We start from the raw sequence: 461,373 nt of genomic DNA, 5'->3' as shown, positions 1-461,373 counted from the left end.
CGGCTGATTATTTCACCCGTGAGGGATAATTGCATCTCGTGTTTCGTATACTTCAAGATTTCCAGATTGCCCCATCCAGCGCTTTGGAAAAATTCAATCAGTTCCTGATCGCCATTCAATGGGAATTTTCTTGCTAATTGTTTACCTGCCCAATAGAGGATTTGATTAGAGTCTTTTCCGAGAATATCGTTCAATAGAACTTCTCTGATTAATTCGTACCCGAAAGCTGGAACTTTGAATTCTTCAGTTTGAATTTCTTCCGTTTGAATCTCTTCTTCTATCGCAGCAGCAATATTTTTTTTCATAGTTTATCGCCTCTTTCTGTAAATCTATTATAAACGTATTTCTTTTGCAAATTATACTGTTTTTTATTTATTTAAATAGCAATTGGAAAAAAATGAGAAATTATACCGAGATATTAATAGTTAAATTAGAAATTTATTCAAAATATCATCTTGACAAACAAAAAATACCCAATATAATCCAATAAAATCTATTCTGAAAAAGAGATTTCTTGTATCCGTTTTCTTGACGCACATAGAAGTCAGGAGTAAAATGGACATGTCACATAATTGTAAAGGAAGTATAGAGGAGTTTTTTGACTCTATACTGTATTTTCACGCGGAGATAAAAGGTAGCCACCAGTTTATCTTTGCATGATTTTTCACAAATTAAGGGGGGGCACTTAGTGGCAAAAAATCGTGAGTTTGGGAATCGCAGGCTTCATTCACTTCTAGGAGTAATTCCAATTGGTCTATTCCTAATTTTTCATTTATCTGTAAACTTTATGGCAACAAAAGGAGAAGAGACTTTTAATGGGGCAGTTCATTTAATTGAATTTACGCCCGTGAAGATTTTGGTAGAATGGGTCGTCATCTATCTACCGCTCATTTTCCATGCTGTGTACGGAATCTATATTGCCTTTACAGCAAAAAACAATTTAGGCAGATTTAGTTTCTTCCGTAACTGGATGTTCATGCTACAACGCCTAACTGGAATCATAACGTTGATTTTCCTTGTTTGGCATATATGGGCAACTAGAATCCAAGCAGCTATGGGTGCTGAAGTTAACTTTGACATGATGGCAGAGATTTTCTCTAGTCCATTCATGATTGTGTTCTATATTGTTGGTATTATCTCGGCAATCTTCCACTTTGCTAATGGATTATGGTCATTTGCTGTGAGCTGGGGTCTTACAGTTTCACCAAGATCGCAAAGAATCATGACTTACTTTACATTGATCGTTTTCGTTCTTCTTTCTTATATCGGAATCAGCGCAATTTTCGCATTCGTATAAGAAGATAGAGTTCATTTATAAGAATTAGGAAAAACATAGCTTGGCTAATGGAAATAAGGGAGTGACAGAATTGGGTAAAGGTAAAATAGTTATCGTTGGTGGAGGTCTAGCTGGATTAATGGCTACGATCAAAGCAGCAGAGCTGGGACAACAGGTTGATTTATTTTCTTTAGTGCCTGTTAAACGCTCTCACTCAGTTTGTGCCCAAGGCGGAATCAACGGGGCAGTAAATACAAAAGGTGAAGGGGATTCTCCATATATCCACTTCGACGATACAGTTTATGGCGGAGATTTCTTGGCTAACCAACCGCCGGTTAAAGCGATGTGCGAAGCAGCACCATCAATCATTCATATGTTTGACCGTATGGGTGTTATGTTCAACCGTACTCCGGAAGGTCTTCTTGATTTCCGTCGTTTCGGTGGTACTCAACATAGCCGTACAGCATTCGCTGGTGCAACAACTGGTCAGCAATTACTTTACGCATTGGACGAGCAGGTTCGCCGTTATGAAGTTGAAGGCCTTGTAACGAAATATGAAGGCTGGGAATTCCTTGGAGCTGTTATCGATGATGAGCAAACAGCACGCGGTATCGTAGCACAAAACCTGACTTCAATGGAAATCAAATCATTCCCTGGAGACGCAGTCATCATGGCGAGCGGCGGCCCTGGAATCATTTTCGGTAAATCAACGAACTCAATGATCAATACAGGTTCAGCAGCTTCCATCGTTTATCAGCAAGGTGTTAATTATGCTAATGGTGAGTTCATTCAAATTCACCCGACAGCAATCCCTGGCGATGACAAACTTCGTCTAATGAGTGAATCCGCTCGTGGTGAAGGTGGACGTATCTGGACATATAAAGACGGGAAACCTTGGTATTTCCTTGAAGAAAAATACCCTGCTTATGGTAATCTGGTACCTCGTGATATCGCGACTCGTGAAATCTTCGACGTATGTATGAACATGAAGCTTGGCATTAATGGTGAAAACATGGTTTACCTGGATCTATCACATAAAGATCCTAAATTACTTGATATTAAACTTGGCGGAATCATTGAAATCTACGAGAAATTCATGGGTGAAGATCCTCGTAAAGTTCCAATGAAAATTTTCCCTGCCGTTCACTATTCCATGGGCGGACTTTGGGTTGATTATGACCAAATGACTAACATCAAAGGTTTATTCGCTGCAGGTGAGTGCGATTATTCACAACATGGCGGTAACCGTCTTGGTGCCAACTCACTTCTTTCTGCAATCTATGGTGGTTCAGTCGCTGGACCGAATGCCGTTAAATATATTGAAGGCCTTGCTAAAACTTCAGAATCCATTCCTTCTTCATTGTATGAAGGGTACGAAAAACAAGAACAAGAGAAATGGAATGAAGTCATGTCTCTTGATGGTAACGAAAATGCGTACATCCTTCACAAAGAACTTGGTGAGTGGATGACTCAGCATGTTACTGTAGTTCGTTACAATGACAAGCTGAAAGAAACGGATAACAAGATTCTTGAGCTGATGGAACGTTACAAGAAAATTAACATTAATGACACGGCAAAATGGAGTAACCAAGGAGCTGCATTCACTAGACAGCTGCAAAACATGATGCAATTGGCCCGTGTAATCACAATTGGTGCGTTAAACCGTGATGAAAGCCGCGGAGCGCATTACAAACCTGATTTCCCAGAACGTAATGATGAGGAATTCATGAAAACTACTATGGCAACATTCAAAGGCTTGGATCAAGCACCTGAATTCCATTATGAAGATATTGATGTATCACTGATCGCACCGCGTAAACGTGACTACACTACGAAACACTAAAGAGGGGGAGCAAAAAAATGGTTGAAACTAAATCTGAGACTAAAACAGTCCGTTTTATAATCACTCGTCAAGATACACCGGATTCAGCTCCTTATGATGAGGAATTCGAATTAGCGTACCGTCCGAATATGAACGTAATTTCCGCCCTAATGGAAATTCGTCGTAATCCAGTAACGGTACAAGGCAAGCACACTACAGCTATCGCATGGGACATGAACTGTCTTGAAGAGGTATGTGGTGCTTGTTCAATGGTTATCAATGGTAAACCAAGACAATCATGTACAGCTCTTATCGATCAATTGGAGCAGCCGGTTCGTCTAGCACCAATGCGTACATTCCCTGTTGTTCGTGACCTGCAAGTCGATCGCAGCCGTATGTTCGACTCATTGAAAAAGGTAAAAGCATGGATTCCAATCGATGGAACGTACAACCTTGGACCAGGACCGCGTATGCCAGAAAAGAAACGTCAATGGGCTTACGAGTTATCTAAATGTATGACTTGCGGTGTATGTTTGGAAGCTTGTCCGAACGTAAACAGCAATTCAGACTTCATTGGGCCACAACCATTATCACAAGTTCGTTTATTCAATGCACATCCAACTGGTGCAATGAACAAAGCTGAACGTTTAAATACGATCATGGGTGATGGAGGACTTGCAAACTGCGGTAACTCACAAAACTGCGTGCAGTCTTGCCCTAAAGGCATTCCATTAACGACTTCGATTGCTGCGTTGAACCGTGATACTACGATCCAACAATTCCGTAACTTCTTTGGCAGTGATGAAGTTTAATCATGAACATGAAAGAACCTGTATCTTATGATATGGGTTCTTTTTTTCATTGTTTTACATACAGAGGCTTGGTTGGGAATCGAGAGAATCATAAACGATTGATAACTGGGGTTGAAGTGTAAATCCGGCACCAGGCCAACTGTGAAGGATTTGTGAAGTGAGCTTGATAATTTCCCCTGCTTTCAATAGAAAATCCTTTTCATTATCGTTGTTTTCTTATAAAATGAGTGAATAGTCATTCAATTCAGAAAGGGTGTGCACAAGTTGGGCAAAATATCATATATCGATAATATAACGGAGTGGATCAATGATTTTTCTTTTAAACATGAGATTAAGATCCGCTTTTCGGAAACTGATATGTTTGGGCACTTGAATAACACGATTCCTTTTACTTATTTTGAGGAAGCTCGGATTGAGTATTTCAACAGTATGGGGTTCATGAAGGATTGGACCTCGGCTGAATGCGGTGAGATGCCGGTTGTTGCCAATTTACAGTGTGATTACCTTAAGCAGATGTTTTTCAATGATCAATTGACAATCCATGTGAAAGCTGACCATATCGGAAATTCTTCAGTGGACCTACACTATATGGGGACTAAACAAGATGGTTCAATTTGTTTAACGGGCAGGGGGACGATTGTACAAGTGTCCAAGGCCACCGGGAAGCCGGTACCTTGGACGGAAGACATGAAGCGTTCGATGCTGTATACTGTGCTGGAACATTCCTAAAAATATTTCCATTTAGACAAGTAAAAGAGTCACTCCATTGCCCCAGCCGACATACTATATCTTGACTAAATAGACACCCACTCCGGGTTTTATGCTGGTGAAGGCAAGGAGGGTAACATTACTTGAAGGAGAACGAATTCACTCATAAGCCATTACTCACCAAAAGAGAAAAAGAAGTATTTGAGTTACTAGTACAAGACAAAACAACAAAAGAAATCGCAGGTGAATTGTTTATTAGCGAAAAAACAGTTCGAAACCATATTTCGAATGCGATGCAGAAGCTTGGAGTTAAAGGACGTTCGCAGGCAGTCATAGAACTCCTTCGTATGGGAGAACTTAAGCTTTAATGTGTTAACTCTTAATACGTAAGCCTTATAAATAATTTCTCTCCCGTTCATTGGCAGCATATAAGGAAGGGCAAAACAATTTGGTTGTTTTGACTTCTTTGGATGCTGCTTATTTTTATGGCGGGGTTTCATTATGATTCCAGTCAATCAATCTTGAAAATCATTTCACTTTCATCCAAAATGGTAGTATGATAAGTTTCATGAAGTGGGGAGCTGTGTTTATGGATGAAGAGAAGCAGGCGGCATATGTAGCCGATATCGAGAAGGAATTGCGCTATGTATCGTCATGGCTTAAGCAAAGGGGAAGAGAAATTCTCCATGATTATAAAATTACCATTCCTCAATTCGTGGCTTTGCAATGGCTTTTTGAATCAGGGGACATGACGATTGGCGAATTGTCCACGAAGATGTTTCTCGCTTTCAGTACAACGACGGACCTGATTGACCGCATGGAGAAACATCAGCTTGTCCAGCGTGTCAGGGATGAAAAGGATCGGCGTGTGGTTCGAATTCACCTTCTTGAAGAAGGCGAACGGATAATCGAAGAAGTGATTAATAAACGGAGGCAGTACTTGAGTGGCGTGTTAGTCAATTTTAACGAATCTGACATCATGTCCCTCAAAGGGATTCTAGTAAAACTACATCAAGAAATGAAAGAAAAATGAGGCGAGTTTTTTGAAACAACCGATAGGCATCATTGATTCAGGAGTAGGCGGCTTGACAGTAGCTAAAGAAGTCATGCGTCAGCTTCCAAATGAAAATATAATTTACTTAGGTGATACAGCAAGATGCCCATATGGGCCGAGGACAAAAAAAGATGTCCAAACCTTCACATGGCAAATGACGAGATTTTTGATGAAGAAGGATATAAAAATGCTGATCATCGCTTGCAATACAGCGACTGCAGCTGTATTGGATGAAATTAGGGCTATACTTCCGATTCCTGTGTTGGGTGTCATACACCCAGGGGCAAGGGCGGCATTGAAAGTTTCTGATTCCTTGCATATTGGAGTTATCGGTACGGAAGGCACGGTAAAAAGCAAAGCTTATGACGATGCACTTGCTTCCATCAATTCCGATGTGAAAGTAGATAGTTTAGCATGCCCGAAATTTGTCCCAATCGTAGAAAGCGGGGAGTTTCAAGGGGGGATCGTCAATCGGGTCGTGGCACAAACCTTGAACCCGTTAAAGAAAACGAAAATCGATACACTGATCCTTGGCTGTACCCATTATCCACTGCTGGGGCCTGTAATCTCTTCCTATATGGGGGATGATGTACAAGTCATTTCCTCCGGAGAAGAGACGGCCCGGGAGGCAAGTGTCATTTTGGATTACTATAAATTAATCAATAAAAGCAAGCTCCGTCCAGTTCATCGCTTTTATACAACCGGTTCAAGAGATATGTTTGGTTCCATCGCGTCGAGCTGGCTCGGTATTCATGCCAATACCATCGAAACAATTAAAATCGATCACTTATAAGACTTCCATTTGGAAGTTTCAGACTGCAGACAAACTTAACGAAAATGGAGTTTGTCTGTGGTTTTTTTATGGTTTGTACATTTGGCCGTTGATTGGAACGTGAGGGACTCGCTTTCCCTGCAGGTGCATGAAAGGATCCTATCCAGCATTCAGATTATACTTGGGGATGGGATTCGATTGTTCCATTCAGGAAGTCTCCCAAATCCTAATGAAGCTGAAAAAGATGCTTCAGTACGGGCAAATTGCCCAGCTCCATTATCGTAGGGAAAAATAATTGGTCTATTTTCCCCTAGGGCTCGTATAAATAGGAGTACAAACTGTCCTAGGAGTGATTTTATGTCCAATAAATCAAAAGTAACAATGGCTGTGACCATTCTGGCATCTTCTTTTTGGCTTTCAGGCTGCGGATTATTTGGCGGTGAAGAGAAAAAGGAAATTGATCCCCCGAAGGATGTTTCATTAGTCGAGGATGAATCTTCATTAAAAGAAACAGAAACGAATGGTGAGGAAAAGCCAGCGACTGAGGGGGAAGAAGGCGCTGTAGAATCGAAAACGGTGAAGACGGAGTTATATTTAATTGATAAAAGCGGGTATGTGGTTCCACAGACATTGGAACTTCCTAAATCGGAAGCTGTCGCTAAACAAGCCCTTGATTACCTTGTCAATAACGGACCAGTCACGGATAAACTTCCAAATGGGTTCAGGGCCGTCATTCCTGCCGATACCCAAATAAGCGTGAACATTAAAGACGGGGTGGCTGTGGCGGACTTTTCGCCGGAATTCAAAAACTATCAGAAAGAGGATGAACTTAAAATCCTTCAAGCCATCACATGGACCCTGACACAATTCGATTCGGTCGATAAAATCCAAATGAGAATCAATGGGGAAGATATTTCCGAAATGCCGGTCAATGGTACACCGATAGATGAAAATATCTCAAGGTCTTCAGGAATCAATATCGATACGAGTGATGTAGTCGACATTTCCAATACCAAAGCACTCACCGTTTATTATGTAGGCGGTGATGAAGAGTACACTTATTATGTTCCCGTGACGCGCAGGATCAGCGAAACGGTGACTGATAATGTAACAGCAGTCATTCAGGAATTAACGAAGAGTCCTTCGGGTTCTAGCCTGCAAACAGGGTTCATGAGTGATGTAGCTTTACTTGACGAGCCAAAAGTGGCAGAAGGTAAGGTCAGCCTGAATTTTAACGAAAATATCCTTGGAAGCTTTAAAGAGAAAAAAGTATCACAAGAGGTCCTTGATGCCTTGGTCCTTTCCTTGACGGAACAGAAAGGAATTGAAAGCGTTGAAGTGCAAGTGCAGGGCAGCGCAGATGTTCTTAATGAAGAAGGTAAGAAATTATCCGAACCAGTCGTCCGTCCAGAGAAAGTCAACACAGGCAGTTTTTAAATATATTTAGAAATAAAACAATGAGGCAGCTTGCAGCTGCCTCTTATTTTTTTGCCTCCGCCATTGAATGACCACGCTGTTAAAGAGTGAAAGCTAATATCGCCCCAAGGCAATTTCCCGTGTTGTGGGAAAGTTTTTACATAAATAAATTTTAAGAAGGGGAAATTACTTTTAATTATGTAATTGATGGGGGGATATTATGGATCAAAAGGTCATTCAGGCTTTACACATCTATGTTTTAATCATCATGAATACAGGATTCATGGTGCATGTCCTGCTCCTCCCCAATATCTTATCCGCATCTCAACGCGACGGATGGATAAGTGTCATAATAAGTGTTGTTCCATGTATCGTTTGGACACTATTTATTTTTTATATTTATAAAAAACTAGATAAAGAAGATATAATCTCTTTTCTGAAAAAATGGTCTACACCTTTTGTTACATATATTTTCACGATAGCATTTGGCTTGTACTTTATAATTAACGCCTTCATAACCGTCAAATTTACATTGATTTGGGCAAAAGCTAATTATACTCATGACATACCAAACATCGTAGTCGTCAGTCTATTCACTTTTATTTGTATTTTTGCAAGTTATAAAGGAATACGCACCATAAGTACTTTGGCTCTCCTATTTCTTCCGGTCGTCACTATTTTGGGGATATTTGTGGGGCTGGGGAACACGAGTAATAAGAATTACGAATTATTGTTCCCGATATTTGAAAGCGGGTATCGCCATACACTAAATGGAATGCTGTATACGAGTGCAGGATATTTAGAAATCATCGTTTTTTTATTTTTAACTCCTTACTTGAAAAACAAGCTAAAAGCCAAGTGGCTTTTACTGGTTGGTATTATCCTCATCATGCTGACGTTAGGCCCCCTCATGGGAGCGATGGCGGAATTTGGTTCTGTGGAAGCGGTGAAAATGAGGAATCCGGCTTACGAACAGTGGAAGTTGCTAAGATTTGGCTATTATATTACTCGACTCGATTTCCTTTCCATTTTCCAATGGCTTTCAGGTGCCATGATCCGAATAAGTTTATGTTTATTTATAGGCTATAAGTTAATCTCGAATTCAAAACATCAGAAGTGGATACTGCTTACACTATATTTGTTAATTGTTATTGGAACGCTAATCCATTGGGATGCTACTTCATTTTTTAATCTTTTATACAAATATTTCTTTCCGATAAGCAGTCTGTTTCTTTTTAGTGCTGCAATTATACTGTTATTTATTATTTTTAAAAAGGGAAAAGGAAAAGGTGAAACATTATGAAGAAGGGAAATTTGAATGGTACTCCTTCTTACATTGACCAAATCCGAAAATGGTTCGAACATTCTTCCGATGTTGTTTTAAGAACAAAAACTTTTGATAATGAAGGTCGTTATTTGTTGGGATTTTTATATGCGCCAAACTTAGTGGATATGCCATTCATCAATGAAGTGATTCTGCCTACAATATCTAAAGCGGTTCAAGAAAATGGCGAATTAACAATTGATCAATTAAGCAATATCATGGAGATCAGTACGCTTAAAAAGGGCTCCGATTTAAAAGACGGAGTAGAAAGCATTCTTTTTTCAGGGGACCTGATCATTATTAATGAATCTTCCAACGAAATTTACCATACCCCATTAGCTAATTCCCCTAAGCGCAGTCCGGAAGAATCCAATATAGAATCTTCCATTCGGGGACCAAGGGATGGATTCGTTGAGAATATAGCGGATAACATGTCTTTAATTCGCCAGAGGTTAAAAACGGCATCACTTAAATGTATAGAATATACAATCGGGAAAAGAAGTAAAACTAAAATATTGCTGCTATATATTGATGACATTATCAATCCCTCGATTCTATTGGATGTTAAAAAACGATTGGATTCATTAAAGGCTGATATCATAGTCAGCAGTTACCAAGTTGAAGAACTCTTATATGATACTCAATTTTCCATTTTCCCCTTAATGGAGTATATCGGTCGACCGGACTATGTTGTTGAATCCTTGAATCAAGGGCGCTTTGCCATCCTGGTAGACGGGAATCCCACAAGCTTGATCGGACCAACGAGTATTAATCAGTTACTTTATGCTGCCGATGACGCACATGCAAGCTTTTTTTACATTAGTTTTATGCGCATCATTCGTGTAGTCTCATTATTTGTAACGGTTACGTTACCGGGATTTTTTATAGCGTTGGTTACCTATCAATTCGATCAAATTCCCTTTTCGCTTCTTGCGACGATTTCCATCACGAGACAGGGATTACCCATACCTGCTTCTTTGGAGGCATTCGTAATGATCATATTGTTTGAACTATTTAAGGAAGCCGGTCTTCGCCTGCCAAAAGCAGTTGGTCCGACTGTTTCTGTATTGGGTGGATTGATTATAGGTGATGCAGCGATTCGGGCAGGGCTGACTTCACCCTCCATGCTCGTAATAATTGCTGTTACAGTTTTCTCAAGCTATACCCTAATCAATCAGAATATCGCTGGGAATATCGTTCTTATAAGGTTATTCATATTTGCATGTTCAGCATTTCTAGGCTTGTTTGGATTCTTCATGGGAATATTTCTTATCTTGATTGTTGTGGTTTCCTTGGAAAGTTTCGGACAGCCTTTTGTGAATCCATTTTCCAAACCAAATAAATCGGACATGTTAAAAGTCTTATTCAAGCTTCCGTATGGGATGTTAAGGCAGCGGAATCAAGCTCTACAATCCAGTGATAATGAATCGCAAAAGGAGTCGGACAAATGAGAAAGCTAATTGCAGTCATGGTAATTGGCTGTCAACTTTTATTGACGACAGGCTGCTGGGGAATGAAGGAAATTCAAGCTCAAACATATGGATCCGCTCTAGGGATCGATTATAAAGAGGGTGAATTCATCTTATACTTTCAAGCATTGAATTTTGCGGATATAGCAAAACAAGAGGGAGCCACAGCATTACAAGAAAAAACTGGTGTTGTCATTGGGAAAGGTAAAGGGGAAAGTATCGAAGAAGCATTTACTGAATTAGAACAAAATGCAGCATTGCCACTTTATATCGGGCATGTTAACTCCTTCATTTTAAGTGAGGATGTAATCAATAAGAAAATGAAGGATTTCATTGAATATGTAGGGAAAGAGCCCTTATTGCGATACAATTCATGGCTGTTTGTTACAAACGAGGATATTAAAAAGGTGTTTAACGGTGATAGTTTCTTTAATCTTCCTAACTTATTCACGATCATTCAAAGGCCAGAGACCGTTATTAATGAAAACTATTTCATTTCCCCGTTAAAATTCAGTGAACTGGTTTCGAAATTTTATCAACCGGTTGGTTCCATTTTAATTCCCTCAATGGTAATAAATGAGCATCATTACACAGACAGGGGGAAAGAAAAAAAGATACCAACGTTGAATGGCGGCTATGTTTTATCAAAACAACAGTATAAAGGGTTCGTAAGTAAACAAGATTTGACTGGTATGAAATGGGTTGAAAATAAGGCGACAGTCATGTTTTTTTCCCTGAATAAACAAAAGGTAAGTGTTGAAATCATGGACCCCAAAACAAACATCAAAGTATTGGAACAACAAAAGAAACCCTTATATGATTTAGAAGTTAAAGCAAATGGGATATTGAAACGAAATTTAGACAACCTGGATATGGAAAAAATCGAAAAAAAGGTAGAAATAAAAATTAAGCAAGATATTTTGAAGACATTGGAGACGGGGGAAAAAATCAATACAGACCTTTTTAACATAAGTGAAAAGGCATACAGATACCATGTCAATAAGTGGGATAATAAAATTATTAATTCCTTTGATAAGACTTCAATAAATAACATAAAAGTTAATATCCATATTGAACATAGTGAAAATTACAAACGTTAGTTTATAAGTTTCAGGTTATTGCAGGTGAGGGAGTTGTGTTAGACTTAACTTATCTGGAAAGTTCAGCGGCTGTTGTTGATCATGATAGGCAGAGTTGAATCCGTCCGTTGGCACTGGAGAAGAAGCGGCTTTTACATATGACGAATGACTAGCAAATTCTTTCTCAGCCCCAAAAGAGCTCCTGTGCCGATAAAATGAAAAAGGGTGAAATGAAAATGAAGACAGTAATCATTGCAACGAAAAATAAAGGGAAAGCCAAGGAGTTCGAAAGCTTATTTTCTGCTAAAGGTTATGAAGTCAAAACACTTCTCGATGTAGCGGATGCCCCGGATGTGGAGGAAACAGGCACGACCTTTGAAGAAAATGCGATCCTGAAGGCAGAGGCCATTGCCCATCAGCTAGGCCACTTTGTCATTGCTGATGACTCCGGATTGATTGTAGATGCATTGGAGGGCCGTCCAGGCGTTTATTCTGCCCGCTATGCTGGAGAGGCCAAGAGTGATGAAGCAAACACGGAAAAAGTCCTCCGCGAACTGGAAGGCGTGCCAAAAGAGGCTAGGACGGCGAGATTTTATTGCGCCTTGGCACTAGCGTCACCCAACCAGGAAACGATTACGGTATCGGGAACGATGGAAGGCTTGATCACGGAACAGCCCTCAGGAACGAATGGATTTGGTTATGATCCCATCTTTTTTGTAGAGGAACAGGGCAAAACAAACGCTGAATTGACAAAAGAGGAAAAAAACCAAATCAGCCACCGTGCCAACGCGTTGAGGGCTCTAGATGAAAAACTTGATCTATTTCTAAAAAGGGAAGAAGGAATGTGACGATGAAAGTGCTAATAATGAGTGACAGTCATGGCTTAACTCATGAAATCAGCATGATTGCCGAACGTCATAAACAAGAGGTCGCCGCCATGATCCATTGCGGTGATTCAGAGTTGGAAAGAAATGATCCTCACATGGCGGAGTTTTTGGCCGTTGGCGGGAATTGCGACTATGATTCGGCATATCCGGATGATATTGTGGAGAATATCTCAGGCAAGCGTTTCTTCGTTACGCATGGACACCTCTATAACATAAATATGACCTTGATGAACCTATCTTATAAAAGTGAGGAGACAGGGGCGGATATTATTTGCTTTGGTCACTCCCATGCTCCAGGTTCAGAGTGGATTGACGGCAAGCTCTTCATCAACCCGGGAAGCATACGGCAGCCGCGGGGACGAAAAGAGAAAACATACGCCATTTTGGAGATTGGAAATGACCAACTTGAAATCATCTATTATGACCTTGAAGGAAAAATCGTTGAGGATTTAAGAAATGCTTATCAAATGGAATGACTTCATGTATAATGAACAGGAAGCGTTTTTCCCCGCTTCCTGGTTCTTAAAAAAAGAAAAAAACTTTTTTTGAAAAACCGTTGACTTCCTTTTGATATCCTACTATAATAAGAAGTGTCCTAAGGGAACAGTTAAGGTAATACATAAGTTTTACCGCAACTTATATCATAAACGTCTCAGTAGCTCAGCTGGATAGAGCAACGCCCTTCTAAGGCGTCGGTCGGGAGTTCGAATCTCTCCTGGGACACTAACTTAAAAAGCCAAAACCTTCTAAAGGTTTTGGCTTTTTTACTTTTTTGGGTGTTTAAGCTAACGAGGGTCATTTTGATTTGCATCCTTTTAACCATGAAATTTTTTATTTCATATTTATCGCAGGTGGATGACCATTTATGTCGAACTTGTAATAAATAAGGAGATGTTTAAATGAATAAAGATAGATTATTCAAGTTCATTCAAACTTCCACTCGGGGCAATTTCTTCTCAGTCGAAATAACCGAAGATGGAACAGAAGTGGTCCAATTAGCCAAAGAGTTAGAAAAAGAAGGAAGAATAAAGTTGAGGGAATGTAAACGAAAAGAAAAAGGTGTTTATCTGGAAGGAATACTTAAGTTTGTGCCTAGCTAATACTTAATGAGCTCTGCGAAGGATTTTTATAAGGAATTTTATAAAACATCCTTTGCGACAAAATGGGAATGGGAGACCGAACAGTGAGGTGAGGGTTAAAAAAATTCATGAACGGTCGAATATTGTGTGGTTTAGGTCGATAAACAGCTCAGGTCTTTATGGTCTTAACTGTAATCCTCACTGGATTTAAGAAATTTGCACAGCGCTACTGCCGGATTATTGGCAGCCGAGACACCAAAAGTGCTTGCTTTGATGCGACTTGGCAGACAGTCGGCGGAAAGGGAGCGAATTTCTAAATCAACTCCAACTTTCTCAAATAAAAAACTGTAGGCAAAAAGATTTCTATCTGAATTTTTAAACATAGTTGATTGGGTCGGGTGTGCGAGACTCCTGCGGGAATAGCAGTGCCTGGGGCAACGTTCAATTTGTACAAGCTAAAAAAACTGTAGGTAAAATTGAACTGCCCCGTAAATGTTAGACACCAAACTAACATTTACGGGGTGTTTTTTATGGCTAATTTTTCTGCCGAACAGAAAATATTCATTACACGACTTTACCTTGAAGGAAAGCACAGCTATATGGATCTTCAAAAAATATTTGAAGTTTCGTATCAAATGATTCAAGGATGGGTTCGTTTATACCAAATTCAAGGAGTCGATGGATTTAAGAAATCCTATACAAGTTATTCTACGGAGTTTAAAATGGATGTACTTAATTATATGAATGAAACGGGTATATCTTCTTACGACGCAGCCGCAAGGTTTAATATTTCATCTCCAGCGCTAATTCGGACATGGAGAATAAATGTTAATGCCTATGGATTAGATGCCCTAATTTCTAAGAAAAAGGGGAGACCATCCATGAAAAAAGATATCAATCCATCCAAACAAATTGAAGGTTCGGTTAAAGAGCTTGAAGAACGAATTAAACAACTGGAAATGGAGAATGCGTATTTAAAAAAGTTAAATACTTTAGTTCAAATGCAGGAAAAATTACAACCCAAATCAAAGCGCAAGTAATTTATGAACTAAAGTCCATTTATGAGGTTGTGGCCTTAATTAAAGTCGCTGATATTCCACGTAGCACGTACTATTATTGGGAAAAACGCTTGAATCGAGAAGATAAGTATTCGAAGGTAAAAGCCACTATTCAGTCTATCTATCATGAACATAAAGGACGTTACGGTTATCGTCGTATCACAAAAGAGTTAAAAAAATATGGGTTTTCTCACAATCCAAAGACCATCAACCGCCTCATGAATGAAATGGGCGTAAAATGTTTAGTCCGTATGAAAAAGTATCGTTCGTATAAGGGGCGTGTTGGTCGAATTGCCCCCCATATTTTACAACGTGATTTTCAAGCTGAGAAAATGAATCAAAAATGGGTAACAGACGTAACGGAATTTCATTTATTTGGGGAGAAACGTTACCTATCCCCTATCCTTGATTTATGTAATGGTGAAATTATTGCCTACAAAGTGATGAAACGCCCTGTTTATAAACTTGTTGGAGATATGTTAGATGAGGCGATTAAACACCTAAAACCAGAAGATACGGTCATCCTCCATTCGGATCAAGGGTGGCATTATCAAATGAAGAAGTATCAAAAAACCTTAAAAGATTCCCGCATTATACAAAGCATGTCCCGTAAGGGAAATTGTTTAGATAACGCAGTCATTGAAAACTTTTTTGGCTTGTTAAAGTCTGAATTGCTTTATCTCCAAGAGTTTGAAAGTATGGAGCACTTTGAAAAGGAATTAGATGATTATATTCATTACTATAACCACAAACGAATGAAGGTAAAATTAAAAGACCTGAGTCCGATAGAATACCGAACTCAGGTCTTAGAAGCTGCTTAAATTATATGTCTAACTTTATTGGGTCAGATCAAATCGACTTACATCGAATTTTGTCTGCAGCTGAGGCATCCATACTTGGATGTCTTTTTTTGATATCAAATTCTATTTAAGGTTTGGAGATTTTTTTTATGATTTCACGGTTTTTGATTATTGCCGTATTCAATTCTTCGACGGGTGAACTTTTTTCATCAGCTTCACTCAGCTGCATCGATTGTTTTTGTATAAGTGATTCAATCGTGAGACCTTGAATTGTTCGGATACATGTTGTAATGCCATGTGTAAATCGGTGTTATGGATCGATGGAATCGCCTCGTTTTCCTCTTTCGATAAGATATCCTCCTCTAAAGCTTATTCACGTTTATAAAGCGTATTATTGGGGAAATTCCGCTTATTACTCATGATACTATATCGGCATAGTGCCATGGGAACCGTAAAGTGGAAGGTGAAATCCCTTATCAGCTTTATGTTATGAAGCCCCTCTGACTAAGAAGGCCATAATTTGCTGGAGTTATAAAAAAACAGAAAAAACATTGACATAATACAAACAAATTAATATTATGTTTATTATATTATAAACTTTATAGGGAAGTGTTTGTTCAATGAAGGACGCGGAAATGTTTTGGAGCGCATCTCAGGATGAGCTTAAACAAGGGTACATCGAAGGTGAGAATCAATATGTTTGTTTGCTGTGTGGAAATGCAGTTGAAAAGGGGATAGTATACCCGAAAGATGGAGTTCTTTATGAAGCGAAGAGGTATATGCGCATTCATATTGAACATGCGCACAGCTCGGTTTTTGAATACTTGATTGATCTCGATAAAAAACTTACAGGTCTCACCGATCATCAAAACCGTCTCCTTCGCCTTTTTTACCAAGGGAAAAATGATGCTGAGGTTCAGGAGGAAATGGGAATTGGCAGTCCTTCCACGATTCGGAACCATCGTTTTGTGTTGAAAGAGAAAGAGCGTCAGGCTAAGTTGTTTTTAGCCCTGATGGAACTTTTGAAAGATAAAGATGAACACGCGCCGGCATTTATCCCGCTTCATCAAAAAGCAAGGATGGTCGATGATCGTTATAACGTTACTGAGGATGAAAAGGTGACTGTACTGAAAAAATACTTCCCTAAAGGCAGTCAGGATGCATTAAAGTCTTTTCCGCCAAAGGAAAAACAAAGGCTGATCATTCTCCAGGAAATTATGAACCGTTTTGAAAATGAGCGGAAATACGAAGAAAAGGAAATCAATCAAATATTGGGTGCGATTTATCATGATCATGTTCTTTTGAGAAGGTACTTAATAGAATATGGATTTTTGGATAGAAAGCCTGATGGGAGCCAATATTGGCTGAAGAAATGATGACTGGGGGCAAGAAAGATGGATCGTAAAAAAGAATTGAAGCAATTATATAAAGAAACGAAGGTTGAAGCAGGGATATACCAAATCAGAAATACGGTAAATAATAAAGTCTTTATCGGAAGCACCAGGAATTTAAAGACGTTGAAGGGGAAACAATTTGAATTGGAAGTCGGGACAAACACCAATAAAGTGCTGCAAAGTGAGTGGAACCAATATGGGAAAGATGCTTTTTCTTTTGAGGTACTGGAGGTATTGAAGCCAAAAGAAACAGGGTTTTTTGATGCTAAACGGGAATTGAAAAAACTTGAAGAAAAGTGGATGGGAAAAATACAGCCTTACGAAGAACGGGGATACAATAGAATGAAACCCGCTGACTTGTAAGTGGTCTTTAGGGATTCTCCTTGATTCCCGGCTCCCGATTTACCTTTGATGCATTTCATTCTTATTTCTTTATGAAAAATAAGGTATTATGGAAGCGGATGGTAATATATTTAAGTGTTTATGATTAGGGGGTGCTGAGATGGAAAATGGAGATGGATATCTACGGGCGAAAAAAAAGGTTGAAAACCTTAAGGCATTCTACATTCATATAATGGTGTATGTATTGGTGAATGTCATGTTAATTGCAATTAACCTTTTGACGGATCCCGGTTATTGGTGGTTCCTTTATCCCCTCGGTGGGTGGGGGATTGGTGTTCTGATACATGGAATTACCATTCTTGCACAAGGAAACTTCGGGTCAGAGTGGGAAGAAAGAAAAATAAAAGAATATATGGAAAAGGATAAAAAGAACGGCTGAATTTGGGCGTGTTCAAAACAGGGGGTCATTTGTGGCTCTTTTTTTGTTTGGAAAAAATAATCGGTGGATCTCACTTGTTGTAAGTTTTTAAATGGTTTAAGCTAGTAATGAGGAACCTGTCTATGAAAAAGGGGAAACCCGTGGTGGACCTTCACTAAATAATAATTAATCTTAGGAGTTGCGAATGAAAAAAATAGGATGGACCATAACGGGAATAGGGGCAATCATGGCGCTGGGGGCCTTGCTTTACCCTTTGAATGTTATTGATAAAACTCTATGTATATATTTATTGCTCGGCGGTGCAGGGCTAATGTTTGCCGGGTCAATGTTCAGGGCCTTTTCGCTCCTGAAAAGATGACTGATTTTACCATTTGATAAAAACGCTCGATTAAGGTGATGACATGGAGAAAAACCAATTGAAATATGCCCAGCAGCATCTGGCTAATGAACGCACCTTCTTGGCATGGATAAGAACGGTGATTGCAATAGTGGGAGTTGGCTTTCTTGCGACAAGCCTGCATTTTACGATTGGTGTGCATCGGGATGCCCGGATTGACTTGATCAGCATCGTGCTGGGGATGTTTGCATGTGCATTGGGACTTGTGATTACCGTTCTGGCGACAATCGGTTATCTTCAGAAGAAACGGCAAATCAATGAAGGGACGTTCCAGTCTTCAAGTGCGCACGTAATTCTAATCGCCGTTTTTATGGTCATATTGTTATCGATGATCATTTTATATTTTGTTTTCATTTAAAACTGTCCTAATCTGAATAGGGCAGTTTTTTCAGTTTCTGCTATTATATACTTATTCTCACATCGTTACGGAAAGATTTCTTCCATCAATTTAATGCCATCAAAAAACGAAAGCTTTAAAAACACTGTATTTCAGGTTATGAAAGAATCATTCAGACTTAGACTAATTCGAAGAAAACGAGTTTGTTGTAATGTTATGGCGGTTACAATTTGGGCGTGGATTTCCGATCCAGGCACTCGCTTTCCGCGGGCGGCCTAGGTGAGCCTGCGGAGTCTCGCACCTTCCTCTACAATCAACTTCGTTATGAAGATCAGAAAGAAATGATACTATAGGAGTTAAAGGTATTGGGTACTTAAGGTCCGGTGGTTTCGTAAGCATCATTTGATGAAAGATACGTTGAACCCCTTCTGTAGACAAATTGAAATAGTTAAACATGGTGAAATTTGAAACCGGAAGGGTATATAAGCGTAGGGAAAAGATCGATCAAGTTTTGTCTTGTGCCTTCCTTTTAAAATATAAACCATCATCGGTTTGTGAATAAACTTCACATGGGTAATTCCTAACTTTATAATCCTTGAAAGTACTTGCTTTATTCAATTTCAATCACGTTTTAAATATTTGTTTAATTTCCTTTTTGTGAGATATGATAAAGAGGAATGAAAAGGAGGTCATCGTGATGGTGGATATCAAAAAAGGTGAAAGTTCTTTTTTTGTCGAAGAATCTGGTGAGAAACTAGCGGAAATTACATTCTTTAAATCAGGTGATGATGAGATCACGGTCGATCATACCGTTGTTTCTGACACTCTTCGCGGGCAAAAGGTAGGAAATGCCCTTGTTGAAAAGATCATAGGATTCGCAAGGGAGGAAAACCTGAAAATTGTTCCGGTATGTTCGTTCGTTCAAAAACAATTTGAAAAAAATGCAGAATACGAGGATGTATTGACTAAATGAACCGGAGGGCTGACTTAGGGGATGAATAATATCTCCTAAGTTCAGCCTTTTTTCATTTTTCAGATAATCTTTACACCCCCAATAAAATAATGGTAAAGCCTTTCCTCCTGCAGTTATGTTTGCATTTAATATAGGGGAGGTGCTAGGATGGCCATCAAATTACAAACCCTATTGAATCACGCAAAGGAAAACATGGGAAGCGGTATGAACCCGGTCGTGAACGAGACGATACTCGAAGTGGTGAAATTAGCTTATGAAGCGGGGATATTTGTTCAAATAACGGCTGGTTATCGAAGTTTCCGGGAACAACATGAACTGTATGAACGAGGCAGAACGAATAAATCCAAGCCAATCGTGACTTATGCCAGAGGGGGGCAATCCTTGCATAACTATGGCCTTGCAGTCGATTTTGTCATCCTTAGTGATGACGGCAAGCGGGCACTGTGGACAGAGGGCGAGAAGCGGACAAGGGTGGCAGCCATAGCAAAATCCCTGGGATTTGTTTGGGGAGGGGATTTTGAATTGTTCCGTGATTTTCCTCACCTTGGAATGTCAGGCGGTTTATCAACGAGAGATCTTCAAAAGGGATGGCGGCCGAATCTTATATCAAGAGTGGCGTCCGCAATCAGTGAAAATGAGGCTGAAAGGGAAAATGGATGATTCTTTTTTTAGGGATCCGATACTTGTGACTGCCATCATGTGGATGATGCGTGACATGAATCATTTAATTGGGATATCCGGTGTTTTTTAAAATTAAAAATTGAAAAAACTTTTTTTGTAAAATGTGGCCATGATAGGTATGTAAGCGGATACAACAAATCTTTCAATTTAGAATTATCAAAAAATTTCAAAAAACCTGTTGACTACTACCTGAAATACACGTAAGATAATCACAAATACAAGACATCAAACATAAGCGTTTCGAAAAATATGAATAATGCGAAAAGCATTGAAGAGGATAAGTAGTCTTTTAAAAAGGCAGTCACAGAGAGCCGGGTAGCTGAGAGCCGGTATTGTCCCGAAAGATGAACTCACCTTGGAGTTTCAGCTTGAACGTCTGACTAGTAGAGCTGAACGGGTGCGTACCAGTACCCGTTACCAAAACAGAGAATAGTGTAGTCTATTCAAAGTGCGCATGGAGTTTCATGCGAAAAAGGGTGGTACCGTGGAGTGGCTCATCAAGCCTTTTCACCCCTTTAACTTGCCGAGTGCAAGTACATTTGGGGTGAAAAGGCTTTTTTGTATGCTTAAAAAGCTGAAAATTCTGAATTTTGAGAAAAAATCAATTAGGAAAGCGAAGGAGGTTTTTTACGAAATGACACAAAAGTCAGTTGTTGCTGATCGGAAAAGTGGAAAGACACATTATAGTGGTGCCGAATTTCTGCTGGAAGCATTGAAAAAGGAAAATGTTGATGTCATCTTTGGTTATCCAGGAGGTTCTGTATTGCCGATTTATGACAAACTTTACAGTTCAGAACTTTTTCATATTTTGACAAGGCACGAACAAGGTGCGATTCATGCAGCGGAAGGATACGCCAGGATTACCGGCAAGCCGGGGGTGGTCATCGTCACATCCGGTCCAGGGGCAACGAACATCGTCACTGGTTTGGCCGATGCAATGATCGACTCTTTACCGCTAGTTGTAATTTCAGGTCAGGTAGCTACCAGTGTAATCGGCTCGGATGCTTTCCAGGAAGCGGATGTACTGGGGATTACTACCCCGATCACAAAACATAACTATCAGGTAAGGAAGCCGGAAGACCTTCCGCGCATCATAAAAGAAGCGTTTTATATCGCTTCAAGCGGCCGGCCTGGTCCGGTATTGATCGATATACCTAAGGACATGGCCATTTTGGAAGGTGTATCGACGGATGAGGAGCCAGAAATGAATCTCCCTGGCTATCAGCCGACGACCAAGCCGAATTACTTACAGATCAGAAAGCTTGTTGAAGCCGTAAGCGGGGCGAAAAGACCGGTCATTCTTGCAGGGGCAGGTGTCCTGCATGCAAAGGCCTCCCATCTATTAAAGGAATATGTCGAGCAGCAAGGCATCCCCGTCGTCCACACTTTATTGGGTCTTGGGGGCTTTCCGGCGGAACATCCACTCTTTATCGGAATGGGTGGTATGCATGGCTGCTATGCAGCAAACATGGCGTTAGCGAAATGTGATCTATTAATCAATATCGGTGCAAGGTTCGATGATCGATTGACTGGGAATCTAGCGAAATTCGCACAGCACGCAACGGTTGCCCATATCGATATTGATCCAGCCGAAATCGGTAAAAATGTTCCGACAAAAATTCCAGTTGTCGGAAGTGCTAAAGAAGCACTCTCGGAATTGATTGCGCAAAATGGCAAGAAACCGGAAATTGATGAATGGACAACACAGCTTACTGCATGGAATGAAGAGTTCCCATTGCGCTATACCCATGAAGAAGGCGTATTGAAACCTCAGCGGGTCATCCAGATGCTTCATGAAAAAACGAATGGGGAGGCCATTGTTACGACCGATGTTGGACAGCATCAAATGTGGGCAGCACAGTACTATCCATTTAACAAACCGAATTCATGGGTCACTTCCGGTGGATTGGGGACGATGGGCTTTGGCTTACCTTCGGCTCTCGGAGCGCAGCTGGCGAATCCGAAAGCGACGGTGCTTTCCATATCGGGGGATGGTGGATTCCAGATGTGCCTGCAGGAACTCTCGGTCATTGCCGAAATGAATCTGCCAATCAAAATCATCATCGTCAATAACGGTGCACTAGGGATGGTAAGACAGTGGCAGGAACTCTTTCATGATAACCGTTTTTCACACAGTATTTTTCAATCGCATCCGGATTTCGTGAAATTGGCCGATGCCTATGGAATTCCGGGATATAAGGTGACGACGGAGGAAGAAGCAAGCAACTGCCTGGATGTAGCGTTAAAGACTGATGGTCCAGTGTTGATTGATTTCCGGGTCAAACAAAACGAAAATGTCTTTCCGATGGTAGCACAAGGAAAAGGGCTAGATGAAATGGAAGGAGTTTAATCAATGAAGGGAATTCTTAGCCTCACCGTGAACAACCGGCCAGGCGTCCTTAATCGGATTACGAACCTGTTCACGAAAAGAAATTATAACATTGAAGGCATGACTGTCGGACCTTCCGAACAGGATGGCATTTCAAGGATGACCTTTGTGGTCGATGTCGATGACGAAACTGTCATTGAACAGATCACCAAGCAGCTGAATAAGCAGATCGATGTTTTGAAAGTATATGATATTACGAATCAATCGATTGTGGCGAGGGAACTTGCACTCATTAAAATATTGGTGACTACACAAACCCGAGCCGAGATTTATTCAGTCATCGAACCCTTCCGAGCTTCAGTTATTGATGTCAGTAAAGATAGCGTGACCGTCCAAATCACAGGGGAATCGGATAAAATCGAAGCTTTCATTGAACTGATCAAGCCATATGGCATCAAGGAATTGGCAAGGACAGGGACTGCCGCCATCCCGCGTGGAATGCAAATTGCACACGCTAAGAGTGCGACAATCGTATAAAACAAAAACAAAAACAAAAACAAAAACAATGATGAAAAGGGAGATGTAATTATTATGGCAAAAGTATATTATAACGCAGAAGCAAACGAGAATTTCTTCAACAATAAAAAGGTAGCGGTAATCGGATATGGTTCACAAGGACACGCACACGCTCAAAACCTACGTGACAGCGGTGTAGATGTAATCATCGGAATCAGGAAAGGTAAATCCTTCGATAAAGCGGTGGAAGACGGCTTTAATGTTTACACAGTGAAGGAAGCAGCTGAACAGGCTGACGTGATCATGAACCTATTACCGGATGAAACTCAGCCGAAAGTATACCAAGAAGAAATCAAACCGGTATTGCGTGCAGGTCAAGCGTTAATGTTCGCACACGGATTCAACGTACATTTCAATCAAATCGTTCCTCCGGCAGACGTAGATGTTTTATTAGTCGCTCCAAAAGGTCCGGGACATCTTGTTCGCCGTACATATGAACAAGGGGCAGGGGTGCCGGCATTGTTCGCCATCTATCAAAATGTTACGGGTGAAGCAAGAGAATTGGCACTTGCGTACGCTCGGGGAATCGGTTCTTTAAGAGCTGGCGGTTTGGAAACCACTTTCCAGGAAGAAACGGAAACGGATCTATTTGGAGAGCAAGCTGTACTTTGCGGCGGATTGACTGCCCTTGTAAAAGCTGGATTCGAAACCTTGACAGAAGCTGGATATCAACCGGAAGTAGCATATTTCGAGTGTTTGCATGAACTTAAGTTAATCATCGACCTTATGTATGAAGGCGGTATGGAAAACATGCGCTATTCCATCTCTGACACAGCTCAATGGGGAGATTTCGTTTCTGGACCACGCGTTGTGACGGAAACTACGAAAGAGGCAATGAAAGCGATCTTGAAAGACATCCAAGACGGTGAGTTCGCTAAAGGATGGATCTTGGAAAACCAAGCGAATCGTCCAGTCTTCAATGCGATCAATAATCGTGAAAACCAACATCAAATCGAAGTGGTTGGCCGTGAATTAAGAAAAATGATGCCATTCGTAAAACCTCAACAAAAAGAGAAAGAAGTGGTAGCCGTTGCGAAAAATTAATATATTTGAAACCACACTTCGTGATGGGGAGCAATCCGCCGGTGTAAATTTAAATTTTACCGAAAAACTTGAAATTGCTTATCAGCTTGAAAGATTGGGTGTTGATATAATCGAAGCCGGTTTTCCGGCAGCATCCAAAGGGGATTTCAACTCCGTACAGGAAATCGCGCGCAAAATCAAAAACAGCTCTGTCACAGGGCTGGCGCGTGCTGTAAAAGGAGATATCGATGCAGCTTGGGATTCATTAAGGGGCGGCGCAGAACCAAGATTGCATACGTTCATCGCCACTTCGCCCATTCATCGTGAATATAAGCTGAAAATGTCTAAGCAGCAAGTGATTGAAAGGTCGGTTGAAATGGTTAAGTACGGAGCAGCGCGTTTTCCGATCGTACAATGGTCTGCAGAAGATGCAAGCCGCACGGAACTTGACTATTTGGCTGAAATCGTTGAAGCGGTCATTCAGGCTGGTGCCAAGGTCATTAACATCCCGGATACAGTAGGGTATGCAGCTCCAATCGAATATGGCAACATTTTCAGATACCTTCGTGAACATGTTCCTTCTATTGAAAAAGTTAGTTTATCTGCACACTGTCATGACGATCTTGGAATGGCGACGGCCAATTCATTGGCGGCCATCGAAGGCGGGGCTACGCAAGTCGAAGGCACAATCAACGGAATTGGTGAACGTGCCGGAAACGTGGCACTTGAAGAAGTGGCCATGGCACTTTACATCCGTAAAGATTTCTATCAAGCGGAAACGGGTCTTGTATTGAATGAAATTAAAAGGACCAGTGATTTGGTCAGCCGCCTTACGGGAATGCAAGTTCCTGCTAATAAAGCCATTATTGGTGCCAATGCTTACGCACATGAATCAGGCATTCACCAGGATGGCGTGTTAAAAGAAAAAACGACATATGAAATCATATCACCTGAACTCGTCGGGGTTTCGTCCAATTCACTCGTTTTAGGAAAGCATTCAGGACGCCATGCCTTCAAAGAAAGATTACAAGAGTTGAATTTTACGGTGACGGATGAGGAAATGAACTCATTATTCGTCCAGTTCAAGGAATTGGCCGATAATAAAAAGACCATGACGGATGAAGATATCGTTGCGCTGGTGCTTGAAGAGAAAGCGACGGATATCAGTTTCTATGACATGATTTCCTTACAGATTTCACATGGCACCCATCAGACGGCGACTGCAACGGTCAAACTGAAAAAAGGCGATAATGAAGAGATTCAGGAAGCGGCTACAGGTGCAGGGAGTGTAGAAGCCCTATATAACACGCTTGAAAGATGTTTGGGCAAAGAGATCAACTTGCTGGACTATCGAATTCAATCGGTGGGGGGCGGAATGGATGCCCTCGCACAGGTTTTTGTGAAAATTGATTATAACGGTGTGGAAACAAGCGGCAGGGGTCTTGATCAGGACGTCTTGGAAGCATCCGCCAAAGCGTATTTGAACGCTGTTAACCGTGTGATCATCATGAAGGAACTGGAAGAAAAAGCAGTATTACAATAGGAAGGGGAGATTTCGATGAAAAGGAATATTGCGGTGCTTCAAGGAGATGGCATCGGGAAAGAAGTAACAAGAGGCGCTGTAGAAATCCTCGAAGCCGTTGCCCAAAGATATGGACACGATTTTGAATTTCAATATGGTGAGATTGGCGGAGGGGCCATCGATAGCACAGGTTCACCCCTGCCGGATGAAACAGTGGAGATTTGTAAAAACAGCGATGCGGTATTATTAGGGGCCGTTGGAGGACCTAAGTGGGATGACCAGCCTGCGCACCTAAGACCGGAACGAGGTTTGTTGAAAATCCGAAAAGATTTGAATCTTTATGCTAACATCCGTCCAATCAGCTATTATTCCAGCTTGTCGGAATCTTCTCCTCTTAAGAAGGAATTCATTGAAGATGTGGATTTCGTGATTGTCAGGGAACTAACTGGCGGCCTTTATTTCGGAAAGCCAAGTGAGCGCGTTGAAAAAGAAGGGAAAGAAGCGGTCGTCGATACACTTTTCTATCAGAAAAGCGAAATGAAGCGCATCATCGAACTTGCTTTTTCATTAGCATCGGAGCGCAAGAAAAAAGTAACTTCCGTGGATAAAGCGAATGTTCTTGAATCAAGCAGGATGTGGCGTGAGACGGCTGAAGAAATTGCCAAGGACTATCCGGATGTAATCCTTGAACATATGCTTGTTGATAATGCAGCCATGCAATTGATCAAAAACCCGAAACAATTTGATATTATCGTGACGGAGAATATGTTCGGTGATATTTTAAGCGATGAAGCGTCGGTATTGACTGGCTCGCTTGGAATGCTTCCTTCCGCCTCCCTATCAACTAATGGTCCTAATCTATATGAACCGATTCATGGCTCTGCCCCGGATATCGCAGGCAAAAACCTGGCTAATCCGATTGGGACGATTTTATCGGCGGCTTCCATGCTGCGTCTATCCTTTGGTTTGGAAGATGAGGCGAAAGCAGTTGAACAGGCGGTGGAAACGGTCCTTGAATATGGCTTGAGAACAGGCGATATCGCAAATGGCCAACCGACAATTACGTCTACCTCAGAGATGATTGCAGAAATAAAAGCAAACCTTTTAGACCAGGAAGCCATTTCCAACATCATGGGAGCTTATGCATAAACTTCTTTCACGGCCTAACATTAGGCCGTGTTTTTTAAAAAAAATACAAGATTGATCGAGGTGGGATAGTGATGGGTAAGTCGATAATAGAGAAAATATGGGATCGCCATATTGTAAATGAAGAGGAGAATAAACCGGATTTAATTTATATAGACCTTCAATATATTCATGAAGTGACCTCTCCGCAAGCATTTGAAGGATTGAGATTAAAAGGACGGAAAGTCAGGAGACCCGATCGTACTTTCGCGACAATGGATCATAATGTGCCAACCGTTAATCGCTATTTCATCGAGGATGATATTGCGAGGAAACAACTAGAGGCGCTTGAGCAAAACTGTAAGGAGTTCGGTATCCGCCTTGCTGATTTAGACAGTCCGGATCAAGGTATCGTTCACGTTATCGGGCCTGAATTAGGGCTTACACAGCCAGGGATGACGATTGTCTGCGGAGACAGTCATACTTCCACGCATGGTGCGTTTGGCTCGATTGCATTTGGAATCGGTACGAGTGAGGTCGAGCATGTTTTGGCCACACAAACCCTATGGCAAACAAAACCCAAAACATTGAAGCTTGAGGTCAATGGCAAGCTTGGTCATGGCGTGATGGCGAAAGATGTCATTTTATATGTAATTTCCAAATTCGGCGTCGATTTCGGTACGGGACATATCATCGAGTATTGCGGGGAAGTTTTCCGGGATATGTCAATGGAAGAAAGAATGACGGTCTGCAATATGTCGATTGAAGGCGGGGCAAGAGCAGGGCTGGTAGCTCCTGATGAAACAACGTTCTCTTATTTGAAAGGCCGTAAATATTTGCCGAAAGGAGAAGAGTTCGAGCAATGTGTTCAGGACTGGAAGTCACTTTCCAGTGATGAGGATGCTGTTTATGACCAAGAAATCATTCTTGATGGCAGCCTGATTTCACCAATGGTCAGCTGGGGGACAAATCCTGGAATGGCTAGTGGCGTGGACGGAAAAGTACCTACCCTCGCAGAGGATATCATGGATCCTAAGGAACTGAATCGAGCCATTGAGTATATGGGCCTTGAGGAAGGGATGCCGATCACGGAAATTCCCGTACAACATGTATTCATAGGATCGTGTACCAATTCACGCATTGAGGACTTAAGGCAAGCCGCAGGAATGATCGATGGCCAAACTGTTCAAAAAGGGGTTCGGGCGATGGTCGTTCCCGGTTCACAAAGCGTCAAAAGGCAAGCGGAAGATGAAGGGTTGGATGAAATTTTCAAATCTGCTGGCTTCGAATGGCGCGAATCGGGCTGCAGCATGTGCCTGAGCATGAACCCTGACGTGGTTCCGGCAGGCGAGCATTGTGCCTCCACAAGCAATCGGAACTTCGAAGGCAGGCAAGGAGCTGGGGCAAGAACACACCTGGTTAGTCCGGCTATGGCTGCCGCGGCCGCCATTCATGGGAAATTTGTCGATATTAGGAATTTGAAAAGAACTGAACAAGTCCAATAAGAATACGAATTAACCGGAGGTGCAGAAAATGGAACCCATTACTATATATAAAGGAAGAGCGGCGGCACTTGACCGTAAAAACGTGGATACGGACCAAATCATTCCAAAGCAATTTTTAAAAAGGATTGAGCGAAGCGGATTTGGCGAATTTTTATTCTATAACTGGCGTTTTGATGAAAATGGGAAGAAACGTCCTGATTTTGAATTGAATCAGCCCCATAATCAAAACACGTCCATATTAATAGCAGGTGAAAATTTTGGCTGCGGTTCGTCCCGTGAGCATGCCCCTTGGTCTTTGAAAGACTACGGGTTCGATATCATCATCGCTCCGTCTTATGCTGATATCTTTAAAAGTAATTGCATGAAAAATGGCATGGTCCCCATCGCTTTGACCCAGACTGAAGTAAACTATTTAATGGAGAGAGTGTCGGCACCTGATTATGAGCTGACTATCGACCTTCCCAATCAGACATTGAAAGATGGTCAAGGGTTTGAAACGAGCTTTGAAATTCATCCATATTGGAAGGAAATGCTCGTCAAAGGCTGGGATGAAATTTCGATAACGCTTCAATATGATAAAGAGATTTCTGCCTATGAATCTCAAAAAAAGGCTGTATCGAGTATTTAATAGAAAAAAGTCATTTCCCGTTATCCTTTCTTATTTGAAAGGATACGGGATTTTTTTATCGGGGAAAGAAGGTATCCGCCCATATAAATTTTTGTGTTTCCAGCTATTACATGCTAAACTGTTTCTCAAAAAGCGAACGGTGAGGCGGAAAATAGGATGGATGATGGGAACAACCAAAAGAAGGCCGGAGAAACAAAGATTATCGCCTTTCCAAATCTCGGTGAGAGGCTGATTGTAAAAGGACTGGATGAGCTTGGTAACAGGAACTTTAAAGCGGCTGCACAGCTTTTCAGCCAAGCCAGGGAGTATGAGCCTGAAAATGATGAAGTTTGCATGGGACTGGTGGTCTCACTAGTTGAACTTGAGTATTACCAGGAGGCAAAAGAGTTGTGTATAGAGATGCTGAATAAAGGCATCGGCGACTATTTTCAACTGATCAATATTTATTTGATGGTACTGCTGCAATTAGGCGAGCATCAGGAAATGGTCACGACGATCGAATTGCTATTTGAAGAAAACCAAATTCCCTTTGATAAAGAGGAACATTTCGAAAAGATGCTTCAGTTCAGTAAAAGGGCCCTTGAGGATAAAAAAGAAGAGAAAGAAAGGCAAAATCAACAGCTTTCAGAGGAAATGCAAGAGGATGAACTTTTTGAAGGGAAAACGGATAATGAAATGCTTATGGTCATTTCAAAACTCACGAATATCAATATTCGACCATTTATCCCTCAAATCGAAGAATTTCTACAAAAAGATGAGGGACATCCTTTCTTCAAAACGATGCTCCTTAACATCCTTATCGACCAGGAGTATAACGAGGAAATGACGGTGAGGAAATTCAATCAATCGAAGTCGGTCATCCCAAGGGAATTGAAAAGTTTGAAGGAGACGGACTTCTATAAGATGGTGACCGGACTGGCCGAAGAGGAAATCAGTCAGGATAATCCGAGCTTATATGAAATGGTCCATAGTTTGATTGAACGTCATTCTTTTTTATTGTTTCCTTTTGAACCAGGACCTGAAAGCTTGCCTGCATGGGCAGCTGCCTACCATGCCTTGGCGGAAGAGTACATGACCGGGGAAGTTTCCGTGAGGGACTTAGCGGATCTTTACCAGGCAGATGAGGAAAGCGTTGCGGATATTCTTTCCTATATAAAAGAAATTGAAGAAATTTCTTATCCTATTATTTAAGCTATTGCTGTTGTAACAGATTAATCCTGTGGTATAATGTAGTGGTTGTAATGTATAATTCGTCTAATTTTGACGATTTCCCCATTATTTTGGGGGTATATTTGAAGGATGACTTGTTAACACTTGCAAAGCATAATCATCCAATGCTTATTATTGAAGTATATAGATTTTTGGAGGGAAACACATGTCTGTAAAATGGGAAAAACAAGAAGGTAATCAAGGCGTACTAACAATTGAAGTTGACGCTGCAAAAGTAAACGAAGGTTTAGACGCAGCTTTCAAAAAAGTAGTGAAACAAGTAAATGTACCTGGCTTCCGTAAAGGTAAAATGCCACGTCAAATGTTCGAAAAAAAATTCGGCGTAGAATCACTTTACCAAGATGCGCTTGATATCATTCTTCCAGATGCTTACGCAAATGCTGTCGAAGAAGCTGGAATTCAGCCTGTAGATCGTCCAGAAATCGACATCGAGAAAATGGAAAAAGGCGAAAACCTGATCTTCACTGCAACTGTAACAGTTAAGCCTGAAGTTAAATTGGGAGATTACAAAGGTGTTGAAGTTGAAAAATTCAATACTGAAGTAACTGACGAAGATGTTGAAAACGAATTGAAAACTTTACAAGAGCGTCAAGCTGAACTTGTCGTTAAAGAAGAAGGACAAGTCGCTGAAGGCGATACGGTTGTTCTTGACTTCGAAGGATTCGTTGACGGTGAAGCATTCGAAGGCGGAGCTTCAGAAAACCATTCATTGGAAATCGGTTCAAACTCTTTCATTCCAGGATTCGAAGAGCAACTTGTCGGTCTTGAAACTGGCGCTGAAAAAGATATCGAAGTTACATTCCCTGAAGAATACCATGCTGCTGAACTTGCAGGTAAACCAGCAGTATTCAAAGTGAAAATTCACGAAATCAAAACAAAACAACTTCCTGAGTTGGATGATGAGTTCGCGAAAGATGTCGACGACGAAGTGGAAACTTTGGCTGAACTTAAAGAAAAAACAAAACATAAATTAGAGCATGACAAAAAACATGAAGAAGAAAACTTCATCCAAAACACTGTAATTGGTAAAGCTGTTGAAGGTGCAGAAATCGACGTTCCTGAAGCAATGATTTCAAACGAAGTTGACCGCATGATGAATGAGTTCTCTCAACGCATCCAATCTCAAGGTCTTAATTTGGAACTTTACTACCAATTCTCAGGTCAAGACGAAGAAGCTTTAAAAGCGCAAATGAAAGAAGAAGCTGAAGGACAAGTTCGTACGAGCCTTACTCTTGAAGCAATCGCAGAAGTTGAAAAACTTGAAGCGACTGACGAAGATGTAGAAGCTGAACTTGCACAAATGGCTACTATGTACAATATGGAAGTTGACGCGATCAAACAAGCTCTTGGAAACTTAGAAGGAATCAAAGGCGATCTTAAAATTAAGAAAGCAATTGACTTTTTGGTAGAAAACAGCAAAACAGTTGACGCTAAATAATTTTTATAAATAAGTAGATTTAAATATTTCCTTTAAAAAAACAAGGCGCGAGTAATCGTGCCTTGTTTTATACATATTGAGAATTAGTGTAAATTTTAAATATCGGTTAATTCCTGATTGATTTTTTTTGGATTTCGGTGTAGATTAGTTCTAATACCGCATATACATATTTATACAGCAAATCCTGCTTTTAAAAATCCGAAGTTTTGGGCATGCTGGTAAAGGGCAAATACATATTGATTGATTATTGTACTTATTTAACAACTCGGACCGTGAGCATTTTTGTTACTAAACTTCCAAGAACATGATAAAATGCAAAACATACTAGGGATTTTGGAATGTTTAAGCAGATGTGTGCCTAGTTTTTTTTCTTTACGATTAGGTACCGCTATGTAATAGAGTTGGAAGAGTATTTAAAGGGGTGAACGTACATGTTTAAATTTAATGATGAAAAAGGACAGTTAAAATGTTCTTTTTGCGGTAAAACACAAGAACAAGTCCGTAAACTGGTTGCTGGTCCAGGTGTCTATATTTGTGACGAGTGTATAGAACTTTGTACGGAGATCGTCGAGGAAGAGCTGGGAACTGATGAAGAAGTAGAATTCAGAGATGTTCCTAAACCTATGGAAATCCGCGAAATTCTTGACGAATATGTGATTGGACAAGAACAGGCAAAGAAATCTTTGGCTGTAGCTGTTTATAACCATTATAAACGTATCAATTCCAATAGCAAAGTCGACGATGTTGAGCTTTCTAAAAGTAACATCGCCCTAATCGGACCGACGGGAAGCGGGAAAACCCTTCTTGCGCAAACATTGGCACGTTTACTCAATGTTCCTTTTGCCATTGCTGATGCCACTTCCTTGACGGAAGCTGGATATGTTGGGGAAGATGTTGAAAACATCCTTCTCAAATTAATCCAAGCAGCTGATTATGATGTGGAAAAAGCGGAAAAAGGCATCATTTATATTGATGAAATCGATAAAGTTGCCCGTAAATCGGAAAATCCTTCTATTACACGTGACGTGTCTGGTGAAGGTGTGCAACAAGCTTTATTGAAAATTCTTGAAGGAACGGTTGCAAGCGTTCCGCCTCAAGGTGGACGTAAACATCCACATCAGGAATTCATCCAAATCGATACGACCAATATTTTGTTCATCTGCGGCGGTGCCTTTGACGGCATCGAACCGATCATCAAACGCCGTCTTGGGCAAAAAGTCATTGGTTTTGGCTCTGACGTGAAAAAGGATGATGTTGCGGAAAAAGAATTGCTTTCCAAAGTTCTTCCTGAAGACTTGCTTCGTTTCGGATTAATTCCGGAATTCATCGGACGTCTTCCGGTAATTGCGACTCTTGAGCAATTGGATGAAGCGGCTTTGATTGAAATCCTTACACAGCCGAAAAATGCCCTTGTTAAACAATATCAAAAATTACTTGAGCTTGACGATGTTGAATTGGAATTCGAACAGGAAGCGCTAAGTGAAATTGCTAAAAAGGCAATTGAACGCAAAACTGGTGCACGTGGTCTGCGCTCCATCATCGAAGGCATCATCCTTGAAGTGATGTTCGATCTGCCTTCACGTGATGATGTTGCAAAATGTGTAATTACAGGCAGCACGATTTCGAAAAATGAATCTCCAAAGCTCGTCCTTAAAGACGGTACAACCATAAAAGGACAAGAAAAGAAAACATCTGCTTGATTTATAAGGAAAAGAAAGACTGCCAGTTAATGCTGGCAGTCTTTTTGTTTTTAGACCAAAGTTGATTGTAACGGAAGGTACGAGACTCCTGCGGGAATGTGCGTCCGAGGGAGACCCCGCAGGCGCAGACCGCCCGCGGAAAGCGAGTGCCTGCAGTGGAAATCAACGTTAAAACCTCAAAACAGTAGGGTAAAACCAGATAATTTCGAGTTGTTTACAGTCTGAGACTGCCAGTTCATCCTGGCAGTCTTTTTCGTGCGCCCGGCATGGGTGCAATCTATAGGGTGTGAGTCCCGAACCATGAAGGCAGTAGTAATGGTTAGCTTAATGCAAGGGTGTCCATGGCGACGTGGAATCTGAAGGAAGCAAGCGGCAAACCTCCGGTCTGAGGAACACGAACTTCATATAAGGCTAGGTATCATTGGATGAGTTTGCGAAACAAAACAAAGTCCTTACTGCCGAAGGTGGTACTGAGTAAATGAAGCAGACAGATGGAGGGAAAGATTGCACTCTTACCCGGGGAGGTCTGATGACAGCCAAGTGCACTTGGTAAACTGTCCAGTGATGGACAGCTGAATCATCAGAAGTCAGCAGAGGTCATAGTACTTGTCTACTCGAGAAGATAAGGAAGGACCGAACAGATTGAGGAGGACGGATACTAGGCGTTCGTTATTTTGCGAAGAAGCAAACAATTCCTAACGGAACTTATTTGAAGGAAGAAGTGGTGAATCCACGGGGAACTTCAAAAGGGCGGAGCAGATAAAGGCACAAATAGACCATCTCGTCCACGTAGGGAAAGGATATCAACGATGTTAATGGAACAGATACTAGAGAGGGAAAACTTAATACAGGCATTGAAGCGTGTAGAAAGAAATAAGGGAAGCCATGGTGTAGATGGAATGCCGGTTCAAAACCTGAGACCGCACCTCGTAACCGAATGGTACAACATGAAAACTGCTCTTTTACAGGGTACCTATCAACCGCAGCCCGTCCGTCGTATCGAAATCCCGAAACCAAACGGCGGAGTTCGGCTATTGGGTATTCCAACCGTTCTAGACCGTTTCATTCAACAAGCCATTGCCCAAATATTGACCAAGATATATGACCCAACCTTTTCGGAGAATAGCTATGGGTTTCGCCCTAACAAACAAGGGCACCAGGCGGTTCGAAAGGCAAAGTCCTATATAACCGAAGGTTATACATGGGTAGTGGATATGGACTTGGAGAAGTTCTTCGATAAAGTGAATCATGACAAGCTCATGGGAATGTTAGAGCGGAAAATTGAAGATAAACGAGTTCTCAAACTGATTCGTAAATTCCTTCAAGCAGGCATTATGATAGGCGGACTTTTTCATAAAAGTGAGGAGGGAACTCCGCAAGGAGGTCCGTTAAGTCCTATATTATCTAATATCATGTTAGACGATTTAGATAAAGAACTAGAGAAACGTAATCTTCGATTCGTAAGGTATGCGGATGACAGTACTATCTTTGTGAAGACACGAAAAGCCGCTAAACGTGCAATGGGAAATATCTCAAACTTCATTGAAAATAATCTGAAGCTAAAGGTCAACTACGAGAAGTCGAAGTATGATCGCCCTTGGAACAGAACGTTTCTCGGTTTTAGTTTCACGAAGTCAAAGAAGAACCCGAAGGTTCTACTGGCTAAACAAACGGTGAAGAGAGTAAAGAAACGAATCAGGGAAATGACCTCGAGAAAATCACCGATACCCATGAAACTCCGAATAAATAAGTTAAAGCAATACCTTAGAGGTTGGATGGGGTATTTCGCCCTCATTGATACTCCGAACGTATTGAAGAATTTAGATTCATGGATTCGAAGAAGACTCAGGATGTGCCTATGGAAACAATGGAAATTGCCAAGAACGAGAGTGAGGAAACTCAAAGGATTAGGCGTCCCATTTGGAAAAGCATATGAATGGGGAAATAGCAGAAAGGGTTATTGGCGCATAGCGCATAGTCCTATTCTAGACAAAATCCTTAATAATGTTTATTGGCTCCACCAAGGGTTAGTAAATCTATATGAACGATATACAAAACTACGTCAGACTTAAACTGAACCGCCGTATACCGAACGGTACGTACGGTGGTGTGAGAGGTCGGAGGCTAGGCGCCTCCTCCTACTCGATTTTTCCCTTTTTTCTAAATTGTTGTATTTAGGATAAAAACGCCAATTTTTCAACACGAATTTCTTGGATAATTTCGCCCTTCCAAAGGAGATACTAACAGAAATGACAAACTAGGAGAGTGCAGGAGGGAATAAGATGAATTGGACAGGATTGGCGTTGTTTATCCAGCTGTTTTTTGGGATTATTATTGGATTGTATTTTTTGAACTTATTGAAAGGCCAACGGACACAAAAAGTTTCCATTGACCGTGATTCACGTAAGGAGATGGACCAATTACGGAAGATGAGATCGATTTCGTTAACAGAACCATTGGCAGAAAAAGTTAGACCAAGCACATTTAATGAAATCATCGGTCAAGAAGATGGGATTAAATCTTTAAAAGCTGCTTTATGTGGGCCGAATCCCCAGCATGTGATAATTTACGGTCCTCCGGGGGTAGGGAAAACGGCAGCTGCCAGACTTGTTTTGGAAGAGGCGAAGAAAAATGGCAAGTCCCCTTTTAAGAATTCGGCCGTTTTTGTTGAATTGGACGCCACCACAGCCAGGTTCGATGAACGAGGGATTGCCGATCCGCTCATCGGTTCTGTGCACGATCCAATCTACCAAGGAGCCGGGGCAATGGGACAGGCAGGCATTCCGCAGCCAAAGCAGGGTGCAGTCAGCAATGCACATGGAGGCGTACTGTTCATAGATGAAATAGGGGAGCTTCATCCGATACAGATGAATAAACTTTTAAAGGTATTGGAAGATCGTAAGGTTTTTCTGGAAAGTGCCTATTATCAAGAGGAAAATCAAAATATTCCCACTCACATCCATGATATTTTTAAAAATGGACTGCCGGCTGACTTTCGGTTGATTGGTGCCACAACAAGAACGCCAAATGAAATCGCGCCTGCGATACGTTCAAGATGCATAGAAGTGTTTTTCCGTGAACTGGACCGGGAAGAAATAATCGCCGTGGCCAAGAATGCCTCAGATAAAGTGGGTATCACCATCAGTGATAAAGGCTTGGAATCGATTTCGGATTATGCCAGAAATGGCAGGGAAGCTGTCAACATGATTCAGACCCTTGCAGGAATCTCAATTAATGAAAACAGGACTTTCATCAGGGAAGAAGATATAGATTGGATGGCCCATAGCAGCCAGCTGACTCAAAGAATGGACAGGAAAATAGAAGCGAAATCCAAAATAGGCCTTGTCAACGGTCTTGCAGTCTATGGTCCAAACAGCGGGGCATTGCTGGAAATAGAGGTTACGGTAATGGCTGCCTCTGATGAAAAAGGTTCGATAAACATTACCGGTATCGTTGAGGAAGAAAGTATCGGCGGCGGGAGTGGCAAATCGGTTCGACGCAAGAGCATGGCGAAAGGTTCGATTGAAAATGTCATTACGGTATTACGTTCGATGGGAGTGCCTGCCAATCAATTCGATATCCATGTGAACTTTCCGGGCGGAAGTCCAGTGGATGGCCCTTCTGCAGGAATTGCAATGGCCACAGGAATATACTCGGCCATATATAAAATCCCTGTTGACCACACTGTGGCGATGACTGGGGAAATAAGCATTCATGCCGGCGTTAAACCGATCGGCGGTGTCATTCCGAAAATCAAGGCGGCTAAACTTGCCGGGGCAAAAAAGGTAATCATCCCAGCCGAAAACATGCAGCCGCTTCTATCTGAAATCAAGGATATAGAGATCATTCCTGTTTCGAATGTGAAAGAAGTGCTGGATCTGGCACTGAAGAAAGAATTGATGTCGGAACAAATCCTCACAACCTTGGACCTATCAAAAAAAGAAAGTGTATAAAGGATATGCCCCGGCTAAAAATAGAACCGGGGCATTTTAAGGACAAAATTGGCGTTCCCAGCCACCCTGCCGTAAAAAATAAACACGCATTCAGGCGTGCTTTTTTATCTAATATTGGAGATAATAATAGCAGTCGAAACGTGTTAAGGTAAACGAATAGACACTTCTATATAAATAGGATAGAATTGTTAAAAGGTTGAGAACATGGGTAAATAGTTTACAACGACGATACTAATTAGATGGAGGTGTCAGGAAATGACTGATAAAGAAATCATCGTCCCCCTCCTGCCGCTTAGAGGACTGCTTGTATATCCAACGATGGTACTTCATTTAGATGTAGGCCGAGATAAATCGGTACAAGCCCTTGAGAAAGCAATGGTGGAAGACCATCTTATATTTTTGACGACACAACAAGATGTTTCGTTGGACGAACCAGGTGAAGAAGATTTATTTACAATGGGAACTTTAACAAAGGTAAAACAGATGTTGAAGCTTCCGAATGGTACAATCCGGGTGTTGGTGGAAGGGTTGAACCGTGCAGAAGTCATGGAATTTTACGATTATGAGACACATTATGGTGCCAAGATTAAAATATATGAAGACAGTGATGAAAAGGATGCTGAACATCAAGCATTAATGCGCACACTACTGGATTATTTTGAACAATACATAAAAATGTCCAAGAAAATAACCGGTGAAACGTTTTCGTCCACTTCGGATATTGAAGAGCCTGGGCGATTAGCGGATATAATCGCTTCCCATTTGCCTTTGAAATTGAAGGAGAAGCAAGAAGTGCTTGAGACCATTGATATGAAAGAGCGTCTTAGCCGTGTAATCGAGATCATCAATAACGAAAAAGAAGTTCTTTTTCTCGAGAAAAAGATCGGCCAGCGTGTTAAACGTTCGATGGAACGGACTCAAAAGGAATATTATTTACGAGAGCAAATGAAAGCCATCCAAAAGGAATTGGGCGATAAAGAAGGAAAAACAGGGGAAATTGAAGTCCTGAACGAAAAGATAGAAGAAGCGGATATGCCTGAGCATATCAAAGAAACGGCATTAAAGGAATTGGACCGTTATGAAAAAGTTCCTTCGAGCTCAGCCGAAAGCTCTGTGATCCGCAATTATATCGAATGGCTGATCTCTCTTCCTTGGACCAAAGCGACCAAAGATGACTTGAATATTCATAAAGCCGAAAAAATCCTGAACCGGGACCACCATGGTTTGGAAAAGGTGAAGGAGCGTGTGCTTGAGTATTTGGCCGTACAGCAATTGACCAAATCATTGAAGGGACCGATCCTTTGCTTGGTGGGACCGCCAGGAGTCGGGAAAACGAGCTTGGCTAAATCGATCGCTTCATCCCTGAATAGGAATTTCGTCCGTATATCTTTAGGTGGGGTGCGCGATGAATCAGAAATCCGCGGACATCGCCGCACATATGTAGGGGCAATGCCGGGACGGATCATTCAAGGCATGAAAAAAGCTGGAACGATAAATCCGGTCTTTTTACTGGACGAAGTGGATAAAATGTCCAATGACTTTAGGGGAGATCCATCTGCAGCGATGCTTGAGGTGCTCGATCCAGAGCAAAATCATAATTTCAGTGATCATTATATTGAAGAAACCTACGATCTTTCCAAAGTCATGTTCGTCGCAACGGCAAATAATTTGGGATCGATTCCTGGTCCGCTTCGTGATCGTATGGAAATCATTTCGATTGCAGGTTATACTGAGATAGAGAAACTTCATATAGCCAAGGATCACTTGCTGCCTAGACAGCTTGAAAACCATGGTTTATTGAAGACACAATTGCAAGTCCGTGAGGAAGCACTTACAAAAATCATCCGTTACTATACTCGGGAAGCCGGTGTTCGGAGTCTGGAACGACAGCTTGCAGGCATCTGTCGGAAGACTGCAAAAATCATCGTGTCCGGAGATAAAAAGCGGGTCGTCATTGCTGAAAAGAATGTCGAGGAGTTTTTAGGGAAAACCATGTTCCATTATGGACAGGCGGAGGTCGAGAACCAAGTTGGTGTAGCTAATGGTTTAGCATACACGTCGGTAGGTGGCGATACGCTGCAAATCGAGGTTTCCTTATCACCAGGTAAAGGGAAGCTGATCCTTACAGGAAAGCTTGGCGATGTAATGAAAGAGTCAGCCCAGGCTGCTTTCAGTTATGTCCGTTCAAAAACCGAGAAACTTCAGATTAATGCGAACTTCCATGAAAAATATGATATTCATATTCATGTCCCCGAAGGTGCGGTTCCAAAAGATGGCCCTTCTGCAGGCATCACGATTGCAACAGCGTTAATATCGGCCCTTACAAATAGGCCGATCAGAAAAGAGGTAGGCATGACAGGCGAAATTACATTACGCGGACGGGTTCTTCCGATCGGCGGGCTTAAAGAAAAATCTTTAGCGGCCCATCGCGCAGGACTTACGAAAATCATCATCCCGCAAAATAACGAAAAGGATATTGATGATATCCCGGAAAGTGTCCGTAAAGCATTAACATTTGTTCCAGTTTCACACGTCGATGAAGTCCTTGAGCATGCATTGGTAGGTGTGAACGAATGAAAGTAACAAGTTCAGATATTGTCATCAGTGCTGTGAAGCCTGAACAATATCCCAATACTCCAATACCGGAATTTGCCTTGGCAGGCCGTTCCAACGTTGGGAAGTCCAGTTTCATCAACAAAATGATCAATCGAAAAAACTTGGCGCGCACATCCTCTAAACCGGGTAAGACGCAGACCTTGAATTTTTATATCATAAATGAAGCACTCCATTTTGTGGATGTACCGGGTTATGGTTATGCAAAAGTATCCAAGACGGAGCGTGATGCTTGGGGGAAGATGATCGAAACGTACTTCACTTCCCGTGACCAGCTCCGCGCTGCGCTTCTGATCGTCGATTTGCGTCATCCGCCGACAAAGGATGATATCGCAATGTATGAATTCCTGAAGCATTATGACCTGCCCCGGATCGTCATTGCCACCAAAGCGGATAAAATTCCAAAAGGCAAATGGCAGAAACACTTGAAAATCACGCGCCAAACGTTAAATATGGAAAAAGAAGATGAATTGCTTCTATTCTCTGGTGAAACAGGCGAAGGTAAGGAACAAGCATGGGGCGTCCTTAAGAAATATATGTAAAAGAAAAGGGTATTCCGCATCTGGAATACCCTTTTTCATTATGTAATCGAAAATCTTCACTTTTTTCGAACCAAAAAATAAATGCCGATCGCCATCAAGGCAAAGGGCCAAAACCTTTCGATGTTAGCGGTGGTTGTTTCAACAATCCCGAAAGACGTTGTGATTTTATCGTAGAATAAGAATGTGATCGAGACGATGAATATGACCATCCCGTGAAACATTCCAGAATTTGTTTTACGTGCCCGGAGAATAAATCCCAGTGAGATGATTAAAATAAAGATACCTATATCATCCGGCCAAATCTCCAGGTTCTCGGCGATGTGGAAGTGGGCCCCGAACCCAAGTAAGATGACGCCTGGCAGGATGGACTCATATTCATTACCGCTATATGCCTGAATCAGGAAGGCGGCACCGACAATACATAATAAAGTGGGCCAGCTGAAAAAGCCCGGAAAGATTTCGATTTGGGAATGTTCAAGAAAAAAATAGAGCCCGAAACCGATTAAAACGATTCCTGGGAAAATACGATGCGTTTTCATTTTATCCTCCTATGCAATTCGATTACTTGAAGTTTTTTGCCATTTTTGATATGGTACTTTTGTACACAATGTCGAAATATGTATGTAACTTTACAAATCCCGCTTAGACACCTTTTGTAGCATTGAGGCGTTTTGGCTGTCTTTTCATGGTAGCATATGTTTTCATAAACTGTTCATATTATTTGCGTGAATCCATTTTAGTACATGGTATAATTAATTTACATGAAAAATTTTGGGGGTGCAAAACAAAAGGATGCATATTCTAGCGGTTGGTATAAATTACAAAACTGCCCCTGTAGAAATTCGGGAAAAACTATCGTTTAACGAAGCCGAACTTGCCGAGGCAATGAAAGCTCTTAAAAATAAAAAAAGCATCTTGGAAAATATTATTATTTCAACATGTAACAGGACGGAAATCTATGCGGTCGGGGACCAGCTCCATACAAGTAGGTATTATATCAAGGAATTTCTTTCGGAATGGTTTAACATCGATAAAGAAGAATTTTCTAAATATCTGTTCATTTATGAAGGCGATGGGGCTGTCGAGCATTTATTTTCAGTTACCTGCGGTTTGAATTCCATGATACTGGGAGAAACTCAGATTTTGGGACAAGTACGTTCAAGCTATTTGTTAGGGCAGAAGGAAGATACGATCGGTACCGTTTTTAACCATCTCTTCAAGCAAGCCCTTACATTAGCTAAAAAAGCTCATTCGGAAACCGAAATCAATACCAATGCCGTTTCCGTCAGCTATGCGGCAGTCGAGCTTGCAAAAAAAATCTTTGGAGGCCTGAACGGCAAGAATGTCTTGATTCTTGGGGCCGGTAAGATGGGTGAGCTGGCCATTCAAAATCTGCATAGCAATGGCGCCGACAGCATTACGGTCATTAACCGCACCTTTCAGAAAGCGGTCGACCTGGCTGAGAGATTCAATGGTACGGCCAAACAGCTGCAAGAGCTTCAATGCGCTTTAGTGGATACCGATATCCTGATTACTTCCACTGGTGCAAAAGATCTTCTTGTAACAAAAGAAATGATGTCATTCGTCAATAAGCTTCGTAAGGGCCGTCCTATTTTCATGGTCGATATCGCAGTGCCGCGTGACCTTGATCCAACATTGGCCGAGCTGGAAAATGTCTTCTTGTATGACATTGACGATCTGGAAGGGATCGTGCAAGCCAATATCGAAGAACGTAAAAAAGCTGCCGAGAAAATAGAAATGATGATCGAATCAGAAATCGTGGACTTCAACCAGTGGATTAATTTACTTGGTGTGGTTCCCGTCATTTCTTCTTTACGGGAAAAATCCCTATCGATACAAAGGGAAACGATGGAAAGCATCGAAAGAAAGCTTCCGCATTTGAGCGAACGTGACAAAAAAGTCCTGAACAAGCATACGAAAAGCATCATCAACCAAATGCTGAAAGATCCGATACTTTATGCAAAAGAGCTGGCAGATGAGCCGAATGCAAAAGAGCAATTAAATAATTTCGTGAAAATCTTCCATTTAGAGGAATTGATTGAAGACCAGCTGGTTGCGGATGAAAAAGAACGGAACAGCTCCAAGTCATCCCTATTGAATCCAGTTCCTGTCCAGTAATGAGGTAGATATGGAATTACTAATGACAAGATTGCATGAAGCCACTGTTTTGCTGTATGCCATCAGTATGCTTTTATACTTTATTGATTTCCTTAATAATAACCAGAAGGCGAACAGGGTCGCCTTCTGGTTGCTTTCTATTGTTTGGGTGCTGCAAACAATTTTTTTGTTTCTGTATGTGTTGAAAACGGGAAGGTTCCCGGTATTGACGATTTTTGAAGGCTTATATTTTTATGCATGGGTCCTCATATCGCTATCATTGATCATTAACCGATTGCTAAGAGTCGATTTTACGGTCTTTTTTACGAATGTATTAGGTTTCATGGTTATGGCCATCCATACCTTTGCACCTGTTCAGATAGAATCTCAAGTGCTTGCACAGCGCCTGGTTTCAGAGCTATTGCTCATACATATCACTTTTGCGATCCTATCATATGGGGCATTCACGCTTTCTTTCGTTTTTTCAGTTTTATACTTAATTCAATATGATTTATTGAAACGAAAGAAATGGGGAAAACGCCTGCTTCGACTCGGCGATTTAACAAAGCTCGAGCATATGTCCTATGTCCTCGCAGTTATAGGTGTTCCATTATTGGTGGTCTCCCTCATCCTGGGGATTCAATGGGCTTATATAAAAGTCCCTGGGGTATCCTGGCTGGACATGAAGATCATCGGCTCATTTATTTTGCTTATTGCTTACAGTGTGTTTTTATACTTGAAAATTCGGAAACAAATGTATGGAAGGACGCTAGCCTTTCTGAATATTGGATCTTTCATGATTGTGTTAATTAACTTTTTCCTTTTCGGAAGCCTTTCAACATTCCACTTTTGGAATACATAGGAGGAAACTATGAGAAAAATAATTGTCGGTTCAAGACGTAGTAAATTAGCGATCACCCAAACGAACTGGGTGATCGATCAACTTAAAGGACTTGGGGTCCCATACGAGTTCGAGGTGAAGGAAATTGTCACAAAGGGTGACCAAATCCTTGATGTAACACTTTCCAAGGTCGGCGGAAAGGGCTTATTCGTTAAAGAAATCGAACAAGCGATGCTGGATAAAGAAATTGATATGGCCGTACATAGTATGAAGGATATGCCGGCAGTGCTGCCTCCAGGTTTGACGATCGGCTGCATACCACCGAGGGAGGACCATCGGGATGCCTTGATTTCAAAGAACCATGAAACCCTTTCCGAACTGAAGCCCGGTTCCATCATAGGTACTAGCAGCTTGCGGCGTGGCGCGCAAATTTTGGCTAGAAGGCCGGACCTTGAAATTAAATGGATTCGCGGAAATATCGATACCCGTCTGAATAAGCTGAAAACGGAAGATTATGATGCTATCATTTTAGCGGCAGCTGGACTATCAAGAATGGGTTGGGAGCAGGACATCGTAACGGAATTTTTAGATGAAGATATATGCATTCCGGCAGTTGGACAAGGAGCTCTTTCCATTGAATGCCGTGAAGACGACAAAGAACTGCTGGCGGAACTTGCAAAGTTGACATGTGAAAAAACGAAAAGGACGGTTGAGGCGGAACGTGCCTTTTTGGATAAAATGGAAGGCGGATGCCAGGTGCCGATTGCCGGATTTGCGGTGGCAAAAGATAATGGGTCCGTTTCCTTGACGGCTTTGGTCGCTGCTCCGGATGGAAAGGTGATATATAAAGAAATGGTTGAAGGTGCTGATCCAGAGGCGGTTGGGCATGCTGCTGCCAAACAGATTAGCGAAATGGGCGGTAAAGAATTGATCGATCGCGTAAAAGAAGAGCTTGATCAGTAATGAACCCAGTTCAACCTCTTAAGGATTATCAGGTATTAATCACCAGAGGGAAAGGACAGGCAGATGGTTTAAAAGAGTCGATCGAAAAAAATGGCGGAACGCCGCTTCTTGTGCCATTGCTTGAGTTCACCCTTCCAGATCATATGGAAGATGTGCATCAGCGGTTTGAAGAGTTGCTTACATATGACTGGATCATTCTGACCAGTCAAAATGGGGTGGATTTCTTCTTTAAGCTTCTTGGAAACCAGCCTTTGAAGCTTCCGAAAATAGCCGTAATCGGCTCCAAAACAGAAGCGGCCCTGAAACGGCATGGTTATAAGGCGGATTTCGTTCCAGCTCAGTTTGTTGCCGAAGGGTTCGTGGCGGAGTTCAATACCCTGCTTGATCCGGGTGCCCGCGTGTTGCTGGCAAAAGGAAATCTCGCAAGGGCGGTTATAGCGGAGGCGATCAATGAAGCTGGAGCAATCTGTGATGAAGTGATTATTTATCATACAGTGCTTCCTCGAAGCAGTGAAAAAAAGCTGGTGCAGCTTATAAAGAACCATGAAATCGACATCATGACCTTTACGAGTTCATCGACGGTCAATCATTTTTTACAGATCATGAAAAGCCATGAATTGGATACATACATAGACCGGATCATCATCGCCTGCATCGGGCCGATTGCCGCTAAAACGGCTGAAAAACATGGGCTATCCGTCGATGTCTGTCCAGATGTTTATACGACGGATGCCATGGTTGCGGAGTTAATACGCTTTATCTTGAAAAGAAATAAACAGGGAGGAACTTTCAAATGAAAAACATTCCATTCAATCGCCACCGCCGCTTGCGTGCAAGTGCTGGCATGAGGGCTTTAGTCCGTGAAACACAATTGCATAAAGAGGATTTGATTTATCCGATCTTCGTCATCGACGGGAAAAATGTGAAAAATGAAATCAACTCCATGCCAGGTATCTATCAGCTATCCATGGATAATCTGGGGGCCGAAATGGATGAAGTCGTGAGTCTGGGCATTAAATCAGTCATTTTATTCGGTGTCCCTTTTGATCATGATAAAGACGAACAGGGAACAGGGGCATTTCATCACAACGGACTTGTGCAAGAAGCAACCCGCTTTATTAAAAAACAATATCCTGAAGTTATTGTCATAGCGGATACCTGCCTTTGCGAGTATACAAGCCACGGCCATTGCGGGGTCGTTGAAGGGGAAAAAATCCTTAATGACGCTTCTCTTGACCTTCTTGCCAAAACGGCAATCAGCCAGGCTGAGGCCGGCGCAGACATCATTGCGCCTTCCAATATGATGGACGGTTTCGTTGCGGCCATCCGTGCAGGTCTGGATGAAGCGGGTTATGAAGATATTCCGATCATGTCCTATGCGGTGAAATATGCTTCGGCTTTTTATGGCCCATTCCGTGATGCCGCGAATGGTGCGCCGCAATTTGGCGACAGGAAAACTTACCAAATGGATCCCGCCAATCGCCTTGAAGCGTTTCGTGAAGCTGAATCCGATGTTGCTGAAGGTGCGGACTTCCTAATCGTGAAACCGGCCCTTTCCTACATGGACATCATCAGGGACGTTAAGAATAACTTTAATCTTCCGATCGTTTCCTATAATGTCAGCGGTGAATATTCAATGGTCAAAGCTGCTGCCCAAAACGGCTGGATTGATGAAAAAGCGATAGTGATGGAAATGCTGACAGGCTTGAAACGCGCAGGTTCCGACTTGATCATCACGTATTTTTCAAAAGAGGTAGCACGCTGGATTAACGAAGATAATCAATGATAAAAAAATATAACCTGTAATGGAAAAAGGGGATTGAATCATGCGGTCATATGAAAAATCGAAAAAAGCTTTTGCCGAAGCAAAAAATTTGATGCCAGGCGGCGTGAACAGCCCGGTACGTGCCTTCAAATCTGTGGACATGGATCCCATTTTCATGGAGCGTGGAAAAGGCTCGAAAATGTATGATATCGATGGAAATGAATATATCGACTATGTTCTTTCATGGGGACCGCTCATCCTGGGTCACACGAATGACCGTGTCGTGGAATCATTGAAAAAAGTAGCGGAGTCAGGTACAAGCTTTGGAACCTCTACACTGATTGAGAATGAACTGGCCAAGCTGGTCATGGAACGGGTGCCTTCGATTGAAATGATCCGGATGGTATCATCAGGAACCGAAGCGACGATGAGTGCGCTAAGGCTGGCACGAGGCATTACAGGCCGTGATAAAATCCTGAAATTCGAAGGTTCCTATCATGGCCATGGCGATTCATTGCTGATCAAAGCGGGTTCCGGCGTTGCAACATTAGGTTTACCGGATAGCCCTGGTGTACCGGAAGGCATTGCAAAAAATACGATTACCGTAGCATATAATGATCTTGCTGCAACCAAATATGCGTTTGAACAATTTGGCGAAGACATCGCCTGTATCATCGTAGAACCTGTTGCAGGGAATATGGGTGTGGTTCCGCCACAACCTGGTTTCCTCGAAGGCTTACGTGAAGTGACGACCCAATACGGGGCTCTATTGATTTTTGACGAAGTCATGACAGGGTTCCGTGTCGGCTATAATTGTGCACAAGGCTATTTTGGCATCGTACCTGACCTGACTTGTCTTGGGAAAGTAATTGGCGGCGGCTTGCCAGTCGGAGCATTCGGAGGCAAGCGCGAATTCATGGAACAAATTGCCCCGAGTGGGACAATCTATCAAGCGGGAACATTGTCCGGTAATCCTCTTGCCATGACGGCCGGCCTTGAAACGCTGAGCCAATTGACTCCAGAATCTTATGTTGAGTTCACCCGAAAAGGGGATATGCTCGAAAAAGGAATTGGAGCGGCAGCGGATAAGTACGGTGTTCCCCATACATTCAACCGTGCCGGTTCCATGATTGGACTTTTCTTTACTAATGAAGATGTCGTAAACTATGATACAGCAAAAACATCCGATTTAGAGTTCTTTGCTTCCTACTATAGGGAAATGGCGAATCAAGGCATCTACTTGCCGCCGTCACAGTTTGAAGGGTTATTCCTTTCTACTGCACATAGTGATGAAGATATCGAAAAAACCATTGCTGCGGCAGAACAGGCTTTTGCCAAATTAAAAAAATGATTCAAGGCTTCATGAGCTACCGCGATATTCGATAATGATAAATTTGAACTGGCTGCCATTTTTCCAAAAAATTTTGGAGAAATGCAGCCAGTTTTTTTGAATTCAATCCGTATGTGTAAGAACCGAATTTAACGTTCACGGCCGAATTAATTTGAGGTAGGTTAAAATAATTGGTAGAAAGCAGAATTAATAGGCTGTTGGGAATTAATATGGCGGTATGCCGAGCGGGTTTTTCAAGCTGATTGTTATTCCCGCTTGATTTAGCCTGAAAATTGAACCTCTTTCTTTTAATTCAGGGAATATCTATGTAGAGCTGCAAATGAATTAAGGAATAAACAGCTTCCTCCCTTCATAGATTGATATTGGTATAGGTACCGTTTCATGAAGCTGAAAGGAGGAGTTGTCTTGTCGCAAGAAAATGAATCGTATTTACGATTTTCTTTAGAGGAATCCGTTTGGTTCCAGAAGGGACAGGAAGTGGCTGAGCTATACTCTATTTCCCTTGATCCAAATGTGTCGATTCAAGAAAGTGATCAATATGTTTTTATACGAGGCTCGTTGGATTTAAGCGGTGAATACAAAGACTCGCAAAATGGTGAAGAAGAGGAGTTTTCGCAGACCTTTTTGCCAAAAGCGGTTCAAAAGGTCGAGAGGCATCCTAATGGACTTAATGAGTTCACACACCGTTTTCCGGTTGATATAACGATTCCGAATAATCGGATTGCCTCTTTGGATGAGGTTGATGTCTCGATTCAAAGCTTTGATTATGCCATGCCAGAGCATAACTGCTTGAAATTGCAGGCGGACCTTTTGATAACCGGAATCTATAATGATTCATATGTGGAAGAACGGTTTGATACTGAGCAGGAAGTTGGGGAAACGGAGGATCAGGAGGAAACGGATGGGGAAAATGAGTCATATATTCCTTATGCAGCTGCAGTGCCGCCAATCCCGGATTTTCAGCCCGTTTTCCGTGATGAGGAGGAAGAAGAGTTATACGCGCCTTTTTCTGCAGAGTCAAAACGGGTTTCTGAAGCAAACGAAGAAGAAGAAGAGGAACCGATTTATTTAAGCGATCAGCATAATGCTCCCGTTTTTGAAATCCCGGTTTCACCATATCCTGAAGAGGAGGAATGGGAAACGGAAGTGCATAGACAGGAAGAAGCTCAAGCTGTAGAGGAAGAAGTAATTGGTGATCCGCCTGACTCCCCGGAAAAGGTACCTTCCATGGGAGAGGCAAAATTGGAGGAAGAACCAAGCAGGCAGGATTCCTTGGAGATTCCTAGAGTGACATTTATAGAAGAAGTAGAAGAAGAGCCAAGTCAAGCAACCAATCATGAAAGTAGCCCAGTTTTAAATGTAGAAACCGAGGATGTCATCCGGCAGGAAGACGATGCCGTTACAGCGGGTCCTATCCTTAATGAGAATGTGAAGGTGGAGCAAGAAGAGGAATCCAATTCGTCCATAAGCGATCTATTCAAAAAGAGGGAAAGACCTGCGCCTCCGGCTAAGGAGGGTAAGAGTTTCAAAGGCAGGAAACAAGCAGCGGAACGTGATGAAAAAGAAACGGCCGATCATGATGAAAAGCAGCTTTCCATCATGGATTTATTCGGACGGAAACAAGAAGAAGAACTGGTAAGGATGAAGGTTTGCATTGTTCAGCAAGGGGAAACGCTTGATGACTTGGCTCAACGATATGATGTTACGGTTCAATCGATTCTTTTCAGCAATGAATTGGAGTCGAATCAGAACGTCCATGAAGGGCAAGTCATTTATATACCGAAGGCGGTTGCGTATAAGAATTGACCGGGACAGAGAGCAGGGCATATGCTCTGCTCCTGTTTTTTAAATGCTAGAGGAAGCGGATTGTTTAGTTTTTTTAGAGAAAGTGAGTGAGTCTCGTGAGGGAAAACGAGAATCAGCAGCCTGCCAATCGGGATCGGGACACGGAGACCGTATTGAAGGAATATGCCATGTATGTACAATATATTGAGGACTTCGGGCGTGTAAAAAAAGTATACAGTGATCGCGGTACATTTGCCTTGAAATCCATGTCACCGCATAACGGCATTGATTTTATCAAAAATGTTCAAAAACTGTACCATCGCGGCTATAATCGAATCGTTCCCATTTATCAAACGATGGATCAGCGTTACGCTGTTCTTCATAATGGACGTTTGTATTACCTGATGCCCTGGCTCAATGATGAAAGGGACGGGGAGCGCGATGAAAAGCATAAGCAATTGTTCAGGGAACTTGCTCGGATGCATACACTTTCCGTTAAGGAAATACAAGTGGATATTGAGGAACGGGAAGCACATTATGAGCGGACGCTTGATGCCTGGAATAACGAAAAGGAATTTATAGAAGAGTATATTGTCAGCTGTGAAAAGAAGTGGTATATGTCTCCATTCGAACTGACGGTTTGTTCTTTCTATACTGATATTTCACAGGCGCTGAAGTACTCGATCAAGAAGTTTGAAACCTGGTATGAAAAAACGAAGGATAGTGAAAAGGTTCGAACCGTGGTAACGCACGGAAAGGTTTCTTTGAAGCATTTCGTTTATGATGAGCGGGGATATGGCTACTTCATCAATTTTGAAAATTCGAATACGGCTCCGCCGCATTTCGATTTACTGCCATTTCTCGTTAAATCGGCCAGGACCTATCCTGTCCAATGCGATGACTGTGTTGACTGGCTATATAACTATTTTCGTTATTTTCCGTTAAAAGAAGAAGAATTATTGCTCATGCAAAGTTATCTGGCATTCCCTGGATCAGCTTTGGAATTAGTGAAGGGGTATTCCGATGGCAGGGGCCATCGTTCAGAGCTTGATAATGTCACGAAACTTCAGCGGCAATTTTGGCTATTGAAAAATATTGAATATATGGTGATGAGAATCGAAGAAATCGAACAGAAGAAAAAGGCCGCTGCCGAGGCTGCCAAAGAAGAACAATCACCCCCAAGCTAAATATACATGATTGGATCATCTCCAGTCATGTATATTTTTTTGCTGTAAGGGAATAATTAAATCCATTCGAAATACAAAGACATGGCCAGGAAAATAAACGCGATAAGCAGGAGCATATCGAAAAAAGTCGGGAAAATCAGCGTACGTAATCCTTGGAATACGATAAAGGGGACGATGAACTGCTGGCAGACACCGCGGAATTTTTTCACCCAAGGCGGTAAAGTATAGGGAGTATATCTTCGCTTCATATTATTACCTTCCTTTTTAGGACTTCTTATATTCTATGGGTGGGCAGTGAAAAAGGTGAAACAGCCGTCACATTCACTGTTTCTGGAGGATAAAATAAAGAAAATGAACATGAATGCATCAAATGGGATGATTCCTGAGTAAGTAAGCGAAAAGATGATTGACTGGAACCCCATGTTTTTTGTACTATATACTATATGCATTCAATGTTTTTACATATGAATATAAATCAATGCAAAGACCGGAAATAGTAAGATGAAATGCACTTTTCAGAGAGGAAACCAAATTGGTGCGAGGTTTCCAGGCAGCAGCATCCGAAGTCGTCCGCGAGCAGTCTTCGTGAACTTTTTAGTAGCGAAGGCCGGTGAAGAGCCGTTATCCGATTTGAGAGCCGAAAGGGATTTTTTTCTTTTTCGGAAAAAAGGTGGCACCGCGAACAACTTCCTTCGTCCTTTTGAGATGATGGAAGTTTTTTTTATGCCCAAAAGGAGGAAATGATATGGAAGAGAACCAAATTTCAATGCCGACTAAATATGATCCGCAGACGATAGAGAAAGGCCGCTACAAATGGTGGCTTGATGGAAAGTTTTTCGAAACGACGGGTGACGATAAAAAAGAACCATACACGATTGTCATCCCGCCGCCTAACGTTACAGGTAAGCTGCATCTTGGCCACGCTTGGGATACGACACTTCAAGATATATTGACACGCATGAAAAGGATGCAAGGCTATGATGTTTTATGGTTACCTGGCATGGACCATGCCGGTATTGCCACTCAAGCGAAAGTAGAACAGAAACTTCGTGCGGATGGCGTGAGCCGTTATGACCTTGGGCGTGAAAAATTCGTGGAAGAGACATGGAAATGGAAAGAGGAATATGCGAGCCATATCCGTGAACAATGGTCAAAGCTAGGTCTTGGACTTGATTATACCCGTGAACGCTTCACCCTGGATGAAGGTCTTTCAAAAGCAGTGCGCGAAGTGTTCGTTTCGCTTTATAACAAGGGCTTGATTTATCGCGGCGAATACATCATCAACTGGGATCCATCAACGAAAACGGCGTTATCCGATATCGAGGTCATTTACAAAGATGTGCAGGGCGCATTTTACCATATGAAATATCCATTGGTTGACGGATCGGGTGAAATTGAAATTGCCACCACCCGTCCAGAAACGATGCTTGGCGATACTGCTGTTGCTGTACACCCTGAAGATGACCGTTATAAACACTTGATCGGCAAAAAGGTCCGCTTGCCAATTACAGGCAGGGAAATCCCGATTGTCGGTGATGATTATGTCGATATGGAATTCGGTTCAGGCGCGGTCAAAATTACTCCTGCACATGATCCGAATGACTTCGAAATCGGGAACCGTCACGACTTGGAGCGCATCCTTGTCATGCATGAAGATGGCTCGATGAATGAAAAGGCCGGTAAATATGAAGGCATGGACCGTTTTGAATGCCGTAAGCAAATCGTCAAGGACCTTCAGGAAGAAGGAGTACTCTTCAAAATCGAAGATCACCTTCACTCAGTAGGCCATTCAGAGAGAAGCGGTGCTGTTGTTGAACCGTATCTTTCGACGCAATGGTTCGTTAAGATGCAGCCGCTGGCTGATGCATCCGTTGAGCTTCAAAAAGGAACCGATGAGGAAAAAGTTCATTTCGTACCGGACCGTTTCGAGAAAACGTACCTGCATTGGATGGAAAATATCCGCGACTGGTGCATTTCCCGTCAGCTTTGGTGGGGTCACCGCATTCCCGCCTGGTACCATAAAGAAACAGGTGAAGTGTATGTAGGTCATGAAGAGCCGGCGGACGCTGAAAACTGGGAACAAGATACAGATGTCCTTGATACATGGTTCAGCTCGGCATTATGGCCATTCTCGACTATGGGCTGGCCTGACAAGGACAGTGTTGATTTCCAACGTTACTATCCAACCGGGGCACTTGTGACAGGCTATGATATCATTTTCTTCTGGGTATCGCGGATGATTTTCCAAGCACTTGAGTTCACAGGTGAACGACCATTTGAAGATGTGCTGATCCACGGTCTGGTTCGTGACGAACAGGGGCGCAAGATGAGTAAATCGCTAGGCAATGGTGTCGATCCGATGGATGTCATCGATCAATACGGTGCCGATTCCCTGCGTTACTTCTTATCTACGGGCAGCTCGCCAGGCCAGGACCTTCGTTATAGTACGGAAAAAGTCGAAGCAGTTTGGAATTTCTCCAATAAGATTTGGAACGCATCACGTTTTGCTTTGATGAACATGAATGGCATGACGTATGACGAAATCGATTTAAGCGGTGAGAAGTCTGTAGCCGATAAATGGATCTTGACGCGTTTGAATGAAACGATTTCTAACGTAACCAGACTTGCGGACCGTTATGAGTTTGGTGAAGTGGGCCGTGTGCTATACAACTTCATATGGGATGACTTCTGTGACTGGTATATTGAAATGGCGAAGCTTCCGCTATATGGAGAAGACGAAGCGGCTAAGAAAACGACGCGCTCGATCTTGGCGTATGTACTGGATAACACAATGAGATTGTTACACCCGTTCATGCCATTCATTACCGAAGAAATCTGGCAGAACCTACCGCATCAAGGTGAGTCCATCACTGTTGCCGCTTGGCCGGAAGTGAATGAAGAGTTGACAGATACAGCTGCAGCCGAGGAAATGAAGCTGCTTGTTGAAATCATCCGCTCCGTCCGTAATATCCGTGCTGAGGTGAACACACCGTTAAGCAAAAAAATCAATTTAATTTTAAAAGCGAAAGATGAGGCCATCTTAGCGACATTACAGAAAAACAGCAGCTATATCGAGCGTTTCTGTAATCCTGAACAATTGACGATCGGAATCGAAGTCGAAGAGCCTGCTCAAGCCATGACAGCTGTCGTAACTGGCGTAGAACTAATCCTTCCGCTTACAGGACTGATCAATATTGACGAAGAAGTGAAACGTCTTGAAAAAGAACTCGACAAACTTAATAAAGAAGTTGAGCGTGTACAGAAAAAATTAGGCAACGAGGGCTTCGTTAAAAAGGCGCCGGCAAGCGTCATCGAAGAAGAACGTGCCAAGGAAAAAGACTATAGCGAAAAACGCGACTCTGTAATCCACAGGATCAGCGAACTGAAACAACTGTAAAACAAAAGGATGAACCAGCTTGAAGCCGGTTCATCCTTTTTCTGTTTACATGCTATTTAAGAAGAGGATATGCTTTCTTTTATGAATGTAAAGTACTCCCATACGATATTCATATCACTTAGTGCACTTAATGTCCGGCTCCCGACGACATCCTCAATTTCGTTCAGCATGAGGCTGCCATCTTCGGCAAATATGAAATCGATACCGACCAGGCCGAAATCAAATGAACTCATTACTCTTTCAACAAGGGCTAATTCAGATGCAGTCAGCTCATATAGCGAAGCCGATCCGCCCAGCGTATAATTTGCCTTGAAACTGGAAGCGGATTCCCTGAGTACAGCAGCCTTCACTTTTTTTCCAATTACAAAAACGCGGATATCTTTACCGAATAAGCCAGGTTTTTGAACTATCCAATTCCCATCATTCAGCTGGGCAAGATCATCGGCATGCTCGATTAGAAATACTTGTTTCCCGCCGCGGCCGCTAGTTTCTTTAGCAATGAAAGGGAGCTCCATGTCATCGGCACTCGGCCTTCCGTTACAATAAACGGTATCGGCCATTGGAATCCCAAGTGAGGACAAATATTGATGCGTCTTTGCTTTGTCATTCGCGATTTCCGATACGAAGGAGGAGTTAAAGCAAGCAATCCCCAATTGCTCAAGTTGCTTAGTGAAAAAAGGATCGATGGTCCGGACGATGGCAAAGTCCGGCAATGAAATTGGCTGCATTTCATGTTCAACATATAACTTGTTGAAACGATGTCCGATCCTAAGGTCTTCCCGAAAGTGAAAGTGTAAATCAAGATCAAGCTTACTGGCTTCGTCAAGCATCCAATCTATGTATCCTTTATTTTTCAAGGCATCCTCACGGTTATAAATCAACCAGCCTGCTTGTTTTTTCATCAGATGCACTTCCTTTTCCTATTTCTTTCAAGATATAATCGAACATGCTATCGGCGATGTTGATGCCAGTACATTCATAAATGTTCAATAAATGCGAATTTGAATTCACTTCGCACAGAAGCGGACCTTCTTCACCAAACAGCAAATCGACGCCAGCGAAGTCGGCACCCAGAATTTGCGCACATCGAATGGCAAGTTGTGCTTCTTCACTGGTGGGTATATATGGTGCAGCCTGCCCCCCGGCAGTCATATTAGCTCGGAAGTCCTGCTCGGAATGACGTTGCATCGCTGCTATGACTTGATTGCCCACGACATTCACGCGAATATCCCGACCTTTACTGTGCTCGATGAATTCCTGGATGATAAAAGGTTTGTGGCCAAGATCACGGATCGTCTTCAGTAACTCATCCTCTGTTTGGATTAAATATACTTGTTCCCCAAAAGAACCGTATGCTTCCTTAACGATAAGAGGATACCCGAGTTCATTGCCGATTTGGATGAAAGCATCCATATTGACCCTTTCAATCCCTTCGTACGTAAAAGGGGGAAATATGGTTTTCGGCATCGGTATGCCATGCCCTGTTAAGGCTTGATGTGTTTTTGCTTTGCTGTCGCATATATCGATTGCTGCACTGCTGTTATATACGGGGATGCCGAGCAATTCCAAATGGCGCGCCAAATGAATGTCTTTATCCATGAACAGAACAAAATCCGGCAGCTTATCAAAGGTTCCTTTAAGCAGCGGCACTCCTTTTTCGATTATGGGCATGAGATCTGAATTGCGGATAAGGGTTGCCATGATATCTTTCCTTTCAGCCGCCTCTTTAATGAACAAAGCTAAACTGGAAAACTTATCATGCTGTAAATAGCCGTTGACGACAATCCAACAGTGGAAATCTGAAGTTTTCATGGTAAAACACTACCTTTCATCTAGGTTAATCGTACATATATTGATAAAATAATCTTAACGCATAAGAGCGGTATAAAGAAAGAGGAGGCTCCACGATAATGGTTACAACCATGAAAGAAATCAATCAATTCTTTGAACGGCGCCAAGTTCGATTGGGCATGAATTTTGGCCTGTCACGGATGGAAACATTGTTAACTGAATTAGGCGACCCGCACAAGGAGCTAAAGTATATTCACATTGCGGGGTCCAACGGGAAAGGATCGACACTGCAATATATTAAAGAAATTCTGCTTGCCCAAGGGATTCGGGTCGCTTCCTTCACATCTCCTTATTTAATCCGGATGAATGAACAGCTGAAGGTGAATGAGGATGAAATCAGTGATCAGGATTTCATCGATGTCTTTCGGAAGCTTTGGCCGATCATCCATGAGATGGACAGCAAGGGGAATGGTCCCACCCAGTTCGAAATTTTGACTGCAATGGCATTCTCTTATTTTAGCAAAAAGGAAGTCGATTTGGTTTTGATGGAAACCGGTTTGGGAGGCAGGCTTGACACAACGAATGTCATCCAGCCGTTTCTTTCGATCATTACCTCGATCTCTTTGGAACATACGAACATCCTGGGTAACACACTTGGGGAAATTGCTTTTGAGAAGGCAGGCATCATAAAAAGCGGAGCGCCGGTCATCAGCGGAGTCACAGCCGGGGAACCCGCAAAAGTAATTGAAGAAAAAGCGTCAGCTTTAGGCGTACCTTATTACCAATTGGGGAAAGACTTTCGTGTTTGCAATATGAAGCGAAGTGAACGTGGGCAAAGTTTCTCATTTGCGCTTGCCGATAGGTCGATTGAAAATGTGGAAATGCGGATGCTGGGCCGTCATCAAATGGAGAATGCGGCACTGGCCATTGCTGCTGTCACAGTAGGGATGGAAAATATCGATGAAAAAAGCATCCTTAAAGGAATAGGTGCAGCGAAATGGGATGGACGCTTCGAAAAAATATCGGATGAGCCATTGGTGATCATTGATGGTGCACATAATCCTGCCGGCATCGACGTACTGAAGGAAACGCTAAAAGTGCATTACCCCGACTATAAGTACCGATTCGTATTCAGCTCATTTAAAGATAAAAACTATTCCGAGATGCTTCATGGACTGGAAACGGGGGCAATGGAAATCATCATTACCGAATTCGACCATGAACGGGCGGCGGATGCGAAAACGCTTTATGAAAAATGCAGTCATCCCAATAAAAGTATAAACAAGGATTGGCAGGCGGCGATAACGGAAGGCAGAAGGAAAACGGGGGATAAAGAGATTCTTGTCATTACAGGGTCCCTTCATTTCCTTTCACTTGTGAGGGAGTTCCTAATCAGAGAAGATGCCTAAAGGATGTGCATTACCGCAATGAGGCAATGGAAACCAAAGCTAAGAACCAACGGTAAGCCATATTTGTTTCAACTTCTTCAATTGCTTTATGCATTGAACGAATACCGAGGGTAAATCGAATGAAAGTCAGTTTGGCTAATATAACTGGATTAATACTTGGGCTTCCTATCTCTGAATATATATCTTTCACCAAATCATAAATGAAAGTGAAGTCAATGGCAGCCTCAATTTTACGAACCAAATGATTCGCCGGCACCAGTTGATCTAAAGTAATCATTTCAAGTTGGTCTCGCTGAATAGAATCATGTTTCGAAAGCATCCACATCACCTCAGGTTTTAATAGTTTATTTTAAAACAAAATAGACTATAGGCAAAAGGAGTTCCATCTGAAATTTTAAACATAGTTGATTGGAGCGGGTGTACGAGACTCCTGCGGGAATAGCGAGTCCAAGGGTGACCCCACAGTCGCAAGTGCGCCGAGGGCGGACCGCCCGCGGAAAGCGAGTGCCTACGTTCCAATCAACGTCCAAATTTGTACAAGCCAAAAAATACTGTAGACAAACTCGATTTTTATTAGTTTGTCTACAGTCTGAAAGGACCCTTTCAAAGGTCCTTTTCTCTTGTTAAAGAGCCTCTTGAAAAGAAATAACTCCAATAGAGTGATTGATAACAAATCACCCAGTTTATTTGTTAAAATATGATTATATATTGCATTCCATATGAATGTTGAATAGTAGGATCTGCTTAATAAAATGACGGGAGGGATGAGCATGAAGAACCCAATGGTTAATTACATAGCGGAAGGGACTTTTATATCAGGGTTTCAAAGAAAGGCAATCGAATCCTCATGCACTTTGTATAAATGATGGCTATCCATATCTATCTCTTCGTATTGGGCTTAATTTTAGGCTCATTCTTTAACGTTGTCGGTTTAAGTGTTCCAGCTGGTCATTCATTCGCGAATCGTCGCTCCGCCTGCCCTTCTTGCGGGCGTACATTGACATTCTTCGAGTTGATACCGGTTATTTCATATATGTTGCAAGTCGGTAAATGCCGGGGCTGTAAAGCAAGGATATCCCCCCTTTATCCGGCCGTGGAAATGCTGACCGGTGTTTTGTTTGCCTCTGCTCCGATATTCCTTGGCTGGTCGGGCGAACTTTTGGTTGGCTGGATATTGATTTCATTATTTATGATCATCTTCGTGACTGATGTCGCCTTTATGCTCATACCCGATAAAATACTGCTTTTCTTTATAGTGATTTTTATTGTTTTAAGAGTCTCGTTTCCACTGACGCCCTGGTGGGATTCAATTGTCGGGGCAGCGGTTGGCTTTAGCCTGCTGTTATCAATCGCGGTCGTGAGTAAGGGTGGCATGGGTGGCGGTGATATCAAGCTGTTTGCAGTGATAGGCTTCGTATTGGGAATGAAGATGGTGCTGTTATCTTTGCTTTTTGCGTGCTTTTATGGGGCATTGCTTGGCATCATCGGGTTGCTGACCGGAATCTTAAAAAAGAAAACCCTTATTCCTTTCGGACCGTATATCGTTTTTGGGACATTGACTGCTTATTTTTGGGGCGATTCGCTATTACATTGGTATGTATCATTTTTAAGATGAGCTTAAAGGGCCATGCTGAGCCAAGAGGAATTTGTCAAAAATCACCTGAACAATAGCTCAGTAGGGAACCATCCCCATTTGACGGCAAGAGATTATGAAATGATGGAGGGATGTATGTAATTCGTGAGAGGTGATATGGAATGGTTTCATGAAGCAATAGTACCAGTGCCTGGAATTCCTTTTTTGTTACCCATATATGAATCGGGAAATTTGACGAAACCTATTAATGACAAGACGACAAAAGTCTTGTTATTTTTTTTTACCTCTATGATAGGATGAAAAAAATGATCTGGAGGGGAGGAAAAAAATTGGGCAAGCCGGAACAAAGCAAGGGTGTAACGATTAAAATAAATGGGGAAGAAAAAGTATTTGCCGATAAAAAAATTGAAAGTCAAGAGGCGGCGAGTAAGGAGCAGGAACAGGAACAAACTGATGAGAGTTTCGAATGGATACTCCCTGAGGATTCAAATGAAAGCAAGATCGTATTGGTACCCACACCGCCAAAGAAGAAAATGCCGAAGCTCATCGGTTTTGGTACCGGGTCACTGAAAAGCTCGGATAAAAGACCGATCAAGACATTCATGATTGCAGTCATTTGTGCTGTGTTTTTTGGGTCGATTCTTGGCTTGATCGCCGTTAAAACGATAACAAAGGAAAAAGCCGAAGTATCTTCGGTCGAGACCCCGATTCCAACCGAAGCCACTGTTGAAGATAAAAAAGCGGCAGTGACCGAACCGGGAAACCAGCTGAAGACATTCCTTGTACAGGGTGGAGTATTCAGCAGCGAGGATGCGGCAAGGCAAATTCAAAAGAAAATCATTGAAAAGCAGGTTCCTGCTGAAATCTTCAAATTGGAAGAAAGCTATTATCTATTTCTGGGATCGGCAGAGAGTCTAGCTGCAAGTAAAGAATTGGCCTTGTTCTTAAAGTCATATGATGTGGATGTATATTGGAAGGAAATCAATTTTGAAGCGGCCGGGACAAGCCAAGAAGATGAAAAAACCCTCGACAAGATGAAGTCAGTATATGCTTCGTTGGCAGAAACATCCGCAACAAAGCTTCGCGGAAAGGCAGGGACGGTAAACGGGGAAACACTGAAAAAAAACATGGATGAACTGAAGGCGGGGAAATTATCGCCGGCGTTTTCAAAGATGAACGATGACCTGACTGCTGCGGCAAAGTCGATTGATGAATATGAGACTTCCAAAAATGAAGAAAAGCTATTCCAGGCCCAAGAAAGTCTTCTGAATTTTTTATTGAATTACCAAAAGTAAAGAAAAAAGGGGGGCTGCCTAATGGGACAAGCCTCCCAATATGAAACCATCTGTGACACCTTTTTTATTTTCCGGGAAATACTTACAGGGATTTGTCGATTCCTAGTAAACAATAATTGTGGATTGCATCATTATTTGATAGGATAGATATGTATCTCCCTATGTAAAGAAAGGTGACTTTTATATTATGCAGCCATTGATTTTAGCTTCCTCATCACCACGTCGTAAAGAACTTCTTCAATTTCTTCAAATCCCCTTTGAAAGCATGAATTCCAATGTTGATGAAAGTATTGATGAAAACATGTGTCCTGATGCAGCGGTGAAAGAACTGGCATCCCGTAAAGCGGGAGCCATCGCAGCAAAATTTCAGGAAAGCTGGGTAATCGGCTCGGATACCGTTGTTGTCCTTGATGGTAAGATTTTGGGTAAGCCGGTAAGCAGGGCGGATGGAAAAAGAATGCTGGAAATTTTATCAGGACGGACACATGAAGTATACACAGGTGTCGCCATCCTGTTCGGAAAGCATCACAGAGTATTCGCAGAAAAAACGGAAGTGACATTTTGGGAGCTGCCAGAAGCTGAAATCGAACGATATCTGGATAGCGGGGAACCTTTTGACAAAGCTGGCGGCTATGGGATTCAAGGATACGGATCCCTTCTTGTCAAACAAATCAAAGGGGACTATTTCTCAGTCGTCGGGCTTCCGGTCTCAAGACTGGCCCGGGAACTTAAAGCGATGCAGGAAGAGTTAGGATAATCTGATTTCCCCTGGCATCTTCCCTTTTCTAAGGAAGGGTTGATCTTTTGAGCGAAAAAATGTTAATACGGGATTACCCGAAAGAAGAGAGGCCGCGCGAAAGGTTTCTCCAGGACGGGCCGCAAAGTCTTTCCAATCAGGAATTGCTTGCTTTGCTATTGAGGACGGGATCAAGGGAAGAATCAGTCCTGCAACTATCCGGCAGGCTCATCAATTCCTTCAAGGGCCTACGCCTGCTAAAAGAAGCCTCAGTGGAAGAACTGACCGTGATTAAAGGGATTGGAGAAGCAAAAGCGATACAAATCCTGGCCTCTGTCGAACTTGGCAGGAGAATTAACAATTTGAATGACCAAGACCGTTATGTGATTCGGTCTCCTGAAGATGGAGCTAATTATTGCATGGAGGAAATGCGGTTTTTATCACAGGAACATTTCGTCTGTCTCTATTTAAATACGAAAAATCAAGTGCTACAAAAAACTACGGTATTCATCGGGAGCCTCAATGCCTCGATCGTGCATCCGCGCGAGGTCTTTAAAGAGGCTTTCAAAAGGTCAGCTGCCTCTATCATTTGTCTTCATAACCACCCCTCCGGAGACCCCTCTCCCAGCAGAGAAGATATTGAAGTGACGAAAAGGTTAGTCGAATGTGGTAAAATAATCGGCATTGAAGTATTGGATCATATCATCATCGGGGAACATAAATATGTTAGCTTGAAGGAAAAAGGTTATTTATGACACTATCAAATTTTTTGACGATACGATATAATATTGTTTATGATTTTTAAAAGAGGAAACTTTTTCAAAACTCTTATTGTCAAAAAACGACAAATTATTATTTGAACTTATAAAAAGGCATTTTTGTTTACGAAAGGGAGATACCATAATGTTTGGAATTGGAGCAAGAGATATAGGGATTGATTTAGGCACGGCGAATACGCTTGTCTATGTGAAGGGAAAAGGCATCGCTGTACGTGAACCATCGGTTGTAGCGGTGCAAACAGATACAAAGCAAATCGTTGCAGTCGGAAACGATGCGAAAAACATGATCGGCCGTACACCTGGTAACGTGGTTGCCCTGCGCCCGATGAAGGATGGAGTAATTGCCGATTATGAAACGACGGCTACCATGATGAAGTACTATATGAAGGAAGCGCAAAAGAAGGGCGTATTCGGCAACAAGCCATATGTCATGATTTGTGTGCCTTCTGGAATTACGGCAGTTGAGCAGCGTGCAGTCATCGATGCAGCAAGACAAGCTGGAGCCCGTGACGCATATCCTATCGAAGAACCGTTTGCAGCAGCGATCGGTGCGGACCTTCCCGTTTGGGAGCCTACAGGCAGCATGGTCGTCGATATCGGCGGAGGGACGACGGAAGTGGCCATCATTTCCCTTGGCGGAATCGTTACAAGCCAATCGATCCGTATTGCCGGTGACGAAATGGATGATGCCATAATCGTCTACATCCGTAAGAACTACAATTTGATGATCGGTGAGCGTACTGCTGAAGCGATCAAAATGGAAATTGGTTCTGCTGGAGACACGGAAGGCGTCGAAAACATGGAAATTCGCGGCCGTGACCTATTGACTGGATTACCAAAAACGATTGAAATTACAGCTGAGGAAATATCCAAAGCATTAAGCGACACCGTTTCTGCAATTGTGGATTCCGTGAAAAACACTTTAGAGAAAACACCACCTGAATTAGCCGCTGACATCATGGACAGAGGCATTGTACTGACAGGCGGGGGTGCTTTGCTGCGCAATTTGGATAAAGTCATCAGTGAAGAAACGCAAATGCCGGTGATCATCGCTGAAAATCCGCTGGATTGTGTTGCGATCGGAACGGGAAAAGCGCTGGACCACATTCATTTATTCAAGACTAAATCAAGAGATTCGCGATAAGCATTACTTCTCAAATAGGGCCGGCTCAACAAAAGGTGCATTTTTGAGCCGGTTTTCTTATGTTTTGCTGTTTCATTAAATCCATAGTGTAATTTTAAAAACCATAGAGTAAATTTTAGATAGAGGTGTAATCACCATGCCACAGTTTTTTAATAAAAAGCTCCTTCTCTTGCTCGTTAGTATTATCGTTCTCGTGGCATTGATCGGTTTTTCATTAAGGGAGAGAGAAGAGTTGACCTGGCCGGAGCAATTCCTGAAAGATACGACAGGCTGGGTCGGAAATGTGTTTAATAAGCCAGTATCGGGTATAACAGGTTTTGTAGGGGGCTTAAAAGACCTTCAACATACATACGATGAAAACAAAAAATTGAAAGCCCGCTTGGATGAATATGTATTATTGAAAACCCAAGTCCAAGATTTAAAGGAAGAAAATGAAGAACTTCGCGACAACCTCAAAAAAGAAGATGACCTGCGGAAGTATTCGCCCACTCAGGCGACGGTCATCGGCCGTAATCCCGACCGCTGGCATGAAATGCTGACGATCAATAAAGGGAAGCGTAATGGGGTAGAAAAAAACATGGCTGTCATCACTTCCAATGGGTTAGTCGGTAAGGTGAAATCGGCGACGGATTTCACGGCCTCGGTTCAACTTTTAAGTTCGATCGATAAAGCCAACCGTGTCTCAGCCATCGTTCAGGGTGATGATAAAGCATATGGCTTGATTGAAGGGTTCGATGATAAGAAGAACCTTTTGCTGATGAAACGGATTCCTTACGATAAAAAGATCAAGAAAAATTCATTGGTCATCACATCCGGTTATGGAGGAATCTTTCCGAAAGGTCTGCTGATCGGGAAAGTTGTCGATGTCAAAGTGGATCAATATGGATTGAACCAGACTGCATATATCGAACCTTCGACGGATTTTTATGATATTAATAATGTCATGGTCGTTCAGCGTGAAGTGGACGGTGTACCGAAAGAAAGTGAAGGGGAGGATGAAGCTGAGTGAGATATTTCATCCTTTCTTTCATAGCCTTGGTTTTTTTTGTTTTTGAAAGCATCTTCGCCCAGATGTTCGCTGGAGATGCATTCGGGGCCGATAAAATCGTCGTGCCCCATTTCATGATGATATTCGTTTTTTTCCTGACCATGTATGGGTCCAGGAAAATGGGTATGCTTTATGGGGCGATTCTTGGGTTGACTTATGATGTCGTATATACGGAAATCCTTGGAATTTACATGTTCCTGCTGCCTTTTCTTGCCTATCTGATATCGAAAGGCATGAAAATCCTCCAAAATAATATTTTGGTTGCCTGCCTTACTGCGCTTTTATTCACGGCAGTTTTAGAGGTTGTCATCTTTCAGATGAATATCATCCTATCATTTGCAGATATGGGATTTGGTGAATTTGCGGAACGGAGATTGATTCCGACATTATTATTGAATCTCGCATTCATTATCATCAGCTGCTATCCTTTAAAAAGAATGATTGAAATGCTTGATTTGCAAGGAGAAACGGAATAACGTTCCTGTGTCTTTAAGAAGCAGGTGGGAAATGTATTTTCTCTTTTCCGTGTACGTAAAAAAAGGAAATTTGTTTTCCTATGTCGAATTATATTTCATTGAGGTGAAACAAACGTCATGAATAAAAGAATTCAGCAAAATGTCATGATTAAGGGAACAAAAGACGGGTTTATGCTTCATCTCGATGATTCTTGCTCATTTTCCGAATTATTGAAAGAGTTAGAAGTGAAGCTTTCGGCAAACTATCAGTTTCAAGAAAATGACCCGTCCATTTCCGTAAAAGTACATACAGGGAACCGCTATCTTGATGAACAACAAGAAGAAAAGATTAAAGAGGTCATCCATAAAAAGAAGAAGCTTTTCGTGGTTGAGATGATTTCGAATGTCCTGACGAAGGATGAAGCGAAACGATGGAAAGATGAAAACCAAGTGACGACCGTGACAAAGGTGATAAGGTCGGGACAGGTTTTTGAAGTTCCCGGTGACTTACTGTTAATTGGGGATGTCAATCCCGACGGAACGGTTCGTGCGGGTGGCAACATATATATCATGGGACAGCTAAAGGGAATAGCCCATGCCGGATATAAAGGGAATAATGAGGCCATCATAGCTGCCTCTGTCATGAAGCCTGCCCAGCTGCGCATTGCCGGACAAGTGAACTTATCTCCTGATCAATACTCAAAATGGGGACATGACTTGGAATGTGCCTTCATGGATGAAGAAGAAAATATCATTATAGAAAAACTGCAAGTTTTAAAGAAATATAGACCTAATTTAAATAGATTAGAAGGGGGTCTCTAATCGTGGGAGAGGCAATAGTTATAACATCCGGTAAGGGTGGTGTCGGGAAAACGACCACCTCCGCCAATTTAGGAACATCTTTAGCTCTTCTAGGCAAGAAGGTTTGCTTGATTGATACGGATATTGGTCTTCGGAATTTGGATGTGATCATGGGATTGGAGAATCGCATCATCTATGATTTGGTCGATGTGGTCGAAGGGCGCTGCAAGATACACCAGGCGCTCATTAAGGATAAACATTTCGAGGATTTGCTTTATTTGCTTCCAGCTCCGCAAAATAGTGATAAAACAGTGGTGAATGAAGAGCAGATGAGGAAACTCATAAGCGATATGAAGCCTGACTATGATTATGTCATCATTGACTGCCCTGCAGGCATCGAACAGGGGTTCAGGAATGCCATAGCTGGGGCAGACAAGGCGATTATCGTTACGACGGCAGAGAGACCGGCTGTAAGGGATGCTGACCGTATTATTGGCCTGCTTGAAAAAGAAGAGCATATTGAACCGCCTCAATTGATCATCAACCGGATTCGCGGCCATTTGCTTCATGAGGATGAAGAAATGGATATCGATGGAGTTGCCGATTTTCTTAAGATTGATTTGATCGGCGTCATTCCTGATGATGACCAGGTCATTGTGGCAGCGAATAAAAAGGAACCCATTGCCTACAATCCGGACAATAGAGTCTCGCTTGCCTATCGGAACATTGCCAGAAGGATCCTTGGTGAATCTGTGCCCTTGACTCCAATTGGCAGCGAACCAAAGGGCTTCATGTCCAAGTTGAAAAAATTCTTTAGCGTGCGGTAAATCTATATTCTTTTGTCAAGAAGCGGGGAGCATTTGATGCCCTCGCTTTTTTTTTGCACGGAACTTCATGAAAATAAATAAAAAAGGCAAGCCGTATCCCGGCTTGCCTGTTCTATATGCTAAAATGCAGCGGGTTATCCGCGTCTTCCGCCTCTGCCGCCGCGTTTTGATTCAGTGCTGCGTTTAAGAGTCGATAAATTTTCTTCGCTAGTCTTTAAAAAGCGCACCATTTTATCTTCGAAATTTTCCTTTGGTTGGAAATTACCTTTTGAACGAAAATCTTTAGAACGGCTATCCCCTTGGCGTGGTGGGCGTTTGGTATAAGAAGAGGTTTGCCCTTCGGGTCTATCTATAGCCTTTTTGATGGACAAGGCAGTTTTTCCGTCTTTCTCACTAATCACTTTTACTTCAATTTGGTCGCCTACTTTAAGATGGTCATTTACGTCTTTTACATAGCTATCTGCTACCTCACTGATATGCACAAGACCTGTTGAGCCTCCTGGTAATTCTACGAATGCTCCAAAATTAGTGATACCTGTTACTTTACCTTGTACTTTGCTGCCTATTTCGATTGACATAAAAAAATGTTCCCCCTCAATAATGTTAAAACCACTTTATTATAACAAATTTCAGGGAACAATATCAATCTCAATTATTAGATTTTCTGAATCGATACAGAAATCACCTTGGAAATTCATTAGTTTCCTGATGATTTTTCATTGGAAAAAATTTTTCAGGATGTGCAGAAAGAATATCTTTTCTCCGTCATAGTCTGGACAAGTTGCTCATACGTTGTAATATAGCGCTTTGACATGAGCAGGGAGGGGAATCTGGAATGGATGATCGCAGGAAAGATATCCGAAATCGTATTGCCAAGAGACGCAAGTTTAATGATAAGCCGGCAGGAAGCAGCAGTTGGACGGAAATCAACAATGAGGAACCATATGGGGTTGATTCATATAACGGGTATTCCGAGAAAGATCATCCGCTCTTCAAGAAAGAATATTTTTTCTTTAAAATCCTTGCCAGTGTATGCCTGTTCCTGATAGTTGCGGTGATGTTCAAACACCCTTCTGTGCGGCTGGACCCTGCCAGGAGTTTTGTCACGGAGAACATGAACAAGGAATTTCAGTTCGCTTCAATCTCCAATTGGTACGAAAGTGCGTTTGGTAAACCAATCGCTTTTTTACCGAATGAAGCCAAAACGGAAACTGTTGATTCGAATGAGGAATATGCAATGCCAGCTTCTGCGAAGATTACCCAAAACTTCGAGACGAACGGTGAGGGAATCATATTGGAAACGAGCAAAGGCTCAAAGGTCGAGGCCGTTAATGAAGGGGTCGTCATTTTTGCCGGTGAAAAGGAGGGGATCGGAAAGACGGTAGTCATTCAGCATGCCAATAAAACTGAATCTTGGTATGGGCAGCTGAAAGAAATTGATGTGAAATTGTATGAGTTCGTTAAAAAGGGCAATGAAGTCGGACAGGTTACACTAAGTGAAGATGGATCGAAGGGCAGATTTTATTTAGCGATAAAAGAAAATGATGCTTTCGTCGATCCTAAAAAGGTGATTTCCTTTGAGTGAATATGCGAAGTTACTGTTTAAAATCAGGGTGCACCCGACACTGTGGTTTGTCATTGGCATCGCCATCCTCACAGCCCATTTCGTTGAAATGATGATGCTGCTGCTCATCGTCTTCATTCATGAAATGGGGCATGCTGTCTGTGCCCAGCACTTCAAATGGCGGATAAAGTCAATCCAGCTGCTTCCTTTTGGCGGGGCAGTCGAGACTGAGGAGTATGGAAATAAGAGTTTGAAGGAGGATTTGGCGGTGGTGCTTGCCGGTCCGCTTCAACATGTTTGGCTCATTGGCGCAGCTTTTTTGCTCTATTTCTTCACTATTATCCCATATGAGCTGTACCAGCCCTTTTTGTATATGAACCTCATGCTGCTGATTTTTAATCTACTGCCAATTTGGCCCTTGGACGGGGGACGCTTGCTATTCATCGGTATTTCCTTATACTGCACCTTTTTGGAAGCGCAGAAGCATACCCTTCACTTTTCTGCAGTATTCGCTGTCCTGGCTTTTTTGACCTGGATCATACTGGATCCGCTCAATTTGAACATCTGGCTCATCATCTTTTTCATAAGTCTCTCACTCGTCATGGAATGGCGGCAGAGGTATTACGCGTTCATCCGATTTCTTTTGCAGCGCCATTACGGGCATACGAATGATTTGGCGAAACTGAAGCCGATATCGGTGGATTCACAAGAACCGATTTATAAAGTGCTGGAACTGTTTCAACGCGGCTGTAAACACCCCGTCATCATCATGAAAAACGGGAAAGAGAGCGGCTCGTTGGATGAAACGGAAATCCTTCACGCCTATTTTTCGGAGAAAATGACGAACGGGAAAATCGGCGACCTATTATATTCTTATTAAATATGTTATCCTTTCTTCAAATTGAGGAGAGGATTTTTTTTGATGAAAAAAATGATCGCGAACCTAGCTTCACGCGAAAAAAGAGTGGCCGTCCTTGAGAATGGTGTTTTACGTAAACTTGAAATCATGCCGCCTCAAAAGCGCAGTACGGTCGGTAATATTTATCTTGGGAAGGTGACGAAGGTGCTGCCGGGAATGGATGCCGCCTTCATTGATTATGGTGCAGAGAAGAATGGTTTTTTACACCGTGACGAGATTCCCTCCTTCCAGCTTACAAAAAAAAGTGATGGGAAAGCACCCATCGGTCAATTTATCCGTCAGGGAGAAAAGCTGCTAGTTCAGGTGACCCGGGATGAAACGGGAACAAAAGGAGCTAAATTGACGGGGCTGATCGAGTTTTCAACGGAGTCCCTCGTTTACATACATGGAATAGATTATGTTGGTGTTTCAAAGAAATTCAAAAACGACGATCTTCAGAAGCAATGGCGGGAAACGGCCATGCAGCATAAAAATCCTGATGAGGGACTGATTGTCCGCACCTCGATGGAGAACGAAAGTGAATCGGTCTTCCTTGACAGGTTAACTGGATTGCGGGAGCTCCATAAAGGGCTTGAAGTCAAGGCTGCGTCCCTAAAGGCCCCGTCCCTTCTCTATGAAAGGGACGCATACCTTGATATGATCATTTCCGAAATGTCGGGAACGGCGAACGGGGAACTTGCCATCGATGACTTTGAGGCCTATCGCGAGTTGAAAAAGTGGATACAGGAAAACCGTAAGGAGTGGGAAATATCCCATGTAGCGGGTACCAAGAATATTTTTTCCGAATGGAATGTGGAAGCGCAAGTTGAGAAAATGGCCAAGAAAATCGTTTGGCTTGATAATGGCGGATATTTAATTTTTGAAGAAACGGAAGCTTTCACCGTAATCGATGTCAATTCAGGTAAGTTCACCGGCAAGGTGGCGAAGGAAGCAACATTGTTTGCGGTCAATCAGGCTGCGGCGAAAGAGGTCGCCCGTCAACTGAGATTGAGGAATATCAGCGGAATCATCCTAATAGATTTCATCAATATGGACCAGTCCCGGCATAAGCAGGAAATCATCGAAATCGTCAAAAAGGAAGCGGTGAGGGATGAGAAGCGAATCCAGGTCATCGGTTTTACGGAACTGGGCATTTTACAAATGACGAGAAAGCGAACCTCCCCGTCTTTAAGTGAAATGACGACGGTGTCCTGCCCTGTGTGCAGTGGAAGCGGTAAAATCGAGAGCCCGGAAACGGTGGCCTTCCGGTTGGAACGTGAACTGCTGGAACACAGGAAGACGGATGATGAAGCGGTATGGGTGGAGGTCAGTAAAGCGGTGGCGGACGTGCTGCTTGGTGAAAAGGAATCATATCGGCCGGCATTGGAGGAATTGATCGCTAAGAAGATATTCCTGTCTTTTATCCCAGGTTTGACGAATGCCTATTCCATCAAGCGATTCGGAAGCATTCAGGAAATCGGGCGGGCTTTCGAGTGAAGAGCGGGAATTGTTATAAATATATTGACAGCCTTTCCTGTTTCATGGTAGGATTTTAATGTTATGTTTGTAGCACCCGTGCTACAACCGCTCAACATCAGGTTTTAAGCTTTTGCCTTTTTGGTAAAACGCCTGTGATTGGCGAGTCTGAGACATTTAAGGAGGTGCAAGTATGTACGCAATTATCGAAACTGGCGGTAAACAAATTAAAGTAGCAGCTGGCGAAGCGGTTTACATTGAAAAATTAAACGCAGAAGCAGGCGAAACTGTTACATTTGACAAAGTTTTATTCGTAGGTGGCGAAGACGTGAAAGTCGGTGCTCCACTAGTTGAAGGCGCTACTGTAACAGGTACTGTCGAAAAACAAGGTAAGCAAAAGAAAATCACTGTTTTCAAATACAAAGCGAAGAAAAACAATCGTAAAAAACAAGGTCATCGTCAACCATACACTAAAGTTGTTATCGAAGCAATCAACGCGTAAGGGCTGATTCTAGATGATCAAAGTTGTATTTGATGCTCCGCAGGAACGGATTGCTTCGTTCACCTTAAGCGGACATGCTAATTTTGCTAAAAAAGGTTCTGATATCGTTTGTGCAGGTGTATCGGCTGTTTCCTTCGGGGCAGTCAATGCCATCATGTCCTTAACGGACGTAGAGCCTGAGATTGAGCAAGGGCGAGAAGGCGGCTATCTTCGCTGCGCCATTCCGGGGAACCTTTCGCCGGAATCGGAAGAGAAGGTTCAGCTGCTTTTGAACGGAATGCTCATATCGCTGCAAACCATCGAACGTGATTATGGTAAATACATGAAAATTATCCTCAACCAATAGGAGGTGGAACAAATGTTAAGATTAGATCTTCAGTTCTTCGCTTCGAAAAAAGGAGTAGGTTCTACAAAGAACGGACGTGACTCAATCTCCAAGCGTCTTGGCGCTAAACGTGCAGATGGTCAATTCGTATCTGGTGGTTCTATCCTTTACCGTCAACGCGGAACAAAAATCTATCCTGGTGAGAACGTAGGCCGTGGTGGAGACGATACTCTATACGCTAAAGTAGACGGTGTTGTTAAATTCGAACGTTTCGGACGTGACCGTAAAAAAGTAAGCGTATATCCAGTTGCACAAGAAGCATAATTGGCATCTTTGAACAGAGGCTGACTCAAAAGGGTCTGATTCCTTCTACAAGACACTATATACCGCGTCATTATTAATAATGGTATGCTATATAGTGATGAAGGGGTCCGGCCCTTTATTTATACTATAGGAACGAACCAGCATTTTGCAGGAGACTTTAGTCATTAGTATAAGGAAACAACCTCTGACTTACAAAAGGCTCGCCAATAGGCGGGCTTTCTTAAACTTTCAGGGGGTAAATCCAAGATTATTCATCCATCCGATTTGGTTAAACCAAATAGACACTCCAATTCAACTTTAATATCTCCAATTGGTGCATAAATAAGGCCCATTCTCTTTTTTAGTTCAAATGGCTCTACCATCGTCCAAAGAACTCAGGGTGTGCGGCTGTATTTTTTGGACGGGGGCTTTCATGTGAAGGCATGTGAATCGAGCTTCATTTCCTGTTTGTTGTTTTTTTGATATACTGTACAAATGGAAGTATTCAACATGATAGAGCTGAAAAAAGTTTCTTTATCATAATTGAAGGTGTTAATAATGGATAAAAATTGGACGACTATTGAAACTCTGCGTCAAACCAGGCATGACTGGCTGAATAAAATTCAAATCATCAAAGGGAATCTGGAGTTGAACAGAATTGATCGTGTCAAGGGCATCATTGATGAAATCATTGTTGAAACCCAGAATGAAGCACGACTTTCCAGTTTGAATTTGCCTAAGTTCACCGAGATGCTGTTGACGTCGAATTGGAATAATGGATCATTTTATTGCGAATATGAAATCATTGATGTTTTTGAAGGCTCAACAGAGATGGACGGGCTGATGTATCGCTGGACAAACGATTTCTTCAAGATTCTGGATAAAAACCTGGATCCGTTTTTTGAAAATATACTGGCTGTTTCTATGTGTAAAAAAGAAGTGAGCGATATGCACTGTACATTTCATATGCAAGGCAGGTTCATTGATCAATCCCCAGTGATCGAGTTTTTGGAGAGTTCATTAACGGCCGAGCAATCAATTGAAATTCTTGAATGTAATGAGGATGAAATATTTTTTAAGATGGATATTAACTTTTAGAGAAGTATACAGCAAGAATTGACTTGCAGAAAACAAGGAAGTGATAGCATGTTTGTCGATCAAACGAAAGTCTATGTAAAAGGCGGAGACGGTGGTAACGGGATAGTTGCTTATCGTCGTGAGAAATTCATACCTAAAGGCGGACCGGCTGGTGGAGATGGCGGTAATGGGGCCAATGTCGTATTTGAAGTGGAAGAGGGCTTGCGTACATTAATGGATTTCCGTTACCAACGTCACTTTAAGGCACCTCGCGGAGAACATGGCATGTCCAAGAACATGCATGGTGCGGCTGCAAAAGATATGGTCATCAAGGTTCCACCTGGCACCGTTGTCATCGATGATAAAACGAAGGAAGTCATTGCTGATTTAGTTGAGCATGGACAACGCGCCGTTATCGCCAAAGGTGGCCGCGGAGGCCGGGGAAATTCCCGTTTTGCCACGCCTGCCAATCCTGCACCTGAAATCGCGGAGAATGGCGAACCCGGCCAAGAACGCGATATCGTCATGGAATTGAAACTGTTGGCTGATGTCGGCTTGGTTGGTTTCCCAAGTGTAGGGAAATCCACTTTGCTTTCTGTCGTATCCGCAGCAAGGCCTAAAATTGCCGAATATCATTTTACAACGATCGTACCTAACCTCGGAATGGTGGAAACGGAAGATCACCGCAGCTTCGTCATGGCCGATTTACCTGGTCTGATCGAAGGCGCTTCAGAAGGAGTGGGACTTGGACATCAATTCCTGCGCCATATTGAAAGAACGAGGGTAATCGTTCATGTAATCGATATGTCGGGTCTTGAAGGCCGGGATCCATATGAAGACTACCAAACAATCAATAAAGAATTGGAAGAGTATAACCTGCGCTTGACTGAACGTCCGCAAATCATTGTAGCAAGTAAAATGGATATGCCGGACTCAGAAGATAACTTAGCTGCTTTCAAAGAAAAGCTGGAAGAAGACTATCCTGTCTTCCCGATTTCTGCCGTGACGCGTGAAGGGATCCGTGAGCTTCTTTATGCAATCGCTGATAAAATCGAAGAGACCCCTGAGTTCCCTCTTGAACATGAAGAAGAGAATACTGGAATACACCGGGTTCTATATAAACATACATCACAGTCGGATGAATTTAACATTGAACGCGAACCCGATGGCAGCTTTGCCGTATCAGGATTCAAGATCGAGCGTCTATTCAAAATGACTGACTTCACCCGTGAAGAGTCCATACGTCGTTTCGCCAGACAGCTTCGTTCATTCGGAGTCGACGAAGGCCTTCGCCAAAAAGGTGCGACAAATGGCGATATCGTCCGTATCCTTGAATATGAATTTGAATTTGTTGATTGATTGGAGACCATGATGGCAGGCAAAAGGAGGCGTGCGGAGTTTGAATAAGTCCGATCAGAAATTTTTCCTCGTTCGAGAGGATGTCCTTCCCGAAGCGATGAAAAAAACGCTGGATGCAAAAGAAATGATTGAACGGGGAAAAGCGGAATCAGTTTGGGAAGCGGTACAGCGAGTGGACCTAAGCAGGAGTGCTTTTTACAAATACCGTGACACGGTTTTTCCGTTTCATACAGTTGTTAAGGAAAAGCTGATTACACTGTTCTTCTATCTTGAAGATCGTTCTGGTACTCTATCGGAGCTTTTACGGCTCGTCGCCTCATCCGGTTGCAACATCATGACCATCCACCAAACGATTCCTTTACAGGGACGTGCAAATGTCACCCTATCCCTGAATACGGGTGGGATGACGATGGATATTAATGAACTGCTCACTAAACTGCGTAAAATGGAGTTCGTCGAAAAAGTCGAAATCATTGGTAACGGCGCATGAAAACAGCCTGTACATGACACATGTACAGGCTGTCAGTTTGTAGACAAGAGGTTTCCCAAACCTTTTCCAACTGATACTGAACAAAAAAGTTTGCCTATTCGTTTCATGCGGTGCAGACCGTAATGGATTTATGGTGGGGGCGATAGTAGCTCCGCGAAAATCCGGAAGCTTTCATTAAGATGCAATAGTAAATCTGTTCAAACAGGTGACCGACCGCGGAAAGCGAGTGCCTGGGGCGAAAATCGACGGTCAGCGTTTAAAAACATAAAACAGCCTGAAGACAAACTCATTTATTATCGGGTTTGTCTTCAGGCTGTTTTCATTTGTAAGAGGAAATTAACGATTAACTATTGTAAAAAATCAGAAAATGGCATAACATAAACAATAGATTTTCCGTGAAAAGGAGTTTATAATATGACAGCGAAAATTGCATTTCTTGGACCAAAAGCAACGTTCACGGATTTAGCTGTATCGCGACTATTTCCTAATGATATAAAAATACCGATGAACACGATTCCGGACTGCCTTGATGCTGTTCGGGACGGGGAAGTGAATCACGCGCTCGTGCCGATCGAGAATGCTTTAGAGGGGTCGGTAAATATAACGATGGATTACTTAGTACATGAAGTCACATTGCCGATGAAAGGCGAAGTGACGATTCCAATCCAACAGCATTATATGGTGCACCCGGATCATGCATATCCTGGTTTCAAACCTGACATGGTTTATTCGCATTCCCATGCCATCGCTCAATGCCGCAAATTCCTACATAATGAGCTAAGGGGCATTCCATATGAGTATGTCACATCCACTGCAGCCGCTGCGAAGATGGTGATGGAGAATCCCGATATCAATATTGCGGCGATTGCAAATGATATGGCTGCAGAGGAGTACGGTTTGACGATTGTCAAACAAAATATTCACGATTATGAACATAATCACACCAAGTTTATCGTCGTATCCAACAGTGAAGTCGACTATGAAGGGCATTTGACCGTTGAAGGGGATAAGAAAACGACCTTGATGATTCAGCTGCCTGCCGACCACTCAGGGCAGCTGCACCAAGTGCTTTCCGCTTTTTCCTGGAGGAAACTTAACCTTTCCAAGATTGAATCAAGACCCATGAAAACAGGATTAGGCAATTACTTCTTCATCATCGACATCGAAATGTCCCTTGACGATGTCCTGATCCCAGGAGCGATCTCTGAGCTCGAGGCCTTAGGATGTACGGTATCGATCATGGGAAGCTATACATGCTTTAAAGTCCAAACTGGTGTACCGCAACGATGAATGTTAAAAGCTGAGTACAATGAATAAGAAGGGTGCCCCGGGATTATTTCCGGGGCATTTTTTGTGTTCGTTAAGATTTGTATTTCCCTTGTGTACAAGTTCCTAAAATGGTGGGCTGTCATTTGATGAAATATATAGCAATAGGCAGGTTTATTGGATTTTCGGAAGATGGCGAAGTTTTTCATGATAAAAAGTGCCTATGATTCTGGATGGAAAACAAACACCGATTGTGCTGAAAGCAAATACAATAAGTAAATCTCGGTGGGCCATATGTGGAACTCGCAATACATATTTTGAAAACTAATTCAGTGGATGCACCTTTTTTATCAAAAAATACAGAGAGAGGGTGGTGGTCAGCAGAGATGGATAATCAATTCAAAGAAACTTTCGGTTCTTGGATTCAAGCGATAGGAACTGTCATTTCTGCTATAGCGGGTACACCCTCCCATGTCTTGGACGAAGAATTTCGTAATAACTTGGATTTGATTGGAAATGAACTTCAAGCAACAGGAAATGCCTTATTGGCCGACGCGGAAGAAACCTGGTCCCTGGATAAATTCGGGAATATAATACAGGCAATCGGAAATTCGACTGTTATCTTAGGCCTAGTCATTGATTTTGATGAAATAACGAAACAGGAATTAATCATCAAAGGCAATCTGATTCAAGCGTTGGGAGGAGGAACCGCTTTGGCGGGGGCATACGAAAATCCGGATGAACCGGAACAGGCCTTTAATGCTACGGGAAATTTGTTGCAGGCGATTGGGAATTCGATGCAAGCGATGGGTGGAATTGCCGAACTTAAAAATAGTATTCTAGAAAAAGACCAAGATAAGGATCAAGAACAAGAAGAACAAGATAAGGAGCAGGAACAGCAAAAATATCAATATCCTAATTTGGAAGAGAAGCCATCTGATGGAGAATTAATCCAAGTGATGGGGGGATGGGTACAGGCGGTCGGTTCCGTCATTAGCCTTATAGGGCAGTTGAGAAGTAACGAAGATGAAAACTCCGGGAATGGAAGCTCAAATGAAAGCAATTCCAATGATGAGTGAGCATGAGAGTCCATAAAAAAAATCCTCAAAAGCCCTATCTTTTGAGGATTTTTCGTTCATTCAATCGACTAAAATGCCGGCATCCCTCAAAGCGCACTCCGCTTCGTCGAGCAGTTCTTCAGATGATGCGCTCAGTGTATGGAGATGGATGCCGCTCGTTAGTTCCGATAAAAACGATGCATTCGTTGCCGTCACCCTTGAAAGAAATTGCTGGACCTCCTTACGGCTGCTGACCATGATGGAAGCGGTTAGGTCGCCGTATACGGGGTGCTCGATTTTGACATCTTTCACCGTGATGCCGATATCCACTAGTAAATATAGTTCTTCTTGGGTCCGGGAAGGATCGTGCTGGCAAGCAATGATCCTTTCCGGCTTCTGCGTGCTCCCCGTTTGCAGGTACAGATAGCCTTGGCTTGTGGCAATGATAGGTTCATTCCGCGCTTTCAGGAGGGTTATGTCACCAACGATAACCTGCCGGCTTACATTCGTTATTTGCGAAAGCTCGCTGCCCGTTACAGGCTCCGTGCTTGTTTGCAATAAATGTAAGAGTTTCGTCCGTCTTTCTTCCCCAAGTAATTTCTTTCTTTCCATAAACATTCACCTCTTTAATTACAAACATTCTAACACAGATTGGAGGGGTTTATCGAATGGAAGCTATTCCTTCGATGCAGTCCGCCAACTTGTGAATGTCGTCGGCCGTCGTGTTTTTGCCAAAGGAAAAGCGGACGAATTGATGGGCTTCATCTTCGCTTTTTCCAATGGCCATCATCGTTTTTGAAGGATCCTGTTTACCGATTTGACAGGCGCTTCCCGTCGAAACGGCGAATCCTTTCTGGTTTAATTCCAGCATGATGTACTGTCCTTGCAATCCAGCGAAGGTCAGCGCCAATATGTGAGGCAATTGCTCGTATTTTGCTTCGATGATTTGAAAATCGATTTTCCTTTCCGTCAGCAGTTGAATCAATTGCGTCCTAAGTGCGGAAATCCGTTTTCGTTCTTCTTCCATGATATCGCCCAATTTCTTAGCAGCGGTCACGAAGGAAGCTATCCCGGGGACGTCCACTGTTCCTGGTCTGAAACCATATTCATGAGTGATATTCGGTACCGAAGCCTTCAACTTATGGATGGCCGGGAAAATGACGGCACCAGTCCCTTTTGGACCATAAACTTTATGACTGGAAACGGATAGTCCATCACATGAGGCGGCTATCATGCCAAGCGGTAATTTAGCAAATGATTGGACGCAATCCACATGAAAAAAAGCCTGGTGTTTTCGAACGATTTCACTTATTTGCTCAATGGGTTGAATGACCCCGATTTCCGAATTCACATGTTGGACAATGACTAAGCATGTTCTCTCCGACATGCATTCCTGCAGATGTTCAATATCAACACGGCCATCTTTCAAATGCCGTAAATAAGTAACCTCGAAGCCATCTTGTTCAAGCTTTTCGACGAAATTGGCAAGAGATGCATGTTCAGTCCGGCTTACAATCAAGTGGTTCTGCCAGGATGGTTTCGAAGCGATGAAAGTATCTATCGCAAGCATGTTGCTTTCTGATCCGCCGCTCGTAAAGATGATTCCTTCCTTTTTTATGTTCAGCATTTCTGCGAGTTGCTGCCGTGACATATCCAATAAACGTGCCGCTTCAGAGCCAATATCATGCAAACTGCTCGCATTCCCGAAAAACTTCCGGGATGCTTGGCTGAATACGTCAAGAGCCTCCTCATCAATCGGAGTTGTAGCGGCGTAATCCAAATAAATCAAGAAATCACTTCCATCCTTTAATCTTAAAAAACTCTTGATAATAGTTTAATAATATGTAAATATAGTTGTCAAGACACCTGTCATAAACAGGAGGAATGAAATAATGGTAAAAGCGGATATCATCGTGATAGGCAGTGGGATTGCTGCCTTGAAAACGGCATTGGAAGCAAGTGAACATAAGCATGTGATACTCATCACAAAATCAAATATCCGTCATGGTAATTCTTATTTAGCCCAGGGCGGGATTGCTGCTGCAATATCTGATCGTGATCGAGTATCCTTTCATAAAAAAGATACGCTGGCGGCTGGTCAGCGATATAACAAGGTGAAGGCAGTGGAAAAACTCGTTGAAGAGGCACCTTCGGTTATAGCTGAACTTATTGCTTCGGGTATGCGATTTGACCAAGATGATGACGGAAATTTATTGCTTGGCATGGAGGGGGCCCACAGTGAACGAAGAATCCTCCATAGTCACGGGGATGCTACCGGAAAGTACATGATGGAACATCTTATAGGCTGCTTGAAAAAATCATCGGTTACTGTGATGGAGAATGTTGCTGCAGTGGAGTTGATCATCGGAAAAGATGATTCTTGCATAGGCGTCAAAACACTTGATAAGGCAGGGGAACTTGTTGCCTATCACGCGGAACGGACGGTTTTGGCAACAGGAGGCTGTGGTTCCCTATACCATTTCACTTCAAATTCACAAACGGTTTCAGGTGATGGGATCGCACTTGCATTCAAGGCCGGTGCAAAAGTGCGTGACATGGAATTCATACAATTCCATCCGACCCTGCTTTTTGTGAATGGCAAAGTGAAAGGGCTGGTTTCAGAAGCGGTTCGCGGGGATGGTGCGAGATTAGTGACGGAAATGGGAAAGCCGATCATGGAGGATGTCCATAGCTTGAAGGATCTAGCACCAAGGCATATTGTTGCACAGACGATTTTTTCTTATTTGCAGCGCGGTGAAAAGGTATTTTTGGATATTTCGATGATCAAGGATTTTAAAAATCGTTTTCCGACAGTGTTCTCATTATGTGAAAAAAGCGGGCTGGACCTTCAATTGGGGAAAATCCCGGTTGCACCTGGAAACCATTTTCTAATGGGAGGGATTGATGTGGATGAATCGGGGCAAACCTCTGTACCCTCTTTGTATGCAGTTGGTGAAGTGGCATGCACTGGTGTACATGGTGCAAACCGATTGGCAAGCAACTCCCTTCTCGAAGGATTGGTTTTTGGAAATACGCTTGGCCGTTTCCTTGCTAAAGTGCCGGCAAGGTCGATACCGCAAGAAAAAGAGCAGTCCAAAAGTTCCAGTCAAATTTCCTTTCTACCTGAACTCACGACATTGCAGGAAAAATTAATGAACGAAGCGGGAATCGTTCGAAATGAAGCGGGTTTAACTCGACTGAAGGATTATCTTGAGACATTTAATATCGAAAAATTGCTGCAAATGGAAGTGACGGCATTACCGATACAGGAAATAACGAAAATCAATGCCATCATCGTGGCGTGGCTGATTGCCGAATCCGCATTGACCAGAACCGAAAGCAGGGGCGGTCATTTCCGCAGTGACTATCCTAACGAAGATGACACCCAATGGCTTGAAAATTCGGTTATCCTTGCTTGCACGGATGTAAAAAACCGAGTGAAAGGGAGACGACTATATGAATATATTGAAGCTTAAGCAGATGCTGCAACAATTTTTAATGGAAGATATAGGGGAATGCGATGTAACGAGCGATACGATTTTTGACCAAGGTGAACAAGGTACTTTGACATTCATCGCAAAAGAAGGCGGCGTCTTCAGTGGAGGGGACGTCATCAAGACGGGATTTGCATTGCTGGATGAGCAAATAGAGGTTTTCCTTTTTGTTCAAGATGGCGAAGTTTTCGAAGAAGGACAGCAGCTTGCGAAAATGACCGGCGATATGGCCTCCCTTTTAAAAGGGGAACGGGTCGTTTTGAATTTGGTGCAGCGTATGTCCGGAATTGCGACACAGGCCCATAAAGCTGCCATGATATTAGCGGGGACGAGGACGAGAGCTTGTGATACGAGGAAAACCACACCGGGCCTGCGGATGCTTGAAAAATATGCGGTCCGTTCCGGCGGGGCATTCAATCACCGATATGGTCTGTATGATGCAGTCATGATAAAGGACAACCATATTTCTTTCGCTGGGTCCATAACGAAAGCGGTTCAAACGGTAAAATCCAAACTGGGACATACCACTAAAGTGGAAGTGGAAACAGAATCACCACAGCAGGTGCTTGAAGCAGTGGAAGCCGGTGCAGATATCATCATGTTCGATAACCGGAGCCCCGAAGAAATCAAGCAACTGATCAAATTGGTTCCCGCCCACATCATTACTGAAGCTTCTGGAGGAATCCATTTAGACAATCTAGCCTCATATCGGGAAACAGGGGTAGATTATATTTCGTTGGGCAGCTTGACGCACAGTGTCAGGGCACTTGATATTAGCGCAAAGGTCAAAGAGCAGGAGGGGATATTGAAATGAACATATTGGAGATGGCTAAAACAGCAGGAAATACATTGCCTGAAAAGTATAAAACGATGACAAAGGAAGAGATGGAGAATCGGGTCCATGATATCAAGAAACGACTGGGGAACCGTCTTTATATCCCAGGTCATCATTATCAACGGGAGGAAGTCATTCAATTTTCGGATTCAACGGGGGATTCACTTCAATTGGCCCAGCTTTCCGCGCAAAATCGTGAAGCGGATTATATCGTGTTTTGCGGCGTGCATTTCATGGCCGAAACAGCGGATATTTTGACGGAAGAAGGGCAGACGGTTATCCTTCCTGATATGCGTGCAGGCTGCTCCATGGCGGATATGGCCGATATTGAACAAACGGAACGGGCGTGGACAAAGCTTCAGGATCTTTTTGGCGATACGATCCTTCCGCTAACTTATGTGAATTCAACTGCGGCCATCAAAGCTTTTGTAGGGAAGAATGGCGGGGCGACGGTGACGTCTTCCAATGCACAAGGGATGGTCTCGTGGGCCCTCTCGCAAAAAGAAAGAATCCTTTTTCTTCCCGATCAGCATCTTGGGAGGAATACCGCCTTTGACCTTGGAATCCCGTTGAATGAAATGGCTGTCTGGGACCCGCATAAGGATGAATTGATCTATGAAGGGGAACTGGAAGATCTGAAGGTACTTCTTTGGAAAGGACATTGTTCAGTCCATGAAAATTTCACTACGGCGAATATTGAAACGCTTAGAGCGGAGCAGCCTGAAATGAATATCATCGTTCATCCCGAATGCCGCCGTGAGGTAGTCGCCCTGTCAGATTATGCGGGTTCGACATCGTACATCATAAATATGATTGAAAAAGCCGAACCAGGTAGTTCTTGGGCAATCGGCACGGAAATGAACCTTGTCAAGCGTCTTATCGCCAATAATCCTGACAAGAACATCATCTCATTAAATCCGAATATGTGTCCATGTCTTACAATGAACCGGATTGATCTGCCTCACCTGCTATGGGCGCTTGAATCCATTGAAGAAGGTATCATCATCAATCCGATAAAAGTGGAGAAGAACATTGCGGATAATGCCATCCTAGCATTAAACAGAATGCTGGAGCGCGTTTGAGTCAGTCCAAAAGACTTTGAATCATAAGAAATAGAGGGGAGAAACACCCGTTCGGTCCGTAGACCTAATGAGGATTGAATGGTCTTATCCCGAATGCAATTTTATCATGGGGTTATTGCCATGATTTTAAAACAAGACCGAGTAATCCACGTGTATTGTTACTGTTTTAGCTGAAACTCACAGGATTGCGACACTCCTGCCGAATAACTGGCTAGCCGAGACACTTGCGTCGAGGAGGCTTGGCAGACAGTCGGCGGAAAGGGAGCGGATTTCTGAAGTCGAATATAATTTTCACCATAAAAAAGTAGACAAACTCGCTTTTCTTCGAATTTGTCTTCAGTCTGAAAGGGGGATAAACTCCCCCTTTTTTTATGTTTTGAAACAAGTAGAACTTTTAAAGGTTATTCGCTTTAAAAGTATTGCCTTCATTCATATCACCGGATTTAAATCCTTTATTGAACCACCGTTTTCTCTGTTCGGATGTACCGTGCGTGAAGCTGTCTGGAACCACGTACCCTTGTGCCTTTTTTTGGATACGGTCATCTCCCACACCACTTGCCGCATTCAAGGCTTCCTCAAGATCGCCTTTTTCAAGCAAATTCTCTCCTTGGACATGATGTGCCCAGACTCCAGCCAAATAATCGGCCTGTAATTCAAGACGGACAGAATACCTATTATATTCAGTCTGGCTGACCTTTGACCGATCGGGCATTTCCTTTTCCGTTGTCCCTAAAAGTGTCTGAACATGATGTCCGACCTCGTGGGCAATGACATAGGCCATGGCGAAATCCCCGGGTGCCTGGAATTCTTGCTTCAACTCTTGATAAAAGCTGAGATCAATATACAGTTTCATGTCACCAGGACAATAAAATGGCCCTACCGAAGAAGCTGCCATCCCGCATGCCGATTCAACACTGCCTGAATACATGACAAGGGTAGGTTCCCTATATTCCAGTCCATTTTTACGGAATTCTTTTGTCCAGACCTGTTCCGTTTCTGCAAGGACGACAGATACGAACTGCGCAAGCTCCTTCTCTTCATCCGTTTCGACATAAGAGCTGCCATTGTTCGGTTCAGTAGAATTCAAGCTGCCCAGCAAATCACTTGGATTACCGCTAAGGAGAGTCACGATCAAGACAATTACCAATCCGACCCCTCCGCCGATTCCTGCCATGCTTTTTCCGGTCATCCCTCTTTTGTCCTCGACATTCGAGCTGCCCTGTCTACCTTTCCATTTCATTATTATTCCCCCCAGGAATGTAAGATAAGTACCTGAAGACAAAGCTTTAGGCCATTTACTTTCTTATACCCGTATTTCCCTAAGTTTAGACAGAAGCTTGAATGAAGCATTCCAGAACATAACTAAAAAACCATTGCCTCCTGAATGCAATGGAATCTCCTTTTTTAAGATGTCATATCGTTTATTTCTTCTCCAAAAAAGTAGCTTCCATGTCCCTAAATCATTGAACCAATCATAAAAGTCATTTTTCACGCATAAGTTTTCATGATAAAAATAATAGCATTTCACCCACTGCTTCATAGAATATATGGACATATGCACAGGAGGGGTTAACAGCGTGAAAATTCATATAGTCCAAAAAGGCGATACACTTTGGAAACTCGCCAAAAAATACGGCGTCAGTTTTGAAGAACTTAAAAAAGTTAACGCGCAATTGAGCAACCCGGACATGATGATGCCCGGAATGAAAATTAAAATTCCAGGGACATCCGGAGCTGTAATAAAAGAAACGGGTAAATCAAACGTGAATATTCAGCCGGGAATGAAAGAATCCCAAATTCAACCGTATCAGGCTCAGCCAGCGCCTATGAAAGAGCAGCAAATCATGCAAAAACCGGCTGTAAAAGAACAGCCAAAATTTCAACAGCCCGTAAAAGAACAGCCAAAATTTCAACAACCGGTAAAAGAACAGCCGAAATTTCAACAACCGGTGAAAGAACAGCCAAAATTTCAACAGCCCGTTAAAGAGCAACCGAAATTTCAACAGCCTGTTAAAGAGCAACCAATCATTCAAAAACCAAAAAAAGAGCAGCAAATCATTCAACCAAAGCCTATCATTAAAGAAAAGCAAAAAGTCGTTCCAAAAGAAATGCCGGTGCCTATGCCGGTAATTCCGGAGATCGATGTCAATAATTATTATATGGTCAACATGACCAATATGAGTGTGCAAAAGCCTCCTGCACCACCGCCTTTACCAAAGAAAAAAGAAGAGCCTGCAGTCACTAAAAAGAAGAAGAAAAAGCCAGCTGTACAGTCAGCTCAGGATGAGCCGGTGGATGATTGTATTCCAGTAACGCCAATCTTGCCTGGAAGCGGCTATTGCATTCAACCGCCACCGTGGGCGCATATGCACATGCAAGGCATGCAAGCCCCATATCAAGGCGTTCAAGGGTATCAGGCGGCTCCGGAAATGCATGGTTATCAAATGATGGAAGAGAGCTCTGATATTTGGGGAGAATCTCATGACATGGAAATGATGGATCATGGATTTGTCCAAGGGGCGAGCATGAATGCACCAAGCCAGCAATATTATCCATATCAAGCCTCCGCACCGGTTCCGCACCATTATTATGGAGGGATGAATCAACAACCTCAAGCAGGTTCATATATGCAACAAGATTATGAGTCACCAGGCGAATCATCTTCCTACAATCAAAACTTCCCTCAGTTTTCACAGACTGCCGGTGAGGAAGAGGAAGATTGCGGCTGTAATAAGGGGCTACTTGGAACTTATGGCCCGGAGGTGAAGGGACAGTATCAAGGGAACCAAGGGATGGATGCCAATGCACAGGATTATTACCAATATCAATCCGTTCAATCACAGCAACAGGCCCCATACCCAGGGATGTCACCTAACGATTCTCAGATGGGAATGGATATGCAATATCAATTTGATGATGAGTCAGTAGAATCGGAAGGATTCATGATGATGGGCGGCCAAAACGGAGGCCAGCCAGGCATGATGATGGGCGGCCAAAACGGAGGCCAGCCAGGCATGATGATGGGCGGCCAAAACGGAGGCCAGCCAGGCATGATGATGGGCGGTCAAAACGGAGGCCAGCCAGGCATGATGATGGGCGGCCAAAACGGAGGCCAGCCAGGTATGATGATGGGCGGCCAAAACGGAGGTCAGCCACCAGGCATGATGATGGGCGGCCAAAACGGAGGCCAGCCAGGCATGATGATGGGCGGCCAAAACGGAGGCCAGCCAGGCATGATGATGGGCGGCCAAAACGGAGGTCAGCCACCAGGCATGATGATGGGCGGCCAAAACGGAGGTCAGCCAGGCATGATGATGGGCGGTCAAAACGGAGGTCAGGCACCAGGCATGATGATGGGCGGCCAAAACGGAGGTCAGGCACCAGGCATGATGATGGGCGGCCAAAACGGAGGTCAGGCACCAGGCATGATGATGGGCGGCCAAAATGGAGTCCAGCCCCCAGGCATGATGATGGGCGGCCAAAATGGAGGTCAGGCACCAGGCATGATGATGGGCGGCCAAAATGGAGGTCAGCCCCCAGGCATGATGATGGGCGGCCAAAACGGAGGTCAGCCACCAGGTATGATGATGGGCGGTCAAAACGGAGGTCAGCCGGACATGATGATGGGCGGTCAAAACGGAGGCCAGCCCGGCATAAAGGAGATGCAAATAGGAGGTCCTCCAGGGATGATGGGCAGCCAAAACGGAGGCCAGCCAGGCATGATGATGGGCAGCCAAAACGGAGGCCAGCCAGGCATGATGATGGGCGGTCAAAACGGAGGTCCTCCAGGCATGATGGGTGGTCAAAACGGAGTCCAGCCGTGGATGATGGGCGGCCAAAACGGAGGTCAACCAGGAATGATGCCGGGACAATTTGGCGGTCAGCCGGACATGATGCGCGGACAGCTTGGGGGGCAACCTGAAGCTATGTTACCTGGACAAATGGGAGGCCAGCCAGGCCAATTCGGGGGCGTGCGTGCACCTGAAACATTTGGGATACCGACATATGTAGATGAAAGCGATGACTACTAATCATCAAGGAGACAGTGTTTTTAACACTCGTCTCCTCTCTTATTTAAATCGTAAGCCAAAGAATGTCCACCATATCCAAAGCAGTGTCTATTTAATAACTTTTGAAAAAGGTCATTCAATGATCCTTAAAGGGTTTGACAGTTTTGAAAAATGGGATCGACAAAGAGAACTGACTTCTTTATTAAAACAAAAGGGATTTCATCAAACGTATTATATTCATCAGAATTTAATGCCCTTTCAATTTAAAGGGAAGTGGTATGGCAGTATGGACTATTTTCCGCCGAACAAGAAAAAATTCAGGTTTTCCAATGATAAGGACCGCTTAGAAGGCATTCAGTTACTGGAAAGCTTCCATGATGTGTCGGAAAATCTCTCCATAAACGCGCCTGTGTTCAATCAATCAAAAAAGTGGAAAGAACGCTTATCACTATTTAAAAAGAACTTTTCTTATGTTCGCCAATATGTTTCCGAAGATATTATCAAGGAATGGATTAGATGGGGGGAATGGTCGCTAGAGGGGTTTGATAAATATCAGTCTTTATGGGATAAGGAAAAGAAAGTCATCATTCATGGTGATTGTGCCCACCATAATTTCTTACGGAGAGCGGACGGCACTTTGACTTTAATCGATTTTGACTTAATGGCAAATGCCCCGAGGTGCATTGATTATTTACAGTACGCAAATCGAATTTCGCCACATCTGGAAGATGCGGCAAACGAGCTGTGGGAAGTGCCGCAATTGCAAAGGTATCAGTCAGACCTGGCCTTTTTATATGCTTTAACTTACCCTACCGATATCTTCCGTGAATGGAATCGTCTTAATAAAAGTTCTTCCCAGCTTCATTCGGTCTGGAAAATGACAGTGGAAGGTTTTTCGGAGCGGATGGAGATGAATGAAAAATTGGCGAAAAGGATTTCTTCCCTTAATAGGAATTAAAACGGGTTTTTGGCCGGATCTTACAGAGTACATTTCCCATTCGACACCCATGCTAATTATGAGCGGAATATAGCTCATTCTATTGCAATGGGAGGGTTATTGGTGCAGAAAATAAAATGGGCACAGCCGCTTTGTACGGTATTGGCCGCCGTCAGTTTGGTTGGATGTGCTAATAATGATACAGCGGAAAATGAAAATATCACGAATGATACAGGGTACCATGAAAAAGATGCATTGGTGCGAAACATCAATTATGAGAATATGGCGCATGGTTTATACAATAAAGATGATGCGTACAGTAAGAGTGACCGTAACTACCATGGACATGAAAGTAAGCCGCTAAAGGCAAAATCATCTTATTATAATTCTTATGAAGGCTCCTTAGCCGACAGAGTAAATGGTGTCGCCAATAAAGTGGAGCCGGTTAGCGATGCCAGGACAATCATCATGCAAGATGAAATGCTGGTCGCCTTACGGCTGGATGACTATAGCCAAGCAAATGATGTTAAACAAAGAATCAAGAAGGAGATCGGACCGCTTACCAATGGCCGTACCCTATATGTAACCACCGATGAAGGTGTCTATTTCAGGACGATGACACTTGATAACAATCTTCGGGATGGAGATACGAGGGAAATGATCATTTTGGATGCCAATGACATGTTCGATAACCTTAACATCCACGAAAATCACTTAAAATAATTTGTGGGCTGACCCGACTTGGAGTCAGCTCTTTTTGATTTTTTTCTGGTTAATAATCCTTATTTGGGTCAAACTACATAAAAAGTAAACGCCTTAAGAGGTGAGTATATTGTTTAATCAACTTAGAATCCAATTTTTCATGGCACTTTTCATATTGCCATTTTGCTTAACCGTTTTTGCGGAAGAAACCGTTCAAAAGGAAAATGATCCAATTGAAAGGAAGGTCATTCTTCAGCGTATGTATTTGGATGGCGAGTTAAGTGAAGAGAAATTGACAGAAACAATTTGGTCGATGGAGGACTTTTGGGCAAAATATGAAGGATGGCAAGTAGTCGATCAAAATGAAGAGCAGATTGTCATGAAGAAAATTGAGAATGACATATCTCCGCTGTTAAAAGCGAATGGTTACCTTGGGATGAGGGAAGATGGTACATTATCCATTTTTATCGGAAGGCCTGAGCACGCCAAGATCATTCATACATTCTACCAAATAGACGTTGGTAAACTTGAAGCATACAAGCAGGAGGAACTGCAAAAAGGGATTCCGATCATGAATAAAGACCAATATAAACAGCTCATTAAAGAATATGAGCCATATTCGGTAAACTAGGGTGGGATGATATCCCACCCTTCAGACTGTAGACTAACTCGATAATGATGGAGAGTTGTCTACAGTTTTTTTGGTGTTTATCATTACGGTTGATTTCAACTGCGGGAATTCGCTTTCCGCGGGCGGTCCACCCTTTGTGTTTTTTGCGCCTGCCGGGTCTCCCTTGGACGATAGTCTTGCACGCCTGTTTCAATCAACTTTGTTTTAAGCAGTGAGGTGACACCTGGAATTCCCCGTGAATAGACTTTGCCGATTATGAAATAACTTTTAATGAACAACACCCCCTTTTTATGATAAAATGAGAGGTACAGCAAAATCAGGGAGAGAATTAATTTGTATGATTATATAAAAGGCAAGGTCGATTATATTGGACCTGAATACATAGTTGTGGAAAATGGGGGGATCGGATATCAAGTGATGACGCCGAATCCTTTTATTTTTTCCGCTCAATACCAGAAAGAAATCCAAGTTTTCCTGTATCATTATGTTCGTGAGGATATGGTGGCATTATACGGATTTCAGAATCGTCAAGAAAAGGCGTTATTCACAAAATTATTGAATGTAACCGGAATCGGGCCGAAGGGTGCCCTAGCCATATTGGCATCAGGCCAGGTTGATCAGGTGGTACAGGCGATCGAAAATGAAGATGAATCATTTTTGGTGAAATTCCCGGGAGTCGGAAAGAAAACGGCACGGCAAATGATTCTCGACTTAAAAGGGAAACTGGAGAACATTATACCTGATGCGTTTCCAAGCTTGTTTAACGAAGGCGTCACGGCTGCAATCAGTCCAAATGGTTATACGGAGGAATTGGATGAAGCCATTCTTGCATTGAAGGCTCTTGGTTATTCTGAAAAGGAAGTCCAAAAGGTAGCCAAGAAATTGCAGGCTGAAGATATGACGACCGAGCAATATATTAAGAAAGCATTGCAAATGATGTTAAGATAAGGAGTGGCGCAATGGAGGAGAGAATATTCAATCAGGAAGCCGATCTGAACGAACTGTCCTTTGAACAAAGCCTGCGGCCGCAAAACTTAAAACAATATATCGGACAGGATAAAGTGAAAGCGAATTTGAGTGTATACATCGAGGCGGCAAGGATGCGTGAAGAAACGCTCGATCATGTACTTTTATATGGACCGCCTGGTCTTGGCAAGACGACGCTTGCCGTCATCATCGCCAACGAAATGGGTGTGAATATCCGCACGACTTCCGGTCCCGCCATTGAGCGGCCGGGAGATCTGGCGGCCATTTTGAGTGCACTTGAACCAGGTGATGTATTGTTCATTGATGAGATTCACCGTCTCCCTCGTGTCGTTGAGGAAGTGTTATATCCGGCTATGGAGGACTTCTGTCTGGATATTGTAGTCGGTAAGGGACCGGAAGCCCGTTCGATCCGGATCGACTTGCCGCCGTTCACCCTTGTAGGGGCCACGACACGGGCAGGCTCGCTGTCTGCACCGCTCAGGGACCGTTTTGGCGTATTGAGCCGTCTTGAATATTATACCGAAAACCATTTGACTGATATCATCATCCGTACAGCAAGAATCATGGATACGGAAATGGACGATCAAGCAGCGGCAGAGCTTGCAAGAAGGTCAAGGGGCACACCAAGAATAGCCAATCGGCTTTTACGGAGGGTCAGGGATTTCGCCCAGGTACGCGGTGATGGGACGATAACGGCGGAGCTTGCCGATTATGCGCTTGAATTAATGCAGGTCGACCGTTTAGGACTCGATCATATTGACCATAAATTACTTAAAGGGATCATTGAAAAATTCCGTGGCGGGCCCGTGGGCCTGGAAACGATTGCGGCAACGATTGGCGAAGAGGCACATACGATCGAAGATGTGTATGAACCATATCTTCTGCAAGTCGGTTTTCTTCAGCGCACCCCAAGAGGCCGGGTGGCAACACAGCTTGTATATGAGCATTTCGGCATGGAGATGCCTGAATGATGAATATACCAAAGATGGTCATGATTCTGGGTGTGATTATTTTCGTGATTGGTTTTGCGATGAAATATATCCATCTCGGCAGGCTGCCGGGAGATATTTTTCTGAAAAAGGGGAATACGACTTTTTACTTTCCTATCGTTACATCAATCATCGTCAGTGTTGTGTTGTCCGCGATTTTTTATTTGATCGGCCGTTTTAAATAATGATTACAGCTTGATAGACACGTAAGGAAGTGGAACAGATGAAATTGGATATGTTTGATTTTCATTTACCGGAGGAACTGATTGCCCAAGTTCCTTTGGAGGATAGGGAAGCAAGTAGATTGATGGTGCTGGACAAAGAAACCGGTAAGCTCCAGCATGATGTATTCAGCCATATCACGGAATATATCAAACCGGGAGATTGCCTGGTGTTGAATGATACAAAAGTGCTTCCGGCCCGACTATACGGCAGTAAAGAAGGGACAGGTGCAAAGATCGAAGTATTGCTGCTTAAGCAAGAGCATGATGATGTCTGGGAAACGCTTGTGAAGCCGGCCAAACGGATTAAGGAAGGCTCGACGATCGTTTTCGGCGATGGTAAGCTGAGTGCCGTCTGTACAGGTGTACTCGAGCATGGCGGCCGTATCCTTGAATTTAAATATGATGGCATATTTTATGAAATACTGGAGAAGCTGGGCGAAATGCCGTTACCTCCATACATCAAGGAACAACTTGATGATCAGGACCGCTATCAAACCGTTTATGCGCGGGAAAGGGGATCTGCAGCGGCACCTACTGCTGGCCTGCATTTTACGGAGGATTTGCTTGAGAAACTTAAAGGGATGGGTGTCCACATCGCCTTCATCACGCTGCATGTCGGGCTTGGTACATTCCGTCCGGTAAGCGTCGACGATATTGACAGCCATGAAATGCATTCGGAATTTTATCAAATGACGGAAGGCACTGCCAGATTACTGAATGACGTGAAGGAAAAAGGCGGGAAAATCATTACGGTCGGCACTACGTCCACAAGGACATTGGAAACGATTGCGTCCCGCAATGATGGGGTTTTCAAGGAAGAGAATGGCTGGACGAGCATCTTCATTTATCCTGGTTATGAGTTCAAAGGGATCGATGCGATGATAACGAACTTCCATTTGCCTAAATCGACTTTAATCATGCTTATTTCTGCACTTGCAGGCAGGGAGCATGTCCTTCATGCCTATGAAACGGCTGTGGAAGAAAAATACAGGTTCTTTAGCTTTGGAGATGCAATGTTAATTAAGTAATATAAGAGTGAGAAGCTCTTGAAGGGAGTTATTGCGTTGACTGCAATACGATATGAGTTAATCAAAACATGTAAACAGACAGGGGCACGGCTAGGCCGGGTCCATACGCCGCATGGTTCTTTTGAAACGCCGGCATTTATGCCGGTTGGAACGATGGCTACTGTCAAAACGATGTCCCCGGAAGATTTGAAACAAATGGGGGCAGGCATCATCCTGAGCAATACGTACCACCTATGGCTGCGTCCAGGGCATGAAATCATCAAGGAAGCTGGCGGATTGCATAAGTTCATGAACTGGGATCGGGCGATTTTGACCGACTCAGGCGGCTTTCAAGTCTTCAGTTTAAGCGAGTTCCGCAAAATTGAAGAAGAGGGTGTGCATTTCAGGAACCATCTGAATGGCGATAAATTATTTTTATCTCCGGAAAAAGCGATGGAAATACAAAATGCGCTTGGCTCCGATATCATGATGGCATTTGATGAATGTCCGCCATTTCCGGCGACTGAAGAGTATATGAAGAAGTCGGTTGAACGGACATCGCGCTGGGCGGAACGCTGTTTGAATGCACATGAGCGTCCAAATGACCAAGGGTTGTTCGGGATCGTTCAAGGCGGGGAGTTTGAAAATCTTCGCAAACAAAGTGCAAAAGACCTTGTCTCCCTTGACTTCCCGGGTTATGCTATTGGAGGACTATCCGTAGGGGAACCGAAGGATATCATGAACCGCGTCCTTGAGTTTACAACTCCTCTGCTGCCATCTGACAAACCGCGCTATCTTATGGGGGTCGGTTCACCGGACTCATTGATCGATGGTGCACTCCGCGGTGTTGATATGTTTGACTGTGTACTGCCGACGCGAATCGCGCGTAATGGTACGCTCATGACGAGCAATGGGCGGCTGGTTGTGAAAAATGCGAAGTATGCACGCGATTTCGGTCCAATCGATGAAAATTGCGATTGCCATGTTTGCAAGAACTATAGCCGGGCATATATCCGCCACTTGATTAAATGTGAAGAAACCTTTGGAATTCGCCTTACGACTTACCATAATCTTCATTTTCTGTTAAACTTGATGGAACAGGTCAGACAAGCTATTCGAGAAGATCGTCTTGGAGACTTTAGGGAAGAGTTTTTTGAGCAGTATGGTTTCAATGAACCAAATGCGAGAAACTTCTAATTCCATAAATATTTTAATGAACGAAAGGAGTGAATATACTTAAATGGGTTCTTTAACACAAATACTTCCGTTGATTTTAATGTTCGTATTGTTCTATTTCTTATTGATCCGTCCGCAGCAAAAACGCCAAAAGGCTACGCAAAGCATGCAAAGCAGTTTGAAAAAAGGTGATAAAGTTGCTACTATCGGCGGCATGCACGGAACAATCGATGCAATCGATGAACAGCAAATCGTCATTAAATCACCAGACGGTACAAAACTGACTTTTGACCGTGCGGCAATCCGTGAAATTACGGAAAGCGCACCGAATAAAGAAGCATCCCTATAAAACAAACGAAAACCGGGCCATGTGCCCGGTTTTTTGCTGTCTTTTTTTAATCGGAGCGTGTGTCGGAACTCATGTTGACCCCAAGAACGCCACCCATCATGGCCGTAATCACAAAACAGCCATAGTATATCCATTGCTTGATGGTGAAAAGGGCATCGTGACCTAAATATTGAAAAAGGAACACGACCAACAGATAAAGCAGCCCAGTGCTTCCGCCCAAGAATAATCCTTGCTTTTTCCCTTTGCCTCCTGATATGAATCCACCAATGAACAGCGATAAAAAGGACACGATCATGACCACGTATGTCAGGGATGATTCCGTCAGTGAAGTAAAGCGAAGAAGGATGGAAACGATTAAACTAGCAATCATCGCTATGGCAAAGATGGAGCCTACGCCATAAATTACGGCGACACTCATTTTTTTAGTTTCGATGGGTATTCCTCCTTTTTAAAAGGCTGATACGTATAGCCTGTTAATGTGTTTGTACAAGCATATTCCCGATATCGAACCTTTAGACCAGGTTTAAGAAGCTTCCCGTAAAATTAGAAAAGATTATGGAGTAATTTTTCAGTTCCCAAGCCATGCTATGGATGAAGGAAGTGTTGTTGAAGTGGATATCTATCTAGGGATTATTTTTCGAACGACGGTAATCTATCTGGTCATCTGGTTCCTTTTTCGAATGATGGGTAAGCGGGAAGTTGGGGAACTGAGCGTTCTCGATTTAGTGGTATCCATCATGATAGGGGACATTGCTGTGCTATCCTTTGAAGATTTGGAAAAACCGTTTATCCGACAGACTATCCCAATGTTTGTCCTCGCGATCCTCCAAATTACATTGGCATTTGCCTCATTGAAAAGTGTTGAATTTCGCTATTTTATGGACGGTAAGCCACAGATCATCATTAATCAGGGGAAAATAGATGAAAAAGCGATGCGCAGACAACGATATAATTTTGATGACTTATTGACCCAACTTCGTGAACAAGGAATTATTGATATTAACGAAGTTCAATTTGCCATCCTTGAAACTTCAGGAAGGCTCTCGGTGATTAAAAAAAGCGACAATGAAGGATCAGAAAGTCAGGTACCATTCCCGCTGATTGTCGACGGAGAGATACAGGAAAAAAACCTCGATAAAATTGGGAAAAACCATTTTTGGCTTCTGAATCAGTTAAAAGAACATGGAGAAACGAAGGTTAAAGAGATTTCGATTTGCGGGTACATAGATGGCCAATTTTACATCGATAAAAATGAAACGAAGAAATGAACCGAAGCCTTGAGTGCTTCGGTTCATTTTATTTCCAAGCTAATTTTGACAAAAAGCCGCCCACTACAGGAATCCTGATCAAATCGGCCTTTTTTATGCTGCCGGTCATGAGCAGGAAAAATGTGAACAGCAGGATAACGACGGTTACGGAAAGCAAAAGCCGTATGCCGATAGGCTGTGAGGAGAGCGGGAATTGATAAAGATAATAACCGCCCCATCCTGAAATTAAAGCAAGGACCAGAGCAGACATATAGCTTCGGAAATGAAGCGTGAAAGGGACGACCTTCAGCACGGTTGAAAAATGCAGGAAAGTAACGAGCATCGTACCGACAGCTATCCCGATTGCGGCTCCCATGATCCCGAAACTTTCCTTTGAAGCCAGCAGCCAGATCACTCCGATTTTAAGGATGTTCCCAGCCAGGCTGTTGAACATTGCGGCCTTTGCAAGGTCCAGTGCTTGCAGCATGGATTGCAGCGGATATTGAAAATAATAAAGGATGAAAAAAGGTGCCAGGAATTTAATGAAAACGGCAGCATGCGAAGATCCATACATGACTTGCAATATCGGTTCGGCAAAGATGAACAGAATGACGATAGCTAAACAGCCTGTGATGAAAGTGATTTTCAGGGCTTGTTGAAGCCTGTGTTCAACGAGTAAAAAGTTTCCGGTCGTACGGGCTTCGCTCACTGCCGGGACAAGTGCCGTCGCCAATGATGAGGTAACGAAGGAAGGAAGCATGAGTAAAGGCAGAGCGTATCCAGTCAACTCCCCGTATTGACTGGTGGCCGCGGCCGCGGTGACTCCGGCAAGTGCCAAACTCTGGGCGACCACTATCGGTTCGAAAAACCACGATACCGATCCAATCATCCTGCTTCCGGTGGTAGGAAGGGCAATTCCCATCAATTCGGTGAACGTTCCTTTTCCGGATTTGACATTCTTGAAGAAACCCTTTCTGAACTTAAAATGTTTCTTTATTTTAAAGCTGGTCAATAAGTAAATGAGAGAGACGAGCTCACCGATTATCGATGCAAGCATTGCCCCGGCTGCCGCATATTCGATTCCATATGGCAAAAAGGCCTTGGTCAGGACGGCTATGAAAGTGATACGGGCCACCTGTTCGATAACTTGTGAGAAAGCGAAGGGCTTCATATTTTGCTTGCCTTGGAAATAACCGCGCAGTACGGATGAAATGGCAATGATCGGTACGATTGGGGCAATCGCCATGAGCGGCCATAACGTCCGTTCGTCCGTGAATAGGTATTCTGATAGAACCGGTGCGAAAAGCAGCATCGCAGGAGTGAAAATCATCGATAGAGTAAAGGTGCACGCCAAAGAGACGACAAGGATTTTCTTGATTTTCCGTTCATCACCCCTGGCATTGGCTTCGGCCACGTATTTCGAAATGGCGATTGGCAGGCCCAACTGGGTTATGTTCACGACGAGAAAGAGTGTCGGTAAAGCCATCATATATAAACCAACGCCTTCTTCGCCGATGAAGCGGGCGATGACAATACGGTTAATGAAACCAAGAACCCTTGTAATCAGGCTTGCGATTAATAAAATCAGTGTCCCTTTTAAAAATTTGGACATTGAACTCCCTCCCTGCCTTCTCAAAAAAGCGGTTATGCTATACAATTATCTATATGCTTGTACTTGGACAAAGCATGACAAAAGTGTTTGTTTGCGTTCTAACAAATGATAAGAAACCCTTCTAAGAAACTGCGCATTCATTTGAGAATCATTTTACTGGAGGCAAAGTGATGGCAAAAAAGAATCATCCCTATCAAAGGTATTACCTAAAGGTGCGTCCATTTTTGAAGAGTAAGCGTGAGGAATTCCAAATGGTCGGATTGAATGCCGTAACAGAGGAAGACATATGGGGAACCTTAACCAAAAATAAATGGAAGCGCCCGCAGGAAAACATTCACCTTCATGAACTTGTCGCAGATATCGTGACATTTTCGAGCAACCAGTTCATGACCTTCCAAATGGTCGAAGCTTATAAATCACCGAACCTATTCGAGCCGCTTTCCGAAGAGGAACTGAAGGAGCTTTTGAAAGAATAACGCAAAGATATACTTAAATTGACAGCTGTTTGTATATGACTCATAATAGATATGGTTATGCTTTTTTTGGAAAAAGTATGGAAAGATGTGTCTTTTTTCTCAAGAAGCATAGGGTATGCAGTTATCATTTAAACAACAAATGACGGTTTTATTAACTTCAGGAACAGGCGTATTATAGAAAGGGGCCTACTACATAATGGTAAAAAGAAGCAGGATCGTTGCGTTTTTTCTAATCGCACTTTTGATTTTCGCAGCGATGGGTACGACTTCAAAAGGAATCCTAAAGGATATCAAGCTGGGTCTTGATCTTCAAGGCGGGTTTGAAGTGTTATATGAAGTAAAACCGCTGTCAGGGGAAAAGATCACCCCGGACGTTTTACGGGCTACAGTAAGCTCACTTGAGCGGCGTGTCAATGTGTTGGGTGTTAGCGAGCCTAACATACAAATAGAAGGGAAAGACCGGATCCGCGTTCAATTGGCTGGGGTCAAAGACCAAAACAACGCTCGGGAAATCCTTTCTACACAAGCTAAATTATCCTTCCGTGATTATAACGATAAGGAAATGATGACCGGTGCCGACCTGAAAGAAGGCGGCGCGAAACAAACGTTCCAAGATAATAAACCGGTTGTCGAAGTCACGCTGAAAGACGTGAATAAGTTTAAAGAAATCACTCAAAAAATTTCCTCGATGGAAAGTCCGACCAATGTACTGGCAATCTGGCTGGATTTCGAGGAAGGAAAAGATTCCATTAAGGATACCTCTTCACAAGACAATATGATTTCAGCTCCAGCTGTCAGTGAAGTTTTCAATACGAAGAAGGTGTATATTACCGGTCAATTCACGGTGGAAGAAGCGAAAGAGCTTGCAGCCCTACTGAATGCAGGTGCCCTGCCTGTAGATTTGAAAGAAAAGTACTCCACTTCAGTAGGTGCCCAATTCGGTGCAGGAGCATTGAATGATACCATATTTGCGGGAATCATCGGAATTGCACTTGTTTTCATCTTCATGCTTGTGTATTATCGCTTCCCGGGATTCATTGCAGTCGTCACCTTAAGCATCTACATTTTCTTGACGCTATTAGTGTTCGATTGGATGAATGCGGTGCTCACGCTCCCAGGTATTGCGGCATTGGTACTCGGGGTCGGGATGGCTGTCGACGCCAATATCATAACCTATGAGCGAATCAGGGATGAATTGAAACTTGGCAGATCGGTTAAGGCAGCATATAAAGAAGGTACCAAGAATTCACTTGCTACAATCACGGATGCCAACTTAACGACCCTGCTGGCTGCGGCCGTATTGTTCTATTATGGAACAAGCTCGGTTAAAGGGTTTGCCACCACTTTGATCATTTCGATCTTAATGAGTTTCATTACTGCCGTTTATGGTACACGCCTCTTCATGAGCCTGTGGGTGAATAGCGGGTTCCTGGACAAACGTACAGGATGGTTTGGCGTGAAGAAGAAAAATATTCACGATTTATCCGAGAAAATGGATTTAATGTCATTGCCAACACGCTTTGATAAAATCGATTTCGTGAAACATCGGAAGGTTTTTTACGGCATTTCAATCGGTGTCACCATTATCGGAATCATCTTCCTGCTCGTCTTCAGATTGAATCTTGGGATTGATTTCACGAGCGGCACCCGAATCGAGATTGCGTCCAAAGACGTCTTGACGACTCAGCAAGTCAAAACCGAAATGAAAAAGGTCGGTATCGACGAAGATGATATCAAGGATGTCAGGCTCGCTGGACAAGACAATAAAAATGCTGTCGTTCGGACAGTAGGTGTCCTCGATAAGCAAGAGATTGCTGAATTGAAGGACCATTTCAAGAAAGATCACGGAGCAGAACCGAATGTCAGCACCGTATCACCGACAGTAGGAAAAGAGCTTGCGAAAAATGCCATGTTTGCGTTAGCGATTGCCTCAATCGGAATCATATTGTATGTATCGATACGATTTGAATGGCGAATGGCTGTACCAGCTGTGGTCGCGCTTATACATGATGCATTCTTCATCATCACGATTTTCAGCTTGCTCCGGCTCGAAGTGGATATCACCTTCATTGCTGCGGTTCTGACGATCGTCGGTTATTCGATCAATGATACGATCGTAACCTTTGACCGTATTCGTGAAAACCTGCGCTTCAGCCGTAAAGTAAAAACCGTCGAACAACTGGAGAACATTGTGAACATCAGTATCAGGCAAACGCTGACGAGATCCATTAACACGGTTCTGACCGTTCTCATAACGGTCATCGCGTTGATGATCTTCGGCAGTGAAGCTATTCGTAACTTCTCCATTGCCCTGTTTATCGGTTTAATATGCGGCGTGTATTCATCGCTATTGATCGCTTCCCAATTCTGGCTTGATTTGAAAATCAGGGAATTGAAGAAGAAAGGTCCGCTGAATACCGCAAAAGAAAAGAAACAAAGTCTTGAAGGACAAGTTTAATAGGTGAGAGGGCTGGCATGATGCCAGCCTTCTTTTTGTTGAACTAGCTTATTGAATAGGGAATTACAGCCAATTATGAGTTTAAAATAAAATTGAAACTGGTATATTCGTTTTGTATAATGAGTAGGTTGAGGGGTGAATAAATGTTAAAGCCAAAAACCCGGTGGAACTTGCGAACTGCCGATGAAAACAAAGTTGCTGTACTAGCTGAAGAGCTTCATATCACACCTTTGGTTGCAGCCCTGCTTGTGAATCGAGGCCTGGATACGATTGAAAGTGCCCGATCGTTTTTATTTGTAAAAAATCAAACTTTTCATGACCCATTTTTATTGAAGGATATGGATAAAGCAGTATATAGAATAAAAGAAGCGATTCAAAATGGAGAAAAAATACGTATATTCGGTGATTATGATGCGGACGGCGTGACATCGACCACAGTGATGATGACCGCGCTGACGAGATTGGGGGCCGATGTTGATTTTTATATCCCGAATCGGTTTACAGAAGGATATGGTCCGAATCCGATGGCATTCCGCCTTGCAGCCGAGCAAGGTGTGAAGGTATTAATAACCGTCGATACCGGAATTTCCGCAGTCGCTGAAGCGAAGCTTGCCGCCGAGCTGGGCATGGATTATATTTTGACCGATCACCATGAACCTGGACCGCAGCTGCCTGAGGCATTGGCGATCATCCATCCTAAACTTGATGATAGTACCTATCCATTTAAAGACCTTGCCGGAGTAGGGGTCGCATTTAAGCTTGCACACGCCTTGCTTGGGGAATTGCCTGAGGATTTGCTTGAAATAGCGGCAATCGGCACGATAGCGGATTTAGTGCCTTTACAAGGGGAAAACCGCGTCATTGCTGCGAAAGGCATCGAGCAGTTACGATTGACTCGCCGCCCGGGACTTGTTGCGTTAATGAAAGTGGCGAATGTTCAGCAGGAAGCATTGAATGAAGAATCGATCGGCTTTGCAATGGCACCGAGGATCAATGCTGTCGGCCGCCTTGGAGATGCCGATCCCGCTGTTGATTTATTGATGTCCGCAAGTCTCGAAGAAGCAATGGAACTTGCTAATGAAATCAATGATATCAATAAAGAGCGGCAGGAAATGGTTGCAGCAATGGCTAAGGAAGCGATTGCTGAAGTCGAGGAAAACTTCCCGCCGGAGTCCAATGGCGTGCTCATCATCGGCAGGGAAGGCTGGAATGCCGGAGTTGTGGGGATTGTGGCCTCTAAACTTGTTGAACGCTTTTACCGGCCGACGATTGTATTGAGCTATGATCGGGATAAGGGATTAGCTAAAGGTTCTGCTCGGAGCATCGTTGGTTTCGATCTTTTTCAAAGTCTTTCCCAATGCCGTGAAATGCTGCCTCATTTCGGCGGACATCCTATGGCAGCTGGAATGACGTTGAAAATAGAAGATGTTCAGGAGCTTAGGGACCGCATGAACTTGATTGCGAAGGAAGAACTGAATGAAGAGGACTTCACACCGATTACAAACTTGGACGGTGCTACGACTTTAGCTGAAGTTTCCATTCAAACGATTCAGGAAATGAGCTTGCTTGCACCATTTGGGGTTACGAATCCCAAGCCTAAGATTTTGATAGATTCCGTACAACTATCAAGTTTCCGCAAAATTGGTGCCAACCAAAATCACTTGAAGGTTCAGCTGGAAGATGGTGAAAAACACAAACTTGACGGTGTGGGCTTCGGTCTCGGTCATTTTGTCGATGAAATAGCTCCGCACGCTGAAGTTTCGGTGATTGGAGAACTCTCCATCAATGAGTGGAATAATATGAAAAAGCCCCAGATCTTTGTCCAGGATGTCTCGGTGGACCATTGGCAGTTATTCGATTACCGTGGCAAGGGACAGGCAGAGAAGTGGCTTGCCGACATTCCTGCACAAAACCGGAAGATCGTCATTTTCTCGGAAGATATTTATAGCAGATATCCATTTTTGCAAAACCATCCAGATCTCGTTCATATCGAGAATGAACTGGATGCTGAGCAGCTCGACTGCTTCGAAGGGCATTTGGTACTCATGGACATGCCGCCGTCCAGGGAATATTTGAAACGGGTGATTGCCAAAAAGAACCCTTCCCGTATCTACGCTCACCTTTCCCATGAACAGGACCATTTCTTAAGTACGATGCCGACAAGGGATCATTTTAAATGGTTTTATGCCTTCCTTGCCAAGAAGGGTCCGCTTGATGTGAAAAGATATGGTGATGACCTGGCCAAATATCGCGGCTGGTCAAGAGATACAGTGGATTTCATTTCTAAGGTGTTTTTTGAGCTTGATTTTGTTACAATAGAAAATGGGTTAATTATGCTCACAACCAATGCGAAAAAACGCGATCTCAGTGAATCTGAATCGTATACAAGAAAGAAAGAGCAATTTGAGCTTGAACAAGAGCTTGTTTATTCTTCCTATCAGCAATTATTCGATTGGTTCAATCATTATTTAGTTCATGAGGCAACAGACCTTGAGGAGGAAACAAAGCAATGGATTTAAAGCAATATGTAACAATTGTGCAAGACTGGCCAAAACCGGGTATCGTCTTTAAAGATATTACAACATTAATGGATAACGGCGCAGCTTATAAATACGCAACAGACCAAATCGTCGAGTATGCTCGCGATAAAAATATCGACTTGGTGGTCGGGCCGGAAGCACGCGGATTCATTATCGGATGTCCAGTCGCATACTCATTGGAAGTGGGCTTTGCGCCAGTGAGAAAAGAAGGAAAACTTCCACGTGAAACGATAAAAGTCGAATATGGACTGGAATACGGCAAGGATGTATTGACTATCCATAAAGATGCCATTAAACCGGGACAGCGTGTCCTGATTACGGACGATTTGCTTGCTACCGGGGGAACAATCGAAGCGACGATCAAGTTGGTTGAACAGCTTGGCGGAATTGTAGCAGGGATTGCCTTCCTTATTGAATTGACTGACTTGGATGGAAAAGATAAATTAGACGGCTATGATGTCTTGACATTAATGAGCTTTTAATAAAGGAGAGCACTCTGACCAGGGTGCTCTCTTTCTGTTTTTCCCATTTTAGCTGGATTTTGTCGAATTTCCAGTGAAAAAATGCACTATTCTTAATAAAATACACGTTTAACTCTTTACATCCTTGCCTTTTTTTTCGATAATAGTAATAATAAAGAGTTTTTCTGCTAATAAGTTTATTTGCACTTTTATCCGTTTAAGCGGATTTATTTTTTTTCGCAAAAATTGTCACGTTTTGCAGAATAAAGGGAAGTGCTACCAATCATACTCAATCCGGATCATATCCGGTGGCAGTTAAAGTGGGGTTAAGGTGATTAAATGGCTAATGATCAAATATTGACTGCCGAGCAGGTTGTAGAACGGGCCAGCTTATATCTTCAGCCGGAAGAAGCTGAATTTATTCATAGAGCGTTTAAGTATGCAGAGTATGCTCACCGAGAACAATTCCGTAAATCGGGAGAGCCATATATTATTCATCCGATTCAAGTGGCGGGCATTCTGGCTGATCTTGAAATGGACCCTGCAACCATTGCGGCAGGTTTTTTACATGATGTTGTTGAAGACACGGAGATCACGTTGAAGGATATTGAAGAAAACTTCAGTCCTGAAGTCGCCATGCTTGTGGATGGCGTGACCAAGTTAGGGAAAATCAAATACAAATCACAGCAGGAGCAACAGGCGGAAAACCATCGGAAAATGTTCGTGGCGATGGCCCAGGATATACGGGTCATCTTGATCAAGCTTGCGGACAGACTGCATAATATGCGGACATTGAAGCATCTGCCGCAGGAAAAGCAGAGAAGGATATCGAACGAGACGTTGGAAATCTTCGCACCGCTTGCCCATCGTCTTGGTATCAGCACAATTAAATGGGAACTGGAAGATACTGCACTAAGGTATTTGAATCCTCAGCAGTATTACCGAATCGTCAACCTGATGAAGAAAAAGCGTGCAGAACGTGAAAACTATCTGGAAGAAGTCATTGATGAAGTGCGTAAAAACGTTGAGGAAGTCAACATTAAGGCTGACCTATCCGGCAGGCCGAAACATATATACAGCATTTATCGCAAAATGGCTTTGCAGAATAAACAGTTCAGCGAAATTTATGACTTGCTTGCCGTTCGGATCGTCGTCAATAGCATAAAAGATTGCTATGCCGTTTTAGGGATCATCCATACATGCTGGAAACCGATGCCTGGCCGATTCAAAGACTATATCGCGATGCCGAAGCCGAATATGTATCAATCGCTCCATACGACGGTGATCGGACCGAAAGGCGATCCGCTGGAAGTGCAGATCCGTACTTCCGATATGCATCGCATTGCCGAGTTCGGGGTTGCAGCGCACTGGGCTTATAAAGAGGGAAAAGATGTCGGTGAACAGCCTTCACTGGAAGAAAAATTGACATGGTTCCGGGAAATTCTTGAATTCCAGGATGATGCGACCAATGCCGAGGAATTCATGGAATCCCTTAAAATAGATCTTTTTTCTGATATGGTATTCATTTTCACTCCAAAAGGCGATGTCATCGAACTGCCATCAGGATCCAACCCGATTGATTTCGCTTACCGGATTCATTCGGAAATCGGGAACAAAACGATTGGTGCTAAAGTGAACGGGAAAATGGTACCGCTGGATTATAAACTGAAAACTGGCGATATCATAGAAATCTTAACATCGAAGCATTCATATGGTCCAAGTCAGGATTGGCTTAAACTGACGCAAACATCTCAAGCGAAAAATAAGATCCGCCAATTTTTCAAGAAGCAGCGCCGGGAAGAAAATATCGAAAAAGGCAAAGAGCTTGTTGAAAAGGAAATCAAGGATATGGAGTTCGACCTGAAGGAAATCCTGGCTGCCGAAAATATCAGGCGTGTTGCGGATAAATTCAACTTCCTGAATGAAGAGGATATGTATGCAGCAGTCGGATATAATGGAATAACAGCCCTTCAGGTAGCTAACCGCCTTACCGAAAAATGGCGTAAGCAGAAAATGGTCGAGCAAGAAGCGGATATTTCTGAAGCGGTAGCCGATCTGAAAACCTTCTCGAATACATCTAAAAAACGTGACTCGGGCGTACAGGTACCAGGGATTGATAACTTGCTTATCCGCTTATCACGCTGTTGCAACCCAGTACCAGGGGACGAAATCGTTGGTTATATAACCAAAGGCCGTGGAGTTTCAGTTCATAGGCAAGATTGCCCGAACCTGGATAGCGGGGATGCCGATCATCGCCTTGTACCGGTTGAATGGGAAAGTACGATTAACGAACGCAAGGAATACATCGTGGAAATTGAAATCAGCGGCTATGACCGTCGCGGCTTATTGAATGAAGTCCTTCAAGCCGTCAATGAAACCAAGACCAACATTTCAGCGGTCTCGGGTAAATCGGACAGGAATAAGGTGGCGACCATTCACATGTCGATTTATATTCATAACATTGCCCATTTGCAAAAGGTTGTCGACCGTATTAAACAAATTTCAGATGTTTATTCCGTTAGAAGGATCATGAACTAAGGAGTTTTTATTGCCATGCGTGTTGTTTTACAACGTTCCAAAGCGGCAAAAGTAGTTGTCGCAGACCAAATAATCGGACAAATCGACAGCGGTCTCGTCCTATTGGTTGGTGTCACCCATGGAGATACGATCGATGACGCCGCCTATTTGGCCGAAAAGATTGTCAATCTAAGAATATTCGAAGATGAAAATGAAAAGATGAACCACTCACTATTGGATGTGGGAGGTTCGATTTTATCCGTTTCACAATTCACCTTATACGGCGATTGCCGTAAAGGCCGTCGACCGAACTTCATGGACGCCGCCCGTCCCGAAGAGGCGAATGAATTATATGAAGCATTTAACGAGGAGCTCCGCAAAAAAGGCGTCCATACGGAAACAGGTCAATTTGGTGCCATGATGGATGTTCAGCTTACTAATGACGGGCCCGTCACATTAATACTCGAAAGCAAAAAATGACCTGCTGCGGCAGGTTTTTTTTGTAGAAAAGCCAGCTTCGAAACGAAGCTGGCTTTTCTGGTCCTTATTTAAAATACCGTGCCAAGCCATTATAGATGGCCGATGTGATTTTTTCTTGATACTCATTCGATGTTAATGTCAATTCTTCCACTGGATTACTTAAATAGCCTAGTTCAATGAGTGTAGCTACCCGTTTATTTTCACGGGTCACATGATAATTCCCGTATCGTGAACCGCGATTGGGCACCTGCATGGTGGAACCGAGTGAATTGGCCAGTGTCGCCGCCAACGCACGCTGGTAATCATGATAGTAGTATGTGGTTATCCCGCTGGTGATCTGGTCCTTGGTGCTATCATAATGGAGGCTGATGAAAGCATCCGCGTTATGTATATGTGAAGTGCTGACCCGGGAAGGGAGTGGAACATAGGTATTTCCGCTCCTGGTCAGGATCACTTTAGCCCCTGCAGCCTGAAGTTTGTCCCGCAGCAATTCTGCCGTTCGAATCGTCAGGTTTTTCTCAAGTGTTCCACCGACCCCGATTGTACCGCTATCCCTGCCGCCATGTCCGGGATCGATCACAATCGTTTTATCCTTTAGGTATTTCTCAACGCCAGGTCGTTGGATCTGCTCGGCATGCCCTTCGATCGTCACGATCCATCCGGCCACATAAGCTGTTTTTCCGCCCTTTAGTTTAATGGAATACCAGTCGCCTTCCATACCTGATGCCGTGAACGTTTCACCTGCATTGACCTGCTCTACAATCCCCGAGTTGCCATCCGGCTCATTCCTAAGGATTGTACCATCATGAATGATGGTAATCTTTTTTCCTTTTACATCAACCTTTTTTTCCTTCGCCGTTTGCTCAACATTCTCTTTTTCCAGGTACCAACTCACTACCCAGCCCTTTTTTGAACCAGTGAGCTGGATCTGTGTCATATTTCCCTTTGTTTGGAGCACAGCGTAAGTCTCATCCTTGTTCACCGAACCGATGACCTTGCTTGAGAGCGAGGCTTCATTCCTGACATTTAAACCCGTGGCGGTCACCCTGGCAGTAGCGCCTGCCGTGTCCTTTTTCATATCATCATGATTTTCGCTTACTTGTATGTAGGGTTCAGCTACCCAACCACGGGTTCCTTGGAAATCAATTTCCGCCCATTCATTTTCAACCCTGTAGACGGTCACTGACGTAGTTTTATTCAGCTTTCCGAGAGCGGCACTGCTTGTTGACGGTTCCGAACGGACATTGAGCCGGTCCACCAAAGTTACTCCGGTTTTTACGGATTGATTCGTTCCTTTTTCCCTAGTTGAATCTTTCTTCGCTGCTTTTTCTGATGCAAAGGGAAGCGTTATGTAGTCAGCAGAGACCCAGCCTTCGATATCCGCCGTTTTGACCTTTATCCAATTCTCATTCTTTTCAATGATGTCAACAAAAGTCCCTTTACTCAAGGACCCAACCGTTTGAAATGTAGTGCCGGGACCTGTTCGGACACGGACGGAGCTGCCTGATATCGTCCCTTGTCCGGATTCCTTTTTGACTTGATTGGTGTCAGACCCTGTTTGTCTCTCCACTAACCAATTGGCAACCCAGCCCGTTTTGCCGGTGCCAATCCGGATTTCAATCCAGTCGCCATCTTCATTCAGAATGGGATACGATTCCCCTTTTGACAGTTTTTTTACGATAGGGAAACTGAGACCTGCACCTTCACGGACATTGACCACTTGGGTCGTCACGATATTTTCCCCATCATCTTTTCCAAAAGCGTGATGGACGGGGAAAATCGCTGAGAATATCAGCATCAGTGTCAGGCCGAATAAACCCGATTTCTTCTTCATAAGTTGTCTCTCCCTTTTAATGTCTATATGTATGTATTCTCGTTCAATGAAAATTTCCCTCTTTCCCTGTGCAAAAAACATTTTTTTTAGGAAAGAATAGAGCTTATATAACTGTAGGAGGGAAACCATATGAAATTCAGCGAAAAAGATCAAACGAGCTTAAGCGGAGGCAATCAAGTACTGGGTGTCGATTTTCACGATTTCATCCAAAAGGAACAAAGCGCAAACCTTGTTGAATTGGCATCCGAATTCGGGGTCAATGTCCGGACGATCAAAAATTTGAAAAAACGTTTGAACCAGTAAAATGCGACAAAAATCCTCAGTCTGCCTTGACATTTGATGTTAACGTCCGTATGATTATAAAATATCAGACTTATTACTGCAATAACCAATGATGGAGAAGAGTAATTAAGAAACACATGAAAAGAGAGGAAATGCCGAGGCTGAAAGCATTCCACATGATGACTTAATGAAAGAACCCTCCGTAGGCTTCACTCCGAACGGATTTACTTAATAGGAGATGGACGTAAAACAGGCGTTAACTGTTTTTGAGCGGGGGCACTTTTTTTGTGCTTCAACTAGGGTGGCACCACGGGATATCCAAACTCTCGTCCCTTGTAACATATACGTTACAAGGGGCGGGAGTTTTTTGTTTGGAAAAAATCAGTATAGCGTGCCGAATAAGAAAGGGCGCTTTGCTTTAAAGGAGGAAACACATATGTCTATTCAGATTCCTAGAGGTACCCAGGATTTATTGCCTGGCCAAACGGAAATTTGGCAGTATATTGAGAACACAGCGCGTGATATTTGTCACCGTTACCAATATAAAGAAATCCGCACACCGATTTTTGAGCACACGGAATTATTTTTACGCGGTGTAGGGGATACAACCGATATCGTTCAAAAAGAGATGTATTCATTTCAAGATCGCGGTGAAAGGAACTTAACCCTTCGTCCGGAAGGCACTGCATCGGTTGTACGGTCATATATCGAGAACAAAATGTTCGGGTGGGCCAATCAACCGGTCAAGCTTTATTATATCGGGCCGATGTTCCGTTACGAACGTCCGCAAGCAGGTCGATTCCGCCAGTTCGTTCAATTCGGCATCGAAGCTTTAGGAAGTAAGGATCCCGGTATCGATGCAGAGGTTCTGTCACTGGCGATGAACCTGTACAAGGAACTTGGGTTGAAAAAGCTGAAGCTAGTCATCAACAGCCTTGGTGATAAGGAAAGCCGGACAGCGCATCGCAATGCGTTAATCAAACATTTCGAACCCCGCATCGGCGAGTTTTGCGGCGATTGTCAAAACCGCCTCGAAAAAAATCCTTTGCGGATCCTGGATTGCAAAAAGGATCACGATCACGAATTGATGAACACGGCTCCTTCCATCATTGAATATTTAAATGATGAATCCCGTACTTATTTCGAAAAGGTGAAACAGCACTTAACCGATTTGGAAATCGATTTCGTCGAAGATCCGACTCTAGTGCGGGGCTTGGATTACTATAATCATACCGCATTTGAAATCATGAGTGATGCAGAAGGCTTTGGCGCCATCACTACACTTTGCGGCGGCGGCCGTTATAACGGGCTGGCTGAAGAACTTGGCGGACCGGAAACACCAGGAATCGGTTTTGCACTTAGCATTGAACGGCTGATTGCTGCCCTCCAAGCAGAAAACATCGAGCTTCCGATCAAAAAGGGAATTGATTGCTATCTTGTCTCACTAGGTGAAACAGCCAAGGATTATACCGTCAAACTTGCCCATCAATTGCGGAATGCCGGTTTTACCGTCGAAAAAGACTATCAAGATCGTAAAGTGAAAGCACAATTCAAATCAGCCGACCGCCTCGAAGCAAGATATGTGGCGACACTTGGGGAGGATGAATTGGCAAATAATAAAATCAATGTAAAGTTCATGGAAACCGGTGAACAAGTCCAAATGGATCTTGCAACATTCGTTGAACAATTCAAAAAGCTACAGGCTTAAGGGGGAAATACCATGTTTGGCAGAACATACTTCAATGGTGAAGTGACAGAAGCAGCTATTGGTGAAAAAGTAACATTAAAAGGATGGGTACAAAAACGCCGGGATTTGGGCGGGGTCATCTTTATCGACCTACGTGACAGAAGCGGAGTCGTCCAAGTCGTTTTCAATCCGGACATTTCGGCAGACGCGCTTGCCACAGCCGAAAAAATCCGTAATGAATACGTCCTTGATATCCAAGGTACAGTCATCAAACGTGACGAGGCCAACTTCAACCCGAACGTAACAACAGGGACCGTCGAAGTCCAAGCCGAAAACGTTACAATTTTAAACGAAGCAAAGACCCCTCCATTCATCATTGATGAAAGAACGGATGTATCAGAAGACATCCGCTTGAAATATCGTTATCTGGACCTGCGTCGTCCGGCGATGTTCGAAACATTGAAAATGCGCAACAAAACAACAAAAGCGATCCGTGATTACTTGGACGGTGAAGGCTTCCTTGATATCGAAACACCTATCTTAACAAAAAGTACACCTGAAGGAGCACGTGATTATTTAGTGCCTAGCCGCGTACACGAAGGGGAGTTCTATGCACTTCCGCAATCACCGCAAATCTTCAAGCAGCTATTGATGGTGTCCGGTTTCGAACGTTATTATCAAATTGCCCGCTGTTTCCGTGATGAAGACTTACGTGCTGACAGACAGCCTGAATTCACGCAAATCGATATTGAAACAAGCTTCATGAGCCAAGAAGATATCATTAACACGGCTGAAAACATGATGGCTAAAGTGATGAAAGACGTAAAAGGATTGGACGTAACACTGCCATTCCCTCGAATGACTTACAACGAAGCGATGAGCCGTTACGGTTCCGACAAACCGGATACACGTTTCGGAATGGAACTTAAAGATGTTTCCGAAATCGTCAAAGACAGTGATTTCAAAGTGTTCACCGGTGCTGTTGCAAGCGGAGGACAAGTTAAGGCGATCGTCGTTAAGGACGGAAATGCGGATTATTCCCGTAAAGACATTGATGGCTTGGCTGAATTTGCAGCGATCTACGGTGCTAAAGGCCTTGCATGGCTAAAAGTTGAAGAAGACGGTGTAAAAGGGCCAATCGCCAAATTCTTCGCAGAAAATCAAGAGCAATTAGTATCTGCATTGGAAGCTGAAGTGGGCGATTTAATCCTATTCGTGGCGGATAAGAAAGGCATAGTCGCAGATGCACTTGGAGCACTTCGCATCAAGCTTGGTAAAGAAAGGGGCTTGATCGATCAAAGCAAATTCAACTTCCTATGGGTGACGGACTGGCCATTACTTGAATATGACGAAGAAGAAGGACGCTACTATGCAGCACACCATCCATTCACAATGCCATTCCGTGAAGACATGGACAAACTGGAATCAGACCCAGCAAGCGTCCGTGCACAAGCATATGACCTTGTCTTGAACGGCTACGAACTTGGCGGTGGATCACTGCGGATATTCGAACGCGACGTTCAGGAAAAAATGTTCAAAGTTCTTGGATTCTCCGAAGAAGAAGCAAACGCACAATTCGGCTTCCTAATGGATGCATTCGAATACGGAACGCCACCACACGGCGGAATCGCCCTTGGACTGGACCGCATGGTCATGCTGCTTGCAGGCCGTACGAACCTTCGCGACACCATCGCGTTCCCGAAAACAGCAAGCGCAAGCGACCTGCTCGTTGACGCACCGAGTACCGTAAGTGACAAGCAATTGGCCGAACTTAACCTAAGGCTTGCTGCACTTAAAAAATAATTCATTTGGGAAAAATATGAAAAAATACCTATGTGTTTTTCCTTGAAATAGAGTTAAGCATTATGCTATGATGTTTTCAATAAGTAAGAGTCCTGATGTGTTCGTTCTTTAACCTATAAGTTTTGACCGAACACTTATAGTTACCGGGAGCACTAGTTTCCTGGCCGCGTAAAAGCCTCCCTCGAAGAGGACTTACAAACGCGAGGAACCGAGCACCCACCTGCGGAGAGCGGGTTCAAAACAAAGGCGTAAACGGCACAATTGGGACTCTTACACCTTACAAAGCAACTCATGTTAAATAACATGGGTTTTTTTGTGCATTAAAATAGTTAACTTACGAGTAAATGGCGAACTCACGAGTAAATGGAGCAAACTTACGAGTAAATGGCGGAAATCCACGAGTAAATGGCGTAAATTCACGAGTAAATGGCGAACTCACGAGTAAACAGCGTAAATTCACGAGTAAATGGTGCAAACTCACGAGTAAACAGCGTAAATTCACGAGAAAATGGTGCAAACTCACGAGAAAATGGCGAACTCACGAGTAAACGGCGTAAATTCACGAGAAAATGGTGCAAACTTACGAGTAAATAGCGGAAATTCACGAGTAAGCTACAAATCTCATGAATTAAAAAGAGTAAACTTACGGTAAAACGTCTGATTTCAAATCCTAGCAGGAAAAAAGGGCATTAATAAAGAAGCTTAAGGAGAAGGAGTTGATGTATGGATGTTAAAACCGTGTGAGAGGCCTATGAAAATGCTCAAACTGGAGGCATTAAGCAGGAGGCTATCAGCAAATCATCCAAAACAGGAAAGAATAAAGAACGATTTCCAGAAAATTCGTACAGGATTTAACGGGGAGCGGAGTATCGGAAAGGAGTTGAAGAATCTCCCGAAAGAATATCGAGTATTTCATGATTTGAGGTTAGACCACGATGGGAGCCGTTATTTTCAAATGGATTTCCTAATAATCACCAGGAAGTACTGTATCATCATTGAAGTGAAAAACTTTGCGGGAACGCTCTATTTTGACCGCACCTATCCCCAATTGATCCGGACAAAAGATGGACAGGAACAGGCATATCTAGATCCGCTAATCCAGGTCGACGTGCAAAAATCCCGATTAAATGATTGGCTTACTTTTCACAAATTCCCCTCGCTGCCGATTGAAACGTTAATTGCCAATGCAAATTCGAATACGATCATCAGGACTACCCCAGGTTTTACCCCCATTTTCAAAAAAATCACGGGAAAAGAAACTCTCATCACCAAAATCCATTCCATTGAAGAAAAGTATCCTTCTGAACAGTTAACCCAAAGGCAGAGCACTAGACTTTCGAACACGATTCTGCAAAAAAACACTCCACATAATCCTGATATACTCAATTTATATCAAATTGATGAGCAAGATCTGCTAAAAAGCGTTCAATGTCCTGAATGCGCTGCTCTCCATATGCACTATCACTGGGGCAAATGGTCATGCAGTCAATGTTCTTACGCCTCCAAAGATGCCCACATTCAAACTCTTCGCGATTTTGCTCTCCTCATAAAACCCAATATAACAAATAAACAAGCACGGCTCTTTTTACAAATAGATTCAATTGATATCATGCAGCGGATGCTGTCTTCACTGGAATTGCCTTATTCGGGGCAATTTAAAAATAGAGCTTATAAACTTAATGGATTAATTCACAATTAAATGGCGAACTCACGAGTAAACGGCGGAAATTCACGAGTAAAAGAGCTAAATTCACGAGTAAATGGTGCAAACTCACGAGTAAACGGCGCAAATTCACGAGTAAATGGCTTAAACTCGCGAGTAAATGCCGCAAATTCACGAGTAAACGATCCAGACTCACGAATAAAGACCCCATACTCAAAGAAAACTACCAAAAACCAGCGAATAATCTTCAAATATTCCCATTTAAGTAACACTCCGCAATATTGAGTCGTAAATTATAGTAAGGTTGAGCAATAGTCAGCTAAGGATAGAAAGTAGTGAGGGCTTTGAAAGATTTATTGTATGCAAAGAGGATGGAAATGCTTCAATTAGTGGAGCGGCTAGTGAATATAGATAGTGGTTCTCATACAAAAAAGGGTATTGATGAAATTGGTTCGATTTTGAAAACGAAATTTGAAAGCCTGGATTTTATTGTGGATACCGTTGAGCAGCAGAATTATGGCAATCAGCTGCTCATCCAGCATCGTGATGCGCATCAACCGCATATTCTGGTCGTTGCCCATATGGATACGGTTTTTCCGGAGGGCACAGCGCAAAAACGTCCTTTTAAAGTGAAGGGAAATCGGGCATACGGTCCTGGTGTAGCGGATATGAAGTCTAGTTTGGTTGAGCTTTTTTATGCGATCCTTTGCCTGAAACAGACGGGGCAGACAGGCTATAAGCATGTCCAGATCATTCTTAATAGTGATGAGGAGATCGGGTCTCCGTCATCCGCTTCACTCATATCGGAAAAAGCGGCCAATAAGAAGTTTGCGCTAATTCTTGAACCGGCAAGGACGGACGGTTCGCTTGTAACGGCAAGAAGGGGCTGCGGTCAGTTTAAAGTGGATATTGCAGGGGTGGCCGCCCATTCAGGGATTGAACCGGAAAAGGGACGAAGTGCAATTGAAGAATTGGCCCATAAGATCATCGCCTTACATCGATTGAATGATCAGCAGAAAGGAATCAGCGTGAATGTCGGCAAAATTGAAGGGGGCTCCGCTGTAAATATGATCGCTTCCCATGCTGCCGCTTTTGTGGATGTACGGATTTCGGAAAAAAGGCAGGAAGCCATCATCCTCAAGCAACTGAAAAAAATCTGTGCGGAAACCTATATTCCAGGAACGAAAACGACATTAAGCGGGAAAATGGACCGCTCTCCCATGGAAAAGAATGAGAAAACGAACTTGCTTTTAGAGACGATCCGCCAGGCTGGGAAGGAAATCGGCATCGAAATCACGGATACGGCCACGGGTGGAGGTTCGGATGCTTCCATCACTTCTGATTTGGGAATCGCGACAGTGGATGGACTCGGGCCCATTGGAGGGAATGCACATAGTGAAGAGGAGTATTTGGAAATTCCAAGCCTTACGGAAAGGACACTCCTATTGGCAACTGTCATTCAAAAATTATCAAAAATGACCTAGCACACTAATTCCGATTAGACTGCTCATATTTCGCTTGTCATTAATGATGTTTATGATATATTGTTAATTGGGAAGCTAAATAAGAACAGAATTTATTGGAGTTGAATATATATGCTGCATCAGTTTTCACGAAATGAATTGGCAATTGGCAAGGAAGGAATCGATATACTGAAAAATACGACCGTTGCAGTCCTGGGTGTTGGAGGCGTTGGTTCATTTTCAGCCGAAGCATTGGCACGTTCCGGGGTAGGCCGTATTATTCTTGTGGATAAAGACGATGTCGACATCACAAATGTAAATAGGCAGATCCATGCTCTATTATCAACAGTCGGTCAACCGAAAGCGGAATTGATGAAAAATCGCATTCAAGATATCAATCCCGACTGCGAAGTGATCGCTCTTAAAATGTTCTATACAGAAGAGACGTTTGAAGAATTCTTCAGTTATGGCTTGGACTATGTCATTGATGCATCGGATACGGTCATTTACAAGATCCATGTGATGAAGGAGTGCCTCAAACGGAATATCAAGGTGATTTCAAGCATGGGGGCAGCTAATAAGATGGACCCGACGCGTTTTCAAATTGCTGATATCTCCAAAACGCATACCGATCCGCTTGCCAAGGTCATTCGTACTAGATTGCGTAAAGAGGGCATAACAAAGGGAATTCCCGTTGTCTTTTCCGACGAGAGCCCTATTGTCATTCGGGAGGATGTGCGGAAAGAAGTCGGCAATGATGAGGCAAAAATCCGTAAAGCCCAAATGCCTCCGTCTTCGAATGCTTTCGTACCATCCGTTGCGGGCTTAATTGCAGCAAGTTGGGTGATCAATGATATATTGAAAGACATTGAAGTTCGCCGTGTAAATGATTGATAATAATCAACTGACTCTATAAAGGGTCAGTTTTTTTGTGGCGAATAGTAGATATTCCTTTAAATAACTTTTTTATCCATATCATATAGACGGGGTCGAAAGAATGAGATACACTATATTTTCAGAATATTATTTTTATTCAGATATTCTATTTGTTTAAAAGAACATATTAAAACAAGGGGGTTTCAAATGAAGAAGAAAAAGCTAGCAGGAGTGTTTCTATCACTTTCTTTGGTTGCAGGGGCGCTGGCAGGCTGCAGCGGCGACTCGAAAACCAGCAGTTCAAGCGGGGGTTCATCAAAATCGGGTGACACCATTAAAATTGGGGCCAACCTTGAATTATCCGGAGGTACGGCATCATTCGGCCAATCGGCTGCCGATGGTTTGAAGCTGGCCATCGATGAGATTAATAAAGAGGGCATCGACGGTAAAAAATTGGAAATCGTGAAGGTTGATAATAAATCAGATGCAGCAGAAGCTACAAGCGGTTCGATCAAGTTAGTCAGCCAGGACAAGGTTGTGGCTGTAGTCGGATCTGCGACAAGCACGAATACATTGGCACAGGTTCAAGTCGCACAGGATAATAAAGTTCCTCTACTCACACCAACTGCAACAAATCCCGACATTACCAACAAAGCTGGAAAATTAAATGATTATGTGTTCAGAACTTGCTTTATCGATCCATTCCAAGGTACGGTGGCAGCCAATTTCGCATCTGACGAAATTGGAGCAAAGACGGCTGCGATCTATGTGGATAGCGCAAGCGATTATTCTAAAGGATTGGCCGCAGCTTTTAAAGAAGCATTTACTGCCAAGGGCGGTAAAATCGTGGCGGAAGAGGCTTATGTAACGAAAGATACTGATTTCCGTTCTACATTGACACGTATCAAATCGGCAAAACCTGAGTTCGTTTTTCTTCCTGGTTATTATGAGGAAGTCGGATTGATCCTAAAACAGGCACGTGAAGACGGCATAGACCTTCCATTCATGGGCGGGGACGGCTGGGATTCCCCGAAGGTCGTTGAAATTGCCGGAGCGGAAGCTTTAAAAAATACTTATATCACGAATCACTATTCCCCGGAAGATGAAGATGCAAAAATCCAGGATTTCGTTGCAGCCTTCAAAAAGGAATACGATAAAACACCGGATGCCTTTGCTGCACTTGGCTATGACACTGGGTACTACCTGGCCGATGCCATCAAGAGATCTGGAGATGCTTCCCCTGAAAAAATCAGACAAGCGTTGGAAGATGTAAAAGATCTTCAATTAGTTTCCGGAACGCTGAACCTTGATGAAAATCATGATCCGATCAAATCGGCGACCATCCTGGAATATGTGGATGGCAAACAAACATTCAAGACAAAAATCAATCCATAATACCTTACGTGGATAGGGGGCAAGTCCCCCCTATTCTATATTCACTTAAAAAACACCTTAACGGGGAGAGTGCAATATGGAACTGATTCAGCAATTGGTAAATGGCATTTCACTCGGAAGCATTTATGCTTTGATCGCGCTTGGTTATACGATGGTGTATGGAATCGTCAAACTCATAAACTTCGCCCATGGAGACGTATTCATGGTCGGTTCATTTGTGGGCTTTTACGCCATTACCGTAATGGACTTATCCTTCATCCCGGCTTTATTGATTTCAATGGCCATATGTGCCATCTTTGGCGTTTTAATCGAACGCATTGCTTATAAACCCCTTCGTAATGCAACACGGATCGCGGCCTTGATAACGGCCATCGGTGTTTCCCTTCTGATAGAAAATGGGCTGATTTACATCCGGGGCGCCCAGCCGGAAGCCTATCCAAATAATGTCCTTCCGATGGATAAACTCGATATATTGGGAGTTTCCATCAGCAGTCAATCGATATTGATCTTATCCGTATCCATCATTTTAATGATCATCCTGCAATTCGTTGTCCATAAAACCAAAATCGGCAAAGCGATGCGTGCCGTTTCATTCGATTCCGAGGCGGCCAAGCTGATGGGAATCAATGTGAACAATACGATTTCAGCTACGTTCGCCATAGGTTCGGCCCTGGCAGGGGCGGCTGGTGTCATTTTTGGCATCTACTATATTAAAATCGAACCGTTGATGGGTGTCCTTCCTGGCCTCAAAGCATTTGTTGCAGCCGTCTTGGGCGGCATCGGCATCATTCCGGGAGCGATGGTCGGCGGTCTGCTGCTAGGAGTGATCGAGGCTTTGGTCAGTGCCGCCGGTTACTCATTATGGCGCGATGGTGTGGCTTTCGTCGTACTTATCTTGATTTTGATTTTCTTGCCGCAGGGACTATTCGGTAAAAATAAAAGAGAAAAAGTATAGGGGAGACATGGCGATGACTACTTTAAAGAATTCAAAGGGTTTTTGGCTCTCGATCGTGCTCGCACTAATTTTTTTCGGAATCATGCAGTACACCATTTCAAACGGTATCCTCAATCCATTTTATATCAACACGCTCATGTTCATCGGCATCAATATCATGCTGGCGACGAGCCTTCATTTAATCATTGGAATAACCGGGCAGTTCTCGATCGGGCATGCAGGTTTTTTAGCGGTCGGGGCCTATGCTTCGGCAGTCATGACAATGAAGCTGGAACTTCCTTTCATCATAGCAGTATTGACTGGGGGCGTCATCGCCGCTGTTGCGGGTATGGTGATAGGGATACCCAGCTTGCGCCTGAAGGGGGATTACCTGGCGATAGCCACCCTTGGTTTTGGGGAAATTGTCCGGATCGTCCTTTTGAATATTGAATATGTAGGCGGTGCAAGCGGGATGCAGGTATCCCACCTGACTACTTGGCCATGGGTTTTTGTCTGTGTCATGATCACCGTCTTAGTCATCAGGAATTTCACCAATTCGACTCACGGGCGTGCATGCATATCCGTAAGGGAAGATGAAACGGCGGCTGATGCGATGGGAATCAATACGACCTATTATAAAGTGGCGGCCTTCGTCATCGGAGCTTTTTTTGCCGGAATTGCCGGATCGCTCTATGCCCATAATTTTTATATTATCCAGCCATCGAATTTCGGTTTCCTGAAATCCTTCGATATACTGATTTTCGTCGTACTTGGCGGTCTTGGAAGTCTTTCAGGTTCGGTTTTGGCCGCCATTTTACTGACGATCGTGACGACATTCCTTCAGGATTACCCGGAAACGAGGATGATCATCTACAGTCTTGTCCTGATCCTGATGATGATTTTCCGCCCGCAGGGGTTAATGGGAACAAAAGAAATCACATCATTGTTCACACATAAAAAAACGAAAGGGGGCCCAAAGGATGGAAGCCACAATACCGTTGCTTAAGGTAGATTCGGTTGGTATACGCTTTGGCGGATTGAAAGCGGTGTCCGATGTGAACGTGGAATTATTTCCAGGGGAACTTGTAGGCCTGATCGGGCCGAATGGAGCTGGGAAAACGACCTTCTTCAATTTATTGACGGGTGTGTATGTCCCTACAGAAGGAACGATCGCCTTGAACGGGGAAAATCTAAATAAGCAGCAGCCTTATAAAATTACCCGAAAAGGGATCTCGAGGACCTTTCAAAACATTCGTCTCTTCAGTGAGTTATCCGTGATCGATAATGTGAAGGTTGCTTACCACTCGCTTGCCAAGCATGGAATTCCAAGCTCCATATTCCGGTTGCCCGGACATTTTTCCGGGGAAAAGGAAATGGATGAAAAGGCGCTCGAATTTTTGCGGATTTTCAATCTTGACCATTTTAAGGATGAAAAAGCGAAGAATCTTCCATACGGACAGCAAAGGCGGCTGGAAATCGCCCGTGCCCTTGCCGCCAATCCGAAACTTCTTTTACTGGATGAACCGGCAGCCGGGATGAACCCCCATGAAACGAAAGAATTAATGAACCTCATTGCTTTTATCCGGAAGGAGTTCAACCTTACCGTTTTGCTAATCGAACATGATATGTCACTGGTCATGGGTGTATGCGAACGAATTTATGTCCTTGATCATGGACAGCTCATCGCTCACGGAAAGCCGGATGAAATCCGCAACGATCCAAAGGTTATCGAGGCATATCTAGGGGAGGAGGTTTCCTGATGCTGAAAATAGAGGACATCAATGTTTATTACGGCAATATCCAAGCGCTAAAAGGGGTTTCCATGGAGATAAATGAAGGGGAAATCGTGACTTTGATCGGGGCGAACGGAGCGGGAAAAAGCACGCTGCTCAAAACGATTTCCGGTCTGTTAAAACCAAAGCAAGGAAAAGTTCTGTTCGAAGGCGATTCGATTGGGGGAAAAGCGGCACAGGCCATCGTGAAACTGGGCATATCCCATGTGCCTGAAGGACGACGTGTCTTCGCCAACATGACGGTGGCCGAAAACCTGGAGCTTGGAGCTTATTTGCGAAAAGACAAGGATGGCATCCATAAGGATATGGAAAAGGTATACGAGCTATTTCCAAGGCTGCTGGAAAGAATCAAACAGCAGGCTGGCACGCTTTCAGGCGGCGAACAGCAGATGCTTGCAATGGGCAGGGCCTTAATGGCGAAACCGCGATTATTACTGCTCGATGAACCTTCGATGGGCCTTGCACCGCTTCTGGTGAAGCAAATATTCAACATCATCCAGGAAATCAGTGAGTCCGGCACAACGATCCTTTTGGTCGAGCAAAACGCCAACCTCGCCTTATCCATTGCAGATCGGGCGTATGTCGTTGAAACGGGCCGAATCGTCCTGTCGGGCAATGCCGAAGAACTAACATCAAGTGAAGAAATTAAAATGGCCTATTTAGGAGGCCACTGAACCGCCGTTTGGCGGTTTTTTTGTTTGTTGATCGGGTTATGCAAAATATGCAAAAAGATAAAAAAACACAGGGTTTCATGCATGATTTTATACATCCAATATAGTATTATTCAATTTTGATATAGGAATTAAGACTAAAAAAACACGAAAAAACTGGGTTTAATTCCCTATCAATATACTTGTATTTTGGTAAAAATGTAATTATTAGGATGAGAAAAATTAGAGAATGAATAAAATTTTTTGATCTGTAAGTAAGGGATTTATAATATCAATATAATTTAATTATCCGTTTTTTCTGATTATAACGCCTATTGTCGCAATATTTAAAATATATAAAGATAAAAATGATAGAGCGCTACCTGTGAAAAATATCCTAATTACCGAAATCTTCTCGCAATTATTGTATAGACGGAATGAAAATTATGCGGTAAACTATTTTTCGAAATATTAATTTAATTTGAAACATTTCATCTAATCAATTTTTTTCTGAAGGATCATGAATAAATATTCATGCATCAGAGCTTGATTACAAAATGGGGGGATTATTTATGAAAAAGAAAAAATTAGCAAGTGCATTCCTTTCTCTATCACTTGCTGCAGGAGTGCTAGCGGGTTGTTCCGGCTCTGGTTCATCTGAAAAATCAAGCGGGGATGGAGATACGATCAAAATCGGTGTCAACCTTGAATTATCAGGCGGTGTAGCTTCATATGGACAATCGATTGCAGAAGGTCTGGAGCTTGCAACTGCAGAAATAAATAAAGAAGGCATTGACGGTAAAAAAATCAAACTAATTAAAGTCGATAATAAATCTGAAGCGTCCGAAGCGACAAGCGGGGCGATCAAGCTGACATCGCAAGATCAGGTTGCAGCGATCGTGGGCGCAGCAACAAGCACGAACTCGATTGCACAAGTACAGATTGCCCAAGATAATAAAGTGCCGGTCATCTCACCTTCTGGTACAAGCCCTGAAATCACTTTCAGCAAGGATAAATTGAACGATTACGTTTTCAGGACAAGCTTCATCGATCCGTTCCAAGGGACGGTAGCTGCAAACTTTGCCGCTAAAGAAATCAAAGCGAAAAGTGCAGCCATCTATATTGACAGCTCAAGTGATTATTCAAAAGGGTTAGCCGCAGCCTTTAAAGAACAATTCGAAAAGAATGGCGGAAAAGTTGTTGCTGAGGAAGCTTACATTGCGAAGGATACTGATTTCCGTTCCACATTGACTCGTTTGAAATCGGCAAAACCTGATTTCATTTTCCTTCCTGGTTACTATGAGGAAGCTGGTCTGATCGTGAAGCAGGCACGGGAAACTGGACTTGACGTTCCATTCATGGGCGGCGACGGCTGGGATTCTCCTAAGCTAGTTGAAATTGCCGGTGCAAAAGCTCTAAATAATACGTTCATCACGAACCACTATTCTTCAGGCGATCCTGATAAGAAAATTCAGAATTTTGTGTCAGCATTTAAAGCGAAATACAAAGATAAGTCCCCGGATGCATTCAATGCCCTAGGATATGACACAGGATACTTCCTTGCAGACGCGATTAAACGTGCTGGTTCAGCGGATTCGGAAAAAATCAAAGAAGCGCTGGAAAAAACGGCTGACCTTGAGCTTGTTACGGGTACATTCACATTGGATGAAAAACATAATCCAATCAAATCTGCCACCATCCTTGAATTTAAAGAAGGAAAACAAGTATTCAACACAAAAATCAATCCTTAATTTCGGAGAACAACTCCAACCCTTTCGCCGGCCCTTCCTTAATAAGAAGGTGCTGGCGAATTCTCATTTTTCAAGCATGCCAGGGTGCTGAACATCCCCTTAGCGGAATGAAAAGAGTCTGGACTAATCACTCATAAAATTAGATTTTCAAGGAGAGTCGAACATGGAATTGATACAACAGTTAATTAACGGGGTTTCATTAGGAAGTATTTATGCCCTTATCGCTCTCGGATATACGATGGTTTACGGGATTGTTAAATTGATAAACTTCGCACATGGCGATGTATTCATGGTCGGCTCATTCGTTGGGTTTTACTCAATAACGGTCCTGGATCTGTCATTCGTGCCCGCCCTATTAATCTCGATGACGGTCTGTGCTCTGTTTGGAGTATTGATCGAACGTATCGCGTACAAGCCATTGCGTAACGCAACACGTATCGCGGCACTTATCACTGCCATCGGTGTTTCCCTTTTGATCGAATACGGATTCATCTACGTCCGCGGTGCACAGCCGGAAGCTTATCCGAATGATGTATTGCCGACAGACAAGTTCAATATTTTTGGAGTTTCCATCAATAGTCAATCTATTTTGATTTTTGGAGTGGCTGTAGTCTTGATGATCATCCTTCAAATCATCGTTCATAAATCGAAAATTGGAAAAGCGATGCGTGCCGTTTCCTACGATGCGGATGCAGCTAAGCTGATGGGTATAAATGTCGATAACACGATTTCTGCCACCTTTGCAATCGGTTCCGCATTGGCTGGGGCAGCGGGCGTCATTTTCGGTATTTACTATATTAAGATCGAGCCGCTCATGGGTGTGCTTCCGGGATTGAAGGCATTCGTTGCTGCCGTACTTGGAGGGATCGGGATTATACCGGGCGCGATGGTCGGAGGCCTATTGCTAGGTGTCATCGAAGCTTTGGTCAGTGCCGCCGGTTACTCATTATGGCGTGATGCTGTAGCCTTCGTCGTACTGATTCTTATCTTGATTTTCATGCCACAAGGCTTATTCGGTAAAAACAAAAAAGAAAAAGTATAGGGGAGACAAAGCAATGACTACAATTAAGCGAGCAAAAGGTTTTTGGCTCTCGATTTCACTATCATTGATCTTTTTCGCCGTAGTTCAAGTGTTAATCGGCGGCGGATCGCTAAATCCTTTTTATCAAAATACGCTCATGTTCATCGGGATCAACATCATTCTGGCGGCGAGCCTGCACTTGATCATCGGGATAACCGGGCAGTTCTCCATCGGGCATGCCGGATTCCTGGCAGTCGGTGCCTATGCTTCAGCCGTCATGACGATGAAGCTGGAAATGCCATTTTATGCGGCATTGATAGTCGGCGGTTTGGCGTCAGCGCTGGCAGGATTGATCATCGGAATTCCAAGCTTACGCTTAAAAGGTGACTATCTGGCGATTGCGACCCTTGGTTTTGGGGAAATCGTCCGGATCATGCTCTTGAATATCGATTATGTCGGCGGGGCGAGCGGCATGCAGGTTTCCCATTTGACCACTTGGCCGTGGGTATTCGCATCCGTCATCGTAACGATCATCGTCATCCGAAACTTTACTAGCTCGACCCACGGAAGAGCCTGCATATCGATCCGCGAGGACGAAACGGCTGCCGATTCGATGGGAATCAACACGACCTATTATAAAGTTGTCGCCTTTGCGATCGGTGCTTTTTTTGCCGGTATCGCTGGTGGACTTTACGCTCATAACTTCTACATCATCCAGCCATCGAACTTCGGATTCCTGAAATCATTTGATATTTTGATCCTTGTCGTACTTGGCGGTCTTGGAAGTCTTTCCGGTGCCGTATTGGCAGCGATATTACTGACGGTAGTCACGACTTTCCTGCAGGATTATCCGGAAACACGAATGATCATCTACAGTCTTGTGCTTATCGTGATGATGCTCTATCGCCCGCAAGGTTTAATGGGTACCAAAGAAATAACATCCATGTTCAAACGTAAAGGAGGAAGCAGCCATGAAAAAAATAAAAACACCGCTGCTTAAAGTCGATTCGGTCGGCATCCAGTTCGGAGGGCTTAAAGCCGTTTCTGATGTTAACGTCGAATTATATCCAGGAGAACTAATTGGCTTGATCGGGCCGAACGGCGCTGGAAAAACCACTTTCTTTAACTTGCTGACAGGAGTTTACGTCCCGACGGAGGGCACCATTTCTTTGGAAGGTGAGAACTTAAGAAAACTGCCTCCATATAAAATCACGCAAAAAGGGATCAGCCGGACATTCCAGAACATTCGCTTATTCAGTGAGCTATCCGTGATCGATAATGTAAAAGTGGCCTATCATTCGCTTTCGAAGCATGGCATCTTAAGTTCGATCTTCCGCATGCCGATCCATTTTAAAGGCGAAAAGGAAATGGATGAAAAAGCGATTGAGTTCCTGAAGATCTTCAACCTTGATCAATATAAGGATGAAAAGGCAAAGAACCTGCCATATGGTAAACAAAGACGGTTGGAAATCGCCCGTGCCCTTGCCGCCAACCCGAAACTGCTTTTGCTCGATGAACCGGCAGCGGGGATGAACCCTCAGGAAACGCACGAACTCATGAACCTGATTGCCCTCATCCGTGAGAAATTCGATTTGACCGTATTATTGATAGAACATGATATGCCGCTCGTCATGGGTGTTTGCGAACGCATATATGTACTCGATCACGGACAGCTGATCGCTCAAGGAAAGCCAGAGGAAATCCGTAACAATCCAAAAGTCATCGAGGCCTATCTGGGCGAGGAGGTTTCATAATGTTAAAAATCGAGGACATCAACGTCTATTACGGAAACATTCAAGCCTTGAAAGGAATCTCGCTTTCTATTAACGAAGGCGAAATCGTAACCCTGATCGGGGCGAACGGAGCAGGGAAAAGCACGTTGCTGAAGAGCATTTCCGGCCTTTTAAAACCAAAACAAGGGAAGATCATATACGAAGGGGATTCCATCGGAGGGAAGGCAGCACAATCCATCGTGAAAATGGGCATTTCCCATGTCCCTGAAGGCCGGCGGGTTTTTGCTAACATGACCGTCGAGGAAAATCTTCAGCTTGGTGCTTATCTGCGCAAAGATAAGGCAGGCATCAAGCAGGACATGGAGAAAGTCTATGAATTATTCCCGCGTTTGCTGGAGCGTCTGAAACAGCAATCCGGAACCCTTTCCGGCGGGGAACAGCAAATGCTCGCGATGGGCAGGGCACTCATGGCCAAGCCCCGGCTTCTGTTACTGGACGAGCCATCGATGGGACTTGCTCCATTATTGGTGAAGCAAATCTTTCATATCATCGAAGAAATCAACAAAACAGGTACGACGATTCTGCTGGTCGAACAAAATGCCAACTTAGCACTATCCATTGCGGACAGAGCCTATGTTGTCGAAACCGGCCGAATCGTCCTATCAGGCAAATCAGAGGAACTGACCGCAAGCGAAGAAATCAAGAATGCCTATTTAGGCGGACATTAAACCTGTTACAGACTGCAGACGAACTCGAGGAAAAGCGAGTTTGCCTGCAGTTTTTTATTGAAAAAAGTACCAGTTGATTTCAGAAATCCGCTCCCTTTCCGCCGACTGCCTGCCAAGCCTCCTCGCCTAGCGGCTGCGGGGTCTCGGCTAGCCAGTAATTCGGCAGGAGTGTCGCAAATTTCTTCCATCCAATAAGGATTACAGTAAAAAACATGAAGAATAATCTAGTCTTGTTTTAAAATCATAGTTTAGGATTAGACCAATCGGAACTCCCAGACTGACTGGAGATATATTCGAGGAAAAACGAGTTTGCCAGCAAGTTTTTTAAAAAAAAGATTTCAGTTGATTTCAGAAATCCGCTCCCTTTCCGCCGACTGTCTGCCAAGCCTCCTCGCCAAGCGGCTGCGGTGTCTCGGCTAGCCAGTAATTCGGCAGGAGTGTCGCAAATTTCTTCCATCCAATAAGGATTACAGTAAAAAAACATGAAGAATAATCTAGTCTTGTTTTAAAATCATGGTTTAGGATTAGACCAATCGGAACTCCCAGACTGACTGGAGATATATTCGAGGAAAAGCGAGTTTCTTTCAAGTTTTTTTAAAAAAAGGTTCCAGTTGATTTCAGAAATCCGCTCCCTTTCCGCCGACTGTCTGCCAAGCCTCCTTGCCTAGCGGCTGCGGTGTCTCGGCTAGCCAGTAATTCGGCAGGAGTGTCGCAAATTTCTTCCATCTATTAAGGATTACAGTAAAAAAACATGAAGAATAATTTAGTTTAAAATCATAGTTTAGGATTAGACCAATCGGAACTCCCAGACTGACTGGAGATATATTCGAGGAAAAACGAGTTTGGCTGCAGTTTTTTTGGTTTGTAAAACTCGAACCGTTGATATCCACTCCAGGCACTCGCTTTCCGCGGGCAGTCCGGGAGCCCCTCGGCGCTTTTGCGCCTGCGGGGTCTCCCTTGGACTCGCATTTCCCGCAGGAGTCTCGTAGATAGAACCCCATGCCTATCAAGCTAAGGTTTTTAATTACCCCATAACGAAAAGTTTACCCCTCCACAGTTATTTATGAGATTTTGGCTCATTTTTTCGTTTTTGGGAACAATTAATTTCTTAAGTTGATGGTTAACATGATTCCCCCTATATAACAAAGAAGGAACCTATCATATTTCATGATAGGTTCCTTCTTTAAATGCAATAACATTATCTTTAGAATCGTTTCCGCTTTCATAAAGATCTTACAAAGTCGAATTTTTTGTATTATTTAGCTGGATGTTGGTTTCTCATCAGTATTCAATTTTTTCATGATTCAATCTATGAATAAAATATTTACTGCTGTTTGTTAGGTTGTGCATGATAGCCAAAAGCTAAATCCAGCAAAGCACTTGCTTCTTGACGCAGTAACAAATCCTTCGGACGGAAGGTTAAGGATCCGTCAGCATTAATGGAAGTATCAGGGTCTAGAATTCCTTGGGAGGCAAGTGCCTGAATCGATTGAATTGCCCAGTCATCCGTAGCATCAAGTAATTTAACTTTAATAGCTTTGTCAGGTTGAATCGGTTTCATGTCATGAATTTGCTTTAAGTTTTGAATCATGCTTGCTGCGACCTGTCGGGTAATCGGAGTTGCACGGTCATATCCTGGAATTCCTTTCATAACTTTTTCCCTTGCCTCCTTGGAATCGTCTGGAAAACCGTTCCATCCATAAGCAAGTAACAACGTATCCGCAAACTCTCCTTGTGTCATGATGTCCATCGGTTTGAATAGATTACCTGTTTTAGCACCCATAATATTTAGAGCATGAAGATTATCAATATGACTTCTATAGTTACTCTTTTGTGGAACGTCATCAAAAGGTGGTTTGTTGTTAAATCTCTGGGCATCTGCTACAAAATCAAGGCTTTTAGGAGAGTTGTAGTGAAAATATGCGATTTCTCCAGCTGAATTCTTTTTGAAAGCAACTTTGCTGCCTTCCGAATCTTCAAATAACAACGGATGAATCATTTTGAGAACTTGTTTTCCAGTTCCACTCTCCATGACCAAGTTCCCATTTTCATAAGTAAAATGAGTGCGAAGTGCAGCGAAACGCGTATTTTGGAATAAGCCCAAGTATTTATGAGCTTCTTTTTCCTCTAACGGGAGATAACTTGTTTTTCCTTCATTCTTCTTAGCAGGGAAATAGTGATCCATGAGAGTTTCATATATGTCTACACTCATCATTGAATCATTATTGTAAGACATGAAGAATGCTGTTTTTTGTTCAGGCACTAAAATCAGCAGTGATTGATGTCCAGGCATGCTTCCCCCTTTTATTACAACGTGTTGACCGTTTGCAAATTCATTAAAAGGCGTTTCAAATCCAATTGTCGCAACAGGAATCGTCTTATCATCAAAAACTTGATAGGCATGCATCATATCCATGCTTTTTTTACTTGCAATTTCCTTGTCTTTAAACTTTCCTTTCTGTAGTTGCATAATCATGTATTTTGACATGTCTTCCGCAGTAGATAAAATGCCTCCTTGTGGTGTATCCTTTAAACCGCTCCCGCTTGTTGGAATCGGATCACCAGTGGGACCATAAGGTGTAGCCATTTTTTCGAGAAGATCAGGCGTAAAGCTCATGCTTGTAGATTTCATATCTAATGGTTTGAAAATATTCTTTTCCATATATTTCGAGAAAGGGGTGTTGGTAGCATTCTCCACTGCAAACCCTGCGAGCGCAAATCCGACGTTGTCATACGTATAAACTTCTCCTGGCGGCCGTACCACAGTTGGCATTTGTTTAGAGAAAAATTCTTTCATCGGTATACTATTATTAATATATTCAGGTCCAGTTATGTTTGTAAGATCGGGAAAATCCACCCCGCTGGTATAAGTGAGCATATCAAACAGGGTAAGAGGTTTCCCAGTTTGATTAGGTATTTGTAATCCACCAAAATATTTTTGTACGTCTTGATCTAGTTTAAGCTTTCCTTTATCGACTTGCTGCATCACAGCCAAAGCAGTAAAAGTTTTCGTGACTGAACCGATTTGAAAGACCGTGTCCTTAGTGACGGGGATTTTCTTTTCTTTATCGGCATATCCATACCCTTTATTGACAACGACCTTTCCATCATGAACGACGACAAAACTAGAACCGTTCACATTGAACTTCTTCATTTTTTCTTCAAATAACGGATCAGCAAAAGATTCTATTTCTTTTTTATTATTAGGTCCTTTCGTCATTTGGATATTAGTCGTGGATGCCGATGGTTTTGATTTTCCTGCTTCTAACGATTGTTGGGAACACGCAGAAATCATGGTTGAAGAAGTAAGAAGAATTGCAACGATCCCCAGTTTGTTAATTGCTTGTTTCATTTTTGTACGCTCCTTTATTTGATTGGAATTTTTTGTTAGCACAACGAGTTAGCGCCTCGTTAGCGTATGAACAGAGTGTAGCAAGCGGCGAGTCATAGTCGATAGTGAGCTTTTGTCATATTTATAAGGAACAACAAAAATTGAGTGGGATACGGCTGTATTAATAGCTATGTCATAGAAACCATGACATTTTGACACTACCGTATTTGACAGAAAAACACCTAGAATCAAAGAACAGTTTTTAACGCATTAACAATAAATGAGGAGGGGAGATTTTCATTGTGTATGATAAAAATATAAAGAGGAGTGAAAGGGGAAACAGGTATGACCTATTTATGAAAAACAAACCAGTAACAAGGGTGGGGACACACAGGCGGCGTTCCAGGGTTTTCTACTCTTGCTAGAGGCACATTTGGAGGCAAGCATGCTTCTTCCGGGTTTGTGTATGCTTCAATTATACGGCTTTATAGCGTTTTTTTTTGTTGTGCAAATAACTTAATTCAACTAGATAAAAAGGTTAGTAAAACCGAATCGGACGGTATACAATCTAGTTAGGAATAATAGTAGAATTGGTTCATGATCTAACCTCATCGATAGCTATTCTTAATCATATTTTTTGGAGTGATTGTATGCACAAGCTTATTCAGGCCATATTGCCGGTATTATTACTATTTATGATTCTGCCAATCTACCAGCCAGATGCTGCATCTGCGGAAGAGACGCCGCAATCTGATGGTGTCATCGTCAAGTACAAAGAGACGGGCGATGAGCCGATCAACGAGTTGATAGAAAAGGTGGAGGTTCCTAAAGGGGAATCAACCGATAACCTGATCGAGGAACTTGAAGAACAGAAGGATGTGGAATATGCAGAACCAAACTATCTGTTCAAGAAGATGGAAAGCCCGAACGATCCAGCCTACATAGACCAGTGGCACCATAAAAAGCTTGGTACGGGTGCAGCGTGGACAAAATCAATGGGATCGAAGGAATTGATCGTGGCCATCATTGACGACGGCATCGATCGCAACCACGAAGATTTAAAAGGGAGGATCGTCAATGCCTATGATACGATACGCAATCGGAAGCATATTGTCCCAAAAGGGGAGCATGGAACGCATATCGCTGGCATCATTGCCGGTTCTGCGAACAACGGCATAGGCGGAACGGGTGTTGCCCCGAACGTTAAACTAATGCCGATCAACGTCTTTGATGGAGAGTATGCCGATACGGCCGATATCATTGACGCGATACATTATGCCGTTCAGCAAAAGGCAAACATCATCAATATGAGTTTAGGCGACACCAGTTATTCGGAGTCCTTGAACAAGGCCGTCCAGGAAGCCTATAAAAAAGGCGTACTGATCGTCGCGGCTGCCGGGAATGAAGGGGATATGGGGAAAAATGTACAGCGTGTGTACCCAGCTGCATTCAGTCACGTCATTTCCGTTGCTGCCACTAACTCAAGTGACAAACGTCCCAGTTATTCCAACTACCATTCAACAGTCGATATTGCGGCCCCTGGAGATGACATCCTTTCAACCTTGCCAAATGGTAAATACGGCTGGATGAGCGGAACATCGATGGCGACGCCAATGGTGGCGGGTGTAGCGGCATTGATTTGGTCCCACGAGCCAAAGCTCAACAAAACGGAGGTTGAATACCGTCTCTATGATTCAGCCGTGGACCTAGGTACAAAAGGGAAAGACATCTACTATGGAAACGGGCGGGTCAATGCCAAAAAAGCACTGGAAATGAAGACGCTAACCAAACCGTCCGTGACTGCGATATCCGATAAGGACACCAAGATCAACGGGAAAATCCCAGCAGATTTCAAAACGGGGACCGTCTCCATTTATACCGATAAAAAACAACTCGCCACAGTGAAAATCAACGGCGAAAAAACGTTTACAGCGACCATCGCAAAACAAACAGTCGGCACGACCATCTTTACTAGGCTCATCGATAAATCGGGAAATAAAAGTATACCCGTTTCATTTAAAGTGGCAGATAAAACGGCTCCTGCAAGACCGTCCGTAAATACGGTAGGTGATAATACCGTAAAAGTAACCGGAAAAGCGGAAGCAAGCTCTTCCGTCACCGTCAAAACCGGCAAAACGGTTCTAGGCAAAGCAAATTCCAACAGCGCAGGGAATTTCACCGTAACGATGTCAAAAAAACAAAAAGCCGGAAAAGTCCTATCCGTTACAGCAACCGATAAAGCGGGCAATATAAGCTCGATCAAAACCGTGACCGTCGCAGACAAAACAGCACCAAGTAAACCGACGGTCAACACAGTCACGACAAAAACGACAATAGTAACCGGAAAGGCAGAAGCTAACTCCACAGTGTTCATCAGAGCATCAAAAAAAGTGATCGGCTCTGCAACAGCAACGACCAAAGGCACATTCTCGGTTCGAATCCCCAAGCAAAAAGCCGGAAAGAACCTATATATTCGTGCCAAAGACAAAGCGAAAAACGTAAGCGAATCAAGAAAAGTAACAGTTAAAAAGTGATGGAAAAACAAGAACAGCCCCCAATCATCTAATTGGGGGCTGTTTATGATTATGGCTGCAATAAGGGAAAGTTACACGACGGCTATTTGGATGAACAAACAAAAGTTAAAAGTTTTCTAAAATATAATTACAATGAAGTGTATAACTAGTATAATATCATAGGTATATTGTCTTTTTTTCAAAATATAGGCTGTGACAAAGGTACCGGCAAAATATGCCGTAGGATTACAAGTACCGGAAAACATGGGGGGAAAGCTTTGAAACAAGAAACTGTTTATGGTCATCTTGAAAATGGAAATCCTGTTTTAGCAGATGACTATTGCCTTTTCAATGGCACTAAGAGTATTAGTAAAAAAAGAAAATATAATATGAAGTATTTCGTCTATAGTCAAAAAACGAACAATACGGTTACTCTTTCAGGATATGAACCAATGACAATCCTGCAAACGATCACTTCAAAGAAAGGAAATGTTAAGGAAAGAATTATTTTCTTCGTTGATACAAACTGCAAACTTTCCTTCGTGAAAACAAACCAAAAAAATCTGCAGATAGACAAAACACTGGATAAGATTGAGAAAAGCCCGTTTTTCAAAAGTTTAGTATTCCTTTTATTTTTTCATTTCCTATTTGTTGGGGTCATGCGTAGCAGAAATTATTCGTTTAAAGACGTATACTTATCTTTCGGTTACGATAAAAGCATAAATTTCAAAGTGCATTTTCTCTTTCCAGTCAAAATAAGAGAGAAATTCGCAATGAAGACAGGGAAGATATCGATATTCATTCATACCTACTGGTCTTTCATACCAATGAAGGAAATTTATCAACATTATGTAACCACTAGCGAGATCAATACGCCTATTTTTATCAAACTCAGTCACGCTGATCATGATTATTGGTATAATTTTAAATCAGACTCTAAGCATAAATACAATAAAAATCATTATCTGTACAACACCCGGTCCTATCGTTTGGGGCAGATGAATAGTGAACTTTTTATTCGAAAGTCTATAACAGGACAATACGTTATCGTATTGACAAGTATAATGAGCAAAAGCATTATAATTAAAGAAAGATTTGCTTATTTGATCAGCCTTTTTTCACTAAACAAAAAAAAATACGATATCTATTTTGAAAAATTCAGTGCAGGGGCTTCGGAATCGGCCTTTGAACTGTTTAAATATGCATTCAAGATGGGGGATTCCTGCGTTTATATCTTAGAAAAAGGCCACCCCGAATTCAAGAGTCTTAAGCAACAATACGGAAAAGCCCTAGTTGGGAAAAATAGTTTTCTTGCTTTCTATCACATCTTTTTAGCCAGGAGTTTTCAATCTTCCGATCTTGTGGGTCATATACAACGCCGATTGTACGATAACGATTACCTAATTAAGAAAAAGGTTCTTTCAACTGATAAAAAAATAATGTTGCAGCATGGACCATGTATGGCGACCAATATTTTCGAACGTGGTTACTTTAATCGTAAAGTGCCGATTGCACCAGATTACATGCTCGTAAATTCCAATTTCGAGAAAAACTTGTTCCTTAAAAATACAGGTTATACGGAAAAAGAACTTATGGTAACAGGGCTGCCTAATATTGATTTATATGTCAAGGAACAACAAAATGAAAAAAACCAAATTACATTCATGCTTACATGGCGACCATGGGATCTCACAGGAAGCATTGAAGTTGGAAGCTATTTAGACCGTTATTTCTCATTCTTGGAATTAATTCGAGAAGAGAAGTTCTACAAAGATAAAAAAATTAATGTCATTCTCCATCCTAAATCAAGAATCATACTTCAAGAACAGTTCCCGGATATATATGATAAATACGAAGAATCGTTTTTTGAAGGGGATATAAAGGATGCTCTATTAAACAGTAAAGTTGTCATATCCGATTATTCTTCTATTACTTTCTATGCGTTTGCAGGCGGAAGTAATGTAATCTTCTATTGGGAAGACAAGGCTCTTGCAGAAGTGGAATATGGAGCGCCAAACATTCTTCAGAAGGAAATTGCTTTTGGCGGCATAGTGGAGAGATTCAAAGATTTGCACTCTGAAATTGTTTACAATTACAATAACCCGCAATCACCTTTCCATATTGCACAATTCTCAAAATTAATGGAGTGCACTAGCGGTCACAATACAGAAAATACCTATGACTACATTCAAAACATCATTTTCCAAAATGAACATAACCCTCTTGAGGAAGAGAGTGCATTTTCTATGTCTGAAAAGCAATCTTCTGCTTCTTGATTGTTCTGGGAGAAGGCCACCAAATGGTGGTCTTTTTTTTGAATATGCGATTTACATCATACATTCAAATTAGAGAAAAATACCTTTTAAGGGACAAAAAAAAGAAGCAATAGCCAATATTGCTTCTATGATTACATATATCGACTTCATGAAATTCTTTAAATTTCACCCTCTTCAAGCCTCCTATTATACTCAACTTTACTGATCAGTCCCTTTGCATTACAGGTAAGACAATCTGTATAAATATCGTAGGCGCCTGTACCTGCACAAACATGACATTTAACATGAGTTTCCGGTATATCCTTATGCATGAATGAAAAAACTTTTCCAATATACTGCAGAATAATCATTCCCAAAACTCCTTTTTTTTCTATCATACAACGAAAAAGAGAGATGGAAACAGGAAATACAATAACATTACTTAAAACAAATAAAACCATAACATACTTTACATGGGGTTAAAATTGTGCTGACGCAAATGCAATAAACTGTTCTACAAAATCACTTCTGTTTTAAGAAAAAAAGAACATCCATAAAGATGTCCCTCAATTTATAATTACTTCATTTTTCGCAAAATCCATAAGTAAGCCACTATTGAAATCCCCACAGAGACTGCTGCCATTATGTAAATGCTTATATACCCGAAAAGATAACCAATTTGTCCGAAGAGGATGGCACCGAAACCGATTCCAAGATCAAAGAAGGAATAGAAAGTGGCATTGGCCATGCCTTTTCGGTTTCGGGCAGCGTGTTCAAGAGACCACGCTTGAAGAGCCGGTTGGACAGCACCGAATCCAATGCCATAAAAAATAGCTGCCATATACAGAATCATGTTACTTGGCATCCAGGCTAGCAACAGCATCGCCGTTACGATAAAAAGAGTGGATGGAATGAAGACAGCTTGATGTCCTTTTTGATCATAGATCTTTCCAGCAAACATTCGTGTGAAAATAAGAGCTAAAGCGTAAAGAAAAAAGTATCCTTGAATACCTGTCAAACCTTTTTCGATTGTATAAAGCGGTAAAAAGGTAGCAGTCCCGCCAAAAGTTACCGTAATGAAAAAGACAAGAACGGACGGAGCAACAGCGCTTTTTTCATAAATGTCAAACCTATTAGTTTTAACTGGGACAGAAGCATGATTTACTTTTTTATAAGTAATTGTTGAAGCCATGATCCAAGCTGCAAGAATTAATGCACCGCAAAATAAAAACAAGTGTTGAAAGGTTAAAACATCCGCTAAGAAAAGCCCGAATGAAGGGCCAATAGCCATCGCCAAATTTCCTGATAAAGTGAAGTATCCCATACCCTCACCCCGACGCTTTGCTGGGATAAGATCGGACGCAATCGTACCTGATGCCGTGGTCGTATATCCCCACCCAATCCCTTGTACAATCCTTATAGCGCATAGAAGGAAAATGCTCATCATATATCCAAATGAACCAATTGATACCGCCAAAAGGGCTAGACCGAACAGGAAAACAAAACGTCTGCCTTTTGTTTCCAAGGCCTGTCCAGCAAAGGGGCGGACAATCAGGGCAGAAAATAAAAACATCCCAGCAACTAACCCAATATACCGTTCATTTCCGCCAAGCTCTTTTACAAAAAGCGGAAGGGTAGGGGAGGTCATCTGAAAGGATAAAAAAACAAAAAAGTTGGCCAAGAAAATCATAATAAAATCACGCGACCAGATTTTATTAATAACAGGAAGCTCTTCTTTTAACAAAGGTACACCCATAATAGTTATTCTCCTCAACTGATAGTAATTATCATTCTCATTTTACTAAAGTTATAGAGAACAATCTATAAAAATTGAGTGATTACTATAAATCTAAGTAATATTGACTATAACAAAATAAAAAGAGCCCTTGGGCTCTAAAATAAACTATTAATGATCAATTTTATCCAACCAATAAAAGAAATCCATAACGGTATGCTCAAAGATGTACCAAACAAAAGTCCTTTAAAGAAATTCCCTTCATTTTCACCTACCATATTGAACACACCTCTCGGCTTGGTTTTCTTGAGATAATTATAAATGAAAGCGCTTTCTTTATATATGAGACATTTGAAGCAATTACTTTACAATTTAATCCTTAAGAGAAAGCAGAAAAGTTGAATCAGTCGGCTTACTCATAAAATAACTATTTTGCAGCATCTAATTAGGTACAGCTATCCAATATGAGTAATTGCTAGGTATCCCGGTATCCCTCCTGATAATAAAATACCCCTTAAAAGGCGAAGACGGTACCATAACAATGTCGAGTGTTGTCGGAATAAATTGGAAGAATATTCTTTATCGCAAAAAAATTGATAGTTATAATTAATGAGAGAAAAATAACCGAAAAATGTGAAATAGAGCTCTAGTAGCAGTACAAGAATAAGAGTTTTACTCTATTTTATAAGGCTTCCATGTCAGTCACTAATGTTCAATTATTATGGGAGGTAAAGATGAGGAAATATGGTTTAGTCATTATCGCTGGAATTTGCTTAGCAGTGCTGGTTTTTGGCCATCTGCATTGGAAAAACATAAGTCAGGCAGCAGGGGTAGAGGCTAGAGAAGCTGCAGCAAAAGTAAAAGAAGAGGAAAAAGAAGAAACGGAAGCTTTAATACAAAGTTTAAAACCGGAAAATAATAAACAGCAACCGTTAATAGATTACCTGCATTATAAGTCTCTGACTCAAGAAAGGATTATTGTTTCTCTATTGGGTAGTAACGGTACCTCAGGAACCGGGGCAAGTAAGACTTCCAATAGTTGGGCAGGACGCTTAGAGAAGAGTCTGCGAGCAGATCGTGATGATTTAGAAACACTAAGTTTCATTAATCATGGGCATGAGGGGTATTCAACAGAGGATTTGATAAAAGGAAAGAAAATTGAAGCGGTGATACAAGATGATCCCGATCTGATTATTTTTGAAAATTCGCTGATAAATAATCATTATCAATCATTAAGCTTGGAACAGACGCAAAAAGATTTGGAAAGCATCACGACAAAGTTACAGAAAGAGCTGCCGAATGCAAAGATTCTAATACTTTCACCAAACCCAGTCGCAAATGGTAAAACAGAGAATAGTTTAGGTTTGAATTATTCTGATTATATTCAAGCATCCGAGCAGGTCATTAAAACGAATAAATGGAACTATCTGAATAGTAAAGAAAAGATAGAAAAGAAGCTAAGTGAAAAGAATATGAGATTGGCTGATATACTCACGAATGATAATATCCATCCCAATGATCTAGGGCATTACATATGGTTCGAGGTGATGCAGGAATATTTTAAGTTAAAGTAGTATATATAAATGGGGGAAATGTGGCTATATTCACGTTTCCCCCTTTAATTTTATTCATTGCACCTAAAAGAAAGCGATTTCATAATTTCTCAAGCCTTAAAGACATCACTTTCTACCTTGAATGAATTCGCGCATTTCCTCTTTCGATATTCCTGAACCCAAAACATCCTGCATGATTTCAAGCCACTCTTCATCCATGCTCTTGTCTGCTTGTTCATTCAACAGAGCATCCACTTTAATACAAAGGATTTTAGCGATTTTCTCCAAAACTAAAATAGTAGGATTTGTTTGAAGGTTTCTTTCCAGTGAGCTTATATAGGATTTTGCGACGCCGGATTTTGTGGAGAGTTCACTAATTGACATTTTCCTTTCTTCCCTAAGTAACTTAACTCGGTAACCTATCATTTTGACCACACCTAACCATTAATATGAAAATTATATACTGATTTAAACTATCACTTTCAGTGTACACATTTTCCTATCATTTTTAATGATAACTAGGCACTAAAATACTTGACACAATTATATGTATAAACGTATTTTTCTGTTTTGGTAGGCATTTAGTTAGGTTCGTTATTAGTAAATATTATAAAAACAGGTAACTAGATAGAAAAAATAGGAATTGCTGTATACTTAGGTTTATTGAATATTTAAGTCGAAAATATTCTGGTAAATGAGTAATATATATATGTTCAATGCATTATTTCAAATTTAGGAATTATTTCCTTTGTATTTCCGTTTTCTTTTTTGTAAAATTACTTTGGCATTTTGAAAAGTATTCTTTCATTGTAAGTTTCATGTAAATTTTCTTGGAAATACATAAAAACTAGGTAATATTATGGTATAATGCAATAGGTCATTTTTAACATATCAGGAGGATGAAATGGAAGAAACTATTAGTATTCAAGATATTTTTAAAACATTAAAGAAACGTTGGAAGCTAATCATGCTACTGACATTGATTGCCGCTTTGATTAGTGGAACAATTTCTTATTTCTTATTAACACCCGTTTATCAATCTTCAACACAGATTCTCGTTAATCAGAAACAATTGGGGAACCAATTGGACTCGAATCAAATACGATCTAATATTGACATGATCAACACATACAGTGTGATCATAAAAAGCCCTGCTATATTAGAGAAGGTCATTGATGATCTTGAACTAGAACAAAACGTGGATCAACTTAGTCAAAAAATTACGATTAACAGTCAAGAAGATTCTCAAGTCTTCTCTTTAACGGTTCAAGATAGTAATCCATCGAAGGCCGTTGAAATTGCAAACGCAGTGTCTGGAACATTCCAAAAGGAAATCAAAGATATAATGAATGTCGACAATGTTAGCATACTTGCGAAGGCAGTAGTAAATGAAAATCCTACTCCTGTAAAACCATCTCCATTGTTGAATGTCGCTATTGCAGTTGTGGTGGGATTGATGGCTGGAATAGGCTTGGCATTCCTACTAGAGTATTTTGACAATACAATTAAGGACGAGGATGATATAGAGAGACTCCTTGACTTGCCATTACTTGGATCTATTCAAAAAATATCGCAACATAAATAAAGAACCATTCAGTGACATTAAGAAAGGAAGTGGGATTTTTGAGAAGTAAAGATGAAAAACAAGTGAATTTAATTGCGCAGACTAATCCTAAATCGCCTATTACTGAACAATATCGATTAATTAGGACAAACATACAATTCTCTTCAGTAGATAAAGAAATCAAAACTATTGTGGTTACTTCATCGGAGCCTAATGATGGGAAATCGACTACAGCTGCCAACCTAGCGATTGTGCTTGCTCAAGAAGAGAAAAAAGTATTACTTGTGGATGCAGACTTAAGGAAACCATCAGTACATTATGCTTTTAACCTTAGTAATATACATGGACTTACTAGCGTATTGACAAAGAAAATGGACTTAAGAAAAACTATCTTGAATTCAAATGTTTCAAACTTAGACATTTTAACAAGTGGGCCGATACCACCTAATCCTTCAGAGTTATTAAATTCCAAAGCGATAGAAATTGCCATTAATGAACTAAAAGGAATGTATGATTATATCATTTTGGATACACCGCCTGTTCTTGTAGTGCCGGATTCCCAGATTGTAGCCAATAAATGTGATGGCGTGATCATGGTAGTGGCGAGCGGCAAGACAAACAAACAAAGTGCAGTGAAAGCAAAGGAGCATTTAGTGAAAGCTAATACATCCTTGCTTGGAGTCGTTTTGAATGGCGTTGAAACAGATAATAGCAATTATTATTACTATCAATCTTAATGAAACAAAACATTTTTCGACAAAATAACACCCTGTTTGATGGCAGTTTTATATGCTACTATTAATCAGGGTAATAGTTCCTATTTTTAAAATATTAGGTCTTTTTAGCTATCTGTTTTTAAAGGGAGTGTATGAAATTTGATCGACATACATTGTCACATTCTTCCAGGGGCTGATGATGGATCACTGGATATGCAGGAAAGCATGGCCATGGCAAAGAAAGCTGTAGAAGCAGGGATAACCCACTTATTTGCCACACCACATCACTTGAATGAGAGATATGTTAATGTGAAGAATGACATTATTAATCGTGTATTGGAGTTTAATGAGTGTTTACAACAAGAAAATATTCCTCTTTCTGTTCTTCCCGGACAAGAATTAAGAATACATCGAGAATTATTTGTTTCACTTGAAAGGGGGGAAGTATTAACGCTTGATAATACCGACAAGTATTTGTTGCTAGAACTTCCTTCAGGACATGTGCCTACATACACACAAGAACTGATCTATGAGCTGTTGTTAAAAGGGATAACACCCATTATTGTACATCCGGAGAGAAACAAAGAATTGATAGAGAAGCATAATTTATTATTTAATTTAGTTCAAGAAGGTGCCTTAACTCAACTTACATCTGGTAGTATTATCGGCCTCTTTGGTAAAAATGTTAAGTCATTTTCAAAAAAAATTATTGAACATAATTTGGCTCATTTTATTGCAACCGATGCCCATAACATGAGCTCTAGGGGATTCACTTTACAAGAGGCTTATGAAGCCATCACAAAAACATATGGAATTGAACGTACATTTTATTTTAAAGAAAATGCTAAACTGCTTATAAAGGGACAAGATCCCTCTATTATAAAACCATCACCATTTAAAAAGAAAATCTTTGGAATCTTTTAGAATTACAGTTAATCAGGAAACGCTTTCATTATTATAATATAAACTTCGTTTTTGTGTAAAGTTTTGTAGGGGTCATTAGATGAAATTTGGAATTTTGGATTCAGTCAAATAGGGAATTTATAAGTTGAATATATAGGGTAATTTGACAATACTTGATGTTTGTCCAAAGTCCATTAAAAAGCGTTACATAAAAAAGGGTACGCTGTAAGCCAACATATTTTTGCTTTCATATATAATCTATATACTTTTTAAGAGGGGAAAATCTAATGAGACTGAGTACTGAAAAGAATAATTTTTTTAGGGAATATGCGGCAACTCTTGAAGGTATACAACATGACTCCAGACAATCTAAAGTTGCGCTATATTTCTATATTAAGAGGTTTATTGACATTATATTTGCATTTCTGGGATTGATAGTAGCAAGTCCAATAATCATCTTTACTGGGGTAATTATTAAGCTTGAAACACCGGGTCCTATTTTTTTTAAACAAGAAAGAGTAGGACTAGATGGTAGGTACTTCAATGTTTATAAATTACGTTCTATGGGGGTAGACGCAGAGAAGAACGGTGCCCAGTGGGCGCAAAAAAACGATCCTCGAGTTACAAAAGTAGGGGCATTCATTCGAAAAACGAGAATCGACGAATTACCGCAGTTATGGAATATTTTAATAGGTGAAATGAGTTTAGTAGGGCCTCGTCCAGAAAGACCTTTATTTACAGCACAGTTTAATGAAGAAATACCCGGATTTATTGATAGGCTTAAAGTAACGCCTGGCTTAACAGGATGGGCACAAATAAATGGGGGATATGATATTTCACCCGAAGAGAAAATTAATTTAGATCGTTACTATATAAACAATCAAAGTTATTGGCTAGATATTAAAATAGTATTAAAAACGGTAAAAGTTTGCGTTACTGGTAACGGTGCTAGATAAAAAAATGGAAAAAAAGTTATGAAGATGAAAAAAGTGTTAATAGCTGATGGAGAAGGATTTATTAGTGTAGATAAATGTTTGAAGAAGTTTATGAAGTATATAATAGAGATTTTGTTTGGGGGATATTAGGCACGTGTACTTGGAAATTCTAATAAGTAAGTACAACTTAATTGGAACTCGCTTTTAAAAGTCTATAAGGGAACTTAGAATACATTATATTCTAGGAAAACGTATATTAATTTAAATTTAACATAAGAATATTTTTTGAGGTGTACATTTAATGAATGGAAAGTATCAAAAAAATAATCTGGTTTCTATTATAACTCCTACCTATAATTCTGAAAGATTCATTAGAGAAACTATTGAATCTGTTCGGAATCAAAGCTATCAGGATTGGGAAATGATTATCGTTGATGATTGTTCAAATGATAATACATGTAATATCATAAAAACTTTTTATAAGGAAGATACTAGGATAAAACTTGTGATGTTGAAAAAAAATAGTGGGGCAGCAGTTGCTAGAAATACAGCTATATCCAAAGCCAAGGGACGCTTTATTGCTTTCTTAGATGGTGATGACCTCTGGGACCCTTTAAAGTTAGAAAAACAATTGGATTTTATGGTTAAAAATAATTGTGCATTCTCTTTTACCAAATACAGAATTATTACAGAAAGTGGTGAGAAGACACAAAGAGTGATAAATATACCTCAAGAAATAAACTATAAAGGTCTCTTGAAAAATACAATAATTGGTTGTCTAACGGTAATAATAGATGTTTCAAAAATTGGGAAACCACAAATGCCGAATATACGTGCTGGTCAAGACACTGCAACTTGGCTGGAAATATTGCGGTCAGGTATTATTGCTAAAGGATTCCAGGAAGAATTAGCTTTCTACAGAAAAGTTGAAAATTCAATATCTAGTAATAAGTTTAAAGCTTTAAAGAGAACTTGGAATATTTATAGAAATGTTGAAAAATTAGATTTGGTTACTTCTATTTGGTGTTTTAGTAACTATGTATGGAATGCGATTGTTAAAAATTTACTTGTATTTAGAAGATAGTTGAAAAATAAAAATAGATTAGTGCATTTAGAATTTTTTAGATTTGACACCATTGATGAATTGGATTCAAACACAATTACATATTGTGTTATAACATTCAAGATTTTAAACCAGAATATTATTCTTTCCAGTTATCGGAATCTATAGTATTGAGGATTTATAAATTGGGGGTTTAATAAAATAATTAAACTTGAAATCGAAAATGCTAATTTATTCTAGTTTAACTACTAATAAAAATTTAAACAGATGATCAGGATAGTAAATCTTGATGTGAATTTGTTAATAGGAGAGAGTGGTACTATGAAAAAAATAACGAAAGCGATTATTCCAGCTGCTGGTCTTGGAACACGTTTTTTGCCAGCTACTAAAGCACAACCTAAAGAAATGCTACCAATAGTGGACAAGCCTACTATTCAATATATAATTGAAGAGGCAGTTGCATCAGGTATAGAGGATATTATTATTGTAACTGGAAGAGGAAAAAGAGCTATAGAAGATCATTTTGATAAATCTTATGAATTGGAAGAAACTCTTGAAAAAAAAGGGAAAATAATACAGCTTAAAGAAATTCAAAATATATCCAATTTAGCTAATATTCATTATATCCGACAAAAAGAAGCATTGGGGTTAGGACATGCCATATCTTGTGCAAAGAGATTTATTGGAAATGAACCTTTTGCTGTATTATTAGGTGATGATATTGTTAATTCACATGAAGTGCCATGTTTAAAACAATTAATTGATGTGTATGAAAGATATAATTCTTCCGTAATAGGGGTACAACAGATTCCGTATGAGGATGTTTCTAAATATGGAATTATGTCTATTGAAAACGGTGAAATTGGTGAAAAAATTTTCCGCGTTGATCGTTTGGTTGAAAAACCTGCAATAAATGATGCCCCATCTAATTATGCCATAATGGGAAGATATATATTAAGACCAGAAATATTTGATATTCTAGAAAAGCAAAAGCCAGGAGCAGGCGGAGAAATACAATTGACTGATGCTATAAATACTCTTAATAAAAAACAAATGGTTGTTGCATACGAATTTGAAGGTGTTAGGCATGATGTGGGTGATAAATTTGGTTTTATTAAGGCAACTATTGAATTTGCTTTAGAAAGAGAAGATCTAAGAGAAAATTTAATTAATTTAATGAGAACAGTATTAGATAATAACAAAGTAAACCAATAAAAGAGGTATTATGATATGAAAATTGCTGTAGTAGGTACTGGATATGTAGGGTTAGTCACAGGGGTTTGTTTATCTGAAATAGGGCATGAAGTTACATGCATAGATATTGATAGTGAAAAGGTAGAGAAAATGCGTACTGGATTCTCTCCAATTTATGAACCTGGATTAGATAAACTGATGTTAAAAAACATTAGAGAAAGAAGATTGTTTTTTACAACAGATAATAACCAAGGTTTGCAAGGTGTTAATGCAATTTACATCGCGGTTGGTACCCCAGAGAGGGAAGATGGCTCAGCAAATCTTTCCTTTGTAGAACAAGTTGCAAAAGAAATCGCTGAAAATGTGACTTCTGATGTAATTGTTGTTACAAAGAGTACTGTTCCAGTTGGAACGAATGATAAAATTAATAAAATTATTCAATCTCATTTAGTGAATAAAGTAAAAGTATTTGTTGTTTCTAACCCAGAGTTTTTGCGTGAAGGATCAGCAATTCATGATACGTTTTATGGTGATCGGATTGTTATTGGAGCTGACAATGACGCAGCTGCAGACTTAATTGAAGAGATTAATAAACCTTTTGGTATTCCAGTATTTAGAACCGATTTAAGAAGTGCTGAGATGATTAAATATGCCTCTAATGCATTTTTAGCTACCAAAATCAGTTTTATTAATGAAGTAGCAAATATCTGTGAACGATTGGGTGCAAATATTGAAGATGTCGCTGTAGGAATGGGGCAAGATAGTCGAATTGGGAATCAGTTTTTAAATGCAGGTATTGGTTTTGGTGGATCTTGTTTTCCAAAGGATACAAAAGCGTTGGTGCAAAGTGCTGATAGTGTTGGATATAATCTTCAAATTGTTAAAAGTGCAATGAGGGTTAATATAGAGCAACAGGAAGTGTTATTGGAGAAGTTAAATGATCGGTTTGATAATAATCTGGAAGGAAAGCGAATTGCGATTTTAGGGTTAGCTTTTAAGCCGAATACGGACGATATGAGGGAAGCACCTTCGATTATTATTACTAATAAATTGGTGGAACAAGGTGCTGAAATTATAGCCTACGATCCTATAGCTATGGATAATGCAAAAAAAATATTAAATGAAAATATTACCTATTCAGAAAACTTGGAAGGTGCACTATACAAAAGCGATGCTGCTCTAATACTTACAGCATGGAATGAATTAAAGCTAATAGACTTGTCTAATTTAGATAAGTTAATGAGTAATCCAATAATTTTCGATGGGAGAAACAGTTTTAATTTAGATGAAGTAAAAAAATATAATATAGAATATTATTCTATCGGCAGGCCAGAAATTGTAAATAGCTTCGTTGAATCTTAATTTTCCTTAAGTTGGAATATATTATTTTTCGAAATGATTCTACTTTTAGCATTTATTATTTAATTGTTTTTTAACAATGGTATAGAGTAATTATTTCTTGAACAAATGCTGATAATTCACAATTCGAAAATGTCTGAAATTATTCAAGTGATAAGTTTATTTATAATGATCTTTTTTAAGGGCTTTATATTTTAGGGATGAAAGTTTTCTTTGAAAGATAGATAGTAATGTTCATAAAGAAGCTACCTTTACCAAAGTCATTTCTATCTCTTTTAAGCTAGAAGTAATTAAAATGTAATATAAGTATTAGAAGAAGTAATGTGGATTTTGACTATAGTAAAGAAAAAAAGGTATTAAAGGCATTGACTTTTTTAACTGTTAGTGTTAAAGCACTTATTGTTTTTACTCTGATTTATTGTTGCTTAGAATATAGATAGTGTAGCCTGACAATGAATCTTATTTTATATAGTTTTACTTTTAATACAAGTATTTAATGATATAAAAATGTAAGGTTAAGTAATAATACGAAGATAGTTAAACTAGAAAGGGGAAATAAATGAAGTCAAAAATAGGAATTATCGGACATTTTGCATTTGGAAAAGATTTTTTTGATGGCCAGACTGTAAAAACGAAGATTTTGTACAATGAATTTAGAAGTATATTGGGAAATGATAATGTTTTATATGTTGATACCTATAATTATAAAAAGAATGTTATTAGGTTGTTATTTAAAACTTTAAGGCTTTTTAATAAAAGTGAAAATGTTGTAATTAATCTTTCTACAAAAGGAAGATATGTGTTTATACCTTTGTGTTATTTTTTGAAAAAAGTGTTTGGGACAAGAGTACATTGCATGGTAATTGGCGGGGGTTTTCCTGAACAAATGAAAAATAATAAATTCGTTAGAAGAATTTCTAGAAAAATAGATGGAATATATGTAGAGACTACTGTTATGTTAAATGCGATGCATGATTTGGGTTATGATAACGTTTATCATTTAAATAATTTCAAAAAATTAACTATGGTCAAAAAAAGTGATTTGAACCTTAAATCTAATTTTCCATTGAAAATTTGTACATTTTCTCGTGTTATCAAAGAAAAAGGTATAGAAGATATTATAGAAGCTATTACTAGGATAAATCAGCAAGAAGGTAAAGTCATATATTATCTTGATATTTATGGTCAAATTGGTACTGAATATCAAGAAGACTTCGAAGAACTAATAAAAAAATCCCCTGATTTTATAAGGTATAAAGGAATTATTGATTATGATAAATCAGTTGATGTAATAAAGGAATACTTTTTGCTTGCTTTTCCAACTTTATACAAAACTGAAGGGGTTCCTGGAACAATAATAGACGCATATGCATCTGGAGTCCCAGTTATTTCATCAGATTGGAATTCATGCAAAGATGTAGTAGATGATAACTCAACTGGAATAATTTTCAAGATGGGGGATATAAATGATCTTATTAGTAAATTGAAAGAAGCCTATACCTATCCACAAAAGATAACTAGCATGAAAGAAAATTGTTTGGATAAGGCTTTCCAGTATTCTTCTCATATAGTAATTCCAAAATTATTAGATTTAATAGATAAGGATTAAACGTTATGAAAAAAATAATATACTCTGACCTGTATAGATATACAGGGAATACTAGTTATTTTAGTTTTATTAAAAATTTAATTTTGAATCCAGCATTTCGATATACGTATGTATTTAGGAAGACTCAATATTATTCTGCAAAGAGGTTTTCAATTTTTAAGTATTACTATAAAGTAAAATTAAGAATGTTGATGGTTAAATATGGATATCAAATACCTAGCAATGTTGAAATTGGAAAAGGGTTTTATATAGGTCATTTTGGAAGTGTTGTAATAAATCCTAAAGTAACAATAGGTAACAATGTTAACATTGCAAAAGGTGTAGTTTTAGGGCAATCGAATAGAGGTAAGAACATTGGTGTTCCTACTATATGTGATAAAGTCTGGATAGGAAGTAATGCTGTAATTGTTGGTAATATTGTAATTAATAGTGATGTTTTGATTGCCCCAAATGCTTATGTGAATTTTGATGTACCTTCCCATTCTATTGTAATTGGAAATCCAGCGAAGGTAATTCCAGTAGAAAATGCAACAAAAGCGTATATTAACAATTGTATTTGATTTATATATGAAAAAAGGAGAAGTTATGAAAAAGATAAAAGTTTTTCACATATTACCTGATTTAGGAACTGGAGGAGCTGAAAAATTAGCGCTTGATATATGTACTTTTCTGAATAAAGATGAATTTGATACAACCCTTATATCACTCTATCCGTCAAAAAACAGTATATATGAACAAATAGCAGATGAGAATGATCTAAATATTATTTTTTTAAACAAACATAAAGGTTTGGATTATAAAATTTTAATTAATCTTAACAAATTATTTAGAGAACAGAAACCAGATATAGTGCATACACACCTTTATGTTGCTCCTTACGTTCTTCCAGCTATGATTATTAATAACATTAATGGAAGAGTACATACGGTGCACAATATTGCATCGATGGAGCTCGGTAATTTCAAAAAAAAAATAATGAAAATTGCATATCAGTTTTTTAAAGTAACACCTGTTGCTATTTCTGATTATATCAAAAAGACAATTGAAATAGAATATCATATAAATACTAATAAAATCCCTTGTATATACAATGGAATTGATACTAATAAATTTACTAGGTCTAGTAGAAAAAACGAAAAAGTGACGACTTTTGTTCATGTAGGGCGTTTTTCAAAACAAAAAAACCATAAATTACTTATTGAATCATTTGCTTTATCATTAACGAAAAATCCTAATATGGTTTTAAAGCTAATAGGTGACGGTCCATTAAAACAAGAAATTATTAATATGATAGCAGCTTTAGGGGTTGAAGATAAAGTTATCTTAAAAGGGATACAAAAAGATGTTAGATTTGAGCTGAATAGTTCAGATGCATTTATTTTATCTTCTGATTGGGAAGGGTTGCCTATATCAGTGTTGGAAGCTATGTCTTGTGGATTGCCAATTATATCAACAAAGTCTGGAGGTACCCCGGATATTGTAAAAGATGGTGAAAATGGTATATTGGTAAATCTGGGTGATAAGGAAGGGCTTGCTAAGGCCATAAATGAACTTTCTTCTGATTATCAATTAAGAAAAAAAATGGGTGATAATTCATATATTTATTCAAAACAATATGATATTCAACAAGTATGTGAGCAATATTCTCTATTATACAAAGGAATATTAGGTCAAGACTGAGAAATACTTTAAGTTTAAAAAAACACTAAAATAATTAATGGAAATAAAAGATTTTGTAGCAGTTTATAGACTTTATTATGTTGTTAAACAGCTATGGTTTTTAAAAATACAGCGCTTGTATCCCTTATACCTTATTGACTTGTGCTTTTAGTTATGATTATAAGAATAATCATCATTAATCAGAACACTTGGTTGTTGTTTGCTAGTTAGCTGATTGGTTTAAGGTAAATACAAAATAGCGTATGCGATTTTGGATAATTTAGAAATTCATTAGACAGAATTCTTAGATGAACACAGTCTCCTTCTTACATCCATAAGTCGAAACCAATTTTTTATTCAAAAAAACCAAAAAAATGAAATATATATGTACATGTAAATTAAATGCCGGCATTCTGTAAGTTTTTAAAAAATTCTAGTTCAATAAAGGCAGATCTTAATTCAATTTAGTAGTTTATTATTTGGGTCCTTATTCGCTGTCATAGGAGTAATTCACTTTTCTATTTGTTAGTGTTTATCTAGTCAATAACACTATAACGAAGGTTGAAGTGTTTTTTCTTTGTTTAAGCATATTGATAAAAATTAAACTTTTATTTTCTTAAGGAAAGTTGAGTTATTACAACTAAGAGCTAGGGATAAAAAATTATCTATCATAGTAGGGAAATGAAAATAAGGAGCGTTATATGTGCTGTTAAGTATTATTGTACCTGTGTATAATGTAGAAAAATTTATCGATAAATGTTTGTATAGTCTTGTCAATCAAACTCTTCAGGATATTGAAATTATAATTGTAAATGACGGGTCAACTGATAACTCACAGAATATTATAGATGAATATGTTAAAAATTATAGTAATAAATTAGTTAGTTTGAATAAAGAAAATGGTGGTCTTTCGGATGCAAGAAATTTTGGTTTGAAACACGCAAGTGGTGAATATGTAGGTTTTGTAGACTCTGATGACTTCATAGATTTTGATATGTATGAAAAACTATATGATTATGCAATAAAAAAAAATGCTGATATAATAATTTCCGATTTTATTTTTGAACCAGATAATATTGTTATTAATTCGGATCTTGAAGATACTATAGAGCTTAATTTAAAGAACAATCCTGAATTACTACTAATTGAACCAAGTGTATGCAATAAATTATTTAAAAGAAGTCTTTTTTATGAAAATAACATAGATTTTACATATGGACTACTTCATGAAGATAGGCTTACAATAGCTAAACTGTTTTATCATAGTAAAAAGATATATTATTTAAAGGAAGCATTTTACCATTATTTAAAACATAGAGAAAATTCAATAACTACATCGGTAAATATGAAAAAGTATACAGATATTATTATTGTATTAAATGAAATTGATCAGTTTTTTGTAGAGAATAATTTTATTCTTCATACTCGAGAGTCGCTTGACAAATTATTTTTAAATTTATATATAGCCTTTTGTATGCGTGCAATATATGAAATTAAAGATATTGATAAAAGAAATGAATTTTTGAATGATTTTGGATACTTTATTCTAAAAAAGGTTAATCAACCATTAAAAAATAGCAGATACAATAATAAGAGGATAAAAATGATTCTAATCCTACTTATAAATAGAAGATATGCTTTAGTTAATTTATTAATAAAAACAAAAAAAATATTAAGAGGGTAACATAATGGTTTATATTTTTTCCTTTTTATTTTGTATTTATTTTGCAGTATTAGTTAGTCTGAGGAAAAACGGGAAGAAAGTTTTCAATGGGAAATTAGACACGTTCTTAGCAATACTATCTTTTTCACCTTTATTTGTATTATATGCATTTCGAGGAGAAATTGGGATTGATCAGCAAGCATATCAGGAAATTTTTAATATAACTCGATATACAAATTTAAAAGAATTACCTACGCTATCCCAAGAAATTGAAATAGAAACTTTTTATTTGTTGATTAACTATTTGGGGTTTAAGTGGGGTTTGGGGATAAACTTTGTTTATTTTATTTGTTCAGGCCTTACATTTTTTTTCCTTTATAAGGCACTAACCTATTATGATCAAGAGAGAAAATATTTTATTATTGCAATCATTATATTTTATTCTCAGATGTTTTTTTCTGGTCTTGACGCAGTACGTCAAATTGTAGGAGTTGCTATATATTTTTATTCTACCAAATATATTACTGAAAGGAAATTCCACTTATTTTTGATATGGGTGTTTGTTGCTTCACTCTTTCATACTTCTGTACTTTTATTAATCCCAACATACTTTGTACTGAATAAAAAAATTAATCCGTTTTTTTACATTATAGTTTCTCTACTTTTTTTATTACTAAGCAAAATATTTACACCTGTAATTCTTGTGGAATATATCGCTAAGGTATTTCCTGATTGGAAATACCTTAGCGATTTGTCTAATGATGTTCAGTATGAAGGAACTGTTGGAATAGTTTATTTTATTCATTTAATAACAAGCGTAGTAATATTACTATGTCAAAAAGAAGTTAGTATTTACAGTAAAAAAATTATTCCTGTAAATATGTATATAATATTCGCTATGTTATACCCTATAGCAAGTCCTTACCTTTCCACAAAAAGATTACTATATTATTTCTTTATTGCTGCCTCTTTAGGGATTCCTTTTGGAATTGAACGGTTAAAAAATTATGAATTAGCTAAATTTAGACCATTAATATTGTTTGCTTATTGTATATTATTTATTTTTCTCTTTCTTTCATCGGTAAGGTCGGGGTATTTAAATCCTCAATGGTTTCATGAACCCTATAAATTCATGAATCAATGAGTTTTAGCATATCGGGATAGTGTTAAATTGTGTGAGTGTGATAATACCATTTAAATACCGATTTAGAAGTAATTATCTGGTAGTTGAAAAATACTATTATGTACAAGTGTAAGATCTTTTCAAATTTGCAACTCTTTAATATAGAGGTAGTTATTCTTTGCATAAATAATTCTCTATAAGTGTAAGTTTTACCGAATGAAGGGTAATTTTTTGAAAGATGTTTTTTTTAATCAATTAACAATAAGCAGAAGCTCAGATTTCTCACTGCTATTTCTAATATGTGTTTTACAGTTCTGTCCTTTATTTCGAAGAATGTTTATTCTCCAATATGTTCATGGTAAAAAATAGAGAAACCGATTTGGGCTTATTTCCAATCGTTAAAAAAGACATTATCTTATATTAAATATTAATTGGAGTGAAAGTCCCATGGAAAGCTTGTTAATAGAATTGAACAATGGAAATTTAAATTCATGTTTAAGCTCTAATAAATCTAATGAAAATAAATTTATTTTATCACCTATAAATAGCCATAGTTATAAGATAGCTGAAATAAATGAATTCTCTCAAGGGGAAGAGGATGCCCAATATATAGAAGTTGATTTAGTAAATAATAAAGTTAATATAAAAAGTAGTTGGTATGGTGAGTTTCCTCTATTTTTTTATTTTTCTGCTAAGGAAAAGACTCTTTTGGTGGATTCTAATTTTGAATCAATAATAAAGAGATTACAATTTATAAAGAAAAAAGTGGAAATTGATTCTGTGGGTTTTTATCAAGCAGCTATATTAGATAATCCATTGAGAAGAAGAACATTATTTAAAGATATTTTTAAATGTATTGCTGGGGAAGAAATAAGTATAGACTTAAATAATGGAGAAATAAAACGAGAAAATGTATGGATATTACCATTTAATAAGGGAGGTTATGAAAAAAGTAAAGAAGAATATTTAGCTACAGCAAAATCAATTTTAAATAATCTTTTACAACCATATACTGAGATATTGAGTGATGAAAAGGAACTACTAGCTCCCTTAAGTGGAGGACTAGATTCGAGGTTATTAGTAAGTTTGGCTAAGAAGGAAAAATTGAATTTTAATAGTCTTGTTTTTGGGACTAGACACTCTAATGAAGTTGTGGTGGCTAATGAAGTAGCAAAAAGATTAAATATAAAACTAGAATATAAAGAGTTAATGAATTTTTATTATTTGAATTATGGTGAAGAAGTGGTTAGATATACTGGTGGTTTAAGTAGTCCTATGCATTGTCACTTATATTCAATATTAAAGGCTAATAAACTTAGTCCTAAATATATTCTTCATGGCTTTATGGGTGATGTTTATGCAGGTGATAGTCAGCCAAGTTTTGCAAATGATTTTACAATTTCTAAGGATCAAGCTTTACAAATGTATATAAATAAGGTTAAAAAGCATCATCTATGGATTATGTTAAATGAAGAAGAGAAAAAAGAATTTATAAATGATCTGTGGGAAATTTTAGAAGATTGTTGTCGAGTTAATTTACCATGTCATTTCGATGAATATGTCCATAATGTAGATAGACAATTTGCTTTAATCGCAAACGTATTCTCCCCAATTGAACAAGAATCAACTATTATTAGACCATTTATTTCTAAAGAATATTGTTTGTTTTTTAATACTCTTCCTTATGAACTGAGAAAAGGAAGATATCTTTATACGGAAGCAGCAAAGGAATTATTCCCAGAAGTTTTTAATATCCCGACCCAAAATATTCCAATGGGGTACAAAAAGTTTAGTGGATTTTATCCAAATATAAGGAAAGTGTTTCTGAGTGCTTTTGTCTTAAGTTACATTCTTACACGGGGGAAATTGAAAATCGGTAAATCCCTAGTTTATGAAAATCATCATGAACTATTAGATAAAGAGTTAAAAGGTGAATTAGAAGAAGCAATTAATTATGCTAACTTTTTGCTTAATAAGGATTTCTCTGAATATGCAAATCTATCATTACTTCGATTTAAAGAAACAAGGGTACCTTTTCGTTTAATAGGTCTTTATTGGTTACGCGAGTATTTAAGTTAGAGTAACACAAGAATGTTTTATATAAATTAACGAAGTAGTGTAATTGATGAAAGTATATGGACTCTGTGTAGTTAACTCTCTATGACAAAAATAGTGAGGATGTGTCCCACTTGGAACAAAAAAGTATAAACGAACTTATAATTAAGATTTTAGTGAAGTGGTAGTAGACCTGTATCATATTGGTAGCACGGCAATTAAGTTAAATAGCGAATATGGCGTTATTTGAAGTAACGATGGATTAAGTTAAGGCCATTGCACTTGTGAATGGAAAATAAGGCCAACTTAAGACCGCAATACGAAACCAAAATGCAATAAAGAAAATCTGTCTAAATGAAAGGGGAGATTCAATTTTTTTAAAAGGTTTAAGGAAATATTCGCTAGAATGTAATTGATAATAAGGTAGAGATAGAGAAGTGTTCATTCTTGTACAGTTTGCTCGATTATTAAGGATATATCTAAGACTGTAATCGTTTTTTACTTCCTAAAAAAATAGCTTTATCTCTCCTAGTTTTTAGTAGAGTCGGTAAATGGTTTTCGGTGCACAGAAATCAGGTACCTCATAATTATTGAGTGTATTAAAAATAGAGTAATTAGGCCTGTCTACCATATATAGACACGACTTTATATTGTCTTCGCTTAAATTGGCACGATAATCAAATTCATCATAATGAACCTCATATATTCAAAAGAGGAAGTTGAAGTAGGATCAAATTCCTTTAGCAAAGGAATAAAGTTTGCAGTTTACATTTAACTGAATGGCATAGTGAACTATTCGTCATCTCATGTTTTATAAAGAGGAGAAAGGCGAACTCACTATCACTACATACGAAAGGTCCATATTCGGAGAGGTGGCTTTAGTTAATCCAATTACCCTTTTTTGGTCCTGTAGATGCATATAACTCGCCTGTGCGATGACTTTACGTCGACAACAAATACCTGCCATACATATTAGTATGAAATTCAGTTGTTTTGTAATAAGTATTAAACTGGGCTTTATCTTATTTCCGTAAGTTGAAAGTCCTGGAATCAACAATGATTGTGACCTTATTATAATTTATTTTGAATATTCGGGTATAGAGCTCGTATTTCATTGATAATGTGGGTTGGATACTAACATTACCCCTTTTAATCCTTTGACTAAATCCTAAATCTTCTACAGGGTGTTTCTTATCATGATAATGTAGGTAACTCTCTATATGTTAAAACACAAGTTGTTTGTATGACAGATGGATAGCTGCGCAGTAAATCTTTATAAGAAAATTAATCATCTATCCATTTTTTTATTTATGAGTAAGACTCATTTTTAAAGTTAAGGTTTGTTTGAATTTTCGTTTAAATGATCTTTAAAGGATAGTTCATTTTTTTGAATTTACTGAGGTTCCTCTTTTCTGGTACTCTTTCTTTTTGGTGAAAGGACATAGAAGAGTGAGAGCTGGTACATCTCCTATTTGATGCGAATATTTTTGGGTGAATATATACTATGTAATGTGTTTTTTCTTAACGTGTTTCAGAACCTTAGAAGGAGGTACTTCATTTGTCTACTCTCAAGAAAAATTTTCTTCTTGTTCTTCTTCAGCAGTTTGTTTTACTCGGACTACCTTTTTTAACAATCCCTTATATTTCAAGGGTATTAGGACCTAATGGAGTTGGACTTTACAGTTACAGTTTTTCGATTGTTACTTTATTTATAAATGTGTTTCTTTTAGGTTCTCACCTTTATGCTGTAAGAGAAATTGCCAAGGCAAAAGAGGAAGAACATTTGTTATCAAGGGTGTTTAGTGAAATATTTCTCATTAGAACAATGCTATTATTATTAGCATTAATTGCTTATTGGGTTACTGCTAATTTAATTGACAAAAATAACTCTGTTTTTTTCTGGCAGACATTACATTTAGTGGGGGCTTTATTTGATATAACCTGGCTATTTCAGGGAATTGAAAACTTTAAAAAATTAGTAACACGTAATTTGATTATAAAATTATTAGGATTTGTAAGTGTCTTTGTATTTGTCAATGATGAAAATGATTTGCTTATATATATCTTAATTATGGCTTCTTCTACAATATTGGGCAATTTAGCTCTTTTTTACAAGCTTAAACAGGAAGTTGTCCTAAAAATATCTATTTCACAAACAAACTTCAGTAGGCATCTTAAACAGATGATTATCATGTTTATTCCAAGTTTTTCTATAATTATTTATTCTGTGCTCGATAAAACTATGTTGGGGATCATGTCTACAACAAGCCAGTTAGGTTTTTACGAACAAGCTGGTAGAATTGTCTTTATGATTTTTTCACTTATTAGTATATCTGGTACTGTCATGCTACCCCGAAATGCCACTTTAATAGCTAATAAAAATTTTGAAAAACTGTTTCAATTTCTCAAGTATGGCATATCCATCACTGGTCTTCTGGTATTTCCAATTACTCTAGGTATACTTGTTATTGCTGAAGATTTTGTTTTGTGGTTTTTAGGAGAAGCATTCCGGCCAAGTGTAATTATAGTTGTTATTATGGCACCAATTATTATCTGTAAGTCATTAGGCGTTATTTTTGGTTCTTGGTATTTTGTCCCAATGGAAAAAAATAAAGAATATACTTTGCCAATTGTATTTGGAGCGGGTTTGAACTTTTTTTTAAATATTATGCTGATTCCACGGTACAATGCTATTGGTGCGGCGACTTCAACCCTTATTACAGAAGTGTTGATACTCATGATACAGATGTGGTATTTAAGGCATGTGCTGAATATTAAGGAAATAATAAAGGGGGTTATTCTGAAATATTTAACTATTGCCTTATTTATGGCACTTTTGACTTATGGAATATCCTCGTTTTTTAATCTCTCAGAATTTCCTTCTATTATCTTGAAATTTTTCTTGGGGATTTTTATTTATGGGGGATTTTTATATTTAATAAAGGATAAACTCGCAATGTACATGTTTAGGAAATTTGTTCGTTTAAAATAGGAAGAGTCGTAAATTATAACGCATTATATATTTGATATAATCAGGGGTATTTAAAATTTATTTTTACATTGTGTTTTATCATTTTATGTGCGACCGTAGATTGCAGTCTATTTTATATTGTACCTTTTCCTAAAATTCACATAACTTTTATAGTTTGTTCATAATAGTAGATAAGAATGATTTAATCTATGGCAATATTAGTTACAGAAGGAGCAGGCTATATTAGTAGTCACACAAGTATTGAATTACTTAATTTATGACCGATTTTATTATTCTAGAAAACTTTTGAATAATAAATAAGAATTATTTAAATGATAAAGGACAATACAAATAAAGTTTTTACCTTTTTTGAAGTAGATTTGCTTATTCGGAAAGATCTAGAGGAAGTTTTTTTAAATAACATCATCGTTGCAGTAATTTTTTTGTTGGACTAGGTAGTTAGGGAGTCTGTATCTACGCCACTACACTAAATTATTATATTATTTACAGGAACGCTTATTCTTTGGATATGGTGCTAAATTTGGTGTTAAAGGCCTAGTATCCAGCCCTTCGGCAACAGTTTACGGCATATCTAATAGCGTTCCAATTACATAGAATTTCTTACTTGGTGCTACTAATCCTTATGGCAGAACAAAACAAATGATTGCTTAATATATATCCGACAGTGGAGCGTTGCTCTTTTACGTTACTTCAACCCAATTGGTGCACATTCTAGTGACATCCCAAATAACTTAAAGTAATATTATAAAGGTGATATTTGGAAAACTAGATGAACTTAGAGTCTTTGATAAGGAATATCCTACATTGTTAGAGATACATCCACCTGGTAAATCTGGCGATAGTGCATATTAAAGCACAATAAAAGGTAATAACAGCAATTTGTAGATGCTTTAATCTTGGTATTGGAAAGAGTTATACTGTACTAGAAATGTAATATACTTTTGAATTAACTTCTGGTAAAGAAATACTTTAGGTTAAAGTGGAACCAAGACCAGGTGATATTTCAACTTGCTTCTCTGATCCTTCAAAAGCAAATTTTAATTGGTCACTGCAAGAGAAGTCAGAGAAATGTGTGAAGGCTTTTGGTGATGGCAATCCAACAACCCAAAAGGATATGAAGTAAAAGTTCCTGAAATTACATTATTATAGTTAGGAATGGGAGGGATATTCATGAAACGAAGAAACTTCTTAAGGGATATTTTTCTTTTTATTTTTGCTTTCTTTTTTGGCTATATAGTAAAAAAAGATGCTGAAAATATAGTATTACAACGAGGTAAGAATGGGAGTGCGATTGATGATGAGATTAATGCTTTAAAGGAACAATTGGCAGAGAAAGTGAATAAATCAGAAATTGAAGACACATTAACAAAAATAACTCCTCTGCGATTTGGTGTAGTAGGTAATGCGAATTATTTTAACGAATCAGATAAAAAGTGGTATACAGACAGCACATGTTCCACACTAGCTAATGATGACACAAAGGGTATTAGGGCATTTTTAAACTATCTAAAAACAAATGCACCGTATGAACAAGTAATTTTTCCTAGGAAAAATTACTTGATAACAAGTTCCATTATTATACCTCAAGAGTGCAGATATATAGATTTTAAATATTCATCTTTTCAATATATCGGTGCGAATGACACATATTGTATTACAAGCGGAGCTGTAACGGGAAACACACCAGAGGAAGGACTTTCTGGTGGTTACATTTATGCGGATTGGAAAAACTTATTTATACAATGTGACCCATTAGGAAGTAGGAAATGTAATGGTATTGATTTTACGAGATTAAGGAATAGTAGTCTTACAAATATAATTGTTAATGATGCTAATATTGCAATAAAAATGAATGAAACGTGGGCATCTTCATTAAATAAATGCAAAGCATTTTATTGTAATATCGGTATTTCTACAGGGCGTTCATGTAATGGAACAAATATTTCAAAAGCAGATATAGAGGCCTGCAATATTGGAATACAAATTGGGAACCCTGGGAAAATAGGTGATACTTGGGGAACGAACGGTTTGACAATTGATAATGCTACATTAGTTCAAGCTTGTGGTACTGCTATCGAACTTCACTATATTAAACAAGCTTCTATAGTCAATTGTTACTTTGAAGCTAATAATCGTGTTATTGATATTCCATTAATGACGTCTAATGACACGATACACAACTTCACATTCGATAGCAATATGATTGACATAGGAGCTAAAAAAGAATGTTTTTTGAGGTTAAGGGATAACTCTCGAAAAGTTTCAATGAGCATTACGAGAAATACGTTTACGGGGCCTAAACCACTTAACACCTTTTTTCATTGTGATAAAGGTGTTCTTGGAATAATTGATAAAATGGAAGTTAGCGGAAATTGGTTTAGTGATGGAGTAAGTTTTGTCGATATTTTTCCTTCCACATGGAAAATGGGTGCAGTAAAAACAGATATACTGTACACTCCAACAATCAATGATAATGATTGGGATATCTACCAAAGTGTGCAGATTGCCTGTTTAGGCAATTCCATGTTTGAATTAATGGGGGGGATAAACAGGAGACCTGGGGCAACCTCAAACTTATTAATAAAAAAGATGCCTTATTACTTTACATCGGAAACACTAAGTTTTAATTATTTGATTCCTCAAACGGTTGATGGAGCGAGCGGAACTAAAAAAACATCTCGATTAGAAGTACGGAATTTACAGGATATATGGATCTATACAGATGATACGACAGATATAAATCGTATCAATTTAAATGGTATTAGGTGGTGTACGAGAGTATAGGGTAGGCTTTGGATTATGCTTTTTAATGGGTAGTGTCAAATAGATAATTACCATATTATATTAAATAGCCAGGGATACAATATTGGAATATTTCTTAATAAACAGTAGTAACTTAAATGAATGACCGCTAATACAACTAATCAAGTACGGTAAGAAAATAATGGAATAGTTATGGCACTTATTTGATAATAACGGTGAAGTAGGAGCAGAATGTTAGGCCCATCTATTAAAGAAATTTTGGGACCACGTTACGTCTAGATAAAGGAAAAAGATACATCTAGCAGAAAGCACCAACCGTAAAAAAGTTAACAGAGCTTCTCCGGAATGCCGAGGCTAATGATATCGTCTATGTTAAAGTGTTATGCACTGTACTCGAGCAATCAAGCGGTGACATTTCTATCCTTAATGCTAATGTTCAAGCCTATAATACATAACTGTCAAAGTTAATCTATTGGAAAAATGGCGCGGCCACCTGTCTTTCTGGGAATTTACCCCTCCAAAAAGATATTTTGTCCAAATAAAAAACAACTAACTTTTTTTACGATGCTTTAGTGATATAGTCGAATAATTAGTTTTATTTTAAGATTATAAATCAGTACTCATATTAGGTTGAAGATGCTTTCATCCTGCCATATAAGCCTATACACACATTTTTGTCCGTGGGAGTAGTACTGTATTAAGGTTCGATTATGGATTTATTTCCATAAAAAATAATTGCTGGAATACGGTTATCGATCAAGAATAAAGAAAGGACTGTTCTATTTGTCTTTGGAAGTCGATTAATTAAAGGAAACTGACAATAACTATATTGACCATTCACTCTCAAAGTATTGTTCTAATGATTATGTTGTTTGGCTATTAAAAATGAAGTCATGATTACTATGAACTGAATGGGGAGAACCCATCACAATAATTACTGGAATCAGTTTACTATTTCCAGATAAGAGGTTACAGGAGTGCTCTGAACTATGTCATGATTTTTTGCAATGAGAATTGTAAGCATTATACAATCGACTGCCTCAATTAATACGAAAGAGGATACGAGTGAAAAGTATCTGATTTCTTGACCTAAGTTCTTATCTAAGTATTTGAAAAAAGTGGACTGATATTAATTTTCTGAAAAAACTGATTTTAATATATTTATAAATTGTGGTTTTTGTTTTACATTAAGAGAACTGACCCGTCAAAATGTTTAAGGTTTATAAGTGCGAAGTAACCCTTTAAAGAGAAATTGGGGTTAAATGCTTAATCTAAATATATATTTTTTTATTTAGAAGTTTTTATTAAGCATGTAATAACAAAGGAGCATTTGAGTTTTCATTTCTCTTTAGGAAAGTGAATTATCTCTCCAATTAAATGCTGTTAATATAAAAAACGTAAATAAAAAACATCTTTTTTATAATAAAGATTAAAGGTGGGGATAAATGTATATTCAGTAGTTATAAAAGGGGTTTTTAAATCCTTATTAGATTAGAGTCGTTACTACTAATAAATAAAAATAATGAAGGGGAAAAATATGGATAATAATTTCTGTCTTGATTTGGCACTTATGCCAAAAGAATTAAAATTAATACTTTTAATTATGAACACAGAAAGTGACGAAAATATAAGGTTAAAAAAAAATGAATTATTTACAGATATAGATTGGGAGTACTTCCTACACTTAGTTATGCATCATCGTGTTTATCCATTAATTTATACAAAGTTAAAAACGATTGAAGGAGAAGTAATTCCTTCTTATGTTATCAAAACCCTGTCCTATGAATACAAAAGAAATACAATTAAAATGTTACAATTTAGCGGTGAGATGGTACAAATAAGTGAATTATTTACTGAAAAAAAGATTCGTCTACTATTTTTGAAAGGTCCGGTAATAGCTGCTGATATTTACGGTGATATTTCTCTTCGGACTTCAAAAGATCTAGATATTCTAATTCCAAGCACCGATATAGAAAGAGCAGAAGAAATACTTTACAATTTAGGCTATGAAAGAGAGGAGGAACCTGATTATAATGATTGGAAATGGAGGAATCACCATGTAACGTATAATCATCCTCAAAAGAATATCCAACTTGAAATTCATTGGAGAATACATCCACGTCCTAAGAAAGTACCAAGTTTTAACGAATTATGGGAACGAAAGAGAGTAAGTATGCTCACAAGGTGTCCTGTCTATTTTTTGGGAAAAGAGGATTTGTTTTTATATCTTGTTGCTCATGGATCCAAACATGGGTGGTTTCGTCTTAGGTGGTTAGCAGATATAGATTTACTAGTTAGAAAATCTTTCAGTCTAGAGGAAAGTAATTTACTATTAAAAAAATATAAACAAATCCATTTAGGAGGACAAGCAAAGCTCTTTGTAGGACAAGCACTTATTTTAGCTTCCCAGTTATTAAATACACCTATTAATAAAGAGATGCAGGCTTTTACAGAAAAAAGACGTTCTAAAAGAGTAGCACAAATGGCAATTTTTTATATTAAGGAAATGGCGCAAATACACATTCCAATATCAGAAGAAGAATTAGCTAAATACCATAAGAATTTTCTACTTACAATAAAATCAAATCTGCGGAAGTCATTCTTGATTAATGGTTATCGTTTTTTTTCAAAATCAAATTTGGAGAAGTTTTTATTTATAATAAGATTATTTTATCCAAGAACGGCAGATATAATGGCTCTGAAGTTGCCAAAACCTTTTCACTTTTTATATTTTCCACTACGTCCTTTTTTTTGGGCATGGAGAAAGACGAGGAAAACTTAATAAAAGTGGTAAGCATCTACTAATAAATTTTAAATGATTTATATTCCTTTAGTGTGAAAATGTTTAAAATATATTATTTGGTCCCCAAATTGATGGCATAAATTGTCTTCTAATCGTTGATTTAATTATCCTTAATCAAATTAAGAAGAGGGGAAATCATGACAATTTCCCCTCAAAAACATGATCATCAAAAATACGATTCCGTTATATCCTCCAAATTCTAAAAATGTGAATACAGACATTGTTAAACAGCCTTGACATATTCGGATAATTGAAGGGATTTCAAACATTGCAAGGTCAGAAAAGTTTTAATGTTTTTCTTCTACATAATGAGTGTGGCGTTCTACTTATCTACTAACCTGTGCTAAGAGTTCTTTTGCATTTTACGATCCAAATAGTGGTCCTAATCTACAATAATGACTACTGAATATCCCCTCATTAATCTAAGTTATGCCCCACGAACTGTAAAGTTATTCTGAGACCGAAGTATCATATACAATGTCAGCATGACAACTAAATAAATGAAAGTCAGTCTTATATTTTTGATCCTGATGCCATCTGATTTAACTAAATTTCTTGCTCATAATGCGAGAAAAATATTGCCAATGTAGCAGTAAGTTCAACAAAAGGAAGATATCCTACTTCAAATTTGGTAAGCTCCATTTGTTAACTAAGAGATATCGTCCCTTTTGATTTTGCCTTACAGCCTTCTGATCAACTTTATCAGTAGTATTAGAGCTTTGGTAGAGAAAGATAAGTCCAAATGAGTTTTTCTATACCTTATTGAACTAATAGTTGTGGTTCTTCCGTTTGCGATGTTGTATACAGACCAGTCAAGGTTTCTTTTAGAGTTTCTAAATTCATATCTGTTGCCAATTCCACATATCATTCAGGAATAACTTAAAATCATGATGAATGAATAATTTTTTTGACCATCCCAGTTCATACATGCCTAATACCGCCCAATGCAAATGTGCCTGTTTTCCAGGAGGAGTTTCAAATTTTAGTGGTTTGTTTCGGTTGAACCCGATAAGACCGATAAGATTTAACAAACTCTCGAAGGGTAGTTGTTTTCTCCTCATATTTCAGGGCATTAACTTCCTCAAATAGGACCATAGACCATCCAGTTTGTCGTTCCTTTTGAATTTTTTGGAAAATATTAGACCTGAATCCATTCTAATTTACTCTCCCTAACTCTACACTTAGATGATTTGAGGTATTTGCTCTTTACTTTGTTATTACATGCTTTTTTACGTCAAATCCTGCCTATGAGTAATAGCTGTTTTTCTCCATTCTTTTTGATGTAATTCTCTAATCAGAAAAATTTCCGGTCTTCAGCGTCTCAAACATTCAGACTCTATTTAATGATAAGATGATTATCTGTTAATTTTGAGAAATTTTAAACCGTTAATATTGTGTGTTTTAGTACAGATGATAATAATATGATCCATTTTTACTTCCGCTGTATTATGCTGACTACTCCTTTATTTCGAGAAGGTTTTTAAGCCCTAAATATTTATTTTACCTATTAAGCGAAATAAACAATATAACGAAGTTCTAGGATTTCATTATGCTTATTATGTAAGGAGCAACTCATCAGTTGGTGTTTTTGCAACATTTTAACTTTACCAGTTAAGTACATCCCTCTAGGATCACAATCAAACAAAAAATCTTCTTACAGGAAAGTCTTCAACCTAATAATTTAAGTTAAGTTTGATTACCTATTATCCAATTAAAATTAAAATAGGTTGGAAGTAGTTATATCCCATAATTAAGGATAGTTTAGTATGGAACCTTAAATTCCATCAAACATATAATGTAATAAATATCAAAAATAACTATTGAGCAGTATATCTACAATTGTAAACTTTCACAGTTTTTCTTCCTTCAAATTAATTGATCAATTTGTAAAGGTGTATTTAATTAATTGAAGGATAAAAGGAAAAAGGCCAACAAGCCTTAAATGTTAGTTTGCAAAATTCCAAAAAAGCGTAGTTAATTGGCTTTTTAGAAAGGGAACCTTTAATTCGAAAAAAATGAAATTCTAAAATTTGCAGGAAATAGGAACAGTATAATAATCAAGAAAGTAGGCTATGTTATACCTCTTCCTATTGCTGTTTAACATCATTATGTATTGCAGCAGCACAAAAGGAAGAATAAGGGGGGAGTAAAAGTATTTATAAAAATAGTGAACTGTGTGATAGAGGACTCAGAAGTAGGGTTAAATTTAAAAGTATTTGGAGGAGACTATAGAAATGGAAGATAAGCTAACAAAAACTACTCCTTGGGATTTTGGTGTATTAGGCAATGCAAATTTTTTTAATAATGTAGACAGTAAATGGTATGCAAATTCTGCGTTTACTATACCTGCTAATGATGATACAAAAGGAATCACAGCTTTTTTAAACTATCTTAGAATAAATAAACCTTATGATCAAATAATTTTTCCTAGAAAGAACTATTTAATAACAAGTACTATTATTATTCCTCAAGAGTGTAGAAATATAGAATTTAATTATTCATCCTTTCGATATATGGGTGGAAACGGCACTTTTTGTTTAACAGGCGGAGCTATAACAGGAAGTACACCAGAGGAAGGTCTTACTGGTGGCTATATTTATGCAGATTGGAGAAACTTGTTTATATGGTGCGACCCATCAGGAAGAAAGACCTGTAACGGTGTTGATTTTACAAGATTAAGGAATAGTAGTCTAACGAATATAACTGTAAATGAAGCGAATATTGGTATAAAAATGAATGACTCGTGGGCATCTTCATTAACCAGATGTAAAACGTTTTATTGTAATATAGGAATAGCTACAGGGCGTTCTTGTAATGGGACAAATATATCAAAAGCAGATATAGAGGCCTGCAATATCGGAATACAAATCGGAAATCCTGGGGATGTTGGTGATACATGGGGAACAAATGGTTTGACAATTGACAATGCAACTTTAGTACAAAACTGTGACACAGCTATAGAGCTATATTCTATCAAACAAGTTTCAGTGGTTAACAGCTATTTTGAAGCTAATAATCGTGTTATTGATATTCCTTTAATGTCCGCTAATGATACAATTCATAATTTCACATTTGATAGTAACATGGTTGACATAGCAAATAATAAGGAGTGTTTTTTGAGATTAAGGGACAATGCGAGAAGAGTTTCTATGAATATTACAAAAAACACATTTGCAGGCTATAAACCTATTAACACTTTCTTTCACAGAGATCCAGGTGTTCAAGGGTTTATCGGGAAAATGGAAGTAAGTAATAATTCATTTGCAAATGGTGTAAGCTTTAATGATATATATCCAAATACTTGGAAATTCGCATCTTTAAGAACAGATATTCCTTACATTCCTGCCATTAATACAAAAGATTGGGATGTTTATCAAAGTGTGCAAATTTTTTGCCACGGTAATTCTATGTTTGAACTAAGTGGTTCTGTGAAGAAAAAATCAGGTTCTACTTCTAATTTATTGTTAACAGGTATGCCATACTACTTCACATCTGAAACTCTAAGATTCAACTACTTGGTTTCACAAACAATAGATGGAGCTGGCGGAGTCAAGAAAATGGCAAGGGTAGAAGTGCGTAATCTTCAAGATATACGGGTATACACAGACGACATAACAGATACTAATCCAATAAATTTAAATGGCATTAAATGGTGTACAAGAAAATAATGCCATTGTGGAGACACTCTTCGACAATACTACTACTGAATTTGTTTCTAAGCTATGAAATAACAATTGCATAAATAAGGTGGATTAAGGTGTGCTTATTGTAATTCCTACGCCTCAAATGCAAGGAATAAATGCTTTTATGGTGATATCAAGTTTTCCTTAAAGGACGAGTAAAGAATTCTATTAATTTGGTTATTCTACTTTGCTACAAAATAGTTATATCCAATAACTCAATAATAAAATTCTTTTAATTTAAGAATTTAATATTCCAATAGGTTAAAACGTTTTAAAAAATATTACGCGTAAAAGACAGTTTAGTCTCCTAATTATGAAATCATAGTTCGCATATAGGGGACTTTTTTGATATTTGTATAAATGAGTAAAAAAGTATAATGAATTTAACACAAGCAGGTGGATGTTACTTAGAAATATATGAAGTTACTAACCAAACATTTTTTCTAAGTATCTAGTGTGAGTAGACTCTTTCTACAGTACCACTTATTTTAGAGTGCGGCTTTGCTCCCAGTGCCTGTAGGAATGGCTGCTCTTTTTGAAGTTTTTTGACAGGCGTTTCTTGTTTTATTTCATTTCTTTTGCTTTTTATGTGCTGTTTGGTCCAGTCGTTTGCGAATACCGTGATTAAGAGCTTTGGCCTTTGCTCTCTTTGAAAAGGTTCTTAGGTAGTCAACGGTCCGTTCAACCTTCCTTGGGCTACTTAAACGCCTTTATATGACTTCGTAATAAGTCAGGAATTCTTCAAAAGTCCGAGTAAAAAACGGATTTCTATCGGACAATGCTTATCAAAACTGTTTTAGGTGCATTAGTTTCAGTAGCATAGTTCAAGAATCTCCAATTTTTATAGAGCATTTGTAAATCCATCTTCAACGCATCTCGAGGTATTGGTATAATTCTATAATTATTTCCAAATGTTCAATACTAAAATTTCGAAAACCCCATTTTAGTACTGATTTGAAATCTAAAGAGATGATAGGATCATCTGTTGTTTTTGGAGTTTCACAGGTTGAAATTGGTTATTTTTGCAACGCTCATGATAATTAAAACTGAACCGATAAACATTATTTTCTAAGGAAAGTATAGGCGGTTAGAAAATACTTGAAAATACATAGGAAATATCTTAACTTATAGAAAGCAAATGAGGTGCATTGATACGAAAAGGAAATGCGAAAATAAGGATATTAATAGGTCTTTCTTTGTGTATAAATGGGAGTGAGAGTTATTGACATAGGCATAAATAGATGGTATTTTTAGCTTATCTAATTCGTTATAAAGAACAAATGGTTCTCGAAAAAGTAAGAGGTTACAAATTAATGTCATACACCTATTCACAATATTGCCCAAGTATTTAATGCATATATTTAAATATAATAAAACCATTTAGGAATTAATAAAAACATTATTACTAGACAAATTAAAAAGGAGTTAAAGGTATAGTTAAAAAAATTATTTAGTTATTCACATTACTTCACTCTCTAGATATTAGAAGTATAAGCAGGGGGAAAACATGAGTGCTATAACCGGTATTTATCAATTAAATGAAGAGCCTGTAGATCTCAAGCAATGCCGCAATTTAATGACAGCATTACAAAAGTACCCTGCGGATTCTATTCAAATATGGCATTCAGAAAAGGTTTTTCTCGGTTGTCACGCTCAATGGATTACTCCTGAATCTGTAGGTGAACAACTCCCGTTTTACGATTTTGAAAGACGATGTACAATCACTGCGGATGCTATTATTGATAATCGTGAAGAGTTATTTCAGATGTTGCAAGTAAAACCAATTCATCAAAAGGGCATGACGGATAGTGAACTAATTCTACTTTCATACTTTAAATGGGAGGAAGATGCCCCTAAGTTCTTAGTAGGAGATTTTGCTTTTATGATTTGGGATGAAAAAAGACAGAAGATGTTTGGGGCAAGAGATTTCTCAGGCAACAGGACGCTTTATTATCACCAAAGTCATCAGAAATTTGCATTTTGTACAACGATAAATCCTCTTTTGTCACTACCATTTATTGAAAAAAAATTAAACGAGCAGTGGTTGTCTGAATATTTGGCGATATCCGGAATGATAGATGCGGTAGATTCTACAATAACGCCTTATAAAAGTATAAATCAAATACCACCCTCTCATAGCATGACGATTGAGAAGAATAAGCTGACTCTAAAAAGATATTCCTATTTAACTCAGGGAAAAAGACTAAAACTAAGGTCAAATGAAGAATATATCGAAGCATTTCAAAGTGTCTTTCAGGAGGCTGTAACCTCTCGATTAAGGACACATCGAAAAGTTGGCGCACAATTGAGTGGAGGCTTAGATTCAGGAGCTGTTGTTGGTTTTGCTGTAAAGAAGCTACAAAGTGAAAATAATCAACTACATACATATAGTTATATTCCTCCGGAAGATTTTAAAGACTTTACACCTAAATACTTATTAGCAGATGAGCGGCCTTTCATTAAATCTACAGTAAATCATGTTGGTGGTATTACCGATCATTATTGTGACTTTAAGGGAAAAGACTCCTATTCTGAAATTGAAGATTTTCTTGACATCATGGAAATGCCATACAAGTTCTTTGAAAATTCCTTTTGGTTGAAGGGAATGTTTGAAAAGGCAAATGAAGAAGACATAGGGGTATTACTTAATGGTGATAGAGGGAACTTTTCTATTTCCTGGGGGTTTCCTCTAGAGTATTACTCTCTGCTTTTAAAAAGATTAAAATGGGTTCGCCTTTATCAGGAGTTAGACCAATATAGGATAAATGTTGGTGGATCTAGATTACGTAAGGTGAAATTAATTGCAAGGATCGGATTTCCAATTATTGATCGTGTCTTTCCAGAAGGTGTTCCATATAAAATTCCTTCCTTAATTAATCCTGGCTTTGCAGCAAAGACGGGCGTATATGAAAAATTCAAAGAACACGGAATTGATCAAACAGGATGGTATTCAAATTCTGACATTTTTAATGAAAGAAAAAAGCATTTTGAGGATGTCTTCCAGTGGAATGCAGGGAGTACACTTTCCACAAAGCTCTCCTTACGATACAAGTTGTGGAAAAGAGATCCAACCAATGATATACGTGTCATTCGTTTTTGTTTATCTCTCCCAGAAAATCAATATGTACAAAATGGTGTCGATCGTGCACTAGTTCGAAATGCCACAGAAAATTACTTACCTGATAAAGTCAGATTAAACCAGCGTTACAGGGGTGTCCAAGGAGCTGATTGGGTTCACCGCATGCTTCCTAAATGGGGTGGATTTATAGAAGAGATAGAGCAGCTTAGCACAGATAAGAAAGCTCTAGAATTTCAAGATGGTCAAGCAATAAACAAAGCACTAATAAAAATTAAAGAAGGAGCTAGGCCAGACTTTGCTACTGATCCTGAATATAAGTTTTTAATGCGCAGTTTAATCGTGTATCGTTTTTTAAAACAGTTTAATTAAAAGGAGGTGAATACATATGAAAAAGGAATGGAAAAAGCCTGAGCTAGAAGTTCTTGATGTTAATAAAACAATGCTTGGAAGAGATGGTGATTTCACGGATGCTGCTTTTCCGGCAGGCACAGGTAAAGACGATATAACTTTTAGTTAAATTCTCCTGCACGTAAATAGATTTTAAAGTACAAGATCTGTGCCCCTATTTATCGAGGTAATAGGGGGCTGTCTTGAAAATTCATTTAGTAATTAATTAAAGGGATTTTAATAAAAAAGAGCAGCATTTGTTTTTAATAAAGAGAGATTACTTCCTTAGATGAAATCGTTAATATTTGGGGGTATTTATGTGATTGGTATTGAAAAAAAGACTGTTTATGAAGCCTTTGGTTTAACAGTTTCAAGTGAAATCCCTCTACCGGAATTACTTCATATTAAAATAGAGGATGATATTACGGATCTTGTTATTGAAAAAGCTGACCTCTATTCATTATGGAACGAGCATTCGGATCCTAATGAAGATTTTGTCATTAGGAAGGATTGGATTATGTTCCATGTGTCAGGAACAGCCATTTTTTTGATACAAAGCGGAAGTAGGATAGTCGTTTCACCATTTAATGGGGCTCATGATGATGAAATTCGACTTTATATTCTTGGTACTTGTATGGGAGCAATATTGATGCAAAGAAAGATTCTTCCTATACACGGAAGTGCTGTAGCCATAGATGGAAAGGCATATGCAATTGTTGGTGATTCTGGTGCTGGGAAATCTACTCTTGCTTCAGCCTTATTAAAAAGGGGCTATCAGCTCATAAGTGATGATGTCATACCAGTAACACTTAATAATGAAAATGTACCTTTTGTAACACCTTCATATCCTCAACAAAAATTATGGTTGGAAAGCTTAAATCATTTTGAAATGGATTCAACTAATTATCAATCACTCACTGTTAGAGAAAATAAATTCGCTGTTCCTGTTCAAAATCAGTTTGTTACCGAACCACTCCCACTTGCTGGTGTATTTGAATTGGTCAAGGGAGATAATGTAGAAATAGAAGTTAAACCTATTGAACATCTCCAAAGATTTTATAAGTTGTACTATCATACATACCGTAATTCCTTTATTCAACAGTCTGGATTAATGGACTGGCATTTCAATACCTCTGCCAAAATGATCAAAAAAATTGATTTTTATCAATTACGTCGACCTACAAACCGTTTCACTGCACTAGACTTATCAGAGTTAATAGTAAACATGCTAAAAATGGAGGAAAAAGCACATGATTAAAAACCAAAGAGTTACCAAGAACCTTTTATATAGCCAAAGTCCAGGAAACATTGTTAGTGATATGGATGGAGAAAAAGTGATGTTAAGCGTTCAAAAAGGAAAGTATTATAATTTAGGTAAATTGGGTGGAGAGATATGGGATCTAATGAAGGAGCCCGTTACGATTCAGGAGTTAGTTACAACATTACAGTCTCAATATGATGTAGAACAAACTGAGTGTAAGGAACAAGTCACGGACTTTATAAATCAATTGTTGGAGCAAGGCCTAGTTAAAATAGAAGATAGAATCAATTCCTAGTATCATGAATGACTAGCTCTAGGAGGAAACAATGAATATCACAAAGAAAGCTCGCAATTTTCTTCGATTGAACTTTAAAACCAAGCTGCTGCTTATTGAGGCCTTTTTACATTTAGGAAGAGCCCGTTATCTAAAGAGCATTCCATTTTCAAAAGTTGCTCCTTCACTAGGTGAACAAATGAAAGAGACCTCATACACCTCCAATTCATCGGATAAAGAGGTTTTAGCCAACATATCGCGAGCTATTCATATTATGAGTCGCTATACTTTTTGGGAAAGCCAATGCCTTGTAAAAGCAATGGCTGGAATGAAGATGCTAGAGAAAAGAAATATTGATAGTACTCTTTATTTAGGTACAGCTAAAGATGATAATGGAGAACTCATTGCACATGCTTGGTTACGCAGCGGTCCTTTTTATATAACCGGTGCTGAAGTGATGGAAAGATTCACGGTCGTTTCTAAGTTCGCTAAAGAGAACAGTGTTGGAAAGCTGGAAGAACAAGAATCTAGTTAATGTTCTCGATACCTAATATAACAGGGGGAACGTTTAACACGATTTCCTCCAGAAACGGTTGTTTATAAAAGAGAGTATATAAAGTAATAATCCCTATTTCTTCGAATCACCAACCCCATTTGTATTAAATTATATCCATTTAGGTAGAAGTTCTTATAAACCTACAATGTGCCCCAATACCTTTCCTTCAAATGTCGTAATTCAGCAATATTGCAAAAAGCTCTGTAGACATTCGGGATAACTAAGAAACAAGCTCTGTGATAGGAGGATATGGTTTTGAAGCATCTCTTGCATTTTACCAAGCGGATACATGAATATTCGGGGAAAATTCTATATATCAATCTTATTTGTATGATTTTAATAGGTTTTTTAGAGGGTGTAGGAATTTTCTTATTAATCCCGTTGATTGGATTGACCGGTATTTTAGATATTAGTACAGAGGAAGTTTCTTTTTTAAGTTGGGTTAATGAATTATTCATAGGAATTCCTGAAACGATTAGCCTTATATTGATACTGGGAGTTTACGTAATTTTAATGGTAGGACAAAGCATCTTTAAGCGGAATCAAACAATCTTAGGAGTGAAAATCCAACAAGGTTTTATTAGACATTTAAGAGATGAGGCCTATGGAAGTTTGCTGCAAGTAAATTGGGGATTTTACCTGAAAAAGAGGAAAACGGATATCATCAACATCATGACAAATGAAACGTTCAATGTTAGTGCGGGGATTAATTTATTCTTACAGTTTTTATCTTCTCTTATTTTTACGTTCATTCAAATCTGTATAGCTCTTTATTTATCTGTTACAATGACTAGTTTTATCATAGTTTTTGGATTGATCCTAATCTTCTTCTCCAGGAAATTCATCAAAAAGTCTCAGTCTTTAGGAAAAGAAACTTTTCAACTAACACAAACATATTTAGCGGGTATTACGGATCACCTTAATGGAATGAAGGATATCAAAAGTAATTCATTAGAAGATTCTCATTTGAGTTGGTTTCATTCCTTAACTGAAAAAATGGAAAAAAACAGAATCAAGTTAACGACTTTAAATACGACGTCCCAAATGATCTTCAAAATTGTATCTTCAGTCTTAATTGCAATTTTTGTCTTTTTTTCAATAAAAATGTTCTCGGCCCAGCCAGCACAATTAATGCTGATAATGGTTATTTTTTCAAGGTTATGGCCAAGGTTTACAAGTATCCAATCTAATTTAGAACAATTAGGATCTACTCTTCCATCTTTTAAAGCATTGTTAGATTTACAAAATGAATGTAGGGAAGCAAGAGAGTTATATGAATCGGATTATAAAAATATAAAGTCAATCGAAATAAAAAAAGGGCTAGATTGCCGTCATGTTTATTTTAGATATAATCCTAATGAAAGTACCTATGCCCTTAAAAATATAAATGTACACATACCATCTAACCGTATGACGGCTATAGTAGGCCGATCAGGGGCAGGAAAAAGTACTTTAATTGATCTATTAATGGGATTAAATCAACCTGATCGGGGTGAGGTCAGGATAGATGATATCTTACTTACTAGTGATCACTTATTATCACTAAGGAAATCGATTAGTTATATACCGCAGGATCCCTTTCTATTTAATGCAACTATACGCGAAAATTTGATGATTATTGACCCGAATGCAAGTGATGAATCCATTTGGGAGTCTTTAGGGTTCGCTGCAGCTGATGATTTTGTCAGTAGACTTCCACAAGGTCTTGATACACTCATTGGTGACCGAGGTGTGCGACTGTCAGGAGGAGAAAGGCAGCGACTTGTACTGGCTCGAGCCATTTTACGTAAACCAGCTATCCTTGTCTTGGATGAGGCAACAAGTGCATTAGATACGGAAAATGAAGCGAAGATACAAGCCGCCATCGAAAGATTAAAAGGAACCATGACCATTATAGTCATTGCTCATCGGTTATCGACGATTCGCAATGCGGATCAAGTATTGGTAATGGATCAGGGAGAAATTATTCAAGTCGGGGAATATAACCAACTAGCGAGTGAAAAAAGAGGGATGTTTAGCAATTTACTAGGCATCCAAATGGAATCAAGTATGTAACTTTTATTTTATCAACTGGAAATTCTCTGATCCCATATTTTATAACTTTGAATAGAACTAATAGGTTTGTACAGACAATATAAATACTTGACATAATAATAAAAAAATAGTAAATTTATCTTTAGTGTACGTTATAAAGAACAAATGATGTTTATGTACTGATGTTATGGCTAATCAGTTTATTTCTAACGAGAGGGCTATTTCAACATCTTACATTATAAAGAATAGATATAAAAAATCAATTTTTATAATTCTGGTGATAAAACATACAATTACAATTATATAGATTCTTAACTGTAATCGACAGCTAGTAAAAGTAAAGACTAATATCAAAAGCATATACTTTATTGATTGGGTAGTTAAGAAAGGATGAATTTTAATGCCTTTATACCAAATGAGAGAAATATGGACACCTTTAAAATTAGTTGGGGTTAAGTTTTTTAAATCAGATGATAGTAGTATTTTCATCAAGGTTTTAAACCAACATCGGAGAAAGATAAAGTAATATGTTTTATATATGAGTAGGCAAGCTTGTTAAGTAACGGAAAATATGAAAAGTTTATTGAGGTCTGGAAATACAGTCTAATTCGATTTATATAAGTTTGTGGGGCAGAAACATTCAGTAATTAGTTAGCCCAGATTGAAGTCACTTGTCAACATTACTAATGTGCACGGATTTAAGAAAGTAATGTTTTCCAATTTTCATGTTCTAGGCACTACTAAGCATCGTATTGGATCGATAGTTTACTATCTGCTTCCAAGCTTAATATGTTATATTTAATTAACAATATGGTTAAAAAACTGGGAACGAAGTTCTGTTATCCAACTACAAAATAGTTAAATCTAATCGACAACTTTTTAATGATGTGAAAATAAGAGTACTGATATTTAAGAATGACTATTTTATAATACTATTAAATCCTTTACTAACAAAAGTAGTCAAAGTGGGTTGAAATAAGAGGATCATTGGGACCAAAATACTATAATATTTTATTACAAATAAAATATACTATTATAAGGAATTTAGGATATAATTAGAATCTATTTAGTAAAAGATTACATATTAAAAGCAAGCACACCAAATGGAAGGTAAAAGAAATACTTTTGATTTGGTATTCTATAATTGAAGTGAGGAAATAAACGTGACAATACTAGTAACTGGAGGGGCTGGCTATATCGGAAGCCACGCAGCTGTAGAACTTTTAAAAACTGGCTATAAGATTGTAATACTGGATAACTTGTCAAATAGTAATTTTGAATCAATAAATCGGGTTAAGGAATTAACGGGAAAGGACTTCCCTTTTTATAAATGCGATTTATTAGATCGTGATGAGTTGAACACTATTTTTGAGAAACATAATTTCGAAGCTGTAATGCACTTTGCAGGACTTAAAGCGGTTGGGGAATCAGTTGAAATCCCATTAAATTACTATCATAATAATATAACAGGCACTATTAATCTGTGTGACCTAATGGCCAAGCACGATGTAAAAAAACTTGTCTTCAGTTCATCGGCTACGGTGTACGGTCACCCGGAAAGTGTCCCAATTGATGAATCATTTCCATTGTCTGCAACTAATCCATATGGGCGTACAAAATTGATGATAGAAGAAATTTTAAGAGACTTACATATTTCAGATCCGACTTGGAGGATAGCATTATTACGCTATTTTAACCCAATAGGTGCTCATGAAAGCGGAAGGATTGGGGAAAATCCGAATGGAATACCAAATAACTTAATGCCGTATATTACACAAGTTGCAATTGGAAAGAGAGAAAAGCTTTCTGTTTTCGGCAATGACTATAACACCCACGATGGTACGGGGGTCAGGGATTTCATCCACGTGATAGATTTGGTAAAAGGCCATTTGAAGGCACTCGAGTTCCTTGATAAAAATAAAGGGATAGAAACATTTAATCTTGGTACAGGTACAGGCTATAGTGTTATGGATCTCATTAATGCTTTCAGCACTGTCAATTCAAAAGAAATACCTTATCAATTTGTAGATAGGCGCCCTGGTGATATCGCAATTTGTTATGCAAATCCTACTAAGGCAGAAAAAGTATTAGGCTGGCGTGCAGAAAAGGATTTAAACGAGATGTGTAAAGACTCGTGGAAATGGCAAACAGATAATCCGAACGGATACGAACAAAAAGTTCTCGTTCAATCATAACGGGTGTTTATTGAAATGGACTGAGAAATCAGTTCATTTTTATTTTAAGAAGGATGCAGTGAATTCACCATTTTGTCGAAATGAATGGGCTGAGAATCTGAGGAGATGAGTCAAGAGTACAAATAAACTATAAAAGAGGTGATTCTGTTTGAATTAAATTTAAGCTAACTTGTCACTTTTGGGGAAGAAAATGAAGATAAATAAAATACACCAAGATGCTATAATCTGTTCAAATTGTGAAAAATCGAAAAGCTTCTATGTAACCATTTTAGGTTTGCAATTAATAAGGAAACATATCGAGAAGAAAGAAAATCTTATTAATTAGATTTAATGGTGAGGACGCTATCAGCTAGAAATGTTTTCATATTCGGATATAATTAGATTTATTTCCTGACTAGAATGTTCCGGTGCTAAAACATATAAGTAGTAATGTAAAAGTAAGGCTTATCAGTATATAGAACTATTGTAAGCGCTTTCTCTGTGAGATATTATAATAATATAGTACATAGAAAGAAGCTGCATTATTTTTATTAATTAAGTGAAGATCATTCATTTGTGAAACTTGATTTTTTATTGTAATTAAATTTAACAACAGAAAAACAATCCTAAAAAAAGGGGATGCTTTATTATGTATGAACCCAGCAATGTTGTTGTGGGACTATTGTGGGGAACGTTTTTAAGCTTTCCGTTGTGGTTGTCTTTTTTCGGTTGGATCAAAATAATAATGAATTTTATAAATTAAGAAATTAAAGACTCGTAATAAAAAGATAAACTTATTGGTGATCGAGGAGTTCGACTGTCAGGAGGAGAAAGACAGCGTCTTGTACTAGTCCCAGGCAATTTTACTTAAACCATCGATCCTTGCTCTAGATGAAGCAACAAGTACCCGAAAGACTAATTAGATTAGGGTGAAAAGGCATAAAACCTTCACCATTTTCAATTCCGCTCCTAGTAAAAATGACAGGCATCACACAAAGATAGTTGTTGTTGTGTGATGCCTGCCATCTTTATCCTACATAAGTTGTATCACTTTAAATATTAGTTGGGTAAGCACCACTAAAACAGGTAATTCAGCGACTGCTAGTTTCTCCAAGATTCACATCTACTGCCTCTAATAACACTTCGGTGCTTAAAAAGGCTAATGAATCTGCCCAGATAACCTTTCCCATTGCTCGTTCGTGTTCGTGTTTGTTGGCAAATAGTTCTTCCTTAGTTGGCATATCCACACCATAAAAACAAGGGTTTCTAACCATAGGTGAACTAATTCTTACATGGACTTCCTTGGCCCTGCTTGCCGTATCAATTAGACAATGCGCTTACTTGTCGTTCCCCTAACAATCGATCATCGACTAATACCAGCCTTTTTCCTTCCAAAATTTCTTGCACAGCGCTTAATTTCAGTCGAACAGCTAAGTCGCGCAATTCTTGTGTGGGCTCAATAAATGACCGACCAGCATAAGGGTTTTTAATAATCCCCATTTCATATGGAATTCCTGTTTGTTTGGAAAAACCAATGGTGGCAGGTACGCTTGAACTGTAAGATTTGCGGAAAAAGGTAAGGTTTCCCTTTGTTCCTTTGAATTTGTCTATTTTGCACGTCCGGATGGCGTTATTCAAGGAAGAAGTGTCTTAACAATCCGAAGGGAATTAGGAAAAATTCTGTAAAAAGAACATCCGACACAAGCCTCCCGTTGATATCCCTTTTGTTATTTTTGGCAAAAGGTGAATTTCTATCCTTTTTATTTACTTATCGGTAAATGGATATGGGGATAAACAAATTGCAGCCATAAAAACAGTTCTATGGAACAGATAGGGATTATTGCTTAGCATCAATGAATAAAACTTTGGTATAAAAGACTTTTGGGTATAATGGAATATTTTGAATTAATGTATTTTGTATGATTTATAGTAAACTATATGGTAAAGCACAGATATTAATTTATAAGAACTAGCCCATTATAAAAATAGTGAATAATACAGTTTATATTTTTGCCAATTTGACGATATTTTAATATGAAGATCAAACAAAGGGACTTCGCAGAAAGCGCTGTCAGATAGCTGCCATCAAAATATAAGGAGAATATTTGATGACAAAAAACAAATTTATTACGTTCGAGGAAGCTTATGAAAAGAAAGAAAGAAGCAAGAAAATTTTTATTGGGTCTTATGTTACTATTATTTTAATCTTGATTTCATTATTGACTTTTTTTCTTGGTAAATCATAACGTGTGTTTATCAAATAGGGCTGAGAAATCAGTCCTATTTTTGTGTTAAGTAGGTGAATAAGGAAGTATGCAGGGAGCTCTACTTTTGTCGAAATGGGTAGTCAAAGGAGCTAAGAGTCCTAAGACTACAAAAGAGACGATCTTTATTTTAGAATTTCTTGTTGTGGGACTATTGTGGGGAACGTTTTAGAGCTGTCCTTTGTGGTTGTCATTTTTCGGTTGGATTAGAATTATAATGAACTTTATAATATAAGAAATTAAAGACTCGGAATAAAAAGATACTCTCATCGGAGATGGGGGTGTCCGACTGTTAGGAGGAGAAAGGCAGCTTCTAGTGTTAGCCAGAGCAATCTTACGTAAACCTGCCATCCTGGTTTTGGATGAAGCGACAAGTGCATTGGATACGGAGAACGAAGCGAAGATTCAATCCGCTATTGAAAGATTAAAAGGAAAAATGACCATCATGGTCATAGCTCACCGATTATTGACGATTCGCAATGCCGATCAAGTGCTGGTCATGGATCAGGGAGAAATTATTCAGGTCGGTGAATATAACCAGTTAGCGAATGAAAAAAGAGGGATGTTTAGCAATTTATTAGGTATCCAAATGGAATCAAGCGTGTAAATATTTTACTAGAGCTAAAGTCAGGTTACTGCCAATTATGGTTTGTAATGCTGGCTTTTTTACTTAGGGATTAAAGATGAATCACTTAGTCCCCACTTAATTCGGAATATTATTTTTGTAGAATAGCAAATTCGAGATTATTTATCTAATATAAATCTATTTTTAATAAAAGTGTTGTAAAGGAAGTGCATTATACCAGTGCTTTCCGGTTGTGATGTCATTTTTTGATGAAAGATGTTGAAAAATGACATAAAAAAACGAATAGTATTAAGAGCTATTATTACGTTTTTAAGTATAATTAACATTAATATAGTTTTAAGTAGCACCATGGAAACAGGGATGCAAGAGATTTATTAATCTTGGTTAATAATGTGAAATATTCTTGAGAAAGGCAAACCTATTGAAAAGTAGGGACGCAAAATTACAGGTCTAAGGCTACATGCTAAGACGGCTGTGTTACCACAAGATGGGTGGGATTTGTCTTGGAAGTTAACAATGAAATGAAAGAATGGGTTCATCTAATTTTGGAGGCCAAAAATTTAGGATTATCCATTGAAGAAGTGCGAGAGTTCATAAAAGGAAAGAACAAAGCAGACATCAGGGGATAATAAAAATACTTAGGGAGGCTGTTAATCAGTCTTCTTTTTTTGTTTTCATTAACGTAAAAGGTATCTAGAATAAAGAACATGGCGATAATAATAAAAATGCAACCTTATTGAGGGGGATTTTTATTATGGATGTACCTATTGCCTTTTTGAAGGGAATAATGTGGGGAACTTTATTTAGTGTTCCGTTATGGTTGGCATTTTGCGGTTGGATAAAAATAATCATGAATTTAATAAAGTAAGCGCTTAATAAATTTAAATATTAAAATGAAATCTAGGCAGGATTTAACAGGATGATCATAGAAATTAGTTAGTATACATAATGCTTTAGTCTTAGTGTGCTATAATTTTGAGAAATATAGCCTATAAAAAAATAGTTAATAATACTTAAGGATTTTTGGTTATGTGCCGATATTACATTATAGGGATCAAGCAAAGGGACTTCGCAAAAGGCGATGTCAGATAGCTGCCATCAAAATATAAGGAGACTATTTGATGACAAAAAATAAATTCATTACGTTTGAGGAAGTTTATGAAAAGAAACAGAGAAGCAAGAAAATTTTTATTGGGACTTATATTACTATTATTTTAGTTTTGATTTCATTAATGACTTATTTTTTGGGGCAAGTATAATATGGAGCGTCGAAGGGGCTGAGGAATCGGTCCTTTTTTTTGTTTTTATCCACACATATTGACTAGTAGTATTCCTTTCCTTGAATATTAAGAGAATGTTAATGTTTAGTTACTTTTCTGATAATATAGTATATTCCGCTTGCCAATCCCTACTAGATATGTGATTATCAAATAAGTGAGCTATATTCCTTATTTTTGAAAATTGGATTAGGATAACAGTATGAAATGGTGGCTCAATTATATATTGGAGTGGAAATTTCTAATGGATTTTTTTGATATTTTAAAAGACACTTTTGCCAAGGGTGAGTCTGGACAAGATGTTACTGTAAATGAACTTGTGGAAGAGATTAAGGAGAAATTAAGCGGGATCATTGAACAACCTGATAGTATATAATCCGTAGAAACATATTCAACATTTTGCTCGTTTCATGGGCGAAGGTCATCTTCTTTTCTTTTATCGATGGAGGAGGCGTCAATGAATCTAAGAAATCATTTTTGATACATATACTTAAGAAGCATGTTTAATAACATGCTTCTTTTTTATCGTTTTCCCATATATATATAAATGAATGATAACCTGTGAGGGTGATGAGGGTGAGGAGACTCAGTAAGATTCCAATAGGAGTATTGACGGCTATTCTCGTGGTTTTAGCTGTAGGAGCCTGTATCATTTTTCTTTTTCCCAACGGATCAAAAAGCGTGGTTGAAGATTTCTATGAGTATGAAAGTGAAGCGGAGTTTGGGAAATCCTGGAAATTGTTAAGTTTTGAAATGAAGCAGCGGTTTCCGAATCGGGCAGATTATGTGCAAAATCGGTCACATGTATTTTTACAGCATATGGATGTGGAAACCTTTCAGTATGATGTAGGCCGTCCAAAGAAAGTGAAGAACTGGAGGCTGAATAAGGATGGAAGGCAGCATAAAACGGCCTATGAAATTCCGGTTACACAGGTCTTCAATTCTCGCTTTGGGGTGTTTACTTTGGAACAAAATTGTTATGTCGTCAAAGAAAAAGGCGAATGGCGTTTGTTATGGGATTATCAGTTTGAATAAATTCCTCTCCTTTTTCAGGCTCGAGTTCGTTTTATTGAAAAGGGAGAGGCGCTGCTCTCATGTATTGCCGAATAGATTTACTTCTCATGAAACATATTTCATTCTTGAACGGTCACTGATGGCTTTTAGAATAAACATTTTGTCCTGTTTGCTTAGCATAGCCCAGCTGCCTGCTTTGATTTTCATTTAAATCCACTCCTTTTGTTTAGGATCATTTATTATAGTTGATGAATGACGGTAGATGGAATTCCGGGTCCAAAGAATAATTGTGTCAAGTGATGAAAGGGGCAAGGGGAAGATGGAATTGTCAGCTCATATTAGATTATACCGTCTTTTCATGCCTAATAAACAACAAAAATTCCAACAAATCTCTACATTTGGTGTTCGTTTTTTGTCAGAATATTGGACGGGGAAAATGAAAAAGCTGTCAGGATGCGGGTCCGGACAGCTCTTTCATTTTTTCTTATTTGATGGATAATTGTTCTTTTAATTCGGATTGAACCTTTTCTTTTTCTTCATCCGACACAATATAATAGTAGATTCCGTCGATTTTCGTTCCGTTTCCATTTATGGACGATTGGGTAATGCTTTTGCTAGCGTCCCTGTAGTTCTTTTGGATGTCCATCATGTCATCAAACGTCAAATTCGTCTGGATATTATTACCGAGTGCAGCGAAGACTTCATCGTATTTCGTCAGGGATGAAAGGCTAGCGCCTTCCTTGATGACAGCCTCGATGATGGCACGTTGTCTGGATTGACGGCCGAAATCACCACTAGGATCATCATGTCTCATTCTTGAATAGGCAAGGGCTTCTTTCCCGTTAAGAGTATGCGTACCTTTTGCAAAATGAATGCCATCGGATGTGAAGTCCAAATCGTTTTGAACGGTCACGCCGCCGACTGCGTCAACGATATCCTTAAAGCCTTCCATATTGATCTTCATATAATAGTCGATTGGAATATCCAGGAAGTTTTCTGCAGTATCCATGGACATTTTCGCGCCCCCGAAGGCAAATGCATGGTTGATTTTATCCTGTGTCCCATGACCGACGATCTCGGTCCGTGTATCACGCGGAATGCTTAGCATTTTGACCGATTTCTTTTGTGGATTGACTGTTAAGACAATCATAGTATCTGAACGGCCTTTGTCGCCATCACGTTCATCGACACCAAGCATGAGCATCGAGAAAGGCTCCTGATCTGATAGTGCAAGGTCTTTCGTTCGTTTATCGGTGGTACGGTCTATTGGTGTATGCATCGTATCAACGGTTTTTGTCAGTGAATTCCATACGGAGTAGGCAAAGGCTCCCCCAGCTAGTATAAAAAGTAGGACAATTATCCCAACTACCTTCAGCCATGTCCGTTTCTTTTTCTTCTTTTTTTCATGTCTCATAGTTTACTTCCTTCCTCTTTTTGTAACCACTTCATCTATTATATTTAATTTCATAGTAAAAGAATAGTATATTTTGCTATTTTATAATACATTTGGCATATTTTGGTGTAACTCAAATAGAACAATTCTTCATTTAAAAGTTTAATGCTAAAGGAGTGGCTGATCGGAAAATCTACACTTCTTTGGTTATTAGTTGTGCAATTTGGCCTAGTGTTTATTTCTTTTTTAGATTCCCGATAATTAGAGTTGCATATCTTTTTTATTTTGCACTTGGGTAATCATGATTTTACAGCAAACTTTACTGGACTTGATGTTCGAAGCGGGGAAGATTTATGGGATGTTAGGGGCCAATGGATAATTCATTCTGATTAAGGATGGCGAGATCATCTCTAAGGAAAGTGTCGAGGGTCTTCGAGAGTCTAGTGGGATATCAGTGATCGGTTGGCTAAAAGGACATCATAGCTAATATGAAGGAATAATAAAGTAGCTTCGGAAAAGAGTCCGAGGTTACTTTTTTTGTTTGGAATGAGAAAAACTATGAATCTAATGAATTGGACCAGTCAAAATGGATGGAGAGTGCTCCTTCAAAATGGGTGATGAGCAAAGTCCCTCCAAGAAAGAAGGCGCATATATATGCAATACGGATATCCTTAAAGAATAAATAAGTCTTGGAGGCTAAGCACAAATGGAATTTTCAACTGAAAGTTCATCATACGAAAGTGATTCAGCGGAAAGCTCATCATACGAAAGTGATTCAACTGAAAGTTCATCATACGAAAGTGATTCAGCGGAAAGCTCATCATACGAAAGTGATTCAACTGAAAGTTCATCATACGAAAGTGATTCAGCGGAAAGCTCATCGTACGAGAGCGATTCAACGGAAAGCTCATCGTACGAGAGCGATTCAACGGAAAGCTCATCATACGAAAGTGATTCAACGGAAAGCTCATCGTATGAGAGTGAGCTCATCAGACGAGGGTGAGTTAACGGAAAGCCAATCAGATGATGAAAGTAGTTCAACGGAAAGCTAATCAGATTTAACAACTAGTTAAATTAGAACGGAGATTTACTTAAAAATGGGTGATAAGCAAAGTCCCTATTAGAAAGTAGGAACATATATATGCAGTACGGATATCCCTAGAGGATAAATAAATTTTGGAGGTTAAAGAATAAATGGAATATACAGCGGAAAGCTCCTCGTACGAAAGTGATTCAATGGAAAGTTCTTCGTACGAAAGTGATTCAACGGAAAGCTCATCGTATGAGAGTGATTCAACGGAAAGTTCATCAGATGAAAGCAGCTCAACGGAGAGTTCATCAGATGAAAGCAGTTCAACGGAAAGTTCATCAGATGAAAGCAGTTCAACGGAAAGTTCTTCAGATGAAGGCAATTCAAATGAAATCCTTTCCGAGGCTGCAGAAGAAGAAAATGAAAATTCAGCTGAGGGTGAGGGAAATGGCACTCCTCGTCGTGTGAATGTATTTAAGAAAATGTGGCTGGAAAATATGATTAAAGCATCGAAGGGTATCTATAAAGACGAAGATTGACCATACAGGTACAGCAACCAAAGAGTTGTTGTGCCTTCTTTTGTAAAAGGACATGCCGCTAGACTCATAATTGACGCTAGGATTGTAATCCATTTACTAGATACGAGGAAAATTGGCCAAGCAAGGCAATTCAAAGGGAATTTAGCTTAAGCGGTTTCTTAAGAAAGGACCTAGTCGGAGTGTTTGGCTGACAATTGTACATATTGCCTATGGATGATTAAAACACAATGGTTTACTGGTGGTTTTTTGCGGGATAATGGTCAATATATTGAACTGGATCTCTTTGGGAAATTCATGCAGTAGGGATTTTAATAGAAATAAGTTTAAATGGAATGTGGCTGTACACTTTTCTGTTTACAAACCAAAAAACTGGTCCGTGCTCAATTTAGTTTGCGTCCGTTAGATTAGTGGGATGATCAGTGCGGAATGATGAATGAACAATGGGGAGGCAGTTTTGTCAACATGAGGCATGTTGAAAGTTTTCAATAAAAAAACTCCGGATTTGAAGTGATCCGGAGTTATTTCTTTTTCTCGATATTTTCATAGACCGAGGCAAGTGCTTGTTCAAATTTCCCGCTCTTTTTCGGTTTGTAATATTTTTTGCTGCGCAGTTTGTCCGGTAAGTATTGCTGTTTCACCCAGCCATTCTCGTAGTCATGCGGATAAAGGTAGTCGATGCCGCGGCCGAGTTCGGTGGCCCCTTTGTAATGGGCATCCTTAAGATGATCTGGTACATCGCCGCTATGGCCGCTGCGAATGTCTGATAGGGCCGCATCGATTGCGACAATGGCCGTGTTCGATTTAGGTGATAGACATAACTCGATCACCGAGTTGGCAAGTGGGATCCGGGCTTCAGGGAAACCGAGTCGCTCAGCGGCTTCGACTGCAGCGAGGGCCCTGGGGCCAGCCTGGGGATTGGCAAGAGCTATGTCTTCGTAAGCGATGACTACCAAACGGCGGGCGATGCTGACAAGGTCGCCGGCTTCGACTAAGCGACCCAAATAATGAAGGGCGGCATTCACATCACTGCCGCGAATTGATTTTTGGAAAGCGGACAGGACATCATAATGGGCATCTCCATCCTTGTCATGCGAGAAGCTTTTTTTCTGCATGCATTCCTCGGCAATTTGCAGATCTATATGAATGGTTCCGGACTCATCGGGTTCGGTGGAAATGACGGCGAGCTCAAGTGCGTTAAGGGCACTGCGGACATCTCCGTTCGAAGCAGTCGCGAAATGGGTAAGGGCATCATAGCTGACCTCGGTTTTATATGCACCAAGTCCCCGCTCTTCATCATGAAGTGCCCTTTCCAGCGCTTTGGTTATATCATCGGTTACCAATGATTTGAGCTCGAAAATCTGGCACCGGCTTCTGATGGCCGGATTGATGGCATGATAGGGATTGCTGGTCGTTGCACCGATCAGGGTGATCATCCCGTTTTCAAGATAAGGCAATAGGAAATCCTGCTTCGCCTTATCGAGCCGATGAACCTCATCAAGCAGCAAAATCACTTTACCGGACATTTTAGCTTCGGCTGCCACGATTTCCATATCCTTTTTATTATTGGTCACTGCGTTCAGCGTCCGGAACGCAAACTTCGTGCTTCCGGCAATCGCACTTGCGATCGATGTCTTGCCAATTCCCGGGGGACCATACAGGATCATGGAAGAAAGCTGCTTGGCTTTGACCATCCTTGCGATAATTTTTCCTTCACCGACCAGATGCTCCTGCCCGATGATCTCATCAATCGATCGAGGCCGCATCCGGAAAGCAAGCGGTTTAATATTCATTGCGCACCTCTCCTTTTTATATAAGGTATCACAACTGATGGGGGAAATGCGCTGATTATGCCATAAAAAGAGGGTGATTTCCTATTATGGCAGTCTCTATGAGGATTTAATGTGCTGTAGGGTTATCAATCGATTTAGCCTCACGAGCGAATAATTCGATCATGCCCCTCGAACGGTTTACATTACATTCTTTATTTCTACTTATCCTACCTCTCCAATTAGGATAATTGACAAAGGAAGGGCGGGGGAATGCATTTCCGGCGGGAATATGCTATAATTTCAAAAGAATTTAGAAACGGATAAATAATTTGAGGTGTATATGTATGAAGATATCTACTAAAGGCCGTTATGGTTTGACGATCATGATCGAGCTTGCTAAACATTATGGAGAAGGCCCGAAGAGTTTGAAATCGATTGCCCAGACGCATAATTTGTCGGAGCATTATTTGGAGCAGTTGATTGCGCCGCTTCGCAATGCGGGGTTGGTGAAGAGTGTCCGCGGTGCGTATGGCGGGTATGTCCTGTCCAAAGATCCTCAGGAGATTACTTCAGGTGATGTCATTCGTGTATTGGAAGGGCCGATTACGCCTGTTGAGGGAATCGAGGATGAAGAGCCGGTGAAGCGTCAGCTTTGGATCAGGATTCGCGATGCCGTGAAGGATGTATTGGATAATACGACGCTTATGGATTTGGCGAGCTACAAGGATACGGGTGAAATCGATTCTTATATGTACTATATTTAATTGATCAGCAATGCGCCTATTATGTAGGCGCTTGCGTTTTTTAATGGAGGCGACAAAAAAGTGGACAGAATATATTTAGATCATGCTGCGACTTCACCGATGCATCCGAATGTGATCGATACGATGATGAGGGTCATGAGCAATGATTTCGGAAATCCGTCGAGCATTCATGCTTTCGGACGGGAGGCGCGGCATGTTTTGGATGAGGCGCGTTCGAGTGTTGCAGCGAGCATCGGTGCCGGGCGGAATGAAATCATTTTCACGAGCGGCGGAACCGAGGCTGATAATACGGCGATCATTGGTGTTGCGAATGCTTATAAAGAACAAGGGAAGCACATCATTACGACGGAGATTGAGCATCATGCGGTCTTGCATACTTGCCAATACCTTGAGAAGTCTGGCTTTGAGGTCACATATTTACCTGTGAATGAGGCGGGGCTTATTTCAATTGCCGATTTGAAGGCGGCATTGAGGGACGACACGATTTTGGTTTCGGTCATGTTCGGCAATAATGAGGTGGGTACGATCCAGCCGATTGCTGAAATAGGGCAGGTGCTCAAGGGTCATCAAGCCATTTTCCATACGGATGCGGTCCAGGCATATGGTTTGATCTCTATAGACGTTCGTGAGCTGGGTGTGGATTTGCTGAGTGTATCCGCGCATAAAATCAACGGTCCCAAGGGAATCGGCTTTCTTTACATTCGTGAAGGGTTGAAGCTGAATCCGCATTTATATGGCGGGGAACAAGAACGCAAGCGCCGTGCTGGTACGGAGAGTGTGCCGGCAATTGCCGGTTTTTCAGAAGCTGTTTCAATTGCACAGAGCACGATGGAAAAGAAAAAGGAGCAATACAAGCGATTCAAAGACGTATTGCTTGCCGTCTTTGATGAGGCGGATGTACAATATGAAATTAACGGATCCATGGAACAGTCGCTGCCGCATTTGCTGAATGTTAGTTTTCCGGGTACGAATGTGGAATCGATGCTCGTAAATATGGACTTGGCAGGTGTTGCTGTATCGAGCGGATCCGCTTGTACTGCCGGGTCAATCGATCCGTCGCATGTGCTTGTGGCGATGTTCGGGAAAGATTCGGAGCGGACGAAGAATTCGATTCGTTTCAGCTTCGGTCTGAACAACACGGAAGAGGAAGTAAGGCAGGCGGCAGAAACCACCGTTAAAATCGTTAATAGATTAGTGAGAAGATAATTCTTACTTTAAAATAAATGAGGTGACAGAATGAGAAAAGCACCACAGGACACCCGCGTCGTCGTGGGTATGTCAGGAGGCGTGGATTCTTCTGTGTCAGCCCTGCTATTGAAGAATCAAGGCTATGATGTGGTCGGGATTTTCATGAAGAACTGGGATGATACAGATGAAAACGGAGTCTGTACGGCAACCGAAGATTACAATGATGTAATTGCCGTTTGTAATCAAATCGGCATCCCTTATTATGCGGTCAATTTTGAAAAGCAGTATTGGGATAAAGTTTTCACTTATTTCCTGGATGAATATAAAGCGGGCCGTACCCCGAATCCGGATGTAATGTGCAATAAGGAAATTAAGTTCAAGGCTTTTCTTGAACATGCGGTAAGCCTTGGTGCCGACTATGTGGCTACAGGTCATTACGCACAGGTTGAATACCGGGATGGCGAATACAAAATGCTGCGCGGTGTCGATAATAATAAAGATCAAACGTACTTCTTGAACCAGCTTACTCAAGAACAGTTGGAAAAAGTCATGTTTCCGCTTGGACACATTGATAAGAAGGAAGTCCGTGAAATTGCGAAAGAAGCGGGTCTTGCCACGGCAACGAAAAAAGATTCTACAGGAATCTGTTTTATCGGTGAACGCAATTTCAAAGAGTTTTTAAGCAATTACCTCCCAGCTCAGCCGGGCGATATGGTCACGATGGATGGTAAAGTTATGGGCAAGCATGACGGATTGATGTATTACACGATCGGTCAGCGTCACGGTCTGGGAATTGGCGGCAGCGGCGATCCTTGGTTTGTTGCGGGAAAAGACTTGAAGCGCAATGTATTGTATGTGTGTCAAGGCTTTGATAATGATGTGCTGTATTCCAATTCCCTTCGTGCAGTCAATGTCAGCTGGGTAGCGGAACATGCGCCTGCCGATGAATTCACATGCACGGCAAAATTCAGGTACCGTCAGGACGATAGCGGTGTTAAGGTGAAGGTCTTGGACAATGGTGATGTCGAAGTCATCTTTGACGAGCCAGTCCGTGCGATCACACCTGGACAAGCAGTCGTCTTCTATGATGGTGAAGTGTGCCTTGGCGGCGGTACGATTGATGAAGTATTTAAAAAAGGTGAAAAACTGACTTACGTAGGGTAAAATAATCATGTCCCCAGCTGTGTTTGCGGTTGGGGACTTCTTTTGGATTGCGGGTGACCGCCTGAATTCGACCACTGGCTTATGCTATACTTTTTAATATAAAAATGGAGTGTGAATGGATATGGATAAGAATCAACAAGGTATTGAATTTATGCAGCAAGGGAAATACGAAGAAGCGGCGAAAGTTTTTAATGAGGCGATCGAGGAAAACCCGAATGAGCCTGTTGCTTACATAAACTTTGGGAATGTATTGACTGCCGTGGGTGAAACGGATAAAGCGGTCAAGTTTTACAAAAAGGCGATCGAGCTGGATGAAAATGCAGCAGCGGCGTACTACTCATTAGGAAACTTATATTATGAATCCGATTCTAAACTGGTCGAAGCGAAGGATATGTTTGAAAAGGCCATCCGTCTGGGACTGGATAACAGCGATGCTTACTTCATGCTTGGATTGACATTGATGGCATTGGATCAACCGAAATTGGCGATGCCTTATCTGCAGAGAACGGTGGAGCTGAGCCCTGAGGATGTTGATGCAAGATTCCAATATGCGTTATGTCTTGCTAATGCGGAATTGTATGATGAATTGATCGATCAGCTGAATAAAGTTGTGGAACAGGATCCGGGCCATGCGGATGCTTATTATAATTTAGGTGTTGCGTTTGCAGGGTATCGTGAGGATGCGAAAGCCGCGATGGTTTATTTTGATAAGGCTTTGGAAGCACAGCCTGACCATATGCTTGCTGCGCACGGTAAGAAACTGTTGGAAGAAATGAATGCTGAGTAAATAAAAAGCATATGCATGGAAAGGTGGGGAGAAGCGTTGAGCCAGCAAGATTCGTTGGATTTGTTTTCAGAAGAGAAAAAGTTCATGAAAGGCAGTCATTTAGTGACGATCTTTCATAATGAAGAAAATATGTACTCGGTTGTGAGAATTCGTGTGCATGAAACGAATCTGGATTATGAAGAGAAGGAAGCGGTCGTAACAGGTTATTTTCCAAGGATGCATGAGGATGAGATCTATATTTTTTATGGGGCTATGAAGGAACATCCGCGTTTTGGCCTTCAATTCCATGTAGAGCATTTTCGCAAGGATCTGCCTCAATCCAAGGAAGGCATCGTCAGTTATTTATCAGGTGACCTTTTCAAGGGCATTGGGAAAAAAACAGCCGAAAGCATTGTTGAGACACTGGGGGATAAGGCCATTTCAAAAATTCTGGCTCAGCCTTCGCTGCTTGATGATATCCCGAAGCTATCAGGGGAAAAGGCAAAGGGCCTCTATGATACATTAGTCGAGCATCAAGGTCTGGAGCAGGTGATGATCGCCTTGAATCAATATGGCTTCGGTCCGCAGCTGTCGATGAAAATCTATCAAATGTATAAGCAGGATACGATCACGATGGTTCAGGGTAATCCGTATAAACTCGTAGAGGATATTGAAGGGATTGGGTTTGGACGGGCGGATGAGCTTGGGCATCAGCTGGGCATTTCCGGCAGCCACCCCGACCGAATCAAGGCTGCGTGCTTGTATACGCTTGAATCCCAATGCCTCCAGGACGGAAATATATACATAGAAGCCGAGCAGCTCTTGGAAGCGGTCAAACGGCTGCTGGAGGAAAATAAACGGGATCGCATTGAGTTCACCAACATTTCCTCGGAAATAATCGAATTGACGCAAGAGGGGAAAATCGTTGTCGAGGATCAACGAATTTATCCGCCTTCGCTATTCTATTCGGAAAAGGGAATCGTGATGAACATCAAGCGGCTGCTTGCTCAAACCGAGTATGAGGACCAGTTCCCCGAATCGGAGTTCTTGCTGGCACTTGGGGAGCTGGAAGAGCGGCTGGATGTTTCCTATGCCCCGGCCCAAAAGGAAGCGATCCAGACAGCCCTGCAATCGCCGATGTTAATCTTGACTGGGGGACCTGGTACCGGTAAGACGACAGTCATCAAAGGCATCGTTGAGCTATATGCAGAGCTGCATGGTGTATCCATGGACATTAACGATTATAAAAAAGAAGGAAGCGATCCCTTTCCATTCGTACTTGCGGCTCCTACTGGCCGTGCAGCGAAACGCATGGCCGAGTCGACGGGGCTCCCCGCAGTCACGATCCACCGTTTGCTGGGGTGGAACGGAAGTGAAGGCTTTTCCCATGATGAGGATAATCAGCTGGATGGCCGTATCGTGATCATCGATGAGGTTTCGATGGTGGATACGTGGCTGGCCCATCAATTGTTTAAAGCTCTGCCGGAAAATGTCCAGGTGATATTGGTTGGTGATGAAGATCAGCTGCCATCTGTTGGACCTGGGCAGGTTTTAAAGGATTTGCTTGCATCGAATTGTGTACCGACTGTCAGTCTCGAACATATATATCGTCAAGCTGATGGGTCATCGATCATTGAATTGGCCCATGAAATCAAAAAAGGAAGACTTCCGGATGATGTCACGAAACAGCAGGAAGATCGATCGTTCATTCGCTGCCAAACGAATCAAATCCCCCAAGTGATCGAGAAAGTGGTTGCCAATGCCAGGACGAAAGGCTTCACGGCCAAAGATATACAGGTGCTGGCTCCCATGTATAGAGGGCCTGCCGGAATTGATGCACTGAATAAAATGCTTCAGGAAGTGTTCAATAGCAATGTGAATGAAAAGCGGCGGGAAATAAAATTCGGCGATGTGATATATAGAACCGGAGATAAGGTGCTTCAACTGGTGAACCAGCCAGAAGAGGGTGTCTTTAATGGCGATATGGGGGAAATCGTGTCCATATTGTTCGCTAAAGAAAATACCGATTCTGTCGATAAAGTGATCATATCGTTCGAAGGCATCGAAGTGACTTACACGAAGCAGGATTTGAACCAGATCACACATGCCTATTGCTGCTCCATCCATAAGTCGCAGGGAAGCGAATTCCCCATCGTCATTTTACCTGTAGTTAAAAGTTATTACCGGATGCTCCGCCGTAATTTATTGTATACGGCGATTACCCGCAGTAAAAATTTCTTGATCCTATGTGGTGAAGAAGATGCATTCCGTTTAGGGATCGAGCGTAATGATGAGATGCGCCGGAAAACGACTTTGCGTGAAAAGCTGCGGGAGATCTTGAGTGAAGAAGAAATGCCGGTTGAAAAGGGAGAGGTGCATCAAGAGGCAAGTTATCTTGATATTCTTATGCATGCTGACCCGATGATCGGGATGGAGAATGTCACGCCATATGATTTTATGTAGGTTCTTTTTGATTGATTTTGTTTAAAATTCATGGTTTTGGTGGAACTAATAAGGATATAACTTAATGTAAGCAGGGGGGATTTGATGAAAAAAGGTTGGATAATCGGGATAGTCGTTGTCGTTCTACTGGTCATTTATGGCGCATCTTCGTACAACGGACTTGTTAGTGCCAGTGAAGATGTCGATAATAAATGGTCACAGGTGGATAACCAATTAAAACGAAGAGCGGATTTGATTCCGAATCTTGTTGAAACGGTTAAGGGTTATGCGGCTCATGAAACGGAAGCCATTAAAGCGGTGAGTGATGCACGCTCGAAGCTGGCAGGTGCCAATTCGACCGAAGATGCGATTGAAGCCGATCAAGAATTGAGCGGGGCCTTGAGCCGTCTTTTGGTTGTTGTCGAGAACTATCCGGACTTAAAGGCCAATGAGAACTTTAGGGGCCTCATGGATAGTTTGGAAGGCACGGAAAATCGGCTGACGGTAGCACGAAAAGACTATAATGATGAAGTTACCAACTATAATAAGATGATTAAACGCTTTCCGAAGAATATGATGGCAGGAGCGTTCGGGTTCGATGCCAAACCATATTTTGAAGTGACCGATCAAGAAAAAGAAACGCCAAAGGTTGATTTCGGGAGCGATAAATAATGAAAAAACTCGCTGTGTTTGCGCTATTCTTCATTCTCACGTTCAGTTTAGCAAACGTGGCCGCAGCACAACCTAACATTCCTGAACCAGTTGGGGATATATATGTTCAGGACTTCGCCGGAGTCCTGGATGATCAGGAAAAATCGGAACTCATCGAACTTGGGAAACGATTGGATGATGCCACAAAAGCACAAATTTCCATTTTGACGGTTGATTCGATGGAAGGATCCGAGATCGAGGAGTACTCGGTCGAGGCATTAAGATCATTCAAGCTTGGTGATGCCGAGCTGAACAATGGAGTCCTCATCGTGCTGGCCATGGAAGAACAGAAAATCCGTATTGAAGTGGGGTACGGTTTGGAAGGGGCCATTTCCGATATAAAATCTGGACAGATTTTGGATGATGTGGCTATCCCCGCGCTGAAAGAGGGTAAATATGATGTTGCCCTGACGGAGACCTATAAGGCTGTATATAATGACGTCACGAAAGAATACAACCTAGGTGACGAGTTTTATCAAGATCTCTCCGTTCAGCCCGAGTCAGAAACCTTTCAGCCATCAGGTTTACAGATTTTCCTCATTATCATCGTCGTCATCATCGTATTCATCCTTGATGCCAAGTTCTTTAAAGGGTTTTTCCTTCAAACGCTAATCAATATCCTTTTAATATTCATAAGTCGCGGCGGCGGCGGCCGTGGAGGCGGAAGCGGCGGTCCACGGGGCGGCGGCGGAGGAAGTTCCGGCGGCGGAGGTGCCAGCAGGGGCTGGTAAAGCAGTGTATCTGACCGGGAAACCGGTCTTTTTTTATGGACCAACAATGGAAAACCTTTCAGCACATTTATTTTCAGTAGTAAAGAGATAATAAAAATGTTCGGAAAGGCGGGATGACCTTGCGGACGTTTTCTTTATTGAAAGGAATGCCGGTTTTCACAATCAAAGGAGAAAGAATCGGCACGGTCCACGATTTATCAATTTCTGAAATGGGACAGGTAACGGGCTTGGTCATTCATCAGCAAGCATTGTTCAAAAGAGCTTTTCATTTGAAACTTGACGATATTTCTTCATTTGGTCCAGATGGGATCGTCATCAGCCACCAAGATTCAACCTTAAGGAAAGTGCCTGCGGATTCCATTTGCCTATCGAAGGACGAAGTATTGGGACGCATGCTGTTTTCAGAAATGGGCGAAGAACTTGGTTTACTGCAGGATGTATATTTCAAGGAAAAAATGGGCACGATTATAGCGTATGAAACAACGGATGGGTTTTTCTCGGAGTCGACAGTGATAGAATCAAAACAGCCGCCTGCATTAGGGAAGGACACCATCATTGTTTCAGTTTATGAACAGTGAGGTGTCCATTTTGGAAATTAAATGTCCGAATTGCCGCAGTAAAGATGTTGGGAAGATTGGCGTAAATCAATATTATTGTTGGAATTGCTTTATTGAAATGACTCTGTCCGAAGGGCTCATCAATACGCACCAAGTCGAGGAAGATGGAAGTTTAAGCTCATTGGACGATTTGTTTGAGGAAAATGACCGCCGCTTCGGTATGTAAATAACGGAAGAGGTGTTTGCAATGGCTAGACGTTCACGCAATACTCTAATGAATATGGGTTCGGACTTGATGAACTCGAAGATGATCAAACGGAACATGAAGAAAATACGCAAAAGATTAAAGTCATTATTATAGCAGGAATGGGTGTCCTGATAATGAGGGCACTCTTTTTTATGTATGAAAACCTTCCGCCTTTCGAAGAATAAATGAGCGGGGGGTGTTTATTTGTGAGTATTCGGCTAAAGTGGTTTTATCGCCTGGGTTTTTTATTGCTCTTATTTTTCGTCATCTATATTTTTATGAAACTTAAGCCCATGTGGGGACCTGCCGTTACTGTATGTGTGACGGTGCTGCTGCCCTTTTTGGTCGGTGCGTTCATCAGTTACTTGCTGCACCCTGTAGTGGAATATTTGAATGAGAAAGGGATGCGTCGCTGGCTTTCGATTACGATCATCTATTTGTTGTTTTTCGGGGGGATCGGTTTTGCCGTTTATAAAGGGATTCCAGTGATGGTCAGCCAGGTTCGCGAGCTGTCGGAAAGCGTGCCGGAACTGGTTGAACAGTACCGGGGCAGGATTGATAAGCTCAATCATCAAACGGCGGCCTGGCCGTTCGGAATTCATGAAAGATTCGAAGAGGGTGTCACCCTTTTCGAAGGCTGGCTGAAGCGTATACCGGAAAAGGCGATGGAGTATGCAATGAAGATGATTGATTTCATCGTCCTGATTGCGTTGATTCCATTCATTGCTTTTTATATCCTGAAAGATTTCACCGTTTTAAAAAAAATGGCATGGTATATGACCCCGAAAAAATGGCGCAATCAGGGACGGGCATTCGTTCGTGATGTCGATGCATCGCTTGGCGGCTATATCCGCGGACAAATCATCGTCTGTGTCGTGATCGGCTTGATTTCCTCGTTGCTCTTCTGGATAGCCGGAATGAAATATCCGCTTCTTTTGGGGGCGATAATCGGAATAACGAATGTCATTCCGTATTTCGGACCGATTATTGGGGCCATTCCTGCTGTGGTCATCGCCGCGACAATGTCAGTGAAAATGGTGTTGATCATCGCGGTCATCGTGCTTGTCCTTCAATTTCTTGAAGGAAATATCCTGTCTCCGCTAATAGTCGGTAAAAGCCTTCATATGCATCCGCTGTTCATTATGCTTGCATTATTGGCCGGAGGCGAAATAGGCGGTATCGTCGGCATGGTCCTTTCGATTCCAATCTTGGCTGTGTTGAAAGTTTTTGTACTTCATGCCCGCGTTCACTTTAGAAAGAAGCCGCCCCTTATTGACAAATAAAAGTCTTGTGAATATAATCCATAACATAAGATAATTCGTTGAAGGATGAAGTATGCTGAAGTCCATCTAAAGAGAGGGGTCCCCCAGGCTGAAAGGGACTGCCAGGTGAAGAGCAGCAGAAAGCTAGTCCTGAGAGCAGCTAATACCTGCCGTCACGCCGCGTTAAGGCTTTTATGAAGGTGATGGGCCTGGGATGAATTCCTGCGTCCATAATCAGGGTGGTACCGCGAGTCAACTCTCGTCCCTGTTTTTGGGATGGGGGTTTTTTGTGTGCTCAAAATTACATAATTTTTAAAAGGAGGATATATATATGAAGTATTTAACTGGTGCTCAAATCCGCCAAATGTATTTAGACTTTTTTAGTGAAAAAGGACATAACATCGAACCAAGTGCGTCATTGGTTCCTCATGAAGATCCATCATTGCTTTGGATCAATTCCGGGGTGGCGACGTTAAAGAAATATTTTGATGGACGGGTGATTCCTGAAAACCCAAGGATTACGAATGCTCAAAAGGCGATCCGTACAAACGATATTGAAAACGTGGGAAAAACGGCACGTCATCATACGTTTTTCGAAATGCTCGGAAACTTCTCCATTGGTGAATATTTCAAAGAAGAAGCCATCACATGGGCATGGGAGTTTTTGACCGATGAAAAATGGATTGGGTTCGACAAAGATAAATTGGCTGTGACGATCCATCCTGAAGATGATGAAGCATTCGAACTTTGGAATAAGAAAATCGGTGTTCCTGCTGAAAGGATCATTCGCCTGGAAGAAAACTTCTGGGATATCGGGGAAGGTCCAAGCGGTCCGAATACGGAGATTTTCTATGACCGCGGACCAGCATATGGCGATGATCCGAATGATCCGGAACTATATCCAGGCGGGGAAAATGAACGTCATCTGGAAGTATGGAATCTTGTATTTTCTCAATTCAACCATAATCCGGACGGTTCTTATACACCGCTTCCAAAGAAAAATATCGATACAGGGATGGGCCTTGAACGTATGGCTTCCGTCGTTCAAGATGTGGCGACGAACTATGATACAGATTTATTCATGCCAATCATCCGCGCAGTAGAAGAGATATCCGATGTGAAATATGGTGTTGATTCAGAAAAAGATGTGGCATTCAAAGTCATTGCCGACCATATTCGTACGGTAGCCTTTGCAGTAGGTGACGGGGCTCTTCCATCCAACGAAGGCCGCGGTTATGTATTGCGCCGTTTACTTCGCAGAGCGGTTCGATATGCTAAGCAAATCAACATCAACCGACCATTCATGTTCGAGCTTGTGACGGTCGTCGGTGAAATCATGAAAGACTTCTATCCTGAAGTCCTCAAGAATAAAGAATTCATTGCAAAAGTAATCAAAAATGAAGAAGAACGCTTCCATGAAACCTTGAATGATGGACTGTCCATCCTTTCTGAAGTCATTAAAAAGGAAAAGGAAAAAGGCAATACGACCATTCCGGGCAGCGATGCATTCCGTTTATATGACACATATGGCTTCCCGATTGAGTTAACGGAAGAGTATGCAGAAGAAGAAGGCATGGCGGTCGATCAAGCTGGATTTGAAAAAGAGATGGATGCTCAGCGTGAACGTGCCCGTTCAGCGCGTCAAGATGTTGATTCCATGCAAATCCAAGGCGGGGTATTGGGCGATATTAAAGTTGAAAGTGAATTTGTCGGATATGATCAAGTTGCTGTCGAAGCCAAAGTTGCTGCCATCATTAAAAATGGCGAGCTTGTAACGGAGGCACAAGAAGGAGAAGAAGTTCAAGTGATATTGGACAAGACTCCTTTCTACGCGGAAAGCGGCGGACAAATAGCCGATATAGGAACGATGGCCAGTGAATCGGTGAAGGTTGATGTCCTTGATGTCCAAAAAGCTCCTAATGGCCAAAATCTGCACCGTGTAGCAGTTACTGCCGGCACGTTAACAGCAGATTCCCATATCGTTGCTGCGGTAAATCAAGAAAATCGCATCCATATCACGAAAAACCATACAGCGACGCATCTTTTGCATCAGGCGTTGAAAGATGTGCTTGGTACACATGTCAACCAAGCGGGTTCACTCGTACAGGCTGAGCGCCTTCGCTTCGATTTCTCTCATTTTGGCCAGATAACGGCGGATGAGATTGAACAAATCGAAACGATTGTAAATGAAAAGATTTGGCAAAGCTTACAAGTGAATACGGATTATAAAAACATCGAAGAAGCCAAGGCTATGGGCGCAATGGCCTTGTTCGGCGAAAAATACGGCAAGATTGTACGTGTCGTTCAAATAGGCGATTACAGCTTGGAACTTTGCGGCGGGGTCCACGTTCCGAATACAGCGGTGATCGGCTTGTTCAAAATCGTTTCCGAAAGCGGCATCGGTGCAGGAACTCGCCGTATAGAAGCGGTAACGGGTGCCGGGGCGTACAAATTGATGACCGATCAAATCGGTGTCTTGAAGGACGCTGCTGCTAAATTGAAAACGAACTTGAAAGACGTACCTTCAAGAATTGAAACGGTGCTGGCTGAAGTGAAGGATCTTCATCGCGAGAATGAAAGCCTTACTGCAAAATTAAGTAATATTGAAGCAAGCAGCCTTGTTTCTAACGTAAAAGAAGTAAATGGTGTTCAAGTATTGGTGGCGAAGGTTCAAGCTACCGACATGAATAATCTGCGTGCCATGGCGGATGATTTGAAACAAAAGCTCGATTCTGTCATTATCGTATTAGGCTCGGCCCAAGGCGATAAAGTCAATTTGATTGCCGGGGTGACCAAGGATTACATCGACCGCGGTTTCCATGCAGGTAAATTGGTGAAAGAAGTTGCTTCTCGTTGCGGCGGTGGCGGTGGCGGACGTCCAGATATGGCCCAAGCCGGCGGAAAAGACCCTGAAAAATTGGATGCAGCACTTAATTTTGTTGAAGAATGGGTCTTATCGATTTCATAATCAATGGAAAGTGTTGTACAATGTAGGTAATAGTGGATTTGGACGCTGAGGAGAGGTGCATGTTAATGAGTTCCTTTGATAAAACGATGAAATTTAATTTTCCCGAAGAACCATTCGAAAGAGATGTACAAGAAGTATTGTCTCAAGTGTATATTGCACTTCAGGAAAAAGGTTATAACCCGATAAACCAGATTGTCGGTTATCTATTATCTGGTGACCCGGCCTACATCCCGCGCCATATGGATGCTCGAAACATTATTCGTAAGCTTGAACGCGATGAAATCATCGAAGAATTGGTTAAATCGTATCTTAAGAACCATCGAGAGGAATACTAATGCGCACAATGGGACTTGATTTGGGTTCAAAAACCATCGGCGTCGCCCTGAGCGACGCGATGGGCTGGACTGCACAAGGATTGGAAACGATCAAAATTAACGAAGCTGGAAATGACTTCGGCTTTAAACGCCTCAATGAAATTATAAAAGAGCATGATGTTTCTAAAATTGTCCTCGGTTTACCTAAGAACATGAATGGGACTGTTGGACCGCGAGGCGAGATCAGCCAAGATTTCGCTAAACGATTAGAAAACAAATTCAAGCTGCCGGTGTTTCTCTGGGATGAACGGTTGACAACTATGGCGGCTGAACGTGTCCTTCTTGAGGCGGACGTAAGCCGAAGCAAACGCAAGAAAGTCATTGATAAAATGGCAGCTGTCATGATTCTGCAAGGATTCTTGGACAGACAAACAAATTCAATATGAGGTGAATACAAATGGAACACGGCGAAAACAACATTACAGTAGTAGATGAAAACGGAAACGAGCAGCTATGCGAAATCCTTTTCACATTCGACTCAGATAAATTCAACAAATCTTATGTACTTTACTATCCGATGTCTGCAGAAGATGAAGAGGAAGAAATTGAAATCCACGCTTCATCATTCGTACCGAGCGAAGATAATAAAGATGGTGAACTTACACCGATCGAAACAGAAGAAGAGTGGGATCTTGTGGAAGAAATGTTAAATACATTCCTAGACCAAGAAGAAGCGGAAGAAGAATAAAAGAAAAAAACCGGCCCCTAAAGGTCGGTTTTTTTTTTGAAAAAGGACTCAGTCTAAAATTTAATAACAAAATTGATGGGAGCGGGTGTGCGAGACCCCTGCGGGAAAAGCGTGTCTAAGGAGACCCCGCAGGCGAAAGCCGAGGACTCCCGAGACCGCCCGCGGAAAGCGAGTACCTGGAGTGGAAATTTAAGTCCAACACCAATAACATTTTATGGTCGGGTTGTGACATTCCGAGCCAAAAGGGTTACAATCTGAATTTTTTATAAAATTTTATTGGAACGGAAGGTGCGAGACTCCTGCGGGAAAAGCGTGTCTAAGGAGACCCCGCAGACGAAAGCCGAGGAGGCTCCCGAGACCGCCCGCGGAAAGCGAGTACCTGGAGTGGAAATCACCGTACAAATTGTACAAACACATAAAAAACTGTGACATTAAGGTCGTTTTTTCATTTTTGTACCAGTAACCCCTTATCTTTTCTTTGCGAATAAAAGCATAAAAGTAGCGAACATTTTTTCCTTGAGCAAGTCCGGCGTTTATGAGTGCCAATGTCCCCCAACCTACAAAATAAGATTGATCCAACTCCTTCACACCTTTCCTTTTCCTCAAATCATTATGGCATTCCTATATGAATATTTCTGTCATTCCCTAACATATGCAGGAAACATTTTTAGCAGATTATAATTAAAACAAAGTTGATTGAAGCGGGTGTGCGAGACTCCTGCGGGAAAAGCGTGTCTAAGGAGACCCCGCAGGAGGAAGCCGAGGGCGGACAGCCCGCGGAAAGCGAGTACCTGGAGTGGAAATCAATCCACCACCAAATAACATTTCATGGTTCGGCTGTGAGCATTCTGAACAACTTTTTTAGACAAAAGGGTTACAATCTGAATTTTTTTATACAAAGTTGATTGGAGCGGGTGTGCGAGATTCCTGGGTGAAAAACGCTTCAAAGGGAGTGCCTGAACTGGAGCGGAAATCAATATACACTCAAAAAAACTTTAGACAAAGATATCACTATTTTCCTATTAAATAATACCTGTATATTGACAAAACTAGTGCATTTTTGCCATAAATAGAGTATTGATGAATGTAGTTTTGCAAAAAACATGTAATTATTTGTTGATTTTAGTATAATGTTCGAAGCAAAGATTAATTAGAGAAAAAGCATCATCTAGAAACCATTCTGTAGTTGGTGTGAGTTTGCAGGGGGAATGAACATGGATGAAAAAGATAAAAATCTATCTAAAAAGGAACATATCCGAATGAAATTGTTAGAACAGCAAGGAGAAGCCAAGCTGGTTCGTAAAATCATCATGATTACGATCGCTTCGCTTATTTTACTAATTGGGATAGTTGGTCTTGTGGGCTTTTTATATATCAACTCAGCCATGAAACCAGTCGATCCGGATGATGATACCATCAAGAAAGTGAAAATCCCGATCGGTTCATCCGTTAACGGAATTTCAACGCTGCTTGAAGAGCAGGGAATAATCAAGGACGCACGCGTATTCAAATATTATATTAAATTCCGCAATGAATCCGGTTTTCAGGCAGGGGAGTATAAATTATCACCTTCGATGCCGATTGAAGATATTGTCACAAGCATCAAAACCGGGAAACTCATGAAGGAAGCGGCAATGAAGATAACGATTCCTGAAGGGAAGCAGCTAATCCAAATTGCCGATATCATCGCGGGGAAGACGGGTGAAGATCCGAAAAAGGTCTTCAAGAAATTGAATGATAAGAAGTTCGTTAATTCCATGCAAGAGCAATTTCCGCAGCTATTGACCTCGGAAATTGAAAATGAAAAGGTTTTATATCCGCTGGAAGGGTACCTTTTCCCAGCTACTTATGACTTTTATGAAGAAAAGCCGACCCTGGAGTCGATCGTCATCGAGATGCTGAAGAAAACCGAAGAGACTTTGCAGGCTTACGAGGGCCAAATGGACAAGAACGATTATTCCGTACACGAGATGCTGACCTTCGCTTCGCTTGTCGAAGAAGAGGCGACGGCACAAGTCGATCGCGGAAAGATAGCTTCTGTCTTTTACAATCGTATTAAGGAAGATATGCCGCTTCAAACGGATCCGACCGTTTTGTATGCGAAGGGTTCACATAAGAGCAGGGTGTATTATAAAGACCTTGAGGTGAAATCCCCTTATAATACGTATAAGAACAAGGGGCTTCCGCCTGGGCCGATTGCAAATGCCGGAACGACATCGATCGATGCGGTATTGAAGCCTGAGAAAACCGATTACCTGTACTTTTTGGCAACACCTGAAGGGGAAGTCCTTTACTCCAAGACCCTGGATGACCACAATAACAAAAAGGCAGAGCATATTTCCAATAAATAAATAAAAAAATGCAAGGACACTGAGGGGGGAGAGATATTACTTTCCCCTTGTTTTTATGATAGAATAGTACAAGTGAATTTTTGACCCGATTCTTATCGGTGACGTAACTCGGCGAATGCCGGGTTTTATTTTGAAAGATAAGGAAATGTAGATCGTCAAGCATACTTGTTTCAGCTCCTTGTGAAGAAATTGTTCAATCAATTTTTTCATGTTACTGACCAAGCGCTTTTGTTTTCCTTATAAATGGAGGAAACGTTTTGAACGGAAAAATAGAACAATATCTTCATTCCTTAATTCCGGAGCGTACGGGTTTGCTTAAGGAGTTGGAAGATTTTGCGATGGAAAATAATGTGCCGATCATGGAGCCCGAAGGAATTGAAGTGCTGCTTCAGATTTTAAGGCTTCATCAGCCAAAAGCGATATTGGAAGTAGGTTCGGCAATTGGCTATTCGGCCATAAGGATGGCTGAGACCCTTCCGGAAGCTCAAATCGTCACACTTGAACGGAATGAAGCCCGTATTGAGCAGGCAAGGGCTAACTTCAAGAAAGCGGGACTGTCGGAAAGGATCACCCTCATTGAAGGGGATGCCCTTGAAGCGGGACCGAAAGTGATGGAGCATGGCCCGTTCGATATCATCTTCGTTGATGCAGCTAAAGGGCAGTACAAGCGATTCTTTGAACTGTTTGAACCATTCCTTGCTGATGCTGGCATCATCATTACTGACAATGTTTTATTCAAAGGCTTGGTTGCCGAAAACATTGAAGAAATGGAAATGACGAGAAGAAAGCGAGCTCTTATCAAAAAAATCAGAGACTTTAACATCTGGTTACATGACCATCCCCATTTCGATACTGTAATTTTGCCGATTGGTGATGGTGTGGCCATTAGTAAACATAGAGGTGACAAAAATGAAAAAGCCTGAATTACTCGTGACTCCGACAAGTGTCGATCATATAACAGAACTCATCGATGCTGGCGCTGATGCCTTTGTCATTGGCGAACAACGTTATGCACTAAGGCTGGCAGGGGAGTTCAATCGTGAAGATGTAGAGAAGGCAATTGAACTTGCACATGCTGCGGGCAAGAAAGTGTACGTATCCATGAACGCCATTTTTCATAATGAAAAAGTGGACGAGCTTGAAGGGTATGTTACATTCCTTAAAGAGGCTGGTGCCGACCGGATCATTTTCGGTGATCCCGCAGTCTTGATGGCAGTCCGTGCCGTGGCACCTGATATGCCCCTGCACTGGAATACAGAGATGACGGTAACGAACTGGTACACATGTAATTACTGGGGAAAACGAGGTGCTGTCCGTGCCGTTGCTGCCCGTGAGATAAGTCTGGACGAGATCGTGGAAATGAAGGAAAATGCCGAAGTGGAGATTGAAGTGCAAGTGCATGGCATGACATGCATGTTCCAATCGAAGCGTACGCTCCTAGGTAATTACTTTGAATACCAAGGCAAGGCATTGGAAGTGGAAAATCGGAAGGAACAAAGAAATATGTTCTTGCATGATAAGGAACGTGAAAATAAATACCCGATTTATGAAGATGAAAATGGTACACATATCATGAGTCCGAATGATATGTGCATGATTGATGAACTTCAGGAATTGCTTGAAGCGGAAATTGATTCACTGAAAATCGAAGGGTTACTACAAACTCCGGAATATGTCATTGAAATGACAAGGTTATATCGGGAAGCGATTGACGTATGTGCTGAAGACCCTGACCGCTATGATGATATCAAATCGGAACTTTTTGAAAAAGTCAAAGCGGTTCAGCCGGATAACCGTGAGTTGGATACTGGGTTCTTCTTTAAAGAATCGGTTTATTAAAGAAAAGGGTAAGAGAAAGAGGAGGAATAGCCTTGAATGCTATTGCTGATAAAATTTCCAAGATCGTTGATGGAAAGAGAGTCATTGTAAAAAAACCGGAATTGCTGGCTCCGGCCGGCAACCTGGAAAAATTAAAAATAGCCGTCCATTACGGCGCGGATGCCGTGTTCATTGGCGGTCAGGAATATGGCCTTCGTTCCAATGCCGGTAACTTCACGTTTGAGGAAATGAAGGAAGGCGTCGAATTCGCTAATAAATATGGTGCCAAAGTATATGTAACTACAAATATCTTCGCACATAATGAAAATATCGATGGTCTTGATGAATATCTGGAAGGTCTTCAGGAGGCAGGGGTCCATGGTATCATCGTCGCCGACCCATTAATCATCGAAACCTGTAAAAGGGTCGCTCCGAAAGTCGAGATCCATTTAAGCACACAGCAATCGCTATCGAACTGGAAGGCTGTTCAGTATTGGAAAGAGGAAGGCTTGGAGCGTGTTGTTTTGGCACGTGAGACGAGTGCTGATGAAATCCGTGAAATGAAGGAAAAGGTCGATATCGAAATCGAGGCTTTCGTTCATGGGGCCATGTGCATTGCCTATTCTGGACGCTGCACCCTTTCGAACCATATGACGGCGCGTGATTCGAACCGCGGCGGCTGCTGTCAGTCTTGCCGTTGGGATTATGATTTATATGAGTTGGATCAAGATGGGGAAAAGGCTTTATTCGATAAAGAAGATGCTCCATTCGCAATGAGTCCAAAAGACTTGAAGCTGATTGAATCACTGCCTGGCATGATCGAAATTGGCATAGACAGCTTAAAAGTCGAAGGAAGAATGAAATCGATTCATTATATTGCAACGGTTGTCAGCGTGTATCGTAAAGTGATTGATGCGTATTGTGCCGATCCCGACAATTTCAAGATTAAACAAGAATGGCTGGAAGAGCTTGATAAGTGTGCGAACCGTGAGACGGCATCATCGTTCATGGAAGGGGAAATTCCTGGGTATAAACAGCAAATGTTCGGGAATCATACCGTAAAGACTCGCTTCGACTTCGCAGGATTGGTGCTTGATTACAACGAGGAAACTAAAATCGTCACCATGCAGCAACGTAATTTCTTCAAGCCTGGGGATGAAGTGGAGTTTTTTGGACCGGAAATCGAAAACTTCACTCAAAAAATCGGTACGATCTGGGATGAGTCAGGTAAGGAGCTGGAGGCAGCCCGCCATCCGCTTCAAATTGTCCGCATTCAAGTAGATAATAGAGTTTATGTGAACAATATGATGCGGAAGGAGAATTGATATGACAAGAAAGAAACCAGTGGTCATCGGAGTTACCGGAGGGTCGGGATCAGGTAAAACAAGTGTTACCCGTTCCATTTTTGAATTCTTCCAAGGACATTCCATCTTGATGATCGAACAAGATTATTATTATAAAGATCAAAGTCATCTGCCTTTTGAAGAGCGCCTGAAAACGAACTATGATCATCCGCTTGCATTTGATAATGATTTGTTAATCGATCACATTAACGCATTGCTGCGCTATGAAACGATAGAAAAACCGGTTTATGATTATTCGATCCATACGCGCTCGGAAGAAGTCATCACAGTTGAGCCACAGGATGTCATCATCCTTGAAGGGATTCTTGTACTGGAGGATGAGCGCCTGCGAGACCTGATGGATATGAAGCTATATGTCGATACGGACGCAGACCTGCGGATCCTTCGCCGGATGACCCGTGATATTAAAGAACGCGGCCGTTCCATAGATTCCGTCATCGAACAATACATCAGTGTCGTCCGTCCGATGCATAATCAGTTCATAGAACCGACGAAGCGTTATGCCGACATCATCATACCAGAAGGTGGCCAAAACCATGTGGCGATTGACCTTATGGTGACAAAAATTCAAACAATCCTTGAACAAAAGTCTTTTTTGTAATAACATAGCATAAATAATGATAGGTGCCATTTTCCTCCGTTTATTTAAAAATCCCATTTATTTAATGGGAAAGACTGGACAAATGTTGGAAAACGCAATACTCTATTCTTGATACAGAACGAACCGGCTGCCCACCGCAGTCGGTTTATATACTAAGGAACGGATTGTTTCTTAGTATCGAAGCGCGACTTTTTAAGTCGCGCAATTATATATTTTTGACTCGATTTAGGGTTAAGCACTATATAGTACATAAACTTGTCACAGCGAATGCTTGCTGTAAAGAATTTGAAGGAGTGAAGGGTTTTGGCAATTGAAAAAGAATATCCAATGACTAAAGAAGGTAAGTTAAAGCTTGAGCAGGAACTGGAACAGTTAAAAACGGTTAAACGTAAAGAAGTGGTGGAAAGAATCAAAATCGCCCGCAGTTTTGGGGACCTTTCCGAGAACTCAGAATACGATTCCGCAAAAGAAGAGCAGGCTTTCGTTGAAGGACGTATTACAACGATCGAAAACATGATCCGCAATGCAAAAATCATTGAAGGCAATGATTCGAATACAGATACAGTTTCACTTGGAAAATCGGTAACCTTCGTGGAACTTCCAAATGGTGACGAAGAAACATATTCCATCGTAGGAAGCGTTGAAGCGGACCCATTCGAAGGAAAAATCTCCAATGATTCCCCGATCGCGAAAAGCCTGATAGGGAAAAGGGTCGGCGACAAGGTATCGATCATGACACCTGGCGGCGAAATGAGCGTCAAGATTGTATCCATCGACTAAATAAAATGCAAAAGGGGATGTCCATCGGGGCATCCTCTTTTTATGTAAGGCTGTTTTCACATACTTTGTTGCTATTTACCAGTAGTGAGTTGTGGTTAATTTCCCCTCAAGATGCTCGCTTTCCGCGGGGCGGGCGGTGAGCCTCCTCGGCGTAAACGCCTGTGGGGTCTCACCTGTCCCGCTGCTCCCGCAGGAGTCTCGCACTTCCGCTCCAATCAACCTTAAATAGTTTCGTTTAAAAACAACAATCTTTACGAAAAGAGCCATATGGAAAAGTGCCGCGTTAAATTTGTTCATAATTGTTTAAAAATTAGCACCTCGTCAACAATGGTTATCGAGGTGTATTTTATGAAAAAGAAACGAATGAGGTTGCTGGCTCTTTTTTTGACCACTTTCATGCTGATGCTCATAGGCAGGCTTGCCTACATCCAACTTGTATCGACAGAATCTTTTTCAAAGCATGATGTGAACCTGTTGGAAGCAAGCGTGAATCAGCGTTCACAAATATTAAAGATTGATGATGGACGCGGAAAGTTCTATGACAGAAATGGAGAACCGCTGGCACATGAAGAAATCCCGACGCTCGTCCTTTTTCCCTTTCTAAAAAAAATGACATGGCCTATAGATGAAGTGGCCTCGATAATAGGGGAATCGGAAGCGGAGTTAAAACGGGCGATAGAAGAAGCGGATGAACCATTCGTATTTGGCGGTGATGAACCGATAGAGTTGACGTCCAGCCAGTCGAAGGCGATCAATGAATTGAAGATTCCCGGGGTCTTTGCCGTGAATGAGAAATTATATCATGATCGAATGCCTGCAGCACAATTGATCGGAACGACGAATATATCTGATGCGGAAAAGAAAAAACGTTACCCGGACATGAATTTATCTCCTGAAACGAAAATAGGCAATACGGGACTGCAAAGGACCTTCGATGAGTTCTTGCTTTCCGCTGGGGAATCGAAGCTCGTTTTTCACGTGGACGCCAGCGGAGGACCGATGTTCGGTGTCGATGTTAAATATGTGGAACCAGCAAATCCGCTTTACCCGGTGAAGGTCATGACGACGATCGATAAAGAAATTCAGGAGAAAGCGGAGAGGCTCGTCGATGAACGCGGGATAAAAAAAGGCGGTCTCGTCCTGATCGATATCGAAAAAAGTGAAATCGTCGCCATGGTATCACGTCCGGCGCTTAATATAAAAGATCCAAATGGCGAAGGGGCCGTCAATATGATGCTGACTCAAAAAACGCCGGGTTCCGTCTTTAAAACGGTCACGGCAGCAGCGGCCATCGATTATGAAGCGGCCAGTCCCACAAGGACATTTAACTGTAATTTGACGATAGACGGCAAAACGGATAAACAGAGGGAACTGGGCGTACTTAATTTTGAAAATAGCTTTGCTCAAAGCTGTAATAGGACGTTTGCTGAATTGTCACAGGAAATAGCGGAGAAGGATCCGGACTTTTTGGACAAATATGCAAAAATGTTAGGGCTGGTTGGTGAAACGGGCTGGCAGGGGGATGTATATCACACGGAAGTCACTCAGCTGCATCATGAACAAACAGGAAAGGTCTGGCATGATGACGATTTAAAAAAAGATCCCAAAATGGTTGCCAAAACGGCAATTGGCCAGCAGGATGTCCAAACGACGCCGCTCGCGATCGCGAATATGATGGCAACGATTGCCCGCGGCGGCAAGAAGGAACAGGTCAAAGCCGTTTCCAAGGTCGAATTTAACAATAGTACGACCGTAGTCGATTTTCCCAATCAAAGCATTGGCGGCGAGAAACTGTCACCCTATACAGCGATGAAGATGCAGCATCTTCTTAGGAAGGTCGTGACGGAAGAGAAAGGGACGGGCGCCTCCTTGAGAGATTTGCCTGTGGAGGTCGCCGGCAAGTCCGGGACAGCTCAGACCAATATCGAAAAAGGGGAGCTCAATAAATGGTTTGCAGGCTACTTTCCATATAAAGATCCCAAATATGCTCTTGTTACCGTAAGTTTTGAAACGAAGGAAAACAGTTCCAGCATGACGCCTCTTTTTTCAGATATTGTAAAAGTCCTGTACTCGAAGGACCAGGACATTAGCGAGAATTGACGAAAAGTGTAGGAAACCCTTCCCTTCTATCTCTGGCTAAATCATGTTAAAATGAGGCAGTAAGAAATGGTAAGGGGAGGAATGGACCTTGGGCTCACGTTTCAATCAGAGAGATCAAAAAAGAAAAGTAAATAAAATATATAATATTGCAATCACCATCGTTTCCATTTTAATCGTCATTGTCGCAGTCTCGATTTTCTTAAGTGATGATGGCACCGAAACAAAAAAAGCCACGACTGAACCAAAGCAAGTCGCCGAGACAGAAAAGGGGAAAGTAGTGGACAAACCTTCTGGCAAAGAGGAAGAAACGGATTCGGAGAAGGAAGACGCAGTAGGTGATAGTGAAGCAACGGAAGAGGATGCCGAAAAAGAAGATAGTAAAGCAACAGAGGAAGATGCAGAAGAGAAGGCTGAAGATGATGCAGATCCAGAAAAAGCAGGAGATGCCGAACTTGTGGAAGTGGAAGGCAGCGGCGATGGCAATGTTGCGTCTACATATACAAGTGAGAGTTGGAAACCAGTAGGAACGGAGCAATCCGGGGAGCACACTACCAGCTTCGAAAAGGGCTCGGTCGATTGGAATGAGATGAGTAAAGCGATAGCAAGCGGAGCTGGAATCGATGAAGGCAGCATGAAGCTATGGTGGCTGCAAAACGGCGGTTCGTCGACCACGGCAATCGGTACGGTTTCTGAAGGAGACAACCCTAAAACCTTCCGGGTTTATATTGAATGGGTGGACGGATCAGGTTGGAAACCTGTAAAAGTCGAAGAGCTGAAGACAAACGATAAAAGATAATGTTCAGAAAAAATGTATAAACGAAAAACCCCCGAAAGGAATTCCGCTTTTCGGGGGTTTTTCATGGTGATCATTTTTTAGCTTTAAAGTGGACGACTGCACTATAAAAACGTCTGCCTTCTTCACTTACATACATTTGGTGTGACACGGATTCCACCTGGAGCATGATCGCTTTATTGATTTCAATTTGTGATTGGATTTTTTCTTCAAGATTCTTGATGCTTTCTGCCTCGAAAAATTCTATTTTATCTTCGAATAAGTTTAAGTCGAGTTGAAAACTCATGACTGTTCCCCTCCAACATTCAGATACTGTTAGTTTACCACCATTTTGTCCGAATCTGAACCTAATGAATTTGCCTAAAAACAAGAACTGTTTCTCTGTTTATTTCATATTATGCTTATAGGTTTTATTATCTTATTATAAAAGGTGATTAAAAATGGGCAGAGAATTTATCGATTTATTTGAAGAATGGTCGAAATCGTATGATGATACGGTTGGTGGACACGATATTGAGTATCAAGAGGTTTTTAAACATTATGATGGCATATTGGACAGCGTCACCAATCGGGCTTTTGGTCATGTGCTGGAGTTCGGGGTGGGTACCGGGAATTTGACGGAAAGACTTTTGAAAAAGGGCCTAAAGGTATCGGGAATAGAACCTTCTCCTGCGATGAGGGAAATAGCGGTAAGCAAGCTGAGCGGAAAAACAGAAATTGTAGATGGTGATTTTATCGATTTTCCGAAGCCGGAACAGGTTGATTCGATTGTAAGTACGTACGCGTTTCATCATTTAACCGATGAAGAAAAAGAAAAAGCGATAGCCAACTATGGAAAGTTACTGAATACTGGTGGTAAAATAGTGTTTGCTGATACAATGTATCAATCAAAGGAAGCTCATGAACGAGCGATTCAAGATGCAAGGCAGGAAGGCTTTCATAATTTGGCGAACGATTTGCAAACGGAATATTATACTACGATTCCTTTTTTGGAAAAAGTGCTTGAAGCAAATGGATATAAAGTGAACTTCGAGCGCTGCAATCAATTCGTCTGGATCATGGAGGCGGAAAAATTATAGGAAGAGGTTTTTACTAATGAAGGTAGCCATAATCGGAGCAATGGAAGAAGAAGTTACGATTTTACGTGATAAATTGGAAGGGTTGGAGCAGGTGACCATTGCGGGTTCCGAGTTCAATACAGGCACACTGAATGGTATCGAGGTCATTTTACTTAAATCGGGTATCGGTAAAGTGAATGCGGCAATGTCCACTGCAATCCTGTTAGAAAAATTCAAACCGGATGCGGTCATCAATACTGGCTCTGCCGGCGGTTATCATCCAGATCTGAATGTAGGGGATGTGGTCATATCCACGGAAGTGCGGCACCATGATGTCGATGTGACGATTTTTGGATATGAATACGGTCAAGTACCTCAGCTGCCTGCAGCTTTCACACCGGATGAAAAGCTTTTTGCAATAGCAGAAGAAGCAGCAAAAGAAATCGAGGATATACAAGTGGCGAAAGGGTTGATCGTGACGGGGGATTCTTTCATGAATGATCCTGACAGGGTTGAATTCGTCAGAGGGAAATTCTCTGATTTATACGCGGTGGAAATGGAAGCGGCAGCCATTGCACAGGTAGCCTTCCAATTCAAAACACCGTTTGTCATCATTCGTTCCCTTTCGGATATCGCAGGTAAGGAGTCCAATATTTCCTTTGATAAATTCCTGGAAACTGCGGCTCTTCATTCAGCGGCACTGATTCTGAAAATGGTTGAAAAAATGAAATGAATGGTAAGTGATCAGCGGAAGCTTTTCTGCTGATCATTCTTTATTGCATAATCCTCATTAAATTGGTAGGATAACTATGAAAGGATGTCCGAATATGAAAGTCTTTAAAAATATTCATGAGCTGATAGGGGAAACGCCGATGATGGAAATCACCCATTTCCCGCTTCCGGATGAAGTCCGTATCTTTGCCAAACTGGAATACTTCAATCCGGGAGGCAGTGTGAAGGATCGGCTTGGTCAAGAACTTTTAGCCAAAGCGCTGCAGACAGGGAAGGTGAAAAAGGGCGGGACGATCATCGAACCGACTGCCGGGAATACAGGGATTGGCTTGGCGTTGGCTGCGATAAACAGTGGGGTGGACGTGATATTTTGCGTTCCGGAGAAATTCAGTACCGAGAAACAGGAATTGATGCGTGCCCTTGGAGCGAATGTGATCCAAACCCCGACAGAGGAAGGGATGACAGGAGCAATCGCCAAGGCTGAGGCGCTGCTGGCTGAAATTCCGGGATCATATTGTCCCCAGCAATTCGCCAATCCTTCCAATCCCGATGCCTATTATAAAACGCTGGGACCTGAAATATGGGAACAGATGGAAGGCGATGTGGATGTGTTTGTTGCCGGTGCCGGGACGGGCGGGACATTCATGGGAACATCGCGATATTTGAAAGAAAAGAATGCTGCTGTCAAAACGGTCATTGTCGAACCAGAAGGATCGATTTTAAACGGCGGAAAAGCCGGACCCCATAAAACAGAGGGGATCGGGATGGAATTTCTACCCGCCTATATGGATGAAACGTATTTTGACCAAATCCATACGATAAGCGATCGTGACGCTTTCGACATGGTGAAGGAATTGGCGATTAAAGAAGGCCTACTTGTCGGCAGTTCTTCCGGTGCGGCATTTGCAGCGGCCATGAAAGAAGCGGCCAAGGCTTCCCCGGGGGCGAATATCGTCGTCATATTTCCGGATTCAAGTGAACGTTACTTAAGTAAAAAAATTTATCAGGGAGGAATGTAAAGTGAGAAAAAAAACACAATTGATCCATGGCGGCATTTTTGGTGATGAACAAACAGGAGCGGTTTCGGTGCCGATTTATCAAGTGAGCACCTATAAACAGGATGGCCCGGGGAATCATCGGGGCTATGAATATTCCCGTACAGGCAACCCGACCCGCCATGCCCTCGAAGAATTGATCAAGGATCTCGAGGAAGGAAAAAGAGGTTTCGCCTTCGGATCAGGAATGGCAGCGATGACTGCGGTTATGATGCTGTTCAGTCATGGTGATCATGTATTGATGACAGATGATGTTTATGGAGGTTCTTTCCGGGTCATCACTAAAGTGCTTAACCGCTTTGGGGTGGAAGCTACGTTCATCAATACGAGTGACATACACTCGATCGAAAAAGAGATAAAGGACAATACGAAAGCACTGTTCATTGAAACTCCGACGAATCCATTATTGAAAATCACCGATTTGGAAGAAGTATCAAAAATAGCAAAAGAAAACGGCATCCTCACCATTGTGGACAATACCTTCAGTACGCCTTACTGGCAAAATCCGCTTTCACTTGGAGCCGATATCGTGCTTCATAGTGCAACGAAGTATTTGGGGGGACACAGCGATGTTGTAGCGGGTCTTGTCGTGGTGAATGATGAAAAGATTGGCAATGACCTTCATTTCATCCAAAACTCCACAGGAGGCGTGCTGGGGCCCCAGGATTCATGGTTGCTGATGCGAGGCATTAAAACGCTGGGAATCAGGATGGAAGAACATGAAAAAAACACATCTCAAATCGTTCGTTTCCTATCCGGGCATGAAGGCGTTTCGAAAATCTATTACCCAGGTCTTGAAAACCACCCAAATCATGATATTGCCAAAAAACAATCGCGTGGATTCGGCGGTATGGTTTCATTTGATGTCGGCAGTGCGGAAAAGGCCGAGTCCGTTTTGAACAAAGTGAGATACTTTACACTTGCGGAAAGTCTGGGGGCAGTGGAGAGCTTGATTTCCATTCCGGCTTTGATGACACATGCTTCCATTCCGGCTGAGCGTCGTGCAGAACTTGGGATAACTGATGGGTTGATTCGTATTTCAGTAGGTCTGGAAGATGTTGAAGACTTATTGGAAGACTTGGAACAAGCGCTGCAAGGATAATCGTTTAGGGACCCGAAATCATAGCTGACTGCCATTATTTACACCCTGTCATTTGGAATAAATATGGTAGAATGAGATATCGATATCTTATTAGCTTGAAAGAAGGTGGAATGGCATGAAAAACCGCAAAAAACAAACGGCGGCAATGCTGCGTTCGAAAATGGTCGATTTTAAACAATTTGCGATCACTTTGTTATGTGTGGGTTCGTTCTTCTATATAGGAACCATCCTTCCCACTGGAGACAAAGCGATGATTGACACATATGTCTATATGGGAGCGACAATCATGTTCCTGGGCATATCCATAGTATTTTTCTCATTATCCAAAAAATATAAGAAGATCTTGGCCGAAATGGATGACCAGGACACTTTACAACAATAGAAGCAAACCTTAGTTTAGACAAAGGGGTTTTATCTAAATTTCAAAACAAAGTCGTTGGAGCGGGTGTGCGAGACTCCTGCGGGAAAAGCGCGTCGAGGGGAGACCCCGCAGGCGCAAAAGCGCCGAGGGCGGACCGCCCGCGGAAAGCGAGTGCCTGAAGAGGAAATCGACGTTCGAGATTTTACAAACCCTCATTAAATCTGTAGACAAACTCGAGTTTGTCTACAGTCTGTCCTGATTCTTTTAAAGAATCAGGTTTTTTTATTTTTCAATTGTTGTAGCCCATTAAGGGGCAGATTTATCATACGACTTACCTCCTTAAGGCAATAATAATTATTGAAAATGGGTAAAAAGATCGAAATTTTCAAAAAAATAGGCAAAAGCCGTTTACAAATATCGAATTTGTGGATATACTTACCAAGTAATAAAAAATATTCCAAAGGAGGTCGAAGAAAATGACATTGTATCTACATGGAGTCGTCGCAATCAGCCGGTCCGTTTCAAATGACAATCACATAACATTCGACCTGTGCCAAGCGGAATATTTCTAAAGCAATTTGGCTTTATTAATCATTCAGACATAGCGGCCGCAGGGAGAAGTGTTTTATCCTGCGGTCTTTTTATATTCTCTAAAAAAGGCCGCAGGAGGACGTAACTTTCTGCGGCCTTTTTATGCCTTTTTGTTGGGCCGCTCCCTTAAAGGAGGTGATATTATGACACTGAATATGCTTTTTTTCACAATCACGATTAAAATGAAAAAAATGACTGCCGAGGAATGTTTGCAACAGGAGAGAATCCACAAGATTCGAGAAGAACATCTGGATAAAGCGATGAAGCATCGTCCTTTTTTCTAAAAACATATGAGGTAGGTATTCCGTTCTTAAAAAAATAAAGAAAGGTGGAGGTTAATATGTTGAACTTGTTTTACGTAAAAGGAGAGAAGCGTTGCTATTGGCAGGAGAAGGATACCGGCTAACGTATTTGCCGGTGCATGGCCTGCATTATCATGGTTTGTATGTATAAGAACAGCGGAAAATGCCATTGGAAACGTGATGAATTGAAGAGATGTTGATCAAGATGGTCATGACGCTGATCAACTCGGAACGCCAACGTTAGATATGAATAGGTAAAATGGGAAAACTCGGCCTTAGGGCCGAGTTTTTTTCTTTGCCTGAATCAGCAGCACGGGCCTGACCCACCATAACCAAACCCACATCCCGGCAACCACCAAAACCCGAAAATGAGCAATAAAATCAGGAGGACAATAAACAGGCCATAACCGAAGCCGTAACCGGACCCTGAATAACAAGGCGCAGGAGCCGGATAACCATAGCTGCATCCGTATGGTCCATAGTTATATCCCATCGAAAAACCCCCCTTTCCCTGAAAAATTCCCTATCATTATATGAACATTTGCCTTCGTTCGTTTGTGAATTCATCCAGGCTGGTTTGAACATTTAACACTTTCGTGATTTCTTTTAGCGGGACAGGCACGAACAAGCCCACTGTTGCATAGGTATGAATAGGGAAGCCAAAGAAACGGGGGATGAAGCCAATGCCCGGAATACTTACAGTTGTCGGTTATATTATCAAAGAATTTTACTTATTTGTTTCCTATGTGAAAAACAATGCTTTTCCCCAGCCCTTGTCATCTCAGGATGAAAAGAGATACCTGAAGCTTATGAGTGAAGGGGACGGTGATGCCCGTAACATCCTGATCGAGCATAATCTCAGGCTTGTTGCCCATATCGTCAAGAAATTCGAGAATACGGGCGAAGATACAGAGGATTTGATTTCGATTGGGACAATTGGTTTGATAAAGGCCATTGAGAGTTATTCGGATGGGAAGGGTACGAAGCTTGCCACATATGCGGCGCGATGCATTGAGAATGAGATCTTGATGCATTTACGAGCGACAAAGAAAACGAAGAAAGATATTTCCCTGCATGATCCGATCGGTCAGGATAAAGAAGGAAATGAAATCAGTTTAATCGATGTACTGAAATCGGAATCGGAAGATGTCATCGATACGATTCAGCTCAATATGGAAATTGAAAAAGTGAAAAAGTATATTGATATTTTGGATGAACGCGAAAAGGAAGTCATTGTAGGCAGGTTTGGACTGGATTTGAAAAAGGAGAAAACCCAGAGGGAAATCGCTAAAGAGCTTGGCATTTCCCGCAGTTATGTATCAAGGATCGAAAAACGTGCTTTGATGAAGATGTTCCATGAATTTTACAGGGCAGAAAAAGAGAAGGAAAAGAAAGCTAAAGGATAGGAATGGTAAACAAAGAGAGTGCGGGGAAATTCCCCGCACTCTTTTTTTTAATATTTATTTCTGATCAAATCTGTAAATGCATGATAAATCTCAATTCCCTGAAAAAGGAACAGACGTGAAGCGGTTAAAGAAAAGACCCCTACCATAATTAGTCGAAACCACATATGAATCACTCCTCCATTTTATTTTTTATAAAATGTAAGAGCGTGAGGCTACGTAATTCGCCTGATAAAAAACGGGACTGAGATATCGCCGTCGAAGATTCGAGTGAAAATAAAGAAAGCCCAAAATGGTAAATTCGAAAATGAGTATTACGATAAGTGACTGCCATGAACTAAAGGACGGAACGAAAGGCTGTTTCTTGTCGGCCTTATCCCAATGGTGAACATCGGTATGTTCTTCAATGGTTAGCTGCTGTGCATGATGGTGGAACTGTATAGGCAGTGTCCAAAGGAGCAGGATGATGGCAGACATGTGAATAAAGAATTTCATATGAATCAACCACCCCTTTCCCAAGATTATATTCATCATAACATGCTTTTAATCTGGGATATAGAAAAATGTTCTGAAAAATACTGAAAATTCCTTTTAATTAGAAAAATATTGAATGAACCTCTATAATGGGGTTAGTGATAAAAAGGGGGCAATTTAGTATGGGATATTCTATGACATGGGATTTGGATATCTTTTTTAAAGGGGGAAGCTCTTCTAAGGAGTTCCTGATTTTTTTAGATGAATTCAACGAAGAAGTAAAAGAATTAGACAGGCTTGTAAGCAATATCAATCCGGTAGGAAATGATGAATTCAGTTTAATCCAGGCATTTGATCTTTTTAAAAATACAAATATGAAATCTTCGCAGGCAGGTGCTTTCATTGGATGCCTGGAAGCTCAAAATGCGCAGGATAAGAAGGCTGGTCAGCTGCGGATCAAACAAATGAAGATAGTCGCTTCACTAAAAATGGTGTTAAGCAAGCTGGATGAAAAGTTGATACAGCTTGATGATGCATTTTTCATGAAAATCCTCGAAAAAGAACCATTGAATGAATTGAAATTCGTATTGAATGAACGTCGGGAAAAGGCAAAGGAAAAGCTTTCCGTGAAGGAAGAATCATTAATCACCCAATTGGCCATGGACGGTTTCGAAGGTTGGAGCCAAATGTATGATACGATCGTCGGTTCAATGACCATCCCTTATAAGGGTGAAAAGCTTTCTGTAGGCCAAGCGGCGAATAAATTTTCTGATCCTGATGAAAGGACCCGGAAAGAATTATTTACTGCGTGGGAACAGGCTTGGGAGGAAAAAAGTGACCTGTTTGCCCGGACTTTGAACCACTTGGCTGGCTTCCGTCTCAGTGTGAATGAAAAAAGGGGCTGGGATGATATTTTGAAAGAGCCTCTTGAAATAGGAAGGATGAAAAAAGAAACCCTCGAAAGTATGTGGAATGTAATTGCCGATCATAAAGAGCCGCTTGTGAGATTTTTAAAAAGGAAAGCGGAGTTACTGGATTTGGATAAATTAAGTTGGGCGGATTTGGATGCACCGCTCGCTGTTACGGCAGAATCCAAAGTAATGGATTATCAAGAAGGTGCAGACTTCATCATCCAGCAATTCGCTAAATTCGGCTCTCAATTAGCGAACTTCACCCAAAAAGCTTTTGAAGACAGCTGGATTGAAGCTGAGGACAGACCAGGTAAGAGACCAGGCGGTTTTTGCACCGGCTTTCCATTGAATAAGCAGTCAAGAATTTTCATGACGTATTCGGGCACACCGTCCAATGTATCGACATTGGCTCATGAATTGGGACATGCATTCCATTCTTATGCGATGAGGGATATCCATCCATTGAATCGGTCATATGCAATGAATGTGGCGGAAACCGCCTCCACGTTTGCTGAAATGGTCGTAGCGGATGCAGCTGTTAAGGAAGCAGCCAGTGAGGAAGAAAAGCTGGTGCTTTTAGAAGATAAAATTCAGCGTTCCGTGGCATTATTGATGAATATCCATGCCCGCTACTTATTCGAAACTAGGTTTTATGACGAGAGGAAGCAAGGATATGTCAGTGCCGAACGGTTGAATGAACTGATGGTCGATGCACAAAAAGAAGCTTATGGCGATGCTTTAAGTGATTATAATCCAACTTTCTGGGCTTCAAAGCTCCATTTTTATATTACAGGTGTACCATTTTATAATTTTCCGTACACATTCGGTTACTTATTCTCATTAGGCATATACGCGAATGCCCTGAAAGAACCTGAAGGATTCGAAGAAAAATATATCGCTCTATTAAAGGATACCGGTTCCATGAAGGTCGAGGATTTGGCGGAGAAACATTTAGGCGTCGATTTAAAGACCCGGGATTTTTGGGAGGAAGCGGTCAATGCCTGTATGGAGGATGTAGAAGAATTCATGCGTTTGACCGACCCATTAGTCCGAAAAGCATAAGATGGGTTTAGGTGGAATAGGAACAAAAGAAAGCGGATGTCCGGTCTAGGACATCCGCTTTTCTTATTAAACTTTCTTCAGTTTAAATGGACTGACCATAAGTAATGATAATATAATCATGAGGGATAAGAAAAAGACTGGATGGAAATACGGAATGGCTAAATAACTTAAAGTGGCGATGCAGCCCGCAACCGTAATGGGCACTCCTGTAAAATATCCATTGCTTTCACTTATATTGAAGCGGGCGAGACGAAACGCGCCACAGCCAATATAGAAAACCGTGAAGAGTGTGCCAGGTGCTCCGAATTCTATCAATATTCCTTGGTATAATAATAGAGCCGGTGCGACGCCAAAGGATATGATGTCACACATGGAATCAAGTTGCTTACCCAATTCCGATTCAATGTTGAATTTCCGTGCAACCATACCGTCAAAGCGATCTGCAAGGGCAGCCAGGAAGATTAAAAGCAAGCTTAAATTCAATTGACCGTGCATCACGGCAATTATCGCAAATCCACCAAGGGATAAATTAATTAAGGTAAGTATATTTGCTGTTTGTGCTTTCACTTTTTTAATGGTTTGATCTAGGGCGTGTAATAAAAACATCTTTTCACTCCTTTCAAATGAAACAAATTAAAACAAAATATAGTAAACATAAGTATTTATTATATAATAATATTTTATTTAATACAATTTATGCAAGGGGATTTTAGAATAATTTTACAATTTCACAATTTGGAGTGGTTATATTTTGTTTCAGTCTTTGTATCGCGTTCTTATTGAACTGACGAATGGTCAGTATTCATCAGGTTTATTAAAACACTTTAGCCAATCTCGTTGGAGCAGGCCTTTAATTTTACTTTATGTAAAAACATTCAACCTTAATACACAGGAATTTGGTAAGGAGTTAAAAGCATATACCAATTTGCACGAGCTATTTACAAGGCAGTTAAAGGCTGACGCGAGGCCAATTACGGCAGTTCCATCTGCGGTAGCTTGTCCCGTGGACGGTGTACTTGAGGACTCAGGGGAGATACTTGCTGATAAAAAGATCGTCGTTAAGGGAAAGGTATATTCAATGGAGGAAATGCTCGGGGATGAGCTTTTATTGGAAAAGTACTTAGGCGGCAAATATCTCGTGTTATACTTAAGCCCGAGTCATTACCATAGGATCCATGCGCCTATCAAGGGTTCCGTGGTCAAGCGATGGACGCTTGGAAGGAAATCATACCCCGTTAATAAATGGGGGATGAAATATGGAAAAGAGCCTTTATCAAAAAATTACCGGACAATAACTGAACTACAAAATGAGGCGGGAAATCTGGCAATGGTGAAAGTCGGGGCCATGTTCATAAATTCGATCGTCATTACTGATGATTCGGATCAATTGGAAAAAGGGCAGGAGTTTTCTTATTTCAGCTTTGGGTCCACAGTTGTGCTTCTTTTTGAAAAAGGAAGTTTTGAACTTGAAGGAAACATATCCATTCCCGCAGATGTCCGTGTAGGTGAAACAATCGGATTCATGAGAGCGGTCTAACTTCAAATATAAAATAAGAGGCTGACATTTGATGTCAGCCTATGTATTTCATATTAAAATATGGATCGGATTTTATGTGTTAGGGACCTTCGATGAATTTCCGTTTCTATGAGGCGGATGAAATCGGTACTCAACTTTAAATTCTGTGCTTTAAAATAGGATTCAAGCAACAGGTCATCAGATAGTTTTTGCATCAGAACGCCACTTAAGGGCTGCTCACCTCCAGTAGGGATTGCGAGGAATAATTTGGTGTTTACCTGCATATATTGATAAGTCTTCCTTGATGTACCCCTACTGTATCAGAAATAAACGTGGAGAACAATCGTTCTGTTATCCACAGATGAAAGTGGATAACCTGTGGTTAAGTTGTTTGCAAAGTGAACGAAATGGTGCCCATCAGTATGGAAAATGTTAGTAAAGTTATCCACAGGTTGAATAAATGAAATTTTTGTCGAAATCTTTTATGAATAATTAGTTCTTTGGTTCTGGTCTGCCTGCAAATTTCCCATTATTTAATGAAAAATGCCTTTCCATATCAGAAAACATACATTATGATGTTTCTTTACCGTTTAGCCATTCTTTCCTAATTTTTTTTGAAAGTGGGCTGAAAATTCGATATGATGGAAACGGTAAATTTTAATGAAAATATAGAGGTGCCAATATGCTTAAATTATTTTTGCCGAGTGAACATGTTAAAAGCATTTTTAATATAGATCCTCAAGAATTGAAAAAAAGAGGGATTAAGGGCGTCATTACCGATTTGGATAATACTCTCGTTGAATGGGACAGGCCGACTGCCACCCCCGATTTAATCAAATGGTTCGACAATATGCGGGATCATGGGATTTTAGTGACGATTGTGTCCAATAATAATGAAAATCGGGTTCGGGCTTTTTCCGATCCGCTTCACATTCCGTTTATCTTCCAGGCCAGAAAACCGATGGCAAGGGCTTTCCATAAAGCCCGTAAGACAATGGGGTTGAAATTAGAAGAAACGGTAGTAATCGGCGATCAGTTATTGACGGATGTATTGGGAGGGAACAGAGGCGGGTTTCATACGATCTTAGTGGTCCCTGTCGCACAAACCGACGAATTCAGAACAAGGATCAATCGTTATTTTGAAAGAAAGATCATGGCGTTTTTTAAACGAAAAGGAATGATAGAATGGGAGGATCACAATTGAACAATCATCAAGAATTAGTGTGCATCGGCTGCGGTGTGAAGGTCCAGACTGAAGATCCGAAGGAGTTGGGCTTTGCCCCTAAATCGGCTCTGGAAAAAGAGAGCATCGTTTGTCAGCGCTGCTTTAAATTGAAACATTATAACGAAGTTCAGGATGTATCCTTAACAGACGATGACTTCTTGAAAATCTTGAATAAAGTAGGCGAAACCGACTCTTTAATCGTCAAAATCGTCGATATTTTTGATTTCAATGGAAGCTGGCTGCCTGGCCTTCATCGATTTGTAGGGAGAAATGATGTTCTTCTGATCGGAAATAAGGTCGATTTATTGCCTAAATCGGTAAAACCGAACAAGTTGATCAATTGGATGAAGCAATCGTCCAAGGAATTGGGTCTTAACCCGATCGATGTCCTGCTTGTCAGTGCGGAAAAGGGAAAGCACATACTTGAAGCGGCGGATGCGATCGAGCGGTATCGCAGAGGAAAAGATGTCTATGTGGTGGGCTGTACGAATGTAGGAAAATCGACTTTCATCAACCGTCTTATAAAAGAAGTGAGCGGTGAAAGTGATATCATCACGACTTCCCACTTCCCTGGGACCACCTTGGATATGATTGAAATACCTTTGGATGATGAACAGGCATTGATCGATACACCTGGAATCATTAATCATCATCAAATGGCTCACTATGTGGACAAACGGGACTTCAAGGTGATTATGCCGAAAAAGGAGATCAAGCCGAGAGTGTACCAACTGAATGAAGGGCAGACGCTATTTTTCGGAGGATTGGCCAGGTTGGACTATGTCTCAGGCGGAAGGCGTTCATTGACTTGCTACCTTTCGAACGAATTGAATATTCACCGTACGAAACTGGAAAATGCCGATGAATTGTATAAAAACCATGCCGGGGAATTACTGACTCCCCCACGGCCGGAACAAATCGAGGAATTTCCGAAGCTGATTCCACATGAATTTTCCTTGAAAGATGGTAAAATGGATATTGTGTTTTCTGGTCTTGGCTGGGTGACAGTCAATGAGCCAGGGGCGAAAATCGTTGCACATGTTCCAAAGGGCGTCAATGTGATCGTTCGCAAATCATTAATCTAAATATAGGGGTCGTCTAGTCTATGAAAAAGATATATGGGGTAATGGGAGATCCAATTGCACATTCGATGTCACCGGACATTCATAATGATGCATTTGAAAAAGAAAATATAGAAGCGGTTTATCACCATTTTCATGTGACGAAAGAAGGTTTGAACGATGCCGTAAAAGGCATGAAAGCCCTTGGTATAGAAGGGTTTAACATCACGATACCTCATAAGACTTCAATCATCCCTTTCCTTGATGAAGTGGATGAACTGGCCCTGGCAATCGGGGCTGTAAATACGGTTGTTAACAAAAATGGTCGGTTTATAGGGTATAATACAGACGGAAAAGGATTTTTTAAATCTTTATGCGATGAAATATCAGGTGACATCAAGGCTAAAAAAACGTTAGTGATCGGAGCGGGCGGTGCTGCGCGTGCGATTTATTTTACCCTCGTGAAAGAAGGGGTAAAGCAAGTTGATATTGCAAACCGGACAAAGGAAAGAGCGGCCCAGCTTGTTTCTGATTGCCCTTATGATAAAGTATCGAAGGCACTCTCGATTATCGAAGCGGAAGAAAGCTTATCACAATATGATTTAATCATCCAAACGACTTCTTCTGGAATGAGTCCTGAACTGGATCATTCGCCGTTAAAGGTCGACCAGCTTAAAACCGGTGCAATTGTCAGTGATATCATCTATAACCCTCTGCAAACCAAGCTGCTGCGTGAAGCTGGGGAAAAAGGGGCGGAAACGCAAAATGGTCTGGGAATGTTCATCAACCAGGCTGCGCTTGCCTTTGAGATATGGACAGGCATTATGCCGGATACAGCAAGAATGACAGATATTGTCTTGAACAAACTAGGAGGTAACACATGTTAACAGGAAAACAAAAAAGATTTTTACGATCAAAGGCCCATCACCTCAATCCAATTTTTCAAGTTGGTAAAGGCGGAGTCAATGATAATCTCATCAAGCAAATTGGTGAGGCGCTTGAAGTACGTGAATTGATCAAGGTCAGCATCCTGCAAAACTGTGAAGAGGACCGCAATGATGTGGGGCTTACTTTATCAAAAGGTGCACGGGCAGAATTGGTACAGATTATCGGCAACACAATTGTGCTGTATAAAGAATCAAAAGAAAACAAACAACTTAAATTACCTTAAGGAACCTATCTATGAAAAAAATTGGAATTCTTGGCGGTACATTCAATCCTCCGCATATCGGGCATTTAATTATAGCCAATGAAGTGCTGGATGCCCTTGAGCTAGATGAAATCAGGTTCATGCCAAATCACGTACCTCCACATAAGGAAAAATCGGAGGAAGTAACCGATATGGACAGGCTGGCCATGTTGGAAAACGCGATAGCCGGAAACCCATCTTTTTATATTGAGGGTATTGAAATAGAAAGAAAAGGCACATCTTATACGTATGACACGATAAAATTGCTTAAAGAACTTGAGCCAGCCAATGAGTTCTATTTCATAATTGGCGCAGATATGATTGAGTACTTACCGAATTGGCATCGTATCGACGAGCTGGTGCATATGGTCAATTTCGTCGGGGTGAAGCGCCCTGGATATAATGAGAATACCTTATACCCGATCACGATGGTGAAAGTCCCGCAGATGTTCATTTCGTCTTCCATGATACGAAGGAAGTTAAGAACAGGGAAAACCGTGAAATATTTAATAGCAGATCCAGTGGTGAAGTATATTAAAGGGAATGGTTTATATGAATCGTGAGAAAGCATTGGCGCTGGTCAAAGAACAAATCACCGAGCGCAGGTACATTCATACCTTGGGTGTGGTCGAGTCAGCGATTGAACTTGCTGAACGATATGGTGCCGACGTCAAAAAAGCGGAACTTGCAGCCATTTTCCATGATTATGCAAAATTTCGTCCTAAAGAAGAAATGGAGCAAATAATAATCGCTGAAAAAATGGACCCGGCGTTACTTGAATACAATATGGAGCTGTGGCACGCTCCTGTCGGGGCTTATCTGGTGAATAAGGAAGCAGGCATTCAGGACGCTGAAATCTTGGATGCGATTGCCTATCACACGTCTGGCCGGGTTGGCATGAGCCTTTTGGATAAAGTCGTATACCTTGCTGATTATATCGAGCCGGGACGTTCTTTTCCCGGTGTCGACGAAGTCAGGCAGACAGCAAAGCAAAATTTGGATCATGCTGTCATCCAGGCTTTAAGGAATACAGTTGTTTTTTTAATGAAAAGAAATCAGGCAATTTACCCTGACACATTTAAGACATATAATGATTTGATCATGAATTTGAAGGAGAAGATGTAATGACTGAACGTGAACTTCTTGTAATTGCAGCAAAAGCGGCGGATGATAAAAGAGCGGAGGATATCGTGGCATTGAACATGCAAGGTATTTCCCTTGTAGCGGATTACTTTTTGATCTGCCACGGTAATTCTGAAAAACAAGTACAAGCAATAGCTCGTGAAATGAAGAGCAAAGCTGATGAATCAGGAATCAATGTAAAGCGTCTTGAAGGTTTTGACGAGGCGAAATGGGTGCTTGTGGATCTTGGTGATGTAGTGGCCCACATTTTCCATAAAGATGAAAGAAACTACTATAACCTTGAACGTCTATGGGGAGATGCACCTTTTGAAGATCTAGAGAGCGAACTGACTTCATGACTTACGAACGCTTTGCCTATGTATACGATGAATTGATGAAGGACGCACCTTATGAAAAATGGCTGATGATCCTTACGGCGAAGCTGGAACAGTATGGAATTGGTGGAAGGAAAGTCCTGGATTTGGCGTGTGGAACCGGGGAAATGACCGTTGAATTGGCGCAGCACGGATTCGAAGTCACCGGCGTGGATTTATCTGATGAAATGCTTCTTGTTGCTAATGAAAAAGCAGTTAAGCTTGGATTATCGATTCCGCTTTTTCAGCAAAATATGGCAGAACTCGAAGGACTTGGCCAATTTGATTGTGTCACGATTTTTTGTGATTCGCTGAACTACCTTCGCGACGAAGAGGATATCGTCAAGACGTTCAGCCGGGTTCATGAGCATTTGAAGGATGGCGGATTATTCATGTTTGATATCCATTCCCTTTATAAAATGGAAGAAATCTTTAGTGATCATACGTTTGCTGTCAATGGTGAAGAAGTATCCTATATATGGGATTGCTTCCCGGGTGAAGAACCTTACAGTGTGGAACATGATTTAAGTTTTTTCGTAAGGGATGATGAAAGCGGTCTTTATGACCGTTTTGATGAGTTGCATTATCAACGGACCTACCCGGTTGAACAATATAAAAAGTGGCTGGAGCAAGCAGGTTTCACGGTTTCTGAAATTCTGGCGGATCTTGAAGAAGCACCGCTTGTAACGGAAACCGAAAGAATCTTGTTTGTAGCCAGTAAATGATAAAGAGGTCAAGATTCCCGTTCGTACAAGGACGAGTGGAGGTCTGACCTCTTCTTTTTTTTTACTTTTAGAAGGAATTGAGATCTTGATTACGAATATTAATAAGGATGGCCGAACTGTTTTTCAACTTCGTGAAGATCCTCTGCAAACTTTTCATGTGTCGCCTGAAAAAGATGATGGAACATTTCCCCGGTTTCAGCTTCTAAAACCTTGATCCCCTCACCTGTTATTCCACCTTTTACACAAACTTTTTCCTGTAAGGTCGGCAATGTATAAACCCCTTTACCGAGCAATTCCCCTAAGCCGACCAGCATATTCTCAGTCAAAGTCGTAGCCGTTTTTTTATCTATCTTCGTCGTTTGGCAAGCCGCGTCAATGAAAGCTTGAGCTAAATAGCTGAAGAAGGCAGGGCCGCAGCTGACAATATCGGAAGCTACCCGGGTGATATCATTTTCAATGATGACCGGTGCCGATATGGCGGAGGCCAAATCAAATAAAGCTGACACTCTCTCCTTACTGCAGCTCTCGCTGAAACTCAGTAACGATACGCCTGAACCCACACGGTTCGTTATACTCGGGATAAAACGGGCACAGGGTGCATTCACTGCCGATTCGAGCTGGGAGACGGAAAGCGGGCTTGTGATGGAAATAACCAGCTGATCCCTTTTTATATGCTGTTTGATGCCTTGTAATAGGCTGTTAATTTGCAATGGTTTTACACAGAGAAAGATAAAGTCCGCTTGTTCGACGATTTCGGCTGCGCTTTCCGCCACCTTGATACCCGGGTGTTTCTCTTTCAGCACCATTGCTTTGGAAAGTGTGCGATTTGTAATGACTAGATCTGCCGGATTCAATATTTTTGCCTCCAGCCATGCCTCGATTAAAATGGTACCCATATTTCCGGTTCCGATAACACCGATTTTCTTCAATTCCGATCAACTCCTTTCGCTTAAAGCGATTGATTCTCCTAAAAACACTATGTATTTTTAATCTGTCCTATGACAATGTATCGTGCGAAATCCAATAAGGAGGGAAAGAAATGGAAGTGATATTAAAAAGGAAAATGACGATGATTACCGTTGCCGTGGCATTTGTGGCAGCGGGCATTTACTTTTTTTATCAACAAGGGGAGGATCCGGCTGATACGGAAGATATATTTTCCGTTACTGCAAAAGAAGCTGAAATGGAACAAAGTGTAAATGAATCGTCTGCCGAACCTGAGATCATTAAAGTGGACGTTAAAGGAGCAGTCAAGTCCCCGGGCATATTTACTGCACAGGCAGGTGACCGGGTGATTGATTTAATTTCCGCTGCGGGCAGTTTTACAGAAAAGGCTGACACGGATAAAGTGAATTTTGCCCAAATCATCGAAGATCAAATGGTCATTTATGTTCCGGAAATAGGTGAAGAAGACAAAGGGAACTTGGAGAATATACAAGTCGGGACGTCTGGTGATGCCGGCACTAAGGGTAAGTCAGGAGGGCTGGTGAACTTGAATACTGCTACACAGGAAGATTTGCAAACCTTGACGGGAATTGGACCATCCAAAGCGAATGCGATCCTGGAATACAGGGAGGCGATAGGGAAATTCAAGGAGGTCGATGAATTGAAGCAGGTTACGGGAATCGGCGATAAAACGTTTGAAAGGTTACGGGATTCCATTTCGGTGAAATGAATGCTACACAAATGGACAGGAAGAGGGTAAAATTGAAGAAAATCATTCTAGGGGTAAGGGGATACAGCATGAACAGAATTAGTTGGGATCAATATTTCATGGCACAAAGCCATTTATTAGCTTTAAGAAGCACATGTACACGCCTCACTGTAGGGGCGACCATCGTCAGGGACAATCGAATCATTGCCGGGGGATATAATGGGTCCATTGCGGGAGGGACGCATTGTATTGATGACGGCTGTTATGTAATTGATAACCATTGTGTCAGAACGATACATGCAGAAATGAATGCACTTTTACAATGTGCGAAATTTGGGGTGCCGACTGATCAGGCGGAAATATATGTGACGCATTTTCCGTGTCTTCAGTGCTGTAAATCACTCATCCAAGCTGGCATAAAGGCCGTTTATTATGCCGAGGATTATAAAAATCATCCATATGCCCTCGAATTATTCAAACAGGCGGGTGTCAAGACCGAGAAGGTTGAAGCAAAAGGGGCCATCGATGTGAATGGAAAACAAAAAAAGGACTTTGTATTCTCATTGCTAGCTCAACTTGAACAAAACGGTCTGGGAAAAGAAGATTTATTGGAACTGGAAAAGCAGGCCAATCAGATATTCGAAAATTAAATAGGACGGGGGGCAGGCATGGCCAGACATCTTATCTTACTGGCCGTTTCAGCTACATTTGGTGTTACGGCCCATTCTCTTTTAAATGTAAGGCTGCTGATCATTATCCTAATTTTTCTCTGTTTCTTTTATTTTTCGGTGGGCTTAAGTGTGAAGGCCCTTAGTTTTCATTTGGTGATCATGGGGATATTTTTAGGGGCCGCCTCCTTCTCCGATCACCGAAACAAAACTGCCTATCATGGAACGGAAAGCCAATTTATCATCACATTTACCGACCAACCGAATATAGATGGAAATTCATTAAAAGGATTCATTGGCAGTGAGAAAGGCGAACGGCTATTGCTTCGTTATAAAATCACGACCGAATTGGAACAGGAAAAGCTGAGTCAGTTTCTGCGAATCGGTTTATCATGTCCGGCTGAAGGGACATTGCAAGTTCCCGAGAAAAACAGGAATGAAAACAGTTTCGATTACCAGCGTTATCTTTTCCGCCAAGGCACCCATTGGATATTCAAAGCGGATTCCATTTCATTTCAAGAATGCAAAGAAGGTGGAAACTCGATTCTGGTTTCGATTCGTAATTTGCGCCTGAAGGGGATTGCATATATTAGAGAACACTTTCCTGAAGAGTCGAGCGGTTTTGTCACAGCACTCATATTCGGTGACCAGAGATATATAGATGAAGGGGACCTTACTAATTATCAGCGGTTGGGGTTGGTTCATTTACTGGCGATTTCCGGCCTTCATGTCAGTTTTTTAACGGGGGTGTTATTTTACATCGGCATCAGGGTAGGGATTACACGGGAAAGAATGATGATGGCCATCTTACTCTTCCTTCCGGTTTACATGTTACTTTCAGGTGCCAGTCCATCAGTGGTGAGATCCTGTTCAATGGCTATGCTTTTCTTTCTACTCCTGCTATTCAAGAAGCGGATTTCGGCGGGTGCCGCAATTGGATCGACTTATTTGGCGCTATTGTTTTTTCGGCCTAATATGCTGTATGATATAGGTTTTCAGCTTTCATTCGCAGTCACATTCTCCATTATCATGTCTACAAGCATCTTCTTGCAATACCCGAAAAAATCGATGCAGCTGTTCATCCTCAGTTCCATCTGCCAACTGGCAGCCCTTCCGATTTTACTTTTTCGCTTTTTTGAAGTATCTTTACTTGGCGTGTTTCTGAACGTATTGTATGTTCCGCTTTATTCCATCATATTGCTGCCATTTTCACTGATTTCCCTCCTCATTCATTTATTACTGCCTTCCTTTGGTCAACCTCTCATATCATTATTGAATTTCACCTTCGTATTCTGCAATAAAGCCGCAGATGCAGCATCAGGATTGCCGCTCGCCTCCATACCGTTTGGAAAGCCGCCTTTCCTCATGATGTTACTACTTATTATTTTCCTTATAGGGTTATGCCTGGCTTGGGAAGTATCCTTTGAAAAAAGTAAAATCTGGTGCGGAATGATAATCGTCCTTTTACTTTTGCAATATAACTTACAAAGGTTCTCGCCTTTTGGTGAAGTGCAAATCATCGACGTAGGACAAGGTGACTCCATTTTCATTTCCCTGCCTTTCAATCGCGGTAATTATTTAATTGATACAGGCGGGCAAATAACATTTCCAATCGATACGTGGGCGATAAAGCGAAAGAAGTTCAACACGGCGGATGATATCATTATTCCATTATTGAAAAGTAAAGGAATCCACCAATTGGACAAATTGATTTTAACCCATCCGGATGCAGATCATATGGGAAGTGCAAAAGAATTAATAGATAATTTTAAAGTTGCGGAGATCATCATTGGAGGCTGGAGTGAAGAGCAATATAGGGATATGGAACTTGTAACCGTGGCGAAAGAGAAAAAAGTGAAAATGACCGTCCTGAAAAGGGGGGATCAATGGGTGGCGGGCGGAGTGCGGTTTGCTGTGCTAAGTCCATTTAAGCAAGAGGAAGATAAGAATGATTCATCCATCGTTCTATTCACTGAGCTCGGGGGAGTGTCATGGTTATTGACCGGCGATATGGGAGAAGAAGGGGAGAGGGAACTTTTGAGAACCTTTCCGCAGTTGCAGGCGGATATCTTGAAGGTCGGTCACCATGGCAGTAAAACGTCTTCTTCCGCGCCCTTCCTTGAACAGCTGCAGCCGAAAGCGGCACTTATTTCAGTTGGAAAGGATAACCGCTACGGGCACCCTCATGGAGACGTAATTGGGAATTTGGAGGGGAATGGCATAAAAGTGTTCAGGACGGACGAGGATGGTTCTATTATTTACAAGTATTACAAAAGCAGTGGAACCTTTCTGAAGACTCTCCCATAGTATATAGAAAATCAAAAAGAAAGAGACTGCAGCAGCAGCCCCCATCAGGAAAAATAAGTGCATGTAATGAATGAAATCAGGATCCGACAGCTTTAATGACGACAGCTATGGTGAACATGGCAGCGAAAAATACAAAAGAACCGATGAATCCTATAGCGGAATCAGCGACGTCATCTGTCTTTGATTGAACATTCTTTTCGAATTCGTTCATTATTTACCCCTCCTATTTCTGCTAATAGTATAAAACATTACCAAAAAAAAATCTACAGGCTTCATTCCTTCATTTCCTTTACTGACAAGAGTTGTCACAAATAGTTTGGGATTTTGAGGTCAAAATAAAAGTACAAACAAAGCAAGCGAAAACGAAAAGCTCATTTGTTCTACATGAATACTCTACCCGCTTTCAAGGGAGATTACCCGGGCCTTTCTTGAAAGTGTTCATATAGATCCGGAATTAGCCCTTTTAAGGGCTAGTTCCCTTTATAGCTTGTCAAATGGTCCATCCACCTATACCATTAGAGAAGAATACATAGTAAAGAGGCGGATTCTATTGGTATTAGACGTTTGGAAAAGTATAAAAAAAGGGCAATTCGCGCCAGTATACTTGTTATATGGGACGGAAGCCTATCTAATTAATGAAACGAAGCAGCTATTGATCGAGAATGTCCTTCATGAAGATGAGATGGATTTTAACTTTTCTCAATTTGATTTAGAAGAGACGCCTGTTGAAACTGCGCTTGAAGATGTCGAAACCCTCCCGTTTATCGGGGAAAGGCGCCTTGTCTTCATGCAAAACCCATTTTTTTTGACAGCTGAAAAAACGAAGTCAAGAGTTGAGCATAATGTGAAAAGACTGGAAGCGTATTTGGCTGATCCGGTTCCATATTCTATTGTCGTATTGACCGCACCTTATGAGAAACTGGATGAACGGAAAAAAATCACCAAGGAACTGAAGCGTAAGGCGGTTCTCGTTGAAGCGAAGAAGCTTGGTGATCATGAGTTAAAGGGATGGGTGAAGGAGAGGGTCGAAGCTTCTTCAGTCCGAATAGATGAGCAGGCTACAGAGCTTTTACTTGAACTTGCAGGAACGAATCTGATGATGTTGACGAATGAACTGGATAAAATGGTGCTTTATACGGAAGCTGAGAAGCACATTACAGTCGAGGTAGTGGAAAAGCTGGTCGCAAAATCCCTTGAACAGAATATCTTCACACTTGTTGATCATGTGTTACAGAGAAAAATGGAGAGTGCCATGACGATACTGCACGATCTTCTCAGGCAGAATGAAGAGCCGATCAAGATCTTGAGTGTCATGGCAGGTCAGGTCAGGCTCATGTATCAAGTGAAGGAGCTTTCCCGTCAGGGCTATAGCCAGCAAAAAATTGCGGGTCAACTGAAGGTGCACCCTTACAGGGTAAAGCTGGCACTTGAAAAGACGGGGAAATTCCAGGAACGCGAGTTGTTGAGCATCATGAACGACTTAGCGGAAGCGGATTATAAAATGAAGACCGGCCAAGCAGATAAGGCAATCACGCTTGAGCTGCTGCTTTTAAAAATTAGATGATAAAAAAGGTGGCAGATATCCTGTCACCTTTTTTATGCAAAAAACGGCACAAAAAAAACGATCCGATTGGATCGTTTAATTTTTTGTCATTATGCGTTAAGAGCGTTAAGTCTTTTCGCTAAACGAGATTTTTTACGGGCTGCCGCATTTTTATGGATTAATCCTTTAGATGCAGCTTTGTCTAATTTCACAGCAGCTGTTAAAAGAGCTTCTTTAGCAGCTTCAACGTTTTCACCAGCTAATGCAACTTCAGCGTTTTTCACTGTAGTACGCATAGTTGATCTAACAGTAATGTTATGAACGCGTTTTTTGTCGTTGATTTTTACACGTTTAATAGCAGATTTAATGTTTGGCATTCCGTTCACCTCCTACAAAGAAATCGAGATTATATGAACTCGACTTTTCAAATCCATATCAAATAGCACAAGTGATATTCTATCAGACTGCTCATAAATATGCAATACTTCAGATTGAGAATCGAAAAGGAATTATAATTTCAGTAATAAATTCATCTCGTCATCATTCATTGTACCAAAAAAATGAATAATAAAAAAGCAAAAACGACAGAATGTTTAAGAGAGACTATTGAAAATACTAGATTAGATACAATTCAAACATCAGGAGGCCGTTATGGAAAATAAATTGGACCTTAGTGAATACGGAATTCGGACAGATTTGGCGATTGAAGCAAAGGAAATTGCCCTTGAACATAAAGGTGTAGTAGAGGAAGTGGATGTTTCCCGCATCGAAGGGGTCATTATTAAGGAAAAAGATGTGGATGATTTGAAGGTATCCTTAGTCGAGGTCACGGCTGAGGGGGAAAAAGAAATCGGAAAAAAACAGGGCAGCTATTTGACCATCGAGGTCCAGGGAATCCGCCAGCAGGATACGGAAACGCAGCAACGGGTGGAAAAGGTGTTCGCCAACGAACTGGCTTACTTCTTGAAACGGAATAAAATCACCAAGGAAAGCAGTTGTCTAGTTGTCGGCCTTGGTAATTGGAATGTTACCCCCGATGCTCTGGGACCTGCAGTCGTTGAGAACCTTGTAGTTACAAGACATTTGTTCGAATTGCAGCCTGAATCCGTCAAGGAAGGTTATCGGCCGGTCAGTGCGATTTCCCCCGGTGTTATGGGGATTACGGGAATCGAGACGAGTGACATCATAAAAGGCGTCATCGAAAAAAGTAATCCTGATTTCCTGATCGTCGTTGATGCATTGGCTGCCCGTTCGATCGATCGTGTGAATGCAACGATTCAAATTACGGATACAGGTATCCATCCAGGGTCTGGTGTAGGAAATAAACGTAAAGAATTGAGTCAGGCTACACTGGGAGTTCCAGTTATCGCAATTGGAATACCTACCGTCGTGGATGCCGTATCGATTGCAAGCGATACGATTGATTATATTTTAAAGCATTTTGGCAAGGAAATGAATGAAGGGGACAGACCATCACGTTCATTGGCACCTGCTGGATTCAGTTTTGGAAAGCGGACAAAGCTGACCGAAGAGGATATGCCGGGTGAAAAGGAACGCCAAACCTTTTTGGGAATGATAGGTGTCCTCCCTGATGAAGAGAAGCGGAAATTGATTTATGAGGTGCTTTCGCCACTTGGTCATAATTTAATGGTTACACCAAAAGAAGTAGATGTTTTCATCGAGGATATGGCCAATTTGATAGCCAATGGTTTAAATGCAGCCTTGCATCATTCAATAAATCAAGATAATGCCGGCTATTACACCCGTTAAATCACTTTCAGTGCCCAAAAATGGTGTTCTACCCTTTCTAGCAAAGTCATAGGTATTAATAGACAAGCTATAGAGAGGGTGGAAGGATGAAAAGAAGAAATTCCCCAGGAATCATAACAGCCATTCACGGATCAACAATAATAAAAACTTTTCTAGGTATTCTCGCCTTGCTTCTTTTTGTTTTTTCAGTCAGTGGGGTCATGACTTCCCTAAGACCGGAGTATCGGATATCTTCTAACTCCGTACATACTGTAGCCAATCAATTCTCGGGAAAAATGCTGTTTTCGATGCTGGCCAACGAAAATCATTATCTTTTTAATGCCCTGCCGGAAGGTAAGCAGGAATCGATCATCACGAATCAATTGATAAAAGTCTCGACCAACATTTCACTTGAGGACCCGCGAAGTTTACTGGGAAGGGAGCTTCCTGGCTTTTCGATTTTTGATAATGAGATCCTCGTTGCTGGGGAAGGAACGAATTATACGAATATGCCGTATGAATCTTCACCGCCAGTGGATGTCCTGAATGAAGAAAGGGATGCATCCCTTCAAAACCTGGATGAGATTAAAGAACCGGATAAAGGGGTGACCAATCAGCCGAATCAAACGACCAATGGCCGGAAAGTGGTCGAGATATACCATAGCCATAACCGGGAGTCATATCTTCCATATCTAAAAGGGGTGACCGACCCCGATCTAGCCTACCATTCTAAAATCAATATTACGAAACTCGGGGAACGGATGGTTGAAGATTTGGCTGATAAGGGGATCGGCTCCTCGCTCGATAAAACGGATATCATGGGAAATCTGAATAATAAAGGATTGAATTATGCCAAATCGTATCAAGAATCACGGAAATCGGTCCAGACGGCATTGGCCAATAACAAAGATTTAGAATACCTGATTGATATCCACCGCGATTCAAAGCGGAAGAAACATACGACAATTACAATCAGAGGTAAAGAGTATGCCAAGATCGCCTTCGTGATCGGGGGGAATAACCCGAACTATGAAAAAAATGCCGCGCTTGCCAATAAGCTTCATAAAGCATTGGAGAAAAAATACCCAGGTATTTCCCGTGGGGTTATGAAACAGGGCGGATCTAGCCATAATGGTATATATAATCAGGATTTATCAGGCAATGCCATGCTTATTGAAGTTGGCGGTGTTGATAATACTTTCGAGGAAATGTACTTGACCGTTGATGCCTTTACCGAGGTTTTCAGTGAATTTTACTGGGATGCCAAAGCGGTGGATAACCCGACCGGGGATTCGGAAGCAAGGTAATTTGAAAGGAGTTCTCTTATCATGGTTCGATTTTGGTTGAAATGTACAGGGATTGTGCTCGTATTATTTTTAGGTGTTCTAATCGGGATGCAGCAAGCGAACGACGGGATGAAAAAAATGAAGGGGTATGAAGATCCCTCCTTGAATAGTGCATTTATCATTAACCAATCGGACCAAGGGGAGATGGAAGCGGATATCCTTGGCGAAAAAGTGACGAGTCATGATTTGGAGACGAAAAAAGAAAAGCTTGAAGAAATGAAAGCTTTCAACTTTTTCTCATCGATCGGCAAAACGCTTGGAGAAACCATATCAGGTGCCTTTCAAGCCCTTATTGATATGATTTAGGTAGGAAATAAGTTGATTGTGCCCTGCAAAAGGCTGCATCCGAATCCGGGATGCAGCCTTTTTTTATGCTTTGTCCTGCAATGATGCTTCTTTTGTAACTATTCTGTTGAATCTTGCATTTTCTATTGATATAATAAAAAATAGTGTATTGTGTCGACTAGTGGGAGTGAACGTCATGAATAGAGAAGAAAAATTAAAAAGACAATCAAAAATTCGTAACTTTTCCATCATCGCTCATATCGATCATGGTAAATCTACATTGGCGGATCGTATCATTGAAAAAACGAACGCCATGACTCAGCGTGAAATGAAGAGTCAGCTGTTGGATTCCATGGATTTAGAGCGTGAGCGTGGAATTACGATTAAATTGAATGCGATTCAATTGAAATATAACGCGAAGGATGGAGAAGAATACATCTTCCATCTTATTGATACACCGGGACATGTCGATTTTACGTATGAAGTGTCACGAAGCCTTGCAGCTTGTGAAGGCGCTGTCCTTGTTGTCGATGCGGCACAGGGAATTGAGGCCCAAACGCTTGCAAATGTGTATTTAGCTTTGGACAACAACCTTGAAATCATTCCGGTCATCAATAAAATTGATTTGCCGAGTGCAGATCCGGAACGGGTGCGCGGAGAAATCGAGGAAGTGATCGGATTGGATGCTTCCGATGCAGTTTTGGCTTCGGCTAAAGCCGGAATCGGAATCGAGGAGATTTTGGAGCAGGTCGTTGAATTGGTTCCAGCTCCGCAAGGTGATCCGGATGCTCCTTTCAAGGCGCTTATTTTCGATTCACTGTTTGATGCGTACCGCGGTGTAGTTGCCTATATCCGTGTTGTTGAGGGTTCCATTAAAGTGGGCGACAAAATCAAAATGATGTCCACTGGCAAGGAATTCGATGTTACCGAATTGGGTGTTTTCAACCCTAAAACACAGCTTTTGGATGAACTGAACGTCGGTGATGTAGGTTTCCTTACGGCATCCATTAAAAACGTTGGTGATACGACTGTCGGTGATACGATCACGAGTGCCGTGAATAGTGCGACAGAACCATTGCCGGGTTACAGGAAGATGAATCCGATGGTATATTGCGGTTTATACCCAATTGACGCATCGAAATTCAATGATTTACGGGATGCATTGGAGAAATTGGAATTGAACGATTCAGCGCTTCAGTTCGAAGCGGAATCATCGCAAGCATTGGGCTTCGGTTTCCGTTGCGGATTCCTTGGACTCCTTCATATGGAAATCATCCAGGAACGGATTGAACGTGAATTCAAAATCGATCTGATCACCACTGCACCGAGTGTTATTTATGATGTGGTGCAAACGGACGGAACGGTCCTGAAAGTGGATAACCCGTCCAATATGCCTGATGCTCAAAAGATCGAACGTGTCGAGGAGCCATATGTCAAAGCGACGATGATGGCACCGACGGAGTTTGTCGGGGCGATCATGGAAATCTGTCAAAATAAACGCGGTAACTTCATTGATATGGAATATATAGATGAGACTCGTGTGAGCATTCATTATGAAATTCCATTATCGGAAATCGTGTATGATTTCTTCGATCAATTGAAATCCAATACAAGAGGCTATGCTTCATTCGATTATGAGCTGATCGGCTACAAACCGTCCAAGCTTGTGAAGATGGATATTTTACTGAATGCTGAAACTGTCGATGCTTTAAGTTTCATCGTTCATAAGGACTTTGCTTATGAACGCGGTAAAGTAATTGTTGAAAAATTGAAGAAGTTGATTCCAAGGCAACAATTCGAAGTGCCGATCCAAGCGGCGATCGGGCAAAAAATCATCGCCCGTTCTTCGATTAGTGCAATGCGCAAAAACGTATTGGCTAAATGTTACGGCGGCGATATTTCCCGTAAACGTAAGTTGCTCGAAAAACAGAAAGAAGGTAAAAAGCGGATGAAACAAGTAGGTTCCGTTGAAGTTCCGCAAGAAGCTTTCATGGCTGTTTTGAAAATGGATGATACGACACCCAAAAAATAAATAAAATAAACGATAGTTAGAAAAAAGAGGGTAGAGGAGATCTAGCCTCTTTTTCTATCGACTCATTCGATTAAAAGGTTGTGAACACAATGATCAAAAGCGCCTACCTCCATATACCATTTTGTGAACATATTTGTCACTATTGTGATTTCAATAAAGTATTTTTGCAGGGACAGCCGGTCGACGAATATTTACAGATGATGAAAAGGGAAATGGTGATGCAGCTTTCCAAATACCCGACTGCAGGTTTGGATACGGTTTTCGTCGGTGGAGGGACACCGACCTCACTGGATGAAAAGCAGCTTGCATTCTTATGTGAAGCAATCAATGAAACCCTGCCCTTTGATCCCAAGAAGGCTGAATATACCTTTGAAGCCAATCCCGGGGATCTTTCAAGGGAAAAACTCAAGATACTTTATGATTCAGGGGTCAATAGACTTAGCTTTGGAGTGCAAAGCTTCAATGATGAATTATTAAAACGAATTGGCCGGACTCACCGGGCTTCAGAAGTATATGAAACGATCCATTTGGCTCAAGAAGTTGGCTTTACGAATATAAGCATCGACTTGATTTATGGATTGCCGGGCCAAACGATGGAAGATTTCAAGGATACGCTGGATAAAGCGATCGCCCTTCAATTGCCGCACTACTCAAGCTACTCATTGATCGTTGAACCGAAGACGGTTTTTTATAATCAGATGCGAAGAGGTAAATTAAACCTGCCGCCGCAGGAGCTCGAGGCTTCGATGTATGAGAGGCTGATGGAAGAGATGGAGAAGCATGGTCTGCATCAATATGAAATCAGTAATTTTGCCCGGGCAGGGTTTGAAAGCAGGCACAACCTGACATATTGGGATAATGTGGAGTATTATGGGATTGGTGCTGGTGCACATGGCTATACTGGAGGTAAAAGGGTGGCCAATCATGGGCCTGTGAAGAAATATATCACTCCATTGCTTTCGAACGAGCTGCCTGTGTTGGAAGAACATCCAGTACCGCTTCATGAACGGATGGAAGAGGAGATGTTTTTGGGTCTCCGGAAAACGCAAGGGGTTTCATTGGAAATCTTCAAGAATAAATTTTTTGTAGAAATGACGGAGATTTTCAGGAAACCGCTCGAAGAAGGATCGGCAAAGGGTTTGCTTAAGGTGGAAGGCGGGTTCGTGCGCTTGACTGAGCGGGGCAAACTGCTTGGAAATGAAGTGTTCCAAACATTTTTAGGCGTTATTGATTCCGACTGAAGGAAATCCATGTTATTTTAACGATGAATTAACGGTTTTCATTGTTGACATCATAAGCTGCATTTGATAATTTATTAGTATATTAGCACTCGATGAGACAGAGTGCTAACAGAGGTGATCATACATGCTAACTGATCGTCAATTATTGATTCTACAAGTGATAATCGAGGATTTCATCCATTCTGCCCAGCCAGTCGGGTCACGAAGCTTGTCGAAGAAAGATGAAATCACGTTCAGCTCTGCCACAATTCGCAACGAAATGTCTGACCTTGAAGAAATGGGGTTTTTAGAAAAAACCCATACTTCTTCCGGTAGGATCCCTTCTGAAAAAGGGTATAGATATTATGTGGATCATTTACTTTCTCCTCAAGCTCCGAAAAAGAATGAAGTGAAGATTTTAAAATCCGTTTTTGTAGAACGAATTTATGAATTGGAAAAGATCGTTCAGAAGTCAGCGAAAATACTTTCGGAACTGACGAATTATACGGCGATTGTACTCGGACCAAAAGTGAATGAGCATAAGCTTAAAAAAATCCAGATCATTCCCTTAAGTCCTGAAACGGCAATAGCCATCATTATTACGGATACAGGTCATGTGGAAAATCGAATGATTTCCTTACCGCCTTCTTTTGATATAAATGAAATTGAAAAGATGGTGAATATATTGAATTCCCGTTTGGTCGATGTTCCGCTAGTTGATCTAAAGGATAAGATCTATAAGGAAGTTGCCGTTCTATTGAGCCGCCACATTCATAACTATGGATCGATGGTGTCGGTCCTTGCGGAGACCCTGACGGACACAAAGCCCGAAAAAATATTTTTCGGCGGGAAAACGAATATGCTGAGGCAGCCGGAGTTCCATGATATTGCGAAAGTAAGCACGCTTTTATCGATGATTGAGCAGGAACAGGGATTTTATGAACTAATTACTCAAAATCCATCGGGCATCCACGTCAAGATCGGCCGTGAAAATCAAAACACAGTGCTCGATGACTGCAGTTTGATTACGGCAACCTACTCAATCGGGCAGGAGCAAGTTGGCACATTGGCCATATTGGGTCCAACGAGAATGGAATATTCGAGAGTGATTAGTTTGCTTTCGTTTTTCTCGAAAGATTTAACGGCCCTGATGACAAAACTGTATCAAAAATAGTAGCAAAGGTAATATTGTTAAGGTGGCGGAGGAGTGTATTCCGCGGCCTGGCATATTACTTTAGCATAAATTGTATAACCCTTTTAGGGAGGTGAGATTGTGACAGAAAATAAAAACGAAGAACAAACATTGGAAAATGAAACAATCGAGGAAAGCGCTGCAGAAGCAGTTTTCGCTGAAGAAGAAATTCCAGCAGCGGAAGAAAACGATGGTCCTGTTGAAAAAGATGAACTTCAATTGGCTCAAGAAAAAATTGCCGAACTTGAGGCGAAAATCGAAGAAATGGATAACCGTTATCTTCGTCTGCAGGCCGATTTTGATAATTCTAGACGCCGTGCCAAGCTTGATATGGAGGCGGCTCAAAAATATAGAGTTCAAAGTATTGCTAGTGATTTAGTGGAGGCTCTTGATAATTTTGAAAGAGCAACAAAAATCGAAGCGGAAAATGAACAGACGAAATCCTTGCTATCCGGCATGGAAATGGTCTATAAAGCGATTACTGGTGCATTGGCTAAAGAAGGCATCGAACCGATCAGTTCGGTTGGCGAAGAGTTCGATCCGCGTTTGCATCAAGCGGTCATGCAAGTTCAAGATGAAAACTTCGGTCCGAACATCGTCGTCGAGGAATTCCAAAAAGGATACCTTCTTAAAGACCGTGTGATTCGACCTGCAATGGTAAAAGTGAACGAATAGGATTCTTACATATAAATAATTGGGAGGTAGTGAAACTATGAGCAAGATTATTGGTATTGACTTAGGTACAACAAACTCTTGTGTATCTGTACTTGAAGGCGGGGAACCAAAAGTAATCCCGAATCCGGAAGGAAACCGTACAACACCATCCGTAGTGGCATTCAAAAATGGAGAAAGGCAAGTTGGGGAAGTGGCAAAACGCCAAGCGATTACAAACCCTAACACAATCATTTCCATTAAGCGCCATATGGGTACCAACCATAAAGAAGTAATTGAAGGAAAAGAATACTCACCTCAAGAAGTTTCTGCAATCATCCTTCAATACTTGAAATCATACGCTGAAGAGTATCTTGGCGAAAAAGTCACTAAAGCGGTTATCACTGTACCTGCTTACTTCAATGATGCAGAACGTCAAGCAACCAAGGATGCTGGTCAAATTGCCGGCCTTGAAGTGGAACGTATCATCAACGAACCGACAGCTGCAGCACTTGCATATGGTTTGGATAAAACGGAAGAAGATCAAACGATCCTTGTATTCGACCTTGGCGGCGGTACATTTGACGTATCGATCATGGAACTTGGAGACGGCGTTTTCGAAGTTAAGTCCACAGCAGGCGACAACCGTCTAGGTGGGGATGATTTCGACCAAGTCATCATCGATTACCTGGTTGAAGCATTCAAGAAAGAAAACGGAATCGACCTTTCAAAAGATAAAATGGCGGTTCAACGTTTGAAAGATGCAGCTGAAAAAGCGAAGAAAGATCTTTCCGGCGTAACGTCAACTCAAATTTCTTTACCGTTCATCACTGCTGGAGAAGCTGGCCCGCTTCACTTGGATGTAACGATGACTAGAGCTAAATTCGATGAGCTTTCCACAGGTCTTGTGGAACGTACGATGGGACCTACTCGTCAAGCATTGAAAGATGCTGGTCTTTCAGCATCTGAAATCGACAAAGTAATCCTTGTTGGTGGATCTACACGTATTCCTGCTGTCGTTGAAGCGATCAAAAAGGAAATCGGTCAAGAACCAAGCAAAGGTGTAAACCCTGATGAAGTGGTGGCTATGGGTGCTGCAATTCAAGGTGGCGTATTGACAGGTGATGTTAAAGACGTTGTCCTTCTTGATGTAACTCCACTTTCACTTGGAATTGAAACGATGGGCGGAGTATTCACGAAACTGATCGACCGTAATACTACGATTCCGACAAGTAAATCACAAGTATTCTCGACAGCGGCTGATAATCAAACGGCAGTTGATATCCATGTCCTTCAAGGTGAGCGTCCAATGTCAGCGGATAACAAAACTCTTGGTCGTTTCCAATTGAGTGACATTCCACCGGCACCGCGTGGAGTTCCGCAAGTTGAAGTGACATTCGATATCGATAAAAACGGTATCGTGAACGTTCGTGCGAAAGATCTTGGTACGAACAAAGAACAAGCAATCACCATCAAATCATCTTCAGGCCTTTCTGATGAAGAGATCGAACGCATGGTACGTGAAGCTGAAGAAAATGCCGATAGCGACAAACAACGTAAAGAAGAAGTTGAACTTCGTAACGAAGCAGATCAATTAGTTTTCCAAACGGAAAAAACGCTTAAAGATCTAGAAGGTAAAGTGGACGAAGCGGAAGTGACAAAAGCGAATGAAGCGAAGGATGAACTGAAAGCTGCAATCGAGAAAAATGAGCTTGAAGAAATCCGCGTGAAAAAAGATGCACTTAACGAAATCGTTCAAGCTTTGACAATGAAGCTTTATGAAGAAGCGGCAAAAGCTCAGCAAGCTGGCGAAGCGGGTGCTGGCGAGTCTGCTCAAGACGATAATGTCGTTGATGCTGAATACACTGAAGTAAACGAAGAAGAGAAAAAATAAAAAGTGCCCCAATCGGGACACTGATATATCGGGCAGTATTTCTGCCCCATTGTAAAAAAGTCAAAGTCAGGTTATCTTGACTTTGGCTTTTTTTACAGTGAATGGAAACATTGTTGCAATCACTGATGGGGAATCATGGGATTTTAGAGAAAAATGTGTGCAAATTGGGGCTGGCAATGCCATTTGCAAAAATGTGTTAAAGCCGTTTGTACTTTTCTAGTTGATTATTATCTTCGTTCAGTGATAATATTACCTTTATGTGAATCGAATCGGGAGTGGATTTTAGATATGAGTAAACGCGATTATTATGAGGTGTTAGGCCTTTCGAAAAGTGCTTCGAAGGATGAAATCAAAAAAGCGTATCGAAAGCTCTCCAAACAATATCACCCTGATATTAATAAAGCGGACGATGCTGCGGATAAATTCAAGGAAATCAAGGAAGCTTACGAAGTATTGAGTGATGAACAGAAAAAAGCCCATTATGACCAATTCGGACATACAGATCCCAATCAAGGCTTTGGCGGTCAGGACTTTGGCGGTTTCGGCGGTTTTGAAGATATTTTCAGTAGCTTCTTTGGTGGCGGCGGACGCAGGAGAGATCCTAATGCACCGCGTCAAGGAGCGGATTTGCAGTATACGATGACGCTTTCGTTTGAAGAGGCTGCATTCGGAAAAGATACTGAGATCGAAATTCCGCGTGAAGAGGATTGCGGTACATGTAAAGGATCCGGTGCCAAACCAGGTACAAAGGTGGAAAACTGTTCACATTGTCAAGGAACCGGTCAATTGAATGTTGAACAAAACACAGCTTTCGGAAGGATTGTGAACCGGAGAGCATGTCACCATTGTCAAGGAACAGGAAAAATCATTCCTAATAAATGTTCAACATGCGGCGGCGACGGAAAAGTCCAAAAACGTAAAAAAATCCAAGTCAAGGTGCCAGCAGGAATTGATGATGGCCAGCAGTTGCGCGTAACAGGCCAAGGCGAGCCTGGAATCAATGGCGGCCCCGCAGGAGACCTGTATGTAGTCTTCCATGTGCGCAGCCATGAATTCTTTGAACGGGATGGCGATGATATTTATTGTGAAATGCCGGTTACTTTTGCCCAGGCAGCATTAGGCGATGAAATAGAAGTTCCGACGCTGCATGGAAAAGTGAAGCTGAAGATTCCAGCAGGTACACAAACTAGCACTCGTTTCCGTTTAAAGGGCAAAGGAGTTCCGAATGTCAGAGGATATGGCCAAGGAGATCAGCATGTGGTCGTATTGGTTGTCACGCCTAAGAAATTAACGGAAAAACAAAAGGAATTGCTTCGTGAGTTCAGTGATATCAGCGGACAAGGTGTAGATGAACAAGATGATGGCTTTTTCTCAAAAGTGAAGCGGGCTTTCAAAGATAGGTGAATAAAAGTAAAAAGAACAAATTGGGAGTTGGTAGATTATGAAGTGGTCTGAATTTGCAATCCAAACAACGAATGAAGCGGTTGAACCTGTTTCGAATATTCTTCATGAGGCAGGTGCGAGCGGTGTTGTCATTGAGGATCCTCTAGAATTAGTCAAGGAACGTGAAAATGTTTTTGGCGAAATCTACCACTTAAACCCCGATGATTATCCGGATGAAGGTGTAGTCATTAAGGCTTATCTGCCCGTAAACAGCTTCCTTGGCGATACCATTGATGCTATTAAGGAATCAATCAATAATCTCCTTCTTTTTGATATTGACCTTGGGAAAAATGTTGTTTCAATTAGTGAAGTGAATGAAGAAGAGTGGGCGACGGCTTGGAAAAAATATTATAACCCCGTCAAGATATCCGAACGTTTTACCATCGTGCCAACGTGGGAAGACTATACTCCGGTAAGCAGTGACGAATTGATCATTGAACTTGATCCAGGCATGGCCTTCGGAACGGGAACACACCCAACGACGGTCATGTGCATCCAAGCGCTGGAACGAACAGTAACGCCTGGGGATTTAGTCGTTGATGTAGGAACTGGTTCTGGTGTTCTTAGCATTGCAGCTGCATTATTGGATGCAAAACGAATCCAGTCACTTGATTTGGATGAAGTGGCAGTACAGTCAGCCAAGCAAAACGTTGAAATAAATAACGTGCAGGATAAAGTGTCCGTGTCACAAGGCAACTTACTGGATGGTGTAAATGAACAAGCGGATATCGTCGTGGCTAATATTCTTGCCGAAGTGATCATGCGTTTTACGGATGATGTAGCGAAAGTCGTTAAACCTGGCGGATATTTCATCGCTTCCGGAATCATTCAAACTAAGAAACAAGATGTGAAGGAAGCGATTATAGCATCTGGTTTCACCGTTGAGGAAACGATCTTGATGGAAGATTGGGTGGCAATAATCGCAAAAAGAAATGCTTAATTGGAAAAGTTACTCTGATTATCGGTTTTTTTGATAGTCAGAGTACCTTTTTTTAGCTTGAATCTTTGCACGGCTTGCATTCTGGATTCCCGACTGTTAGCCTGTGAGTTATTTAGACTAGACGAAGTAGGTGGCAGTGTGCAACGGTATTTTCTTAACGAAGCAGATATCAATGGAAACATGGTGACGATATCAGGTGATGATTTTCACCATATCGCCAGAGTGATGAGAATGGGACCAGGTGAGCGGATCATCACGGTGAAAGGTAATGGCATGACAGCTATCGCGGAAATTTCGGAAATTACTGATGATGCTGTAATAGGTACGGTAACTGAATGGAAGAATGAAGAAAAGGAACTTCCTGTAAGGGTAGTGATTGCGAGCGGTCTGCCTAAAGGGGATAAATTGGAATATATCGTTCAAAAGGGCACTGAACTGGGGGCCGTTGAATTTATCCCTTTTATTGCTGCTCGTTCGGTGGTAAAATGGGACCACAAAAAGGTAGGCAAGAAATTGGAGAGGCTCCAGAAGATTTCAAAAGAGGCGGCTGAGCAATCCCACCGCACGGTTATCCCTGCCATCAAGGAACCGATGACGGCAGATCAGCTAGCTGGGTATGCAACTGGTTTCGATCATAAATTAATCGCTTTTGAAGAAGAGGCAAAACGGGGGGAAACTTCTGTACTCGCTTCTGTCTTGAAAGATATTACTGCTGGGCAATCCATCCTATTCGTTTTTGGGCCTGAAGGTGGTTTGGCAGATAAGGAAATTGAAAAACTGACTGATGCCGGTTTTATGGCTTGCGGTCTTGGACCAAGAATATTAAGAACTGAAACAGCACCTTTATATGCACTTTCCGCTGTTTCTTATCATGTAGAACTTTTGAGGTGATGAAAAATGGCAACGGTCGCTTTCCATACATTAGGCTGTAAAGTGAATCATTATGAAACAGAGGCTATATGGCAATTATTCAAAACTGGGGGATATGATCGTGTTGAGTTTGAAAATACATCAGATGTATATGTCATCAACACATGCACGGTGACAAACACTGGCGATAAGAAAAGCCGTCAGGTCATCCGTCGTGCCATTCGTAAGAATCCGAATGCCGTCATAGCGGTAACGGGATGTTACGCACAGACATCGCCGGCAGAAATCATGGCCATACCAGGTGTGGATATTGTTGTAGGAACACAAGACAGGGTTAAACTGCTTGATTACATTGAGCAATTCAAGGTTGAGCGTGAACCAATCAATGCCGTAGGTAATATCATGAAAAACCGTGTCTACGAAGAGTTGGATGTACCTGCTTTCACAGACCGTACACGCGCTTCACTGAAGATTCAGGAAGGCTGCAATAATTTCTGCACTTTCTGCATCATTCCTTGGGCACGTGGCTTGATGCGTTCCCGCGATCCAAAAGAAGTCGTTCACCAGGCCGAACAGCTTGTTGAGGCAGGCTATAAAGAGCTAGTCCTTACCGGAATCCATACGGGCGGCTACGGAGACGATTTGAAAGACTATAATTTGGCGATGCTGCTGCGTGACTTGGAAAAAGTCGATGGGCTGAAGCGTATCCGTATTTCATCCATTGAAGCCAGCCAAATTACAGATGAGATCATTGAAGTGCTGACGAATTCGAAAAAAGTGGTACGTCATTTGCATATACCAATCCAATCGGGTTCCGATACCGTTCTAAAACGGATGAGACGTAAATATACGATGGATTTCTTCGGTGATCGAATCGAAAAGCTGAAAATTGCACTTCCGGGCCTTGCTGTTACCTCTGATGTCATCGTAGGTTTCCCGGGTGAAACTGAAGAAGAATTCATGGAGACATATAACTTTATAGAAAAATATAAATTCTCCGAACTTCATGTTTTCCCTTATTCAAAACGAACAGGGACTCCGGCTGCCCGTATGGGAGATCAAGTGGATGAAGATATCAAAAATGAACGAGTCCACCGCCTTATTACGTTGTCGGATCAGTTGGCAAAAGAGTATGCCTCCCGATTCGAGGGGGAAGTTCTGGAAGTCATTCCTGAAACGAAGTTGGAAAATGGCCTTTATGAGGGCTACTCAGATAATTACATGAAAGTCGTCTTCCCGGCATCGGAAGAAATGGTCGGAGAAATCGTCAAAGTTAAAATTACAAAATCTGGCTATCCATTTAGTGAAGGTCAGTTCGTGACGGTCGTGAAGGATTTTCCTTTGCAACAAGCATCCAATATCTAAGACAGCGGTTAACCGCTGTCTTTTTTTATTATCCTTTTTTAGATGTGTTTTCTTGGCGCTTTAGGGTAAAGACTATATATATCGTCAAAATGGATAAACTATGGTATCATGAGAGGTACGTACAACTAGGTATAGATTGTTTTTGAGGAGGATTTATAAATGTCACAAAATGTAGCAGGTTTAATTGACCACACGTTATTAAAAGCAGATGCAACCAAAGAGCAAATAAAGGTATTATGCGAAGAAGCGAGAGAGTATAACTTTGCTTCTGTATGCGTAAACCCGACTTGGGTGAAATATGCAAGTGAACTTTTGGAAGGTTCAGAAGTGAAAGTGTGTACGGTAATCGGCTTCCCTCTAGGTGCAACTACACCGGAAACCAAAGCTTTTGAAACGAAAGATGCCATTGCCAATGGTGCTCACGAAGTCGATATGGTGATCAATATCGGCGCATTGAAGGACAAGGATGATGAGTTGGTAGAGCGGGATATTCGTGCTGTGGTAGCGGCATCCACTGGTAAGGCTCTTTCAAAAGTGATCATTGAAACTTCTTTATTGACCGATGAAGAAAAAGTCCGTGCATGTGAATTGGCCGTAAAAGCCGGAACGGATTATGTGAAAACATCAACTGGTTTTTCGACCGGCGGAGCGACAGTTGAAGATATCGCGCTTATGAGAAAAACGGTTGGCCCGGATATCGGTGTCAAAGCTTCAGGCGGGGTCCGCAACACGAGCGATGCCCAGAATGTGATTGAAGCTGGTGCAACAAGAATTGGAGCGAGTGCAGGTGTCTCCATCGTGAAGGGCTTAACGGCTGATTCCGATTATTGATTTTGTAAGGACCGTATAATTCCCTAAAATAAAGCAGGCGGAGAAAAATGAATTATTTTTTCTCCGCCTGTTTTTTATTGATTCCAATAATAATTCAACTGGCAATTTCCCTTGCCTGTATATTAGCCTATTTCTTCCAAAAAAAAGAGGACCTGTATCATTTATGGAACCCATACATTCAAAAATAAGTTTATTGTGGATTTAATAGATATAAGGAGGTATCAATCAGGGAGTAAACATGCTTATATTAAATTTGGTTTTTCATTTTGAATGGTAAAATGCATGGTGAAATTTTACACTTCAATAACCGTTTTATATACAATGGCAGTAACTGCTTTTTATCTAACATCATTCTCTAATGAAAGTTTGCTGATTTTGATAGTAGCTGTTGTATTATTGAGTGGTTTGAGCTTATTGAACCATAAAACTAATTATAAAAGGTTAGCTGAAATCGTTTACCGCCCTTATTATCTATGCGTTTAGGTTATGACTATCTTATTTATGGCTGTCCCATAGTCAGTTGCCAATGACTTTTGGACAGCTCTTATTTTTTTAAGTGTGGCCGATGCACCCAAAGAATGAGATTGGAGAATCGCCGTGCGAATGGCAAGACGGCCAAAGAAGTCAAGATATTGAAAATGACACTGGCATGCGCGAGCTGTGTCCCTTTGTTTTCGGTGAAATAGGCAGCCGTACTTTCCAGGATGTCCACAAAAGGCAGGAATGCGGCAACCCCGATGATGTTCAGCCAAATATGTGCATAAGCTGTGAAGGCAGCTTGTCTGCCAGAACCGATGCTGGCCATGTATCCGGTGATGCAAGTGCCGATATTCGATCCGAGCATGATGATGATTGCCGAGGACACGGATAACTCCCCATTCATCAAAAAACTCATGGCTATCCCGATGGTTGCAGAACTGGAGTGAATGAGTGCCGTCAATAATAACCCGGCAATCAGGGCATAACTCATATGGCTCTCTATGTACTGGATAAGCGTTTGTATGGATGGATAGGCTGCAATCGGTGTCGAAAGCGTTTTAAAACCGCTCATCGCCGCGAAGATGGCCGAGATTCCGATCAGGGACATTCCTAGGCTTCTCGGTAATGCTTTTGGCATGAAGCAAAGGAAAGCGCCGCTTACGACACCGGGAATGATCCAGCGATCCAAAGAGAAAGTCATGAACTCTGCTGTAAAGGTGGATCCGATATTCGTTCCAAGAATGATCCCGATTGTTTGCGGGAATGTTAAGCTTCCTGCGGAAACGAGGCCGACCGTCATGACCATGACCGCCGAGCTGCTCTGCAAGATCCCGGTAAAGATGGTTCCGGCCAAGAAGCCTTTCCATGGCTTATCCGTCACCTTTGAGAGAAATGCTTTTAATGCTGCACCGGACATATTGAACAGTCCGATTCGTAAAACTGACATACCTGCCAGAAATATCGCAATGAATAAAATGAATAAAAATAGCTCATGCATGACTGTCACCTCATAGTAAGCTTATGGCCCATTAACGGGGGACATGCTATAAATTGGAATTTCATGCAAGTTGAATCATCGCTTAGTGAAAAATTATGATAATAACACGATTATATTCAAAATAAGTTTGATTTTATTGGTTGACCTGCTAAAGATGATATATTATAATTGTTTAGTACATGTATAACATGTTGACAACTTGAGTTAGTGTGTTGTTTTCGGAGGGAGGGAAAGAGATGTCTAAAACCGTCGTTCGTAAAAACGAATCGCTTGAAGATGCTCTTCGTCGTTTCAAACGTACTGTATCTAAAGCAGGATCGCTTCAGGAAGCTAGGAAGCGTGAATTTTATGAAAAACCAAGCGTAAAACGTAAGAAAAAGTCTGAAGCTGCAAGAAAACGTAAATTCTAAGAGAGGGTGGAAAGATGAGTCTTCTCGAGCGTTTAAATAATGATATGAAACAAGCGATGAAGAACAAGGAAAAGGACAAACTATCTGTTATTCGGATGCTGAAAGCTTCTATTCAAAACGAAGCCTTGAAGCAGAGACAAGATTTAACAGATGATGAAGAATTGACAGTGCTCTCTCGCGAATTAAAACAACGCAAAGACTCCCTCCAGGAGTTTGAAAACGCAGGTCGTTCAGATCTCGTGGATAAAGTCCGCACCGAACTAGTATACGTAGAGGCATATATGCCTCAGCAACTTTCAGAAGAAGACATTTCTAAAATCGTTAACGAAACGATTTTAGAAGTCAATGCAACATCCAAAGCAGATATGGGCCGAGTTATGGGAGCTTTAATGCCTAAAGTTAAAGGTAAAGCGGATGGTTCTCTAGTTAACAAATTAGTACAACAACATCTATCTTAAACTCTAAACTTAAAACTCGAAACCTAACCGCAGGCAAATTGCCTGTGGTTTTTGTGTATTTCATGAATTTTATGCGTATATTATTGAAACGAAGCCCAAGATAATTGTGGCACTTTTAATTTTATTTGCTTTTTTTTGAAACCTTTTTCATATACATACGTAATAACTAAAGAACAGGGTAAAGGGTTGCTTCAATTGCTCCTTATTCGAATTTTAGTTGCGGGCTGAATTTACTGGTAAGTTCCTGGATAATGGGACACTTACCGCGTTTAATACGGGAAAGGGGGCGTTCCGTTGAAAATTTGGCGTTATTTTTCTGTTCTCCTATTTGGATTGCTGTTCACCATGTCTTCCTTTGGTGGAGCGACGGTATCTGCAAACGAGAAGATCGTTTACCATGTACCCATTGAAGAAACGGTGGAAAAGGGACTCTCGGCCTTTTTGGAACGAGCACTGACCACTGCTGAAGCAGCAGATGCAGATCTTGTCGTTTTCGAGGTGAATACCCCTGGAGGTGCTGTGGATGCAGCGGGGGAAATTGCAAAGTTACTGGCGGATTCACCAATAAAGACAGTTGCCTATGTCAATAACAGGGCTTTATCTGCCGGGGCATACATTTCTTTAAGTGCGGATGAGATCTATATGGTTCCGAGTGCCACCATGGGATCTGCAGCTGTGATTGATTCAACAGGGAACGCTGCAAGTAAGAAAGCGCAATCTTATTGGTTGGCTGCCATGAAGACCGCTGCTGAACAAAATGGACGTGATCCCATATACGCCCAGGCGATGGCGGATGTCGACATCGATCTACCCGAATATGGAGCGGAAAAAGGGAAGCTGCTGACATTTACAGCCGAACAGGCAAAAAAGGCTGGGTATAGCGAAGGCACCGTCTCTGGAAAAGCGGAGCTGTATAGTATACTTGGAGTTGAAGATGCTGATATTCGGACAATCGAAGAAAGCTTTCCTGAGAAACTAGCCCGCTTTTTGACCAACCCGATCGTCGTTCCCATTTTATTAACGATAGCGGGAATCGGGATTGTGATGGAATTGTTTTCACCCGGTTTTGGAATTCCGGGCGTAATTGGAATCACCAGTCTTGTCTTATTCTTCTATGGTCATCTTGTCGCCGGTATCACCGGATACGAATCGTTAGCGATGTTCATCATTGGGGTCATTCTCGTACTAATTGAATTTTTTATCCCAGGGGGGATTATCGGGCTGCTCGGGTTTACAGCGGTAGTGGGGAGTCTATTCCTTGCGACAGGTGATCCGGTCCATATGACGATCTCCTTGCTAATTGCGGTCACCGTATCCATTTTGGTATTCATCCTACTTGTAAAGGTGTTTGGAAAACAGATGAAATTTTTCAGGAAAATGATATTAACCGATGCAACAAAAACGGAACAAGGATATGTCAGCAATCCGAATCGTTTGGATTTATTAGGTGTAGAAGGGAAGGCCCTAACAGATTTGAGGCCTTCAGGAACAGCTTTGGTCAAAGAAGAAAGAGTGGATGTCGTGACCGAAGGGAGCTTTATTTCCAAAGGTTCGACAATCATTATCGTTAAAGTTGAAGGATCAAGGGTAGTCGTCCGGGAAATTCCGGATTCAAATTAAAATTAAAGGATACAGGAAGGATGAATCATTAAGTGATAACTTCAGGAACGGTATTTATTGTACTGGCAGTGATTGCTGCTATCATCGTATTGGCAGTGTTTTTCACATTCGTACCAGTCATGTTATGGATTTCCGCTTTAGCGGCAGGAGTCAAAATCAGTATATTTACATTAGTTGGGATGAGGCTTCGCCGTGTTATACCAAGCAGGGTCGTCAATCCCCTTATCAAGGCCCATAAGGCTGGAATCAATGTTTCGACGAATCAATTGGAGAGCCATTACCTTGCAGGCGGTAATGTCGATCGAGTGGTGAATGCATTAATTGCTGCAGAACGCGCCAATATCACGTTACCTTTCGAACGGGGTGCAGCCATTGACCTTGCCGGTCGTGATGTACTGCAAGCCGTTCAAATGAGCGTTAACCCGAAAGTGATCGAAACTCCATTCATCTCAGGTGTGGCGATGAATGGTATTGAAGTGAAAGCGAAGGCAAGGATCACGGTCCGGGCCAATATTGAACGCCTGGTCGGTGGTGCCGGTGAAGAGACGATCATTGCCCGTGTAGGGGAAGGGATCGTATCGACGATCGGTGCTTCGCAAATGCATACGGATGTACTGGAACATCCCGATTTGATTTCAAGAACGGTTTTATCGAAAGGGTTGGATTCAGGGACGGCATTCGAAATTCTTTCCATTGATATTGCTGAAGTGGATATCGGCAAAAATATCGGGGCCATATTACAGACGGACCAAGCCGAAGCCGATAAGAAAATAGCCCAGGCAAAGGCCGAAGAACGACGTGCGATGGCTGTTGCACTTGAACAGGAAATGGTTGCCCGTGTTCAGGAAATGAGAGCGAAGGTTGTTCAATCCGAAGCGGAAGTTCCGCTGGCCATGGCCGATGCACTGAAAAGCGGAAACCTTGGAGTGATGGATTATATGAATATCCAAAATATCACGGCCGATACGGATATGCGCGGTTCCATCAGTAAAATATCCGAAAATCCAAAAGATAACAACAATAACCATAATAATAATTAGGTCAGGGAAGGAAGGTCTTTAAATGGGAGATTTTATTGATTTCTTTCTCAAGAACCCATTCCTTATCATTGTCTTGATCGGTATTTTAACGTCCATGTTAGGAAAGAAAAAACAGGCTCAAGATCCTAACACCCCTCCGAAAAAGAAATGGCAGGAGGTCATGCAGGAGCTTCAAGGTGAAATGCAGCAAGGGAATCAGCAGCAAAGACCTGCACCTGTTCCCGTAAGGAAAGTCGAACAGCAGGCAGCACAGGCTGCAGAAGTGATCGATGAGACGACGAACGAAGCGAACAAAAGGATTGCGGAGCTTAGACGGCTACAGCAGAAGTACGATCAAGAGCGTTTGTATCAAAAAGCGAAGGCAGATCAACTTACTTCAACGATTGCTGGTAATAACAGTCCGGTCTATCGCAAAGGACCGTCTTTTGGCAAAAAGCAGCTGATTGATGGCATCATCATGTCAGAAGTGCTGGGACCGCCAAGGGCGAAGAGAAGTCTTCAAAGGTCCAGAAGGTGATTCGGAACCCCGGGCTTTTTTAGACCTTCATTGAATGAACATGAAAAAATAGACTCTCATTCACTTATAATTTTGTGCTAGAACCCTCTTTCATTTCATACATTGAGATGAAAGGGGGTTCTTTTTTATGGCACGCAATTGGGGAAAAAAAGTGAAACAGCTTATGACCAAAACAATGGACCTTCCGCAAGATGTCATGATGGACCTGCCGCGAATTACAATGATCGGACAATTACATATTTATATTGAAAACCATCGTGGCTTATTGGCTTTTACAGACAGCGAAGTACGATTGATGCTGAAAAATGGGCAGTTGCTGATAAAGGGAAATGCCTTTGTCATAAAGACGATTTTGCCGGAAGAAATCATGCTCGAAGGCAAAATTGACAAGGTTTATTTTATCAATGAATGATCCCGGGAGGTCTCCATGAAAAACCAATGGACAAACTATTATACAGGCTATGTAAAGGTGAAGGCTTATGGAAAAGGTGCAGAACGGTTAATTAATATGCTGACGAGAAGGGGGCTTCATATCTGGGATGTGAAGCGTGTCGGAAGTGAAGCCCTGATTTTCCATATGGATATCAGGGATATCCCCAAACTACGTCAGGTCATGCGTAAGAGTGATTGTAAAGTAAAGTTCATGCAGGGAAAGGGTTTCCCTTTCCTGATGAAGAGAGTCATGAAAAACAGCGGGTTTTTAGCGGGGATGATCGCTTTCCTGCTATGTATATTTGTACTTTCCAATATGGTATGGGGCATCGAGGTTCAAGATGCCAAACCGGCAACCGAGCATGCCATCCGGAAAGAATTGGACAAGATGGGCGTGAAGATCGGTAAAGTGCAATTCTTTGTTGATGATGTGGATACGATTCAGCGTAAGCTGTCGGACCGGATCGGTGCATTGACATGGGTGGGGGTCGAGCTAAAGGGAACGACATATCATTTTCGGGTTGTGGAAAAACGGCAGCCTAAAGAGGTCGAGAAAACATCTCCACAGAATTTGGTAGCATCAAAAAAAGCGATCATCGCTGATATGTTCGTTGAAAAAGGACAATCTATTGTTAATGTGAATGATTATGTAGGAAAAGGACAACTTCTTGTTTCAGGATTGATTGGTAAAGAGGATAAACAGGAAATTGTATCCGCAAAGGGAGTAATAAAAGGGAAAACGTGGTATAAAGCGAAAGTGGAAGTTCCGTTAAAAACCAAGTTTTCTGTTTTTAACGGAGATGAAACGAGCAAGCACTTTTTGAAAATGGGGGGCTTTTCCCTTCCGGTATGGGGCTTCAAGGATCCGGGATATGAAAAACAGGAAAAGGAAACGACAGTGAGGCCTTTTCACTTTCTTCAATGGGAGCTGCCGATTTCTTATAAACAAGTGACCTTAAGGAGCAAGGAAGATATTGTACGAAGCTATACGGAGAAAGAAGCGGTGGAGGAAGGCCGGAAAATGGCTAAAGCGGAATTAAAGAAACATTTAGACGAGGAAGATGAGATCGTCGAAGAAAAAATTTTGCACGAAAGCATGGAGAATGGTAAAGTTAAATTGTCTATACATTACCAAGTTATTGAAGATATAGCGATTGGACAGCCAATCATTCAAGGAGACTAACGAATGGCAGATGATGTGAAAGTAATTAAGCTCGAAATCGAATCACCCAATGAAGCGATCGCGTTATTGGGCAATGGGGATTCAAATGTAAAAGTGCTCGAAGAGGAACTTGGCATTTCCGTCATAACCCGAGGTGAAGCGGTGAGTGTTGCCGGGGATATCGAGCGGGTAACGATGGGGGAGGAAATCCTCAAGGCATTATTGACTGTAGTCAGAAAAGGAATTGCAATCAGTTCCAGAGATGTGCTTTATGCAATTGAATTGGCAAGAAAAGGCACATTGGAGTATTTCGGTGAATTATATGATGAGGAAATCGCTAAAACGGCTAAGGGGAAATCCATTAAAGTCAAAACAATCGGGCAGAGATACTATATCCAGGCAATAAAGAAACAGGATCTTGTATTTGGAATTGGGCCTGCCGGAACCGGGAAGACCTATCTTGCTGTAGTGATGGCCATCAATGCTTTGAAAAATGGACATGTTAAACGGATCATCCTGACACGGCCTGCCGTCGAAGCAGGGGAGAGCCTAGGCTTCCTGCCTGGTGATCTGAAGGAAAAGGTAGATCCTTATCTAAGACCGCTGTATGACGCTCTCCATGACCTCCTGGGGATGGAACAGACGCAAAGGATGATAGAGCGCGGAACGATCGAAATAGCTCCCCTGGCTTATATGAGGGGTCGTACGCTTGAAGATGCCTTTGTCATATTGGATGAAGCCCAGAATACGACGGAAGCCCAAATGAAGATGTTCTTGACCAGGCTTGGTTTCGGATCGAAAATGGTCATTACGGGAGATCGGACCCAGATTGACCTTCCAAAAGGCATGAAGTCAGGTCTTGTCCGGGTAGAAGAGATATTGAAGAATGTTAAAGGCCTTTCCTTTGTTTATTTTGAACAAAGTGATGTAGTAAGGCATCCGCTTGTCGCTAAAATCATTACTGCTTACGAGCAGGCGAAGTCATAAGAAAAAATCCGCCATTTCAATCGGCGGATTTTTCGTGATGTGTCTAAATGACGAACTTTATGGTGGAAAAGTGGATATGAAATGACAGAACCTTTACATTTATCAATACGAAGGTGAAAATTCATATGAAAACTGTTATGATTTTACATATCTAGAATAATAAACATCATTTTTTTAGGAGGACCTTCCTTGAATCGTATCCAGAAATTTTTCACTCAAATAAAAGGGCTGTTGGTCCATCGTTTTTTTCAAGTGCTTTTGTTCATCATACTTGGTTTGTTTGCGTATGGTTTAATGTTCTCCAATGTGAAGCCGGAAAGGGTTCAGGTAGAGCTTTTTAAGCCTGCGGAACAAACGATCCGATCAACCAAGACTGTGGAAGATACCTATAAGACGGAACAGGAAAAAGAAGAGATTTCAAAACAGGTGGCGGATGTTTATTCTTTAAAAAAAGAATATGCCAAAAATAAAGTCGATCTGATTTCATCCATTTTCGATTCAGCGATCGAGGTGAATAAAGAAACGGACCCCGATGAAGATCATAAAGAAGATGAGGATAAAAAAGAGACCGTAAAGACGGATGCTCAAAAAGTTTCGATATTAAAAGAAAAATTGACTGATGAAGTGAATAAAAATATCGAGGAATCCGTTTTCCTAGCATTAGTGCAGGCGGATGAAGATGAGTTGAAAATAGCGAAGGATTCGACCATTACGGCAGTGAATAATGTGATGAGCTCCCGAATCGCTGCAAGTGACGTCGAAAATGCCAAGAAAAAGGTTGTAGAGGAATTGGGTTATATGAGCATTAGTGGCGATATGAAAAAAGCCTCCACTTCCCTTGCGCGTACGGCAATCATTCAGAATGTATTTTTCGATAAGGACAAAACCGAGGAACAGCGAAGGAAAGCGGTTGAAAGCGTGGAGCCGATCAGGATCCTTCAAGGCCAGATCATCGTTGAAGAAAATCAGTTAGTGGACAGGGATGTATATAGGCAGCTTGAACTGGCAGGCTTCTTAAATACGGAGTCCACCATTTACCCGTATATCGGCCTGCTGTTATTCATATTCCTGACTTTTGCGGCTTTTTATTATTATTTCTACTATTCCGTTTCCAAAAAGGATAACAAGTACAATCAGTTATTGATCTTCAGTCTTGTCTTTATCCTTTCAATGGCTACCATGAAAACGGTCAGCATTCTGGCAGACCTGAAAAACTCGAACTTGGAATACATTTTTCCGGGTGCCATGGCGGCGATGCTCATCAAGATATTATTGAATGATAGGTTAGCGGTAGCAATGATCATATTGTTAGGTTCGTATGGTACGATTATATTTAATGGTGATACACCTGGAAATCTGGATTTCTCGATGGGGCTTTATATCATTTTCGGGGGATTGACGGCAATCATCATCCTATCCAGGCCCAATTTCAAATCAAAGGTGCTGGTAGCGGGGCTGCTGTTGTCTTTAATCAATATGGCATTTGTTTTTTCGCTCATCTTTATTATGGACAGCCATTATACTAGAATGGAGTACTTATATTATGCTTCTGCTGCCCTAGGTTCTGGAGTGGGTGCAGCCGTTTTGACAATGGGCCTGTTACCTTTTTTCGAGGCCGGTTTCGGAATTTTATCATCGATTAAGCTTATCGAGCTCGCGAATCCCAATCATCCGTTATTGCGGAAGATCTTGATTGAGGCTCCGGGGACATATCATCATAGTGTAATGGTCGCCAATTTGGCGGAATCGGCTTGTGAAGCCATCGGCTCGAATGGCTTACTGGCAAGGGTCGGCAGTTATTATCATGATATCGGTAAAACGAAACGGCCGCACTTCTTCATCGAAAATCAGATGAGTGAAGAGAACCCGCATGATCGGCTGCAGCCGGAAACGAGCAGGGATGTCATCATTGCCCATGCCTTAGATGGCGGGGAGATGCTGCGCAGTCACAAATTCCCGAAAGAGATTGTGGATATTGCAGAGCAGCATCATGGGACCACGTTATTGAAATTTTTCTACCATAAGGCAAAAAAACAGGATGAGTCCACACTCGAGGCGGCCTACCGATATCCCGGGCCGAGGGCGATAATGAAGGAAGTGGCCGTCATCGGCATAGCCGATAGTGTGGAAGCTGCAGTGAGGTCGATGAAGCACCCAACTCCGGAGAAGATTGAAGAGCTGGTTAGTTTCATCATTCAGGACAGGATTTCTGATGGACAATTTGATGAATGTGACATTACTATGAGAGAATTAAGTATCGTGAAGCATTCCTTATGTGAATCGCTGAATGGTATCTTCCACTCCAGGATTGAATATCCGGAGCCGGATAAATTAGGACAGAAGGTGAAAGAATGATTTTAGCTATCGATTTAATGGATGAAACGAATGAAGTAACGGAGGAAGCTCAGCAGCTTGTTGAAAGCATTCTTCAATTTGCGGCAAGAAAAGAAAACATTGAAAAAGACACCGAGCTGTCTGTTACATTTGTAGACAATGATAGGATTCGGGAAATCAATAAAGAATATCGTCATAAAGATTCAGCTACAGATGTCATTTCTTTTGCGCTTGAAGAAATGGGGGAAGATGAAGTGGAAATTGTCGGAGCGGAAATGCCCCGCATGTTAGGTGATATCATCATTTCCATTGAACGCACGAAAGAACAAGCTGAAGAATATGGTCATTCATTTGACCGGGAACTTGGATTTTTAGCACTGCATGGTTTTCTTCATTTATTGGGATTCGACCATATGAATGAAGAAGATGAAAAAGTTATGTTCACTAAACAAAAGGAGATCTTGGAAGAATATGGACTTTCAAGAGAAGGATAAAAAAAAGTATCCTTTATTAAAAAGTTTCTCTTTCGCCTGTCAGGGAATTTTGGAGGCTGTTCGGACTGAACGCAATATCAAGATCCATTTCGCGTTAACGGCAATCGTCGTATTCTTTGGTTGGCACTTCTCATTGAATGGGATGGAGTGGCTTTTCATTTTGGCGGCCATAGCCGGTACGATTACGTTGGAGCTCGTTAATTCCGCGATTGAAAGGGTAGTGGACCTGGTAACGGACCAAATCCATCCGCTTGCCAAGCAGGCAAAAGATATTGCAGCCGGAGCTGTATTCATATATGCTATATTTTCTATAATAGTTGGATTGATTATCTTTTTGCCTAAGGTTGGCCTGTAGGTTGCCGAAATGGTACTCAATTTGAAAGGAAGATGTGAATTGAATACAAAAGAATTGATTGAGGAAGCTAAAAAAGCAAGGGATAAAGCTTATGTGCCTTACTCCAAGTTTAAGGTGGGGGCAGCCCTTTTAACCGCTGATGGAAAGGTCTATCATGGTTGTAATATAGAAAATGCTGCATACAGCATGTGTAATTGCGCCGAAAGGACAGCTTTATTCAGCGCTTATGCCCATGACGATAAAAAATTCACCAAACTTGCAGTCGTGGCGGATACCGATGGTCCCGTCGCTCCATGCGGGGCATGCAGGCAGGTTATTTCAGAACTGTGCGAAAAGGATATGCCGGTCGTTTTGACCAACTTACATGGGGATATAAAAGAACTAACAGTACAGGAATTGCTTCCAGGAGCTTTTTCACCGGAGGATTTAAATGGATAAACTATTTGACGATACACAAGTAAAAGGTTACAAATCAGGTTTCATTTCAATAATTGGACGACCTAATGTTGGAAAAAGTACATTTCTGAATCGGGTCATCGGCCAGAAGATCGCCATTATGAGTGATAAACCGCAAACTACAAGAAATAAGGTCCAGGGTGTACTTACGCAAAACGATTCACAAATGATATTCATCGATACACCCGGCATCCATAAACCAAAGCATAAGCTTGGCGACTTCATGATGAAAGTGGCAACGAATACATTGAAGGAAGTTGATTTGATTCTCTTCATGATCAATGCGACTGAAGGATACGGACGCGGTGACGAGTTCATCATCGAAAAACTTCAATCCGTAAAAACGCCTGTTTTCCTGGTCGTAAACAAAATCGATGCGATGCATCCAGATGATTTGCTTCCGATCATTGAAAAATACCAACAGCTTTACCCTTTTGCGGCAGTCGTTCCGATTTCTGCGCTTGAAGGAAATAATGTGGATACTCTGCTTGAACAAATCAAAGAGCATCTGCCTGAAGGTCCCCAGTTCTATCCAGCTGACCAAGTGACCGACCATCCGGAACGTTTTATCATTTCCGAATTGGTCCGCGAGAAGGTACTGCACCTGACACGGGAAGAAATTCCACATTCAGTGGCTGTTGTCATCGATTCAATTAAAAAGATGGACAATAGCGACACCATCAATGTCATGGCGACTATCGTTGTCGAACGGGATTCACAAAAGGGCATTGTCATCGGAAAGCAAGGGAAAATGCTTAAAGAAGTCGGCAGCCGTGCCAGGGTGGATATCGAAAACCTATTGGGCTCTAAAGTTTTCTTGGAACTATGGGTGAAGGTACAGAAGGATTGGCGTAACAAAGCAAGCCAGCTTCGTGATTACGGCTTCAATGAAAGCGAGTATTAATTAACAAAATTTACGCATCATGAAAGTTAGGAAAACGGTCAAGCTAATCATATGGTCGGATATTCATATTGCTAGTTAAAAATGAAAGGTGGGCTTTATATGTTGGATTTTACCTGGGAATTATTCACTGAAACAGGTAATGTGGACACCTATTTGCTGTTTAAGGAGATAGAAGTCGAGAGACAGGAAAGACACTTGGGATTGAATGATGAGCTAGCAGAAATTGATTTTCCTGTTTCATAGGTTAGCCTTGGCAAGCATGGGTGGTGTCTTGGTATGCTCCAAAAATGTGAAGGCATTGTCATAAGACGAACTGCATATGGAGAAAATAACAAAATCATTACTATATATACCCGTGAGCTAGGGAAAATTGGCGTCATGGCGAGAGGGGCCAGTAAACCTAACAGCAGGCTTTCAGCCGTCACACAGCTTTTTTGCTCCGGGTATTTTCTTGTAACCACATCAACCGGACTCGGCAGTCTTCAGCAAGGCGAAATGGTCGATTCACTCCGTTTCATAAGGGAGGATCTTTTTGCCACAGCTTATGCTTCATATATTGTTGAATTGCTTGATAAAAGCGTCGAGGATAAGAAACCGAATCCATATTTGTATGAATTGCTTTCGCAAACCTTGCATTACATAAACGAGGAATATGACGCGGAGGTTTTGACATTCATTTTTGAAATGAAGATGCTGCCCGTCAATGGGATTAACCCAGTGCTGAATCAGTGTGCTGTATGTGGCGAAACGGAAGGGGAATTCTCCTTCTCGCTTCGGGAAGCGGGCTTTATTTGTCACCGCTGTCTGGGGAAAGACCCTTATCATTTTAAAATTTCACCTGCAGCCGTCAAAATGCTTCGAATTTTTTATTATTTCGATTTATCAAGGCTCGGAAATATTTCCGTTAAGCCTGAAACGAAAAAAGAACTGCGGAAGATCATCGATGCATATTATGAGGAATATTCCGGTCTGCTTTTGAAATCAAAAAAGTTCCTGAAACAGATTGATTCGATGAAAGATATGTTTTAGGTTCTGACCTATTGACATTCCATGCTAGTTTGTATAAAATTCTAATCATCAAAATAAGAAGATTGCGTTGATGGAAAAGAGTATCTGTCATTCTCCATAAAAAGCGAACCCGGGACGGTGGAAGCCGGGATATGGATATACAGAGAAGGGCGTTTCCGGAGCATGTTGCTTTGAAAAGAGGCCGTTTTGTAAACGGCAATTAGGGTGGAACCGCGGGTATACTCTCGTCCCTATGCATTTCGCATAGGGACGGGAGTTTTTTGTTTGCCAAAATGTAATGGGTTTCCGACCTTTAATCTTAAAAAGAGCCGTTTAAATAACCTGGAGGTGTACGATGAATATTCAAAATATGATTTTAACGTTACAAAAGCATTGGTCTGAACAAGGCTGCATATTGATGAATGCTTATGATGTCGAGAAAGGGGCAGGAACGATGAGCCCATACACGTTCCTGAGAGCCATTGGACCGGAGCCTTGGAGCGTCGCTTACGTAGAGCCTTCCCGCCGTCCTGCTGACGGTCGTTATGGTGAGAACCCTAATCGCCTGTATCAGCATCATCAGTTCCAAGTGATCATGAAGCCGTCGCCTGACAATATCCAAGAGTTGTATTTGGATTCATTACGTGCTTTAGGGATAAATCCGCTCGAGCATGATATTCGCTTTGTGGAGGACAATTGGGAAAATCCTTCTTTAGGGTGTGCCGGTCTCGGTTGGGAAGTGTGGCTTGATGGAATGGAAATCACACAATTTACATATTTCCAACAGGTGGGCGGCCTTGAGTGTAAACCGGTTTCCGTGGAAATTACATACGGGATCGAACGTCTCGCCTCTTACATTCAAGATAAGGAAAACGTATTTGACCTAGAATGGACAGATGGATTCACTGTTCGCGATATATTTGGTCAGCCGGAATACGAACATTCGAAATATACGTTCGAAACCTCCGACCTTGACATGCTGTTTCAGCTTTTCACGATGTATGAAAAGGAAGCGCATCGACAAATGGAAGAAGGACTTGTACATCCTGCATATGATTATGTTTTGAAATGTTCCCATACATTTAACCTTTTGGATGCCAAAGGTGCCATCTCGGTGACGGAAAGAACGGGTTATATTGCCCGGTGCCGTAACTTAGCGCGTAAGGTTGCCAAAACCTTCTATGAAGAGCGGGAAAAATTAGGCTTCCCGATCCTGAAAGTGAAAGGGGAGAATACAAATGAGCAAGCGTGATTTGTTATTGGAGATTGGATTGGAAGAGCTGCCTGCCCGATTTGTGACAGCATCAATGAAACAGTTGTCAGATAAAGTGCAGCAATGGCTAACGGAAAAAGCGATAGAATTCGGGACGGTTGAAGCTTTTTCCACACCAAGACGTTTGGCCGTATTGGTGAAGGACGTGGAAGAATCCCAAAAGGATATCGAAGAAGAGGCAAAAGGTCCGGCCAAAAAAATCGCGTTGGACAGCGAAGGCAACTGGTCTAAAGCAGCATTGGGATTCGTCAGGGGTCAAGGCATGACTTCAGAGGACATTTATTTTAAAGAACTCAAGGGAGTGGAATATGTCCATGTGAATAAATTCATAAAAGGACAGCAGACCGTTCAGCTTTTATCTGAGCTTGCTGAAATCATCAGCGGCATGACGTTCCCGAAAAATATGCGCTGGGCCAATCAGGAGCTCCGCTTCGTCCGTCCGATTAAATGGCTGATTGCCTTATTTGGCAATGAAATAGTGCCTTTCAGCATTGCTGATGTGGAAACGGGCCGTGAAACAAAAGGACATCGTTTCTTAGGCAATAGCGCCACCATCGAGGAGCCGGAACAGTACGAAGATATGCTGAGAGAACAATTTGTAATGGCAGATCCAGATAAACGCCGGCAAGTTATATTGGATCAGATTAAAGAGCTTGAGCAGGAGAAAGGCTGGATCATCCCTGTCGATGAAGATCTGCTTGAAGAGGTAAATAATTTGGTAGAGTATCCAACGGTATTATTTGGACATTTTGAAGAAGAATTCCTTGAGCTTCCTGCTGAGGTACTTATCACATCAATGAAGGAACACCAACGTTATTTCCCTGTTAAAGATCAGGAAGGGAACCTGCTTGCTTACTTTGTAACCGTGCGCAACGGCGATGACCGCCATTTGGATAAGGTTTCTAAAGGTAATGAAAAAGTATTGCGTGCCCGCTTATCGGATGCAGCATTTTTCTATAAAGAAGATCAGAAAAAAGAGATTTCGGATGCTTTGAAAAAGCTTGACAGCATCGTTTATCATGAAGAAATCGGTACATTGGCCGAGAAAACTGCCCGGGTAACTGAAGTGACCGGTGCTCTTGCGGATGCTTTGAATTTAAAGGCGGAAAAAGAAATGGCGCTTCGTACAGCGGCAATTGCCAAGTTCGATTTGGTAAGTAATATGGTTTATGAATTCCCTGAATTGCAAGGGTATATGGGTGAAAAATATGCTCTCTTAAAAGGGGAAGCCAAAGAAGTGGCAGCGGCTATCAATGAACATTATATGCCAAGGCATGCGGATGATGCTGTACCGCCTTCAGTCATTGGAGCGGTTGTGAGTTTGGCTGAAAAAATTGATACATTGTCTTCGTTCTTCGCTATTGGCGTCATCCCGACAGGTTCCCAGGATCCTTACGCATTAAGAAGGCAGGCGAGCGGTGTGGTCCAAATTCTAGCTGAGAAGAAATGGGATATTTCATTAGAGGAGCTTATTGGTTTAGGTCTTAAAGGACCGGAATCAAAAGGTATCTTAAAACGTGATCTTGAAGAAGTTAAAGCGGATATGTTCACATTCTTTAAAGCACGTGTCAAACACATGCTCCAAGAACAGCAAATCCGTTACGATTTGATTGACGCAGTTTTGTTCAATGAGATCGGTTATATCCACTCAATCGTGGAACGTGCACATGTATTGGATGCGAAAAAAGAAGAAGCAGGCTTTAAGGAAAGCCTGGAAGCTTTAAGCCGGGTCATGAACATTGCCGTAAAATGTGACAATCAGGTGACAGTCGACCCTGCTGCCTTTGAAAATGATCAAGAAAATGCGTTATATGTAAAATATCAAAAAGTGGCAATGCGTTATATGGAATCTAAAGATGAGAATGAGCGGTTTGAAGAGCTTGTTTCGCTTCAATCGGAAATAGAGTCATATTTCGAGAATACAATGGTCATGGCAGAGGATGAAGCAATCCGCAACAACCGTTTATCCTTAATGAAGGAAATCAGTGATTTGGTTGCAGGTTTTGCTGCCATGAATAAAATCATCCTTACATGATCGAAAGGATGTATGGAATCGGAAACCCTTTGAATATGGGTTTCCGATTTCTTAAAAAGATAAATGATCAATAAATAGGACAAAAATGCCCTAATTAAATTATTTAGTATATAATTATTAAATGAATAACTTTTGTTACTTTACTCTGCGAAAGCAGTGGGGTGGTGATTATAATCCAATTGAATAAGCGTCAGGAACAAATTTTACAAATTGTAAAAGAAAACGGACCGATTACTGGAGAACATATTGCGGATAGATTGAACCTTACCAGGGCGACACTTCGCCCGGATTTAGCGATTTTAACGATGGCAGGTTTTCTTGATGCCCGGCCCAGAGTGGGGTATTTCTATACAGGCAGATCAGGGACACAGCTTTTGACAGATAGCCTTAACCATCTATATGTACGGGACTACCAATCGATACCTGTCGTCGTTGACGAGGGCATTTCCGTATACGATGCAATCGTCATGATGTTTTTAGAAGATGTCGGAACAATGTTCGTCGTCGATAAGCATGCATTGCTTGTTGGTGTCTTATCAAGGAAAGACTTATTGCGTGCGAGTATTGGGAAACAAGAGCTTAACTCCATTCCAGTCAATATCATCATGACTAGGATGCCCAATATTACAATGTGTTCAAAAGAAGACCTTTTGATTGATGTTGCCAAAAAACTGATTGATAAACAAATCGACTCATTACCGGTCGTCAAAGACACAGAAAAGGGCTATGAAGTAATTGGAAGGATTACAAAAACCAATATTACGAAAGCATTCGTAGCTTTGGCTGATGAAGGCTATTAGGGGGCTTGCAAAAGGAATGACGGAGAATATGAACGGTTCTATTATATATGTTGTATCGGATTCAGTAGGAGAAACAGCGGAATTGGTCACAAAAGCCGCTGCAAGCCAGTTCTCGGGATCTGCTTTTTCCATAAAGAGAATTCCGTATATTGAAGATGAACAAAACGTGGATGAAGTGATATCACTGGCTAAGTTGGATGGGGCAATCATTGCTTATACTCTGGTGAAGCCAGCAATTAGAGCGTATATGAAAGCACAGGTCGAGAAAGAAAACCTGGCTGCTTATGACATTTTAGGGCCGCTCATGGACATCCTTCAGGAAAGGGCTCCAAAAGGGCCGCTTAATGAACCTGGTCTGGTAAGAAAGCTGGATGATGACTATTTCAAGCGTGTGGAAGCCATTGAATTTGCTGTAAAATATGATGATGGACGTGACCCTCGCGGCATTTTACGTGCAGACATCGTCCTTGTGGGTGTTTCACGCACTTCCAAAACGCCATTATCACAATATTTAGCCCACAAACGCTATAAAGTGGCGAACGTACCTTTAGTGCCTGAAGTGGAACCGCCAGAAGAGCTGTTCCTGGTACCTCCTGAAAAATGCATTGGTTTAAAGATCAGCCCGGAAAAGCTGAACCATATTCGTAAAGAACGATTAAAGTCACTTGGGCTCAATGATCATGCCATTTACGCAAATGTGGAGCGCATAAAAGAAGAATTGACATACTTTGATAAAATCATATCAAGGCTGAATTGTCCTATCATTGATGTAACCAATAAAGCTGTTGAAGAAACAGCCAATTTAATCATCAATATCCTTCAAAACAAAAACCGTTGATCCTTAAATTAAGGCAAATCAAATGTGAGCTAGACACTCTATGTGTCAGCTCACATTTTAATGCCAAGGTCAAATAAGGGATTAATAAGAATAAATTCAAAATAATTACATAAAATTCCTCTTAGTTTCAACGTGCAAATCCATTGATTTGCATGAAAACACATTCGGGATTTAAATGTTGGCATCTTCTAATCAAATAGACTATAATAAAAAATTGTGAGAAAAAAGTAATCTTAAGGTTTAGACTTAATTAATAAGGAATAAACTAAAGGTTAATGAGATGTCAAGGTTTTTATCATAAAAATAATTCGACATGTTCCGTATAATTCAGGAAGGGCTGGTCTTTTTCAAGGCAAATGAGGTGCTTTCACTTGCATAAACAGGTATTCTTTGAAGGATAATGTTTGCTCTTTTAGAGGGAACGCTTTGAATCATGCTGGAAATTCACCATATCTTCATAAAGTTTAGGGGAGAAAAAGGATTATGCAGAAAGATGTAGAATTAGAAGGTATGAATAATAAACCTACGATACACGTCGATGCCGATGCATGCCCGGTCAAAGACGAAATCCTTCATTGTGCAAGTTTGCACGAAATTGAAGTCTGTTTTGTTGCATCATATAAAAATATGATGAATAACCCTGAAGGTAAATGGGTATATGTCGATGCAGACAAAGAAGCGGCAGATCTTTATATAGTAAACTCAGTAAAAAAGGGTGATATTGTCGTTACTGCAGATATTGGTTTGGCTGGGACACTGCTTCCTAAAAACGTTTATGTCCTTTCGCCAAGGGGAAAAGAATACACGGAAGAGAATATTTTCATGCTCTTGGATATGCGTTATCAGTCGGCGAAACTCCGCAGGCAGGGTAAGCATACGAAAGGGCCGAAAGCATTCACAAAGGAAGATCGTGCATGTTTTACAAATAAACTTATGAAAACATTGTCGAACTTTGCAGGGAATTAGGAAACAGTATCGAATAAGAAACTATCACCAATATTGCAAGGTGGAAAAATGATAAATGGCCGTATAGAAGATGAGAAAATTAATCAAATTCGTGAAGCTGTTGACATTGTTGATTTAATTGGGGAGTATGTCCAGCTGAAGAAGCAGGGGCGCAATTACTTTGGCCTATGTCCTTTTCATGGTGAAAACTCGCCCTCGTTTTCCGTTTCAACGGAAAAACAAATCTTTCACTGTTTCGGTTGCGGGGCAGGCGGAAATATTTTTACCTTCTTAATGGATATAGAAGGCTACAGCTTTGTGGAATCTGCAAAAGTTTTAGCTGAAAAAGGAAATGTTCCTTTGGAAGTTGAAATCAATAAGGATTCCAAGCGTTCCAACATGCCGGCAGGCGCTCAGCAAATGGTTGAAGCGCATGACCTGCTGAGGAAGTTTTATCATCATCTCCTCGTTAATACGAAAGAGGGGCAGGATGCTCTCGAATATTTACTTAAACGAGGGTTTACTGAAGAGACGATAGAAAAGTTCCAAATTGGCTACTCCTTGGATTCATGGGACTTCGTATCCAAGTTTCTTTTAAAACGCGGGTTTCCAGCGGAATACATGGAGCAGGCAGGGCTTATTATTTTCAGGGAAAAAGACGAGTCATATTTTGACCGTTTCAGAAATAGAGTCATGTTTCCAATTATGGATCATCAAGGAAATACGATTGCGTTTTCAGGAAGAGCAATGGGGGACGATGAGCCCAAATATTTGAATAGTCCCGAAACGCCAATCTTTAATAAAAGTAAAACTTTATATAATTTCCATCATGCAAGACCACACATACGAAAGAAAGAACAAGCAGTCATTTTTGAAGGCTTTGCCGATTGCATTTCAGCAGTTGGCGCAGGTGTGGAGAATGCGGTCGCTACAATGGGCACTGCCCTGACGGACCAGCATATCCAGCTTTTAAAAAGAAATACTGACCAGATACTTATTTGCTACGATTCGGACTCAGCAGGATTGAACGCTGCCAATCGTGCAGTCAATATGTTACAGGACCATGAGTTTTCCGTGAAAGTCGCTCTCATGCCTGATAACCTGGACCCCGATGACTACATAAAGGAATTCGGTGAAAAAAGCTTTGTTTCTGAAGTAATAGGGGCCAGTTTAACCTACATGGCATTCAAAATGCATTATTTGCGTCGAGGGAAAAATGTAAATAATGAAGGAGATCGAATTCAATATATCGAAGAAGTCCTTAAAGAAATTTCGCGATTGCCCAATGCAGTGGAGAGGGATCATTATCTCCGGCAGCTATCCTCTGAATTTTCCCTTTCATTGGATGCGCTGGAACAGCAGCAGCGTCAGGTGTTCTTTACGGAACGCAAGAAGGGGACATTGCCGCAGCCAGCAGCCCAAAAGAAAATGGCCCTGCAATATGAGCATAAGTTAAAGCCTGCTCACCATAATGCTGAAACGAAGTTGATTGCCCATATGCTGAAAAGCAGGGATATGACTTTCAAAATTCAGCAGTTGCTTGGGCAAACGGTCTTTCATGTAGATGAACATCAGGCAATCATCACCTATTTATATGCGTTCTATGAAGATGGACACGAACCGGATACAAGCTTTTTCCTTACTTATTTACCGGATCCAAACTTGAGAAGGATCGTTTCGGAAATAGAAATGATGTCAGTGAATGAGGAAGTTACCGATAAAGAACTGACCGATTGTATAAATCAAGTGTTGAAATATGAAAAGTTGTTAAAGATAAAAGAAAAACAAGTTGAAGAAAAAGATGCAGTTAGACGAAGTGATTATGTCACTGCTGCACAAATAGCCATGGAAATCATTAAATTGCGTAAAATGTTGTAGTCGTTTAGGTGTAAGTCCTGGAAGGAGGGGAACTAATGGCTGAAAAACCAGCACGTTCCAAACAAGTTGATAATGAATTTAGCCTTGAACAGGTGAAAGAAAAACTACTAGAGCTAGGTAAAAAACGAGGCTCTTTGACTTTAGAGAAAATCGCTGAAATGATTGGCGGTTTTGAGTTGGATTCCGATCAAATGGATGAGTTCTATGAGGTGTTAGCAGAAAATGGCGTCGAAATACTCACTGATGGTGAGGAAGACGAAGATGAAGATGATCCAGATGAGAAGAAACTTGCAAAAGAAGAAGAGTTTGACTTAAATGATTTAAGTGTTCCTCCTGGCGTAAAAATTAATGACCCAGTACGCATGTATTTAAAGGAAATTGGCCGGGTCGACCTTTTATCGGCAGAAGAGGAAATCTCTTTGGCGACGAGAATTGAAGATGGAGATGAAGAAGCGAAACGCCGTTTGGCAGAAGCTAACCTACGTCTTGTTGTCAGTATCGCCAAGCGTTATGTCGGACGCGGAATGCTTTTCCTTGATTTGATTCAGGAAGGTAATATGGGACTTATCAAAGCTGTGGAAAAATTTGATTACCGCAAGGGATTCAAATTCAGTACGTATGCAACATGGTGGATTCGCCAAGCTATAACCCGTGCCATTGCCGACCAAGCAAGAACGATCCGGATACCGGTGCATATGGTGGAAACCATCAATAAATTGATTCGTGTCCAAAGACAGCTTCTTCAGGATTTAGGACGTGAACCTTCACCGGAAGAAATTGCGGAGGATATGGACCTGACTCCCGAAAAAGTTCGTGAAATCTTGAAAATAGCTCAGGAGCCTGTTTCATTGGAAACGCCAATAGGTGAAGAAGACGATTCACATTTAGGTGATTTCATTGAAGATCAGGATGCGACTTCTCCATCGGAGCATGCAGCATATGAACTATTGAAAGAACAGCTTGAAGACGTATTGGATACTCTTACTGATCGTGAAGAGAACGTCTTGAGACTACGCTTTGGACTTGATGATGGCCGTACCCGTACTCTTGAAGAGGTAGGTAAAGTGTTTGGGGTCACCCGCGAGCGTATCCGTCAAATCGAAGCGAAGGCGCTGCGTAAACTGAGACATCCAAGCAGAAGCAAACGATTGAAAGATTTCCTTGAATAGAATATATGCCCTAACAGAGCCCTCTTTGAATGCCCAGCGTTCGGGAGCGGCTCTTTTTTTCAATTCCGATGTAAAAATATCCCAATCAGAACAATAGTTATCCTTTTTTTCATATAACGGAAAAAAGATTTAAAAGCTAAGCCGTTAAAAAGAAGATCATCATGAGGATGTGAGATTCATGGATGAAATGAGAAAGAAAATCATTATTCAAGAAATAAACTCCTGGAAGGAAAGTCGTATGCTTCCGGAGCAATATTGTAATTACCTGCTTGCATTATGGTCAAGGCGAACTTCCGCCATCAAAATCGAATGAAACCGCGAGCAAAAAAACGACATCTTTCCGGGGTGTTGATTGGAACTTTTTTTGCATTTATTGTATTTTTGAATTATTTTACTGAAATAACCATAAGAATGCAAATGCTTATGACAACAATTTCAATACTTGTCTTTGGGCAAGCGGTCCGCCGCTTAAAAGGCAGGAAAATCATTTTTCAGGTGGCGTTGATGGGGATGGTATTATCATTGCTTTTATTAACTGTCAGTTTGGCGGAATTCATGGCACCCGGCAAAGCGGGTATCCTTTATATTTTCTTATTCATTAATTGCGGACTCTGGATTTTATTGGGCAATAAGCTGAAGATGCTCCATTTTTCCATAGCGGGAAGCCTTGGAGCACTGGTCACTCTTTACTTTTTAATAATATAATTCAAGGACACTCCAGCGGTTTTAAATAATGTTTTTTGGGTATTATGAAACATATGTAAGAAAAAGTAAAATTGTTTGGAAATATACATAAGTTTTTGACAATTTTAAGAAATTATATAATATCTTCTATTTTTGGGCTTTTACTTGAAACTCTTTTCAAGTAAAATAATATATAGCTGTTTGTATATAATATTAAATATGGTAAGTTTAGGTTCTACATAGGGGAGGAAATACTATGAATCGCAATCCAGTAATGCCTTTTATTATTATCATGGTTTTTGGTATTGGACTTATGTTTTTACTTTCGTTTAAAGGTTTGGGTGATGCCAAAGATCTTGCCAAGGAAAAAGAGGGCGGCGGAAAGACAGAAGAAACAGAAAGTGCCTCAGCATCACCTGAGGACATTTATAAGCAAAACTGTATCTCTTGTCATGGTGACGCCTATCAAGGCGGTGTCGGGCCTGCTCTAAAAGGAGTTGGCGATCGCCTGTCGGTGGACGAGGTTAAAGACGTGATCACTAATGGACGAGGTGCAATGCCACCAGGTTTAGTCGAAGAACAGAACATTGACGCCATGGCCGAATATATTCATGGACTGAAATAATTCATGAAACTGACTCAAGAAATCGTTGGAAAGCGAACTTTTTGGGTCAGTTTTTCATTTATTCAGAAAAGGGAGAATCCAGATTGCAGTTTTTCTTTTGCCCATTAGAAAGAACCCTATTTCTCCTTTCTGTAATTTTTCGATTGAACTTGGTATAATCGAATGGGAAAGTAATTATAGCAAGACATTATTTGAATTAAGAGAGTTGATAAATATGAATCATGAAAAACTATCGATGAGATTAGAACGTGTTGCCATACATATACCAAAAGGAAGCATCCTGGCAGACATAGGATCAGACCATGCTTATTTGCCGTGCTATGCGGTGACTAACGGCTTGTGTGCCAGCGCCATAGCAGGTGAGGTTGTAGAAGGACCCTATCAGTCAGCACGCAAGCAAGTGGCAATGACGGGTCTTGGAGACAAGATAGAGGTCCGTAAAGGAGATGGGCTTGAAGTATTGAATCCCGATGAAGCGACATGCATTACGATTGCAGGCATGGGAGGGACTTTAATATCAAGTATATTGGAAAGCGGAAAAGCGAAACTCGGCAAGGCAGAAAGGCTAATCCTTCAGCCTAATGTCGGTGCAGCGAATGTTCGCAGCTGGCTGATCGAAAACGGCTGGGAGCTTTGTGGAGAGGAGATCCTTGAGGAAGATGGGAAGATCTATGAGATCTTAATTGCCAAAAAAGGAGACCCGCTCCGCCCTTATGGTGTAAACAAGCAAACGGGCCTCACTTTCGGTCCATTCTTAAGAGAGCAATTCAGTGAAATTTTCATAAAAAAATGGCAGCTTGAGAAAAAACATTTGGAGAGAATCATCGAACAATTGGATGAAAGCGGAAGAAGCGGACTGGAAACGAAGCGCAATGAATTGAAATCCCAAATTTCGGTAATTGAGGAGGTGCTTAAAGGTTGAAGACAGTGAATGGTCACAAAATCATTGAGATGTTTGAACAATTCTCCCCAAAGCATTATGCAATGGAGGGAGATCCAATCGGGCTGCATGTTGGGCAGCTAAATAAGCCGGTTACTAAAGTGCTGATTGCCCTTGATGTGCTGGAAGAGGTTGTAGACGAAGCGATCGAACATGGCGTGGAATTGATCATTGCCCACCATCCGTTAATTTACCGACCATTGAAAAGGATCGATACAAACACAGCTGGAGGCCGCATCATCGAAAAGCTGATCAAACATGATATCGCTGTTTACGCTGCACATACCAATTTGGATGTTGCTAAGGGCGGAGTGAATGATTTACTTGCCGAAGCTCTTCAATTGCAGGACACAGAGGTATTGATTCCAACCTATGAGACAGCTCTTAAGAAATTGGTCGTATATGTTCCAAAGACCGACGAACAAAAGGTGAGGGAAGCCCTGGGCAAGGCGGGGGCCGGAGCGATCGGGAACTACAGCAATTGTTCGTTTTCGGGGGAAGGTACCGGACGCTTCTTGCCAGGTGAAGGCAGTGAACCGGTTATCGGCTCTGAAGGAAGGCTTGAAGAAGTAGCTGAAATGCGGATTGAAACGATATTCCCGGAAAATATCGAGAAGAAAGTACTAGCTGCGATGATTAAAGCCCATCCATATGAAGAGGTTGCTCACGATATATATAAGCTGGAGAATAAAGGGGAGTCACTTGGCTTAGGAAAGATTGGTGTACTTTCCGAAGAAATGACGCTTGAACAATTTTCCGAACATGTGAAACGGACACTCGATGTTGAAAAGGTGCGTGTCGTGGGAGATCTGCAAAGTCCGATAAAAAAAGTGGCCGTTTTGGGCGGAGACGGCAATAAATACTTTACGACAGCAAAATTCAAGGGTGCCGATGTTTACGTTACAGGTGATATGTATTACCATACAGCCCATGACGCGATGATGATTGGACTGAATATCGTCGATCCCGGTCACAATGTTGAAAAGGTGATGAAAAAAGGGGTGGCACGATTCCTTGAAAAAACGTGCCGCGAAAAGAACTTTGATGTGGAATTCATTCCATCCAGGCTGAATACAGACCCATTCCGCTTCATTTGATAACACGAAAAAGGCAGCCTTAGTGGCTGCCTTTGTATTTGTGCAATCATTTCTTCACTTTAATTTTAGGTAAAATTTTATGCAATGGCGTTTTCTTTTCAGTATTCCAAGTGGATTCATCATTTGCTTCATATTGTTCTAGAAATGCGATAACTTCCTTCGTGATCGGAGTTGGTGTAGAAGCCCCCGAAGTGACGGCAACCGTTTCTGCATCTTTTAGCCATTCAAGGTTCAGCTCGGAAATGTCAGCGATTCGATAAGCTCTCGTCCCGGCAATCTCTTGGGATACTTGTGCAAGACGGTTTGAATTATTACTCTTAGGATCTCCGACAACGATTAAAACATCAGCTTCGCCAGCTTGCTCGGCAACGGCTTCTTGGCGAACCTGTGTCGCTAAGCAAATTTCCTTATGGACTTCGGCATGTGGGAACTTTTCCTTGACCTTATCCATGATATCCAAAACATCCCATTGGCTCATCGTTGTTTGATTGGTGACGATGATCTTATCACTATTCAAAGTCAAGGCTTCCACATCTTCATCCTTTTGAACCAAGTGAACGACATCGGGAGCAACTCCGACAGCACCCTCAGGTTCCGGATGGCCTTTTTTGCCAATATAAATGATTTGATAGCCTTCCGCTTGTTTTTCCCGAATTAAGTCATGTGTTGCGGTAACATCGGGACATGTTGCATCAAGCGTCACAAGCCCTTTTTTCTCAGCGATCTTCCTGATCTCAGGCGAAACGCCGTGAGCAGTAAAGATGACGGTCCCGCTGTCCACCTGTTCGATGATATCGTTGCGGTTGCTGCCGTCCAACGTGATGATGCCTTCTTCTTCAAACGCATCCGTCACATGTTTGTTATGCACGATCATTCCTAAAATGTAAATGGGACGTGGCAAGGTTTTATCTAAAGCCGCATTTCGGGCGATGACCATGGCATCGACAACGCCATAACAATAGCCGCGCGGGGAAATTTTAATCACTTTCATCTATGTGTCCTCCTTCAAGGCAAGAAACTCTCACTTTTTATACCTTTCTATTATATAAGACCATAGATGATATTACAAAACATCATATTTACATAAAATCAGTTATTGGTAATTTTTTTTGTAGCCTTTAAATATAAAGCTTGGGACCTGAAGATCTCTTCCTTTTGGTTTCGGGACGAACTGGCGCAGTGGGGTTAGCTTCTATAGCTTTTTCTTTTTTCTTCGAAACCGTTTTTACCTCATTGTTTTCTTGTGCCCCAACCGCGGGCCCGCTTTCAACGGAAGCTCCGTCGTCCTTGGTCTCATCGGCTGATGATATGCTTCGGAAAACTTTCCACATGGAAGGCAGGTTTTTAATCACTGGACCGTATTGTTCCACCATAGGCGTGAATTGTTCCGCCGCTTGCAACACCTTTTGCGTGTTGGAAAGCATATTATTAAGGGAATCGGGGTTTTTTAATGTTTCTAAGATACCGCCTCCGCTGCTTCTTGAAGAACTTTGGTTAGTGGAACCCGCTGGCGCAAACAAATTCGGAGAAGCTGCTTTTTGTTTCGACTTACCGAGTATCTTTGACAATAACCCTTCTTTCTTTGCTGGCGGCATTTCCTGCCGCTGCTGTTGGCTGAATGGGCCGCGGAAACCTTGAGGTCCCTGTGGTACCTGCGGTCTGTTTGGAATCATCGGACGCTGCATCTGCTGATAAGGATGGGGAATTTGCGGTGACTGCCTGAATGGAGCAGGGGGCTGCTGCCTCCTTCGGCCATTGGGTGGCGGAAAACCGGGTCCGGGTTGACGATTTCTATTTGGGAACATAGGTTTCACCTCCTTAGATATTATATGCTGGTGTAATCTTCTATATAAATTATGCAACTCGACAAAAAAGGTTTGAGGAAAGAGTGATTGGGCAGTTGTGAAGTAACCGGAAAGAAGGTAAGATGGTAACGGTAGTCTTTTAGCTCCATGTCTGCGGGGGATACGCTATGACCAGGACAGGGGCTTTTCGTTTGCAAGAGTCCATTTTAAGAGAACTAACCTCAGCGCATGCGCTTTTGTGATTTGAATGGGGGTATATTGGAAAAGGTGGATGACCTGCCCATTATGGGACAATCCCTATTTTCTTCACGAGCAACCCAGGCGCTTGCGCTTTTTGTGTAATCCAGCTTCAGCGCCTAGCTCGATGTGAAAAAGAGGATTGCCCTCACAAGGCAAAAAGCGCCTTATGGGCCAATCCCTATTTTCTTCACGAGCAACCCAGGCGCTTGCGCTATTTGTGTAAAATTTATTATAATAACAGGACATGTCTTATGACTGACAGGATAAAGGGGTTTTTTGATGAAACAAAATCAATTTGAACGATTTAATTTGAAAAGCTACATTCTAGATGCGGTTCGTACTTTAGGGTTCGATAAGCCGACGGAAATTCAAGAGCGCGTGCTTCCGTCGCTTTTAAAGGGAAGTAGCTTAATTGGGCAGTCGCAGACAGGTACAGGAAAGACACATTCCTATTTGCTGCCGATCATGAACAGGCTTGATGCTGGTAAAAATGAGGTTCAAGCGATTATTTCCGCACCAACCCGTGAGTTAGCGAACCAAATCTACAAAGAAGCTTTGAAAATTGCTGACCATTTCCCTGAGGATGAGCAGATTCAAGTCCGTTGTTTCATCGGTGGTACTGATAAACAGCGAATGATCGATAAATTGAAGACACAGCCGCAATTGGTAATTGGTACGCCGGGCCGGATCAAGGACTTGGTTGAAGCCCAGGCATTACAGGTGTATACGGCAAAAATGCTTGTGGTCGATGAAGCGGATCTTATGCTAGATATGGGATTCATAGAAGATGTCGATTTATTTGCATCACGTATGGCTGAAAAAATTCAAATGCTTGTCTTTTCGGCAACCATCCCAGAAAAATTGAAGCCGTTTTTGAATAAATATATGGAGAATCCAAAGTATGTTCAGGTGAATCCCAAGCAGGCGACCGCTTCGAAAATCGAACATGTTCTCGTACCGCTTCGCCACCGGAACAAAGAGCAGTTGCTTCATGACATCATCGTTCGTTATAATCCTTATTTGGCGATCATTTTCACGAACACAAAGAAAATGGCGGACCATGTGGCTAATTCCTTGATCGAAAAAGGGTTGAATGTCGGCCGAATTCATGGGGATTTAACGCCTCGTGAGCGTAAAAAAATGATGAAGCAAATCAATGATTTGGAGTATCAATTCATCGTTGCGACTGATCTGGCTTCCCGTGGAATCGATATTGAAGGTGTAAGTCATATCATTAACTATGAATTGCCTTCAGATTTGGATTTTTATATCCACAGGACGGGAAGGACGGCTCGTGCAGGATATTCAGGCATTGCCACTACCATTTACGATACTTCCGATGAAGATGCATTGAACCGCCTTGAAAAAATGGGCATCGAGTTCCGTGATGCCGATATCCAAAACGGTGATTGGGTTGATATCGACGAGCGTAATAAACGGAAAAACCGTAAAAAACAGAAATCTGATATCGATGTTAAAGCGAGTAGGCACATTAAGAAGCCAACTAAAGTCAAGCCAGGATACAAGAAGAAAATTCAACGAGATGTGGAAAACTTTAAAAAACGCGAACGTCGTATACAGAGAAAGAAATAGGGGAGAAATCAGATGCTGAAGATTGGATCGCATGTTTCAATGAGCGGGAAAGGCATGCTTCTTGCTGCGAGTCAGGAAGCGGCTTCGTATGGCTCCAATACATTCATGATCTATACAGGGGCCCCTCAAAACACAAGACGTAAAAAAATCGAGGATTTAAATATCGAAGCCGGAAGATTGCATATGGAGGAAAATGGAATCAGTGATATCGTCGTCCATGCTCCGTATATCATTAATATAGGAAATACCACGAATCCAGCCACATACGAACTTGGAGTCAACTTCTTACGCAGCGAAATCGATCGGACCGAAGCGATTGGTGCAAGGCAGATCGTACTTCATCCAGGTGCGCATGTCGGTGCTGGAAGCGAACTGGGAATCAAGAGAATCATCGAAGGTTTGAATGAAGTGCTGACTGCCGACGATAAAGTTCAGATTGCCCTTGAAACGATGGCGGGTAAGGGTTCCGAATGTGGCAGGTCTTTCGAAGAGCTGGCGATGATCATTGATGGTGTGACCCATAATGAAAAATTATCGGTTTGCTTCGATACTTGCCATACTCATGATGCGGGATATAATATCATCGAGGATTTCGATGGAGTACTGAATGAATTTGATAAAGTGGTCGGTGTTGACCGAATCAAGGTACTTCACATAAACGATAGCAAAAACGAACGCGGCACGCGTAAGGACCGCCATGAAAACATTGGTTTCGGCCATATTGGTTTTAAGGCTTTGAATGATATTGTCCACCATCCGCAATTAAGCTCTGTTCCTAAAATCCTGGAAACACCTTATGTAGGGGAAGACAAAAAAGACAAAAAGGCCCCATATAAATTCGAAATTGATATGTTCAAGAATAAACAATTTGAAGAAAATTTATTGGAAAAGATCAGATTCCAATAATCACAAATAGAAAGGGACGATTCATCGATATGAAGATGAATCGTCCTTTCATTTTGCATTTGGATTAAGTATGCTCAAATAAAGACTGTCGTCAGCAGGCTTGGAATCTTTAAAAATTGGATGTAAGGTTGTTGAAGAGGGATTCTATTTCCCTGGCCGTGCTTGCTCCGGCAACTTTTGTAATTTGACCAAGTACGTTCTGTCTTTGACGTATATCAAAAATGTTAATATTTTTACCGGCTAGAAGTGCAGTAATATCCTGTGCTTGTTTTTGAGTGAGTGCAACCTTATGCTGTTTAGCAAGGGAAAGCAGTTCATCTGGGCGTATACTGTTGATTTTATGATTGACCATCATTTCAAATAATTTCAAACGATCTCCTCCTTTGTTAAAACATATGAAGGAAGTGGATGTATGTGAACATGAAACTTTGTTTGATTACGAAATTGGTTCAGATTACATTTTTTTGTGATTCAAGGCATATCGGCACTTGTTCGGAGGACCGGATTCTTTACATCTGGACTTCTTTGATTTATACTAACGATTGTTAATCGTAATGATTCTTAAAAAATAGGTGATCTCTTTGGATAATGTAGTAAACCCCATAGTAAAATTTGAAGATATATCTTACAAATATACAAAAGATCTGGTGCTGGAACATGTTTCGCTTGAAATTCCCCGCGGGGCATTCCTAGCTATCGTCGGGCCGAATGGATCCGGTAAATCAACGCTTTTGAAGTTGCTGCTTGGTCTGTTCAAGCTCCAAAAGGGGAAAATTGAAATATTCGGTGAAGACATTCGGCGCTTTAAAGATTGGCAAAAGGTCGGGTTCGTTTCCCAAAAGGCGAATTCCTTCAACTCAGGATTCCCTGCCACTGTATTTGAGGTGGTTCAGAGCGGTTTGACCAAAAAAATAGGCTTATTTAAGTTCGCTGGCAAAGAGGATAAGCAAAAGGTGAAGAAGGCTCTGGAATCAGTGGACATGCTGGAATATCAAAACCGCAATATCGGGGAATTGTCCGGAGGCCAGCAGCAGAGGGTATTCATTGCCCGTTCACTGGTCAGCGAGCCGGAATTGATGATATTGGATGAGCCCACTGTTGGCGTTGATTCAAAAAACGTCCACCAATTTTATGAAATGCTTGAGATGTTGAATAAAAAATTAGGAATAACCCTGATTTTAGTAACCCATGATGTTGGTACTGTGACCGATAAAGTCACACATGTCGCCTGCTTGAATAAAAAGCTTCATTTTCATGGGGATGCCTGTGAATATAATGAGTTGGATGAAGGTGAACTCTCGTCCATTTATGGACATGGAGTCCAATTTTTAAATCATGATCATTAATATGTTTTGGAGGATAGCCCAATGATATCGGGGATATTGCAATTTGAATTTTTGCAGAACGCATTCTTGACCGGAATCATCATCGGAGCGATTGCGCCATTAGTGGGCGTTTTTGTCGTGGTAAGGCGGATGTCGATGATTTCCGATGCGCTCAGTCATGTAGCGCTTGCTGGTATAGCGTTCAGTTTATTGCTGCAGAAGAGCTTTCTATCTTTAGCAGGATTGAATCCACTTTATATTGGAATGGCGTTTTCTGTAGGTGGTTCATTATTCATTGAAAAATTAAGAGGGGTGTACAAGCATTACCAAGAGCTTGCAATCCCGATCATTATGTCCGGCGGCATGGGTCTTAGTGTCATCTTCATATCCATTGCTGATGGTTTCAATACGGATTTATATGGTTATTTATTCGGCAGTGTCAGTGCCGTCAGCCGGGCGGACTTGTACGTCATTTTGGCAGTGGGGCTAGTCGTAGCCTTGATGCTCACTTTATTGTATAAAGAATTATTTCTGTTATCATTTGATGAAGAGCATGCCAAAGCGTCTGGAATCCCTTATAAAGCGATTCATTTTATTTTTATCGTCATGGTCGCATTGGTTATTGCCGCTTCCATGAAAATCATTGGCATATTACTTGTTTCTTCGCTCATGACGCTCCCGGTAGCAGCCAGTCTCCGCTTTGCCAAGGGCTTTAAGCAGATGATTGGTTATTCGGTATTATTCGGTGAAGTTTCCGTCATAGGCGGATTATTCTTATCATACAACCTTGACCTCGCTCCCGGCGGGACCATTGTAATAATAGCTGTACTAATTCTCATCTTGTCAATTTTGTTTGATAAGTGGAAAAATCGATAGATGGGGTGATGTATTTTGAACGTAACTACTGCCATGCAACTTTTAAAAGATAAAGGTTTTAAGCATACAGGAAAGAGGGAAGAAATGCTTCAGCTTTTCTCTTCCAGCGATAAATATTTAACGGCCAAAGATGTATTGGAGAATATGAAACAGGATTATCCAGGTTTAAGCTTCGATACGATTTACAGAAATCTTTCATTATTTGTCGAACTGGGCATCTTTGAAGCGACCGAGTTGGAAGGGGAAAAGCGTTTTCGTTTTACATGCGGTCATTCTTCCCACCATCACCACTTCATCTGTTTGAACTGTGGAAAAACGAAAGAAATTGAATTGTGCCCGATGCAGGAACTTCAGGAAAGCTTGAAGGACTACGATGTTTCGGGGCATAAATTTGAAATTTACGGACGCTGTCCTGCATGCAGCGTATCTTTGGAAGCATAAAAACCATTGACCTCAAGTCAATGGTTTTTTCTTGTCTCATTTTATAGTTGCCGGTTCCCCTGACATCCATTGATTCACCCAGGCAGAGGCTTCTTGCCAATTGTTGACCCGAATCACCCTTTCAGGCACGGGATCTTGGTTGTAAGGGGTATTAAATAAAATCACGGGTATTTTACACTCTTCTGAAATCGCCACTGCATTATCGTGCTTGTCCTCCAAAAAGAGATCGACTTCGAATTTTTTGGCTGCAGCAATTTTATCGTGTGAACCTACAAGCTCTATATGATCATATAGGACTTGATTACTAGTGAACCAATTCTTCGTTACATCCAATAAACGGGAGCTCCTGGCACTGATGAAATAAAGGTTGGCCTGTTCTGTCCATTTTTCCAATACATCTTTCGCACCTTCAGCCAATAATGATTCGGAATAGATGAGCGGCTCGGTCTCGATGAACCATTTAGTGAAATCCTCTTTTGGAACATTCACGAAAGGCAATAAGTCATATTCGGTTATGTCTTCATATGCTAAATTCAGTTGAAATGCTTTATTTAAAAAGGGAACCATGGAATCAGGTCTTGTGACAGTCCCGTCTATATCGATGCCAAAACGTTTTTTCATGATGAATCTCTCCTCATTTTCAATACTTGTAATAGTGTAACATATCCCATCATAGCTTTGGTAAAAACCCGTATTTATTTCCAAGACATGAAACCATTTTCACGATGGGTTCCTGCGATTTTTACATACACTATAAATGCTTCACAAACGAAAGTGAGGGATGCACGAATGGAAAAAGATCAATACTCCAGTATTGACGATGAAATGCAATTGACGAAAGAGGGCAGTGAACCATCCGTTGTGGATGATCAGCATCATGAGCGGTATTATAATGAAGATAAACCTGAAGATGACAGACGATATGAGAGCGGTGAGACCATAACCAATATGGATAACCGTTATCAGGAAGAAACGTCTGCCGAGATTTCAACACCGCCTCAGCGAATCAGGTCATATAAAAATGATGAGACCGCAGAGGGTAATGGTTTGGGGAATGTGGCATCAAGAGGAAAAGCGATTGGTGTCATAGCATTGATCATCTCCATTTTATCGTTATTCATGATGCCTTTCATTTTAGGGATTGTGGGTATCATTGTAGGTATAGTGGCAAGAAGCCGGGGATCGAACCTGGGTACTTGGGCCATCGGCATAGGTGTTGTCTCCATCATCGTTGGCATATTTATCGCCCCGTTCTTTTAGCATCGTTAAACCCTTTGATGTCATTTACATCAAAGGGTTTTTCAAATGATAAAAAACAAAAAATCCCGATAATGAAAATTCGGGATTTTTTTGTTTTATTTATTTAGTAAAGCTGCAGCAGCAGCTTCGGCTCTTTGTTTTTCATAGTACTCTTCAGCGATTTTGTCAATTTCCTTTTTCAGTTCCTCGACCATCGTCTCTTCAGGCACTTTACGTACGATTTGTCCTTTTCTAAACAGTAAACCTTCACCGCGGGCGCCGGCTATGCCGATATCAGCCTCACGGGCTTCTCCAGGGCCGTTTACCGCACAACCAAGCACTGATACCTTGATTGGTGCTTTAACCGTCTGGATGTACTCTTCAACTTCATTGGCGATGGAAATCAAATCAATCTCGATTCGACCGCAAGTTGGGCAGGAAATTAAAGTGGCCATGTTGGAAGCAAGGCCGAATACTTTTAGGAGCTCCCTTGCCACCTTCACCTCTTCGACGGGATCGGCACTTAAGGAAACACGAATCGTGCTTCCGATACCCTGACTTAGGATGGCACCTAGTCCGGCGGCGCTTTTTACGGTTCCGGAGAACAGTGTACCTGATTCCGTGATCCCAAGATGTAAAGGATAATCGAATGCTTTTGAAGCTTTTTCATATGCCTCGATTGCTAAATTCACATCGGAAGCTTTCATCGAAACGATAATATCATGAAAATCCAGATCTTCTAGGATCTTGATATGGTGTAAAGCACTTTCCACCATTCCATCAGCAGTCGGGTAGCCATATTTCTCGAGGATTTTCTTCTCTAGAGAACCAGCATTGACACCGATGCGGATTGGTATTCCTTTAGCCTTCGCAGCTTTCACGACTGCTTCAACCTTTTCACGGCGTCCGATATTACCAGGGTTTATCCTGATTTTATCCGCTCCGCCTTCGATTGCCTTCAGAGCAAGTTTGTAATCGAAATGAATATCGACTACAAGAGGGATGTTTATCCGTTTTTTTATCTCAGAGATTGCGTCAGCTGCCCTTTCATCCGGACAGGCGACGCGTACGATTTGACATCCCGCCTCTTCAAGACGAAGGATTTCTGCAACCGTTGCTTCAACATCATGTGTTTTTGTTGTTGTCATGCTTTGTACTATAACTTCGTTATTGCCGCCAATCGTTAAGTTTCCGACTTTAATTGGCCGCGTTTTGGTGCGATGTATGATTTCACTCAAGTGGAATTCTCTCCTTTAGGAAAAAATCAGTTTTGATTTTTAATTTGTTTCTCTGAAATATTGTATCAATGTACTTACCGCTTGACAAGGAAATAGGACGCATAATCTTTTTTCAATAAGTGACATTTCCTATTAAAGGAAATTATTGGTATTTGATAATCCCCTTAAGTGTGTTTGTGAAGGCATTAATCCCCATATGAAAGTTATTTATAAACGGGAATTTTATAAGTTTTGCCAATCTGCATATTTTCGGGCTTCAATCCCTCATTCAAACTTTGAAAGTCAGAGATGATCGTTTCGATTGGGTGATTGGTTTTGCCTTTTTCCTTTTCAACGATGGAGAGTAAGGTATCCCCGGGTTGCATGGTGATTTCTTTATAAGCGGCAGATGGTGCGGATTCAGGCTGGCTGGCCGGCACGGCCGGTTCGCCTGTAGAGGCAGGTGGATGGGAAGCCGGCAGGGTACCCGTAGTCAAATCAAAATAAATAATAAATAAAGTGAAACAGAATGAGATAAAAAGCAGTAGCCGTTTCAATTTTCCATCCTCCCAAGCTTGTCTTTAATTCATCTATACTTAGAGGGGGCAAAAAATATGCCTAAAAATGGGCGATTTTTCAAATGGAATGTGAGAGTGGCCATTCAAATTGTCTATTTCAGTTGAGTAACATCCTTAATATTTGAATGATTGCTGAGAAAGGAGCGAATTTCCTTTTGGGTAAGACCACTCTTTTTTGCCTCCAATATGAGTAACAACCACTGTACATCAATATGACTCTCCTTCACGTCTATCACCTCTTAAATACTATTTCAATCATAAGTATAGTAATAACTGGGTGAGTATTTTGTCGAATTAAGTAGATATAAAAAATGATGAATGTAGTCATACGAGGGAATGGCAAGGATTGCCCGGTTTTGTGCAAAAGCAAAAAAATCCGGACCGAGGTGGGTCCGGATCTTATTTAACCTCAATTCCCCATCTTATTGGCTGATGTTTCTTTAATGGATAAATATAACATCATTAATGTAACAAACCAGCTAATGATGGAAGCGAATGGCACAACTGCTTGAAAAGCATCCATGATGGTGAAGAAAATGGTGGCAAGAGTTATGCTGTATGCACTAATTCTCCAAAGATGCCTGTAGGAAAGTGGACGGCCAAGAGCGTTCTTGAAAAAAAGACCAAAAGCGGCAATGATTGTCACTTTAATGAAGATTCCACTAGCAGTAAACAGGTATAATATGAGTAGAAGCAATGGAATGATGATCGGCAGCACAGATTCAACTGAATCAAGCCAAGTGGATATTTCCTGATTATTTCCCTCCAGAACTGAATAAGGAGAGGATTGCACATTGCCTCCGGATACGAAAACCAGGTCAGACTTCAAAAGTGCGACAGCCTCATCAGCTTCTGCAGCTATCTTTTCCGGGGTCAAGGCTCCCGTGCCATCCACAAAAATTTGATATCCGTTTTTATTCAGGCTAAATGGCTCATCTTCTTCAGTCGTCAACGTGCCATTTTTGATTTCAAATGCCGGTAAGTCTTCGGATACTGTTTCGTGCATGGCATCTATCCCGTCAACTATCATTGTACCGAAATAAAAAGCTGAAGGGAGAAAGGCGATGAGACTTATAAAGAAAACGTATAAAATCGTTTTCCCGATACCTTGGTTTTGAAAGGAAGCGATATCTTTAGGGGAAAATATGCTAACCCACAGTTGTTTGAATATGTTCAATGTTTTCAGCACCTATCTATATAAGATTCCTAACCAATTTTAACTATATGGGAAAAATAAAACAACCTGTATTCAGCTTCATTGGTTTCAAACAACAGTAATGAGGTAATTATGGAGAGATAAATCAAATTATAAATTAAATGAGAAAGGGGCTTTTGAGATATGGACACACTATTTTGGATAATAATCACCCTCATGTTCATAATGGGATTTGTCGGTCTGATTTTTCCAATCATCCCAAGTGTTTTGTTCATTTTTGGCGGAATATTGTTATATGGACTTTTTTATTCTTTTGAACCATTTGGCTGGTTTTTCTGGACGGTCCAAATTTTATTCGTCATCCTTTTATTCGCAGCCGATTATATTGCCAACATGGTCGGGGTCAAAAAGTATGGCGGCACGAAAGCGGGGATATGGGGCAGTACGATTGGGCTCCTGGTCGGGCCATTCGTGATTCCATTCGTCGGAATTCTGATAGGTCCATTCATCGGGGCATTCCTGGCAGAGATCCTGGTACATAAACAAGACCCTGTTACTGCTTCCAAAATCGGCCTAGGTTCCGTTGTAGGCTTTATAAGCAGCGTAATCACAAAAGGCATCATTCAGCTTCTGATGATAGGATATTTTATATTCGTGGTATTCTCATAGGAAAAATAATCGAAAAATGAAAAATTGAGGCATATGGTTTGAAACGGTTACAAAAATTTGATACTCTATTGCTAGCGAGCTTTAGGTATCTTTCGAGAACTGAAGCCCTCAAAAAAACAGCTTACATAGGGAGGAATTTTATTATGGCTTTTGAACTTCCACAATTACCGTATGCATATGATGCATTAGAACCACACATCGACAAAGAAACAATGAACATTCACCACACTAAACATCACAACACATATGTGACAAACCTGAACAATGCGCTTGAAGGCAACCAAGAACTTCTAAGCAAAAGCGTAGAAGAAATCGTCGCTAATCTTGACGCAGTACCTGAAGCTGTTCGTACAGCTGTACGCAACAATGGTGGCGGACACGCTAACCACACTTTATTCTGGGAAATCCTTTCACCTAACGGCGGCGGACAACCAACTGGTGAATTAGCGGATGCCATCACTTCAAAATTCGGAAGCTTTGACAGCTTTAAAGAAGAGTTCGCTAAAGCGGCTACTACTCGTTTCGGATCTGGCTGGGCTTGGCTTGCAGTCAACAATGGCGAGTTGGAAGTAACAAGTACACCTAACCAAGACAATCCCTTATCAGAAGGTAAAACACCGCTACTTGGATTGGACGTTTGGGAGCATGCTTACTACTTAAACTACCAAAACCGCCGTCCTGAATACATCAATTCTTTCTGGAATGTTGTAAACTGGGATGAAGTTGCAAAACGTTACAGCGCTGCAAAATAATTTGTAATTAAAAAAGACGGGATTCCTTTTGTAAAAAGGAATCCCGTCTTTTTTTTGGTTTCTTTTATCCGAACCGGAATATTAAAGAAAAACAAATAAAGGCAACTCGTATTGCTTGTTTCGCCCAAAAGAAATGAAAGAATTTCACAAGTAAAAGCTCCGAATTTACGAGAACGCATAAATTCACGAGTAAAATCTTCAAATTCACGAATAAAGGCTCAAAACTCACGAGTAAAAGCCCAAAACTCACGAGTAAAAGCCCAAAACTCACGAGTAAAAGCCCGAAATTCACGAGTAACACTCCAATTCCTGAGTAAAAGCTCAAAATTCACGAATAAAAGCATCGATTCACGAGTAAAAGCTCAAAATTCACGAATAAAAGCAACGATTCACGAGTAAACACCCCAATTCATGAGTGAAAACTCGAAATACACGAGTAAAAGTCCGAATTCACGAGTGAACACCCCAAATTCATGAACATCCCCTTCGTCTCCCAATCGAAGAGTTTTCTTTATACTGTTCTTGATTTAAAGGGAAAAGATTTTAAAGAAAACAGTATAAGGGCAACTACTTCTCTGTCATCGCCATCCTGGCTCGCCAGTCGAAGAGTTTTCTTTATACTGTTCTTGATTTTATTTGAAAGAGCTTTTAAGGAAACAGTATAAGGGCAACTACTTCTCTATCATCGCCATCCTGGCTCGCCAATCGAAGAGTTTTCTTTATACTGTTCTTGATTTAAAGGGAAAAGATTTTAAAGAAAACAGTATAAGGGCAACTACTTCTCTGTCATCGCCATCCTGGCTCGCCAGTCGAAGAGTTTTCTTTATACTGTTCTTGATTTTATTTGAAAGAGCTTTTAAGGAAACAGTATAAGGGCAACTACTTCTCTATCATCGCCATCCTGGCTCGCCAATCGAAGAGTTTTCTTTATACTGTTCTTGATTTAAAGGGAAAAGATTTTAAAGAAAACAGTATAAGGGCAACTACTTCTCTGTCATCGCCAATCGAAGAGTTTTCTTTACCTTTTTTTACATAAATTCTTTTGTTTTTTCAAACACTAGAGTGGAATTTAAAGGAGAGTTAAAACAATGGGTATTTTAGAGAGATGGTTGGGTGAAGCGGGCGGGAAGAAGGATTTGCACCTCCTTTTGTTTATTGGCGGGCTGTACAGCCTAAGTATTGCTTTATCCAATACATTCGTTAATGTGTACTTGTGGAAACAATCCGGTCAAATTGTTGATATTGCCGTATATAATCTAACCGTGGTGCTTTTTCAACCGCTTACTTTTGTCTTTGCCGGCAGGCTCGCGAAAAAGGTTGACCGAATCATTGTTTTGCGTCTGGGTGTTATCTTTTTGGCCCTGTTTTATTTATCGGTCCTATTGGTCGGCACACGGGCAACGGATTTCCTTTGGTTGCTTGGTGGGCTGTTAGGAATTGGTTATGGGTTTTATTGGCTTGCCTATAATGTCTTGACTTTTGAAATAACTGAACCGGAAACCAGGGATTTCTTCAATGGATTTTTAGGGATTTTATCATCCATTGGGGGAATGGTCGGTCCGATTCTTTCAGGGTTCATCATTTCGAGGCTTGAGAAATTCACGGGATATTCCATTGTATTCGGGCTGTCTTTGCTATTGTTTTCCATTGCGGTTTTTCTTAGCTTTTCGTTAAAAAGACGTCCGGCTCATGGCAGGTACTGCTTCTTTAGGATATTGCAGGAACGGAAAAATAATCGGAATTGGCTCTTGATCACTCGTGCTCACTTTTTTCAAGGGATACGAGAGGGCACATTCATGTTCATCATTTCGATTACCGTTTTCATTCAGACGGATAGTGAACTTGCCTTAGGAAGCTATGGTCTGTTAAATTCGGCCATATCATTCGTTGCGTATTTTTTTGCTTCACGATATATAAAACAGCCGATGCGCAAAAAGGCGATACTTATTGGAGGAATCCTGTTGTATGCAGGGGTCTTATTGATTGCATTTGATATCACATTCGGGAAGCTTCTCATTTATGGGGCAATTGTCGCAACCGCTTATCCTATTCTTTTGGTCCCTTATATATCACTGACCTATGATATTATAGGCCGGGCTTGGAAAGCAGCGGAAATGAGGATTGAATATATCGTTGTCCGGGAATTGTTCGTCCATATTGGAAGGATTGTATCCATATCAGGATTCATACTTTCCGTCATGTTATTCGACCTAAAGCAATTACTGCCGATTTATCTGTTGATCGTCGGGGCAGGGCATACCGTGATATATTGGTTTGTACGGAAAATCGATATCATTGACCAAGATTGAAAAGAGGCCTTAGAGGCCTCTTTTCAATATACATGACTTACGGTTGTAGGATTTATGAGCCGTAAGTCACTTTTTATGTAAAGTTCGTTAGATGTTTAATATTTCTAGAACACTAAGGTAGAAAAAAAGACAAATGTTCTATAGAATAGTATAGGATCTATTATGACTATGTAAAAGGATGTGTGGCTTAGTGTGAATAAAAAGAAAAAGAAAAAGACGCATGTGCCTTTCAGATTGAATATTCTTTTCTTTTTAGTGTTTGTTTTGTTTTCCGCTTTAATTTTACGCTTGGGTGTTGTACAGATTGTTTATGGTGATGATTACCGGCGTGAGATTGAAAGAACAGAGGAAGTAACCGTGAATAATTCGGTGCCCCGTGGGAAAATGTATGACCGTAATTTAAAACTTATGGTCGATAACCAACCACTGGATGCAATTACATATACACGAAAGCAAGGTACGAAACAAACAGAAATGGTGGAAACGGCTGAGAAACTCGCGAAGTTGATTGAAAAGGAAACAGACAAAGTGACTGAACGCGATAAAAAGGATTTTTGGATTTTGAAGAATCCGAAGCTGGCCGAGAAAAAGATTACCGATAAAGAGCGCAAAAAAGTGGAAGAAGGCGAGATGGAAGAAAGTGATTTGTATAAGCTTCAGATTGATCGGATTACTGAAGAAGAAACAAAGCTTTCGGAAAAGGATCTTGAAGTTCTTGCCATCTATAGGGAATTTGCAAGCGGATATGCCCTTACCCCGCAAATTGTGAAAAACAAGGAAGTAACAAAAGAAGAATTCGCCAAGGTGAGTGAAAACCTTGATTCTCTTCCAGGGGTCGATATATCTACAGATTGGGATCGTTTTTATACATATAATAAAACACTTAAATCTGTATTGGGTAAAGTCTCCTCATCCGAAGAAGGGTTGCCTAGTGAAAGCCTGAACTACTACCTCGCGCGTGATTACAGCCGGAATGACCGTGTAGGTAAGAGTTATATCGAGGCGCAATATGAAGATATCCTCCAAGGGCAGAAAGCGAAAGTAAGGAATGTGACCGATAAATCAGGAAATGTCGTCGATTCCGAAGTGATTACCGAAGGTTCACGGGGAAAAGATCTTATATTGACAGTTGATATGGATTTACAGCTTGCAACAGAGGAAATCATTGAAAAGCAATTGATTGCCAAGAAAAAAATGGGTAACACCAAATTCTTGGACAGGGCCTTTGTCGTCATGATGGATCCCGATACAGGGGAAGTATTGACGATGGCTGGCAAGAAATATGAGAAGGACCCAAAAACGGGGAAATCCTCCATTGAGGACTTCGCATTAGGAAATATTACGACTTCCTATACGATGGGGTCTGCGGTTAAAGGCGCTACCGTTTTAACCGGTTATCAGGAAGGTGCGATCCAGCCGGGTACGTACTTTTATGATACGAAGTTGAGAATCAAAGGTACACCGGCCAAAGGTTCATATAGTGACTTCGGGAACATTAATGATTTGACTGCATTGAAGGTATCTTCGAACGTTTATATGTTCAGGACGGCCATTAATATTGCGGGTGCGCATTATGTGCCGAATGAACCGTTGAACATTAGTTCAAGTGCCTTTTCGACCATGCGGAATTCATTTGCCCAGTTTGGCTTGGGAGTCCGCACGGGTATTGATCTTCCGAATGAAATGAGCGGGTTCAAAGGTTCCGAAACATCTCCAGGTAAGCTGCTTGACCTTGCTATCGGACAGTATGATACGTACACACCGATGCAACTCGTGCAATATGTTTCAACCATTGCTAATGGCGGTAACCGCATGAAGCCGCATATGGTTAAGGAAATCCGCGATCCAGTTGATAATAATGAGGAATTGGGACCTGTTGCCGAAGACGTTTCACCGACTGTCCTTAATCATCTTGATATGAAGGATGAATGGATTGAACGTGTTCAGAGCGGTTTCGATAAAGTTGCGATGGAACAAGGCGGAACGGCCTATACCTATTTTGGCAATAAATCGTATACAGTGGCAGCTAAAACCGGGACGGCGGAAGCATTCTATGACGGCCCGAACCGGTTGGATTATAGCGAGCCCCAAGAAACGATGAACATCACGCTTGTGGGTTATGCCCCAGCTAAAAATCCTGAGGTCGCTTTTGCGGTCGTTGTGCCGTGGGCATACCAAGGACATTCAGGCCACAGCATGAGTAAAGAGATAGGTGAAGAAATTATGGATACCTATTTCAAACTGAAAAAAGAACGGGCTAAGAAGGAAAATACCGAAACCTCGACCGATTTGAAGGTGGAGAATGGTAAAGACGTTCAAAAGGACCAGGCTGAAGTTAGAAAAAGCCAGGAAAATGAATAATAAAAGGTTAAAAACACGTTTTTGGGTAAAACCGGAAACGTGTTTTTTTGCATTTTAAGAACGGATCAGCACTGTTCTTACATCTTTACAATAACCACACAATTATTTACTCAATATTTACAAATGCTTTAAACGGAATTTACAGTCTGAAAGTATGATGTGAGAGTAGGACAAAATATTCATATAAAATTCTTAGGGGGATTTACAAATGAGACGTTTCAAATTTATGGCTATGACCGCAGTAATGGGTGGAGTAATCGCAGTGGCAGCTGGATGTGGATCTAATGATACTTCAAACGGCGGTAAAGGAAATGAAGCGGCTTCAGATCAACTCAAGGGAGAAGTTATTACGGATGGTTCTTCAACGGTCTTTCCGATCATGGAGGCAGTTGCGGAAGAATATATGGCTACACAGCCTGATGTGAAGGTTTCAGTGGGAGCGTCAGGAACAGGTGGGGGATTCAAGAAATTCATCGCTGGTGATACGGACCTAGCCAATGCATCCCGCCCGGTGAAAGAAGAAGAAAGTGCCTTACTTGATGAAAAGGGTGTTGAATATACAGAATTGAAACTGGCATTTGACGGTATTTCAATTGTTGCCAATAAAGATAATGATTTCATCGATTCACTAACAGTTGAAGAACTTCAAAAACTGTGGATTGATAATGGAAAGGTGAAGAAATGGTCTGATATACGTCCTGAATGGCCGAACGAAGAAATTAAATTCTACTCTCCGGGAACAGATTCAGGAACATATGATTATTTCAATGAAGTGATCCTTGAAGAAAAACCAATGGTGGAAAATGCTACGCTTTCAGAAGACGATAACGTTCTTGTACAAGGTGTAGAAGGCGATAAAAATGCGATTGGATTCTTCGGTTATGCCTACTACTCTGAAAATAAAGATAAGTTAAAGATCATTTCCATCGACAACGGCAAAGGTGCTGTAGAGCCAACGCATGAAACGATTAAAAGTGGGGAGTATGCACCATTGTCACGTCCACTTTACACATATGTAGCTAATAAGTCGGTAGCTGAAAAAGAACAAGTTGCAGATTATACTCAATTCGTCATTGAAAATGCAGGAGAGCTTGCAGAAGAAGTGGGTTATATCAGCCTGCCGGAAGAAGAGTACCAGAAAGATCTTGATAAATTAAAAGAATTGGAAAAATAAACGATATTACAGGCTATTGAAATCCCGCCTTGACTCGATTAAGGCGGGGGTAACAGCTTGTAAATCCAAATATTGCGTGTCTGAAATGGAGGATGCAAGTTGGAACTTAGAAAAACAGAAACCTATTCTGTACAGCAAATGATTCTGGAAAAGAAAAGTAAGAAAAAAATCAATATGGAAAAAGTCATGCCTAAACTTTTGTTCCTTACGGCGGCAATTTCCGTTTTTACTACAATCGGGATCATCCTGACCCTTATATTTGAAACATTCATCTTTTTTGACAGAGTATCCATCATCGAATTTTTTACGGAAGCTAAATGGCTGCCATTTGCATCTGCACCTTCCTATGGGATTATGCCCCTTATTGTTGGAACGTTGAAGATAACAGTTATAGCAGCGGTGGTTGCAGTTCCAGTAGGACTTGCAACAGCCATTTTCTTGAGTGAATATGCATCAGAGAAAACACGGAGAATCATCAAGCCGATTTTAGAAGTTTTAGCTGGGATTCCTACTATCGTTTATGGCTTTTTTGCCTTAACTTTTGTAACACCGGTTTTGCGGGATTTATTTCCTTCCCTTGACATGTTCAATGCCCTGAGTCCTGGAATCGTCGTAGGTATCATGATCATGCCGATGATAGCTTCTTTGTCGGAAGATGCCCTGGTATCAGTGCCGAAGTCGATTCGCGAAGGTGCGTATGCTTTAGGAGCAACGAAACTTGAAACGACAATTAAAGTGGTATTGCCAGCAGCCATTTCTGGAATTGTGGCATCCATCGTTCTTGCTTTATCCAGAGCGATCGGGGAAACCATGATTGTGAGTGTTGCCGGTGGCTCGACCCCAAATATGAGCATGGATGTCACTTCATCGATTCAAACGATGACCGCTTATATCGTTCAGGTCAGTTCGGGGGATGCAGGGTATGGGACAACGATTTACTACAGCATATATGCGGTTGGAATGACACTGTTCGTCTTTACGCTTGTCATGAATTTACTGGCGCAGTTCATCTCTCGCAAGTTCAGGGAGGAATATTAAGTCATGAAACTGATAAACAAAAGTCATGTTGCAAAAAAAATGCCTGCTAGGCTTGCTGTTAACACGATTTGTAAAGGATTATTCTTCTTGGCAACATTGGTTGGCCTCCTCGTATTGGCCATCTTATTTTATCGGATATTCACTCAAGGAATTGGTAGTCTGAATGGGGATTTCCTTCAGAATTTCGCTTCCAGGAAACCTGAAGAGGCTGGTATAAAGGCAGCGCTGATCGGTTCAATATGGTTGATGGTAGTGGTGGCCCCGGTTTCCCTGCTGCTCGGTGTTGGAACGGCCATTTATTTAGAGGAATATGCGAGGAAGAATTGGATCACCACTTTTATTAAAGTGAATATTTCCAATCTGGCAGGTGTCCCGTCAATAGTATTTGGACTATTGGGCTTAACGGTTTTCGTTCGTGCTCTTGCCTTGGACCGGTCCATATTGGCAGCGGGCCTGACCATGAGCCTGCTCGTTCTCCCGGTCATCATAGTCGCTGCACAGGAGGCCATACGTGCCGTACCTCGTGATTTAAGGGAAGCTTCGTTTGGAATGGGTGCAACAAAGTGGCAAACCATTTTGAAAGTGGTCCTGCCTGCAGCAATACCTGGCATTTTAACTGGAGGAATACTTGCTTTGTCACGGGCAATCGGTGAAACGGCGCCATTGGTGGTGGTTGGCATACCAATGTTCATCGCCTTTTTACCTCAAACGGTCATGGATACATTTACAGTGCTGCCAATGCAAATCTATAATTGGACATCTCGTCCGCAGGAGGAATTCCAGCAGGTTGCTGCCGCGGGAATCATCGTTTTACTCATCCTGTTAATATTCATGAATTCAATAGCCGTTATAATTCGAAATAAATTCCAGAAAAGATACTGATAGGAGGAAGGAAGCATGAATATGACCTTAACGAGAGAAAAAGAGTCACCGGCTATCGAAATCGATAATGTCGGATCAGCTGCCTTGACGGAAAAGGTGTATGAAACATCCAATCTTAATTTATGGTATGGAGAAAACCATGCTTTGAAAAATATTAATCTGGATATGCACCAAAATGAAGTGACGGCCATCATTGGGCCTTCAGGATGTGGGAAATCCACCTATATTAAAACATTGAACCGAATGATAGAACTAGTCCCGGATGTGAAAACGACAGGACAGATTAAATATAGGAACAGGAATATCCTTGATCAGTCCTATAAGGTGGAAGATTTAAGGACACAGGTGGGGATGGTCTTCCAAAAGCCTAATCCTTTTCCTAAATCCATTTATGAAAATGTTGTATATGGACCAAAGATCCATGGAATTAAAAATAAAAAAATTCTTGATGAGATTGTCGAAAAGAGTTTAAAAGGGGCAGCGATTTGGGATGAAGTGAAAGACCGTCTGCATGAAAATGCATATGGACTTTCAGGTGGACAGCAACAGCGTCTTTGTATTGCCAGATGTTTGGCAATCGAACCAGATGTCATTCTAATGGATGAACCTACTTCTGCCCTTGATCCGATATCCACGTTGAAAATAGAAGAATTAGTCCAGGAACTGAAAAAGGATTTCAGCATCATCATCGTTACCCATAACATGCAGCAGGCAGCACGTATCTCTGATAGAACAGCCTTCTTCTTAAATGGGGAAGTCATCGAATATTCTGATACAAATACCATCTTCTCTAATCCGAATGATAAAAGAACAGAAGATTACATTACCGGACGTTTCGGTTAAGAGAAAAGGAGATGCGATAATGATCGTTCGTGAAAATTTCGAGCTTCAATTGAAAGAGCTGCAAGAGAAAATCGTGAAGTTGGCTAATTTAGCTTCAGGCGCCATATCAAAATCATATGCCGCACTGGAAAATAATAATGTAGATGAGGCTCTTGAAGTTATTGATGATGATACAATAGCTGATTTACTGGAAGAGGAAATAAATGACTTTGCGATTTTACTGATTGCTAAGCAACAGCCGGTTGCGATTGATTTAAGGCGTATCATTGCTGCCATAAAAATCGCCTCGGATATTGAAAGGATGGCAGACTTTGGTGTAAATATCGCCAAATCGGCGATCCGAATCGGTGACCAGCCATTTATTCTGCCTTTAACACCATTAAAGCAGATGCATGATATTACATTAAAGATGATTCGACTTTCAATAGAAGCATTTGAGAAGGAAGATGTTGTTCTTTCAAGAGAAATCATTGAAATGGATGATGAGGTTGATCGCTTTTATGGAGAAATGATTCGAAGTCTCCTACGCCTTTCAGATGAAAAAAACCTTCAGCAGGTTACGCAGCTTTCCCTAATTGCTCGATATTTGGAAAGGACAGCGGACCATACAACGAATATCGCAGAGAATATTTACTTCCTGGTAAGAGGGAGATATATCAGCAGGAATGAATGACCCCATTCTAATTGAAAAAAGAGAGGCTTTTTCTCGGACATAGTCCATTTAAAAGTCTCTCTTATTCATTAATGTGTCAATGTATTGGCCAATTGTCTATATATCATATTATTCGTAACGACAAACTCGCCGATTTGTATTTTTTTCGAGAAATCCCGGTCATTCATGTAAGCTTCAAATTCAGCAGCATCATCGATGATTTTTTCCTTGGAAAGGAGATCGGCAATCTCGGCTGTGGTCATATTCGTTTTCACTTTAATTGTATAGGTTGAAGCTTCCTTCTCCATTAAAACCTTATCCGGATCCTTTGGTTGGACGGTCTTTTTAGCTTCCTCGGTAGGAAGTGTAACGACGAATCCCTTCTTTACGAGCAATTCCTTAGCTTCCTCCGCAGAGGGAGTGGTGCCTTCGAACTTATCGGTGCCATAATAAAAGGCAGCAAAGATTGTTGTTGTAAAAATGATGCCGGTGGAAAGACCTTGCAGTCTTGCTTTATTCATGTTCATTCACCCCGCAATCTTTGCTGCTCAATCACTGAAATGGTTTGTTCCTTCGTTAACGAGGATTGTCTAGCGATCTGGTCCAAAGTGAGACCTTGACTATATAAAGATACAACCTGGCTTTTTAGAATCTCATGTATGGGTTCGATATCATTGGAAGTGACAGTTGATTGATCCTTTACAGAGGGAACAGGGTCGTCTTGGATAACGAATTCCTCTTCAAGAATCTTCACCTTCTTCTTTAATTGGTAGATATCCTGCATATACGTTAGTGTCATCTGTTCTAAATCTTCTTCTAATTTGGCAACTTTATCTTTACCGAAAAAGGAAATGATGAGAAGGACTTATCGCTAATGAAAAAAGAAGGACGATAATTGTTTCCATGGTTTCACCTCAGAAGATAATTTTCGACAATATACTTATAGTTTACACATATTCGAAAAAAATTGGGGATTTTCATATTTTTATATTTTCGGAAGTAGGCAGTAAACTTCATTTATTGTCTGTTTTTTTTCAAATATTGTCGAAAAGCGATGTGACCGTCGTTGATGGAAAAAAATTAGGCATGAAAATGGGAAAAAAACCTTTGAAAGATAACGTACATAAAATTCGACAAAATGTGTTTATTGTCCATCAGCCAATTCAGTGCTAACATAAAGATAGAATAAATCGAAAAAACGAAATATTTTGAATTATTAAAAATCAATGATCCTATAAGAAAATGGTGTGCAGAATTTAAAGTGGATAGTTTCACTGTCAGCGCCTAACGATAAGTAATATAAAGATAAAAGAAGGGGAAGGGATGATTATATGAATTCGCTATCCGCGTATATGCCACAGGATAACCAGGAATTATTTCGTAAGGGATTAAAGGCTGGATTATGGATGGATGAGAGTTTTGATTGGTATCCTGAGGAGGATATGATGAGTCATCCTAATGGAGAGATCCGGATACTTTCACAGACGTATACCCAAGGGCAGGTGACCTTTTCGAAGTTCACGATCAGGAATACCTCATTCGAGACCAAGCGGCCAAAAGTGTTTTTTCACTATGAAAACGCTTTCGAAAGGCAGGCGGTGGCTTTTTACAGCCCGAATGAACGGGCGATTTTACATGTAGCCCCTCAATCGATTGCCTTATTGGGGGGATTGGTGAAAGGAAAAAGCATCTCTCAATATTGCATCCAAGGTAAGGGAAGCCTTTATCAAGAAGGATGCTTCAAATCATTGAAAGAAGGTCTCCTGGCTTATTCACCGCTCGCCAAAGGGGAAGTTACCAGTGTGTTTACGCTAGAAACGGAAATCTTACCGAAAGAATGTGTGGAAGCTGTGGCTTGGGTCATTCATGCTGATACGAAAGAAGAAGCGAAAGTTATAAATAATCAACTCCTCCTGACGATGCAAAACGTAAACAATTAAGAATACGAAAAAGTAATGTTGGATTTCCCGAAAAACATACTAGCAATTCGCATTGAATAATGATATTATAGAAAAGTCCTATGTGAAAATGTCAATATGTTTGGAGGGAAATACACAATGCGCGTGAATATTACATTAGCTTGCACTGAATGTGGAGACCGTAACTATATTTCTAAAAAAAATAAACGTAACAATCCAGACCGTCTTGAGCTTAAAAAATACTGCTCAAGAGAAAAACGCAGCACGACTCACCGTGAAACAAAGTAAGCAACAGGATTTTTCCTGTTGTTTTTTTTTATGCATTTTTTTAAGTCCCTCTTTTCTCTCTTTCCTTTAGTGAATATTTTCACCAGAATGCACGAATGATTCGGCGATTTCCGACACCGTATTTTCGTAAATGGACAAATATTATGAGATAATGATAGAAGTAGAATAAAGGAGTCGGAAGAGATGAGAGAAAACAAGAATAAGCTCCGTCAAGAAGTTAGGTCCCGTTTAATGCAGCTGACTAGAGAGGAACATGAAGAACTATCCACCAGAATCGCTGAAAACTTATTCGCTTTGGAAGAATGGAAAAATGCTGATACCATTGGCATCACCATCTCCATTCCGCCTGAAGTCCCAACGGTACGGATCATCGAACAAGCATGGAGCGAAGGGAAAGTAGTGGCTGTACCAAAATGTGATCCCGAAAAAAAGACAATGGAATTCAAAAAAATTTCGTCCTTCAATCAGCTCGAGTCTGTTTATTACGGATTGCTGGAACCAGTGGCTGAAACAGCCAAGGCCAGCAAAGAGGAATTGGACGCATTGATCGTACCCGGCCTTGCTTTTACCAAGGAAGGGTATCGCCTAGGCTTTGGAGGGGGTTATTATGACCGTTTCCTATCTAATTACCGAGGTGATACATTGGCCCTTACATACGAGCTCCAATTAATGGATGAACTCCCGATAGAGGTACATGATCTAGCGGTGGGCAAACTCATTACCCCATCCAAGGTTATACGCACGTACGCCCATTAAGAAGAAGTTTATTAATTATCACTTTTAGCTCATAAAAATCCTATCCTGTATCACACTATTGATAGGAGGGATTGTTATGCTTCGATTAATTATTCAAATCTTCTTGGTTGGTTTAGCTGTTTATGCAGGTTACAAAAACCGGTACCGCCTGATAAATGTTGCACTGTCCAACGGCATACTGAGAAGATTTCTAGTGACTAAATCCTTGGATATGCCAATGTTCAGGGATAAAATGATGCAAAGCATGTTCACTCAGACCAAATGAGGATGCCGGCATCTTGAAAAGGGAACCTGACCGAGGGTTCCTTTTTTTATTTTTTAGGAGCGGGAAAACAGTCTCCTTTTTTACTTTTTACATGATTTCGTCTATAGTTTTAATTAAAGAACAGGAATTTTAGAAGCTTAAGTTTCATTGGAAAGTGGGGAAGGCATTGGGATTTAAAGAGGATTATTTTTTTTGGGAAACCATAAGGGAGTTTTCTGCCCATTACGATTATCGTATGATCACAGTCACGGAAAACCATCAGGAGATTTGGCTTGAGAGCGATAAGAATAAGGAGTTTCCAGTCATAAGACTCATCCGCCATGATTTGGATTGGGCTAATTGGCTGAAACGCGATATCGAGCGAACATTGCAGAATGGGGAAAGAATCAGAAGGAAATTATATAAAAAGCCCATAAACATATTAAGTATCTATGTTAGTAAATTCGCCCCGGTCGATGATCATGACTTTAGTTCACGGGTGGCCTCCTTTAAAAAGACGGATGTCAACACGTTCCTTCTAACTTGTGAGAACTTTCATGATTCGTTGCAAAACCTTGAACATGTTTTGAAAAAACCACTTTCAATTCAAGTTCTTGAGGAAAATGAAATAGATGAGGAAAAGGTTCTTGAAGTAAAGAAGAACGCCATCTCGGAGTCAGTCAAAAAGGCTAAGGCCGAACAGAAGGTATTTCAAAATGCCAATAAGCCATTCTTTACATATATATTCATGGCGGTACAAATAGCAGTGTTCATCTTGATGGAGTTTAATGGGGGCAGCACCAATTCCAAGACTTTGATTGAGTTTGGCGCTAAATTTTCCCCTTATATCATCCAAGGGGAATGGTGGAGGTTCTTTACACCGATGATCGTCCATATTGGGTTCATTCATTTACTGATGAATACATTTTCGCTGTATTTGATTGGTGCTGAAGTTGAAAGGATTTATGGTAATGCCAGGTTCCTTTTCATCTATATATTCGCTGGTTTCGCTGGAACTCTAGGCAGCTTCATCATGACCCCGAATCTTTCCGCAGGTGCGAGCGGAGCCATTTTTGGCTGTTTTGGGGCACTTTTGTACTTTGGCATCGTCTATCCGAAATTATTCATGCGCTCGATGGGCTCATCGGTGATCGTGTTGATCATCATTAACTTAATATATGGTTTCAGCGTTTCGGGAATTGACAATGCAGGGCATATCGGAGGTTTGATCGGTGGGTTTTTGGCTGCTGGAGTGGTACATCTGCCAAAATCCAAGAATATCCTTCGGCAGCTGGCTTTTCTGATCGGGACGCTAATACTGACCTATTCCCTTCTGCAATTTGGTTTCAATCATCAGGAAAGTGCAGCTATCGATGATAATACCATGGCAATGCTGGCCCAAAAGTATATTGATGATGATGATGAGGATAAGGCGGAAGAGATGCTATTCAAATATGTGGATTCAAATCCTGATGCACCGCTATCGCTCTTTATGCTCGGAAATTTATCTTTTGATAAAAAGGACATATACAAGGCAAAGGGTTATTATGAAAAAGCGATTGAAAGTAATCCGGACTTGCATGAAGCCCATTACAATCTTGCCTTGGTCTACATGAATCTCGAATTATTCGACCAAGCTAAAGAGCAAGCTGATAAGGCTATTGAGCTTGCCCCGGATAATAAGTCATACACTAAACTACTGGAAGAAATCGAAAAGCAACTATAACTCTTGACGCAGCATGATTGGAGTACCGTCTTTCAGGGTAAACAAGACAAGTATTTCCCTTTGATTCTTCGTCATAAGCAATAGGGGGATGGTGCTACCTTGTGGACTCACAGTGGTGCCATCCTCCTTTTTTACTCCCAACACATAATTTTTGTATAGTCCTTCCCATAGTTTTCCCACAATTTCTTCCCGTTTGAATTGGGGGAAGGCAGCAAGCCATTGGTTTTTCTTTGAAGGCAGATCTGTTAAAGAAATGATTTTGTACTGATCAAGATTGACCTGAAAGGCTTGCCCGGCTTTCTCCAAACCATTTCGAACCGTTTGATCTGTCAAGCCGTCCAGCGTTTTTTTCCACTGAATCTGTTCTTCTGAAAGGGGGCGGTGGAAAAATTGAAAAACCGGTGTCGTTACTGTATAGAGTTTATCTTTACTGAGCTGCTGGGCACTGGTGAAAATGGTGTCACTTGGATGGACCTCGGCATAATGAAACGTTACAGCTTCATAACGCCCACTCTCGGATTCTTTATATTTCGCTTTTTGAGAGAGTTCTTGTTTATTTTGGCGCCAATTTTTTAAAGCCCCTGCCAATTTTCCATTTTTGTATAAAAGCGATACATCCTGACGTAAGTAAGCAGGCTGGTCCAACGTAGAATCCACCCTCCAAGTGATGGTATAGGTGGAATCCCCGGTACCTTTAGGTGTCAGGTGGGTGGAAGCATGTTCAAAATGGAGCGAGGAATCGATGGGAAAAAAAATGATGGTTTCCTCTGTCCGTTTATGATTTGATAAATAAAGGATGACAAAAATGGTGGTTAAAACCAAAAAGACGGTATACTTCAATTGTACTTTCATTTTTCCCCTCCGTTTTCACGCGTGATGAATGGTTTTAAAAACATTAAGCTGTTAAATCATCAAAGGAGTCCACATTCATGATATTTCATCATATGAATACAGTTGGACATGTATGAGGGGGATGGGGAAATTATCAAAAGAGGAAATGGGCGCTTGTTACAGAGGTGCTGATTCGATATACTTTCCTAAAGAAAAGAGTAAAGAGGTTTACTATGAAAACATATTATGATCTTCAACAATACTTGAAAAGATTTGGTACATTTATCTATATTGGCGATCGCTTAGCCGAGCTTGAACTGATGGAGACCGAAATAAGGGAACTCCACCGTATGCAGATGATGGATACGAAAGATTATCAAATGGCGATTCTTTTAATCAGGCAGCAATTGTCTCTTGAAAGGGAAAAACAGAAAAAAAATTGATAAAAAAGGTGAGAATGATGGAAAAGTGGCTGATGGGTGTGGATTTAGGCGGTACAACTACCAAACTGGCTTTAATCAATTTATACGGCGAGATCATTCATAAATGGGAAATCAGCACGGACATCTCCGAAAAGGGAAAATACATTACGATTAACATAGCCAAGGCAATCGATGCGAAGCTCGTGGAACTTAATGAACCGAAGAGTAAGATAGTGGGGATAGGAATGGGTGCTCCCGGTCCTGTGAAATTTGTTAACGGTTCCATATATGAAGCCGTCAATCTTGGCTGGAAGGACTATCCTTTAAAAGATTTATTGGAGGTGGAGACAGCTCTTCCAGCTGTGATCGATAATGATGCCAATATGGCAGCTTTGGGAGAAATGTGGAAAGGTGCCGGTAATGGAGCCAAAGACCTCGTTTGTGTCACTCTGGGAACGGGTGTAGGAGGCGGAATCATCCATAATGGCCAAATCGTCCATGGTACCAGTGGAGCTGCTGGGGAAGTAGGCCATATAACGGTCGTAACGGACGGAGGGGCACCATGCAATTGCGGCAAGACTGGTTGTTTGGAAACGGTTGCTTCGGCAACGGGAATCGTCCGTATGGCTTTAGAAGCCTTGGATGCCGCCGATGAAAAGTCATTGCTTCAGCAAAAAGTAGAAGAGGGGAATACGGTTACTTCCAAACTGTTATTCCAATGCGCCGCAGCAGGTGATCCCTTGTCCAAAGCTGTGGTGGATAAGGTAGGCAATTACTTGGGGTTGGCACTATCACATGTTGGGAATGTCATGAATCCAGATAAAATCGTCATTGGCGGCGGCGTTTCACAAGCGGGAGACATTTTGCTTGATACTGTCCGTTCTGCATTCGGAAAGTATGCATTCAAACGGGTTAGTAAATCAACGAAAATCAGCCTGGCCACTCTAGGCAATGATGCAGGGGTAATAGGTGCAGCCTGGCTCATTAAAAGCCAAATGAATACGTGATCCCATACTGCCCTCTGGCAATCTGGGGTTATAAGAAAAAAAGATGGAATCTTCAAAGATAGTTCCCCCTTTTGAGGGGGAGAACCATGACCCATTATTGAGGCGCTCTGGATCGCAGATCCAGCGCTTCTTCGATGAGGAGGGACCAGGATTGAAAAGGGTCTTCAAAAAACAGGGATATTCATTGTTTTGGGTCGTATTGATTTCACTTTGGCTTAAAACATATATCGCCTATAAAACAAGTTTTGAGATAGATATTGATAATTGGATCAAGGAGTTCGTACTATTCATCAATCCTGTCAGTTTCCTTTTACTTACACTTGGCGTGAATCTATTTTTAAAAGAAAATAGACGGACTGCATACTTATTGATCATGAGTTTTTTCATCACCTTCGTCCTCTTTGCCAATCTTGTTTTTTTTCGCTTTTTCAATGATTTTTTAACCATTCCCGTTCTTTTTCAAACGAGCAATATGAACGACCTTGGAAGCAGTGTACATGAATTGATCAATCCGAGTGATCTATTGTATTTTGCCGATATTCTGTGCTTGATGCTTCTGCTGAAATACAAACCAAAAGCGTTCCATGAAAGTCGTTACAATCCCCAGGACCGTAAATTCTATTTGTTAATGGCTTTAGGAGTGACATTTTTTAACTTAGCATTAGCGGAAGCGGCGCGTCCTGAACTCCTGACAAGAACGTTTGACCGCGAAATCCTCGTTAAGAATATCGGTACGTACCATTATCACCTCTATGATGCAATATTACAGACGAAATCATCAGCTCAACGTGCACTTGCTGATGGCAGTGAATTGTCGGAAATTGAAAATTATGTCCGTGCCAATCAAAAAGAAGTTAATGATGAACTTTATGGTCTGGCAAAAGGCAAAAATGTGATTCTTATATCATTGGAATCCACTCAAAGCTTTGTCATCAATAAAACTGTCAACGGGGAAGAAATCACTCCTTTTCTGAACCAATTCATTAAAGATAGCTATTATTTCAATAACTTTTATCACCAAACCGGCCAGGGGAAAACATCCGATTCAGAATTCATTATTGAGAATTCCCTCTATCCTTTAGGTAGAGGTGCAGTATTTTTCACTCATGCCCAAAATGAATACAAAGCTACACCTGAAATCTTAACGGAAAAAGGTTACTATACGGCTTCCTTGCATGCCAATAATAAAAGCTTTTGGAATCGTGATATAATGTACGATTCTCTTGGGTACCAACGGTTTTATGATAGTAATGAATACAAAGTGTCTGAAGGGAATTCCATCAATTGGGGTTTGAATGATAAATCGTTCTTCAAACAATCAATTTCTCACTTGAAGAGGATGCCTGAGCCTTTTTATGCCAAGTTCATAACGTTAACTAATCATTTTCCATTCACTTTGAATGAAGAAGACCGGACATTGGAACCTTACGATTCGAATTCCAAAACATTGAATCAGTATTTTCCGACCGTACGTTATACCGACGAATCCTTGAAACAGTTTATCGGCGATTTGAAACGTAATGGATTATATGAGGATTCCATCATTGTTCTGTACGGAGACCATTATGGAATTTCTGAAAATCACAACTCTGCCATGAGCCAGTTCCTTGGGAAGGAAATTACGCCTTTCGAATCGATCCAGCTTCAGCGTGTCCCGCTCATCATACATGTCCCCGGGCAGAAGGGAAAAACGATTTCCACCGTTTCCGGCCAAATTGATGTAAGGCCGACTCTCCTTCATTTATTGGGAATTGAAAATGATGATTATATTGAATTCGGCAAAGATCTATTTTCCGAAGAGAAATTAGAGTTCACCATTCTTCGCGATAGCAGTTTCATCACGAAGGATTACCTCTATACGATGGATACCTGCTATGAAAAAAACACCGGGGCGGCGACTGCAAAGGATTCATGTGAGAAGTATTTGGAAAAGGCAAAGCAGGAGCTTGATTACTCCGACAAAATCATTTACGGAGATTTGCTCCGATTTTATGAGCAGCCTTGAAAAAGGAAACCTGGTGCAATCCAGGTTTCCTTTTGATTTTTTATTGGAATTGAAGCAGGTATAGAGAAACAGTTGACCTCTCGTGATTCTTCCGCTTATTCTTGCCAATTAGGACGTGTCACTACTTTTGGGATCTTTTCTTTCCGTACATTGTGCTCAAAAAAGAACTTATTGCGCAATTATGTTTCGGTGTTGATACTCAAGATAAAGTATCTCGTAATCACAGGTGTTTTATAAGGCATCTGCGGCTACAGCTTCCGGTTTCAACTCTTCCAATACTTTTCCACTATAGACCTTTAGGAAATTACTATCATACCTGGTGTTACAAGCGTGCCGGCTAAAAAATCGTTTGGATGGATCAAATATCTAAAGTAATCATTTCAAGCCGATATCGCTGAATAGAATTATGTTTTGAAAGTTTCTTTAGTCACCTCAAGTTTTAATACTAAACAAAAAAGACTGTAGACAAAAGTGTTCTATCTAAAAGTTAAAACAAAGTTGATTGGAACGTAAGGTGCGAGACTCCTGCGGGAAAAACGTGTCCAGGGAGACCCCGCAGGCGCGAAGGCGCCGAGGGCGGACCGCCCGCGGAAAGCGAGTGCCTGAAGAGGAAATCGACGTTCAAATTGCACAAAACCTAAAAAAACTGTAGTTGATTTTCATCGAGTTTGTCTACTGAAACCTGGCGCAATCCAGTTTTTTTCGCTTTTTCAGGGAAATCAGTATCCTTACAATTATGAAACAAGAGACTTCCTGAACATCTTTCTGTTTTTCCCTTCATAAAGATAAAACAATGAAAGGGGCGGAGGCTGAATGAAAGTTGTGAGCAGAAGCGGGGATGATTTGGCATATTACAGTCAATTGTTCCAAATTCCGCGGGTTTTGATTGAGGATGCCAATCCGGCCATTACTGGCGGAGTTTTGCCAAATGGCATCGAAGTACAGATACCTGGATACATTGTTCAGCAAGAGTCCCGGTTAGATATCGATTTTGCTGAAATCGCTTTACAATATCACCTGCCAATCGATGGGATAGTATTATTGAATCAAGATGGACAAAAGCCTTTTTCGGTACCCGTCCGGGTGATGAATCCCGTGATAGTCACCGACAAGCCCTACGAATATCAATCACTTCTTGACGATCTTGATGTTCTATCTTGTCATTACCCCTTTATTAAGGTTGAATCGGTCGGAAAGAGTGTGCTGGGAAAAGAACTCCTTGAGGTAAGAATCGGTCAAGGTGAAAAGATCATACATTATAACGGTTCATTCCACGCTAATGAATGGATCACTACGGCTGTTTTGATGAAATGGCTGAATGATTTTCTGCTGGCAGTAACGAATGATCGTACACTTTGCGGAATGGACTGTATGCCGTACTACCGGGATATGTCCATTTCGATCGTTCCAATGGTGAATCCGGATGGAGTCGACCTTGTCCTAAAGGGGGAGGAGGCGGCAGAGGGGAAGGTTGATGTTTTAAAAATAAATAATGGCAATCCTGCCTTTTATGCTTGGAAAGCCAATATCCGCGGTGTAGACCTGAATAACCAATATCCTGCTAACTGGGAGGTTGAAAAGCGCAGAAAGATTCCAAAAGCCCCTGCCCCGAGGGATTTTCCAGGAGAAACCGCGTTATCAGAACCAGAAGCATTGGCCATGAAGGAGCTGGCAATAAGACGGAATTTTGAAAGAGTGCTTGCGCTTCACACCCAGGGAAAAGAATTCTATTGGGGATATGAGGGACATGAACCTGAACAGGCAGCGAATGTTGCGAGGGAGTTTGAGGAGCGCAGCGGATATCGGGCCGTAAAATACGTTGACAGCCATGCTGGGTATAAAGATTGGTTCATTCAGGAATTCAAACGCGAGGGATTCACAATCGAACTGGGAAAGGGCATCAATCCGCTTCCGCTATCCCATTTGCCTGGTATATATGAAGATTCCGTCAAGATTTTGATGGCAGGCCTATATATGTGATGCATCCCCCTAAGGAATATACTTCCAAAAAAATATAAGATCATTATCCGCCACATTTTCTCTTTTTTACTTTATAATGAAAGAGAGTAAGGACTCGATTGGTTAATCCTTACTCTCTTTCTAATGTCTCGCTCACATATGCCAGGCGTTTTAGTTTTGAAGTGGGAGGTGTGTGGAGATTAAAGTATCCAAAGCAGCACTTTGTATGCGGCTTTCCATTTGTAAGATGTTGTGTTTCGTCCCATTATTTATCTCCACTATCCTTCTTATCTCGGCTTGTGAGCCTTCCAAGGACCTTAGTAAACCCGTAAATGATACGGAAAAAGAACACTCCCAATCTAACCAGGAAACTTCAGTAAGCAATTTAAAGGTCCCGACCGCAGAAACGGAAAAAATCGAAGCCATTTTTGGATGGCTGGATTCAAAAACCATTTTATATTCTGTGAAGCGGGATGGTAATGAATTATCCCAGTTGATGGCATGGAATTTGGAAACGAATGAAACTTCCGTTTTCTATCAGCCGGCTTTTGCGTTTTCTGAAGTATCGATCAGTCCGTCTGGTACACATATTTTGTTGTCGTCCTTTACCTCTTCGGATAAAGCATCAATCACAATACTCGATAAAACGGGGAATCCACTGTATTCCGTGGCGATTCCAGCCTATGAATTAGCTTATGAGTGGAATTCATTTAAAGATGGCCGGTTGTTTGTATCGAGCTTTTATGAAGATTGGACATACAGCAGTTATGTATTGAATCCAGATGAACAAACTATGGAAACCCTTGACTTTCCACAGCCCTTTGCTCAATGGGCAAGTGAAAATGACTTGATGTTTTTGGATTGGGACAAAGAAGAACCTGCTTTGACGGCTCCCCTAGAAAGAAAAGCGCTGCATGAGGATGGGGCAGACAGCCTTATGCTCGATGTCATTCACTTTAAAAAAATGAAGCAAGCGCTGATGACGATTCAAGTGGAGACAGAAAAACAAGATCGGGGTACATATGCATTTTATGATCTAACAAACAAGCCGATCCACTCTTTTTCCGTGCCACTATTGAAAAGCTTTTCAGATTGGGTCATTCCATCCTATGATTTCATTGAAAAAAACAAGGAATTCATAACGTTTATTCCTAATGAATCAAAAGATGCTGACCAATATGAGGGAAGGTTTACCTTAACTAAATTTAATTGGGAAAAAGGCACACAAGAAGAATTGATGAAGGACATGGAAAATGAACCATTAAGCTGTTCGCTTGATGGCAACTTCTGCTTATATGGATATCAATTTGAGAAAATCATTGATATGAAAACCCATCAAATACAAAGATTGTTCAAACAAACATGATAACCTAAAACAAAAGCTCGCCGGATGGCGAGCTTTTTTCTTCAATGGGCAACAGGAAAACCGCTGTTGATGACAGTCATGACAGTGAACCAGCCAAACACGACCGCACTGCCGGCTGCAAAAATGAATCCTAAGAAGTTTCTCTTTTTTAATGAGGTAAACACAGCTGCTACTCCTAATATAGCCACAAGTCCGAAAACAACCATTAATATCATGTCAAAACCCCCTTTTTTCATAATGAATACCTAATCCCTAATAATATACCCAGAGAATAAGGCAACTACCAAAAATATGTAGAAAAGATTGCATTTGTTAATATCTTAATATTTTTTCAATTATTTGTCGAGGCTTAATAGGTGACACTTCTATGACATGAGAAAACTGAATTAACATTAGCAGCTTAATTAGTGTAAGATAAAGATAGAAAATCATATTGGAGTTGATGGAAATGAAATGGACACAAATTCCTCTAGGCCCGCTGCAAACGAATTGTTATGTAGTTTCCGATGGACAGGATTGCATCATTTTCGATCCGGGTGAAGAGCCACAGAAAATCATACAGTACATACAAACAAAAAATTTAAAGCCTTTAGCGATTTTATTGACACATGCACATTTTGACCATATCGGTGCTCTGGATGCTATTCGGGATCATTATGGAATCCCTGCATATATTCATGAAAAAGAGGCCAAGTGGCTACTTGATCCAGCATTGAATGGTTCTCAAAACTGGTTCCCTGAAAATCCAATGCGAATGAAGCCTGCCGATCACATCTTGGCAAATGAGCAAGAGCTTACGATTGGAGGATTCACTTTCGAAGTATTCGAAACCCCTGGACACTCACCAGGGAGCGTTTCGTATTATGTGAAGGACGAACGTCTCCTCTTTTCTGGGGACGTCTTGTTCCAAGGAAGCGTTGGCAGAACCGATTTAATAGGCGGAAGCGAGTCAGTGCTCTTAAATAGCATTGAAACGAAGCTGCTGACACTTTCTGATGATGCTATCGTTTTTCCAGGTCATGGCCCTGTCACGACGATTTTGGATGAAAAGAATACTAATCCCTTTTTGAGATAATTACTTATACAGGTGCCGCTGTGGCACCTGTTTTTTTAAGTTCTTAATTATGTGAAAATATTGAAATGGGTCAATTCCGGAACTATACTGAATATAAAAAAACAGGGTCTACCCCAATGTGCATTTTTGAACCTCCTATGAAATTCACTTAGTGGATGCACTGTTAAAACTGCGAGATGAAAATTGAACATTTTGTGAACTTTAAATTTGTGTTCATGTATAAATGTCGTTAAAAAAACTTATTTACTATGTTAGGTGGAAAATCATGGAGACGGAGGCTATTGTGTTGAAAAATCATTTAAAGGAATTGATTGCAGGAAGCCCGCAAAAAAGAATCTCCTATAATGACTATATGGATGCTGTTTTATATACGCCAAAAATAGGCTACTATGCACGCGCAAAAGAGAAGATTGGCCCAAGAGGGGATTTTTATACGTCCGGCAATGTTGGGGATGCATTTGGGAGATCACTGGCGAGATGGTTCGTATATTTGATAAAAAGATGCGGAGTTTCACCAAGAATCATCGAGGTCGGCGCAGGGGACGGTAAACTGGCGTATGACATCCTCGTTTACATAAAAGAAACGGAACCGCAGATATGGGACTCTTTAACTTATGTTCTTGTGGATGGCAGTCCATTTCATAGAAAGATTCAGCACGAACATTTAGGGATATTCAAACAGGCAGTTTCTGCTGCCAGTTTAGAAAAATGGACGAATGTAAATGGAATCGTCTTTTCAAACGAACTTTTCGACGCGTTGCCTGTGTATGTCATTGAAAAGTATAAGGGAGCCTTGGTAGAGGTATTCGTCACTGAAAAGGAAGGAGATTTGGTAGAAGAGAGAGAACCTTTGGACAACCCTGACATTCTTTCTTACCTTGCTGAACGAAAAATCACCTTAAATGAAAAACAACGATACGAAGTTCCGCTAAACATGATCCGTGAATATGAGAAGATCATTTCCTGTATCGAATCGGGTATTCTCCTTACAATTGATTATGGCTATACCGATAGGGAATGGAAGGAGCCTGCTCATCTTCAAGGGAGCTTGAGGGGCTATTATCGGCATAAAATGATTAAAGATGCACTTATGTATCCTGGTGATATGGATCTGACGACACATATCCATTTTGACACCTTAATCGAGATAGGAAAAAGAAAGGATCTTTCCAATCGAGGGCTTTTTCTTCAAAATGAATTCTTGCTTAAAGCAGGGATACTAGAGGAATTGAAGGACCATCAAGGAACTGATCCATTCTCGAAAACGGCAAAGCGTAATCGGGCAATCCGGGGGCTAATCGTTCCTGGGGGATTTAGTGAACATTTCAAAGTGTTGCTTCAATCGAAGAATTTAGCAGATGATGTAAGGATCTTTCCTGAATGGTGACAAGTAAAAACCCATGAATCCAAATTCATGGGTTATGTAATATTGCTTGTTCTTAATGCGCAGCACCCGGAGTCATCATAAATACGCTCCAGTAGGAAAATCCTGCAAAGAAAACGGTAAGATAGGCGCCGAAAACATAGATATACATGCGCTCGGATAATTTCAAATAACTTAAAAGTACAAAAAAGATCGTTTGTGCAAAGAAAAGCAAAGACGTTTGATGCATATGGCCAAGATAAAAGAAAATGGCCATAATTCCTGTCCAAAATCCACATACTCTGAACATGCGTTCCATCCGAATCCCTCCTTATGTCTAGTCGTGTACATTCTAAATAATTATAAATGAAATTGTAAGGTAATGTAAAGGATGCCTTTTGTTTCTATGTGAGAACCGAAGCCTGGTATGAGCATGCTGCACAATTGGACATCATATTTTCTATTTCCACAATAGTGACATTCTCAAACAAGGCTTCGAACATACCTTTTAAAAATGAATTATGCATGGAGCAGATTGTTCCTGGCTCGACTTCAGTAACTTCCTTAAACGGGCAATTGAAGATACGGAAAGATATTTTATTTTCTTCTTCGCTTGCTTGTATTTCAGGAGATAACCCTGCAATGGTAGCCGCATTTTTAAGCATGTTGACTTTTTCCGCAAAAGCAAGCCGATCGATCGATGTCGAGTTCAGGGCAAGTTGCTGATTGATCAATTCCTCCCCGAATACTTTTCCAGTTTCATAAAGAGCCTGTTTTCCTTGTTCCCCTAATGTCATCATCGACTGGACGGCAATCTTTGCAAGCAGCTGATAGTTCCTATATGGAAAATGAAGCTGTATGACTTTGTCAGATAATCGATAAAGTCTGCTTGGGCGGCCGCCTTTCCCGGTCTTTCGGGAAATCGAGGTCAACATATCGATATCCTCAAGTTTTGACAAATGTAGACGGGCAACATTTGGATGGATGTTGAATGAATCGGCGATTTCCTGTACCGATACATCACCATGGTTGTTCACTATATGCTGATATATATAATATCTGGTGGGATCAGCTAACACGTTTGTTATTTTTAACGTTTGTTCCATTACACCCTCCTGCTATTCCATAGTTTACCTATGTCCATTATAATGCAGGCAGAAAAAAATGGAATAAGGGAAAGGGCAAACACTCTTTAGTTTAAAAAACGTTCACATTTAAAACGGTTTTATAAAGCAAATATGTATACATTAATTATACAAACGTTGTACAATAATTGTATGAACTATAAATGTATACAAAATGTGAACGGGGAGTGATTAGTATGGCACAGTTAACTTTCTTTTCGTATCCAAGCTGTACATCTTGCCGCAAAACAAAAAAATGGTTAAGCGCCAATCAAGTTTCCTTCGATGAGCGACATTTATTCAGAGAGACTCCAACTGTAGCAGAGTTAAAAAGAATTCTTGAATTGACATCGGAGGGACTTGATGAAGTCTTGGCGACAAGAAGTGAAGCTTACAAAGACTTACAAGTTAATATTGACGAAATGATGCTTTCTGATGTCATCCAATTATTAACAAAAGAACCGAAGTTATTAAGAAGGCCCATTCTCATAGACGGGGAAAAACTGGTGATTGGCCATAATGTAGATGCATTAAGAAATTTGGTTTCCCGGAGACTTGATTTGAAAATAAGCATGTGAGATGATTCTCGAAGTTTTTCGGGAATTTTTTTTATCCTGAAGCAGGAATTTGTCGTGGGTTGTCGAATCAATACAACAAGAAACATAGGAGGTGATGAATGAATTGATATCGATTGAAAAGACCGCAGAAAAAATACTAACCCGTGCCATCGTGGAATCGGCATCGGATATCCACATTTTTTTTCGCGGAGAGGGGCCTCACATCCAATTCAGGATAGACAATAAGCTTGTTCCCCAGGAAACATTATCATTCTTTGAAGCTGAAAGGCTGATCGCTCATTTGAAGTTCCTGGCCTCGATGGATATAGGGGAGAAAAGGAGGCCCCAGAGTGGTGCCATCACCATCAATTTGGCTAACCAGGTGGTCGGACTCCGCCTTTCCACTTTACCCACTGCCCATCTCGAAAGTTTGGTCATCCGCTTAATACCCCAACAGAATATCCTTCCTCTAGAACAGTTATCCTTATTTCCAAACACCGTTCAAAAATTGATTGCACTCTTGAAGCATTCCCATGGCATGCTCATATTTACCGGCCCGACCGGCAGTGGGAAAACCACGACACTATATTCCCTGCTTCACCACGCCCATGAGATGATCAATCGAAATATCATTACACTTGAAGATCCCATTGAAAATGTATCCGAAAAGGTATTGCAAGTCCAAATCAATGAAAAGGCGGGCATTACGTATTCAGTCGGCCTAAAAGCTGTTCTGAGGCATGACCCGGACGTGATCATGGTTGGGGAAGTCCGGGATGCAGAAACTGCCAAAATCGCAGTCCGTGCCGCATTAACCGGTCATTTGATACTAACGACCATGCATACGAGGGACGCCCAGGGTGCCATCTCCAGATTACTGGAATTTGGTGTCAGCTTACTTGAGGTTGAACAGACTTTGATTGGCGTGACAGCGCAGCGGCTGGTTGAATTGCGATGTCTTCCGTGTAAAGGGGACTGTGCTTTAGCTTGCAAAATGACTGCAAGGAATAAAAGGGCAAGTGTATATGAATTGCTATATGGAAAAAGTCTGGCTGAAGTTCTCCGGATAATGGGAGATGAAAAAGGAAAGGCAACGGTCAGCTACCGCCAATTAAAGGATGAAATCGGAAAAGCGGTTGCGATGGGCTATGTGGGATCTCAGGAATATGAACGGCTGGTCTACCATGAAACCAAAAAGTAAATGGAAGGTAAAAGAGCAGGCGGTCTTTATTTCGAAGCTAGGTGAATTATTGAATCATGGTTATCCTTTGGCGGAAGCTTTACATTTTCTTGAGTTTCAGGAATCAAAGAAGAAAGCGGAAGACTTCACTCAGGCTATAGCCGATTTAAGGAACGGCTACCCGTTGCACATGGTGCTGACCCATCTTAATTTTCATCCGCAGCTTGTAAGTTATATATTTTATGGAGAACAATATGGCGACCTGGAACGGGCGTTGAAAGAAGGAGGGCGATATTGGAAGAAAAGAATCGAGGATATGGATAAAATAAAAAAGTTAATGGTGTATCCCGTATTCTTAGTCTTTTTTGTAAGCATCGTTTTTTATATTCTTCAGAGTGTTCTCCTTCCCCAATTCCAGACCATCTATTTCACGATGGATGTCGATCAGCATATTCTCTTAACATTAATGTCAGCCTCCACGTTCATTCTTCCAGCACTACCCTTCTTATTACTCGGATTGCTCCTATTCTTGTATGCACTCAAACGATTTTGGTTCAATGGATTATGCCCATTAAGGCAGCGAAGGATTTTGATGGGAATTCCGATATTCGGGACGTTCATCAAATTATACGAAACATATTTTTTTGCAAGCCAATTCAGTGGCTTGCTTTCCGGGGGACTATCGATTAACGATAGCATCAAATTATTCTCGATAAATCAACAGCAGCCTTTTTACCAAAAACTTTGCAATATCATCAAGGATGATCTGATCGAGGGCAGATCACTTGAAATGATTTTTCGGGAGCTCCCATATTTTGATGGGAATTTACCGGTGGTCGCTGCAAATGGTCAAAAATACGGCAGACTTGATGCCGAGTTACTTCATTACAGTCGTTTTATACTGGAGAAAATTGAAGAGAGAATGAATGCAATCTTGAAAATCATTCAGCCTCTAATGTTTTCACTGATAGGTCTTTTGATCGTGTCCATTTATTTGGCGGTTTTGCTGCCGATGTTTTCACTGCTCGAAGGTTTATAGGATTTCATTTTTGTATTCCGGAGGTGAAAATGCCCGAAGGTCATCTGGTATTCAGATGCTTTTAGGAGCATGATGATATGTTGAAGAAAGTGATGAATGAACGTGGTTTTACCCTAATAGAAATGCTTATTGTTTTACTGGTGATATCCATCCTTTTGATTATAACAATCCCCAATATCACGAAAAACCAATCCACAATCCAGTCTAAAGGATGTGAAGCTTTCGTTAAGATGGCCCAAGCACAGGTGCAGGCTTATGAAATCGATAATGCTAAACTGCCCGAAAGTATCGGTGAATTGGAAAGTCAAGGCTATCTCAAACAGACATCCTGCCCTAATGGGGATGAAATTAGTTTGGATAGTAAAGGAAAGATAACGGTCGTTGAGTAGGAGAGAAGTGAATATACGGCATTCCGATGGTGGGTATACACTATCTGAAACCCTTATTGTCCTCGCTATTTTTGTACTCCTAATTTCCATCGGTCCTAATCTATATCCAAGCTTCACTAAAGGAATGGAAAATAGGCTTTTTCTTTCACAATTTCATGAAGATCTTTTCTATGCTCAACAGTATGCCATCAGTCATAAGAGCTTGATTTACCTCCATATTGATAATACCGAAAAGATTTATACCGTTTCGTCTTATAAGGAGGGGATCGTTTTAGAGAGAAGCATACCAGAGGATATCCAGTTTTTAAGCGGCACTTTGGGGTTCAGCTTTCATTTTAATCAATATGGAAATGCATCCAAAGCCGGAACGATTATGATTGATACATCAAAGGGAAAGTACAAGCTGGTCCTCAATATCGGTAAAGGGAGGTTCCGGATTGAGAAATTGTAAAGGGTACGTCTACCTTGAGCTGATGGCCGCATTTTCTATTTGTATATTACTGGCCCTTGCCATTTTACCAATTCTTGAAGAGGTATTGACGCAGCGGAAAGATATTCCCGTAAGGACCGAAGCCCACCATTTATTATATGAAAGATTGACGGCGTTCATGGATGGGGAGATTCAAGCAGTTGGTCAGGAAATCATTTACAAAAAAAGAAGCTTTGAATTGTTTTGGAAGGACCATGGGGATTTCCCGGGAATGATTGAAGGGTGTGTACGCTATGAACATGAAACGGGTAATTGGGAATCCATTTGTGATGCTGCGAAAAAATGATGGCTTTACGATGATCGAATTGCTTTTTTCTTTATTGATTTTAATGACGACGTCGCTTTTTGTTCTGCAGCTCTTCTCGATCATACACACCCAGATGAGGTCCGTTGATAAATTGCATCCTAAGGAGTGGGAGGTCTTTACCATGCAAGTGAAGCAGGAGGTCCGGAGTTCCAAAGCACAAGATGTAATGGGAAATAAATTATATTTGCTTTCAGGTGAACAATTAGCATCGCTGGAACAATATGAAGATAAGGTCCGAAGACGAGTGGATGGTATGGGGCATGAGGTCATCTTGCAGAACATTTCGGAATTCCAGGTCAATAAGGATGGCAGTGTCATTGTTATAAATATAACGGATAAAGCAGGGACCACTTTCAGTCGAAGATTTCATCCTTTCTTTAGGAATGATACGAAAATTGATGAATAATCAAAAAGGAGTCGTTTTCCCGATGGTCATGATTGTGGCGAGTGTTTTCATCATGTTCACGATACTAATGATCGACCAGTTTATCATTGATAAAAAGTTTTATAAAGAAGTGGAAGAGTCACTTGTGGCCGACCATCTTGTCCATCTAGCCATCAAGGATGTGACGGCAGAGTGGGGCGAAGAGATTCCGAAAATCATCCAAGGGGAAATATCATATCCCAATGGTGTGGTGCGATATTCCTTAATGAAGCAAGAAGGTCCTTACGTCTATATCGAGTTTTCTTCCAAAACTAAAAATGATCGAGAGGGCAGGGTCATCATTCAATACGATAAAGAAGCGGGGGAAGTGAAAGAATGGTTGGAGAAGCAAGCTGTGTAATAGCAAAATCAACAACATTTTATTAGGGAACGCGACAGGTTTACGGTGAAGGGAGCAAGGAAAGGAATAAAAAAAGCGTAAACCGGACATACTTTGCGTAGGGTGATGATTTTATATGTCTACAAACGCTTATATTAAATATCTGACGCAGCAGCTTGTCGAGTATTTCAATCTGACGAAAAAAGAACGAAAGGAAAAACGCCTTCACAGAAAAGAGGATAAAAACCAGGGTATGTCACATTGGTTTGGCATTGTCCCTTTTGCTTTGTCGATGTTTATAAGGAAAACGATCAAAAAGTAAAACAGATGTCCTGAACTTGGACATCTGTTTTTTAGTTATTTACTTATCCCAACGCCCTATCTGAAAGGTAAAATAATCCTCCGTTGATGATGGATATTCTGATGTTGGGTTCATATTGTGCTTTTAGTGCTTCTTTTTCGGTATAATAGCTCTCACTTTTTTCGTCCATATCCTTGTAAAAATGCTCCAATAAATTCAAGTCATTCTGCCAGCGCAGCATTGCTTCCTCCGCCCAGGAATGGTCATCATCCTCGAAACTGGTTCTGATGTATGTATCAAGTCTTGCCAATCCACTCTTGGGCATGATCAGAGGTGAAAGCGTAAAGGAGTAATCCGGTATTTTCGGGGTGACGTTAATAGGTAAAACCCGATGGTGAAACCCTTCCATTATTTCACCCGAGATTAAATTCAATCCGATTGACATGAAAGTATCTTTTTTGCGGTCGCATTGATAGGATATTTTCACATTCAGGGTCAGCCAAGGAAACAAAGGATTATTTCTGCCTTTTGATGGAGGCGTATTCTCAAAAAGTCTAGTATACCCTGCCAGCTTTTTGGTTGATTGAATAATCTGGTGAAGACGAGGGGAGCCAAAATGAATCATTTCTCCTTTTAAATCGGATGGAGCTTGTTCTGGATCGGTAATGAAAGTGATTTGTGCCGGGTTCGGAACACCTCCTGTTTTTTCTAGATAATGCCAATAAAAGGGTCTGTTCATTAACTCTTTATCCATCTCAATCGTCAATTGCACTGTAAGATGGGTTGGTGCATTATCCAGTATTTCACAATCATTGGCTTTAAAGAAAGTGATTAAAAAATCATGAATTTCCCGTTGCTGCATGAACCTCACCTTCCTTCATTGATTGAGCGAATTGGATCAACGATGAAAAATTATCCATCTTGATTTTCATTTCGCCTTCTGTTTTGGACTCGCCGACCACATCAATTAAATATTCTTCAATGTTGTTAATATCCAGTTTGGTTAGAATATCATCCAATTCACCGATTACTTTTTCAAATAAATTTATTTTTTCGTATAGTAACTTCAGTATATGTTCTTCAACTGTATTTTTCGTGGCAAAGTTATAAATCATCACATCTTCTTCCTGACCAAGGCGGTGAATCCGTCCAATTCTCTGTTCAAGCCTCATTGGGTTCCAGGGCAGGTCAAAATTAATCAAGTGATGGCAAAACTGAAGGTTTATCCCTTCCCCGCCAGCTTCTGTTGCGATTAATACCTGAATATTCTTTTGGAATAATTCACGCATCCAGTCTTTCTTTCCGCGCTTAAAACCGCCTCTGAAAGGAACAGAAGAAATTCCATTCTGCTGTAGGTACCATTGGAGATATAGTTGAGTCGCCCTATATTCCGTAAAGATAATCACTTTGTCATCAATTTTCTTGATCAGTTCCAAAGCTTTTTCAGCCTTTGAGTTCTGGACCGTTTCATTCACTTTAGTAAATAAATCATCAAGCTTTGCCAAAAAATCAGGGGAAGGCTGATCGTATTTATCTCTCATATTCTTTAATGTATAAAAGACAGCCTCTCTGCTGCTGCATGCTTCCCTTTGGAGAGTGAGAGCCGAAAACGCGCTTCCTTTTGATCCATCCGAAATTGGCTTGAATTTGGAAACAGCATCATACAATGCTTGTTCCGTTGGAGAAAATTCAATGGTGATGGTTTCTACATGCCGTTTTGTCCATTCGATGCCAGTATCGGCCCTCCGGTTTCGAATCATGACAGTGTTGACCAGTTCCTTTAGGTGTTCATCTTCAATGATGTTCCGGCCTTTCCCTTTATACTTTTCCGAAAAGAGCGAAGCATTTCCCAAGTGGCCCGGTTTCAATAACGAAACGAGGTGGAATATCTCCTCGACTTTATTTTGAATCGGAGTGGCTGTCAGGAGTAAACAAAATTTCTTTTTCAGATTTTGGACGAATTCATAGTTCTTCGTCTTATTATTTTTAAGTTTATGAGCTTCATCAATAATGATGAAGTCATATTCCTGAGTAAAGATGATATCTCGATGTGGAGCGCGTTTCGCTGTATCAATGGATGAAATGACCACATCACAGGAGTCCCAGACATAACTTTTTCTCTGAACGACTGCCGGAATATGAAACTTGGTATTCAATTCAAATGCCCATTGTGTGACAAGGGAAGCCGGAACAAGGATCAATACTTTTTTTACAAGGCCCCTAATCATATACTCTTTTAGGATCAAGCCTGCTTCAATTGTTTTTCCCAGCCCTACCTCATCAGCCAAAATGGCTTTTCCATTCATCTTTTCCACTACTTGCTTCGCCGCTTCCAATTGATGGGGAAGCGGGGTTAGCTGAGGAAGGTGCTTGGGCGCCTGTAAACCTTCAAAATCAGGGATGATAAGGTTTTCCTCCATTTGAACCGCCAACTTATAAAGCTCCCAATTTCCCCATGGACCGTCATTTTCCATCTTTTGCAGAAACTCGTCATTCCATTCAGAATTGAAGGATATATTGATTTTCATAGAAATAACTCCCTCTTAAATCATAATTTCCTTAATATAAGGTCAAAACCCGAACATTTCATATGTGAAGTAAGAAAAATATTTCTTTTTCAAAAAATATTGCAGAGATAAGTTTCTTAGGGTAGGATATAAGTATATTTAGAAAATTCCAATTTCCAAACGCTACAAAGAATTTTTGTACATCGATTTTGCAGTTCGCGTTTTCTTAGTATGGGCTATAGGCTCCTAATTTATCCAAGATTACTGAAGGAGATCAGTCAAACGGTTTCTGAAGTTTTAGGAGAATTGGCAGAGAATGCATTCCATTTATGCTCATAGGTTTTACCGATGCTTGGGGCTTATCCGCTTCCTTTCAATGGTAGACCATTTATATGCGGGTGAAGATAAGGGGAGAGACTACGGATGTAGCGCCGAAGGAGCAAACTTAGCAGTGAATCTCTCAGGCAAAAGAACTCTTATTGGACGCAACTCTGGAGAGCGCCGCCCGTTATGGGACGGCCACCAAAGGGGAAAACCTATTACATAGGTAAACTTTCAGGTTTCAGGACAGAGAAAAAGCTCAAACGGGCTTTCTCTGTCCTTTTTTGTGCTTTTTTCACATCATGAATCAGGATATATCTGATGCGTAATGACAAGAAGCTTTTGATAATGAAGCCAATTAATTTTTAAAAAAATCTGAAGGGGGTCATTTTTTGACCAATTTAAAAAGAACACCACTATTTGAGATTTATCGTGAATACGGAGGTAAAACGATTGATTTTGGCGGCTGGGAACTTCCTGTCCAATTTTCGGGTATAAAGGATGAACATGAAGCCGTACGGACAAAAGCGGGGTTATTTGATGTTTCCCATATGGGGGAAGTCGATGTTAAGGGGCCTGGGAGCCTTTCCTTTTTACAGAAGATGCTGACCAATGATATATCAAAGCTGCAACAGGGCGGTGCCCAATATACCGCCATGTGTTATGAAAACGGAGGCACGGTTGATGATCTTATCGTGTATAAAAGGGCTGAGGACGACTATCTGCTCGTGGTCAATGCAGCGAATACAGAAAAAGATTTCAATTGGCTGCAAGCTAATTTAACGGAAGATGCGCAAATTACGAATGTATCAAGTGACTATACACAGCTGGCACTTCAAGGACCAGCTGCAGAGAAGATATTACAAAAACTATCCGGAAGTACTGACTTAAGTGAAATTGGATTTTTCAGGTTCAAGGATAATGTCATGATTAACGGTATCTCCACGCTGGTATCCCGTACTGGATACACTGGTGAAGATGGTTTTGAAATATATAGCGACAGTAAAAATGGTCCTGCCCTCTGGAAGGCGATTATGGATGCCGGTAAGGAAGAGGGGGTTCAGCCGATTGGTTTAGGTGCTCGTGATACCCTGCGTTTTGAAGCGAAACTGCCGCTGTATGGGCAGGAGCTTTCGGCGGACATCACCCCGATAGAAGCCGGGATTGGTTTTGCAGTAAAAGTGGATAAGGAAGTTGATTTTTTCGGGAAAGCCGTTCTTGCTGAGCAAAAGGAAAAAGGGGCTCCCCGGAAGCTTGTGGGAATTGAAATGATTGACCGTGGCATTCCACGTCATGGGTATAAGGTCTACAGCGGAGATGAAGTCATTGGCGAGGTCACGACTGGTACCCAATCGCCAACATTGAAGAAAAACGTTGGATTGGTACTTATCGATAAGGAATTTTCGGTGCTGGATGCGGAAGTCGAAGTGGAAATCCGTTCCAAACGTTTGAAAGCCGTTATAATACAAACACCTTTTTATAAAAAACCACGTAAATAGAGGGGAATGGTCATTAGATGAAACATCGTTATTTACCCATGACAGAGCAAGATAAACAAGAAATGCTGGAAGCGATAGGGGTATCCGCTGCTGAAGAACTTTTCAATGATATCCCTGAAAGCGTTCGTTTTCAAGGAGAATACGATATCAAGCCTGCTAAATCGGAACCTGCATTAATGAAAGAATTATCAAGGCTTGCTGCAAAGAATGCGGACCTTAAAAATTATGCTTCCTTCCTTGGTGCGGGTGTCTATGACCATTACGCGCCGGTCATCGTCGATCATGTTCTTTCCCGTTCTGAGTTTTATACGGCGTATACACCGTATCAGCCTGAAATTTCACAGGGCGAGCTTCAAGCAATCTTTGAATATCAAACGATGATATGTGAATTGACGGGCATGGATGTGGCTAACTCCTCCATGTATGACGGCGGGACGGCGCTGGCTGAAGCAGCGATGCTTGCTTCAGGACAGACAAGGCGGAAGAAGATTCTCATTTCAGGAACCGTTCATCCTGAATCAAGAGAAGTTGTGAAGACATATGCAAAAGGGCAACGCGTGGAAGTGATCGAAATTCCTCATAAAGACGGTGTGACGGACTTAGCTGCTTTAAGGGAATTGGCGAATGATGACATTGCCGGAGTGATCGTGCAATACCCGAACTTTTTTGGCCGGATCGAGCCATTGAAAGAAATGGAAGAAATCATTCATGGCGTCAAGTCCATGTTTATCGTTTCCAGTAATCCGCTTGCATTGGGAGCTTTGACATCCCCTGGTGCACTCGGTGCAGATATCGTAACGGGGGATGCTCAGCCATTCGGCATTCCAGCGGCATTCGGTGGCCCTCATTGTGGATATTTTGCGGTTACTAATAAACTTGTACGGAAAGTTCCGGGCAGACTCGTCGGTCAAACGGTCGATGAGAATGGAAAAAGAGGGTTTGTCCTGACGCTTCAAGCCCGTGAACAGCACATTCGCCGTGACAAAGCCACATCCAACATTTGTTCCAATCAAGCTTTGAATGCCTTGGCAGCTTCTGTTGCAATGACCGCGCTTGGGAAAAAGGGTGTCAAAGAAATGGCCGTGCAAAATATTCAAAAAGCACATTATGCGAAAAAAGCAATTATGGCAAAAGGGGTGGAAGTGATTTTCGACGGTCCTTCGTTTAATGAATTTGTCATTAAACTGCCTGCTCCGTTTTCAGAGGTCAATAAAAACCTTTTTGAAAAAGGGATGATCGGCGGCTTCGATTTAGGAACGGTTTATCCTGAATTGAAAGACCATATGCTGGTTGCGGTAACTGAACTAAGAACAAAAGAAGAAATTGATGCACTTGCGCAGGAATTGGGGGATCAACATGAATAATCAAGATCAATCACTCATTTTTGAAATCAGTACTTCCGGCCGGATCGGGTACAGTCTGCCAGAAATGGATGTTGCAACTATTCCGCTCGAAGAAATTCTTCCTGCCGACTACATCCGTGAAGAAGAGGCAAAGCTTCCTGAGGTGTCCGAACTGGATATCATGCGTCACTATACTGCACTTTCCAAACGGAATCATGGGGTGGATTCGGGTTTTTATCCGCTTGGTTCATGCACGATGAAATATAATCCGAAAATAAATGAAAATGTGGCACGTTTCAACGGTTTTGCCCATATCCATCCATATCAAGATCCCGCTACTGTACAAGGAGCATTGGGACTATTATTTGATTTGCAGGAACACTTAACGGAAATCACCGGGATGGACCAAGTGACATTACAGCCTGCAGCAGGTGCCCACGGTGAATGGACAGGGTTGATGATGATTCGCGCTTTTCACGAAGCGAATGGAGATACAGAACGGACGAAAGTGATTGTACCTGATTCGGCCCATGGTACGAATCCTGCCTCTGCCACTGTTGCCGGACTTGAAACGATTACAGTGAAGTCCGATGAAAATGGGTTAGTCGACCTTGAAGATTTAAAACGGGTTGTCGGACCTGATACGGCGGCCTTGATGCTGACGAACCCCAATACATTGGGATTGTTTGAAGAAAATATTTTGGAAATGGCACAACTTGTCCATGACGCAGGTGGGAAGCTTTATTATGATGGAGCGAATCTGAATGCAGTCCTATCAAAAGCACGACCGGGTGACATGGGCTTTGATGTGGTTCATTTAAATCTCCATAAAACATTCACAGGCCCGCATGGAGGCGGCGGCCCGGGTTCTGGTCCTGTAGGTGTGAAGTCCGACTTGATTCCTTACTTGCCTAAACCTCTTATAGTCAAGCAAGGTGAGCAATTCGTCCTTGATTATGATCGTCCGCAATCCATTGGCAGGGTAAAACCTTATTATGGTAATTTCGGAATAAACGTGAGGGCATATACGTACATCCGTTCAATGGGTCCTGATGGCCTTAAAGCCGTCACAGAGAACGCGGTCATCAATGCCAATTATATGATGCGCAAGTTGGAACCTTATTTTGACTTACCATATAATCGTCATTGTAAGCATGAATTCGTATTAAGCGGACGGCGGCAAAAGAAATTGGGGGTAAGGACTCTCGATATAGCTAAAAGATTGCTGGATTTCGGGTATCATCCTCCAACCATTTACTTCCCGTTGAACGTGGAAGAAGGAATGATGATAGAACCGACTGAAACCGAGTCAAAAGAAACGCTGGATGCGTTCATCGATGCGATGATCCAGATTGCCAAGGAAGCGGAAGAAACCCCGGAAATCGTTCAGGAAGCTCCGCATACAACCGTTATAAAGCGGCTTGATGAAACACTTGCTGCAAGAAAACCCATTTTGCGTTATCAAGCCTAGATTAGTAGCTTACACGAAAAAAATCCCTGCCTTCCGGCGGGGATTTTTCATGTTTATGTAAGATTCCATTAAAGTCCAACTGTTGACTTTTTTTTACTTGAGCTATGGAATTAAAAAGAGCCCATGCCGAGATGGGTCTTATTTCTTTGCTTTGATTTTCCCGGTCCACATCTTGAAACCGCCCTTTAAGTGAAAAAGTTCCCTGTAGCCCTTTTTGTATAGCATGGCTGCAGCTCTGCCGCTGATGATTTCGCTTTGAGCGTACAAATATACAGGCTTGTCCGGCCTAATTTCGACCAAGCGGGTTTTCATTTGAGTCATAGGGATGTTTCTTGCGCCTAAGATATGACCATTTTCGAAATCATTCGGTTCCCGCACATCAATTAGCTGCACTTTTCTGTAGTTGGCGATAAATTCGTCCTGTGTTAGTGTTTTAACGATTTTACGCTGGCGGTACCAATTAAAAAGTGAATACGCAATAACCACTCCGAGGATGATGAGCAGTGTATATAATATTTCCAAACATAAAAACTCCCTTCTACCTTAACGAATACAGACAATCTTTATTATATAATTGCTTTACCCAATAATCAAAAAGAATTTTCATCAAATTCTTCATGACTTGATAGCACTTTCTTTTTTAGAGTGTTAAAGTCTGTTAAACTACTACATGTGAGTTTTTTGTGGGGGATTGAAAAACGTCTATCGAAATGAGGGGTAAGGATGACTAAAGAAAAATGGGGTTTTATAGATTCGGGGTATTGTTCACCGGCTTTTAATATGGCGCTGGACGAAGCCCTGTTAAACTGGCAAAGCAAAGGGGAAATTCCGCCGATCATACGCTTTTACGGCTGGGATCCAGCGACATTGTCGATCGGTTATTTTCAAAAGGCAGAAGCGGAGATTGATCTGGAAGAGGTCAAAAGGCAGGGCCTTGGTTTTGTTCGCAGGCCGACAGGAGGACGAGCGGTACTGCACGAACATGAATTGACTTATAGTGTAATCGTTCCAGAATCCTATCCGGGAATGCCAACCACCGTTACTGAAGCTTATCGTGTCATTTCTGAAGGAATATTGATGGGGTTCAGGAATCTTGGATTGGATGCTTATTTTGCCGTGCCTCGAAGCGAACAGGAAAAAGCGGCTTTAAAATCGCCCAGGTCTTCCGTCTGCTTTGATGCACCTAGCTGGTATGAACTGGTCGTTGAGGGCAGGAAGGTCGCTGGCAGTGCTCAAACCAGGCAAAAAGGCGTCATCCTTCAGCACGGGTCCATTTTGCTTGAGCTTGATGATGATAAGCTCTTTAGCGTATTTAAATTCTCTAATGACAGGGTTAAAGAGAGAATGCAAAAAAACTTAAAAAACAAAGCTGTGGCCATGAATGACATTGCCGGGAGAAAGATAACCATCCCTGAAGCGAAAGAAGCTTTCGAAAAAGGTTTTGCCGAAGGACTTTCGGTCGATTTAGAGCCATATGTCCTCACCGAAAAGCAATTGCTGGAAGTGAAGGCAATTGCAGAAAGCAAATATGAAAGCGATGAATGGAATTTCATGAGATAGAGGAAGCATAATTAGAGTGGATAATAAAAAGTTTTTTCAGATTTGTTTGACCGAATAACACATCCCTTGCAGGGATAAGCCCTAAAAGGGATGGGGAAAAAGCAAGGTCCAAATTAATTGAAATCTGATGAAAAATTATTATAAATCGACATTTTCCTCCCTTTTGCTAACTATATTAATTGATTTAACGTTTGACAAAATTAAAAGTTATTCAAAACAAACACAATATATAGTGGTTGAAATATTTAATGCGACACTATATGTTGATTTTTGAGTTTCGCTGTGATAAATTTAGGGTACTTGTTAAGCGAAACGGACATGTAAGGCTACATAAGGATTTTTGCGGCAGCAAGAACGGATCATGAAACATATAAAGGAGAGGGAATTATGTCGGTTGTAATAAAAGAAGCTTTAAAGGTTGATCTAGAAAGGTTGAATAAGGATATTTCTTTATTTCCCCAGGTTCACCCTGTAACTGCTGATATGAAAATGGCGCATAAGGGAGTGTCCCGTCTAGTCATGCTTGACCGCTATTCTTTTAAGGATACTGAAAAAATCACACTCTCGGCAGGCGATTTCGTCGTGTTGACGATTAAGGAAGATCCGAAATTCCCGGCAAGGGGTCTCGGCTACATCGTTGAAATTGATTGGGAAACCAAAAAGGCCAAGGTATTGGTGGATGAAGAATTCCGTGGCGTATTGGATAATCCGGAAGAAGTTGAGACGGGAATTGTAAACCGTCCGTTGGATATAATCGAAAAGCCTCTTGAAATATACTATGAACAAATTGCGAAACGTAATGCAACGGGATTGGCATCAGTGGAAACCACGGAAGAAAAAAGAACGGAATGGTTCAATAAATTCTATGAAGAATTAAAGAACCTTAATTTCGTCCCGGCAGGCCGAGTATTATACGGTGCAGGTTCCAATACGGATGTTACTTATTTCAACTGCTATGTAATGCCATTCGTACCGGATTCACGTGAAGGTATTTCAGAACATAGGAAACAAGTGATGGAAATCATGAGCCGCGGCGGCGGAGTGGGTACGAACGGATCGACACTGCGTCCAAGAAACACTCTGGCAAAAGGGGTAAATGGAAAATCCTCGGGTTCAGTTTCATGGCTTGACGATATTGCAAAACTGACGCATCTTGTTGAACAGGGCGGCAGCAGACGAGGCGCGCAAATGATCATGCTTGCTGATTGGCATCCCGATATTGCAGAGTTCATCATTTCCAAAATGCAAAATCCAAGGATTTTGCGTTACCTAGTGGAAAACACTAAAGATGAAGCCATCAAGAAATATGCCACGGATAAATTGAAATTCACGCCGCACACGGAACAGGAAACGGCTATGTATCAAGGAATCATCAATTATAAGGAGATTCCTGGCCAAGGCGGGTTCAGCGAGAAAATCATTAGGGATGCAGAGGAAAAGATCCGTACAGGCGGAACATACAGTGTCCATAATTCGGATTTCTTGACTGGAGCCAATATCTCCATTTGCCTGACCAAGGAATTTATGGAAGCGGCTGAACAAGATGCGGAATATGAATTGCGTTTTCCTGATGTTGAAAGCTATAATGCCGAAGAAATGGCCATTTACAATGAAGAATGGCATAATGTCGGCGATGTTCGCGAATGGGAGAAAATGGGTCATAAAGTCCGTGTTTACCGTAAAATCCGGGCTAAAGAGCTTTGGAACTTAATAAACATTTGTGCAACATATTCTGCTGAACCAGGTATTTTCTTTATCGATAATGCAAATGAAATGACGAATGCCAAAGCATACGGTCAACAGGTCGTAGCCACGAACCCTTGTGGAGAACAGCCATTGGCTCCATATTCAGTATGTAACCTTGCTGCTGTCAATCTGGCTGAAATGGCTGATAAAGAAAGTAAAACGGTTAATTTCGAGAAACTTAAGCAGACAGTTGAAGTCGGTGTGCGCATGCAGGACAATGTCATTGACGCAACTCCTTATTTCTTGGATGAAAACAAAAAACAGGCACTGGGCGAGCGACGGGTTGGACTAGGTGTAATGGGTCTGCATGACCTATTGATCTACTGTGAAACGGAATATGGCTCTGAAGAAGGAAATATCCTGGTTGACAAGGTGTTTGAAACGATTGCGACCACAGCTTACAGGGCTTCGGTGGAACTTGCTAAAGAAAAAGGCAGTTTCCCGTTCCTGATCGGGTCAACGGACAAAGAAACCAATGAGCTTAGAACACGTTTCACACAAACCGGATTTATGGAAAAAATGCCAAAAGATATCAGGGAAAGTGTTGCTGCACATGGTATCCGTAACTCTCATTTATTGACAGTGGCTCCTACGGGAAGTACAGGAACGATGGTTGGGGTATCAACAGGTCTTGAACCGTATTTCTCCTTCACGTATTTCCGCAGCGGCCGTCTTGGTAAATTCATTGAAGTTAAGGCTGACATTGTACAGGAATACTTGGATCGCCATCCAGAAGCCGATACAGAAGAGCTTCCAAAATGGTTCATTTCCGCTATGGAATTAGCTCCAGAAGCACATGCTGATGTTCAATGCATCATTCAACGCTGGATTGACAGCTCGATCAGCAAGACGGTCAATGCCCCAAAAGGATATACTGTCGAACAAGTTGAAAAGGTATATGAACGTCTATACAAAGGCGGAGCAAAAGGCGGAACGGTATATGTGGATGGAAGCCGTGACAGTCAGGTCCTTACGCTCAAAGCGGAAGAAAACCAAATGGACGAGCAGCTTGAAATGGATGAATTGACAGATGTGGAAGAAAAGAAAAAAGTTGTATTGGTCGATACGATAAATGAGCTGCGTTCGACGAATGTTACAATTGGTTCGGAAGTGGGTAACACTTGCCCCGTATGCCGTAAGGGTGAAGTTCAGGAAATGGGCGGATGCAATACGTGCACGAATTGCGGAGCGCAATTGAAATGCGGGCTATAAGCTGATGCAAAGGAAGTCGTTAAGTATGCTGCAAAGCTATCTTAACGGCTTTTTTTAGAGTCATTAATCCAGGGCAGTGACAGTCTGTTCAATTATATACCAATAGGTGAAGACCGAATAATCGTAAATTCGGTCTTCTTTTCACGTTCAATCAACCATTTTCATTTTGCTGCCCTATTTCCTTTTCGGCTAGATATTGGTTGCCATCTTTCAATACCGAAAATTCATCGACAGAGTCTCCCGGTATATTCCTTGGATTTGGAAATTTATTATCTGTTTGAACGGTGATTGTTTGTTTTCCCATTCCATTTGTCAAGAAGTCTCGTTTATTAGCCATATCGCATCTCCTTCATTTTGAATTTCCAAGTAAAAACAATCATGAGGATAAAAGAATAAAGAAAAACTATCCTTATCAATTAGATTGTGTAGTTCGATTGAAAGTATGAACAAATCGAAAAAAGAATGGAGATCGAAATGAAACCATTTATGCCACAGTTAGTATATATCGAGCCAAGGGCATTGGAATACCCGCTTGGCCGGGAATTGAAGAAGAAATTCGAAGATTTGAACATTGAAATCCGTGAGACCACATCGCATAACCAAATTAGGGATCTTCCTGGAGAAAATGATCTGCAAAAATATCGTGTCGCCAAATCGACACTCGTGATAGGAATCAGAAAAACATTGAAATTCGATTCTTCAAAGCCATCTGCTGAATATGCCATCCCTCTTGCTACAGGGTGCATGGGGCATTGTCACTATTGTTATTTACAGACGACACTCGGATCAAAGCCATATATTCGGACATATGTGAATCTTGACGAGATTTTCGAGGCAGCCGAAAAATATATAAATGAGAGAAAGCCTGAAATTACCCGTTTTGAGGCAGCCTGTACATCGGATATCGTCGGAATTGATCATTTGACACATTCGTTAAAAAGGGCCATAGAGTATTTTGGGAAAAGTGAATATGGGGTTCTTAGGTTCGTCACTAAATTCCATCATGTCGATCATCTGTTGGATGCTGAACATAATGGAAAAACGAGATTTCGCTTCAGTATAAATTCACGTTATGTGATAAAAAATTTCGAACCCGGGACTTCGAGCTTCGAAGAACGGATGGAAGCGGCACGTAAAGTGGCAGGTGCCGGATATCCCCTGGGTTTTATCGTAGCTCCAATATACCGTCATGAAGCATGGAAGGAGGGCTACCATGAATTATTCGAACGGTTGAGTGAGGCCTTAAAAGGGGTGGATATCCCTGACTTGACTTTCGAATTAATCCAGCATCGGTTCACTGGTCCAGCAAAAAAAGTGATTCAAAAAAACTATCCGAAAACAAAATTGGAACTGGACGAAACGAAGCGTAAATATAAATGGGGCCGATATGGAATTGGTAAATATGTTTATCAAAACGAGGAAGCGGCAGAACTGGAAACGACCATTCGTGGGTATATAGCTAAATTCTTCCCGAAAGCGGAAATTCAGTATTTTACCTGAATCAAGGCAATTTTCTTTTTAAAACTGTCATAAATCGCTCTAATCCTGCTTAGAAATGTAAAGACCGGATTAGGGGAGGGCAGCTATGATTATTGACGGCGTTTTTTCCGGAGGCGGGATTAAAGGCTATGGTTTAGTGGGAGCCCTGCAGGAATTAGAAGAAAAGGGATTTGTATTCCATCGAACAGCAGGTACGAGTGCAGGATCCATAATTGCAGCATTCGTAGCGGCTGGGTACACGGGAAAAGAAATGGAAAAGTTTTTTCTTGATATAGATTTAAGCGGCCTGCTGGATAAGAGGCGTGGTCTTTTGCCTATCCCATTTGCTAAATGGCTTCTTTTATACTGGAAACTGGGCCTTTATAAAGGCAACGCCTTGGAAGCATGGGTCGCCGGTAAACTTGCCGAAAGGAATGTAGTTACCTTTAAGGATGTTCGGCCGAAATCACTCCGTATCATAACCTCTGACATTTCAAATGGGAAATTGGTCGTAATGCCTGATGATTTGCCTAATTATGGAATAGAGCCGAGCGCTTTTCCAGTGGCAAAGGCAGTAAGAATGAGTTGCAGCATTCCGTATTTCTTTGAGCCAGTCAAACTTAATGTCGGAAAAAGCAAGTTCCTTTTTGTTGATGGAGGTGTGTTAAGCAATTTTCCAATGTGGTTATTCAATTCAGATCATGTTAGAAAGGAAAGACCGGTCATTGGCTTGCGGTTAAGCGTCGATGAGATATGGAAACCGCATGAGGTGGATAATGCGGTTGAATTGTTCTCCGCACTATTCAAAACGATGAAAGATGCCCATGATGCTAGGTATATTTCCAAGAAACACGTCCATAATATTGTATTCATCCCGATGAAGGGAATTTCTGCAATGGATTTTAATTTGAATGATGAAAAAAAGGGTGAATTGATCAATAACGGCAGGCAGTGTACGAAGGAATTCCTTAAAAAATGGACTTATTGATAATAAATAAAAAATCGGGCTCTTAAAAAGAAGCCCGATTTTTCTTTTTATTCTTTTTCCCTTCGATGACGGTTAAGTGACTATCCGTTTTCTTTCTCCATTTTATTTTCTTTGATGATTTTGCTGCAGAGAAGCTAGCCACATTATCTTTTTTCGAAGTTCGGTTTTTTAACCTTTTTTTCGATTGGCGGGCAGCCTTTCGGAATGCTTGCTGCTCTTTCTTAACTGGTTTTCCCTTTGTTAATCCGGTATAAATCATATAAATAATCCCTGCGACAATGGCTATTATGAGAATGTTTCTAAAAAAGCCAATCGGGTCATTAAATAGTCGGCTCAATAGTCCGAGGACTCCGAGGGCGATGATTCCGTATATCATGAAAGATATGAAACGTTTCAACAAAGACACCTCCTTAAGAGCATCATAAGCATTTTTAGCTTATTTTAAACATTCTAATTGTGAAATATTTGAAAAAATGAAGATCATTCATTTAGTTAGTATATGATTTTTCATCATCAAAATGTGTATAGATGTTTTACACAATTACATCCGATTCTAAACCTTTTTCGGTCTCTTTTTCCATCCTCAACAGTTCTTGGAAGGATGCCAATGCGACTTCGACTTGATCATCGGTAGGGGCTTTGGTTGTCAATAACTGAAGCCAAAGGCCGGGATAGCCAAGGTAACGCAGGATGGGAGTGTCCCTTACTTTGTTAGTCAACTGCAAGACTTCGAATGCTATGCCGAGCACGACGGGGATAAGCAAAATGCGATTGACGACACGAACCCATAGCGGATCTATTGGTACAAGAAGATAGACAAACATCCCTACAATGACAGTAAATAAAATAAAACTGCTGCCACAGCGATAATGAAGGCGGGAACTTGCCTGCACATTCGCAACCGACAATTCTTTTCCGCTTTCAAAGCAATTGATCACCTTATGCTCTGCTCCGTGATACTGAAAGACCCGCTTGATCAATGGGGTCAAGGAAACTACATAAATATATACGAGCAGTAAGATCAGCTTGAACAAGCTTTCCACTAATACCTGAGCCGTATGGCCACTGAAAATGGGTTCTGTCAATTTTGCGAGGAAGACAGGAATCAAGGTGAAAAGCAATTTCCCAAATAGGAAGGAGATCACACCGATCACGGCAACACCTAGCCAAAGACTTAATTTAGAGGGGTCTTTCGTTTCTTTTTTCGTTTCGACCTGTTTTTCCCCGTCTTCTTCTTCTTCATACTGTTCAGTTGAAAAGTTAAGATGTTTCGAACCGCTGGCACTTGACTGAATCAGTGATACGATACCCCGTAGAAACGGTATTTTTTTTAAGCGGTTTACAACAGGTTTCGATTCACGCGGCAGATGATAATATACAATCGTCGAATCTTTGCGGCGTACCGCAGTGACTGTGTGATGTTTGCCACCGAACATGACGCCTTCCACTACAGCCTGCCCTCCATAAACGGGTTTTTGAACCTCAGACATTTCTACACCAACCTAATAGTTATTCACGTAGCTCTCTCATGGGTGCTAACATGTGTATTATCAAGCATCACAAGGGTTTAAGGCGGTCCTCCAAAATGGAATGGAAGCTTTATCCCCTGCAATTGCTTTTTGAATGTTGAATCACAGGAAGGTATTATCCTGTGTACATTATAAATTTCAACAGAGGATGGGGATTTTCCTCTGAAAAAAGCAGATTATTTATGATTTAATCATACAGAATTAATCACAAAACCTCTAGTGATTCTCCTCCCCAATAATAAAAAAAAATAGTTCTATTTAACAAAGGGCATACTACGTAGCGGAGGTGTTTGATATGTCTTCTAATGAAAATGGACAAATTCAACAGGAATATCAAAGCATGTTAATCTACAATGTACTTGCTGTCGGTTTTGTTGGGGGGGCTTTAGCCAGTTTTATCGGAATCCTAGCCCATTATGTTAACTTTATGGATTTTAGCCCAAAATTCATACTGACTTCGTGGTCAAATATGACCTGGATCGATCATTGGCTCGGTACGGTAATGACCATGATTTTATTCGGAATTCTATCTGTGGGGATCGCTTTTATATACTATAGTCTCTTTAAAAGGATGAAGAGTATTTTTCCGGGTATTTTTTTGGGGGTGGTCTGCTGGGCTTTACTTGTATTTGTCCTGAAACCGATGTTCATCGATTTGCCAACCTTTTATAAAATGTCAGCAAATACGGTTATAACAAGTGTATGCATTTTTATTATATACGGTCTTTTTGTAGGGTTTTCTATATCATATGATCATCAGGAATATATACGCCATAAAAACAAGGCCGAGAAGCAATCGGAAAGCTGATTGCTTCTTGGTTGTAAAAAAGTAGTAAGACAATTTGGAATTATGATAGAATGTTCATGGAAAGCAATCTTTTAACATGAGCAGGTGTTTGATGATGACAAAAATCTTACTAATCAATGGTCCTAATTTAAATCGCTTGGGGAAGCGGGAACCTGCGCATTATGGATCCTCGACGCTTGCGGATGTGGAAGCGCGATTAATGCTGCAAGCACAAGGGTTAAATGTGGAATTAACCTCTTTTCAAACTAACCATGAAGGAGCGATTATCGACAAGCTCCATTGGTCAGAGGATCATGGGATCGACGGGATTATCATTAATCCTGGGGCTTTTACTCATTATAGTTATGCGATTCGTGATGCAATAGCCGGAATTGATGTTCCAGTGGTGGAAGTGCATATTTCGAACATACATGCCCGTGAAAGCTTTCGACATGAATCAGTGACCGCTGCGGTATCGGCGGGACAGATTGTCGGCTTGGGGATACACGGTTATGAATTGGCGTTGCAGGCGATCACAAAGATTGCAAAGGGGGAAATTAAATGAACAAACTAATGCGCTTAAGAGCCTCGATGGAAAAGGTGGGCATTGATGGTTTTTTGATCACCAGTACATATAACCGCCGATACATGACCAACTTCACGGGAAGTGCAGGCGTTGTCCTCATTTCCCAAAAAGAAGCTAAATTCATCACTGATTTCAGATACGTGGAACAAGCGGGCAAGCAGGCACCGGACTATGAAGTCGTTCAACACAAAGGAACCATCATGGAAGAAGTCGGCAAGCAGGCTAAAGGGATGAATATCGACAAGCTGGGTTTTGAGCAAGAGCACCTGACTTATGCTACATATAAAGCTTATGAAGCGGCCATTGATGGCCAACTTTTGCCGGTGTCTGGGGTTATTGAGAATTTACGCTTGATAAAGACTTCGTCAGAGATTAAGATATTAAAGGAAGCGGCTGCTATTGCTGATGCTGCGTTTACGCATATTCTGGATTTCCTGCGTCCAGGGATTACGGAACTGGATGTATCCAATGAACTTGAATTCTTTATGAGGAAACAAGGGGCAACTTCTTCTTCCTTCGATATTATTGTAGCATCCGGCATAAGGTCCGCACTTCCGCATGGAGTGGCTACTGATAAAATCATCGAAAAAGGCGATTTTGTCACATTGGATTACGGGGCATATTATAACGGGTATGTGTCTGACATCACTCGGACATTAGCGGTTGGCAAGCCAAGTGAAGAACTTATTAATATTTATGACATTGTTTTAGAAGCTCAACTGAGAGGAATGGCTGGGATCAAACCTGGTATGACTGGCAGGGAAGCGGATGCACTAACTCGAAATCTAATTGAAGAAAAGGGATATGGGCAGTATTTTGGACATTCGACCGGACATGGAATCGGCCTTGAAGTTCATGAAGGTCCAGCATTATCCTTTAGGTCTGATATCATTTTAGAACCAGGTATGGCTGTAACCGTTGAACCGGGCATTTATTTACCGGGCGTAGGCGGAGTGCGGATTGAAGATGATACAATCGTTACAATTGACGGTAACGAAGCACTTACTCATTCAACTAAAGAGTTAATCATTCTGTAAACATGTACATGTAGGAGGACAAATTTATGATTTCTGTAAACGATTTTCGCACGGGTGTTACGATTGAAGTAGATAATGGAATTTGGCAGGTTATCGAGTTCCAACACGTTAAACCTGGTAAAGGTGCAGCTTTTGTACGTTCTAAACTTCGGAACCTTCGTACGGGTTCAATCCAGGAGAAAACATTCCGTGCTGGTGAAAAAGTTGCTAAAGCACATATCGAAAACCGCAAGATGCAGTACCTTTATGCAAGTGGAGACAGCCATGTATTCATGGATAACGAAACGTATGACCAAATCGAGCTGCCGGCTTCAAGCATTGAACGTGAACTTAAGTTCCTAAAGGAAAATATGGAAGTACATATCATGACTTTCCAAGCGGAAACTCTTGGCGTCGAACTTCCAAACACAGTGGAACTAGAAGTGGCGGAGACTGAGCCTGGAATTAAAGGCGATACATCTTCAGGCGGCACGAAATCAGCTGTACTTGAGACGGGCCTTTCGGTTCAAGTGCCATTTTTCATCAACCAAGGTGACAAACTATTGATCAATACAAATGAAGGTTCTTACGTATCACGTGCATAAATGAAAGAAGGCCGAGATTAATATCTCGGCCTCAAATTGCAGACAAAAAGGTTTCGGAATGGTTTCATTCCGAAACCTTTTTGATTTTTTATGGGATTGGACTTCATGATGACGCAGATGATCTGCTTCTTCCGTATATTCCTGCCAATATGGAGTGCCACCACTTTCTGAAGGTCCTTACTTTCTGTACAACACTGTGATAAAAATGAACGAGTCCTGCACAAATGCAATTGGATGATTTGTATACACGATAGTCCTCTTTAATCTCCATTTTACAAGCTTGCACCAGTTGGTCTAAAGTAATCATTCATGCTGATCGAATCATGATCATGTTTAAAAAGCATCCTCATCTCCTCAAGTTCCCAGTCTGGAAGGTCCGTATGTTCTCATCCCAAACCATGATTTTATAAGAAGACTTGGTTACCCTTCATGTTTTACTTTTTATGGAGTGGAACCCTCACTGGATTTAAGAAATCTGCGACACTCCTGCCGAATAACTGCTAGCCGAGACCCCACAGGCGCTTGCGCCGAGGAGGCTTGGCGGACATTCGGCGGAAAGGGAGCGGATTTCTGAAATCAACTGCAACTTTTTTTAAATAAAAAGACGTAGACCGAGATTAATTTCTCGGTCTTTTTTAGATTCAGGAAGTTATAAAAAATCAATAAATGGTCCGTTTCTTTAATAGCCTGTCATCATTGCGTGCTTGTCGGCATATATTTTATTGAAAGTGGTGTATACAGGAGGATTGTCAAAATGGAAACGATTCTTTCTTTTTTACCGAAAAGTATATACGAGCAACTCCGCGGTATGACACCGATGGTGATCGATAGGATGGAAGAACTGCGAATTCGGGTTGGAAGGCCGCTTGAGGTCATTGTAGGGGGGGAACCATACTTTTTTTCCTATGAAGTGACCCATTCGGATGCAGATCAATTATTGAATAATATAGGTCAATTTTCGTTATATACGCTTGAGGAAGAATTAAAGCGAGGATATATAACCATAGCGGGCGGACATCGGGTGGGGCTTGCTGGCAAGGTGATCCTGGAAAATGGTTCGGTCAAAGCGATCAGGGATATTTCCTCATTCAATATTCGGGTTGCACGTGAAAAAATAGGTGCAGCTGAACCTCTCACTTCATATTTATATGACGGGGAATGGCAGCATACCATGTTGATCGGTGCTCCGCAAACGGGAAAAACGACCATATTACGTGATATTGCAAGAATGATATCCAGTGGTAATGAAAAACTCGGCATTGCCCCTCAAAAGGTGGGGATAGTGGACGAGCGCTCAGAAATTGCCGGATGTGTGCATGGAGTGCCGCAGCTCGAATTCGGAACAAGGGTTGATGTGCTCGATGGATGTCCTAAAGCGGAAGGGATGATGATGATGATCCGTTCGATGTCCCCGGATGTATTGATCGTGGATGAAATAGGCCGGGAAGCGGATACGCAGGCTGTGCTGGAAGCTGTGAATGCAGGTATTAAACTCATGATAACCACGCATGGCCATACACTGGATGAAATCAAGAAGCGACCCATTATCGCTGAAATATTAAAGCAAAACATTTTTGAACGCTTTATTGAATTAAAAAGAAGTAAATTCGGTAGGAGGGGCTACAAAGTCCTTGATGCAGCAGGGGTTCCCATTTACTTGGGAGAGAGTGTGAACCCGCATGTTTAAGTTAATAGGAGCAGCGATAATTATTATAGCGACGACTTGGGCAGGTTTTGAAGCGGCGAAAAAATTAAGTATGAGGCCTCGTCAACTGAGACAGCTGAAAGTCGCCATGCAATCGCTTGAAGCTGAAATCATGTTCGGTCATACACCTTTGAAAGAAGCGGCAAGGAAACTTTCTAAACAGATGGCCAAACCTTTGTCCAGCTTTTTCGATACATTTGCAAATCGGCTCGAGTCAGGTGAAACCACCGTCAAAGAAGCATGGGATGATAGTTTGAAGAAAATATGGCAATCCCTTGCTTTAAAACAGGGAGAATTCGAGATTCTTTCACAGTTTGGGGAGACGCTTGGGAAAAGCGATAAATATCATCAGCAAAAGCAAATCATGCTAACGATGGCACATTTGGAACGGGAAGAAACCGATGCACTCGACCGCCAGGGGAAATATGAAAAAATGATGAAAAGTCTTGGTTTTTTATCAGGGCTATTATTGATCATTTTGCTGATGTAGGAATATGTGGGGGGAATGAAAATGGGCATTGACGTGGACATCATATTTAAAATAGCGGGTGTGGGGCTTGTAGTGGCATTTCTTCACACGATACTCGATCAGGTTGGGAAGAAGGAATATGCCCAGTGGGTGACACTTTTCGGATTTATCTATATTTTATTCATGGTTGCTTCTGTAGTAGAGGATTTATTTCAAAAAATTAAATCTGTATTTCTATTTCAGTAAGGGAGGGATTCGCGATTGAAATCATAAAAATCGTGGCCATTGCCCTAGTTGCCACCTTTTTGGCACTGATCGTCAAAGAGCAAAAACCAAATTTGGCATTCCTGCTTGTTGTTTTTGTAGGATGCTCCATTTTTCTTTTTTTAGCTGACAAAATATACGAAATCATTTTAATGTTAGAAAAAATTGCAGTTAATGCCAATGTAAATACCGTGTATCTAGAGACCATTTTAAAAATAATCGGAATTGCCTATATTGCAGAATTCGCTTCCCAAATTACAAAAGATGCAGGGCAAGGTTCGCTCGCTTCCAAAATAGAATTAAGCGGAAAAATCTTGATTCTTGCCATGGCGATTCCGATATTGACCGTCATTATCGAAACGATTCTACAGATGCTCCCAAGTTAATGGATTACTCCTACTAGTCAATGAGGTGAATGTATGAAGCAGCGGATGCCTTACTTATCCATTCTATTCGTTTTACTCTTTTTTTTGCATGCATCTATTGGACAAGCTGCCGAAAATCCAGAAAATGGTGAAGTTGATCAAGAGCCGATCATGCAGTCCGAACTGGTACAAGCCCAAATAGAAAGGCTGGGCGTCGATGAGCTCAAACAATATTGGGATGACATCGTTACGGAATATGGAGGATTCTTACCGGAAAGCCAGAAAGGGAGCTTCATGGATTTTGTAAGCGGCGATAAGAAATTTTCATTTGATGAATGGATAAAGGGAATCACAAAATTCATTTTTCATGAACTGCTCGTGAATGGAAAGCTGCTGGGGTCACTCATTTTATTAACCGTTTTCAGCATGTTCCTCCAGTCTTTGCAGAATGCGTTCGAGCAAAGCTCCGTAAGTAAGGTCGCTTATGCAATCGTTTATATGGTGCTGATCATTTTGGCACTTAACAGTTTTCATGTGGCGATTGAATATACAAAAGATACGATAGATTTGATGATTTCCTTTTTAATGGCGCTCATCCCTTTACTCTTGGCATTGATAGCTGCTTCAGGCGGACTTGTATCGGCAGCCTTCTTTCATCCGGTATTGATGTTTTTGATGAATACAAGCGGCATCTTGATTCAGTTCGTCGTCCTTCCGTTATTATTCTTTGCAGCGATTTTAAGCATAGTCAGCACGTTGACCGAACATTACAAAGTGACACAGCTGGCACAACTTCTCCGTAATTTTGCCATCGGGATCCTTGGAGCATTCATGACCATATTCCTTGGTGTGATATCCGTTCAGGGAGCATCCTCAGCTGTAGCTGACGGAGTGACGATCAGGACAGCCAAATTCGTGACAGGTAACTTTATACCGGTCATAGGGCGCATGTTTACCGATGCAACTGATACGGTCATTAGTGCCTCCGTCCTTTTGAAAAATACAGTGGGATTGTCAGGTGTCATCATTCTCTTGCTCATTACCACATTTCCCGCCATAAAAATCCTGATGATTTCTTTTGTCTATAAATTGGCAGCGAGTCTTTTGCAGCCGCTGGGCGGAGGACCTGTAATAAAATGCCTTGACATTATAAGTAAAAGCATGATTTATATTTTCGCCGCATTGGCCATTGTCTCACTCATGTTTTTTTTAAGTATCACGGTAATCATCGCCTCTGGAAACATTACCCTGATGGTTCGTTAGAAAGGAGGAGGACTTGGTGAGTTTTTTAGCTGGCTGGGTATCCAACATCATCATATTTGTACTGCTGGCTACTGTGATCGATATGCTTCTGCCGAATTCAGCTTTACAGAAGTATGCCAAAATGGTTATCGGGCTTTTACTGATTGCAATCATCATCACTCCTATATTGGGATTATTCAATAAGGATTTCGATGATATTCTCACTGCGGCCACTAGTGAATTTGAGGATCAGAAAAAAAAAGATTTAGGAAATTTGACAGAAATGAAGAAAAAAGAAATACAAGCTACCCAGGGTGCATATATTTTAAAACAAATGGCTGTTGACTTACAGGCAGAAGTGGAAGAGGAGCTGATGGCGGATTATAACATGAGGATTAGTTCAATTGATGTAGGGGTCAAGAATGAGGAAGAGCCGGGTGTTGATGATCTGCAGAACATAACCATCTCATTGGAAAAGGCAGAAGGGAAAGAAAACTCGGAGATAGAGGCAGTAGCGAAGGTTGATATCAATACAGATAGCCCATCCACTTCGAATGATGCCAATCTGGATGCTGTCAAAAGGTTTCTGGCAACAAGTTGGTCTGTTGATGAAGAGATCATTGAAATCGCCGGGGAAAGGAAGTGACTGAGTATTGAACAAAGACAAAGGTCCATTATCCTGGCTGCAAAAACTATTAAATAAAGACCCTGACCAAAAAGAGCCTAAGGAAAAAAAACCTTCCCTGTATGTCTATGCTCTAATAGTTGTCCTTTTGGGATCGGGAATCATGATGGCCGGGAATTTGTTAACCACCAACAAGACGGGACAAACATCTGAAGTGACGACTGTTTTCAATAATGATAAACAGCAGGAAGAAGATGGGGATGTTGAAACATTCGGCCAGAAGAAATCAGAATTCAAGACTACAAAAGACTATGAAATATATCTACAGAATGAAATGAAGGAAGCGCTAGAATCCATCGCAGGCGTCCAGGATGTGAAAGTCGTAATCTACGTCGATGCATCCGAGAAAAAAGTATATGAAAGAAATAAAGTCACCCAAAAACAAGTCACTGAAGAAACCGACCAGGAAGGCGGCAAAAGGACGGTCGAAGACACATCCGTTGATGAACAGCTAGTTTTGGTCAAGAGCGGTGAAAAAGAAGGACCGATCATTTCGGAAACGAAAAAACCTAGTGTACGAGGAGTCCTGGTAGTCGCTAAAGGGGCCGAAAACATTCAAATAAAGAAGTGGATCATCGAGGCTGTCACACGCTCACTTGATGTACCGAGTCACAGGGTTTCTGTCATGCCTAAAAAATAAGGGGGAAAATCTACATGTTATTAAAAAAACAAACCGTTTGGTTATTGACTATGCTAAGTCTGGTCGTTGTGCTTTCAGTCTATTATTTAACCGCTCCTGAAGAAAATGCCGCCGATATGACGGCAACAGAGCAAATGGAACAGGAAGAAAGTAAAACAGAAAGTAAAACAGAGAACAAAGCAGAGACAAAAGGGGAAAATAAAAGTGAAAAAGAAACTTCCAAAAATACAGAAGGTTCCTCTGTAACCATTGCATCTGGAGATGAGTTCGAATCGTTAAGGATGCAGATTGAAGATGAACGGGCGAAGCTGAATGAAGAATTGACTGCTAAGATGGGCAACACAGAATTATCAGCTGAAGAAAGAGACGAGGCTTATGCAAAAATCGAACAATTAAGTGAAACGAAAGTGAAAGAAAATATCATCGAAAACTTAATTGTTGCCATGGATTACAATGCCGCACTGGTCCGGGTTGACGGAACGGATGTTAAGGTGAGTGTCAAGGCGGATAAACAAACGAAAACAGAGGCCAATAACATTATCCGCCTCGTAAGGAAAGAAGTGAGCGATGCACAAAATGTAGTGGTCGATTTCCAACCGGAAAAGTAAACACACATACAGAAAAAAGTGACTGCTACAGAACAGTTCAACATCATAAAAATTTGAAAGCCCCCTTAATAAAAAAATGGGAGGCTTTTTATTATGATTTTATTAACTATCTCACAAACCTGGAAACTTTTGAGGAAAAGTTTTTTTATGTCGATTGGAATCAGGAACTCAAATAGAAATGGTGATAATGATCATCCGTAATATTCTAGAAAAGTAATTAAAATGGATATTATGGCTGGTTTTCCAGGAATGGAATGCAAAATTAAAGAGCAAGCGTTAAGGTGCCCAAGTTGATAAATATTCACAATATTATAATAAAGGTGTAAGATGGAAGTATGGATATTCAGTAACAATTAATCTATCATTGAATTTGTATAAGCTAATATTGTATGATGTTAGAAGCTGGTCATAAACTTTTCAATTTTCTTAGGGAAACAATATTTTGAGAAAGTGAAATATCTGTTATAATACAGATGAGGTTTGTAGTCAGTTTATTCGCATTCGCGTAAAGAAAGCGGCTACTTTGTGCAGTATTGGACAAAGTAGGATAAGCTAAGGGTAGGGTTACATAAAATATTATTGCCTCACAAACTCATATTAAATTAGACAAGGGGTGCCACAAAATGAAAGTGCAAGAAATTCGTGAAATTATTAAGTTAGTCGATCAATCAAATATCGGTGAATTCGTATTCGAAAATGAAGGAACGAAAATTAAATTGAAAAAAACCGAAACGGGTACAGTATTACACCAAGCAGCAGTTGCTCCAGATGTTGTTCAAGCCAATGCAGCTGTAGAGGTCAAGCCCTCAGCGGCCCCTGCCCCTGAAGTACCGAAAGCTGTTGAACCTGCAAAACCGGCTGCTGCCGTCACTGAACAGGAAAATTTACATAAAATCACTTCCCCGATGGTAGGGACATTCTACCAATCTCCTGCACCGGATTCACCTGCATACGTAAAAGCAGGCGATAAAGTGACGGGGGATTCCATCGTCTGCATCGTGGAAGCCATGAAACTTTTCAATGAAATCGAAGCTGAAGTAAGCGGTGAAATCGTGGAAGTCCTTGTAAAAGAAGGTCAGCTTGTAGAATATGGTCAACCATTATTTTTAGTAAAGCCGGAATGAGGAGCTGTTTCTAAATGATTAAAAAGGTATTAATTGCCAATCGTGGGGAAATTGCTGTCCGAATCATCCGGGCATGCAAGGAATTAGGAATCGAGACTGTTGCTGTCTATTCAGAAGCAGATAAAGAAGCATTACATGTTCAAATTGCTGATGAAGCATATTGCATCGGTCCTAAATTATCAAAAGACAGTTATTTAAATACAACCAACATTATCAGCACAGCCAAGAAAACGGGATCCGATGCAATTCATCCGGGATATGGTTTCCTAGCTGAAAATGCCGACTTTGCCGAGCTATGCCGTGAATGCAATATCATTTTCATCGGTCCTAGCCCCGAAGCGATCAATAAAATGGGAACAAAGGACGTAGCAAGGGAAACCATGCGCAAGGCTGGTGTACCGATCGTGCCAGGTTCTAAAGGCATAATCAAAGATACGGATGAGGGTGTAGCACTAGCTAATGAAATGGGCTATCCAGTCATCATCAAAGCTACTGCAGGCGGAGGCGGTAAAGGTATCCGCGTCGCAAGGACGGAAGAGGATCTCATTAAGGGCATTAACATCACGCAACAGGAAGCCGCGACGGCATTCGGGAATCCTGGCGTGTATATTGAAAAGTTCATCGAGGACTTCCGTCACGTTGAAATACAGGTCATGGCAGATAATCATGGCAACGCCATCCATTTAGGTGAGCGTGATTGTACGGTCCAACGACGTTTGCAAAAACTTGTTGAAGAAACCCCGTCACCGGCGTTGGATGGTGAAATACGTGCGGAAATGGGGCAGGCCGCTGTGACGGCTGCACTTGCCGTAAACTATTCAGGTGCCGGAACAGTAGAATTTATTTATGACTATGTGAATAGAAAATACTACTTTATGGAAATGAATACACGTATCCAGGTTGAGCACCCAGTTACAGAAATGGTAACGGGCGTGGATTTGATTAAAGAACAGATCAAAGTTGCTTCAGGCAGCAAACTATCGCTTTCGCAAGAGGATGTCACTTATAACGGATGGTCTATCGAATGCCGGATCAATGCCGAAAATCCAGAAAAGAATTTCATGCCTTCCGCAGGTAAGATTCAAATGTATTTACCTCCAGGCGGCTACGGGGTTCGTGTTGATTCTGCGGCATACCCTGGGTACTCAATTCCGCCGTATTACGATTCCATGATCGCTAAATTGATTGTCCATGCACCGACTAGAGAAGAGGCGATCGAGAAGATGAAACGCGCCTTGGGTGAGTTTGTCATTGAAGGGATCAGTACCACAATTCCTTTCCATATTAAGTTACTTCAGCATGAACAATTTGTTTCCGGGGAATTTAATACCAAATTCCTTGAAATATATGATGTAATGAACTCATAATGTAAAGGAAGACAGGAGGTGCTTTTGAATGAGTGAAATGGAAGGCCAATTACTCGAAATGAATGATTATAATAGTGGGCTGGGCAAAGTGGAGATTGCGCCTGAGGTGATAGAGGTGATTGCGGGTATCGCTGCATCGGAAGTTGAAGGTGTTGCACATATGCGCGGGAACTTCGCTACGGGTGTTGTTGAAAAGCTTGGTAAAAAGAACCACGGTAAAGGTGTTAAAGTGGACTTAACGGGAGAATCCATCAAGGTCGAACTTTATTGTGTCATGAAGTTTGGTGTTTCAATTCCGAAAGTTGCTCAGGAAGTGCAAGATAACATTCGTGAAGCTTTATTGAATATGACCGCTATCGACGCTGGCGAAGTGAACATTCATGTAGTGGGCATTGCGTTTGAAAACGCTAAACAAGAAGCGGATTACGAACAAGAAGTGTAAGTGGGCTTCATTCGATTCACACCTGCAAAAACCCGGCAAAAAGCCGGGTTTTTGTTTTTTGAATGTAAACTCAAAGATGCCCGTTTTTGGAGCCTGCTTATAATATTAAATTTAAATGAACATAATAAGGCGGTGTCTGGAAATTTCCCTTTAATTCAAGGGTGATTTCTGTTAGAGTGTAAAAGGTGAAATATGAGCATGAAAGCTAGGCAAGAGCTTTTTGACACTTTCAAAAAGTATGGGACTGTGTTGGCCGTTTAATTGGAAAGTAATCTTGAAATGTAATCTTGAATCAAGATATTGAATCTTTTGGCCTTTAATTTAGTGGGATTTAGCTTGTTTTTATAAATAATATAGCGAGAATCTTAATATTTTTGAAAAAATGTTATTTAATGTTCGTTTGTTCTAGCATTTTCATATATAATAGTAGATGTAAAAGGAGTAAGATTATGAAAAGAAGAGAAGCCCGTGAAAAATCCCTTCAAGCACTATATCAGATAGATATTGCCAACTCGAATGCAGAAGAAGCAATGGAAAGCGTACTGGATGGTGCTCCCACTGATAATTATTTCAAGAAATTAGTAATGGGGATAACGGAAAATCGTGAACAAATTGATGGAATGATCAGGGACAATTTAGAGAATTGGACGTTGGAAAGACTGGCGAACATTGATCGGAATTTACTGCGGATCGCGGTTTATGAAATGGTTCACAGTGAAGATGTTCCTGTAAGTGTTGCAATGAATGAAGCTATTGAAATTGCTAAGAAATTCGGTGATGATCAATCAAGCAGTTTTGTAAATGCCGTTTTATCCAAAGTGAAGGTGAAAAGCGGCAGCTAAAGCTGCAGCCTTGAACAAGGATTCTCTCAGCAATTTCTTTAGCAAAATTAACTTGGGAGGAATAAACACATGTCAGCTCAAATCATTAATGGTAAAGAAATTGCAGAGTCAGTTAGGCAGGAAATCAGTAAGGAAGTTCAACAGTTACGTGAAAAAAATGTCGTTCCGGGTTTAGCTGTAATCCTGGTGGGTGACAATCAAGCATCTCAAACTTATGTGCGCCATAAGCAAAAGGCCTGTGAGGACTTGGGTATGCATTCCGTACTAATTAAAAAGCCTGCGGATCTCTCTCAGGAGGAATTAATTCAGAGCATTGCTGAATTAAACCAGGATGACAGCATTCATGGTATATTGGTGCAGCTGCCCTTGCCTGGACATATTCAGGAAAAGGCGATCATTGAAGCGATTTCCCCTGAAAAGGATGTAGATGGATTCCACCCGATTAATATTGGGCGGATGATGACGGGACAAGATGCATTTTTACCTTGTACTCCGTATGGCGTCATGGTGATGCTTGAGTATATCGACTATGACCTTGAAGGTAAGCATGTTGTTATCGTAGGGAGAAGTAATATCGTCGGAAAACCAGCCGGACAATTGTTTTTAAACGCAAATGCAACCGTTACATACTGTCATTCACGGACAAAGGATCTTGCTTATTATACCAAGCAAGCCGATGTCGTTGTGGCAGCGGTCGGAAAGAGGGACACGATCACGAGTGACCATATTAAAGAAGGCGCAATCGTCATTGACGTCGGAATGAACAGGAATGATGAAGGGAAGCTTTGCGGTGATGTGGCGTTTGATGAAGTGAAAAATAAGGCTTCATACATTACACCTGTTCCTAAAGGCGTTGGTCCCATGACGATTACGATGCTTATGAAGAATACGGTCAAATCTGCTCAAAAAGCACTTGAATCAAACAAGCAAGCATTAAAAAGCTGAAAAAAACGTTAAATTATTTTAAAGAAGCGGACCTCTTGTTTTATAATAACGGGAGACCGCTTTTTTTCCATTCATGGATTTATGATAATCTATAGGTGAGTTTTCTTTATATCCGATTTCCATCGGAAGGAGACATTATATGAGCAACCAACAATATTTGAGTGTGTCGGCTTTAACGAAGTACATCAAAAGGAAGTTCGATGCCGACCCCCATTTGCAAAATGTATACATAAAAGGTGAAATTTCAAATTTTAAACAACATACAAGCGGACATATGTATTTTACTTTAAAGGATGAGAAGGCACGACTTCTCTCCGTCATGTTTGCCGCCAATAATAAAGGGATGAAATTCCTGCCTGAAAATGGCATGAAGGTACTTGTTAAGGGTGATATATCATTATACGAAGCTGGAGGACAGTATCAGCTTTATGTGAAAAGCATGGCCCCTGATGGTGTGGGGGATTTATATCTTGCTTATGAACAGCTGAAGAAAAAGCTTGAGGGGGCAGGCTTGTTTTTGGCCGAACACAAGAAGCCGATCCCGCAGTACCCTAAGTCTGTAGGGGTCATAACTTCGCCGACCGGAGCTGCATTAAGAGATATCCTGACAACCATCAAGCGAAGATATCCGATCGCCAGGATCATCGTTTATCCAGCACTTGTACAAGGGAATAATGCCGCTAAATCGATTGCCAAGGCAATTTCCATGGCGAACGCAAGGGCGGAAAGCGATGTTCTCATTGTCGGAAGGGGCGGCGGGTCGATCGAGGAACTATGGGCCTTCAATGAGGAGATAGTGGCTGAATCTATATATGATTCCGATATACCTGTAATTTCTGCTGTCGGTCACGAAACCGACTTTACGATTGCTGATTTTGTCGCCGATATGCGTGCTCCTACACCGACTGGTGCAGCAGAGTTAGCGGTTCCTCACTTGAATGAAATACTCGAACGCCTGATGAACCGCAAGAATCGATTGACCCGCTCCATTCAAGAAGCAGTGAATTTTGAACGAACCCGTTTGACCAGGATGGAGAGGTCTTATGCCTTCCGTTACCCACATAAAATGTACGAACAGAAGCTGGAACAACTAGACAAGACGATGGACAGGCTAGGGAGGACCAGCACGCGATATTTCATGAAAAAGAGAGATGAGCTGAATCAGCTGAACGATATTTTGAAAAAGCAGCATCCTGAACAAGCGGTAAAAAATGCGAAAGATGAACTGCAGCAGCATGCAAAGGTTTTACGGAGGGCCATGGAAGCCATCTATCGGCATAAATCTCAGCAGTTCGTCCATATTACAGCCACTTTATCTGCTCTCAGTCCACTAAAAATCATGGAACGGGGCTATGGATTGGTTTTTGCTGAGGATGAGACATTAGTAAAAAGTACACAGCAAGTATCAAAAGGGGATAAGATAGCGGTTTCGATAAAAGATGGAACTCTTGAATGTGAAATTAAAGAAATTAAGGAGCGGATTGAATCATGACAAAAAAACAGGAAGCTACATTTGAAGAAGCGATGGAGAATCTCGAAAAAATTGTAGAGCAGTTGGAAGAAGGCGATGTGCCCTTGGAAGAAGCCATTTCGATATATAAACAAGGGATGGATTTATCAAGGCTTTGCCATTCAAAGCTTAAGGCTGTTGAAGATCAGTTGACTCAAATTTTACGCGAAGATGGGGAACTTGAAAACTTTGCTGTACAGGAGGAAGAATGACATGGGTACGGCGTCCTTTGAAATGTTTTCTAATGAATATAAGGCAATTATAGAACGGGAAATCGTCGAATATGTCAATAAACTTAAAGCCCCGGCAGTAGTCAAAGAAGCCATGATCTATTCACTGCAGGCAGGGGGGAAACGGATTCGCCCATTATTGGTCTTTGCGGTTTTGGAGGCCTTTGGAAAAAGCTTGAGGATAGGGATTCCTGCAGCGGCTGCCATTGAAATGATTCATACATATTCTTTGATTCATGATGACCTTCCGGCAATGGATGATGATGATCTCCGCCGCGGAAAACCGACGAATCATAAAGTGTTCGGTGAAGCGGTGGCCATACTGGCAGGTGATGCACTTCTTACTTATAGCTTTCAATTGGTGACGGATATGATCAATCCCGAGGTCACGGCTGAAATGAAGCTGAACCTTGTAAGTGAAATTGCGAAGTCCGCCGGAGCCGAAGGAATGGTTGGGGGGCAAGTTGCCGATATGGAAGGTGAGAATAAACAGCTGACCCTTCAGGAATTGGAGTATATACATGAACATAAAACAGGGAAGTTATTGACTGCAAGCATCCTTTCCGGTGCTATATTAGCAGGGGCGAGTGAAGAACAGCAACTGCATTTACGTGACTTTGCATACCACCTGGGGCTTGCTTTTCAAATTCGCGATGATATTCTGGATATTGAAGGGTCAGTCGAGTTGATCGGCAAGCCGGTTGGCAGTGATGTTGGGAATCATAAAAGCACATATCCTTCTTTACTAACCCTTCAAGGGGCAAAGCAAAAGTTGGAACATCATATAGAACTTGCCCATGCCGCTTTAGGAAAAACAACCTTACAAACGGGTTTGTTGAATGAACTAACTGATTTAATTGCGAACCGTAATCATTGATTGTGGCTAAATTTGTTATCAATTGAGTTTTTGTGGTATACTCATTGTGCAAAAATATGTGAAAATCAAAATGAATTTTTTAATTGAGATACGTGATAAAATAGGTATAATAAGCCGCCGAAATCACCTGGGTGTTGGCGGCTATTTTTTAACTTAAAACCAATTTTTCGGTCAAGTCTTCCATAGCCCTCTTTCATGAGGCTTTGTTTATGCTAACCACCGAAAATGACAGAAAGTGAGTGGTCCTGTTTGGATCTTCTATCTATAAAAGACCCTTCTTTTTTGAAGAAGATGAATAATGAAGAACTTGTCGAGTTAAGTGTGGAAGTACGGAAATTCCTTGTGGAAAAATTATCGGTGACCGGTGGGCACATTGGTCCCAATTTAGGTGTCGTCGAGTTGACTATAGCCTTGCATAAAGAATTCGACAGTCCGAATGATAAAATTTTATGGGATGTCGGACATCAATCCTATGTCCATAAAATCCTGACTGGCAGAGCAGGAGAGTTCGACACCTTAAAGAAATATAAAGGTCTTTGCGGTTTTCCTAAAATGATTGAAAGCCCCCATGATGTTTGGGAAACTGGTCACAGTTCGACTTCCCTTTCAGCTGCAATGGGGATGGCGGCTGCCCGTGATATCAAAGGGGAAAACAGCTTTATTTTGCCTGTAATCGGAGACGGTGCCCTAACAGGGGGGATGGCGCTTGAAGCGTTGAATCATATCGGTGATGAAAAAAAGGACATGATCGTTATCCTGAATGATAATGAAATGTCCATAGCCCCCAATGTAGGTGCCTTACACACGATATTGGGAAGATTGCGGACAGCAGGTAAATATAACTGGGCAAAAGATGAATTGGAGCTGCTTTTGAAAAAAATTCCTGCAGTCGGTGGTAAACTTGCGGCTACAGCTGAACGTTTGAAGGATAGCATGAAATATTTATTGGTATCAGGAATCTTTTTCGAAGAACTCGGATTCACTTATCTTGGACCAGTAGATGGACATAATTATGAAGAATTGCTTGAGAATTTAAGATATGCCAAGAAAACGAAGGGACCGGTCCTGCTGCATGTCATCACGAAAAAAGGCAAGGGATATTCACCTGCCGAGCTGGACACAACCGGGAACTGGCATGGGACTGGCCCATATAAGATCGAGACAGGTGATTTCGTGAAATCCCCTAGTAAGGGTCCTGCTTGGAGCGCTCTCGTAAGCGATACTGTCAGCAGGCTAGCCCGTGACGATGAGCGGATTGTCGCGATTACACCTGCAATGCCCGTAGGTTCGAAATTGGTGGGCTTCTCTCAAGAGTTCCCAGAGCGTTTCTATGATGTAGGGATTGCCGAGCAGCATGCTGCAACTTTTGCAGCCGGATTGGCAACGCAAAAAATGAAACCATTCCTGGCTATATATTCAACCTTCCTGCAAAGGGCTTATGACCAGGTGGTGCATGATATTTGCCGTCAGAATTTGAACGTATTCATAGGAATCGATCGTGCCGGATTGGTTGGTTCCGATGGTGAAACGCATCAAGGCGTTTTCGACATTGCTTTCTTGCGCCACGTACCGAATATGGTGCTGATGATGCCGAAAGATGAAAACGAAGGCCAGCATATGGTCAATACGGCCTTAAAATATAATGATGGTCCGATTGCCATGCGTTTCCCTCGTGGGAATGGTTGGGGAGTAGAGATGGATGCTGAATTACAGCAGATTCCGATCGGTTCGTGGGAAGTTCTTAAAGAAGGAACGGATGCAGCCATCTTAACTTTCGGCACAACGATTCCCATGGCTCTTGAAGCGGCAGAACTGCTCGAGAAAGAGGATTATTCAGTGAAGGTGATCAATGCCCGGTTCATTAAGCCTTTGGATGAGAACATGCTAAGCAGTCTCCTTGGTGAAAAAATGCCAATCCTGACAATAGAAGAAGCGGTTCTTCAAGGTGGTTTTGGTAGTTCTGTTCTTGAATATGCTCATGATCAAGGATTTTATGGGGCAATTATAGATCGAATGGGGATACCTGATTATTTCATTGAACATGGAAGTGTCGATGAACTGCTTGAAGAAATCGGTCTGACGACTGAGACAGCCATCAAAAAGATTAAAATGATAACACCCAAAAAAGAAAAAAGGGCCTGAAAATATGAAAGTGATGAAAGAAAGAGTGGATGTATTACTTGTAGAACAAGGCTTGGCCGATACACGTGAAAAAGCGAAGCGTATGGTTATGGCAGGCCTTGTCTACGCGAATGAAGAGAGATACGAAAAACCGGGGGAAAAAGTGCCGGTCGATCTAGAATTCACGATCAAAGGCAAAGTCATGCCTTACGTTTCAAGAGGCGGTCTTAAACTTGAGAAGGCATTAAGGGAATTCGATTTACAAGTGAATGGAAAAATACTGCTTGATATCGGATCATCAACTGGCGGGTTTACGGATTGTGCTTTGCAAAATGGCGCCATAATGTCTTATGCGCTTGATGTCGGCTATAATCAACTTGCCTGGAAGCTTAGGCAGGATGAGCGGGTAAAAGTAATGGAAAGAACCAATTTCCGTTATGTTACACCCGCCGATCTCGACGGGGAGATGCCAAACTTCGCAAGCATTGATGTTTCCTTCATTTCGCTTACGTTAATTTTACCGGTACTAAAGACCTTGCTCGTCCCGAATAGTGATGTCGTTGCCTTGGTTAAACCGCAATTCGAAGCCGGGAAGGATCAAGTGGGTAAAAAGGGGATTGTTCGTGATCCCAAAATCCATAAACAAGTGTTGGATAAGATCATTTCTTTTTCTTTAAAGGAAGGCTATGATATTAAGGATGCCTCCTTCTCACCGATTACCGGCGGTGATGGAAATATTGAATTCTTACTTCACTTACACTGGCAAGGGCCGAAGGAAGATGGAGCATTATTGCTTTCGAAAACGGTTGATGACATCGTTGGAGAGGCCCATGCCCAATTTAAAAAAGAATAGCTAGAACTTTGTATGGCTCCTTTGGCTGAATGGTTGGCTAAAGGAGCTTTTTGACTATACATTGTCGTCATGAACTTGAATCATTTATGGGTGCATACATAAAATAGGTAAGTGCAAAAATTAGACTTGTATTCATTTTAGAGAAAAAGTTGTACAATTGCATAAAAATCCGATAACATTAATATTAGCCACTTAGTAAAGCGGCCTATTTGCACGTACTGATGATACCGAGGCAAATTGGCAGCTTGCTTAAGTAAGAAATGAAAGTGATACCATTACCATTAAATGAGCAACAGTTGAGAAGAGGTGCTTCTACTTATGAATAAAGGACAACGACATATAAAAATAAGGGACATTATAACGAATAATGATATCGAAACACAGGATGAGTTAGTTGAAGAATTGAAATTAGCTGGATACAATGTAACTCAAGCCACCGTTTCAAGGGATATTAAAGAGCTTCACCTTGTAAAAGTTCCTTTAACGGATGGAAGGTATAAATACAGTCTGCCGGCCGACCAACGTTTCAATCCACTTCAAAAATTAAAGAGAATCCTTGTCGATGCCTTTGTACGCATTGACTCAGCCAACAATTTGCTGGTTATGAAAATGCTCCCGGGTAATGCCCAAGCCATCTGTGCATTGATTGATAATTTAAATTGGCAAGAAATACTCGGGACGATAGGCGGCGACGATACTTGTTTAATTATCTGCCGTTCCGAGGAAGATGCAAAGATCATTTCCGGCAAATTCTTGGACATGCTCTAATAATGTTGTGAGGTGATCTAGTTTGTTAACAGAACTATCGATTAGGAATTTTGCGATCATAGACAGCCTGTCCGTTTCATTTGAGAAAGGCTTGACGGTCTTGACAGGAGAAACAGGGGCAGGGAAGTCAATCATAATAGATGCCGTTCATCTCTTGGTTGGGGGACGTGGTTCTGCAGAGTTCATTCGGCATGGTGAGTCGAAGGCTGAAATAGAAGGATTATTCCAAATTGAAGATGAAAAACACCCAGTCTTTGCCAAAGCGGAAGAGTTTGGCCTGGATATGAATGATGGGATGGCGATACTTCGAAGGGATATCTCACAAAGCGGTAAAAGCGTTTGCAGGGTAAATGGGAAGCTGGTGACGATTTCCATTTTACGTGAGATAGGGCGAACATTGATAGACATCCATGGTCAGCATGAACATCAGGAATTAATGGATGAACGACTCCATCTTCCGCTGCTCGATCAATTCGGCGGTGAAAAAATCGCAGCTGCACTCACTGAATACCAAAAGCTATATAAACGATATGAAACCGCTTCTAAACAATTGAATGGTTTGAGCCAAAATGAACAGCAAATGGTCCACCGCCTTGATTTGATCCAGTTTCAATTCGATGAAATCCAAAAAGCTGATTTGAAATTACGCGAAGATGAAGAATTGATGGAAGAACGGAAGAAAATTAATAATTTCGAAAAAATCCATGAAGCGCTGCAAACCAGTTATAATGCTTTAAATGGTGAGCAGCATGCAATTGATTGGCTTTCCGTAGCCATGAATAATTTGGAGGAAGCGGCAGGGCTTGATGAAGGTTTAAAGCACAGCTCTGAAACCGTTTCAAATAGCTACTTCCTGCTCGAAGAGGCTGTGTCAAACATCCGTGACCAATTGGACTCTTTGGATTATGATACAGAACGTGTGGAATTCATTGAAAGTCGACTTAATGAAATAAATCAATTAAAGCGTAAATACGGACGGACAATCGAGGAAATCCTGGAATATGGGGCTGCAATTGAAGAAGAAGTCGAAAAGCTGCAAAATAGGGAAACCCATATCGCGAAGCTTGAAAAGGAAATGAAATCCATCAAGGCAGATCTTATCGTCGAAGCAAAGAATCTGTCTGAACTTCGCCAGAAATTCGCTCAGCAGCTAACCAAAAAGATTCATCAGGAATTAAAGGATCTATATATGGAAAAAACAATTTTTGAACCTCATTTCCTTCAGACAGCCTATACTTTCGATGAATTGTCAGATAGGGGAATTAATCAGTCAGGGCTGGATTCAATGGAATTTTATATTTCCACCAATCCAGGTGAACCGTTAAAACCTCTTTCTAAAATCGCATCTGGTGGAGAACTGTCGAGGATCATGCTGGCTTTGAAAAGCATTTTCTCCAAGCATCAAGGCATAACATCCATTATATTTGATGAAGTGGATACAGGTGTGAGCGGACGGGTTGCACAATCCATTGCCGAAAAGATTTATAAAGTGGCAACTGGATCACAAGTTTTGTGCATATCCCATTTGCCACAGGTGGCAGCCATGGCGGATACTCACCTTTTCATAGCGAAAAATGTAAGGGCCGGTCGCACGAATACCTCAGTCAAGCCGCTAATTGAAACTGAAAAAATAAAAGAAATTGGCAGGATGATTTCGGGAGTAGAGATTACGGACTTGACGAAACAACATGCCAATGAATTAATCCAGCTGGCCAAAAGGCTGAAGATTACATCTTGATGGGCCTGTAAGAAGATTATTTAAACTTATCATAAGCATTCATTGTAAAGCTATCCAAAAACGGATAGCTTTTATTTTTTGCACCTGTTATAAATGACTGTCATGAGGGCTAAATTAAAGGTGTAGCCATAAAGTTTCAGAGAGCGAGGAGAGTGAATGGATTGAAATTTATATGGATAAACAGGATCATCGGTGGAATTCTCCTTGTTTCGCTATTAACATTAGGGTTATACCAGCCATCTCGTGAATATTTTTTAATTCCAAATCATCTTGTACTATTTGAAGGAAGTCAATATAGTATTTCCAAATCATTGCCTGTTTCTGCAAAAACTTCGGGATCGAGTGATGGAATTTCACTTCATGATGAACAAGCTTCGATTACGCTTGGTGCCGAGAAACCAGGTACGAATGAAGTGTTACTCGATGTAGCAGGCTTGCCTGCCAAAAAGGTCGACATCAGGGTGTTAAAAGACTTTAGGGTCATGCCTGGAGGCCAATCCATTGGAGTGAAGCTTAATACTCTTGGGGTGCTCGTAGTAGGTCATCATCTTATTGATACGGCGCAGGGGAAAAAATCACCGGGAGAAAAAGCGAAAATTGAAATCGGTGATATTATTACAGAAATCAATGGTCAGACGATAAAGAAGATGGGGGATGTAACCCCTTTTGTTCAGCAGGCAGGTGAAAAGGGTGAGGCGTTGAAAATTGTCATTAACCGTGATAATAAAGTGCTTCATAGTACCTTATTCCCGCTAAAAGATAAGAATGAAGGAACTTACAAATTGGGTTTGTATATCCGTGATTCGGCAGCTGGCATCGGAACGATGACGTTTTATCACCCGGATTCAAAAAAATATGGGGCGTTGGGACATGTCATATCCGATATGGATACAAAAAAGCCGATTGTTGTTAAGGACGGACAGATCGTTCAATCGACGGTCACATCCATCGAAAAAGGAAGCAATGGTGATCCGGGAGAAAAATTGGCACGCTTTTCTTCTAATAAAGAAAAAATAGGAAATATCAATCGCAATAGTCCCTTTGGCATTTTTGGGAAATTAAATCAAGATTTTAAAAATGGAATTAATGACAAACCACTCCCCATCACCCTTTCCCATGAGGTAAAGGAAGGGCCAGCAAAAATCCTTACAGTGGTGAATGGTTCTGAAGTGGAGGAATTCGATGTCGAAATCGTCAGTTCCATCCCACAGAAGTTTCCTGCAATCAAAGGAATGGTCTTAAAAGTGACGGATAAAGAATTGCTTCAAAAAACGGGTGGGATCGTTCAAGGTATGAGCGGCAGTCCTATCATTCAAAATGGGAAATTAATCGGTGCAGTCACCCATGTATTCGTTAATGATCCTACAAGTGGGTATGGAGTCCATATCGAATGGATGTTAAACGAAGCCGGTATAAATATATACGACAAAGATAATTATGAAAAGGCAAGCTAAGAATCCGGGTATCCTTTTGGATGCCCCTTTTTAATGGAAAATTATGATTAGCATAGGTTTGGGTCGGAATTAATTTTGATTTCTTCAAAAAATAGAGGTTTTTTTGGAACGATGTGATAAAATGAAAACGATATGAAGATTTTTCGACAAACGGTTTATTCCAATAGCAAACGAAGTCGAAAACAAGAGATATCCGGAGAATAATATTGAATTCCTTATATTTTTTCAAAAATAAAAGGAATTTAGTTTCCATTGTCGAAAAGTTCAATTACAATAGAATTTAGTCATATAGAAAAAAAGACCAATTGTAGTTGAGGAGGAAATCAAGCGTGAAAAAAATTAAGGTGTGCGTTGTAGATGATAATAGAGAACTTGTTGGCCTTCTGGAAGAATACATTTCTGCACAGGAAGACATGGAAGTGATTGGGGTGGCACATAACGGTCAAGATTGCCTGGGTATGCTAGAAAGCGTTGATCCGGATATTTTGATCCTCGATATTATCATGCCTCATTTAGATGGGTTAGGTGTACTTGAGAAACTTCGTGAAGTAAAACGGGGTGCCATGCCTAATGTGATAATGCTTACTGCCTTTGGTCAAGAAGATGTTACGAAAAAAGCAGTTGATTTGGGTGCGTCTTATTTCATCCTGAAACCATTTGATATGGAAAATCTGGCCAATCACATCCGTCAGGTAAGCGGTAAAGGGCAGGCGGTTTTAAAAAATCATAGTCAATTTAGCTATCGTCCCCAAAATGAATCCAAACCGAAGAACCTTGATGCAAGCATCACCAGCATCATTCACGAGATTGGAGTGCCTGCACATATTAAGGGCTATTTGTATTTAAGGGAAGCCATATCCATGGTATATAATGATATAGAATTATTGGGTTCCATCACCAAAGTTTTATATCCGGATATCGCAAAAAAATACAATACTACGGCCAGCCGAGTTGAACGTGCTATCCGGCATGCGATTGAAGTGGCCTGGAGCCGTGGAAATATAGAATCCATATCATCTCTTTTCGGCTATACCGTAAGCATGACAAAGGCAAAACCTACAAATTCCGAATTCATTGCCATGGTTGCCGATAAGCTGCGCCTCGAACATAAAGCTTCTTGACAGGGGTAGGGTAATACCGGTTGTTAAGACTCAGGGTAACTATTGACCTTATAAAGGCTAGAGCCGCTAAATATAAATAGGAACTCTCCGTCTGGAGGTAAAGGACAGGAAGAAGTTGCTTCGTGATTTTTTCTAATCGGCAACTTCAAATCTTTTTACGCCGGTTAAAAAAATTAAACGCCTTTTATTTATTGGATTTTGCAGCAAATCCCATAAATAAAAGGCGTTTTTGTTTGGTTGAAAAAGCGGCACAAATCAGATTGTAAAAGATATGGAGTGATTTGAGGAAAGGAACCTTCTATGCAGAAAATAATCACCTGCGTTTTGAGTGTAGAATTGATCTAGATGAAAATAATTTGAAAACCCTTAATGCTTCCGCAACCCATAAGGGTAATTTTGGTAAAGAAAAGATTCCCACGCTTGAAGAACTGTTTATTTGGCTTAATGATAATCAGCTTTTTTGCAATATTGAATTGAAAAATACGGTTTTTCTGTATTCAGGCTTGGAAGAGAAAGTCATCCGGCTCATCCGTACCTACGAAATGGAGGAAAGGATAATCCTTTCTTCTTTCAATCATTACAGTTTGGTCAATTGCCATCGATTGGCACCAGAATTGGAAACGGCAACGCTATATAGGGATGGCCTATACATGCCGTGGATATATGCCAAGGCAATAGGCGGAAGTGCAATTCACCCAAATATCCGGGCTGCCCCTGATGCACTCATTCAATCATCGGTTAGTATGGGTGTTCCTGTAAGGCCCTATACCATTAATGAAGAAACCGAGATGAAGCGGTTATTCAAATTGGGGTGCAGCGGCATCATAACCGATTTCCCCAAAGCTGCGGTACAAATAAGAGAAGAATTGAAGTCAAGATAAATTAAAGAAGGTGCCATACAAGGCACCTTCTTTTTGCGTTTAAAATTTATTGAACCTGCTCTGGACCTTATTTTGTTTTCGATCTCGATGTAGGACGAAGCCGGCGATAAAGGCTATTCCGCCTATCGTAATGAGCAGTCCTATTAAAAATTGCAGCCAAAGGAACGGATAGGGGGGCTGTAAAATACCGAATACCATGTCCCTCATTATTTTTATGCCATAGGCAGCAAATGCACCGGGTATAAAAAGAATCAAAAAAGCGATTAAACGTTTCATGCAGTCAAATCCCTTCCGAAAATTCCATCTTTAAAAAATGATAAAGGATATAAATTATTTGTCAAGTAACGGGAATCTAGATAATGACTGGGAGTTGGCGGCTGTTTTTAATGGGGGCCGATATGGTAAAATGGTGTGGAGTATGAAAAAAATTGCAGGGAATGATCTATTTAAAGGGGTAATTATTTCTTAAGGGGGATGGCTGATGCAAAAGGTCATGATAGTAGGGGGAGGAGTAGGAGGGACGACCGTGTTGAAACTCCTATCGGAAAGTGAAGTATTCTCCATTGTTTGTATGGCTGATACGAATGAATCCGCTGAAGGGATGCTTGCTGCGAAGGAACGAAGGATTCCTACCGTGACTAATTGGAGCATGGGATTGAAGTGGGATTTGGACATCATATTTGATACGACCGGTGACCCGTCTGTCTATAAAAAGATAAAAAGGGACATGGGCGAACAAACGATTCTCATTCCTGGAAGTGTCGCCCTCATTATGACTAAGTTGTTTGAAGAGAAAAATCGTTTAATAAGTAAATTGGAGAATACCTCCGCAAAAATGGATTTGATCCTTAATACGACCAGTGAAGGGATGGTGGTGATTGACCATGAAGGATTCATCATCATGTTCAATGATAGTGCGGAACGTGCATCAGACACAAAGCGCGAGGATGTAATTGGGAGACATATCAAAGATTTCATCCCATCAACAGGATTGCTGCGAGTGATGCAAACAAATCAAAAAGAAGTGAATCAGGAAATCACCCTTGGCAATGGGATGGAACTCATAACGACAAGGATACCTCTGGTGAATGCCGATAAGGAAATCATAGGGGCTTTTGCCGTGTTTAGGAATAAGATGGAAGCTGTGCAATTGGCGGAGCAGATCACTGATTTAAAAGAGATACAGACGATGCTCCAGGCAATCATTCAATCCAGTGATGAAGCCATATCTGTTGTGGATGATCAAGGAAGGGGGCTTTTGATCAATCCGGCATATACAAGAATCACTGGCTTAACAAAGACCCAAGTGATCGGTAAACCGGCTTCCATTGATATTTACGAAGGCGAAAGTATGCATATGAAAGTGCTTCAGACAAAAAAACCTGTTCGTGGTGTCAATATGCGTGTCGGCCCAAAACACAAGGAAGTGATCGTGAATGTTGCTCCAATCATCGTGGATGGGTGCCTGAAAGGAAGTGTTGGCGTCATTCATGATGTATCGGAAATTCAAGCCTTGACCCACGAACTTAATCGGGCAAGACAGATCATCCGGACATTGCAGGCTAAATATTCCTTTGATGATATAATTGGGGCTTCCGAAGAGATGAAGCTTCCCATTGAACAGGCGAAATTATCGGCTAGAACACCTGCTACTGTTTTATTAAGAGGGGAATCAGGGACGGGAAAAGAGTTATTTGCACATGCCATCCATAATGCTAGCGATAGGAAGTTCAATAAATTCGTTCGGGTAAATTGTGCGGCCATCTCGGAATCATTACTTGAAAGTGAACTATTCGGTTATGATGAAGGAGCCTTTACCGGGGCAAGCAGGGGCGGAAAGGTCGGTTTTTTTGAAGAGGCAAATCAAGGGAGTATCTTTTTGGACGAAATTGGTGAATTGCCAGCCAACATCCAAGCTAAATTACTGCGGGTTTTACAAGAAAAGGAAATCGTCAGGGTGGGGGGGACGAAGCCGATCCCCATCAATGTCCGGGTCATAGCCGCTACGAACCTCAATCTTGAACAGGCGATCGCAAACGGATCATTCAGGGAAGACTTATATTTCAGGCTGAACCGCATGCCTATTTTCATTGCTCCATTAAGAAAGAGAAAAGAAGATTTGAGAGAATTGGCGGAGCATTTGATTAATAAAATCAATCAGGAGTATGGACGGAGCATAGAGGGAATTACAGCAGCAGCTATACATAAGATGCAAATCTATAACTGGCCGGGAAATGTGAGGGAACTGGAAAATATCTTAGGACGGGCAATCATTTTCATGAAATTGAACGAGACAATCATTGATATCCATCATATTCCGGATTTTATCGAAGAGCTTCCATTAAATCAAGAGAAATTATTAATGAAGCCTTCCGGCTACGTATCGGGGAAACCGCTCTCGGAGATAATAGACCAGTATGAAGCCGAAATCATTGAGCAAGCGTTCCATACCCACAAGGGAAATAAAACACTTACGGCAAAAGCGCTGGGGATTTCAGTTAGAAATCTATATTATAAAATGGAAAAACTAAAGCTGTGAAAAATTTTGCATGCAATTATTTGCACACTATGAAAAATAATGCATGGAATTTTCTGATTTATTTTAATTTAAGCGAGACTCCACTTCTGACATGAAATTTTTTTGAATTTGTTATAGGCTATAGTTGCCCGACATATTAACCAGCATGTCCTTTTTTTGGATAAAAAGATGTTGATTATGTATTTTATTGGCATGTTATTTGCATATTTAAAGGTGCATGGGTTTTTCAAGGGAACCATTCCCCATGGGGAAAATATCATGTGAGTAGCGGATTTTATTTAAAACGAACGTAGGAACAAGTAAGAATGAGGAGAAATTCAGTAGTCTCATATCTGACATGTATTAAAACATCTAGGGAGGATTCCTTTATGGAAATTTTTAAATATCTTGAGAAGTATGATTACGAGCAACTGCTATTCTGTCAGGATAAACAATCGGGTTTGAAAGCGATTATTGCCATTCATGATACAACATTAGGGCCTGCGCTTGGAGGCACAAGGATGTGGACGTATGCATCTGAAGAAGATGCCATTGAAGATGCCTTAAGGCTTTCGAGAGGAATGACATATAAGAACGCCGCTGCCGGCTTGAATTTAGGCGGGGGGAAAACCGTCATCATCGGCGATCCGCGTAAGGATAAAAATGAAGAAATGTTCCGTGCATTCGGAAGGTATATCCAAGGGCTGAATGGCCGTTATATAACAGCTGAAGATGTAGGTACAACGGTTGAAGATATGGATCTCATTCATGAGGAGACGGATTTTGTCACGGGGATTTCCCCTGCATTCGGTTCTTCGGGTAACCCTTCCCCAGTAACGGCATATGGGGTATACCGCGGTATGAAGGCTGCTGCAAAAGAGGCATTCGGAACTGATTCCTTAGAAGGCAAGGTTGTTGCTGTCCAAGGCGTCGGGAATGTTTCTTATAACTTATGCCGTCATCTTCATGAGGAGGGCGCCAAGCTTATCGTTACGGATATCAATAAAGAAAGCGTGGCCCGTGCGGTTGAGTCCTTTGGGGCGACTGCAGTGAATCCAGATGAAATTTATGGAGTCGAATGTGATATCTATGCACCTTGTGCATTAGGGGCTGTCATAAATGATCAAACAATCAATCAAATCAGGGCGAAGGTCATTGCAGGTGCTGCGAATAATCAATTAAAGGAAACTGTTCATGGCGATCAAATTCATGAAAAAGGGATTATATATGCACCTGATTATGTAATTAATGCAGGGGGAGTCATAAACGTGGCCGATGAGCTTTTAGGGTATAATCGGGAAAGAGCCCTTAAGAAAGTGGAAACGGTTTATGATACAATTGAAAGAGTCATCGAGATTGCAAAACGTGATCAAATCCCAACTTATAAAGCGGCGGATAGGATGGCAGAGGAGCGAATTGCTCGCATGAGGAATTCAAGGAGCCAATTCCTGCAAAATGAAAAACATATCCTGAATGGAAGAAAATGAATGTAATTTTACAAGATTAGATTCCTGTGTTTTTTTAAATAAACACAGGAATTTTCAACATGGATAACGTAATAAACATAGGGCAAGTAAAAATGGTGACAAATTGTATGTATTTGTGAGGAGGAGTGGTTTTGGCTGAAGAATTTGACCTCGTTATCCTCGGAGGAGGAACAGGCGGGTATGTGGCGGCAATAAGGGCTGCTCAATTAGGATTGAAAACGGCTGTCGTGGAGAAAGGCAAGCTCGGCGGAACGTGTCTACATAAAGGCTGTATCCCTTCAAAAGCACTTTTACGGAGTGCGGAAGTTTATCAGACTGCAGTGAAAAGTGAGGAATTCGGTATTGTTACCGGGGATGTAAAGGTAGATTTCCTTAAAGTGCAGGAAAGAAAGACTAAAGTGGTCGATCAACTCTATAAAGGAGTTCAGCACTTGATGAAACAAGGAAAGATAACGGTTTATGAAGGGTTAGGGCGTATACTTGGTCCTTCTATATTTTCACCGATGCCTGGGACAATTTCCGTGGAAATGAATGATGGCAGTGAAAATGAAATGCTCATTCCCCAGAATGTCATCATTGCAACCGGTTCGCGTCCGAAGACACTGCCCGGTTTAGCGGTTGATGGGGAATTGGTGCTTACATCGGATGAAGCTCTAAAGCTTGAGAGCCTGCCAAAATCGATGATTATTGTAGGCGGTGGAGTTATCGGCATTGAATGGGCTTCGATGCTCAATGATTTTGGTGTGGAAGTGACAGTACTGGAATATGCAGATAGAATCATCCCGACAGAAGACCATGATATTTCCAGTGAAATGCTTCGTCTCCTAACGAAAAAAGGCGTCAAATTCGTTACAGGTGCCAAGGTATTGCCTGAAACCCTGAAAACGGGTGAGTCAGTATCCATTTCTGCTGAAGTCAAAGGTTCGGTAGAGGAATTCACAGCTGAAAAAATGCTGGTTTCCGTAGGAAGGTCAGCAAATGTTGAAGGGATCGGCCTTGAAAATACGGAGATTATGAAAGAAAAAGGTTTTATTGAAACCAATGACTTCTTCCAAACGAAGGAATCACATATCTATGCGATCGGTGACTGTATCGGCGGTCTGCAATTGGCACACGTTGCCTCCCATGAAGGTATTACGGCCGTTGAACATATTGCAGGCAAAAAACCGGAACCGCTGGATTATTCGCTCATTTCTAAATGTGTATATTCAAGCCCTGAGGCTGCAAGTGTCGGTTTGACGGAGGATCAGGCAAATAAGGAAGGTTATGACCTTAAAATAGGGAAATTTCCATTCCGTGCAGTTGGTAAGGCCCTTGTTTTTGGGGAAGCGGATGGTTTTGTCAAAATCATCGCCGATAAGAAAACGGATGATATACTGGGCGTTCATATGATCGGGCCACATGTTACGGATATGATTTCTGAAGCTGGACTTGCGAAAGTGCTTGATGCGACACCTTGGGAGGTAGGCAAGACAATTCATCCGCACCCAAGTCTTTCCGAAGCAATCGGGGAGGCGGCCCTTGCTGTCGATGGACGTGCCATACATTCTTAAAGAATAAGGTCAGGAGGTTTTATGATGGTAGAAAAACGTCATGAACAATTAGGCTTAAATGAGGAAACGGTTTTAGATATGTACCGGACAATGCTTTTGTCCCGCAGAATTGATGAGCGCATGTGGCTTCTAAACCGATCCGGGAAAATTCCCTTCGTGATTTCCTGCCAGGGGCAAGAAGCTGCACAGGTTGGGGCAGCGTTTGCGCTTGATCGGCAAAAGGATTATGTACTGCCTTATTACCGGGATGTAGGTGTGGTGCTTACCTTCGGAATGACCGCAAAAGATTTGATGCTTTCAGGTTTCGCGAAAGAGGAAGATCCCAATTCCGGCGGGCGCCAAATGCCAGGTCATTTTGGTCAAAAGAAAAATAGGATCGTCACTGGTTCATCGCCTGTAACGACACAGGTCCCGCATGCAGTCGGAATTGCCCTTGCAGGGAAGATGGAAGGTAAGGATTTGGTGACTTTCGTAACGTTTGGAGAAGGTTCATCCAATCAGGGCGATTTTCATGAAGGGGCCAACTTTGCAGGTGTGCATAAGCTACCGGTCATTTTCATGTGTGAAAATAATAAATATGCGATTTCCGTTCCTATAGAGAAACAGCTATCGTGTGAAAATGTTTCCGACAGGGCGATTGGCTATGGGATGCCTGGAATAACGGTGGATGGCAATGACCCATTGGCCGTGTATGCTGCGGTGAAAGAAGCGGCTGACCGTGCACGAAGGGGAGAAGGCCCAACACTAGTGGAAACCGTCTCATACAGGCTCACACCACATTCAAGTGATGATGATGACCGAAGCTACCGGACGGCGGACGAAGTGGCCGAAGCCAAAACTAAGGATTCCATTATGACATTTGGAGCCTATTTAAAAGAAGTGGGAATTATGGATGATGACCTTGAGAAACAAATGAATGATGAAGTAATGAAGATAGTCAACGAAGCAACCGATTATGCTGAAAATGCTCCATATCCAAAGGCTGAAAGTGCTATGTATCATGTGTATGCACAAAAGTAAGGGGGGAATAGAATGCCAGTGATTTCTTATATAGATGCCGTGACAATGGCAATGAGGGAAGAGATGGAACGAGATTCCCGTGTATTCGTATTGGGAGAGGATGTAGGAAAAAAAGGTGGGGTCTTTAAAGCCACTAATGGTTTATACGACCAATTCGGTGAAGACAGGGTCATCGATACCCCGCTCGCAGAATCTGCAATCGCAGGAGTTGGAATTGGAGCCGCCATGTATGGGCTTCGGCCGATAGCCGAGATGCAATTCGCTGATTTCATCATGCCAGCCATTAACCAAATCGTTTCAGAGGCAGCCAAAATCAGATACCGTTCCAATAATGACTGGAGCTGTCCTATGGTAATCCGTGCCCCATATGGAGGGGGAATTCATGGAGCTCTTTATCATTCGCAATCGGTTGAAGCGATCTTTGCCAATCAGCCGGGCTTGAAAATTGTGATGCCTTCCACTCCGTATGATGTAAAGGGTTTGCTTAAAGCTGCCATTCGCGATGAAGACCCAGTGCTTTTCTTTGAACATAAACGTGCATACCGCTTGATCAAGGGTGAGGTGCCTACTGAAGATTATGTACTTCCAATCGGTAAGGCGGATGTGAAAAGGGAAGGGGAAGACATTACAGTCATCTCCTATGGCCTTTGTGTGCATTTTGCCCTTCAGGCAGCAGAAAAATTAGCTGCAGATGGAATTTCTGCACATGTTCTTGACTTGCGTACCGTGTACCCTTTGGATAAGGATGCCATCATAGAAGCAGCGTCTAAAACGGGGAAAGTATTACTGGTTACGGAAGATAATAAAGAAGGAAGCATCATGAGTGAGGTCGCAGCCATAATTGCCGAGCATTGCCTTTTTGATTTGGATGCCCCTGTAAAACGATTGGCCGGCCCGGATGTACCTGCCATGCCTTATGCACCAACGATGGAAAAACATTTCATGGTGAATCCCGATAAAGTGGAAAAAGCAATGAGGGAATTGGCCGAGTATTAATGACTGTTAAGAAGGAGGAATGAATTATGGCTATGGAATTAATGAAGATGCCCCAACTAGGCGAAAGTGTCACAGAGGGAACCATCAGTAAATGGCTTGTGAAGCCTGGAGATCATGTCACGAAATACGACCCGCTAGCTGAAGTGATGACGGATAAAGTAAATGCTGAGGTTCCTTCTTCCTTCACCGGCATCATCAAGGAATTGAAAGCGGATGAGAATCAAACATTGGCAGTCGGAGAAGTCATTTGCTCGATTGAAGTTGAAACGGGAAAGACGGATAATGAAAATGCCGGGCAAGCTTCTCATAATGTGGAAAAAGTTGATGCACCTGTTATAAGAGATGTGCAGCAAGCGGCAGAACCATCAAGGAAAGCTCGCTATTCACCAGCTGTGTTAAAACTTTCCCAGGAGCATGGAATCGATCTATCAAAAGTTAAAGGAACGGGGAATGAGGGACGGATCACCCGTAAAGATTTACTGAAACTTGTTGAATCAGGGAATCTTCCTAATGCGGATGAGCCTTCAGCAATTTCCGATGCGGCTCCTGATGTGATCGCCCCTCAAGTCAATCGTCAAACAATTCCAGTAACAAACGTGCCGACTGCGGCTGGTGACAAGGAAATACCGGTAACCGGCATCCGTAAGGCAATTGCGTCCAATATGTTGAAAAGTAAGCACGAAATTCCGCATGCTTGGACGATGGTGGAAGTTGACGCCAGCAATATGGTGAAGTTGCGTGATAATCTAAAATCCGATTTTAAACAAAAAGAAGGCTATAATTTAACGTACTTTGCCTTTTTCGTAAAAGCGGTTGCTCAAGCCCTTACGGAATTTCCAGAACTGAATTCGATGTGGGCCGGCGAAAAAATCATACAAAAGAAAGAAATCAATATATCGATAGCCGTTGCAACTGAAGATGCCCTATTTGTTCCGGTCATTAAAAATGCAGATGAAAAATCAATCAAAGGTATAGCAAGGGAAATACAGGAACTTGCATCCAAAGTGAAGTCAGGTAAGTTAAAAGCAGAGGATATGCAAGGTGGTACGTTCACTGTTAATAACACTGGCTCATTCGGTTCTGTCCAGTCCATGGGAATCATCAATTATCCACAGGCAGCCATTTTACAGGTTGAAACGATTGTAAAACGTCCAGTGGTCATTAATGACATGATTGCAGTACGAGATATGGTGAATCTCTGTTTATCACTTGATCATCGTGTTTTGGACGGACTGGTATGCGGACGATTCCTCGCGAGGGTTAAAGAAATCATCGAAAAGATTTCCAAAGACAACACTCCCATATACTAAAATGAAGAAAAGGAAGGCCGGAAGGTCCTTCCTTTTTTTTGCACTTCGCTTTTCCGTAGAAAAACATCGACAAAAATTTTATTTTTGCTATTATTTTATTAAGGGCTGTTCTAATACAGGTCAGGGGCTGTACTTGATTTAAAGAGGCAAGATAGGCTAGTGGTTTCCCTAATAACAGGTTTGCTAATTTCTATTGTCTTAAATTTCAAGAAAATTATGGTAGAATGTTAGTATAATCCAGATCAAATTGACGGGAGGGTGGTTTTCTTATCCAAAACTGACTGAGCGTTCGTTCTCCCAATGAAGGAAAAGGGCGTATGAGGATAAGAAAGCGATTACAGATGGAACTGAAAGATGTAAAAAACATAACCTTTCCTAAGCCTTCTTTTGAAGAGTGGAAAGAAGCTGCGGAAGCAAGTTTAAAAGGGAAAAGTGTAGAAAAGCTTAAAACGAATACATATGAGGGCATCGCTTTATATCCACTCTATACAGAAAAGGCGGAATCAACGGAAAAAGTAGCTGAATTGCCAGGATTTTTCCCTTTCACCCGAGGAACGTCTCCAACGGGATATCATGACAAACCTTGGCTTGCCGTTCAACCTGTAAGCGGTATCACGGCTGAAGAAGCAAATGAAAAGATGAGGGCTGCATTCAAACGCGGTCAAAATGTCGTGGCATACCCTGCACGATTGCTTTCCGGGGGAGCAAGGGCTGAAACATTGTTTAAGGAAATCCCATTAAAAGAAATGCCGGTTTTCATTGACCTTAAGGGGAAACAAAAAGAATTATTCCCTCAATTCAAAGCTGTTGCCGAAGCACAAAATACCCAATTGACAGGCGTCATTGCTGAAGATCCAATTGCAGAATGGCTCATTTGCGGTCAGCTGCCAGAAGATACGGATAACTATTTTGCAGAATGGCTGAAGACGATCCAGAATTATCAGAAGGTAGGCAGTGATTTAAAAACAGTTTTGATTAATACGGCAGTCTACCATAATGGAGGAGCCAATGCCGTACAAGAAATAGCTTACGGATTATCGGCAGCCGTCCAATATCTATTGGAAGGGCAAAAGCAAGGGCTTTCTATTGCTGCGGTTTCCGAAAAAATAGTATTCTCGTTTGCAGTGGATTCAAATTACTTCATGTCCATCGCTAAACTGAGGGCTGCCAGAAGGCTTTGGGCAGGTCTTGCAGAAGCTTTCGATACAGCATCGGACCATTTTAAAATGACGATACATGCCGTAACTTCCGTGTTGACGGAAACGCTATATGATCAGCACGTCAATATTCTTCGGACCACGAACCAAGCTTTTGCAGCAGCTATTGGAGGCATTCAATATCTTCAAATCCATCCATTTACACACGCAACCGGTGAAACCGATGAGTTTTCAGAAAGAATTGCCCGTAATACTCACTTGATTTTAAAAGAAGAAACAAATATTACAACAGTTGTCGATCCTGCTGGCGGTTCATGGTATGTTGAGCAACTAACGGATGAATTGGCTGAAAAGGCTTGGGCAAAATTCCTTGAAATCGATGCAGCTGGAGGGATTCTGGAGCTAATTAAACAAGGTACCCTTCAGAAAGAAATAGCTGAAGTTTACCAAGGAAGAGTTCAAAATGCGGCTTTCAGAAAAGAAAGTATCATCGGAACGAATGTATATCCGAATCCCGCTGATAAGATTAAAACCACCACAAAGGATAAACATGTGTCATATATGAAAGTTGCGAAGCCGGTTGGCATTACCCCACTTGAATTGGAACGGGTATCCAGTCAGTTCGAACAGATAAGACTACGCAGTGAAAAGTTTAAAGGAATAAGCGGAACGGCTCCAACTATCGGTTTAATTAATTTGATAAATCTCAAATCCTATAAACCTCGTGCAGATTTCGTTCAAAGTCTTGCGGCAGCAGGTGGTATTGAAACAATCGGCAGTAAGGGATGTCAAACCGTTGAGGAAGCAATCGATTATGTAGCTGCGACTAAGCTCCCAATCTATTGTCTTTGCGGCAGTGATGGTGACTATTCGGAATTAGCGCCAGTCATCATTAAAGAAATTAAAAAGCAATTCCCTGAAATCACTATTTATAGTGCCGGCAAGCAGCAAGAAGAATTGGAGATTACACTAAGAGAAGCCGGGGTCAAAGATTTTATCCATGTTAAAATGAATGCAATATCCATTTTACTTGAATTATTGCAGAAGCTAGGGGTGAACTGAAATGAAAAAACCGAATTTTTCTGCTATAAATCCTGCTAAGTCCGAGATGAAAGGTACAGTGGAAGCATGGAAAAAGGAAGTCGAAAAGGCCGTTGGGAAAAACATTGAGGATCTTCTGTTTGAAACCAATGAACAAATAAAAATCAAACCGCTTTATGTTGAGGAAGATATTCGCGGCCTGGAGCATATGGAAAGTGTGCCAGGCATCGCTCCTTTTACAAGGGGTCCCTATCCTTCGATGTATGTCAATCGTCCTTGGACGGTACGGCAGTATGCAGGTTTTTCGACTGCTGAGGAATCCAATGCGTTTTACAGACGTAATCTGGCGATGGGGCAAAAAGGGCTCTCAGTTGCTTTTGATTTAGCTACACACCGCGGTTATGACTCCGATCATCCGCGCGTTGTCGGTGATGTGGGGAAGGCGGGAGTTGCCATTGATTCCATTCTTGACATGAAGATCCTGTTCGACGGCATTCCGCTTGATCAGATGTCCGTGTCAATGACAATGAACGGTGCAGTATTACCGATCCTTGCGTTTTATATCGTGACAGCTGAAGAACAAGGCGTAACACAGGAAAAGCTTTCAGGCACGATTCAAAATGACATCTTAAAGGAATACATGGTTAGGAATACGTATATCTACCCGCCTGAAATGTCCATGAAAATCATAGCTGATATCTTTGAGTATACTTCCAAATATATGCCCAAGTTCAATTCCATTTCCATCTCCGGTTATCATCTGCAAGAAGCGGGGGCGCCGGCTGATATCGAACTTGCCTATACGTTGGCGGATGGGCTTGAGTATGCACGTACCGGAATGAAAGCAGGCATTGATATCGATAAATTTGCACCACGCCTGTCATTCTTCTGGGCTGTAGGAATGAACTATTTCATGGAAGTAGCGAAAATGCGGGCGGCTCGTTTCATTTGGTCAAAACTGATGAAACAATTCGAACCGAAAAATAATAAAGCGATGGCATTGAGGACTCATTCCCAAACCTCCGGCTGGAGCCTTTCCGAGCAGGATCCGTTTAACAATGTCGCAAGGACCCTTATTGAAGCGCATGCGGCTGCACTTGGACATACACAGTCGCTCCATACGAACGCATTGGATGAGGCCATTGCCCTGCCAACGGATTTCTCGGCACGTATTGCACGTAATACACAGCTCTATCTGCAGGAGGAAACCGGAATCACAAAAGTAATCGATCCATGGGCAGGTTCTTACTATGTGGAATCGCTCACTAATGAATTGATCGAACGGGCTTGGGCTCACATAGAGGAAATCGAAGGTCTGGGAGGAATGGCGAAGGCAATTGAAACCGGCCTTCCAAAAATGAGGATCGAGGAAGCCGCTGCAAAGCGACAGGCTAAAATCGATTCTCAAGATGAAACGATCGTAGGCGTCAATAAGTATCGGTTGAAAAAAGAAGATCCGATTGAAATACTGGAGATTGACAATACAGCAGTTCGCGAAAGTCAGCTTAAGCGATTGAGCGAATTGAAAGCGAAACGTGATCAGGCAAAGGTGGATGAAGCTCTTAAAGCGCTTTCAATGGCGGCCAGAACTGGAGAGGGTAACCTTCTTGAACTGGCTGTGCAAGCAGCAAGAGTACGGGCTTCATTAGGTGAAATCTCCGATGCGATCGAAGAGGTGGCTGGACGTCACAAAGCAACGATCCGTTCTATCAGCGGTGTATACAGCTCGGCATACTCAAAAGAAGCGGAAATTGAGGAAGTCGTCCGCATGACGGAAGAATTCCTTGAAAATGAAGGAAGAAGACCGCGTTTGTTAATGGCTAAAATGGGCCAGGACGGTCATGATCGCGGAGCTAAAGTAGTCGGAACGGGGTTTGCGGATTTAGGCTATGATGTCGATATCGGTCCATTATTCCAAACACCGAAAGAAACCGCCATCCAGGCCGTGGAAAATGATGTGCATGTAGTCGGAATGAGTTCCCTAGCTGCCGGCCATAAAACATTGTTGCCGCAGCTTATGACGGAACTGAAGAACTTGGGACGAGAGGACATCATAGTGATCGTAGGCGGCGTCATCCCTGCACAGGATTATGATTATCTTATGGAAAATGGCGCTACAGCCATTTTTGGACCTGGGACGGTCATTCCGCAGGCAGCAAAGAAAGTGCTTCAGGAAATATACAATCGCCTCGGATATGAGGAAGTGGCCCAATAATGAGTGAAGACAAGAAGCCGGAATGGGTCGATCTTAACAATCAGGAAGGTTTTGCTTCTTCACTAAAGCCAGGTGTGGAATTAGCAGCCAGCCAAAACAAACCTTCAAAAAGCAAATTCGTCAAAAAACATAATGTAAACATACCGGTCCATGAACTTAAAGAGGGAATCATAAAAGGGGACAGGGCCAAGCTAGCCAAAGGGATTACATTGGTTGAAAGCAATGCATCCCACCATTTGGATCATGCACAGGAATTATTGCATAGCATCCTTCCTCATACAGGGAACTCAATGCGCATCGGGATTTCCGGAGTGCCCGGTGCCGGGAAAAGTACCTTCATCGAGACGTTCGGAACCTACTTATGTGACAGGGGCCATAAGGTTGCCGTTCTAGCCGTCGACCCAAGCTCTTCGGTCAATGGCGGAAGTATACTGGGCGATAAGACAAGGATGGAGGAACTGGCTAGAAACCCCCATGCCTTCATAAGACCCTCACCATCCGAAGGAACTCTGGGCGGGGTTCACCGCAAAACGAGGGAAACGATGTTGCTTTGTGAAGCGGCAGGTTTTGATGTGATACTGATAGAAACTGTCGGGGTCGGTCAGAGTGAAGCTATAGTTCGAAGTATGGTCGACTTCTTCATGCTCCTTGTCCTAACGGGTGCCGGAGATGAATTGCAAGGGATGAAAAAAGGGATTCTGGAACTTGTGGACGGAATTGTTGTCAATAAGGCCGACGGCGAGAACCTCCCCCTGGCGATTAGGACGAAATCCGAATATAGCAGAATCTTGCACTTCCTTCAGCCAGCCACAAAGGGTTGGGCAGGAAAGGCATATACTTGTTCCGCCATAACCGGTAAAGGAATTCCTGAACTTTGGGATGTATTGAATGAATTTTCCCAAATGACCAAGGAATCGGGTGTTTTTCAAGAACGGAGAAGAATGCAATCTAGGGAATGGCTTTATTCATTGATCGATCACCAGCTTAAAACGATGTTTTATAAAAATGAAACCGTCAAGAGTCTTCTCCCTATGCTCGAGAATCAAGTAATGTCAGGGAATAAAACGGTCACTGCTGCTGTTAAGCAGGCCTTTCAATCTTTTGCAGAAACATTTAAGTCTAATGAAAAATAAATGGGATGGGGCAGGCATGGATCATCTCCCACGCCTGCCCCATCCTTTTGTAAGTCTTGTTGTTACACACATGATTCCCGCTCCCCTTTCGTTTTAAACATGTTCGGAACGGATTATGCGGTTTTAACAAGTAAATTTATTGAATCACGAAGAGGCAATTGTTATGATAGGATTGAAGAGAAAACTTGGAAGGAGCAAATGCCATGAATATGGATTTTAATTTTTTAATGAACGACGTAGTCAAACAGGCTCGCGATGAGATTAAGACTGCTGGATATACAGAACTGACCACTCCCGAGGAGGTAGAGGAAGTATTTGCACAAAAAGGAACGACACTTGTTATGGTAAACTCCGTTTGTGGCTGCGCTGGGGGAATAGCTAGACCTGCAGCTGCTCATGCAATCCATAATGATAAACGCCCAGATCAGCTTGTAACCGTTTTTGCTGGGCAAGATAAAGAGGCGACGGAAAAAGCCCGTGATTATTTCGAAGGATATCCGCCGTCATCCCCATCATTTGCATTGCTGAAGGATGGAAAAATCATCACCATGATAGAACGCCATGAAATTGAAGGGCACCACCCGATGTCTGTAGTAGAAAAATTACAAGACTACTTCGATCAATATTGCGAAGAAGTTTAATCCATATCGATAAACTAAAAACCCGCCCAAATCGGCGGGTTTTAGTTTGTCGACAAAAAGAGATTCGGAATGGTCTCATCCTGAACAGGATCTTCAAACAAGGCTAGATCATCTTAGGTGGTTATTACTTTAAATCATAATTGGATTGCAGCGATTACGACAGCCCTCCCGGATAATTGGCTTTTATGCTCCTTTAGGTGCTTGCTTTAATGAGGCATTGGCAGACAGTCGGCGGAAAGGGAGCGGATTTCTGGAATCAACTGGAATGTAATTTTAAGAAAAAAACTGAGGCTGGACATCCCGAACCAAATTAAAGAACATGTGATCCTTCATGTTTTTTTATAGTAATCCTAACTGGATGGAAGAAATGAGCGACACTCCTGCCGAGTAACTGGCTAGCCGAGACCCCACAGGCGCTTGCGCTGAGGAGGCTTGGCAGACAGTCGGCGGAAAGGGAGCGGATTTCTGGAATCAATAGAAATACTTTTTTAAGAAAAAAACTATATGAAAACTGGCTTTTGTTCGAATTTTGTCTACAGTCTGAACCCGCCCAATCGGTGGGTTTTTTTATTCATGAAATTGCATAAGTCAGGAACTTTTGGGAAAGAAGATAGATATGGAGGCGGATATATTACCTTTGATGAGAAAGCACGAAGCCCAGATGATGAATTGTGGTAATATTCTGAAAAATGAATCTATTATTTACGTTATTGAATAATTATTAGAGTGTGTTAAAATACACATTAGTGTATGAATATTAGTTATTCGAAATTTAACTAACCTAATTTAATAACAAGAGAATTGAAAATATAATTTTGGAGGAATAATAATGAAGTTGAAAAAGCAGTTAGCATTGTTGCTTACTTCTATTTTATTAGTAGGTATTTTAGCGGCATGCGGAACATCAGAGAAAGAAGATAAGAACACAGCTGACAATGAAGACAAGAAGGTCCTGGTAATGGGAACATCTGCGGATTATCCGCCATTTGAATTTGTTGAAACATCTAAAAGTGATGAAATCCAAGGATTTGACATTGATATCGCTAAAGCAATCGGAAAAAAATTAGGTTATGAGGTCGAAGTGAAGGACATTGACTTTAATAGTCTTGTGCCTGCCCTGGAAAATAAATCTGTCGATTTCGTTATCTCCGGAATGACTCCAACAGAAAAACGTGAGCAATCAGTCGATTTCAGTGATATTTACTATACAGCTAAAAACATGATCATCACGACAAAGGACAGTAAAATCAAAACTGTTGAAGATTTAAAAGGGAAAACGGTAGGCGTACAGCTTGCATCCATTCAGGAGACATTGGCAAATGACTTGAATAAATCCCAAGATATCGGGATGAAAGTTGAAAAACGGAATCGTATTCCTGAGGTTGTTCAAGAAATGTCAACAGGACGTTTTGACGCCGTGATCATGGAAGATACTGTTGCAAAAGGCTACTTGAAAGATAATAAAGAATTGGTTGGCCATTTGATCAAGTCTGGTGATCAAGATGCCGGTTCGGCAATCGCTTTCCAAAAAGGAAGCAAGTTAACTGAAGAATTCAATGCCGAGTTGAAAAAAATGATGGAAAATGGTGAAATGGAAAAATTAATATTAAAATGGTTCGGTGGCAGTGAAACTGAATAAAACAGAGAGATGAAAAGCGTTCAGAATGCCTTCTGAACGTTTTTCCGCGCTTTATTGTTAATAAAATGAAGCAGGAGGAAGGCCCAAGATAACGGCCTTCATAAGAGAGGATGAATGGAGTGAATCTGGAATTTGAAAGGATTATGCCTTCCCTTCCATATATCCTGGAGGGAATACCGACTACATTAAAGGTTGTAGCGGTAGCGGCAGTAATCGGATTTGTTTTGGGAATATTATTATCTATACTTAAAATCAGCAGAATCAAGCCATTGAATTGGATTGCTGACTTTTATACATCCATTTTTCGCGGTACCCCTTTGGTGCTGCAATTAATGCTGATTTATTTTGGTTCACCACAAATATTAGGGATTCAAATCGAAGCGTTCCAAGCAGCATTTTTAGCATTCGGGCTAAATTCAGCTGCATATATCTCTGAAATTATCAGGGGAGGCATTTTAGCGGTCGATAAAGGCCAACGAGAGGCTGCACTTGCACTTGGGGTTCCCTATTCAGGGATGATGCTTAATATTATCCTTCCGCAGGCCATCAAGAACATCCTGCCATCCCTTGTTAACGAATTGATTTCCTTAACGAAGGAATCAGCCGTTGTCACAATTATTGGATTAGGGGATATCATGCGCCGTGCTTATATTGTCGGCGGTGAGACATATAAATTCTTCGAGCCGATTTTATTTGCCGGTCTCATTTATTATGTGATGGTCATGATTCTCACCATCTTAGGCAAAGTGATTGAAAGGAGAATGAGACGCAGTGATTAAAATTGATGGACTCAAAAAAAATTATGGTAAGCTCGAGGTTTTAAAGGGAATCAGCACCGAGATAGGACAGGGTGAAGTGGTAGCGATCATCGGTCCATCCGGTTCGGGAAAATCAACTTTCTTGCGCTGCATCAATATGCTTGAAACTCCAACTGATGGTCAAATCATGTTTAAAGATCAAATCATCACTGATAAAAAGACCAATATCATGAAAGTGCGTGAAAATGTCGGAATGGTATTTCAGCATTTTCATTTATTTCCACATAAAACCGTACTGGAGAATCTGATATATGCACCTATGAAGGTGAAAAAATTATCAAAGGCCGAGGCTGTAAAACAAGCTCGTGAGCTCTTGACTAAAGTCGGTTTGGCCGATAAAGAATCGACTTATCCGAATCGTCTGTCAGGCGGACAAAAACAAAGGGTCGCGATTGCACGGGCATTGGCAATGAACCCGGAAGTAATGCTTTTCGATGAGCCGACTTCAGCGCTTGACCCCGAGATGGTAAAAGAAGTGCTCGAGGTTATGAAGTCACTGGCACATACGGGGATGACCATGCTGATTGTAACGCATGAAATGGGCTTCGCCAAAGAAGTGGCCGATCGAGTACTATTCCTGGACGGGGGTCTGCTCGTTGAGGAAAGTGCTCCGGAAGATTTCTTTTCCAATCCGAAAAGCCAGCGTGCAAAAGACTTCTTGGAAAAAGTTTTATAAGCTAAAGCAAATAGTATATAATTGTGAAAAAAGGTAACGTTTAGTTACCTTTTTTATTTTTTTCCTATAATGTATTTTTGCGTGCATGTATTTAGAAAAATTGGAAATTTAACTCGCAAAGGACTGTAAAAATTTCTGATTTCCTGATAGTATTATAATAGATGGAGAAAGAGCCAGGTGATACATAACAATGTTTAAAATCGGATACAGGACGATTAAAACTGCTTTGGGGGCCACCCTGGCAATTATTATTGCACAAATGCTTAGTCTCGAATATTTCTCTGCCGCGGGAATCATTACGATCTTATGCATCCAAGTTACAAAAAAAAAGTCGGTGTATGCCTCCTGGCACCGGTTTTTAGCTTGTTTGATCGCAATGGCCTATGCATCCCTATTATTTCAGTTCATCGCATTCCATCCGCTGATAATAGGTTTGATTCTCTTGATTTTCATTCCAACGGCAGTTGCCTTGAAGATTAATGAGGGGATCGTGACGAGCAGCGTCATCATCATGCACCTATATGGGTCCGGTAACATCACTTTTTCCCTGCTGATCAATGAAACGATATTAATTGCAGTTGGAGTTGGAGTGGCACTTGTCATGAATCTGTACATGCCCAGTGTCGATGACAAACTGCTGGCCTATCAGGAAAGTATCGAAACGAACTTCAGTGCGATCTTGATGGGAATTGTCCGCTATTTGAGGGATAATGATCACACATGGGATGGTAAGGAAATCACCGAAACAGCCAACCTTCTTAATCAAGCCAAGAGCCTTGCCTTCAGGGACGTGGAAAATCATTTCTTAAGGGAAGAAGACCTGTATTACCATTATTTCAAAATGCGTGAAAAGCAATTTGAAATAATTGAACGAATTCTTCCCCTGGTCACGAATATTCCGTTGGTCGTCAAGCAAAGCGGGATTGTGGCTGATTTTATAGAAGATTTGGCAGAAAACGTCCACCCACAAAATACGGCCATCCTTTATCTGAAGAAGCTTGAAGAAATGGAGATCCATTTTAGGGGAATGGCACTGCCGCATACACGTGAAGAGTTCGAATCCAGGGCTGCATTACTGCAGCTCATGAAGGAAATGGAGCGCTATTTATTGTTGAAGCATTCCTTCAAGGGATTACCCAAGCTGACCGGCAACCGAATGAAAAAGAGGCACTTGGCTTAAACTAAGCTAAAAAGTAAAGGAATGATACAAATGAAATGGATCCTTTCTTTGTTGCTTATGCTATCTTTGTGGCCGTTACAGGTACAGGCCCAGCCTCAATCGGTTAAGCCTGGCGATCCGTTTATCATCATCAATAAAGCCAACAATAAATTGGCGTTCATTGATGATAACGAGGTCAAGGAGATTCTGCCGGTCGGTACGGGAAAGAGTCAGGAACTGACACCTGAAGGGATCTTCACGGTCAAAGTAAAAGCGGTCAATCCATATTACCGGAAAAAGAATATTCCTGGCGGTGATCCCAGGAACCCTTTGGGGTCGCGGTGGATTGGATTCGATGCCCGAAATACCGATGGGAGGATATACGGCATACATGGTACGAATCAGCCATCATCGATTGGTGAATATATTTCAAATGGCTGTGTACGGATGCATAAATCCGATGTGGAGCGTTTGTACGAAAAAGTCCCCATCGGCACTAAGGCGTTGATCACCCTATCGAACGAGGATTTCAAAACGCTGGCTAAGAAAAACGGAGCGATAAAATAAAGAGAGGGAAGCTTTTTGCTCCCCTCCCCGGTGTCTATTACAAAAGAAATGCGATACCTGATAATAAGCTCGTTAATAACATTGAGATAAGCATTAAATACACGACGATTTTTCTGATTTTCCTGTTTCCCATATGCTCTCTCCCTTTATACAGTTTGATTGATTTTATTTTAACTTGAACATTTAGTAGAAACAAGTAAAAGTATAATGTTCATATTATTCCGAATCTTAAAAGGCTTTAATGCAAGATTAGTAGTATTTTAATGGAGTCATCCAATAATACATAGCATGGGGGTTTTTATGATGATTAAAAATATCGATCATATCGGTATTGCCGTCAAGTCACTAGATGAAGCCTTGCCGCTTTACACGGAAACGTTGAAGTTGAAACTTGAAGGAATCGAGACAGTGGAGAGCCAAGGAGTGAAAGTGGCCTTCATCCTGGCAGGCAATACCCGTTTGGAACTGTTGGAAGCGTTGTCACCTGCAAGCCCAATCGCCAAATTCATCGAAAAACGCGGTGAAGGGATTCATCATGTGGCACTGGGCGTCGATAACATCGAAGATAGAATAAAAGAAATCAAAGAAGCTGGATTGCGCATGATTGATGATTCATCAAGAAAGGGAGCGCACAATGCGGATGTTGCTTTCGTTCATCCAAAGTCTACCGCGGGAGTATTATATGAGCTTTGTGAACAAGCATTATCAAAGGAGGAGCAGAAATGACAGACATTTATGATACGATCAATGACCTATATGACAGACGCCGAAAAGTGGAAATGGGCGGCGGTGAAGAAAGAATCGATAAGCAGCATGAAAAGGGCAAACTTACGGCAAGGGAAAGAATTGAACTTCTAGTTGATCCAGGTACTTTCATCGAGCTTAATCCTTTTATCAAACACCGTAATACCAATTTCGGCATGGAAAAGGAAGAAGGGCCGGGAGAAGGGGTTGTCACCGGTTATGGAAAGGTCAACGGCCGCGACATTTATCTGTTTTCACAGGATTTTACTGTTTTTGGCGGTGCACTCGGTGAAATGCATGCCCTAAAAATTGCTAATGTTATGGATTTGGCAGCGGAAAATGGAGCCCCTTTCATCGGTTTAAACGATTCTGGTGGGGCGCGAATTCAAGAAGGCGTAGTTTCGCTTGACGGATATGGCCAAATATTTTACCGGAATTCCATATATTCAGGGGTCATTCCACAGATTTCGGTTATTATGGGACCTTGTGCAGGCGGAGCCGTATATTCCCCAGCCATTACCGACTTTGTCTTCATGGTTGAAAAAACGAGCCAAATGTTCATAACAGGTCCTAAAGTCATTGAAACGGTTACAGGTGAAAAGATTTCATCCGAAGGATTGGGCGGAGCGGCTGTACATAATACCATAAGCGGTAATGCCCATTTCAAAGGAGCATCTGAGGAGCAAGTTTTGGCTGACGTTAGACGTCTCTTGAGCTATCTTCCACAAAATAATGAAGAGAAGCCGCCGGTTTTGGAAGCGGATGAGGGAGATGACTACCGGCCGGACTTAACGGATGTAGTCCCTTATGAAGGGATCCGGCCATATGATGTTCGGAAAGTATTGGAGCAGGTTGTCGATGAGGATTCCTTTATGGAAGTGCAAGAGGGCTTTGCGAAAAACATAGTGGTCGGCTTGGCGCGGATCAAAGGGAAATCAGTGGGGCTTGTCTGTAACCAGCCAAAGGTATTGGCAGGGGGACTTGATATAGATTCATCAGATAAAGCTGCCCGTTTTATTCGTTTTTGTGACTCGTTTAACATTCCGCTTATTACGTTTGAAGACGTTTCAGGGTTTTTCCCCGGCGTTAAACAAGAACATGGCGGAATCATTCGCCACGGTGCAAAGCTGCTATATGCTTATTCGGAAGCAACAGTACCTAAATTGACGATCATTCTGCGAAAAGCATACGGAGGAGCTTATGTGGCTCTTAATAGTAAATCCATCGGTGCGGATCTTACGTTTGCATGGCCGAATGCTGAAATCGCTGTAATGGGTTCTGCTGGAGCGGCAAATATCATTTTTGCGCGTGAAATTCAAAATAGCCAAGATCCGGAAGCGACACGAGCAGCTAAAATTGAAGAATACCGTGAGAAGTTCGCCAATCCATATGTCGCCGCAAGTCTTGGGATGGTGGATGATGTTATCGATCCCCGTGAAACCAGGATTAAGATCATTCAATCTCTTGATATGCTACGCAACAAAAAAGAAACTCGACCATGGAAAAAACACGGTAATATCCCGTTGTGATCAATCTTTGCAAGGAGCCCTAACGATCTGTTTTGGGCTCTTTTCCATACGGGGGAAGATATCATTTTGAAATAAGTCATCATTCACTTTTTAAAACGGTCTTAGGACCAGCATGCCACATTATTTGCCGGGGCGCCGCTTTTAGAAGTATAATTGAAGAGGAAAACTTTTTTGGAGGTTTTATTTTATGATTAATGAAGAACGTTTAGTTAATGAATTTATGGAATTGGTGCAGATCGATTCCGAAACAAAAAATGAAGCAGCCATCGCCAAAGTGCTGAAAGAAAAATTCGGGGCACTGGGTGTAGAAGTTTTTGAAGATGATACAACAGCAGTCACCGGTCATGGTGCAGGGAATTTAGTATGTACTTTAAAAGGAACGAAAGAAGGCGTAGATACCATTTATTTCACCTCCCATATGGATACGGTTGTACCGGGTAATGGAATCAAGCCTTCCATCAAAGATGGATACATAGTGTCAGACGGAACGACCATTTTAGGGGCGGATGACAAAGCTGGATTAGCGGTCATGTTAGAAACGCTTAAAGTGTTGAAAGAACAGAATATCGAACATGGTACCATCGAATTCATCATTACAGTCGGTGAAGAATCTGGCTTGGTAGGGGCAAAGGCATTGGATCGCTCCCTTGTAACGGCTAAATTCGGTTTTGCACTTGATAGTGATGGAAAAGTGGGCAATGTGGTTGTTGCTGCACCTACTCAGGCGAAAGTGTCCGCAACCATTTTAGGCAAGACTGCTCACGCTGGTGTCGCTCCAGAGAAAGGCGTTTCGGCCATTACGATCGCTGCCAAAGCAATCTCTAGAATGCCATTAGGCAGAATCGACGAAGAAACGACAGCCAATATCGGACGTTTCCAGGGGGGACAGCAAACCAATATTGTTTGTGACCATGTTGAAATCCTTGCAGAAGCAAGATCCTTGATCCCTGAAAAAATGGAAATACAGGTAGCGAAAATGAAAGAGGCTTTCGAGACTGCAGCCATTGAAATGGGCGGACGTGCTGAAGTTGAAGTTACCGTCATGTATCCTGGTTTTAAATATGGTGCTGGTGACCATGTTGTCGAAATCGCAAGAAAGGCAGCAGAGAAAATCGGCCGTCCATGCGAGCTGGTTAAAAGCGGCGGTGGAAGCGATGCAAATGTCATTGCAGGCTTTGGCATCCCTACTGTCAATCTCGCAGTGGGCTATGAAGATATCCATACTACGAATGAAAGAATTCCAGTTGAGGAATTAACGAAGCTAGCTGAAATGGTCATCACTATCATCAAAGAAGTTTCAGGGGAATAATCACCCATAATAGGTCAAGATGTTCAAAGTATTGAAGGATATATGTACAGTCATCAATGATATGATGGCTGTTTTTCTTGGAGTGGAAGCATCTTTCAGCGTGGTTACCAAAGATAAAAAGGGATACTTTAATAGAAATGTTTTTTATTTTTACAAGGATGTGACGGTCAAACATGAAGGACATGTATCCCAAAAATGGCAGGGTCATTCTCCATGTAGACATGAATAGTTTCTATGCTTCAGTGGAAATGTCATATGATGTTTCATTGAAAGGCAAACCGCTTGCCATTGCAGGCAATGTTGAAGAGAGAAGGGGCATAATCGTCACCTGCAGCTATGAGGCGAGGAAGTTCGGGGTTAAAACGACCATGCCGATTTGGCAGGCGAAAAAATTATGTCCTCAATTAGTCATTCAGAAACCGAATTTCGAGCGCTATCGAAAGGCATCACTGGCTATTTTTGATGTTTTGAGGCAATATACAGAGATGGTTGAACCGGTTTCGATTGATGAGGGGTATCTGGATATCAGTGAATGCGCCGAATTGGGTTCGCCTTTAGATATAGCCAATAGCATTCAGGAAAGAATTTTTAATACGATGGATCTCCCTTGCAGTATCGGGATTGCCCCTAATAAATTTTTGGCCAAAACGGCTTCTGATATGAAGAAACCTATGGGGATCACCGTGTTAAGGAAACGGGACATTCCGGAAAAGCTCTGGCCTTTACAAGTGGGCGAAATGCATGGCATCGGGGATAAGACATCGGAAAAGCTTCAAACTATCGGGATCATGACGATCAGGGACCTTGCACACGCCAATGATAGTCAACTTAAACAGCTTCTTGGGATCAATGGCATCCGTTTGAAAGATAGGGCTAATGGAATTGACCCAAGGGTAGTGGATCCCGAAGCGATTTTTGAGCATAAGAGCATCGGGAACTCGACAACTCTTCCGCATGACTCCGCCAATCAAAAAGAATTGATCGGTGTATTGGAAAAGCTTTCCGGGAAAGTTGCCGTCCGCTTGAGAAATAAACGCCTCCTTGGTCAAAAAATAGGTGTGACGATCCGTTACAAAGACCGCCGGACAATTACGAGAAGCAGGATGGTTCCTAATCCAGTTTTTGAAAAAAAGGATATTTTGGATGAAGCTATCGATCTCTTCATGAAAAATTGGAATGGGGAAGGAATCAGGCTTCTTGGTGTTACAGCCTATGATGTCATCGAAAAAGAGTCGGCCTTCAAGCAACTGGATATTTTTTCCTTTCAAGAGGATGCAGAAAAAGAACCTCTGTATGATGCGATGGAACACTTGCAAAATAAGTACGGAGAAAATATTATTAAAAAGGGATTACCCTTGAAAAAACGTTCAATAGGAACAGACACTAGCTTCAGCAAAGATTTCTTTGAGCAATCCAGGAGGAATGATCCTTCTTTTGACAAAGAATAGCGTACAAGCTGTGTAAAGATAGAGAGAAGGGAAGATGAATCATGACAAAACAGCAGATTGGCGTTATCGGACTAGCCGTAATGGGCAAGAACCTTGCATTTAATATTGAAAGCAGGGGATATTCAATTTCCGTATTTAATCGCTCAGGATCAAAAACGGACGAGATGATGAAGGAAGCGGAAGGCAAAAACGTAACAGCCGCTTATACGCTTGAAGAATTCGTCAATTCTTTGGAAACACCACGAAAGATTTTATTGATGGTTAAAGCCGGAGCGGCAACGGATGCAACAATCGAGCAATTAAAACCGTTGCTTGAAAAAGGTGATATCGTTATTGATGGAGGGAATACCTTCTTCAAGGACACTCAGCGCCGCAATGAGGAGTTAAGCAAGCTTGGCATCCATTTCATCGGTACAGGCGTGTCAGGTGGGGAAGAAGGAGCTCTAACAGGTCCTTCCATCATGCCTGGAGGTCAAAAAGAAGCATATGAACTTGTTGCACCGATTTTGAAAGATATTTCAGCTAAGGTCGATGGTGATGCTTGCTGCACGTATATCGGACCGGATGGGGCAGGTCATTATGTTAAAATGGTACATAATGGTATTGAATACGGGGACATGCAATTGATTTCCGAATCTTATTTCCTTCTGAAAAATCTCCTTGGACTATCTGCTGAAGAATTCCATGAAGTCTTTACTGAATGGAATGAAGGGGAACTTGATAGCTATTTAATAGAAATTACTGCTGATATTTTTAAAAAATATGATGAAGAAACCGGCAAGCCGATGGTCGATGTCATTTTAGATAAAGCTGGCCAAAAAGGTACAGGTAAATGGACAAGTCAAAGTGCGCTTGATCTTGGTGTTCCGCTTCCAATCATTACGGAATCCGTGTTTGCCCGGTTTATTTCAGCAATCAAGGACGAGCGTGTCGAAGCGAGTAAAATCCTTCGTGGTCCAAAAACCGATTCATTTACAGGCGACAAAAAGGCTTTGATTGAAAGTATCCGAAAAGCACTTTATATGAGCAAAATCTGTTCATATGCACAAGGATTTGCACAAATGAAAGCAGCATCAGAAGAAAATGGCTGGAACTTGCAATATGGGGAAATCGCGATGATTTTCCGTGGCGGCTGTATCATTCGTGCACAATTCCTCCAAAAAATCAAGGAAGCGTACGATCGTGAAGCGAACTTGAACAATCTTCTTCTAGATCCTTACTTCCAAGGGATCGTCGAAAGTTACCAAGGAGCTTTACGTGAGGTAGTATCAACGGCTGTAATGAACGGAATCCCGGTTCCTTGCTTGTCATCGGCACTTGCCTATTTCGACAGCTATCGTACAGAAACACTGCCAGCTAACCTGATTCAAGCTCAGCGTGACTATTTTGGAGCTCATACTTACCAACGCATTGATAAAGAAGGAACGTTCCATACCGAATGGATGGAAAAATAAAAAGTTCAAGCCAGGCTTAAAGGGAATCCCCCTTAAGCCGGCTTTTTTGTTTCATCATGTAAAAAGGGGGAGCTTGGCGGCCCCCCTTTTAATACTATCTCCGATGCTCTACAAGGTCAATGACCCCTAATACAACATGTGCCAAACCGAAACCAAAAACCGTATTAGCTACCATTTTGTTTGAACCCCGGGTCTGCTTCATTGCATAACCCGCAGCTGTCACGGCTGTGCCCAACGCTGTTGGAATTAATCCTTCACGAATGTCCATCGTTTAATCCCTCCACATCGAAGTTAGCGGTACTGTCACTAAGCACCTTTTTTAGTGTATCCTCAGCAAAGGCTTACCATTCTTTATAGATAAGGGTAAAAATGGTAAAAACGAACTAGTTGTAAATAGTTCCAATTAATTTACCTTTTTTAGGGAAATCGTAGTATGATGTATGACATTCATTCCTGCTTTTTTTAGGTTTAAACACCTGTGGAAAAAGGAATACAAACATTGAAAGAGATGGGCGAACCGTAGGATACAGTAGGTAGGCAGGAAGAGAGAAGGAGCGGAGGACTTTATGTTCATCATCTGGTGGGCTGTAGCCATTTTTTTATTTTTCATTGCCTTAGAATCCGGTGTTTCATTTTGGCTTAATTTAGAAAAGGAAGGAATGTCCAAGTCCAAGGAAATGTTTCATATTATCCGGAATAAATTGCTTAGGAAGAGTGTTTCATGATGAAGAAGGGATGCAGATTCAAATCTGCATCCCTTTTTCATTTCAATCATTATTTTCGTTTTTCTTGACTTGCCACCAAATATGTCCATCTTCCGCCAGGAGTTCATCGGATGCAAGTGGACCTGTTGATCCCGCTTCATAGTTAGGGAAAGACTCGTCTTTAGTATTTTCCCATGCATTGGAAATGGTATCGACGAACTTCCATGAGAGGGCAACCTCGTCCCAGTGCGTAAAGTTTGTAGCATCCCCGCGCATGCTGTCAAACAATAGCTTTTCATATGCCTCGGGAGAATTGATGTGTTCGATCCCTTTGTTCGAGACGGTCAGCTTCATTGGCTTTGTATTGGATGTCGTCCCGGATTTCTTGACATTTAAGTACAATGTGATACCTTCGTCAGGCTGGATATTGATGACGAGAAGATTCGGATTCAGCGTTTCTTCCGTTTTATAATACAGATTCATTGGGATATCTTTGAATTGAACAACGATATTCGTTGATTTGACATCCATTCTCTTACCGGTACGGATATAAAAAGGAACACCGGCCCAACGGAAGTTATCAATCATCAATTTACCCGCAACATAGGTCTCTGTGTTGGATTCGGGATTTACATTATGTTCATTTCGGTAGGCTGGAAGCATTTGACCGTCTATCGTTCCTTCACCATACTGGCCACGAACGAAGTATTGGTTGACTTCGTCGACCTTCATTGGTCGAAGTGAACGCAATGCCCGTACTTTTTCGCTTCGAATCTCTTCAGTCGTCAAAGCGATCGGGGGTTCCATTGCAAGCAAGGCCACCATTTGCAGCAGGTGGTTTTGGACCATATCCCTTAGGGCACCGCTGGTTTCATAATAACGCCCGCGTTCTTCAACGCCGAGTGTTTCGCTTGAAGTAACCTGGATATTGGATATATATCTGTTATTCCATAGCGGCTCGAAAAGGGCATTGGAAAAACGGATGACCTCGATATTTTGTACCATTTCTTTACCTAAATAATGATCGATGCGGTAAATTTCATCTTCAGCGAATGCAGTCCGAATCTGCTCATTCAATTGTTGTGCTGTTTCAAAACTGTGTCCAAATGGCTTCTCGATGACCAGGCGTTTATATCCATCCGTGTCACTCAGGCCTTGAGCTTTAATCTGTTCGGCAATCGTTCCAAAAAACTCAGGTGCCATCGCCAAATAGAAGATCCTGTTTCCTTCTAATTGATATTGTCCGTCTAATTGTTCGGCAATGTCTTTTAATTGCAAGTATGATTCCGAACTTGAGACGTCATGGGAGTGATAATGGAAATGGGAAATGAATTCATCGACCTTTTCTTCCGCATGTCCGAACGTAAGAATCGAGTCCTTGACACTTGTTTGGAACTCCTCGTTCGTCAATGGCCTCCTTGCCACACCGACGACCGCGAACTTATTGATTTTCTCTTTTTGAAATAGTCGATATATGGAAGGAAACAATTTCCTTTTCGCTAAATCTCCGGTAGCACCAAAAATCATGATCAATGCTGTGGGTTTATTGTTTTCTGTCATGTTAAAACCTCAACTTTCCGTTAAATCTGTCTATAAAGTTGGAATTCCCGTATGTGTACCAACTTCTAATTTTACGTTTAGCTTTCCCTCAAAGCAATCAATTTGCGCATTTTTTCTCAGATTTCATTAAAAGTTTAATTTGGTTTCGGTTTTAATGGGTCATAAATGAAAGAGCACCTTGGTTATGCTATAGTTAAGGCATAAAGTATTTGCAACGGAGGTAGTATGAGTGGATTTCGTTTTATTGGGTACAGGCGCTGGCGTTCCGGCCAAAGCGCGGAATGTGACATCAATCGCCCTTCAATTATTGGAAGAACGAGGGACTATTTGGTTGTTCGATTGTGGGGAAGCAACACAGCATCAAATATTAAAAACGGCGGTCAAACCGCGAAAGGTTGAAAAGATCTTCATTACCCATTTACATGGTGACCACATCTTCGGACTGCCTGGTTTTTTAAGCAGCAGATCTTTTCAGGGCGGAGTGGATAAATTGACCGTATATGGTCCACAAGGCATAGATTCATTCATTAAGACTAGCTTACAGGTGAGTGGGACTCATTTAAAATATCCCTTGGAAATCATCGAAATTGAAGAAGGCACAGTGTTTGAGGACGAACAATTCACAGTGACGGCCAAGTCGCTTGATCATGGCATTTACAGCATCGGTTATAGGATTGTGGAAAAAGATCGTCCGGGTAGCCTGCTGGTCGACCGGCTGCGTTCCGAAGGTGTGAAGCCGGGGCCTCTTTTTAAAGCATTGAAAAATGGACAAACGGTCTGTCTCGATGATGGCCGTGTCATAAATGGGAAGGACTATATCAGTACTCCGAAAAAAGGCCGGATCATCACGATTCTTGGTGATACAAGAATGTGCAGCAATGCGCTCATTCTTGCTGAATCGGCGGATTACCTTGTTCATGAAGCTACATTTTCAGCGGAAGAATCTGAAATGGCATCAGCCTATTATCATTCGACCACCGTTCAGGCAGCAGAAACGGCCTTGAAAGCGGGAGCTAAGCATCTAATCCTTACACATATCAGCTCACGGTATACTCCAGAGGATGCTGAGAGGCTAAAAGAGGAAAGCAAAGCAATCTTTGCAAATACGATCATGGGTGAAGATCTTATGGCGATTAAAGTTCCTTTGTATTCAGAGGAATCGGACAGCTGAAATCAAAGCCAATGTTTGATATAATTAATCAATTGTTCATTGGATATTTAAAGGAGTGTAAATATGACTGACAAAAGTGACCTACATACTAAAGCAATGGATTTTCTCCTAAAAACAAGCCGGACTTTTTTCATTCCAATCAGTTATCTTCCAAAGGGATTACAAGAGGGTATTGGAGCTGCATACCTTTGCATGCGCGCCATCGATGAGATCGAGGACCACCCAAGTCTTCCTGCAGATAGTAAGGTTTCTTTGTTACAGGCCCTTAGTGAGCTGCCGGATGCGGATTTCAAGGAAGAGAATCTTCAAAAGTTATTTGAACCATATAAGGATGAACTGCCCGAGGTGACCCTGTTTCTTTCGGACTGGGTTGAATTTTGTCCACCCGGTGCAAAAGATAAAGTCTTGGAGTCAACAAAGGAAATGGCCGAAGGCATGGCAAAATGGGTTATTAAGGACTGGCAAATCCATAATGAAGAGGAACTCGATGATTACACTTATTATGTTGCAGGTTTAGTGGGGGTCATGCTGTCTGATATGTGGAACTGGTACGATGGAACCGAAACGGACCGTGAACTTGCCATCGCATTTGGCCGTGGACTCCAAACGGTCAATATCTTGCGTAACCGCGAGGAAGATGCAGAACGTGGTGTGAACTTTTATCCGGATGGCTGGGGTTTCGACGAGATGCTTGCCCATACGGAGCGTAATCTTGCATTAGCCGATGCGTACATTGAAGAGATTGAAACGAAGGACATCATCCAATTCTGTAAAATACCTTTGGAATTGGCAAAAGCTACATTGAAAGCCTTAAAAGAAGGTAAAGAAAAAATTGATCGGGCTACCGTTACCGAAATTGTCAGCCAGGTTGTCGAACATTGATTTTTCAAAAAGCTGCTGTGAAAGTTACCATACCTTTCACAGCAGCTTTTTTCATGTTTTACATACGGAACTCAAAAAATTCTAAAAAGTTAAAAAATATATTGGAATAATTGGGACTAAACGATTATAATTTAGGAAATAAAAGCGAAAAAAGCTGGCGTCGTTAGAAAAACATTATTTTAAATAAGGAAAAAGCGGGGGGAAAATATGAAAAAGAAATTATATTCAACTGCAGCCATGACATTGGTCGCAGGTTTATTATTGGCTGGGTGTGGAAATGAAAAGGAAAAAAATGCGGCAAAGGATGAAAGCGGAAAGGATACCTTCAACATTGGGGTAACACAAATCGTTCAGCATGATTCCCTGGATCAAGCATATGAAGGCTTCCAGGCGGCATTGAAGGATAGTGACATCAATGCAAAATATGATCTTCAAATTGCTCAGGGTGACCAAAACAACAGCCAAACGATTGCCAATAACTTCGTTGGGGATAAAGTGGATCTGATATTTGCGAATTCGACTCCTAGTGCTCTAAGTGCTTTAAATGCGACCAAGGATATTCCGATCGTCTTTACATCGGTTACCGATCCTGTAGCGGGGGAGCTTGTCACTTCTTTGGAAAAACCAGGCGGAAATGTGACGGGTACGACGGATTCCCATCCTGAAGCCATTGCAAAGTCAATGAAATTTCTAGCGGAAGAGCTTGGCGCCAAAACGATTGGAACGGTTTATAACACAGGGGAGCAAAATTCAGTCGTCCAAATAAAAAATGTGAAGGCGGAAGCGAAAAAAGCTGGATTGAAAGTCGTGGAAGCGTCCGTCTCGACTTCAGCGGATGTTAAACAGGCAACGGAATCATTAATCGGAAAAGCGGATGCTTTCTATATCATTACTGATAATACAGTTGTTTCTGCACTGGAATCGGTCATTTCCGTGGCAAATGATCAAGATATCCCCTTATTTGTCGGCGAGCTTGATTCCGTGAATGCTGGCGGTTTTGCAGCATATGGCTTCAGTTACTATGATATCGGTTATGAAGCGGGGCAAAAAGCGGTTGAAATCCTGAAGGAGGGAAAAAAACCTGGAGATATCCCGGTTCAATATCCACAAAAACTGAAATTGGTCATCAATGAAAAAGCAGCAAAAGATATGGGTGTTGAAATAAAAGAAGAATGGAAAGCAGATGCTGAGTTTGTAAAATAAACTCTGCTTTTGTTCGGGGAAGGAAGAAAAAAATGTTCTCAGCCTTATTCAACTCTTTTGAGTCGGGAATGATTTATGCAATCATGGCACTTGGTGTCTATTTAACATTCAGGATTCTCGATTTCCCGGATATGACTGTGGAAGGCAGTTTTGTGACAGGGGCCTCTGTTGCCGCGATTATGATCGTTAACGGTTACTCGCCGATCGTAGCCACGTTGTGTGCCATGGTGGCAGGGTTCATCGCTGGGACGATAACGGGGTTCCTTCATACAAAAGGGAAAATCAATCCTCTCTTGGCAGGTATCTTAATGATGATTGCGCTCTATTCGATCAATTTGCGGATCATGGGTGCATCCAACATTCCGTTGCTTTCCCAAACAACCATTATCACGAATATTCAGGATGCCTGGGCTGGCACTGGGTTGGACAATTTGTTGAATGGTCTTTTATCATTCGTGGGTCTCGGTGACAGCCTGCCAAAAACGTGGGCCATATTAATCGTTATGCTGGTTGTGGCTGTAGTCATCCAAGCGGGAATGTCGGCGTTTTTAAAAACGGAAATTGGTCTTGCCTTACGGGCGACTGGTGATAATGAAGCAATGGTCAAGAGTTTTTCCGCCCATACCGGCAACATGAAGATCTTAGGACTTGCAATCGGAAATGCACTTGTGGCTTTTTCGGGATCCCTGGTTGCCCAATATAACGGTTTTAGCGATATAGGCATGGGGATTGGAATCATTGTCATCGGATTGGCATCCGTCATAATCGGTGAAGCTCTATTCGGGGCAAAAACGATTGCACGTGCTACGCTGGCTGTCATTGGAGGGGCGATCATTTACCGGATCGTCGTAACCTTGGCACTTCGCGTTGAATTCCTTGAAACGGGAGATGTTAAATTAATTACGGCACTTATTGTGGTCGGGGCACTTGTCATTCCAAAAATTTCCGATAAACAAAAGGAAAAAACCCGGAAGAAAAGGCGGCTTAAAGAAATACAGATGCGTCATGATGGCACTTTACCGAAAGGGAGGGAAGAATATGCTTCGGTTAAATCAGATTTATAAAGTGTTCAATGAAGGAACACCAGATGAAAAGCTAGCCCTTGGAAATCTGGAACTGCAGATGACAAAAGGTGAATTTGTAACAGTCATCGGTAGTAATGGAGCAGGTAAATCGACTTTGATGAATATGATTTCCGGTAAGATTCTCCCTGATGCTGGTGAAGTCATCATCGATGGTGAAAACGTATCGGCCATTGAAGAACATGCCCGTGCAAAAATGATTGGACGTGTTTTTCAGGATCCCATGCTGGGTACGGCACCGCATATGACGATTGAAGAAAATATGGCAATTGCTTATGGCAGAACCAATAGAAGAGGTTTAGGCTTTGGGGTGACAAAAAAACGGAAAGAACTTTTTAAAGAATGTTTGGGCACCCTTCATTTAGGATTGGAAAACCGGATGACTGCAAAAGTGGGATTATTGTCAGGAGGGGAGCGTCAGGCACTATCACTGCTGATGGCGACCTTCACCGATCCTAAAATCCTGCTTCTTGATGAACATACTGCAGCGCTTGATCCTTCGCGGGCAGAACTTGTTACAAACCTGACAAAGGAAATCGTCGAAAAGAACCAATTAACGACGTTGATGGTGACTCACAATATGCAGCAGGCAATCGATCTTGGAAATTCCCTGATCATGATGGATAAGGGACAGATCATTTTTGAAGCCAGAGGCGCTGCAAAGCAGAAGTTAACCGTCGAAAAACTGCTTAACGAATTCCAACGCATCAAAGGCGAAAAAATGATCAATGACCGTGCAGTGTTGATTTAAAATGATGAAAAGGCCCGACCCAGGTGAGTTTAATCTCGGGTCAGGGCCTTTTTATTTTGGGGTAATTAATAAGATCAGGTCCTATTTTTGAAGAGATGCTTTGCCTTACAAAAATGGTTATTCGTGGGGTGCTCATGAAAGATCTTGTTAATAGATGTCAATCGCTGTCGGCTGTGCTCCATGATGAACTATCGTTCTTTCTGTTTCCGAAAATCATTTTTATGAATGGCCTTTTCTTCGTCTTTTTAGTGGCAGCAGCTTCTTCAGCCGCGAGGAAATAATCAAAGTGCTGGCCCGTTGGTGTTTCTAACGCTTCGATACGGGCTTCAAGCTTTTTAACGAGTTTGTGCATTTCTTCCATTTCACTTCTGTGCTGTAAAAGCTGATAGGATACAACATCGTCCGCTTTTGTTTTCAGGCCATTTTCTAGCCTGATGACCCGTTCAAGCAGTTGATCATGTTCTTTATTCGGTTCGGAGTGTTTCTGGAGGGTTGCTTTTCTAATCTTTTTCTCTGAGATGCTGACCTTTTGGAGAATGATGCCCTCGTTCAGCTGATCTTGGATTTTTCTCAATAATGCAATGTCTTCATCCGAAAACTGGTAGTGGCCAAGCTGATTCCGTTCTACTTCCATGTTCAATTGGGTGACCCAGCGTTGAATCGTACTATGGGAAACATTCAGTAACCGGGCAACTGCGCTTGTATTCATCGAGATTCCCCCTTTTGCTTGTTGAATTCGATAAGTATGGGGGAATTCCTTTACAGATGACAAAACATGTATTCATTCGGCAAAGAAAGTGGAATTCCTACGTAATTTGCATGAGGGGCAATCCAAGGTGGAATTCCCCGTTGAGCTGCTTTTTGCAAAGTGGTGAGCAGTGTTAGGGACTTTAAGAAGCATTTGCTATGGTGCGGGTGATGGTCAATCAAGCTAAAAAGGGAAAAGTGATCCAGATATCGAATTTACCCTTAAAACATGGAAAAGGAGGACTAGCATGAACAGGATCAACATTATAACTTTAGGTGTCAGGGATATTACTCAATCATTAAGGTTTTACCGGGACGGGTTGGGATTCCGTACATTGATTAAAGAGGACGATCCCGCAATCGTTTTTTTTGATAATGCCGGTACGAAACTTGCTTTGTATCCTATAGAGGAGCTAGCAAAAGACATTAATGAGATGGAACCGCCTAAGAAAAATGGTTTCCCGGGTCTTACACTCGCTTATAATGCTAAATCAATTGAAGAAGTGGATGAAATGATCAGCAGGGCTGGAAATGCTGGGGGAACAATCGAGAAATCACCTCAGCATGTTTTTTGGGGAGGATACAGCGGATATTTTTCAGATCCCGATGGTTACTATTGGGAGGTTGCGTATTCGAAGGACTGGAGTTTCGATGAAAATGATATGCTGATTATAAAGTAACGCTCACTTCAGAAGATTTACCCCTTTTTAAGGCGTATGGATCATAAAAAGGGCTGTTGCCTGCCACTGCTGCAGGAGTGGCCAGGCAACAGCCGATCATCATCATGAGGCTTACTGCGAAACTACATATTTGGCCAGTTCTTTACTTATTTGATTGCCCATTCGCTTCGATTGCTCTGTCGCTTCTTGTACACAGGCAATGAATGCATCTTCCACTTGGTGTGCTTGTAGTGCTTTCAGACCTGCTTCAGTCGTTCCGCCTGGTGAAGTTACTTCCTTTCTTAGTACGGCAGGCGTTTTAGGTGATTTCTGTAACATGTCGGCTGCACCCATCAATGTCTGGAGAATCAATTGCTTAGCGGTTTCGGAATCGAGCCCTATTTTTTCCGCTGATTTTTCCAATGCCTCGACCAAGTAATAAATATAAGCAGGACCGCTGCCTGATAAGCCTGTTACCGCATCTAGCTGGGATTCTTCGACCACTGCCACCGTACCCACCGTTTCAAAAAGGGTAATCGCCGTTTGTAATTGCGAGTCTTCCGTATGACAGTTAGCCGCAAGGGCCGTTGCTGATTTTCCTACAGCTGCCGATGTATTAGGCATGGCACGGACGATCGAAAACCGCTTGTTGGCGATTCCTTCCAAGCTTGTTGTATGAACCCCGGCAACAACGGAAATGAACAGCATTTCTTCACGAATGTATTCTTTTATTGATTGCATCGTTTCTAAAATATCTTTCGGTTTCACCGCCAGTACGACAAGGTCCGCATCCTGTACTAATAACTGCAGTGATCGTGTTGCAGTTACACCATATTGGTCCTTTAAATAAACGAACCGATCATCATTTGATTTATTTGTTACAAAAATATTTTCTGGTTCAATTACCTGTTGGGTCACCAGCCCCGAAATGATTGCTTCTGCCATCGATCCAGCTCCGATAAACGCGATTTTTTTCATATTTCCTGCTCCTTTTTCTTTTGAATTTTCGGCCATTTTATGAAGGCTGTTTTCACATACTTTGTTGCTATTTACCAGGTAGTGAGTTGTGGTTGATTTCCCTTCCGGATGCTCGCTTCCGCGGGGCGGGCGGTGAGCCCGCTGCTCCCGCAGGAGTCTCGCACTTCCGCTCCAATCAACCTTAAATAGTTTCGTTTAAAAACAACAATCTTTACGAAAAGAGCCTTTATGAAAAACAAAAAGACCCCTCATCCAATAAAGGACGAAAGGTCTAGCTTCCGTGGTACCACCTTTGTTCAACTTTTCCATAATAAATACAGAAAAGCTGCACTTGATTCCTCTAACGCGGGAATTACGTCAGGTTTTCCTGAAGGCTCATAAGGTAGGTTCAATAATGAGGGGGCGATGAAGCCTTTCAGCACATTCCGAGCTTCACTCTCTTTACGCCATCATAAATTTACTTGGCCTTAATCAATGCCATGCCGTCTTTAATTACTTGTGATTATGAAGGATATATCAGTACTCTGTCAATGATAATATATGCAAGGACGATAAAAAGTAGACATGAATTATGTGAAAATAATGACAGTGATTTAAAATACATGTAAAATGTTAATTATACATGATAGCTATACTTAGAATCCTGTTTAACGTATAGAAAGATTTATATAAATATAATTTTCTAAGGTGGAAAAGATTATGGCGAATTGGAATGGAGATATTGCGAAAATTGCTTTGCCCACGCCGTTTGCAGTGGGTGATGTGAATGTTTATGTCGTTAAAGGGGATGCTTTAACATTAATCGATACTGGTGTGAAAACCAAACGTTCAAAGGAAGCCTTGACTAACGGTCTTGGGGATTTAGGTCTGAAACTGACTGATATCGAACAAATCATTTTAACCCATCATCATCCCGATCATGCTGGTGCACTCGATTTCTTTGAAAAGGATATCCCGGTTTATGGACACAAAAATAATCAGCGATGGCTTACTATCAGTGATGAGTTTCTTGAAACACATAATCGTTTTTTCCTTGATTATGCCAAAAAGTTCGGAGTGGCAGAAGAGCTGAAAAATAAACTGATCCATAACCGCGACGAAATCCGTTTCCTTAGTGAACGGAAGCTGCATGGATATTTGGCTGAGGGGGATGAGCTCCCTGGTCTTCCAGGCTGGAAAGTGATCGAGACTCCAGGGCATGCGCAAAGCCATTTATCTTTTTACCGGGAAAGTGACGGGGTCATGATCGCTGGCGATCACTTGCTTGCCAAGATTTCACCTAACCCATTAATGGAACCACCTTTACTCCCTGGAGGCATGAGGCCTCGTCCGTTACTGCAATATAATGCATCACTTCAAAAATTATTGGATTTCCCCATATCCACTGTTTACTCAGGACATGGATCTGAAGTGGCAGGAGATGCAGTTGCAGACTTGATTCAATATAGATTCGAGCGGCAGCATAACCGTGCCATGCAGGTGAAAAGCATGCTCCAAGATAAGCCTTTATCTGTCTTTGAAGTGTGTCAGCAGCTGTTTCCGAAAGTATACCTTCAGGAAGTGGGCCTGACACTTTCGGAAACGGTCGGTCAGCTGGACTATTTAGAAGACTTGGGTGAAGTCCAAACAGAAATCCAATCAGGGGTCATTCTGTATTCAATCGCTTAATGTTCGAAGGAGGCCGCTTTTTTTGAATAAGTTACAAGGTAAAGTTATTGTTATTACCGGTGCTTCCGGAGGGATTGGCAAGGAAGTTGCCATTCAAAGTGCAAAACAGGGAGGCCGTCTCGTCCTCTTGGCCAGAAGCATGGATAAATTACTGCTGCTAAAGAATGAACTGATCACCCAATATGGGATTGATGCATATGCCTATAAGCTTGATGTTGCAGACACTGATCAGGTGACAAATGTTTTTAATGACATCCATGAGCAAATAGGTGAAGTGGATGTGTTGGTCAACAATGCTGGTTTCGGCACGTTTAAAGAAGCGCAGGATACGGAATTAAATGAAACGAAAGCAATGTTTGCTGTCAACGTCATTGGCTTAATGGCCTGCACAAAGCTGGTTCTGCCGTATATGAAGCAGAGAAAATCGGGGCATATCATCAATATCGCTTCACAGGCCGGTAAAATCGCCACTCCTAAATCAACATTGTACTCTTCTACCAAGTTCGCAGTTCTTGGCTATTCAAACGCACTTCGGCTCGAACTGATGGAAGATCATGTTTTTGTGACCACCGTCAATCCTGGCCCTATAGAAACGAATTTCTTTAACATTGCGGATGAATCAGGTACATACTTAAAGAACGTTGAAAAATTCATGCTTAAGCCTGGAGATGTCGCTGCTAAAATCGTAGCGGCGATGCTGACCAACAAGAGGGAAATCAATCTCCCTGGCTGGATGAATTTAGCTGGGAAATGGTATAACATGTTTCCGAAGATCACCGAAACATTAGGGAAAAAAGCATTTTTCAAAAAGTAGGCTAGTCTTTCGATACCAGACGAAAAATGGTCCAATAATAGGTAAAGGGGAATGTCGATGACATTCCCCTTTTGATTTAACCGAAGTTATCATTTGAATGGGTAACTATTTCATGGGGAATCCGTCTATTTCTATTAGGAGGGATATTCATGAAGATGATTGTAAACCTTTATATATATTTATTCGTCGCCTTTATACTGGGCAGCTGTCAATCCCCCGATTGGAACATGGACGAATCCATTGATAAAGGGGAAGAAGGTTTCATTACGGATCTTGACGATAAGAGGATTTTGATTAAAGGGACGTACTATAAGGTGACCAATGATACATATATTCAAGATCAACATGGGAATGACCTCGATTATTCCGACCTGGAAATCGGGATGAAAGTGAAACCATGGCACCGGGGCGGGGTGAAGAAATCATTTCCTGGGAAAGCGGAAGCGGAATTGATTCTTGTTTTGACGGATGAAAACAGCTTAGCCGAACAAAGGGCGGTCACTGCTGCTCTCGATCATGTCAGCAAAGCGGAAAGTCAGCGATTCATGGTTCTCGAAGTCGTCCATTTACCATCAGAGCATGTTTATAATATCGAAATGATGAATCGTTCCAACTTGGATTCTTCATTCACTGTGACAGTTGAGGATGTAACGGATGAAATATTATATCTAAAATAAAACAACCGGACTGAATCACTTGAATTCCGTCCGGTTGTTTGTCCTGGTTTTATAAAGTTTTCGCACCCAAATATTTTGGTTTCCAATATGAATTATCCATATCCGTGATGGTTATGCCTTTAGAAGACGTAGCACTGATGAATTGACCATTTCCGATATAAATCCCAACATGGGATACCCCTGTTCCAGAAGTATTAAAGAATACAAGATCACCCTTAGCTGGTGAAGATACTTTTAAACCTGTATTGGCATAAAGCAATGATGTTGTACGCGGTAAGGTGATTCCTTGTGATTTCTGGAATACGTAATAGACGAAGCCTGAGCAGTCGAATCCAGTTGGTGTTGTTCCGCCCCATTTGTAGGGTTTGCCTATTAAGGTTTTTGCATAGCTGATCAAGCTAGTATTATTGACATTATAAACACCAAGCGCATTAAATGTGCCTCGGCCGGCAATTCCGTCGACAGTCAAACCTTTGGCCTTTTGGAATTTTTTTACTGCAGATGTAGAATAGGTGCCGTAATATGTAGTCAGTGAACCTGAATATGTGAAATAACCTTTGGTTTTTAATAGTTGTTGTAGTTGTTTGACATCACTATGTGTCATTCCGGGTCTGAGGGTTTGGTCTCCAATATTGGCAAAGGCTTGCAGTGGGGTTAGCATCATGGCAGATGCAACAGCAGCTGAAGCGATCCATTTCTTCATAATTTTCATTTCCTCTCTATCTATCTCTCTATTATTTCTTAACAATATTATCCTACAATACCATTATGACAAATAGACATAATTTCGGTTACAGTTTCATTACAAAAAATGAGCATTAAGACTGGCTTCCAAGTAGACGAAAGTCTGTTGAAAAGGGTGGGGGAATTTTAAAAAAACGAGCATATGGACCTACTTGAAATTATTCAAGCTACCAATTAATCTTTTTCAAAAAAACAATCTGGATACTTAGTTTAAATTTGGTATTTTAACCATTTTTAGTATCTATTATATTTTTCAAGGAAATTACATTAAAAAGTAGAAATTTGTATGAAAACTTCCATTGAATAAGAACGTATATTCGGTTAAAGTTATGAATATAATAAAGCGAACGTATATTCTTGTTAGGGTGAAGAAATGATGGATTATGGGACGATGCCGAAACAATCAATTATGTGTATCGATATGAAAAGTTTTTATGCAAGCTGTTCAGCGGTCATGCTTGGTCTGGACCCGCTTGATTGTTATCTGGCGGTGGTTGGTGATTTGAAGAGGACAGGGAGCATTGTGCTTGCGGCTTCTCCAAAGATGAAGAAGGAATTTGGCATCAAGACAGGTTCGCGGATGTTTGAGATCCCGAATGATCCGAGGATTGTCGTCGTTGAACCTAAAATGGCGACTTATTTAAGGGTTTCGACGGAAATCACCCGCTTGTTCAACCGTTATGTGCCAAAAGAAGCGATTCACGTATATAGTGTGGACGAAAGTTTTGTGAAAGTCGATGGCGCCTCTTCTTTATGGGGAGATGCCCGCATGATAGCTGAAAAGATAAAAGATGAAATTGAACGGGAATTACAGCTCCCCTGTGCCATTGGAATTGGACCGAACATGCTCATGGCAAAACTTTGCCTTGATTTGGAAGCCAAACATAAAGGGATTGCGGAATGGAAGTATGAGGATGTGCCAAGCAAACTTTGGCCGATTTCCCCGCTTCGTGAAATGTGGGGGATCGGCAGGCGCGTAGAAAAAACCCTTCATGGAATGGGCATATTTACGGTTGGGCAGCTTGCCAATTATGATCTTGAATTACTTGAAGCGAAGTTTGGAATTATGGGCAATCAGCTTTACCACCATGCCTGGGGAATAGATTTATCCGATATGGGGGCAGCGATCATCGAAGGGCAGGTCAGCTTCGGCAAAAGTCAAATCCTGCTGCGGGATTATAAGGATGAGCATGAGGTAAAGCAGGTCATGCTGGAAATTTGCGAAGAAGTTGGAAGAAGGGCACGCACCCATCGTAAGGCAGGAAGAACGGTGAGCCTAGGCATTGGTTACAGCAAGGATGAGTTTGGCGGAGGTTTCCATCGTTCGCGTTCGATTAACGAACCGACCAACATCACGATGGAGTTATATAAAGTTTGCCTGGAGCTTTTCCATGAGAACTATAAGCAAAAAACGGTTCGAAGCATAGAGGTCAGACTCTCGAATATTGTAGATGATAATGAAATGCAGCTGACTTTATTTGATGCTTCGCGCTGGAAGAAGCGGGAATTGAGTTACACGGTTGATCGAATCCGCCACAAATATGGAGCCAAATCGTTATTGCGTGCAGTTTCGTATACAGAAGCAGGTACAGCCGTATACCGAAGCAAGCTGCTTGGTGGGCATAAGGCGTAAGGGCTGACTTTGAAAGGAGGGAAAAGAAATGATTCGTGATCGCGGCCGTATCAAATGGACATCGATGATGTTACCGGAACATGTGAAGATGCTCCGTGATTGGGTGGTGGAGGATGGCTATGAAACGAAGCGCATCCTGGATGAGCAGCAACTGGAAGAAATGAATGCGGTAATGGGGGAAGCGATGGAGGAAAGAAAGGATGTCACGATTGCTCATTATGAAGGAAACCGGTATCAGCTTTTAATCGGCAGGATCCATTATTATAATGAGCTCACCCAAAAGCTTCATATCGTTGACCGGTTTGAGCAGGCTCACTATATCAGGCTTTCCGATATAGCGGATGTAAGGATAATGGAATGATGAGCGGAAGGGCTGTTCCCAAAGGGACAGCCTTTCATTTTCGAAACGGCATCGTGATGAAAGGAATGACGTGGCATAAGAGAATCGGCATTTGTTAGAACGGTCCATGAGGAAAGTGATTTCCGTGAGGGCCGATCTTGCATAAGGAAGCAGGCAGTTTCGTTAACAGAAACGTTTTTATCGTTTATAATGGGGGAAATGCAAAGACATCGGGAGGCAGCAATCATGTATATTGAATGGACGGAAACAGCGGCTGAGAAAATAGCCGGTAAGGTACAGGGACAAGAAGGATATTTACAGTTGAAATATGATACTGATGGCTGCGGCTGCGTGGTAAGTGGTGTGACGGCGCTATGGTGGGTCAACGAACCTGAAGAAGGTACCGAAAAAGTGGAAACAAACGGAATTCCGCTATATGTTGAGAAATCAAAAATGATTTTTCTTGATGAAGTCATGAAAATAGACTTTGTTCCGGAAGCGAACAGCTTTCAATTAAAAAGTCCGAATCAAATCTTAAATCCGAGGATGAGCTTTTTTAATAAAATCTAACTAAAAGCAAAAGAGGGGATCGTGGACACCCTCTCTTTTCTTCTCAGACAAGTTTTAGAAACTGATCGATTTGATCTTCATATTCTTTTGGATTTTCATTATAAGATTGAGCGTGGGCCCCTTTTTTAGCGATGTACAGCTGTTTTGGGCCCTCTTTTGCTGCATATAATTCCGCTGTCATGGAAGCGGGAATGAAACTGTCATTTTCACTATGGATGAAGAGCACGGGTTTTCGGATATTTTTCATATAATCGATTGGGGACACTTCATTGGTCCAATATCCGTCACGGAGTTTGATGAACGTACGCCCGAGCGGAAATACGGTCCAAGAAGGAAATGGGACTTCATGCTTGAGCTGGTGTTTGATCTGATCCTCGAAGTTTGAAAATGGACAGTCGGCAATGTAAAAATCAGCACCATCTTCAAGCATTCCGGCATATAAAAGCAGGGTTACGGCCCCCATGGATTCTCCATGAATGCCAATATGAAGGTCGGGCCCTTTACGTCTTTTCAATTCATCGATTACGGCCTTCAGGTCGAATTTTTCATAATGTCCATAACTGCTCGTCTTGCCACCGGAATCCCCATGCCGGCGGTGATCATAAATGATCGCATTGAAGCCGCGCTTAAGAAAAATGTTCATGTACTTAATCGAATTGACTTTGTTCTCCGTCACACCATGAGAAATGACCACCCACTTTTTGGTGTCATGCGGTTCGATAAACAAGCATTTCAAGGAATATCCGGATGGTGACGATACCCAAATTTCCGATTTAGGCAGATTATCAAAATCCTCCGTGATCAGGCGTTTAGCCATGATTTCACGATTCTGGATAAAATCATCTTCCTTCTTTTTCATATACATGATCCGATTTGAAAAATAAAGGCCGACGCCGATGATATACGCTAGGATTCCAGCCAGTGTAAACCACCATTTCTTCATGAAAGGACCTCCTCGAATGATTTTCTTTATTTTACCATGAGGGAAATGGGAAAACACTGTTTGAAAACCATGATGAGGAAAACGGCAGTCGTGATATAATAATTTCATAAATGGCCAGGAGGTTTTAAGGATGAAAAAGAAACAGCCGCGAAAACAAAGTCAAAGCAAAAATCAAGATAAAGATTCATCTTCATTGAAACTCGGTGATATGATCAATCAAGATATCATGTCCCAGCTTCGTCAAAAGCAAAAAGAACTTAATGAGGCTGAACAAGAGAAAAGGGAAGCGGAAGAAGAAAAAAAACGTGAAGAAAGAAAGCGGCGGGAAAAGAATAAATCATTCGAAGAACTATTGGGTGAAAGCAATCTGAACTGGAAGAACTATAAATAGAACAGGGAGCAGTTAAAATTTAAAAAGGGCTGGTACCCTTTTTCTGTTCAGGAATTCCTTTATTTTATAAAGTATAACGATTATATTAAAGATAAGTTCGATATGCTTTCATATCGGATGGACTACTATTAGCTGGTGATAGGATGCAAAATAAAATAGAAAAAGTGCTGGAAGACCAATTATGTTTCCTGCTTTATGCAAGTTCGCGGGAAATGACGAAGAAATATAAACCGCTGCTTGATAAACTTAAAGTGACATATCCTCAATATCTTGTTCTGCTTCTATTATGGGAACAGGATACACTTACAGTAAAAAAACTTGGGGAGCTCCTTGCCCTCGACTCAGGAACGCTTACCCCCATGTTGAAACGAATGGAGCAGAATGGCTTGATTGTCCGTGAACGTTCCACTGAAGATGAACGGTCTGTCATGATTAAGCTGACGGAAAAGGGACTTGGTTTACAGGAAGATGCCTGTTTCATTCCCGATCGCATTTCGGCAATGTCGGGTGAGGATAAGAAGGTGGTCGAGGATTTAAAAGCTTCGCTGCTCCAACTATTGAAAACATTACAGGAATTTTAGCGAAGAAAAGACGCTTGGGAACCCCCAAGCGTCTTTTTATTGAATTTAGTCTACATCTATTTCAAAGGCGACATCCACATTGCCATTGATTGCTTTTGAATAAGGACACATTTGATGCGCTTTATGAACAAGGGTTTCGAATGTCTCCTTGTCGACCCCGGATCCCTTCACAGCCAAAGTTATAGCCAAGCTGTACTGATGCATCTCACCCATTAATAGACTGACGCTTGCGGTGACTTTTGAATCGAAAGAAACGCGTTCAATTTTACCAACTGATTGCAAAGCACTATCAAAACATGCAGCATATCCAGCTGCAAAAAGCTGTTCCGGATTAGATGCTTCAGGCATCTGTTTAGCCCTTGGTGTTCCAGGCATCGCAATATCAACCGTGAAGTTGCCGTCAGCAGAAATTGCCGTTCCTTCTCTTCCGCCATCGACTGTTACAGACGTTGTAAATAATGTTTTTGTCATCATTTTTTCTCCCTTATCTTTTTTACTTTTGATTGTGCACAACTGAATTGTACAATATTAATTTTGGGATGTCCAATGAAAAGGTTTAAAACCGTTAAATGGGTTTTGGAAGGAATTAGAATGATCGGAAACTTGAAGTTGGTAAAGAAGGCGAAAAAAAGATGGAACGGAAAAAGGCTGACTATCCCGTTGGTTAAACGGAGATAGAGCAGCCTAAAGGTTTGTCCTGACATTTCTTTTTTAATTCCGGTGACTTTCATATTTGTTCACTTTGGTCAACCGCTTCAGGATATCCAACTCGGTTGTGGACAGTGAAGGGCTGTTGGCAGCTTGGCAGTTATCACGTAGCTGCTGTACTGAGCTTGCTCCTGGAACAACGGTAGCTACGCTTTGATGGGACAATACATATTGAAGTGCCGTTTCATTCAACTTCCTATCGGAAAGTTTGTCCTTTATTTGCGGAAGCAAATCTTTAAGTTCGTGATAGCTATAGTCAAGGTATCCATCCTCATTTGCCTTTTTAAGCATTTTTTCACTGAGCAGCCCTTTGGCAAGGGGGCCACGGGCGATCATGCTGATCTGTTTGTTGGCGAAAAGGGACAGCCACTCTTCTGGGCGGCGGTCGAGCAGATTAAACTGCATCATCACGGAATCAAGCTCAGACTTTTCAGTGAATTCCTTGATGACATTCGGACGAATCGAGGAAATTCCATAATATCGGATATAGCCTTCTTTTTTCAAATCTTCAAATGCTTCTACCGTTTCTTCGATATTGTCTGAAATGGTGCCGCCATGTAACTGATAAAGATCAATATAATCAGTCCCCAATCGCTTTAAGCTATCTTTTACTGCCGTTTTAATATGAGCGCCGGATGGATCCCAACTCCAGGAATCTTTATTTTCATTCCAGCGGTTTCCGACCTTGGTGGCTATGTATACCTTATCGCGGACCGATTTTAAATTCTTTCCGACGATTTCTTCATTCATACCGAAATCATATAAATCGGCCGTATCAAAATAATTGATTCCTTCATCTAAAGCGGCCTGTATGATCTCGGATGCCTGATTTTCAACAGTCCCCAGTGACATGCATCCAAGCCCGATTTCAGAAACTAGCAAGTCAGAATTTCCTAGTCTGCGTTTTTTCATGTTATCCACTCCCTTTACATTCATTGTAAAGGAGAAATCCATTTCACTCAAAGAATTCACTTGATCCGTTTTAAAGGAGTGGGTGGCACCTGATCGTGAATGTCGGCAATCCAATCATTGACATAAACATATCGATTTTGTAATTGCTTTAGTTTTTGAAGGATTTCCCAGCTCTTTCCGGATAAAGTAACGCTTTTTTCCAATACGTAAACTTTCATTAAATCGCCCTCCATCTCTATTATGGTAAAATGTATGAGGAATCATGCTGCAATTAGAACAGAGGAGTGGTCACGATGAAAAAATTTGAAGAAAAAACGCTGTCTTCGGAAAAAATCTTCACAGGAAAAGTAATCAGCCTGCAAGTGGATGATGTAGAGCTTCCTGATGGGAAAACGGGTAAACGTGAAATAATCAAGCATCCGGGAGCGGTTGCCGTAATAGCTCTCACGTCAGAAAATAAAATCATCATGGTTGAACAGTACCGTAAAGCGCTGGAGAGAAGCTTGGTGGAAATTCCTGCAGGGAAGCTTGAAAAAGGCGAAGAACCGGTCCTGTCGGCTAAACGGGAGCTGGAAGAGGAGACAGGTTATGAATGTGAAAAAATGGAGCATATCATATCCTTCTATACATCCCCAGGTTTCGCCGATGAATTGGTCCACCTGTATGTGGCCCACAATTTGAAAAAGAAAGAAAATGCGGCACCGCTGGATGAAGATGAATTTGTCGAGATGCTTGAACTCACGCTGGAGGAAGCTCAAACTTATATGGATGAAGGGAAGATCCAGGATGCCAAAACGGCATATGCAGTTCAGTATCTGCAGTTGAAAAAGGCGATGACATCATAAATGAAAGAGTATTACGCTGACCTGCATATCCATATAGGCAGAACGAGAAGCGGAAGGGCCGTGAAAATAACAGGTGCTAAAACGTTAACCTTCAGCAATGTGCTGCAAGTGGCAAGTGAAAGGAAGGGCCTTGATCTAATCGGGATAATCGATTGTCATTCTCCTGAAATTATCGAAGAGATCGAAGCGGGGATTCTTGATGGTGAAATCACGGAAAAGACTGAAGGCGGACTTCAATACAAGAATACAACCATCATTCCGGGCTCGGAGATTGAAATTTATGATCAAAATTGTAATGGACCGATCCATGTCCTCGCCTATTTTCCCACTTTAAAAGCGATGAAGGAATTCTCCTCATGGATGAGTGGACATGTTAAAAATATCACCTTGAGCTCCCAAAGGATTTATTGTGATGGAAGAACGCTGCAAAAAATTGTGAAGTCACTGGGCGGTCTGTTTATCCCGGCACATGTTTTCACCCCATTTAAAAGCTTATATGGAAAAGGGGTGCGATCCAGTCTGACTGAAGTATTCGATCCGGAGCTAATTGATGCCATCGAACTTGGTTTAAGTTCAGATACAGAAATGGTCAAGGATATCGAGGAGTTGGACTCCTATGTATTCGTAACAAATTCCGATGCGCATTCGCTTGGGAAAATCGCTCGTGAATATCAAAAAGTCCTGCTTGAAGAACCAAGTTTCAATGAGCTGGCAAAAGCCCTTAAAGAAACAGGGAATCGCAAGGTGACCGTTAATTATGGATTGAACCCCTTATTGGGAAAGTATCATCAAACCGTATGTTCAGGGTGCTTACATCAGGTATTGAGGGATAGTGAACAATGTCCTGAGTGTGGTAATAAATCCATTATTAAAGGGGTATCGGCCAGGATTGAAGAACTCTCCGTTTCCAGGATGGACAGAAGAGACGGAAAGGAAAGGCCGCCGTATATCCATCAAGTGCCACTCGACTTCATCCCGGGACTCGGACCTAAATCCATGGGAAAACTGCTGGTGGCATTTGGAACAGAGATGAATATCCTTCATGAAGTTACGCTTGAGCAGCTAATGGAAATCGTTCCTGAAAAATTGGCGGTCTACATCGATTCTGCCAGAAAAGGGACGCTTTCTTTTGAAGTGGGGGGCGGAGGAAAGTACGGAAAGGTCAAAAAGGAATTAACCTGAAAAAAGTCCTGACAGATGAGATCTGTCAGGACTTTTTTAATTTGTTGTTTTTGCATAAATGGAGGTGTCCCGCACTTCCATGCCGTCTGCACTAAGGCAGTCATTACGCAAAATTCCTTCAAGGGTGAATCCCAGCTTCTCGGGAATCCGTTTGCTGGCAATATTATTAGGGTCACAGCGGATTTCGACCCGTTTTGCACCGTAATGGTAAAAGGCGAATTTAGTTAACTTTTCCACTGTCTCCGTTATGTAGCCCAGTTTACTGAATCTCGTATCAATCCAATAGCCAATTTCGAATTTAGGAATATCCCAGTTGATTCGGTGCAGACCAGTGGAGCCGATGAATTGATCGTCTTCTTTCCTATAAATATGGAGTCTGATATCCTCTTTTAAAATAAAGTCCGCAAAGGCCTTAAGGACGTTCTGTTCAAAAGTTTCCAAAGAAACATCTTGATGGGCAAACGGCAGCCACTGTTTCAATTCAGGTTTAGAATGGACAATGGCTTCGTAAAGGTCCAGGCCATCGCCAGGCTGACAAGGTCTTAGATATAATCGAGGGGTTTCAATTTTTTGGGGAAAATCCATTAATATAGCTTTCATATCCTGCCTCCATCTCATTGATGTGGAAAATTATAACATAAATTAGGTTCCATGTGTTCGGCTGAAGGGGAAAGTTTTCTTAGCATAAATGAAAGAGTAAAAACATAGATTCTAGTAAGCGGAGTTGGGAGGATGAAAGATGAAAAAAAAATCTGTCGTACAAAATGCCGTAATGAAACATATTAACGAACATTCCTCATTATATGTCTTTATCACTGTGCTTTTTTTGATGGGTGTCATTTTTGGGGCAATATTGGTGAATAGTTTGAGCTTTACCCAAAAGGAAGACTTGTTCTATTATTTATCGCAATTTTTCGGACAAGTATCCAAAGGTGAATTTGCATCTTCGCATGATATGTTCAGCCAAAGTATTATGCATAATATAAAATATATCGGTGTCATCTGGGTTCTCGGAATATCGGTCATCGGTTTGCCTGTCATCCTGGTTTTGTTATTTATAAAAGGGATGGTCGTTGGATTCACGGTCGGCTTTTTAGTCAATCAAATGGGATGGAGCGGGTTCTTATTATCGTTTGTCGCTATTCTGCCCCAAAATATATTCATCGTCCCGATATTCATCGTAATAACCGTCCTTGCCGTTTCACTATCCATGAAAATGATCAGCCGGATTTTCCTTAAGCAGATTCGTGAGCCGCTGAAGCCGATAATTTCACGGTATATTTTCTCATTGGTTTTGTCAGGGTTATTCTTGATTACGGCTGCTGCATTTGAAGCGTACCTATCCCCTTCTTTAATGAAAAATGTCGTAAGTTTATTGGGTCATTGATGGAAATATACCGTTCCCGCAAATTTTTTTATCATTAACAAGAAATCTATTTTGACAGTTTTCCCTCTTTTGATATAATGGATAAGATAGCGGCGCGGGAGGGAATATTAGGTATGGAAATAGAAAACAGAATTGATAGGATAAAAAAGCAGTTACACTCGTCCAGCTACAAATTAACGCCTCAGCGAGAAGCGACCGTCCGCGTTTTACTTGAGCATGAAGAGGATCATTTAAGCGCAGAAGACGTTTACCTCCTTGTCAAAGAAAAGTCGCCGGAAATTGGATTGGCAACAGTTTACCGTACGCTAGAGTTGCTGACTGAATTGAAAATAGTAGATAAAATTAACTTTGGAGACGGGGTTTCCCGTTATGATTTAAGACAAGAAGGAGCTGCGCATTTCCATCATCATCTTGTTTGTGTGGAATGTGGTGCGGTAGATGAAATCCAGGAAGACCTACTTGAAGACGTAGAAGACATTGTGGAACGCGACTGGAACTTCAAGATAAAAGACCATAGATTAACCTTTCATGGCATTTGTCATCGATGTCATGACAAAGAAGAAAATTAAGGTGAATGAAGTCGGACCTTTTCCATTTAATGGAGAAGGTTTTCTGCATTTTAATAGCTGGTTGTCTCAAGTAAGAGCTGTTTTTGTTTTCTCCTTTCCGAAATACGTATAAAACTTGTCCTGTTGGGCATAGATTGATACAAAGGGTCGAATGGGAGGGGAAAGGATGAAAACATCATTATCGCTTATTTTGCACACGGCTAAAGTGATGATTCTCTTTGTTAGCTTCACTGTTCTTTTTTATATAGGAATGGTATGGTTAAATCAGGAATATCAAAGTTATCATCGTTATGATGAACCGAAAGGCATGGCTGTAAAAGTATCGAAGGCTGTTGATACGGGTGATGATGCATGGCTTGAACGCCTAATGTTGTTTTATTTAAACGGGGAGTAATGAATATGGAGAATCAAATTAGGGATTTCATTCATTTTTTAACCATTGAAAAAGGACTTGCCAAGAATACGCTCGTCTCGTATGAGCGTGACTTAAGATCATATTGGAGCTTTCTGAAAGATGTTGAAACCATTGAAGATTGGAATGATTCGCGGCGGGTGAACATCCTGCATTTTCTCGTGCAGTTAAAGGATCAAGGGAAGTCATCGAAAACGGTGGCGCGTCATATAGCTTCCATTCGGTCTTTTCATCAATTTCTTCTAAGGGAAAGAGTAACAAATCAGGATCCGTCCATACATATAGAAACGCCAAAACCGGAACGAAGCCTTCCAAAGGTATTAAGCATGGAAGAGGTTGAAGCACTATTGGAAGCCCCGAAGAAAATGGATGAATTCGGATTACGCGATAAGGCAATGCTCGAACTGATGTATGCGACGGGTATGCGTGTCAGTGAGTTGATATCCATGGATGTGAGTGATGTCCATGCATCGATGGGTTTTGTCCGTTGTGTAGGGAAAGGAAATAAAGAGAGGATCATTCCGATTGGACAAACTGCATTGGGTGCGATTGAACATTATTTGGAAAGTTCCCGGGGGAAAATGGCCAGCCCCAAGCACAGGACAGATTCACTTTTTTTGAATCATCATGGAAACAGGCTGACAAGGCAGGGATTTTGGAAGATTCTAAAAAAACTTGTAAAATCGGCACAAATTGAAAAAGAAATTACACCACATACACTGAGACATTCTTTCGCGACACATCTATTGATGAATGGGGCTGATTTACGTGCCGTCCAAGAAATGCTTGGTCATGCGGATATTTCGACAACTCAAATTTATACACATATTACGAACGTACGGATCAAGGATGTCTATTCAAAATTCCATCCGCGAGCTTAAAGGATTAATAGAATGATAGAAAGGTTGTGAATTTAACTGCAAGGCAGTTGAAGGAGCAGCCTTTTCTGTGTCGGCGAGACGGCTATAAGGGATGCTGATGATTCTAACGCACATCTTATGGCACTTTGTTTCCTTCCGAAATATATTATTTGTCTCCATCATGGTAATCGTTTACAATGTAGAGAGGTCAGACTTCTGACGTTCTTGCGATTTCATTTAAATGAAGAGTAACTGAGCAGAATAAGGGTATTATAGAGAGTATAAAAAGTGATTTACTATTTTAGGAGGAATGACTCATGAAAGGGAATTCAGCATTTAAACGAATATTTGTAATAGTTATGGATTCAGTTGGGATTGGCGAAGCACCTGATGCAGATTTATTCGGCGATAAAGGTGCGGATACACTCGGTCATATCGCAGAAAAAATGAATGGATTGAACATGCCGACTCTCGCAAAATTGGGTTTAGGCAATATCCGTGAAATCAAGGGAATTGAAAAAGCCCAGCAACCTCTCGCATACTATACGAAAATGAAGGAAGCCTCTACAGGAAAAGATACGATGACTGGACATTGGGAAATCATGGGGTTGAATATATCGACTCCATTCCGTGTATTTCCAGATGGTTTCCCGGAATTATTAGTCAATGAACTCGAGGCGAAAATGGGTCGGGGAATTATTGGGAATGTCCCGGCAAGCGGCACGGAAATCATTGAGAGGCTTGGCGAGGAACATATGAAAACGGGTGCGCTGATTGTATATACATCAGCTGATTCCGTATTACAGATTGCTGCACATGAAGATATCGTCCCGATAGACGAATTATACAAGATTTGTGAAATTGCCCGTGAAGTGACAATGGCTGATGAGTTCAAGGTTGGACGCGTTATTGCCAGACCGTTCACTGGTGAACCAGGCAACTTCAAAAGAACGCCTAACCGTCATGATTATGCATTGAAACCGTTCGACCGGACAGTAATGGATGAATTGAAAGATTCTGGATATGATGTCCTTGCAATCGGGAAGATCTCGGATATCTTTGATGGGGAAGGTGTCACTGAATCATTAAGGACCGTATCCAATATGGATGGAATGGATAAATTAATCCAAACGGTAGAACAGGATTTCAAAGGGTTAAGTTTCCTTAATCTAGTCGACTTCGATGCTTTATACGGTCACCGCCGCGACCCAGAGGGATACGGAAAGGCATTGGAAGAATTCGATGCCCGGATGCCTGAAGTCCTTGATAAACTGAAAGAGGATGATTTATTAATCATCACTGCCGATCACGGGAATGATCCGGTCCATGAAGGAACTGATCACACACGTGAATATGTACCATTGTTAGTCTATTCCAAACGATTTACAGAAGGTGCCGAACTCCCGATAAGAGATACATTTGCAGATATTGGGGCGACGGTCGCTGCTAATTTTGATGTGAAAATGCCTGCCTTCGGAAAAAGTATATTGGGCGATCTAAATTTAGGGGAGAATAAATAGATGTTTAATAAAATAGAGACAGCTGCGTCATTCATAAAAAGTAAAATTGAAGGCTCTCCGGAGATAGGACTGATTCTTGGTTCCGGACTTGGAGTATTGGCGGATGAAATTGAAAATCCCATAACGATTCCTTACCACGAAATCCCGGAATTCCCAGTATCGACTGTTGAAGGACACGCTGGACAGCTTGTCATTGGACAATTAAGTGGCAAAAAGGTTGTCGCGATGCAAGGACGTTTCCACTTTTATGAGGGTTACTCCATGGAGAAGGTCACTTTCCCTGTCCGTGTAATGAAACTTCTTGGTGTTGAACAGTTAATCGTAACGAATGCTGCCGGAAGCGTTAATGAAAGCTATCAACCAGGTGACTTGATGCTCATTACGGATCATATTAATTTAATGGGGGCAAACCCATTGATTGGTCCTAATGAAGAGCGTTTCGGCCCTAGATTCCCTGATATGTCGGAAGCTTATAATAAAGACCTTCGGACGCAAGCAAAAAAAATAGCAGCTTCACTAGGATTGGATATTAAAGAAGGTGTCTATATCGGTAATACAGGACCGACCTATGAGACACCGGCAGAAGTGAAAATGGCAAGGATCCTTGGCGGGGATGCAGTTGGTATGTCGACAGTCCCGGAAGTTATCGTAGCAAGGCATAGCGGAATGAATGTGCTCGGAATCTCATGCCTTACCAATATGGCCGCGGGCATTCTGGATCAGCCTTTGTCACATGAAGAGGTAATTGAAACGACTGAAAAAGTGAAAAGCAGTTTTCTTGAATTTGTTAAGCAAATCGTTAAAGACATATAAAACGAACCAAAAAAATACAAGTACACCTAAAGAAAATCGGTGTCTTTAAAAAGTGGGGATTCTAATATGAGAATGGTAGATTTAATCGAGAAAAAGCGTGATGGAAAGGCTCTTACTACAGAAGAAATACAGTTCATCATCAATGGGTTTACCGATGGATCAATTCCGGATTACCAAATGAGCGCTTGGTCAATGGCTGTTTATTTTAAAGGCATGAATGAGCAGGAACGTGCTGATCTAACCATGGCAATGGTCGAATCGGGAGATCAAATTGATTTATCGATGATTGAAGGAATTAAGGTCGATAAACATTCAACAGGCGGTGTGGGTGATACCACAACTCTAGTGCTTGGACCATTGGTTGCTGCTGTTGGTGTTCCAGTGGCAAAGATGTCAGGACGCGGTCTTGGCCATACAGGCGGGACGATCGATAAGTTGGAGTCTGTAAAAGGATTTCATGTCGAAATAGAAAATGACGAGTTCATCAGACTTGTCAATAAAAATAAGATAGCTGTCATTGGGCAAAGTGGTAACCTGACTCCGGCCGACAAAAAGTTATATGCATTGCGCGATGTTACGGGTACCGTTAACAGTATCGGTTTGATTGCTGGTTCGATCATGAGTAAGAAAATCGCCGCTGGTGCTGATGCAATCGTACTTGATGTTAAAACGGGAGCGGGCGCTTTCATGAAAACTCTCGAAGATTCCGAAGAATTGGCGCATGCAATGGTTAGTATCGGAAACAACGTGGGACGAAACACGATGGCTGTCATTTCCGATATGAGCCAACCGTTGGGTTACGCTATCGGAAATGCTTTAGAAGTGAAGGAAGCCATCGATACACTTAAAGGAGAGGGACCGGAAGATTTAACGGAACTTTCTTTAACACTGGGAAGCCATATGGTATACCTTGCCAAAAAGGCAAGCTCGCTGGAAGAAGCAAGAACCTTGCTGGAAAATGCGATCAAGGATGGTTCTGCACTTAACTCATTCAAGATTTTCCTAGAAGCGCAGGGAGGCGATGGTTCGGTTGTAGATCAGCCGGAAAAACTACCGCAGGCTGCTCATACTTTCGAGCTGGAAGCGAAAGAGGACGGATATGTATCGGAAATCATCGCTGATGAAGTAGGAACGGCAGCCATGCTGTTAGGCGCCGGGCGGGCGACAAAAGAATCAGAGATTGATTTGGCAGTCGGACTGGTACTTCGCAAAAAAATCGGGGAAACCGTGGCAAAAGGTGAATCACTTGTGACGATTTACAGCAATTTCGAAGATGTTTCAAAGGTGAAAGAAAAATTGTATGAAAGTATTGCGATTTCAAAAGAGAAAATAGAAAAACCTACATTGATCTATAAAGAGATCATGGAATAAACATTTCCCAAAAAAAGGCCGCGCTTTTGAGCGGCCTTTTTACGTTTATCCCATTGAATTCTTAAAAGAGGATGCCCATGCGCATCCTCTTTTAATTTGGTTCACTTTGTTACCCTATATCCAGTATATGTTCAAAATTCATCTTTATTTGTATAAAAATGGGTTTAATGGAAAAAATAAAAAATATAAAGATTGGAGGGTATGGAGATGAAGCGGATTCTTTCTGTATTTTTAACCGTTTTGGTAGCATTGGGTTTTAACATCCCGCATACAAAAGCAGCTGAAGAAAAAGGAGTCGAACTGGCGGCAAATGCTAAATCCGCTATTTTGATTGAACGGGATACAGGTACTGTTCTCTATGATAAAAATGCAGACGATCGCCTTTCACCGGCAAGCATGACGAAAATCATGACGATGCTGCTGATCATGGAAGCGATCGATAAAGGCGAACTCAGCATGAAGGAGAAAATCAGGACTAGTGAGTATGCAGCGTCAATGGGCGGTTCCCAGATCTTCCTCGAGCCAGGTGAAGAAATGACCACGGAACAAATGCTTAAAGGCATCTCGATTGGTTCGGCGAATGATGCATCGGTGGCGATGGCTGAACGTCTAGCTGGATCGGAAGAAGAGTTTGTCAGGGAAATGAACAAAAAGGCGAAAGACCTCGGGTTGAAAAATACAAAGTTCCAAAACGCAACAGGACTTCCTGTTAAAGATCATTACAGTTCAGCACATGATATGTCGATCATGGCGAAGGAATTATTGAAATACGATACGATTACAAGGTTCACGGGTACATATGAAGATTATCTCCGTGAAAATACCGAAAAGAAATTTTGGCTTGTCAACACAAATAGGTTAGTGAAATTTTATCCTGGGGTCGATGGACTGAAAACAGGATTCACAAATGAAGCGAAATATTGTTTGACAGCGACTGCCAAAAAAGGGAATATGCGTGTCATTGCCGTCGTTTTCGGAGCCGTTTCTCCAAAGGAACGAAACGCTCAGGTTACCAAGATGTTAGATTATGCATTTTCACAATACATCACATACCCTATTTATAAACGCGGTGAGGTGTTAGGTGAAGCCAAGGTAAGTAAAGGGCAAAAGAAAACCGTGGTGGGCGTCACAAGTGAACCTATTTCAGTTTTGACAGCCAAAAACGGAACGGCAAAGGACTTTACAAAAAAAATCACGCTTGATAAAGATTTGGATGCCCCGATTAAAAAAGGTGATGAAATTGGTACACTTGAATTGAAGAAAAACGGTAAGGTATATGTCGAATCTCCAATTGTTGCGAAGGAAACTGTTGATAATGCCAGCTGGTGGCAATTGTATAAACGGGCTTTCGGCATGTTTACCCAGGCGAAATAGAATAAATTGTCGCATTGCCTGTTAATCGTACTAATTTAGGCGAAACTCCACTAGTTTTGCTAGTAAGGAGGAATCGGCAGGTGAAAAAGAGAATTTGACTCTTTATAAGACAGTGAAGGAGGCTGTATATAATGAGTCTTACGATTAATATGGAGGCGAAAAATCGCGTATTGTGCATTCGTCTCAAAGGTGATTTAGATCATCATACAGCAGAAAAATTGAAAAATCAGGCAGAGGCAGCCATTCAAAAGCATAATATCAAGCATATCATCCTCAACATGGAAGAATTGGATTTTATGGACAGTTCAGGGCTCGGGGTTATTTTGGGCCGTTATAAGCAGGTAAACAAAAAGCAAGGTGAAATGGTGGTCTGTGCAATTTCTCCAGCAGTAAAGCGGTTATTTGAGATGTCAGGGTTGTTTAAAATTGTTAAAATGGAACTATCCGAAAAAAACGCTTTGCAAAGACTGGGGGTTGCCTAATATGAAAAATAAAATGGAAACGAAATTTTCTGCACTTAGCCAAAATGAATCTTTTGCCAGGGTAACTGTTGCGGCATTCATTGCCCAATTGGACCCGACGATGGATGAATTGACAGAGATCAAGACTGTCGTGTCAGAAGCCGTTACGAATTCGATCATCCATGGGTATGAGAGTGACCCGGAAGGTTGGGTCTACATTTCAGTGGTCATCGAAGGCGATACTGTGGAATTGACCATCCGGGATGAAGGACTGGGCATTGAAGACGTCGAGGAGGCTAAACAGCCGTTATTTACGACAAAACCCGAACTTGAACGTTCCGGTATGGGATTCACCATCATGGAAAACTTCATGGATGAAATCAATATAATTTCCCATAAGGGCGAAGGCACGATCATTCGATTAAAAAAGCACTTAACTACAAGCAGAGCTTTGTGCAATTAAGGGAGACTTGCATATGGATGTGGAGGTTAAAAACGAGAAGAGCAAGAAAGGCCAGCCCCATTTAAAAGATGAGGAATTGCGGAATTTAATCCAACGCAGCCAGAGCGGTGACCAAGATGCAAGGAATCTGATTGTCAATAGCAATCTGAGGCTTGTATGGTCAGTAGTGCAAAGATTCCTCAATCGAGGTTACGAACCGGATGACCTTTATCAAATAGGCTGTATAGGTCTGTTGAAGTCCGTGGATAAATTTGACTTATCGTTTGAAGTGAAATTCTCAACGTATGCTGTGCCTATGATCATTGGTGAAATCCAACGTTTTATCCGTGATGACGGAACGGTTAAAGTAAGCCGGTCATTAAAGGAAATGGCGAATAAAATTCGCAGGGCCAAAGAGGAACTTTCAAAGACGTATGGCCGCGTTCCGACTGTCAATGAATTGGCGGAACATCTAGAGCTGTCGCCAGAGGAAATCATCATGGCCCAAGAAGCTAGCAGGAGCCCTTCATCGATCCATGAAACGGTTTACGAAAATGATGGAGATCCGATTACTCTTCTTGACCAGATTGCCGACCATAATGAAACATCCTGGTTCGATCAAATCGCTTTGAAAGAAGCCATACATGAATTGAATGAACGTGAAAGGCTGATTGTTTTCCTGAGGTATTATAAAGATCAGACGCAATCGGAAGTGGCGGCAAGGCTTGGTATTTCCCAAGTTCAGGTATCAAGGCTGGAGAAGAAGATTCTTCAGCAAATGAAAAACCACATGAATCAGTGATTCATGTGGTTTTTTTTATTGAGCTGAAAATATTTTAGGAAAAAGTAAAAGTGATTTAAGATGAAACTAGGGATGGGGCCGAATTTTTAGTTGAATTTAGGGGTAAAAACGAATATTATAGTAAAGGTCGCGTTTCTCATTCGTTTTTTTGTCTTTCTTTCAATGAATAATGAACAGGAAAAACGTCGATGCAGTACAATATTAGGACACCTTGTCTTTTCGTGCAAACGGTTGTCGGTGATTCCTTTAGATCTGGAGGTCTAAAATATGTTTATGGAAAAGTTTTTCTCCCTGAAAGAAAATGGGACGGATGTCCGTACAGAAGTCATGGCGGGTGTTACGACATTTTTAACTATGGTTTATATCCTCATTGTGAATCCGGCTTTATTGTCTTCAATCGGGATTCCATTTGAACAAGTTTTCATGGCAACGGTCATATCAGCGGTGATTGGTACCCTAATCATGGGGCTCGTTGCAAAATACCCGATTGCGATAGCACCAGGGATGGGCTTGAATGCTTATTTTGCCAGCGTGGTGGGGGCACAGGGCCTTTCATACCAGACCGTATTCGGTACGGTTTTCATTGCTGGTTTGCTATTTCTATTAATTAGCGTGACTAGCTTGCGTAAAATGATAATTGATGCGATTCCTAACTCATTAAAATACGGCATCACATCCGGAATTGGTTTATTCATTGCGTTTATCGGATTGAAAAATGCTGGAATCATAGTGCCAAATGAATCAACGATGGTGACGCTTGGCGATTTACATCAGCCAGGAACCGTTTTAGCGTTAGCGGGCTTATTCATTACCTTGATTTTTATGGCCCGTAATATAAAAGGGGCCATTTTCATTGGCATGATCGTTACGGCAATCATTGGCTACTTTATCGGTTTGCTCGACATCGATGGGGTCTTATCTGTACCTCCGACACCGGTATTTTTCGATATCGATATCGCTGGGGTCTTCACGAATTCTTTATATTCAATTGTCTTCGCCTTTTTACTTGTGACGATCTTCGATACGACAGGCACCTTGATTGGCGTGACAGAACAGGCAGGACTAACGAAGGATGGGAAAATCCCTCGTGCCAAGAAAGCTTTTTTAGGTGATGCGATTGCGACTACAGTCGGCTCGATGTTTGGTACAAGCCCATCGACTGCCTATGTGGAATCGAGTACGGGAGTGGCTGCAGGCGGACGTACGGGATTGACCGCTACTGTCGTGGCCATCTTGTTTGCTGTATCGATTTTCTTTTCTCCATTGATATCGGCAATTTCTTCCGTTCAGGCAATCACAGCACCCGTTTTGATCATCGTGGGATGTTTCATGATGGAAGGTCTGGCTAAAGTCAATTGGAAACTTTTTGATGAGGCATTTCCGGCATTTGCGATCATTTTAACGATGCCGCTTACTTCAAGTATATCTACAGGGATTGCAATTGGGTTCATCACATATCCCCTAATGAAGGTATTCAGCGGAAAAGGAAAATCGGTACATCCGCTCATATATATTTTTGGATTGATATTTTTGGTTCAGCTGATTTTCTTCCCCACCCATTAATAGTTGAATGTAAACCAAAAAGACATCTCTGACATTGCAGGTGTCTCAGTTTGTAGGCAAAAGGGGTTCGGAATTGAAAAATTCCGAACCCCTTTTAAAATTCCCTTTGAAATTTTGACCAAAGGTTAAGAGATTTGGGCTCTTCGAGTCACTATGTTACGGGATTTTAGGACCTTGCCATGTCCACGTGGCCATCTTCTTTAAATTAATGGCAGCGAAAGTAAGCATCGCTTGCATCAACAATTTTTTAAGTCCCTTTAAAGTTATCCAACGCATACAATGCTTTTCTTTTGCATCTGCGAATACATGCTCAATCGTTTCTTTACGTTTCGCATATAAAGGTTTTACATCTTGATGATGACTGGATCAATGGAAGCCTCCATTTTACGAACCAAATGGTTCGCCGGCACCAGTTGATCTAAAGTAATCATTTCAAGTTGATCTCGTTGAAGATGATGTTTCGAAAGCATCCTCATCACCTCAAATTTTAATAGATCTATTTTAAAACAAAAAAGACTGTAGGCAAAAGGAGTTCTATCCAAATTTTCAAACATAGTTGATTGGAGCGGGTGTGCGAGACTCCTGCGGGAATAGCGAGTCCAGGGAGACCCCGCAGGCGCAAATACGCCGAGGGCGGACCGCCCGCGGAAAGCGATTGCCCTACGTTCCAATCAACGTCCAAGTTTGCACAAAAAAAAAAAACTGTAGTCAATCTCTGAACTGCCCCGTAAATGTTAGACACCAAACTAACATTTACGGGGTGTTTTTTATGGCTAATTTTTCTGCCGAACAGAAAATATTCATTACACGACTTTACCTTGAAGGAAAGCACAGCTATATGGATCTTCAAAAAATATTTGAAGTTTCGTATCAAATGATTCAAGGATGGGTTCGTTTATACCAAATTCAAGGAGTCGATGGATTTAAGAAATCCTATACAAGTTATTCTACGGAGTTTAAAATGGATGTACTTAATTATATGAATGAAACGGGTATATCTTCTTACGACGCAGCCGCAAGGTTTAATATTTCATCTCCAGCGCTAATTCGGACATGGAGAATAAATGTTAATGCCTATGGATTAGATGCCCTAATTTCTAAGAAAAAGGGGAGACCATCCATGAAAAAAGATATCAATCCATCCAAACAAATTGAAGGTTCGGTTAAAGAGCTTGAAGAACGAATTAAACAACTGGAAATGGAGAATGCGTATTTAAAAAAGTTAAATACTTTAGTTCAAATGCAGGAAAAATTACAACCCAAATCAAAGCGCAAGTAATTTATGAACTAAAGTCCATTTATGAGGTTGTGGCCTTAATTAAAGTCGCTGATATTCCACGTAGCACGTACTATTATTGGGAAAAACGCTTGAATCGAGAAGATAAGTATTCGAAGGTAAAAGCCACTATTCAGTCTATCTATCATGAACATAAAGGACGTTACGGTTATCGTCGTATCACAAAAGAGTTAAAAAAATATGGGTTTTCTCACAATCCAAAGACCATCAACCGCCTCATGAATGAAATGGGCGTAAAATGTTTAGTCCGTATGAAAAAGTATCGTTCGTATAAGGGGCGTGTTGGTCGAATTGCCCCCCATATTTTACAACGTGATTTTCAAGCTGAGAAAATGAATCAAAAATGGGTAACAGACGTAACGGAATTTCATTTATTTGGGGAGAAACGTTACCTATCCCCTATCCTTGATTTATGTAATGGTGAAATTATTGCCTACAAAGTGATGAAACGCCCTGTTTATAAACTTGTTGGAGATATGTTAGATGAGGCGATTAAACACCTAAAACCAGAAGATACGGTCATCCTCCATTCGGATCAAGGGTGGCATTATCAAATGAAGAAGTATCAAAAAACCTTAAAAGATTCCCGCATTATACAAAGCATGTCCCGTAAGGGAAATTGTTTAGATAACGCAGTCATTGAAAACTTTTTTGGCTTGTTAAAGTCTGAATTGCTTTATCTCCAAGAGTTTGAAAGTATGGAGCACTTTGAAAAGGAATTAGATGATTATATTCATTACTATAACCACAAACGAATGAAGGTAAAATTAAAAGACCTGAGTCCGATAGAATACCGAACTCAGGTCTTAGAAGCTGCTTAAATTATATGTCTAACTTTATTGGGTCAGATCACTCGTTTTTAATCGAATTTGTTTACAGTTTGAGACATGCTGTCATTGCAGCGTGTCTTTTTTTGGTTTCAAATTAGTAATATTTGGACATGGTTCACTTTCTGCATTTTCAAACTGCTTCCAATCCATACTACTAGCATAAGGAAATAAAAGGTCGGGATGTGATGATAATGGCAGTTGTATATATCAGGATGAGGAACCGTGTACAAGCAAAGGGAAATCAAACGGTGAGGATAAAAGATATTGCAAGGATAATTGGACCTGAAGAAGTAATTACCAAAATTGAAGAAATCATATTATTAACGGTCAAGAAGGAAGATAAGAATATTATTGTCATTGATTTAGCTCAAGTTATCATGGCCATCCGCAAGGTGGATCCGACTATTGAAGTGGAAACATTCGGCCCTTCCCAAACGATCATCGAAGTCATCCTCTCGAAAAAGAAAATGTCATACCTGACATTCGCTTTAGTTTGGTTTTTGTTATTTGTCGGCGGCGGGATGACGATCATGAATTTTCATGTGGATGTCAGCATGGGGGAAGTGCATCAAAAAATCTTTACTATAATAACGGGAAAAGTGGAAGATAAGCCGTTATTGATCCAAATCCCATATAGCTTCGGCCTTGGTATGGGCATGATTCTATTTTTTAATCATTTCTTTAAAAAACGCTTCAATGAGGAACCTAGTCCGCTCGAGGTTGAAATGTTCAACTATCAGCAGGATTTGGACCGTTATGTAATCATGAATGAAAATAAGGAAAACGTGCGCCACCTTGATGACCGGTAAAATCATCTTCGGAATCTTTGTCGGTTTAGCCGGGGGGTTTGCAACAGGTGCCGGTTTTGTAGCGTTTTTAACTGTACTTGGGGTGATTCCAAGACTGACTCAGCTGACAAAAACAATGAAAATGATACATTACTATGAAGGAGCCATCATTGCCGGAGTTGTCGCAGGAACATGGTTAGGATTACAGGAAACGGAACTTTCCCTTCCGCATTTTCTTTTAATTCCGATCGGTTTGGCTGACGGGATATTTAATGGGATGCTTGCGGCTGCCTTAACTGAAGTCCTGAATGTATTTCCAGTTCTTTCAAAACGAATCGGAATTCAAGAGAAGATCATTTATTTGTTAATGGCACTCGTATTGGGGAAAATAGCCGGATCATTATTCCAATGGATTTATTTTGTCGACTTATAAGTGTAAGAGGTAACTATTCCTGATGATGAAAGGTGGCCCAAGATGGTGACCAAACGAAAAGTGATATTGATTACGGATGGAGATGAGTATGCAAAACGGGCTGTCGAGCATGTAGCCAAGGAAATAGGGGGAAGATGTATCTCCATGTCCCAAGGTAATCCATCACGATATACGGGGTTGGAGTTAGTTGAATTAATAAAAAAGGCGAAGTATGATCCTGTATTGGTCATGTTTGATGATAGCGGTTTTATAGGAGAAGGATCAGGCGAACAGGCAATGAAGGTAGTTGCCGGACACCCTGATATTGATGTCCTTGGCGTGATAGCGGTCGCTTCAAAGACTAGAAGGGAAGAGTGGACCAAGGTGGATATCTGTATTGACCGTGATGGTAATTTGACAGCGAACGGGGTTGATAAATACGGCGCCGAGGAATTTGAGCTGGGCAAGATAACAGGAGATACGGTGTATTGCATCGATCAATTACATGTTCCCATAGTAGTTGGGATAGGGGATATCGGAAAAATGTCCCATCAGGACGATTTTAAAAGAGGAGCACCGATAACGAAGCTAGCGGTGGAAATCATATTGGAAAGGAGTGGTCATGGTGACTTCAGAAAAACCTCAAAACATGATGCCGATTCCGAGTAGGGTAGAGGAAGTTGACGCATACATGGAAGAGAAAGTAGGTCTAGGCGTCAGCTTTGACTTAGGAGTAAGAAAGATAAAGGTCTTAAGAAAAGATGTACATCTTTACTATATAAACGGGCTGACGGATACGGAGTACATCATTGATATCCTCGATTCTCTCATTCATAACAAAAATGCCGATATCGTGTCTACTAAAGTTTTTGATGTAGTCAAAGACTTGCTCGTACACCAATCAGTTCAGGAAATAAAGACGATGGATGAGCTTGTTGATCAGGTATTATCCGGTTTAATCGTCGTTGTTGTTGATGGTAAACCAATAGGACTGGTCGTGGATGTCAGGAGTTATCCCGGGAGACAGCCAGTAGAACCCGATACCGAAAAAGTCGTCCGTGGATCAAGGGATGGTTTTGTCGAGAATATCATCATCAACACGGCGATAACCAGACGAAGAATCCGGGATGAAAGATTACGTTTCGAAATGCTGCATGTGGGGGAACGATCGAAATCGGATATATCCATCGGCTACATTAAAGATATTGCCGATCCGGATTTAATAGAAATCGTTCGAAAGGAATTGAATAATATTGAGGTTGATGGCATAACGATGTCTGATAAAACGATCGAAGAGTTCATCGTAAAGCAAAGGTATAACCCATATCCGCTTGTCAGATATACGGAACGGGCTGATGTGGCGGCAACGCATTTGCTTGAGGGCCATGTCCTTATTTATGTGGATACCTCACCGAGTGTCATCATTACCCCGTCCACCCTTTTCCATCACATGCAACACGCCGAGGAGTATCGGCAGGCACCTGCCGTCGGGACCTTGGTGCGCTGGGTCCGTTTTCTCGGGATTTTCGTTTCGTTATTCTTGCTGCCGATATGGTTATTGTTCTGTTTAGAGCCTTCCCTCCTGCCGGAGAAGCTCGAGTTTATCGGGCCGAATGAAAAAACACATATACCCATTGTGATCCAAATCTTCATTTCCGATATTGGGATAGAATTTTTAAGGATGGCAGCCGTCCATACCCCGACCCCGCTTTCGACGGCAATGGGCTTGGTTGCTGCAGTTTTGATAGGACAGATAGCGATAGATGTTGGCCTATTTGTTCCTGAAGTGGTTCTCTACGCTTCCGTAGCGACAATAGGTACATTTGTCACTCCGAGTTTAGAACTAGGAGTTGCAAATAAAATTACCCGTTTAGCACTGATAGTCTTGGTCGCATTATTTAAAGTGCCTGGCTTAGTCATAGGCATCACACTCTATTTGATCATGCTCACTAGTATAAAAACATTAAATACACCTTATTTATGGCCGCTTCTCCCGTTTCAGCCGAAGGCCTTGTCACATATAATATTAAGAAGACCTTATCCTGGTACTATAGAACGTCCGAGCATTGTACATCCCCAAGATCTATATAGACAGCCGAGAAAATCTAAAGGTTGATGTTGTCGAAAAGTTGTGGTAATTTATTTTTATTCGGATAAAGCGATAAAGTTGGGCTTCACAAAGAGATAAAGCTACTATGGCTCTTTGGAGTTTAAACCAATCTGTCTTTACCTTCGAACTACTAAGCAGTCATAGAGAACAATATTTACATGGGATAATTGATTCGGATGAGGCTGGATCATATAGAGGACCCTTTACAGCAGGTTTTCTTTATTTGAGGCTGCCTCATTTATTATTAATAGTTTTAAGTCAGGAAGGTGAGGCTATCATGCATTTGTACGGAACCGGCGGTGTCAATGAACGTGGACATCTGGAGATTGGCGGAGTGGACACGATCGAATTGATCGAACAATTTGGTACACCATTATATGTTTATGATGTAGAGTTAATTCGCGAACGGGCGAGGGGGTTCAAGAGAACTTTTGAGGAATTGGGGGTTTCAGCACAAGTTGCTTACGCAAGTAAGGCCTTTTCTTCGATTGCCATGATTCAGTTGGCTGAGCAAGAGGGACTGTCTCTCGATGTTGTCTCAGCTGGGGAATTATATACGGCAATTAAGGCAAATTTCCCAACAGAACGGATTCACTTCCATGGAAATAACAAAAGTGAAGAAGAGCTACATATGGCTTTGGATCATGACATTGGCTGTATAGTAGTCGATAATTTTTCAGAGTTGACACTGTTGGAAGAAATTTGTACAAACCGTGAACAAAAGGTGAAAATCCTTCTTCGTGTAACACCGGGTATTGAAGCCCATACGCATGATTATATTTTGACAGGGCAAGAAGATTCGAAATTTGGTTTTGATCTTATTAACGGCCAGGCAGAAGCTGCCCTTCGACAAGCGCTTCATAGTGGTTTTCTGGAAGTTCTTGGATTACACTGCCATATCGGTTCCCAAATCTTTCAAACGACCGGTTTCCTTCTGGCAGCCCAAAAAATTATCGGCAAGCTGAGTGATTGGCACGATTCGGTAGGGTTTCAACCACAGGTATTGAATCTCGGAGGGGGATTCGGGATTCGGTATACACAAGAGGACGACCCGCTACCGGCGTCTCAATATGTTGAGGAGATCGTTAGGGAAGTGCAGAACCTGATTGCTGATTCTGATTTAGTGATGCCTGAAATCTGGATCGAACCTGGCCGTTCATTGGTCGGAGACGCCGGTGTGACACTGTACAAGGTGGGTTCTGAAAAGGAAGTTCCTAATGTCCGTAAATATGTTGCCGTAGATGGGGGCATGAGTGATAATATACGTCCCGCTCTTTACGAAGCAAAATATGATGCCATTCTTGCAAACCGGCCGCTCGACCCTGTGGAAGAGACAGTGTCCATTGCCGGCAAATGCTGTGAAAGCGGAGATATGTTGATTTGGGATTTACCATTGCCAAAAGCCGGCCGCGGTGATGTCTTGGCGGTATTTTGTACAGGGGCATATGGATATTCCATGTCGAATAATTACAATCGCATTCCGAGACCGGCTGTCGTCTTTGCCGAAAAGGGAGAAGCCCGGTTGGTCATCAAACGCGAAACTTACGAAGATCTTATCCATTTGGACTTGGCCCTTCATGAAGCGGCAGTCGTCAATAAAGAATAGAAAAAAGGATGGCATTGGCCATCCTTTCAGTTTGTAAATAAAAGGGCTTTGGAAAACGTAACTTTGCTCAAATGATGTTCCCGAACCAAATAACCAATAGCAATACCTTAAAGACCTCAGGAATTGTTTCTATCTAAACTTTATATAGTTAATTAGAACGGAAGGGACGAGACTCCTGCGGAAAAAGCGCGTCAAAAGGAGACCCGCAGGCGCAATAGCGCCGAGGGCGGACCGCCCGCGGAAAGCGAGTGCCTGCAGTGGAACTCAACGGTCAAATTGTCCAGGCATAAAAATAGACAAACTCGATTTTCATCGAGTTTGTCTACGTCTGAAAGGATGGCATTGGCCATCCTTTTTTTATTTGAATCAGCTGAAAAGTGATTTGATTGCGTCTATTAAACTACTGAACACTTCTTTCAATTTATCCAGAAATGATTGACCCTCTTCGGATTCAAGAAAATTGGAAAGTTTATCTTTAGCTGCAGTCAGCTGATCACCGACAGCGTTCCAATCAATATTCAATTCTTTTAGCTTATTGAATAAATCAATTAAACTTTGTACTTGATCTTCATTTAAGGCGATTCCAAGGTCTTTTGCTGAAGACTCGACAACCTCGCGGACCTCTTCAGTATTGGCTGGTGGATTTGCAGCCATTTCCTCTTTGATTTTCGTAACAAGTGCAGAGGCTTCTTCCGTACCGATTTCGTCACCCAATTTTGCTGTTTTCACCATTTCTTCATTCGCTGCCTGTTTCACATTTTCAGGAATCTTCTTGTCGGCAGATATTTCATAGGCTTTAATGACTCCTGTCAAAGCCGCTGTACCGGAAACGGGTATAGGTGCGGTGACATAAACGGTAGCATCTTTTACTCCTGCAGTAGCCAGTGCATTGATATACATTTCATCGGAAACCCAGTTAATGTTTTTCGACTCCAGTTTAAGACCGGTACCTTTTTCCTCCAAAGTAATCGCAGAGGATGAAATCGCTTTTGTACCGATTAGACGGCTAGCGATATAGTCTCCTAAGTATTCATGTTCCTCCGCATTTGTAACGGTTAAAACCTCAACATCATTTGGTGCTTTCATTTCTGATAAAATCATATTTTTTTGTTCATTTGTCAAATTCTCACCAAGTGTGACGATCATTTCACCAACAGCTGCATCTGCAAAAGCCTTATATGGCAATAATAGACATAATAAAATGGTTACAATGACCCATTTATTCATTTTTTTCATGATAATCCTCCTTAACTTTCCTGCTGAATTGGGAATCTTTCATTTAAAGGGCGGCACTTTAAATCAGATTCATAGTATTTGACGAAACAAAGGCTAAAAAAGATACATATATTCCTGAAAAAAATTTATAGCCAAATAGCTACGTTCATTTTAACGAAGAAGTTGGGTGTATCTTTGTCTTTTATACCTAAGATGGCACTCTATGAACCTAGATCACTTTACCAATGTAGTAAAATTGAAGCAAGATTGCAAGGATATTTGTCAGATTGTGTTAAGTTATAGTAGAATGAATTCGTTATTTAAATATTTGGACCATTCATAAAGGGAGTATGGGATGAGGAAAAGTAATAAGACTCTTTTACTTATGATGCTTATTATCGCTTTGATATGGGGAATCGTATACTGGCTGTTTATCGCTTAGCACATAGCCCGTTGATAAATCAAGTGCTGAAAGTGATGTTGAAACGAACGGGATTTTTATGTATGATGTAAATGTTATATGTGAGGATTATTATTCAAAGCAAATTAATTGGAAACAGGAAGATAATAAAAACGTTATTTAGTAACGAGGGATATTATGTTGATTAAGTATAAGAAAAGTTATGAGAAGTTTGCCATGGGATTATTATCTTTCATGCCAAATGAAAAAGAGATAAAAACGCTTCGGAATACGATGAAGAATTATGAAACGGATGAAAACCTACAGCTGTTCTTATGGAAAGATGAAGAGATTACGGGCCTGATCGGTATAGAAGTCTCTCCAACCCACATTGAGATACAACATATATCTGTAAATCCATCCTTCCGGAAGCAAGGTATCGGTAAAACGATGGTCAGGGCCATCAAGGAGCAATATCCTGACAAAGAATTAAAAGCAAATGAGTTTACGGAAAGCTTTCTTGACAGGTGTGAAGATTTCTGAATATGAAAGCTTGAATGGAGGATCGCCTTTAAGGGCGGTCCTCCATTCTTGTTTTTCGAAGGGATAGCTGTCGAGCCCTTTCTGAAATGACATCCGAACGGTCACGCATTAGGTGCTTATCAACTATCGATGTATTGGTCATGTCGCTATCCGCACCCCATATGGATCCTTCTCGCGAACACATGGATTGGCATTTTTCGATCAGTCTTTGATCCGATATTGGCAGATTGATGCTTTTATATGGCTTTTGTGATAACATTCGCTCATGGGTATCCTCGAGCAATTTGAACAGTCGTTCTGGATCGAGTCCCAACTTCAGGAGCTCGGCCTTTTTTAGGTGGAGATTTGCCAAGGCTTTAGACAGGGTCCTTGCAGCCCCTTTTTTGTTTCCCCTGCGATCATGATACAGGGCAACCGCAATCTGAATGAGCCCGACCCAATGAGAGTCACGCTCTTTTGGTGCGGTTTCCTTCCAATATTCTTCAAGGATTTCATGACATTCGAAGTAATCCCTCGTTCCATGGAAATGGACAAGGAAAGAAAGGTAGTCTTCCGCGTAAGTCAATAGGAGCACCCCTTTTGTTTGATGGAATCAACTAAGTATGGCAAAAAGCCATTTTCTTATAGCTTAACATCCGCTATGTATACTCACTAAGTTTAGCATAGAATTTTTTCCTGGAAAATAAAGAAAGCTGATTGCAAGGCAATCAGCTGATTCATCAGTCTCCCATTAACACCAAGAAGCACCGACGATAACTAATAAAATGAACAATACTACAATAAACGCGAATCCGCCGCCGTTTCCAAAACCACCTGCACCCATAATGAGTACCTCCTTTGTTCTGCTATTCTTACATTTCCAGGTTATGTTGGATTTCAGAATGTGATTGGGCACCGACCCATTTGACGGTAATCCCAAATAAAAACTTTTCTATGGACAGTAAATTATTATTTGGATAAAGGGCGGCAATCCACTATACTTGATTAGTAAAAGAAATAGGTCTATATCGGCCAATTAGATTTAAATGAGGTAATTTAATGGGTTATAACATAAAAATTGACGCTTTCGAAGGTCCGATGGATTTACTCCTGCATTTGATCAATCGCCTGGAAATAGACATCTACGATATTCCGATGGCTGATATTACAGATCAATACCTAGGTTACATCCATACGATGCAGCATCTGGAATTGGATGTGGCCAGCGAATATCTGGTGATGGCTGCAACACTGCTTGCCATCAAGAGTAAAATGCTGCTTCCAAAGCATGAAGATGAGCAAATGATTGATGAAGATGGTGAAATATTTGAGGAAGATCCACGTGATGAGCTTGTGGAAAAACTATTAGAATATAAAAAGTATAAAAATGCAGCCGAAGAATTTAAAGGGATGGAAGAAGAAAGAAGCTTGATGTTCACCAAACCCCCAAGTGATCTATCTGTTTATATTAAAGAAGCGGAAAGTGATAAACAAGAGTTGAATATAAGTCTATATGATATGTTGGGGGCTCTGCAAAAATTGCTGAGAAGGCAAAAAATTCAAAAGCCGCTTTACACCAAAGTAACGAAACAAGAGATATCGATAGAGAAACGAATGGATGAAATCAAGATTGAGTTACAGTCCATTAAAGGGAAGAAAAGTTTTTTTGAACTGTTTTCGATCCCGGTCAAGGAGCATATCGTCATTACTTTCATGGCGGTGCTGGAACTGATGAAACTTAATGAAATCATCGTTGAACAAGAAGGTAATTTTTCTGAAATCATGATTGCTGCTAAGGAAGGTGTAGAACCAGTTGGAAGTTATTAATTGGAAAGGGATTCTTGAGGCATTATTGTTTGCTGCCGGAGATGAAGGGCTCTCTGTCAAACAAATTGCCTCGGTCCTGGAAATTACGGAATATCAAGCAACGGACATCGTTGAAAGTTTAAAGGAAGAATATGTATCGGATGTACGCGGGATTCAAGTGATCGAAATAGCGGGCGTTTATCAAATGACGACAAAAAAAGAGCACTCGGATTACTTGAAAAGACTAGTCGAAACATCAAGCACTCAAGGCTTATCCCAGGCGGCATTGGAAACACTCGCAATCATTGCTTATAAGCAGCCGATTACTAGAGCTGAAATTGATGAAATACGCGGAGTGAAAACGGAACGCCCCATTCATACACTTGTCACCAAAGTCTTAATTAAAGAGGTCGGACGTGCTGAAGGCTCGGGACGGGCTTATTTATATGGGACAACAAAAGAGTTTTTGGATTACTTCGGCCTGAATTCCATAGATGAATTACCGCCTCTCGCCGATAATTCGGATGATAGCTTTGAAAGTGGTGAAGCCGATTTGTTTTTTGAAAAATTTCAGCAAACAATCGAATAACATTTTTCTTTGAATTGTGATAATATAGAAAAAAATGAATGCGGGGGGATTGCGGGTGCGAATTGTAGCATGCAATGGATTTGGGCTTGAAAAGGAAAAGTCAAATTCACCTGAGGACTTCTTTAATCGATCCGTTATACAATACATAAAGGATGGAGAAGAAAAGACGCTGAATGTACTGTATCTTCGCTATTTTGATGAGATGGTCACTCTCTGGACCCCATATCCCGCCAACCCCCTATTCAAAAGCCCTAACAGAGATATTTATATGGCTGACATCATCGCCATGGTCTGTCTACTCAAAGACCCGGGCCTGGTTAACCGAAAACGAATATATATAAATGCAGAAAAAGAGCTGGCTGGTTATTTCGAAAATATAGATTTTGAAAAATTGGAGAAAGTGTTTATATCTATTGACCAAGCTAAACCATATGATATAGAATCACATGTTGACTATTATATTCAATCTTAATCAATTTGAGGAGGGTTCACGGTTGGGGAATACATTGGTAAAATCTCAGCTTGAGGATGTAAAGGGCTTTTTAGAAACGACAGTGGCTCAACTGGAAGAATTTATAAATGAGACGACCTATTCTAAGCTGCAAGAAGAAAAAAGCGGGGATGAAACCTATTATAAAGGAATCCTTTCAAGTTTAAGAAGAATGCTTGTAAGTTGTGAAGAGGGCTTGGAGGCTTGCCAAATCGTTCTGAAAAATGATGTTTTCAATAAAGCTGCAGCTGAAAAGACGCTTTATAGAGTTTATCATCAATGTATCGAAGAATACTTTTCCCCAAAATCAGATCGGTGGTTTGAGGACAGCAGATCTGCCTATACAGGAAAAAACTCGATTAAATTTCACCAAAGTGTCCCTGACAGCATAATATCCATTCTGAAGGCCGTGGAAAGTGGATTCCAGACCATGCGTGAAGAATTGGAGTTTTATGAAACGGATTACCGGACGAAAATGTTGCAGTCAAGATAATGAAACAGCAAGGCATAATAAGCCTTGCTGTTTTTTTAGCTATAAATGGAATCTCCGCTTAATCGATACATAAAATACTTTGATGATTTATGTGTATGGGAATAGGGGGAGGTTGCAAGATGTCAGAGGTAAAAGATTATGCTAAAGAGGTAAGTGATTGGGTTGATGGAGTGATGGAATATCTTGAGAAGATCGATATCACCGATTCGCCGTTGCTGTCAAATATTGAACGGCTTTCCGGGTTGGCAAAGAATATGGATGAGGAAGAAATGGATTATGAGGATATGGTCCTGATTGAAGAAGAGATGGCTCGGGTCTACGAGGAAATTGAAGAACTCGCTAGAGAATTCAATATACAGGAAAGGCAATCAGTGCCGATTGGGAAGCATACGTTACCGCCGTTACCTTATGCCTATGAAGCGTTGGAACCGACGATCTCAAGGGAAATCATGTATCTGCACCATGATAAGCATCATCAAGCATATGTCGATGGTCTGAATAAAGCGGAATTGATGATGAAAAAAGCGAGAGAAACGAATGATTTTTCCTTGTTGAAACATTGGGAAAAGGAAGCAGCCTTTCATGGATCGGGGCATTATCTCCATACGCTGTTCTGGGAAGTGATGATTCCGGGAGGGGGCGGACAGCCAAGGGGGGATTTACTTAAACAGATTGAGAAGGATTTTGGAAGCTTTGCAGCTTTTAAAAGTCATTTTAGTGAGGCTGCCAAACAAGTAGAAGGTGTTGGCTGGGCGATATTAGTCTGGTCTCCGCGTGCGCGGCGGCTAGAAATACTTCAATCGGAATTGCACATGGTTTTGACCCAGTGGGATACGATCCCAATCCTTGTTCTTGATGTATGGGAACATGCTTATTACCTGCAATATAAAAATAATCGGGCAGGCTATGTGGACAAATGGTGGGACGTTGTAAACTGGCCGAAAATAGCCGTAAGGTTCACCGAAGCGAAAAAGCTTATTTGGAAAAAGCAATAACTGATAAAATATAGAAATGTCTTTGGAGAACCAATTACAACTAAACGGGCCGTCAAGGTTCGTTTTTTTTTGATTGAAATTTCGAAACAAGAATTTTTTAGGGGAAATATGGGAAAGATATGTAGGAGACCTGAAAATTTTATTAGAAAGCGACTTATGATTCTCATTTGGATATTATAATTAGATTGAAAAGGAGAGGAAATCATCTCACGAAATAATGAGCATTTGTCTTAGTTGAAACCTAGAAATAATATTGGAAATGTGTTGAAAATGCTAATTTGAAGTACTATGGGATTTTAAAAATAATTAATTTATATTAATATAAAAACTGTGACCAATTTGTGAACTTAAAAATTATTAAGGTATATTTATTGACTAGTTTCTATTTAATAATTATTATAAACAGGAGCAGATAAAAAAATAGCTATTGGAGGAATTTATTATGTCATTGATCAATAAACAAGTTGAAGATTTTAAAGTACAAGCTTACCATGCAGGAGAATTCAAAGAAGTTACACTTGAAGATGTTAAAGGGAAATGGGCAGTATTCTTTTTCTACCCAGCTGACTTCTCTTTCGTATGTCCAACTGAATTAGCCGATCTTCAAGATAACTATGAAACATTCAAGGAAATTGGTTGTGAAGTTTACTCAGTTTCAACAGATACTCATTTCAGCCACAAAGGATGGGCTGATGCTACTGATACAATCGGTAAAATCCAATATCCAATGTTAGCTGACCCAGCAAACGTTTTATCCCGTCAATTCGGTGTATTGATCGAAGAAGATGGATTGGCTCTACGTGGAACTTTCATTGTAAATCCAGAAGGACAAATTAAAGCATACGAAGTCAATGATTTAGGAATTGGCCGTAATGCCGAAGAACTTGTAAGGAAAGTTCAAGCTGCACAATTCGTAGCGGAACATGGAGATAAAGTTTGCCCTGCAAAATGGACTCCAGGTGAAGATACTCTTGAACCAAGCCTAGACCTTGTAGGTAAACTTTAATTTTTAATGGGAGGGCCCATTTCTACAGGTAATGGACATACCCAGCATTGATTACGATTACTGGACAAATCGTCCGACATGATACAATGACAAAAGGCACTTACCTAAAATAAGTGCCTTTTGTTTTTGAAAATAATCAGTTTAGCACGTTATAATCATTCAGCAAGGAGCACAAAAGATGAAAAAAATATATGATTTATTAATTATTGGCGGCGGTCCTGCAGGCCTCTCAGCCGGTGTTTATGCAGGAAGAGCGAAGCTAAAGACGATAATTCTTGAAAAAGGCACTGGCGGCGGTCAAGCTGCAACTACGTCGGAAATAGCCAATTATCCTGGTATCCGTCATATATCGGGTCCTAGGTTAGTTGAAGAAATGAAGCTTCAAAACGAAGACTTTGGCGTTGAGTTCGCCAAAGCTGATGTAACGGGTGTGGATTTCTCCGGTGAGGTGAAAGTCGTTAAAACCCTTGGCGGTGACTACCATGCACGCGCCGTCATCATTGCAACGGGTGCTTCTCCAAGAACACTAGGATTTCCAGGTGAAGAGGAATTCACTGGCCGCGGTGTAGCTTATTGTTCAACATGTGATGGTGAATTCTTTGAAGGGTTGGAAGTTTTCGTTATCGGGGCAGGATATGCAGCCGCTGAAGAAGCGATATTCCTGACACGTTTTGCTACAAAAGTCACAATCATCGCCCGTGAATCAAGCTTCTCGTGTGCCCCGTCCATTGTTGATAAAGTAATGGCAAATGATAAGATTGAAGTGAAATTCAATACGGAAATCCTTGGGGTTCATGGAGACGGGATGATTCAAAGTGCACGTTTCATCAATAACGTTACCAAAGAAGAATTTGAATATAAGGCGAAGGAAGAAGACAATACGTTTGGCGTATTCGTTTTCATAGGTTACGAGCCGAAAACAGAGATATTCAAGGGCCATATCGAAATGGATGATGCTGGTTACATTTTAACCGATGATGATATGAAGACTAATGTGAATGGTGTCTATGCGGCGGGCGACCTAAGGCCAAAATCCTTGCGCCAGATTATCACAGCTGTATCCGATGGAGCGATTGCAGCAACGGATGCCGGCAAATATATTGAGGAAGAAAAAGATCGCCTGGGAATCAAGGATGAACCTGAAGTTGAAAAACCGGCGAAAAAAGAACAGGCAGCTGTCCCAGCAGGCAAGAGCGCTTTATTAAGTGATGCGTTACGCGGCCAATTAAAGGGAATCTTCGGTAAGATGGAGAGCGACGTTACTATGGTTTCCATTGTCGATGAAAGTTTGCCAAAATCAATAGAATTGCGAGACTTCCTGTTGGATGTTGCGGAATTAGGAGATAAGCTTCATCTTGAGTTATACAACAAAGGGGAAAATGCGGAAATCGAAGAAAAAATCAATGCGGATAAGTTCCCTGTCGTTGCCCTCTTAAATTCAAATGGTGAATACAGTGGCGTCAAATTCCACGGTGTACCAGGCGGCCATGAGTTGAATTCCTTCATTTTGGCCATCTATAACCTGGCTGGACCTGGTCAAGCATTGGATTCAGCCGTATTGAATTCAATTAAGGGAATCAGTAAAAAAGCGAACATTAAGGTCATGGTTTCCTTGTCATGTCACTACTGTCCAGACGTTGTTGTGGGTGCACAGCGCATAGCGATTGAAAACCCTAACGTTGAAGCTGAAATGGTCGATATAAGCAATTTCCAGGAAATCAAGAAGAAATATAAAGTCATGAGCGTGCCGGCCATGATCATCAATGATGAACAAGTGGTATTCGGAGCTAAGAAAATTGATGAAATTGCTGCACTATTAGTATAATAGAACACTAAATCGATAGGAGTCCCTATCGATTTTTTTTTTGGAAAACTTCCCTTGAAAACAGTGGATAACATCAAGGTTTAGATTCTTTTATTCATAACCCTTGTCCCTTTGCATAAACTTGTACAAAAACAAGTAAAGAGACGAGGGGGCACTCATGCGTTTTCTATATAAAGGGTTATCGAGTTTGTGTATCGTCATTCTCCTGTTGTCTTTTATGGCACCTGTACAAAGCGCCTATGCAAATGTATCCGTAAGTGCCCATAGCGCGATTTTAATGGATGAGGATAGCGGAAGGGTCATTTATGAAGTGAATGCTCATGAAAAGAATCGCATAGCAAGCATTACGAAAATAATGACGGCCATCTTGGCTATTGAATCGGGACAGATGGATGAGACAGTGAGGGTGAGCAGCAATGCCTTCGGGACGGAGGGATCTTCCCTTTACTTAAAAGTAGGAGAAAAAATTAAGCTCGAAGATTTGGTATATGGCTTGATGCTTCGTTCAGGTAATGATGCAGCAGTGGCAATCAGCGAAAAGGTTGGCGGAAGCCTGGATGGATTCGTCTGGATGATGAATCAAAAGGCGGAAGAAATAGGGATGACGGATACCCATTTTTCAAATCCACATGGTTTGGATAATACGAAGAACCATTATTCAACCGCCTATGATATGGCCATTCTCACTCGTTATGCCATGCAAAATGAAACGTATGCGAAGATTGCCGGTACAAAGGAACACAGGGCACCTAATTCCACAGAACAATGGGATTATGTATGGAAGAACAAAAATCGCCTACTTACACAATTATATGAGTATTGCACAGGGGGGAAAACAGGGTATACGAAACTAGCAAAACGTACCTTGGTCACGACGGCAACAAAAAACGAGCATGACCTGATTGCTGTGACATTGAATGGTCCGGATGATTGGAATGATCATATTCATATGTACGAATCGGCCTTTAAGGATTATAAGCCAACAGAAATTTTACCCGCAGGCATGGTGGAAAACATGGAAAATAAAATATATAAAGGACATGTCTATATTAAAAAAGATTTTTCATACCCACTGACAAACGAAGAGAGAGAATTGGTCAAAGTGAAAATGAAATTGTTGAAGCCCCAGAAGGCTTGGGATGATAAAAGGAAAATCCCGGAAGTTGTCGGCAGAGCATCCATCTATCTTGATGGGAAGAAAATAGGAACTCGGTCAATTTTTTATGGGGAAGCAAAAGAAAGCTTCAAGCAACAATCATTCCAATCTTCATGGGCTGAAGTATTTGAAGCGGTATTGGGAATCGGACGCAATGGTTAATTACATTTGGGTCGGGATGTTCGTGATCGGTATCGTCTTTGGCATGGTTAATGGAACGATGGATCAGGTCAATGAAGCTCTATTTGTCAGCGCAAAGGAAGCGGTCACCCTTTGCCTGGGACTGATGAGCATACTTGTCTTTTGGCTGGGTTTGATGAAAATTGCGGAGGAATCGGGGCTGTTAGATAAACTATCCAACTTGTTCAAGCCGTTCATGAGATGGCTATTCCCTGAAGTGCCTCCTAATCATCCCGCTATGGGGTATATACTTTCCAATATGATGGCAAACACATTCGGGTTGGGGAATGCAGCTACGCCTCTTGGTATAAAAGCCATGGAACAGCTTAAGAAACTAAATGGAGGAAAAGCAACGGTCAGCCGCTCGATGGTCACTTTTTTAGCAATCAATACCTCAAGCGTAACGTTGATTCCAACCACTGTCATTGCGATCCGCATGAACTACGATGCCCACTCCCCGACGGACATCGTATTTCCGACCATAATAGCAACGGCCATTTCTGCCGTTGGAGGAATCGCGATAGATCGATATTTTTATTACAGGAGAAAGAGGAACGGGAGGGAATAAGGATGTTGCACTGGATGACCACCATTTCAATTTGGATGATACCGGTTTTGATCCTCGGAATATTACTGTATGGCACATTGAAAAGAGTTCCCACCTATGAGACCTTCGTTGAGGGGGGGAAAGAAGGAATCAACATGTCCTTTTCCCTTATTCCTTTCCTGGTAGGGATGCTTGTGGCGATTTCAGTATTTAGGGCATCAGGGGCCTTGGATTTCATTGTACAATCACTAAACCCCTTGCTTTCCCTTCTTCATTTTCCGTCTGAGGTTTTACCCCTTGCGATTATTAGACCAATATCCGGAACAGCGGCTTTAGGAATCACCAGCGACCTGATATCGGTTTATGGACCGGATTCCTTTGTTGGCCGCTTGGCTGCCACGATTCAGGGAAGTACGGATACCACCTTCTATGTATTGACCGTTTATTTTGGAGCCGTCGGAATCAAAAAAATGGGTGATGCCCTTAAGGTCGGCCTTTTGGCAGACTTGATCGGAATCATAGCTGCTGTTATTGTCGTCACACTGGTTTTCGGCATGAATTAAAAGGTAGGGAAATGGACGATTCCATTTCTTTTTTTTTGTCTTTTTTCTTAAAAGCAGCCATCCATTATTAAGGTGTATTCAAACTTTCATCAAAAGAAACATTTTTTTGTATGGAAAAATAAGCTATGTTACACTCATTATGGAAACCAACCCATTTAACCGTCCCATTATTGGTGTAATAATAAAAGAAAAGCTCTTAATCGCGAAAAACCTTTTGTTTTTGCCTCTCAATATGTAATAATTGTATGATTGTGTATGTATAGACAATAACAAACGAATGATTATACTATGGGGTGAAGATAGATGGAACGATTACAAAAGGTGATAGCACATGCTGGACTGGCTTCCCGCCGTAAAGCAGAAGAGTTGATTTTAGAAGGTAAGGTGAAAGTGAACGGTAAAGTAGTGAAGGAATTAGGTGTGAAAGTGGGGCCTAATGACAAGGTTGAGGTTAATGAAGTCCCGCTTGAAAAAGAAGCTCCGGTTTATTTCCTATTCTATAAACCGCGAGGCGTCATTTCGGCCGTTTCTGATGATAAGAACAGAAAAGTCGTAACGGACTTTTTCCCTTACATCAATGAACGGATTTATCCAGTTGGCCGCTTGGATTACGATACTTCGGGCTTGTTGATTTTAACCAATGACGGGGAATTTGCAAACACGTTAATGCATCCGAAGCATGAAGTGGATAAAGTGTATGTGGCAAAAGTGAAAGGGATGCCTTTGCGTGAAAGCTTGAAAAAGCTGGATAAGGGAATCAAGTTGGAGGATGGCAAGACTGCTCCGGCCAAGACAAGAGTATTGTCTACCGACAAGAAAAAGGAAACGGCCATAGTTGAAATCACAATACATGAAGGCAGGAATAGGCAAGTCCGCCGGATGTTCGAAGCAATTGGCCATCCCGTCATTAAATTGAAGAGGGAGCAATATGGTTTCTTGACCTTGGATGGTTTAACTGCAGGGGATTCCAGGGAGCTGACTCCACATGAAGTTAAATTAATGCGGACTTTAGCAACGACCGAGCCTAAACAGCGGAGAATGTAAGCTAGTATTTTGCCTGTATTGATAGGTTGAAACCACTACCCCATTCTTCCCCTGGAAGAAATGGGTGGTGGAAAACAACCTGTAAATACCTTTTCCTTCATGACTCGGGAAAGAATGTCACAAAACCTTCAGAAATGTAAATATAAAGGACATGGCGTTAAATGGTATAATGGTATGGTTAAATTTAGTGTGGCCTTAGGAGGATCTCTATGGATAAAAAGAAGCGACGCCTCATTAGCAGAACCATCATTCTCCTGCTTTTAGGTGCAGCTTTAGTGTTTGCCCTTTATACGAACTTCACTAAAGATAAGAATGAAAGCCTGAGAAAAGGATCCGATGCACCCAATTTCGTCTTGACTGATATGGAAGGTAAAGAGCATAAACTTTCAGATTACAAGGGAAAAGGCGTCTTCCTGAACTTTTGGGGTACATATTGCAAGCCGTGTGAATATGAAATGCCTTATATGGAAAATCAATATAAAAACTTTAAAGACCAGGGCGTTGAGATATTGGCCGTTAACGTCGGGGAATCTGACTATGCTGTCAATAATTTCATTACAAAGCATGACCTTACCTTTCCTGTCATGATCGATAAAGGTAGGGAAGTGGAAAATGCTTACCGCGTGGATATATTGCCTGTCTCCTTTTTGGTTGATAAAGAGGGGAAAGTGATAGATATCATCACCGGAGCTTTGACAGAAGAGAGCATCCAAAAGCATATGGAGAGAATTAAACCATAATATTGGGGAGTTTTTGACATGAAAGAAGTAAAATGCGATTGTGGTCATGTAAATCCGTTTGGCACAAAGATATGCGGGAAATGCGGAATGGTGCTTGGTAACGAAAAAGAGAACAAGCTTATTGATATGAGATATGAAGGAAGTGCCAGGCGTTCACAAACATATAAAAAAACGATCATCGATAAAATATGGAATTTCTTTTCTTCCGTTAAGGTCGGGGTGACGCTCATTGTCATTGCTTTGATCGCTTCAGCTATCGGGACGATTTTACCCCAGGAAATGTACATCCCTTCAACCGCGACGCCTGCAGAGCATTATGAACTGGAATATGGCTGGTTCGGAAGGGTGTATTATGAACTCGGGTTTCATAACTTGTATAGTTCATGGTGGTATTTGATTATCATAGGCATGCTGGGCATATCACTATTGATTGCCAGTATCGACCGGTTCTTTCCGTTATATCGATCGTTAAAAAAGCAAGGGGTCACACGTCATGACGGTTTCATGAAACGTCAGCGGATTTATGGGGTGACAAAGCTTGAAGAACACGATATAAACCTTGAAGAAGTAAAGGATAGACTAAAAAGGCAGCGTTATCATATACGAGAGGAAAACGGTCATATACTTGCCGAAAAAGGCCGTTTTTCACGTTGGGGACCCTATGTCAATCATATTGGACTTATCATTTTCTTAATTGGAGCATTATTGCGTTCCGTCCCTGGGATGTATATCGACAAAGTACTTTGGCTGCGTGAAGGCGAGAGGAAAGAAATCCCCGGTACAAATGGTGAATACTATCTTCAGAATAATGAATTTACCTTAGAGGTGTATGACAAAGAGAGTGAAGAAGATAAGCAGTACAGTGCTGCAATTGATAAAACCGGTACGATCGCAAAAACATATCAATCCGATGTTACGCTCTATGAGCGCAAGGGAGAAACCTTACCAGGGGAAAAAGTGGACCTTGATAAGCTTAAAGATTATAAAATCAAAGTCAATGAACCTCTGAAACATGATCATTATGCCCTTTACCAAGTAGACTATAAATTGGATGAGCTCAGTACGATGGCTTTTAATTTGATAAATAAAAAAACCGAAGAGAAATATGGAAGCTTAAAGGTTGATTTGAACAACCCTCAAAAGAAATACGAGTTGAAAGAAGGATATTCCGTTGACTTGATCAGTTACTTCCCTGATTTCGAGTTCGATGAAAAAGGCGAACCTAGAACGATATCGAAGATTCCGAATAATCCAGCATTTATCTTTAAGATGCATACTCCGGATAAGCCAGAGGGTGAAGTCAGTTTCGTAGCGATTAAGGAGACTGTTGAGCCTTTAGGGGAAAACACTTATAAAATGGCTTTTAATGGTGTGGAAACCCAAGATGTCACGGCTTTGACCGTCAGGAAGGATTTAACCCTTTGGATCTTATTCACGGGTGGAATCATCTTCATGATCGGCGTTGTCCAAGGGTCTTATTGGAATCATCGGCGTATATGGATCAAGAGGAAAGATGATGAGATACTTTTGGCCGGCCATACAAACAAAAACTGGCACGGCATTAAAAGAGATATAAAACAAGCGATAGAATCAACATCACTTTCCGAACCAATGGATCAACTTGAAGAGGAGAAATCTTCTAGTAAGGGGGAAGTTTTAAATGGCTGAATTAAGCAGTAACCTTTTATATGCAGCTTTCATTTTATATCTGATCGCTACCTTTTTATTCGGGGGATCGATCAAGGATAAACGCGGTGCGGAGGAAAAGAAACAAAACAAATGGGCAAAACTGGGCATTTTCGTCACCATTATCGGGTTTGCGGCGCAAATTGGGTATTTCATCACTAGATGGATTGCTGCCGGCCATGCCCCGGTAAGTAACCTGTTTGAATTTACGACCTTTTTCGGAATGATGCTGGTCGGTGCTTTCATATTAATTTATTTTCTTTATAAAACACCTGCCCTTGGGCTATTCGCTTTACCGATAGCATTATTGATAATCGCTTATGCAAGTATGTTCCCTACAGAAATTTCGCCACTCATCCCTGCTTTGCAGAGTGATTGGCTCCATATTCATGTAACGACTGCAGCGGCAGGACAGTCAATCCTTGCCATAAGTTTCGTTACTGCCATCATTTATTTAATCAAGTTCGTTGATCAGACACAATCAAGCAAAAGAACGTTCTGGCTTGAAGTCATCATGTTCACATTAGTCTGCACCATCGGTTTCGTCATCATCACTTCTTCTTTTGCTGCCATGGATTATAAGGCGAATTTTGATTGGGTCGATAAAAAAGGTGCCGAAGTCAAACAGGAATTCAACCTGCCGGCATTGGTAGGTCCCAATGAAGGGAAACTCATCGAGACGGATCGATTTGAACCGCTGGTGGACATGCCTGCACTGATCAATGCCAAGAAACTGAATACTGTTCTTTGGTCATTCGGCATGGGACTCGTCCTGTATGGTTTAATAAGGTTGATTGCTCGCAAAAGAGTGGCAGCTTTGATTAAACCGATCGTTAAAAATGTGAATTTGAATTTATTGGACGAGATTAGTTATCGTTCGGTCCTTATCGGTTTTCCGATCTTTACACTCGGTGCCCTCATTTTTGCAATGATCTGGGCCCAAGTGGCCTGGACACGATTCTGGGGCTGGGATCCGAAAGAGGTCTGGGCATTGGTTACTTGGTTGTTTTATGCGGCTTTCTTGCATCTGCGGATGTCAAAGGGGTGGCAAGGGGAAAAATCGGCTTGGCTTGCCGTCATCGGTTTTGCCATCATCATGTTTAACCTGATTTTCGTCAATCTTGTTATTGCTGGTTTGCATTCATATGCTTGATTCTGTATTGTAATGTTTAGATGAAGGGGGTCTTTTGATAGAAACGTCGAGAGTTGGCTTATCGATTTTTCTAGAAAATGATCCCTTTTTCTGTCAATCCTATTCAATGGGAATATTTTGGTGAAATAGCAATTATCCATTCTTGATGGGCGGTCGGAGTCTTTTTTGTGACAAAATGGTGAAAGGTTTATGGAAGCCTTGTGAAATCGGCTCTTTATCGTATGATGTAAGGAAAAAGTATTAGTCATGGAAGTATTCATTTTGTAGAATATATGATAGGAGGCTGATTACATAATGTATAACGCTATTAAAATTCTCGTGGTGGATGATGAGGAAAGAATCCGCCGGCTGCTAAAGATGTATTTGGAAAGGGAAGAATACATAATCGATGAAGCTGAAAATGGAGATATGGCTTTAACAAAAGCCCTTGAAAATGATTATGATTTAATTTTATTGGATATTATGATGCCTGGGAAAGATGGAATCGAAGTTTGCCGTGAATTAAGGGAAAAGAAAACGACTCCAATTATCATGCTGACGGCTAAAGGGGAAGAAGTGAACCGTGTTCAAGGATTCGAAGTGGGGACCGATGATTATATCGTAAAGCCGTTCAGTCCCCGTGAAGTCGTGTTAAGGGTTAAAGCTTTATTGCGTCGCTCTTCAAGCACAGGTTACATGCAGGCGGAAACGACGGCAAAAGATGTGATCGTCTTCTCGCATCTAACAATAGATAATGATGCCCACCGTGTACTTGCTGATAACAAAGAGGTTTCATTAACACCGAAAGAATATGAATTGTTATATTTCTTGGCGAAATCCCCAGATAAGGTTTTTGACCGGGAGCAATTGTTAAAAGAAGTATGGCACTATGAATTCTTTGGAGATCTTCGAACTGTAGACACGCATGTTAAACGCTTGCGTGAAAAATTAAACCGCATATCCGAAAACGCAGCCAAGATGATTGTGACCGTTTGGGGTGTAGGTTACAAGTTCGAAGTCATTAATGACTGATGCTATGGGGCAGTGTTGTAGGGAAGCTATGGGCAACGATCCTATTGCTCGTGTCGTTTGTATTAATTGTTTTAACCGTTCTGCTGGTCGAATTCTTTGAGAATTTCCAAATTGAAAATATTGAAAATGATTTAACCAAAACGGCTGAACAAATCATTAAGGTGACCAATGAACATCAGGGATCCAGCAATGAGGTATTACAAATAGCTTCGGAATTAATAGGCAATGAAACGAAAATGATCATTCTTAATGATGACAAAATGGTATTCTCATCCATCGGTGGAGATAATGAGTTTGAAATCACGCCGGAACTCATTAAAAATGACCCCGAATTGCTCAAGGTTTTTACGGAAAGAAAGACTGTAAAAAAGGAAATGGCGCTATCGGATGATGCGGGAAACGAGGGCTTATCCGCAATCGTGGTAGGCATTCCGCTTGAATTGAATGGGGAACAGGATGAAGTATTCCTATTTCAATCGTTAGAGTCCATGGAAGAAACCACAAAATCCACTACACAGTTCATTTTATTGGCAGCAGGCATCGCCATTATTTTGACAACGATTTTTGCTTTCTTTTTATCTACAAGAATCAATGCTCCATTGGTGAAGATGAGGGAAGCCGCCCTAGCGATTGCCCGGGGGAAATTTGATACAAAGGTTCCAATACTGACTCAAGATGAAATCGGTGAGCTGGCCATAGCGTTTAATCAGATGAGAAAGCAACTGAAATTCAATATGAATGCACTTAGTCAGGAAAAGGAACATCTCTCCAGCATTCTTAGCAGTATGGCAGATGGGGTCATCACCTTCAATAAAGACGGCACAATTCTTGAAACGAATCCGCCAGCGGAAAGGTTTCTGCAATCCTGGTATTTTGAAAAGGGCTATAACCGGGAAGATAATGTGAATGTCCCTTTGGTTTTGATGAATCTTTTTGATGAATCTGATTCCTTCGATAAGGAACAAGTCGGTGAAATTACCTTGCAAGGCCGTAATTGGGGATTGATTGTCAGTCCGCTATATACAAATGGCGACAATATTCGGGGAGCGGTGGCCATCATAAGGGATATGAGTGATGAAAGACGTATGGACAAACTCAGGACTGATTTCATAGCGAATGTCTCCCATGAGTTAAGGACCCCGATTTCAATGTTGCAAGGATATAGTGAAGCGATTGTAGATGACATTGCGGGCAGTGAAGAGGAAAAGGTGGAAATGGCCCGCATCATCTATGATGAATCTTTAAGAATGGGACGTTTAGTCAATGATCTACTCGATCTAGCTAAATTAGAATCGGGTAAAATGAATCTTAGCTATGAATGTGTACCCGTTTCTCCATATTTAAAGAGGATTACAAGTAAGTTTTCTGGGCTGGCTAAAGAAAAAGGGATTACAATATCAGCCAGCCTGCAAGACAATCAGATTCAATGGCATTTCGATCCGGACCGTATTGAACAGGTTTTGACCAATTTAATTGATAATGCGATTCGTCATACTCCACCAGGCGGTAACATTGATGTCATTCAGAGGACAAGTGATCGAAGGGGACTGATCATTGATGTGAGGGACTCTGGATCTGGAATTCCCGAAGAGGATCTGCCTTTTGTATTCGAGAGGTTTTATAAAGCGGATAAAGCAAGGACCCGCGGCCGTTCGGGTACCGGATTGGGTTTGGCAATCGTAAAAAATATAATCAATGCCCATGATGGCTACATTTCGGTAAACAGTTTACCTAATAAAGGGACGACATTCAGTATCATTTTGCCTCGAATTATGGAAAACGCTGAATGAATGACAGGTGGATCGCCAGATAATCTTGTTTCATAAAGTACTGCGAAGACAAAGGCAATTGGATTTCTTTCCAACTTGTCTTTGTTTTTTTAGGACACAAAATAAGAAGTACCTGATATGTGGAAATTAACGGAATTTTATAATAAGATTAAAGCCGAAGTATGTAACTTTTGTTTAGGATTGACGACTATATTTATGAACGGATGTGGGGAAATGATGGATTCCGTTTTCCACGATCTTTATGAAAAATATCATCAGGAAATATATCAATTCATTTTTTATATGACTAAAAATCGAGAAACCGCCGAAGACCTTGTTCAGGAGGTCTATATCCGGGTGATGAAGGCCTATGAACGCTTCGAAGGAAAAAGCAGTGAAAAAACGTGGATGTATTCGATTGCCAGAAATGTGACGATTGATCACTTTCGGAAACAAAAAGGTTGGAAAGACAAAATCTTTCCTAATTTTGATTGGGATAGGCAATTGCTGAAAGATGAAGAGCCCATTCCCGAGGAAGTGGCTATCAAGAACGATGAAATCCAAGATATTTACCAATGCTTAAACCGGTGTACCACGAATCAAAGATCCGTGATCATTTTACGATATATTCAGGGATTGTCCATTACGGAAACTTCTGAAGTATTGAATTGGAGTGAAAGTAAGGTAAAAACGACCCAGCACCGAGCTTTAAAGGCCATTAAAAAGTTGATGGAAGATTTATCAGGAAAGGAGGGCCACCGCATTGAGGAGATCCCGTTGGAAAGAAAGCGAAATTGAAGACATGCTGCGCGAGCTTCCGACATTAAAAGATGACCGGACCAAGGCAGAGGTATATGCGAGAATACATGATAAAAAGAAAAAGATGAAGAAACACTGGATACCTATATTCGCGGGTGTTGCCTCCTTATTCTTAATGGTTGTTTTGGCATCATCGTTCATTATTGAAAAAAAAGGAACGACAAGTCGAGAAGACAGCGGCAGCAGTGGGAAATTATCTCTATCTGAAAGTAAGGAAATGTCAGATCTTGAACGGAAGGATTCAAGTAACCTAGAAAAGCCCTCAGAAGATAAACAGGAAGCTCAAGAGTTTTCGAGTAACCAAGCGAAAATCGAATCCAAAGACAAGTTTTCAGAAATGGAACCGCGAAAAGGGGAAAAGGAAAAAACATTTGAACAAGCGATCTACCAGGATGACCTTAAAAATGCCTCGATCATTACGATGGGTGTCCCGGATGATCAAATGAATTTCATCATTCCCATTTCAATTAAACTTAAACATCATGATGAAAGTGATACACTGAATCAGTTAGTTAATCAAATGTCCGATATTGATGAAGCGCAATATGGGCTATCTGACTATTTTCCGCTTGACATAAAGATTAGCCAAGGAAACGATATAAACACTGCCCATATCGATTTTCCAGAAAAAAGCCGACTGTTGGCTGAAGATACACTTTTTCTCCATTCGATGGAAGAAACGCTTTCCTATAACAATATAGAGAAAATGACATTTTCCACAGAAGGTAAGCAAGGTGCCAGGTTTGCGCATGCGGGATATTTAAAGGAGGTGGATATACCTCATCAAAAAAAACGCACATACCTTCTTTATCAAAGGGATGAGTCCTCTCCAAGTTTCCTTGTTCCAAGCAATATGGGTTATCGGGACTTTGAGGAGGCGCTTCAAGCCGGAAAAGGGGAGGCGGACATCGAGGGAATTTCACCTGCAATCCCCCATGACCTGAAATGGGAAAGGATAAGCTCTAATGGAGATCTTGTGACCATTCACCTATCAGATCAAGCCGTTATTGAAAATAGTGAGGAAACCCTTCAAGCTTTAGAAGCCATACTCTTCATAGCTAAGGATTTTGGTTTTGAAAAAGTGAAGTTTGAAAATGCTCCTATTGAAGAGGTGGGAAAGCTGAATTTAACTGAAGACATAATGGTGCCCGAAGCACCGAACCAAGTGAATTGAATGCATTATAAGAAGAAAAAAGTGCCCGCGCTGCGGGCACTTTTTTCTTCTTATAATGAAATACGGGCCAAGAAAGTAATTTCTTCTGTTTCCATTAAAAACTGTTTCATGTTGTCTTCTAATGGTAAATCGAAGCTCAAAACCATGATGGCTTCACCGCCAGCTTCTTTTCGGCCAACCTGCATGGTGGCGATATTCACTCCGTGATCACCCAGGACCTTACCTACGTTACCGATTACACCGGGTTTATCGGTATGCTGGATATAAAGTAAATTCGATTCTGGGTGAAAGTCGATTTTGAAACCATTCAAACTTACAATTCGAGAACCGTAATTTTCGATATAGGTCCCACTTATTGTTAATTCTCGGTTGTCACCTTTTACTTTAAGGCTGATCAAATTCGAGTAACCTAAAGAGTCCGTAGAGATTTTTTCACCAATGGTTATGCCACGCTCTTTTGCGATCAACAAGGCATTCACTTCATTGACTGATGCATCGACTCTTGATCTTAAAAAGCCGGAGATTAAACTTTTTGTAAGAATCGCGGTATCGAAATCCAAAGATTCTCCTGCATATGTAACGGAGATTTCCTGAATTCCTTCATTCATGCACTGGGAAGCAATTGATCCCATTTGCTGAACAAGTTGATGGAATGGCTGTACCTTTTCAAACACTTCTTTAGATATGGCTGGAAGGTTGATTGAACTTGAGACCGGGTTTCCTTCGAAATAGGTCAAAACTTCTTGGGCAACCTGTACGGCGACATTTAATTGGGCTTCTTTCGTGGAAGCGCCTAGATGCGGTGTAGCAATGACGCTGTCCAGTTCCAGCAGTTTATGGCCAAGTGGAGGTTCTTCGACGAAAACGTCCAGTGCCGCCCCTGCAACATGCCCTTGAACTAACATTTCATATAAATCATCTTCGTCTAGAATTCCACCACGGGCGCAGTTCAGTACATAAACCCCTTTTTTACAGGTAATCAGTTTTTCTTTATTAATTAATCCTCTAGTTTCATTCGTTAGTGGTGTATGAACAGTAATGATGTCTGCTTTAGGAAGCAATTCATCCAAGGGCAGGGCCGTTACGGACATTTTCTTTGCACGATCTACAGTCAGGAACGGGTCATAGACAATGACATCCATGCCAAACACTTTAGCACGTTTGGCAATTTCCCCTCCGATGCGCCCAAAGCCAACTATGCCTAATGTTTTTCCACGAAGTTCAGTTCCCGTATAGGAGGAACGTTTCCACTCTCCATTTTTCAATGAAGCATAAGCTTGCGGAATGTGGCGCATTAATGAAGCCATCATCGCGAATGTATGTTCAGCTGTTGAAATGGTGTTGCCGTCAGGTGCATTAACCACGACAATCCCGCGTTTTGTCGCTGCGGGGATGTCTATGTTATCAACACCGACACCAGCGCGTGCTATAATTTTCAACTGCGGCATACGGTTCATTAAATCTTCCGAAACCTTTGTTGCACTTCTCACAAGAATTGCATCGATCTGATCAAGTTCGTTTGCAGCTTCCTCTACGGTCTTCTGAATGAGCTGAATATTGGATGCCTCTGAAAGCGGTCCGAGTCCTTCTGGTTTAATGGCGTCTGCTACTAAAATCCGATACACGTCTAAACACCTTCCTAAGGAAAAAGTTATCTTAAATTTCAGTTAATTTTACAATTGAAATGCTGATAATGTCAATTTGGCATATCTGAATGAAAGCGCTTAAATAAATGATTTTCAACTGATCATCCGTTTAAGGTGGCGATATAAATAGCTTCGCTCCTTTTGCGAAAAATTTTCGAATTGCCATATTGTAAATCCGCTGTTTGTTTTAAGTCGTTCACTGCGACAATCGATATTCATCCTACATGCATCAAATGAGAAAAAATGCTATCAAAAAAAAAGTATTTCAGATATAATGGGAAGTATAAAAAATTTTATAGGTCTATCTTCGGGGCGGGGCGCAATTCCCCACCGGCGGTGATGAAGGAATTTCTACTTCTAAGCCCGCGAGCCTTATAAGGCAGGATTTGGTGTGATTCCAAAGCCGACAGTATAGTCTGGATGGGAGAAGATGGAGGTTCCTTAGTGCGTTTCAACATTTATTTGCTGAACGTTTGTTTGATGTAACCTTTAATTTATCCCTTTAATTCCATTGGAATTAAAGGGTTTTTATTGAACATCAACATATTTTGGAATCCTAACCTCTTTTTCAGGTAGATCGGAAAAGAAGGAGAGAGAACTATGAAAAAGAACAAAGTGAAAAAAATGGTCTCACTTGCCATGATGGGAAGCATTTCGTATTTATTGATGCTTTTAAATTTCCCGTTTCCAGGATTCCCGCCTTTTCTCAATGTTGATTTTAGCGACATACCAGCACTGATGGCGGCATTGATTTTCGGTCCGATGGCTGGAATTCTAGTCGAGTTCATTAAAAACCTATTGGATTTAGTCATGACAGGGACCCTGACAGCTGTGCCTGTGGGGCATATCGCTAACTTTATAGCCGGAATACTGTTTGTCTTGCCGACTTATTATGTATTTCAGAAAATCAATTCAAAAAAAGGAATGACGTTCGCCTTACTTGCGGGAACAGTTTCCATGGCAGTATTCATGAGCGTATTAAACTATTTTGTCTTTTTACCGGCTTATACCTTCTTTATGGGATGGGATGCCATGTCGGCGCCCGAGTCAAGAAAGTTCGTTACGATGGCAATCTTGCCTTTCAACGTGATTAAAGGCGTGCTCATCACATCTGTATTCATGTTGCTGTTCATTAAATTACAGACATGGATCAATAAGCAAACATTATATAAAAATGCTTAACGGCATTGACGATAGATATGAAAAAACAACCGGATATCCATATCCGGTTGTTTTTTTTATGCCTGTTTTTTGGTATGTGCATTGGCCAAAAGAAAAAGCCATTCTCGATTGAAAATGGCTTGTACCTTTATTCGAATTTTAGTGCATCTCCGTCAAATGCCTCGTCAGCAACTTTGATGGAATCCGTTGGGCATCCTTCAAATGCATCCATCATGTCGTCTATAAGTACATCAGGAATTTCAACGATACCCTCGTTATCGTCAAGGGTAACAAATGCGATCCCTTCGTCATCATAATCATATATATCCGGTGCCGCTGCTCCGCAAGCTCCACAAGCTATGCATGTTTCTTTATCCACAATAGTAAATTTAGCCATGAATATAACCCCTCCTAAGTTGATTAACAACTGATAATCTTTTTATTTCAGATTATTATCTCTTTCTTATTGTAAGACCGAATGCCAAACTTTTCAATAGAAATTGTATTGATAATAACTATCATGTAGCTGAATGTCAACGAAATACATCGAAAAAATTAATTTGGTCCTTTCCATGTTTCGTCATTTAGTCACATAATTTCCGTTGTATTCATCAATAATAACGGCGGTTTTTGCAGATTTTTGTTACAATGGGTTTATTGGTTAAATGAAACAAGGATGTGAGTCCCATGAATAATTATCTACAGGCCATCATTCTATATGCGATAAAAAAATTTCAAGGTGAGCGCTCCATTTATGCTATATACCATATGCTGCAGGGTAAGAAATCGTCACAAACCATCCAAGATGCCCATTTATTCGGGTTAACGGATATTTTTGGGACAATACCTCGATTTACCCGTCAGCAATTAAATCAAAACATTGAACATTCACTTAAGCATGACTTAATTAATTTAACGGATAAACCAGATGCATATGAAATTAGTTTGCAAGGTGAACGAATGTTGGACGATTACTTTAAAAATAATCCTTTTCCGGAGTATTTAAATGGTTGGAAGTATCATAATATCACCCCTGTTTTCTGGGGAAGGTTAAATTTACTCATTCAAACCATATCCCATATTGTCCACAATGAAAGACGTTTTTATCCGATACAACGAAATCCCAAAATTCAATTCTTCGTAAAGGAATTTTTACATGCCAATCGTCAGGATCGAGCGTTGATTGCCCAACATTTATATGATGAACTGGTATCCCTTTTAGAAAATCAAAGTGATATGAAACGAGACATTTTCATTTTGAGATTGACCGGGATAAACAGGATTGGTCTAACGTTTGAACAGATTGCCAAAAGGAAAAATACGGAAGAAGAGTATGTTCGCTATACATTCCTTGACTCATTGCATCAAATGCTTGCAGAAATGGAAACGGGTGGTGATTACCCTCTCTTATCCTCATTAACCAATGATTGGAAAAGAGGTGGTAATCCTCATTTGACACAATCTACAAAGACTACTTTACGATACATCCAGGAAGGGAAAAACCTCGGTGAAATAGCTGAAATCCGCAGATTGAAAGTCAACACCATCGAAGATCACCTCGTAGAAATTGTTTTATCGGAAAAGGATTTTCCGATTTCCGATTATGTGACAATCGAGGATGAGAGGGAAATTGCTGAAGCGATTAAGGAACTTGGTACAAAAAAGCTTAAAGCTATCAAGCAGATGGTCGATAATAAACAAATAAGCTTTTTCCAAATAAGACTTGTACTTGCGAAAATAGGTGAGAGATGATGAACATAGAACGAGTCCTCAAAGAAAAATTCGGTTTTGATAAATTCCGTCCTGGACAAAAGGAAGTGGTTGAATCATTGATGTCCGGCCGTCATACATTAGCGATGCTCCCAACCGGGTCAGGTAAATCATTATGTTATCAGCTGCCGGCTTATCTGGTGAATAAGACTGTCATAATTGTCTCCCCGTTATTATCTTTAATGCAGGATCAAGCGGATCAGCTGAAGATGAGCGGCGAAAAAAGTGTATTGACCCTTAACTCTTTTTTGACGCTTAATCAAAAAAGGAAAGCTTTCGATAGGTTACATAGTTATCGATTTATCTTTTTATCTCCTGAAATGCTGAGCATCGATGGTGTGATAAAATCCTTGAAATCTATAGAAATAGGTTTGTTCGTCATAGACGAAGCACACTGCATTTCACAATGGGGGTACGATTTCCGTCCGGATTATTTGAATTTAGGAGAAGTGAGGCGTGAGCTGAATAATCCGTTGACGCTTGCCCTGACGGCAACTGCAACCGATGAGGTCCGGAGGGACATCGTTGTTAAACTTAACATTGGGCAGGCCGAGGAAATGGTTTCATCGGTTGATCGTGAAAATATTGCCATTATTATCGAGCGAATGTTCAGCTACGATGAGAAGCTAGGCCGTGTGCTGGAGCTTGTCAGGAAATTTACCGGAAGCGGAATTATTTATTTTTCCTCTAAAAAAGTGGCGGAATCTGTCGCTGGGTTTTTACAGGATAACGGGATCGATAGTGTCAATTATTATCACGGTGGAATGGAGCAGGAACAAAGGATGCTCATTCAGCAGCAATTCATTTCCGGCCAGTTGAAAATCATATGCGCAACAAGTGCCTTTGGAATGGGTGTGAATAAATCGGATGTCAGGTATGTTATCCATTATCATATCCCGTCCACGATGGAAGCATATCTTCAGGAGATTGGCAGGGCGGGGCGAGACCGGAAACAAAGTGTGGCTGTCTTATTATATAGCGAAGGGGATGAAGGGCTTCCCCTTCATTTGATGGAGCAACAGTTGCCTACGGATTCGCAAATCGATGGTGTATGTTCTTTCCTTAATGAATCACAAAAGAATCTGGCGAATTTGACTCCCTCAGAAAAAGAGCAGCTGTCGCAATCCTTTTCGTTGAACGAAATCCAGCTCCGTTTTTTTACCCAGTTTATTATGGGCAATAATCAGGATCAAGTGGCAGAGATGAAAGAGTATTGTCAAAAGAGGAAAACCAGGAATCAGGAAAAGCTGCATAAATTCCTTCACTGGATATATGCACAGGAATGTCGCCGTTCAGGGATACTGGACTATTTTGGTGAAAAGCATCGGGAAGCGAACCCCATCTGCTGTGATATCTGTGGGATGGATGCCGAAAAAATGGCTGATGTATGGCCGGAAGTAAAGGTGGATCCGGCCAATTCCTTTTCCACTTGGAAAAAGGAATTGGCTTATATCTTACTAAAGAAGGAAAATGGCAATGAAAAATAAGCAAGCTGAATTAATTAAACAACTTACTGATAGACAGTTGCTATATAATTTGTTTCTTACACAAATTATTCTCTTAACGTTAGCCACCTTTTTAGGTATTATTTTATTTAAGGACCATTCTGCTTTTTTCGACTTATTTATCTTTGATGACCTGAACATTTTGCTGATTGGTGTTCCTGCGGGAGTCATTGTCGTGTTAATTGACATATTGCTTATGAAAGTGACACCATCTTCCTATCAGGATGATGGCGGCATTAATGAACGCATTTTCAGTAATTTGTCATACCCGATGATATTTGTCGTAGCTTTGGTTGTAGCGATAAGTGAAGAAGTATTATTCCGTGGAGTGTTGCAAACACATTTTGGTTTGCTACTTACGAGCCTCATTTTTGCAGCTGTTCATTATCGTTACCTTTTTAATTGGTTTTTATTTTTAAACGTTTTGGTTTTGAGCTTCTTTATCGGGTTTCTATTTGAAATGACTAATAATATCATCGTGACGATAACGGCCCACTTTTTGATTGACTTTATCCTTGGTATTTTAATCAGGAACAAAAAGCAAAGAGGGTTTAGCAAGAAAGGGGGTGACTTGAATGAGCCGGGTGCAAAAGAATGAAAAAGAAAATGATCAGGCTGGTGAACTTCGTTCGCGAATTGAACGCCAGAAGGCTAAGTCATCATTGCCCAAACGGAGCAAAGTCCACCAGAATAAAAAGAAAAAAAGTAAAGTGAAGATTAAACTACCAATGATACAATTATTAGCGTTATTTTTCATTTTGCTTCCAATTGGATTTTACAGCCTTTATACATATTTTCAGGATAGGCCTTTACCTGTTACTAAAAGTGACCAAGTCGTCTTAAAAGAGGAAGATAAAGAATCGATTCCAACTACAGCAACGGCAGAGGACTTAAAGGAAAAAGAGTCGGCAAAGGCTGAAGCGGAGAAAGAAAAAGAAGAAGCTGAGGCTAAGGCCAAAGTGCAGCAGGAAGCTATGGAAAAAGCCAAGGCACAGCAAGAAGCTGAAGAAAAGGCCAAAGCACAGCAAGAAGCTGAAGAAAAGGCCAAAGCACAGCAAGAAGCTGAGGAAAAGGCAAAGAAAGCAGCAGCAGAAAAGAAAGATGTACAAGCCGCTAAATCGGATAAAGAGGAATACAAAGTTGTTTTACATACTGTTCAAGGTGAAGAAACATTATTTCGCATTTCCATGAATTACTACAAATCACAGGAAGGGATTGCTCTGATCAGGGAGTGGAATGGGCTTAATGGCAATGAAATTTCCAGGGGTCAGGTTTTGAAAATTCCGATCAAGAAATAATGTTGGCACCTTAAGAAAAAATTAAGTTTTTAAATCCTTCTATTTCAAAACAAAAAAGACTTTAGGCAAAAGAAGTTCTACCTTAATGTTAAAACAAAGTTGATTGGAGCGGGTGTTCGAGACTCCTGCGGGGAAAGCGTGTCCAAGGGAGAACCCCGCAGGCGCAATGGCGCCGAGGGCGGACCGCCTGCGGAAAGCGAGTGCCTGAAGTGAAAATCAACATTCAAATTTTAAAAACCTAAAACGAGTTTGTCTCCAGTCTGACCCTGTCTTTATTGGCAGGGTATTTTTAATATTGTTCAACTTGGTTAAGTATGAAGGCCATCGTGACAGGTACATTATCATTTTTTCCTCTACTCTTTCATATCATGATTTGAAAGAGCAGAGGAGGAAATGCGATGGAGTCGACAATCATTTTACTGGATGAGAAAACGGATCAAGCAACAAAACAAATGCTGCAAAATGTCGTGGATCGGAAGAAAAAATTCGAGGCACTTAAAAAGAAGCACCTTCAAAGCTTATGGGCAACCATGATTGTTGCTGTCCTTTTTATGATTTATCTTTATTTTTATATCGTTGTACCTTATTCTTATTCCTTTTTCAGTATGTTTAGTGTTTTCGTCGACCATTTTAGCCATTTCCTTTTTTTGGCGGCAGCGATTGGTCTATATGGATATATGGTTTTAATTAAAAAAAAGCTAGATAAAGCTGAAAAGGAGTTTCAACTGCTACGCTGTGAAATCATTAATAAAAGTAAGCAATTGTGGGAAAAAGAGGATGAATGGAAAAATCGCCATAAGGTTTTTGAAATGATGAAGAAGAATTATGATATTAACTTATATCATGAAAATAAATGATGATCGCGTTAAATCATATTTAATTGCGGGTAATACCGTTTTATGGTTATATGAAAGTACGTTTGGATAAGGATGGAAAGAAGGTTTAACGATGATGTTATGGTTATCTGTATTATTTTTAATCATCATCCTGCTGTCATTTGCCATGATCTTTTACATGTGGCGTACGGCTATGCAAGATAGGGTGATTTCTCAAGACCTATATTTCAAAGACTTTCCTGAAGGCTTTGGCGATGTGCGGATTTTTTTTATATCCGATCTTCATCGGCGTATCGTTGCGGATAAATTGATTGAGGAAACACGTGACAAGGCAGATTTGGTGATAATTGGCGGTGACATTAGGGAAAGCGGGGTTCCTTTAGAACGTGTGGAAAAAAATATATTGAAATTAAAAGAACTTGGTCCCCTTTATTTTGTTTGGGGTAATAATGATTATGAAGGAGACTTCCATGAACTGGATGCGACTCTTTTGAAACATGGGGTGAAGATCCTTGATAATACAGCTGTTTCTTTTGAGTCTCAGAATGGAAGCAAAATCGCTCTTCTGGGCATTGATGATATATCGGAAGAACGTGATAGGCTTGACCTTGCCCTGTCGGATTGCGGGAATGAAGATTTCCGGATTTTGGTGAGCCATAATCCATTGGTCAAGAAACAGTTGACTCCGGAACACCATATTAGTCTTGTCCTGTCAGGTCACACCCATGGCGGGCAGATTCGCCTATTCGGATTCGGGCCCTATCAGATCGGAAGCGTTAAAAAAGAGGGGGATTGTATATATATGACGAGTAATGGCTATGGGACAAGCGCAGTGCCTTTAAGGCTTGAAGCTAAGCCTGAAACGCACCTCTTCACCCTGAAAAGGGGGACAGACACCGTAATAGGCGAAGCTGTGGAAAAAAACTATTAGGCTGCTTTTAAGCGAGTATACCGGGATTTTACAGACCTTGAAAAATCCACTATAATTTCATCAAATGATCGTACAGTTATTGGAGGCCTTGTAAAACCATGCAAGAAGGTAAATATAATATTAAGGCAGTTTCAAAGCTGCTGGACATTCAGTCGGGAACCCTTAGGGCTTGGGAAAGGCGCTATAAATTTATCGAACCTGTAAGGAATGAATCGGGGCACCGGCTGTATACTGAAAAACATCTGCAAATCCTTAAGTGGCTCATTACTAAAACAAAGCAAGGTTTTACAATAAGCCAAGCCGTTTCACTTCTCGAAAGTACAGGCACCCTAGCGCCTGGAGTTCCTGAAACGAACCGTAAGGATGAACAAGCGATTAAGTTATCGGATGAATTAATCGAAGCTCTATTGAATTTCAATGAAAATAAAGCCCATATGCTGATAAGCCGGGCATTCAGTATGTATACAATCGAACAAACCATAGTGGATGTACTCGGTTCAATAATGGTTCAGATTGGGGATAAGTGGGAAAGGGGAGAAATTACTTCCGCTCATGAACACTTTGCGTCGAACATAATAAAATCCAGGATCAGTTCGGTTATGCATACTATTCCGACTAATGGTTTTCTTCCGAAAGCCCTTACCGTCTGCGCTCCCGGTGAAAAACATGAATTTGGACTATTAATCTTCACCATTTTTTTGAAGCGGAAAGGGTTTGAAACCATTTATTTAGGAGAATCCATTGCTGATAAGGACCTTTTCACCGTTTTAAACATCATTAAGCCCTCTTACCTATTCATGTCATGTTCACTGAAAGAGAATCTTGGTGGAACATTTAAGCTGGTTGAAGCGTTAATAAAGGATTTTCCGGATTTGAAGGTGGGTCTTGGCGGTGCGGCTTTGAGCCTTATTTCTGAAGAAGACCGAACTGCCTTCAGCGGAGTCTTAATGGGGGACACGCAATCGAAATGGGAGGAGTGGCTGAAAGGTTAGTGACGGCCGTATTAGGAGAAATAATGGATATGCACTCTAAGACCAAGGCTTCATATGATGTATGAAGATGGTAACCAGGGGGCATTTTTTTATGAAGCTGGAACGATTAACTAATAATAAAATCAAGATTTTTTTGACCCTTGATGATTTAATTGATAGAGGCATAACGAAAGAAGATATTTTAGGGAATTCCTTAAAGGTCCACAAGCTATTTCAGGATATGGTCGAAGAAGCGTGCGAAGAACTCAGCTTTAAAATGAGTGGCTCCATTGCAATCGAAATTTTCTCCTTGCCTGCACAAGGGTTGATAATCATTGTGACAAAGGAAGAAGAGGAACTATTGGCAGACGAAGAGGAATTTTTGGATTTACAGGTGAAAATTGATGATTTCCCCCATATTCTTTATGTTTTCGATGACTTTGAAGATATCGTCCAATTATCTCATAGATTATCTTTTCAAGGTTTGCTTAAAAGTACCCTTTATCATTTTGAGGGTAGATACTATTTACTTATCGAAAATGTTAAAGACACGACATATGACACGGTCATATCTCTAGCGGCTGAGTATGGCCATGCATCTACATTGACACTCAGCCGCATCAATGAATATGGAACATGTATCATCGAAAATGAAGCGATACATGTTTTGCTCAAACATTTTAGCTGATGTAAAACAAAGAAGACAAGGCAGCCGCATTACGGTAAAAAATGTGGTTTGCCTTTTTTTATGTCAACTTTCGGCCGAACAAGATATACGGTAAAAGAGTAAGAAAGCAGTTGATATGATAACGTTTTCATTTTTAGAATATTTCCAACTTTTAATTTCCCGTTTTTACTCTTGCATAAATGTAACGAAGGTGTATACTAGCACATGAAGAGGACTATTTGTACATTATAATATTATATATGGATGAGATATTCTAGGAGGTACTTTTAATGGAATCGGCAAAAGGCAATAGCCATGTAAATGAAGAAGAAAAACACGACGTACTGAGGTCAACCCAAACTGTAATACATAAAGCTTTGGATAAGCTGGGTTACCCGGAAGAAGTTTTTGAGCTGTTGAAGGAACCTTTGCGTTTATTGACGGTGAAGATACCGGTACGCATGGATGATGGATCGGTTAAAATTTTCACGGGTTACCGTGCGCAGCATAACGATGCTGTTGGGCCTACAAAAGGCGGTATCCGTTTTCACCCTAATGTAACGGAACGTGAAGTGAAGGCATTATCCATTTGGATGAGTTTGAAATGCGGCATCGTAGATTTGCCATACGGCGGGGGTAAAGGCGGTATTGTTTGTGATCCTCGTAATATGTCATTCCGTGAGCTTGAAAGACTGAGCCGGGGCTACGTTCGTGCAATTAGCCAAATCGTGGGGCCGACTAAGGATATCCCGGCACCTGATGTATTTACAAATTCCCAAATCATGGCTTGGATGATGGATGAATACAGCCGTATGGATGAATTCAACTCGCCAGGATTCATTACGGGTAAGCCGCTAGTGCTTGGTGGTTCTCATGGCCGTGAATCAGCCACTGCTAAAGGTGTAACGATCTGTATCAATGAAGCTGCCAAAAAACGCGGCATCGATATTAAAGGGGCACGGGTCGTCATTCAAGGTTTTGGTAACGCAGGTAGTTTCTTAGCTAAGTTCATGCATGACGCAGGTGCTAAAGTCATTGGTATTTCAGATGCATATGGTGCACTCCATGATCCGGAGGGATTGGATATCGATTATCTTCTCGATCGGAGAGATAGTTTCGGAACCGTAACGAAATTGTTTAAAAGCACAATTTCAAATAAAGAACTGCTTGAATTGGAATGTGATATTTTAGTTCCGGCTGCAATCGAAAACCAAATCACTGAAGAAAATGCAGCGGATATCAAAGCATCGATCGTTGTCGAGGCAGCTAACGGACCTACAACAATTGAAGCGACACAAATCCTGACGGATCGCGGAATCCTTCTTGTTCCTGATGTGCTTGCTTCTGCTGGCGGTGTAACTGTTTCTTACTTCGAATGGGTACAAAATAATCAAGGGTATTACTGGTCTGAAGAAGAAGTGGACGAAAAGCTGGAAAAAATCCTTATAAAATCTTTTAATAACATTTATGAACTTGCTCAATCAAGACGCGTTGATATGCGCCTAGCGGCTTATATGATCGGCGTAAGAAAAATGGCTGAAGCTTCTCGCTTCCGTGGTTGGATCTAAAAGGATTCAAATCGGTTTTAATATATAGTTAACATCATGTTCATTGCTTTATCATTGAAATGAATTGTAAAAACTCCTATCATGTATTGATAGGAGTTTTTATTTTTTAGACGAACGTATCACATAGTGGATGGAAAGGCAGTGGAGAATAAAGATGAATGTTGAAGAAGTCATTATCATAGGTGGGGGCCCGTGTGGATTGGCTGCTGCGATCGCTCTTAAAGAAGTGGGAATACAGTCCCTGATCATTGAAAAAGGAAATGTAGTTGATTCCATTTACCGTTATCCGACACATCAAACATTTTTCAGTTCGAGTGAAAAACTGGAAATTGGTGATGTCGCTTTTATAATCGAAAACCGTAAACCGGTCCGCAATCAGGCGCTAGCCTATTATAGGGAGGTAGTCAAAAGGAAAGAATTGCGGGTTAATACATTCGAAAAAGTGGAAAAAGTGGAAAAAAGAGAAGATGGCAAGTTTTTAGTCAAGACATCGAAAGGGGACTATACAGCTCTGCATGTGATCATATCGACCGGATACTATGACCATCCTAACTATATGTGCATACCGGGCGAACAGCTCCCTAAAGTATTTCATTACTTCAAGGAGGGCCATCCCTACTTTAATTGTGATGTTGCAGTCATCGGTGGCAAAAACTCAAGTGTGGATGCAGCTTTGGAATTGGTCAAATCAGGAGCAAGGGTATCAGTCCTTTATAGAGGATCGGATTACTCTCCAAGTATCAAACCTTGGATTCTTCCGGAATTCGAATCATTAGTCCGCAATGGAACGATCAAGATGGAATTTAATGCGAATGTAGACAGGATAACGGAAGACAGCGTGATTTATCATGTAGGTGATGAGGAAAAAGTCATTAAAAATGATTTTGTATTTGCAATGACTGGTTACCATCCTGACCATTCCTTTTTAGCTGCAATGGGCATAACTATTGATAAGGAGACTGGAAGGCCTGCATATAACGAGGAAACGATGGAAACGAACGTTAAAGGTCTTTATATTGCAGGAGTTCTGGCAGCCGGAAATAATGCGAACGAAATCTTCATCGAGAACGGCAGGTTTCATGGTGGATTGATTGCCTATCATTTGGCCGTTAAAGAAAAGTGAATGATATATAAATGAGGAGCAGTGACCGTATGGAAAAAATATCGCTAATAACGACTGGTGGGACTATTGCCAGTAAAGAAACTGTGAATGGTATGCTGGCCTCTGGTGCATTGACTGGCCATGAGTTGGCATCACTTTGCGAATTGCCCAACGATATCGAGGTTAAGGTGGTTAATCTTTTCCAGATTTCAAGCATGTCCATGTCCTTTGAGAAAATGCAACAGCTTAATTTAGCCATTCAAAAGGAATTGGAGGATCCCGAAGTTACGGGAATCGTCGTGACCCATGGTACGGATACACTTGAGGAAACGGCTTATTTCCTTGATGTCACGAGTAAGGATCAACGACCTATCGTATTAACCGGCTCCCAACGTTCTCCTCAAGAAGTGGGCACCGATGTATATTCCAATCTAAGGAATTCGATATTATGCGCTGCAAGTGATCTTATTAGGGATGTTGGGGTAGTGGTCGTTTTTAATGAGCGGATCTATTCAGCAAAGTATGTCAAAAAAGTTCACGCTTCCAATTTACAGGGATTCGAATCTTTTGGCTATGGTTATTTGGGGATAATTGATAATGATGTCGTGAGCATCTATCAAAAACCTTTACATAGGGAGTGTTTTGATATTCAGAATCTCATCCCAAGGGTCGATATCATCAAGTGCCATACAGGAGCTGATGGCCTCTTTATTGATGCTGCGGTTGCAAACGGTGCGAAAGGCATAGTGCTCGAGGGTGTAGGAAGGGGACAAGTCACCCCTGTAATGGTAACCTCCATACAAGCTGCAATCGATAAAGGAATCACGATCATCATGACTACAAGTGCAGAAGAAGGAAAAGTGTACCCAGCTTATGATTATGAAGGCAGCGCATTTGATCTAAAACAACGCGGTGTGATTTTGGGCGCTGATTATGACAGCAAGAAGGCACGAATCAAGTTAGCTGTCATGCTGGCAAGCGAAAACCCTATAGATGAGACCTTCTTTAAGTACTGAAGGATTAAATAAAAAATGGAAGAGTTGATTCTTGGATTCAGTTTTTCTTCATTCCATGGTACGATTAAGGAAAAGAAGATGAAAAGAGGGTCAGCTAATGCTGGTCATGTTGTCAGCGGCTATTGCGCCAGGATTGGCGCTACTGAGCTATTTCTATTTGAAAGATCAATATGAGACCGAACCGATATCGGTTGTGGTCAAAACATTTATATTCGGTGTTTTTCTTGTATTGCCGATTATGTTCATACAGTATGTGCTCGAAACCGAACATATCTTGAATACGGATTTAGCAAATGCTTTTTTATGGGCTGCACTGCTTGAGGAATTCTTCAAGTGGTTCATACTCATTTACGTTATTTATCAGCATGTGGCATTCGATGAGCCATATGATGGGATTGTTTACGGAGCTGCAGTCTCCCTTGGATTCGCCACAATGGAGAATATTTTATACCTGCTGGCCAACGGGGTGGAACACGCTTTTCTCAGGGCCGTTCTCCCTGTATCCAGTCACGCTTTGTTCGGTGTGATCATGGGATATTATTTGGGCAAGGCGAAATTTTCGGCTTCGAATAATAGGGTCTATTTATTATTGGCATTGATCATACCAATTTCGTTACATGGGGTTTACGATTATATTTTGGTTTCCCAAAAATTTTGGGTGTACTTTATTATGCCATTCATGATTTATCTATGGTGGTTAGGCATGAAAAAAGTAAAGAAAGCACGTTTGTTGTCCGACTTTCACGCAGAAAAACTTTCACAGAATCACTACCTTAGCAAATGACGAATACTATCAAAAAACGGAGTGCTGGCATATTTTGCCCGCTCCGTTTTTTTTATGTTTGGAATAAAAAAGCCAGTAAAGAAGAAAATAGAATTACATTAATTCAAGAAAAAGAGGAGTGTTTTTGATGAAAGGAATTTCGTCAAAATGGAAATGGCTTTTGCTGTTTTCGTGTATAACTATATGTTTCGGAATTTACCCGGAAACAAGAACAAATGCCTTTTCGAGCCAAGTCATTCAAAAAGGTGCGGTTGGAGATGATGTAATTGAACTGCAGGCACGCCTACAAAACATCGGTTACTATAACGGAAAGATTGATGGAGCCTATGGATGGGGCACTTATTGGGCACTTCGAAACTTTCAACAAGATTTCGGGCTGCCAATCGATGGTTTAGCAGGGACTACAACAAAACAGAAGTTAGCGAATGCGTCTAATTTCAATAAAGCATGGGTTCATGAGCAAATCAATAAAGGAAACGAGTTCACCTATTTTGGGGGGGTCCCCATTGAAAAACAGGTAAAAGCTAAAGGAAATGGAACTGGAGGGACCGCTACCGGAAAGGCCCCTTCCAAACCAACGACATCTGCCAATCTTCCAGGGGGTTATTCTCAAAACGATATACAGCTGATGGCCAATGCCGTTTATGGAGAGGCGCGAGGGGAGCCATATACAGGTCAGGTTGCCGTTGCAGCTGTAATCCTGAATAGGGTGGAAAGTGCCGCATTTCCTAATACCATTTCGGGAGTGATTTTTGAACCTGGGGCGTTTACGGCTGTTGCGGATGGACAGATTTGGCTTACACCGAACGAAAGGGCGAAAGAAGCCGTGGTGGATGCTATCAATGGGTGGGATCCAAGCGGTAATGCAGAATATTACTTTAATCCCGATACGGCAACAAGTAAATGGATCTGGTCAAGGGAACAAATTAAAAGAATCGGAAAACATATCTTTTGTAAGTAAAGAGGTGAAGGAAAATGATCAGGAATATAGTGATTGCCCTGCTTGTTGTAGTTGTTGCAGGAACTGCATTCTGGGGTTATCAAGAACATAAGGAAAAAAATGCTGTATTAATCAACGCGGAAAATACGTATCAGCGTGCCTTTCATGATTTAAGCTATCAAGTGGATTTATTGCACGATAAGGTCGGCAGTACTTTGGCCATGAATTCACGTTATTCATTAAGCCCGGCGTTAACAGATGTTTGGCGTATCACTTCCGAAGCCCAGAGTGATGTCGGGCAGTTGCCATTGACCTTGCTTCCTTTTAACAAGACAGAGGAATTTTTATCGAAAATTGCGGACTTCAGTTATAAAACAGCGGTACGGGACCTTGAAAAAGAACCATTGGATGATAAGGAATATGCGACACTGCAATCCTTGTACACACAGGCAGGAGACATCCAGGGCGAGTTAAGGAAAGTGCAGTATCTAGTCCTTAAAAACAATTTAAGATGGATGGATGTCGAGATGGCTCTTGCATCAGGAAAAGAAAATTCGGATAACACGATCATTGACGGATTAAAGACGGTAGAGAAAAAAGTATCTGGGTATGGGGAAACAAATGAGATGAACCCGACTTTTACTTCTGCACAACAGAGGGACGAAAACTTCAAAAATTTGCAAGGTGAAACCATTACGAAAGAAGAAGCAATCGCGACAGCAAAAAACTATGCACACTCAAAAAGCAAAAATTTGAAGGTTAATGTGGAGGAAAATGGAAAAGGTTCCGATTATGGATTTTATAGTGTGAGCATCCTCGATAAAGATTCAGATACTGAATTGAATATGGATTTGACAAAAAAAGGCGGTTACCCTATTTGGTATATCAATAATAGAGACGTGAACAAAACAAATATTGATTTGAATCAAGCCTATACAAAAGCCGAAGCTTTTTTAAAGGAACATGATTTCAGTTCACTTGAATTATTTGAAAGTGCTCAATACGATAATATCGCATTATTGAATTTCGTAACATCAGAAAATGGAGTCAAGATTTACCCGGATTCAGTCAAGGTCAAAATCGCATTGGATGATGGATCCGTTATAGGTTTTTCAGCTGATGAGTATTTAAAATCACATAAAACCAGGGAAGTAGGGAATCCGAACATATCCGAAAAAGAAGCAAAGGACAAAATCAACAGCAACGTAAAAATAATGGAAGAGGGAAAGGCGTTAATCACCAATGATATTGGTGAAGAAGTTCTTTGTTATGAATTTCTCGGTACGATTAAAGACGATACCTACCGTATTTTCATTAATGCAGATACCGGTCAAGAAGAAAAGGTGGAAAAATTAAAGAATTCCGAACCGGTATATGAGAATTTAATTTAAAACAATCGCCAATCATAAGTTGTAGGGAAATGTGCTTAGTCACTTTCCCTTTTTCTTATGACATAATAACTTCATGATTATTGGATTATATGGGCCGTAGAGGTATTATGTGGTTTCCTCCTATCGAAAAGGACGTGGACGACGATGTTTAAAATTGGTGATATATCAATACTCGAACCGAAATACATACCACAGAAGGAAAAGTTCAAATGAATGTTTGTAGAAATGGGAACGGGTTGTTTCCATACGGACTTTCCCATCGATGTAGAGACTGGAAAAATTGCATTCCTTATGGATGGGACACAATTCAATGTCACGTTTTCCAATGAAGAGCAGGCTGTTTATGTATTCGAGTCTGAAGTGCCTGGAAAAGTGAAAGGTAGAATACCCATGATGCAACTATTGCTGCCCGAAGCAGAAACGTTTGTTAAAATCCAGTGGAGGCAAATTCGTACTCCTGGATGTAACCTTGGATACGGCCATTCATCCAGAACATTCCGAGTCTACCCCTTTTCGCACATTAACGGAGGATATCAGCGCTGGCGGAGCTTCCATAAGGCTTTTAAGAGGCACTGCAATTCAATCGGTTTCGCAATTATACCTGTGGATGCCGCTTACGATGAAATCAGGTGAGATTCATTATTTAAGGTTAAAAGCAAAGTCATTCGCGTAACGGAAAAGAGCATGGAAATATGCTGCTGCACGTCCAATTTCGTGAACCTTCAAAAAATGATATACAGACATTAATGAGGTTTATATTTGAAAAGCAGGTGGATTTAAAGAAAAAAGGTTTGCATGTTTAACTTGTTTGAATGAAAAACAGCGATTCCATCCATACTGCTAATATAAACGGATGGAGGGTGCGGCGGCTTATATGAAAACATTTGAAAGACTATTAATTAAAGTGATCATCATCCAATTGGCCTGCTTATTTTTTTTCCAATTCCTTTTGAGCAGGGAGGAGCAAATCTTTGATTTGACCAAGCTCTCGAGGTATGAAGGTGTCACCAGCAATAATTATACGAAAATCATTGAAACATTCAATGGGCCCCATAAGT

446 protein-coding genes, 1 tRNA gene, 1 other RNA gene, 5 pseudogenes, 4 riboswitches and 5 other annotated features (2 of these 462 cut by a window edge) are annotated in these 461,373 nt (G+C 41.3%); of the genes and pseudogenes, 383 read left to right on the top strand and 70 right to left on the bottom strand.

What is annotated here, in order from left to right; genetic code table 11:
• A protein-coding gene (locus tag NYE65_RS04770) for a YslB family protein (protein WP_340859955.1) crosses the window boundary here: on the bottom strand, window positions 1-305 show its 5' portion. It extends 166 nt beyond the left edge of the window; 305 of the gene's 471 nt are visible here — the first part of the coding sequence; the start codon lies at window positions 303-305; the stop codon falls past the left edge of the window.
• Window positions 306-688: 383 nt separating this feature from the next.
• Here NYE65_RS04770 and NYE65_RS04765 point away from each other — a divergent pair, with 383 nt between their 5' ends.
• From NYE65_RS04765 to yihA, 38 genes are all read left to right on the top strand, one after another.
• Window positions 689-1,297 carry a succinate dehydrogenase cytochrome b558 subunit gene (locus tag NYE65_RS04765; protein WP_063575535.1) on the top strand — a complete coding sequence of 203 codons (609 nt, stop codon included), beginning with the start codon at window positions 689-691 and terminating at the stop codon, window positions 1,295-1,297.
• Window positions 1,298-1,367: 70 nt separating this feature from the next.
• Entirely contained in the window at window positions 1,368-3,119 is a 1,752-nt protein-coding gene (gene sdhA, locus NYE65_RS04760; RefSeq protein WP_034311432.1) for a succinate dehydrogenase flavoprotein subunit, read from the top strand.
• 17 nt (window positions 3,120-3,136) lie between these two features.
• Complete coding sequence (sdhB, locus tag NYE65_RS04755) at window positions 3,137-3,910, top strand: succinate dehydrogenase iron-sulfur subunit (RefSeq protein WP_034308984.1); 774 nt, start codon at window positions 3,137-3,139, stop codon at window positions 3,908-3,910.
• A 264-nt stretch (window positions 3,911-4,174) separates the two neighbouring features.
• Entirely contained in the window at window positions 4,175-4,639 is a 465-nt protein-coding gene (locus NYE65_RS04750; protein ID WP_057276667.1) for an acyl-CoA thioesterase, read from the top strand.
• Between the two features lie 122 nt (window positions 4,640-4,761).
• Window positions 4,762-4,986 carry a helix-turn-helix domain-containing protein gene (locus NYE65_RS04745; RefSeq protein ID WP_028392149.1) on the top strand — a complete coding sequence of 75 codons (225 nt, stop codon included), beginning with the start codon at window positions 4,762-4,764 and terminating at the stop codon, window positions 4,984-4,986.
• Between the two features lie 221 nt (window positions 4,987-5,207).
• Window positions 5,208-5,651, top strand: coding sequence for a MarR family winged helix-turn-helix transcriptional regulator (locus NYE65_RS04740; RefSeq protein WP_034308979.1), 444 nt, complete (start codon window positions 5,208-5,210; stop codon window positions 5,649-5,651).
• A gap of 10 nt (window positions 5,652-5,661) precedes the next feature.
• Window positions 5,662-6,465 (top strand): glutamate racemase, encoded by an 804-nt coding sequence (gene racE, locus NYE65_RS04735; protein WP_340859954.1) that lies wholly within the window; start codon window positions 5,662-5,664, stop codon window positions 6,463-6,465.
• A gap of 57 nt (window positions 6,466-6,522) precedes the next feature.
• Entirely contained in the window at window positions 6,523-6,729 is a 207-nt protein-coding gene (locus tag NYE65_RS04730; protein WP_328176274.1) for a hypothetical protein, read from the top strand.
• A gap of 72 nt (window positions 6,730-6,801) precedes the next feature.
• On the top strand, window positions 6,802-7,881 hold the full coding sequence (locus tag NYE65_RS04725; protein WP_034308974.1) for a GerMN domain-containing protein: 1,080 nt from the start codon (window positions 6,802-6,804) through the stop codon (window positions 7,879-7,881).
• A gap of 199 nt (window positions 7,882-8,080) precedes the next feature.
• Window positions 8,081-9,163 carry a GerAB/ArcD/ProY family transporter gene (locus NYE65_RS04720; RefSeq protein ID WP_106025971.1) on the top strand — a complete coding sequence of 361 codons (1,083 nt, stop codon included), beginning with the start codon at window positions 8,081-8,083 and terminating at the stop codon, window positions 9,161-9,163.
• Complete coding sequence (locus NYE65_RS04715) at window positions 9,160-10,635, top strand: spore germination protein (protein ID WP_340859953.1); 1,476 nt, start codon at window positions 9,160-9,162, stop codon at window positions 10,633-10,635. Before NYE65_RS04720 ends, NYE65_RS04715 begins: the two co-directional genes overlap by 4 nt.
• Window positions 10,632-11,753 (top strand): Ger(x)C family spore germination protein, encoded by a 1,122-nt coding sequence (locus tag NYE65_RS04710; protein ID WP_340859952.1) that lies wholly within the window; start codon window positions 10,632-10,634, stop codon window positions 11,751-11,753. The genes NYE65_RS04715 and NYE65_RS04710 overlap by 4 nt, the downstream gene beginning before the upstream one ends.
• Window positions 11,754-11,968: 215 nt before the next feature.
• The gene (locus tag NYE65_RS04705) at window positions 11,969-12,580 is read left to right on the top strand and encodes an XTP/dITP diphosphatase (RefSeq protein ID WP_328176269.1); all 612 of its coding nucleotides are present in this window, start codon (window positions 11,969-11,971) and stop codon (window positions 12,578-12,580) included.
• Between the two features lie 2 nt (window positions 12,581-12,582).
• On the top strand, window positions 12,583-13,095 hold the full coding sequence (locus tag NYE65_RS04700) for a metallophosphoesterase (RefSeq protein WP_057276662.1): 513 nt from the start codon (window positions 12,583-12,585) through the stop codon (window positions 13,093-13,095).
• A gap of 173 nt (window positions 13,096-13,268) precedes the next feature.
• Window positions 13,269-13,342: transfer RNA gene (locus NYE65_RS04695), tRNA-Arg, on the top strand.
• Window positions 13,343-13,518: 176 nt separating this feature from the next.
• Window positions 13,519-13,719: a hypothetical protein gene (locus NYE65_RS04690; protein WP_034308956.1), complete on the top strand. Its 201-nt coding sequence runs from the start codon at window positions 13,519-13,521 to the stop codon at window positions 13,717-13,719.
• A 509-nt stretch (window positions 13,720-14,228) separates the two neighbouring features.
• A protein-coding gene (locus NYE65_RS04685) for an IS3 family transposase (RefSeq protein WP_340859554.1) occupies window positions 14,229-15,577 on the top strand; the annotation gives its coding sequence in 2 pieces (ribosomal slippage) (window positions 14,229-14,688 and window positions 14,688-15,577; 1,350 coding nt in all).
• A gap of 599 nt (window positions 15,578-16,176) precedes the next feature.
• Window positions 16,177-16,932, top strand: a complete 756-nt coding sequence (locus NYE65_RS04680; protein ID WP_063590486.1) for a DUF2087 domain-containing protein — start codon at window positions 16,177-16,179, stop codon at window positions 16,930-16,932.
• An 18-nt stretch (window positions 16,933-16,950) separates the two neighbouring features.
• The gene (locus NYE65_RS04675; RefSeq protein ID WP_340859951.1) at window positions 16,951-17,313 is read left to right on the top strand and encodes a GIY-YIG nuclease family protein; all 363 of its coding nucleotides are present in this window, start codon (window positions 16,951-16,953) and stop codon (window positions 17,311-17,313) included.
• Window positions 17,314-17,452: 139 nt separating this feature from the next.
• Window positions 17,453-17,731: a 2TM domain-containing protein gene (locus tag NYE65_RS04670; RefSeq protein WP_098866425.1), complete on the top strand. Its 279-nt coding sequence runs from the start codon at window positions 17,453-17,455 to the stop codon at window positions 17,729-17,731.
• A gap of 184 nt (window positions 17,732-17,915) precedes the next feature.
• Complete coding sequence (locus NYE65_RS04665; protein WP_164468799.1) at window positions 17,916-18,089, top strand: hypothetical protein; 174 nt, start codon at window positions 17,916-17,918, stop codon at window positions 18,087-18,089.
• Window positions 18,090-18,132: 43 nt separating this feature from the next.
• Entirely contained in the window at window positions 18,133-18,486 is a 354-nt protein-coding gene (locus NYE65_RS04660) for a YidH family protein (protein ID WP_034308949.1), read from the top strand.
• Between the two features lie 676 nt (window positions 18,487-19,162).
• Window positions 19,163-19,438: a GNAT family N-acetyltransferase gene (locus NYE65_RS04655; RefSeq protein WP_340859950.1), complete on the top strand. Its 276-nt coding sequence runs from the start codon at window positions 19,163-19,165 to the stop codon at window positions 19,436-19,438.
• A gap of 147 nt (window positions 19,439-19,585) precedes the next feature.
• Window positions 19,586-20,098, top strand: coding sequence for a M15 family metallopeptidase (locus tag NYE65_RS04650; protein WP_340859949.1), 513 nt, complete (start codon window positions 19,586-19,588; stop codon window positions 20,096-20,098).
• A gap of 280 nt (window positions 20,099-20,378) precedes the next feature.
• Window positions 20,379-20,637 (top strand) — a binding site (T-box leader).
• 116 nt (window positions 20,638-20,753) lie between these two features.
• Window positions 20,754-22,469 (top strand): acetolactate synthase large subunit, encoded by a 1,716-nt coding sequence (gene ilvB / locus NYE65_RS04645; protein ID WP_053535859.1) that lies wholly within the window; start codon window positions 20,754-20,756, stop codon window positions 22,467-22,469.
• 3 nt (window positions 22,470-22,472) lie between these two features.
• Window positions 22,473-22,985 (top strand): acetolactate synthase small subunit, encoded by a 513-nt coding sequence (gene ilvN / locus NYE65_RS04640; RefSeq protein WP_034308941.1) that lies wholly within the window; start codon window positions 22,473-22,475, stop codon window positions 22,983-22,985.
• A 54-nt stretch (window positions 22,986-23,039) separates the two neighbouring features.
• Window positions 23,040-24,068: a ketol-acid reductoisomerase gene (ilvC, locus tag NYE65_RS04635; protein ID WP_048688871.1), complete on the top strand. Its 1,029-nt coding sequence runs from the start codon at window positions 23,040-23,042 to the stop codon at window positions 24,066-24,068.
• Complete coding sequence (locus NYE65_RS04630) at window positions 24,055-25,590, top strand: 2-isopropylmalate synthase (RefSeq protein WP_340859948.1); 1,536 nt, start codon at window positions 24,055-24,057, stop codon at window positions 25,588-25,590. Before ilvC ends, NYE65_RS04630 begins: the two co-directional genes overlap by 14 nt.
• 15 nt (window positions 25,591-25,605) lie before the next feature.
• Window positions 25,606-26,718, top strand: a complete 1,113-nt coding sequence (gene leuB, locus NYE65_RS04625) for a 3-isopropylmalate dehydrogenase (RefSeq protein WP_340859947.1) — start codon at window positions 25,606-25,608, stop codon at window positions 26,716-26,718.
• 71 nt (window positions 26,719-26,789) lie between these two features.
• Complete coding sequence (gene leuC / locus NYE65_RS04620; protein WP_034308934.1) at window positions 26,790-28,199, top strand: 3-isopropylmalate dehydratase large subunit; 1,410 nt, start codon at window positions 26,790-26,792, stop codon at window positions 28,197-28,199.
• 28 nt (window positions 28,200-28,227) lie between these two features.
• Window positions 28,228-28,827, top strand: a complete 600-nt coding sequence (gene leuD, locus NYE65_RS04615) for a 3-isopropylmalate dehydratase small subunit (protein ID WP_241634785.1) — start codon at window positions 28,228-28,230, stop codon at window positions 28,825-28,827.
• 156 nt (window positions 28,828-28,983) lie between these two features.
• Window positions 28,984-30,018, top strand: a complete 1,035-nt coding sequence (locus NYE65_RS04610; RefSeq protein ID WP_268590983.1) for a tetratricopeptide repeat protein — start codon at window positions 28,984-28,986, stop codon at window positions 30,016-30,018.
• Between the two features lie 184 nt (window positions 30,019-30,202).
• Complete coding sequence (tig, locus tag NYE65_RS04605; RefSeq protein ID WP_034308928.1) at window positions 30,203-31,495, top strand: trigger factor; 1,293 nt, start codon at window positions 30,203-30,205, stop codon at window positions 31,493-31,495.
• A 431-nt stretch (window positions 31,496-31,926) separates the two neighbouring features.
• Window positions 31,927-33,195 (top strand): ATP-dependent protease ATP-binding subunit ClpX, encoded by a 1,269-nt coding sequence (gene clpX / locus NYE65_RS04600; protein ID WP_057276653.1) that lies wholly within the window; start codon window positions 31,927-31,929, stop codon window positions 33,193-33,195.
• Between the two features lie 809 nt (window positions 33,196-34,004).
• Window positions 34,005-35,267, top strand: coding sequence for a group II intron reverse transcriptase/maturase (gene ltrA, locus NYE65_RS04595; protein WP_340859946.1), 1,263 nt, complete (start codon window positions 34,005-34,007; stop codon window positions 35,265-35,267).
• A 210-nt stretch (window positions 35,268-35,477) separates the two neighbouring features.
• A complete protein-coding gene (gene lonB / locus NYE65_RS04590; protein WP_340859945.1) occupies window positions 35,478-37,148 on the top strand; it encodes an ATP-dependent protease LonB in 1,671 nt (556 codons plus the stop codon).
• 255 nt (window positions 37,149-37,403) lie between these two features.
• Complete coding sequence (gene lon, locus NYE65_RS04585; protein ID WP_340859944.1) at window positions 37,404-39,725, top strand: endopeptidase La; 2,322 nt, start codon at window positions 37,404-37,406, stop codon at window positions 39,723-39,725.
• Window positions 39,722-40,303 (top strand): ribosome biogenesis GTP-binding protein YihA/YsxC, encoded by a 582-nt coding sequence (yihA, locus tag NYE65_RS04580; RefSeq protein ID WP_034308918.1) that lies wholly within the window; start codon window positions 39,722-39,724, stop codon window positions 40,301-40,303. The genes lon and yihA overlap by 4 nt, the downstream gene beginning before the upstream one ends.
• A 56-nt stretch (window positions 40,304-40,359) precedes the next feature.
• Here the strand turns inward: yihA and NYE65_RS04575 are convergent, their stop codons facing one another.
• On the bottom strand, window positions 40,360-40,842 hold the full coding sequence (locus NYE65_RS04575) for a LiaI-LiaF-like domain-containing protein (protein WP_034308917.1): 483 nt from the start codon (window positions 40,840-40,842) through the stop codon (window positions 40,360-40,362).
• 253 nt (window positions 40,843-41,095) lie between these two features.
• On the opposite strand from NYE65_RS04575, the gene hemA reads away from it, so the two are divergent.
• From hemA to ysxE, 8 genes are all read left to right on the top strand, one after another.
• A complete protein-coding gene (hemA, locus tag NYE65_RS04570; protein ID WP_063594332.1) occupies window positions 41,096-42,442 on the top strand; it encodes a glutamyl-tRNA reductase in 1,347 nt (448 codons plus the stop codon).
• Between the two features lie 10 nt (window positions 42,443-42,452).
• Entirely contained in the window at window positions 42,453-43,283 is an 831-nt protein-coding gene (locus NYE65_RS04565; protein WP_034308913.1) for a cytochrome C assembly family protein, read from the top strand.
• Window positions 43,284-43,292: 9 nt separating this feature from the next.
• The gene (gene hemC, locus NYE65_RS04560; protein WP_034308911.1) at window positions 43,293-44,225 is read left to right on the top strand and encodes a hydroxymethylbilane synthase; all 933 of its coding nucleotides are present in this window, start codon (window positions 43,293-43,295) and stop codon (window positions 44,223-44,225) included.
• On the top strand, window positions 44,225-45,022 hold the full coding sequence (locus NYE65_RS04555) for a uroporphyrinogen-III synthase (protein ID WP_098185769.1): 798 nt from the start codon (window positions 44,225-44,227) through the stop codon (window positions 45,020-45,022). The genes hemC and NYE65_RS04555 overlap by 1 nt, the downstream gene beginning before the upstream one ends.
• Window positions 45,019-46,011, top strand: a complete 993-nt coding sequence (hemB, locus tag NYE65_RS04550; RefSeq protein ID WP_048688903.1) for a porphobilinogen synthase — start codon at window positions 45,019-45,021, stop codon at window positions 46,009-46,011. Before NYE65_RS04555 ends, hemB begins: the two co-directional genes overlap by 4 nt.
• Before the next feature lie 40 nt (window positions 46,012-46,051).
• The gene (hemL, locus tag NYE65_RS04545; RefSeq protein ID WP_063575549.1) at window positions 46,052-47,341 is read left to right on the top strand and encodes a glutamate-1-semialdehyde 2,1-aminomutase; all 1,290 of its coding nucleotides are present in this window, start codon (window positions 46,052-46,054) and stop codon (window positions 47,339-47,341) included.
• A 405-nt stretch (window positions 47,342-47,746) separates the two neighbouring features.
• Entirely contained in the window at window positions 47,747-49,147 is a 1,401-nt protein-coding gene (gene spoVID / locus NYE65_RS04540) for a stage VI sporulation protein D (RefSeq protein ID WP_328134167.1), read from the top strand.
• 95 nt (window positions 49,148-49,242) lie between these two features.
• Window positions 49,243-50,313 carry a spore coat protein YsxE gene (gene ysxE / locus NYE65_RS04535; RefSeq protein WP_340859943.1) on the top strand — a complete coding sequence of 357 codons (1,071 nt, stop codon included), beginning with the start codon at window positions 49,243-49,245 and terminating at the stop codon, window positions 50,311-50,313.
• A 56-nt stretch (window positions 50,314-50,369) separates the two neighbouring features.
• On the opposite strand, the gene NYE65_RS04530 is transcribed toward ysxE, so the two are convergent.
• Complete coding sequence (locus tag NYE65_RS04530; RefSeq protein WP_034308896.1) at window positions 50,370-50,561, bottom strand: hypothetical protein; 192 nt, start codon at window positions 50,559-50,561, stop codon at window positions 50,370-50,372.
• A gap of 226 nt (window positions 50,562-50,787) precedes the next feature.
• Window positions 50,788-51,016, top strand: a binding site (T-box leader).
• Window positions 51,017-51,058: 42 nt separating this feature from the next.
• Here NYE65_RS04530 and NYE65_RS04525 point away from each other — a divergent pair.
• Window positions 51,059-53,710 (top strand): valine--tRNA ligase, encoded by a 2,652-nt coding sequence (locus NYE65_RS04525; RefSeq protein ID WP_034308891.1) that lies wholly within the window; start codon window positions 51,059-51,061, stop codon window positions 53,708-53,710.
• 56 nt (window positions 53,711-53,766) lie between these two features.
• On the opposite strand, the gene NYE65_RS04520 is transcribed toward NYE65_RS04525, so the two are convergent.
• Window positions 53,767-54,612, bottom strand: a complete 846-nt coding sequence (locus tag NYE65_RS04520) for an ATP-grasp domain-containing protein (RefSeq protein WP_340859942.1) — start codon at window positions 54,610-54,612, stop codon at window positions 53,767-53,769.
• On the bottom strand, window positions 54,581-55,522 hold the full coding sequence (locus tag NYE65_RS04515) for an ATP-grasp domain-containing protein (protein ID WP_340859941.1): 942 nt from the start codon (window positions 55,520-55,522) through the stop codon (window positions 54,581-54,583). The genes NYE65_RS04520 and NYE65_RS04515 overlap by 32 nt, the downstream gene beginning before the upstream one ends.
• A gap of 98 nt (window positions 55,523-55,620) precedes the next feature.
• On the opposite strand from NYE65_RS04515, the gene NYE65_RS04510 reads away from it, so the two are divergent.
• Window positions 55,621-56,910, top strand: a complete 1,290-nt coding sequence (locus NYE65_RS04510) for a bifunctional folylpolyglutamate synthase/dihydrofolate synthase (RefSeq protein WP_340859940.1) — start codon at window positions 55,621-55,623, stop codon at window positions 56,908-56,910.
• 40 nt (window positions 56,911-56,950) lie between these two features.
• Here NYE65_RS04510 and NYE65_RS04505 read toward each other — a convergent pair.
• Window positions 56,951-57,229: pseudogene (locus tag NYE65_RS04505) on the bottom strand (transposase); the annotation flags it as partial.
• Window positions 57,230-57,772: 543 nt separating this feature from the next.
• Here NYE65_RS04505 and NYE65_RS04500 point away from each other — a divergent pair.
• The 9 genes from NYE65_RS04500 (at window position 57,773) to minD (ending at window position 65,589) form a co-directional block, all read left to right on the top strand.
• Window positions 57,773-58,525, top strand: a complete 753-nt coding sequence (locus NYE65_RS04500; RefSeq protein WP_340859939.1) for a prepilin peptidase — start codon at window positions 57,773-57,775, stop codon at window positions 58,523-58,525.
• Window positions 58,526-58,833: 308 nt separating this feature from the next.
• Window positions 58,834-59,799 (top strand): hypothetical protein, encoded by a 966-nt coding sequence (locus NYE65_RS04495; protein ID WP_340859938.1) that lies wholly within the window; start codon window positions 58,834-58,836, stop codon window positions 59,797-59,799.
• A 187-nt stretch (window positions 59,800-59,986) separates the two neighbouring features.
• On the top strand, window positions 59,987-60,556 hold the full coding sequence (locus NYE65_RS04490) for a Maf family protein (protein WP_340859937.1): 570 nt from the start codon (window positions 59,987-59,989) through the stop codon (window positions 60,554-60,556).
• Between the two features lie 59 nt (window positions 60,557-60,615).
• Complete coding sequence (gene radC / locus NYE65_RS04485) at window positions 60,616-61,290, top strand: RadC family protein (RefSeq protein WP_053537324.1); 675 nt, start codon at window positions 60,616-60,618, stop codon at window positions 61,288-61,290.
• 148 nt (window positions 61,291-61,438) lie between these two features.
• Window positions 61,439-62,458 carry a rod shape-determining protein gene (locus NYE65_RS04480; RefSeq protein ID WP_034308871.1) on the top strand — a complete coding sequence of 340 codons (1,020 nt, stop codon included), beginning with the start codon at window positions 61,439-61,441 and terminating at the stop codon, window positions 62,456-62,458.
• 136 nt (window positions 62,459-62,594) lie between these two features.
• A complete protein-coding gene (mreC, locus tag NYE65_RS04475; protein ID WP_034308869.1) occupies window positions 62,595-63,467 on the top strand; it encodes a rod shape-determining protein MreC in 873 nt (290 codons plus the stop codon).
• Window positions 63,464-63,982: a rod shape-determining protein MreD gene (gene mreD / locus NYE65_RS04470; RefSeq protein WP_268590999.1), complete on the top strand. Its 519-nt coding sequence runs from the start codon at window positions 63,464-63,466 to the stop codon at window positions 63,980-63,982. The genes mreC and mreD overlap by 4 nt, the downstream gene beginning before the upstream one ends.
• A 117-nt stretch (window positions 63,983-64,099) precedes the next feature.
• Window positions 64,100-64,783: a septum site-determining protein MinC gene (gene minC, locus NYE65_RS04465; RefSeq protein WP_096337837.1), complete on the top strand. Its 684-nt coding sequence runs from the start codon at window positions 64,100-64,102 to the stop codon at window positions 64,781-64,783.
• Window positions 64,784-64,785: 2 nt separating this feature from the next.
• Entirely contained in the window at window positions 64,786-65,589 is an 804-nt protein-coding gene (minD, locus tag NYE65_RS04460) for a septum site-determining protein MinD (protein ID WP_034308862.1), read from the top strand.
• A 134-nt stretch (window positions 65,590-65,723) separates the two neighbouring features.
• Here the strand turns inward: minD and NYE65_RS04455 are convergent, their stop codons facing one another.
• Complete coding sequence (locus NYE65_RS04455) at window positions 65,724-66,167, bottom strand: S1 domain-containing RNA-binding protein (RefSeq protein WP_034308861.1); 444 nt, start codon at window positions 66,165-66,167, stop codon at window positions 65,724-65,726.
• A gap of 257 nt (window positions 66,168-66,424) precedes the next feature.
• Between NYE65_RS04455 and NYE65_RS04450 the strand changes: the two genes are divergently transcribed.
• The 11 genes from NYE65_RS04450 to NYE65_RS04400 all read left to right on the top strand — a co-directional run bounded on the left by NYE65_RS04450 (window position 66,425) and on the right by NYE65_RS04400 (window position 75,928).
• Complete coding sequence (locus NYE65_RS04450) at window positions 66,425-67,174, top strand: M23 family metallopeptidase (RefSeq protein WP_340859936.1); 750 nt, start codon at window positions 66,425-66,427, stop codon at window positions 67,172-67,174.
• On the top strand, window positions 67,167-68,033 hold the full coding sequence (locus tag NYE65_RS04445; protein ID WP_034308855.1) for a M50 family metallopeptidase: 867 nt from the start codon (window positions 67,167-67,169) through the stop codon (window positions 68,031-68,033). Before NYE65_RS04450 ends, NYE65_RS04445 begins: the two co-directional genes overlap by 8 nt.
• Window positions 68,034-68,075: 42 nt before the next feature.
• Entirely contained in the window at window positions 68,076-69,548 is a 1,473-nt protein-coding gene (locus tag NYE65_RS04440; protein ID WP_340862085.1) for an Rne/Rng family ribonuclease, read from the top strand.
• Window positions 69,549-69,623: 75 nt separating this feature from the next.
• Window positions 69,624-69,707 (top strand) — a sequence feature (ribosomal protein L21 leader region).
• Between the two features lie 13 nt (window positions 69,708-69,720).
• Entirely contained in the window at window positions 69,721-70,029 is a 309-nt protein-coding gene (gene rplU, locus NYE65_RS04435) for a 50S ribosomal protein L21 (RefSeq protein ID WP_034308849.1), read from the top strand.
• A 13-nt stretch (window positions 70,030-70,042) separates the two neighbouring features.
• Window positions 70,043-70,375: a ribosomal-processing cysteine protease Prp gene (locus NYE65_RS04430; RefSeq protein ID WP_048688952.1), complete on the top strand. Its 333-nt coding sequence runs from the start codon at window positions 70,043-70,045 to the stop codon at window positions 70,373-70,375.
• A gap of 12 nt (window positions 70,376-70,387) precedes the next feature.
• Window positions 70,388-70,678, top strand: a complete 291-nt coding sequence (rpmA, locus tag NYE65_RS04425; RefSeq protein WP_048688955.1) for a 50S ribosomal protein L27 — start codon at window positions 70,388-70,390, stop codon at window positions 70,676-70,678.
• 537 nt (window positions 70,679-71,215) lie between these two features.
• The gene (locus NYE65_RS04420) at window positions 71,216-71,755 is read left to right on the top strand and encodes a Spo0B domain-containing protein (RefSeq protein WP_054400099.1); all 540 of its coding nucleotides are present in this window, start codon (window positions 71,216-71,218) and stop codon (window positions 71,753-71,755) included.
• Window positions 71,756-71,803: 48 nt separating this feature from the next.
• Window positions 71,804-73,093 carry a GTPase ObgE gene (gene obgE, locus NYE65_RS04415; protein ID WP_048688961.1) on the top strand — a complete coding sequence of 430 codons (1,290 nt, stop codon included), beginning with the start codon at window positions 71,804-71,806 and terminating at the stop codon, window positions 73,091-73,093.
• 40 nt (window positions 73,094-73,133) lie between these two features.
• Window positions 73,134-73,583, top strand: a complete 450-nt coding sequence (locus tag NYE65_RS04410; RefSeq protein WP_034308837.1) for an ACT domain-containing protein — start codon at window positions 73,134-73,136, stop codon at window positions 73,581-73,583.
• 414 nt (window positions 73,584-73,997) lie between these two features.
• A complete protein-coding gene (gene pheA, locus NYE65_RS04405) occupies window positions 73,998-74,873 on the top strand; it encodes a prephenate dehydratase (RefSeq protein WP_063575561.1) in 876 nt (291 codons plus the stop codon).
• Between the two features lie 362 nt (window positions 74,874-75,235).
• Window positions 75,236-75,928 (top strand): DUF6944 family repetitive protein, encoded by a 693-nt coding sequence (locus tag NYE65_RS04400; RefSeq protein ID WP_340859935.1) that lies wholly within the window; start codon window positions 75,236-75,238, stop codon window positions 75,926-75,928.
• A gap of 60 nt (window positions 75,929-75,988) precedes the next feature.
• Here the strand turns inward: NYE65_RS04400 and NYE65_RS04395 are convergent, their stop codons facing one another.
• Together NYE65_RS04395 and NYE65_RS04390 are read right to left on the bottom strand one after the other, a co-directional pair.
• Window positions 75,989-76,519 (bottom strand): transcription repressor NadR, encoded by a 531-nt coding sequence (locus NYE65_RS04395; RefSeq protein ID WP_053535832.1) that lies wholly within the window; start codon window positions 76,517-76,519, stop codon window positions 75,989-75,991.
• 49 nt (window positions 76,520-76,568) lie between these two features.
• Window positions 76,569-77,696 carry an IscS subfamily cysteine desulfurase gene (locus NYE65_RS04390; protein ID WP_340859934.1) on the bottom strand — a complete coding sequence of 376 codons (1,128 nt, stop codon included), beginning with the start codon at window positions 77,694-77,696 and terminating at the stop codon, window positions 76,569-76,571.
• A gap of 103 nt (window positions 77,697-77,799) precedes the next feature.
• On the opposite strand from NYE65_RS04390, the gene nadB reads away from it, so the two are divergent.
• The 3 genes from nadB to nadA are packed head-to-tail and all read left to right on the top strand — an operon-like array spanning window position 77,800 to window position 81,318.
• Window positions 77,800-79,383, top strand: a complete 1,584-nt coding sequence (gene nadB, locus NYE65_RS04385; RefSeq protein WP_340859933.1) for an L-aspartate oxidase — start codon at window positions 77,800-77,802, stop codon at window positions 79,381-79,383.
• Window positions 79,364-80,215: a carboxylating nicotinate-nucleotide diphosphorylase gene (gene nadC, locus NYE65_RS04380; RefSeq protein ID WP_340859932.1), complete on the top strand. Its 852-nt coding sequence runs from the start codon at window positions 79,364-79,366 to the stop codon at window positions 80,213-80,215. The genes nadB and nadC overlap by 20 nt, the downstream gene beginning before the upstream one ends.
• Window positions 80,212-81,318, top strand: coding sequence for a quinolinate synthase NadA (gene nadA, locus NYE65_RS04375; RefSeq protein WP_057276629.1), 1,107 nt, complete (start codon window positions 80,212-80,214; stop codon window positions 81,316-81,318). Before nadC ends, nadA begins: the two co-directional genes overlap by 4 nt.
• Before the next feature lie 394 nt (window positions 81,319-81,712).
• Here the strand turns inward: nadA and ypfJ are convergent, their stop codons facing one another.
• The gene (gene ypfJ / locus NYE65_RS04370) at window positions 81,713-82,558 is read right to left on the bottom strand and encodes a KPN_02809 family neutral zinc metallopeptidase (RefSeq protein WP_340859931.1); all 846 of its coding nucleotides are present in this window, start codon (window positions 82,556-82,558) and stop codon (window positions 81,713-81,715) included.
• Between the two features lie 337 nt (window positions 82,559-82,895).
• Between ypfJ and safA the strand changes: the two genes are divergently transcribed.
• The 4 genes from safA to NYE65_RS04350 all read left to right on the top strand — a co-directional run bounded on the left by safA (window position 82,896) and on the right by NYE65_RS04350 (window position 87,598).
• A complete protein-coding gene (gene safA, locus NYE65_RS04365) occupies window positions 82,896-85,349 on the top strand; it encodes a SafA/ExsA family spore coat assembly protein (protein WP_340859930.1) in 2,454 nt (817 codons plus the stop codon).
• The gene (locus tag NYE65_RS04360; RefSeq protein ID WP_170956534.1) at window positions 85,339-86,286 is read left to right on the top strand and encodes a phosphotransferase; all 948 of its coding nucleotides are present in this window, start codon (window positions 85,339-85,341) and stop codon (window positions 86,284-86,286) included. Before safA ends, NYE65_RS04360 begins: the two co-directional genes overlap by 11 nt.
• Before the next feature lie 102 nt (window positions 86,287-86,388).
• Window positions 86,389-86,988: a YhcN/YlaJ family sporulation lipoprotein gene (locus tag NYE65_RS04355; protein ID WP_176548617.1), complete on the top strand. Its 600-nt coding sequence runs from the start codon at window positions 86,389-86,391 to the stop codon at window positions 86,986-86,988.
• A 100-nt stretch (window positions 86,989-87,088) separates the two neighbouring features.
• Window positions 87,089-87,598, top strand: coding sequence for a BofC C-terminal domain-containing protein (locus NYE65_RS04350; RefSeq protein ID WP_373689759.1), 510 nt, complete (start codon window positions 87,089-87,091; stop codon window positions 87,596-87,598).
• Window positions 87,599-87,693: 95 nt separating this feature from the next.
• Here NYE65_RS04350 and NYE65_RS04345 read toward each other — a convergent pair whose 3' ends face one another.
• Window positions 87,694-87,876, bottom strand: coding sequence for a hypothetical protein (locus NYE65_RS04345; RefSeq protein WP_340859929.1), 183 nt, complete (start codon window positions 87,874-87,876; stop codon window positions 87,694-87,696).
• A 55-nt stretch (window positions 87,877-87,931) separates the two neighbouring features.
• Between NYE65_RS04345 and ruvA the strand changes: the two genes are divergently transcribed.
• From ruvA to yajC, 6 genes are read left to right on the top strand one after another with little or no spacing between them, the layout of a single operon-like run.
• Window positions 87,932-88,546: a Holliday junction branch migration protein RuvA gene (gene ruvA, locus NYE65_RS04340; RefSeq protein WP_340859928.1), complete on the top strand. Its 615-nt coding sequence runs from the start codon at window positions 87,932-87,934 to the stop codon at window positions 88,544-88,546.
• An 11-nt stretch (window positions 88,547-88,557) separates the two neighbouring features.
• Window positions 88,558-89,556, top strand: a complete 999-nt coding sequence (ruvB, locus tag NYE65_RS04335) for a Holliday junction branch migration DNA helicase RuvB (protein ID WP_340859927.1) — start codon at window positions 88,558-88,560, stop codon at window positions 89,554-89,556.
• The gene (locus NYE65_RS04330; protein ID WP_034308809.1) at window positions 89,553-89,759 is read left to right on the top strand and encodes a DUF2905 domain-containing protein; all 207 of its coding nucleotides are present in this window, start codon (window positions 89,553-89,555) and stop codon (window positions 89,757-89,759) included. The genes ruvB and NYE65_RS04330 overlap by 4 nt, the downstream gene beginning before the upstream one ends.
• Before the next feature lie 38 nt (window positions 89,760-89,797).
• The gene (gene queA, locus NYE65_RS04325) at window positions 89,798-90,826 is read left to right on the top strand and encodes a tRNA preQ1(34) S-adenosylmethionine ribosyltransferase-isomerase QueA (RefSeq protein ID WP_063575570.1); all 1,029 of its coding nucleotides are present in this window, start codon (window positions 89,798-89,800) and stop codon (window positions 90,824-90,826) included.
• Between the two features lie 36 nt (window positions 90,827-90,862).
• A complete protein-coding gene (gene tgt, locus NYE65_RS04320) occupies window positions 90,863-92,002 on the top strand; it encodes a tRNA guanosine(34) transglycosylase Tgt (RefSeq protein ID WP_034308807.1) in 1,140 nt (379 codons plus the stop codon).
• Between the two features lie 43 nt (window positions 92,003-92,045).
• The gene (gene yajC, locus NYE65_RS04315) at window positions 92,046-92,330 is read left to right on the top strand and encodes a preprotein translocase subunit YajC (protein ID WP_098865119.1); all 285 of its coding nucleotides are present in this window, start codon (window positions 92,046-92,048) and stop codon (window positions 92,328-92,330) included.
• A gap of 46 nt (window positions 92,331-92,376) precedes the next feature.
• On the opposite strand, the gene NYE65_RS04310 is transcribed toward yajC, so the two are convergent.
• A complete protein-coding gene (locus NYE65_RS04310) occupies window positions 92,377-92,748 on the bottom strand; it encodes a TIGR04086 family membrane protein (protein ID WP_328177297.1) in 372 nt (123 codons plus the stop codon).
• Between the two features lie 193 nt (window positions 92,749-92,941).
• Between NYE65_RS04310 and NYE65_RS04305 the strand changes: the two genes are divergently transcribed.
• Entirely contained in the window at window positions 92,942-93,598 is a 657-nt protein-coding gene (locus NYE65_RS04305; RefSeq protein ID WP_340859926.1) for a DUF421 domain-containing protein, read from the top strand.
• Window positions 93,599-93,626: 28 nt separating this feature from the next.
• Here NYE65_RS04305 and spoVB read toward each other — a convergent pair whose 3' ends face one another.
• On the bottom strand, window positions 93,627-95,189 hold the full coding sequence (spoVB, locus tag NYE65_RS04300; RefSeq protein ID WP_318291764.1) for a stage V sporulation protein B: 1,563 nt from the start codon (window positions 95,187-95,189) through the stop codon (window positions 93,627-93,629).
• A gap of 170 nt (window positions 95,190-95,359) precedes the next feature.
• Between spoVB and NYE65_RS04295 the strand changes: the two genes are divergently transcribed.
• The 6 genes from NYE65_RS04295 (at window position 95,360) to dtd (ending at window position 104,121) form a co-directional block, all read left to right on the top strand.
• Window positions 95,360-95,665: a post-transcriptional regulator gene (locus tag NYE65_RS04295; RefSeq protein ID WP_034308797.1), complete on the top strand. Its 306-nt coding sequence runs from the start codon at window positions 95,360-95,362 to the stop codon at window positions 95,663-95,665.
• Between the two features lie 196 nt (window positions 95,666-95,861).
• Window positions 95,862-98,123, top strand: a complete 2,262-nt coding sequence (gene secDF / locus NYE65_RS04290; RefSeq protein ID WP_328110874.1) for a protein translocase subunit SecDF — start codon at window positions 95,862-95,864, stop codon at window positions 98,121-98,123.
• Window positions 98,124-98,266: 143 nt separating this feature from the next.
• A complete protein-coding gene (recJ, locus tag NYE65_RS04285; protein ID WP_340859925.1) occupies window positions 98,267-100,642 on the top strand; it encodes a single-stranded-DNA-specific exonuclease RecJ in 2,376 nt (791 codons plus the stop codon).
• A complete protein-coding gene (locus NYE65_RS04280) occupies window positions 100,633-101,145 on the top strand; it encodes an adenine phosphoribosyltransferase (protein ID WP_034308789.1) in 513 nt (170 codons plus the stop codon). Before recJ ends, NYE65_RS04280 begins: the two co-directional genes overlap by 10 nt.
• 318 nt (window positions 101,146-101,463) lie before the next feature.
• Window positions 101,464-103,662: a RelA/SpoT family protein gene (locus NYE65_RS04275; RefSeq protein WP_034308787.1), complete on the top strand. Its 2,199-nt coding sequence runs from the start codon at window positions 101,464-101,466 to the stop codon at window positions 103,660-103,662.
• Window positions 103,663-103,677: 15 nt separating this feature from the next.
• Window positions 103,678-104,121: a D-aminoacyl-tRNA deacylase gene (dtd, locus tag NYE65_RS04270; RefSeq protein WP_053535817.1), complete on the top strand. Its 444-nt coding sequence runs from the start codon at window positions 103,678-103,680 to the stop codon at window positions 104,119-104,121.
• 64 nt (window positions 104,122-104,185) lie between these two features.
• Here the strand turns inward: dtd and NYE65_RS04265 are convergent, their stop codons facing one another.
• A complete protein-coding gene (locus NYE65_RS04265) occupies window positions 104,186-105,955 on the bottom strand; it encodes an SH3 domain-containing protein (protein ID WP_340859924.1) in 1,770 nt (589 codons plus the stop codon).
• A 129-nt stretch (window positions 105,956-106,084) separates the two neighbouring features.
• On the opposite strand from NYE65_RS04265, the gene NYE65_RS04260 reads away from it, so the two are divergent.
• The 5 genes from NYE65_RS04260 to NYE65_RS04240 all read left to right on the top strand — a co-directional run bounded on the left by NYE65_RS04260 (window position 106,085) and on the right by NYE65_RS04240 (window position 111,426).
• Window positions 106,085-106,258 (top strand): hypothetical protein, encoded by a 174-nt coding sequence (locus NYE65_RS04260; RefSeq protein WP_034308777.1) that lies wholly within the window; start codon window positions 106,085-106,087, stop codon window positions 106,256-106,258.
• Window positions 106,259-106,337: 79 nt separating this feature from the next.
• Window positions 106,338-106,574, top strand: a binding site (T-box leader).
• Between the two features lie 99 nt (window positions 106,575-106,673).
• Window positions 106,674-107,945, top strand: coding sequence for a histidine--tRNA ligase (hisS, locus tag NYE65_RS04255; protein ID WP_340859923.1), 1,272 nt, complete (start codon window positions 106,674-106,676; stop codon window positions 107,943-107,945).
• Window positions 107,946-107,957: 12 nt separating this feature from the next.
• The gene (gene aspS, locus NYE65_RS04250; protein ID WP_057276615.1) at window positions 107,958-109,727 is read left to right on the top strand and encodes an aspartate--tRNA ligase; all 1,770 of its coding nucleotides are present in this window, start codon (window positions 107,958-107,960) and stop codon (window positions 109,725-109,727) included.
• An 86-nt stretch (window positions 109,728-109,813) separates the two neighbouring features.
• A non-coding RNA gene (ssrS, locus tag NYE65_RS04245) (6S RNA) lies at window positions 109,814-109,999 on the top strand.
• 455 nt (window positions 110,000-110,454) lie between these two features.
• Window positions 110,455-111,426: a nuclease-related domain-containing protein gene (locus NYE65_RS04240; protein ID WP_340859922.1), complete on the top strand. Its 972-nt coding sequence runs from the start codon at window positions 110,455-110,457 to the stop codon at window positions 111,424-111,426.
• On the opposite strand, the gene NYE65_RS04235 is transcribed toward NYE65_RS04240, so the two are convergent.
• Entirely contained in the window at window positions 111,423-111,641 is a 219-nt protein-coding gene (locus tag NYE65_RS04235; RefSeq protein WP_340859921.1) for a hypothetical protein, read from the bottom strand. The two genes, NYE65_RS04240 and NYE65_RS04235, sit on opposite strands and share 4 nt — an antisense overlap.
• Before the next feature lie 84 nt (window positions 111,642-111,725).
• On the opposite strand from NYE65_RS04235, the gene NYE65_RS04230 reads away from it, so the two are divergent.
• From NYE65_RS04230 to NYE65_RS04175, 12 genes are all read left to right on the top strand, one after another.
• Complete coding sequence (locus NYE65_RS04230; protein WP_340859920.1) at window positions 111,726-112,874, top strand: M20 family metallopeptidase; 1,149 nt, start codon at window positions 111,726-111,728, stop codon at window positions 112,872-112,874.
• Window positions 112,875-112,985: 111 nt separating this feature from the next.
• Complete coding sequence (locus NYE65_RS04225) at window positions 112,986-113,747, top strand: tRNA threonylcarbamoyladenosine dehydratase (protein WP_034308767.1); 762 nt, start codon at window positions 112,986-112,988, stop codon at window positions 113,745-113,747.
• Window positions 113,748-113,936: 189 nt separating this feature from the next.
• Complete coding sequence (locus NYE65_RS04220; RefSeq protein WP_057276612.1) at window positions 113,937-115,124, top strand: ABC transporter substrate-binding protein; 1,188 nt, start codon at window positions 113,937-113,939, stop codon at window positions 115,122-115,124.
• A gap of 76 nt (window positions 115,125-115,200) precedes the next feature.
• A complete protein-coding gene (locus NYE65_RS04215) occupies window positions 115,201-116,079 on the top strand; it encodes a branched-chain amino acid ABC transporter permease (protein ID WP_340859919.1) in 879 nt (292 codons plus the stop codon).
• Window positions 116,080-116,092: 13 nt separating this feature from the next.
• Window positions 116,093-117,064, top strand: a complete 972-nt coding sequence (locus NYE65_RS04210; RefSeq protein WP_340859918.1) for a branched-chain amino acid ABC transporter permease — start codon at window positions 116,093-116,095, stop codon at window positions 117,062-117,064.
• The gene (locus NYE65_RS04205) at window positions 117,039-117,818 is read left to right on the top strand and encodes an ABC transporter ATP-binding protein (RefSeq protein WP_063590527.1); all 780 of its coding nucleotides are present in this window, start codon (window positions 117,039-117,041) and stop codon (window positions 117,816-117,818) included. Before NYE65_RS04210 ends, NYE65_RS04205 begins: the two co-directional genes overlap by 26 nt.
• Window positions 117,818-118,525, top strand: coding sequence for an ABC transporter ATP-binding protein (locus tag NYE65_RS04200; protein WP_034308755.1), 708 nt, complete (start codon window positions 117,818-117,820; stop codon window positions 118,523-118,525). Before NYE65_RS04205 ends, NYE65_RS04200 begins: the two co-directional genes overlap by 1 nt.
• A 548-nt stretch (window positions 118,526-119,073) precedes the next feature.
• A complete protein-coding gene (locus NYE65_RS04195) occupies window positions 119,074-120,252 on the top strand; it encodes an ABC transporter substrate-binding protein (RefSeq protein ID WP_054400122.1) in 1,179 nt (392 codons plus the stop codon).
• Between the two features lie 163 nt (window positions 120,253-120,415).
• A complete protein-coding gene (locus NYE65_RS04190; protein WP_034308751.1) occupies window positions 120,416-121,294 on the top strand; it encodes a branched-chain amino acid ABC transporter permease in 879 nt (292 codons plus the stop codon).
• Between the two features lie 13 nt (window positions 121,295-121,307).
• Complete coding sequence (locus tag NYE65_RS04185; RefSeq protein ID WP_034308749.1) at window positions 121,308-122,273, top strand: branched-chain amino acid ABC transporter permease; 966 nt, start codon at window positions 121,308-121,310, stop codon at window positions 122,271-122,273.
• A complete protein-coding gene (locus tag NYE65_RS04180; RefSeq protein WP_034308746.1) occupies window positions 122,245-123,027 on the top strand; it encodes an ABC transporter ATP-binding protein in 783 nt (260 codons plus the stop codon). The genes NYE65_RS04185 and NYE65_RS04180 overlap by 29 nt, the downstream gene beginning before the upstream one ends.
• The gene (locus NYE65_RS04175; protein ID WP_034308744.1) at window positions 123,027-123,734 is read left to right on the top strand and encodes an ABC transporter ATP-binding protein; all 708 of its coding nucleotides are present in this window, start codon (window positions 123,027-123,029) and stop codon (window positions 123,732-123,734) included. The genes NYE65_RS04180 and NYE65_RS04175 overlap by 1 nt, the downstream gene beginning before the upstream one ends.
• Before the next feature lie 79 nt (window positions 123,735-123,813).
• Here the strand turns inward: NYE65_RS04175 and NYE65_RS04170 are convergent, their stop codons facing one another.
• Complete coding sequence (locus tag NYE65_RS04170) at window positions 123,814-123,948, bottom strand: hypothetical protein (protein ID WP_340859917.1); 135 nt, start codon at window positions 123,946-123,948, stop codon at window positions 123,814-123,816.
• Window positions 123,949-125,058: 1,110 nt separating this feature from the next.
• On the bottom strand, window positions 125,059-127,086 hold the full coding sequence (locus NYE65_RS04165; RefSeq protein ID WP_340859916.1) for a serine hydrolase: 2,028 nt from the start codon (window positions 127,084-127,086) through the stop codon (window positions 125,059-125,061).
• 629 nt (window positions 127,087-127,715) lie between these two features.
• Between NYE65_RS04165 and NYE65_RS04160 the strand changes: the two genes are divergently transcribed.
• Window positions 127,716-129,599, top strand: coding sequence for a S8 family serine peptidase (locus tag NYE65_RS04160; RefSeq protein WP_340859915.1), 1,884 nt, complete (start codon window positions 127,716-127,718; stop codon window positions 129,597-129,599).
• An 806-nt stretch (window positions 129,600-130,405) separates the two neighbouring features.
• Window positions 130,406-131,854 (top strand): CDP-glycerol glycerophosphotransferase family protein, encoded by a 1,449-nt coding sequence (locus NYE65_RS04155; RefSeq protein WP_340859914.1) that lies wholly within the window; start codon window positions 130,406-130,408, stop codon window positions 131,852-131,854.
• Window positions 131,855-132,012: 158 nt separating this feature from the next.
• Here the strand turns inward: NYE65_RS04155 and NYE65_RS04150 are convergent, their stop codons facing one another.
• Both NYE65_RS04150 and NYE65_RS04145 read right to left on the bottom strand, forming a co-directional pair.
• Window positions 132,013-132,204 carry a hypothetical protein gene (locus NYE65_RS04150; RefSeq protein ID WP_048681418.1) on the bottom strand — a complete coding sequence of 64 codons (192 nt, stop codon included), beginning with the start codon at window positions 132,202-132,204 and terminating at the stop codon, window positions 132,013-132,015.
• A gap of 206 nt (window positions 132,205-132,410) precedes the next feature.
• Window positions 132,411-133,589: an MFS transporter gene (locus NYE65_RS04145; protein ID WP_340859913.1), complete on the bottom strand. Its 1,179-nt coding sequence runs from the start codon at window positions 133,587-133,589 to the stop codon at window positions 132,411-132,413.
• A 713-nt stretch (window positions 133,590-134,302) separates the two neighbouring features.
• Between NYE65_RS04145 and NYE65_RS04140 the strand changes: the two genes are divergently transcribed.
• Complete coding sequence (locus tag NYE65_RS04140; RefSeq protein WP_340859912.1) at window positions 134,303-135,142, top strand: SGNH/GDSL hydrolase family protein; 840 nt, start codon at window positions 134,303-134,305, stop codon at window positions 135,140-135,142.
• A gap of 105 nt (window positions 135,143-135,247) precedes the next feature.
• On the opposite strand, the gene NYE65_RS04135 is transcribed toward NYE65_RS04140, so the two are convergent.
• Window positions 135,248-135,547: a helix-turn-helix domain-containing protein gene (locus NYE65_RS04135; protein WP_340859911.1), complete on the bottom strand. Its 300-nt coding sequence runs from the start codon at window positions 135,545-135,547 to the stop codon at window positions 135,248-135,250.
• Window positions 135,548-136,025: 478 nt separating this feature from the next.
• On the opposite strand from NYE65_RS04135, the gene NYE65_RS04130 reads away from it, so the two are divergent.
• The 26 genes and pseudogenes from NYE65_RS04130 to NYE65_RS27175 all read left to right on the top strand — a co-directional run.
• Window positions 136,026-136,706, top strand: coding sequence for a YveK family protein (locus NYE65_RS04130; RefSeq protein ID WP_340859910.1), 681 nt, complete (start codon window positions 136,026-136,028; stop codon window positions 136,704-136,706).
• Window positions 136,707-136,744: 38 nt separating this feature from the next.
• Window positions 136,745-137,422 (top strand): CpsD/CapB family tyrosine-protein kinase, encoded by a 678-nt coding sequence (locus tag NYE65_RS04125; protein ID WP_340859909.1) that lies wholly within the window; start codon window positions 136,745-136,747, stop codon window positions 137,420-137,422.
• 138 nt (window positions 137,423-137,560) lie between these two features.
• Window positions 137,561-138,325: a tyrosine-protein phosphatase gene (locus tag NYE65_RS04120; RefSeq protein WP_340859908.1), complete on the top strand. Its 765-nt coding sequence runs from the start codon at window positions 137,561-137,563 to the stop codon at window positions 138,323-138,325.
• Window positions 138,326-138,591: 266 nt separating this feature from the next.
• Window positions 138,592-139,260 (top strand): sugar transferase, encoded by a 669-nt coding sequence (locus NYE65_RS04115; protein WP_340859907.1) that lies wholly within the window; start codon window positions 138,592-138,594, stop codon window positions 139,258-139,260.
• A gap of 280 nt (window positions 139,261-139,540) precedes the next feature.
• A complete protein-coding gene (locus NYE65_RS04110; protein WP_340859906.1) occupies window positions 139,541-140,323 on the top strand; it encodes a glycosyltransferase family 2 protein in 783 nt (260 codons plus the stop codon).
• Window positions 140,324-140,623: 300 nt separating this feature from the next.
• Window positions 140,624-141,517 carry a UTP--glucose-1-phosphate uridylyltransferase GalU gene (galU, locus tag NYE65_RS04105; RefSeq protein WP_340859905.1) on the top strand — a complete coding sequence of 298 codons (894 nt, stop codon included), beginning with the start codon at window positions 140,624-140,626 and terminating at the stop codon, window positions 141,515-141,517.
• A 15-nt stretch (window positions 141,518-141,532) separates the two neighbouring features.
• Window positions 141,533-142,858, top strand: a complete 1,326-nt coding sequence (locus NYE65_RS04100) for a UDP-glucose dehydrogenase family protein (protein ID WP_340859904.1) — start codon at window positions 141,533-141,535, stop codon at window positions 142,856-142,858.
• 556 nt (window positions 142,859-143,414) lie between these two features.
• Window positions 143,415-144,464: a glycosyltransferase family 4 protein gene (locus NYE65_RS04095; RefSeq protein WP_340859903.1), complete on the top strand. Its 1,050-nt coding sequence runs from the start codon at window positions 143,415-143,417 to the stop codon at window positions 144,462-144,464.
• 5 nt (window positions 144,465-144,469) lie between these two features.
• Window positions 144,470-145,024, top strand: a complete 555-nt coding sequence (locus NYE65_RS04090; RefSeq protein WP_340859902.1) for a serine O-acetyltransferase — start codon at window positions 144,470-144,472, stop codon at window positions 145,022-145,024.
• Window positions 145,025-145,049: 25 nt separating this feature from the next.
• Window positions 145,050-146,144: a glycosyltransferase gene (locus NYE65_RS04085; RefSeq protein WP_340859901.1), complete on the top strand. Its 1,095-nt coding sequence runs from the start codon at window positions 145,050-145,052 to the stop codon at window positions 146,142-146,144.
• Between the two features lie 682 nt (window positions 146,145-146,826).
• Window positions 146,827-147,807, top strand: coding sequence for a glycosyltransferase (locus tag NYE65_RS04080; protein WP_340859900.1), 981 nt, complete (start codon window positions 146,827-146,829; stop codon window positions 147,805-147,807).
• 4 nt (window positions 147,808-147,811) lie between these two features.
• Complete coding sequence (locus NYE65_RS04075) at window positions 147,812-148,930, top strand: EpsG family protein (protein ID WP_340859899.1); 1,119 nt, start codon at window positions 147,812-147,814, stop codon at window positions 148,928-148,930.
• A 426-nt stretch (window positions 148,931-149,356) separates the two neighbouring features.
• Window positions 149,357-150,988 carry an asparagine synthase-related protein gene (locus NYE65_RS04070; RefSeq protein ID WP_340859898.1) on the top strand — a complete coding sequence of 544 codons (1,632 nt, stop codon included), beginning with the start codon at window positions 149,357-149,359 and terminating at the stop codon, window positions 150,986-150,988.
• A gap of 1,534 nt (window positions 150,989-152,522) precedes the next feature.
• Complete coding sequence (locus NYE65_RS04065) at window positions 152,523-153,956, top strand: flippase (RefSeq protein WP_340859897.1); 1,434 nt, start codon at window positions 152,523-152,525, stop codon at window positions 153,954-153,956.
• A 188-nt stretch (window positions 153,957-154,144) separates the two neighbouring features.
• Window positions 154,145-155,045 (top strand): annotated as a pseudogene (locus NYE65_RS04060) (NAD-dependent epimerase/dehydratase family protein).
• Window positions 155,046-155,126: 81 nt separating this feature from the next.
• Entirely contained in the window at window positions 155,127-156,740 is a 1,614-nt protein-coding gene (locus NYE65_RS04055) for a hypothetical protein (protein ID WP_340859896.1), read from the top strand.
• A 1,516-nt stretch (window positions 156,741-158,256) separates the two neighbouring features.
• Window positions 158,257-159,501: a nucleotidyltransferase domain-containing protein gene (locus NYE65_RS04050; RefSeq protein WP_340859895.1), complete on the top strand. Its 1,245-nt coding sequence runs from the start codon at window positions 158,257-158,259 to the stop codon at window positions 159,499-159,501.
• 2,255 nt (window positions 159,502-161,756) lie between these two features.
• Window positions 161,757-163,190 carry a hypothetical protein gene (locus NYE65_RS04045; protein ID WP_340859894.1) on the top strand — a complete coding sequence of 478 codons (1,434 nt, stop codon included), beginning with the start codon at window positions 161,757-161,759 and terminating at the stop codon, window positions 163,188-163,190.
• Window positions 163,191-164,712: 1,522 nt separating this feature from the next.
• Complete coding sequence (locus NYE65_RS04040) at window positions 164,713-166,653, top strand: lasso peptide isopeptide bond-forming cyclase (protein WP_340859893.1); 1,941 nt, start codon at window positions 164,713-164,715, stop codon at window positions 166,651-166,653.
• Between the two features lie 16 nt (window positions 166,654-166,669).
• On the top strand, window positions 166,670-166,801 hold the full coding sequence (locus NYE65_RS04035; RefSeq protein WP_340859892.1) for a paeninodin family lasso peptide: 132 nt from the start codon (window positions 166,670-166,672) through the stop codon (window positions 166,799-166,801).
• Window positions 166,802-166,990: 189 nt separating this feature from the next.
• Window positions 166,991-167,929, top strand: a complete 939-nt coding sequence (locus tag NYE65_RS04030; protein ID WP_340859891.1) for an HPr kinase/phosphorylase — start codon at window positions 166,991-166,993, stop codon at window positions 167,927-167,929.
• Window positions 167,922-168,227 carry a lasso peptide biosynthesis PqqD family chaperone gene (locus NYE65_RS04025; RefSeq protein WP_340859890.1) on the top strand — a complete coding sequence of 102 codons (306 nt, stop codon included), beginning with the start codon at window positions 167,922-167,924 and terminating at the stop codon, window positions 168,225-168,227. The genes NYE65_RS04030 and NYE65_RS04025 overlap by 8 nt, the downstream gene beginning before the upstream one ends.
• A 31-nt stretch (window positions 168,228-168,258) precedes the next feature.
• Window positions 168,259-168,741, top strand: a complete 483-nt coding sequence (locus tag NYE65_RS04020) for a lasso peptide biosynthesis B2 protein (protein ID WP_340859889.1) — start codon at window positions 168,259-168,261, stop codon at window positions 168,739-168,741.
• Between the two features lie 276 nt (window positions 168,742-169,017).
• Window positions 169,018-170,817 (top strand): ABC transporter ATP-binding protein, encoded by a 1,800-nt coding sequence (locus NYE65_RS04015; RefSeq protein WP_340859888.1) that lies wholly within the window; start codon window positions 169,018-169,020, stop codon window positions 170,815-170,817.
• A 1,142-nt stretch (window positions 170,818-171,959) separates the two neighbouring features.
• Window positions 171,960-172,991, top strand: a complete 1,032-nt coding sequence (galE, locus tag NYE65_RS04010; protein ID WP_340859887.1) for a UDP-glucose 4-epimerase GalE — start codon at window positions 171,960-171,962, stop codon at window positions 172,989-172,991.
• A 766-nt stretch (window positions 172,992-173,757) separates the two neighbouring features.
• Window positions 173,758-173,887: pseudogene (locus NYE65_RS27175) on the top strand (ATP-binding cassette domain-containing protein); the annotation flags it as partial.
• A 403-nt stretch (window positions 173,888-174,290) separates the two neighbouring features.
• Here the strand turns inward: NYE65_RS27175 and NYE65_RS04005 are convergent.
• On the bottom strand, window positions 174,291-174,608 hold the full coding sequence (locus NYE65_RS04005) for a hypothetical protein (protein WP_340859886.1): 318 nt from the start codon (window positions 174,606-174,608) through the stop codon (window positions 174,291-174,293).
• 885 nt (window positions 174,609-175,493) lie between these two features.
• On the opposite strand from NYE65_RS04005, the pseudogene NYE65_RS04000 reads away from it, so the two are divergent.
• From NYE65_RS04000 to NYE65_RS03980, 5 genes and pseudogenes are all read left to right on the top strand, one after another.
• Window positions 175,494-175,841: pseudogene (locus NYE65_RS04000) on the top strand (ATP-binding cassette domain-containing protein); the annotation flags it as partial.
• A gap of 380 nt (window positions 175,842-176,221) precedes the next feature.
• Window positions 176,222-176,305: riboswitch (cyclic di-GMP riboswitch) on the top strand.
• Window positions 176,306-176,323: 18 nt separating this feature from the next.
• Window positions 176,324-176,449 (top strand): anti-repressor SinI family protein, encoded by a 126-nt coding sequence (locus NYE65_RS03995; RefSeq protein ID WP_445670395.1) that lies wholly within the window; start codon window positions 176,324-176,326, stop codon window positions 176,447-176,449.
• A gap of 492 nt (window positions 176,450-176,941) precedes the next feature.
• Window positions 176,942-177,079, top strand: a complete 138-nt coding sequence (locus NYE65_RS03990) for a hypothetical protein (RefSeq protein ID WP_239858515.1) — start codon at window positions 176,942-176,944, stop codon at window positions 177,077-177,079.
• 262 nt (window positions 177,080-177,341) lie between these two features.
• Window positions 177,342-177,473, top strand: coding sequence for a hypothetical protein (locus NYE65_RS03985; RefSeq protein ID WP_255294649.1), 132 nt, complete (start codon window positions 177,342-177,344; stop codon window positions 177,471-177,473).
• A 200-nt stretch (window positions 177,474-177,673) separates the two neighbouring features.
• Window positions 177,674-178,132, top strand: coding sequence for a hypothetical protein (locus NYE65_RS03980; RefSeq protein WP_340859885.1), 459 nt, complete (start codon window positions 177,674-177,676; stop codon window positions 178,130-178,132).
• 463 nt (window positions 178,133-178,595) lie between these two features.
• Here NYE65_RS03980 and tagU read toward each other — a convergent pair whose 3' ends face one another.
• The gene (gene tagU / locus NYE65_RS03975; protein WP_340859884.1) at window positions 178,596-179,525 is read right to left on the bottom strand and encodes a polyisoprenyl-teichoic acid--peptidoglycan teichoic acid transferase TagU; all 930 of its coding nucleotides are present in this window, start codon (window positions 179,523-179,525) and stop codon (window positions 178,596-178,598) included.
• A 675-nt stretch (window positions 179,526-180,200) separates the two neighbouring features.
• On the bottom strand, window positions 180,201-180,545 hold the full coding sequence (locus NYE65_RS03970; RefSeq protein WP_340859883.1) for a hypothetical protein: 345 nt from the start codon (window positions 180,543-180,545) through the stop codon (window positions 180,201-180,203).
• A gap of 153 nt (window positions 180,546-180,698) precedes the next feature.
• On the opposite strand from NYE65_RS03970, the gene NYE65_RS03965 reads away from it, so the two are divergent.
• A complete protein-coding gene (locus tag NYE65_RS03965) occupies window positions 180,699-181,073 on the top strand; it encodes a hypothetical protein (RefSeq protein ID WP_340859882.1) in 375 nt (124 codons plus the stop codon).
• 518 nt (window positions 181,074-181,591) lie between these two features.
• On the opposite strand, the gene NYE65_RS03960 is transcribed toward NYE65_RS03965, so the two are convergent.
• Window positions 181,592-182,863: a replication-associated recombination protein A gene (locus NYE65_RS03960; protein ID WP_072273258.1), complete on the bottom strand. Its 1,272-nt coding sequence runs from the start codon at window positions 182,861-182,863 to the stop codon at window positions 181,592-181,594.
• A gap of 323 nt (window positions 182,864-183,186) precedes the next feature.
• On the opposite strand from NYE65_RS03960, the gene cymR reads away from it, so the two are divergent.
• From cymR to NYE65_RS03850, 22 genes are all read left to right on the top strand, one after another.
• The gene (cymR, locus tag NYE65_RS03955) at window positions 183,187-183,606 is read left to right on the top strand and encodes a cysteine metabolism transcriptional regulator CymR (RefSeq protein WP_034308657.1); all 420 of its coding nucleotides are present in this window, start codon (window positions 183,187-183,189) and stop codon (window positions 183,604-183,606) included.
• Between the two features lie 60 nt (window positions 183,607-183,666).
• Window positions 183,667-184,812, top strand: a complete 1,146-nt coding sequence (locus tag NYE65_RS03950) for a cysteine desulfurase family protein (protein WP_340859881.1) — start codon at window positions 183,667-183,669, stop codon at window positions 184,810-184,812.
• A gap of 30 nt (window positions 184,813-184,842) precedes the next feature.
• Entirely contained in the window at window positions 184,843-185,958 is a 1,116-nt protein-coding gene (gene mnmA, locus NYE65_RS03945; protein WP_034308651.1) for a tRNA 2-thiouridine(34) synthase MnmA, read from the top strand.
• Between the two features lie 121 nt (window positions 185,959-186,079).
• Window positions 186,080-186,745, top strand: coding sequence for a tetratricopeptide repeat protein (locus NYE65_RS03940; protein WP_034311364.1), 666 nt, complete (start codon window positions 186,080-186,082; stop codon window positions 186,743-186,745).
• Window positions 186,746-186,781: 36 nt separating this feature from the next.
• Window positions 186,782-189,187 (top strand): SF1B family DNA helicase RecD2, encoded by a 2,406-nt coding sequence (gene recD2 / locus NYE65_RS03935; protein ID WP_340859880.1) that lies wholly within the window; start codon window positions 186,782-186,784, stop codon window positions 189,185-189,187.
• Between the two features lie 81 nt (window positions 189,188-189,268).
• Complete coding sequence (locus NYE65_RS03930; protein ID WP_445670394.1) at window positions 189,269-189,838, top strand: LemA family protein; 570 nt, start codon at window positions 189,269-189,271, stop codon at window positions 189,836-189,838.
• Entirely contained in the window at window positions 189,838-190,608 is a 771-nt protein-coding gene (locus NYE65_RS03925) for a TPM domain-containing protein (protein ID WP_340859878.1), read from the top strand. The genes NYE65_RS03930 and NYE65_RS03925 overlap by 1 nt, the downstream gene beginning before the upstream one ends.
• Before the next feature lie 119 nt (window positions 190,609-190,727).
• On the top strand, window positions 190,728-191,186 hold the full coding sequence (locus NYE65_RS03920; protein WP_328178585.1) for a PRC-barrel domain-containing protein: 459 nt from the start codon (window positions 190,728-190,730) through the stop codon (window positions 191,184-191,186).
• The gene (locus NYE65_RS03915; protein WP_034311361.1) at window positions 191,176-191,391 is read left to right on the top strand and encodes a hypothetical protein; all 216 of its coding nucleotides are present in this window, start codon (window positions 191,176-191,178) and stop codon (window positions 191,389-191,391) included. The genes NYE65_RS03920 and NYE65_RS03915 overlap by 11 nt, the downstream gene beginning before the upstream one ends.
• 227 nt (window positions 191,392-191,618) lie before the next feature.
• Window positions 191,619-192,695, top strand: a complete 1,077-nt coding sequence (locus NYE65_RS03910; RefSeq protein WP_095678537.1) for an AI-2E family transporter — start codon at window positions 191,619-191,621, stop codon at window positions 192,693-192,695.
• Window positions 192,696-193,005: 310 nt separating this feature from the next.
• Window positions 193,006-195,642 carry an alanine--tRNA ligase gene (gene alaS / locus NYE65_RS03905; protein WP_278089571.1) on the top strand — a complete coding sequence of 879 codons (2,637 nt, stop codon included), beginning with the start codon at window positions 193,006-193,008 and terminating at the stop codon, window positions 195,640-195,642.
• A 65-nt stretch (window positions 195,643-195,707) separates the two neighbouring features.
• Window positions 195,708-195,977: an IreB family regulatory phosphoprotein gene (locus NYE65_RS03900; protein ID WP_340859877.1), complete on the top strand. Its 270-nt coding sequence runs from the start codon at window positions 195,708-195,710 to the stop codon at window positions 195,975-195,977.
• Window positions 195,977-196,402, top strand: a complete 426-nt coding sequence (gene ruvX, locus NYE65_RS03895) for a Holliday junction resolvase RuvX (RefSeq protein ID WP_034308633.1) — start codon at window positions 195,977-195,979, stop codon at window positions 196,400-196,402. Before NYE65_RS03900 ends, ruvX begins: the two co-directional genes overlap by 1 nt.
• Window positions 196,403-196,413: 11 nt before the next feature.
• Entirely contained in the window at window positions 196,414-196,704 is a 291-nt protein-coding gene (locus tag NYE65_RS03890; RefSeq protein WP_034308630.1) for a DUF1292 domain-containing protein, read from the top strand.
• Between the two features lie 1,214 nt (window positions 196,705-197,918).
• Window positions 197,919-199,055, top strand: a complete 1,137-nt coding sequence (gene mltG, locus NYE65_RS03885) for an endolytic transglycosylase MltG (protein ID WP_371748454.1) — start codon at window positions 197,919-197,921, stop codon at window positions 199,053-199,055.
• Between the two features lie 257 nt (window positions 199,056-199,312).
• Window positions 199,313-199,978 carry an O-methyltransferase gene (locus NYE65_RS03880; RefSeq protein WP_095678541.1) on the top strand — a complete coding sequence of 222 codons (666 nt, stop codon included), beginning with the start codon at window positions 199,313-199,315 and terminating at the stop codon, window positions 199,976-199,978.
• Entirely contained in the window at window positions 199,965-200,894 is a 930-nt protein-coding gene (locus tag NYE65_RS03875) for a peptidase U32 family protein (protein ID WP_340859876.1), read from the top strand. The genes NYE65_RS03880 and NYE65_RS03875 overlap by 14 nt, the downstream gene beginning before the upstream one ends.
• Window positions 200,895-200,926: 32 nt before the next feature.
• Window positions 200,927-202,198 (top strand): peptidase U32 family protein, encoded by a 1,272-nt coding sequence (locus tag NYE65_RS03870; protein ID WP_034308621.1) that lies wholly within the window; start codon window positions 200,927-200,929, stop codon window positions 202,196-202,198.
• Window position 202,199: 1 nt separating this feature from the next.
• A complete protein-coding gene (gene udk / locus NYE65_RS03865; protein ID WP_034308619.1) occupies window positions 202,200-202,838 on the top strand; it encodes a uridine kinase in 639 nt (212 codons plus the stop codon).
• Window positions 202,839-203,141: 303 nt separating this feature from the next.
• On the top strand, window positions 203,142-203,618 hold the full coding sequence (greA, locus tag NYE65_RS03860; protein WP_034308617.1) for a transcription elongation factor GreA: 477 nt from the start codon (window positions 203,142-203,144) through the stop codon (window positions 203,616-203,618).
• Window positions 203,619-203,966: 348 nt separating this feature from the next.
• Window positions 203,967-205,718: a peptidoglycan D,D-transpeptidase FtsI family protein gene (locus NYE65_RS03855; protein WP_340859875.1), complete on the top strand. Its 1,752-nt coding sequence runs from the start codon at window positions 203,967-203,969 to the stop codon at window positions 205,716-205,718.
• An 88-nt stretch (window positions 205,719-205,806) separates the two neighbouring features.
• Entirely contained in the window at window positions 205,807-206,514 is a 708-nt protein-coding gene (locus NYE65_RS03850) for a YrrS family protein (RefSeq protein WP_340859874.1), read from the top strand.
• 70 nt (window positions 206,515-206,584) lie between these two features.
• On the opposite strand, the gene NYE65_RS03845 is transcribed toward NYE65_RS03850, so the two are convergent.
• The gene (locus NYE65_RS03845; protein WP_048682770.1) at window positions 206,585-206,797 is read right to left on the bottom strand and encodes a DUF2536 family protein; all 213 of its coding nucleotides are present in this window, start codon (window positions 206,795-206,797) and stop codon (window positions 206,585-206,587) included.
• 154 nt (window positions 206,798-206,951) lie between these two features.
• Here NYE65_RS03845 and NYE65_RS03840 point away from each other — a divergent pair, with 154 nt between their 5' ends.
• The 8 genes from NYE65_RS03840 to NYE65_RS03800 all read left to right on the top strand — a co-directional run bounded on the left by NYE65_RS03840 (window position 206,952) and on the right by NYE65_RS03800 (window position 215,562).
• On the top strand, window positions 206,952-207,590 hold the full coding sequence (locus tag NYE65_RS03840; RefSeq protein ID WP_340859873.1) for a class I SAM-dependent DNA methyltransferase: 639 nt from the start codon (window positions 206,952-206,954) through the stop codon (window positions 207,588-207,590).
• Between the two features lie 16 nt (window positions 207,591-207,606).
• Window positions 207,607-208,302, top strand: a complete 696-nt coding sequence (mtnN, locus tag NYE65_RS03835) for a 5'-methylthioadenosine/S-adenosylhomocysteine nucleosidase (RefSeq protein WP_034308609.1) — start codon at window positions 207,607-207,609, stop codon at window positions 208,300-208,302.
• 94 nt (window positions 208,303-208,396) lie between these two features.
• A complete protein-coding gene (locus tag NYE65_RS03830) occupies window positions 208,397-209,320 on the top strand; it encodes a PLP-dependent cysteine synthase family protein (protein ID WP_340859872.1) in 924 nt (307 codons plus the stop codon).
• Window position 209,321: 1 nt separating this feature from the next.
• Entirely contained in the window at window positions 209,322-210,458 is a 1,137-nt protein-coding gene (locus NYE65_RS03825) for a bifunctional cystathionine gamma-lyase/homocysteine desulfhydrase (RefSeq protein WP_034308604.1), read from the top strand.
• Between the two features lie 115 nt (window positions 210,459-210,573).
• Window positions 210,574-210,840 (top strand): YrhC family protein, encoded by a 267-nt coding sequence (locus NYE65_RS03820; protein WP_034308601.1) that lies wholly within the window; start codon window positions 210,574-210,576, stop codon window positions 210,838-210,840.
• A gap of 713 nt (window positions 210,841-211,553) precedes the next feature.
• A complete protein-coding gene (locus NYE65_RS03815; RefSeq protein WP_072273247.1) occupies window positions 211,554-211,694 on the top strand; it encodes a YrzI family small protein in 141 nt (46 codons plus the stop codon).
• Window positions 211,695-212,395: 701 nt separating this feature from the next.
• Complete coding sequence (gene sigK, locus NYE65_RS03805) at window positions 212,396-213,118, top strand: RNA polymerase sporulation sigma factor SigK (RefSeq protein ID WP_048682796.1); 723 nt, start codon at window positions 212,396-212,398, stop codon at window positions 213,116-213,118.
• Window positions 213,119-213,771: 653 nt separating this feature from the next.
• On the top strand, window positions 213,772-215,562 hold the full coding sequence (locus NYE65_RS03800; protein ID WP_268592468.1) for a M3 family oligoendopeptidase: 1,791 nt from the start codon (window positions 213,772-213,774) through the stop codon (window positions 215,560-215,562).
• A 66-nt stretch (window positions 215,563-215,628) separates the two neighbouring features.
• Here NYE65_RS03800 and pssA read toward each other — a convergent pair whose 3' ends face one another.
• The gene (pssA, locus tag NYE65_RS03795; RefSeq protein ID WP_034308587.1) at window positions 215,629-216,168 is read right to left on the bottom strand and encodes a CDP-diacylglycerol--serine O-phosphatidyltransferase; all 540 of its coding nucleotides are present in this window, start codon (window positions 216,166-216,168) and stop codon (window positions 215,629-215,631) included.
• A gap of 145 nt (window positions 216,169-216,313) precedes the next feature.
• On the opposite strand from pssA, the gene NYE65_RS03790 reads away from it, so the two are divergent.
• Window positions 216,314-217,099: a phosphatidylserine decarboxylase gene (locus tag NYE65_RS03790; protein ID WP_328131702.1), complete on the top strand. Its 786-nt coding sequence runs from the start codon at window positions 216,314-216,316 to the stop codon at window positions 217,097-217,099.
• A 53-nt stretch (window positions 217,100-217,152) separates the two neighbouring features.
• On the opposite strand, the gene NYE65_RS03785 is transcribed toward NYE65_RS03790, so the two are convergent.
• A complete protein-coding gene (locus tag NYE65_RS03785; RefSeq protein WP_034311351.1) occupies window positions 217,153-217,293 on the bottom strand; it encodes a sporulation histidine kinase inhibitor Sda in 141 nt (46 codons plus the stop codon).
• A 467-nt stretch (window positions 217,294-217,760) separates the two neighbouring features.
• On the opposite strand from NYE65_RS03785, the gene NYE65_RS03780 reads away from it, so the two are divergent.
• Genes NYE65_RS03780 through NYE65_RS03745 form a run of 8 tightly spaced genes read left to right on the top strand, consistent with a single transcriptional unit; the run spans window position 217,761 to window position 222,774 of the window.
• Window positions 217,761-218,282, top strand: a complete 522-nt coding sequence (locus NYE65_RS03780) for a YqeG family HAD IIIA-type phosphatase (protein ID WP_034308582.1) — start codon at window positions 217,761-217,763, stop codon at window positions 218,280-218,282.
• Entirely contained in the window at window positions 218,279-219,388 is a 1,110-nt protein-coding gene (gene yqeH / locus NYE65_RS03775; RefSeq protein ID WP_222619913.1) for a ribosome biogenesis GTPase YqeH, read from the top strand. The genes NYE65_RS03780 and yqeH overlap by 4 nt, the downstream gene beginning before the upstream one ends.
• 20 nt (window positions 219,389-219,408) lie before the next feature.
• Complete coding sequence (gene aroE, locus NYE65_RS03770; RefSeq protein WP_063590586.1) at window positions 219,409-220,251, top strand: shikimate dehydrogenase; 843 nt, start codon at window positions 219,409-219,411, stop codon at window positions 220,249-220,251.
• Window positions 220,245-220,535 carry a ribosome assembly RNA-binding protein YhbY gene (gene yhbY, locus NYE65_RS03765; protein ID WP_034308574.1) on the top strand — a complete coding sequence of 97 codons (291 nt, stop codon included), beginning with the start codon at window positions 220,245-220,247 and terminating at the stop codon, window positions 220,533-220,535. Before aroE ends, yhbY begins: the two co-directional genes overlap by 7 nt.
• 11 nt (window positions 220,536-220,546) lie before the next feature.
• Window positions 220,547-221,116: a nicotinate-nucleotide adenylyltransferase gene (locus NYE65_RS03760; protein ID WP_034308571.1), complete on the top strand. Its 570-nt coding sequence runs from the start codon at window positions 220,547-220,549 to the stop codon at window positions 221,114-221,116.
• On the top strand, window positions 221,106-221,678 hold the full coding sequence (gene yqeK / locus NYE65_RS03755; RefSeq protein WP_054400178.1) for a bis(5'-nucleosyl)-tetraphosphatase (symmetrical) YqeK: 573 nt from the start codon (window positions 221,106-221,108) through the stop codon (window positions 221,676-221,678). Before NYE65_RS03760 ends, yqeK begins: the two co-directional genes overlap by 11 nt.
• Window positions 221,678-222,034 carry a ribosome silencing factor gene (gene rsfS, locus NYE65_RS03750; RefSeq protein ID WP_034308569.1) on the top strand — a complete coding sequence of 119 codons (357 nt, stop codon included), beginning with the start codon at window positions 221,678-221,680 and terminating at the stop codon, window positions 222,032-222,034. Before yqeK ends, rsfS begins: the two co-directional genes overlap by 1 nt.
• Entirely contained in the window at window positions 222,031-222,774 is a 744-nt protein-coding gene (locus NYE65_RS03745) for a class I SAM-dependent DNA methyltransferase (RefSeq protein ID WP_057278859.1), read from the top strand. Before rsfS ends, NYE65_RS03745 begins: the two co-directional genes overlap by 4 nt.
• 98 nt (window positions 222,775-222,872) lie before the next feature.
• Here NYE65_RS03745 and comER read toward each other — a convergent pair whose 3' ends face one another.
• Window positions 222,873-223,703 (bottom strand): late competence protein ComER, encoded by an 831-nt coding sequence (gene comER / locus NYE65_RS03740; protein ID WP_340859871.1) that lies wholly within the window; start codon window positions 223,701-223,703, stop codon window positions 222,873-222,875.
• Between the two features lie 110 nt (window positions 223,704-223,813).
• On the opposite strand from comER, the gene NYE65_RS03735 reads away from it, so the two are divergent.
• The 3 genes from NYE65_RS03735 (at window position 223,814) to NYE65_RS03725 (ending at window position 227,403) form a co-directional block, all read left to right on the top strand.
• Window positions 223,814-224,449 carry a helix-hairpin-helix domain-containing protein gene (locus tag NYE65_RS03735; protein WP_340859870.1) on the top strand — a complete coding sequence of 212 codons (636 nt, stop codon included), beginning with the start codon at window positions 223,814-223,816 and terminating at the stop codon, window positions 224,447-224,449.
• 68 nt (window positions 224,450-224,517) lie between these two features.
• Window positions 224,518-225,078 carry a ComE operon protein 2 gene (locus NYE65_RS03730; RefSeq protein WP_057278857.1) on the top strand — a complete coding sequence of 187 codons (561 nt, stop codon included), beginning with the start codon at window positions 224,518-224,520 and terminating at the stop codon, window positions 225,076-225,078.
• A gap of 18 nt (window positions 225,079-225,096) precedes the next feature.
• A complete protein-coding gene (locus tag NYE65_RS03725; protein ID WP_340859869.1) occupies window positions 225,097-227,403 on the top strand; it encodes a DNA internalization-related competence protein ComEC/Rec2 in 2,307 nt (768 codons plus the stop codon).
• 76 nt (window positions 227,404-227,479) lie between these two features.
• On the opposite strand, the gene NYE65_RS03720 is transcribed toward NYE65_RS03725, so the two are convergent.
• Entirely contained in the window at window positions 227,480-227,614 is a 135-nt protein-coding gene (locus tag NYE65_RS03720; protein WP_034308559.1) for a YqzM family protein, read from the bottom strand.
• Window positions 227,615-227,953: 339 nt separating this feature from the next.
• Here NYE65_RS03720 and holA point away from each other — a divergent pair, with 339 nt between their 5' ends.
• On the top strand, window positions 227,954-228,967 hold the full coding sequence (holA, locus tag NYE65_RS03715) for a DNA polymerase III subunit delta (protein WP_034308556.1): 1,014 nt from the start codon (window positions 227,954-227,956) through the stop codon (window positions 228,965-228,967).
• A gap of 89 nt (window positions 228,968-229,056) precedes the next feature.
• Here the strand turns inward: holA and rpsT are convergent, their stop codons facing one another.
• A complete protein-coding gene (rpsT, locus tag NYE65_RS03710) occupies window positions 229,057-229,323 on the bottom strand; it encodes a 30S ribosomal protein S20 (RefSeq protein ID WP_034308554.1) in 267 nt (88 codons plus the stop codon).
• 274 nt (window positions 229,324-229,597) lie between these two features.
• On the opposite strand from rpsT, the gene gpr reads away from it, so the two are divergent.
• From gpr to deoC, 13 genes are all read left to right on the top strand, one after another.
• The gene (gene gpr, locus NYE65_RS03705) at window positions 229,598-230,716 is read left to right on the top strand and encodes a GPR endopeptidase (protein WP_053535742.1); all 1,119 of its coding nucleotides are present in this window, start codon (window positions 229,598-229,600) and stop codon (window positions 230,714-230,716) included.
• A gap of 86 nt (window positions 230,717-230,802) precedes the next feature.
• A complete protein-coding gene (gene spoIIP / locus NYE65_RS03700) occupies window positions 230,803-232,002 on the top strand; it encodes a stage II sporulation protein P (RefSeq protein ID WP_034308549.1) in 1,200 nt (399 codons plus the stop codon).
• Between the two features lie 21 nt (window positions 232,003-232,023).
• Window positions 232,024-232,347 (top strand): YqxA family protein, encoded by a 324-nt coding sequence (locus NYE65_RS03695; protein ID WP_053535740.1) that lies wholly within the window; start codon window positions 232,024-232,026, stop codon window positions 232,345-232,347.
• Between the two features lie 175 nt (window positions 232,348-232,522).
• Window positions 232,523-234,358 (top strand): translation elongation factor 4, encoded by a 1,836-nt coding sequence (lepA, locus tag NYE65_RS03690; RefSeq protein ID WP_053535739.1) that lies wholly within the window; start codon window positions 232,523-232,525, stop codon window positions 234,356-234,358.
• A gap of 89 nt (window positions 234,359-234,447) precedes the next feature.
• Entirely contained in the window at window positions 234,448-235,599 is a 1,152-nt protein-coding gene (gene hemW, locus NYE65_RS03685) for a radical SAM family heme chaperone HemW (RefSeq protein WP_034308541.1), read from the top strand.
• Window positions 235,600-235,723: 124 nt separating this feature from the next.
• Window positions 235,724-236,752, top strand: coding sequence for a heat-inducible transcriptional repressor HrcA (gene hrcA, locus NYE65_RS03680; RefSeq protein ID WP_048682856.1), 1,029 nt, complete (start codon window positions 235,724-235,726; stop codon window positions 236,750-236,752).
• Between the two features lie 99 nt (window positions 236,753-236,851).
• Window positions 236,852-237,445 carry a nucleotide exchange factor GrpE gene (grpE, locus tag NYE65_RS03675; protein ID WP_328178310.1) on the top strand — a complete coding sequence of 198 codons (594 nt, stop codon included), beginning with the start codon at window positions 236,852-236,854 and terminating at the stop codon, window positions 237,443-237,445.
• A 37-nt stretch (window positions 237,446-237,482) separates the two neighbouring features.
• Entirely contained in the window at window positions 237,483-239,315 is a 1,833-nt protein-coding gene (gene dnaK, locus NYE65_RS03670; protein WP_034308533.1) for a molecular chaperone DnaK, read from the top strand.
• A gap of 288 nt (window positions 239,316-239,603) precedes the next feature.
• Complete coding sequence (gene dnaJ, locus NYE65_RS03665) at window positions 239,604-240,719, top strand: molecular chaperone DnaJ (protein ID WP_328131712.1); 1,116 nt, start codon at window positions 239,604-239,606, stop codon at window positions 240,717-240,719.
• Window positions 240,720-240,756: 37 nt separating this feature from the next.
• A complete protein-coding gene (gene prmA, locus NYE65_RS03660; protein ID WP_034308530.1) occupies window positions 240,757-241,698 on the top strand; it encodes a 50S ribosomal protein L11 methyltransferase in 942 nt (313 codons plus the stop codon).
• A 138-nt stretch (window positions 241,699-241,836) separates the two neighbouring features.
• A complete protein-coding gene (locus NYE65_RS03655) occupies window positions 241,837-242,589 on the top strand; it encodes a 16S rRNA (uracil(1498)-N(3))-methyltransferase (RefSeq protein ID WP_096337733.1) in 753 nt (250 codons plus the stop codon).
• 6 nt (window positions 242,590-242,595) lie between these two features.
• Window positions 242,596-243,933: a tRNA (N(6)-L-threonylcarbamoyladenosine(37)-C(2))-methylthiotransferase MtaB gene (mtaB, locus tag NYE65_RS03650; RefSeq protein ID WP_034308527.1), complete on the top strand. Its 1,338-nt coding sequence runs from the start codon at window positions 242,596-242,598 to the stop codon at window positions 243,931-243,933.
• Window positions 243,934-244,092: 159 nt separating this feature from the next.
• Complete coding sequence (gene deoC / locus NYE65_RS03645) at window positions 244,093-244,764, top strand: deoxyribose-phosphate aldolase (protein WP_034308525.1); 672 nt, start codon at window positions 244,093-244,095, stop codon at window positions 244,762-244,764.
• A gap of 544 nt (window positions 244,765-245,308) precedes the next feature.
• Here deoC and NYE65_RS03640 read toward each other — a convergent pair.
• Window positions 245,309-246,241 carry a Na/Pi symporter gene (locus NYE65_RS03640; RefSeq protein ID WP_340859868.1) on the bottom strand — a complete coding sequence of 311 codons (933 nt, stop codon included), beginning with the start codon at window positions 246,239-246,241 and terminating at the stop codon, window positions 245,309-245,311.
• Window positions 246,242-246,477: 236 nt separating this feature from the next.
• Between NYE65_RS03640 and rpsU the strand changes: the two genes are divergently transcribed.
• The 27 genes from rpsU to NYE65_RS03505 all read left to right on the top strand — a co-directional run bounded on the left by rpsU (window position 246,478) and on the right by NYE65_RS03505 (window position 270,702).
• Window positions 246,478-246,651 (top strand): 30S ribosomal protein S21, encoded by a 174-nt coding sequence (gene rpsU / locus NYE65_RS03635; RefSeq protein ID WP_028391853.1) that lies wholly within the window; start codon window positions 246,478-246,480, stop codon window positions 246,649-246,651.
• A gap of 14 nt (window positions 246,652-246,665) precedes the next feature.
• Window positions 246,666-247,109: a GatB/YqeY domain-containing protein gene (locus NYE65_RS03630; protein WP_034308521.1), complete on the top strand. Its 444-nt coding sequence runs from the start codon at window positions 246,666-246,668 to the stop codon at window positions 247,107-247,109.
• A gap of 345 nt (window positions 247,110-247,454) precedes the next feature.
• A complete protein-coding gene (locus NYE65_RS03625; RefSeq protein WP_445670442.1) occupies window positions 247,455-248,729 on the top strand; it encodes an NfeD family protein in 1,275 nt (424 codons plus the stop codon).
• A gap of 56 nt (window positions 248,730-248,785) precedes the next feature.
• Entirely contained in the window at window positions 248,786-249,769 is a 984-nt protein-coding gene (gene floA / locus NYE65_RS03620; protein ID WP_370023731.1) for a flotillin-like protein FloA, read from the top strand.
• 22 nt (window positions 249,770-249,791) lie between these two features.
• Window positions 249,792-250,286: a hypothetical protein gene (locus tag NYE65_RS03615; protein ID WP_340859866.1), complete on the top strand. Its 495-nt coding sequence runs from the start codon at window positions 249,792-249,794 to the stop codon at window positions 250,284-250,286.
• A gap of 127 nt (window positions 250,287-250,413) precedes the next feature.
• The gene (yqfC, locus tag NYE65_RS03610) at window positions 250,414-250,698 is read left to right on the top strand and encodes a sporulation protein YqfC (RefSeq protein ID WP_034308511.1); all 285 of its coding nucleotides are present in this window, start codon (window positions 250,414-250,416) and stop codon (window positions 250,696-250,698) included.
• A gap of 15 nt (window positions 250,699-250,713) precedes the next feature.
• Window positions 250,714-251,901, top strand: a complete 1,188-nt coding sequence (gene yqfD, locus NYE65_RS03605) for a sporulation protein YqfD (RefSeq protein WP_034308509.1) — start codon at window positions 250,714-250,716, stop codon at window positions 251,899-251,901.
• A 3-nt stretch (window positions 251,902-251,904) separates the two neighbouring features.
• Window positions 251,905-252,867, top strand: a complete 963-nt coding sequence (locus tag NYE65_RS03600) for a PhoH family protein (RefSeq protein ID WP_034308506.1) — start codon at window positions 251,905-251,907, stop codon at window positions 252,865-252,867.
• 189 nt (window positions 252,868-253,056) lie between these two features.
• Window positions 253,057-255,222 (top strand): HD family phosphohydrolase, encoded by a 2,166-nt coding sequence (locus NYE65_RS03595; protein WP_264639049.1) that lies wholly within the window; start codon window positions 253,057-253,059, stop codon window positions 255,220-255,222.
• Window positions 255,219-255,695, top strand: coding sequence for an rRNA maturation RNase YbeY (gene ybeY / locus NYE65_RS03590; RefSeq protein WP_034308501.1), 477 nt, complete (start codon window positions 255,219-255,221; stop codon window positions 255,693-255,695). The genes NYE65_RS03595 and ybeY overlap by 4 nt, the downstream gene beginning before the upstream one ends.
• Window positions 255,673-256,050 (top strand): diacylglycerol kinase family protein, encoded by a 378-nt coding sequence (locus NYE65_RS03585; protein ID WP_034308499.1) that lies wholly within the window; start codon window positions 255,673-255,675, stop codon window positions 256,048-256,050. Before ybeY ends, NYE65_RS03585 begins: the two co-directional genes overlap by 23 nt.
• 39 nt (window positions 256,051-256,089) lie before the next feature.
• Window positions 256,090-256,488, top strand: a complete 399-nt coding sequence (locus NYE65_RS03580; protein WP_048685709.1) for a cytidine deaminase — start codon at window positions 256,090-256,092, stop codon at window positions 256,486-256,488.
• Entirely contained in the window at window positions 256,481-257,410 is a 930-nt protein-coding gene (era, locus tag NYE65_RS03575; protein ID WP_034308493.1) for a GTPase Era, read from the top strand. The genes NYE65_RS03580 and era overlap by 8 nt, the downstream gene beginning before the upstream one ends.
• Before the next feature lie 99 nt (window positions 257,411-257,509).
• Window positions 257,510-257,653 carry a YqzL family protein gene (locus NYE65_RS03570; RefSeq protein ID WP_065310843.1) on the top strand — a complete coding sequence of 48 codons (144 nt, stop codon included), beginning with the start codon at window positions 257,510-257,512 and terminating at the stop codon, window positions 257,651-257,653.
• A 33-nt stretch (window positions 257,654-257,686) separates the two neighbouring features.
• On the top strand, window positions 257,687-258,439 hold the full coding sequence (gene recO, locus NYE65_RS03565; protein ID WP_328178302.1) for a DNA repair protein RecO: 753 nt from the start codon (window positions 257,687-257,689) through the stop codon (window positions 258,437-258,439).
• 58 nt (window positions 258,440-258,497) lie between these two features.
• Window positions 258,498-258,674: a binding site (T-box leader), on the top strand.
• 99 nt (window positions 258,675-258,773) lie between these two features.
• Window positions 258,774-259,670, top strand: a complete 897-nt coding sequence (gene glyQ, locus NYE65_RS03560; protein ID WP_034308488.1) for a glycine--tRNA ligase subunit alpha — start codon at window positions 258,774-258,776, stop codon at window positions 259,668-259,670.
• The gene (glyS, locus tag NYE65_RS03555; protein WP_340859865.1) at window positions 259,657-261,726 is read left to right on the top strand and encodes a glycine--tRNA ligase subunit beta; all 2,070 of its coding nucleotides are present in this window, start codon (window positions 259,657-259,659) and stop codon (window positions 261,724-261,726) included. The genes glyQ and glyS overlap by 14 nt, the downstream gene beginning before the upstream one ends.
• 161 nt (window positions 261,727-261,887) lie before the next feature.
• Window positions 261,888-262,526, top strand: coding sequence for a helix-turn-helix transcriptional regulator (locus NYE65_RS03550; RefSeq protein WP_034308483.1), 639 nt, complete (start codon window positions 261,888-261,890; stop codon window positions 262,524-262,526).
• 28 nt (window positions 262,527-262,554) lie between these two features.
• Window positions 262,555-263,364, top strand: a complete 810-nt coding sequence (locus tag NYE65_RS03545; protein ID WP_034311346.1) for a pyruvate, water dikinase regulatory protein — start codon at window positions 262,555-262,557, stop codon at window positions 263,362-263,364.
• Window positions 263,365-263,874: 510 nt separating this feature from the next.
• The gene (locus NYE65_RS03540) at window positions 263,875-264,330 is read left to right on the top strand and encodes a YaiI/YqxD family protein (RefSeq protein WP_034311344.1); all 456 of its coding nucleotides are present in this window, start codon (window positions 263,875-263,877) and stop codon (window positions 264,328-264,330) included.
• Window positions 264,331-264,381: 51 nt separating this feature from the next.
• Window positions 264,382-266,187 carry a DNA primase gene (dnaG, locus tag NYE65_RS03535; RefSeq protein WP_095389827.1) on the top strand — a complete coding sequence of 602 codons (1,806 nt, stop codon included), beginning with the start codon at window positions 264,382-264,384 and terminating at the stop codon, window positions 266,185-266,187.
• Window positions 266,188-266,222: 35 nt separating this feature from the next.
• A complete protein-coding gene (gene rpoD / locus NYE65_RS03530) occupies window positions 266,223-267,356 on the top strand; it encodes an RNA polymerase sigma factor RpoD (protein ID WP_034308477.1) in 1,134 nt (377 codons plus the stop codon).
• Window positions 267,357-267,534: 178 nt separating this feature from the next.
• The gene (locus NYE65_RS03525; RefSeq protein WP_340859864.1) at window positions 267,535-267,669 is read left to right on the top strand and encodes a hypothetical protein; all 135 of its coding nucleotides are present in this window, start codon (window positions 267,535-267,537) and stop codon (window positions 267,667-267,669) included.
• Between the two features lie 110 nt (window positions 267,670-267,779).
• The gene (locus tag NYE65_RS03520; protein ID WP_340859863.1) at window positions 267,780-268,061 is read left to right on the top strand and encodes a hypothetical protein; all 282 of its coding nucleotides are present in this window, start codon (window positions 267,780-267,782) and stop codon (window positions 268,059-268,061) included.
• A 235-nt stretch (window positions 268,062-268,296) separates the two neighbouring features.
• Window positions 268,297-268,665 carry a cytochrome c550 gene (gene cccA, locus NYE65_RS03515; RefSeq protein WP_268592435.1) on the top strand — a complete coding sequence of 123 codons (369 nt, stop codon included), beginning with the start codon at window positions 268,297-268,299 and terminating at the stop codon, window positions 268,663-268,665.
• Window positions 268,666-268,879: 214 nt separating this feature from the next.
• Complete coding sequence (locus NYE65_RS03510) at window positions 268,880-269,587, top strand: tRNA (adenine(22)-N(1))-methyltransferase (RefSeq protein WP_098185748.1); 708 nt, start codon at window positions 268,880-268,882, stop codon at window positions 269,585-269,587.
• Window positions 269,584-270,702, top strand: a complete 1,119-nt coding sequence (locus tag NYE65_RS03505; RefSeq protein ID WP_328110770.1) for a Nif3-like dinuclear metal center hexameric protein — start codon at window positions 269,584-269,586, stop codon at window positions 270,700-270,702. The genes NYE65_RS03510 and NYE65_RS03505 overlap by 4 nt, the downstream gene beginning before the upstream one ends.
• A gap of 46 nt (window positions 270,703-270,748) precedes the next feature.
• On the opposite strand, the gene NYE65_RS03500 is transcribed toward NYE65_RS03505, so the two are convergent.
• Both NYE65_RS03500 and vrrA read right to left on the bottom strand, forming a co-directional pair.
• On the bottom strand, window positions 270,749-271,693 hold the full coding sequence (locus NYE65_RS03500; RefSeq protein WP_048685698.1) for a 4-hydroxy-3-methylbut-2-enyl diphosphate reductase: 945 nt from the start codon (window positions 271,691-271,693) through the stop codon (window positions 270,749-270,751).
• 127 nt (window positions 271,694-271,820) lie between these two features.
• Window positions 271,821-272,507, bottom strand: a complete 687-nt coding sequence (gene vrrA / locus NYE65_RS03495; RefSeq protein WP_340859862.1) for a VrrA/YqfQ family protein — start codon at window positions 272,505-272,507, stop codon at window positions 271,821-271,823.
• A 519-nt stretch (window positions 272,508-273,026) separates the two neighbouring features.
• Here vrrA and NYE65_RS03490 point away from each other — a divergent pair.
• Both NYE65_RS03490 and NYE65_RS03485 read left to right on the top strand, forming a co-directional pair.
• Complete coding sequence (locus NYE65_RS03490) at window positions 273,027-274,340, top strand: DEAD/DEAH box helicase (RefSeq protein WP_034308462.1); 1,314 nt, start codon at window positions 273,027-273,029, stop codon at window positions 274,338-274,340.
• 12 nt (window positions 274,341-274,352) lie between these two features.
• Window positions 274,353-275,246, top strand: a complete 894-nt coding sequence (locus NYE65_RS03485) for a deoxyribonuclease IV (protein ID WP_340859861.1) — start codon at window positions 274,353-274,355, stop codon at window positions 275,244-275,246.
• Window positions 275,247-275,355: 109 nt separating this feature from the next.
• Here NYE65_RS03485 and NYE65_RS03480 read toward each other — a convergent pair whose 3' ends face one another.
• A complete protein-coding gene (locus NYE65_RS03480) occupies window positions 275,356-275,616 on the bottom strand; it encodes a DUF2624 family protein (protein WP_048677987.1) in 261 nt (86 codons plus the stop codon).
• 211 nt (window positions 275,617-275,827) lie between these two features.
• Between NYE65_RS03480 and NYE65_RS03475 the strand changes: the two genes are divergently transcribed.
• The 3 genes from NYE65_RS03475 to NYE65_RS03465 are packed head-to-tail and all read left to right on the top strand — an operon-like array spanning window position 275,828 to window position 277,888.
• A complete protein-coding gene (locus NYE65_RS03475; protein WP_053535720.1) occupies window positions 275,828-276,592 on the top strand; it encodes a metal ABC transporter ATP-binding protein in 765 nt (254 codons plus the stop codon).
• 21 nt (window positions 276,593-276,613) lie between these two features.
• Window positions 276,614-277,447, top strand: a complete 834-nt coding sequence (locus NYE65_RS03470) for a metal ABC transporter permease (RefSeq protein WP_034308452.1) — start codon at window positions 276,614-276,616, stop codon at window positions 277,445-277,447.
• Between the two features lie 15 nt (window positions 277,448-277,462).
• Window positions 277,463-277,888, top strand: coding sequence for a Fur family transcriptional regulator (locus tag NYE65_RS03465; protein ID WP_034308449.1), 426 nt, complete (start codon window positions 277,463-277,465; stop codon window positions 277,886-277,888).
• A gap of 36 nt (window positions 277,889-277,924) precedes the next feature.
• Here NYE65_RS03465 and NYE65_RS03460 read toward each other — a convergent pair whose 3' ends face one another.
• Window positions 277,925-278,509 carry a 5' nucleotidase, NT5C type gene (locus NYE65_RS03460; RefSeq protein ID WP_034308447.1) on the bottom strand — a complete coding sequence of 195 codons (585 nt, stop codon included), beginning with the start codon at window positions 278,507-278,509 and terminating at the stop codon, window positions 277,925-277,927.
• Window positions 278,510-278,677: 168 nt separating this feature from the next.
• On the opposite strand from NYE65_RS03460, the gene NYE65_RS03455 reads away from it, so the two are divergent.
• Window positions 278,678-279,148: a hypothetical protein gene (locus tag NYE65_RS03455; RefSeq protein ID WP_222619908.1), complete on the top strand. Its 471-nt coding sequence runs from the start codon at window positions 278,678-278,680 to the stop codon at window positions 279,146-279,148.
• A 95-nt stretch (window positions 279,149-279,243) separates the two neighbouring features.
• On the opposite strand, the gene ispG is transcribed toward NYE65_RS03455, so the two are convergent.
• The 4 genes from ispG to NYE65_RS03435 all read right to left on the bottom strand — a co-directional run bounded on the left by ispG (window position 279,244) and on the right by NYE65_RS03435 (window position 282,099).
• Window positions 279,244-280,356 (bottom strand): flavodoxin-dependent (E)-4-hydroxy-3-methylbut-2-enyl-diphosphate synthase, encoded by a 1,113-nt coding sequence (gene ispG / locus NYE65_RS03450; protein ID WP_187050875.1) that lies wholly within the window; start codon window positions 280,354-280,356, stop codon window positions 279,244-279,246.
• Between the two features lie 212 nt (window positions 280,357-280,568).
• Window positions 280,569-280,901, bottom strand: coding sequence for a LysM domain-containing protein (locus NYE65_RS03445; RefSeq protein ID WP_098185681.1), 333 nt, complete (start codon window positions 280,899-280,901; stop codon window positions 280,569-280,571).
• Between the two features lie 113 nt (window positions 280,902-281,014).
• Entirely contained in the window at window positions 281,015-281,149 is a 135-nt protein-coding gene (locus NYE65_RS03440) for an anti-repressor SinI family protein (RefSeq protein WP_255256705.1), read from the bottom strand.
• A gap of 182 nt (window positions 281,150-281,331) precedes the next feature.
• Window positions 281,332-282,099: a DUF1189 domain-containing protein gene (locus NYE65_RS03435; RefSeq protein ID WP_340859860.1), complete on the bottom strand. Its 768-nt coding sequence runs from the start codon at window positions 282,097-282,099 to the stop codon at window positions 281,332-281,334.
• Between the two features lie 162 nt (window positions 282,100-282,261).
• On the opposite strand from NYE65_RS03435, the gene NYE65_RS03430 reads away from it, so the two are divergent.
• The 9 genes from NYE65_RS03430 (at window position 282,262) to phoU (ending at window position 292,779) form a co-directional block, all read left to right on the top strand.
• Window positions 282,262-282,747, top strand: a complete 486-nt coding sequence (locus NYE65_RS03430; protein ID WP_048677991.1) for a DUF456 domain-containing protein — start codon at window positions 282,262-282,264, stop codon at window positions 282,745-282,747.
• 143 nt (window positions 282,748-282,890) lie between these two features.
• Complete coding sequence (gene sodA, locus NYE65_RS03425; protein WP_034308436.1) at window positions 282,891-283,499, top strand: superoxide dismutase SodA; 609 nt, start codon at window positions 282,891-282,893, stop codon at window positions 283,497-283,499.
• 1,088 nt (window positions 283,500-284,587) lie between these two features.
• Window positions 284,588-285,808: an MFS transporter gene (locus tag NYE65_RS03420; protein WP_034308434.1), complete on the top strand. Its 1,221-nt coding sequence runs from the start codon at window positions 284,588-284,590 to the stop codon at window positions 285,806-285,808.
• Between the two features lie 192 nt (window positions 285,809-286,000).
• A complete protein-coding gene (locus NYE65_RS03415; protein ID WP_323602229.1) occupies window positions 286,001-288,169 on the top strand; it encodes a peptidoglycan D,D-transpeptidase FtsI family protein in 2,169 nt (722 codons plus the stop codon).
• A 208-nt stretch (window positions 288,170-288,377) separates the two neighbouring features.
• A complete protein-coding gene (locus NYE65_RS03410; protein ID WP_268592779.1) occupies window positions 288,378-289,343 on the top strand; it encodes a PstS family phosphate ABC transporter substrate-binding protein in 966 nt (321 codons plus the stop codon).
• A 138-nt stretch (window positions 289,344-289,481) separates the two neighbouring features.
• Window positions 289,482-290,381 (top strand): phosphate ABC transporter permease subunit PstC, encoded by a 900-nt coding sequence (pstC, locus tag NYE65_RS03405; protein ID WP_340862083.1) that lies wholly within the window; start codon window positions 289,482-289,484, stop codon window positions 290,379-290,381.
• A 3-nt stretch (window positions 290,382-290,384) separates the two neighbouring features.
• Window positions 290,385-291,263 carry a phosphate ABC transporter permease PstA gene (pstA, locus tag NYE65_RS03400; protein ID WP_063590620.1) on the top strand — a complete coding sequence of 293 codons (879 nt, stop codon included), beginning with the start codon at window positions 290,385-290,387 and terminating at the stop codon, window positions 291,261-291,263.
• Window positions 291,264-291,284: 21 nt separating this feature from the next.
• Window positions 291,285-292,106, top strand: coding sequence for a phosphate ABC transporter ATP-binding protein PstB (gene pstB, locus NYE65_RS03395; protein WP_048682195.1), 822 nt, complete (start codon window positions 291,285-291,287; stop codon window positions 292,104-292,106).
• 19 nt (window positions 292,107-292,125) lie between these two features.
• On the top strand, window positions 292,126-292,779 hold the full coding sequence (gene phoU / locus NYE65_RS03390) for a phosphate signaling complex protein PhoU (protein ID WP_034308425.1): 654 nt from the start codon (window positions 292,126-292,128) through the stop codon (window positions 292,777-292,779).
• 68 nt (window positions 292,780-292,847) lie between these two features.
• On the opposite strand, the gene NYE65_RS03385 is transcribed toward phoU, so the two are convergent.
• Together NYE65_RS03385 and NYE65_RS03380 are read right to left on the bottom strand one after the other, a co-directional pair.
• Window positions 292,848-293,279, bottom strand: coding sequence for a hypothetical protein (locus NYE65_RS03385; RefSeq protein WP_328176875.1), 432 nt, complete (start codon window positions 293,277-293,279; stop codon window positions 292,848-292,850).
• A gap of 2 nt (window positions 293,280-293,281) precedes the next feature.
• Window positions 293,282-293,557 carry a hypothetical protein gene (locus NYE65_RS03380; protein WP_340859859.1) on the bottom strand — a complete coding sequence of 92 codons (276 nt, stop codon included), beginning with the start codon at window positions 293,555-293,557 and terminating at the stop codon, window positions 293,282-293,284.
• A gap of 532 nt (window positions 293,558-294,089) precedes the next feature.
• Between NYE65_RS03380 and NYE65_RS03375 the strand changes: the two genes are divergently transcribed.
• The 5 genes from NYE65_RS03375 (at window position 294,090) to NYE65_RS03355 (ending at window position 297,691) form a co-directional block, all read left to right on the top strand.
• A complete protein-coding gene (locus tag NYE65_RS03375; RefSeq protein WP_340859858.1) occupies window positions 294,090-294,698 on the top strand; it encodes a hypothetical protein in 609 nt (202 codons plus the stop codon).
• A 117-nt stretch (window positions 294,699-294,815) separates the two neighbouring features.
• Window positions 294,816-294,965: a 50S ribosomal protein L33 gene (rpmG, locus tag NYE65_RS03370; protein WP_028391797.1), complete on the top strand. Its 150-nt coding sequence runs from the start codon at window positions 294,816-294,818 to the stop codon at window positions 294,963-294,965.
• A 183-nt stretch (window positions 294,966-295,148) separates the two neighbouring features.
• Window positions 295,149-295,721 carry a 5-formyltetrahydrofolate cyclo-ligase gene (locus NYE65_RS03365; RefSeq protein ID WP_340859857.1) on the top strand — a complete coding sequence of 191 codons (573 nt, stop codon included), beginning with the start codon at window positions 295,149-295,151 and terminating at the stop codon, window positions 295,719-295,721.
• Window positions 295,722-295,797: 76 nt separating this feature from the next.
• Complete coding sequence (locus NYE65_RS03360) at window positions 295,798-295,986, top strand: hypothetical protein (protein WP_034308414.1); 189 nt, start codon at window positions 295,798-295,800, stop codon at window positions 295,984-295,986.
• A gap of 166 nt (window positions 295,987-296,152) precedes the next feature.
• Complete coding sequence (locus NYE65_RS03355) at window positions 296,153-297,691, top strand: rhomboid family intramembrane serine protease (protein WP_340859856.1); 1,539 nt, start codon at window positions 296,153-296,155, stop codon at window positions 297,689-297,691.
• On the opposite strand, the gene NYE65_RS03350 is transcribed toward NYE65_RS03355, so the two are convergent.
• Complete coding sequence (locus NYE65_RS03350; protein ID WP_340859855.1) at window positions 297,686-298,543, bottom strand: hypothetical protein; 858 nt, start codon at window positions 298,541-298,543, stop codon at window positions 297,686-297,688. The two genes, NYE65_RS03355 and NYE65_RS03350, sit on opposite strands and share 6 nt — an antisense overlap.
• 212 nt (window positions 298,544-298,755) lie before the next feature.
• Here NYE65_RS03350 and NYE65_RS03345 point away from each other — a divergent pair, with 212 nt between their 5' ends.
• From NYE65_RS03345 to NYE65_RS03325, 5 genes are all read left to right on the top strand, one after another.
• Window positions 298,756-298,965, top strand: coding sequence for a YqgQ family protein (locus tag NYE65_RS03345; RefSeq protein WP_214773958.1), 210 nt, complete (start codon window positions 298,756-298,758; stop codon window positions 298,963-298,965).
• Between the two features lie 14 nt (window positions 298,966-298,979).
• Complete coding sequence (locus tag NYE65_RS03340) at window positions 298,980-299,951, top strand: ROK family glucokinase (RefSeq protein WP_057278821.1); 972 nt, start codon at window positions 298,980-298,982, stop codon at window positions 299,949-299,951.
• Window positions 299,952-300,102: 151 nt separating this feature from the next.
• On the top strand, window positions 300,103-301,956 hold the full coding sequence (locus NYE65_RS03335; protein ID WP_340859854.1) for an LTA synthase family protein: 1,854 nt from the start codon (window positions 300,103-300,105) through the stop codon (window positions 301,954-301,956).
• Window positions 301,957-302,769: 813 nt separating this feature from the next.
• The gene (locus NYE65_RS03330; protein ID WP_340859853.1) at window positions 302,770-303,936 is read left to right on the top strand and encodes a M14 family metallopeptidase; all 1,167 of its coding nucleotides are present in this window, start codon (window positions 302,770-302,772) and stop codon (window positions 303,934-303,936) included.
• Window positions 303,937-304,108: 172 nt separating this feature from the next.
• Window positions 304,109-305,281 (top strand): YqgU-like beta propeller domain-containing protein, encoded by a 1,173-nt coding sequence (locus NYE65_RS03325; protein WP_328176869.1) that lies wholly within the window; start codon window positions 304,109-304,111, stop codon window positions 305,279-305,281.
• A gap of 41 nt (window positions 305,282-305,322) precedes the next feature.
• On the opposite strand, the gene NYE65_RS03320 is transcribed toward NYE65_RS03325, so the two are convergent.
• Window positions 305,323-305,496, bottom strand: a complete 174-nt coding sequence (locus NYE65_RS03320) for a DUF2759 domain-containing protein (protein WP_034308396.1) — start codon at window positions 305,494-305,496, stop codon at window positions 305,323-305,325.
• Window positions 305,497-305,729: 233 nt separating this feature from the next.
• Here NYE65_RS03320 and NYE65_RS03315 point away from each other — a divergent pair, with 233 nt between their 5' ends.
• Together NYE65_RS03315 and NYE65_RS03310 are read left to right on the top strand one after the other, a co-directional pair.
• Entirely contained in the window at window positions 305,730-306,356 is a 627-nt protein-coding gene (locus NYE65_RS03315) for an MBL fold metallo-hydrolase (protein ID WP_057278817.1), read from the top strand.
• 265 nt (window positions 306,357-306,621) lie between these two features.
• Window positions 306,622-307,743, top strand: coding sequence for a class I SAM-dependent methyltransferase (locus tag NYE65_RS03310; RefSeq protein WP_340859851.1), 1,122 nt, complete (start codon window positions 306,622-306,624; stop codon window positions 307,741-307,743).
• 52 nt (window positions 307,744-307,795) lie between these two features.
• Here NYE65_RS03310 and NYE65_RS03305 read toward each other — a convergent pair whose 3' ends face one another.
• Both NYE65_RS03305 and NYE65_RS03300 read right to left on the bottom strand, forming a co-directional pair.
• The gene (locus tag NYE65_RS03305) at window positions 307,796-308,038 is read right to left on the bottom strand and encodes a DUF2626 domain-containing protein (protein ID WP_034308393.1); all 243 of its coding nucleotides are present in this window, start codon (window positions 308,036-308,038) and stop codon (window positions 307,796-307,798) included.
• Window positions 308,039-308,123: 85 nt separating this feature from the next.
• Window positions 308,124-308,825 (bottom strand): helix-turn-helix transcriptional regulator, encoded by a 702-nt coding sequence (locus NYE65_RS03300; RefSeq protein ID WP_034308391.1) that lies wholly within the window; start codon window positions 308,823-308,825, stop codon window positions 308,124-308,126.
• A 215-nt stretch (window positions 308,826-309,040) separates the two neighbouring features.
• On the opposite strand from NYE65_RS03300, the gene NYE65_RS03295 reads away from it, so the two are divergent.
• From NYE65_RS03295 to NYE65_RS03255, 9 genes are all read left to right on the top strand, one after another.
• Window positions 309,041-309,421, top strand: a complete 381-nt coding sequence (locus NYE65_RS03295) for a Spx/MgsR family RNA polymerase-binding regulatory protein (RefSeq protein WP_095678573.1) — start codon at window positions 309,041-309,043, stop codon at window positions 309,419-309,421.
• Between the two features lie 94 nt (window positions 309,422-309,515).
• Window positions 309,516-310,601: a competence type IV pilus ATPase ComGA gene (gene comGA, locus NYE65_RS03290; protein ID WP_371748447.1), complete on the top strand. Its 1,086-nt coding sequence runs from the start codon at window positions 309,516-309,518 to the stop codon at window positions 310,599-310,601.
• Window positions 310,585-311,619: a competence type IV pilus assembly protein ComGB gene (gene comGB / locus NYE65_RS03285; RefSeq protein ID WP_340859850.1), complete on the top strand. Its 1,035-nt coding sequence runs from the start codon at window positions 310,585-310,587 to the stop codon at window positions 311,617-311,619. The genes comGA and comGB overlap by 17 nt, the downstream gene beginning before the upstream one ends.
• Before the next feature lie 77 nt (window positions 311,620-311,696).
• A complete protein-coding gene (gene comGC, locus NYE65_RS03280; RefSeq protein WP_034308384.1) occupies window positions 311,697-312,008 on the top strand; it encodes a competence type IV pilus major pilin ComGC in 312 nt (103 codons plus the stop codon).
• Window positions 312,009-312,015: 7 nt separating this feature from the next.
• A complete protein-coding gene (gene comGD / locus NYE65_RS03275; protein ID WP_034308382.1) occupies window positions 312,016-312,459 on the top strand; it encodes a competence type IV pilus minor pilin ComGD in 444 nt (147 codons plus the stop codon).
• On the top strand, window positions 312,446-312,784 hold the full coding sequence (locus tag NYE65_RS03270) for a hypothetical protein (protein ID WP_106026884.1): 339 nt from the start codon (window positions 312,446-312,448) through the stop codon (window positions 312,782-312,784). Before comGD ends, NYE65_RS03270 begins: the two co-directional genes overlap by 14 nt.
• Window positions 312,732-313,211 (top strand): competence type IV pilus minor pilin ComGF, encoded by a 480-nt coding sequence (gene comGF / locus NYE65_RS03265; protein WP_082854575.1) that lies wholly within the window; start codon window positions 312,732-312,734, stop codon window positions 313,209-313,211. The genes NYE65_RS03270 and comGF overlap by 53 nt, the downstream gene beginning before the upstream one ends.
• Window positions 313,204-313,590, top strand: coding sequence for a competence type IV pilus minor pilin ComGG (comGG, locus tag NYE65_RS03260; RefSeq protein ID WP_053535692.1), 387 nt, complete (start codon window positions 313,204-313,206; stop codon window positions 313,588-313,590). Before comGF ends, comGG begins: the two co-directional genes overlap by 8 nt.
• Before the next feature lie 115 nt (window positions 313,591-313,705).
• Window positions 313,706-313,891 (top strand): YqzE family protein, encoded by a 186-nt coding sequence (locus NYE65_RS03255; RefSeq protein WP_057278811.1) that lies wholly within the window; start codon window positions 313,706-313,708, stop codon window positions 313,889-313,891.
• A gap of 43 nt (window positions 313,892-313,934) precedes the next feature.
• Here NYE65_RS03255 and NYE65_RS03250 read toward each other — a convergent pair whose 3' ends face one another.
• Both NYE65_RS03250 and NYE65_RS03245 read right to left on the bottom strand, forming a co-directional pair.
• Entirely contained in the window at window positions 313,935-314,732 is a 798-nt protein-coding gene (locus tag NYE65_RS03250) for a YqhG family protein (protein ID WP_048688306.1), read from the bottom strand.
• Window positions 314,710-316,398 carry a DEAD/DEAH box helicase gene (locus NYE65_RS03245; RefSeq protein ID WP_034308367.1) on the bottom strand — a complete coding sequence of 563 codons (1,689 nt, stop codon included), beginning with the start codon at window positions 316,396-316,398 and terminating at the stop codon, window positions 314,710-314,712. Before NYE65_RS03245 ends, NYE65_RS03250 begins: the two co-directional genes overlap by 23 nt.
• A 377-nt stretch (window positions 316,399-316,775) precedes the next feature.
• Window positions 316,776-316,863: riboswitch (glycine riboswitch) on the top strand.
• A gap of 3 nt (window positions 316,864-316,866) precedes the next feature.
• Window positions 316,867-316,950, top strand: a riboswitch (glycine riboswitch).
• A gap of 140 nt (window positions 316,951-317,090) precedes the next feature.
• On the opposite strand from NYE65_RS03245, the gene gcvT reads away from it, so the two are divergent.
• Genes gcvT through gcvPB form a run of 3 tightly spaced genes read left to right on the top strand, consistent with a single transcriptional unit; the run spans window position 317,091 to window position 321,011 of the window.
• A complete protein-coding gene (gene gcvT / locus NYE65_RS03240; RefSeq protein WP_340859843.1) occupies window positions 317,091-318,197 on the top strand; it encodes a glycine cleavage system aminomethyltransferase GcvT in 1,107 nt (368 codons plus the stop codon).
• A gap of 17 nt (window positions 318,198-318,214) precedes the next feature.
• Window positions 318,215-319,561 carry an aminomethyl-transferring glycine dehydrogenase subunit GcvPA gene (gene gcvPA, locus NYE65_RS03235; protein ID WP_057278807.1) on the top strand — a complete coding sequence of 449 codons (1,347 nt, stop codon included), beginning with the start codon at window positions 318,215-318,217 and terminating at the stop codon, window positions 319,559-319,561.
• The gene (gene gcvPB / locus NYE65_RS03230; RefSeq protein ID WP_057278806.1) at window positions 319,554-321,011 is read left to right on the top strand and encodes an aminomethyl-transferring glycine dehydrogenase subunit GcvPB; all 1,458 of its coding nucleotides are present in this window, start codon (window positions 319,554-319,556) and stop codon (window positions 321,009-321,011) included. Before gcvPA ends, gcvPB begins: the two co-directional genes overlap by 8 nt.
• Before the next feature lie 138 nt (window positions 321,012-321,149).
• On the opposite strand, the gene NYE65_RS03225 is transcribed toward gcvPB, so the two are convergent.
• Window positions 321,150-321,533: a rhodanese-like domain-containing protein gene (locus NYE65_RS03225; protein ID WP_034308355.1), complete on the bottom strand. Its 384-nt coding sequence runs from the start codon at window positions 321,531-321,533 to the stop codon at window positions 321,150-321,152.
• A gap of 201 nt (window positions 321,534-321,734) precedes the next feature.
• On the opposite strand from NYE65_RS03225, the gene NYE65_RS03220 reads away from it, so the two are divergent.
• Together NYE65_RS03220 and NYE65_RS03215 are read left to right on the top strand one after the other, a co-directional pair.
• Window positions 321,735-322,571, top strand: a complete 837-nt coding sequence (locus NYE65_RS03220; RefSeq protein ID WP_048688324.1) for a lipoate--protein ligase family protein — start codon at window positions 321,735-321,737, stop codon at window positions 322,569-322,571.
• Window positions 322,572-322,958: 387 nt separating this feature from the next.
• Complete coding sequence (locus NYE65_RS03215; protein ID WP_340859842.1) at window positions 322,959-325,529, top strand: vitamin B12-dependent ribonucleotide reductase; 2,571 nt, start codon at window positions 322,959-322,961, stop codon at window positions 325,527-325,529.
• A gap of 151 nt (window positions 325,530-325,680) precedes the next feature.
• Here NYE65_RS03215 and NYE65_RS03210 read toward each other — a convergent pair whose 3' ends face one another.
• Window positions 325,681-325,866, bottom strand: a complete 186-nt coding sequence (locus NYE65_RS03210; protein WP_048688331.1) for a hypothetical protein — start codon at window positions 325,864-325,866, stop codon at window positions 325,681-325,683.
• A gap of 137 nt (window positions 325,867-326,003) precedes the next feature.
• Between NYE65_RS03210 and splB the strand changes: the two genes are divergently transcribed.
• Together splB and NYE65_RS03200 are read left to right on the top strand one after the other, a co-directional pair.
• Window positions 326,004-327,029, top strand: a complete 1,026-nt coding sequence (gene splB / locus NYE65_RS03205; protein WP_268591050.1) for a spore photoproduct lyase — start codon at window positions 326,004-326,006, stop codon at window positions 327,027-327,029.
• An 85-nt stretch (window positions 327,030-327,114) separates the two neighbouring features.
• A complete protein-coding gene (locus tag NYE65_RS03200; RefSeq protein ID WP_340859841.1) occupies window positions 327,115-327,996 on the top strand; it encodes a patatin-like phospholipase family protein in 882 nt (293 codons plus the stop codon).
• Between the two features lie 22 nt (window positions 327,997-328,018).
• Here the strand turns inward: NYE65_RS03200 and NYE65_RS03195 are convergent, their stop codons facing one another.
• Window positions 328,019-328,393 carry an SA1362 family protein gene (locus tag NYE65_RS03195; protein WP_048677789.1) on the bottom strand — a complete coding sequence of 125 codons (375 nt, stop codon included), beginning with the start codon at window positions 328,391-328,393 and terminating at the stop codon, window positions 328,019-328,021.
• A 136-nt stretch (window positions 328,394-328,529) separates the two neighbouring features.
• Entirely contained in the window at window positions 328,530-329,486 is a 957-nt protein-coding gene (locus tag NYE65_RS03190) for a DUF1385 domain-containing protein (RefSeq protein ID WP_268591052.1), read from the bottom strand.
• 334 nt (window positions 329,487-329,820) lie between these two features.
• Between NYE65_RS03190 and NYE65_RS03185 the strand changes: the two genes are divergently transcribed.
• The 27 genes from NYE65_RS03185 (at window position 329,821) to NYE65_RS03055 (ending at window position 354,770) form a co-directional block, all read left to right on the top strand.
• Window positions 329,821-330,333, top strand: coding sequence for a YqhR family membrane protein (locus tag NYE65_RS03185; protein WP_057278801.1), 513 nt, complete (start codon window positions 329,821-329,823; stop codon window positions 330,331-330,333).
• 94 nt (window positions 330,334-330,427) lie between these two features.
• The gene (gene aroQ, locus NYE65_RS03180; RefSeq protein WP_328176856.1) at window positions 330,428-330,877 is read left to right on the top strand and encodes a type II 3-dehydroquinate dehydratase; all 450 of its coding nucleotides are present in this window, start codon (window positions 330,428-330,430) and stop codon (window positions 330,875-330,877) included.
• Window positions 330,874-331,935, top strand: a complete 1,062-nt coding sequence (locus NYE65_RS03175) for a M24 family metallopeptidase (protein WP_340859840.1) — start codon at window positions 330,874-330,876, stop codon at window positions 331,933-331,935. The genes aroQ and NYE65_RS03175 overlap by 4 nt, the downstream gene beginning before the upstream one ends.
• Window positions 331,936-331,961: 26 nt before the next feature.
• Window positions 331,962-332,519: an elongation factor P gene (gene efp, locus NYE65_RS03170; protein WP_034308328.1), complete on the top strand. Its 558-nt coding sequence runs from the start codon at window positions 331,962-331,964 to the stop codon at window positions 332,517-332,519.
• Between the two features lie 754 nt (window positions 332,520-333,273).
• Window positions 333,274-334,206: a stage III sporulation protein AA gene (gene spoIIIAA / locus NYE65_RS03165; RefSeq protein WP_328176855.1), complete on the top strand. Its 933-nt coding sequence runs from the start codon at window positions 333,274-333,276 to the stop codon at window positions 334,204-334,206.
• Window positions 334,199-334,714, top strand: a complete 516-nt coding sequence (spoIIIAB, locus tag NYE65_RS03160) for a stage III sporulation protein SpoIIIAB (protein WP_034308322.1) — start codon at window positions 334,199-334,201, stop codon at window positions 334,712-334,714. Before spoIIIAA ends, spoIIIAB begins: the two co-directional genes overlap by 8 nt.
• A gap of 21 nt (window positions 334,715-334,735) precedes the next feature.
• Window positions 334,736-334,939 carry a stage III sporulation protein AC gene (gene spoIIIAC, locus NYE65_RS03155; protein WP_034308319.1) on the top strand — a complete coding sequence of 68 codons (204 nt, stop codon included), beginning with the start codon at window positions 334,736-334,738 and terminating at the stop codon, window positions 334,937-334,939.
• A 23-nt stretch (window positions 334,940-334,962) separates the two neighbouring features.
• Window positions 334,963-335,343, top strand: coding sequence for a stage III sporulation protein AD (gene spoIIIAD / locus NYE65_RS03150; protein WP_223255841.1), 381 nt, complete (start codon window positions 334,963-334,965; stop codon window positions 335,341-335,343).
• Between the two features lie 33 nt (window positions 335,344-335,376).
• The gene (gene spoIIIAE, locus NYE65_RS03145) at window positions 335,377-336,585 is read left to right on the top strand and encodes a stage III sporulation protein AE (protein ID WP_034308314.1); all 1,209 of its coding nucleotides are present in this window, start codon (window positions 335,377-335,379) and stop codon (window positions 336,583-336,585) included.
• 16 nt (window positions 336,586-336,601) lie between these two features.
• Window positions 336,602-337,210 (top strand): stage III sporulation protein AF, encoded by a 609-nt coding sequence (gene spoIIIAF, locus NYE65_RS03140; protein ID WP_034308312.1) that lies wholly within the window; start codon window positions 336,602-336,604, stop codon window positions 337,208-337,210.
• Between the two features lie 7 nt (window positions 337,211-337,217).
• On the top strand, window positions 337,218-337,889 hold the full coding sequence (spoIIIAG, locus tag NYE65_RS03135) for a stage III sporulation protein AG (RefSeq protein ID WP_048681803.1): 672 nt from the start codon (window positions 337,218-337,220) through the stop codon (window positions 337,887-337,889).
• A gap of 14 nt (window positions 337,890-337,903) precedes the next feature.
• Entirely contained in the window at window positions 337,904-338,497 is a 594-nt protein-coding gene (locus NYE65_RS03130) for a SpoIIIAH-like family protein (protein ID WP_268591053.1), read from the top strand.
• A 623-nt stretch (window positions 338,498-339,120) separates the two neighbouring features.
• Entirely contained in the window at window positions 339,121-339,621 is a 501-nt protein-coding gene (gene accB / locus NYE65_RS03125; protein WP_328176852.1) for an acetyl-CoA carboxylase biotin carboxyl carrier protein, read from the top strand.
• 14 nt (window positions 339,622-339,635) lie between these two features.
• Entirely contained in the window at window positions 339,636-340,988 is a 1,353-nt protein-coding gene (gene accC, locus NYE65_RS03120; RefSeq protein ID WP_340859839.1) for an acetyl-CoA carboxylase biotin carboxylase subunit, read from the top strand.
• Between the two features lie 37 nt (window positions 340,989-341,025).
• Entirely contained in the window at window positions 341,026-341,430 is a 405-nt protein-coding gene (locus tag NYE65_RS03115) for an Asp23/Gls24 family envelope stress response protein (RefSeq protein WP_222620245.1), read from the top strand.
• A gap of 449 nt (window positions 341,431-341,879) precedes the next feature.
• A complete protein-coding gene (gene nusB, locus NYE65_RS03110; RefSeq protein WP_034308295.1) occupies window positions 341,880-342,272 on the top strand; it encodes a transcription antitermination factor NusB in 393 nt (130 codons plus the stop codon).
• Between the two features lie 69 nt (window positions 342,273-342,341).
• Entirely contained in the window at window positions 342,342-343,217 is an 876-nt protein-coding gene (gene folD / locus NYE65_RS03105) for a bifunctional methylenetetrahydrofolate dehydrogenase/methenyltetrahydrofolate cyclohydrolase FolD (protein WP_034308293.1), read from the top strand.
• 139 nt (window positions 343,218-343,356) lie between these two features.
• On the top strand, window positions 343,357-344,709 hold the full coding sequence (gene xseA, locus NYE65_RS03100; protein ID WP_057278793.1) for an exodeoxyribonuclease VII large subunit: 1,353 nt from the start codon (window positions 343,357-343,359) through the stop codon (window positions 344,707-344,709).
• Window positions 344,706-344,939 carry an exodeoxyribonuclease VII small subunit gene (locus NYE65_RS03095; protein ID WP_034308286.1) on the top strand — a complete coding sequence of 78 codons (234 nt, stop codon included), beginning with the start codon at window positions 344,706-344,708 and terminating at the stop codon, window positions 344,937-344,939. The genes xseA and NYE65_RS03095 overlap by 4 nt, the downstream gene beginning before the upstream one ends.
• 1 nt (window position 344,940) lies before the next feature.
• Entirely contained in the window at window positions 344,941-345,834 is an 894-nt protein-coding gene (locus NYE65_RS03090; RefSeq protein ID WP_053535673.1) for a polyprenyl synthetase family protein, read from the top strand.
• A gap of 249 nt (window positions 345,835-346,083) precedes the next feature.
• Window positions 346,084-347,976, top strand: coding sequence for a 1-deoxy-D-xylulose-5-phosphate synthase (gene dxs, locus NYE65_RS03085; protein ID WP_340859838.1), 1,893 nt, complete (start codon window positions 346,084-346,086; stop codon window positions 347,974-347,976).
• A 4-nt stretch (window positions 347,977-347,980) separates the two neighbouring features.
• The gene (locus NYE65_RS03080; RefSeq protein ID WP_057278791.1) at window positions 347,981-348,808 is read left to right on the top strand and encodes a TlyA family RNA methyltransferase; all 828 of its coding nucleotides are present in this window, start codon (window positions 347,981-347,983) and stop codon (window positions 348,806-348,808) included.
• Window positions 348,809-349,126: 318 nt separating this feature from the next.
• On the top strand, window positions 349,127-349,576 hold the full coding sequence (ahrC, locus tag NYE65_RS03075; protein ID WP_034308279.1) for a transcriptional regulator AhrC/ArgR: 450 nt from the start codon (window positions 349,127-349,129) through the stop codon (window positions 349,574-349,576).
• Window positions 349,577-349,598: 22 nt separating this feature from the next.
• The gene (gene recN, locus NYE65_RS03070) at window positions 349,599-351,314 is read left to right on the top strand and encodes a DNA repair protein RecN (RefSeq protein WP_328176850.1); all 1,716 of its coding nucleotides are present in this window, start codon (window positions 349,599-349,601) and stop codon (window positions 351,312-351,314) included.
• A gap of 161 nt (window positions 351,315-351,475) precedes the next feature.
• A complete protein-coding gene (gene spoIVB / locus NYE65_RS03065) occupies window positions 351,476-352,768 on the top strand; it encodes a SpoIVB peptidase (protein ID WP_063575695.1) in 1,293 nt (430 codons plus the stop codon).
• A gap of 329 nt (window positions 352,769-353,097) precedes the next feature.
• Window positions 353,098-353,889, top strand: coding sequence for a sporulation transcription factor Spo0A (gene spo0A / locus NYE65_RS03060; RefSeq protein ID WP_034308269.1), 792 nt, complete (start codon window positions 353,098-353,100; stop codon window positions 353,887-353,889).
• Window positions 353,890-354,170: 281 nt separating this feature from the next.
• Window positions 354,171-354,770 (top strand): glycerophosphodiester phosphodiesterase family protein, encoded by a 600-nt coding sequence (locus NYE65_RS03055; protein WP_340859837.1) that lies wholly within the window; start codon window positions 354,171-354,173, stop codon window positions 354,768-354,770.
• A gap of 39 nt (window positions 354,771-354,809) precedes the next feature.
• Here the strand turns inward: NYE65_RS03055 and NYE65_RS03050 are convergent, their stop codons facing one another.
• Window positions 354,810-355,046 carry a DUF2627 domain-containing protein gene (locus tag NYE65_RS03050; protein ID WP_034308264.1) on the bottom strand — a complete coding sequence of 79 codons (237 nt, stop codon included), beginning with the start codon at window positions 355,044-355,046 and terminating at the stop codon, window positions 354,810-354,812.
• A 205-nt stretch (window positions 355,047-355,251) separates the two neighbouring features.
• Here NYE65_RS03050 and NYE65_RS03045 point away from each other — a divergent pair, with 205 nt between their 5' ends.
• From NYE65_RS03045 to NYE65_RS02975, 15 genes are all read left to right on the top strand, one after another.
• The gene (locus NYE65_RS03045) at window positions 355,252-357,309 is read left to right on the top strand and encodes a sigma-54-dependent Fis family transcriptional regulator (protein WP_340859836.1); all 2,058 of its coding nucleotides are present in this window, start codon (window positions 355,252-355,254) and stop codon (window positions 357,307-357,309) included.
• 368 nt (window positions 357,310-357,677) lie between these two features.
• A complete protein-coding gene (gene bcd / locus NYE65_RS03040) occupies window positions 357,678-358,775 on the top strand; it encodes a branched-chain amino acid dehydrogenase (RefSeq protein WP_048679307.1) in 1,098 nt (365 codons plus the stop codon).
• A 131-nt stretch (window positions 358,776-358,906) separates the two neighbouring features.
• The gene (lpdA, locus tag NYE65_RS03035) at window positions 358,907-360,328 is read left to right on the top strand and encodes a dihydrolipoyl dehydrogenase (RefSeq protein WP_328176846.1); all 1,422 of its coding nucleotides are present in this window, start codon (window positions 358,907-358,909) and stop codon (window positions 360,326-360,328) included.
• A 24-nt stretch (window positions 360,329-360,352) separates the two neighbouring features.
• Window positions 360,353-361,348 (top strand): thiamine pyrophosphate-dependent dehydrogenase E1 component subunit alpha, encoded by a 996-nt coding sequence (locus NYE65_RS03030; protein WP_328176845.1) that lies wholly within the window; start codon window positions 360,353-360,355, stop codon window positions 361,346-361,348.
• Window positions 361,349-361,360: 12 nt separating this feature from the next.
• Complete coding sequence (locus NYE65_RS03025; protein WP_053535667.1) at window positions 361,361-362,344, top strand: alpha-ketoacid dehydrogenase subunit beta; 984 nt, start codon at window positions 361,361-361,363, stop codon at window positions 362,342-362,344.
• A gap of 26 nt (window positions 362,345-362,370) precedes the next feature.
• On the top strand, window positions 362,371-363,654 hold the full coding sequence (locus tag NYE65_RS03020; protein WP_340859833.1) for a dihydrolipoamide acetyltransferase family protein: 1,284 nt from the start codon (window positions 362,371-362,373) through the stop codon (window positions 363,652-363,654).
• Window positions 363,655-363,971: 317 nt separating this feature from the next.
• The gene (locus NYE65_RS03015) at window positions 363,972-365,873 is read left to right on the top strand and encodes a methylmalonyl-CoA mutase family protein (RefSeq protein WP_340859832.1); all 1,902 of its coding nucleotides are present in this window, start codon (window positions 363,972-363,974) and stop codon (window positions 365,871-365,873) included.
• Between the two features lies 1 nt (window position 365,874).
• Complete coding sequence (gene scpA, locus NYE65_RS03010; protein ID WP_328176842.1) at window positions 365,875-368,067, top strand: methylmalonyl-CoA mutase; 2,193 nt, start codon at window positions 365,875-365,877, stop codon at window positions 368,065-368,067.
• Window positions 368,067-369,200 (top strand): methylmalonyl Co-A mutase-associated GTPase MeaB, encoded by a 1,134-nt coding sequence (meaB, locus tag NYE65_RS03005; RefSeq protein ID WP_241634522.1) that lies wholly within the window; start codon window positions 368,067-368,069, stop codon window positions 369,198-369,200. Before scpA ends, meaB begins: the two co-directional genes overlap by 1 nt.
• A 203-nt stretch (window positions 369,201-369,403) precedes the next feature.
• Entirely contained in the window at window positions 369,404-369,841 is a 438-nt protein-coding gene (locus NYE65_RS03000) for a BrxA/BrxB family bacilliredoxin (protein WP_034308239.1), read from the top strand.
• An 835-nt stretch (window positions 369,842-370,676) separates the two neighbouring features.
• On the top strand, window positions 370,677-371,480 hold the full coding sequence (locus NYE65_RS02995; protein ID WP_170946886.1) for a transporter substrate-binding domain-containing protein: 804 nt from the start codon (window positions 370,677-370,679) through the stop codon (window positions 371,478-371,480).
• A 119-nt stretch (window positions 371,481-371,599) separates the two neighbouring features.
• Window positions 371,600-372,259, top strand: coding sequence for an amino acid ABC transporter permease (locus NYE65_RS02990; RefSeq protein ID WP_034311315.1), 660 nt, complete (start codon window positions 371,600-371,602; stop codon window positions 372,257-372,259).
• Window positions 372,252-372,974, top strand: a complete 723-nt coding sequence (locus NYE65_RS02985) for an amino acid ABC transporter ATP-binding protein (RefSeq protein ID WP_253513869.1) — start codon at window positions 372,252-372,254, stop codon at window positions 372,972-372,974. Before NYE65_RS02990 ends, NYE65_RS02985 begins: the two co-directional genes overlap by 8 nt.
• A gap of 190 nt (window positions 372,975-373,164) precedes the next feature.
• Window positions 373,165-374,154, top strand: a complete 990-nt coding sequence (locus NYE65_RS02980) for an aromatic acid exporter family protein (protein WP_328176839.1) — start codon at window positions 373,165-373,167, stop codon at window positions 374,152-374,154.
• Between the two features lie 30 nt (window positions 374,155-374,184).
• Window positions 374,185-374,700: a L,D-transpeptidase gene (locus NYE65_RS02975; protein WP_340859828.1), complete on the top strand. Its 516-nt coding sequence runs from the start codon at window positions 374,185-374,187 to the stop codon at window positions 374,698-374,700.
• A 37-nt stretch (window positions 374,701-374,737) separates the two neighbouring features.
• Here NYE65_RS02975 and prli42 read toward each other — a convergent pair whose 3' ends face one another.
• On the bottom strand, window positions 374,738-374,833 hold the full coding sequence (prli42, locus tag NYE65_RS02970) for a stressosome-associated protein Prli42 (RefSeq protein ID WP_149917150.1): 96 nt from the start codon (window positions 374,831-374,833) through the stop codon (window positions 374,738-374,740).
• A gap of 167 nt (window positions 374,834-375,000) precedes the next feature.
• Here prli42 and mce point away from each other — a divergent pair, with 167 nt between their 5' ends.
• The 5 genes from mce to gndA all read left to right on the top strand — a co-directional run bounded on the left by mce (window position 375,001) and on the right by gndA (window position 381,184).
• On the top strand, window positions 375,001-375,426 hold the full coding sequence (gene mce / locus NYE65_RS02965) for a methylmalonyl-CoA epimerase (protein ID WP_340859827.1): 426 nt from the start codon (window positions 375,001-375,003) through the stop codon (window positions 375,424-375,426).
• Window positions 375,423-376,973 (top strand): acyl-CoA carboxylase subunit beta, encoded by a 1,551-nt coding sequence (locus NYE65_RS02960; RefSeq protein WP_063590658.1) that lies wholly within the window; start codon window positions 375,423-375,425, stop codon window positions 376,971-376,973. Before mce ends, NYE65_RS02960 begins: the two co-directional genes overlap by 4 nt.
• A 187-nt stretch (window positions 376,974-377,160) precedes the next feature.
• Window positions 377,161-378,282, top strand: coding sequence for a tripeptidase T (locus NYE65_RS02955; protein ID WP_048678525.1), 1,122 nt, complete (start codon window positions 377,161-377,163; stop codon window positions 378,280-378,282).
• A 173-nt stretch (window positions 378,283-378,455) separates the two neighbouring features.
• Window positions 378,456-379,730, top strand: a complete 1,275-nt coding sequence (locus tag NYE65_RS02950; protein ID WP_328176837.1) for a DNA polymerase IV — start codon at window positions 378,456-378,458, stop codon at window positions 379,728-379,730.
• A 41-nt stretch (window positions 379,731-379,771) separates the two neighbouring features.
• Window positions 379,772-381,184 carry an NADP-dependent phosphogluconate dehydrogenase gene (gene gndA, locus NYE65_RS02945; RefSeq protein ID WP_034308220.1) on the top strand — a complete coding sequence of 471 codons (1,413 nt, stop codon included), beginning with the start codon at window positions 379,772-379,774 and terminating at the stop codon, window positions 381,182-381,184.
• 94 nt (window positions 381,185-381,278) lie between these two features.
• Here gndA and NYE65_RS02940 read toward each other — a convergent pair whose 3' ends face one another.
• Together NYE65_RS02940 and zwf are read right to left on the bottom strand one after the other, a co-directional pair.
• Window positions 381,279-381,452 (bottom strand): hypothetical protein, encoded by a 174-nt coding sequence (locus tag NYE65_RS02940; RefSeq protein ID WP_034308217.1) that lies wholly within the window; start codon window positions 381,450-381,452, stop codon window positions 381,279-381,281.
• 499 nt (window positions 381,453-381,951) lie between these two features.
• Entirely contained in the window at window positions 381,952-383,448 is a 1,497-nt protein-coding gene (zwf, locus tag NYE65_RS02935) for a glucose-6-phosphate dehydrogenase (RefSeq protein ID WP_034308214.1), read from the bottom strand.
• Between the two features lie 229 nt (window positions 383,449-383,677).
• Between zwf and rnz the strand changes: the two genes are divergently transcribed.
• The 5 genes from rnz (at window position 383,678) to NYE65_RS02910 (ending at window position 388,537) form a co-directional block, all read left to right on the top strand.
• On the top strand, window positions 383,678-384,619 hold the full coding sequence (gene rnz, locus NYE65_RS02930) for a ribonuclease Z (protein WP_063590662.1): 942 nt from the start codon (window positions 383,678-383,680) through the stop codon (window positions 384,617-384,619).
• Window positions 384,620-384,682: 63 nt separating this feature from the next.
• Complete coding sequence (locus tag NYE65_RS02925) at window positions 384,683-385,501, top strand: squalene/phytoene synthase family protein (protein ID WP_057278773.1); 819 nt, start codon at window positions 384,683-384,685, stop codon at window positions 385,499-385,501.
• Window positions 385,502-385,708: 207 nt separating this feature from the next.
• Complete coding sequence (locus NYE65_RS02920) at window positions 385,709-386,704, top strand: ABC transporter substrate-binding protein (RefSeq protein WP_340859823.1); 996 nt, start codon at window positions 385,709-385,711, stop codon at window positions 386,702-386,704.
• A 32-nt stretch (window positions 386,705-386,736) separates the two neighbouring features.
• Window positions 386,737-387,768, top strand: coding sequence for an ABC transporter permease (locus tag NYE65_RS02915; protein ID WP_057278771.1), 1,032 nt, complete (start codon window positions 386,737-386,739; stop codon window positions 387,766-387,768).
• Window positions 387,743-388,537 (top strand): ABC transporter ATP-binding protein, encoded by a 795-nt coding sequence (locus NYE65_RS02910; RefSeq protein WP_048678506.1) that lies wholly within the window; start codon window positions 387,743-387,745, stop codon window positions 388,535-388,537. The genes NYE65_RS02915 and NYE65_RS02910 overlap by 26 nt, the downstream gene beginning before the upstream one ends.
• A gap of 157 nt (window positions 388,538-388,694) precedes the next feature.
• Here the strand turns inward: NYE65_RS02910 and NYE65_RS02905 are convergent, their stop codons facing one another.
• Window positions 388,695-389,246, bottom strand: a complete 552-nt coding sequence (locus NYE65_RS02905) for a MerR family transcriptional regulator (RefSeq protein ID WP_052137288.1) — start codon at window positions 389,244-389,246, stop codon at window positions 388,695-388,697.
• A 286-nt stretch (window positions 389,247-389,532) separates the two neighbouring features.
• On the opposite strand from NYE65_RS02905, the gene NYE65_RS02900 reads away from it, so the two are divergent.
• Complete coding sequence (locus tag NYE65_RS02900) at window positions 389,533-389,964, top strand: VOC family protein (protein ID WP_328176833.1); 432 nt, start codon at window positions 389,533-389,535, stop codon at window positions 389,962-389,964.
• Window positions 389,965-390,075: 111 nt separating this feature from the next.
• On the opposite strand, the gene proC is transcribed toward NYE65_RS02900, so the two are convergent.
• Window positions 390,076-390,921: a pyrroline-5-carboxylate reductase gene (gene proC / locus NYE65_RS02895; protein ID WP_095678598.1), complete on the bottom strand. Its 846-nt coding sequence runs from the start codon at window positions 390,919-390,921 to the stop codon at window positions 390,076-390,078.
• 699 nt (window positions 390,922-391,620) lie between these two features.
• On the opposite strand from proC, the gene NYE65_RS02890 reads away from it, so the two are divergent.
• The 3 genes from NYE65_RS02890 to NYE65_RS02880 all read left to right on the top strand — a co-directional run bounded on the left by NYE65_RS02890 (window position 391,621) and on the right by NYE65_RS02880 (window position 394,080).
• Window positions 391,621-392,589: an MBL fold metallo-hydrolase gene (locus NYE65_RS02890; RefSeq protein WP_098186600.1), complete on the top strand. Its 969-nt coding sequence runs from the start codon at window positions 391,621-391,623 to the stop codon at window positions 392,587-392,589.
• A 22-nt stretch (window positions 392,590-392,611) separates the two neighbouring features.
• A complete protein-coding gene (locus NYE65_RS02885; protein WP_095678600.1) occupies window positions 392,612-393,403 on the top strand; it encodes an SDR family NAD(P)-dependent oxidoreductase in 792 nt (263 codons plus the stop codon).
• 149 nt (window positions 393,404-393,552) lie between these two features.
• Window positions 393,553-394,080 (top strand): hypothetical protein, encoded by a 528-nt coding sequence (locus tag NYE65_RS02880; protein ID WP_340859816.1) that lies wholly within the window; start codon window positions 393,553-393,555, stop codon window positions 394,078-394,080.
• A 49-nt stretch (window positions 394,081-394,129) separates the two neighbouring features.
• On the opposite strand, the gene NYE65_RS02875 is transcribed toward NYE65_RS02880, so the two are convergent.
• A complete protein-coding gene (locus tag NYE65_RS02875) occupies window positions 394,130-394,783 on the bottom strand; it encodes a C40 family peptidase (RefSeq protein ID WP_098937413.1) in 654 nt (217 codons plus the stop codon).
• Between the two features lie 414 nt (window positions 394,784-395,197).
• On the opposite strand from NYE65_RS02875, the gene NYE65_RS02870 reads away from it, so the two are divergent.
• The 3 genes from NYE65_RS02870 (at window position 395,198) to NYE65_RS02860 (ending at window position 397,367) form a co-directional block, all read left to right on the top strand.
• Window positions 395,198-396,457 (top strand): Y-family DNA polymerase, encoded by a 1,260-nt coding sequence (locus tag NYE65_RS02870; RefSeq protein ID WP_328176830.1) that lies wholly within the window; start codon window positions 395,198-395,200, stop codon window positions 396,455-396,457.
• A 28-nt stretch (window positions 396,458-396,485) separates the two neighbouring features.
• Window positions 396,486-396,818 carry a YolD-like family protein gene (locus NYE65_RS02865; protein ID WP_054400243.1) on the top strand — a complete coding sequence of 111 codons (333 nt, stop codon included), beginning with the start codon at window positions 396,486-396,488 and terminating at the stop codon, window positions 396,816-396,818.
• A 225-nt stretch (window positions 396,819-397,043) separates the two neighbouring features.
• Complete coding sequence (locus NYE65_RS02860; RefSeq protein ID WP_063595027.1) at window positions 397,044-397,367, top strand: iron-sulfur cluster biosynthesis family protein; 324 nt, start codon at window positions 397,044-397,046, stop codon at window positions 397,365-397,367.
• Window positions 397,368-397,410: 43 nt separating this feature from the next.
• Here NYE65_RS02860 and NYE65_RS02855 read toward each other — a convergent pair whose 3' ends face one another.
• On the bottom strand, window positions 397,411-398,310 hold the full coding sequence (locus tag NYE65_RS02855; RefSeq protein WP_055348374.1) for an alpha/beta hydrolase: 900 nt from the start codon (window positions 398,308-398,310) through the stop codon (window positions 397,411-397,413).
• 130 nt (window positions 398,311-398,440) lie between these two features.
• Between NYE65_RS02855 and NYE65_RS02850 the strand changes: the two genes are divergently transcribed.
• Both NYE65_RS02850 and NYE65_RS02845 read left to right on the top strand, forming a co-directional pair.
• On the top strand, window positions 398,441-398,701 hold the full coding sequence (locus NYE65_RS02850; RefSeq protein ID WP_034308173.1) for a YqkE family protein: 261 nt from the start codon (window positions 398,441-398,443) through the stop codon (window positions 398,699-398,701).
• Window positions 398,702-398,844: 143 nt separating this feature from the next.
• Window positions 398,845-399,282, top strand: a complete 438-nt coding sequence (locus NYE65_RS02845) for a MarR family winged helix-turn-helix transcriptional regulator (protein WP_340859813.1) — start codon at window positions 398,845-398,847, stop codon at window positions 399,280-399,282.
• 45 nt (window positions 399,283-399,327) lie between these two features.
• Here NYE65_RS02845 and NYE65_RS02840 read toward each other — a convergent pair whose 3' ends face one another.
• The 3 genes from NYE65_RS02840 to mciZ all read right to left on the bottom strand — a co-directional run bounded on the left by NYE65_RS02840 (window position 399,328) and on the right by mciZ (window position 401,120).
• Window positions 399,328-399,753 (bottom strand): Ohr family peroxiredoxin, encoded by a 426-nt coding sequence (locus NYE65_RS02840; protein ID WP_034308168.1) that lies wholly within the window; start codon window positions 399,751-399,753, stop codon window positions 399,328-399,330.
• 240 nt (window positions 399,754-399,993) lie between these two features.
• The gene (locus NYE65_RS02835) at window positions 399,994-400,902 is read right to left on the bottom strand and encodes an aldo/keto reductase (protein ID WP_328176829.1); all 909 of its coding nucleotides are present in this window, start codon (window positions 400,900-400,902) and stop codon (window positions 399,994-399,996) included.
• A 56-nt stretch (window positions 400,903-400,958) separates the two neighbouring features.
• Window positions 400,959-401,120 carry a Z-ring formation inhibitor MciZ gene (gene mciZ / locus NYE65_RS02830; protein ID WP_268591076.1) on the bottom strand — a complete coding sequence of 54 codons (162 nt, stop codon included), beginning with the start codon at window positions 401,118-401,120 and terminating at the stop codon, window positions 400,959-400,961.
• Between the two features lie 75 nt (window positions 401,121-401,195).
• On the opposite strand from mciZ, the gene NYE65_RS02825 reads away from it, so the two are divergent.
• Together NYE65_RS02825 and NYE65_RS02820 are read left to right on the top strand one after the other, a co-directional pair.
• The gene (locus NYE65_RS02825; protein WP_034308163.1) at window positions 401,196-401,747 is read left to right on the top strand and encodes an NUDIX hydrolase; all 552 of its coding nucleotides are present in this window, start codon (window positions 401,196-401,198) and stop codon (window positions 401,745-401,747) included.
• Complete coding sequence (locus NYE65_RS02820) at window positions 401,748-402,929, top strand: endonuclease Q family protein (RefSeq protein WP_328176828.1); 1,182 nt, start codon at window positions 401,748-401,750, stop codon at window positions 402,927-402,929. It abuts the gene before it with no gap.
• Window positions 402,930-402,965: 36 nt separating this feature from the next.
• On the opposite strand, the gene NYE65_RS02815 is transcribed toward NYE65_RS02820, so the two are convergent.
• Window positions 402,966-403,529, bottom strand: a complete 564-nt coding sequence (locus NYE65_RS02815; protein WP_340859810.1) for a GNAT family N-acetyltransferase — start codon at window positions 403,527-403,529, stop codon at window positions 402,966-402,968.
• 139 nt (window positions 403,530-403,668) lie between these two features.
• Here NYE65_RS02815 and spoIIM point away from each other — a divergent pair, with 139 nt between their 5' ends.
• The 12 genes from spoIIM (at window position 403,669) to NYE65_RS02755 (ending at window position 414,503) form a co-directional block, all read left to right on the top strand.
• Window positions 403,669-404,316 carry a stage II sporulation protein M gene (gene spoIIM / locus NYE65_RS02810; protein ID WP_340859809.1) on the top strand — a complete coding sequence of 216 codons (648 nt, stop codon included), beginning with the start codon at window positions 403,669-403,671 and terminating at the stop codon, window positions 404,314-404,316.
• 119 nt (window positions 404,317-404,435) lie between these two features.
• Window positions 404,436-404,885 carry a ferric iron uptake transcriptional regulator gene (gene fur, locus NYE65_RS02805; protein ID WP_034311309.1) on the top strand — a complete coding sequence of 150 codons (450 nt, stop codon included), beginning with the start codon at window positions 404,436-404,438 and terminating at the stop codon, window positions 404,883-404,885.
• Between the two features lie 166 nt (window positions 404,886-405,051).
• Complete coding sequence (locus tag NYE65_RS02800; RefSeq protein ID WP_034308153.1) at window positions 405,052-405,279, top strand: YqzK family protein; 228 nt, start codon at window positions 405,052-405,054, stop codon at window positions 405,277-405,279.
• A gap of 5 nt (window positions 405,280-405,284) precedes the next feature.
• Complete coding sequence (gene xerD, locus NYE65_RS02795) at window positions 405,285-406,178, top strand: site-specific tyrosine recombinase XerD (protein WP_034308151.1); 894 nt, start codon at window positions 405,285-405,287, stop codon at window positions 406,176-406,178.
• 296 nt (window positions 406,179-406,474) lie between these two features.
• Window positions 406,475-407,677 carry a phosphopentomutase gene (gene deoB / locus NYE65_RS02790; protein ID WP_063575716.1) on the top strand — a complete coding sequence of 401 codons (1,203 nt, stop codon included), beginning with the start codon at window positions 406,475-406,477 and terminating at the stop codon, window positions 407,675-407,677.
• Window positions 407,678-408,490 (top strand): purine-nucleoside phosphorylase, encoded by an 813-nt coding sequence (locus NYE65_RS02785; protein WP_328176826.1) that lies wholly within the window; start codon window positions 407,678-407,680, stop codon window positions 408,488-408,490. It abuts the gene before it with no gap.
• Between the two features lie 66 nt (window positions 408,491-408,556).
• Complete coding sequence (locus NYE65_RS02780) at window positions 408,557-409,861, top strand: pyrimidine-nucleoside phosphorylase (protein ID WP_048680161.1); 1,305 nt, start codon at window positions 408,557-408,559, stop codon at window positions 409,859-409,861.
• A 207-nt stretch (window positions 409,862-410,068) separates the two neighbouring features.
• Window positions 410,069-411,235, top strand: a complete 1,167-nt coding sequence (locus NYE65_RS02775) for a D-alanyl-D-alanine carboxypeptidase family protein (RefSeq protein ID WP_034308145.1) — start codon at window positions 410,069-410,071, stop codon at window positions 411,233-411,235.
• A gap of 131 nt (window positions 411,236-411,366) precedes the next feature.
• On the top strand, window positions 411,367-411,717 hold the full coding sequence (spoIIAA, locus tag NYE65_RS02770; protein WP_034308142.1) for an anti-sigma F factor antagonist: 351 nt from the start codon (window positions 411,367-411,369) through the stop codon (window positions 411,715-411,717).
• A gap of 1 nt (window position 411,718) precedes the next feature.
• The gene (gene spoIIAB / locus NYE65_RS02765) at window positions 411,719-412,159 is read left to right on the top strand and encodes an anti-sigma F factor (protein WP_034308139.1); all 441 of its coding nucleotides are present in this window, start codon (window positions 411,719-411,721) and stop codon (window positions 412,157-412,159) included.
• Between the two features lie 13 nt (window positions 412,160-412,172).
• Entirely contained in the window at window positions 412,173-412,940 is a 768-nt protein-coding gene (gene sigF, locus NYE65_RS02760) for an RNA polymerase sporulation sigma factor SigF (protein ID WP_034308137.1), read from the top strand.
• 273 nt (window positions 412,941-413,213) lie between these two features.
• Window positions 413,214-414,503: an NCS2 family permease gene (locus NYE65_RS02755; protein WP_340862082.1), complete on the top strand. Its 1,290-nt coding sequence runs from the start codon at window positions 413,214-413,216 to the stop codon at window positions 414,501-414,503.
• 156 nt (window positions 414,504-414,659) lie between these two features.
• Here NYE65_RS02755 and NYE65_RS02750 read toward each other — a convergent pair.
• Together NYE65_RS02750 and NYE65_RS02745 are read right to left on the bottom strand one after the other, a co-directional pair.
• Window positions 414,660-414,848 (bottom strand): annotated as a pseudogene (locus NYE65_RS02750) (transposase); the annotation flags it as partial.
• Window positions 414,848-414,973, bottom strand: a complete 126-nt coding sequence (locus tag NYE65_RS02745; RefSeq protein WP_255256748.1) for a hypothetical protein — start codon at window positions 414,971-414,973, stop codon at window positions 414,848-414,850. The gene NYE65_RS02745 and the pseudogene NYE65_RS02750, both read right to left, overlap by 1 nt.
• Before the next feature lie 299 nt (window positions 414,974-415,272).
• On the opposite strand from NYE65_RS02745, the gene NYE65_RS02740 reads away from it, so the two are divergent.
• From NYE65_RS02740 to lysA, 6 genes are all read left to right on the top strand, one after another.
• Window positions 415,273-416,621 (top strand): IS3 family transposase gene (locus tag NYE65_RS02740; RefSeq protein ID WP_340859554.1). Its coding sequence is split into 2 segments (ribosomal slippage): window positions 415,273-415,732 and window positions 415,732-416,621, totalling 1,350 coding nucleotides; the frame shifts between segments, so codons are not numbered across the junction.
• A gap of 200 nt (window positions 416,622-416,821) precedes the next feature.
• A complete protein-coding gene (locus NYE65_RS02735; protein ID WP_063590672.1) occupies window positions 416,822-417,439 on the top strand; it encodes a stage V sporulation protein AA in 618 nt (205 codons plus the stop codon).
• The gene (locus NYE65_RS02730; RefSeq protein WP_034308131.1) at window positions 417,429-417,851 is read left to right on the top strand and encodes a stage V sporulation protein AB; all 423 of its coding nucleotides are present in this window, start codon (window positions 417,429-417,431) and stop codon (window positions 417,849-417,851) included. The genes NYE65_RS02735 and NYE65_RS02730 overlap by 11 nt, the downstream gene beginning before the upstream one ends.
• Window positions 417,852-417,893: 42 nt before the next feature.
• The gene (locus tag NYE65_RS02725) at window positions 417,894-418,499 is read left to right on the top strand and encodes a stage V sporulation protein AE (protein WP_264641427.1); all 606 of its coding nucleotides are present in this window, start codon (window positions 417,894-417,896) and stop codon (window positions 418,497-418,499) included.
• Window positions 418,480-419,946: a spore germination protein gene (locus NYE65_RS02720; protein WP_340862081.1), complete on the top strand. Its 1,467-nt coding sequence runs from the start codon at window positions 418,480-418,482 to the stop codon at window positions 419,944-419,946. Before NYE65_RS02725 ends, NYE65_RS02720 begins: the two co-directional genes overlap by 20 nt.
• Before the next feature lie 271 nt (window positions 419,947-420,217).
• Entirely contained in the window at window positions 420,218-421,546 is a 1,329-nt protein-coding gene (gene lysA, locus NYE65_RS02715; RefSeq protein WP_340862080.1) for a diaminopimelate decarboxylase, read from the top strand.
• A 366-nt stretch (window positions 421,547-421,912) separates the two neighbouring features.
• Here lysA and NYE65_RS02710 read toward each other — a convergent pair whose 3' ends face one another.
• On the bottom strand, window positions 421,913-422,773 hold the full coding sequence (locus NYE65_RS02710; protein WP_412762705.1) for a DUF1002 domain-containing protein: 861 nt from the start codon (window positions 422,771-422,773) through the stop codon (window positions 421,913-421,915).
• A 586-nt stretch (window positions 422,774-423,359) separates the two neighbouring features.
• On the opposite strand from NYE65_RS02710, the gene NYE65_RS02705 reads away from it, so the two are divergent.
• Window positions 423,360-423,704 carry a GNAT family N-acetyltransferase gene (locus tag NYE65_RS02705; RefSeq protein WP_034308124.1) on the top strand — a complete coding sequence of 115 codons (345 nt, stop codon included), beginning with the start codon at window positions 423,360-423,362 and terminating at the stop codon, window positions 423,702-423,704.
• A 28-nt stretch (window positions 423,705-423,732) separates the two neighbouring features.
• Here NYE65_RS02705 and NYE65_RS02700 read toward each other — a convergent pair whose 3' ends face one another.
• The gene (locus NYE65_RS02700; protein WP_340859796.1) at window positions 423,733-424,269 is read right to left on the bottom strand and encodes a DUF309 domain-containing protein; all 537 of its coding nucleotides are present in this window, start codon (window positions 424,267-424,269) and stop codon (window positions 423,733-423,735) included.
• A 165-nt stretch (window positions 424,270-424,434) separates the two neighbouring features.
• The gene (locus NYE65_RS02695) at window positions 424,435-424,527 is read right to left on the bottom strand and encodes a YjcZ family sporulation protein (RefSeq protein ID WP_072273196.1); all 93 of its coding nucleotides are present in this window, start codon (window positions 424,525-424,527) and stop codon (window positions 424,435-424,437) included.
• 215 nt (window positions 424,528-424,742) lie between these two features.
• On the opposite strand from NYE65_RS02695, the gene NYE65_RS02690 reads away from it, so the two are divergent.
• From NYE65_RS02690 to NYE65_RS02605, 18 genes are all read left to right on the top strand, one after another.
• Window positions 424,743-425,510 carry a segregation/condensation protein A gene (locus tag NYE65_RS02690; RefSeq protein WP_264638996.1) on the top strand — a complete coding sequence of 256 codons (768 nt, stop codon included), beginning with the start codon at window positions 424,743-424,745 and terminating at the stop codon, window positions 425,508-425,510.
• Window positions 425,497-426,078, top strand: a complete 582-nt coding sequence (gene scpB, locus NYE65_RS02685) for an SMC-Scp complex subunit ScpB (RefSeq protein WP_034308120.1) — start codon at window positions 425,497-425,499, stop codon at window positions 426,076-426,078. Before NYE65_RS02690 ends, scpB begins: the two co-directional genes overlap by 14 nt.
• 55 nt (window positions 426,079-426,133) lie before the next feature.
• Window positions 426,134-426,550 (top strand): hypothetical protein, encoded by a 417-nt coding sequence (locus NYE65_RS02680; RefSeq protein WP_034308118.1) that lies wholly within the window; start codon window positions 426,134-426,136, stop codon window positions 426,548-426,550.
• A gap of 22 nt (window positions 426,551-426,572) precedes the next feature.
• A complete protein-coding gene (locus NYE65_RS02675) occupies window positions 426,573-427,061 on the top strand; it encodes a YpuI family protein (protein WP_034308117.1) in 489 nt (162 codons plus the stop codon).
• Window positions 427,062-427,180: 119 nt separating this feature from the next.
• Entirely contained in the window at window positions 427,181-428,056 is an 876-nt protein-coding gene (locus NYE65_RS02670; RefSeq protein ID WP_057278753.1) for a superoxide dismutase, read from the top strand.
• Window positions 428,057-428,498: 442 nt separating this feature from the next.
• A complete protein-coding gene (gene ahpC / locus NYE65_RS02665; RefSeq protein ID WP_034308115.1) occupies window positions 428,499-429,062 on the top strand; it encodes an alkyl hydroperoxide reductase subunit C in 564 nt (187 codons plus the stop codon).
• 178 nt (window positions 429,063-429,240) lie between these two features.
• The gene (locus tag NYE65_RS02660) at window positions 429,241-430,887 is read left to right on the top strand and encodes an FAD-dependent oxidoreductase (protein ID WP_063575725.1); all 1,647 of its coding nucleotides are present in this window, start codon (window positions 429,241-429,243) and stop codon (window positions 430,885-430,887) included.
• Between the two features lie 157 nt (window positions 430,888-431,044).
• Entirely contained in the window at window positions 431,045-432,205 is a 1,161-nt protein-coding gene (locus NYE65_RS02655) for a D-alanyl-D-alanine carboxypeptidase family protein (protein WP_340859786.1), read from the top strand.
• Complete coding sequence (locus tag NYE65_RS02650) at window positions 432,198-432,791, top strand: nucleoside recognition domain-containing protein (RefSeq protein ID WP_063575727.1); 594 nt, start codon at window positions 432,198-432,200, stop codon at window positions 432,789-432,791. The genes NYE65_RS02655 and NYE65_RS02650 overlap by 8 nt, the downstream gene beginning before the upstream one ends.
• A gap of 14 nt (window positions 432,792-432,805) precedes the next feature.
• Window positions 432,806-433,333, top strand: a complete 528-nt coding sequence (locus NYE65_RS02645; RefSeq protein ID WP_376708005.1) for a spore maturation protein — start codon at window positions 432,806-432,808, stop codon at window positions 433,331-433,333.
• A gap of 303 nt (window positions 433,334-433,636) precedes the next feature.
• Window positions 433,637-434,377, top strand: a complete 741-nt coding sequence (gene rluB / locus NYE65_RS02640; protein ID WP_034308106.1) for a 23S rRNA pseudouridine(2605) synthase RluB — start codon at window positions 433,637-433,639, stop codon at window positions 434,375-434,377.
• Window positions 434,378-434,586: 209 nt separating this feature from the next.
• Window positions 434,587-435,117 carry a thiol-disulfide oxidoreductase ResA gene (resA, locus tag NYE65_RS02635; RefSeq protein WP_034308103.1) on the top strand — a complete coding sequence of 177 codons (531 nt, stop codon included), beginning with the start codon at window positions 434,587-434,589 and terminating at the stop codon, window positions 435,115-435,117.
• Window positions 435,118-435,135: 18 nt separating this feature from the next.
• Window positions 435,136-436,785 (top strand): cytochrome c biogenesis protein ResB, encoded by a 1,650-nt coding sequence (gene resB / locus NYE65_RS02630; protein ID WP_340859783.1) that lies wholly within the window; start codon window positions 435,136-435,138, stop codon window positions 436,783-436,785.
• The gene (ccsB, locus tag NYE65_RS02625; RefSeq protein ID WP_034308099.1) at window positions 436,778-437,956 is read left to right on the top strand and encodes a c-type cytochrome biogenesis protein CcsB; all 1,179 of its coding nucleotides are present in this window, start codon (window positions 436,778-436,780) and stop codon (window positions 437,954-437,956) included. Before resB ends, ccsB begins: the two co-directional genes overlap by 8 nt.
• 294 nt (window positions 437,957-438,250) lie before the next feature.
• The gene (locus NYE65_RS02620) at window positions 438,251-438,967 is read left to right on the top strand and encodes a response regulator transcription factor (RefSeq protein ID WP_328110351.1); all 717 of its coding nucleotides are present in this window, start codon (window positions 438,251-438,253) and stop codon (window positions 438,965-438,967) included.
• On the top strand, window positions 438,964-440,757 hold the full coding sequence (locus tag NYE65_RS02615) for an ATP-binding protein (protein ID WP_328176877.1): 1,794 nt from the start codon (window positions 438,964-438,966) through the stop codon (window positions 440,755-440,757). The genes NYE65_RS02620 and NYE65_RS02615 overlap by 4 nt, the downstream gene beginning before the upstream one ends.
• Window positions 440,758-440,973: 216 nt before the next feature.
• Window positions 440,974-441,534: an RNA polymerase sigma factor SigX gene (sigX, locus tag NYE65_RS02610; protein WP_053537311.1), complete on the top strand. Its 561-nt coding sequence runs from the start codon at window positions 440,974-440,976 to the stop codon at window positions 441,532-441,534.
• Window positions 441,500-442,729 carry a hypothetical protein gene (locus NYE65_RS02605; RefSeq protein WP_340859782.1) on the top strand — a complete coding sequence of 410 codons (1,230 nt, stop codon included), beginning with the start codon at window positions 441,500-441,502 and terminating at the stop codon, window positions 442,727-442,729. Before sigX ends, NYE65_RS02605 begins: the two co-directional genes overlap by 35 nt.
• 50 nt (window positions 442,730-442,779) lie before the next feature.
• On the opposite strand, the gene serA is transcribed toward NYE65_RS02605, so the two are convergent.
• A complete protein-coding gene (gene serA, locus NYE65_RS02600; RefSeq protein WP_340859781.1) occupies window positions 442,780-444,354 on the bottom strand; it encodes a phosphoglycerate dehydrogenase in 1,575 nt (524 codons plus the stop codon).
• Window positions 444,355-444,674: 320 nt separating this feature from the next.
• A riboswitch (FMN riboswitch) is annotated at window positions 444,675-444,811 on the top strand.
• Between the two features lie 164 nt (window positions 444,812-444,975).
• Here serA and NYE65_RS02595 point away from each other — a divergent pair.
• Window positions 444,976-445,557, top strand: coding sequence for an ECF transporter S component (locus NYE65_RS02595; protein ID WP_340859780.1), 582 nt, complete (start codon window positions 444,976-444,978; stop codon window positions 445,555-445,557).
• 127 nt (window positions 445,558-445,684) lie between these two features.
• Here the strand turns inward: NYE65_RS02595 and NYE65_RS02590 are convergent, their stop codons facing one another.
• Complete coding sequence (locus NYE65_RS02590; protein ID WP_034308087.1) at window positions 445,685-445,933, bottom strand: ferredoxin; 249 nt, start codon at window positions 445,931-445,933, stop codon at window positions 445,685-445,687.
• Window positions 445,934-446,223: 290 nt separating this feature from the next.
• Here NYE65_RS02590 and NYE65_RS02585 point away from each other — a divergent pair, with 290 nt between their 5' ends.
• The 16 genes from NYE65_RS02585 to NYE65_RS02510 form a co-directional block, all read left to right on the top strand.
• Window positions 446,224-447,288, top strand: coding sequence for a helix-turn-helix domain-containing protein (locus NYE65_RS02585; protein WP_340859776.1), 1,065 nt, complete (start codon window positions 446,224-446,226; stop codon window positions 447,286-447,288).
• A complete protein-coding gene (locus NYE65_RS02580) occupies window positions 447,288-448,793 on the top strand; it encodes a RecQ family ATP-dependent DNA helicase (RefSeq protein ID WP_340859775.1) in 1,506 nt (501 codons plus the stop codon). The genes NYE65_RS02585 and NYE65_RS02580 overlap by 1 nt, the downstream gene beginning before the upstream one ends.
• Entirely contained in the window at window positions 448,783-449,409 is a 627-nt protein-coding gene (locus NYE65_RS02575) for a CPBP family intramembrane glutamic endopeptidase (protein WP_340859774.1), read from the top strand. The genes NYE65_RS02580 and NYE65_RS02575 overlap by 11 nt, the downstream gene beginning before the upstream one ends.
• The gene (locus tag NYE65_RS02570) at window positions 449,387-450,109 is read left to right on the top strand and encodes a LysM peptidoglycan-binding domain-containing protein (protein WP_340859773.1); all 723 of its coding nucleotides are present in this window, start codon (window positions 449,387-449,389) and stop codon (window positions 450,107-450,109) included. Before NYE65_RS02575 ends, NYE65_RS02570 begins: the two co-directional genes overlap by 23 nt.
• Window positions 450,110-450,507: 398 nt before the next feature.
• A complete protein-coding gene (locus NYE65_RS02565) occupies window positions 450,508-450,966 on the top strand; it encodes a YpbF family protein (RefSeq protein ID WP_328176811.1) in 459 nt (152 codons plus the stop codon).
• A 94-nt stretch (window positions 450,967-451,060) separates the two neighbouring features.
• On the top strand, window positions 451,061-451,876 hold the full coding sequence (locus NYE65_RS02560) for a metallophosphoesterase (protein WP_340862079.1): 816 nt from the start codon (window positions 451,061-451,063) through the stop codon (window positions 451,874-451,876).
• 98 nt (window positions 451,877-451,974) lie between these two features.
• Window positions 451,975-452,868 (top strand): MerR family transcriptional regulator, encoded by an 894-nt coding sequence (locus NYE65_RS02555; protein WP_328145005.1) that lies wholly within the window; start codon window positions 451,975-451,977, stop codon window positions 452,866-452,868.
• Window positions 452,869-452,959: 91 nt separating this feature from the next.
• Window positions 452,960-453,535: a genetic competence negative regulator gene (locus NYE65_RS02550; RefSeq protein ID WP_034308068.1), complete on the top strand. Its 576-nt coding sequence runs from the start codon at window positions 452,960-452,962 to the stop codon at window positions 453,533-453,535.
• Between the two features lie 269 nt (window positions 453,536-453,804).
• Window positions 453,805-455,082: a Glu/Leu/Phe/Val family dehydrogenase gene (locus NYE65_RS02545; RefSeq protein WP_034308065.1), complete on the top strand. Its 1,278-nt coding sequence runs from the start codon at window positions 453,805-453,807 to the stop codon at window positions 455,080-455,082.
• A 154-nt stretch (window positions 455,083-455,236) separates the two neighbouring features.
• Window positions 455,237-456,205, top strand: coding sequence for a YpdA family putative bacillithiol disulfide reductase (locus NYE65_RS02540; protein WP_057276277.1), 969 nt, complete (start codon window positions 455,237-455,239; stop codon window positions 456,203-456,205).
• A 29-nt stretch (window positions 456,206-456,234) separates the two neighbouring features.
• Window positions 456,235-457,200 (top strand): asparaginase, encoded by a 966-nt coding sequence (locus NYE65_RS02535; RefSeq protein WP_098186626.1) that lies wholly within the window; start codon window positions 456,235-456,237, stop codon window positions 457,198-457,200.
• Window positions 457,201-457,297: 97 nt separating this feature from the next.
• Window positions 457,298-457,984 carry a glutamic-type intramembrane protease PrsW gene (gene prsW, locus NYE65_RS02530; protein ID WP_034308057.1) on the top strand — a complete coding sequence of 229 codons (687 nt, stop codon included), beginning with the start codon at window positions 457,298-457,300 and terminating at the stop codon, window positions 457,982-457,984.
• A gap of 136 nt (window positions 457,985-458,120) precedes the next feature.
• Window positions 458,121-458,945, top strand: a complete 825-nt coding sequence (gene sleB, locus NYE65_RS02525; protein ID WP_371748539.1) for a spore cortex-lytic enzyme — start codon at window positions 458,121-458,123, stop codon at window positions 458,943-458,945.
• 14 nt (window positions 458,946-458,959) lie between these two features.
• The gene (ypeB, locus tag NYE65_RS02520) at window positions 458,960-460,315 is read left to right on the top strand and encodes a germination protein YpeB (RefSeq protein WP_328145008.1); all 1,356 of its coding nucleotides are present in this window, start codon (window positions 458,960-458,962) and stop codon (window positions 460,313-460,315) included.
• Between the two features lie 213 nt (window positions 460,316-460,528).
• Window positions 460,529-460,948, top strand: a complete 420-nt coding sequence (locus NYE65_RS02515) for a flagellar brake protein (RefSeq protein WP_340859768.1) — start codon at window positions 460,529-460,531, stop codon at window positions 460,946-460,948.
• Between the two features lie 241 nt (window positions 460,949-461,189).
• Window positions 461,190-461,373: the 5' portion of a YpfB family protein gene (locus tag NYE65_RS02510; RefSeq protein ID WP_098865327.1), read on the top strand. Its footprint extends 2 nt past the window's final position; 184 of the gene's 186 nt are visible here — the first part of the coding sequence; it begins with the start codon at window positions 461,190-461,192; only part of the stop codon is in view: it crosses the right edge, with 1 base visible at window position 461,373.

The sequence above is a fragment of the Peribacillus sp. FSL R5-0717 genome, assembly GCF_038002945.1.
Lineage (GTDB): Bacteria > Bacillota > Bacilli > Bacillales > DSM-1321 > Peribacillus > Peribacillus frigoritolerans.
This window is presented reverse-complemented; position numbering and strand designations above follow the sequence as displayed.

Bases quoted from the DNA above. Each gene is read 5' to 3' on its own strand.
- sdhB (WP_034308984.1), top strand. From the start codon at position 3,137: ATGGTTGAAACTAAATCTGAGACTAAAACAGTCCGTTTTATAATCACT.
- NYE65_RS04740 (WP_034308979.1), top strand. From the start codon at position 5,208: ATGGATGAAGAGAAGCAGGCGGCATATGTAGCCGATATCGAGAAGGAA.
- NYE65_RS04725 (WP_034308974.1), top strand. From the start codon at position 6,802: ATGTCCAATAAATCAAAAGTAACAATGGCTGTGACCATTCTGGCATCT.
- NYE65_RS04720 (WP_106025971.1), top strand. From the start codon at position 8,081: ATGGATCAAAAGGTCATTCAGGCTTTACACATCTATGTTTTAATCATC.
- NYE65_RS04715 (WP_340859953.1), top strand. From the start codon at position 9,160: ATGAAGAAGGGAAATTTGAATGGTACTCCTTCTTACATTGACCAAATC.
- NYE65_RS04710 (WP_340859952.1), top strand. From the start codon at position 10,632: ATGAGAAAGCTAATTGCAGTCATGGTAATTGGCTGTCAACTTTTATTG.
- NYE65_RS04705 (WP_328176269.1), top strand. From the start codon at position 11,969: ATGAAGACAGTAATCATTGCAACGAAAAATAAAGGGAAAGCCAAGGAG.
- NYE65_RS04700 (WP_057276662.1), top strand. From the start codon at position 12,583: ATGAAAGTGCTAATAATGAGTGACAGTCATGGCTTAACTCATGAAATC.
- NYE65_RS04690 (WP_034308956.1), top strand. From the start codon at position 13,519: ATGAATAAAGATAGATTATTCAAGTTCATTCAAACTTCCACTCGGGGC.
- NYE65_RS04680 (WP_063590486.1), top strand. From the start codon at position 16,177: ATGAAGGACGCGGAAATGTTTTGGAGCGCATCTCAGGATGAGCTTAAA.
- NYE65_RS04675 (WP_340859951.1), top strand. From the start codon at position 16,951: ATGGATCGTAAAAAAGAATTGAAGCAATTATATAAAGAAACGAAGGTT.
- NYE65_RS04670 (WP_098866425.1), top strand. From the start codon at position 17,453: ATGGAAAATGGAGATGGATATCTACGGGCGAAAAAAAAGGTTGAAAAC.
- NYE65_RS04665 (WP_164468799.1), top strand. From the start codon at position 17,916: ATGAAAAAAATAGGATGGACCATAACGGGAATAGGGGCAATCATGGCG.
- NYE65_RS04660 (WP_034308949.1), top strand. From the start codon at position 18,133: ATGGAGAAAAACCAATTGAAATATGCCCAGCAGCATCTGGCTAATGAA.
- NYE65_RS04655 (WP_340859950.1), top strand. From the start codon at position 19,163: ATGGTGGATATCAAAAAAGGTGAAAGTTCTTTTTTTGTCGAAGAATCT.
- NYE65_RS04650 (WP_340859949.1), top strand. From the start codon at position 19,586: ATGGCCATCAAATTACAAACCCTATTGAATCACGCAAAGGAAAACATG.
- ilvB (WP_053535859.1), top strand. From the start codon at position 20,754: ATGACACAAAAGTCAGTTGTTGCTGATCGGAAAAGTGGAAAGACACAT.
- ilvN (WP_034308941.1), top strand. From the start codon at position 22,473: ATGAAGGGAATTCTTAGCCTCACCGTGAACAACCGGCCAGGCGTCCTT.
- ilvC (WP_048688871.1), top strand. From the start codon at position 23,040: ATGGCAAAAGTATATTATAACGCAGAAGCAAACGAGAATTTCTTCAAC.
- leuB (WP_340859947.1), top strand. From the start codon at position 25,606: ATGAAAAGGAATATTGCGGTGCTTCAAGGAGATGGCATCGGGAAAGAA.
- leuC (WP_034308934.1), top strand. From the start codon at position 26,790: ATGGGTAAGTCGATAATAGAGAAAATATGGGATCGCCATATTGTAAAT.
- leuD (WP_241634785.1), top strand. From the start codon at position 28,228: ATGGAACCCATTACTATATATAAAGGAAGAGCGGCGGCACTTGACCGT.
- NYE65_RS04610 (WP_268590983.1), top strand. From the start codon at position 28,984: ATGGATGATGGGAACAACCAAAAGAAGGCCGGAGAAACAAAGATTATC.
- tig (WP_034308928.1), top strand. From the start codon at position 30,203: ATGTCTGTAAAATGGGAAAAACAAGAAGGTAATCAAGGCGTACTAACA.
- clpX (WP_057276653.1), top strand. From the start codon at position 31,927: ATGTTTAAATTTAATGATGAAAAAGGACAGTTAAAATGTTCTTTTTGC.
- ltrA (WP_340859946.1), top strand. From the start codon at position 34,005: ATGTTAATGGAACAGATACTAGAGAGGGAAAACTTAATACAGGCATTG.
- lonB (WP_340859945.1), top strand. From the start codon at position 35,478: ATGAATTGGACAGGATTGGCGTTGTTTATCCAGCTGTTTTTTGGGATT.
- lon (WP_340859944.1), top strand. From the start codon at position 37,404: ATGACTGATAAAGAAATCATCGTCCCCCTCCTGCCGCTTAGAGGACTG.
- yihA (WP_034308918.1), top strand. From the start codon at position 39,722: ATGAAAGTAACAAGTTCAGATATTGTCATCAGTGCTGTGAAGCCTGAA.
- NYE65_RS04575 (WP_034308917.1), bottom strand. From the start codon at position 40,842: ATGAAAACGCATCGTATTTTCCCAGGAATCGTTTTAATCGGTTTCGGG.
- hemA (WP_063594332.1), top strand. From the start codon at position 41,096: ATGCATATTCTAGCGGTTGGTATAAATTACAAAACTGCCCCTGTAGAA.
- NYE65_RS04565 (WP_034308913.1), top strand. From the start codon at position 42,453: ATGGAATTACTAATGACAAGATTGCATGAAGCCACTGTTTTGCTGTAT.
- hemC (WP_034308911.1), top strand. From the start codon at position 43,293: ATGAGAAAAATAATTGTCGGTTCAAGACGTAGTAAATTAGCGATCACC.
- NYE65_RS04555 (WP_098185769.1), top strand. From the start codon at position 44,225: ATGAACCCAGTTCAACCTCTTAAGGATTATCAGGTATTAATCACCAGA.
- hemB (WP_048688903.1), top strand. From the start codon at position 45,019: ATGAAAAACATTCCATTCAATCGCCACCGCCGCTTGCGTGCAAGTGCT.
- hemL (WP_063575549.1), top strand. From the start codon at position 46,052: ATGCGGTCATATGAAAAATCGAAAAAAGCTTTTGCCGAAGCAAAAAAT.
- NYE65_RS04530 (WP_034308896.1), bottom strand. From the start codon at position 50,561: ATGAAGCGAAGATATACTCCCTATACTTTACCGCCTTGGGTGAAAAAA.
- NYE65_RS04525 (WP_034308891.1), top strand. From the start codon at position 51,059: ATGGAAGAGAACCAAATTTCAATGCCGACTAAATATGATCCGCAGACG.
- NYE65_RS04520 (WP_340859942.1), bottom strand. From the start codon at position 54,612: ATGAAAAAACAAGCAGGCTGGTTGATTTATAACCGTGAGGATGCCTTG.
- NYE65_RS04515 (WP_340859941.1), bottom strand. From the start codon at position 55,522: ATGAAAACTTCAGATTTCCACTGTTGGATTGTCGTCAACGGCTATTTA.
- NYE65_RS04510 (WP_340859940.1), top strand. From the start codon at position 55,621: ATGGTTACAACCATGAAAGAAATCAATCAATTCTTTGAACGGCGCCAA.
- NYE65_RS04500 (WP_340859939.1), top strand. From the start codon at position 57,773: ATGATGGCTATCCATATCTATCTCTTCGTATTGGGCTTAATTTTAGGC.
- NYE65_RS04490 (WP_340859937.1), top strand. From the start codon at position 59,987: ATGCAGCCATTGATTTTAGCTTCCTCATCACCACGTCGTAAAGAACTT.
- radC (WP_053537324.1), top strand. From the start codon at position 60,616: ATGTTAATACGGGATTACCCGAAAGAAGAGAGGCCGCGCGAAAGGTTT.
- NYE65_RS04480 (WP_034308871.1), top strand. From the start codon at position 61,439: ATGTTTGGAATTGGAGCAAGAGATATAGGGATTGATTTAGGCACGGCG.
- mreC (WP_034308869.1), top strand. From the start codon at position 62,595: ATGCCACAGTTTTTTAATAAAAAGCTCCTTCTCTTGCTCGTTAGTATT.
- minC (WP_096337837.1), top strand. From the start codon at position 64,100: ATGAATAAAAGAATTCAGCAAAATGTCATGATTAAGGGAACAAAAGAC.
- NYE65_RS04455 (WP_034308861.1), bottom strand. From the start codon at position 66,167: ATGTCAATCGAAATAGGCAGCAAAGTACAAGGTAAAGTAACAGGTATC.
- NYE65_RS04450 (WP_340859936.1), top strand. From the start codon at position 66,425: ATGGATGATCGCAGGAAAGATATCCGAAATCGTATTGCCAAGAGACGC.
- NYE65_RS04440 (WP_340862085.1), top strand. From the start codon at position 68,076: ATGAAAAAAATGATCGCGAACCTAGCTTCACGCGAAAAAAGAGTGGCC.
- rplU (WP_034308849.1), top strand. From the start codon at position 69,721: ATGTACGCAATTATCGAAACTGGCGGTAAACAAATTAAAGTAGCAGCT.
- NYE65_RS04430 (WP_048688952.1), top strand. From the start codon at position 70,043: ATGATCAAAGTTGTATTTGATGCTCCGCAGGAACGGATTGCTTCGTTC.
- rpmA (WP_048688955.1), top strand. From the start codon at position 70,388: ATGTTAAGATTAGATCTTCAGTTCTTCGCTTCGAAAAAAGGAGTAGGT.
- NYE65_RS04420 (WP_054400099.1), top strand. From the start codon at position 71,216: ATGGATAAAAATTGGACGACTATTGAAACTCTGCGTCAAACCAGGCAT.
- obgE (WP_048688961.1), top strand. From the start codon at position 71,804: ATGTTTGTCGATCAAACGAAAGTCTATGTAAAAGGCGGAGACGGTGGT.
- pheA (WP_063575561.1), top strand. From the start codon at position 73,998: ATGACAGCGAAAATTGCATTTCTTGGACCAAAAGCAACGTTCACGGAT.
- NYE65_RS04400 (WP_340859935.1), top strand. From the start codon at position 75,236: ATGGATAATCAATTCAAAGAAACTTTCGGTTCTTGGATTCAAGCGATA.
- NYE65_RS04395 (WP_053535832.1), bottom strand. From the start codon at position 76,519: ATGGAAAGAAAGAAATTACTTGGGGAAGAAAGACGGACGAAACTCTTA.
- nadB (WP_340859933.1), top strand. From the start codon at position 77,800: ATGGTAAAAGCGGATATCATCGTGATAGGCAGTGGGATTGCTGCCTTG.
- nadC (WP_340859932.1), top strand. From the start codon at position 79,364: ATGAATATATTGAAGCTTAAGCAGATGCTGCAACAATTTTTAATGGAA.
- nadA (WP_057276629.1), top strand. From the start codon at position 80,212: ATGAACATATTGGAGATGGCTAAAACAGCAGGAAATACATTGCCTGAA.
- ypfJ (WP_340859931.1), bottom strand. From the start codon at position 82,558: ATGAAATGGAAAGGTAGACAGGGCAGCTCGAATGTCGAGGACAAAAGA.
- NYE65_RS04360 (WP_170956534.1), top strand. From the start codon at position 85,339: ATGACTACTAATCATCAAGGAGACAGTGTTTTTAACACTCGTCTCCTC.
- ruvB (WP_340859927.1), top strand. From the start codon at position 88,558: ATGGAGGAGAGAATATTCAATCAGGAAGCCGATCTGAACGAACTGTCC.
- NYE65_RS04330 (WP_034308809.1), top strand. From the start codon at position 89,553: ATGATGAATATACCAAAGATGGTCATGATTCTGGGTGTGATTATTTTC.
- queA (WP_063575570.1), top strand. From the start codon at position 89,798: ATGAAATTGGATATGTTTGATTTTCATTTACCGGAGGAACTGATTGCC.
- yajC (WP_098865119.1), top strand. From the start codon at position 92,046: ATGGGTTCTTTAACACAAATACTTCCGTTGATTTTAATGTTCGTATTG.
- NYE65_RS04310 (WP_328177297.1), bottom strand. From the start codon at position 92,748: ATGAGTGTCGCCGTAATTTATGGCGTAGGCTCCATCTTTGCCATAGCG.
- spoVB (WP_318291764.1), bottom strand. From the start codon at position 95,189: ATGTCCAAATTTTTAAAAGGGACACTGATTTTATTAATCGCAAGCCTG.
- NYE65_RS04295 (WP_034308797.1), top strand. From the start codon at position 95,360: ATGGCAAAAAAGAATCATCCCTATCAAAGGTATTACCTAAAGGTGCGT.
- secDF (WP_328110874.1), top strand. From the start codon at position 95,862: ATGGTAAAAAGAAGCAGGATCGTTGCGTTTTTTCTAATCGCACTTTTG.
- recJ (WP_340859925.1), top strand. From the start codon at position 98,267: ATGTTAAAGCCAAAAACCCGGTGGAACTTGCGAACTGCCGATGAAAAC.
- NYE65_RS04280 (WP_034308789.1), top strand. From the start codon at position 100,633: ATGGATTTAAAGCAATATGTAACAATTGTGCAAGACTGGCCAAAACCG.
- NYE65_RS04275 (WP_034308787.1), top strand. From the start codon at position 101,464: ATGGCTAATGATCAAATATTGACTGCCGAGCAGGTTGTAGAACGGGCC.
- dtd (WP_053535817.1), top strand. From the start codon at position 103,678: ATGCGTGTTGTTTTACAACGTTCCAAAGCGGCAAAAGTAGTTGTCGCA.
- NYE65_RS04265 (WP_340859924.1), bottom strand. From the start codon at position 105,955: ATGAAGAAGAAATCGGGTTTATTCGGCCTGACACTGATGCTGATATTC.
- NYE65_RS04260 (WP_034308777.1), top strand. From the start codon at position 106,085: ATGAAATTCAGCGAAAAAGATCAAACGAGCTTAAGCGGAGGCAATCAA.
- hisS (WP_340859923.1), top strand. From the start codon at position 106,674: ATGTCTATTCAGATTCCTAGAGGTACCCAGGATTTATTGCCTGGCCAA.
- aspS (WP_057276615.1), top strand. From the start codon at position 107,958: ATGTTTGGCAGAACATACTTCAATGGTGAAGTGACAGAAGCAGCTATT.
- NYE65_RS04240 (WP_340859922.1), top strand. From the start codon at position 110,455: ATGTTAAAACCGTGTGAGAGGCCTATGAAAATGCTCAAACTGGAGGCA.
- NYE65_RS04225 (WP_034308767.1), top strand. From the start codon at position 112,986: ATGCTGCATCAGTTTTCACGAAATGAATTGGCAATTGGCAAGGAAGGA.
- NYE65_RS04220 (WP_057276612.1), top strand. From the start codon at position 113,937: ATGAAGAAGAAAAAGCTAGCAGGAGTGTTTCTATCACTTTCTTTGGTT.
- NYE65_RS04215 (WP_340859919.1), top strand. From the start codon at position 115,201: ATGGAACTGATTCAGCAATTGGTAAATGGCATTTCACTCGGAAGCATT.
- NYE65_RS04210 (WP_340859918.1), top strand. From the start codon at position 116,093: ATGACTACTTTAAAGAATTCAAAGGGTTTTTGGCTCTCGATCGTGCTC.
- NYE65_RS04205 (WP_063590527.1), top strand. From the start codon at position 117,039: ATGGAAGCCACAATACCGTTGCTTAAGGTAGATTCGGTTGGTATACGC.
- NYE65_RS04200 (WP_034308755.1), top strand. From the start codon at position 117,818: ATGCTGAAAATAGAGGACATCAATGTTTATTACGGCAATATCCAAGCG.
- NYE65_RS04195 (WP_054400122.1), top strand. From the start codon at position 119,074: ATGAAAAAGAAAAAATTAGCAAGTGCATTCCTTTCTCTATCACTTGCT.
- NYE65_RS04190 (WP_034308751.1), top strand. From the start codon at position 120,416: ATGGAATTGATACAACAGTTAATTAACGGGGTTTCATTAGGAAGTATT.
- NYE65_RS04185 (WP_034308749.1), top strand. From the start codon at position 121,308: ATGACTACAATTAAGCGAGCAAAAGGTTTTTGGCTCTCGATTTCACTA.
- NYE65_RS04180 (WP_034308746.1), top strand. From the start codon at position 122,245: ATGAAAAAAATAAAAACACCGCTGCTTAAAGTCGATTCGGTCGGCATC.
- NYE65_RS04175 (WP_034308744.1), top strand. From the start codon at position 123,027: ATGTTAAAAATCGAGGACATCAACGTCTATTACGGAAACATTCAAGCC.
- NYE65_RS04170 (WP_340859917.1), bottom strand. From the start codon at position 123,948: ATGTTTTTTACTGTAATCCTTATTGGATGGAAGAAATTTGCGACACTC.
- NYE65_RS04165 (WP_340859916.1), bottom strand. From the start codon at position 127,086: ATGAAACAAGCAATTAACAAACTGGGGATCGTTGCAATTCTTCTTACT.
- NYE65_RS04160 (WP_340859915.1), top strand. From the start codon at position 127,716: ATGCACAAGCTTATTCAGGCCATATTGCCGGTATTATTACTATTTATG.
- NYE65_RS04155 (WP_340859914.1), top strand. From the start codon at position 130,406: ATGAAGGAAATTTATCAACATTATGTAACCACTAGCGAGATCAATACG.
- NYE65_RS04150 (WP_048681418.1), bottom strand. From the start codon at position 132,204: ATGATTATTCTGCAGTATATTGGAAAAGTTTTTTCATTCATGCATAAG.
- NYE65_RS04145 (WP_340859913.1), bottom strand. From the start codon at position 133,589: ATGGGTGTACCTTTGTTAAAAGAAGAGCTTCCTGTTATTAATAAAATC.
- NYE65_RS04140 (WP_340859912.1), top strand. From the start codon at position 134,303: ATGAGGAAATATGGTTTAGTCATTATCGCTGGAATTTGCTTAGCAGTG.
- NYE65_RS04135 (WP_340859911.1), bottom strand. From the start codon at position 135,547: ATGATAGGTTACCGAGTTAAGTTACTTAGGGAAGAAAGGAAAATGTCA.
- NYE65_RS04130 (WP_340859910.1), top strand. From the start codon at position 136,026: ATGGAAGAAACTATTAGTATTCAAGATATTTTTAAAACATTAAAGAAA.
- NYE65_RS04115 (WP_340859907.1), top strand. From the start codon at position 138,592: ATGAGACTGAGTACTGAAAAGAATAATTTTTTTAGGGAATATGCGGCA.
- NYE65_RS04110 (WP_340859906.1), top strand. From the start codon at position 139,541: ATGAATGGAAAGTATCAAAAAAATAATCTGGTTTCTATTATAACTCCT.
- galU (WP_340859905.1), top strand. From the start codon at position 140,624: ATGAAAAAAATAACGAAAGCGATTATTCCAGCTGCTGGTCTTGGAACA.
- NYE65_RS04100 (WP_340859904.1), top strand. From the start codon at position 141,533: ATGAAAATTGCTGTAGTAGGTACTGGATATGTAGGGTTAGTCACAGGG.
- NYE65_RS04095 (WP_340859903.1), top strand. From the start codon at position 143,415: ATGAAGTCAAAAATAGGAATTATCGGACATTTTGCATTTGGAAAAGAT.
- NYE65_RS04090 (WP_340859902.1), top strand. From the start codon at position 144,470: ATGAAAAAAATAATATACTCTGACCTGTATAGATATACAGGGAATACT.
- NYE65_RS04085 (WP_340859901.1), top strand. From the start codon at position 145,050: ATGAAAAAGATAAAAGTTTTTCACATATTACCTGATTTAGGAACTGGA.
- NYE65_RS04075 (WP_340859899.1), top strand. From the start codon at position 147,812: ATGGTTTATATTTTTTCCTTTTTATTTTGTATTTATTTTGCAGTATTA.
- NYE65_RS04070 (WP_340859898.1), top strand. From the start codon at position 149,357: ATGGAAAGCTTGTTAATAGAATTGAACAATGGAAATTTAAATTCATGT.
- NYE65_RS04055 (WP_340859896.1), top strand. From the start codon at position 155,127: ATGAAACGAAGAAACTTCTTAAGGGATATTTTTCTTTTTATTTTTGCT.
- NYE65_RS04050 (WP_340859895.1), top strand. From the start codon at position 158,257: ATGGATAATAATTTCTGTCTTGATTTGGCACTTATGCCAAAAGAATTA.
- NYE65_RS04045 (WP_340859894.1), top strand. From the start codon at position 161,757: ATGGAAGATAAGCTAACAAAAACTACTCCTTGGGATTTTGGTGTATTA.
- NYE65_RS04040 (WP_340859893.1), top strand. From the start codon at position 164,713: ATGAGTGCTATAACCGGTATTTATCAATTAAATGAAGAGCCTGTAGAT.
- NYE65_RS04035 (WP_340859892.1), top strand. From the start codon at position 166,670: ATGAAAAAGGAATGGAAAAAGCCTGAGCTAGAAGTTCTTGATGTTAAT.
- NYE65_RS04025 (WP_340859890.1), top strand. From the start codon at position 167,922: ATGATTAAAAACCAAAGAGTTACCAAGAACCTTTTATATAGCCAAAGT.
- NYE65_RS04020 (WP_340859889.1), top strand. From the start codon at position 168,259: ATGAATATCACAAAGAAAGCTCGCAATTTTCTTCGATTGAACTTTAAA.
- NYE65_RS03990 (WP_239858515.1), top strand. From the start codon at position 176,942: ATGACAAAAAATAAATTCATTACGTTTGAGGAAGTTTATGAAAAGAAA.
- NYE65_RS03985 (WP_255294649.1), top strand. From the start codon at position 177,342: ATGGATTTTTTTGATATTTTAAAAGACACTTTTGCCAAGGGTGAGTCT.
- tagU (WP_340859884.1), bottom strand. From the start codon at position 179,525: ATGAGACATGAAAAAAAGAAGAAAAAGAAACGGACATGGCTGAAGGTA.
- NYE65_RS03965 (WP_340859882.1), top strand. From the start codon at position 180,699: ATGGAATATACAGCGGAAAGCTCCTCGTACGAAAGTGATTCAATGGAA.
- NYE65_RS03960 (WP_072273258.1), bottom strand. From the start codon at position 182,863: ATGAATATTAAACCGCTTGCTTTCCGGATGCGGCCTCGATCGATTGAT.
- cymR (WP_034308657.1), top strand. From the start codon at position 183,187: ATGAAGATATCTACTAAAGGCCGTTATGGTTTGACGATCATGATCGAG.
- mnmA (WP_034308651.1), top strand. From the start codon at position 184,843: ATGAGAAAAGCACCACAGGACACCCGCGTCGTCGTGGGTATGTCAGGA.
- NYE65_RS03940 (WP_034311364.1), top strand. From the start codon at position 186,080: ATGGATAAGAATCAACAAGGTATTGAATTTATGCAGCAAGGGAAATAC.
- NYE65_RS03925 (WP_340859878.1), top strand. From the start codon at position 189,838: ATGAAAAAACTCGCTGTGTTTGCGCTATTCTTCATTCTCACGTTCAGT.
- NYE65_RS03915 (WP_034311361.1), top strand. From the start codon at position 191,176: ATGAACAGTGAGGTGTCCATTTTGGAAATTAAATGTCCGAATTGCCGC.
- alaS (WP_278089571.1), top strand. From the start codon at position 193,006: ATGAAGTATTTAACTGGTGCTCAAATCCGCCAAATGTATTTAGACTTT.
- NYE65_RS03900 (WP_340859877.1), top strand. From the start codon at position 195,708: ATGAGTTCCTTTGATAAAACGATGAAATTTAATTTTCCCGAAGAACCA.
- ruvX (WP_034308633.1), top strand. From the start codon at position 195,977: ATGCGCACAATGGGACTTGATTTGGGTTCAAAAACCATCGGCGTCGCC.
- NYE65_RS03890 (WP_034308630.1), top strand. From the start codon at position 196,414: ATGGAACACGGCGAAAACAACATTACAGTAGTAGATGAAAACGGAAAC.
- mltG (WP_371748454.1), top strand. From the start codon at position 197,919: ATGGATGAAAAAGATAAAAATCTATCTAAAAAGGAACATATCCGAATG.
- NYE65_RS03875 (WP_340859876.1), top strand. From the start codon at position 199,965: ATGAAAAAGCCTGAATTACTCGTGACTCCGACAAGTGTCGATCATATA.
- udk (WP_034308619.1), top strand. From the start codon at position 202,200: ATGACAAGAAAGAAACCAGTGGTCATCGGAGTTACCGGAGGGTCGGGA.
- NYE65_RS03855 (WP_340859875.1), top strand. From the start codon at position 203,967: ATGAAAAAGAAACGAATGAGGTTGCTGGCTCTTTTTTTGACCACTTTC.
- NYE65_RS03845 (WP_048682770.1), bottom strand. From the start codon at position 206,797: ATGAGTTTTCAACTCGACTTAAACTTATTCGAAGATAAAATAGAATTT.
- NYE65_RS03840 (WP_340859873.1), top strand. From the start codon at position 206,952: ATGGGCAGAGAATTTATCGATTTATTTGAAGAATGGTCGAAATCGTAT.
- mtnN (WP_034308609.1), top strand. From the start codon at position 207,607: ATGAAGGTAGCCATAATCGGAGCAATGGAAGAAGAAGTTACGATTTTA.
- NYE65_RS03830 (WP_340859872.1), top strand. From the start codon at position 208,397: ATGAAAGTCTTTAAAAATATTCATGAGCTGATAGGGGAAACGCCGATG.
- NYE65_RS03820 (WP_034308601.1), top strand. From the start codon at position 210,574: ATGAAAAACCGCAAAAAACAAACGGCGGCAATGCTGCGTTCGAAAATG.
- NYE65_RS03815 (WP_072273247.1), top strand. From the start codon at position 211,554: ATGACACTGAATATGCTTTTTTTCACAATCACGATTAAAATGAAAAAA.
- sigK (WP_048682796.1), top strand. From the start codon at position 212,396: ATGCCCGGAATACTTACAGTTGTCGGTTATATTATCAAAGAATTTTAC.
- NYE65_RS03800 (WP_268592468.1), top strand. From the start codon at position 213,772: ATGGGATATTCTATGACATGGGATTTGGATATCTTTTTTAAAGGGGGA.
- pssA (WP_034308587.1), bottom strand. From the start codon at position 216,168: ATGTTTTTATTACACGCCCTAGATCAAACCATTAAAAAAGTGAAAGCA.
- NYE65_RS03785 (WP_034311351.1), bottom strand. From the start codon at position 217,293: ATGCAAAAACTATCTGATGACCTGTTGCTTGAATCCTATTTTAAAGCA.
- NYE65_RS03780 (WP_034308582.1), top strand. From the start codon at position 217,761: ATGCTTAAATTATTTTTGCCGAGTGAACATGTTAAAAGCATTTTTAAT.
- aroE (WP_063590586.1), top strand. From the start codon at position 219,409: ATGAAAAAGATATATGGGGTAATGGGAGATCCAATTGCACATTCGATG.
- yhbY (WP_034308574.1), top strand. From the start codon at position 220,245: ATGTTAACAGGAAAACAAAAAAGATTTTTACGATCAAAGGCCCATCAC.
- NYE65_RS03760 (WP_034308571.1), top strand. From the start codon at position 220,547: ATGAAAAAAATTGGAATTCTTGGCGGTACATTCAATCCTCCGCATATC.
- yqeK (WP_054400178.1), top strand. From the start codon at position 221,106: ATGAATCGTGAGAAAGCATTGGCGCTGGTCAAAGAACAAATCACCGAG.
- rsfS (WP_034308569.1), top strand. From the start codon at position 221,678: ATGACTGAACGTGAACTTCTTGTAATTGCAGCAAAAGCGGCGGATGAT.
- NYE65_RS03745 (WP_057278859.1), top strand. From the start codon at position 222,031: ATGACTTACGAACGCTTTGCCTATGTATACGATGAATTGATGAAGGAC.
- NYE65_RS03735 (WP_340859870.1), top strand. From the start codon at position 223,814: ATGGAAGTGATATTAAAAAGGAAAATGACGATGATTACCGTTGCCGTG.
- NYE65_RS03730 (WP_057278857.1), top strand. From the start codon at position 224,518: ATGAACAGAATTAGTTGGGATCAATATTTCATGGCACAAAGCCATTTA.
- NYE65_RS03725 (WP_340859869.1), top strand. From the start codon at position 225,097: ATGGCCAGACATCTTATCTTACTGGCCGTTTCAGCTACATTTGGTGTT.
- NYE65_RS03720 (WP_034308559.1), bottom strand. From the start codon at position 227,614: ATGAACGAATTCGAAAAGAATGTTCAATCAAAGACAGATGACGTCGCT.
- rpsT (WP_034308554.1), bottom strand. From the start codon at position 229,323: ATGCCAAACATTAAATCTGCTATTAAACGTGTAAAAATCAACGACAAA.
- gpr (WP_053535742.1), top strand. From the start codon at position 229,598: ATGGAAAATAAATTGGACCTTAGTGAATACGGAATTCGGACAGATTTG.
- spoIIP (WP_034308549.1), top strand. From the start codon at position 230,803: ATGAAAAGAAGAAATTCCCCAGGAATCATAACAGCCATTCACGGATCA.
- NYE65_RS03695 (WP_053535740.1), top strand. From the start codon at position 232,024: ATGGTTCGATTTTGGTTGAAATGTACAGGGATTGTGCTCGTATTATTT.
- lepA (WP_053535739.1), top strand. From the start codon at position 232,523: ATGAATAGAGAAGAAAAATTAAAAAGACAATCAAAAATTCGTAACTTT.
- hemW (WP_034308541.1), top strand. From the start codon at position 234,448: ATGATCAAAAGCGCCTACCTCCATATACCATTTTGTGAACATATTTGT.
- hrcA (WP_048682856.1), top strand. From the start codon at position 235,724: ATGCTAACTGATCGTCAATTATTGATTCTACAAGTGATAATCGAGGAT.
- dnaK (WP_034308533.1), top strand. From the start codon at position 237,483: ATGAGCAAGATTATTGGTATTGACTTAGGTACAACAAACTCTTGTGTA.
- dnaJ (WP_328131712.1), top strand. From the start codon at position 239,604: ATGAGTAAACGCGATTATTATGAGGTGTTAGGCCTTTCGAAAAGTGCT.
- prmA (WP_034308530.1), top strand. From the start codon at position 240,757: ATGAAGTGGTCTGAATTTGCAATCCAAACAACGAATGAAGCGGTTGAA.
- mtaB (WP_034308527.1), top strand. From the start codon at position 242,596: ATGGCAACGGTCGCTTTCCATACATTAGGCTGTAAAGTGAATCATTAT.
- deoC (WP_034308525.1), top strand. From the start codon at position 244,093: ATGTCACAAAATGTAGCAGGTTTAATTGACCACACGTTATTAAAAGCA.
- NYE65_RS03640 (WP_340859868.1), bottom strand. From the start codon at position 246,241: ATGCATGAGCTATTTTTATTCATTTTATTCATTGCGATATTTCTGGCA.
- rpsU (WP_028391853.1), top strand. From the start codon at position 246,478: ATGTCTAAAACCGTCGTTCGTAAAAACGAATCGCTTGAAGATGCTCTT.
- NYE65_RS03630 (WP_034308521.1), top strand. From the start codon at position 246,666: ATGAGTCTTCTCGAGCGTTTAAATAATGATATGAAACAAGCGATGAAG.
- NYE65_RS03625 (WP_445670442.1), top strand. From the start codon at position 247,455: ATGTCTTCCTTTGGTGGAGCGACGGTATCTGCAAACGAGAAGATCGTT.
- NYE65_RS03615 (WP_340859866.1), top strand. From the start codon at position 249,792: ATGGGAGATTTTATTGATTTCTTTCTCAAGAACCCATTCCTTATCATT.
- yqfC (WP_034308511.1), top strand. From the start codon at position 250,414: ATGGCACGCAATTGGGGAAAAAAAGTGAAACAGCTTATGACCAAAACA.
- yqfD (WP_034308509.1), top strand. From the start codon at position 250,714: ATGAAAAACCAATGGACAAACTATTATACAGGCTATGTAAAGGTGAAG.
- NYE65_RS03600 (WP_034308506.1), top strand. From the start codon at position 251,905: ATGGCAGATGATGTGAAAGTAATTAAGCTCGAAATCGAATCACCCAAT.
- ybeY (WP_034308501.1), top strand. From the start codon at position 255,219: ATGATTTTAGCTATCGATTTAATGGATGAAACGAATGAAGTAACGGAG.
- NYE65_RS03585 (WP_034308499.1), top strand. From the start codon at position 255,673: ATGGACTTTCAAGAGAAGGATAAAAAAAAGTATCCTTTATTAAAAAGT.
- era (WP_034308493.1), top strand. From the start codon at position 256,481: ATGGATAAACTATTTGACGATACACAAGTAAAAGGTTACAAATCAGGT.
- NYE65_RS03570 (WP_065310843.1), top strand. From the start codon at position 257,510: ATGTTGGATTTTACCTGGGAATTATTCACTGAAACAGGTAATGTGGAC.
- recO (WP_328178302.1), top strand. From the start codon at position 257,687: ATGCTCCAAAAATGTGAAGGCATTGTCATAAGACGAACTGCATATGGA.
- glyQ (WP_034308488.1), top strand. From the start codon at position 258,774: ATGAATATTCAAAATATGATTTTAACGTTACAAAAGCATTGGTCTGAA.
- glyS (WP_340859865.1), top strand. From the start codon at position 259,657: ATGAGCAAGCGTGATTTGTTATTGGAGATTGGATTGGAAGAGCTGCCT.
- NYE65_RS03545 (WP_034311346.1), top strand. From the start codon at position 262,555: ATGAACGGTTCTATTATATATGTTGTATCGGATTCAGTAGGAGAAACA.
- NYE65_RS03540 (WP_034311344.1), top strand. From the start codon at position 263,875: ATGAATAATAAACCTACGATACACGTCGATGCCGATGCATGCCCGGTC.
- rpoD (WP_034308477.1), top strand. From the start codon at position 266,223: ATGGCTGAAAAACCAGCACGTTCCAAACAAGTTGATAATGAATTTAGC.
- NYE65_RS03525 (WP_340859864.1), top strand. From the start codon at position 267,535: ATGGATGAAATGAGAAAGAAAATCATTATTCAAGAAATAAACTCCTGG.
- NYE65_RS03520 (WP_340859863.1), top strand. From the start codon at position 267,780: ATGACAACAATTTCAATACTTGTCTTTGGGCAAGCGGTCCGCCGCTTA.
- cccA (WP_268592435.1), top strand. From the start codon at position 268,297: ATGAATCGCAATCCAGTAATGCCTTTTATTATTATCATGGTTTTTGGT.
- NYE65_RS03510 (WP_098185748.1), top strand. From the start codon at position 268,880: ATGAATCATGAAAAACTATCGATGAGATTAGAACGTGTTGCCATACAT.
- NYE65_RS03500 (WP_048685698.1), bottom strand. From the start codon at position 271,693: ATGAAAGTGATTAAAATTTCCCCGCGCGGCTATTGTTATGGCGTTGTC.
- vrrA (WP_340859862.1), bottom strand. From the start codon at position 272,507: ATGTTCCCAAATAGAAATCGTCAACCCGGACCCGGTTTTCCGCCACCC.
- NYE65_RS03490 (WP_034308462.1), top strand. From the start codon at position 273,027: ATGAAACAAAATCAATTTGAACGATTTAATTTGAAAAGCTACATTCTA.
- NYE65_RS03485 (WP_340859861.1), top strand. From the start codon at position 274,353: ATGCTGAAGATTGGATCGCATGTTTCAATGAGCGGGAAAGGCATGCTT.
- NYE65_RS03470 (WP_034308452.1), top strand. From the start codon at position 276,614: ATGATATCGGGGATATTGCAATTTGAATTTTTGCAGAACGCATTCTTG.
- NYE65_RS03460 (WP_034308447.1), bottom strand. From the start codon at position 278,509: ATGAAAAAACGTTTTGGCATCGATATAGACGGGACTGTCACAAGACCT.
- NYE65_RS03455 (WP_222619908.1), top strand. From the start codon at position 278,678: ATGGAAAAAGATCAATACTCCAGTATTGACGATGAAATGCAATTGACG.
- NYE65_RS03430 (WP_048677991.1), top strand. From the start codon at position 282,262: ATGGACACACTATTTTGGATAATAATCACCCTCATGTTCATAATGGGA.
- sodA (WP_034308436.1), top strand. From the start codon at position 282,891: ATGGCTTTTGAACTTCCACAATTACCGTATGCATATGATGCATTAGAA.
- NYE65_RS03420 (WP_034308434.1), top strand. From the start codon at position 284,588: ATGGGTATTTTAGAGAGATGGTTGGGTGAAGCGGGCGGGAAGAAGGAT.
- NYE65_RS03410 (WP_268592779.1), top strand. From the start codon at position 288,378: ATGAGACGTTTCAAATTTATGGCTATGACCGCAGTAATGGGTGGAGTA.
- pstC (WP_340862083.1), top strand. From the start codon at position 289,482: ATGATTCTGGAAAAGAAAAGTAAGAAAAAAATCAATATGGAAAAAGTC.
- pstA (WP_063590620.1), top strand. From the start codon at position 290,385: ATGAAACTGATAAACAAAAGTCATGTTGCAAAAAAAATGCCTGCTAGG.
- pstB (WP_048682195.1), top strand. From the start codon at position 291,285: ATGACCTTAACGAGAGAAAAAGAGTCACCGGCTATCGAAATCGATAAT.
- phoU (WP_034308425.1), top strand. From the start codon at position 292,126: ATGATCGTTCGTGAAAATTTCGAGCTTCAATTGAAAGAGCTGCAAGAG.
- NYE65_RS03385 (WP_328176875.1), bottom strand. From the start codon at position 293,279: ATGAATAAAGCAAGACTGCAAGGTCTTTCCACCGGCATCATTTTTACA.
- NYE65_RS03380 (WP_340859859.1), bottom strand. From the start codon at position 293,557: ATGACACTAACGTATATGCAGGATATCTACCAATTAAAGAAGAAGGTG.
- NYE65_RS03375 (WP_340859858.1), top strand. From the start codon at position 294,090: ATGAATTCGCTATCCGCGTATATGCCACAGGATAACCAGGAATTATTT.
- rpmG (WP_028391797.1), top strand. From the start codon at position 294,816: ATGCGCGTGAATATTACATTAGCTTGCACTGAATGTGGAGACCGTAAC.
- NYE65_RS03365 (WP_340859857.1), top strand. From the start codon at position 295,149: ATGAGAGAAAACAAGAATAAGCTCCGTCAAGAAGTTAGGTCCCGTTTA.
- NYE65_RS03360 (WP_034308414.1), top strand. From the start codon at position 295,798: ATGCTTCGATTAATTATTCAAATCTTCTTGGTTGGTTTAGCTGTTTAT.
- NYE65_RS03350 (WP_340859855.1), bottom strand. From the start codon at position 298,543: ATGAAAGTACAATTGAAGTATACCGTCTTTTTGGTTTTAACCACCATT.
- NYE65_RS03345 (WP_214773958.1), top strand. From the start codon at position 298,756: ATGAAAACATATTATGATCTTCAACAATACTTGAAAAGATTTGGTACA.
- NYE65_RS03340 (WP_057278821.1), top strand. From the start codon at position 298,980: ATGATGGAAAAGTGGCTGATGGGTGTGGATTTAGGCGGTACAACTACC.
- NYE65_RS03330 (WP_340859853.1), top strand. From the start codon at position 302,770: ATGAAAGTTGTGAGCAGAAGCGGGGATGATTTGGCATATTACAGTCAA.
- NYE65_RS03320 (WP_034308396.1), bottom strand. From the start codon at position 305,496: ATGATATTAATGGTTGTTTTCGGACTTGTGGCTATATTAGGAGTAGCA.
- NYE65_RS03315 (WP_057278817.1), top strand. From the start codon at position 305,730: ATGAAATGGACACAAATTCCTCTAGGCCCGCTGCAAACGAATTGTTAT.
- NYE65_RS03310 (WP_340859851.1), top strand. From the start codon at position 306,622: ATGGAGACGGAGGCTATTGTGTTGAAAAATCATTTAAAGGAATTGATT.
- NYE65_RS03305 (WP_034308393.1), bottom strand. From the start codon at position 308,038: ATGGAACGCATGTTCAGAGTATGTGGATTTTGGACAGGAATTATGGCC.
- NYE65_RS03300 (WP_034308391.1), bottom strand. From the start codon at position 308,825: ATGGAACAAACGTTAAAAATAACAAACGTGTTAGCTGATCCCACCAGA.
- NYE65_RS03295 (WP_095678573.1), top strand. From the start codon at position 309,041: ATGGCACAGTTAACTTTCTTTTCGTATCCAAGCTGTACATCTTGCCGC.
- comGA (WP_371748447.1), top strand. From the start codon at position 309,516: ATGAATGAATTGATATCGATTGAAAAGACCGCAGAAAAAATACTAACC.
- comGB (WP_340859850.1), top strand. From the start codon at position 310,585: ATGAAACCAAAAAGTAAATGGAAGGTAAAAGAGCAGGCGGTCTTTATT.
- comGC (WP_034308384.1), top strand. From the start codon at position 311,697: ATGTTGAAGAAAGTGATGAATGAACGTGGTTTTACCCTAATAGAAATG.
- comGF (WP_082854575.1), top strand. From the start codon at position 312,732: ATGAACATGAAACGGGTAATTGGGAATCCATTTGTGATGCTGCGAAAA.
- comGG (WP_053535692.1), top strand. From the start codon at position 313,204: ATGAATAATCAAAAAGGAGTCGTTTTCCCGATGGTCATGATTGTGGCG.
- NYE65_RS03255 (WP_057278811.1), top strand. From the start codon at position 313,706: ATGTCTACAAACGCTTATATTAAATATCTGACGCAGCAGCTTGTCGAG.
- NYE65_RS03250 (WP_048688306.1), bottom strand. From the start codon at position 314,732: ATGCAGCAACGGGAAATTCATGATTTTTTAATCACTTTCTTTAAAGCC.
- NYE65_RS03245 (WP_034308367.1), bottom strand. From the start codon at position 316,398: ATGAAAATCAATATATCCTTCAATTCTGAATGGAATGACGAGTTTCTG.
- gcvPA (WP_057278807.1), top strand. From the start codon at position 318,215: ATGAAACATCGTTATTTACCCATGACAGAGCAAGATAAACAAGAAATG.
- gcvPB (WP_057278806.1), top strand. From the start codon at position 319,554: ATGAATAATCAAGATCAATCACTCATTTTTGAAATCAGTACTTCCGGC.
- NYE65_RS03220 (WP_048688324.1), top strand. From the start codon at position 321,735: ATGACTAAAGAAAAATGGGGTTTTATAGATTCGGGGTATTGTTCACCG.
- NYE65_RS03215 (WP_340859842.1), top strand. From the start codon at position 322,959: ATGTCGGTTGTAATAAAAGAAGCTTTAAAGGTTGATCTAGAAAGGTTG.
- NYE65_RS03210 (WP_048688331.1), bottom strand. From the start codon at position 325,866: ATGGCTAATAAACGAGACTTCTTGACAAATGGAATGGGAAAACAAACA.
- splB (WP_268591050.1), top strand. From the start codon at position 326,004: ATGAAACCATTTATGCCACAGTTAGTATATATCGAGCCAAGGGCATTG.
- NYE65_RS03200 (WP_340859841.1), top strand. From the start codon at position 327,115: ATGATTATTGACGGCGTTTTTTCCGGAGGCGGGATTAAAGGCTATGGT.
- NYE65_RS03190 (WP_268591052.1), bottom strand. From the start codon at position 329,486: ATGTCTGAGGTTCAAAAACCCGTTTATGGAGGGCAGGCTGTAGTGGAA.
- NYE65_RS03185 (WP_057278801.1), top strand. From the start codon at position 329,821: ATGTCTTCTAATGAAAATGGACAAATTCAACAGGAATATCAAAGCATG.
- aroQ (WP_328176856.1), top strand. From the start codon at position 330,428: ATGACAAAAATCTTACTAATCAATGGTCCTAATTTAAATCGCTTGGGG.
- NYE65_RS03175 (WP_340859840.1), top strand. From the start codon at position 330,874: ATGAACAAACTAATGCGCTTAAGAGCCTCGATGGAAAAGGTGGGCATT.
- efp (WP_034308328.1), top strand. From the start codon at position 331,962: ATGATTTCTGTAAACGATTTTCGCACGGGTGTTACGATTGAAGTAGAT.
- spoIIIAA (WP_328176855.1), top strand. From the start codon at position 333,274: ATGGAAACGATTCTTTCTTTTTTACCGAAAAGTATATACGAGCAACTC.
- spoIIIAB (WP_034308322.1), top strand. From the start codon at position 334,199: ATGTTTAAGTTAATAGGAGCAGCGATAATTATTATAGCGACGACTTGG.
- spoIIIAC (WP_034308319.1), top strand. From the start codon at position 334,736: ATGGGCATTGACGTGGACATCATATTTAAAATAGCGGGTGTGGGGCTT.
- spoIIIAE (WP_034308314.1), top strand. From the start codon at position 335,377: ATGAAGCAGCGGATGCCTTACTTATCCATTCTATTCGTTTTACTCTTT.
- NYE65_RS03130 (WP_268591053.1), top strand. From the start codon at position 337,904: ATGTTATTAAAAAAACAAACCGTTTGGTTATTGACTATGCTAAGTCTG.
- accB (WP_328176852.1), top strand. From the start codon at position 339,121: ATGAAAGTGCAAGAAATTCGTGAAATTATTAAGTTAGTCGATCAATCA.
- accC (WP_340859839.1), top strand. From the start codon at position 339,636: ATGATTAAAAAGGTATTAATTGCCAATCGTGGGGAAATTGCTGTCCGA.
- NYE65_RS03115 (WP_222620245.1), top strand. From the start codon at position 341,026: ATGGAAGGCCAATTACTCGAAATGAATGATTATAATAGTGGGCTGGGC.
- nusB (WP_034308295.1), top strand. From the start codon at position 341,880: ATGAAAAGAAGAGAAGCCCGTGAAAAATCCCTTCAAGCACTATATCAG.
- folD (WP_034308293.1), top strand. From the start codon at position 342,342: ATGTCAGCTCAAATCATTAATGGTAAAGAAATTGCAGAGTCAGTTAGG.
- xseA (WP_057278793.1), top strand. From the start codon at position 343,357: ATGAGCAACCAACAATATTTGAGTGTGTCGGCTTTAACGAAGTACATC.
- NYE65_RS03095 (WP_034308286.1), top strand. From the start codon at position 344,706: ATGACAAAAAAACAGGAAGCTACATTTGAAGAAGCGATGGAGAATCTC.
- NYE65_RS03090 (WP_053535673.1), top strand. From the start codon at position 344,941: ATGGGTACGGCGTCCTTTGAAATGTTTTCTAATGAATATAAGGCAATT.
- NYE65_RS03080 (WP_057278791.1), top strand. From the start codon at position 347,981: ATGAAAGTGATGAAAGAAAGAGTGGATGTATTACTTGTAGAACAAGGC.
- ahrC (WP_034308279.1), top strand. From the start codon at position 349,127: ATGAATAAAGGACAACGACATATAAAAATAAGGGACATTATAACGAAT.
- NYE65_RS03050 (WP_034308264.1), bottom strand. From the start codon at position 355,046: ATGAAACGTTTAATCGCTTTTTTGATTCTTTTTATACCCGGTGCATTT.
- NYE65_RS03045 (WP_340859836.1), top strand. From the start codon at position 355,252: ATGCAAAAGGTCATGATAGTAGGGGGAGGAGTAGGAGGGACGACCGTG.
- bcd (WP_048679307.1), top strand. From the start codon at position 357,678: ATGGAAATTTTTAAATATCTTGAGAAGTATGATTACGAGCAACTGCTA.
- NYE65_RS03030 (WP_328176845.1), top strand. From the start codon at position 360,353: ATGGTAGAAAAACGTCATGAACAATTAGGCTTAAATGAGGAAACGGTT.
- NYE65_RS03025 (WP_053535667.1), top strand. From the start codon at position 361,361: ATGCCAGTGATTTCTTATATAGATGCCGTGACAATGGCAATGAGGGAA.
- NYE65_RS03020 (WP_340859833.1), top strand. From the start codon at position 362,371: ATGGCTATGGAATTAATGAAGATGCCCCAACTAGGCGAAAGTGTCACA.
- NYE65_RS03015 (WP_340859832.1), top strand. From the start codon at position 363,972: ATGAGGATAAGAAAGCGATTACAGATGGAACTGAAAGATGTAAAAAAC.
- scpA (WP_328176842.1), top strand. From the start codon at position 365,875: ATGAAAAAACCGAATTTTTCTGCTATAAATCCTGCTAAGTCCGAGATG.
- meaB (WP_241634522.1), top strand. From the start codon at position 368,067: ATGAGTGAAGACAAGAAGCCGGAATGGGTCGATCTTAACAATCAGGAA.
- NYE65_RS03000 (WP_034308239.1), top strand. From the start codon at position 369,404: ATGAATATGGATTTTAATTTTTTAATGAACGACGTAGTCAAACAGGCT.
- NYE65_RS02980 (WP_328176839.1), top strand. From the start codon at position 373,165: ATGTTTAAAATCGGATACAGGACGATTAAAACTGCTTTGGGGGCCACC.
- NYE65_RS02975 (WP_340859828.1), top strand. From the start codon at position 374,185: ATGAAATGGATCCTTTCTTTGTTGCTTATGCTATCTTTGTGGCCGTTA.
- prli42 (WP_149917150.1), bottom strand. From the start codon at position 374,833: ATGGGAAACAGGAAAATCAGAAAAATCGTCGTGTATTTAATGCTTATC.
- mce (WP_340859827.1), top strand. From the start codon at position 375,001: ATGATGATTAAAAATATCGATCATATCGGTATTGCCGTCAAGTCACTA.
- NYE65_RS02960 (WP_063590658.1), top strand. From the start codon at position 375,423: ATGACAGACATTTATGATACGATCAATGACCTATATGACAGACGCCGA.
- NYE65_RS02955 (WP_048678525.1), top strand. From the start codon at position 377,161: ATGATTAATGAAGAACGTTTAGTTAATGAATTTATGGAATTGGTGCAG.
- NYE65_RS02950 (WP_328176837.1), top strand. From the start codon at position 378,456: ATGAAGGACATGTATCCCAAAAATGGCAGGGTCATTCTCCATGTAGAC.
- gndA (WP_034308220.1), top strand. From the start codon at position 379,772: ATGACAAAACAGCAGATTGGCGTTATCGGACTAGCCGTAATGGGCAAG.
- NYE65_RS02940 (WP_034308217.1), bottom strand. From the start codon at position 381,452: ATGGACATTCGTGAAGGATTAATTCCAACAGCGTTGGGCACAGCCGTG.
- zwf (WP_034308214.1), bottom strand. From the start codon at position 383,448: ATGACAGAAAACAATAAACCCACAGCATTGATCATGATTTTTGGTGCT.
- NYE65_RS02925 (WP_057278773.1), top strand. From the start codon at position 384,683: ATGACTGACAAAAGTGACCTACATACTAAAGCAATGGATTTTCTCCTA.
- NYE65_RS02920 (WP_340859823.1), top strand. From the start codon at position 385,709: ATGAAAAAGAAATTATATTCAACTGCAGCCATGACATTGGTCGCAGGT.
- NYE65_RS02915 (WP_057278771.1), top strand. From the start codon at position 386,737: ATGTTCTCAGCCTTATTCAACTCTTTTGAGTCGGGAATGATTTATGCA.
- NYE65_RS02910 (WP_048678506.1), top strand. From the start codon at position 387,743: ATGCTTCGGTTAAATCAGATTTATAAAGTGTTCAATGAAGGAACACCA.
- NYE65_RS02905 (WP_052137288.1), bottom strand. From the start codon at position 389,246: ATGAATACAAGCGCAGTTGCCCGGTTACTGAATGTTTCCCATAGTACG.
- NYE65_RS02900 (WP_328176833.1), top strand. From the start codon at position 389,533: ATGAACAGGATCAACATTATAACTTTAGGTGTCAGGGATATTACTCAA.
- proC (WP_095678598.1), bottom strand. From the start codon at position 390,921: ATGAAAAAAATCGCGTTTATCGGAGCTGGATCGATGGCAGAAGCAATC.
- NYE65_RS02890 (WP_098186600.1), top strand. From the start codon at position 391,621: ATGGCGAATTGGAATGGAGATATTGCGAAAATTGCTTTGCCCACGCCG.
- NYE65_RS02880 (WP_340859816.1), top strand. From the start codon at position 393,553: ATGAAGATGATTGTAAACCTTTATATATATTTATTCGTCGCCTTTATA.
- NYE65_RS02875 (WP_098937413.1), bottom strand. From the start codon at position 394,783: ATGAAGAAATGGATCGCTTCAGCTGCTGTTGCATCTGCCATGATGCTA.
- NYE65_RS02870 (WP_328176830.1), top strand. From the start codon at position 395,198: ATGATGGATTATGGGACGATGCCGAAACAATCAATTATGTGTATCGAT.
- NYE65_RS02865 (WP_054400243.1), top strand. From the start codon at position 396,486: ATGATTCGTGATCGCGGCCGTATCAAATGGACATCGATGATGTTACCG.
- NYE65_RS02860 (WP_063595027.1), top strand. From the start codon at position 397,044: ATGTATATTGAATGGACGGAAACAGCGGCTGAGAAAATAGCCGGTAAG.
- NYE65_RS02855 (WP_055348374.1), bottom strand. From the start codon at position 398,310: ATGAAGAAATGGTGGTTTACACTGGCTGGAATCCTAGCGTATATCATC.
- NYE65_RS02850 (WP_034308173.1), top strand. From the start codon at position 398,441: ATGAAAAAGAAACAGCCGCGAAAACAAAGTCAAAGCAAAAATCAAGAT.
- NYE65_RS02845 (WP_340859813.1), top strand. From the start codon at position 398,845: ATGCAAAATAAAATAGAAAAAGTGCTGGAAGACCAATTATGTTTCCTG.
- NYE65_RS02840 (WP_034308168.1), bottom strand. From the start codon at position 399,753: ATGACAAAAACATTATTTACAACGTCTGTAACAGTCGATGGCGGAAGA.
- NYE65_RS02835 (WP_328176829.1), bottom strand. From the start codon at position 400,902: ATGAAAAAACGCAGACTAGGAAATTCTGACTTGCTAGTTTCTGAAATC.
- mciZ (WP_268591076.1), bottom strand. From the start codon at position 401,120: ATGAAAGTTTACGTATTGGAAAAAAGCGTTACTTTATCCGGAAAGAGC.
- NYE65_RS02825 (WP_034308163.1), top strand. From the start codon at position 401,196: ATGAAAAAATTTGAAGAAAAAACGCTGTCTTCGGAAAAAATCTTCACA.
- NYE65_RS02820 (WP_328176828.1), top strand. From the start codon at position 401,748: ATGAAAGAGTATTACGCTGACCTGCATATCCATATAGGCAGAACGAGA.
- NYE65_RS02815 (WP_340859810.1), bottom strand. From the start codon at position 403,529: ATGAAAGCTATATTAATGGATTTTCCCCAAAAAATTGAAACCCCTCGA.
- spoIIM (WP_340859809.1), top strand. From the start codon at position 403,669: ATGAAAAAAAAATCTGTCGTACAAAATGCCGTAATGAAACATATTAAC.
- NYE65_RS02800 (WP_034308153.1), top strand. From the start codon at position 405,052: ATGAAAACATCATTATCGCTTATTTTGCACACGGCTAAAGTGATGATT.
- xerD (WP_034308151.1), top strand. From the start codon at position 405,285: ATGGAGAATCAAATTAGGGATTTCATTCATTTTTTAACCATTGAAAAA.
- deoB (WP_063575716.1), top strand. From the start codon at position 406,475: ATGAAAGGGAATTCAGCATTTAAACGAATATTTGTAATAGTTATGGAT.
- NYE65_RS02785 (WP_328176826.1), top strand. From the start codon at position 407,678: ATGTTTAATAAAATAGAGACAGCTGCGTCATTCATAAAAAGTAAAATT.
- NYE65_RS02780 (WP_048680161.1), top strand. From the start codon at position 408,557: ATGAGAATGGTAGATTTAATCGAGAAAAAGCGTGATGGAAAGGCTCTT.
- NYE65_RS02775 (WP_034308145.1), top strand. From the start codon at position 410,069: ATGAAGCGGATTCTTTCTGTATTTTTAACCGTTTTGGTAGCATTGGGT.
- spoIIAA (WP_034308142.1), top strand. From the start codon at position 411,367: ATGAGTCTTACGATTAATATGGAGGCGAAAAATCGCGTATTGTGCATT.
- spoIIAB (WP_034308139.1), top strand. From the start codon at position 411,719: ATGAAAAATAAAATGGAAACGAAATTTTCTGCACTTAGCCAAAATGAA.
- sigF (WP_034308137.1), top strand. From the start codon at position 412,173: ATGGATGTGGAGGTTAAAAACGAGAAGAGCAAGAAAGGCCAGCCCCAT.
- NYE65_RS02755 (WP_340862082.1), top strand. From the start codon at position 413,214: ATGGAAAAGTTTTTCTCCCTGAAAGAAAATGGGACGGATGTCCGTACA.
- NYE65_RS02745 (WP_255256748.1), bottom strand. From the start codon at position 414,973: ATGCTTTCGAAACATCATCTTCAACGAGATCAACTTGAAATGATTACT.
- NYE65_RS02735 (WP_063590672.1), top strand. From the start codon at position 416,822: ATGGCAGTTGTATATATCAGGATGAGGAACCGTGTACAAGCAAAGGGA.
- NYE65_RS02730 (WP_034308131.1), top strand. From the start codon at position 417,429: ATGACCGGTAAAATCATCTTCGGAATCTTTGTCGGTTTAGCCGGGGGG.
- NYE65_RS02725 (WP_264641427.1), top strand. From the start codon at position 417,894: ATGGTGACCAAACGAAAAGTGATATTGATTACGGATGGAGATGAGTAT.
- NYE65_RS02720 (WP_340862081.1), top strand. From the start codon at position 418,480: ATGATGCCGATTCCGAGTAGGGTAGAGGAAGTTGACGCATACATGGAA.
- lysA (WP_340862080.1), top strand. From the start codon at position 420,218: ATGCATTTGTACGGAACCGGCGGTGTCAATGAACGTGGACATCTGGAG.
- NYE65_RS02710 (WP_412762705.1), bottom strand. From the start codon at position 422,773: ATGAATAAATGGGTCATTGTAACCATTTTATTATGTCTATTATTGCCA.
- NYE65_RS02705 (WP_034308124.1), top strand. From the start codon at position 423,360: ATGTTGATTAAGTATAAGAAAAGTTATGAGAAGTTTGCCATGGGATTA.
- NYE65_RS02695 (WP_072273196.1), bottom strand. From the start codon at position 424,527: ATGGGTGCAGGTGGTTTTGGAAACGGCGGCGGATTCGCGTTTATTGTA.
- NYE65_RS02690 (WP_264638996.1), top strand. From the start codon at position 424,743: ATGGGTTATAACATAAAAATTGACGCTTTCGAAGGTCCGATGGATTTA.
- NYE65_RS02670 (WP_057278753.1), top strand. From the start codon at position 427,181: ATGTCAGAGGTAAAAGATTATGCTAAAGAGGTAAGTGATTGGGTTGAT.
- ahpC (WP_034308115.1), top strand. From the start codon at position 428,499: ATGTCATTGATCAATAAACAAGTTGAAGATTTTAAAGTACAAGCTTAC.
- NYE65_RS02660 (WP_063575725.1), top strand. From the start codon at position 429,241: ATGAAAAAAATATATGATTTATTAATTATTGGCGGCGGTCCTGCAGGC.
- NYE65_RS02655 (WP_340859786.1), top strand. From the start codon at position 431,045: ATGCGTTTTCTATATAAAGGGTTATCGAGTTTGTGTATCGTCATTCTC.
- NYE65_RS02650 (WP_063575727.1), top strand. From the start codon at position 432,198: ATGGTTAATTACATTTGGGTCGGGATGTTCGTGATCGGTATCGTCTTT.
- NYE65_RS02645 (WP_376708005.1), top strand. From the start codon at position 432,806: ATGACCACCATTTCAATTTGGATGATACCGGTTTTGATCCTCGGAATA.
- rluB (WP_034308106.1), top strand. From the start codon at position 433,637: ATGGAACGATTACAAAAGGTGATAGCACATGCTGGACTGGCTTCCCGC.
- resA (WP_034308103.1), top strand. From the start codon at position 434,587: ATGGATAAAAAGAAGCGACGCCTCATTAGCAGAACCATCATTCTCCTG.
- resB (WP_340859783.1), top strand. From the start codon at position 435,136: ATGAAAGAAGTAAAATGCGATTGTGGTCATGTAAATCCGTTTGGCACA.
- ccsB (WP_034308099.1), top strand. From the start codon at position 436,778: ATGGCTGAATTAAGCAGTAACCTTTTATATGCAGCTTTCATTTTATAT.
- NYE65_RS02620 (WP_328110351.1), top strand. From the start codon at position 438,251: ATGTATAACGCTATTAAAATTCTCGTGGTGGATGATGAGGAAAGAATC.
- sigX (WP_053537311.1), top strand. From the start codon at position 440,974: ATGGATTCCGTTTTCCACGATCTTTATGAAAAATATCATCAGGAAATA.
- NYE65_RS02595 (WP_340859780.1), top strand. From the start codon at position 444,976: ATGAAAAAGAACAAAGTGAAAAAAATGGTCTCACTTGCCATGATGGGA.
- NYE65_RS02590 (WP_034308087.1), bottom strand. From the start codon at position 445,933: ATGGCTAAATTTACTATTGTGGATAAAGAAACATGCATAGCTTGTGGA.
- NYE65_RS02585 (WP_340859776.1), top strand. From the start codon at position 446,224: ATGAATAATTATCTACAGGCCATCATTCTATATGCGATAAAAAAATTT.
- NYE65_RS02580 (WP_340859775.1), top strand. From the start codon at position 447,288: ATGAACATAGAACGAGTCCTCAAAGAAAAATTCGGTTTTGATAAATTC.
- NYE65_RS02575 (WP_340859774.1), top strand. From the start codon at position 448,783: ATGAAAAATAAGCAAGCTGAATTAATTAAACAACTTACTGATAGACAG.
- NYE65_RS02570 (WP_340859773.1), top strand. From the start codon at position 449,387: ATGAGCCGGGTGCAAAAGAATGAAAAAGAAAATGATCAGGCTGGTGAA.
- NYE65_RS02565 (WP_328176811.1), top strand. From the start codon at position 450,508: ATGGAGTCGACAATCATTTTACTGGATGAGAAAACGGATCAAGCAACA.
- NYE65_RS02560 (WP_340862079.1), top strand. From the start codon at position 451,061: ATGTTATGGTTATCTGTATTATTTTTAATCATCATCCTGCTGTCATTT.
- NYE65_RS02555 (WP_328145005.1), top strand. From the start codon at position 451,975: ATGCAAGAAGGTAAATATAATATTAAGGCAGTTTCAAAGCTGCTGGAC.
- NYE65_RS02550 (WP_034308068.1), top strand. From the start codon at position 452,960: ATGAAGCTGGAACGATTAACTAATAATAAAATCAAGATTTTTTTGACC.
- NYE65_RS02545 (WP_034308065.1), top strand. From the start codon at position 453,805: ATGGAATCGGCAAAAGGCAATAGCCATGTAAATGAAGAAGAAAAACAC.
- NYE65_RS02540 (WP_057276277.1), top strand. From the start codon at position 455,237: ATGAATGTTGAAGAAGTCATTATCATAGGTGGGGGCCCGTGTGGATTG.
- NYE65_RS02535 (WP_098186626.1), top strand. From the start codon at position 456,235: ATGGAAAAAATATCGCTAATAACGACTGGTGGGACTATTGCCAGTAAA.
- prsW (WP_034308057.1), top strand. From the start codon at position 457,298: ATGCTGGTCATGTTGTCAGCGGCTATTGCGCCAGGATTGGCGCTACTG.
- ypeB (WP_328145008.1), top strand. From the start codon at position 458,960: ATGATCAGGAATATAGTGATTGCCCTGCTTGTTGTAGTTGTTGCAGGA.
- NYE65_RS02515 (WP_340859768.1), top strand. From the start codon at position 460,529: ATGTTTGTAGAAATGGGAACGGGTTGTTTCCATACGGACTTTCCCATC.